The following is a 461373-nucleotide window of genomic DNA, read 5'->3' on the forward strand; positions in this document are numbered from 1 at the left end:
ATTTAGATAACCAAGGTGAAAATAACATCAATACCGGCATTGGTTTTTTTGATCATATGCTCGACCAGATCGCAACACATGCCGGATTTAAAATGCAAGTGGCCGTAACTGGCGACTTACATATTGATGATCATCACAGCATTGAAGATACAGCTTTAGCTTTAGGTGAAGCGCTAAATAAAGCACTGGGTGATAAACGAGGAATTGGTCGATTTGGTTTTGTCTTGCCCATGGATGAAACTAAAGCAAGTTGCACTTTAGATTTATCTGGGCGTCCTTATCTTAAATTTTCGGCGACTTTTCCTCGTGCCATCGTAGGTACTATGTGCACTGAAATGGTTGAACATTTTTTCTACTCATTGAGCCAAAGTATGCATGCCACACTGCATATGGACGTGACCGAAGGTAATACCCACCATATGGTCGAAGCATTATTTAAAACATTTGGACGCACTTTGCGTCAAAGTATTCAAATAGTCGATACTACATTGCCATCGAGTAAGGGTGTTTTATGATTGTTATCATTGATACAGGATGCGCTAATCTAGCGTCTTTAAGATTTGCCATTGAACGTTTAGGTTATAAAGTTTGTATCAGCTCTGATGCAAAGATACTAACGCAAGCGAGTAAACTTTTTTTACCCGGTGTTGGCACCGCGAGCGAAGCCATGAAAAACTTAACCGCGAAAAATTTAATTGCACCGATTAAAGCTCTCACACAACCTGTTTTAGGTATCTGCCTTGGTATGCAACTTATGATGCAATGCTCAGAAGAGAACGGGTCAACATCAAAGCCAGTAAAAACATTAGGCATTATTAAAGGTGCAATAAAAAAGATGCACGTTACCCCTTTACGCCTGCCACATATGGGTTGGAATAAAGTTCACGCACGTGAAAATGAAGCGCTTTTTAAAAACATTCCTACTGATAGCTATTTCTATTTTGTACACAGTTATGCACTAGGCCCCCATAAAAATAGCCGAGCAAATTGTGAATATGGCGCAACATTTAGCGCCACTATTCAACAAAATAATTTTTATGGTGTGCAATTTCATCCTGAGCGCTCCGCATCTGTCGGATCCCAATTAATAAAAAACTTTTTGGAACTATAAAATGATTATTCCTGCATTAGATTTAATTGATGGCAAAGTCGTACGTTTATACCAAGGTGATTATTCCCAGAAAAAAGTTTATGCCAATGACGCTCAAAGTCTTTTCCATCTTTATCAAAAAGAAGGTGCAAATTGGTTGCACCTTGTAGATTTAGATGGCGCAAAAGACAGCAGTAAACGTCAATTTAAAAGCATCTCGGCTCTGATTAGAAATACAAATGCCAACATTCAAATTGGAGGGGGTATTCGTACCGAAGACGATGTGATAAACCTTTTAAAGATAGGAGCAAAACGCGTTGTTATTGGATCCCTTGCTGTGCAACAACCAAGACTGGTTGCTTCCTGGTTACACAAATATGGCCCTGAGAAGATTGTCTTAGCCTTAGATATTAATATTGACGCACAAGGCAATAAAATGATCGCAATTTCAGGTTGGCAAGAAAAGAGCAAACAAAGTATTCGCTCTTTACTTGAGATTTATTTACCCCTTGGTTTAATACATGTGCTCTGCACTGACATTTCAAAAGATGGCACTTTACATGGATCTAATGTCTCACTTTATCAAGAACTCAGTAGTGCTTACCCACAAATACAATGGCAAGCATCAGGTGGCATTGGTCATTTAAATGATATCCGTGCGGTTGCAAATTCTGGAGTCTCGGCCGTTATCATTGGACGCGCTCTTCTCGAAGATAAATTTAATGTGCGCGAGGCAATACAATGCTGGTAAAAAACACATCACAAATAATGATTATATACATTAAAAATAAGGTGACGTTATGTTAGCCAAAAGAATTATTCCTTGCTTAGATGTACGAAATGGAATGGTGGTCAAAGGCGTACAATTTCGAGATCATAAAATTGTAGGCGATATTTTAACGCTTGCGCAGCGCTATGCTGAACAAGGGGCAGATGAATTGGTTTTTTATGATATCAGCGCAAGCACAGATAACCGTGTTGTTGATAAAAGTTGGGTAAGGCGTGTTGCAGAAGTGATTGATATTCCCTTTTGTGTTGCAGGTGGCATCAAAACATTACACGATGCACAACAAATTTTACAATTTGGCGCCGATAAAATATCCATCAATAGCCCCGCTTTAAATGACCCGAATTTAATAAATAAACTCAGTGAAAAATTCGGAGTGCAATGTATCGTTATTGGAATTGACTCGTTTTTTGATGTTAAAAGTGGCCAATATCACGTGAAACAATTTACCGGTGATGAAAAAAAAATACGCACGACAAAGTGGAACACTCTTGACTGGATATCTGAAGTGCAGAAACGTGGTGCAGGAGAGATAGTCCTAAATGTCATGAATAATGATGGCGTACGCAATGGTTACGATATTGCACAATTAAGCAAAGCACGTAGCCTTTGCCATGTGCCACTTATTGCCTCAGGAGGCGCAGGGAAAATGTCTCATTTTAGTGATGTTTTTAAACAAAGTGACGTTGATGGCGCCTTAGCTGCCAGTGTTTTTCATCAACAGATTATAGATATTCACACCTTAAAAACTTACCTTAAACAACAACAAATAGAGATCCGCTCATGACCCGTAAATTAATGGATGAACAACAATTTAACGCCCTCAACTGGGAAAAAGTCAATAATCTTATGCCCGTTATTGTACAAAACCGTGATTCGGGAAAAGTACTCATGCTCGGTTATGTTAATCAACAAGCATTAACGCATACCCTTCACTCAGGTAAAATGACTTTTTTTAGTCGAAGTAAACAGCGCTTATGGCGCAAAGGGGAACAGTCGGGTAATTTTCTAAATGTCATTGAAATAAGCAGTGATTGCGATAACGATTCACTGCTTGCACTTGTTGAGCCTATTGGCCCTACCTGTCACTTAAATACGGAAAGTTGTTTTAAGAATAAAGAAAAACTCGCTCTTAGTTTTTTTGCCGATCTAGAAAAAATTGTGGCAAGTCGCAAAGGCGCAGATCCTAAAAGTAGCTATAGCGCAAGCTTATATGCACAAGGCACGAAACGTATTGCGCAAAAAGTAGGGGAAGAAGGCGTTGAAGTAGCTTTGGCAGCCATGGGAAAAGATCGGGATGAACTCACGAATGAAAGCGCAGATCTTATCTATCATCTCATTGTGTTATTACAAAATGAAGGTTTAAACCTACAAGATGTTGCATGCAAACTCCAACAACGTCATCAAATATCTAAAGAATAATTATTTAAAGCCCGAGCTTTCCATCTCGGGCTTCAGCGTCTTGAATAATGCATAATTTAAGCTCATGTAATATGCATATTTCCTAAAATTCGACATAAAAACACTTATTGGCGTAACAACACACTGACATCACTATGTTCAAAAATTTTACCATGATTATCTAATATCATGGTTTGCTTATCAGACAATTTATCGCCTTGTAATGTTAATTGTTGTTTAAAATCACGCATTTTAGCATTTTTTAACATAAAGGGAGATTGAATCAATTGCCAATCTCCCTTTTCAATACTCGCGTGTACATCAAAAACAAATGCCTTTTCCTGGTTGACCGCCACACTGCCCCCCGCAAGTACACAAACACCTCGAGGGATAGCTAATGAACGCATCACACTATTATTGTTTGCATCCCACATCCAATATCCAGTTTCACAATGGATGATTTTATTATCACTCCGACGCTGCACTTGTTGCATATAATGAACTGCGCTGATGCTTTGTTCTTCGGCATTGCTCACTTCACCAGCGGCACTAAATGTAATACTTTCATAATACAGCGAGGTTTGGAGTCCATCGGGATCAAGCGCGACACCAAGGCCTTTTTTACCACTCCACGTACCTATTAATCCCGTCAACGGACCATAATTAACACTGTCAGATTTGTTCATATATTACCCCAAAATAAAGAATAAACGCTTACACTAAACTCAATCTGATATATGCACACTTTAAATATGGTTATATGTGTATTCATTAACTAAAAATGCACTGAACTTCACATATTATTGATATTTAATCCTGCTTATTTATTAAGTGCCCGATAAAACTAATATATACATAATTATTTAAAAACACATGCGTGGCACGCATAAAAAAGATAATACATCTCGGCTTTATCGGCGATAATCTAAATTTAGCACATGCACATATAGCGTATTAAAATACGTTAAAAACCGAGATAACAGCTCTCTTTTCTAGCAACAAACAAGTAAAAAAAGCGCAAGGAATGTGCTCTTTGAGGAGTTATGGATAAGAGAAAAATAAGCTCCCCTACCCCTTTGTTTGTCATGATCTAGTGGATTTTAGAGAATTAATATTTTCATATTAAGGCCGACTTTAATGCACTTTATTTATACGAATGTAGGATAATTAGAAGCCCTCAATGCTTTGTTTTGGGCTTCTACATTAAAATCACACATCTAGACTAATGAGTGACCCTTTATTGCAATTTTTGCTCGAACATAAAGATATTATTTGCGCAAGAGCGTACTGCCATCCGTATGCTCAAAAATCTTACCATAAATATCTAAGAGCATGGTTTGCTTATAAGATAATGTATCCCCATTCAGCGTCAATTGTTGCGCATAATGTGTCATTTTCGCTTTTTTTAACATGAAGGGGGATTGAATCAATTGCCAATCTCCTTTTTCAATACAAGCTTGTACATCAAAAACCAACATGTTTTCTTGGTTTTTGATCACATTTCCACCCGCGAGCACACACATACCTCGCGGAATAGTTAACGAATGCATCACACTATTATCCTTTGTACCCCACATCCAATAGCCAGTTTCACGATGAATCACTTTATTGTTACTAATTCGGCAAACTTGCTGTATATAATGAACCGCGCTAAGACATTGTTCTTCTGCATTACAGACCTCACCCGCTTCACTAAACGTAATATTTTCATAATAAAGATTAGTCTCTGTTCCATCTGGCTCAGGCGCAATATCCGTGCCTTTTTCCCCATGCCAATCGCCGATTAACCCCGCCAATGGTCCATAATTAACACTGCCATCTTTACTCATACTTTGACCTCAAAATAAATATAGATAGATAGATAATAATCATTCTATCTTATACAAAGCACACTTTAAATCGCATCGTTTTTTAAAAATCGCGAACTTGATGTCGATGAGCATGAAATAAAACACAAAGCAGTGTAAAATAAGCCGAAATTATAGGAGATAAGCAAATGATCACTTTAAGCCTTACCCGCCCTGACGATTGGCACTTACATCTACGCGATGGAGATGTACTTAACGACACCGTCGAAGACAGTAGCCGTTATATGGGACGCGCCATTATAATGCCAAATACCGTCCCGCCTATCTGTACAACAGATTTAGCACTAGCCTATAAAAAACGTATTATGGCAACTAACCCCTCTGCCTCTTTTACTCCACTAATGACTCTTTATTTAACCGATAATACAACACCTGAAGAGATCCGTAAGGCAAAAGAGTCTGGATTTATCTATGCGGCAAAGCTATATCCTGCAGGCGCTACGACAAATTCAGATTCGGGGGTCACTTCAACTGATAAAATTAAAGATGTATTACAAACAATGCAAACACTTGGCATGCCTTTACTCGTTCACGGTGAAGTCACTGCGAACGATGTAGACATTTTTGACCGTGAAAATGAATTTTTAGAACAAGTTTTAAGACCCTTAATTAAAGAATTCCCTAAACTTAAAATTGTACTCGAACATATTACTACCGCCGAGGCGGTCAAGTTTGTAAATAACGCCGGATCTAACGTAGCAGCAACGATAACACCGCATCATTTATTATTTGAGCGTAATGACATGTTAGTCGGTGGCATAAAACCCCATTTTTATTGTCTACCTATCCTAAAGCGTAAACGTCATCAACAAGCATTAATCGCAGCCGCAACGAGTGGCTCTCCACAGTTTTTCTTAGGTACCGATTCCGCTCCCCATACACAACAAACGAAAGAGTCAGCATGTGGTTGTGCCGGATCATACAGCGCGTTTGCACCTCTTGAATTATATGCAGAGGTATTTGATAACGCTGGCGCTTTAGAAAAACTGGAAGCTTTTGCAAGTTTTTATGGCCCAGACTTTTATGAACTGCCTCGAAATATTGATAAAATAACATTACAAAAGAAAGCATGGCAAGTGCCTAAAGAGCTCAACTTTGGTAAAGATAAAGTGATACCGGTTAAAGCCGGTGAAACATTATCGTGGCAAGTCGTTATTTAGTCTATCCAAAGGCCTACGTATAAAATAGGCCTTTGTTTTAATCATGCTTACGCATCAAATTTTGGCATTTTTTTCAAATAGCGAGTCAATAAAACAATACGAACACCATTAACACGCCCTTCAATATGTTCTGGATTATCGGTTAATGAAATATTACGTACCGGCGTACCGCGTTTCGCTGTAAAATTACCACCTTTAACATCTAAATCTTTAATCAACGTAACATTATCTCCAGAGACTAAAACACTGCCATTCGAGTCACGCGTCGGGACAACATCTTCGATGTTATCGGCAGCAACACCATACTCAGCCCAAGCCATTACACCCTCATCAAGGTACATCATATCTAATAAGTCTTGCGCCCAGATATGCGCTTTAGCTAAACGCGTTAATAAACGAAAAGCGGTCACTTGCACTGCTGCGACTTGACTCCACATGCAGTCATTTAAACAGCGCCAATGATCACTGTTCATTTCGATCGTTTTATTAAGTTGTGACTCACAGGTCTGGCACACTAAAATAGATTTATCTGAATTGTGCTCTTTGACCGGAGGTACTTCAAAAACAACTAAACCTTTTTTTTCACTACACAGTTCACAAGAAGCGTTACTACGCTCATTAAGCGCCGTTAAAATGGGCATAATTTAATACCTTAATATAAATGATGAATTTAAAAAAACCGCATTATGCGCGTATTTCGATACGGCGGCAAATGCTAACGTAGCAACACATTAAAATGACACCATTATAAAAATAATATTGCTTACCTAAATGCACAAAGCACGTTAAAATGATGTTCAGATTAATTTATCTCTTATATTAGGCAATATTCTATGAATGAACTACTCAGCATTGCAAACCAAAACTTAGTTTTGCACCGCCATCCAAAAAACAAAAAAGAAACTCTGCAAGCATGGGACTCTGCTGATGAATATTTGATCAATTATTTTATGGATAACCATCTGGAAGAAAAACTAGAAGGAGAGGAACAACTCCTTATCCTTAATGATGGATTTGGCGCATTAAGTTGTTTTTTTAATGACATTAAGCGCACGACAATCACTGACTCGTATCTGTCTCTTAGTTCGATTAAACTTAATATGCAACGTAATAGATGTATTGAATCACATCTATTATTACAAGATAGCTTACAATCTTTCCCTGAAAACATTAAAGTTGTTCTGATAAAGATCCCGAAAACAAATGCCTACCTTGAGTTTTTATTACAAAAACTACAAGGGAAGATTTCAGCAGACACTATCGTGATTGCAGCGGGCAAAGTCAACATGATCCATAACTCAACACTGCAACTCTTTGAACAATATATAGGCACCACGAAAACATCTCTTGCTAAGAAAAAATCCCGTCTTATTTTTAGCCAAGTCGATGCAAAAAAAGAAGTCGAAGAAAAAGACATCGCTGTTACCTGGGAAATAGAAAAACAGCAATGGAAAATCCATAATCATGCGAATGTTTTTTCACGTAATCATCTCGACATTGGTGGTCGCTACTTAATGGATAATTTACCTGAAGGTGATTTTAGTAAAGTTGTCGATTTAGGTTGTGGTAACGGTATTGTCGGCATGGCGGCATTGCAACAATATACAGATGCCCAAGTTACTTTTATTGATGAATCTTATATGGCCGTTGATTCTGCTCGTATTAACACATTAAAAAACTTTGAAGAAGAGCGCAGTGATAATGCACGCTTTGTTGTAAATAATGGACTTGTTGGTTTTAAAGCGCGTAGCTACGATCTTATTTTATGCAACCCTCCTTTCCATCAACAACAAACTATCACAGATAATATTGCTTGGAGCATGTTTAACGATGCCTATTTTTGTTTGCAAGATGGTGGGGAGCTAGTCATCGTTGGCAATCGTCATTTAGATTACCAAGATAAACTAACCCGTATTTTTGGACACTGTGAATTAGTCACTGAAAACCAAAAATTTGTGATATTACGAGCCATTAAAGAAAGCTAATGCCCCTTAATTATCTCAAAAAAAACGGATCCTAGGATCCGTTTTTTTATGTTTAATAAAATTAAAAACACAAACGATATAAACTTTCAATACAAGTTATTTTGTCTAAACTCACTTTAACAATCTGCCCTTGCCGAAAGGTTTTTCTTGACGTAATAGGGTGTGTCACATCCACTAATAAACATAATGCAAAATGTTCATCACAATCAATCACAAAATATTTTGCCCTGACATTTGACTCCGCAGAAGTTAAATAAACACATTCTCTGCTTTCTATATATGATACATCTTGACTCTGAGTCTGAGTCTGAGTCTGAAATAACCAACTCTTGGGCATAATCGGTTTATGGAATAATGTCACGGCCAAAATGTGTAAAATAATATGACAAATTTGCTCATCAGAATATTCATCGACAGAAAATTGCTCACTCAGTAATGAGTAATTTGCAACATCATCAAGACTAAAATACAGTGTCTTTTGCGGAAAGGGGATAAACATTCGCGCTTGATACACGATATCGACACTGTGTTCACCCATTAAAACTTTTACACTGTTATCCTCTGTATCAACGCTCCATTGCCAATTAGCTTGAGGTAAAGAAACCATTAGTCCTTCCTTCGTCTGTGACTTTTATTCATCCATATCATTGATTGTAGACTAATATTATTCATTCACTTTCAGTCTACAATCACATCTAAATCGGTTTTCTTCTAAATATTATTGATTATATTTTTGACTAATTTAGGTCCATGATAAATAAAACCACTATATATTTGAACTAAACTTGCACCTGCATTTATTTTCTCTTTTGCTGCAATCACACTGTCAATTCCCCCTACTCCAATGATAGGAATTTTACCGTGTAAATGTAAGGCAAACTTTTTAATGACTTCTGTACTCTTACTTTGTAATGGACGACCACTTAAACCTCCCGTTTCACCCGCGTGTGACATACCTTGGATCATGCTTCTGTCTAACGTCGTATTGGTTGCTATTAGGCCATCTATTTTATATTTTAATAACGCATTGGCAATCGACTCTATTTCTGTATCACTCAAATCAGGCGCTACTTTTAATGCTAAAGGCACATATTTATTATGCTTTTTACATAACTCTGTTTGGCGCTCTTTAAGTGCTTCGAGTAATTCATCTAACGCATCTCCATACTGTAGTGAACGTAATCCTGGCGTATTAGGGGAGGATATATTAACGGCAATATACCCTGCATACTGATAAACTTTATCCATACAAATAAGGTAATCATTTTTACCTTCATCTACAGGCGTTGCACGATTTTTACCGATATTAATACCGATAACACCTTTATAATTACTCTCTTTAATTTTAGTAATCAGTTGATCTACACCCTCATTATTAAACCCCATGCGGTTAATGATACCCTCTGACTCTAAAACCCGAAATAAACGAGGTAATTCATTACCTTCCTGCGCAACAGGCGTCACCGTACCGACTTCAACATGACCGAACCCCATTGAACCAAATGCATCTATACATTCTCCATTTTTATCCAGTCCGGCAGCAAGGCCAAGGACATTTGGAAAGGTTATCCCCATCACTGTCAATGGACGATCTTGTACTTTTTGACGGTAAAACATATCTAATAAAGTACCATGCGTTAATTTTAATTGTTTAATAGAAATTTCATGAGCTTTTTCTGGTGAAAGCATAAATAAAAAATAGCGCATAATGCGATAAAACATAATAAAAACCTTATTTAAATGAATAGACTATGGTGTACTCATTATACCGCTTATTCACGCTCAGATGAAGTAATATGCAACGTTTGATAAGCATGAACACGTATTCGCCAACCTTTTAACCAGTGAGATTCATCGTTGGAAGCATTTTTCACTCGCCGTGTTAATAGCTCATCTGCGCTAAAAGAAAAAACGCGCAAAGGATTTTTATAATGAATAGGCATATTTAATAACACTTGCTTTAGCCCCCAACCCTGCCCTTGATATGTTTCATTAGCAAGTAACCCTTCCCCTTTAAAATTAACATAATCTAAAAGTGCAAAAACCCCTTCCGGCATTGCGATGAGCCGTTGAACATTTTCTTGTATACGCAGTTTCTCTTGCGCTGTTGCACTGCTCAATATAGCAGGAATACTTGCCGTTAAACGTTGTGCAATAAAGGCTGCTTGTAAACGCAATTGCTGATTTAACAGTGTGCGTAATTTTGTTAATTGAGGTTTATCAAATTGCGCATAAAATTGTTGCCGAGTTTTCCAGGGCGCAAGTTTAGCGTTCACAAGCCAAGGAGGCAAAATAACGCCGTGTGCGGTAAAATAACGGAGTAATTGTGGAAACTGTTCTTTAAACGGACCTTTATTTTGAGTAGGATACCAAATAAAATGACCGATCCCCAAAGAAGGGAAAGCTTCACCTACATTCCAATGCGTTAGATTTTTTATTTTTTGCCCCCCCTCATTTTTCCAAATAAGTGAGCCCAATATATCTAATTGCTGAGCATTTAATCTGAGTGAAAATTTATCTGAAGCAAAGCTAAAAGAGCTAAATAGTAATAAAAAAAAGATAACAAGCCGAGTCATTAGGCTTCCTTATGTTATTTAAAATAAAACTTAGACAACAAAATGAAACCCCATACTTTCCATTATCTCATCACGTTTTTGCTGCGTTGAAATTTGTAAGTAAGCATTGAGCGCACCCTGTTGCTTATAACTCGGTTGATCATAACCTAACGTTTGGTATAGCGTATCTTTCTGTGTGTCAGAGAGCTCCTTTGAGAATTGAGATGATGGAGACTTTTTGCCAATCGGTGCAAGTTCACTTTTTGGCGCAGATGTGATTTTTTTAAAGTCATTACTTGGCTGCATTTTTAATGGTTTTAACAGCGAGTTTGCACTCTTAATCACATTCATAGCCTTCCCTATCTGCCCATCTCGATATTATTATTTTCCGGGTAGTTTTTTCCACGTGACGGTATCACGTAGATAAACTGGCAAAGCATCTTCTGGAAATTGCGTTTGATGCATTTCAATACCCTTTTCAACTTGTTTCAACATAAAACGAGCACCCGGATACTCTATATCCAACATTTTTAAATTTGAAAAATATGTTTCTAATTCCGGGTAAGCCTTCCAGCCCGTACCAACCAAACAAATTGGTCCATCTACATTTAATTTTAAAGCTAGCAAATCTGAAGGGTGAATAACTCGCTCTACATCGACAAGTGTCATTAATTCACCATCATATCGATAATGCGCAAAATAAACTTCTCCCATTCGGGCATCAATCGCCGCATATACCTCTTTGACCTGTTCTACTTCATATGCTTGCTGCGCCATTGCTTGCAGTGTTGAAACACCTAGCATTTTTTTATCAATGCCAAATGCTAGTCCTTGAGCAATACTAATACCAATTCTAACTCCCGTAAAACTACCCGGTCCTCGACCATAAGCAATCACATCAATATCATTTAAAGAAATATTAGCTTCTTTTAATATTAATTCAATCGTTGGCAATATTTTACGAGTATGCTCACGTGGAGCGAGCATAAAATGATCACTTATTATGTTTTTTTGTTCGTTTTTTATAAGTAATGCAACGGAGCATGCTTCTGTTGATGTATCAACACATAACACTTTTAATGTTTTAGTCATTTTTAACCTGTTTATTATCTTTTAATCAATATTTTTTAAAAATTCAATCGCGTTTTTTAAAGATCTCGTTCGGGGCATAGCGGGTAAGCTATTTAAGAAAAGATCACCATATTTCCGTGTTACTAAACGATTATCACAAACAATCAATACCCCTTTATCTTTCTCAGCACGGATCAAACGGCCGATGCCTTGCTTAAATGCAATAACAGCTTGAGGTAGTTGCACATCAAAAAAGGGATCTTTGCCTTTTAATCGCGCATCTTCAATGCGAGCTTTCAATAATGGTTCCTCGGGCGAGCTAAATGGCAATTTATCAATGATCACACAAGACAATGTTTGACCACGAACATCTACGCCTTCCCAGAAGCTATTCGTTGCCACCAATAAAGCATTACCATGCTCTACAAACTCTTTTAATAATGCTTGTTTACTTTTTTCTCCTTGTAATAATACAGGCAAAGTTAAGGTTTGTCGAAATCCTATCGCAAGCTGATTCATCATGGCGTGGCTAGTACAAAGAAAAAAACAACGGCCCTTACTCGCGCGAATAACGGGTGCCAATTCCTCAACAAGTTTATTCGCCAAACCCGGCGTTCCAGGTTCCGGTAATAGCCGAGGAACAACAAATAAAGTTTGCTCGGCATAATTAAACGGACTACTTAATTGTACAGCTTTACTCTTTTGTAAGCCAAGCAACTCCATGAAATGTGTAAATTCACCTTTTACGGATAATGTCGCAGAAGTAAAAATCCAAGCTGCATTTTTTTTATTACATTCCAGTTGAAAACGCGTTGCCACACTCAATGGAGTAATATGCAACGTGACGTGCTGCGCCGAACAATCAAACCAATAGCTAAACCCACTACTATTCACATCATTTAATTTTTTAAATAGAAGACTAAAGGTCGCTAAACGTTCAAAACAATGATCTAATAATTCACTTTTTCCTAAACGCTCTAATAATACGGCATTTAAAAATTGCATTACTTGTAATAAGCGTTGTACATGTAACTGCATTAAACGTTGCTTTGATTTTTCACGCCAACTTCCGGTACCTTTATCCATCGCAAAAGCTAAACGAAAATCAAGTGCTGAAACACGTAATTGGTCTGCAGCTTTCGCCATCTGTTTCGCTTCACGAAGTTCCATACGATAAACAAAATCAATATCTTTAGCTAAGTCAATTAATTGCCGTGTCGAAAGCGACTCTCCAAAATAAATACTAGCAATATCTGGCAATTGATGCGCTTCATCAAAAATATACACCTTTGCTTCTGGAATAAGCTCACCAAATCCTGTTTCCTTAACCGCCAAATCCGCAAAGAAAAGGTGATGATTGATAACCAACAAGTCCGCCTGCATCGCTTTTTTTCTAGCTTGTACAATAAAACAATCTTCAAAACAAGGACATTCACGGCCTAAACAATTATCATTATTACTAGTAATGGCAGACATAATAAAAGCATCTTCAGCTAAAAAATCAATTTCTGAGACATCCCCCATTTTTGTTTTCAACGACCAGTTTTTTATTTTAACCAATGTTATTTGTAATGCTTTTTCTTTTCTCTGACTCTCTAGCATAAAGCGATTTAAACGCTCTCTACAAAGATAATTACTGCGCCCTTTTAATAAACTTACCGAACCCGTAAATCCGGTTGCTTCAATTAAAAGAGGCAAATCTTTTAAATATAATTGTTCTTGAAGTGCCTTACTACCCGTTGAGATAATAATCGAAGCATCATTATCTTTATTGTAAGAGAGTAGTGCCGGCGCAAGGTACGCAAATGTTTTTCCCGTACCCGTTTCAGCTTCGACTAATAATTGTGTTTTTTTATCAATTGCAGAGGCAACTTCTTCCGCCATTTCAACTTGTGCTTCACGAGGAATATAATGCGTTAATTTTTGACTTAAGGCGCCATGCTTTGCAAAAAAAGATGAAATCAAATGATATTGCTCTTGATGGACGAATAATTATCTGTATTCTACGTGAGTTAGCACAAATTAATAAGAAGAATATACGATGTATAATTTATCGGGTAAATTAGGTGTTGAATTCAAAACCATACATGCAATGGTTAATATTTATTGTCAACACGAGCATCGCACAAAGAAAATATGTGAACACTGTCAGACCTTTTTAAGCTATGCCAACAAAAAATTAGATAGGTGTCCTTACGGACAAATAAAACCAATCTGTAGTAAATGCCCTATTCATTGTTATAAAAAGAAACAGCGTGAACAAGCACAAGTTATCATGCGCTATGCAGGCCCCAAAATGTTACTTTGGCACCCGCTACTAGCATTTAAACATCTTGTGGGAAAAAAGCACCCTATCCCTAAAAGAGTGCCCGAAAAAGCATCGCATCGTCACCATAGAAAATTAAACGGTTCAAAACCCGCCAATATTAAACGGTGACATCTATCTCAGTGCCTTTACTCTTGTTTTGTTCCTCCGATGACTCTGCATGGGAATTTGCGCCCTGCTTTGTTTCTATTTGTTTTAATGAATGCACACTTTCAGCGACGTCTTCAGGAGAGCAGTTATTCTCCTGTTTAGACGCTTTATATTTTTTCACTTTATGATTAACTATTTTTTCTCCATTAATCGATTGGAAAATGGCATTCGGAGGAATAAATTGGGTGATCAAATGTTGACTCATAAAACCTCCTTTTCTTTTATATCGGCTGTATTTATGATTTCTTGATACTTTTAAAATAACAAATCTTTTATTGACTCTAAAATAGAGTCCTCGGTTTATGCTTTAATCAAATGCATCACTAATTTAACGCGATTGTCTTTTATAAAAGCCACGGATTTCATTAACGGTTGACTTAGCCGTCTAGATGTCTTAATGTCTATAGTAATCAATATACAATAATTTTTGAGTGGATATGATAAAAATTCAAAATGTACATAAAATATTTTATCAAGGAGAAAAAAAAATCTCCGCTTTACAAGATATTAATTTAAATATTTCACAGGGTTGTATTTATGGTGTGATAGGCGCATCGGGTGCCGGAAAAAGCACATTGATCCGCTGTGTTAATTTATTAGAGCGTCCAACTATCGGAAGCGTAATAGTTGATGGTGTCGATTTAACGGCTTTATCCGCACATAAACTTACCCTTGCTCGACGTAAAATTGGTATGATTTTCCAACATTTCAATTTACTTTCATCGCGTAATGTTTTTTATAATATCGCTTTACCGCTTGAACTTGCAGGCACCGATAAAGAAACTATTCATATAAAAGTAAATGCTTTACTCAAATTAGTTGGCTTAATGGATAAAAAAACAACCTATCCTGCCAATTTAAGTGGCGGACAAAAACAACGCGTCGCTATCGCCCGTGCATTAGCCTCTGATCCTAAAGTATTATTATGTGATGAAGCAACAAGCGCACTCGACCCAGCAAGCACCCTTTCTATTCTGAACTTATTGCGTAAAATAAATAAAACATTAAACATCACTATTTTATTAATAACCCATGAAATGGCCGTTGTTAAAGGCATATGCCATGAAGTGGCTATTATTGGTGATGGCAAATTAGTTGAACATGGCAAAGTTGGTGATATCTTTGCTCACCCAAAAACAACCTTAGCACGTGATTTTATACGCTCAACATTAAATTTAACGATTCCAGAAGACTACCAAGTACGTTTACATGCAACTCACATTCCTAATAGCTACCCACTACTACGCTTAGAATTTACGGGAAAATCTGTTGATGTACCAATAATCAGTCAAATAGCAAGAAAATTTAACATTGATATCAACATATTAAGCTCCAACATGGATTATGTAGGAGGGCTTAAATTCGGTTTAATGTTAGCCGAGATATTGGGCGAACCGGAAGCTGCAATAGAAGCCATCGCATTTTTAAAAGAGAACAAAATAGAAGTCGAGGTATTAGGATATGTCGTTTAATTTCATTCTTCAATGGTGGGAAAGTAATGCTCCCATGATACAGCTACTTATCGATGCACTCGGGCAAACCTTAAATATGGTATTTGCTTCTGGTCTTATTGGTTTTGCTCTTGGCATCCCATTAGGTGTTCTACTCCACGTGAGTAAGAAAAAAGGTCTACTTGAAAATCATATATTAAATAAAGTATTGGGTATTATTGTTAATATTGGCAGATCTATCCCTTTTATTATTCTATTAGTTGCCATTATTCCCTTTACTCGCTTTTTAGTTGGTAGCTCAATAGGCACAGCTGCCGCCATTGTACCTTTAACCATTGGCGCAATCCCTTTTATAGCGCGCCTTGTAGAAGGCGCTCTATTAGAAGTGCCAAGCGGTTTAGTTGAAGCCGCACAAGCAATGGGAGCGACGCCTTTACAAATAATTTGCAAAGTCTTATTACCCGAAGCACTACCGGGTATTATTAATGGAATTATCATTACCTTAGTGACACTCGTTGGATACTCAGCAATGGCTGGAACAGTCGGTGGTGGTGGACTCGGCGATGTCGGTATTCGCTATGGCTATCAACGATTTGATGCAGGTGTTATGCTGATCACGGTGATTATGCTGGTTATTTTAGTACAAATTATTCAATCCCTTGGCGATCATCTGGTCAAACGCTTTGATCATCGTTAAAAAACACTTCGTTAATACAAAAAGGAACATCATATGACATTAAACATTAAATCTATTTTAACCGTTGTAGGTCTCGCCTCATGCATTGCCTTAACTGGGTGTAATGATAACAAAGAAAAAATTGTCGATAATAATAAAATAAGCATCGCAGTGATTGCCGGAGCGGAAGCACAAATTGCAGAAATCGCAGCAAAAGTTGCCAAAGAAAAATATGGGTTAGAAGTAAACATCATTACCTTTTCTGATTATATTACACCGAATGCAGCGCTCGACGAAGGCTCGGTTGATGCCAACGTGTTTCAGCATAAACCTTATTTAGATCAGCAAATTAAAGATCGTAACTATGCTTTTTCGATTGCGGGAAATACCTTTGTTTACCCTATTGCAGGTTACTCAAATAAAATAAAATCTTTAGATGAGCTACAAGATGGAGCGCAAATATCTGTTCCCAGTGACCCTTCAAACTTAGGACGCTCTCTCATTTTACTTGAAAAACAAGGCCTTATTCGTTTAAAAGAAGGTTCAGGTTTAAATGCAACGGTACTCGATATTATTGAAAACCCAAAGCATTTAAAAATAGTAGAGCTTGAAGCTGCACAGTTACCACGCTCACTCGATGATGTCGTCCTTGCAATTATTAATACGACTTACGCAAGTAGCATTAATCTTGCTCCTGAAAAAGATGGTCTGTTTGTTGAAGAGAAAGATTCACCTTACGTTAATTTAATTGTTGCACGTACTGATAATGTTAATGCACTCAATGTACAAACATTTGTAAAAGCATATCAATCCGAAGAAGTATACCAAGGTGCACTTGAAATCTTTAAAGATGGTGTCGTAAAAGGCTGGTAAATAGAACTTAAATCTCTCTACTTTATAGCCTCACCAAAGCTTTCGGTCATAAAAGTTTGACCGCCGAAAGCTTTGGATAACTCCTCTCCTCCCATCCCTAGGATATTACCCATCACCACTCATGTAGGCGAATAGATAAGCCATTAATAAAACATTAACTTTTTTAAAAATAATTTAGACCTCGATCCTTATTCGTTGAAATACAAAATAGAAGATGATTATAAATAACCGTGCGATAAAAAATAGTAAGATATTACCTCCTATATTTTAAAAGCGTGTGTTTGCTCTTTATCAAATTCTTCATCCATCATTTTTTAACTGTTTCCTTGAGTTACTAAACGGCTTACTTTATCTATTTGTACTACTTTAACCTACTAATAATATCGCTTGTTTCATGGTCACTAACTGCATAATATAACCTAACCAAGCCAAAGCACCGACAAAAGAAAGCCATTGCATATAACGAGATTTTTGAGCATCTAAAGCCACATGAACAATAAACAAATAAACCACAAATGCCATCATTTTTTCTAGCATCCAAAAGCCAGAATGCACAAAAGGGTCAATGTTTAAAAGCCAAAGTAATGCCATACCAAAAACTAAAATCGCTAAATTAAAACATAATAGTATTTTTTTAAAAATAACCTTTTGTGCGTTTTTATGCCCCCATTGTAACCAAAAAAAGTTAAGCATAAACAAGATAAGCGCAATTAAAATTAAGGTTAAATGCGCATGTTTTAAAAAAGCATACATAATTATTTCAATCCTCTATAAATCGCCATACTAATTCGCTCATTTTGCGCATAGTCGTGCACTGTTTTTATCTCATCAAAATCAAATAAACGCAATATATTACGAACTTCCTTTCCTTGCTCAAAACCATGCTCAATCATTAATGTCGCATTTTCATTTAAATGTGAACGCGCATCAGCGACAATGATACGAATATCCGCAAGTCCCTTTTGGGGGGCAACTAATGCAGATAAAGGTTCAAAACGCACATCCCCTTCGCCTAAATGATGATCGTTTTTATCAATATAAGGGGGGTTACTCACAATCAGATCAAAACGACCTTCTACTTGACTAAACCAATCACTTTGATAAATATTGACATTATTTAGCTTCAATATTTGTCTGTTTTCTATGGCTAATTGTACCGCATCTGCATTAAAATCAACGCCACTACATCTCGCATTGGGTAATTCACTCGCAATCGATAAAATAATAGCCCCGGTTCCGGTACCTAAATCTAAAATACGTGCTTGAGGTGAACAAATCTTTAATGCGTATTCCACTAAAATCTCTGTATCTGGTCGTGGAATTAATGTTGAATTATTAACTTTAAAAGGTAATGACCAAAACTCACGAATGCCCGTCAAATATGCAACGGGCACCCCTTTAATTCGCTCAACAAGCAAAACTTCATAAGCTTTTTGTTGAGACTCAGTTAAATGTTTCTCCGGCCAAGTCATCAAATAAACACTCTCTTTTTGTAAAACAAAAGAGAGTAATACTTGAGCATCAAGTAATGCACTGTCACTCTTAATTAATAAAGATTTAGCTCTTAAAACAGCCGCATCTATACGCAATTAAAAATCACTCCGCGCAAGGGCCGCTAATTTATCCGCCTGATCTTCTAATAAAATTGGGTCTAATAACATATCTAACTCGCCCTCTAAAATATCATGCAAACGATATAAAGTTAAATTAATGCGATGATCACTCACTCGTCCTTGTGGGTAATTATAAGTACGAATACGCTCACTACGATCGCCACTGGCCACAAGGCTACGGCGTAATGTTTGCTCTTCTGCTTTATTCTTTTCATCTTCGGCTTGTTGTAAACGTGCCTGTAATACCGACATTGCTTGCGCGCGATTTTTATGCTGAGAACGTTGATCTTGACACTCTACAACTGTACCAGTCGGTATATGCGTAAGTCTCACTGCAGAATCAGTTTTATTAACGTGCTGGCCCCCTGCTCCAGAAGCCCGAAAAGTATCCATTTTTAAATCAGCAGGATTAATAGACACAGCTTCTGCTTCAGGTACTTCAGGCATTACAACAACGGTACAGGCGGAGGTATGAATACGACCTTGAGATTCAGTTTCAGGCACGCGTTGTACACGATGTCCCCCCGACTCAAACTTCATAATACCGTAAGCGCCTTCGCCTTCGATTTTAGCGATAATTTCTTTGTAGCCACCTTGCTCACTTACGTTGGTATTCATAACCTCTAAGCGCCACTTTTTAGAGTCAATGTATTTACTATACATTCTAAATAAATTACCCGCAAAAATAGCGGCTTCATCGCCCCCCGCGCCAGCTCTAATTTCCAGATAACAGTTACGATCATCATTAGGATCTTTGGGTAATAATAAAATTTGTAATTCAGCCGAAAGTTCATTATACCTCGCTTTCGCTTCTTTAATTTCATCTATCGCCATTTCTTGCATGTCTGGATCGTCGTCTTCTAACATCATTTCAGCGGTTTCGACATCTTCGACTGCACGTTGATAATCTTTAAAACAAAGCACTACGACTTCAAGTTGCGAGTATTCTTTCGTTAATTTACGATATTTATCTTGATCTGCCATAGTTTCTGGATCGCCAAGTAACGCTTGAACTTCTTCATAGCGTTCAACTAACCCTTCTAATTTTGCAACAATCGATGCTTTCATATTTTTCTCTTTTTTAACGTTTTATTCATCGTTCAAACCTAATGCTGAACGTAATATTTGTAATTCATTATCATCTTCAGAGCAAGCTGCAAGCCTTAATGCTTGGCTCGGATCATGAATAATTTTATTAGTTAACTTAAAAGCCAATTCACGCATCACCTTCTCAGGTGCTTTACCATTATGTAATGCTACAATGGCATTGTGTAATAAGGCATCACGTAAGCATTCATTTTTTTCTCTATAAATGCGGATACTCTCAACCGCTTTGAGTGATTCAATCCAATGAGAGAAATCAATCACACAACTGTCTATAATTTTTTCTGCTTCAATCGCCGCATCTTGTCGTGCTTGTTTATTTTCGTCAATAATACCATGTAGATCATCAACGCTATACAAATACACATCATGCAATTCATTGACTTGCTCTTCAACATCTCGAGGCACTGCAATATCGATAAATAACATCGGCTGATTACGCCGCACTTTTAACGCACTTTCAACCATACCTTTACCAATAATAGGTAAAGGGCTTGCCGTTGATGAGATAATAATATCCGCAGAGGCTAAATGTTTGGGGATCTCTTCAAGCGTAATAGCTTGTGCATTAAATTGCTCAACTAAATCCATCGCTCTTGATAACGTACGATTAGCAATCGTAATATTAGGCACATTATGCTCAACCAAATATTTACCGACCAACTCAATCGTCTCCCCAGCACCAATTAATAAAACTCGGCTCTGCGCAAGATCACTAAATATTTGCTTTGCCAAACACACGGCGGCAAAAGCAACGGAAATTGCATTGGCACCAATTTGCGTATCAGTGCGCACTTTTTTTGCAACACCAAATGTTTGTTGAAACAATTTCTGCAACATTTTATGCACACTTTTAGCCTGTCCGGCACGGACAAATGCTTGCTTTATTTGTCCCAATATTTGAGGCTCACCTAAAACTAAAGAATCAAGTCCCGATGCCACCCGAAAAAGATGTTGCACCGCTTTATCATTCTTATAGCAATATAAACTCTCAATGATGTCATCAATGACGACATTATGAAACGCACATAGCCAATTAACCACACTTTGACTACAGTCAGTTTTCAAATAACAATATATTTCACTACGGTTACACGTAGAAACAATAACCGCTTCTAATACACCCTCTAGTTTTAATAAACTTTGATATGTATCTGCTAATGCATCGGGTGCAAAAGCCACTTTTTCACGTAATGCGACAGAGGCTGTCTGATGGTTAATTCCAATAGCAAATAAAGGCATTCAATAATTTCACAAGACAAGTTAGGTAAATATAAATGAATTCTACTGATATTTATCGTAAATTTAAAGTGGAAGCACGTTTCCTACGCATTTATATCCCTTTTATTGTAAAAAAAAGCACTTTAAGCAAAAAACTGCCCCTTTGAGTAATTTACAACGTCCTCAGCCTTGGGTACTATTCAAGCTCTTTCTTGTTATTACTTAAAGTTGCTATCAAAATCATGCTAATCAAAAAAACTATCGCTTCTCTTTGTCTTATCGGTGCGCTTTCTGGCTGTTCATCCCTTTACGATACTTTCGTTTATCAAATTGATGTTACACAAGGTAACTACATTGATACACAAAAAATGGCACAACTTGAAATAGGCATGAATCAGCAACAAGTCATTTTTCTTTTAGGGTCGCCCATGTTAATCGACCCCTTTGATTCGTCTACTTGGTACTATATTCGGTATATCAAACCAGGAGGTGAAAAAATACAACAACAAAAAGTCGTCCTTACCTTTGAAGATAAAATATTACAAAAAATTCAAAGAAAGAAAGAAATTGAAGTTAGCCCGCTTATTACAAAAATGCAAAATGAGGCGAAATAAGAACGAACAAACAGGTTAAAAGAAGAGGAAATTCACCTTTATTTCTCCTTCTTGGCCATTTTGGCTGCGCGCAATTTACGCATCGCTTTGGGATCTGCCGTCAAAGGTCGGTAAATCTCAATTCTATCACCCGTTTTCACCAAATAATCTAAATTTTCAATGCGACTAAAAATACCCACCTTAGCCTTATTTATAATAATTTCAGGGAAATGTTGCGTTATACCTGAAAGATGCAAGCATTGCTCAATAGAAGTACCCTTCGGTACAGATACAGTCAAAAGCACCTGCTTATGAGGTAGCCCGTAAACCACCTCTATATCAATCATTTCACTTATTGTATTCATATCACGTCCTAACGAATGCCATAAACAAATTTAGCGCGCACCGCAAAAGAATTGACCATTGAGCCAACCAATTCGTTAAAAATTCGTCCAAATGCGAATTCAATCAGTTTACTGCTAAATTCAAATTTTAAATCGAAAATTACTTTACACGCTTGATCATCTAAAGGTATAAAAACCCAACCTCCACTAAGCGATTTAAAGGGGCCTTCAATTAAACGCATTTCAATTTGTCGACCGGGAGTTAATTTATTCTCCGTCGTAAAACTTTGACTGATTCCCGCTTTTGATACTTTAATACAAGCACGCATTAAATTGTTCTCATGCATTAATAATTGTGCGCCTACACACCCAGGCAAAAACGCCGGATAAGACTCCACATCATTAACCAATTGGTACATTTCATCTGCGCTATACATCAATAACGCACTACGGGATACTTCAACCATTCGCTCAGCTCTTTAATAAAAAAAACAGTTTATACTATCTCACTATTGAAAAAAAACAATTTAGACATATATCTAGTTTAATTATTTCCGGTTACAATATGAGACTATGGCTAAAAAAAAATCAAAAACTAAAAACAATGAAAATACGATAGCACGTAATAAACGCGCTAGTCACGAATATCACCTAGAAGAACGCTTTGAAGCAGGCCTTGAGTTGCAAGGTTGGGAGGTGAAATCATTGCGAGCAGGCAAAGCAAATATCGCAGATAGCTATATTTTCCTTAAAAATGGAGAAGCATGGTTATTAGGTGCATCTTTCCCTCCTCTTGATGCTGCATGCTCTCATGTTATCTGTGATCCCATGCGTTATCGTAAGCTTTTATTAAAAAGACGCGAATTAGATAACCTACTTGGTAAAGTTGAACGCCAAGGTTATTCAATTATTCCTATCTCCTTGTATTGGAAAAAAGCATGGGTGAAAATATCCTTTGCCTTGGCAAAAGGTAAACAAGCTCATGACAAACGCAATGCTGATAAAGATCGTGAATGGAAAGTACAAAAAGAACGCATGATGAAGCACAGCGTTCGTTAAACCAGCAACTAGACACTCATTGTAAGATAACCCTATCTAGCATCGATTGTCTTTGCTATACTATTTGGGTAGACAATGCAGTTGTTTACCACTGTGGGGATGATTTAGGACTCGACGAGATTCTTGAAACCCTAGGTGCATGCCGAGGTGACGGCTGGCCTCGTAAAAAGCCGTCAACGTTATAGTTGCAAACGACTCTAACTACTCTCTAGCAGCTTAGGCTAGCTAGCCTTCCACCCAAGTTTCTCCTATGGGCAGGGATTCGGAAGGTCATTTACATTTGGATAGCGAGGGAACCTTGTTCGAGGGTGAACCGCGAAATAGTATCGGACTCGCTCTTTGCAATCCTGTCTGTCGGAGTGTCGAGAGTTAACTAAAAGATAGACTAAGCATGTAGTACCGAGGATGTAGGCTTTTCGGACGGGGGTTCGACTCCCCCCATCTCCACCACCTACAAGCCCCTGCAATCAATAGGTTACAGGGGCTTTTTCGATCTAATGACCACATTGTGTCCACGCTCGCTTAATTTAGCTAATCAATTAAATTACTTTTTTAACTTTCATCGATACAATTAATACTACGAGTGACCTCCTGCTTTAATGAGTATTCCTAATCCGCATGCTGAAAATGCAATAAAATCATTAAATATAAGCATGTTAGTTATTTACAAATTTAATGGTTTTCAGACGAGAATGGATTTAGATAGTTTCAATGAAAATAAAAGTTCATTTTATATGACTGGCACGATTATAGTGTTAATTGATTCATAGCTGAAATTAAAGAGATTTTAGTTATTATTTTAAAATTTTGGACAACACCAAGTACAACGCATTTAAACATTTAGTAAAAGTTTATGTTTTTTCAAAATTTTAAATGGGCAAGATAGCTATGAGATAATAGTTCCGGCTAATGGACTTATTAAAAATGATCAAGGATATTGGACGATGACTATCTACAGTTCTCAGAATAGGTTTCTTATTCCCAATATAGGAGATGTTTATTATATTTCTTCATATAATGTGCAAGCGGATGCCGATGGTACATATCGGATACATATTAATCCTGAGGGTACAGGCGTTAATGCGATACCCTCTAACGGGGTCGATTTTTATGGTGTATTTAGAGTGTATGAGCCCCTTGGCAAAGTTAAATTTCCCAGTATAAAAAACATATCGGAACAATAATATTTAAGATAAACGTGGGCTGTGGCGCTAGATACAATGACCTATTTAGTGTGGCCCACAGATGCTTGTTATGTTGATGTGAGGGTTAAATTGCATGAGTCTGCAATATGAGATATCAGCCCTAAATTTAGGTACTATGCACTAGCGTAGCGTATATAATCTGAAACGATAAAATAAAACGCTATACAAATAATCATGGCTAATAAAACATAAATAAAGGTATCGCCAAGTTTAATAACATTCTCGTGCTCAGGATATCTACACTCTTATCGTTTACGTTCCCATTGTGTAATAAAAGCAACGGAGGCAATGATAATTGCAGCACCTAGCCATAAACGTCCAGGTGGTACCCAACCAAACACCAGCCAACCTGCCAATACATTTAAGGGTAATTTAGCATGATCAAAGGGTTGAACAAAAGAGGCATCTGCCACTGAATAGGCTTTTACTATGGCCCATTGTGCGAGAGCCGTCATAGCTCCTGCTCCGATTAATAATAGCCAAATATTAATATCCGTAGGTGTTTGCCATTCAGGTAAAGCGAGTAAAAAATTAAAGGGTGTAATTAATATTAATAAATAGACGACCATCGTAGACGGTGAATCGTTTGCCGACATTTTTTTTACCATTAAAGAGTAGCAAGCCCAGAAAAATGCAGCCCCTACCGGCAATAATGTCGCCCATGTAAAGTTATCTGCCCACGGCTCTAAAATGATCATTGTGCCAACAAAGCCTGCTAAAGTTGCCCCCCAGCGGGCCATACTTACTTTTTCTTTTAAAAAGATGCCTGAGCCTATGGTGGCAAATAAAGGTGAGGTCATTAACAACGCAATGCCTTGCCAAATAGGGACGGGGTAAGCCAATGCCCATAACCATAATTGGATGCCAATTACAGCGATAAATACCCGTAATAAATGCATGCCGAAATAGTCTGTTTTGAGTGAGTTTCTGATACCTAAAGTACGTAAATAAGGCAATATAACAAGAAGGGCGATTGAGTATTGAATTAAAGCTACCATCGTAGACGGTAATCCAAAGGTAATCGTTAAATATTGAGCAATACTGTTAACAATAGCAAAAGCAAGACCTGCGCTTAGCATCCAAGAGGCACCTTGAACGGGTTGGTGTTGTAACATAAATTAATGATTCTCAATAAAAAATGTATCAGAGCATACGACTTATTCGTCTCATTTACCAATGGATTGTAGTATAAGATCGGATTTTATTGAACGGGGATGATTAATAAAAAGGTTTGATAACTAGATTGAAAAGAGTTGAGCTATTTACACTGCGTATATTAAATTTAAGTATGTAAAAAGTGAGTATAAAGTAACTCTATTTATACTCACTTTTTACATTTTGTCGGCATGTAAATTGGGTAGAGCGCTAATCAGCAACATTATAGGCAATCATGAAATACATAGTTATAAGACAGGCAATTATAACTATGTATCTTTAGTTGTATTTTACAAAGCCTTTTATGAGTTGTACCTTTATTTTTGTACCGTCGCATTAAAGACAATTATCTCAAGGGGCTGTAATGTTATCACGATGGCTTCGGTGTAATTAGCAGGAATAGTATTATTGTCTCCATAAATCGCCTTTAATTTAAAATTGCTACTTCTACCGGTTGGTATTTCAAAATCATGTTTCAAATTTAAGTAGTAAGTTTGAACTTTATCCGAGGGATTACGTAAAGAAAAAATGGCTTTATTTACACTCCAAGAAGCCCAACCATATATTTCCATTTTAGTCGGATCACCACCAATCCAGTGCGTATCAACGAGAACATTTGTATTTTCTCTTGACCATTTAGCCGCTTTTGCGAGTATATCCCATTTTGTTTTATTAAGCATGCTCGGTGTTATATACATTTCTTGAAGCTGTGTCCCCGTTGCAAAATAACTCCAAACTTGATCCGAAAAATCACTGTCGGTTTGAATCTTTTCAAGGCCATAATAGGAATTTTTAGCACTGACAATACCATGTAACATTAAAGAGTTTAGTGGAAATAAAGGACCTTTTAAAACAATAGAACGATATGTTTCAGCATCCCGATAAGTTATCCACTGTTGTACATTCGAGCCATCACCGTATAAATTAATGTCATCGCCTTGTCGCCAAATTGAATCTGCAAAAAATAGCCATGATGGGCTCGCATTTGTGCCAGTTGTCAGATTGATAAATAAATTGTTATTTGCTTTTCGCATATTTTTTATCAACGCGACAGATGCATCAAAGTCGGATGCGAACTTGCTACCTGTGATGTGCGATCCTGCATTACCCATTCCATTAGTTTGAAGGAAGTAATATGTTCATTTTTAATCAGATTAACAATTTTCGAATTGAAATTTGTAAAATAATTTGGACCCGACAATGCAAATTTGCCATCAACCGTTTCAAAAGCAAACTCTTTAGCATGAGAGACGCGGATAGCGAGGGGTTTATTGTATCCACCCCAAGGTGATAACCACAACCCAACGGGACCCTGTAAATAATTCTGTGTAATTACCATTTTACAGGTGGCGCTTTAAACGGTCTTCAAACTCAATTATAAACCGATTCATCGCAGCTCTCCAGTTTTGAATTGGTTTTGACCATTTTTGTATGAATGCGGGTAAAGCGCCGGCGAATAGCCCTGCACCAATCCCCGTAGCTCGTATTACAGAAGCCATCTTACACCCTGGTAGAAGTATTCAATTTAATGGTAAAAAAATCACTTATCCGGAAATTAAAATGGTTTATGTTGCAGGTGGAAACCCTTTCCATCAGCAACAAGATATTAATCAATTGTTAAAAGCATGGCAAAGCCTTGATACTATCGTGGTGAATGAACCTTATTGGACAGCTTCCGCTAAGCACGCTGATATAGTTTTACCTACAACAACATCTTACGAACGTAATGATATCTGCATGGGTGGCGATTACTCTCAGTTATACGTTTTCCCAATGCATAAAGTCGTTGAACCCCAATTTGAGTCTAAAAGTGACTTTGATATCTTCAGTGCCATCGCAAAAAAACTGAACGTTGAAGGTGCCTATACTGAAAACAAAAATGAAATGCAGTGGTTAAAAAGTATGTATGATGCAATGGCTAAACAAGCACGCCAGAATCGTATTCCGTTACCACCTTTTGAAATGCTTTGGAAAGCTAATGATTACATTAAATTTCCGATACCAGAAGCCAATCAAAAATGGACACGCCATGCGGATTTTAGAGAAAATCCATTATTGAATCCTTTAGGCACTCCATCTGGGCGCATCGAGATTTATTCTGAAACAATTAAAAAAATGAATTACAAAGATTGTGCACCACATGCTAAATGGTTTGAGCCTAAAGAATGGTATAAATCTTCGATTGCCAAAAAATATCCTTTATCGCTTAATACCTCTCATCCGTCTCATCGTTTGCATTCGCAACTCGATAATACACCGCTAAGATTAAAGTATGCAGTTGCTAATCGTGAGGCCATTTTGATCAATAGTAAGGATGCAAAATCACGGGGTATTTCTAACGGTGATTTAGTTAGAGCATTTAACGAGCGAGGCGAAATATTAGTTGGCGCAAATGTTTCTGATGCCATTCTTGAAGGTGTTGTACGTATTTGTGAAGGTGCATGGTTTGACTCTTCTACGCCGGGCAAAAGTGGCGGTTTGTGCCGTAATGGTTGTATTAATCTACTTACCTTTGATGTGGGCAGTTCAGAGTTGAGCCAAGGTAACTGTGGAAATATGACACAATTAGAAGTTGAAAAGTTCACCGGAAAACCGCCGGTAAATAATGCGCATGCGGTTCCTCGTGGCGCGGCATAACTATAAAAACAATAAAAGACGCGCACATAACAAATATGTGTGCGTTTTTATTTTTAATAATGTTTTGCCATCACCCCCTACCCCGCTATTACAGACTCATCATCTAAAAATGATGCATCAATTTATATTGGTAACTTCACTATCTGTTACACATAAACGTCACTTTTTATTAATTTTAAAGATACGACTTGTTATCCTATAAATCGTATCCTATACTAATCGTGTTTTAACGATTAATAGTAATAGGATTGAAAATGCAAATGACGCACTGTGTTGCAGCCAATAACCCCGTATTTTCCTCAACAAAACAAGAACTGGTTGAAGAGAAGAACTTTGCCACATTATCAAAAGCACTTTCTCACCCTGCACGTATTAGGATCCTTTCAATTTTATTGAAACTTGATAAGTTAGGTGGCTGTTTAAATAGTGATTTAGTTTCTAAGCTTGGTTTAGCACAATCGACAGTTTCTGAGCATTTACGTATTTTGAAGCAAGCACAATTTATTAGTGCAGAGCCAATACCACCTAAAATGTGCTATCGCATTAATAAAAAGAACATAAATGCTTATTTAAGCTTATTTTCTAGCATATTGAATTAATTTTATTAAAGAGAGTCACTACGTTTTTCGCCCATTAGGTAATACGTTAAAGTCTCTTTTTTATTTGCAATAATCGTCTATCGGCGATACACGAACAGAGGTAATTATGAGCACCATACAACCGGCACCTAAATTAAGTTTTTTAGATAGATTTTTAACTTTATGGATATTTTTAGCCATGGCAATAGGTATTACTTTAGGTGTTCAGTTTCCGGAGACTATCACCCATTTTAATACCTCTTTTTCCGTAGGTAGTACAAATATTCCTTTAGCTATTGGATTGATTTTAATGATGTACCCACCACTAGCCAAAGTAAACTACAGCCTAATGAGTAAAGTTTTTGCCGATAAAAAAGCAATTAGTCTATCCCTTTTGATGAATTGGCTTGTTGGCCCTATTCTAATGTTTAGCTTAGCTATTTTGTTTTTAGGTGATTACCCACATTTAATGACTGGCGTTATTTTAATTGGTTTAGCCCGCTGTATTGCTATGGTCTTAGTTTGGAATGATATTGGTGGGGGCAATAAAGAATACGCAGCTGCATTAGTCGCATTGAATAGCATTTTTCAAATATTTACTTATAGTTTTATGGCATGGTTGTTTATTACTGTATTACCGCCCTATTTTGGGGTGACAGGTCAGCTAATTGATATTTCAATCTTAGATATTACACAAAGTGTTTTAATTTACTTAGGTATCCCTTTTGTTGCCGGTTTTTTAAGTCGCAAAATATTAGTCGCCAAAAAAGGCGCTCAATGGTACAACGACACTTACCTACCTATCATTTCACCGATCACGCTTATTGCACTGTTAGGCACTATTATATTAATGTTTAGCCTCAAAGGTGAAATGATTATCGAGCTACCTATGCAAGTTGTTTTGGTCGCTATCCCTTTAACTATCTACTTTTTCTTAATGTATTTAATTAGCTTCTTTAGTGCAAAAAAAATGGGTATTCCTTTTGATAAAAACGCATCGATTGCTTACACCGCAACAGGCAATAACTTTGAACTTGCCATTGCCGTTGCCATCGCCGTTTTTGGTATTAATTCACCCGAAGCTTTTGCGGGGGTTATTGGCCCCTTAGTAGAAGTACCCGTCTTGATTGCACTGGTAAATATCACCTTGAGACTGAAAAAAAATTATACAAAAAATGCTTAATTCAACAATAAAACTCACTAATAGGAAAATAAACATGCTATCTATCCAAATATTTGAACCTTCAATGTGTTGTTCCAGTGGCATCTGTGGCTCAGATGTTGACCCATTATTATTAGCTTTTTCTGCCGATGTTAAATGGCTAAACCAACAAAATATTCAGCTCGAACGTTTTAACCTAGCACAACAAGCAATTGCGTTTGCGCAAAATTTAAAGGTGACCCATTTCCTTGAGGAAAATGGTGTTGATGGATTACCACTTACCATCGTCAATGATGAAATTGTCTTAACTGGCCGTTATCCTACTCGGCAAGAACTAGCATCTTGGTGTGCGTTAACATGTTCGAGTACAAACAACGACAAAGCAATCAAATCTAGCTGTTGCTCTTCATAAATACCCATAAAAAGGATATACAGATGCTTGAATTTTTAATCAACCCTCCTCCTTTTCTTTTTTTTACCGGTAAAGGAGGGGTCGGTAAAACATCTATTGCATGTGCGAGTGCATTACTTTTAGCCGAGCAAGGGCAAAATGTATTATTAGTCAGTACCGACCCAGCGTCTAATATTGGGCAAGTATTCGCCACTGATATTGGTAACAAAATCACTCCTATCGTGAAGATTAAGGGCCTTTTTGCTTTAGAAATAGACCCACAAGCTGCAGCCGAAGCTTATCGCGAAAAAATACTGGCTCCCGTAATAGGAAAGTTACCCGACGCGGTCATCAACAATATAAAAGAGCAATTGTCAGGCGCTTGTACGACAGAAATAGCGGCTTTTGATGAGTTTACCGCACTTTTAACCGACCCTATACTACGCGAAACATATCAATATATTATTTTTGATACCGCACCGACAGGGCACACTATTCGCCTATTGCAACTACCCGGTGCATGGAATGAATTTTTAGAGTTAGGTCAAGGCGATGCATCTTGCTTAGGCCCTCTGGCGGGTTTAGATAAACAACGTGATAAATATGCTCAAGCCGTACACGCATTATCTGATGCACAGCAAACACGCTTAATTTTAGTTGCACGAGCACAAACATCCACCTTACTAGAAGTCGCACGTACTCATATTGAGTTAAGTAATATCGGTTTGAAAGATCAATATCTTGTGCTTAATGGCCTTTATCCGCAACAACAAATAAACAATGACACACTCGCAGAGGCAATTTATCAACAAGAACAAGATGCATTGCTGATGATGCCCGAAACCTTAAAAAAATTACACCTAGATAAAATACCTCTACTTAGCAACAATATTATCAGCCTAAATAGCCTGCGTACGTTGATTGGTTCACCGACACACAAGTGTTAAATATACATGATGCACAATCAACATCGCTAAAAAATTAATACCAGTACAATGTAGACACAATAAATATTGTGTCTATGATTCTATCGCATCTCGCTGATAGTACAATATACCTTTACTTTCTTTCTGAATTTGCTTCATTCCCACAAATTCAGCTATTTTAGCCGAAGCTACATTGCCTTTTTTTAACTCTGCACAGATTGGCGCTTTAATTTCATTCGCCAGTATACTTACCATTTGCTTACCTATACCTTGCCCTCTGTACTCTGCAGCAACAGTCCAGGATAATTCGTATCGACCGAGTTCCAGCACAGATCGAAGCGAACCGACGGCTATTTTGTTTTTTTCAGCAATGTAGAGTTTACGTAAAGGATCTTGTAATAATATTCTTAACCATTGCACATGTGTTGAGTATTTTACGGTACTCGTTATATGACTGGCCATTTGAGTGGTCGTATCATTACGCAATTTAAGTAATAAATCTGCATCATTTACTGTCGCGAGACGTAAACAAATCTCCGTTTGGAATCGGTTTAACATATATTACCTTTTTGTTTTTCTATTCGTCATCATGAAGAGGTTAATATCTAACACATTGAATTGTTTGTATATATTTACAGTTAACGCTACGGAAACTTTTTAAATGATATAGAGTAACACTTGATTTTAATTTTATTTAACGTTGAAAGAGGTAGTTTACACATAAATACCCCCAATAATAATATAACACTTAACAAATAAGAATCGTGACTAATATTACGTCCATTAACCAAACTATCTAATGCTAATGCAATCACTGGAAAAATCAAAAAACACAGAGAGGCTTGAAAAGGGCTCGCCATTTTATTTAATTGAAAATAAGCCATAATGCCACCAATCCCTGCTATTACCCCTAAATAAATAACTGCACCAAAAGATAAAAGAGTAAATGTCTGCCACTGAGGTTGCTCTAATATAGTCCCGACTACTAATAATAATCCAGCAACAAGACATGGTACGGCATTATAAGTGAGAATATGTATTCCCTTGCATCGATTTTGTACACTGCTGTATATACTCGCGTGCATTAAAACAGCTGAAAATAATGCAATAACACCAAATATACTGCCATTGGCCTTGATACCTATTTCATTACTAATTATCATCATCAAACACACTAACGCTACGCCCAACCCTAAACATTGATGAAATTGAATTTTTTGTTTATGTCTAAATAGTGAAAAAACCAACATTATTACAGGCATATTGGCAAAAATAAGAGAGGCGAGACCCGATGAAATATATTGCTCGCCATAAATCATCAATGTAAACGGAAACGCAAAATAAAATAAACTGATTAAGATGAACTCTTGTTTTTTATCCTTCGGAAAAAATAAGGGAACTTTACATTTACAGGCTAATAAAATTAACAATGGGGCACTAAATAGAAAGCGTAAACCTGTCGCGGTAATAGCTGGGATGGATTGCACCGCCATCTCCATTGCCATCCAAGTAGTTCCCCATATAACACAAACAGATACAAATAATAACGTGGTAATTATTTTTTTATTCATCATATTTACTCTTTGCAAATTAAGACATAATTATATTGCATTTAAATGGAAATATGATTCCTTAGATTCAATAGAGCCTTTGATGTTGAGGACACATTCGGAGCGCCTGAGTTATTAAAAAGACTGTATCCAGTTCCGAAGTCAACAATGCCTTTTGTTATTTTCGACTTTGATAAAGATGCAACTCCCTCCGTGCAAGCAACTCAAGTTATATTAGCGGCTTCAAAGGGCTTCATAGCTCCAGACGTAGCGAATATATTTATTAACTCGATAGCTTCAATGCTTAAAATAGATGAAGTGACAGAGCTACAACGCAGACTTGCATCAATAGAAGAATCGTTAGGTGTTGGAAATGCCTAGCGCCATGCTTAAAAGATTAGCTAGAATTGAGCCGATTGCAAAAGCAGCTTCAGGAAAGCTTGAGCCTAGCATTTACGGCGTTGTTGATAGAGTTGACATAGTTGATGGTGAAAAAGTACCGCACTTTATAAGAAAATGGAAAGGAACTATCGGTAACATGATTGCTACTGATGAAGAGCCCACTATTTATTTGATTGAAAAACTTGAGCCGATGATACTAAAGCACAAAAAATATAAGTGCATGTTCGGTGGGAGAGCTGGTACAAAGTCAAGGTTTGCGCAAGACATAATGTCGGGTGAGATCAATTCCTGTGGCTCTAAAGTTTACGTGTTACGAGAAAGAATGAAGTCGCTTAAAGAGTCCATATATGCAGGGATAAACAAGTCAATTAAAGACTTGAGCTTGAAAGGGTTCTTACCGGTTCCATCACATTGGGAGATACGTCACAAGACTGGCGGAGTGTTCACCTTTGGCGGAATGGGGAACATTATAGATATGAAAGGTGCGAGCAATTACAAGTTTTTTTCTGATGGAAGAAGCCGCTCGAACTAAACAATCAACAATAGATACTTTGGGGGCCCTACATTACGAGACACGCCCCGGCGCTGAACTTTGGGTATCTTTTGGGAATAATGAATCGTCATCTGATGCAATGAGCCAAGAGTTTATATACCCTTTCAAGCTGAAATAGATCGGATGGATACTATGAGGATGAATAATCATTTTGCATCAAGTGGGCTTCAGAATAACCTTTCTTTATAGATTTACAAATTACCCATCTATAGCTCCGTTCATTGTTTGCAATATTAGAGTTTAAAAAAGTCAGCTTAAATCCACGCCTTTCGTACCAAAAAACCATGTTGCCAGAAATCCGGCTACATATGAAATAAGTAGCCCTATAACAAACACACCCATCGCCACAAAGATACCGTGATTTGACGTCATTAAAGGTATTGCCACTACACCAGATGGACCAAACACAGTGTTAAGCCCTATAGGTAGTCCCATATATGAAACTAAACCGATAAAGAAACCACCGCTGGCACCACCTACACACGCAGTAATAAAAGGTTTTACACGTGGCAAGGTAACGCCATAAATAAGAGGCTCGCCGATTCCAAAGATACCCGGCACAATCGCCCCTTTAATTTGAGCGCGTGTTGTAGAGCCTTTTTTAGCTTTAAAAAACAACGCTACCGAAGCCCCTACTAATCCACCACCAGCCATGGCTAGAATAGGAAATAAAGAGTTAAATCCCTGTGCTTCCATTAAAGCAAAATAAACAGGTACAAAACCTTGATGTATTCCAAACATTACCGCGACGAGAAATAAGCCAGCTAAAATAGCACTACCAATGGGATTCCCGTTAAGGTGAAGGAATAGCCAAGACATGCTAGAGAAGAGCAGTCCACCTATTGGCATAATAACGAGAAATACCAACACCCCCATTATTAGCAATGTTATTAGTGAGGTTAGAATCATATCTAAACTATCAGGTACAAACTTTCGTACCTTACGTTCGACCCAAGCCCCCACAATAGCCGCAATTAAAACGCCTATAATATTTCCACGTGGATCAATCGCATAACCAAAGAAATCACTCATTCCCGAGTACACACCAAGCACAGTATCCGGGTTATAGTTCATTACAAATAGCGAAGCTAAAATAGCCCCGTTGACACCAGAACCACCAAAAGCTTGTTGTGCATTATAGCCAATCAATATACTTAGAAAGGCAAACAACCCAGTGCCAAACACTCTCATATATTGTAAAAGTTCAACTAATTGCGTATTAGGTAGTGTATTACCAACAACCCAAATTTGTTCAAATAAAGTAGCAAAACCAAGTAATAACCCTGCGGCAATAAACCCGGGAATCAAAGGCGTAAAAATAGTTGAAAATTTACTTAGAAACCGCTGAGCTGAGCTACTTTGCTTTTTCTTTATGTTGTTTTTTTTCTGCAATGTAATGTCAGATAAACTTTCTTGCGACTGATGATAGTTGTGATTATCACAACTATTGTTAACATATATTTTTTCATTAATTAATTCGGCGGCCTGCTGAGCTTTACCTACGCCTAATATAATTTGTAATTGACAATCACTTTCAACGACCCCGAGAACACCGGCTATTAGCTTTAGCGCTTCAACATTAACCACATTCTCGTCAATAATAGTTAAGCGTAAACGTGTCATGCAGTTAGTACATTTCGCAATATTATTAATGTTACCAATTGTTTTGGTTATTTTATCTATCATATCCAATGTGATTTTAGCCATGATATCCCTCTAATGTTTGACGGATGAAACCGTGATTGTCCTTTAACTTTTGCTTCGCTGTAAGCACGTCTAAATCAAGTAATATCATCACAATAGCCGTTTTACAATGAAGGTCACATGCTTCTAGGGTTTTTTCAGCTAGTTCTAATGAACAATTTGTTGCTTGTACCACTATATTTTTTTGACGCTGTACAAGTTTTGCATTAGTTGCATCAACATCAACCATTAAATTACCAAAAACCTTTCCCATTTTTATCATCGCACCTGACGTGATCATATTAAGTACCAGTTTTTGAGCCGTTCCAGCCTTCATACGTGAAGATCCGGTTACAACTTCTGCGCCTACAATTGGGGATATTGCAATAGCGGCAAGCGTTGCCATTGAGCTATTTGGGTTACAGCTAACACTCGCAACGATTGCACCTAAAGAAGTAGCATACTTCATTGCAGATAACACGTAAGGAGTCCGCCCACTCGCGGATATACCGACCAGTAGATCATTTTTATTAAATAAAATTGTTTTTAGGTCTATGACGGCAAGTTCTTGATCATCCTCTGCATTTTCTACGGCACTTAAAATAGCTTTATCTCCTCCTGCAATTAGACCTCGTACAAGTTCTGGTGAAGATCCATAAGTTGGCGGGCATTCGCTGGCATCTAAAACACCTAAACGGCCAGACGTACCAGCCCCAATATAAATAAGTCGCCCTTTCATTTGAAAGGTTTTCACTACCGCATCAACGACTTTTACTATGTCTGGCAAGCATTCTTCTACCGCGAAGGCCACTTTTTTATCTTCATCATTAATCACTTTCAACATGTCAATGGTTGATAATGTATCTATTTTTTCAGAATCACTATTACGACTTTCTGTAACTAATTTAGCTAAATTAATATCCATGCATTATCCTCAGGTAAACGTTCGGTATACGTTTGTTTGTCTGCATAATACGTAATCTTATTAAGTAAATTATGATAACCATCACAAAAAAATCATTCCAGAAGTTCTTGAACATGGAATAATTAATTACATAAAAGCCAATAGTAGCTGCAATGTACTAGACAACAAAAGAGTCACCGAAGGAATAATAAAAAATAAAGTGGAATATATAGTTAAGAAAATTCAACGTGAAGTGCGTAACCACAAAGCAGCAATAACTGCCATATGTTCAACTATTAGTTTGGCTGCCGTTTTGTACTTAAGTTTCTTTCTTGCTCTATCATTAAGCTTCACTATTACATCTTCAATTGCTGATTGCGATGCTTTTTTAAAATCCGTGAATTTCGGAAGTATTGTCGTAATAGGCCGTTAGTATTTCCATTCAAATTCCGTTACCATGAACAATATGGATCTGCGAAGTAAACGCCACATTCATGTATTCAGTCATCACTTCATGATATGAAAATTCTTTACCGTTATCTGCTGTAACAGTAAAGACTGCCCCTTTAAATATCTATAATAACGCAATAGTCGTTGCGGTCACTAATCTCTCTGATTTATCGTCAACCCGCATAGATACAGTAAAACTAATTTTCCGTTCGATAATAGTGACCAATGCTCCACTGCGGTCATTGCCAATAACCAAGTATATTTCCCAATCATCAATATTCACACGGTTTTGAATCAAGTCTTTTCTGCGTAAATGCTGAAATAGTTGTCCACGCATCTTCTATCTTCCCATATAATAGTTTCATAACTAATTAACCTGAGTTCTGGATAAGAAAAAACAACCAACTTAAAATCGGAATAATGTGAGTAAAATTCACTTAAAAATCATAAGGTTAAATTTTTAATCATACAGTATTGTATAGTTAAAGGTAAATAAGCATAGTAATCTCAGGTTGATTTTTAACGCAGAAACAAACAAAAATAGTGACTTTGTATCGATTTACTTATCCTGAGTGCACTACCCGTTTGAAATTTAACTGGAGTTCTTATCCAGAATTCAGGTTATCGATTATAAATCTCCTACCATACTCTCCAGAACTCAACCCTATAGAGCAAGTATGGAATAGGATGTGACAATACCACTTATGCTTCAAGGATACGACAATATAGTTGATGACGTTTGTGATGTATGGAATGACTTTATTAGCATTCCTGCTAGGGTTAAAAAATGTGTACTAGAGATTGAATGGAACTGATCAATTAATTAAGCGGATTGGTAATAAGCTACGTTTAATTGCTGTGCAATTTTATTTAATGCATAAATCTACCATCCTAGCTCTGTTATTGATATTTTTTCATTATTGCATCTATTGCTGGAGAAAAGCTTTTTTAGATCTAGTCGCTGTCATAGAAAATTTGCCATAACTAGCTCGTTCTATGTAATTACGGTCGCTTTAACACCACCTAAAATAGTAATGTTCCGTTGTATGCTTTTGAGTGTTAGTGGGCATTCGTCGCTAATCATTAGCAAAAAATTATTTACAGGCTCGAAGAAACAAAGATACTCATTAAAATTTACAGTTCAACACAGATGGTCGAGTCATTGTATGTAATTGCCATTCTAATAAGCATCGAGTTGTATATTTAATACTGGCAAAACTAATGGCTCTCATTAATTCTGGAAGCTCTTCTGGTTTTAATGATGGTTGATTGGTTACTTTAGCGGTTTCAAATGCTTTACCAATGCCCGCTAACTTATTGTGCTCAATAACACCTGTATTAACTGCAAAAGTCATGATTTCATTTAAGTTACGACACAAACGACCAACCGTTTCAAATTTACCTTGATTAGCAATTGGCTTTAATACTTTAATCGCCTGCGGTGCTGTTATCTCACCAATGAGTAACTTACCGAGTTCAGGCAATAAATATTTATCAATACGTTGTTTTAGCTTTTTTGCTGTCAGTGCTTTAATACTTGTTTGCTTAACGGCAAGCCAATCATCAAAAACAACCTGCAACGTATTAGTTAAAATAGCTTGCTGAGCGCTTAATGTCTGATCACGATGAACTTTAGGATCAATACCATCAGCTAATAGGTGTCTTGCTTCTAATGCTTTGGTTCTTGCTTTCGCTAATGATAGGTCAGGGTATTTACCTAATGCTAAATTGGCTCTTTTATTACTAACAGGTCGATAATAAGCAAAACGCCAAAGTTTAGTTCCTATTGGCATTACTTTTAAAGATAAGCCATCACCATCACCTAAATTATATTCTTTATCTTTAGGTTTAGCTTTTAGTACTTGAGTTGCAGTTAATGGATTTATTTTAATCGCCATGACGTAACCTCTGAATTTAGTGATATTAAATAGGTTACGTTATAGGTTACTTCAATTCATGGATTTTACAAGACGACAAAAGACGCTAATAGACTGAATATAGATAAATACATTGAATTTAAAGGCTTTGTATGGGGTTTATAGACGTTATGGGAAGGTATTAAACTAGATAATGGTGCTCGCTACTGGGTTCGAACCAGTGACAACCTGCATGTCGAGCAGGGACTCTACCACTGAGCTAAGCGAGCATTTAGTGGATAGCTTTGAAAGCAAGGTGATTGTGCATTATTGTCTTTCAACTGTCAAACTCTCTTTTATGTTTATGATCTGTTTGATGTTTTTTTAAGCAACTCTTCGTTATCTATTCAAAATAACAATGTCATCTTCTCTCTAGATATCAAATAATTAAAGATTATTTACTCTTTTTTTATGGCTAGTTTTAAGATGTTACTTTATACTTGCGTTTTTTTTATACACAGATATTCAATATATGTTATTAACTATCCTTTATATTATCGGTATCACAGCGGAAGCCATGACTGGAGCCATTTCGGCAGGCAAAAGAAAAATGGATTGGTTTGGTGTAATGTTTGTTGCCAGCGCAACAGCTATTGGTGGCGGAACTGTTCGTGATATTATTTTAGGGCATTACCCCGTTGCTTGGGTAAAACATCCTGAATATATTATCATCACTTGTATTGCTGGAGTGGTCACCACTTTGATTGCTCCATGGGTTGAACGCAATCATCGTCTATTTTTAGTTTTAGACGCTATTGGACTCGTCGTATTTAGTATAATCGGTTGTCGAATCGCATTCGATATGGGTCTTTATCCTATTATATGTCTCATCGCAGCCATTATTACTGGTGTTTTTGGTGGATTACTACGCGACCTGATTTGTAGCCAAAAACCAATGGTCTTACATAAAGAACTCTATGCTTTTGTTGCTTTATTTTCCGGCATAATTTACCTCCTATTATTGCACTATAAGGTAGAAGAGAGTTTGACTACACTGATAACTCTAATCGCAGGCTTCAGTTTGCGTATGACAGCATTACATTTTGCGTGGAGCTTGCCTGTTTTCCATTTTGACTTACATGACACCACAGAACATAAAAAATAAAAAAAATGCGTATCGATTTTATAACCCACGATACGCATAACATTTTTCATTTAAGTGACTGTTGTTCTAAATAAGAAAATGCCGTTAACATTGCTTGCTCTTGAAACTTTTTCATTCCTAGCTCTACCGCAATAGGATCGGCTTGTGCCCCCGACAATCCTTCTTTAATATAAGCGGCAGAAATAACATGAACATTTAATTCTGGCATCAATTGCAATGCGCCTTCTATTTTAAAGCTTAAAGCACTACCCGCATATTTCCCTTTTAATGCTCGTTGTTTGATAACAACCGTATCCACTTTATAATCTTTCATTAATTGTATAAAATCAAACTGAAACTTCTTTAAAGGGATGGTATTAATCGCATCCACTAAAGTAAATTTATTAGTACGTACGGCCGGTACATCATACAATCCATTTTTTAACTGCATAATTGCAATAACAGCTTCGTTACCAATTAGCTCTACACCACACACTCTCATCTTTTTTTTCCTTAATTTAAACAAGCGCATTATCAGTGATCTTTTACTGACAAGCAAATACAATCCGGTTTTATCACTACTATTTTTCACACTCTAAAAGATACAGTGCTTTTTCTATCAATATCCTTTAACCTACCCCTAAATAGGCATTGAGTTCAGCTTTTTTTACGCGTTAGGAAATAAACATCCCGTATCAGAGCAAACTTAACTCCACTATAATAATAATATAGGAATTTTATATGCTTCCATTGCCACATTACTACCACGTAAAATCACATACTTCATCCAGTAATTATTTAAAGCTACAAAGTCAGCATTTACCTGATCTAAATGTTGCGCCTCCTTTTGAATTTGATGGTCCTGGCGATCAATGGTCTGCTGAAACATTATTGATATCGGCTTTAACAAGTTCATATCTTCGATCTTTTAAAGCGCTTGCTAAAAATGCCACATTAAATTGGATTGATATTGATTGCCTTTCAAAAGGTATCCTTGATTGCACTGAAAATACGACGCAATTTGTAAAAATAAAACATATTATATTACTAAAAATCAATAACGACACATCCGAAAAAGAAGCTTTGTCTTTGCTAAAAAAAGCAGATGAAATGTGTTTTATCAGCCAATCCTTAAAATGTAAAATTGAATTAGACTGCAATATTGCAGTTGTCTAATATCTAAAAGGTGCGCAGTAAATATAACGTGCCTTTATTTTTATTTAAAGAAAAAGATTAATAAAAAACATTACGTGTCTCATCGTTTGCTCATTCAAAGCATATAAATATACGCCAACTAACCAAAGAATAAAAAGATAATATCTTCTACTGAACAAAATATTTTTATAACTAAATTCCTTTGAAAATAGCTTTTTTCAGTCCTTTTTTCTTTACGATTTTTACAAAAACACAATAAAATAGATGCTTTATTATATTTTACGGTAAGATAGACTTTCTTGATTACTTAGCTTGGAATAACAATGCAATTTGATATGATCAACACACAAGCACAGCTCCATCGTTTTATACAAACACTCGATAATAGCCCTCTTTCTCTTGATACTGAATTTGTACGCACACGCACTTATGTTGCTAATTTAGGCTTATTACAAGTTTCTCAAAATAAAAAAATATCTTTAATTGACCCGATTGCTATACCTGATCTCTCTGAGTTTTGGCAAGCGATGGATAGTAAAGAATGCATTCTACATGCCAGCAGTGAAGATTTAGAAATAATTCGCGATCATAAAGGGGACCTCAATATTACTCTTTTTGATACTCAAATTGCCTGTTCTTTTCTTAATTTAGGCGCCTCACTTGGCTACGCTAAAATGGTAGAAACACTGCGAGGCATAAGCGTTGACAAAGGTGAATCACGTACCGATTGGTGCAAACGCCCCTTAACTGAGAAACAAGTTGATTATGCGGCCATTGATGTTCTACATTTACAGCCTTGCCTTGATATTTTAAAGAAACAACTTGATGAAAAAAACATGCGCGCATTTTTTGAACTTGAATGTAAAAACACCCTAATTCAAAAAATGCAGAAACCAGACCCTGAGAATGCCTATAAATTACTGAATAATTTATATAAACTCGACCGACAAGGCCTTGCTATTATTAAAGCGCTTGCAAAATGGCGTTTTCTAACCGCTATCGAGCGTAATTTAGCGCTTAACTTTGTGGTTAAGGCAGATAACCTATGGTTACTTGCTCATTACCGCCCAAGCACTCTACAAGATTTACAGCGCTTACATTTATTACCCAATGAAATGCGCATACATGGGCAAAAAATACTTACGATTATCAAACAAGTGGGTAGTCTTGAAGAAAACGATTATCCTCCTCTGATCTCACGTCTTGTCGACTTCCCAGCTTATAAAAAAACATTAAAAGACATACGCGCTCAAATTGTTATCTGTGCTGAAAAGTACCAGTTACCGATTGAACTAATCGCGTCAAAACGTGTCATTAATGAATATTTAAGTTGGTGTTGGAAATTAAATAGTCAACAACGTCAAACCGCCAAAACACCCAAATTGTTATGTGATTGGCGCCTAGAGCTCGTTGGTTATCAATTGGATCATCGCCAATCTTAAAGTTATCTTTAATACAAACAATGAACTTTTCCCCACGCAGATATCGATGATAGCCTAAGTACTGTCAACAGGAACAACTATGCAAAATACATTATTCAAAGGCAAACACTCATGGAAAGAGAGTGTTTTAAGTTATATAGACAAACGCCTTCTATGGATTTTTTTACTTGGTTGCGCCAGTGGTTTTCCTTGGGTTCTAATTGGCTCTAATATGTCGGGTTGGCTAAAAGATGCGGGACTCACTCGGACCGCTATTGGTTATTTTGGCTCAGTATTTACTGTTTATGCTATCAACTTTTTATGGGCTCCTCTTATCGACCGAGTCAAATTACCCTTTTTGCACTCTTTACTCGGACAACGGCGTAGTTGGATATTTTTATGCCAAATAATAATTTTAATCAGCACGCTATTTATTGCAGGCATTAACCCTGCAATAAATTTAATGCAAACGTCTTTCTTAGCTCTCATTATTGCTCTCGCATCCGCGACACAAGATATTGCTATTGATGCCTATCGTATTGATACATTTCCACGAGCTTTGAGCAGTAAGCTACCACAAGCATCCGCGATGACTGTTATTGGTTGGTGGACGGGCTATTCTCTACCTGGATATTTTGCCTTTAGTAATGCGGACAGTATTGGTTGGAACAATGTCTACTATGGCATGGCAGGCGTCGTTGTATTGCTTATGCTCTTTACCCTATACGTTAAAGAGCCTCAAACCGAACGTGAACATTTACAGAGTAAAGCGACACATCGTTATGCAAAAATGTTTTCATCTCCAACACTGACTTGGTTTAGTGTGACAATTATTGAGCCGTTTTGGGACTTTTTTAAACGTAATGGTATAAAGGTTGCCTTAAGTATTTTATTATTTGTATTTTTATTTAAAATAGGTGAAGCGTTTCTCGGACGAATGTCGATTGTTTTTTACAAAGAAATCGGCTTTAGTAATGCACAAATAGGCTATTATTCTAAATTAATTGGCTGGGGTGCGACGATATTTTTTACCTTTTTAGGCAGTCTAGTCAATGTGAGATTTGGTATCGTACGTGGCTTAATGATCGGTGGAAGCGCAATGGCTCTAAGCAATTTAATGTTTGCTTGGATTGCAAATGTAGGTCCTAATGAACATCTTTATTTAGCAACAATTCTTGTCGATAACTTTACCACTGCATTCTCAACCGTCGCTTTTGTTTCCTTTTTAACTATGTTAACCGGCTCCGCTTTTTCTGCTACACAATATGCATTACTAGCATCATTAGGCAATCTAGGCAGAACCACCTTAGCCTCTTTCAGCGGAGAATTAGTCGACCTTTTAAATAACTGGTCAAACTTCTTTATTCTCACCGCAGTGATGGTCTTACCAAGTCTATTCTTACTGTATTCTCTGCGTCATTTATTTGATCGACTCAGTGATCAGAAAATAGCAGCAAATAGCAATAAAGAATAAAAACAAAAAGCCATCTAACGAGCTTAGATGGCTAAATAAAGCATGCTGCACCGCTGAGGCTGATTTCTCACTTTTAGACGAGCTTTGCGCAGGAGTCTCTGTTTTACTATTTTCATCACCGCCAACACGTGCAGCATCGCCATCTTGAAAATCTAATTTCACTTCGGTCATATCAATAGTGTTTTGTCTAATCACTTCTATCGGTGTCGGTTCCGGTTTACCAGGACTAAATTCTTGTGCAATGACAGAGGTCCCTTTGGGGATGTCCTTGACCTCTATCATATTTTGCACACCAAAGGCATATTTCATCGAACCCGCTATTTGTTTAAATTTAAGTACATCCATCTCTGAAAAAGACAATAATAAAACAAAGAAACACATCAATAATGACATTAAATCAGCAAAAGTAGCCAGCCACGCAGGTGCTCCTTCGGGGGGACAATTGCAATCATGTTCATCATCCATTATGAATCACCTTTTCCTGCACTACCATCGCTACGCTTTGACTCGGGTAAGTAATTACGCAAGAGAGCTTCTATGATTCGCGGATTTTGACCATCTTGTATACCCAACACAGCATCAAGAATCAAACTTTTATTTAATTTTTCTTCTGCTGCGCGTAATTTTAATTTGTCACAAATAGGTAAACACACCATATTTGCAATCATTGCACCATACAATGTTGTTAACAAAGCCACCGCCATCGCAGGACCAATTGATTTTGGATCATCCATATTTGATAGCATCGCCACCAAGCCTATCAATGTCCCTATCATTCCCATTGCGGGAGCAACATCGCCAAATTGTTTAAATATCCCAGCGCCCACCTCGTGACGTGCTGCCGTTAATCGAATATCACTCGAGAGTGAGGCGCGCACCACATCAGCATCATGTCCATCGACTAACATGTCCACCCCTTTTTGCATAAAAGCATTGCTTATTTCCGCTTCTTCTAATGCTAAAAAACCTCCTTTACGAGCAGCATCTGCCATTTCAACCGCTTTTGCAATCAATTCTTCTGGTGTATCCGATTTATATATAAAAGCCTTCATGGCTATTTTTACGGCCCCAAAAAACTGTCCAAGATTATATTTCATCATAACCACAAACAAAGAGCCACCAAACACAATCAATATCGACGTTGTATCGATAAACATGTCTAGTGAACCACCTAGCAACATGGCCATGACAATAAAACCAAACGAACCAATTATTCCAAGCAGCGTAGCTAAATCCACGAAAGTTTCCTTTTTCTAATAGAAGATCATGACAATAATTCTCATTTTACTCTGAGCGTTTGTTGACGTTAATCACGTTATTACTCTAGTTGATTATACCCGATAGAAAAATACATTTATTATCCAATATAAGCACGTTTTATAAAAAAACAAGACCAATTATAAAAACATGATATAGATTTTTATAACATAATCACCGTTTTATTATTAAATATTCACAAATGGTTGTTTTTTTTAACTAACCTTTGAGGAACTCGTCATTATTTTAAAATATTTATCACGGTTATTGACTTATATTCATCTCAAGGTAACCTTGTTAAAACAATTATAATTGAGAGTCGAATGGCACTAAAAAAACCTGAAAATATGCTTTATGAAGAAGCAAATAGCGAATTAGAATCAATTGTATCTTTATTAGAAAAAGGTGATTTAAGTTTAGCTGATGCATTGAAACAATTTGAACGTGGTATTTCACTCGCACGCAGCAATACTAAAAAATTAAATCAAGCTCAACAACAAGTCAGCATTTTAATGCGGCAAGATGTTAATAGCCCTTTACAAGATTTTACACAAGAATAATATATGACGCTTTTGCTAAAAACACTCACTCAATACCAATTACGTATTAATCAACAATTAATCCAATACATTGACTTACAAAATCCTCTTTGCTTAGCTTTAAATCAAGCAATGCATCATGGTGTATTATTAGGTGGAAAACGCATCCGTCCTTTTTTGGTCTATGTGGTTGGTGATATGCTCGGTAGCCAATTAACAACACTCGATCCACTTGCTTGTGCAGTGGAATGCCTGCACGCCTACTCTTTAATTCATGACGATTTACCCGCAATGGATGATGATGCTTTACGCAGAGGACAAGCAACATGCCATATAAAATTTGGTGAAGCACAAGCAATTTTAGCCGGTGATGCATTACAAACATTAGCCTTTGATATTTTATCTCAAGAAAATAAAGCATTAAATACCAAAACACAGCTACAAATGCTGAATATTCTTGCTAAAGCCTCTGGAAATCAAGGTATGTGTGCTGGCCAAGCGTTAGATCTTGCAGCCGAAAATAAAAACATTGATTTAAAAACATTAGAAAAAATTCATCGAGCCAAAACAGGTGCATTAATTCAAGTTGCTATTGAACTCGCAGCATTAAGTAAAACAGATTTAAAAACTGAGCATAAAAAACACTTACTGACCTATGCGCGTGCCATTGGTCTAGCTTTTCAAGTGCAAGACGACATTTTAGATATTACCTCGGATAGCCAAACATTAGGAAAACCACAAGGCTCAGATCTCATTGCCAACAAATCAACTTATCCAGCATTATTAGGTCTTGCCCAAGCACAACAAAAAATGCAACTTCTTTATGAAGAAGCGATCATAGCCTTAGACAAATTACCTTATAACACGCAAATTCTCGCGCAATTTGCTCTGTATATAATTAGTCGAAAAAACTAGCTCTATACTTTATTTTTGAGTCGCAACAATCGATATTTCAACAAGTAACGATTCGCGTGCCATACTTGCCATCACGCATGCACGTGCCGGTGCAAAACCTTGTGGGACCCAGTTGTCCCACACATTATTCATACCTTCAAAATCTTGCATACTTTTAATGTAAATAGTCGCAGATAATATATGCTCACGAGAACTACCTGCCTGCTCTAGTAAAACATCTACTTTATCAAGCATGCTTTGTGTTTGCTCAGTGATCCCTTTTGTTGCATCAGCACAAACTTGCCCACATAAATAAATTACACCATTATGTTTAACGATACGGCTCATACGTTGCTTGGTTTCCATTCTTTCGATTGTCATTTGTTTACTCTTTATCTTTAAATTCAATTTACCCGATAATAACATGCCAACCGAGTTATGTTCTAACATATAATATGATGTGCGAACAAAAAACAAACAGAGATAGCCCAGTAATGCGTCTTTTCACTAACAAATCATTCACAAACTGAAAAAAGACATAAAAATAACAATACAGAACATATTTGTCGCCCAACTCAGAGCAAATTTTATATAATTTATGCCCACTTAATGCTAATATTTACAGGTATCGTTTATCCTCTTACGAGTTTTTTATTCTTCTTTAACCGCGACTAATACTTATGCCTTTGGATTTAAAAAATTACCCTCTTCTTGCTAACATTAATTATCCGGAAGATTTACGCCTATTAAAAAAACAACAACTGCCTAAATTATGTGATGAATTGCGCCAGTTTTTACTTAATAGTGTCAGTCAAAGTAGTGGTCATTTTGCTTCTGGTTTAGGTGTGGTTGAACTCACTGTTGCGTTACACTACGTTTATAACACCCCTTTTGACCATCTTATTTTTGATGTTGGTCACCAAGCTTACCCGCATAAAATTTTAACGGGCAGACGCAATAGAATGGCAAGTATTCGAACATTTAAAGGCTTACACCCCTTCCCTTGGCGCCAAGAAAGTGAGTATGACACCCTAAGTGTCGGTCACTCTTCAACCTCCATTGGGGCGGCACTCGGGATGGCAATTGCCGCAGAAAAAGAACAACAAGGCCGAAAAGTGGTTGCCGTTATTGGCGATGGTGCTATTACAGCGGGTATGGCTTTTGAAGCAATGAACCATGCAGGAGCATTACATAATGATATGTTGGTGATTCTGAATGATAATGAAATGTCCATTTCTGAAAATGTAGGCGCCCTTAACAATCATCTTGCCAAAATATTATCGGGTGATCTCTATACTCATTTACGTGAAAGAAGTAAAAAAATGCTCTCTAATATTCCGCCTATTAAAGAGTTTGCTAAACGCACAGAAGAACATCTCAAAGGCTTAGTTTCTCCCTCTACCATTTTTGAAGAGTTTGGCTTTAATTATATAGGTCCTGTTGATGGGCATAATGTCATTGACCTTGTGGACACTCTGCATAATATGCGCAACCGTTCGGGACCGCAATTTTTACATATTATGACAAAAAAAGGGAAAGGCTATAAACAAGCAGAATTAGATCCCATTGGCTACCATGCGGTGCCAAAATTTATGCCCGAACAAGGGATCCTTAACCCCAGCAAGAGTTCTCCGACTTTTTCGGCGATTTTTGGTGACTGGTTAAATGATATGGCAGACATCGATCCTAAATTAACAGCGATAACTCCAGCGATGCGCGAAGGTTCCGGAATGGTAAAGTTTTCTCAACGCCATCCTGATAAATACTATGATGTTGCTATTGCAGAGCAACACGCTGTCACCCTAGCGGGAGGCATGTCCATTGCCGGCTTACACCCTGTCGTTGCCATCTATTCTAGTTTTTTGCAACGAGCATTTGATCAAGTTATCCATGATGTTGCCATCCAAGAGCAAGGTGTGCTTTTTGCCATCGATAGAGCCGGTATTGTAGGTGCCGATGGACCAACTCACCAAGGTGCATACGACCTCACTTTCCTACGTTGTATCCCAAATTTAGTGATAATGACACCTTCCGATGAACAAGAATGTCGAGATATGCTGTACACGGGCCACCTATTAAAAGGTAAACCTGCGGCGGTACGTTATCCTCGAGGAATTGGTACTGGCTTAACCATTAACAAAAAAATGAAAGCATTTAATATCGGTGAGGCAAGAGTGATTAGAGAAGGTAAAAAACTGGCTATTTTATGTTTTGGTACTTTTTTACAACAAGCTATTCCCGTTGCCGAAGAAATGGACGCCACTCTAATCGATATGCGTTTTGTAAAACCCTTAGATGAAGCCTTATTATTGCGTTTAAGCAAAACCCATGAACATTTTGTAAGCATTGAAGAAAATTGTATTATTGGTGGAGCAGGCTCGGCCGTGAATGAATTCTTTATGGCACAAAAAATAAAACTAAATGTGCTCAATCTAGGTTTACCCGATTATTTTGTAGAGCAAGGCACACAGCAAGAGATATACCAGCTACTTGGTCTTGATAGTGCAGGTATAAAACGTCAAATCAACGCTTATTTTTAAGTCTTAAATCCTGCCAATACGGAATAACATTAATAGAAAATATGTTTTTAAATGCATATTTTTTATCTACCCCCCAGCGTTCATCCACTGAAAAGAGAACGATTATACGTTGCTCTTGCAATAATTTATTAAAGAAATCACTTCTATTAAGTATCTTTTGCTCTGTATACAATGGCTCTAAATAAGGCGTTAGAGGACTATTTAAAAATAAACTTTTATATATGTTTTTAGGATCCCTTAAACTTGTTTGCCATGCAGATAACGTTAAATCATATTTATCCATCGTTTCAAGCCACTCTTCTTCAGAGCTAATTTGACTAATTAACAAATTAATACCAATACTTTTAAACATGTTTTTTAATGCTTGTAATACATCACTATGATCTACTTTTTCATTTTTAAAGCTAAGTAAAGTTAACTGTTTAGGCATCTTTATTTGTAACAATAGTTTTTGTGCTTTTTGCACATTATATTCATTACCTTTATTGATACTTCTCGCGGTTAATAATGGTTTTTCTTCTCCAAAACCTTGAACAATATTAGTAAGCATACCTTTCTGATTTATCGTTAATGATATGATTTTACGCACCAACTTTTCTTGTAAAAAAGAAGTATGTTGCGCACTTAAAGATAGATACAAAGCCCGTGATGAACGAATAGTGACGAGTTTTTTGTTTTTTTCCATTTGTATACTTTTTATCTGTTTTTTTAATACTGCATAGCTCATATCGACATCGCCAAAGAATAACGCATAAATGCGTGCTCTTTGCGATTTTATTTTCAAAAATTGAAGATCAAGACTTCCTGCTTTTACGTCCCAATAATTTTTATTACGTATAATGTTTAACGCTAAGTTAGCATTAAATGTTTTTAATTTATAAGGCCCAGTTCCAGAAATAATAGGTGTCAATGCAGTAATGTGCGAGATCTCAGGGAAAGGTGGTTTTCTTTTTTGTAAATGCTGATAAAACTTTTTATCTACCACAAAAAAATTAGTTAAATAATCTAATAATTCAGCAACGCTTAATGTACTGTCAATATCAAAGCTATACGCATCTACCCGCGTTATTTTTGTTATTTCTAAAATAAACAATTTAAATTTACTCTTCTGTTTTATTTGCCTATAGCTCCAAATAACATCATCACTGGTGAGTAAGTTTCCTGAATGAAAATAGATATTCTTTTTTAAATAAAAGCGTACAACAGTTGGCTTTATTTGTTGCCAACCTTTTAATAAACGTTTCTCTAATTTACCATCAGCTCCCCACCGTACTAAAGGATCAAAAAAAAGATGCGCGTAAGAGAGTGATAATGGCGAAGTTGCATATGGATATATATTTTGAGGCAAATATGGCACCGCTATGATAGCTCTGTTTTGGCTAGCACAGCTCAGCTCTTGATGCACACCACACAAGAGAATAAAACAAAGAAAAAGAGATGATTTCGCCAATATATGCTTCCTTTTAAGTGACGATAAACATTATCAATTGCAAACAACCCGCGGCAAATAAGCCCGCAACAATATCATCAATCATAATGCCGAAACCACCTTGAACATTTTTATCTAACCAGCTAATTGGGTACGGTTTTAGTATGTCAAAAAAACGAAATAAAACAAAACCAACGAATGCCCATTGCAAACTAAAAGGTACCATAAACATCGTGATCCAATAACCGATGAATTCATCCCAAACAATACATTTATGATCATGTACACCCATATCATGGCTGGTCACATGACAAAACCAAAAACCTAATAAACTGCCGATAATAAGCATTATAAAATAGGCTTCAACACTTAAAAATGATAATAAATAATAAAGAGGCACGGCAAGTAACGTCCCCATTGTTCCCGGAGCTTTGGGAAATAATCCACTCCCAAAGCCCACCGCACAAAAATGCAGAGGGTTACTTAATTTAAGACCTTTTAAATCCATACGTTGCATAATATTAATAACTACCTGTTTTAAAATGATCCCAACCACTGAGATTTAGTGAGTATGCTTTTTGATGTTTTCTTAATTGTATTTTTTCCGCCTCTGGAGCGATAATAGAGCCCACAACAGTAAGTTTTAACTCTGGTATAGCTTCTTGTACTCTCTTTAGCACGCCACGGGGCAGTGTGAATAACAATTCATAATCATCTCCTCCCATTAACGCATATTGCGTCGCCTGTGCAGTGTCGACATTACCTAATGCAATTTCTCGGTGTAACGCATCAGAAAGAGGCAATTTATCAATATCTATTTGTGCAGAACAATCTGACGCGTTTAATATATGTGTTAAGTCCTGTGTCAATCCATCTGATATATCGATACAACTGTGCGCACTACCTCGTAATAAAAGACCTAACTTTACACGTGGATCGGTTAATTCAAGCTTATCCACAAATGCTTGTGCATTGGCCAGATATAATTTTCCATTCGACAATTGATAAGCCAAACCTAGCGCGCCATCGCCCAACATTCCAGACACACAAACAACATCTCCAACCTGTGCATTGCGACGCAGTAATGCGCTACCCCTCGGTACTATTCCCTGCACCGAGACAGTAATTGAAAGAGGCCCTTTTGTGGTATCTCCTCCAATTAAAGTAACATTATATTGTTTTGCTAAATCAAAAAAACCTTGTGAAAACTGTGCTAACCAAAGCATATTGACATCGGGAATGGTTAACGCCAATGAAATCCATTTCGGCTCAGCACCCATCGCACTTAAATCACTTAAATTAACGGCTAATGATTTATAGCCTAAACGATACGGATCAACATCTTCAAAAAAATGAATGCCAGACACTAAGGTATCCGTACTTATCAATAATTGATAGCCATCCGGAACATCAATAATTGCACAATCGTCACCAATACCCAAAACGACCGAGCTATCTTGTTTATCGGGTTCCTTACAAAAATATTTTTTGATTAAATCAAATTCACTGAGACTCATTTGCGTTTCAAACTTAACGTGCGCGTATTCGCTTTAGACTTGATGTTTTTAGTATTGATAAATGTTTTTTTAGGCGCATGCTGAGTCGAGTTTAATGTACGAGATTTTGTTACACTAACGGGCGTTGTTTCTTGTGCGGTTTTTGATGAGTGTGACACAGCTTGATTTATTGCCAGCATTTCTGCTGCCGTTAAATTACGCCATTGACCGGGCTTTAATTTATCTAATGTCACTTGCATAATACGCGTTCGTTTTAATTTTTGAACTTCATAGCCTAAATACTCACACATTCTACGGATCTGACGATTTAAACCTTGTGTTAAAATAATAGAAAAAACAAACCGACTCTTAACTTTAACAATACAAGGTTTCGTAATAGTGTCTAGAATCGGCACTCCACGTTGCATACGCTCAACAAAACGCTCACTCAGCGGTTTATCTACCGTGACGACATATTCTTTATCATGTGCATTTTCAGCACGTAATATTTTATTGACTATATCCCCATCACTGGTTAAAAAAATCAAACCTTCCGACGGTTTATCTAAACGACCAATAGGAAAAATACGTTTTGTATGTCTAATTGCATCTATAATATTACCTCGCACATCACGCTCAGTCGTACAAGTAATACCAATTGGTTTATTGTACGCTATATAAATACGATCGGATTTATTCTCAGCAACTGCATTGATAACCCTATCATCCACCAGCACAATGTCACCAGATTGAACTTTTGTGCCTAATTCAGGGATCGCACCATTAATTTTAACTCGACGTTTTTCAATTAATTTATCCGCTTCTCGGCGCGAACAAAACCCAGAATCACTAATATATTTATTCAGACGTTTGCCACTACTTACATTCACAATAGATTCTCACTTTTTCTCTCATTTATTACCGCACTATTATACTCATGTTACTTCAAGGTGCAAAATCAGTAACGAAAATTAATGTGATTTATCTTCACCTATTACTTCTCTTTTACAAGTTCATTTTTTACACGGATGTTTATTTTAGACAATAAATGTTTTTTATTTAAACATTAAATAAGCCGTTTTATAGCAATGATATTTATATAGTAATTAAAATAATTCATCAGGTTAAGCTTTGTCGCTTTTTCAAATACCCAAAACAAGGTAAACTTCTTTTAAATTCCCTTTGGTACAAAGTAGAGATATGTCTAAAATACAAATAATTATAGGATTAAGCGATCCTAAAAGCGCCTCTAATGTTGGTGCGACTCTGCGGGCTGCGGGTTGCTATGGCGTAGATAAAGTCATCTATACCGGAAAACGCTATGATCGAGCGGTCAAATTAAATACTGATACAAAAAAAATAAAAAGTCGTATTCCTCTTATTGCGGTCAACGACTTATTAGAAAATAAAAATGCAGATACCAAAATAATTTGTGTCGATTTAATTGAAGGTGCAATGCCTTTACCTAATTTTAAGCACCCGAACAATGCACTGTATTTATTTGGCCCTGAAGATGGCACTCTCAGTCAACATCTAATCGATAAGGCTGATGCGGTTGTCTATATTCCCACGCAAGGTTGTATGAATCTGGCTGCGACTATCAATGTTGTACTTTATGATCGCCTTGCTAAATCTACGCAACATATAACCGATAACCAACTTATTAGAGCAAGCCGAGATAATAATAATAGAGTAAAAATAAAGCATAAAAAATAAAGAACTAAACATCCGTGCCAACCTAAAATGTAAAATACTTTCAGCAACCATTGATGCGTAACAATAAGAACCGATATTTTCATAAAAAACACTGGATTATTGCGTTTTTCAATAGGTATAATGAAATCAGAACTCAGTATAAGTAAGTGTTTTTTATAGCCAATATGTGCTACTAATTATATCCTTAATACTGGATGAACTTCACTCTTTACTTAAAAGGTATATTTAATGGGCAACGTGCTTGAATTGGTGAAAAATACTCGCCGTAAAAATAAATTACAACGTGAAATGCTTACGAACGAAAAAAAAATACGTGACAATCGAAAACGCGTAGTATTACTTAATAATTTGATTGAATATATCACCCCAACAATGACCCATGAAGATATCACTCTGATCATTAAAAACATGCTTTCTGACTACGAAGATCGTGTTGATGATCACATCATTAAAGGTGCGGAGCTATCTAAAGAACGCCGTGAAATCAATAAACAAATTAGTAGCTTTAAACTACAAAAATAAAGACATATAAAGGGAGGCACCCTCCCTTTATATTTTATATAGGCTCTTATTTGGAATCGATTAACATACGTAACCATGAGGTTCATTTATGGACGCTCAATCCACAACACATACTAGATAGCACCCATTTATGGTCGTTACTCTCTCCTGACGAACGTAAAAAAGTAAATCGTTATCGTTTACCTCAAGCACAAAACATAGCATTGCTTACTCGTGCTTTTATTCGTTTAATTCTATCTCAATATGAAACACAATCCGCATCTCAATGGGTATTTAGTATCAGCCCATTAGGTAAACCCGAAGTCACCAATACAAAGCACCCCTTACGTTTTAATCTCAGTCATAATAATAACTTAATTATTTGTGCCATTACTTTAATTAATGATATCGGTTGCGATATTGAAAATTTGGAACGTAAAATTAACGCAAAAAGTATTACTCAACGTTATTTCTCGACTTATGAACAACAGCAACTTAATACACTGCCACAAAACCAACAAAATGCTTTTTTCTTTAAGTTATGGACATTAAAAGAAGCCTTTGTTAAAGCAACAGGTCAGGGGCTCGCCCAAGGGCTTAACACCTTTAGCTTTGATTTATCGTCGTACACCGAGCAAGAAAAGCACATAAGTTTATCCTTTCATGCTCAATGTACAGAGAAAAAACCTCTACAGTGGCAAAGCCATTTATTTTATCCCGATGACCAACACTGTATCGCACTCTGCGTTAAATCTACTCACTCTCTTAATATAAAACATTTTAATCCCGTACAAAGCGCTGCTCTTTTTAAGTCTACATCGGCGGACATGTTTGTATAAAAAATTTATTTTGGCGCACCAGATCTAGAAAGCGCGATAAATTATTCAATTTTTTTAAGTTAATAAAATCGCTATAAATCCCCCAATCTAAAAAGCAGGCTAAACGCAACTTGCCATCGCTTAAACCTAAAGACATATCGAGATCAATCTCATTTAGTGCTTCTAACCCTGAAATGACTCGTGTTTTTTGTCGCTTAAGATATTGACTCTGTTCTGGCGTAATATTATCCATTTTTTTCATTACATATAGATTCACACATGCATCCATAATGGTATTAGTCATATTGAAAAGTTCAAAATCACGAAGATCAGGCATAAATGGAGATCCTGATTTTTCATGTAAATATTTCAAAATTGAACTGGAATCCGTTAACGTTAAGTCACCATCCATCAATAGAGGCATTTTTTTAATCGGGGATATTTGCCCAATATGTATCATATCGGTTTCAATAAATTGATAAGGGAATGCGCTTTGCAATAAGACAATGCGACAATGTCGAACAAAAGGAGAAGTTAAATTACCATAAATTTTCATCATACGCTTTCTTCTTCTAAATATAAAAAAGATATAATACCAAATAAATTAACCCTCCACCAAAAATCTATTCGACAAAATTTAACAGAGATCATACACTGCCAGTTTAATTCCTTTAGACAAGAAGATATTATGTCACTGCTCAGTAAAATCCGGTGTGCCTTCACACTGGGTCAAGGCCTATTACTCGAAAATAAAGCATTAATAGAATCCACCAATCCTTTTGATTTTTTTAGCATCTGGCTAAAAGAAGCAGAAAAAAGTGGAATTATCCTACCGGAATCAATGTCTGTTTCGAGTGTCAGTGCAGAAGGTAGACCTTCATCTAGAATGGTTTTATTAAAAGAAGTTGACAATAAAGGCTTTGTTTTTTTTACAAATTATAATAGTCGCAAAGCATATGAACTAGAAGGCAATACTTATGCGGCACTACTCTTCCACTGGAATATGCTACAACGCCAAGTACGCATAGAAGGGAAAATTGAACGCATCAGCCAACAGGCATCCGCGGAGTATTTTCATAGTCGTAGCCGAGGGAGTCAAATAGGGGCATGGGCATCGGAACAAAGTCAACCATTAAGCAATCGTCAACATTTAATCGATCGCGTCCATTATTTTGAAAAGAAATTTAAAGATCAAGAGATCCCCTTACCAGAGTTTTGGGGAGGATACCGCGTTATCCCCGATATGATCGAATTTTGGCAAGGTAAAGCAGATAGACTTCATGATCGTTTTATCTATCAGCCTAAATCTCAAAAATGGGAAATTAGCCGTTTAAATCCTTAAATCACTCAATTTTAAAATAAGATCTATAAGCGCGTATTCATAGATCTTATTTTTTATCTCATAGCCAGCCATGTTGCTCAAACATATCTGCTAATTTGTCTAACTCAAGCTCAGTATGCGCAGCCCAATTAAGCCCGTTTTCTAGCCCTCCAATTTGACGCATAAACCAATTATAAAAACAACGTTGCTCAAAAAGTCCATGTAAATAAGTACCATAAATATTATCTTCTGACCAACCAATACTCTTATCAATGAATGTTTTTACCTGTGCACCCGCATACGTTTTCCCATGATGTATTTCATAACCCATCAAGATTTCACCAGCATAATTGAATTGACGTTGTTGTGTTATTTTATCTTTTTCTAGCGTTGTTTTTAATGCAATTAATCCTAAACCTTGTTGAGAGCCCTTTTCCAAAAATAAAGGATCTAAGATACTTTCGCCTAATATTTGTAATCCGCCACAGATACCTAATATTATTTTCCCTGTTTTTTTGAACTGTATTATATTCTGATCTAAGCCGGTTGCACGAAGTGCCTGTAAACTCGCACCACTATTTTTACTTCCAGGTAAAATAAGCGCATCAAATAAACTTAAATCTCCATTTTGGTGAACGGGCACCAAATTTATATTATGCTGATAAAGCAATGGATCAAATTCATCTAAATTCGATGCATATGGATAATAGATAAGCGCAATATTAAGCATTCCTTTTTGATATTTACAACCTAAACGAAAACTATCTTCTTCTGCGAGTTGATGTCGATAATAGGGTATATTTGCAACGGTTGGTATACCGGTTTTTTCTTCTAGCCAAGCCATCGCGGAGTCCAATAATGCGGGATCCCCTCTAAATTTATTAAGCACAAAACCCTTAATTAATTTTTGTTCTGACTTCGATAAACATGCCCAAGTTCCCAATAAGTGAGCAAAAGATCCCCCTCTATCAATATCTGACACTAAATATACATCGGCATTACAATGTAATGCTACAGCCATATTAACAATATCACTTTCTCGTAAATTTATTTCAGCCGGGCTACCCGCCCCCTCAATGACTATTTGCTCATATTCATTTTGTAAACTATCTAAAGCCTTGGTAACTTCAGGCCATAAAAAAGGTTTGCGCGCAAGCCAAGGTAACTGTGCAATCTCATCATTAACTTTCCCATTGACAATTACTTGGCTGAAAGTATCGGCACTTGGCTTTAATAAAATAGGGTTCATTTTTATATTCGGTACGATTTTTGCCGCAATGGCCTGTAAATATTGCGCCCGCCCCATCTCTAAACCCTGCGTAGTGATCGCCGCATTATTACTCATATTCTGCGCTTTAAAAGGTGCGACTTTGACACCTCTATTCGCTAATAATCTACAAATTGCCGTCACTAATAAAGATTTGCCTGCATCACTTGTGCAACCGAGAATCATTATCGGTTTGTTTTTTTTCTGTTGCATATATTTCAAATTAAAGATAAAAAAAAGCACTGTTTATACAGTGCATTAAAAACACAGAAAACTAAGCGCGACGCTTAATAACTGCCTCAGATAAAGTTCTCAATAATATCTCTGTATCTTGCCATCCGATACAAGCATCGGTAATACTTTGTCCATATGTAAGCGTTTTACCTTCAAGCAGATCTTGGCGTCCTTCAACTAAATGACTTTCCACCATAACACCCGATATGATATTTTCACCCGATGCAATTTGTCCCGCTACATTCTCACAAACACGCATCTGATTTTTAAACTTTTTAGCCGCATTCGCATGACTAAAATCAATCATTAGCGTTTCTTTCAATGCACACTTTTGTAATTCGGTTTTAATATTGGCAACATGCTCTGCACTGTAATTAGGCTCTTTACCTCCACGCAAAATGATATGGCAGTCAGGGTTACCGGTTGTTTCTATAATGGCACTGTGCCCAAATTTATTCACCGACAAAAAATGATGTGATGCATGGGCGGCACCAATCGCATCAACCGCAACTTTAATACTGCCATCGGTCGCATTTTTAAAACCTACAGGACACGATAAACCAGAGGCTAATTCTCTATGTACTTGCGACTCTGTGGTGCGCGCACCAATGGCTCCCCAAGTCATTAGATCACCGATATATTGAGGTGTTATCATATCTAAAAATTCTGTCGCCGCGGGTAAATCCAGTGTATTAATATCCAATAATAATTTACGTGCAGTACGTAAACCTTTATTGATATTAAACGTACCGTTTAGTTCCGGATCATTGATTAAACCTTTCCATCCGACGGTCGTACGTGGTTTTTCAAAATAAACACGCATGACAATTTCTAACGTATCTTTATATTTTTTACGTAATGGAGCAAGTTTTTGCGCATACTCTAATGCTTCATTCGAATTATGAATGGAGCATGGACCTATGATCACCAGTAAACGATCATCTTGCGCATTCAAAATTTGACTGATTGCTTTACGAGAATTAGCGACGGTTTGACTAATAGCACTCGTATTCGGAAATTTTTCTAATAAAGCAATGGGAGGTAAAAGCTCTTTAATTGCTTTAATATGCGTGTCATCTGTATTTATCATATGTATTCTCATGCTAAATTTCTATTATTAATTCATTAACGCATTATAAGGTTCGATTATTACTATTTCACCTTGTAGTACATCACCTCTTTCTGCTTCAAGTACCATAAAACAATTGGATTGACTCATTGAGCTAAAAACACCCGATCCCTGACTGCCAGTTGTCTGCACAATCAATTGTCCCGCATCATCTATTTTATAAATAGCTCTTTGAAAGTCCGTTCGACCGGGTGACTTTTTAACAACATGACTACACTTTGCTTGTAACCGCAACACAGGTGCCACATCAAAGCCTGCAAGCGTCGCCATGATAGGAACCGCTAACTGGTATAAAGTTACCATAGCTGAAACCGGATTTCCTGGCAAGCCGAAAAAAACACTATGAGTTAATTTTCCAAAAGCAAAAGGTTTACCAGGTTTAATCGCTAATTTCCAAAAAACAATTGAGCCTATTTCAATCAATACCTCTTTAATAAAATCCGCATCTCCAACAGAGACACCTCCGCTTGTGATCACAACATCCGCTTGCTGATCAGCAAGAAGTAAAGCCTCACGAATAGCGACACGATCATCTTTAACAATACCAAAATCAATAATCTCAACATTTAAACGCGATAACAACGCAATAATACTATAACGATTGCTATCATATATTTCACCTTCCGATAATGTATGACCAATATTTTTAAGCTCATCCCCAGAAGAGAATACCGCTACTTTTAAAGGTCTAAAAACCGAAATATCAGCAAGACCTAAAGATGCCAATAAAGGAATATCACGAACACTTAATTTATGCCCTTTTTTTAAGACACATTGACCTTTACACATATCTTCTGCAGCTAAGCGTACATTATCACCCAACGTTGGCGTTTGTATGAAGGTTATTCGATCATCATGTCGGGTTATACGTTCTTGCATTACCACCGAATCCACATCTTTTGGCATCACAGCCCCGGTCATGATACGAATGCATTCCCCTGATTTAATTTTGCCGTGATAAGGCGCGCCTGCAAACGATTGCCCCACTAAGGTTAACGATACAGGGCTTTGCTTAGAAGCCTTCTTTAAATCACCTTTCAGTACAGCATAACCATCCATTGCAGAGTTATTAAAAGAAGGTACATTGAGTGGCGATAACACATCAGTGGCAAGGGCATAACCTAATGCTTGTGCTAACGGTAAATTTATTGCATGACACACATTGCTCACAGCGCTTTGCATTTTTGATAATGCTTGCTCTATCGGCATTAAGCTTTGATTTTTAGAACAGCCCATTTATTATTCTCACTTTGGTAGATAAATAGATATCCCATGGTACGACAAGTAACAAAATCAGCAACGTGACGGCACAGATCATTGATGGTAAAGCAATTGCAAAAATAATTACAGATAAAGTGGCACAAGGCGTCGCGCAACGCGTAGCTCAAGGCGCTCGTGTACCCGGCCTCGCGGTGATATTAGTCGGAGGGGATAGCGGTGTACAAGCGCGTAATAAGGGAATGCGTTGCGCGAAGCGTCCAACATTATAAGGATGGAAAGCATCAACATCCTTATGTGGATTAATGCGCTCTATTACCTGTGTTTCATCCAATCCCTTGGGCAAGGGAAATTGCACTAAGATACCATCAATACAAGGATCTTCATTTAATTTATCAATTAAATCTATCAATTCATCTTGTGTGGTGTTCAACGCAAGATCATAAGCTTTCGAAATGAACCCTACTTTATTACACATTTTACGTTTACTTGAAACATAAATTTTTGACGCGCTATCCCCTCCTACTAAAATAACAGCGAGCCCAGGGGCACGAGCGCCTCTTGCGAGCCGCTGTGCTACGCATAGTGCCACTTTATCTGTAATTATTGTTGCAATCGCTTTACCATCTATGATCTGTGCAGGCATAAATTAAATTTCTTTTGTTGGGAAAATTTACACTCTATTGTCGCAAAATGGATAAAAAAAGGGGCGGTTGTTTTTGATGTGGGTATTAACCGTTTAGATTCGGGTAAAATTACCGGTGATGTTGAGTTTGAAGAAGCAAAAACGCGTGCAGCTTGGATAACGCCTGTACCTGGTGGTGTTGGACCGATGACGGTTGCAACACTCATTGAAAATACACTTTTTGCTTGTAATGAATTTCATTCGAGCTAAGCATTGGCCATGCCCCCACCCGTTTAGGATGGCCTCATTAGGTGATATTTGTATTTTACATTTATCAAAATCGTCAACCTGCATAATGTATTTATCGACTCTTTGTATTGGGATATGATTGGCCCAAATAATTTGTCGTAATGTTGTATTCATTAATCGATGCAAAAGATCACGGTCTTGAATATCCTCAATTTTATGACGATGTGAGGCAAGGGCTGCAATATATGAAACTAACGCATCGCAACGATTGACTAAAGCATAAACTTCGCGGTTTAATTTTTGTTTGGAACTAGGTTCAAATAGCATACTTTGCCACGCACTGGTTAACGAGGCATCGGCTTGGAATATTTTTGTGCGGCTGATACGATAGGCTAAGTTTTCACTGCGCCCTTGTTGATATTGCAGACTGATTTTTTTAAAATAATGCTCACTGTGGTTGAGGACTTGTTGTACTAAAAAGGGAAAACGTAGGAACTGCCAATCTGGAAAAATAAAACTAATCGCAAGTACACTTAAAGCGCCTCCCAATAATGTTTCACCAATGCGTGCGGGTAAAATAGCTAAGCCATTACCCGTTAATAAAGTAAAAACAAACATCACGAAAAGAGTAATAAATACGACACCCAATGCATAATTAGTGCGTACATAGCTAAAGAAGAAAAAGGCACTAATAATCATTGCGATAATTTGTAATAAAATACTATTAAGGAAGAATAGCGCGGGATAACAGAGTAAAATTCCTATAAGTGTGCCGAGCGTACGCTGTATTAAACGTTTACGTGTTTCACTATAACTGGGTTGGCAGACAAATAGAACGGTGAGTAATAACCAAAAACCATGAGCTAAGTGTAAAACGTGCTGTAATGCGTAGGCTAAGAGTAAGCTAATACTGATACGTACAGCATGTCTAAAAACACTATTTCTAGGATGCATGGCACTTAAAATAAGTTGTAAATCAGTTGCATCTCTTACAACAAAAATTACAACACCATGACCAAGATCCTGAAGCAATGCATGCATTACAAGCTATTTATGACAATTTACAAGGCATTGATAACCTATTAATACAAATAAATCAGCCTGAATTTAGTGAAAATAGCATTGCACTTGAAGCCGATGAAAGCACGGGTGATCACAATAATTTTCAACTACTTTTAAAGGCAATGCACCCGCGTAATAGTCTTTTTAAACATGCACTGCGTATTAGCATTAGTTTAGTCTTAGCTTATACATTGCAACACCTTTTACACTTAGCTTATGGCTTTTGGTTATTACTTACCGTGCTTTTTGTGTGCCAACCCAGTTACAGTGAAACGCGCAAACGTTTAGTACAACGTACCATCGGTACTTTAATGGGGATATTACTCTGTTACCCTGCGATGTTTTTTCTAGATACTATCTTTTTACAGATTATCGCTATGATCATCAGTGCCTTTTTCTTCTTCAGCTATGTGCGCACCAATTATGCTCTAGGCGTTGTCTTTATTACCCTTTTCGTGATGTTTGTGTTTGCTTTATTAACCGGTAACGGGCTTGCCATCTTACCTGCTCGCATTGGTGAAACCCTATTAGGTTGCGTACTAAGCGCACTCACCATTAGCTTTATTTTTCCTGATTGGCAGTTCCAGCGTTTCCCCTCATTAGTACAACAGGTTCTGAGCCATAGTGAACGTTACTTTAAACAAATAAGTCATCAATATCAGTATGGACGCAGTGAAAACCTTAATTATCGCCTCACCCGTTGCAAAGTATTTGAAGCTGATGCGGCGCTGACCAGTGCTTGGCAAAGTATGCTTTTTGAGCCCAATTCAAAACAGAAGTTAACCCGAGAAGTCTACGCATTAGTCAATCGCTGTGACGCATTAGTCTCCTATATTGCAGCCCTTGCCTCGCATCGTCATAAAATTGATAGTTTTAAAGACAGTGCGTTATTACATGATTTAGTTAATACCACATTACAACAAATTACTTGGGCAAGTAATTCACAACTAAAAGACACAGATATAAACACTATCAGCATTGAAGAGTTTGACAGCTACAAGACAAAACTATCTAAAAATGAAGGGCTTATTGTTGAGCAATTACGTTTAATTGCATTTACGGCCTTAGATATAAAAATATTATTACAAAAAGTCGATTTTAATACCCAAAACACTTAGTTAAGTAAAGGAATACCCATGCATATCATACGTTCTTTATTTTTCCTTTTACCCTTTTTGTTTTTTACTATCAATACCCATGCAGATATATCATCACGGATAATCGGTGGTATAGAGGCCAATAATAACGACTGGCCTTTTATGATATTGATGAAATCTAAAAATGACTCAACTTATAACCTCTGTGGCGCATCACTCATCGCTAAGCAGTGGGTGCTTACCGCTGCACATTGCATTTTCAATAATAAGAAAGAAAAACGTCCTCTGAACACTATTTCACTATTTATTGGTGAATATGACTTAAATAATTCTAATGTTATCGGCATTTCACCGATTGAGATTTATACGCATCCAGACTACGACAGCCAGACATTTAAAAATGATATTGCCCTCTTAAAATTACCCAAGCCCGTTAACTCAGAACATCTATTACTCAGGGCCAATATAGCCAGAACTGAACAAGCCCTCCACAATGGTGAGTTTGTCACAGTCATTGGCTGGGGATCAACTATACCTTATGCTTATGGTGAAGACGTGACACCACAAATATCTACCGTGCTTAGAGAGGTTGAATTAAATCTGTTATCTGATAACGCATGCGCCTCTGTGATAGGTAAAGATGTAACGGCTTATAAGCTCTGCGCAAGCGCAACTAACAAAGATTCGTGCCAAGGTGACAGCGGTGGTCCATTAATGATATCTACTAAAATCGGCTGGCAACAAATTGGAGTCGTCAGCTCTGGTAGAGGTTGTGCGGAGGCTAACTTCCCGGGGATTTATACACGAGTAGCGATATATCAAGATTGGATAGATAAGCATGTAAAGTATGCGAACGCGAGTTCTGATCTCACCTTTACTGATGTTATCATTGGAGAGATACAACAAAAAAACATTCGTATTTATAATAACAGTTTCGATAAAGCTTATTTTACCTATGTAATAAGTGGCGATACTAACCAACTTAAGATTGATACCGAGCAATGTAATATTATTGATGCACAACAATCTTGCCTATTAAAGGTCACTTATACTCCAACAGATTTACAGAAAGTGGTCGCACAAATAAGAATAAATTCAAACATTCCCCAAAGTAAAATGCTTATTGTGCACATATCAGCACAAGCAAAAACAATATTATTTAGCAGCGCGCTAGGTCTTTTTACTTGGTATTTATTCCCTCTATTCTTAATACGCTTATATACACGTAACCTGCATAAATCAAAATCAAAAGCGTTAAATAAGGCTGATAAATAAAGAATCAACAATATAAGGTTTTGTGCACAAACTCACAAAGTGTTATTGTGCGCTCTTGTTATTTATTTGTCATAGGAATAAGACTGTGTGCCAACTCTCGTTCAATCAATTAGCCCTAAATAGTGCGCTTTTACATAATTTACAATCTCTTAATTATACCCAGATGACTGAGATACAAGCGCAAAGCTTACCTCCGATTTTAGCCGGTAAAGATGTGATTGCTCAAGGTAAAACAGGCTCAGGTAAAACCGCAGCCTTTGCATTAGGGTTATTACAAAAACTCAATGTAAAACGTTTTCGTATTCAATCTTTAATTCTTTGCCCTACGCGCGAACTCGCAGATCAAGTAAGTACAGAGATACGTCGTTTAGCACGTGGTATCCATAATATAAAAGTATTAACTCTATGTGGTGGCGTCCCTTTTGGACCACAAATTGGCTCTCTTGAACATGGTGCACATATCATTGTAGGTACTCCTGGACGCATCCAAGATCACTTGCGTAAGCAAACATTAAACTTAGATAATGTGACCACTCTTGTTCTAGATGAAGCAGACCGTATGCTGGATATGGGATTTGTCGACGCCATTGAAGATATTATTGAGCAAACACCTAAATCACGCCAAACATTGCTATTTAGTGCCACCTTTCCATCTCAAATACAGAATATTAGCCAGCATATTTTAAACGAGCCTATTTTTATCAAAGTCGATGCGATGCATGATAACAACACAATCAGCCAATATTTCTACAAAATAAGTAATAATGAACAGCGTATGATCGCACTACGTCTATTATTACTGCAATATCAACCAACCTCATCGGTAGTATTTTGTAATACAAAACGAGAAGTGCAAGAGGTTGCTGATGAATTAAATAATCGTGGATTTAGTGCCTTAGCATTGCATGGCGATTTAGATCAAAAAGATCGCGATCAAGCTTTGATCCGTTTTGCAAACCATAGTTGCTGCATTTTAGTTGCGACCGATGTCGCTGCACGAGGCTTGGACATTGAAAATTTAAGCGCTGTTTTTAACTATAATTTAGCCCATGATCAAGAAGTCCATGTCCACCGCATTGGCCGAACGGGTCGAGCTGGCAGTAAAGGAATGGCTTTCTCTTTTTATAGTACAAAAGATGAACATAGAATTCATTTACTTGAAGATATACTTGAACGTAATATACAAGCACAAGACTTACCTGATGCATCTGTATTAGAACGACAACCTTTGCAATCATTGATGATAACTTTACGCATTGAGGGCGGTAAAAAACAAAAAATTCGCCCTGGTGACATTGTCGGAGCATTAACAGGAGACGATGGTATTAGCGGTGATGAAGTTGGGAAAATTCAAATATCTCCAAATTGGGCTTATGTTGCAGTGCAACGCCAATGCATTAAAAAAGCCTTTAGCAAACTCAGTACCGGATTGTTAAAAGGGCGTAAATATCGCGTTATGGTCGTTCGAGGCTAGTACCTCTAATTAAAACATCCAAACATCGCTCAATCGGACAAATTAAACGTTAAATTACCACCTCCATTTGTAACAGAATGTAACAAATACCCCCCTTATGTAAGTAAATGTAACTTTACCTACAATGTGATCCACACATTGTAGGTTTTACCCCGCTATATATATACTCAACGCAACTTAACTGTAGAATTTAATAACGAGCTGGAGAATAATAATGAATATATTTGGAAATTTACAAAAAGTTGGGAAGTCGTTGATGCTTCCTGTCTCAGTACTGCCGATAGCAGGGATTTTACTCGGAATTGGGTCTGCTAAATTTTCTGTTTTTCCTGAAGTTATTTCACAGATTATGGCTCAGGCTGGCGGTGCTATCTTTGATAATATGGCACTTATTTTTGCGATTGGTGTTGCTTTAGGCTTTACTAAAAATGATGGCGTTGCAGGTCTTGCTTCGGTTGTGGGTTACGTTATCATGACAAAAACGATTACAGTCTTAGCGCCAGGTGCAGATACTGGTGTATTAGGGGGTATCATTTCTGGTGGTATCGCGGCTGCAATGTTTAACCGCTTTTATAATATATCATTGCCTGATTACTTAGGTTTTTTTGCAGGTAAACGCGCAGTGCCCATTATGACCGGCTTTATGGCTATCATTGCAGGTACAGTCCTTGCGTTTGTTTGGCCTCCTATTGGAAGCTTAATTTCAACTTTCTCCGATTGGGCTGCAAATCAAAATCCAGTACTTGCTTTTGGTATTTACGGCATAGTCGAACGCTCATTAATTCCATTTGGCTTACATCATATATGGAATGTACCTTTCTTCTTTGAAGCCGGAACTTGTGTTAACAATTCAGGTAAAGAATTACACGGAATTTTGACCTGTTACCTCTCAGCTGATGATGTAAGCCGCGCTGCAGGCAATGGTTTTGGCCAATTAGCCGGTGGTTTCATGTTTAAAATGTTTGGTTTACCCGCTGCCGCTATTGCTATTTGGCACAGTGCAAAACCAGAAAATCGTGCAAAAGTAGGTGGTATCATGATTTCGGCTGCATTAACCTCGTTCTTAACGGGTATTACAGAGCCGATTGAATTCTCCTTCATGTTTGTTGCACCGATTTTATACTTCATTCATGCTCTTTTAGCTGGCTCTGCATACGTAGTAACTAACTTCCTAGGTATGGTTCACGGTACGTCTTTCTCGCATGGTTTAATCGACTTCATCGTTCTTTCAACTCATGCATCTAGTCTTTGGTTATTCATTGCTATCGGCATGGTTTATGCTGTCATTTATTACGTCTTATTCCGTGTTCTTATTACTAAATTAGACCTTAAAACACCTGGTCGTGAAGATGAAGAGTTAGCAGAAATTGCAGTAGTTAATAACGAAGAAATGGCTTCTTTATTAATAGAAGCATTTGGTGGGAAAGCAAACATTGAAAACTTAGATGCCTGTATTACTCGCTTACGTGTTTCTGTGCGTGATATCGAACTTTTAAATAAAGATGGCCTGAAAAAATTAGGCGCCGCAGGCGTTATGATTTCTGGTAATGCTGTGCAAGCTATCTTCGGGACTAAATCTGATAACTTAAAAACAGATATGGAAGCATTCATGTCTCGTTAATATCGATAAATATCAAGTAATCTGATATTTATTTATAAAAGGTATTTCTTCTCCTTAGTACAAGGACGAGAAATACCTTTTTAATATTTGAACTGATTTTCCTTCCACTTTAATTCAGCTCCAAAACAAATGTAAGCACATCAAACCCTTGATTATACTAAATTAAAATCTTATCGCCTTTATCCTTCCTGTTTAAATAACCCTACCCACATAGCCTGCTATTTTTAATGGAAACCTTTGATGAGCGGAGACTGTTGCGAAGTGCGATGTAAGGTAATAAATTGGATAACTAACATAACAAATCAACACAGACAACGACAATCGTACACAGTTAATATTACCTAATTGACTCAGTATGGCGCCTCGTGTAGTAACCTAATTAAAAAGTATATAATAGTAGCAATATTTATCAGCTACATGACAAGTACGCGGTATCCATTATCACGTGTTATTAGATTTAATAATCAAAAACTAAAGATACTTATTCGTATATAGCCCGATTAAAACCTATCATTCGAACATAAATAACAATTATCAAACAAGCCTATAATAATGAATATTGGACTGGACTTCCCCTAGTTTACTAGACACTTAACAAGTTACATTGTAACTTTAAACAAGAGGTGTTTATGAGCGTTGAGATATATAATTACACTTCTAATTTACACCGCATAGATATTGTATTAATACGTCGACTTAATTAACCGTTTGTAATGCTAAGTAAAGATGCTGAGTAACTTGTAATGCCGTTGCTTTAGGATCATTAAAAAAATCACTAATAATATCGGCAACTAAGTTTTGAACTGCGCTAGTTGTTGCAATGTTTTGAGTAAACGAAGGGACTAAAATGCCTGATTTAAAGTCTTGATAAGATTTTTGTGCGCAAACATCAAACGAGCGTATATCTATATCCATACGCACAGGAATAGAGCCTTTTTTTAGGCTAAATTCTTTTTGAAACTTTTTAGAAAGTAACAGCTTAATAAACGTTTTCTGATCATTTAAATTATCACTTGCATTAGACGCATTAAACATCACAAAACTATCAACGTTGTAACTATAATAACCTTTACTTTCAGGTACATCAACACAAAGATAATCCTGCAGAGGCACTTTTCCTTCCGTTTGAAGCATGCCTTTAGCCCAATCACCCATAAATTGCATTGCTGCTTTATTATCAATAAGTAATTGTGTTGCTTGAGACCAATTTTTACCCATAAAATTTACATCAATATACTGATGCATACGTTTATACTGTTTGAATAGCGAGATCATTTCTGCCGAAAGCAAGATATTTTTATCGTGCTCGATAAATGCTTGTTTGTATTTTTCAGGACCTAACAAAGAGAGAGCCATCGATTCAAAAAGTAATACATCCTGCCAAGCCGTTCCACCATGCGCCAGCACAGTATAACCAGCGGCTTTTATTTTATCTGCCACGCTAAAAAAAGCGCTCCATGTTTTTGGGGGATTCAGATTTAACTCAGTAAATATTTTTTTATTTAGCCATAACCAATTAACACGATGTATATCGATAGGTACCGCCATATATTTTCCACGATAACTAATTGTTTTTTGTGCAACTGTCGGTAAGAAATTAGACCATTTATCAGTGTTCACAACCTCATCAATACTTTTAAGCATACCCACTGTTGCCCATGTCTTAATATCTGGACCTTTAATCTGCGCAACATCCGGAGGATTTCCAGCTAAAGCACGCATCTGTAAAACACGCATAGCACTGTTCCCACCCTCCCCTTGTATCGAAAAACTTTTCCATTTTACGCCCTGCTTAGCCAAAGCTTTTTGCAATAATTTTTGAGCGTCTATCTCTCCTGGCGCCGTCCACCAATGTAGGACTTCAAGAGCCTGACTCTGTGTATAAAAGGCTAATAACAGTATCAATAATATCGTTTTTTTAAACATTTTTATCTCTGTTTATAGACTCTCGGTAAAGTGATTATCACTTCCAAACCTGAGCATTCTCGATTAACTAAATGAAGTGATCCATTATGTGCATGGATAATATTACGCGCGATACCTAAACCGAGTCCATGTCCATGTTCATCATGATGCAAACGCCGATACGGCATAAAAATATTATCTAATTCTTGTTTTGGTATACCCGGCCCATTATCTTGAATAATGATTTGCAATTCATCTTCTGAATCGACTAACTGTACCATAACCTGTGTTCCATATTTGATACCGTTATCGATTAAATTAGTCAAACAGCGTTTCAACGCAAAAGGTTTCCCTCTATAAAGAGCCACTTTTTTATACACCACTTTTATCTTATCGGGCTGTGGACTACTTATCTGTTTTAATAATTTTAAAAGATCTACATCTTGAATATTTTCATGTATATCCGTTTCTTTCACTGTTTGTAAGGCGCCTTTGACTAACATTTCTAAATCATCAAGATCAACATTGAAAGATTCTGTTAACTTATCAGAATCAAGTAACTCGGCACGTAAGCGTAAACGAGTGATTGGTGTTTTTAAATCATGAGAAATAGAGCGAAATAACACTTCTCGATCGCGCAAATATCTCTGTAACTTCTGCTGCATATGATTAAATGCACGTGTTGCAGCAATAATTTCTGATGGTCCCTGTTCTTTTAAAGGTGCTTGATTTAAATTAATACTCATTTCAGATACCGCCAATGCCAATTCTTTTAAGGGTTTAGTTTGCCAAGCAAAAAAGAAATAAGTAAATAATAGTAAAATTAAAGTAGTAAAACACAAAGTCACTATTTGTTGCTGAGAAATTAATGTTTTATTCCCCATTAAATAAGGGGGGGGTAAAATAGTGCCTAAATACAACCATTCATTCGGTGATATCTCAACTTGTATCACTAATATTGGCGGTTTTATTGAAGGAATAATCAATGCGTATGCACCTAAAGATGGGGGCAAATCTTTAAGTAAAATATCATTTTTTATCACATGTAAATCATCCGGATAAGAAAATTCAATACGCAACTGTTGTGATGCTGGAATTCTCCGGCGTAATACACTTTCAATGGTACTGATTATATGTGTTTTTAATTCACTATTGGCAATAGGATTAATTTTTATCTCTTCATGATTTAAAGATACAAAAAAGCGACTGCCTCCTAAATCATGTAACTGTTCTAAAACAAGATAACGATATTGTAACGGTAATTTTTGAAAAAATGAAATGGTGCCTAATGCGTTTTCAGACACATTTTTTGCGTTCAATAATACAGAGACTTCTTCGTTTTTAGCAACTTGATTTATCCAAAAAAAACTACTCATGACCTGTGCACAAATAACCGATAATGTAGTTAAAAGCAACATTCGAGAAATCAATGAGTGGAACATATTAGAAAAATTAAACAATTTCATAAGTGTCTTTACTTTTCAGTACTTACACTGGCGATAAAGAGATACCCTTTACCACGCACCGTTTTAATTATTTTAGGAAATTTGGCATCATCGCCCAAACATTGGCGTAAACGACTTAAATGTACATCGATACCTCGCTCATTCGCAAAAGAATCACGTCCGTGTAACGCACGGCAAATTTCATCGCGTGATATTGGGCGGTCTAAGTTATCCAAGAAAAGTAAGAGTAATTGATAATCGGCTCCGGTTAATGGTCTGAAATCACCATTTATATTTAACAAATGGTGATTTTGAGTATCTAATGTCCAATTCGCAAAGAAAAAATAGCGCGCTTTTATTATTTCTTTATTTTGTGTGCTAACAAAAAAATTACGTCTTAATAACGCTTTGATACGCGCCAGTAATTCACGTGGACTAAATGGTTTAGCGATGTAATCATCTGCACCTATCTCTAAACCTAAAATGCGATCTAATTCATCTGAATTGGCGGTTAACATAATAATCGGCACCATCGACGTTTGCCTAATACGCTGGCAAAGTACAAAACCATCATCACCCGGCAACATAATATCTAAAATAATCATATCGGGGGATGTTGTTAAAAGATGTACATCCATCTCTATTCCATCAGCCGCGGTGATAACCAAAAAATTATTTTTTGTTAAATATTCCGCAAGTAATTCACGAATATCTTTATCATCATCGACTACTAATATTTGTTTTATTTCTGTCACCCGAGAACCTTTGCATACTTATATTAGAGGCTAATTTTATCTTAGTCAGGCCTTATTGAAAAGCCTCTATACTTATATATTTGCACTCAACAAAAATATTTGATTTAATGCTTAATTTTCACTCTAAAAAATAAATTTATACTAAAAAATCAATGAGTTATTTTTTAGTATGTTTTTTTCCTGTTTTTTACACTTGTCAGCTTGAAAATCAATGATAGAATGCGCGCCTTAAAAGCCTCATTTTATTTATCTTTATTTATTATCGACTCACTTCTCTCGTTGATATTATCAACATAAATAGCACTTTTTATAGACGCTGTTTAGGTGTTGCGACTGAGCCTTGAGCGACACGCCGCGCACTACTCTGTTTATACTTTAAGAAATTCCTTAAAGTTTCCCTTTATTTTAGTTCCATTTTATGGATGCCCTTTATACACTAAGGATCCCGTTATGCAAAACGTCTTAAATATTACGCCAAAAGTCTGTATTAACAACTTTCAAGAAATTCCGGTTGTCGATACCCTTTATGATCTAACTCCCGATAGCGTTATGCTCAGTCAAGAGCATTATGAATCAGAAGTACGTTCATATCCCAGACGGATCCCCATTGCGATAAAGACAACGCGAGGCGTTATTGTTGAAGATACAAAAGGCCAAGTTTATATCGATTGTCTAGCCGGTGCAGGCGCTCTACCCCTTGGCTATAATCACAGCGAGATAAATCAAGTGCTTATCAGCCAGCTTAATGCTGGTGTTCCGTATCAAACTTTAGATCTCACCACACCAAGTAAAGATGCATTTATTAAAGCGGTAATGAAATTTTTACCCGCGAGCTTTGCCAAAAATGCACGTATTCAGTTTTGTGGCCCTTCAGGATCTGATGCCGTTGAAGCGTCAATTAAACTCGCAAAAATGTATACTAAACGTAATACGATGATTGCTTTTCATGGTGCATACCATGGAATGACTAATGGTTCATTAGCCTTAACGGGTAGTTTAAGCGCTAAAGAACGCCGAACAGGTTTAATGTCAGATGTACATTTTTTTCCTTTCCCTTATAGCTACCGATGCTCTTTTGGCTTAGGAGGCGAAAAAGGTGCGATGCAAGGGATCCGTTATTTAGAATCAGTATTATGTGATGATGAAAGTGGCATTACTAAACCAGCCGCTATTATTGTAGAGCCAATTCAAGGTGAAGGTGGTGTCATTCCCGCATCTAATCGTTGGTTACAAGAATTACGCAGAATAACAACAGAGCATAATATCTTATTGATTTTTGATGAAATTCAATGTGGTATCGGTCGCTCTGGTGATAATTTTGCATTTCAAGCCTCTGGCATTGAACCCGACATTTTGATTTTATCCAAAGCAATTGGCGGAGGAATGCCAATGTCCGTTATTCTATATCATCAAAAATTCGATTGTTGGAATGCGGGTGAACATACGGGTACTTTTCGAGGAAATCAGTTAGCAATGGCTAGTGGCGCCAAAACATTAGAAATAATTAAACGTGATAATTTAACAGAAAATTCCCGCCTACGTGGAGAACAACTCCGTAATGGTTTCATGCTGTTACAAAAGAAATTTCCACAAATTGGTGATATTCGAGGTCGCGGGCTAATGAATGCAATGGAGATAATAAACCCAACTGCAATAAATACCTTAGATCAAACACAAGCAGACACCGAACTTGCAAAACAAATACAACGCGCAGCATTAGAGCGAGGCCTAATTATTGAAATCGGGGGCCGAAAAGGTGCAGTCTTACGCTTTTTACCACCGCTAATTATCAGTGAAGTTCAAATTGATTTTATACTTAACACTCTTGAAAGTGCATTTTCTTTCGTATTAGGGGATTAAAATGAACTTCACAGAATATTTTATGCACTTAGGCGATAAAAACCGCCCTTTTGAAGACGCCATGGCTTTAACTCACGAAAGTATTAAGCGCTTATTTCAAAATAGTACGATGCCTTATTCCGGCGTTGTACCCCAAACACTTAAAGCCCAACTTGAAGCGCTTGATTTAGATAAAACTCAACCCCTTACGGATGTTATTGAAACAACACATCAACTTATCGCCAAAAATTCTATTTTAGTACAGCACCCTCATACTGTGGCACATTTGCATACCCCCCCACTGATTGTTTCCGTAATTGCAGAACATTTTATTGCAACACTTAATCAGTCGATGGACTCATGGGATCAAGCTCCGGCGGCCACTTATGTTGAACAAATAATGGTAGATTGGCTATGTAAAACGTATCAATTAGGTAACCGTTCTGATGGTGTATTCACCAGTGGAGGGACACAAAGTAATCTCATGGGTTTATTGCTTGCACGTGATTGGTTTGCAAAAAAATATTCTTCCCATAATATCCAACAAGATGGCTTACCTGAGTATGGGTGCAAAATGCGCATCATCTGCTCAGATAAAAGTCATTTTACGGTGCAAAAATCTGCTGCGCTAATGGGTTTAGGTGAGCGAGCAGTCATTACCGTTAAAACTAATGTACAAGGGCAAATTGATTGCCATGCGTTGCAATTGACCATCGACTCACTCAAAGCACAAAATTTATTACCTTTTGCAATTGTAGCAACGGCAGGTACAACCGATCATGGCGCGATTGATGATTTAAATGCTGTGATTAAGATTGCTAAAAAAACAGGTTGCTGGACACATATCGATGCGGCTTATGGTGGCGCTTTAATACTCAGTAAAAAACACAAACAGCGCTTATCAGGCATTGAACTTGCTGATAGTGTAAGTGTTGATTTCCATAAACTGTTTTATCAAACAATTAGCTGCGGTGCACTTTTAATTAAAGATAAAGATAATTTTAAAAGCTTATTACACCATGCAGATTATCTAAACCGTGAAGGTGATGAACTACCCAATCTAGTAGATAAAAGCATTGCAACAACTAAACGCTTTGATGCATTGAAAATGTTTATGACGCTACAAGCTGTCGGTGCTAACACTTTGGGTAAGATGTATGACTCACTGTTACAACTCACCGCACAAGTCGCTGAACTGATTCTCTCTACACCGACGTTTGAGCTTTGTTGCCAGCCACTTTTGTCTACAGTGCTATTTCGCTTAAGCACACAAGGTGATATGAGTGATAGCACCTTTAATCAGCTACACCAAAAAATTCGTCTACAGCTACTTACCAGTGGTGCTGCTGTCATCGCAGAAACAAAAGTAGATGGTAAACTATTTTTTAAATTTACATTGTTAAACCCATGTTTAACAATTAATGATTTTGAGCCTTTATTAGAGAAAATAAAGTCAACCGCAATACAACTACAAAAAGAGGTTTAATTTATGTCTATTTTACAAATTGGTGCAGGTGGCGTTGGTTGGGTTATTGCCCATAAATGTGCACAAAATAATGATGTTTTTGGTGATATTGTAATTGCGTCACGTACTCTTTCTAAATGTGAAAAAATTATTACTTCGATTAAAAATTGTAATAATTTAAAAGATAAGACTAAAAAAATCAGTGCTATCACTATTGATGCTGACAACGTACAAGCTTTAGTCGCATTAATTCAAGAAATTAAACCTGACCTGTTAATTAATGCAGGTCCTCCTTGGGTTAATGTGGCAATCATGGAGGCCTGTGTGCAAACAAAAACCTCTTATTTAGATACCTCTGTTGCCACTGACCTTTGCAGTGAAGGTCAGCAAGTCCCTGAGGCTTATGACCCGCAGTGGGCATTTGCAGAGCGTTTTAAAAATGCAGGGATCACCGGTATTTTAGGCGCAGGTTTTGATCCCGGTGTGGTAAGTGTTTTTGCAACTTACGCACACAAGCATCTTTTTGATGAAATCGATAGTATTGATGTTATGGATGTAAATGCGGGCGATCATGGTCAAAAATTTGCCACTAATTTTGATCCTGAAACCAATATGCTTGAGATCCAAGGCGATTCATTTTATTACGAAGATAAGAAATGGCATCAAGTACCTTGTCATAGTCGTATGATGGAATTTGACTTCCCAGTCGTAGGCAAACAAAAAGTCTACTCTATGGCTCATGATGAAGTTCGTTCTATGGCTGAATACTTGCCCGCTAAACGCATTGAATTTTGGATGGGATTTTCAGATCATTACTTAAACTATTTTAATGTAATGCGTGATATTGGCTTACTTAGCCCAAATCCAATCACAACTGTTGACGGTATTACCGTTGAGCCACTTAAAGTACTTAAAGCTATTTTACCTGATCCTACTTCTTTAGCGTCCGGTTATACAGGCAAGACTTGCATCGGCACTTGGGTCCGTGGTAAAAAAGATGGACAGGCCAAAAGTGTGTTTATCTACAATATTTGCGATCACAAAGAATCTTATCTTGAAGTTGAACATCAAGCAATATCCTACACGACGGGTGTTCCAGCTATCACCGCAGCCCTGCTTTACTTTCAAAAGAAATGGAGTGATAAAGGCTTGTTTAATATGGAACAACTCAACCCAGATCATTTCCTCGAACTAATGCCCCGCATTGGCTTAAGCTGGGAAATACAAGAGCTAGACGCTTAAACTTAAGGTCAACAAATAAGAGGCGCTTTTTTTAATAAAACGCCTCTTATTAATTTCTCCGCTTCATACCTAAATACAGATATCTTTTCATATATAAATTAAAGCTACCTCTGTATTACGTATATTATCAATATCCTTAAGCATATAAAACGATTTAACAAAGCACTAAACTAGGAATAATATGCAACGAACTGCCGCACAATTGAACACACCTTATTTTATGATTGATGAAAGTAAACTCATCTGTAATCTTGAAAAAGCCAAAAAATTAAAAGAAATTTCCGGTGTGAAATTAGTCTTAGCCTTAAAATGTTTTTCAACATTTGGCACTTTTGCAACGATAAAGCCGTATTTAGATGGCACGACCAGCTCTGGGCCCTATGAAGTTAAATTAGGTTATGAAACATTTGGTGGTGAAACACATGCTTATAGTGTCGGTTATTCAAAAGATGATATTGAAGATGTGAAATACATGGCAGATAAAATAATTTTTAATTCACTGTCACAACTCGATGCTCATTTTGATACCTGCCAACAATATGCCTCATTAGGCTTACGTATTAATCCAGAGCGTAGCCATGCAGGGCAAGATCTTGCCGATCCTGCTAGACCTTATTCTCGACTAGGCGTAAAAGCATCATTATTAGAGTTAAGCATTACCGATAAAGTTGAAGGCTTTATGTTTCATATGAATTGTGAGAACAAAGATGTTGATGCTTTTATCGCGATATTAGATCATATCTCTACAACATTTAGTTCGTATCTCGACAAATTAAAATGGTTAAGTTTAGGCGGAGGTATATTTTTTACTTACCCTAATTACCCACTGGAAAAACTCGCACTCGCTCTTAAAAGCTTTGCACAAAAACACCAATTACAACTGTATTTAGAACCTGGTGAAGCCATTATTACCCGTACGACTGATCTAGTCGTTAGTGTTATTGATATTGTTGATAACGAAAAAAAAATCGCTATTGTCGATAGCGCAACAGAAGCGCACCGTTTAGATACACTCATTTATAATGAACCCGCCAGTATTAAGGAAGCCTCTGAGAAAGGGAAATATCCTTATGTCATCGCTTCTTGCTCTTGTCTTGCCGGCGATCAATTTTGTGAAGCACAATTTGATAGACCCTTACAAATTGGTCAAAAGTTACATTTATTAGACAGTGCAGGCTATACCATGGTGAAACTTAATTGGTTTAATGGCTTAAAAATGCCTAGCATTTACTTTAAACGTATCGACGGCTCGATTGAAACACTAAATACCTTCTCATATCAAGATTTTAAAGCAACACTTGGTAAAGTAGAATAAAAGTAATATGTGATCTTTATGATTTTTGTCACACGTTGTATTAAATACTGGTGACAAAAATATTTGCGGCAGAGCGTTTGCCTTTGCTCATAAACACCTCTTGTTTAAAGTTACAATGTAACTTGTTAAGTGTCTAGTAAACTAGGGGAAGTCCAAATTGCTCAAGCAACCATTGCTCTACCATTTGTTGATTAGTTAAAAACTCATATCCACAAAGTAACGCCACATCACATTTCTTTTCTTGAATATTTAAGTTTCGGCATAATAACTGCGCATTGTCATATGTAGCTCTAAGTAAAGAAGTAGTCAGCGCTATTCGCTTTATTTTGAGATTAGATAAATCAGTCTCCCATCGTTTAAGGTGACTATCTATCTGCTGTACGATGGGGTGATCATGGACACTAAGCATGGATCTCTCCTTTCATTTTGATATAACGATCAAACGCACTACCGTCTTGTCGCGTCAAATTCGGCACATAACGCGAGTAGACACGAAAAAGCATGGTTGTGGTGGAATGCCCCATCTGTTGTGCAATCCACTCTGGTGATTCCCCTGCCGCGAGTAATAATGTTGCGTAAGTGTGGCGTGTTTGATAAGGGTTTCGGTACTTCAAATTTAATCGTTTAAGCATAGGCTCCCAAATAACACGGCTAATGGTTTGGTAATTGAAGTGTTTTCCATCCTTTTTACAAAAAACAAATGATCCAAGGTGCTTTGTGGCTTTCATCTGTGCTGCCAGCGCAGAGATAACTCTGTCTGTTAGTTTAATGACACGGTGAGAACCATCATTTTTTGCATCTGTCATTTCACCTTTAACTAGACTTTGATCGATGTAGAGCTGTTTCTTATCTAAATCCACTTTATCCCAATGCAGACCATCAATTTCACCCGTGCGTAATCCTGTTAAGAAACGGACAGTGTAATAGGGCTTGAAGTCGTCTGGTGCGGTATTTATCAAGCACTCTACCTCATCTAATGAAAATGGGTTTACCTCTGTACGGGGTATTTTTAGCGCTTTGATATTTTTCCAAGGCGAGGTAAACTCATAGCGATCGGCGGCTTCGTTCAGCAGCATTCTTAGTGGCGTCATAATATGATTGATGCGTGATGGTGATAAATTACTTTTTGTTCGTGTCTGTACTTTGGCGAGGCCAGCACGGAACGTTAAGATATCTTGTTTTTTGATGGCGCTGATCTTCATTTTACCAAATGCAGGAAGAATGTGTGATTCTAAAATTCCCTCAATGGATTGTTTATGGCTTTTTCGCCACTCAATCTCTTTTTCGTTAAACCACGTTTCAGAAAATGCTTTTAATGTTGGGGCGTCAGTACTGTTAAAGTGATGATATGCAGTTTGCTTGCGCTGTTGAAGCTCTGCAAATTTAGCGACTCTTTTGCTAGTTGGAAAGTATTTACAAAAATCAAACGTATCAAGTGTGATTTCTGCTTCCATGATGGTTAGTAATTTTTCCATACGCTTACGATTTTTAGGGGTATCAAGCAACCTAGTCTGTTCTCTGCACCGAATCCCTTGAGCACGAAACTCAAGCACTAATTTATTACTTCTTACACTAATATTTCCCATAACCTACCTCACATATTAACTGTTAATGTATTAAGTGAAACACCAAGCAACATATCTTCTTCAATGCGCTCCCAGAGGTATAGAATCTTTCTTCCACCAAAAGGGCGAATGTAATGAACACCTTCAAATAAAACAGAGTCTTTTAACTGTTCACGAATTGTTCTTGGATCATATTTAATGCGTTCTGATAATTCAGAAGTTGTCATATATGTGATATTCATAATATACTCTCCTAATAATTAAACTAACTGCCTAAAGGGAACTATGCTCTCCTACAGACCACTCAACTTCATCAACTTTCTTAATCTATTAAAGATACATCCTCTTAGTTTTTTTATATTAAACTCTAAAATTGCATCAATGTGACTTGGGGATGACAATTTTGTTTTTTTACGATGTCTTTGAAATATTATTTTAGATAAAAAAGTCCCTTTTTGACCTTCGCTTTTTCGAGATTAAATATGGCTAACTTCCCCTGTTAATATCTTTTATTGCTCTTAATTTACATTAATCACAAACCAATAATAGATAAAAAAATGTCTCACTCTATTTAGGGATGCATTATTTACTTACGGTTAAATTTAAGTGGGAAGTGACAGAGCACATTGACTTTTTATGTAATGGGGGCTTATATCAATAATAAAGTTGCATTGAATATTTGATCTTATGAACGGATATAATACCAACAGAACTAAAGAAGAGGTCCATCTTGCTTGTTGCATGGCCTCAAACAGCACGTCTACCATCGACGTGTAAACACAGGGATTTTCCAGCGCCGTAAATTTCACTAACTTAACAGACTATAAATGCGCTAAAATAGTCGACTATTCTTAGCTTTGAGGCCTATATATTAATGAGCAGCATCACAACACCAACCAACTTCACCGAACTTGGTCTTATTCAACCCTTGTTAGCTCGATTAACTGAGCTGGAATATCAGCAGCCAACGCCCATTCAAGCGCAAGCTATCCCAAGTATTTTACGTGGACACGACCTAATTGCAGGGGCCAATACGGGCTCGGGTAAAACGGCGACTTTTGCACTGCCACTATTACAGCATATTTTTGTGCAACAGCAGACTGAAAAAAACGTAAGTAATAGTCGCGGAAAAGGCAACTATGTGACAAGCCTAATTTTGGTACCGACCCGCGAACTAGCCAAGCAAGTGGCAGACAGCATTAAATCTTATGCGGTGCATTTTAACGGTGCAATTAAAACCGTGGCTGTTTTTGGTGGTGTATCTTCGAATACTCAAATGCAGGCATTACGTGGTGGCACTGACATTTTGGTTGCAACACCAGGTCGATTACTCGATTTAATTGCAAGCAATGCCCTTAAACTCGATAGAGTTAAATGCTTAGTGCTTGATGAAGCCGATCGCATGTTAAGCCTAGGCTTTACTGACGAACTATCTGCATTATTAACCTTGCTACCAAAGAAAAAGCAAACCTTATTATTTTCAGCAACCTTTCCTGAGCAAGTGCAGGCATTAACGCAAGAATTACTCAATGAACCGGTTGAAATACAATTACAAAGTGCAGATGCTAGTACTTTAGTACAACGGGTTTTCACCGTTAACAAAGGACAAAAAACAGCGTTGTTAGCACACTTGATTAAACAACATCAATGGCGACAAGCGCTTATTTTTGTCAATGCAAAAAAGAACTGTGATCACCTTGCTGAAAAACTGTCTAAACGTGGCATTCTCGCAGAAGTGTTTCATGGCGATAAAGGTCAAGGCGCTCGTAATCGTGTGCTTGAGGCATTTAAAGCGGGCGAGATTAATGTGTTAATTGCTACGGATATCGCGGCACGAGGCCTAGATATCGAAAAACTGCCCGTTGTGATCAACTTTGACTTACCAAGAAGTCCATCAGACTACATGCATCGTATTGGACGAAGTGGCCGTGCTGGTGAAGTAGGCTTAGCATTATCGCTGATTGATCATGAAGATTATCATCATTTTAAAATCATCGAAAAGAAGAATAAAATCAGGCTTGAACGTGAACAAGTAGCAGGGTTTGAATTGACAGAAGGTGATTCCTTAATTGCCACCGACAAACCGATGGCAAAACCTGAAGGCAGTGGTAAGAAAAAGCGCAAAAATAAAGCGCCAATCAATGCCGATATCTGGTTGAGAAATTCTTAACTTGAATAATAAATAATCTAACATTTACGATATACACTCAGAAGTATTACTTAGATTCAAATAATAAGTGATGCACAAACATCGTTGCTTTATTGGGGGGTAAATAAAAAAAGGTTATCTCGTTCAGTACGCGCTCAAAATATGGGAGTATTAGCACAGCAAAGTAGCTTAAGCTTCTCTTTTACCGTTGAAGAAGTTGTTCAATTAGGCTTATTGCCTTTGTCACTTTCTTCACGGAAAGCGACACAAGTCATTGATGAAGTGATGCAAAAAGTCGGTGTTAGTGAATTTAAACACCGGGCTTATCCGAGTTTATCGGGAGGTGAAAAACAAAGAGTACATTTAGCTCGCGTCTTAGTTCAATTATCACAAGCCGGTCAAAAGGCGATTTTAATGTTAGATGAACCAACTTCTGCTTTAGATCTTGCTCATCAGCATAAAATATTAAGCATTGCTCGAGAAATGGCTGAAAAAGGGGCCGCTGTAATTGTGGTTTTACATGATTTGAATTTAGCGGCCCAATATTCAGATCGTATTATGGTACTTAATAATGGCAAAATAGAAGCTGATGGCTCTCCATGGCAAGTACTCACTAAACAAATGATCCTTGCTGTTTACGGTTATGCTTGCTTAGTACAAAAGCATCCTATTAAAGATCATCCTATGATTTATTCAATTAAGTAAAATCGATAGGATCTACATCGATAGACCATTTTACTTTTCTACCTTCTGGTGATTTAGAGAAGATGTCTATTGCACGTTGCAGAGTCTGTGTTATCAATGTGCGATAGGTTGATTGTAATAATAATTGAAAACGATACCTTCCCGCTTTTCTCTCCATCGGAGCCGGAATCGGGCCGAGCAATAACATTTTTTCAGTAATGTTATGTTCGAGGCAAATTTTTATCAATATTTGTCTGCATAGGGTTAAAAAGTTTTCGGCAAGAGTTGCATTTTCAGACTCTGCGCGTAAAAGTGCTTGAAACTGATAGGGCGGTAGTTGTGCAAGTTTTCGTTCACGTAGAGCATTACGAGAAAATTGTGTATAACCACTATTAACTAGCTCTTGTAGTAATATATGCTCGGGGTGGTGTGTTTGTAAGACCACTTGGCCTTTTTTTTCTGCGCGACCGGCGCGACCGGCGACTTGGGTGAAAAGTTGTGCTAAACGCTCACTCGCCCGAAAATCATTGCAAAAAAGTGCACCATCGACGTCAATTAATGCAACTAACGTTACATTAGGGAAATGATGCCCTTTAGCGAGCATTTGTGTGCCAATCAGTATTTTATATTTGCCTTGATGAATATCATTGAGGTATTCATCAAAACTTTCTTTTTTGCGAGTATTGTCTCTATCAATACGTATAACGGGGTCGTCAGGAAAAATGCTTTTTAATGTTTGTTCTAACTGTTCGGTACCGACACCATTAGTGATAAGTTGTGTAGAGCCACAGTCATAACATTGTTGGGGAATAGGCAGCGTTGATGCACAGTGATGGCAGTGCAGATAATTGGCTTTTTTGTGATAGGTATAAAAAGCATCGCATCGCGTACATTTTACTAACCAACCACATTCATGGCACATTAAAACAGGAGAGAATCCGCGTCGATTTAAAAATAATATGACTTGATTATTTTTTTGTAAATGGCGACGCATCAATTCAATAAGTTGAGGTGATAATCCCGATTGTAATGGTAAACCTGCAAGGTTAATTAAACTGCTTGTTGGTGGTTTAGCAAGCCCGGCGCGTTGCGTTAAATGTAGATGCTGATATTTCCCTTGTAAGGCGTTATGTAATGTTTCTAATGCTGGTGTTGCAGAGCCTAGTATGATGGGGATATTTTCCATATGTGCGCGTTTAATGGCAAAATCACGCGCGTGATAGCGAAAACCATCTTGTTGTTTAAAAGATGCATCGTGCTCTTCATCTAAAATAATTAAACCTAAATTTTTTATATCGCTAAAAATGGCACTGCGCGTACCAATAATAATGGCGGCACTACCTTGCTTGGCGTGGCACCAAGTATCAAGTTGTTGGCGTGAATTAAGGCCTGAATGTTTTAAATAAATGGGTAGGTTAAAGCGCGCTTGAAAGCGTTGTATGATTTGAGGTGTCAAACCAATTTCAGGAACGATGATCAGCACTTGCTTACCCATTTTTAAAATAGGCGTTAAAATATTAAGATAAACTTCGGTTTTACCGCTTCCTGTAATTCCTTCTAATAAAAAACAGTTAAATTCTTTGTTTTGTTGGTTAACCGCTGTAATCGCAACGGCTTGCTCGGTACTTAACTGTGGTTTATCTTCACTTTCTTGTAAGTTTTTTGACCAGTTTAAGTTGTATTCTGGCTGTTTTGCAATACATTCAATAAAGCCTTTTTCTTGCAATATATTGAGGGTGTTTCTAGTGATGCCTTGCGCCTTTAAATGTGTAGTGCTTAAGGGGTTTTGTTTTAATAAAAGCAGGGCTTGGTATTGTTTTTTAGCGCGTTTCACCTCAGAAATATTTAGGTCACTCGATAATAAATGCCAGTATTCTTGCATTTTAAACGTGGCTTCTTTACCTTTACGTAAGGCACTTGGTAGTGCTTGTTGCAATACGTCCCCAAAGGGATGTTGGTAATATAAAGAAGCCCAATGTAATAAATCCCACAAATTAGAGCTGAGTAAGGGCTGTGTATCGAGTAATTCTATAATGGGTTTTATTTTTGTTAGATCATGGGCTGTATTGTTTGTTGTACTATAGATAAGCCCAATCATTTCTCTTTTGCTACCAAATGATACTCGTACCCGTCGTCCGACAAGGCTTATTAAGCTATTTGGAGCGAGATGCAGAGGCAATTGATAATCGAATAACCTGCGCAAAGGGATAGGCAAAGCGATCTGACAAATGATGGGTTTAAGCATAAGTTGATTTTTATAAGAAAAGAATGATTGTAGCGCTTTTATGCTTTGAGGGGTATTTAATCTCTTTTTTTAATGCCGTGGGATCGAACCAGCAACCAGAGATAATGCATTGTTGCCAACACAGAGCATGCAACACTAGCACTATGCCACGACCGTTTCTTAGAATTATCAAAAAACTTCAATACATAACTCGGACCCAATACACTTCGGGTGTTCATGTATCTGCGCAATATATTAAAGTATACTAAATTATTATTAGCCCAAACAGATTTTTAATTTCAAAATGTTAGTTCTGACTCCGCAAGAATGATGAGGTCGTGGAATATGACTGCAGCGGCAAACTACTCGTAATTCCGTAAAGGCTTTCTGAAAACAGCGGGAACACCCTTGTTGCTGTACCCACACAGAACAAAATTTCGAAAGCGGTCATGCAATGAAAAACGTCGGTAATTTATTCTCAAACCTACCCGTTGGCAACTATGATCCTGAGTTTACTTCTTCTCCCATCCCCCAGTTCTTTATGGGTGATTTCATGTAGACCAGTCAGTGTCTCGCAAACTGTGGGTGCGCGAGTGGGCGAGCATGCGCGCGACCACATCAAACGCGCTTTATACATATATACATATACTGTATTTGCCATCATTCCTTTTGATTCAACTTATCTTTGTAAAGCAATGTATTCCAACGATAAGTTTCTCTTCATCTAGAGTTCTAGTTATAAACCACCAGCTGGTCATATTTAAGGTGACTGGAATCTGGTATCTTAAGCAGGTTGGTGTTGTCTGGCAATGATACTTAAGATATCTTAAAATGAGGGAGGGCGAAAGTTTTTTTACTAAACGCTGGTGTAGGCAACAATTTGTGCACTCTTCGTTTAAAAAACAAATAACCTTTTAAAAAACCTTCATGTATTCATTAAAATAAAAAAAGGCACCTAAGTGCCTTTTTACTTTATCATAGCGATCGATTTAACTTAACAGAGATAACAAAGAAAATACTGAAAGAATAATAATGATGCAATGCCACTAATCACCACCCAAATCAAATCAAATTTAAAACTAACCAAAGTACAGACGATAGCCGCCAACACTTTCGGATTCTGTAGATTAAATTCCATATGCTCACCCGCACCCAATATAGATACGGCAATAATAGCAGGAAGTACGGTAACTGGCACAAAACGTAATGTCTTTTTAAAACGCTCTGACATATTAAAACGACCCGCTAAACCTATAATTGAAAAACGGATAATAAAAGTAGCAATCACCATACAAACAGTAATTAGCATATAGGTATTTAAATTAATATGATGCATTACACAATTCCTTTCCTTGAGTGTTTAAGTTTTCTTCTTCTTTATCTTTTTTAATACGTTGAATATCTTCTTCTTTTTGCATAGCTTCTGTCGATAAATCCATACGATATCCAGCAAAAACACCAATGCAAGCTGCAATAACAAGGCCTAATGAATACGGCAAGTCTGATAATAAAATACCCGTAATCGTTGCAACAATAGCAGCGGTAATACATTCTCTATTTTTAACTTGTGGGATAACAATTGCGATAAACGCAGCTACCATCGCAAAATCCAAACCATAATCTGCAATTTCAGGGAAAGAGCTACCCACGATAGCACCTAAAAAGTTAGCCAGAACCCAAGTAAACCAAAAGCCACCCATTGCACCTAAATAAAACCAGTGTCTATCTTTTTTATTCAACTTCATTTCATCTATTGTTGCCGCATACACTTCATCCGTTAATCCATAAGCCATTAACGCACGCATCGGGAAGGAATAGTCTTTCATATATTCAGCCATTGAAGCGCTGTATAAAACATGGCGAAGATTAATAATAAACGTGGTTAACATAATAATTAAAATGCTACCTGAAGATTGTATTAAGCCGAGTGCCACCATTTGCGCGGAGCCTGCAAAAACAGTAAACGACCACAATGTACTTTGGGTTATGGACATGCCCACACTAATACTGATTGCACCAACTATAAAAGAAAAAGGGAAACCACCAACACATAAGGGTGAGATGGCTTTTAATCCCATTAAGAAATATTTTTTATTCATATCAATACCTGTTATTCGATTTACATTGCGACTGCAAATTATTTTACAATGACCAGATGCAAATTATTTTGCAATTGTATTACTGTTTTTTCTAGGGTTCAAGGTATTTTGTTTGTAATACACAATTTTATTTGCGCTGGATCACATAAATAGCGGCGTACTGCTATTTTTAAATTTTCCAATTGGTTGATTTATAAGCGAATAAAAAATTAAATCGAATTGTAGCAAATATATTTGCAACTTGTCTTGCAAATATATTTGTAAGTAGTACAGTCTCGCTGTCGCATTACTCATCTAGGAAATATCATGAAACAAATTATTACAGCAAACAGTGCTCCCGAAGCCATTGGTCCATATTCACATGGCAATAAATTCGCCAATCTTATATTCACTTCAGGTCAGCTTCCTGTCTGTAAAGAAAAGGGTTCGGTTGTCGATGGAGGTATCGTTGCCCAATCCCACCAATCATTAACCAATTTAAAAGCAGTGCTTGAAGCTGGTGGCGGCAGTCTAGAAACTGTTTTAAAAACAACATGTTATCTTTCTGATATAAACGATTTTGCGGAATTTAATAAAGTATATAGTGAATTTTTTAGCACTGAATGTCCTGCTCGCAGTTGCTTTGCAGTAAAAGATTTACCGTTAAATGTAAAAGTTGAAGTCGAAGCAATCGCTTATTGTAAATAACAATAAATAATTTGAAGGGGATCAATATGAAAACACAATGGCAACAATACATTAACATTCTCAAGTCTGTCGTGAAACCTGCTTTAGGTTGCACAGAGCCTATCGCCGTTGCTTATGCGTCTGCTGTCGCAATGCAAATGTTAGATGGCGAACCAGAAAAAATTACAGTACAAGTTTCTGATAATCTGTATAAAAACTCAATGGGTGTTTTTGTTCCTGGAACCGGACAGATCGGTTTACGTATTGCCGCATCTGTTGGTGCGTTTGCAGGCGATCCCCTCGCAGATTTACAAGTATTAGAAAATATAACCAATACCGATGTCGAGAAAGCCCAGACACTTATTGATGCAAATAACGTTGAAGTCTCACGTATCGATGTAGATGAGTTTATATATTGTCTTGTTGAAATTAAAGCGGGTAATAATATCGCTATTGTTGAAGTAAGCGGTGCACATACACAAGTTATTAGCAAAAAATTAAACGGTAAAGTTGTGTTCACGAAATCAACGGCGACAAACGCATCGACCGCATCTATCTGTGATGGTGTAGATATTACAGTCGAAGGTATTTATAACTTTGCAATGCAGGCGCCTTTTGCAGATATAGAATTTATTTTAGAGTCTGCAAGATTAAATTCTACCCTAGCAGATGAAGGTTTAACCAATGACTATGGCTTGAAAATTGGTCGTATTATACAAAAAAGCATTAAAGATGGATTTATGTCTGATGACTTGGTCAGTAATATTTTAATGCATACATCTGCGGCATCTGATGCTCGAATGGGTGGTGCATCTTTACCTGCCATGAGTAATTATGGAAGTGGTAATCAAGGTATTGCAGCAACTTTACCTGTCATGATAATGTCTAAACATTGTGGTCATGGCGACGATAAACTTGCTCGCGCACTAATACTGAGTAACTTAGTCGCCATTTACATTAAATCTTATTATCCACCACTGTCAGCATTTTGTGGTAATACAGCGACAAGTTCTGCGGTTGCGATGGCAATGGTGTATCTTATGGGCGGTGATTACAAACAAAGCTGTTATGCAATTCAAAATGTACTGGGCGATTGTACAGGTATTATCTGTGATGGTGCTAAATCAACCTGTGCGTTGAAAGTTAAAACAACAACAAGCAGTGCAATCTATAGTTCAATGCTAGCAATTAATGCCACAGGAACCACTGATCAAGGTATCATTGCCGATAATGTTGAACAAACGATTCGCAACTTAGGTAAATTAGTGACCATTGGCATGCCGAAAACAGATGCGATTATCATTGATATTATGTCGGCATAATAAACAGATGAAAACATCTGTAAGCACCTAATTTATATACTTATTTATTTACTTGTTGATGTCAATAATAAACCGCTTTATAGTAAGGTGGTTTATTCTTTTATAGGAAAATAAATCGTGCACCAATTAAGCCAAACTGATCTTGATATACTAAACGCAATGAGAAATGTGGTGGATGGTATTGCCGCTATGTTCGGCAAGCATACCGAGGTATTATTACATTCTCTTGATGTCAGAAACACATCGATAATAAAAATAGTCAATGGGAATATCACGGGTAGAAGCGTTGGGGCTCCTATAACTAATGTCGCTTTAATGAAATTAACAGAAGGCAGGGATGTATCTGCTTCTTATTTAACAAAATCCCCAGATGGAAAAAGCTTGCGCTCAATAACCACCATTATTCGAAATGCCGATAATAGACCCATTGGTTTATTATGTATTAATAGCAATCTTGATGCACCTTTTCAATCTATGATGCGCGCTCTACTACCTGATATCATGCCTGTACAAGAATGCAACCATTCACCCGAAACTTTCGCACTCGATCATGAGGAGCTAATGCAAAGCTCAATTAGAAGTGTACAAAATAAAGTGATGCAAGATAACAATATTTCTATGCAGAAAAAAAATAAAGAAATCGTTGTCGCTTTAAATGAATTAGGTATCTTTGATTTAAAAGATAGTATTAGTAGCGTTGCCAAAAGTCTAAAAATATCCATTCACAGTATCTATCGTTATTTACGGAATATAGAAAGTACAAAAAACATATTACATTTACAATAATATTCTATAAATTTCCATTTGGCTTTAAAGATAAAAAAGCACGTTTAAAGCCAAACAAAATAAAGTTAAAACAACTCGATGCTCTAAACACTCTTTTTCAAGCATATAAAAAATACGATGCATCATAAACCTTCCTTTTGAATGGCGATAAATATGTCTTGCAGACTTGCCTTCGTGATAATACCCAACGTTTGTGCTTCTTCTAAATACTGGCTCTTAAGTAACCATTTTGTCATCGCAAACCCAGATTGGATCCCAAGTGGAGACATTTTTCTCACCCTATCATGTAGCTCAGCCCCCCCCTCTAATATAAAATATTGCTCCTGTAATGTTTCAATTTCGGTATATAATGCCATTTTACCTTGCTTAAGAATCAAAACATCGGTAAGTAGATGTTCGATTTCATTAACTTCATGGCTAGCTATAATTAAAGATCGAGACCCTTCTTGAAACCAAGTAATCAAATGTTTATAAAAAGTATCCCTATATAACAAATCTAAACCCAATGTTGGTTCATCTAATATTAAGACACGCGTATCGGTCGCAATTATCAACGCTAAATGTAATTGCACACGCATGCCCTTGGATAGGGTGGCAATATTTTGAGACATTAAGATATTAGTATCTACTAATATCTCCTTGGCTTTAGCAATATCAAAACGAGGATGAACACCTTGGCTATAACGTAATATTTGCGCCACAGTCATCCACAAAGGCAATACATTTACATCCGAAATATAAGCAAGATGTTGCATTAACTGCGCACGCTTTTTACGGGGATCTAAAGCACAAACAGTAATTTTACCTTGATACGATAGCGCACCTAATATCGCACCTATAAGAGATGACTTTCCAGCACCATTATGACCTAACAAACCAAGGATCTGCCCCTCTTTTAGAGTAAAAGAAACGTTATCTAAAGCCAACGTAGACTTATATTTTTTACTCACTTTATTAACATCAACTAATATTTTCATTTATCGCTCTCAATCTGCTTTTTTAATGCTTTAATAAAAGTACATAAAGGCATATCAATACGCTTTAACGTAGCAACTATTTGTGGGATCTGCTCTTCTAGAAAGAGTTGTTTTTTTTCTTTTTTTAATTTTTCAAGGGCACCACTTAACACATACATCCCTTGCCCTCTCTTTTTTTCAACTAATTTTGCATCCACCAATAATTGATACGCCTTCATCACCGTAAGATGATTTATTTTCAAATCTAAAGCAACGCACCGTATAGAGGGTAGTGCCCCCCCCTCAGGCCAAATTCCTTGTAACATTTGAGTTTCAATTAAATCTTTGATTTGATGAAAAATCGGTTGTTTATTATTCCATTTCGTCACTGTTATACCTATCATGGTGATATACTCAGGTATAACACTATAACAGAAGAGCAATGCTGAACAAGTATTTTTATACCTCAATGGTGATATACTCAGGTATAACACTATAACAGAAGAGCAATACTGAACAAGTATTTTTATACCTCAATGTCAGCTTCCATCACAAAGTTAACGAGATAAATCGACGGCTAAAATCTGAGTTTGCATAGAAAAGCAGTGCCTTATTAAATAAATGCTTTTGATATATCCTCGCATTTAGTTTTCTTGTATTATTCCACTACCTATGCAATCACTTTAGCCATATCGAATATAAAATATGATGCCTTTACATTTAGTCAATAAATTACCCGTCGGTGCAAAATATATGTTGCTATCCGCCTTTGCTTTTGCGCTGATGTCCAGTTGCGTAAAATTAGTCAGCACCTATGGGATCCCTGTTTTTGAAATTATCGCTGCGCGCGCCATTGTGTCTTTAGTAATAAGCTATACCGATGTGAAACGTAAAAGAATTTCTCTTTGGGGAAACAATAAAAAATTGCTTATTTCTCGCGGTCTCTCGGGCACGTTAGCATTATTGTGCATTTACTATGCACTGGCAACTTTGCCTTTAGCAGAAGCAACTTTATTACAATATTTATACCCAGTTTTCACCTCAATCCTCGCCATTATATTTTTACATGAAAAAATACAACGCTCGACTATATTATGTATCTGTTGCTGTCTATTAGGTTTACTTTTAATTGTAGAAACCGGCAGTAACCAAGCGTTACCTATGTTCAGTGTGGGTATTGCTATAGTAGGAGCTTTCGGTAGTGCAGTGTCTTATACACTAGTTAAACGCTTAAGTAATAGTGAAGATAGCTCGGTTATCATCTTTTATTTTCCACTCATTGCATTGCCAATATCCGCTCTTTTACTGGGTAATGATTTTGTCCTGCCGAACACGCAAGCACTCTTATTATTATTATTTGTCGGTGTTTTCACTCAAATTGGACAAATAGGCCTAACCAACGCAATGAAAACCGAAGATGCCAGTAAAGCCACTGCTTATTCTTATGTACAAGTCATATTCTCTATTACTATCGGCTGGCTATTCTTTAATGAAAGCCCTTCGTTGTCGACATTAAGTGGGGGCCTTTTCATTGTTGCAGGTGCCTTGATTAATGTATTTTATAAATCTAAAAAAACTTAAAATAATGACGTTAGATACTTTATATACAAATAAATATTGTGAATACAGTACACTAAGCGTGATACAAAACAATTTGTTATTATTGCCCCCTGGCACCTTTAAAGGAAGAAATTTTGGCACAACTCTACTTCTATTATTCAGCAATGAATGCTGGTAAATCAACGGCCCTTTTACAATCGTCTTATAATTATCGTGAGCGAGGCATGAATACATTAGTACTAACACCCGCTATCGATAATCGAGCAGGAGTCGGTAAAGTCGCATCACGAATAGGGCTAGAGTGTGAAGCTCAAGCCTTCTGCTCCAATGATAATTTAGCCAAACTTATTGAAACCGTACACAAACAACAACAACAACATTGTATTCTTCTTGATGAAGCTCAATTCCTGACCAAAAAACAAGTGAAAGAATTAACTTATGTTGTAGATATACTTGGGATCCCTGTTCTGTGTTATGGTATTAAAACGGATTTTCAAGGTGAACTTTTTAGTGGAAGTCATTATTTGTTAGCTTGGGCAGATAAACTCATCGAATTAAAAACAATTTGTCACTGTGGTCGAAAAGCCAATATGATTTTACGACGCGACAGTCAGGGTAACGTTATCAGTGAAGGTGCCCAAATAGAAATAGGGGGTAATGAAAGCTATGAATCCGTTTGTCGAAAGCACTTTCGAGATGTAGTTTGGGATGTTAAATAACATTTTAGTCCCATCCAATTCTATAAAACCAATCTACATATATGTGTTGGTAATCCCCCCGAAAAATAATCGAAGTCAAAAGTAGAATTTTCTCGTATGATTTAACTCAGGAGAATTTTCATGAAAAAAGCACATTTTAGCGACAGCCAAATTTTATCGATATTAAAACAAGCCGAAAAAGGTGTACCCATTCCCGAATTATGCCGAGAACACGGCATGAGTAATTCAAGCTTTTATAAATGGCGAACAAAATATGGTGGCATGGATGTATCGTTGTAACTTAATTAGATGTATTAACGTGTCATTTGATGCGTTTTTTATATCAGTTTAGAGGGTCCAAAAAATGTTAGATAAAATGCGCGCCAGTTCGCAAGGTGTTGTCGCTAAAAGTATATTAATTATTATTATGTTGTCATTTACTTTAGCGGGTGTTGGTGGTTATTTAGGGGGAGGTAACACTTCTGTTTCGCTTACTGTTAATGGTGATGAGATAAGTAAAGCCAGTGTAGATCAAGAATATAAAAATGAACGCTCTCGTTTAGAACAACAATATGCAGAACAATTTGATGTGATAGCGGCTAGCCCTAATTTTACAAAACAAGTTCGTGCCCAAGCAAAACAAACTCTGATTTCTAACTTATTGATATCTCAAAGCATTCAAGAGATGGATTTACATGTTGGTAATGAGCAAATTAAAGATGCCATCCGCCAAATGCCAGAGTTTCAAGTTAAAGGTGAATTTAATAATGCGCAATATCTAGCTTTATTACGCCGAGCGAATTACACGCCTGCAATCTTTAGCCAATTGATAAAGCAAGATTTGTTACGTCGTCAATTTTTAAATACATTAGTGAATAGTGAATTTATATTACCTATTGAAGTGGATAGTGCAAGTAAATTACAAGCACAGGAACGTGTTGTTCGTGTATTGAATATATCCGGTAGAGACTTCCCGGAAACAACGCCTATATCAAAACAGGATATACAAACATATTATGATCTAAACAAACAAAGTTTTCAGTCTACTCAAAAAGTAAGTATTGATTATGTTCTTTTAGATGCTAATAATTTAAATACGAAAGTTAAAGTCAGTGATACGGAAGTAAAAACTTATTATAAAGAGCACAAAGGAAATTACCAACGTGCAGAGCGTCGTAAGGTTGCCCATATACTGATAAAAGGGCAGTCGCCTGTATCGCTTAAAAAAGCGCAAGCCATTTTAATTGCATTACAAAAAGGTGCTGATTTTTCCGTATTGGCAAGCACAAAATCAGAAGATACATTATCGGCAAAAAATAAAGGTGAACTAGATTGGTTTGAACGTGGCGTTATGGATCCTGATTTTGATAAAGCCAGTTTTGCATTAACCTCTAAGGCGCCATTATCAGGTTTGATTAAGTCAACGTTTGGTTATCATATTATTAAATTGTTGGCTATTCAGGAAAAAGAAACATTACCTTTTTCTCAAGTAAAAGACCAAGTATTCAATACAATAAAGAAAGAAAAGACAGATGAAAATTATTATGCGTTGCAACAAGAACTTCGTGAAGTTGCTTTTGAAGCTCCGGATAATTTAGATGAAGCCGCAGGTGTATTAAATATGAAAATACAGCATACGGCATTATTTAGTCGAGATAATGCACCTGTTTTATTACAAGATAATGCTTTATTAAACATTTTATTTGATATTGATTTTAGAGATGAAGGTTTAAACTCAGATGTTTTCGAGCTTTCGGATAAAAGTTCCATTGTAGTGCGGATCAGCGAATTTAAAGATGCATCAACAGAGCCTCTTAGTAAAGTTTCTGATACTATCAGTACATTATTGAGCGAGCAACGTTCACGTACTCGAGCATTTGATTTTACATTAAAAGTATTAGATAAACTTAATAAAGGTGAAGCAGTAACGCCACTATTAAAAGGGAAAGCATTACAATTTAGTAAACGATTAACCTTATCTCGTTATAGTCGTGAAATTAATCCTCAGGTTATACAAAAAGTTTTCGCATTAGCAAAACCTAAAACCGATAAAGTAACGTATGGTTGGGTATCAACAAATGATACGGGTGCGACAGGATTCTCTATTATTGCTTTATCTAAAGTATTAGATAAAGAGAGTGCTGAAACAATGCCTGGATTAAAAGATCAATTACAGATGATGTTAGTGCGAGGTGCTTCAGATGCGACGTATCAAGCATGGTTAGCACAATTAATGCTAAATGCAGAGATTGAAGAAACCTCTGATAATTAATTTTAAGTTATTACAGTCAGAGAAGGCGCTATAGGTATTCTTTTAAAGCATAAAATGATGCATTTAATTAAAAAAACAACCAATACAACAGATCAAGCGTTAATTGCATCTTTTAATGATTTACCGGCTTTAAAGGCAGGCACTTTTGCGGCTTTAATTTCAATTGGCGCACCCGTTTGTGGATTACGTCCAGTGCGAGCGGCACGGTCTTTTACAGAAAAAGCACCAAAACCAATGAGAGAAACATTATCACCATCAACCAAAGCTTGTGTTACAGAATTAATAAAAGCATCCAGAGCACGACTTGCAGCCGCTTTAGAAATGTCTGCACTTTCTGCGATATTATCGATTAGTTGTCCTTTATTCATTCTTTTATCCCCGTTTTTTTATTTGTAGTGTTTTCTTTTTATGAAGAATAAACACAGGTTATATCTTCGCTATGCTAGGCTACGTTGCTATGAGATTAGGTGCAAGTTAATTTAACAAAAACTCACTAACAAGCCTTGATTTTATGTGATTTAGCACCTATTTCTGACTATTTTGAACAGTAAATCCCTTTAAACTTTGCTCAAGCGCTAATTCTAAAACCTCTTCTATCCAACGCACTGGTTTGATCTCTAATTGATTTTTTATATTATCTGGGATTTCTTCAAGGTCACGCATGTTTTCAAATGGTATCAATACCGTTTTAATTCCACCGCGACGCGCAGCTAATAACTTTTCTTTTAACCCACCAATCGGTAAAATTTCGCCTCGCAGAGTAATTTCGCCCGTCATCGCAACATCAGCTCGTACAGGGATACCCGTTAAACTTGAAACCAATACAGTGCACATTGCGGCGCCCGCACTTGGCCCATCTTTAGGCGTAGCCCCTTCCGGCACATGCACATGAATATCACGTTTTTCATGAAAGTTTTCATTAATGCGCCATTCACTTGCACGTGAACGTACCACAGTCATTGCGGCTTGAATCGATTCTTGCATCACATCACCGAGAGAGCCGGTATAATTAAGCTTACCTTTACCAGGCATAGATGTGGCTTCAATGGTTAATAATTCTCCGCCCACTTCTGTATACGCAAGACCTGTGACTTGTCCAACTTGATTTTCTGCTTCTGCTTTTCCAAAATCAAAATGGCGTACGCCTAAATAATCTTTCAAGTTATCAATATTAATAACAACATTCTTTAGTTTTTTATTTAATAAAATTTGTTTTACAACCTTTCTACAAATTTTAGAGATCTCACGTTCTAGTCCACGCACACCCGCTTCACGAGTATAATAGCGAACAATACCAATAATCGCGCTGTCATCAATACTAATTTCGCTTTCTTTAAGGCCATTACGTCTAACTTGCTTACTGGTTAAATGCTGTTTAGCAATATTCATTTTTTCATCTTCGGTATACCCCGACAGACGAATCACTTCCATACGATCTAGTAATGGTCCGGGAATATTCATTGAATTTGATGTTGCCACAAACATCACATCAGATAAATCATAATCCACTTCTAAATAGTGATCATTAAAAGTATTATTTTGCTCAGGATCGAGTACTTCAAGTAATGCCGATGCCGGATCACCTCGCATATCTGAGGCCATTTTATCAATTTCATCAAGTAAAAACAGAGGATTCTTAACCCCCACTTTACTCATTTTTTGAATGATTTTTCCGGGTAAAGAACCAATATATGTCCTGCGATGTCCACGTATCTCTGCTTCATCACGCACGCCACCAAGCGCCATTCGAATATATTTACGTCCCGTTGAGCGAGCAATCGATTGGCCTAATGATGTTTTTCCTACACCAGGGGGACCAACTAAACACAATATAGGGCCTTTTAATTTATTAACTCTCGTTTGCACTGCTAAATACTCTAAAATTCTCTCTTTTACTTTATCTAAGCCATAATGATCTGCATCGAGTATTTCTTTTGCTTTGGCAATGTTCTTTTTAACCGGAGAACGTTTTTTCCACGGTACATTGATTAAGCTTTCGATATACGTCCGGATAACACTTGCTTCAGAAGACATGGGCGACATCATTTTTAACTTTCTAAGCTCTCCCATGGCTTTTTCTTTTGCTTCAACAGACATCCCTGCTTCTTCTATCTTAGCCTCAAGCTGATCGTTTTCATTATTTCCATCTTCTGACTCACCCAATTCTTTTTGGATCGCTTTCATTTGCTCATTTAAGTAATATTCACGCTGACTGCGTTCCATCTGTTTTTTAACACGGCTACGAATACGTTTTTCAATTTTTAAAATGTCTTCTTCCGTCTCCATCATCGCCATTAAAAATTCAAAACGCTCAGTAATAGAGTTCAGCTCCAATACGGCTTGTTTATCTTCTAAATTAAGTGGCATATGTGCGGCAATCGTATCCGCTAAACGAGCAACATCATCAATACCATTTACTGAGGCCAAAACTTCAGGTGGAATTTTTTTATTTAATTTAATATAAGATTCAAATTGACCAATAACGCTACGCATTAAAGCGTCTTCTTCTTCGGGATCCACATCCTCACTTTCTAATATCTCAATTTTTGCGAAGAAGTAATCTTTATTATCTATATCAGCAACAATTCGCGCCCGTTGCACACCTTCCACCAGTACTTTAACGGTGCCATCAGGCAGTTTCAATAACTGTAATATATTAGCAACCGTACCAACTTGATATAATTCATCTGTTTTTGGATCATCTAACGAGGCTTCTTTTTGTGCAACCAATAAAACTTTTTTTCCTAGCTCCATCGCCGCTTCTAAACATTTAATTGATTTATCCCGCCCCACAAATAGAGGGATAACCATATGCGGATAAACAACTACATCACGTAGAGGTAATACAGGCAGGGTTAGTTGTTGTTCAGATTCAGTTTTCATAATATCCCCAGAGACGTTCATTTTTAAACCGAGTGTTTTCACTCATTAGTAATTGATAATAGTGGGGCTATACGTTTTTTTTTCAAGGGTAAAAACAAAAAAGAGAGCCTTTAGCTCTCTTTTTATATAAAAAAACGAACAAACGCCTATTTATTAGACGATGCCAGTTTAGCTTGCTTATCACTATAGATAATTAAAGGATCAGCATCACCTTGGATTACTTTCTCATCAACCACCACTTTACTCACATTTTGCATTGACGGTAAATCATACATAGTATCAAGTAATACAGATTCAACAATAGAGCGTAAACCACGAGCACCTGTTTTACGTTTCATTGCTTTTTTTGCCATCGCTTTTAACGCTTTAGGACGAAACTCAAGTTCAACATCTTCTAAATCAAATAACGCTGAATATTGTTTGGTAATCGCATTTTTAGGTATGGTTAATATATCGACTAATGCTTCTTCATCTAACTCAGTTAATGTAGCAATAACTGGTAATCGACCAATAAATTCAGGAATTAAACCATATTTTATTAAATCTTGTGGTTCAACTTTCTTAAAGGTTTCACTTAATGTCGCTTTTGAGTCTTCACCGCGCACCGTTGCACCAAAACCAATTCCTTGTCCGGTATCTATACGTTTCTCAATAATAGAATCTAAGCCTGAAAAAGCACCACCACAAATAAATAAGATTTTAGAAGTATCCACTTGAATAAATTCTTGGTTTGGATGTTTGCGTCCTCCTTGTGGAGGAATAGAAGCCACCGTACCTTCAATTAGTTTCAATAATGCTTGTTGCACACCTTCACCCGAAACATCTCGTGTAATCGATGGATTTTCAGATTTGCGCGTTATCTTGTCAATTTCATCAATATAAATAATTCCACGTTGTGCTTTTTTAGGATCATAATCACATTTTTGTAATAGCTTTTGGATAATATTTTCAACATCTTCACCAACGTAACCCGCTTCTGTTAACGTGGTTGCATCTGCCATCGTAAATGGGACATCAAGCAAACGTGCCATTGTTTCTGCTAATAATGTTTTACCACTACCTGTCGGCCCAATTAAAAGAATATTACTTTTACTTAGCTCAACACCCTTATCTGAATCTCCGTATTTTAAACGTTTATAATGATTGTAAACAGCAACGGATAATACTTTTTTAGCCTGATCTTGCCCAATCACATAATCATCTAAGTTGGCACGAATCTCATGGGGAGTCGGTAATTTTTTATCTTCTTTTTCTACATCAAGATTAATACTCGTATTTAGCTCTGCAATTTCTTCTTGTATAATATCATCACACAGATCTACACACTCATTACAAATATATACAGATGGGCCAGCAATCAGTTTTTTTACTTCATGCTGACTTTTTGCGCAAAAAGAACAGTACAGTAAATTATTACTATCTTTCTTATCGGACATAATTATTCCTTGCTTATTTTCTTTTCGTTAATACAGAATCAACAATTCCGTATTTTAACGCTTCATCGGCACGCATAAAATTATCACGATCCGTATCTTTTGTTATCACATCAACATCTTGCCCGGTATGAAATGCCAATAATTCATTCATACGTTTCTTTGTTGCCAAGATTTCTTTCGCGTGAATCTCAAAATCAGAAGCTTGACCTTGAAAACCACCTAATGGTTGATGAATCATCACTTTTGCATTTGGTAAACAATGGCGTTTACCTGGTGCTCCACTGGCCAATAAAAATGCACCCATACTGGCAGCCATTCCCATACAAACAGTACTTACATCCGGTTTAATAAACTGCATTGTGTCATAAATTGCCATCCCAGCACTGATTGAGCCACCGGGAGAATTAATATAAATATAAATATCTTTCTCTGGACTTTCTGACTCCAAATATAATAATTGTGCAGTGATAACATTCGCCATATGATCTTCAACTGGCCCAGTTAAAAAGATCACGCGTTCTTTTAATAACCGCGAATATATATCATAAGAGCGCTCACCTTTTGCAGTTTGCTCAACAACCATTGGGATCAACGTATTGCTCATTACTTCCGTCTGTGTGACAAATTGATTTTGCATATTTCACCTTCAATATATTTAATTAATTTAAATCGTTAGTCGTGCTTCGCACCTAACAATAAAAATGGCTCGAGTGAATCCACACGAGCCATCAAATCTTAAGCAATTGTTTTAACGGCGATTAGGCCATTAAGCAACCGTTTTATTCATGATCTCGTCAAACGTTTTTTGCTCATTTGTAACTTTTGCTTTTGCAAAAATAAAATCAACAGCTTGTTCTTCTAATGCAACATTTTCCATGTTTTGCATCATTTCTTTATTATTTTTATAGTACTCAACAACTTCAACTGGATTTTCATATGCAGATGCTGCCGATTCAATTAATGCAGTCACTTTATCTTGATCTACTTTTAATTCGTTAAGCTTAATCACTTCACCTAATAATAGACCTACTTTAACGCGTTTTTCCGCTTGCTCTGTAAATAATTCTACTGGCAATTCTGGTACGTTTTTAGGATCCATTTGCTTGCCATAGCGTTCCATTGCTTGCTTACGTAAAATATTTATTTCACTATCAACCAATGCTTTAGGAATGTCCACTTCATTGTCTGCAACTAATGCATTTAATACAACGTCTTTTGCATTATTTTTTAATACTTGCTCAAGTTCACGTTGCATATTCTTTTTAACGTCTTCTTTAAGCTCGTTAATTTCACCACTTTTCACACCGAATTTTTTAACAAAATCTTCTGTGATTTCAGGAAGAATTTGCTCTTCGACTTTGTTCAAGTTGATTTTAAATTTAGCAGCTTTACCTTTTAAGTTTTCTGCATGGTATTCTTCTGGGAAGTTAACTTCAATTGTAAACTCACTACCGGCTTTATTACCAACAATTCCCGATTCAAAACCAGGGATCATACGACCAGATCCAAGTACAATTTGGAAATCTTCCGCTTTACCACCTTCAAAGATTTCACCATCGATAGAGCCTTCAAAATTGAGCGTCACTTGATGTTCATCCGCTGCATTTTCTTTTATTTCTGACCATGACGCATGCTGCTTACGCAACGTCTCGATCATTTTATCAAGATCTGCATCGGTTACTTGTGCATCTTCTTTACTTACCGATAATTCAGCAAGATCTTTTAAGACTACTTCAGGGTAAACTTCAAAAATTGCAGTAAAAACAAAATCTTCGCCTTTTTTACGGGCTTTAGGCGCAACAGATGGCGCACCTGCTGGGTTTAATTTTTCAGCAATAATCGCTTCAAAAACATTTTTTTGCATGACTTCACCAGCAACTTCATTTTCAACCGCCGCACCAAAACGTTTAATTATAACAGAAACAGGTACTTTGCCTGGACGGAAACCGTCAACACGTTGTGTTTTTGACAATTTACGAATACGACCATTAAATTCTTTTTCAAATACGTCAGCGGCAACAGTGATTGTCATTGTGCGCTCTAGGCCTTTTGTTGCTTCAACAGAAACTTGCATGTTATTTCCTTTATTACTATTTTAAGTGTTTGCTTAGACATATGACATATGGCTAATTAATAAAATTTCAAGGGATTTCTGCGCCGATGACCATTAAAACCCCAATAACACCCGGACCAACCACAACAGGGATAGCCAAGGGAACTACCGCAAAATCTTTACTTTGCTTCAAATCTTTTTCTGGTAATGCACTATCACCTCGGATCATATCTAAAGCACTTAAAAAAAGGACGGTCCCCGCACCTATTTTAAAAGCGTCTAATGTAATGCCAAATAAACTGAAAATATAGGGTCCAAAAAACAGAAAAACGACACATGCCACCATCACTGTAATACCCATTTTTATAATGGTGTTTTTTTTATCAGCCTTATTCATGTCGGTGCTCATCGAGATAAATACAGACATAATAAAAAAGGGGGTCATCATGAAAAATATTTTTAAATAAAGAGCAAAAAAGGTTTCTATCATAACAATCTCTGGATATAAAAATGGGAATGCTAACATAAGACGATATTATATCCATCAGCATTACGCATTGCACAGATAAATTATTGATACGCCAAATGACGTACCGACATATTTTAATTTTCAAAAGTAAAAAACAAAGCAAAAAACAAACATTCTGGATACTATTTAAGCACAGATATTTACTTGAGACGCTCCTAATAAATTTTGTAATTGTAATGCGCTTAATTCTATATCCATACCTCGTTTTCCCGCACTCACAAAGATTTGGGGCACATTAAAGGCACTTGTATGGATAAGCGTACGCAAACGTTTCTTTTGCCCAAGCGGGCTCACACCACCTAAAATATATCCTGTCGAACGTAATAACGCATTTTTTTCTGCCATTTGTGCTTTTTTAACTTTAAAGCAATGCGCTACTTTTTTCATGCTTAACTTTTCAAGTACGGGCAATACAGCAACAATTAATTCCTGTCCATCCAGACAAACCACCAGCGTTTTAAAAACAAGTTCGCTCGCAACGCCTAACTTTTCACACGCTTCTTTACCATACGCGTCGTTATCTTTCGCATGGATATATTCATGCACTTTAAAATTCACTTTTTGTTGCTTTAAAAACTTAATCGCGGGTGTCATTCTCTTTCCTCTTTTCTTTACTCTAAATGATATTAGTTCTTACACTATTCAAGATAATTAATTTACCCTATTTGTTTCTTTAAGGCGTTCAACCAAGCGACTATAACGTAATGTTTTTTGTTTGATAGCCAGTGCCATTATGTCTAAATTCGCAAATAACGTCAGGCGTTTTTTGGCGCGGGTCACTCCTGTATAAATCAATTCACGTGTAACAACCGGCACCACTTTTGTCGGTAGTGCCAAGAGAGTATGCTCAAATTCAGACCCCTGACTCTTATGTACGGTCATGGCATATGACGTTTCGTGACCAGGTAATCGGCTCGGTTGAAAGTCTGCAACATTACCATCTGACATTTCAAAGTAAACGCGCAGTTTTCCTTGTTTATCGGTGAGACATAAACCAATATCACCGTTGTATAAACCTAAATGGTAATTATTTTGGGTTATCATCACCGGCCTACCCGAATACCAGATCTGCAAATTTTGTCCTTGCTCTGCCACTTTATCTATTAATCCTGCACGCGACAGTACCGTTTCTGTAATTTGATTCAAGCCTTGCACGCCCCAATTTCCTTCCCTAATTGCACACAGTATTTGAAAACAATTAAACGCTTTTAATAATACCTTCGGACATGGCCCATCATGACTCAGCCGCTCTTGCATTAACAGCAAATAAGGGCGATAACCCTCAAGTATCATTTCCTGCAATATTTTTTGACTCGAGGTATTATTTTCATAATGCGCTAAATCATCATACTGTGTAAACAGAGCTAACACTTGCTCTGAGTTTGCTTGACCTTTATTGATAGCATTACTTAAAAAACCGATCCCGGAATATTGATCAAAACGATAACTTTTTTGTAATAAACAACAATTATCCGCCATTCCTGAAGAGTCTATGTGGGTATTGCGTAAGCATTCAAACCCCGTTAAATCCGCTAATTGTTGCGCTTTGCCGACACTATACCCCGTATCAATAAAAGCACAAATATCGCCTAATACAGCACCCGCTTCAACCGATGAAAGTTGATCTTTATCGCCTAACAAAATAAGACGCGCATGCTCCGGTAGCGCCATCAATAACTTGGCCATTAATGGTAAATCGACCATAGAAGCTTCATCTATCAATAGTAAATCTAAATGTAAGCGTTGATTTTCATTAAAACGAAAATGATTACTGCCCGCTTTAACACCTAATAAACGATGTATTGTGCAGGCGTCGCTCGGTATGTTTTTTTTAATTTCATCATCAATAGGTAGTACTTGTAAAGCCTCACGAATAGAAGCACTTAAACGGGTGGCAGCTTTACCCGTTGGCGCCACCATTTTTACAATCATATTCGGCTGTGCGCTTAAGAGTAATGCCAATAGTTTCGTTACCGTGGTTGTTTTACCCGTCCCCGGTCCTCCAGAAATAACACAACGAGCACTCGTTACCGCCAACGCCGCACTAACTTTTTGCCAATCGCAACGCATATTTTGAGGAATAAGAGTGTGTAAGGGCATTAAATCTAGCGCATCATTAGCTCGCTCAAAGCAATTTTGTATTGCGGGCCAATCTAAGGACTTAGATAACGAATTAGTGGATAAAACATCCAAGTATTTTTCACATAATAATGGAAGAGATTGCGCCTTATCTTGCAACCATTTTTCATAAATATAATGAAAATCTATCGCAAATAATTTATCTAATTGATGTTTTACATCATTCATAAATAAATTTTGAGGCTGATGTAGTAATTTATCTGCAATGATTTGCTCATATTTTGCATATCTGCGCAGATATAAAGCATTATATTCAAGACTCAGAGGCGCCCTATCACCCACACAAATAGATGCCTCTAAACACCGTTGCGTTTGAACAGTATTTTGCAATAAACAACTTAAATCATAACGTAAACAAAATGTTTGCAGATCTGTATGCATCGCCATACATTTTTTCTTTAATATTATAATTATCTGCTCAATAGGTAAACAAATATGCCCCACACCTAAATATTCACTACAAAATACAGCACTTAATAATGTTAAATTATCCCCGCCTAATTGCCCGATAAAGGCGCCAAAATGTAAATCAATAGGGCGTAATAAACCTTGTGCTTTCCATTTTTTTAATTCATTTAACACCTTAATTTTCCCCATTAAAGAGTTTATCTAACCCATCAATTAACAAAAAATCAGGCTTAGTAAAATAAACACCATAATTTTTATCTCCTTGCATACCTCGAATAAATAGATAAAAAACACCCCCCATATGTTGCTCATAATCATAATTTTTAATTCGGCTACGCAACAATCGATGTAACGCTAAAGTATAAAGTTGATATTGAAAATCATAACGATGCTCAATCATAGCAATACGGATGTTCGATTCACTATAATCATTGAGTGAATCACCTAAATAATTAGATTTATAATCTACGATATAATACTTTCCAGCCGACTCAAAAGTAAGATCTATGAACCCTTTTAAATAGCCTTGTACTGCCTTAAAATTCAGCGACCCAGCTTCTGCAGAGAGCCCATCATAACGTTGTATTAACTGTTCGATTTGCGCACTGTATAACGTTCTCATGCTTAAAAAGAATTGCATCTCTATTTTTATAGCTGCCGGTGATAATTGTTTTAAACAAACATGCTCTGTTAAGGGGTGATTTAACATTTGCTCAAACCAAGTACTTAAAATAGGTGTCCAAAGCATAGCATCATCATAAATATGTAAATTCAATTGCACATCAATTATCGTTTCTAATTGCCTTTTATCTTTACATTGAAAATCAATTAATTCAAAGAGTAAATGTAAAAATGTCCCATGCTTCGCTCCTCGAGGAAAATTAAACGGTGTTAACACACTTTCCTCTAATGCCAGATCTTGTGCTGGTATAAGACTTAGCTCCTCCTTAGGTATCGTTTGTTGTGAATGCAAGCGAGATAAAGAAGAATAACTGCTGATCCACCAATTACGCTCAATATGTCGACAAAAAATAGGGGGGGGTTGTTGCGTGATATTATTTTTATAAGGAGCATAAGCGAGTTTCTTCCGCGGGGGCGTATTACGCACTGCAATATTCACACTCGCGTGGCACATTTTATCTAGATAAACTTTTAAGGCTTGAGAATCTCCGGCTAAGAGATCTTTTTCTGTTTGTAAACAAATGTAACCTAATGCACTTTTTACTAATGGACTATTTTTCAATCGACCCGATTTATAATTCGAAATCCCTAAATAACAACGCTGAATACTGCGCGTTAAACCTACATACAATAATCGTAGATCTTCAGCCAGTTGCTCTTTATCAGTGAGTGCAACATGCGCTTTTTCTTTATTTAAATCATAATACAGATGGTGTTTGTTATCGGGATCATGGTAGACACAATCCCGCGGTTTTTGATATAAACCCATAAAAGGCATAAAAACTATATTATATTGTAAACCTTTTGATTTATGCAGCGTACTCACTTGCACTAAGTCTTTTTCACTTTCTAAACGTTGTTTTTGTTCACTGTTTTGTGCTTTTTCTTGACTTACTTGCTCACTAAACCAACGTAATAGAGAAAAACAACCATCGTGCTCTACGCTGTTTTTTTGTAATAATTCAGTAAGATGTAAAAGATCGGTAAGCAACCGTTCACCTTGATCTAGTCTGAAAAGATGTTGAATGATACCTTGCTCATGAAACAATTTATGCAACATAACCAACACACCTCTTTTTTCCCATAATGCATGATAATCAAAAAACTGGCCTATCTTTTCTTCCCAGCTCGAAGCATCCGATAGTTGCTGATAAATTTGATACGGTGTTAAAGCAAATAATTTACAACCCAAAGCGTTACGCAACTGACGCTCATCTTCAGGATTTAAACACGCTCTTAAAATAAACAGTAAATCATTACCTAACGACGTCGCATACACACTTTCTTTTAATGACAAATAAACACTGTTAATATTTTCATCTAATAACGCGCCACGTATTAAGCTCGCCTCTTTGCCCGTACGGACTAAAATAGCAATATCATCGGCTTTTATTGCTTGCTTATTACCCTGTTCATCTTCTAAATAAGCTTTGCCTTGTTGACCTAATAATAAAATATTCTTTATTTCATTTACACACGCAAAGGTTATCGTTTTTTTAAACGAATCTACATTTTCACCCCCTGCAGAATGAATAAATTGTAATGCACTTTGCGAGATATCCTCCTCATTATCGATCACCAATTTTTCCCGCTGAATATCAGGTACTTGAATTGGTACAAAAGGAATATCATTATTGTAAATAAAAGGCGCGGGACAATGCGCAAAGAAAGTATTCACCGCATCAATCATTTGCGCTGACGAGCGATAGTTAAAATCTAAACTGTAATGCGCTGACACTTGTTGTCTCGCTTGCATATAAGTAAATATATCCGCCCCACGGAAACTATAAATCGCTTGTTTAGGATCACCAATCATAAACAAACCCGCCGTTTTTTGCCCCATGTCTTCTTCTGACATTGCATCGTCTTCATAGATACTTTGGAAAATACGATATTGCACCGGATCCGTATCTTGAAATTCATCAATCATAGCAATCGGGTAAGTCTTTCTTATTTTATCTGCCAACTGATGCCCAACAGAGTTTTGCAATGCATTATCTAAGCGAATTAATAAATCATCAAAGCCTAATAAACTCTGGGTTTGCTTATTCTTATTTAAATGCGCGCGTACCCAATATGTCGCCATGATCAATATCGTATTTTCAAGACTCAAATCTTCCGCATAGAGCTCTTCAATAGCATGAAAAACAGCGTGCCTAGGTGTTGCTCCTTTAGGCGTTTTCTCATCCAATTGTTTTTGTGAAAATTTTTGTAGATTTTTGGGTAAGATAAGAGATTTTGATGGTTGCATGGCCCACGCTGAAACTTGCGCTAACCAAGTGGGTAAATTCTTTTTACTATAACTGCGTTTAGAGACATCTGAGCCACTAATAATATCAAAATAATCATCATTATTTGCTTGCCACATTACTTTAATAGCATTGATTTTTTGTAAACTTTGTTGATACTTTTCTTTAAAATCAAGATTTTTTAACGTGGGTAGGAAATTCATTTCAAGCCGAGATAAACTCGGTAACAATGCTTTTTTAAGTTGTTCTGGGTGTTGCCAATAACTATAAATCAGCTCCGTTAAATGACTCGACAAATCATAAAAATGCGTACGCCAAAAATCATTACACGCTTGCTCAATGAGTAAACTATCATCTTCTAATAAGTTTTGTTGAAATAAACTGCCAGATTCAAACGCATTTTGCATTAACATTCGCTGACAAAACCCATGAATGGTATAAACCGCAGCTTCATCCATTTGTAATTCGGCAAAACGTAACAAACGAATATCTTCATCGATATCAAAACTACTTTCTAGGAGTTTTTGCACAAAGGAGTCGAGACTTTTACCCTGCATAAAGTCCAAGCGCACGCTAATAATTCTGTCTCTAATACGTGCACGTAATTCGGCTGTCGCGGCCTCCGTAAACGTAACCACTAAAATTTTATCCACACTTAAGGGTATATGATGACTATTTTCACCACCATGGCCTAATAATAATCGAATAAATAAACTAGCAATAGTATAGGTTTTTCCTGTCCCTGCAGACGCTTCGATTAAACGCATACCATATAAAGGAAAAGTTAATGGATGTAATGATTGAGGTAAAATAGATACCATTATGATTTATTCTCCCACATCATATTTGATAATATTAAGATGACTTAAAATAGGCTTGAAAATTTTAAACGCCAGCATTTCAAATGCGGGCCAATGCGCCTCTAATTGTTCGTACAATGGACGAATATACGGATCGCTCCCTTCACTAAAACCACGGCTACTAGAGAAAACATCGAGCGCGGCCTTTTGCGCTTGAATACAAGTCTCAAGGGTAAGATCTTCGAATAAAAAACAATCCGCTTGTACGTCTTCAACCGCAAGGCTCCAAGCATATGCACTTTCAACGAAAAAGGCTAAGGGATGTTGTAAGCCATCTTCATACAATAAAATGAATTCATATAAACGCTTATAAGCATAATCGGTGTCTAGCTCGGCAAAATCAATACCATTATTTTGACCTAATAATGTTGAGGTTAAATTTTGCGTATGCGTAAGACAATAACAAAGATGATCTAACCATAACGTTAATATATCTTTACCTTTGATATTTCCTGTTTTTATACGGACTAATCCCTGCGCACAATGACCGGTTAGTTCTCCTAACAAATGCTTTTCTGCAAATTGTAAATCTATTTTTATACTCGAGGTTTCACCCACGTAATAATTTGCCACAATGGCCGCTAAGTCGATCATGTTTTGTTTATCTTTATTAAAGACTAAGTGACCAAATTCACCAAAAGGTAGCTCACCAGTCCCCCTTAATTCATCAAATAAACCCTCAAGTGAGCGCCCTTTGGCACACACCTCAAATTGTTGTGCTTTTAAATAGTATTGCTGTAAATTATTAAAAACGAATGGCTCATCTTTCTCATTATCAATATCTTGCATTTCTAAATAAATATCTAAACGTTGATTATAAAAAGCCTTACAGGGATGCTTTAAAAACTGCTTTAAATGTAATAAAGAGATGTCTATAAGAGGCTCAGCAAGAGGAACAATGCGTGGTTCATCATTACTTGTTACTTGTTTCGAACTATTTAAAGCCTCCCACCAGCGCGGATCATAAGTCGTCATTTGGCCAGAGTAATAAGCGCCACTAAAACTTTGCATTGGATAATAATATGTCATTGCCCGCATCAAGTTTTGAGCAGCTTCAACGCAACTAAGCTTTATATCGCTTTCTAATACAAAACTTTGTGTGCAATAATTAAGTAATTCAGACACCAATACTGAAGCCATTTTGACACTGTTATCATTCACATCCCGCCCAATATAACTAATGTAAAGTTGCTCTTGTGCCGATAACATCGCCTCTAAAAACAAATATCTGTCTTCCTCTCGGCGGGAACGATCCCCTCGTTGACGATGCCCTGCCATTAAATCAAAGCCCATCGGTACGATAGTTCGGGGATAGACACCATCATTCATCCCTAATAAACAAACAACTTTAAATGGAATTGAGCGCATGGGCATTAACGTACAAAAATTGACAGGGCCAGTTAAGAATCGCTGACTATTCGATTGATTGGATAAATGCGCATCCAAAAATTCAAGCAATACAACAAGGGCTATGGGTTGACTAAATTGAGCTTGCTCTGTCGCCAGCATCAGTACATCCATTTGTTCTCGAATAAGTGCAAATATGGCGGTGTTTTCATCCTCTTCAAGATAAAACGTATCAATTAATTGATAAATAAATTGTTGCCATTGTGATGCAGTATATGATTTCTGTAAGTCTTTTTCTAAACACATTAATGCATCGACAAAATCGATAAAACGGCCCAACAAATCACCTTGTGAGCCTTCAACTTCATCATAAGGTGCAATCCCCGCAAAGAGTGTGTCTCCCATTGCATAACCTAATAACATACGCTTTAAACCAAATAACCACGTGTTTTGGGCTTGCTCGGGTAAATCCCATTGAGTTCCACTTTGTGCATCTAATCCCCAACGAATACCACTTCCGTGGATCCACTTTTGTAAAATAATAAAATCTCGTTGAGTTAAATCAAAACGCGCCAAAATTGCAGGAACTTCAAGTAACGCCAATACATTTTCACGCGTATAACGCGTCTGATTTAAATTCAATAATTGTAAAAAACTTACTAAAATAGGATTTTCTTGCTGTGCACTCACATCCGACAGAGTGAATGGAATATAACGATTATTTTCTACACCATTAAAAACCGCTTGTACATAAGGGGCATATTGATCGATATTAGGCACCATCACGATAATATCTTTGGGGGTTAAATGACTATCACGTGTAAACATTGCCAACAAATTGTCATGTAAAACTTCAACTTCTCGCATAATAGTGTGTGTGACATGCACACTTAATGATTTATCACCGCTCGCAACACACAATTTATCCTTCGCTTGTAAGCTTAATACTTGGCTGCTGTCTTGTAATGATAAAATATCAGCTTGCAAATGATGCAATAAACTATCGCGTTCAATATCGACAAAGGCATCTATCTCATTTTGATCCATGCAATACAATTGATACAAGAAATCGCGTCCCATCTGACCCATTGAAGCAAGTAAAGGATTACCTACCTCACTTTTCTCATCTCCACTTAGCGCCCACTGTAAATGCTTATCGTCTTTTTTCCAACTTGATTTTGCCCACTTTTCAATACTTCCATGCTTCAACACCAACTTTTGTCGCTGTTGTGCAAAACGCCTTGCTAACAATTTAGGATCAACAATATCAGCCCAATAGTAGCGACAAGGATTACTTAATAAAAAATGTACTTCACAATGCCGACTTAATCCCAATAATGCTTGCAGATAAGCACTCGGCAACGCTGAAACGCCAAATACGAACAGCCGTTTAGGCAGATGATTTAACGGTTTGTCTTGTTTTAAAACATTTAAAAAGTCTTGATACAAGCCCGCACGATGATATGCCTTGCCCTTCTCTTTAAAATGAAGATCTATTTTTTCACTCAATTTTTTCCACAGTTTAGCTTGCCAACGTTGCTCATTTATCCATGCGGGTTGTGCATTAAGATTGTTTTCATCCCAACTCGCAATCTCTTCATAAGAGTGCTTATCCCAATGCTCTATCCACTGTGGTCGATAGACTAAATATTGATCAAAAATATCCGCGATTTTTTGACTCAACTGGAAACGTTTTCGACACGTTTCATCTTCCACTAAATAATGTTGTAACGCGGCAAAATCGGGGTCATCTAAACATTGTGGTAACAGTTGCATAATATGCCAAGTCATTGCCATTTTATTAAAAGGACTACTCTCAGGTACATCCTTTAAAACATGTTTAAATTGTTGCCAAATAAAACTCGCAGGCAAAGGAAAATCAAGGTTCGCTGCAATGCCTGTTTGTTGCGCAATTTCAAGCTGCAACCATTGCGCCATTCCGGGGCTTTGTACTAAAATAATTTCATTATCAAAAGCATTATCAAGAGGTGATTGTTGTATTAACGCCAAGAGTAAATCTTTTAAAAGGGATAGTTGATTGGAGTGATAAACATGGAACACAAGCGTCTCCTAAGCATTATTAATAAGCTTTTTATATAATTTAACGGCAGATGTTTTATTTAAACTTATAAGATATAAGCAATAAAGTTCATATTAAATATGACGAGTTATTTTGTTGAAAGACTTTAACACTGGATAAAAAATGGATATTTATTATTTCGCCACGTTGTTTTTATATCAGAGCAACTTTAATACCATGAACTATTTCACCCAAATATTATAAATTGGCTTTAAAGAAGGCTAAAAATAGCCTTCTTGTTTAACGCTTTACGCGTTTTTTAATCCACCAAACGGATTCCATCATTCGCAATTAGAATGCGTTTATGACGATACAATTGACCAATTGATTTTTTAAAATTAGCTTTACTCATTTTTAAAATTTTTGCTATTTGCTCAGGTCGACTTTTATCATGCAAAGGCAAAAAACCTTGATTTTGTTTAAGACTTTGTAAAATACGCTCTGCCAAGGCATCAACCTTCGCATAACCCACTTTGGTTAAACTAACATCTAGTTTACCATCACTACGGATTTGTTTAATATAGCCTTTACAATGTTTGCCTATTCCCATATCGCCAAACACTTCACTTTCAAATAATACACCCCAATGTTGATGATTAATAATCGCTTTAAAACCTAAATCTGTTTTTCCGGCAATCAACAAGTCAACTTTCTCCCCGACTTTATAGTCTGCAGGCGTTTTATCTAAAAAACGATCTAATTTAGACGATGCAACTAAACGTTCACTTATATCGTCTTGATAAACATAAACCACATAACCATAACCTTCTTTCATAGGAATATGTTGTTGATTAAAAGGTACGAGAAGATCTTTTGGTAAACCCCAATCTAAAAAAGCACCTACACGATTCGTATCGATAACTTTTAACGAACAGAACTGATTAACTTCGGCTTTCGCTCTCTGTGTGGTTGCTATTAAACGATCTTCAGAATCAAAATATAAAAAAACATTCAGCATATCACCAATACGCATAGTATCGGTGGCATAACGACGCGGTAATAAAATTTCCCCTTCCTCTAAACCATCTAAGTAAAAACCAAAATCAACTTCTTTGATGATCTCAAGTTCGTTATACGTACCAATTTTTATCATATTATCTCTCTTTAATTTTCCGCTAAAGGTGACCAAACAATCGCCTTGTTTCGCATTTTAAATATGGCTAATATTCGCTAAAATATGACAAATTTAATATGCATTTAAAGGTAAATGACTACCTCGACATCGACATTAACAAAGCTCATTACGTGGCAATTTATTGATCACCGCCAATGTCAAACGAGAACTACAAATGAGTTGCTGTTTTTCATTACAAATATCTATCTGCCAAACTTGCATAGTGCGCCCTAAACGCACCACTTTTGCCGTCCCCGTTACCACACCTTTATGTACACTACGTAAATGACTGGCATTAATTTCAAGACCAACACAAACTTTATCTTCATCAATCGCCATATTACCTGCAACGCTACCTAATGTTTCCGCAAGTACCACTGATGCCCCCCCATGCAGAACACCAAAAGGTTGTTGCGTTCTGTTGTCTATCGGCATACTCGCTTGTAAAAAATCAGCGCCAATTTTCGTATATTCTATGCCCAACAAATCAATAATAGTGTTTTTGCTGAGCGCATTTAGTCCCGCTAACGTCGCCTCTTTTTTCCAAATAGACATATATATCCCTTTTTAAAGAAGATGGAGCAAGGCTTGCACTGGATGCTGTAAAACCTCACCTTCAATACGTTTTACTTGACTGCGACAAGAGTAACCTGTCGCAAGACAAGCACTACGAGTTCTTTTCTTCAAAGCACTTTCCCAACTCAAACTATAAATTGCCTTCGACTGTTGCACTTTCGACACATCATGACCAAATGTACCCGCCATACCACAACACCCCACAGCAACCTCATCTAATTTAGCACCATAGTGTTCAAATATACTTGTCCAATCACTTGCAAATATTGGCTCAGCCGTTTTTTCAGTGCAATGTCCAAACAAATAAAATTGTTGACCCGTAGGGGCTTTCATTAACCCTTTTAGGTTGTGTTTTAACCATTCTTGAAACATTAACACGGTAAAATCACCACGTTTATCCTCTAATATAGACTTATACTCATCACGATAGCAAAGCACCATCGCCGGATCAGTACCTAACATAGGAATATTTAACCTACTCAATGCATTTAAAAAATACGCGGCACTTTGAGCTGTTTTCGCAAATTTATCTAAAAACCCTTTAATATGTTGCGCCTTACCATTGGGCTTAAAAGGCAATAATATAGGCTGATAGCCTAGTTTTTTTATACATAAAATAACATCATGCACCACCTGTGCATCATAATAGGAGGTAAAAGGATCTTGCACTATCAAAACATGTCGAGCACGCTCATCCCAAGAAAGTGCTTCTAATTTTTGCAAATCAAAATGTGTATCATGCATGTTTTTTAACAAAGCTTGCAGTGGTGGTGATGAAAGGGAAGGTACATCCACCATACCCTGTATTTTTTCTGTACACGAAATACTGACGGGCAACTCAGTAAAAAAATTAAAAAAACGTGGCCACATTCCCATTAAAGGGGCATAAAGCTCCACATATGCGACCAAATAATCTTGTGGCGGACGCAAATAACGACCATGATAAATAAACATAAAGCGCGCTCTAAACGTCGAAACGTCAACTTCAATAGGACATTGAGTGTTACATGCTTTACATGCTAAACAGCCTTGCATTGCCTGCATCACTTCGTGTGAAAAATCATATTCACCTCGTTGTTTTGCCAACGTATTTTTAAGTTTTTTAAATATATTTGTTTTTTTATCTACCAAAAGTTCTTGTTCAACTTGTAGTATATCGACATGATGATTTGCCAATTGGCGTAACCATTCACGCATTAAACCCGCTCGACCTTTAGGTGAATGCACCCTGTCTCGCGTTATTTTTACAGATGGGCACATGGTTGATGTCGTTGAATAATTAAAACATAGACCATTACCATTACAATCTAAAGCGCCCGTGTAGCTTTGCCTTACTTTAATCGGAATTTGACGATCATAATATGCCCGTTTACGCGCATCAACACGCACCAATTTATCATCAGAATTTAACGGTGTACAAATTTTTCCTGGATTAATATGGTTCAAAGGATCAAAACTGGTTTTAATTTTACGCAACTCCAAAAATAATTCATTTCCAAAATAATCGGGGCCATACTCACTGCGAAAGCCTTTACCATGCTCTCCCCACATTAATCCTTTATATTTACCCGTCAATGCTACGACTTTATCCGAGATTTCATGCATTAACGCCTCTTGTTCCGGCAGACATAAATCTAATGCAGGGCGAACATGTAAAACGCCAGCATCCACATGACCAAACATCCCGTAATGTAATCCTTTATCATCTAAAAGTTTTCGATATTCCATAATATACGACGCTAAATGTTCAGGGGGAACGCAAGTATCCTCCGCAAAGGGTATCGGTTTTGCACTTAATGCACTTTTCCCCAACAAACCTACGGCTTTTTTTCGCATTGCATAAATTTTATTAATATCACTGAGCTGAGTGCAAACTTGATAGCCTATAACGCCTTCTTTTTCATCTACCAATAACTTATCTAACGCATCACATAAATCAGTCACTTTTCTTTGCTGAACATGAGCATTATCTTCGGAAAATTCAACAATATTAAGGGCATCAACTACTTTATTCGGCACCGAGCTAAGTAAATGTTTAATACTTTGCCAAATAATATCTTGCTTAGCTAAATTCAATATCGTTGCATCGACTGTTTCAACAGAAAGAGCATCTGCAGCCACTAAAAATGGCGCATTTTTTAATGCTGATTGAAAACTATCATACTTAATATTAATAAGTGTTCGATAAACGGGTATTTTTTGAATATGTAATTTTGCTTCACAAATAAATGCTAGCGAACCTTCCGAACCACATAAAATTCGTGAAAGATCGACCTCTTTTTGTTGAGGATCATAAACATGTTTTAAATCATAACCCGTTAAAAAACGATTTAATTGAGGGAATTTTTTTTCGATTTGTGCTTCTTTTATCGTACATGTCGCCAACACTTGCCGATAAATCACACCGACATTATCCTGACGCGCACAAGCAATTTTTAACGCCTCCCCTTTGATAGGCTCACTCTCTAATATTTCACCACTCACTAAAACCGATTTTAAACCTAAGACATGATCGCTTGTTTTACCATAACGCATTGAGCCCTGCCCTGATGCATCACAACTAATCATTCCACCTAATGTCGCCCTATTACTAGTGGATAATTCGGGAGAGAAAAAATAACCATATGGTAATAAATATGCATTTAATTGGTCTTTAATCACTCCCGTTTGCACTCGAACCCAACCCTCATTGATATTCAAGTCCAATATTTTGTGCATATGTTTAGACAAATCAACAACCAAGCCTTGAGTCAATGATTGTCCATTCGTACCGGTGCCACCTCCACGTGGAGAAAATTTAATAGTTGAAAATTCAGAGCGCTGGCATAATTCAGAAATTACCACAACATCTTGTATGGATTTGGGAAAAAGGAGGGCTTGAGGAAGACATTGATAAACACTATTATCGGTCGACATTGCAAGTCGACTCGCATAATTTTTAGCAATTCCACCCGTATAAGAAGTTAAACTTAATGCCTTTAAATAAGCAATATAATTATTCTGTATGTTTTCATCATGATTTAATATTGGAATCATATTTAAGCCTATACTGATACATTTATTGATAACTAAAAGCATAAAACAGTCGTCTATAGGTACATTTACGATGTTTAAAATATAAAACAACTCTGTATTAGAATACGTTTATTGATGTTCCATTTTTGGCAAGAATAAATTTAAAAGAATAGAAACAACACCACATAAACTCACCCCTTGTAAACTAAATGTTCCAAAACCAAACGCCATACCACCAATACCAAACACTAAAGTAACGGACACAATACATAAATTACGCGGATGTGCTAAATCAACCTGATGACGAATTAAAGTATTTAAACCTACCGAAGCAATACTGCCAAATAACAAGATCATTATTCCACCCATTACCGCAACAGGAATTGTTTGTAATATGGCACCAAATTTCCCAACAAAAGCTAAAATAATTGCAATCACCGCAGCCCACATCATGATTTTTGGATTAAAATTACGGGTCAACATCACCGCTCCCGTTACTTCACTATACGTTGTATTAGGTGGTCCACCAAATAACGCCGACACACTCGTTGCTAAACCATCCCCAAATAAAGTGCGATGCAAACCAGGGTTTTTAAGGAAATCTTTACCTGTAACATTACTGATAGCCAAAATATCACCAACATGTTCGACCGCAGGAGCTATCGCCACCGGGATCATAAACAATACCGCATGCCAATTCCATTGTGGCGCTACAAAATGTGGCACACTAAACCAAGGTGCTTGAGCAACGACTGAGAAGTCCACCACACCAAAATAAAAAGATAGCAAGTAACCGACGAACACCCCAGCAAAAATAGGTACTAATTTTAAAACGCCCTTTGCCATGGTAGAGATTAATAATGTAGCTAATAATACCGGTAAGGAAATCATTAATGCGGTTTCGTAAACGATTAAAACTTCAGATCCATCACCTGATTTTCCAATAGCCATATTCACTGCCATCGGTGCAAGCCCAAGCCCTATTACCATTATCACCGGTCCAACAACAACAGGGGGTAATAGACGATTAATAAAATCGATGCCACGCAGCTTAACCGCATAAGACATCAACATATAAACCAGACCTGCGACAAATATTCCCGACATGGTACTTGGGATCCCCCAAGTTTCGACGCCGTAGGTGATTGGAGCAATAAAGGCAAAAGAAGACGCCAAAAAAATAGGAACTTGCCCTTTAGTTACCCACTGAAATAACAACGTGCCGATACCTGCTGTAAATAAGGCAACATTTGCATCAAGACCCGTAATTAAAGGCATTAAAACTAAGGCACCAAAAGCAACAAATAACATTTGTCCTCCCGCGAAGATTTGTTGCCATGTACTAAAATTAGCAGTCAAATCTTCCGGTTCATACCTCTTGCTCTGATTTTGTGGTTGAGTTTCTTTAGCTGACATCCCCTGCGCCTTTATTTAGTACCAAAAATTTTATCACCTGCATCACCAAGACCTGGAACAATATAGCCTTGCGCATTTAAATGAGAATCAATCGATGCGGTATACACTTCTATATTAGGGTAAGCAGCTTCTAAGGCTTTTAAACCCTCAGGTGCAGCCACTAAAACTAACACTTTAATATTTGTACAGCCACTTTCTGTTAGTAGGTCTAAGGTTGAAATCATAGAGCCACCAGTGGCTAACATCGGATCAACAACTAACGCTAAGCGCTCATCAATTTGTCCCACTATTTTTGAAAAGTAAGGCACAGGCTCAAGTGTTTTTTCATCGCGATATATACCTACAACGCTGACTTTCGCACTTGGCATGTTTTCTAATACACCGTCCATCATACCAAGTCCTGCACGTAAGATAGGCACAACAGTCGCTTTTTTCCCTTTTATTTGTTGCACTTCAATTTCACCATCCCAACCGTTGATGGTTACGCTTTCAAGCTCTAAATCTTTCGTTGCTTCATAGGTTAATAAACTTGAAACTTCACGAGCCAATTCGCGAAAACGTTTAGTACTAATATCGCCTTCACGCATTAAACCTAATTTATGCTGTACTAATGGGTGCTTAACTTCAACTACTTTCATGTTCATCTCCTGGGACAATGTTTAAAACAATCGATCTGTTTTTCACAAAAAATACGTATAAAAAAAGAGCAATAACACGAAGGTTACAACTCTTTAATTATTTAATGTTCTTTTTTTCATTTTATCCATCAAATCTAGCCGATAGATAAAAAATGAGATATCTGCATTAAGATGCATTCTTCTATATTTTCCATGCAAATTCGTCACACCAGCCTCGCTCAACAAATAGACAATACGATTATTATCGCCTATTTTAAGGCGATTGGATATTCTGACTAAAATATTCTTTCAAATATTCAAAAAAACCCTAAGTTCAATGAACTTAGGGTTTAAATTGGCTCCTCTTGCTGGGCTTGAACCAGCGACACACGGATTAACAGTCCGTTGCTCTACCAACTGAGCTAAAGAGGAATTGTCTTTTTAAGTCTATCGACTCATTATCTTGTTTAACAACAAAACAATTAAATTGTAAAAGCAGCAGCATGACCAATAACTGAATGACTCTGTTTTTTGTTAACATTATAATTCCTTGATAAATAGTTGCCAGCACACACTTCTTAATATAAGTAGATTATTTATTAATAATTCATCAATCTCAACCTACCTATTTTTCACATTGTCACTTACACTTTTCGGTAATTGAAACAGTCACGAATAATTTAATCATCTTTAACGTACATTATAAATACTCGTATGGGATCTAAACAATGACTAGTATAACGATGCCTCAACCTGACTACAATATGAAAGTGGTACGTCAATTTACACTGACGACAATATTATGGGGTATTGTCGGTATGAGTGTGGGAGTGATTATCGCAGCCCAACTCATTTGGCCCGTATTAAATTTTAATACGCCATGGTTTACATACAGTCGCTTAAGACCCCTGCATACTAACGCCGTTATTTTTGCTTTTGGTGTATCCGCTTTAATGGCCACCTCTTTTTATGTTGTACAACGAACGTGTCAAACAAGACTATTTGGAGGTTCACTCGCGTCTGTCGTTTTTTGGGGATGGCAGTTAGTCATTATTTCAACCGTAATATCCTTACCTTTAGGCTATACAACATCCAAAGAATACGCAGAGCTAGAATGGCCTATTGATATTTTAATTACTTTTGTTTGGGTTTGCTATGCCATTGTCTTTTTTGGTACATTGGCAATACGAAAAACATCACATATTTATGTTGCCAACTGGTTTTTTGGTGCATTTATCCTCACAGTTGCGGTGTTACATGTTGTTAATAGTTTAGCAATTCCCGTTTCACTTACCGGTATGAAATCCTATTCCATTTATGCGGGCGCTGTCGATGCGATGGTGCAATGGTGGTATGGACATAATGCGGTTGGTTTTTTATTGACCGCTGGTTTTTTAGGCATGATGTATTATTTTGTGCCTAAACAGGCAAATAGACCCGTTTACTCTTATCGATTATCCATTATCCATTTTTGGTCACTTATCGCCGTTTATATCTGGGCCGGCCCGCATCATTTACATTACACCGCACTCCCTGATTGGGCACAGTCATTGGGAATGGTGATGTCTCTTATTTTATTTGCACCTTCTTGGGGTGGCATGATAAATGGTATTATGACGTTATCCGGTGCCTGGCATAAACTACGTACGGATCCCATTTTACGCTTCCTCGTTGTCTCCTTATCTTTTTACGGAATGTCGACATTTGAAGGCCCCATGATGGCCATAAAAACCGTTAATGCACTTTCTCATTATACCGATTGGACCATTGGACACGTGCATTCAGGTGCACTTGGCTGGGTTACAATGATAACCATTGGTGCTATTTATCATTTAATTCCCAAACTATTCGGCCAGAAAGCGATGTACAGTGTGGCATTAATCAATTTACATTTTTGGCTCGCCACCATTGGCACTGTTTTATATATCGTCGCAATGTGGACCTCGGGTGTCATGCAAGGGTTAATGTGGCGTGCGGTAAATGCAGATGGCACGTTGACTTATACCTTTGTTGAATCCCTCGAGAAGTCCTACCCGTTTTACACTATCCGTTTAGGCGGTGGGCTTATATTTTTAAGTGGTATGTTTATTCTGGCTTACAATACCTACAAAACTATCTACGCTGAAAAAGGTTCAATTCAATATCAAGAATTGGGGAGTAAGTAATGAAACATGACTTAATTGAAAGAAATGTAGGTCTACTTGCTATATTGATCATCATTGCTATCAGTTTTGGTGGCTTAGCTCAGATAGTGCCTCTTTTATTTCAAAAGGAAACAACAGAGCCTGTCGATACACTACGGCCTTACACCGCATTACAAATGGAAGGTCGAGACATCTATATTCGTGAAGGTTGCCATGTTTGTCATAGCCAAATGATCCGACCCTTCCGATCTGAAACGGAACGTTACGGTCATTATAGTCTCGCAGGTGAACAAGTATGGGAGCATCCATTTCTTTGGGGCTCTAAACGTACAGGCCCAGATTTAGCACGGGTTGGACAACGTTATTCCGATGCATGGCATGAAATACATCTAATGAATCCTAGAGATGTAGTGCCACAATCAAATATGCCTAGATTTCCTTGGCTTGCCGATAATATTTTAACGGGCGAAGACACTAAACGTAAATTAGAAATATTTCGTAATAATTTTGGGGTGCCTTACACTGACGAAGACATTGCTGGGGCAAAAGAAGCCGTTGTAGGGAAAACAGAGATGCAAGCTTTAATTGCTTACTTACAATCACTCGGCCATGCCTTTAGATAGGCGCGTGGCACAGGAGACGTTATGCATTATTCTACCTTTAATGGATTATATACTCTGTTTCTGATCATTATTTTTATTGCTTTAATTTTATGGGCATACAGCAAAAAGCATATAAAATCCTTTGATGAAATTGCTAATTCAATTTTAACGGACGAACCAAATACATCTGAAAAAAAAACCAGTGAAACTTCAGGAGTGAAGAAATAATGAGCCTTTTTTGGACAATCTGGATCTCTACCATTACCCTTATTGTAGTCTTAGGCTGTGCAGTTTTACTCCGAGCGACGTCTAAAAATAATACAGGAGTACCTGAGGGTGAACCAATGCCTCACACCTTTGATGGTATTCAGGAGCTAAATAACCCTTTACCTAAATGGTGGACCATATTGTTTTGGTTTACCATTGTTATAGCCATTATTTACAGTTTTGCCTATCCGACTTTTACAGCAAATTACAATGGTTTACTGGATTGGACAAGTGCAGATAAAGATATTAAATCACCACAAGAATCAAAGTTACGCGCCAAAACATCTCATTCTCAATATCAACGTGAAATGAATTTAGCAGAAATAAAATACGGAGCTGTATTTAAAAAATTAGCCTATAACGAGGATGGCAGTTATAAATCTTTCACTCATATCGCCAATGATCCCGAAGCACTTAAAGTTGGACAACGCTTATTTTTACAAAATTGCTCAATGTGTCATGGATCTGACGGTCGAGGTAATCGAGGTTTCCCAAATTTAACGGATAACGATTGGTTATACGGTGCGACTGAAAGTGCCATTAAAACAAGTATTATGCAAGGTCGCTCCGGTGTAATGGCCGCTTGGGAAGATATTTTAGGGGGGAAAAAAGGTGTTCGAGAAATCACCAGTTATGTATTACAACTTAGTGGGCGCAGAGTTAATACCCTTGAGGCAAAAGCGGGGAAAAAGAAATTTGCTCTTTGTGCTACCTGTCATGGCGAAAATGGTAAAGGATCATATGTTTTTGGCGCGCCGAATTTAACGGATAAAATATGGTTATACGGTGGCTCGCGTAAAGCTGTCGAAGCGACTATTTCCACGGGTCGAAATGGTGTTATGCCTGCATGGTTAGATGTTTTAGGCGAAGATAAAATTCATTTGATTAGCGCTTTTGTATACTCGTTATCCATGAAAAACAATTAATAAACCTGTAGATATACCCTTGAAACAGTCTGTCTACCTTCTTATTCTTATGCCCTCGAGGCAACAAGGCTTAATGTTAAAAAATGAAAAATGATAATTGGTTTAAACAATTCTGGCCTTGGTTCTTAATTATTTTACCTCTTTGCGCTGTGGTTGCTGGCATTGCCACCTTCGTCATTGCCATAGAAAATAAACCAGATATGGTTGTAGATGATTATTATACTGTCGGTAAAGCAATTAATGTTGATCTTTCTCTATTAAGGGAAGCACAACAACGTGGTATAACCGCAAACATCCACCAAATTAAAAATGTACTGCGAATTGATTTTACCGGTTTAAAAAAACATAGCGCCATACGTTTATCTTTATACCATCCCACTCTCGCCAATAGAGATCTTTCAAGCATGTTAACTGCCGATGCACAAGGACGTTATCACTTTGAAAGCAAAGACATATTAAAAGGTAAATGGCAAATACGTCTTGAACCTTTTGACCTGAATTGGCGTTTAGAGAAAGTAATTTATTTCCCCTCAAATGACATAAAATTACAATGACGCAAACGGCACAATGCTTTCACTGTGGAGAGCCAAATCCTGCGCATACACACTATCAAGTTAAGATAAATGGAAATAACCAAGATCTTTGTTGTCCAGGATGCCAAGCGGTTGCACAGATGATTGTCGACAATGGGGCAAGCTCTTACTATCAACATCGCAGTGCTCCGGCAAATAAAGTTGAAATGTTACTCCCAGAAGAGTTACAACAACTCGAATACTATGATGTTGACAAAATTCAAGAAGACTATCTTAAAAAAGGCACACAATTTAATGAAATAACCCTAAGTGTTGAAGGCGTCACCTGTGCGGCTTGTGCTTGGCTGATTGAAAAACAACTACGACGAATTCCCGGATTACTCTTTATTAATGTCAATACGACCTTACAACGTATCGCGCTGCGCTGGGACAATAAAAAGGTCAAACTTAGTCAGTTATTAAAAGCCATTCAAGCAATCGGCTATAAAGCTTATCCTTTTCAAATAGATCAAGAAGAATTGTTTTATAAACAACAAACGCAAGCCTATTTACGACGATTGGGTTTAGCTGGCTTAGCAAGTATGCAAATTTTAATGTTTGCCATTGCTCTTTATGGAGATTTTTTCTCCTCAATGGAAATTCAATTTGTACAATACTTTCGCTGGGTTAGCTTTATTCTCGCGACCCCTGTTCTCTTATATAGCGCCCAACCTTTTTATCTAAACGCATGGCGTGATATAAAACACCGCACACTAGGTATGGATATTCCTATTTCAATTGCGTTATTAAGTGCATATGTAGCCTCGGCTTACGCCACTATTTTTGCTCAAGGCGACGTTTATTTTGAATCTGTTTCCATGTTTACTTTTTTACTTTTATTGGGTCGTTCACTCGAGCTACGCGCGCGGCGAAAAGCATCCGAAATTAGTAATAACTTACTGCGTTTATTACCTATAATGGCAACCCTACTAGATGGTGAAAAACAAATTTTGATCCCAGCAAAAATGCTTAAAGTAGGACAAATATTTTTGGTGAAAGCCGGTGAACGTATTGCAACTGATGGCTGTATTATCAGTGGTGCCAGTAGCATTGAAGAGTCAATGTTAACGGGTGAATCAGCCCCCATTAGAAAAAAAAACAATAGTTATGTTTATGCTGCCACGGTCAACATCAGTAGCCCTCTTACTATTCGAGTTGAAAAAACGACACAAGATAGCCTAATTAACGATATCATTCATCTACAAAATGATGCACAAATGCATAAACCACACATCGAGATACTCGCCACTCAAGTCTCCCGATATTTTGTTGGCGCACTCCTTATTATTGCCCTGCTCACCTACATTTCATGGCTTTTCATCGATGCAGATAAAGCCTTTTGGATAACCCTCTCTGTACTTGTTGCCACCTGCCCTTGTGCACTTTCATTAGCTACGCCAACCGCACTCACTTGCGCTACAGCGAACCTAAATAAACAAGGTATTTTAATTAAAAAACATCATGTATTAGAGACGTTAAGCGCTATCAAACATATCATTTTTGATAAAACAGGAACCTTAACAAAAGGCAATTTCAAAGTGCTACAATGTACTACCTATGCTAACGCTTATTCAAAACAACAATGTCTCGATATATCAGCTCAAATAGAGTCTTTATCGGAGCATCCTATCGCACAAGCCTTTCATTGTTTACAAGTTGAAAAAATCAATCTAAACGAGATTCAGAATAAACCAGGTCAAGGTATCCAAGCTCGATATCAAAATAAAACACTCAAATTAGGACACGCTCTTTTTTGCCAAATAGAACCTCCGATTAAGAGCTCGAATTTACTCATCTATTTAACCTTGAACAACCAACTTCTCGCTATTTTTGAATTAGGCGATGAATTGCGTTCAAGTGCAAAAAAAATTCTACAATATTGCACACAAAATAACATTAAAAGTACCCTTCTAAGCGGTGACATTTCCATGCGTAGTGACGCGCTGGTGCAACAATTAAATATTGATATTCTGTGTAAAGGGATCAGTCCTAAAGGTAAATTAGCCTATATACAAAAAATTCAACGTCATGAGCTAGTTTTAATGGTCGGTGATGGCATTAATGATGCGCCGGTATTAGCGGGTGCCCATGTCTCGATTGCATTGAGCAGTGGCACTGATATTGCTAAAAATAGTGCTGATGTTATTTTATTAGGCTCAGATCTGAGTAAAATTATTATACTTAAAGACACTGCGCAAAAAACAGTACGAATTATTAAACAAAATTTAGCATGGGCAATGCTCTACAATCTGATCATTGTGCCACTTGCCGTGAGTGGGCATGTTCTCCCCTATATTGCGGTATTAGGCATGTCTTGTAGCTCGTTAATTGTACTGAGTAATTCTTTGCGCCTTTTAAAAGAGAAACACTAATATGAGTATTATTTATATCTTAATTCCGATTGCCATGCTTTTTGTAAGTATCGCCGTTGTTATTTTTTTTGGGGCAATAAAATCAGATCAATATAATGATTTAGATAGAGAAGGTATGAATATTTTATTAGATGATGAGCCTGATGTGAGTGTCCCTAAAAAAGGAACCTCAACCCATGATGAATAATTTCATCGCGGCCTTCTTAATTGGAAGCCTCGGTGCAGGGCACTGTTTAGGTATGTGCTCCGGTATCGCGGGAGCTATCACATTTTCAGAGCCTCAAGCGGGAAAAAAACATAATAACTACACTTCTATTTTTCTTTACAATATAGGCCGGATAAGTAGTTACGCCCTCGCAGGTTCAATTTTCGCAGGGGCGAGTGGTGCACTTATTATCTTTTTTGGAGGTAAAGAATTCCTCATTTACTTACGTATTTTGGCAGCCATACTCATGCTGTTTCTCGCTCTTTATATTTCACGTCTTTATTTTGGATTATTAAAGTTAGAACAATTTGGACAGTTTTTTTGGCAATTTATTAAACCCTTCGCGCGATATTTTATCCCACTTAAAAATCCTATTTATGCTTTTCCGTTAGGATTTCTATGGGGGTGGTTACCTTGTGGTTTAGTCTATTCAACTCTGGCTTGGGCCGCCAGCAGTGGAAGTTCCAGACAAGGTTTCTTTATTATGTTAGGTTTCGGTTTAGGCACTCTCCCTGCGATGCTCTGTGTCGGTAAACTAACGCAACAATTAAAATTTTATCTTAATCATCGTATTTTCCGTTACGGCAGTGGTCTTTTATTAACTTTTTTTGCCTTACAAACTTTTTATATCGCATTACTTCAACTACGTTAGCGCTGTGCTCTCATCCCCTGATCCTGCTTATCTTCAACAAAACTGACCTCTGTTTTTTTTTATAGCTATTCAAACTAAGTAACAATAATGTTAAACTTGATTTAAGTCAAAAACGGAATATATCAGAACTATGGAAAAAAGTAATCTAATGCGCATTCAAACGGGTGGTTGTGCTATTCACTGCCACGATTGTAGTATCAGCCAACTCTGTATCCCTTACTCCCTTAATGAAACAGAGTTAAATCGTCTCGACAATATTATTGACCGTAAAAAACCAATCCAAAAAGGCCAAGAAATATTTAAAGCCGGCCAAGAGATGAAATGCCTCTACGCAATTCGCTCTGGTACACTAAAGTCATATACCATCACAGAACAAGGCGATGAGCAAATCACAGCCTTTCATTTAGCAGGAGATCTTATTGGCTTTGATGCCATTAGCACCGGTACGCACCCCAGCTTTTCACAAGCTTTAGAAACCTCAATGATTTGTGAAATTCCTTATGATACTCTCGATGAACTGTCCACTACGATGCCTAAATTACGTCAACAAATTCTACGCTTAATGAGTACTGAAATTGTTGGTGATCAGAATATGATATTATTGTTATCTAAGAAAAATGCCGAAGAACGTCTTGCCTCTTTTATCTATAATTTATCCAGTCGCTTTGCGATGCGTGGTTTTTCTCCAAAAGAATTTCGTTTATCCATGACACGAGGCGATATTGGTAACTACCTCGGTTTGACCGTCGAAACGATCAGTCGCTTACTCGGCCGCTTCCAAAAAAATGATATGATCGCAGTAAAAGGAAAATATATTAGTATATTAGATGAGAAACAACTGATAATACTTGCAGGCGAGCATAAAAAATCTTAACATTTGGTAGCACCACTTAAATATTTGAAGAAGATCCTTTAAAAAAAAAACGATTTCATGACGAAGGATCTATTCGCATCTCCATTTTTGCTCTAAATTATACCTATCTACTTTTAATTAATAGGATATCTAGCATGCTCAAATATCATAATATTTTAGTTTTTATCGATCCTAACAAAGTATCCCAACCCGCTTTAAGCCGAGCCTTCGATATTGTACAAAAAGAAGAACATGCAAAAGTTACACTTTTCCTCTGTTGCTATGATTTAAGCTATGAAATGACCTCTCTTACTTCAAAAGAAGAGCGTCAGTCCATGCAAAATGTTGTTATCCAAGAACATAACGAATGGTTGCAATCACTTATCCAACCCATAGATTGTCATAATGTCGAAATAGATACTACGGTTGTTTGGCACTCACACCCTTTTCAAGCTGCAATTATTGAAGTACTCAAACACAATTATGATCTAGTTATTAAAGCCACTCACCCTCATTCCAAACTAAGTGCTATTTTCTTTACCCCTACCGATTGGAATTTATTACGGAAATGTCCTGTTCCTGTCCTTTTAGTGAAGCATTGCCACTGGCCAGAGCGCGGTAATATTCTTTGTGCAATTGATTGTAAAAGCGCTGATGAAAACAATCATCATCATCTCAATAATCATATTATCAATGAAGCCAAAAGCATGGCAAAAATCATCAATGCAAAAGTGCATATCGTCAATGCTTACCCTACTCCCCCAGTCAATATCATGCTGGAATTACCTGAATTTGATCCGATTGATTATGATGCGGGCTTAAAAAAATTCCATAAAAAAATATTAGAAGATTATGCACAAAAGCATAGTATTTCATTACAACGTTGCCATTTAAAACAAGGCTTACCCGAAGATGTTATCAGCAAAGTTGCTTATTCTATCGATGCGGAATTAGTTGTTTTAGGTACTGTAGGCCGCTCTGGATTTGGCGTCGCTTTACTGGGGCATACCGCCGAGCAGGTTATTGACAACCTAGATTGCGATTTATTAGCATTAAAACCAGAAGGCTTTATTAGCCCTATTACCCTAGACTGAAGAGAAAAAAATGAAACAATTAATCAAAGGCGATACCGCACCTTTATTCACGTTGCATGACGAGCAAGATAATCCTGTATCTTTAGCCGATTTAAAAGGTAAAAAAGTCCTTATTTACTTTTATCCTCGCGCGATGACACCTGGCTGTATAACACAAGCTTGTGGTCTGCGTGATAGCAAAGATGACCTTACAAAGCATAATACGCTGGTCTACGGTATCAGCCCAGATCCGATTAAAAAGTTAGCTAATTTCGTACTGAAAAAAAACTTAAACTTCCCGCTTCTTAGTGATGAAGATCATCATGTAGCAGAAGCCTTTGGCGTCTGGGGCGAAAAGAAATTTATGGGGAAAACATACAATGGTATACACCGCATTAGTTTCCTAATAGATGAGAAGGGTGATATCGAACATGTTTTTGATAAATTTAAAACAAAAGAACACCACCAGGTTGTCTTAGCACACCTTAATTCGCTTTAGACAGACCAAATAAAAACAGTCGTACAAATTAATTTATTGTTTGACTGTTTTTATCTTTCTTTTCTTATACTGAATGTACCTTTCCCTCAGGAAATGCATTAAGTATCGCTTTAACTAATGACGCTAAAGGGATGGCAAAAAACACTCCCCAAAAACCCCATAATCCACCAAAAATAAGTACCGCAATAATAATCATGACAGGATGTAAATTAACCGCACCTGCAAATAAAATAGGCACAACTAAGTTACCATCTAACGCTTGTACTATTCCATAAGCCAACATTAAATAAGCAAAATCTGACGTTAATCCCCATTGAAATAATGCCACTATTATCACAGGCACAGTAACAGCTACCGCACCAATATAAGGAATTAAAACTGAAAATCCAACTAATACAGCAAGTAGTACGGAGTAACGAAGATCTAAAAATAAAAATACTAAATACGTAGATAATCCCACAATAATAATTTCAATCACCTTACCGCGAATATAATTCATTATTTGTGTATTCATTTCGCTGCTTACTTGAATAATTAATTTACGATGAAAGGGTAAAAATCGTACGACTTGCTTAATTAACTTGTTTTTATCTTTAAGCATAAAAACCATCATTAGTGGCACTAAAATAGCGTAGATGATTAAAGCGGCAAGATTCAGTAATGAGGCCACTGAATGAGAAAGTAAAAAACCACCACTTTCTAACACATAATTTCGTAAGCTACTGATAAGACTTGTAAGTGTCTGTGCATCAATCAAATCAGGATATTGATTAGGCAACGTGAGAACATATACTTGCGCTTGATTAAACATGGTAGGTAAATCATGCAATAAAGAAATACCTTGCTTTATTGCCGTAGGTACAACCGCAATAAACATAAATATCATAATAGAGATAAAAGCAGACATCACTATCAATGTTGCTACACCTCTATTTATTTTGAGACGCATTAAATGAGTCACAGGTAAATCTAAAAGATATGAGAGGACTAACGCAACAAATAACGGTGTTAAAATACCTCCAAAAAAATAAATAACAAAAAAGAGCGCGAATAAAGATAAGAAAAGCACTCCTAATTGAGGGTCTGAAAAACGGGATTTATACCAATTCATTAACTCTTTTGACTGCAATAAATATAAGCTTGTTTATTATATTTTCAGGAGAGGTTAATATGTCAAAAAAGAGTCTAGTCAGCGCATCCTTTATTATGTTATTGTTTTTTAGCCGTTTAAGCTACGCCCAAAATGATTTGCCTGACATTGGCACTGTGGGTGCTGGCGCACTCAGCCTCGAGCAAGAAAAAGAATATGGTTGGGCGTTTAATTTATTAGCTAACCAATCCTTACCTATTATTGATGATCCAGTATTAAATAATTACATTAACAAACTTGGCCAAAATTTAGTTACCCATGCTGACTCCGTTAAGTTACCCTTTGATTTTTTCCTTATTAATGACAAAGAAATTAATGCAGCCGCCTTTTTAGGTGGTAATATAAAAATTAATACGGGCCTTTTCTTATATGCTAAGAATGAAAGTGAATTAGCAGGTGTCCTTGCTCATGAAATCGCCCATATTACACAACGTCATCTCGCTCGTATGCTAGAACAACAGTCTTTAAATAATCCAGCATCAATGGCGGCCATGGCGGGCTCTATATTATTAGCGTTAGTGTCTCCTGCAGCAGGTATTGCGGCGTTAACCACCAGCCTTGCTGTTAATGCTCAAATGCAAATTAATTATACACGTTTACATGAATCTGAAGCAGATAGAATCGGCATTCAAACTTTGTATAATGCCGGTTATGATCCCGATGGCATGGCGAATTTTTTCAACAAATTGGCACAAAAATATCAATATACATCTGTCCCCCCTGCCATCTTATCAACTCATCCTTTAACTGAAACACGATTAGCCGATGCACGTTTGCGTGCAGATCAATTCCCGAAAAAAAAATATAAAGTAAGTCTTGATTATCAATTAAGTAAAGCTAGAATTATTGTCAGATTTGGAAAAATATCGGCAAAAACCGCCATTAATTACTATCAAAATCAATTAAAAAACAATCGTTACGTAATCAAATCGAGCGCTCAATATGGTTTGGCTCTCGCTTATTTCAACAATAAAGAAACGCAAAAAGCACATGATATTGGACTCAAATTACTGCAAGAAATGCCAAATAATCTTTTTTATCTTGATTTAATAACCGATACATCAATACAACTCAAAAAAACAAAATTTGCTATCAACCTATTATTAAAAGAATATCAGCTACACCCGACAAATGCCGTTATTACCTTAAATTTAGTCATCGCATTGCGTGCGAATAAACTCAATCAACAAGCGGTAAAAATATTGTCTCACTTTCTACGTAAAAAACCACAGAACATTTTGGCACATTTAATCGCCATCGATATTTATAAAGTCCTTAAAAACAAAGCAAAGGAACATGCAATGCGCGCTGAGTATCTTGCACTATTAGGTAAGTTTAGAGACGCGAGTGAAGAAATTGGTAGTGCTCTTATTTATACGCAAAGCACTCTCGACAGAGCGCGTTATAGCGCCAAAATAGAGATCTATCTACAACAAGACTTGCGTTTACAGTCATTGCAAAAATAATGGCGCAGGTACTATACTGTTTTGCTATTTTACTCCACCAGCCAATGTTGCAAGATAATAATATCACTTTGGTATTGTGATTTAAGTAAAGATAACCAGTCATCAATATTGTCCCACCAAGCAGGTAATTCCGGTGATTGTAATTTTTGTGCCAATAACTGGATGCGCATTAAGCCAACCGCACTGGCAGCCCCTTTAATTTTATGCGCTTCATTAACAATTCCCTTCTTATTTTTTGCTGTCATATGTGAATCTAAGATTTGCAAATACTTCGGCATAACCTTTTTAAATAAAATAACATTCTCAAGCATTATTGCAGTTGAAATGAACTCTAATAGTTCTAATAACATCGATTTATTTAAGACAGTATCAATGTCGGTAGTCGACTCAATCTTTTTATGGTTATCTGTTTTATCTACACCTAAGAATAACCGTGCAATCATTTCGTTTAACAACCCAGCATTCAATGGTTTTCCTAGTGCATCATCCATTCCTTTCTCTAAGAAAACAGATTTATCACTAAAAACATTAGCGGTCAATGCCACAATAGGTGGCAAACTTTTACCATATAAAGCGCGTAACGTTTGCGTTACTTGAAAACCATCCATATCGGGCAATTGAATGTCCATCAAAATCAATTGATAACTATTTATGGCCATTTTATCTAATGCTTGCTGCCCCGTTTTTGCGACATCTACACGATGCCCCAACTTTTCTAATAACGATTTCGCAACTAAAATATTAAGTTCAATATCTTCAACCAATAATATAAACAAATAAGGTAAAGGCGTTACTAGGGCTTTTTTCTTGTTTTCTTTTGGACAATGTACTGGCAGTGAAAAGGTGAAAGTACTACCTTTACCAAAAACACTTTTCACACTTAACTTTCCACCCATCGCATTAACTATTTGTTGTGAAACCGCAAGTCCTATACCTGTCCCCGTTGCATGTAAATTCCCTTGTACTTGATAATAGAGTGAAAATATTTTATCCAATTCACTATCCTGCATTCCAATACCGGAATCTTCAACTTCAAAGTAAATGATGGCATGTTGATCATTTTGACGTTTCGCAAACAAACGAATAGTAATATGACCTTGCTGTGTAAATTTAACCGCATTACTGATTAAATTCCATAACACTTGACGTAAGCGCGTATCATCCGCTTCAATATTATCAGGGAGCATGCTTCCTTGTTCAAAATTTAACAATAAACCTTTTTGCTCTGTTTGAATAAAAGCTAAGCTTTTCAAGTCATTAACGAAATCATACATATTAATATGATTGCTCACTAAATTTAGTCGACGCCTATCTAATTTATCTAAATCAACAATATCATTAAAAATATTTCCCAACGTGATTGCACTCATATGAATAGTTTTCATATATTGCCGTTGTTCGACACTTAACGGTTCATCTAATAACATACGACTTAAACCAACAATACCATTAAGCGGAGTTCTTAATTCATGACTAATGGTCGCAATAAATGTGGTCTTATCACGACTTGCTTTTTCTAATGATTCTTGATGTCTTTTGCGCTCAGTGATATCGCGACCAAACCCGATAATACCTACACATTGTTTTTTTGTATTAATTAAAGGAAAAGAGCGTATTTCAAAACACGCTTGGCGACCATTAGGATATTGAAACCAATATTCATGGAGCTGTTCTTGTTGAGTATCTTTTATTTGTTGATCATGTTGTACGACTTGCCGTGCATATACATCGTCATAAATATCAAAGGGTGTTAAACCTAACATCTGTTGCTCTGTTTTACCCATTAATTTTTGCATCGCTTTATTACAGTTAACAAAACAACCTTTTAAATCACGATGAAAAACCAAATCTGGAGACGTATCTAAAAAAGAGCGCAATAAAATACTACCCTCTTCCAGTTGGAGCTGTGTTCGTTGCCGCTCAATTATCTCTTTCTCTAAATCTTGTGCTTTTTTATGATCACTATTAAGCATCACTTGTAAACGAACCACTGTATTATCTAAACGTTGTCGAGCTTCTTCTAAGTCTCCCATAACAACGGTTAAAAAATAAACGGCCCAAGGTGTGATTAATAATCCGAGAATAAATGACCGCATCAGGGCGGTGATATCTAATGTGTCATGAAAATAATAGGCAAGTAAAATTTGTAACAGTGAATCTGATGAAATAATAGCAAATGCCAAAATCAAACTAAAACGAAAGGCACCTAACCGTTTTAACAGCTCAACATAATAATACACCCAGGTTTTAAGATTAAATATACTCAACGTCATTCCGATGTAACTAAAAAGAGTATTGTATCTGATGTGTGTCTAATGTGCTTATTTTCTACTTGAATTGCGCTGATTTTATATTAAAAACACCAACAATAAGCTTTATCGCCTCCTTTTCCTTTCATTACTTTTAATTTCAAAGCAGACGTTTATAATGCAACGCTTGAATTTGAATTTATCCAAGCTGTAAAAAGGGAGTTGTTTCTCATGGCTATGCCAGATATCGCAAATAGTGCACAAGCTCAAACAAAAGGTAAACTTAATAGAGTAGGGATGAGTAATATTAAACTACCTCTAATGGTGAAAACTGATGACCAACCATCTCAACAAGTCACCGCAAGCTGTGAATTGTTTGTTAATTTAAGTGATGCCAGCGCGAAAGGCATCCATATGTCACGTTTATATTTACAACTTGATAAGCTTTCTACTGAATCTGAACTGACACTTACTACATTGAGTCATTTATTAAAAGGCTTTATTGACAGCCATCATGAACTAAGTGAGCAAGCCGTTGCTAAATTTAAGTTTGATTATCAACTGCGCCGCAAATCATTAATCAGTCAAAAACGAGGTTGGAAAATCTATCCTGTAATTATTATTGGCAGTTTAATTAACGGGAAATTAGAAATTGAATTACAGGTTAATGTCACCTACTCTTCAACCTGCCCTTGCTCTGCTGCGCTTGCCAGACAACTAATACAGCAAGAATTTCACAAGAAATATGGCGAAAACACAAATATTGAAAGTAAAGACGTATTTGATTGGCTAGGCTCGACACAAGGTATTATTGCAACGCCTCACAGCCAACGCAGTATTGTAGAAGTAAAAGTAAAACTCAGTACGACAAACGACGTATTTCCTGTTATCGCATTAATCGATCTCATTGAGAAAACATTAAAAACGCCTGTGCAAGCAGCAGTTAAACGAGAAGATGAGCAAGAATTTGCACGTCTTAACGGACAAAATTTAATGTTCTGTGAAGATGCAGCTAGACAATTGCAAGATGTTTTAAATCAACAAGATAACTTCGATGACTTTTGGTTGCGGGTGAACCATTATGAAAGTTTACATGCTCACGATGCTGTGGCTATCACAACAAAAGGGGGTGTAAACGGGTACTGCGTTTAAAATATAAAAAGGGAGAAAAATCTCCCTTTTTATTGCATTTTAAACATTTGCTTTAAAATGCAAAGTTAATGTCAGCCCAATACTCATTATCATTGTTCACATGCGCAGAAACCGCAAAACCTTCGACAAATTGATAACCAATTTCAGCCGTTGCATCCCATTCACTTAAGTCTTCGCCTTCCATCGCATAAAGATACGAAGGTATAACTCCAATCCAAAGTGCATCGGTGACAGCATAACGCACCGTAACATCAGCAGTAACGTACGTCGTATCTTTAAGCTGCTCACCCCATAAAAAACCAAGTTTCAAACTAGGATAAAGCGTTATATTATCTTCAACTATCGGTAATTTTTTAATCAGTCCCATTGAAACTTTATTGGCGTTTTCCCAATTGTTTTTATCCGTTCCCCATTGGCTGTTGAAAATAAATCCCGTATCGTCAGAGCTATTTAATACTAAATAATCCACCGTATAATAATCTAAATCGTGTTTTGCTTCTACGGTCAGTTTTTGTTTATATTGCCCGGCTAAATAACTACCGTAAGAAGCAATAATGTCCACACCTTCCGTACCGGCAGCAACACCAACATTAGAATAAATAGCTAAAGGGTCACTAAAGTCAGCCCAATATTGTTGCTCTTCTGCAGAAGCAGAAACAGAGACTAATATTGCCAACGTAACTCCATTTAATATCACTAATTTTTTAAAATTTAACACGTTACTTAACTCCAGTTGTATAACTTAAACAAACGTTTCTCACGCTTGATAACCGTATATTTTCCAAATAGCACATCTTAACTTAATATTTAGTTGCACTATTCGTTCTTTTCCCATTAATTCTCTTTGCTCTAAGCTCTCATGCATTCTATTTGATGTAGCAAGTCTCATGCCATTCTATTTGAGGCGGTAAGCTCAAAGTAAGTCCGCAACATCAACAAGTATTTTTTATACGCAACTTACGCCATTCGTAGCTGCGCCACCTGTTGCTAATGCAAAACTGTAGGCAAAACACCTCTAATCACGTGATACGGCATCTCAGACCCCTCAGCCCCCTTAAAGTAACTTAGTTCCTCGTTCCTCTAACACCACATATAAGATTAAACTACATGCTTTAGTTTGAAGCATTCAATGCGTTAAATCAATGACTCGACTAATATTAACCCACCTTAGCTAAAGAGCCTCATTATTTGCTTTATAGTATTTCTCAACGCCATCATTTCAGGGCTGTTTTTAAAACGGTTTAAATGATATCCCACAATTTTTACGTCGCAGTAGCACCTCAATAAAGATGCATCTCCATCATCCTTTTCTACGCCACATTATGTTAGATATACAAGCGTCATTTTTAATAACGTGCGCGATGCGTTCCTTTTAAAAATATATTACACCGCATCAGCACAAAAAAACCATTGTCCAAAGATCTTCTCCATAATATGCTAATATTATGACTTTATTAAAATATAAATGAGCAAAAAAGATGAAAATCGGCATTATTGGTGCAATGGATGAAGAAATAAGCATCCTAAAAGGAAAAATGAGCAACCTTGAAAGTACAACTATCGCAGGTTGTGAATTTCATCAAGGATCGTTACATGGTCAACAGGTCATTTTAACCTTATCAGGTATTGGTAAGGTCGCAGCCAGCATTGCAAGCACATTATTACTCGACAAATTTAAACCTGATTATATTATCAATACTGGCTCAGCGGGCGGTTTTGATAAAAAGTTAAATGTAGGTGACATTATTATTTCTAAAGAGGTTCGCTTTCATGATGTTGACTTAACGGCTTTTGGTTACGAAATAGGACAAATGGCACAATTACCCGCAGCATTTCAAGCAGATCCAACATTGATAAATATTGCACAGCAAGCAACAAAAAGCTTACCCCATTTAACTTTTACTCAAGGGTTAATTTGTACTGGTGATATTTTTATGGCGGATCCTAAAAAAACAGACATCGCCCGTCAAAATTTCCCCGATATGCTAGCCTGTGAAATGGAAGCAGCAGCTATTGCACAAGTCTGTTATCAATTTAAAATACCTTTTGTTATTATTCGCTCATTATCAGATATTGCGGGTAAAAAATCAGAAGTGTCTTTTGATAAATTTTTACCTATTGCAGCGAAAAACTCATCGATGTTAATTGAAGAAATGCTCAAGCGAATCGCTTAAATGTTAGAATTAATCGCTTTTATTGAATTATATCGCGCCTACTTTTGTTTTATTACTGTGACGTTATTATCTTTTTGTATCTCTTTACCTAAAGATCTCAACCCACTGAGCGCGATAGAATTGATTTTTCAACAAATTGCGAAAAAAGTAAATTTAGAAGTTCGTAGCGATGCTTATAAAAAACTAGCAAGTTTATTTTCTATTGCACTTATCTTTTTCCCCATTTTCCTTATCTGTTCACAATTATATAATGTGGTTCTCCACCCTCTCATATTAGATTTTTTAATTTTATTTATTTTACTTTCTTGGCACGATAAAAAAACCATTTATCAAAAAATAAGCCAAGCACTTCATCATAATCATTTAGCCAGTGCGAAATACAACTTAGCGCAATTAACCAGTCGTGATACTAAACCTTTATCTTTAATGGGTATTAATAAAGCCACTATTGAATCAATGGTATTACAATTATGCGCTTCTTGGTTTGCCGTTATTTTTTGGTATCTATTGACGGGTATCTATGGCGCGATGTTTTACCGCACGATACAAATTTGTGCGCAACAATGGAATACAAAACAAGAAGAATATGATGCTATCGCGTTGTATCCCTCTTTTTTATACAATATCTTATTATTTCCTATACATTTATTGGTGAGTCTTACCTTTGCATTATATGATAAGCCTCTACAAAATATCCCTCGGAAATTTAAACAAAGTATTCATTGGCATCATTTTTCATCCGGTTTAATGCTTACTAGTTTTGCTTTTAGCATGCAATTAGAATTAGGCGGTGTACGTATCTATGGGAAGCAAAAAATAAATTACCCTGAGCTAGGGATCGGAGATTCACCTAATACCGAGCATATTTTATTATCTCTGCAACGGATGCATTTATGCGCATGTTTTTGGCTTTATTGTATGACAGGTTATACTTTCTTTCCTTTACTATTAAATCTATTTAGACTACAACATTAATCTCCTACGACTTACACTTTTAAGCAACACCTAAAAGTGTAATCAATACAAACTATTATTTGATTTCTAATAGTTCCACATCAAAGACAAGCGTTGCATGAGGTGCAATCGCACTACCTGCGCCACGCTCACCGTAAGCAAGTGATGGTGGAATAGTCAATTTGAATTTAGAGCCTACAGGCATTAGTTGCAACGCTTCTGTCCAGCCAGCAATAACGCCACCTACAGGGAACTCAGCAGGTTGACCACGATCAACCGAACTATCAAAAACAGATCCATCGATTAATGTACCATGGTAATGAACACTCACCGTTGCGTCTTTACTTGGCTTATCACCTTCTCCCATGACAAGCACTTCGTAATGTAAACCTGAATCAGTGATTGTAACGCCTTCTTTTTTCGCGTTTTCAGCTAAAAATTCTTCTCCAGCAGCTCCTTGAATTTTAGCATTCTCTTCAGCAACAGCTTGCATTTTTGCCGAAATCATTTGAAATGCATCTTGTAATTCTTGTTGTGAAACTTTACTTTCTTCACCCGAAAATGCATCTGCTAGACCTTCAGCAACCGCTGAAATATCTAAACCATCAAAAGGTTGTGCTTTTAATTGCTCACCCATTTGTAAGCCAATACCATAACTTGCTTGCAATTCTTGTGTTGTAAGTTGTAATTCAGACATTTTATTCTCTTTAAAAAGTAATTAATTTACATTAAATACCATTATACTTTATTTCCATAGTAACTTAATAGCCATTAACATAAAATAATACCATCACTAGGATGGTATTATTTTGCGCACATATATTATGCATATATCTAATAAAGTATTATTTACTTAAATCATCAAAAAAAGTTTTTATGTTTTTTAAAAAACCTTCTGATTTAGGCTTATGTACTTTAGGACTTGATGCGCAACTATTTTCAAATTCTTTTAATAATTCACGTTGCTTAGCGGATAATTTAACCGGTGTTTCAATAATAACTTTACACATTAAATCTCCCGTAGCATGACTACGCACTGATTTAACTCCTTTATTACGCATGCGATACATACGCCCGGTTTGTGTTTCTGCTGAAATTTTTAATTTAACACGTCCATCTAAAGTAGGAACCTCTATTTCCCCACCTAAAGCGGCTTCACTAAAACTAATCGGTACTTCACAATATAAATTATTACCATCTCGAACAAAAACATCATGCTCACGTACATGCATCTGTACATAAAGATCCCCTGAAGTAGCACCTCGTTCACCGGCCTCGCCTTCACCACTTAAACGGATTCTATCTCCGGTATCAACACCGGGAGGGATTTTAACACTAAGAGTTTTACTACGTTCGTAACGCCCTTCACCATGACATTTTTTACAAGGGTCAACGATGATTTTACCTGAGCCTTGACACGTCGGACAGGTTTGATTGACAGCAAAAAAACCTTGACGCATTTGTACTTGCCCTTGCCCATGACAAGTGCCACATGTTTTAACATCCGAGCCTTTATTTACACCCGAACCATTACATTGTTCACAATGAACTAAGGTCGGAACTCGAATCTCTTTGCTGATACCATGCACAGCCTCTTCAAGTGTGAGTTCCATATTGTAACGCAGATCTGAGCCTTGTTGTGGACGCATTGCACTGCTTCTTCCACCACCAAAAATATCACCAAAAATGTCATCGAAACCGCCACCGCCACCGAAACCACCATGTCCTTGCTGATTAACGCCTTCATGACCATACTGATCAAAAGTTGCTTTCTTTTGCGTATCATTCAGGATTTCGTAAGCTCCTTTTACTTCTTTAAACTTTTCTTCAAGGGCATCGTCCCCTTTAGTTCTATCCGGATGATATTTCATCGCAAGACGTTTATAAGCCTTTTTAATTTCTTTAGCCGTTGCACTGCGGCTTATTCCAAGCACTTCATAACAATCACGTTTTGACATTTTTAACTCTCAAATCTCTGCCTACAAACAATAACGCGGATCATAGATAAATCCATAATCCGCGTTATTCATTAAAATAATTAACTGGGATTAATTATTTTTTTTCATCCTTAACTTCTTCAAACTCAGCATCAACAATATCATCGTCCTGCTTTGCTTTTTCTTCGCTTGGTGCATCACTCGCTTTTGCTTTTTGTTGAGCAATTTCACCTAGCTTTTGAGACGCTTCAGTAAGGGCAGTTATTTTAGCTTCAATTGCACTCTTATCTTCAGCTTTAGATGCATCTTCAAGATCTTTAATCGCAGCTTCAATTTTTTCTTTTTCATCACTTGCTAACGCATCACCCGCTTCAGTGATTTGTTTTCTTGTCGCATGAACTAGTGCATCCGCTTGATTGCGTGCTGTTACCACCTCTTCAAAGACTTTATCCGCTTCTGCATTTGCTTCTGCATCTTGAACCATTTTTTCAATTTCATCATCGCTTAAACCTGAGCTTGATTTAATTGTAATCTGTTGTTCTTGATTTGTGTCTTTATCTTTTGCTGATACATGTAATATGCCATCTGCATCCATATCAAAGGTTACTTCAATTTGTGGTGTTCCACGAGCGGCAGAACGAATGCCTTCAAGATTAAATTGACCTAACGAGATATTATCAGTAGCACGTTTACGCTCACCTTGTAAAATGTGAATAGTTACTGCATTTTGATTATCTTCAGCCGTTGAAAATGTTTGCGACTGTTTGGTCGGAATCGTAGTGTTTTTAGTGATAACGTTAGTCATAACACCACCCATGGTTTCAATACCCATAGATAATGGTGTTACATCTAATAATAACACATCAGTTTTATCACCAGAAAGTACCGCACCTTGAATGGCAGCACCCATTGCGACAGCTTCATCAGGGTTAACATCTTTACGTGCTTCTTTACCAAAGAATTCAGCAACCGTTGCTTGTACTAGAGGCATACGAGTTTGGCCCCCAACTAAAATAACATCGTCAATTTCAGAAACACTTAAATCAGCATCTTTGAGTGCTATACGTAATGGCTCAAGAGTTGCTTTAACCATATCTTCTACTAAAGACTCTAATTTAGCACGTGTAATTTTAACATTTAAATGCTTAGGTCCTGTTGCATCAGCAGTGATGTACGGTAAGTTAATATCTGTTTGCTGTGTTGATGATAATTCGATTTTTGCTTTTTCTGCAGCTTCTTTAACACGTTGCATTGCAAGAGGATCATTTGTCAGATCAAAGTTTTGCTCTTTTTTGAATTGATCAACAACAAAGTTAATTAAACGGTTATCAAAATCTTCACCACCTAAATGAGTATCACCATTTGTCGCTAATACTTCAAAAGTCTTCTCACCGTCAACTTCGTCAATTTCAATGATTGAAATATCAAAAGTACCACCACCAAGATCGTAAACTGCGATAGTACTATCGCCTTTAGAACTACTTACACCATAAGCAAACGCAGCTGCCGTTGGCTCATTAATAATACGTTTAACGTCTAACCCTGCAATACGTCCAGCATCTTTTGTTGCTTGGCGTTGTGCATCATTAAAGTAAGCCGGCACTGTAATAACGGCTCCAGATACTTTCTCACCTAAGTAATCTTCGGCTGTTTTTTTCATTTTTTTCAATACTTCAGCAGAAATTTGTGGGGGTGCCATTTTTTGACCATGCGCTTCGACCCATGCATCACCATTATCTGCTTTAACGATATTGTAAGGCATAATTTTCATATCGCGTTGTACTTCTTCGTCTTCAAAACGACGTCCAATAAGACGCTTGATAGCAAAAAGAGTATTTTGTGGATTCGTCACTGATTGACGTTTAGCTGGTTGGCCGACTAATGTTTCACCATCCGTGTAAGCAATAATTGACGGAGTAGTACGTTCACCTTCAGAGTTTTCAATAATTTTAGCAACATCGCCATCTAAAACTGAAACACACGAATTAGTTGTACCTAAATCTATACCGATAATTTTACCCATTTTACTCTCCAAACTTGTTTATGTTTTATTTATAACGACAGATTAATTTAACTAAAAACATCTGCCGTATTGATGTTTACTATATGAGGGAGAATTTTAATCTTTCAAGGCAATATATGAAAAAAAATAAATTTATTTTTACTCTATATTTTTCCACAATGCATTATCTCCCTTTAAATAATTATGCAGATGCAACCGTCACCATTGCAGGGCGGATAACATGCCCGTTATAAACGTAGCCCTTCTGCATCACTAGAATAATTTCATTGCTAGCTTTATCTTCTACTTTTTGCATACTAACTACCTGATGTATTTCAGGATCTGCTTGCTCGCCAAGAGGGTTCATTTGTACGATGCCCACTTTAGAAAATGAATCTAACAGCGATTTTAGTGTAAGCTCAACACCTTCAGCTACTTTTTCTAAGACTTCATCTTTTTTGTCGATATGATTAAGAGCCATCTCTAGGCTATCTGCCACTGGAAGTAATGCTTCAGTAAATCGTTTTAATGTTCGTTTAACTTTATTCTCAGCATCAATTCCGGCTTTACGGATCTCATTTTGAGCATGCGCTTGTGCACGTATGACTAAATCTTTTTGCGTTTTTAATTCTTCATCAGCGACTACTAGTTTTTTTTCTAACGTATTTATCAGATTAGCTTGTATCACTGTGGTATCTAACTCTGCATCAGGCGTTTCTACATCTTGCACGTCTTCGGCGTCATCAAGTACAACTTCTTCCATTGATGCAGTTTCAGCATCTTCTGCTAACACTTTTCCAATCGCATCTTCAACTGTTCTTTTTTGTTCTTCACTCATGTTTTAATCCTAAACTGTTTTTCATTGATAGTGACTTGTGTCTATTATGGGGATCATTGCAATAGTTTCAAGCCTGTTAATAAAATCATTTTATCAGGTTATACTCTCTTTCATCAACAGAACTAAATATAGGTTTTTTTATGACCCAACAACACTCTGATTTTTCTGAATTTAAAACCGTTGGCTTAATCGCCAAAGTACAACATGAAAAAGCAACACAAACATTATTAGCACTTTATAAATTCTTACAACAAAAAAATATTTCTGTGATCATAGATCAACGTAATACGGTAGATCTAGATTTAATAGACATACAAAGTGATGATCTCGTCGGCATTGGGAAACGCTGTGATCTTGCGATTGTTATTGGAGGTGATGGCTATATGCTTGGTGCAGCTCGGGTGCTCGCACGTTTTGATATTGCCGTGATTGGAGTAAATAGAGGCAATCTTGGTTTTTTAACCGATCTTGATCCCGAACATTTTCAAGCACCTTTATCTGAAGTGCTTAAAGGCAATTATCTAGTCGAAGAGCGTTTTTTATTAACCACAGAGGTACATAGCCACGGTCATTTAAAATGTCGTAATAGCGCTATCAACGAAATCGTTTTGCATCCAGATAAAATTGCACATATGATTGACTTTGAAGTGTATGTTGATGATGACTTCATGCTAAATCAACGTGCAGATGGCCTGATAATTTCTACTCCAACAGGCTCAACGGCCTATTCTCTTTCCGGAGGAGGCCCTATATTAACGCCTAATATTGATGCCATTAGCTTATTGCCTATGTTCCCTCAAACCCTCAACAGCCGGCCTATCGTAATCGATGCAAACAGCACGATTCGATTAAAAATAGCAGAAACCAATAAAAGTGAAATGCAAGTAAGTTGTGATAGCCACGTCAATTTATCCGTTTTACCCGGCGATGAAGTCTTTATTTATAAAACAAAACATACATTAAAATTAGTACACCCTAAAGATTATAATTATTTTCATGTCTTACAAAGTAAGCTCGGTTGGGGAAATAAATTCTTCTAAACCCTTTACTGTTTATGTATACAGTATATGCTGTATGCATAAACAGCGTTTGGGGAAGTGTATGTTAAATCAATTAACGGTACAAAATTTTGCCATTGTGCAATTTTTAACATTAGAATTTAAACGAGGAATGACAACAATTACAGGTGAGACAGGGGCTGGTAAATCGATAGCCATTGATGCACTGGGGCTTTGTTTAGGTGAACGAGCAGATGCTAATATGGTGCGTAATGGCAATGAAAAAGCAGAAATAAGTGCTCATTTCACATTACAAGATACTCCTCAAGCACGGTTATGGCTGAATAATAATGACCTTGAAAATACAGATGCTATTAATGAATGTTTCTTACGCCGTACGATAAATAAAGAAGGCCGCTCGAGGGCTTATATCAATGCGACTCCGGTCCCCCTTTCCCAACTTAAAAGTTTAGGCCAACTTTTAGTTAATATTCATGGCCAGCATGCACATCAAAGCTTACTAAAAAGTAATATTCAACTCTCTATTCTTGATGAATATGCAGATCACCATACCCTATTACAAAAAGTAAAAGATACTTATCAAGGTTGGCACTTCTTAAATAAACAATTAGAACAACAACGCTTAAACCAACAAGAAAAGCAAGCACGCAAACAATTACTTGAATATCAAATTGAAGAACTCGACGCATTTTCTCTCGCTCAGGGTGAATTTGAACAAATAGAAGAAGAACATAAACGTTTAGCTAATAGTGATGCTTTAATCGAAACCTGTCAAAAAGGCTTAGACCAACTTTGTGATAATGATGATGTAGATGTATTAAGCTTATTGCGTAATAGTGTCTGTGCATTAGAAAAACTTGCTGATAATGATAAAAACTTAGAAAATATTGTGACTACTTTGCAAGAAGCTTTAATCCAAATAGAAGAAGCCTCTTACGATCTTCGTCATTTCAGTGAAAATTTAGAACAAGATCCTGAAAAATTTATACAATTAGAAAACCGTATGAGTGAAGCTCTCTCTCTCTCTAGAAAACATCAGGTGTCCGCACAACAACTTTATTCTCAGCATCAAAAATTAAAGAAAGAATTTAAACAGCTTAATAATAATGATGAGCAAATACAACAACTCGAAAAAGAACGCCATATCGCTAAAAATAATTATGCTAAATATGCACAAAAATTAAGCCTCAGTCGCTTACGTTATGCAAAAGATCTGAGTCAAAAAATTAGTGAGAGTATTCAACAATTAAATATGCGAGATGGCCTCTTTCACATTAATTTGCAGAAGAATGAAACACAAAGCATGAGTCCCTTAGGTCTTGATCATGTAGAATTTCAAGTTAAAACCAATGCAGGACAAACATTACAAAATCTAGTAAAAATAGCTTCAGGAGGTGAACTTTCACGCATTAGCCTCGCAATGCAAGTCATTATCAGCCAACGAGTCGCTATCCCTACACTTATTTTTGATGAAGTAGATGCAGGGATAAGTGGGGCCACAGCATCAGTGGTAGGGAAATTACTGCGACGTTTAGGTGAGAAAACACAAATATTTTGTGTCACACATTTACCACAAGTAGCAGGAAATGGACATCAGCAAATGTTTGTTGAAAAGAAAAGCAAAGGTAACAGTACTAATACAACAATGGTAAACCTTAATAAAGCACAGCGTATCAATGAACTCGCACGTTTATTAGGCGCCGATAATATTACAGAGAGAACGCTTGCTAATGCACAAGAATTATTAGTACAAGACTAGTACCTGCTAAATATTTACGAAGGCTATTGAGTAAACATTTAAATGAAAATACAACTTTCTGATCCTATCAATACGTATTAAGACTCTTCCTGTTACCGACCCATGACTTTGATATTTGAAGACATTTATCATCCCAACACACACAAAATAAGTATTGATTCATGTGAACGATACAAAGCTGAATACGGTATACGGTGAGAAGGCCTCAGGAAAGACTTTCAAGCCCTCGACACACGTACCTTACACACCTCTGTTTTGAAACTATGTTAAAACATTAAACCAGAATTTAGCCACTTTATTTTCAGTAAATAAACTTCCTAGGATCTCTTTCACCCATCGAAGTTAACAGCGAGTTTAAGAAACACTGCTTTATTCATAACACGGTTATCTTGTCGCATCCGAATTACAATACGCTCTAAATACACAATAGGAGACAAGTTATCTAAGGGTATGTTTTGCCACTCTTTTAGATTATACATTCCCAATACAATGATCTTTAATTTTATTCTCGGTGCTTATTACCTACCCGCAAATTTTATTGCATTACAGATAAAATAAAACAGGTGTAGCCACTTCAAACAGTTAACACTGGTGTGATCCTTTTTTTTGCGGTTGATCTAACGGGTGACAGCTTACGTTTTAGTATTGTCATTGGAACTAGCATCCTATTTTTAACTCTTTAACTTATAGCGATAACATTAATAAAGGAATCAAAATGAAAAATAGACAAAAAACAAGATAGATAAATCACTTATAATAGCAATCCCATTTTTTCCTATGTCGCATAAAAAATACACACGGGGTTGCAAATAGGTTAAACTTATTTCCTTTTTTGGTTTAATGTCCTGTGCTTAAAAAAACTTTTCTCTCGGTGTTTCTATTATTATTACTCAGTAGCTGCGCGCAACAGCCTAGCAGACTAAATAAAGTGCTTTTGGCCACCTCTTGGTCAATACAACAACAACAGATAGTCGCCTTAAACAATTGGCAATTAACAGGTAAAATCGCAATATTCACACCTACTGAAAGGCATAGTTTTAATATTCATTGGCAACAATTCGAGAATGATTTACAAATATCCTTAACCACTTTTTTAGGAATAAGTGTACTAAAAATCAATAAAACAGCGTTACTTACAACTGTTATTGATGCACAGGGTAAAACATACACGGCCCCCAATGCCGATGTATTAATTTATTCTTTATCGAGGCTCGATATCCCCGTCGAATTATTACAACAATGGATTAAAGGCAACCCAGTACAAGCTAATTATCGACTCAATAAAAATAATCAGGTTGCACAACTCAAGCAAAAAAATGTAAGCCCTAATAGTTGGTCTATTCGCTACAGCGATTATCAAACACTGACAGGAATAGCATTACCCTATAAATTAGAATTGCAACGCAAAGATGTACGTTTGAAATTTGCGATTGAGCAGTGGAAAATCCTTCCCTAAATAATTATCCTTTTAAAGTACATAAGTTTATGATTTTAATGACAAAACCAATAAAAACTCACATCATTAAATAAACATCGTTATTAAGCATAAAAAGAGAATAAATAATGAAAACAACAACTATCCACTGGCCATCACCCGCAAAACTCAATCTTTTTTTATATATTAATCAACAACGTGATGATGGATATCATGAATTGCAAACACTTTTCCAATTTATAGATCATTGCGATAGTCTCACCATAAAACCCAATTTATCCGGAATAGTTACTCTTTCGACTACCCTAGAAAATCTTCCTCAAGAAGATAATTTAATTTATAAGGCTGCAATCCTATTAAAAGAATATGCCCCAAAAAATTATGGGGTACATATAGACTTAATAAAAAAAATACCCCTCGGAGGAGGGCTCGGTGGCGGATCGTCTAATGCAGCAACCACACTTATCGCTTTGAATTATCACTGGGAACTTAATTTAAGCAAAAAAGAATTGGCAGATATTGGTCTGAGTTTAGGCGCTGATGTACCTATTTTCATTCATGGAAAAGCGGCTATAGCAGAAGGAGTTGGAGAAAAATTGGTCGATGTTTATCCTGTTGAAAATTATTATCTTGTCGCTATGCCAGATTGCCATGTGTCGACAACCACTATTTTTAAACATCCCGATTTACCCCGACAACGTAAAAAACAACCTCTTACGCTCTTAATGAGTCAAAATTGGCACAATGATTGTGAGTCTTGTGTAAAAAATAACTACCCTATGGTTGCCAAGGTTATACACTGGTTGATAGAATATGCTCCGACACGGTTAACTGGAACTGGCGCTTGTGTTTTTAGCACCTTTGCAACAGCTCTAGATGCTCGTTTCATTCAGAAAAAAACACCGAAATGGTTAAACACTTTTGTTTGTAAAGGACTCAACCGTTCACCACTCGATAGCTTTTTATCTAAATTAAAGTAATAATATCGTATTGAAAAATACAAATGTTATTTAGCATGTTGCTATCTAACACCAACTCTTAGGATTACAGAGGTCCTCACAGTGCCAAATATGAAACTATTTGCAGGTAACGCGACACCCAAATTAGCACAACAAATTGCTAATCGTCTTTTCATTAAATTAGGAAGCGCAGATGTTGGGCGTTTTAGTGATGGAGAAATCCATGTACAAATCAATGAAAATGTACGTGGTGATGATATTTTTATTGTTCAATCAACGTGTGCTCCAACCAACGATAATTTAATGGAATTAATTGTAATGATTGATGCATTGCGTCGTGCATCAGCAGGTAGAATTACTGCTGTTATTCCTTATTTTGGTTATGCACGCCAAGATCGACGCGTTCGCTCAAGCCGCGTGCCGATTACTGCAAAAGTTGTTGCTGACTTTTTGTCTAATGTTGGTGTAGATCGCGTATTAACGGTTGATTTACATGCAGAGCAAATTCAAGGCTTCTTTGATGTGCCCGTTGACAATGTATTCGGGAGTTCTGTATTACTTGAAGATATGCTTTCTAAAAAGCTAGAGAACCCAATGATAGTATCACCTGACATTGGTGGTGTGGTACGTGCGCGTGCACATGCAAAATTATTAAATGATGCAGATCTTGCTATTATTGATAAACGACGCCCACGTGCAAACGTAGCACAAGTAATGCATTTAATCGGCGATGTTGAAGGGCGAAATTGTATTATTGTTGACGACATGATTGATACTGGTGGCACATTATGCCAAGCAGCTAAAGCACTTAAAGAACGTGGCGCTCTGTCCATCTACGCATATGCAACACATGCTGTATTTTCTGGTAACGCTGCAGAAAACATTAAAAACTCTGTCATTAATGAATTCATTGTTACCGACTCGATTCCTCTTACTGAAGCAATTATTGCAACAGGTAAAGTAAAGCAACTTACCTTAAGTGGTATGCTAGCTGAAGCAATTCGTCGTGTAAGTAACGAAGAATCTATCTCTGCAATGTTCCATTACTAAAAAATCGCATAAATAAACTCCAATAAAAGCGTTTATTTATACTTTTTATTTGTACAAATTAATGGGGTGCGTTATTATGGCGCGCCTTTTTTATATACATCGGTATTTATACAAGGTGGTTTTATCTGGTCGCAAGATAAAATCTATTTTACATTTGAGACGGTATTAAAGCCTCTCGCAATTGGAGTTACATCATGTCTATTAAATTAGTAGCAAAAACCCGCACAGATTTAGGGAAAGGTGCGAGCCGCCGCCTTCGTCACGCGGAATTAGTTCCAGGTATCGTATACGGTATAGGTAAAGATCCTATTTCTCTTACTTTTGAACAAAAAGAACTTCGTAAAATTGAATCTCTTGAAGCATTTTATTCTTCAATTCTTGATTTAGAAATTGATGGCGTTACAGAGAAAGTAGTTCTTAAAGCACTACAACGTCATGTGTTTAAAGAACAAATTCAACATTTAGATCTTTTGCGTGTTGATGCATCACACAAAATACATACGACTGTTCCACTACATTTTATTAATCAAGATGTTTGTGAAGCATTAAAAGCAGGTGGTGTTCTAACCAAAATTATAACTGAAATTGAAATCTCTTGTCTTCCAGCTAATCTTCCTGCATTCATCAATGCTGATCTTGCTAATTTAGAAATGGGTTCTACATTACACATTTCTGACCTAGCATTACCAGAAGGTGTTGAGTCTATTGAACTCATTAAGGGTTCTGAGCACGATCGAACTGTCGCTGCAATTACACTTTCTAAAGCGAAAGATGAAGTAGCTGTAGAAACAAATACGGCAACAACAGCTGAATAATCGTGTCAACAACGATTAAATTGCTTGTGGGCCTGGCAAATCCAGGCCCCGAATATAAAAATACCAGACACAATGCAGGACTGAGCTTTCTAAACCAGATAGCCTCTCAACAAAATATTCAACTAAAAGCAGAAGCAAAATTTTATGGCTTAACTGGCCGTATGCAATTTGCAGGTAATGATCTGCGTCTTCTTGTTCCAACCACATTTATGAACCTCAGTGGTAAATCTGTTGCTGCGATGGCAAATTTTTATCGTATCAAGCCCGAAGAGATCCTCGTTGCTCATGATGAACTCGACATTCCTCCTGGCTGTATAAAGTTCAAGCTAGGTGGCAGCCATGGTGGTCATAATGGATTAAGAGATATTATTAGTAAATTGGGTAATAATAAAAATTTTTATCGTCTGCGTATTGGTATCGGTCACCCAGGAGATCGTAACAGAGTCAGTAGTTTTGTACTAAGTAAAGCATCTAGAACGGAGCAAAACTTAATTGACCAAAGTATCGATGAAGCTGCACATTGCCTCCTAATATTAGGGCAAGATGGGTTAGCTAAAGCGATGAATCGCTTACACAGTTTTAAAGCAAATAATTAATAAGGTACATAGTATGGGTTTCAAATGTGGCATCGTAGGCTTACCAAATGTAGGCAAATCAACTCTTTTTAATGCATTAACTAAAGCGGGCATTGAAGCCGCTAACTTTCCTTTTTGTACGATTGAACCTAATACTGGTATCGTACCTGTTCCTGATCCGCGTTTAGATCAATTAGCTGAGATCGTCAAGCCTCAGCGAGTGATACCTACCACCATGGAGTTTGTTGATATCGCAGGTCTTGTTGAAGGCGCCTCAAAAGGTGAAGGATTAGGTAATAAATTTTTAGCAAATATCCGCGAAACAGATGCTATTGGTCATGTTGTTCGCTGTTTTGAAGATGAAAATATTATACATGTCTCAGGAAAAATCGATCCTAGGGATGATATTGAGATTATCAACACTGAGCTCGCACTTGCCGACTTGGAATGTTGTGAACGTAGCCTTTTACGCATTTTCAAAAAAGCAAAAGGTGGCGATAAAGATGCTAAAATGGAACTACCTGTTTTAGAAAAAATTAAAGCTCATCTTGAAAAGGATGGCATGGTTCGAGAACTTGATTTAAATAAAGACGAACTTGCGAGCGTTGCTTATCTTAACTTTTTAACGGGTAAGCCAACGATGTATATTGCGAACGTTGCCGAAGATGGTTTTGAAAATAATCCTTATTTAGATATCGTACGTGAAATTGCAGCTGCTGAAAATGCAGTTGTAGTCCCTGTTTGTGCGGCCATTGAGTCTGAAATATCCGAATTAGAAGAAGAAGATAAAGCAGAGTTTTTAGAAGCAATTGGACAAAAAGAGCCGGGGCTTAACCGTGTTATTTATAGTGGATATCAGCTATTACACTTACAAACTTACTTTACAGCAGGTGTACAAGAAGTACGCGCATGGACAGTAAAAGTAGGAGCCACAGCGCCCCAAGCAGCAGGTGTTATCCACACCGACTTTGAAAGAGGCTTTATTCGTGCTGAAATTATTGGCTTTAATGATTTCATTCAATTTAAAGGCGAATCTGGAGCAAAAGAAGCTGGTAAATGGCGTTTAGAAGGTAAAAAATATATTACCCAAGACGGCGATGTTATTCATTTCCGATTTAATGTTTAAACTCTAAATACAACAATAAAAAAGGCAACTTAGATTGCCTTTTTTATGTTTTATCGCTCAAAATATAAGGCGAATAAACATCGCTTCACTCTTAAAAATATTATTGGGATATCGCCAAGCGGTAAGGCACCGGGTTTTGATCTCGGGATTCAGAGGTTCAAATCCTCTTATCCCAGCCATGCGGAAGTGGCGGAATTGGTAGACGCGCTAGATTTAGGTTCTAGTATCGTAAGATGTGAGAGTTCAAGTCTCTCTTTCCGCACCATTCTTAGTTTAACTAAGAAAAATAAACCAGCGTAATGCTGGTTTTTTTATGCCTGTCATAAAAGTGCCCTCGACAATCCACAGGAACGACTTGCACACTAAGTTCACCTTTTATATTATGTCTTTAAGCGACAACAATAGCCGGATTCTAGATGAGTAGTCTTATAATGTTTCTACGTAAAGAGAGTTTTCTATATGATATTAAATAAAGAATGGCGGATTTTAACTATAGGCGATGGTGATCTTTCTTTTTCGGCTTCTTTACAAAAACACTTTTCTCCTCGTGCTTTGAGCGCAACGGTCTACGACTCATTAGAGACCTTGAGTGAAAAATATAACGATGTGTTTTATCAATATCTACAGCAAGAAAATATTCAAACTTTATTTGATTTTAATGTTTGCCAAGAAACAAGTTGGATAAACTTAGAAAAAAACAGTTTTGATTTGGTTATTTTTCAGTTCCCTTTACTTCCTGCATTTCGAAACTTTGATGAATATAAAACACAAACTAAAAACAGTAATATTAATTTATTAAATCGGCGTTTATTACGTCACTTTCTACTTAATTCTTTTAAATACTTTCTTGATCCTAATGGCCAGCAGTTATGTTTTATTACCTCTAAAGATGTTAAGCCCTATCAGCAATGGAATATTGAAAATGCATTAAATATGCAAACCAATATTCATTATTTAGGATCGATGGCCTTTGACATAAAGAAATTTCCTGGTTATAAAATTCGCAATGTAGATAGAGATAAACATGTCCGTGATACACAAGGCGAAACCTACGTTTGGAGTTTAAGATGCACACATTCAATACAAGAACAATTACATAAACTCCCCTACCATGGCGCAAATAATTGTAGTATCTGTCGTGCTGGTCCTTTCAGTACAATAAAAGATAAACACGTACATCTACAATCAAAGAAACACTTACAAATGATGAGTTTTGAACGTGATTAGCTCACAGAGATAAATACAAATAAAGCATTGTTTTGATTTGTCCGACGTCAATATAATTGGAAGTTTCATCTATATTTTTTAAAATGCAACTCCGATGAAAATCGGACGGGAAAATTTTACCCGCCCCTTATGTTTTTACTTTCCTCTAAATGGGTGATTTGCTATCTCCTTTTTTTGTTCTATGATTATTTTTTATCTCTTCCTCATAAAAACATAAAGATTAAATGACTATCCAAAAAACATTTTATATAATCATTTAATACTTATCGTAGAGATTCAATAAGGAAATGAGCATGCTATCTACATCCAGCCAATCACAAGGATTATTATTATTTAAACTTTCTACCTCACAAAGTTTTGCGATTGGCACCTTAAATCTATTATGCAACGATTCGACTTGGCGTTATCAGTAAGTCGAATCGTTGTCGACATTATTTTTGTAAAAAAGGAATGTAAAAAGAATCAAAATTATTAACGTTTGGAAATATGGATAAAATATTTGATGTCGATAAGCCTAACCATTGACACAACGATGCATTTACTTGATCCGCAGCAATACTTGGAATAATACGACCATTTTTGTAATCATCTTCACTATTTGGTTTTAAATCAGGCCAATTACCATATGCTTGATAGCCATTAAGGCTACCACCTACCACAATTTGATGCCCCCCCCAACCGTGATCTGTCCCCGATGCATTTGCCGGTATACGGCGCCCAAATTCAGACATTGTGATACTTACCACATTTTCATTCAAACCCGAACTTTGCATATCTTGATTAAATTGAACTAAGCCATCGGCTAATTCAGCTAATAAGTCTCCATGTGTTTTTTGCTGGTTTTTATGGGTGTCAAATCCATCCATACCAACAAAAAAAACCTGTCTGGGTTGTTTAAGATCTCCTTGGGCTTTAATCAGCCGACTTACCATGTTAAGTTGTTTTGATAAGTTGGTCTCAGAATATTGACTGTTACTTGGATATTTGTTTAATATCGTTTTCATTTGTTCATTGTCAGTCAAACTATCGACCATTCTCTTTGAATAATTTCTCATGTAAAGATTGTCATATTGACGTTCTGAAAAATGGAAAAAGTATCCATCGATACGCGCTTGGTCATTGAGTGCACTATAATTCCCCGCACCTTCAGTACTTACAATCGTTTGTTGGGAATATTCACTGCGTAATAATCGTTTTTCATTAGATATTGAAATAAGAGGTGATAAATCACTTTTTAAAGAGAATGCATCAAACATTTTACCAACCCAACCATACTGACTGTTTAAATTAGTGGCGCCAGATTGCCACATTTCTTGCTGTGAATTATGTGCCATTAATAATTCAGGCAATTTAACGGCATATTGATTTATCAATGATCTCGATGTGGGGGATAATAATTGTCCTGAATTTATGATTGCAACGGCATTACCATTTTTAAATAGAGGTAACAATGACTTCATATCTTGATGTATACCGATATCGATATTGTTTTCAGTTGTTAATGAGGTTGATAAAATTTGATCTTCTTGTAATCCTAAATTAGGCCGCATTGCTAAATAATCAGAATAAGCTGAAGTTTCCGGCATGGGTACAAACATATTATATGCGTCATTTCCCCCATATAAGAATATACAAACGAGAGCTTTGTGACCGGTTGTTTGATTCTTATTTGATTGTAATGTTGACGCTGCAATACTTAACGGTGAATAGGCAGCAAGACTCGAAATGCATAATAAGCCAGAGCCTTCTAAAAATCGACGACGTGATAATTTCATAATTTACTCCTGGCAGAAAAATTCAGGTGATGTACTTGCAATATATATCGTGCAGAAAAATCGACGCTGATGCATATTTGAAGGTATTTGAGTTTCTAACATATCGATTAAATAATCGTATAATTCAGAGGACATTAATCCGGCGTATAAACGCTCATTAAGTAAGTCTACATAGGCATAAATATCGGTTTTAATTAAATTCATAAACTCTGAACAATCCCAAGCCCATTGTGTTTCTAAGGTATGGTTATAGGCAACAATATTACTCCATATTCTATTTTGAAGGCGACGCATAATATCTGTCGTTAGCAAAGTGAATTCAGGTGCAGTTAACGATAAATCTGCAATTTCTCCTTGAGGAGCATCGCTGGGAGAATAAAAGTTGAATACACTTTTTGCTCTTAATGGGGCTTGACCTAGATTACTGTCGGCCGCTTGTACATTCCACCAACGAGAACCAACCGATTTCATGTTAAGAGCTCTCACTTGATTGGTTATTACTAAAATAGGCTCTTTCAATAAACCAAAATTATGTTTAGATGCATCATTTCCTTTTCCTGCATTATCAGCAAAACCGTTAAAAACATCCTCATCGGTAAGTACCGCTTTTAATGTTGCTTGTAAATCACCACGTATACCTTGGCCATTATTCTTAAAAACTTTAGCGACGTTGGATATATAACGACCACGAGGGTTGCTTGTTACAAAACGTTTAATCAGCAACGTTGCGAACATAATTGGAGTGTTTTGATGTTGGAAAATGACATCAAGAGCTTGAGATAAATCTTGATATGCATTTTGTCTCTCGGGAAAATGTTGACCAAGTATTAATTTACTTTCATTATCGTGAAATTGTTCATTTGGTTGCATAGGCTGATAGTCATCAACTTTGTGCCAACCCGTTAACGCCCGTGCTAATTCTTCTACATCCTCTTGGCTATAAGCTGGTATTTTATTACCTTCGTCATCTAATTCAGGAATGCCATTACCGGCCAGTTTCCATAAACCAATAGAGAAGAGTTGCATCACTTCGCGCGCATAATTCTCATCAGGATTAGTATTTTTACTTGGATCGTATTTCTCACTGCCATTTAGAGTTAGGTAGTTACCCATAGTGGGATTGAGAGTGACTTCTTCGAGTAATTCTCTGTAGTTACCAAAAGAGTGCTTGAGTAAAATGTCATAATAAAAGGTGAGTTCTTCTGAGTAAATGCCCACTGAATATTTAGAGACGACGAATATTTGACTTAAGGCATAAGCCATACGTTGACGTAATTGATCAGGCGCTTGTATTGCTCTTTCCCACCAAACTCCAATGCGAATATTATCATCAATTTGACTGCTAGATAAATCAGCAAACTCTTTAGCTTTGTATAAATGATAAGAAACATCTGCGGAATATTGTTGTGCAAACCAAGCGTTAAATCCGATTTGATGTAACTGATTAACATCCTCTTCTTGGGGTCCAAAGGTGCCTCGATATAAAAATTTGGCGCATTGTTTTAGGTCTTTACTAAAAACATCAATATCAATATCAATCATATTTTTCCTTATTATATAACTGATGTTACGCAGTTGAGACTTGCTCTAGGTGCAAAGCCTCAAAAGCTGCTTTTTGTGCTCTGATATAAAGTTTCATTTTCAAACCGAATGTCGTTAGCCCTTTTTTTATACTCAAACACTCTAACTTTACCGTGGCTAGCAATGACATGAAAATATGGTTGCTTTGCGTCTTTATTGTTTTGGCTGGCGATTTTGCTAATGCAGTATTGGATTTTATGTTTTTATGGAAAACCTCAACTTTCCACCGTTTTTGATAGATCGTTTCTATGGCGTCTTTATCTAGCTCAACATCATTACTAATCAAATATAATATCCCTTCACTGCCATCTTTGTTTTTAAAGATTTGTCGGTGTAAAACAACGGGAATATCCATTCCTTTTACCCAACCGCAGATTGGAGTGCCTGACCAATCTAATGAATCAATGCGTTGAAAACGCCCTTGTAATTTATCTTCTTTGTTAAGTGCTATTAAGCGGTTGCTTTTTAACGCTAATAGAAAATACTTTTTCATTTTATCATGGATAAATTTCATATTACCGATGGATGAAAACCAACTGTCAGCCAATACATAGCGCCATTTTAACTTATTTTGTTTACATGCTTTGAGGATCTCAATCAAATCATCATTCTTAGTCGTTTCACTTTTTCTTTTTATTTTCCTCGTGGAAATGTCAGAGTATTGAATCGGTTTCGTTATTAGTTTAAAGGCAACTGGGAGGCTTGCTCCATTAGAATGATAAATACAATTCAGTAAATTAATACCTTTCACAGAACGACCAACAGTATGATCAAAGTGCCAGTTAATAAGCTCATTTTCGCTGGAATAAGGCTTTTCTTGAACAGTATCATCAAAGATTAATACACCTTCATTAGATTCTATTTCGCGGACTTCTTTTTTTACATTTTGCCACAAATCGGCTGAGCTAAACTGCTTGTGTGAAAGAAAGCGAGTAATTTGATCGTGGCTAATTTCTCCATCTAAAAGGTTAGATAGGCCTGTTGCCGTTGTGTAACTAAATGAGGTGACAAGATAATCAATGTACAGCTCAAATATTTGTTTGTTTTTATTCATCGCTTCATTTTAGCTGTTTTCAAAATGAAAGGTTAGTCTTACTGCGTAACATCAGTTAATCATATTAAGGATAGGTAATTATGAAAAGAGAAGAGATCGAAGCATTCGCTCTTAAAGCCGCAAAAGGCTTAAAGACTCAACAAGACCTGCTAGATTTTACGCAAGTGCTGACTAAAATCACTATAGAAGCGGCTCTAAATGCAGAATTAAAAACAACAAAATCTACAGTAAATAACACCAATAATGAAAGTTTTTTTGATATGAGTAAACTTGTTTTTGAAGGTATTAATATCACTAATACGGTGATAGAAATACAGGATTTAGCAAATAAAAGTTATAATCATATTCGTATCCAAAAAATGCATTTAAGCCAATTTGAATTTTCTAAAGACAGTGATTTTACTCTTATCAGCGAAGTACTGTTTAATAATATTAAAATCAATATTACACTTACCAGTAAAATTAATATTAGTCAGGATATGACGCGTATCAGCCTTAAAGATTTAATTTTAAACAGCCAATTTAGTGGTCCAGATATTCCCAATGGAAAACTAACCTCGACCCTAAAAACAAATGCGATTTATCAAATCAAAAGCAAAAAATTAACCTTAAATCCATTTCAAATAATGCTGGATAAAATAAAATTGAAAGGTCAAGTATCTGTACAAAATGGTGCCCTAACAAAAGTACGATATACACTATTTGGCAATCAATGGGATCTTAACCCTTATCTATCTAAAAAAAGCACAATAACGCCAGCTACAAAAAACAAAAATAAAATACAAAACACCAATAACCGAAATACAAGCGCACCTGAAATAGAGCCAAATCTCAGCTTTTTAACGCACTTAGATGTACAAGGAGATTTAACCATTGCAGGCATTTTATATGAAAATATTAAGATAGGTGAGATCACTACTAAGTTGTTTATTAAAAAGGGAAAAGCAAGCCTAAACCCACTCAATATAAAATTATATAAAGGTCAATTGAATGCAAAGGCAAGTATTGACGATGCAAAAGGTAAAAATATATACCAAATAAATACACAATTAAAAGGCGTACAACTACGCCCATTACTGATTGATGTTGCCGAAATTGATTTTATAAGTGGTCAAACCGCTTTTACTTTTAACGGAACAGGAATAGGCTTAACAGCAGCTAGCATTAAACAAGGCCTAACCGGTCAAGGAAATTTTTCTTTGCTTGATGGTGAGATTTATGGCGTTAATATTCATCAAGATATACGTCGTTTAAAGGCCAAATTGAAAGGTAAAAAACCACCAACCGAAAAAGATATTAAAAAAACAGACTTTGCCTCATTAAATGGTGATTTCACTTTAGGTAATGGCATCATTAATAATCAGAAATTATTAATGTTATCACCGATTCTACGCTTAGATGGTACAGGTTTAATTAATATTATTAATAATACTTTAGATTATCAACTTAGCATTGCCCCCCTTTCTCAACGGGGCACAGAAACAGAACAATTTGATCTTAAAGGCGTGGTTATTCCCATGCATATTAAAGGCTCTTTAACCGACCCTAAATTTTCTTTAGATATGCAAGGCGCATTAAAAGCACAATTAAAAGAAAAAGTGAATGCCGAGAAAAAACGTTTGCAACGTAAATTAGAAAATAAACTTAAAGGTCGTCTCGATGATAAATCAAAACAATTTCTTAAGAAAGAAGGCAAAGAAATAGAAAACTTATTAAAAGGTTTATTTGGCTAAAGCCATCAAATTTTAACTAAAATACATAAAAGGACATTAAATGCAAAATATTCAATGTCCTTTTACATATAAAAACACCTAAAAAAACGACCCTTTAGGCTTTATTTAAGATGAGGTGTGTTGGTCTGTACATGCATATTTTGAGCACGATGACGTAATAGATGATCGAGTAACGTTATCGCCATTTGCGCTTCGGCAATTGGGACGGCTCGAATTCCGACACAAGGATCATGACGGCCTTTAGTTATCATAGTGGTCGCCTTACCTTCTTTAGTGATCGTGCGCCCAGGAATGGTTAGACTTGAGGTTGGTTTTAAAGCAATAGATGCAATAATATCTTGACCCGTTGAAATCCCACCGAGAATACCACCAGCATGATTTGATAAAAAACCTTGCGGGCTCATTTCATCGCGATGTTCCGTACCTTTTTGCTTTATCACCGCAAAACCGTCTCCAAACTCAACCCCTTTAACTGCATTAATGCTCATTAAAGAATGAGCTAACTCAGCATCTAATCTATCAAAAACAGGTTCACCTAAGCCAACGGGAACATTTGATGCAATAACCGTTACTTTGGCTCCCACGGAGTTACCTTCTTTTATCAACGATTGCATATAGGTTTCAAGCGTGGCTATTTTACTGGGATCAGGAAAAAAGAAAGGATTTTTATCAACTTCACTCCAATCTAAAGTTTGTGCCTTAATTTCACCTAATTGAGCTAAATAACCTCTAATTTTAATCCCGTATTGAGTTTGTAAATATTTTTTTGCAATAGCTCCTGCGGCCACCCGCATTGCAGTTTCTCGGGCAGAGGCTCGCCCACCACCACGATGATCTCGATGACCATATTTTTGATAATAGGTATAATCCGCATGCCCAGGGCGAAATACATCTTTAATTGCTGAGTAGTCTTGTGAGCGTTGATCTGTATTTACAATCATAAGTCCAATGCTACAGCCCGTCGTTTTACCCTCAAAAACACCCGATAAAATCTGTACTTGATCTCTTTCTTGGCGCATTGTGGTATAACGAGATTGTCCGGGACGACGCCTATCTAAATCATGTTGTAAATCTGCTTCACAAATCTCTAAACCCGGAGGTATACCATCAACGATGCAGCCTAAAGCAACACCATGACTTTCACCAAAAGTGCTCACTTTAAAGAGTTGACCAATACTACTTCCTGCCATAATTTCACCCTATTATCTGCTCTGGCTTATGTTAAAAAAATAATAACATTCAACGATAAAGATCATTTTTAATTATATTTCACCCTATTATCTGCTCTGGCTTATGTTAAAAAAATAATAACATTCAACGATAAAGATCATTTTTAATTATTTTAACTTTTCTAATTGTGCTTTTGTTAACATAAATATCCCGTGTCCACCTGATTTTAAAGGGACCCACTCAAATTCAACATTAGGATAAGCTTTAGTTAAATGAATCTGAGAATTACCGACTTCAACAAACAATAAGCCATTGTCATTTAACATATCACCGGCTTGCGCGAGCATTTTACGCACAAGATCTAAACCATCAATCCCAGATGCTAAACCTAACTCAGGCTCATGTTTAAACTCAGCAGGTAAGTTTTGCATATCTTCATTATCAACATAAGGAGGATTAGCAACAATTAAGTCATATTTCTCATTTTCTATACCCGAAAAAAGATCAGACAGCATGGGGATAACTTGTTGCTCTACACCATGCCCTTGGATATTAATCTCTGCCACGTCTAAAGCATCCTCAGAAATGTCCACTGCATCCACATAAGCATCAGGAAAGGCATAAGCACAAGCAATTGCAATACAAGCACTTCCCGTACAAAGATCTAGAATTCGCTCTGGAGATTTCGTTAACCAAGGTTTAAATGCATTTTGAATTAGCTCTGCAAAAGGAGAACGGGGTACTAATGTACGTTCGTCCACATAAAACTCAAGCCCCGCAAACCACGCACTATTTGTCAAATATGCAACAGGGATCCGCAATTCAATACGCTTGATGACTAATGCAACTAATCTTTCTCGTTCTCGACGCGTGAGGCGCGCATTATTAAAATCAATAGAACTAAATAAGGGTAATTTTAATGATGCAAAAATCAAACTACGTGCATCATCTAAGGCATTATCTTGACCATGACCATAAAAAAGTCCAGCTTGTTCTAATTGTGTACATGTCCAACGTAATAAATCTTGAATAGTAAGCAGTTCATCTACTGCTTCATCACAAAAAATCGATTCCAATTTATTCTCCAATCGAGGTAAAATAAGCACTTAAAAATAGAGAGTTAAAAACCATGACCAAACATAAAAATAATGATAATGATTTTTCGCTATTTAGGGCTGAATTTTCAGGTATTAAAAAGTTAATACAGGATAACATACTATTAAACACGAAAAACACGAAGAAAAAGCAGTTCAAACAAGAAGTAGTGATAGCTGATTTAGAAACTGAACATTTTTCAGATGCTTTTGAACCGCATTTACCTGAACAAGGTCCGGTACGTTATTGTCGCGAAGATACGGGAAAATACCTTCTAAAACAACTTCGTAGAGGAGACTTTCCTCCAGAAATAATTTTAGACTTACATGGACTAACCCAAGTTGAAGCAAAGCGAGAGTTAGGGGCATTAATCGCGTGTTGTAAAAAAGAAGGTCTATATTGTTGTAGTGTTTTACATGGAATCGGCACTTATGTTCTTAAAAAACAAGTGCCTCTCTGGCTTGCACAACATCCCGATATCTTAGCTTTCCATCAGGCCCCTCTTGAATTTGGTGGGCATGGCGCTTTACTCGTAATTATTGAACTTGAAGACTGGCAAATGAAGCGTGAATTTTAAAAAAGATGCGCTAAAATAAAAAACATCAACACGCTCGACATTTAAGATAAGTGACTAACGGCCGTCATACTTACTAATTGCCCTGAACCTTGCTCATTCAACTCAATATGTGCAATGCTTGATGTTGAAAAAGCACAAACAGCTGACTGTGGTGCTAATTCAGAGACGAGATAACCGACCAAAGGTAAATGAGAAATCAATAATACAGTTTTTATTCCCTGAGCCTGTAAAGAAAATATCTCAGTGAGTGTTTTATGTACGCTACCCGATGGCGTTAACATTTTTACTGTTTGTTGATGCGCTACCTTAGGGAAGTAATCACATACACTGCGCCACGTTTGTTGTGCTCGTAGATAAGGACTAAGCATAAGCGCATCAAAAACAACATTTTTGCTACGCATATATTGTGCCATTCTTGCGCTCTGCTCGATGCCAATTGATGTTAATGCTCTCTGCGCGTCCGAACTTGCCATCATTTGGGCCTGTCCATGACGCATAATATAAATATGCATAAAGTTTCATCTCAATATCTTAATTAAAAAAATAGCATAACATATAAAATCGCCCGATCAGATGTTGATGTATTCGCATCGATAAAACAGCAGATTATGAAGGCTCATCTTTAGTCGGTACATTTCCTGTAAAATGAAGAATGATTGCAGCACCAAAAAATACAGCTACAAACCCTCCTAAAAATATCACCGGCATCGCGGCATAACCTAAAATATGCCAAAAAATTGATTCTAAATTACTCATAGCAGCCTCAACATTACGTTACAATATTGTTAATAGTACGTAACTTTTACGAAACTATCATGTTTAAAATCATAAAAGATACAATTTAATTTAATATAAAAGGAACTTTTTTTTAAATTAAATGACTGTTATTATAACTAAATCATTCTGCTATGAGTATTTACATGGAAAATCAACAAGTTCAAGCATTACGCAACTACCTAAATAAAATGATTTTAGGACAAAGTGAATTAGTAGATGGATTACTTATCGCTTTACTTGCTGATGGGCATATTATCGTAGAGAGTCCTCCTGGCCTTGCCAAGACACGTGCCATTAACGCTCTTGCTAAAGGTATTGAAGGCGACTTCCATCGCATTCAATTTACCCCTGATTTACTACCTTCTGATTTAACGGGCACAGATATTTTCCGCCAGGAAACGGGCGAATTTATTTTTGAAAAAGGCCCTCTTTTTCATAACCTTATTTTAGCCGATGAAATAAACCGCGCCCCAGCCAAAGTACAATCGGCGCTATTAGAAGCAATGGCCGAACATCAAATAACCGTAGGAAAAACAACGTATCAACTACCTGAACTTTTTTTAGTGATGGCGACTCAAAATCCACTAGAGCAAGAAGGTACTTATCCCTTACCCGAAGCACAGTTGGACCGCTTTATTATGCATTTAGAGTTAGATTATCCTGATGCAAAAACTGAAAAACAAATTTTAGCTCTTAATCATAAAGAAATTTTAAAAGAAGAAATAGCACAGGTCACACCACTCACTAACCAACAAATATTTAATATGCGTCGCGAAGTGATGAATGTTGAAATTGCACCACATTTAGAAGAATACCTAATAAATTTAATCATGGCGACTCGTCAGCCAAAGAGCTATTCCGAGAAGTTAGGCAATTGGATTAATTACGGGGCTAGCCCTCGAGCAACATTAGCCTTAATGCGTACGGCAAAAGCACGGGCTTGGTTAGATCAGCGCTCTCATGTTATTCCCGATGATATCATTCAAAATCTTTATCCTGTCTTACGCCATCGCTTAATTTTAACTTATGAAGCAGAGGCTCAGGGTATTAATGCGAATCAGGTGATCCAAGAAATTTTACAACAAGTTGCGATCCCAGCTTAATGACGACCCCGCATAAAATAGCTATATTTAATAATACGCCTTATATCAATGGTATTGATATTTGTCTCAGTGAGTTGCTTAGCTATCAACAACAAGCAAAACGCGCGCTTAAACTTAAAAATAACGTATCAAAACAGATGCGCGTCGGTAATTATTTATCCAAAATAAAGGGCCGAGGCATGGAGTTTGCCGAAGTGCGTCATTATCAAGCAGGCGATGATATTCGTAATATTGATTGGGCAGTCACCGCGCGTACTGGCAAAGCACACACTAAACTTTTTCAAGAAGAGAAAGAGAGATCTGTTTTTATTCTTTTAGATCTCTCTGATAGTATGATTTTTGGCAGTCAATTTGTCTTTAAATCCGTACAAGCTTGTCATTTGAGTGCACTATTGAGTTGGCAAGCGAAGCAACGAGGCGATCGTATTGGGGGGTTAATCTTTAATCAAGAATACGCATCCGAGCTAAAACCAACAGGACGCCATCTTGGCTTAATGCGTTTTTTACATCAAAGTGAAATACTATGCCAAAAAGACGCGTTTAAAACACACTCAACAAAACAATCTTTATTTATACAACTCAAACGCCTTACCCGCCTTGTACAAACTGGAAGCCAAGTTCATTTAATCAGTGATTTCTCTCAACTTGATGACGCTTGCATAAAATTGATAAGTCAAATAAAACGACATAATCAGGTTGATGCTTGGCATATTAGCGATCCTTTAGAGGCGCAATTACCCGCTAATTTAAGCCATAAAAAAATACAAATTAATAGTTTATATGGCAGTACTTTTTTTGACAAAAAAAACTCTCGTAAAAATTATAAAAAACAAGCATTACAACGTCACGAAAAAATAGTTAATACTCTTATGCAGCATGGTATCGCGTACTATTCATTATGCGCATCTTTACCTTTAATGGAGCAATTTCATGCCCACCCTAACCAACGCTGACCCGCTTGCCAATTTAGCCGATATTATCAATCCTAGCAAGCCCAACATCTGGCCACCAGCGCCTATTTACTGGGTAATATTAATCGTTGTATTATTACTCTTTTTTCTCTTTTTTTTGTATTTAAAAAAACATAAAAAAAATCGAGAATATGATAATGCAATGCGTCAACAGTTACAAAAAATGATACGTCAAGAAACTAATTTTATTCAATTAAATCAATTTTTAAAAAGTATTGCACTGCATTATTTCCCGCGCCATCAGGTGGCCTCTTTGCACGGTAAATCTTGGTTTGATTTTTTAACTATGTATAGTCAGAAGAATCTCTTCGGGGGACAACAACTCTTTTTACAACGCCTTTATCAAAACACACATAGATGTTGCACCGCAGAAGATTTTAACGATGCCAAAACTTGGGTTGCGGGACTAAAAAAAGAGATAAAAAAAAGGACTAAAAATGTTTGAATTTACACATCTATGGCTGTTTTTTATCCTCCCGCTTCCTTTACTCGCGCGTTATTTTTTAAAAGAAACCGTTAATCAACATACTGAAATCTGGATCCCTTTAGCTTTTAGCCGTAAACAATCATTATCGCCTAAAAAACAAAACACATTGAGCGCTATTCTACTATTATTGGCTTGGACTTTAGTGGTCGTTGCACTTGCCAAACCTGTTTGGTATGGCGAGCCCATTCAAATTCAACAGAAAAGCCGCGATATGATTTTATCTTTAGATCTTTCTGGCAGTATGAATGAAGTCGATATGCGTTTAGAGGGTGAAAGTGTAACCCGGTTAAACCTAGTAAAAGCATTGCTTAAAACGTTTGTTGCGACTCGTCAAGGCGATCGCTTAGGATTGATTTTATTTGCAGATCATGCTTATTTACAAACACCTCTAACCTTTGACTTAAAAACTATTGAACAACGCATTGAAGAGAGCCAAATTGGTCTCGTTGGTATTCGCACTGCCATTGGAGAGTCTATCGGGATTGCTATCAAACGCTTTGTTAAGAACAAAAACAAACAACGCGTATTAATTTTACTCACCGATGGTACGAATACAGCAGGCTCTATAAAACCATTACAAGCAGCTCAACAAGCTGCCAAAAACCATATCACTATTTACACTATTGGTATTGGTGCTGACAGCATGCTAAAGCAAAGCTTTTTTGGCGTTCAACGTATTAACCCTTCTGCAGATTTAGATGAAAAAACATTAAATGAAATTGCAAAATTAACCGGTGGAAAATATTTCCGAGCCAAAGATCAGAAACAGCTACAAGAGATTTATAACATTATTAATAAACTAGAGCCTATTGATAGTGAAAAGTTAATATTTAGACCATCACAAGATGTTTTTTACTACCCGCTTGCCGGGGCTTTATTATTGCTAATTTTATATGCCCTTTATATTCAACTGCAAGGCTATCGTTATGCTCGCTGAAAACTTCCTTTTTTTACGCCCTGAATGGTTATTGGCTTTATTTGTGATTGCTGGCATCGCTTTATTAAGAGCTCGACGCCAACACAAAAATAAAAAACAGCCTTTAATTGCCAAACATTTAAGCCAAAATTTGGTACACTATGGTACGCAAAATAAAGCTAGGTATTACTTCTTATACCTCTTGTCCATATTTACCGTTATCGCATTATCAGGCCCGAGTTGGCAAAAAACCAATACACCTATTTATAATATTACAAAAGCTCAAGTGCTTGTTATGGATATGTCTTATTCTATGTATGCCACCGATATTAAACCTAATCGTTTAAGTCAAGCAAGGTACAAAGCCATAGATTTAATCAAAGCATGGAGTGAAGGGGATAAAGCATTAATCGCCTACGCCGGTGAAGCTTTTACCCTTTCCCCTCTCACTAGCGATGGCAATGCCATTTTAAACCACATTCCTAATTTGAAACCTGAGATCATGCCAGTTATGGGGTCGCATGCTGATGCTGCATTAAAAAAAGCAATCTCATTACTTAAAAATGCAGGCTATACAAACGGACATATTGTATTTATTACCGATGATATTAGTCCAACCGAAGCTGATAAAATGCTAATCCGTTTAGAGGGAACCCCTTGGATTGTTTCTGTTTTAGCTATCGCGACAGAGCAAGGTGCACCGATATCCTTAAACAATGGTAAATTACTTAAAGATGAACAAGGTAACATCGTTGTCGCCACACTACAAAAAGCGCCTTTACTCAAGATAACCAACGCAACACATGGCTTATATCTCGCGTTCCAAAAAAACAATCAAGATGTAATACAACTATCTTCCTATTTTAAACAACAAAGCGCAGAAAAAAACAATACTCAGCCAGCTCAACATACTAGCGCTATCGATTCTGGTTATTGGTTTGTATTTATCATTGCCGTACTTTTTTTGGGACTCTTTCGCAAAGGATTTTTTTATCTACTCTTTTTTTGTGTGACCTTACCGCTAAGTAGTTTTAATGTTGAAGCCTCTTTGTGGAAAAATACACAACAAAATGCCTATCAAGCTTATCAAAATAAAGATTATACCTCTGCGACAGAGCTTTATGATAAAGCATTTAATAAAGGTGCCGCTTTATATAAAAACAAAAAATACAAAGAAGCCCTCAGTGCCTTTACGCAAGCACTACAAAAAGCGCCTAAAAATGCAAACATCTTTTATAACCAAGCAAATAGCTATGCTAAATTAGGTCAATTAGATAAAGCAATTCAAGCTTATCAACACGCGTTAACATTACAAAAAAACTTTAAAAAAGCGCGTGCAAATAAAGAATTAGTAGAGCAATTAAATAAACAAAACAAACAAAAACAAAAACAAAAACAAAGCGATAATAATTCCAAAGACAATAAAAAATCAGATAAAAAACAGAAAAAACAAAGCGGTACCGATTCGAAAAACAACAACAAATCAGATAAAAAACAGCAACAAAATAAGCAACAAAGCCAAAAACAAAATAGCACGTCTAAAAAACATAAACGTTCCGATTCAAAACAACAAGAAAATAAAAATAATGAATCGAAAAATAAGACAGAAACACCTCAAAAACAAGCCACAAAAGAATCTAAAAAAAGCACAAACAAAAATAAAAATACGAATAAAGAGAAACAAAATAAAATGCTAAAACAGGTTAAAAACAAACCAGAAGCTAATTTGAAAAATACAATCGCATTAAAGAAACCTGAAACAAAAAGTAATAAAGAATATCAAGCATTACCAAATTGGCTTAAAAACATGCCTGATGACCCCTCTTTATTACTGCAAAACAAAATGCGTATCGAATATCAAAAACGCGCATTAAGTCAGCCTGTACCATCACAAAATAATGGGATCATCTGGTAATGAAAATAATAACAACGTTACTCATCAGTTTATTTATGTCTTTTGGTTTAGTACAAATGGCCAGCGCAGAAATAACTATTCAAGCATTTGTTTCGGATACGAATATCGTATTAGGTCAGCAAATTATTTTAAATGTGAGTATCAATGATATTGACGCGAAATATCAACTTGATAGCGAACCATTAAATAATAACTTCCAAGTTTTTCTACCTTCTCAATCTCGCCAAAACCAAAATATTAATGGTAAAATCAGCAAGAAAACGACTTGGCGCATCCCTTTAAAAGCAAAAAAAACAGGGCAACTACTGATCCCATCTTTAAGCGTTGGCCCTTTAAAAACGAAACCCATTCAAATACAGGTAAAAACTTATTCAGCGACAACATCTAATATTAGCAAAGTTGTCTTTATGCAGAATAAATTAGATAAAGACAGCGTTTATATAGGTCAAACCTTTACATTGACCAGTATGATTTTTATATCTAAAGACACTGACAATCTAGAACTTAGCCCTCCCTTTGCCGATAATGCTTCGATTGAACTGCAACAAGAAGATAAAAATGGCATCGTTATTCGCAATGGAATACGCTATCAAACTATCACCCGACAATATAAAATAACGCCAAACAAGGCGGGTAAAATAAGCATTATACCTCCCTTTTTAAGTGGTTCGTTACGTAACATCATCCAAATAAATCAATGGCAAAACAAAATAATTTCTGAACCAATAAACATTCAGGGTAAAGCCCTTAAAATAACGGTTAAAGCAATCCCTAAAAACTTTAAAACCGAATGGATAATTAGTGAGGATCTGCGTTTGATTGAACATACTGATTTAACAAAACAAAGTTATCATGTTGGAGATCCTATTACACGTACAGTAACACTGGAAATAGCATCTGTGGATAAAGATAAATTACCCACTATCAATTTTAATTATCCTGATGCGTTACGAAATTATCCTGATAAAGATATTTTTTCACAACAAATAACAAATGGCCTAACTTACGCTACACGTACTTTTAAACATGTTATTATCGCCGATAAAACAGGCCCGTTAATTTTGCCAGAAATCAAAATCACTTGGTGGAATAGCCAAACCGATCAACAACAAATAACGACACTACCCACTCAAACGTTAACTATTTTAGCGGAAGAAAGAACATATAGACAATAAAAAAGCAAGCTACCGCTTGCTTTTTTTATTTAAATAATGAACTAAAAAATTAGCCTGCTGGAGTCTCTTTCTTTTCAGCTGCTTCTTTAATACTTAAACGTACACGACCTTGACGATCAACCTCAAGGACTTTAACTTTTACTTCTTGGCCCTCTTTTAAATGATCAGATACTTTTTGCACACGCTCTTCACATATTTGTGAAATATGCACTAAACCATCTTTACCAGGAAGAATATTAACAAAAGCACCAAAGTCAGCTAAACGCACAACTTTACCCATGTAAATAGTACCGACTTCTACTTCCGCCGTTAATGTTTTAATACGGTTAATAGCATCTTCAGCTTGCTCTGCTGAAGTCGCTGCAATTTTAACAGTACCATCATCTTCGATTTCAATCGTTGTACCTGTTTCTTCACAAAGAGCACGAATAGTTGCGCCACCTTTACCAATAACATCACGAATTTTATCCGTGGCAATTTTGATAGTATGAATACGTGGTGCAAATTCTGAAATGTCGTCACGACCTTCAGAAATAGCTTCATCCATAATTGATAAGATATGTAAACGCGCAGCTTTCGCTTGGTTTAAAGCGATTTGCATTATCTCTTTTGTTATTCCTTCAATTTTAATGTCCATTTGTAATGCAGTGATACCTTCAGCAGTACCCGCCACTTTAAAGTCCATATCACCAAGATGATCTTCATCACCTAAAATATCAGAAAGAACAACGAAATCATCACCTTCTTTAACAAGGCCCATTGCAATACCTGCAACAGAAGCTTTAAGAGGAACACCTGCATCCATCAACGCAAGTGATGCACCACAAACAGAAGCCATTGAAGATGAACCATTTGATTCCGTAATTTCAGACACTACACGTACTGTATATGGAAATTCCTCAATACTCGGCATTACCGCTAACACACCACGTTTAGCCAGACGACCATGACCAATTTCACGACGTTTAGGTGAACCAACAAATCCTGTTTCACCTACACAATATGGAGGAAAGTTGTAATGTAATAAGAAGTGATCTTTCTTCTCACCCATTAAACTATCAATAATTTGCGCATCACGTTGGGTACCTAATGTCGCAGTTACCAATGCTTGTGTTTCGCCACGCGTAAACAAAGCTGACCCATGTGTACGTGGTAATACACCAATACGCACATCAAGTGCACGAACACTTTCAGGATCACGTCCATCAATACGAGGCTCTCCTTTAATAATACGCGAGCGTACTACGACTTTTTCTAAATCATGTAAATATTCAACGACTTGTTTAGCTTCTAATGCTTCATCGTTCGCCAATAATTTTTCTTTTACTTCTGAAGTAATAACTTTGAGTGTGTCATAACGCTCCGCTTTATCACTAATTTGATACGCGTCTTCAAAACGAACTTGTGCTTCTGTTGCAATCAAAGCATCTAATGCTTCATTACGAACAGGCGCTACCCAATTCCAAGCAGGACGAGCAACTTCGGCTGCAAATTCATTAATGGCACTGATAACAACTTGTTGTTGCTCATGACCATAAACAACGGCGCCAAGCATAACATCTTCACTTAAGATACCGGCTTCAGATTCAACCATTAAGACTGCATTCTCAGTACCTGAAACAACAAGATTAAGATCACTTGTTTCTAGCTCTGTTTTAGTTGGATTAAGTAGATATTGTCCATCAGTATAACCAACACGAGCACAACCAATAGGCCCATTAAATGGCATGCCAGAGATAGAAAGCGCCGCAGAAGTTGCAATCATAGCGACAACATCTGGATTGATTTCAGGGTTAATAGAAACAACAGTTGCTATTACTTGCACTTCGTTTTTAAACCCTTTAGGGAAAAGAGGACGTACAGGCCGATCGATCAGACGTGCAATTAATGTTTCTTCTTCACTTGGACGACCTTCACGTTTAAAGAAGCCTCCAGGTATTTTACCCGCAGCATATGTTTTTTCTTGGTAATTAACGGTTAACGGGAAAAAATCACGCTCGTCATCACCTGTTTTTTTACCTACAACCGATACGAAAACACACGTATCATCCATACTACACATTACAGCAGCCGTAGCTTGACGAGCCATTACACCAGTTTCTAGAGTAACTGTATGCTCACCATACTGAAAAGTTTTTACAATAGGAGTCATCTTTTTTCCTTTATTTAATTTATATTCTTTATGCTTTTTATCGCGATAACAGTATACGTTATTCATCAAGATTAAAAATACTTACGTTATTCATCAAGATTAAAAATACTTAATCTATAAAAAAGACATTTGTTAAGACAAAGATTGAGCAGATGCGGGTTTAAAAAAGAAGTAGATACAAAAAAAGAGCCTACCGGCTCTTTTTATTGACTCAGTTTAAATCGAAATTAACGACGTAAACCTAATTCTGCAATTAATGCTGTGTATGCAACAACATTTTTACGTTTTAAATAGTCAAGCAATTTACGACGTTGTGAAACCATACGTAGTAAACCACGACGGCTGTGATGATCGTGGATGTGCTCTTTAAAATGGCCTTGTAAATGATTGATTTGTACAGTGTACAATGCAACCTGAACTTCTGGTGAACCAGTATCACCTTCTTTACGACCAAATTTTGCTACAATTTCAGCTTTCTGCTCTGCACTTAGTGACATAACATACTCCGAGTTTTGTGGTTATGTGAATAACCTATTTAAATAATTATCGCCGATCACTAATTCAGCGACAATATGAAAAACGGATTCTACTGATAACAGGTCTATTAATCAATCTATATCTTATTATATAGCCTTATTTCGCACACGCGACAGGTAGACAACTTAGTTCCTATAAAAAACAAAATAACAACACTTACATTCAAAAAACGTGATCTTTAAAACTTCTTTTTCTTTTTTATACAATGTAGCGCACAACCTTCTTTTAAAGTCATATACACCTCTTTATAGATACGTTTTAATGGCGCGGAATTTGTAAAAAGCTCTAAAAAACAATAGGCCGGCTAGTTTGCCGTCATTTTATGAACAAATTACATTGATTACTTCGAATGCAAAAGGAACAGCACACGAAGTCCATATAATACATACCACACGAATAATTATTTAAAATTACGTAGTGACATGTTTACAGGTATTTACCATGAAACAAGAAACAATCAAGACGCCGGAATATACATCAGAAACGGCAACAGAAAATGACAACGAGATGTACTCTTTAAAACATTGGAATAAAGTTGATACAACTTGGGTACTCAGTCTGTTTGGAACCGCCGTTGGCGCTGGAATCTTATTTCTACCTATTTCAGCAGGACTCGGAGGCATTTGGCCACTAGTCGTGATGACCATCATTGTTGGCCCTATGATTTACTGGGCGCATCGTAACTTAGCTCGTTTCGTTTTATCCTCAAGCATTCCCAATGCAAATATTACAGATGTTGTTGAAGAGCACTTCGGCATGGGTGCGGGTAAAATAATCACCTTACTCTACTTTTTTGCTATCTACCCTATTTTATTAATTTATGGTGTCAGCGTTACCAATACTGTCGAAAGTTTCATCGTCAATCAAATGCACATGGCAGCGCCAGCTCGTTGGTTGCTTTCTCTTATTTTGATTGGTGGCCTGATGACAATTATGGTCACGGGTGAAAAATTAATGATGATAATCACCGAATTTTTGGTTTATCCTTTAGTCATCATTCTTTTTGGTTTATCAATTTATCTTATCCCTGAATGGAACTTTTCATCTGTATCCGCTATGCCCGATTTTGGCACTTTTTCTAGCACTCTTTGGTTAACTATTCCTGTCTTAGTGTTTGCCTTTAATCACTCGCCAGCCATCAGTACCTTTGCAGTTAAACAACGTCAACATTACGGTAAAAATGCAGTAGAAAAATCAGATAAAATATTAAAAGTCACATCATCAATGCTGTTATGTTTTGTTATGTTCTTTGTTTTTTCTGTAGTGTTAAGCTTAAGCCCAGAGATGCTTGCTGAAGCAAGTGCACTGAATCTACCTGTCTTATCTTATCTTGCTAATGTACAAGAAAGTCCTTTTATCTCTTACTTCGGCCCTCTTATTGCGTTCGTAGCTATTGTATCCTCTTTCTTTGGTCATTATTTAGGCGCACGTGAAGGCTTAAATGGTATTATTGAAAAGCAAACAAGAAGCATGGGTAAAAAAGTCAAACCTGAAAGTATAAACCGATTTACTACTTGGTTTTTCTTCATTACATTATGGATTGTCTCTATTGTAAACCCAAGTATCATACATATGATTGAAAGCTTAGGTGGACCAATCATTGCAACCATTCTTTTCTTGATGCCAATGTATGCTATAAAACGTGTTCCAGCAATGGCTAAATACCAAGGCGCATTCAGTAATATCTTTATTACCTTTATGGGTCTCGTTGCCATTTCATCATTAGTTTTCGGCTTAGTATAAATATATAAGCATAAATTAACTCTGTATTATTAAATGCAGAGTTAATTTCGCTAAGTTTGTTTAGATCTCATTTACCTTTAAGATAATGATTAATCCTCATATTTTCAACAATAAGGATACCTTTTATGTATAGCGTCTTTGATATTTTCAAAATTAGTATTGGCCCTTCTAGTTCACACACCCTTGGCCCTATGAAAGCGGGCAAACGTTTTATTGAATATTTACAAACAACCACTGACATCGCGAACATTGATGAGATAACAGTTGATATTCACGGTTCATTAGCTTTAACGGGAAAAGGTCACCATACCGATACCGCCTGTATACTCGGCCTTGCAGGCTTTGATGCTGAATATGTAGATATCGACAAAATTCCGTCTTTTATCGACAAAGTGAAAGAAACACAAATATTGCCGATTTTAAATGGTAAGCACCAGGTACACTTTCCAACTGGAGCTTTAAATTTTATCAACACCCCTCTGCCGTTACATGAAAATGGCTTGATTTTTCATGCTACGACTAAAAACAACACGCAAATAAGTCAAACCTACTACTCGATTGGTGGTGGATTTATTGTCGATGCCGAACACTTTGGTGAAGAGGCGGAAGATAATGTAAAAGTTCCTTACCCCTTTCACAGCGCCACATCATTACTGGCATTTTGCACACAAGAAAATATTAGCATTAGCACATTAATGTTACGCAATGAACTATGCATGAATTCACAACAATATATTGATACACGATTGCAAAAAATTTGGAGAACAATGCAAGAAGGTATACAACGGGGTTGTCGACATGAAGGTGTATTAGCAGGTGCATTACACGTCCCTCGACGCGCGCCTCCCTTGCAACGAATGCTAGCATCCAGCAGTCTGTTAAATAACGACCCTATGATTATTCTTGATTGGGTGGCATTATTTGCTCTTGCAGTGAGCGAAGAAAATGCATCTGGAGGTCGTGTTGTCACCGCCCCCACCAACGGAGCTGCAGGAATAATCCCAGCTGTTCTTTCCTATTATGATAAGTTCATCGAAAAAGTAAACCAAGAACAATATAGTCGTTTCTTTTTCACCGCGGCAGCGATCGCAAGCTTGTATAAAGAAAATGCATCTATTTCTGGTGCAGAAGTTGGATGCCAAGGTGAAATTGGCGTTTCTTGCTCAATGGCAGCTGCGGGCTTAACCGAACTATTGGGCGGTAGCCCTATGCACGTTGCCGAAGCGGCGGAGATTGCAATGGAGCATCATTTAGGCTTAACCTGCGATCCTGTTGCTGGGCAAGTGCAAGTTCCTTGTATCGAGCGTAATGCCATTTCTGCCATGACAGCTATCAATGCATCGCGCATGGCTTTGCGACGCACAACTAATGCCTGCGTCTCGTTAGATAAAGTAATCAAAACAATGTATGCCACGGGCAAAGACATGAACGCGAAATACCGAGAAACCTCACAAGGTGGCCTCGCCATTCAACTTGCTTACACCTGTACTTAGCACAAGATGTACTATTTAAGCTTCGACTTCAAAATCAATTACGGTACAACCCCGTAGACAAGTCACACCCGTTGCTTTATCTGCAGCAACACATAGACTCAATACTTGTTGGCAAATTGGGCAATAAACTGTATGCCCTTTGCCAATTTTTTTAATAATATTCTTCTGCTCATTATATGATTTTGCCGAAGATTTATTGATGGCCGAAAAATCAATCTTAGTCATTACAAAGCTCTTTTAAATTAAACTTAAAGATTAACCAAACGCTTTGGCGCAATTAATCCATCATCATTCATTTGTCCCATACCGATAAAGGTATGTGCATCCCCCATAGTGATACGTACTAATGTATCCTCTGGAGCACCCGAAATTTGTACAGGTTGACCATGCAAAATGTAATCTGCCATTATCTCTGATATATGCACTTCAGGATATTTTTTAACAGCCGTATCCATGTCCAATAACAGTTCATCTAATAATGTATAAGGACTAATATCATTTTCTTTTGCTTGTTCAATTAAAGCATCTAATTGCGTAATAGTAACCATGCGCTCATAAGGGTAATCTGCGACTTGAGTTCGACGCAACATAGAAACATGCGCACCACATCCAAGTAGTTCACCCAGATCATCCACAATCGTGCGAATATAAGTACCTTTACTCACATGAATATCTAAATCTATTTCATCATTTTCGAAGCGTAATTGATTTAATTCATAAACAGTAATAGGTCGCGCTGGACGATCAATCGTTATCCCTTCGCGCGCATATTTATACAGGGGTTTACCTTCAAATTTTAATGCAGAATACATCGATGGGATTTGCTTTATTTGTCCACGGAAAGTATCAAGCGCCACATCAAGCTGTTGTTGAGTGACATTAACGACTTTTTCACAAACAACATCACCTTGAGAGTCACTAGTGGTTGTTCTTACGCCTAATTTTGCTGTCACAATATAGCGTTTATCTGAATCTAATAAAAATTGCGAAAATTTAGTCGCTTCCCCAAGACAAATCGGTAACATTCCCGTCGCCAAAGGATCTAATGCCCCAGTATGACCGGCTTTATTAGCAAAAAAAATGCGCTTAACGCGTTGCAACGCATGATTTGAACTAATACCGGTGGGTTTATCTAACAATACAATTCCATTAATTGAGCGACCTTTCCCGCGTCTTGCCATTATGCGTTGTCCTCATCTTCTTTACGGCCAGATGCTAATAATTTTTCTCTATCTTTTTTTACAGCGCCACTGACTAATTCAGAAAGACGTAGACCTTCAGTTAATGTTTCATCAAAACAAAAACGAACGGCAGGTACAATACGCAAGCGCATCGCTTTACCTAATAAACGGCGAATATAACCTGCGGCTGAATTTAAACCTTCAAGAGATTCCTCGTTGGTTTGATCACCAATTGTTAAAAAAGTAACAAATACTTTTGCATACGCAAGATCACGCGTGATATCAACACCCGAAATAGTTACCATACCAATGCGAGGATCTTTCACTTCTTGTTGTAGTATACGTGCTAACTCTTTTTGCACCTGTTGCGATACACGTGATGTGCGGCTATATTCTTTTGCCATTTTTATTTCCTTGTTCATCATTTTATCTATATGTGGCGATAAGCCTAATAGATCCTATTACCAATACCAAATCGTCTTAACCAAAACAATACGCCTGATTTCATTGTTATTAAATAGGTATTATTATAAATAAGAAAGGAGGCATTAGCCTCCATTCTTTTATTTTGCAGTATTAAAATTAAAGTGTACGTTTAACTTCAACAATTTCAAATACTTCAATTTGATCGCCTACACGAACATCATTGTAGTTTTTGACGCCGATACCACATTCCATGCCATTACGTACTTCTTGAGCATCGTCTTTAAAACGACGTAATGATTCAAGAACACCTTCATAAATAACGATGTTTTCACGTAATACACGAATTGGATTATTGCGTTTAATCAAACCATCAATAACCATACAACCCGCTATCGCACCAATTTTTGGTGACTTGAATACTTCACGAACATCCGCAAGACCAATGATCTCTTGTCTAAATTCAGGAGCCAGTAAACCACTCATTGCAGCACGAACTTCATCAATCAGATCATATATAATACTGTAGTAACGTAAATCAACCGCTTCATTATCAATTAACTTACGTGCAGATGCATCAGCACGTACATTAAAGCCGATAACAATCGCGCCAGATGCTGATGCAAGAGATGCATCAGTTTCTGTAATACCACCGACTCCACGTCCGATAATATTCACTTTCACTTCATCAGTAGAAAGTTTATTTAATGAATCAGAAATCGCTTCTAATGAACCTTGCACATCTGCTTTCAATACAATATTAAGCTCAGAAACTTCACCAGATTCCATGTTCAGGAACATATTGTCTAGTTTAGATTTTTGCTGACGCGCTAATTTAATATCACGGAATTTACCTTGACGATATAATGCAACTTCGCGCGCTTTTTTCTCATCACGCACTACCGTTGCTTCATCACCCGCAAGAGGCACACCAGAAAGCCCTAGGACTTCAACTGGAATCGCAGGTCCCGCAGACATAATAGGCTGACCATTTTCATTACGCATTGCTCGAACACGACCATATTCAAGACCACATAATACAATGTCACCCTGTTTTAGTTCGCCGTCTTGAATAAGGATAGTCGCCACTGGACCACGTCCTTTATCCAAACGAGATTCAATCACAACACCTGATGCTGGACCTGTTGCAACTGCATCCAAATCTAACATTTCAGCTTGTAATAAGATACTTTCAAGTAGCTCATCAATGCCCGTTCCTACTTTTGCAGAAACATGTACAAAAATGTTTTCACCACCCCATTCTTCTGAAATAATATCATGCTGAGAAAGCTCTGTTTTAACACGATCCAGATCAGCACCTTCTTTATCTATTTTATTCACCGCAACAATCAATGGCACTTTCGCAGCTTTAGCATGTTGAATCGCTTCAATCGTTTGTGGCATAACACCATCATCCGCAGCAACGACTAAGATAACGATATCGGTTGATTTTGCACCACGAGAACGCATTGCTGTAAAGGCAGCATGTCCTGGTGTGTCTAAGAAAGTGATAGCACCCTTATCCGTTTGAACATGGTAAGCACCTATATGTTGGGTTATCCCACCGGCCTCACTATCTGCTACTTTTGCACGACGAATATAATCGAGTAATGATGTTTTACCATGATCAACATGGCCCATAATTGTCACAACAGGTGCACGAGGTGTTTTAATACCATCAATCTGTTTTGCATCTGCAAGTACCGCTTCTTCTAACTCATTCTCTTTCGTTAGAATAACTTTATGACCCATTTCTTCAGCGACAATCGTTGCTGTTTCTTGATCAATGACTTGGTTAATAGTTACCATCGCACCCATTTTCATCATCACTTTGATAACTTCAACCGCTTTAACAGCCATTTTGTTAGCAAGTTCTGCGACGGTAATGGTTTCACCAATTTTCACATCACGTTCAACTTTAGCAACTGGCTTTTCAAATGCTTGTTGTAATGCTGACGGAGTGGCTAAATGTGATTTTTTACCACGACGACCACGACGACCGTATCCAGGTTGCGATGCGTGTGGTGGTTTTTTCTTTTTCTTACGACGATTATTACCTTCAGCTTTAGAGTCAGAGACATCTTCAGCTTCTTGTGCTGCAGCCGATGAGGTCACATGATAATCTTGTTCAGAAGCAGCTTTCTTACGCTCAGCTTCTTCTTTTGCCCAACGCCCAGAATTTTCTTCTGCTAATTTTTTCGCGATTTGAGCTTGTTCTGAAGCTTCTTTCTCCGCTTTTTCTTTCGCTTGCACATCCGCTTTTTTAAGTATTTCTACCGCTTCATTGTCCGCTTTAATTTGTGCGTCTGTTTTTTTAACTTTAGGCACTTTTTGCTTTTCTTTATTCGCCATTGCTGCCTTTTTTGCTTTCTCATCCATTATTTTTTTCGCCGCTAATTTTTCTGCTTGAGCTTTTTCAGCTACTATTTTTTTCGCTTCTAAATCCGCGTTTAATTCCGCCTGACGAGTTGCAACTTCAGCTGCTTTCTCTGCAAGTTCTGCTTCTTTAATTGCTTCAATTTCGCTATCAGTACGCTTTATATAAGTACGTTTTTTACGAACTTCTACATTAACCGCTTTTGCTTGCCCTTTGACATTCACCAACGACTTTACTTTTTTCTGTAACGTCATTTTTTTATTAACTTCTCCACCATGCTTTTTTTGCAGGTAAGTGGTTAATACTTCTTTTTCTGTTAAAGAAACTTTATCGGTTACTTTTTTGTTTATACCAGCAAGGTTAAATTGTTTAACTAATGCGTCCGCAGACTTGTTTAATTCTTTAGCAAGATCTTGTAATAAAATATCTGACATAATTTTTCTCCTATCTGTGCTTATTCAGTTTCATTACTGAACCAACAGATGTTACGGGCAGCCATAATAAGCTTGCCGGCTTTTTCTTCGTTCAATTCTTCAATATCAATAAGGTCATCAACCGCTTGTTCCGCTAGATTTTCAAGAGTGATAATATCTTTACTCGCAAATACATAAGCAAGATGTGCATCTAAACCCTCTAAAGCAAGTAAATCGGCAGCAGGTTTTGCACCCTCGAGATTTTCTTCAGCAGCTAATGCTTTGGTCACTAAAACGTTCTTAGCTCGCATACGTAACTCATCAACCATTTTTTCGTCTATACCTTCAATCTCAAGTAATTCCGAGATAGGCACATAAGCAATTTCTTCAAGTGAAGTAAATCCTTCATCGACTAATACAGCAGCAAAGTCTGCATCAATTTCTAGTGCTTTTACAAAAACACTGATCACACTATCCGCTTCTGCTTGATGTTTTTCTTGTAGCTCTGCAACGGTCATTACATTTAATTCCCAGCCTGTTAACTGTGATGCTAAACGAATATTTTGACCATTACGACCAATGGCTTGAGCTAAATTATCTTCTTCAACCGCGATGTCCATACTGTGTGCGTCTTCATCGACAACAACAGAGGCGACTTCAGCAGGTGACATTGCATTTATAGCAAATTGAGCTGGATTTTCATCCCAAAGGATAATATCAACACGTTCTCCACTGAGTTCACTTGATATTGCTTGTACGCGTGCACCACGCATACCAACACAAGCACCTATTGGGTCAATACGTTGATCATTTGATTTTACCGCTATTTTTGCACGCGATCCAGGATCACGAGCAGCTGCCATTAAATCAATCATCTCTTCTGCTATCTCTGGCACCTCTAACCGGAAAAGTTCAATTAACATTTCCGGTTGTGTACGTGTCATAAATAATTGAGCGCCACGCGCTTCAGGGCGCACATCATATAAAAGAGCACGTAATCTATCACCCGGACGGAAGTTTTCACGCGGTAACATTTCGTCACGGAAAATAACCGCTTCAGCATTGCCACCTAAATCAAGTAAAATACTATCACGAGTCATACGTTTAACGATACCTGTTATCAGCTCGCCTTTTTGCTCAATATATTGTTCTACCACTTGCGCGCGCTCTGCTTCACGAACTTTTTGTACGATAACTTGCTTGGCAGTTTGCGTTGTAATACGGTCAAAGGTGACAGATTTAATATCATCTTCGATAAATTCACCAATTTGTATTTCTGGTTGATCATATACAGCGGCTTCATAAGTCATTTCCGCACATGGATTTTCCATCTCTGCATCAGGCGCCAATACTAACCAACGACGAAATGTTTCAAATGTTCCTGTTTCACGGTCAATTTCAACACGAACTTCGATCTCCATTTCGTATTTCTTTTTTGTAGCAATGGCAAGCGCGCTTTCTAATGCTTCAAAGATGGCCTCACGAGGAAGGCCTTTTTCATTAGAGACTGCCTCTACGACCAATAATATCTCTTTATTATTCATTTTTCATCGCCTTAATTAATCAAATTTCGGAACAATATTCGCTTTTTGAATATTGCTTAATGCAAACCGCTCGAGCGTCCCATCTACATTAATACTAATAATTTCGCCTTCAACACTCGCAATTATCCCTTTCCATCTACGACGGTTTTGTATTGGCATACGTAATTGAATTTTTACTTCAGAACCAATAAAAGATTGATAATGTGTAGCACTAAAAAGCGGACGCTCTAAACCTGGAGATGAAACTTCTAATGTATATTCGTTAGTTATAGGATCTTCTACATCCATCAACGCACTAATTTGACGACTTACTGCCGCACAGTCACCTACTAAAATACCAGTATCTTGATCAATATAAACACGCAATATTGAATGTTGTCCTGCACGAGTATATTCAATCCCCACTAATTCATAACCTAAATCTTCTACACTTGGTGTGAACATTTCAGTTAATCGTTGTTCTAAACTTGCCAAATTTATCCCCTTTTTAAGCCCCGACTTGAGGCAATGAAACGAAAAAAGGGCCTTTAGCCCTATTAAATTAATCATAACTGTTTAATAAACCAGTCATTTATACAAACAGATATATTTACTATTTGCAAAACACAAAAAAGCCCCAATAAATTGGAGCTTCATTCGGTTTGTTCATTTACTGAACAAGATATTGCTATTGGAAATACAATATCGAATGTAATGGAAATCTGAGCATTATAAATGTTTCTATCATACATGCAGATTAACAATTTGAATACGAACATGCTTGCAAGTATGATGACACTTACATCTTTACTGGCATTATTAAGAAGTTATTACATTCACTTCTTAATAGAAACACATATTCTATATATGGTTGCGAGAGCAGGATTCGAACCTACGACCTTCGGGTTATGAGCCCGACGAGCTACCAAACTGCTCCATCTCGCGTCTGTTACTTTTAGGCTAAACCTAAATAATGCCGATATTATATCTACTATTTACTCTTGAGGCAATTCTTTAATATCAACATTACATTAATTTGGTGCGGATGGAGAGACTTGAACTCTCACGGCCTAAGCCACAGCCCCCTCAAGGCTGCGTGTCTACCAATTCCACCACATCCGCTTTATTTATTTACTCTGGGATCTTAGTCGAATTATCAACTTCAACTTTAACAGGTGCTTTAACTGTTTTTTCAACAACTTTACTTACATTTAAGTCTGAAAAAACATCATCAACAGAAATTTTGTTTGCAGACAAATTCCCTAGAGCTAAACTTAATACAAAAAAGACAATAGCTAATACAGCGGTAGTTCGCGTCATAAAGTTTCCAGAGCCACTTGCTCCGAATACTGTGTTTGATGCACCAGAGCCAAACGAAGCTCCCATACCCGCGCCTTTACCTTGCTGAACTAAAACAAATCCAATTAAGATAATAGAAACAATCAAATAAACAACTAATAGCATTTCATACATAAGAATATACCCGATATTTTCCGAAAGTATTTATATTAAACTCCCTAAGGAAGCGCGCTGATAATACTTAAAAGCAAAGAGAACTACAAGTAAATAACAGAATAATTTTACAAGTTTCAGCATTATATGCTTTAAGCGTATAATTTTTAAACAAAAAACACATAAAAGAGCGCTCTTCGCTTTTATTTAAGTATTATATTTTTACTTTATCTGCAATCGATTGTGCATACCCACGCACCACTTCTTCTGCTTCATCTGATTCAACCATCACTCTAAAGACAGGCTCTGTTCCTGATTTTCGTAATAACACGCGCCCATGATCAGCAAGTAAAGCTTGAATTCGTACTTGCTCTGCTAATACATCTTTATCTTGTAATGGATCAATCGCGTTATCAAAGCGAATATTTAACATTACTTGCGGATATTTACACATGCCTTGGCGTAACTCATGTAACGTTAAACGACTGCTTTTCATAGCAGCTATCACTTGTAAACCAGAAACGATGCCATCTCCTGTTTCTAAATATTCAGAGCAGATAACATGACCTGAATTTTCAGCCCCAAGAGACCAACCATTCTTTTTCATCAACTCCATTACATGACGATCGCCGACATCACTTCTTTCAAAAGGAATACCTAATTTTTTCAACGCTATCTCTAAGCCTAAATTAGACATTTTAGTGCCAACAACACCACCATTTAAAGTTCCATTACGTAATCTATCCCGCGCAATAATATATATTAACTCATCACCATCTAAGACATAACCGGTATGATCGACCATCATCACTCGATCACCATCACCATCATATGCAATACCAAAATCTGCTTTTTCTTGCACTACACGCTCAGAAATAGCCTGCATACTCGTTGCGCCACAGTTTAAATTAATGTTAACACCATTCGGCTCAACACCCATTGTGACAATAGAGGCCCCTAATTCGCTCAACACTGACGGTGCAATATGATAAGTCGCACCATTTGCACAGTCGACGACTATTTTAAAATTATTTAAATTTTGTTGGATAGGAAATGTGCTTTTACAAAACTCAATATAGCGCCCTGCCGCATCTGTAATTCGGTAAGCTTTCCCTAATTTACTTGACTCTACACATATTAACTCTTTATCAATTTCAGCTTCAATTTCAAGTTCAACTTTTTCTGACAATTTAGTGCCTTGTGCATTAAAAAATTTAATACCATTATCATAATATGGATTATGTGATGCACTGATAACAATTCCGGCAGCCGCTCTAAAAGTATGCGTTAAATAAGCGATAGCAGGCGTGGGCATCGGCCCCATTAATACTGGACGCAAACCCGCAGCTGTTAAACCTGCCTGCAACGCAGCTTCGAGCATATAGCCTGATATACGTGGATCTTTACCTATTAATACTTTTTTCGTTCCCGTTTTTGCAAGCACTCGTCCCGCAGCCCAACCTAATTTAAGAGCAAACTCAGGGGTTATTAATGATTCACCGACTTTACCTCGAATACCATCCGTACCAAAATATTTTTTTTTCATGCCTATTTTCTTCTTATTTATTAAAAGAGTTAACTTTATTTAAAACTTTAATGATATCAACAGTCGCGCCAACATCATGCACACGTATTATTTTAGATCCCTGTTGTACCGCAATTAAAGCGCCTGCCAGACTACCCGCTAAACGGTCTGATAATTGACGATTTAATAATTGACCAAACATTGATTTGCGAGAAATACCTGTCAATAGAGGGTAACCAAGTGCAACAAATTTATGTGTTGCACTTAATAATGCAAAGTTATGATCCATTGTTTTACCAAAACCAAAACCCAAATCAAGGATTATCTGCTCTTTTTTGATACCTATTTGTAAACAAGCTTCGATACGTTGCTCTAAAAAATCTTTCACATCAGAGTACAGATTAGCATAGCGGGGGTCACTCTGCATTGAGCGCGGAGCTCCTTGCATATGCATTAAACATACTGGCACGTTCAATTGAGCGGCAGCTTGTAATGCACCTTCGCCTTGTAACGCGCGTACATCATTTAGGATTGACGCCCCTGCGTGTACAGCCTCTCGCATCACTTGTGCTTTACTCGTATCGATGGATATCCAACAGTCACTATTTTGTTTTATTTTTTCAATAATGGGCAAAACTCGCGCTAACTCTTCATCTAAGCTTACATCCGGCGCACCAGGGCGCGTTGACTCACCGCCAACATCAATAATACTGGCACCTTGTGCAAGCATCTCAAGAGCTCGTTTGAGTGCTATATCGAGGTTTTTAAATTTCCCTGCATCCGAAAACGAATCCGGCGTCACATTTAAAATTCCCATAACTTGTGCGAACTTTAAATCAAGTACCTTAGAGCCACTTTTTAATTGCATTCTATTTCAACTCTTTTTCTACACACATAAAAAAAACCTAAGCAAGCTTAGGCTTTTTTAGCAATCTTTACTTATTCTTTATCTTCGCGCTTATTATCTTCGTTATGTGCATCGTCATCGACCCGTTGGTCAATAACATTCTCATCGTGTTCCGGTGAGGATGTTTCATTTTCATCGGACTTAGATTCTTGATGGCTTTTTTTATCACCCTCTTTAGGTTGTTCATCATCACCCCAATCTTTGGGTAAACGAACTTCAATACGCGCCATTAAATCATCAACTTGATGCGCATCAATGGTTTCAAATTTCATTAACGCATCTTTCATAGCATGTAAAATATCAATATTATCCTCTAATAATTTATATGCTCGATTATAATTAACCTCAACAAACGCTTTAACTTCATCATCAATTATTTTACCCGTTTCAGATGAAATCGTATTTGAACGCAATGAATTAGGCTCTGCTATCAATAATATTGGACCTAATTTGTCCGAGAAACCCCATTCGGTCACCATTGCTCGCGCAATCGAAGATGCTTGTTTAATATCTTGCGATGCACCAGTAGAAACTCTATCTTTACCATAGATAAGCTCTTCTGCTATTCGTCCACCGTATGCAACTGAAATACTACTTTCAAGCTCTAAACGATTTTGACTAATTTGATCACCTTCAGGTAAAAATTGTGTCACGCCTAATGAACGTCCACGAGGAATAATGGTCACTTTATGAATAGGATGATGTTTTGGTACTAAGCGCGCAACAATCGCATGTCCTGCTTCATGGTATGCCGTTGATTCTTTATCTTCTTCGCGCATCACTAAACTACGACGTTCAGCTCCCATCAATATTTTATCGCGTGCTTGCTCGAAATCTTCACTATTAATTACCCGCTTATTACTACGCGCCGCAAATAGTGCTGCTTCATTGACTAAGTTTGCTAAATCAGCACCTGAAAAACCAGGGGTTCCTCGCGCTAGAATGCTAGATTTCACATCATCTGCCAAAGGCACTTTACGCATATGTACATTAAGAATTTGTTCACGCCCGCGCACATCGGGTAAAGCAACCATCACTTGTCTATCAAAACGGCCTGGTCGTAGTAAAGCGACATCTAAAACATCGGGTCTATTTGTAGCAGCGATGACAATTACACCTTCATTGCCTTCAAAACCATCCATTTCAACAAGTAATTGGTTTAATGTTTGCTCACGTTCATCATTACCTCCACCCATGCCGGAGCCACGTTGACGGCCAACGGCATCAATTTCATCAATGAAAATAATACATGGTGCTGACTTTTTAGCTTGTTCAAACATATCTCGAACTCGAGATGCACCAACACCCACAAACATTTCCACAAAATCAGAGCCGGATATAGCAAAGAAAGGTACTTTAGCTTCACCCGCAATCGCTTTCGCAAGTAAAGTTTTACCCGTACCAGGAGGTCCGACCAATAACACCCCGGTAGGAATGCGACCACCTAAACGCTGAAATTTTGTTGAGTCTTTTAAGTAATCAACTAATTCTTTAACATCTTCTTTTGCCTCATCACACCCCGCGACATCCGCAAAAGTGGTTTTTATTTGATCTTCACCTACCAATTTAGCTTTGCTTTTACCAAAGGACATAGCACCGCCTTTGCCTCCGCCTTGCATGTTACGCATGAAGAATATCCACACACCAATCAGTAAAATCATCGGGAACCATGAAACAAATATAGATGCTAAGAAACTGGTAGTTTCTGGTGCTTTGCCTTCTACTTTTACATTGTTTTTGAGTAAATCATTAAGCAGATCTAAATCTGGTGCTGGAATATAAGTAACAAATTCATTTTGATTGCTTTGTATACCACTGATAACAGATCCATCAATTTGCACTTGTTGAATCTGCCCTCGGTTTACTTCTTTTACAAAAGTGGTGTAATCCATTGCGGATTGCTTACTCTTATCTGATCCAAAGCCTTGGAATAAAGACATTAAGACTACTGCGATCACCAACCACAATATCAGGTTTTTTGCCATATCGTTCAAGATGTAAACCTCGTAATTAATAAATAAAATTCAACTATAGACTACTACAGTTTAAAAATAGTCGCTACTATATATTTTGCTGTAAACCTCGTAATTAATAAATAAAATTCAACTATAGACTACTACAGTTTAAAAATAGTCGCTACTATATATTTTGCCATAAAATGACAATTATGTATCAAACGCTAAAACCCATTGCTACAAGATAAACCTCTCTTGAGCGTGCTCGAGAAGAATCAGGTTTGCGCGTTTTTACGACTTTAAATTTCTTTTTAAGTTCCTTCATAAAGGTATCAAAATCTGCTCCCATAAACACCTTTACAATAAAACTACCGTCTTTTTTTAAGACATCAGAGCACATTTCAAGAGCGAGCTCGACTAAATACATCGACTTGGGTTGATCCATCGCCGCATTGCCACTCATATTCGGTGCCATATCGGACAAGACCACATCCACTTTTTTTGTGCCTATACGCTTTAACAATGCATTTAGAACCGCTTCATCACGGAAATCACCCTGTAAAAAATCAACACCCGCAATAGAATCCATCGCTAAAATATCACAAGCTATCACTTTACCTCTTAAACCAACTTTATCGACACACCATTGAGACCAACTCCCAGGAGCAGCACCTAAATCAACGACAGTCATACCCGATCGGATCAGTTTATCTTTATTATTTATCTCTTCCAATTTAAAAACTGCGCGAGAACGCAAACCTAACCGATTTGCTTCTTTGACATAAAAATCATTAACATGTTCTTGCATCCAACGCTTTGAACTACCTGAATTGCTTTTTTTTAACACACCGGGGGCATTATTCCCCGAATTAACTTTTTTACCCATTAATTTTTTCCTGCACCTTTATAAATAGTAAAGTATAATATTAAAGGGTAGAATGCCCTATTTTTAACCTTAAATAAAAGAATTTGTATGAACTTATCAAATAAACAAAAGAAGCACCTTAAAGGCTTAGCTCATTCCCTTAAACCAATTGTACTTCTTGGACAAAATGGCTTAACCGAAGGCGTACTCGCTGAAATTGAGAATGCGCTTAACTTCCATGAGCTTATCAAAGTGAAAATCGCAACAGATGATCGTGAAATGAAGCAATTAATTATCGATGCTATCGTACGTGAAACAGAAGCAATTAATATCACTAAAATTGGCCATGTGGTTGTGTTATACCGCCAAAGTGAAGAAAAAATAATAGACTTACCACGCAAATAACACCTCCAATTAATACAAAAGCCCAGTTATGCTGGGCTTTTTTATATCTTTATTTACTAAAACTATGCAATATATTGAACATTAATTATTTCATATTCAATCGCGCCACCCGGTGTTTGGATAATTAGTTCATCGTCTATTTTCTTACCAATCAACCCTCTAGCAATAGGTGAATTAACAGAGATAAGGTTTAGTTTAATATTTGCTTCATCATCACCTACTATTTTATAAGTAACCTCTTCATCAGTATTAACATTAACAATCGTCACCGTTGTTCCAAATATCACTTTGCCGTTATTCGTTAATTTACTCACATCTATAATTTGTACATGAGAAAGCTTCGCATCAATATCTTGAATACGCCCTTCACAAAAACCTTGCTGTTCTCTTGCTGCATGGTATTCAGCATTTTCTTTTAAATCACCATGTTCACGAGCTTCCGCTATCGCCGCAATAATTTGGGGCCGTGTTTCGTTTTTTAACTGCTCAAGCTCTGCACGTAAAGAGGCAGCTCCAGCGGCTGTCATTGGATATTGAACCATTAAAAATCACCTTATTTCGGTTTTAATCTATTTTGAAAAAGTAATATTTTACGCTGATTTTTATATTTAGTCACCGATTAAGGGAAAAATTGCCAACGTATTTTTATAAAGTTGTGTACTAATGCAAGATTTCTCTTCATTACGTAGATTATTTAAACACTCAAAAATAGGAATAACATTTAGAGGTGTATTGTTTTTTTGACTTTGTTGGTGTAAATGCATATCTGGTGCATCGGTTTCTAACAAGAGAGAGGTTAATGGTAAATGCGCGATACTCGCGCGTACTTTTATCGCATTAGGATGGGTTATTACGCCACCGATCCCCAGCTTAAAGCCTAATTTTATAAACTCATTACCAACCTCAACACTAGCAGAAAAACCATGATAAACACCTCCTTGTGAAAAATGACATGCTTTTAAAATTTCTAAGACGCGTCCTTGTTTTTTAACACAGTGCAATATAATAGGTAATTGGAATTTTTCGGCTAACTGTAATTGCTTAATAAAAAGTATTTCTTGCTCTTCTGCAGAAAAAGAGACTCCTTTATCTAAACCGATTTCACCTAACGCCACACATTTTTTAGGTTTTTTTTCTAAAAGAGTTTGTAAATACTTAAGATCACTTTCTTTATATGAATGCAAAAATTGCGTGTGCACCCCTAACGCATAATAAATAACATCATGCGTTTGCGCCATATGTTGGATACTAGCCCACTCTTTAGCGTGTGTTGATGGAATTATCAGTTTATTTATCTTTTTTTCTTTTAACTGCGCAAGAATAGCCATAATGTCATCATTAAAACACTTAAAATTAAGATGACAATGGCTATCTATAAACATGCGAATTCAATCCTTAAAAGTCCAATAAATATTCAAAAAGCACCCTTAAATATTAATGCTCTCGTGTTTTACGGAAATTAATCGCCGGATAACGTTCAATCGCTAAATTTAAGTTAATCATTGTCGGCGCAACATAAGTTAAGTTATTGCTTCCATCTAACGCAAGATTATCATAAGCTTTTTTCTCGAATTCAGACATTTTTTTAGAGTCTTCACTATCGACCCAAAGTGCAGTTGCCACATTTATGCCCTCGTAAATAGCATCCACTTTATATTCTGATTTTAAACGTTGAACAACCACTTCAAATTGCAGTACACCCACAGCACCTACAATAAGATCATTACTGCGTAATGGGCGAAATACCTGTACCGCACCTTCTTCTGAAAGTTGCATTAAACCTTTTAATAATTGCTTTTGCTTTAAAGGATCTTTTAAACGAATGCGGCGAAACATCTCTGGAGAAAAATTTGGGATCCCTGTAAATTTTAATTCTTCACCCAAAGTAAATGCATCACCAATTTGAATAGTGCCGTGATTATGTAGACCGATAATATCTCCCGCATAGGACTCTTCTATCGCGCGTCTATCGCCGGCCATAAAAGTAACGGCATCCGTAACCGTCATTTTTTTACCCGTGCGCACATGAAACATTTTCATGCCTTTTTCATATTTACCAGAACAAATACGCATAAAAGCAATACGATCTCGATGCTTAGGATCCATATTTGCTTGAATTTTAAAGATAAATCCCGAAAACATTTCTTCTGTAGGCTCTACAACTCGCTGTTTTGTCACGCGCGATAATGGTTTTGGCGCCCATTGTATTAAACCATCTAATACGTGATCTACACCAAAATTACCTAATGCAGTTCCAAAATAAACCGGCGTCAATTCTCCACTTAAGAACATTTCTAAATCAAACTTATTCGAGGCACCTAATACTAACTCCATCTCATCTCGTAATAGATCAATATGTAATGGTAATATGTCATCTAATTCAGGATTATGTAAGCCCTTAATGATACGGCTATCTTGAATAGTATGGCCTTGCCCTGTTGAATATAAAATAACTTCATCGCGAACAAGATGATAGACACCTTTAAATTCTTTACCCATACCGATGGGCCAAGTGATAGGGGCACAAACAATATCTAACACGTCTTCCACTTCATCCATTAAGTCAATGGGATCGCGAATATCACGATCACATTTATTCATAAATGTAATGATCGGCGTATCACGTAATCGTGTCACTTCCATTAGTTTAATAGTTCTTTTTTCAACCCCTTTAGCCGAATCAATAACCATTAAACAAGAATCTACCGCCGTCAGCGTACGATATGTATCTTCAGAGAAATCTTCATGCCCAGGAGTATCAAGCAGGTTAATAATACAATCACGATAAGGAAACTGCATGACAGAGGTTGTAATAGAAATTCCTCGTTCTTTTTCAATTTCCATCCAATCGGACTTTGCATGCTGTCCCGATTTTTTACCTTTCACTGTACCCGCTTTTTGCAGAGCATTACCAAAAAGTAATACTTTTTCAGTAATGGTCGTTTTACCCGCATCGGGGTGAGATATTATAGCAAACGTCCGTCTACGCCCCACGCTATCTACTAATTCTTTAATCGACATTAACCACTCTCTTTGATTATGTACACTATTATGTACACATATGTGTGCGTTCGGTTTATATAAAAACTATTTATTCCTCGTATTTTATGTTACAAGGATCATTGAAAGAATAAGAATATGCATGCGCTCTAATAAACGGTTATACATTATAATAGGAGTAATTCGTGTCGAAAATTGAACATTTAAATATCACGGTTCCGAATATAGACGAAGCGATTAAATTTATTCAAATAATCGCACCTGATTTCAAAATAAGAAAGGATGTAAAATCATCCACTAGTTATCGTTGGGTTCATATTGGTAATGATGAATGCTATTTTGCCCTTCAGGAACCTCATTTTGGATCTGATCCTGAAAGCCCACGAAAAACATATAAGAATTACGGTGTTAATCATATTGCAATTATTGTTAGTGATCTTTTGAAAGTAGAAAAAGATTTAGTGAAATATGGATACAAACGTAGTATTGAAACTCCTGTAGAAAAATATCGTAAAAGGTTATATTTCTTCGATAATTTTGGATTTGAATGGGAGTTAATTGAGTATAGTACTCAAGATCCTACAGAGAAGTTTTTATACGAATAAATGTATCAAAAGTTAAATATCGGAATGCTTATGAACTCGATTGTGTTAGTTACAGGTGGTAGTAGAGGAATCGGGGCTGCAACCTCAAAATATCTAGCAAAACAAAGTTATGCTGTTTGCGTTAATTATATATCAAATGAAATAGAAGCAAATAAGATTGTTACAGAAATAGAAAGGGATGGTGGCGTCGCTATTGCAGTGCAAGCTGATGTATCAAAAGAGAATGAAGTCATTAAACTTTTTGATACCATTGATAAATCATTGGGTAAAATCACTCACTTAGTAAATAATGCAGGAATATTACTACCAAAAATGAAAGTTTCTGAAATGTCAGCTGAAAGAATTAACAAAATATTTTCGACTAATGTCACTAGCTATTTTTTATGTTGCAAAGAAGCAATAAACCGAATGAAAAATGGAGGGGCTATTGTTAATGTTTCTTCTGTCGCCTCACGATTAGGCTCACCCTCTGAGTATGTTGATTATGCCGCATCAAAAGGGGCTATTGACACATTAACAATAGGTTTATCTATTGAGGTTGCTAATAAAAATATTCGTGTTAATTGTGTGAGACCAGGCTTTATTTACACTGAAATACACGCCGACGGCGGTGAACCTAATAGAGTAGAACGGATTAGAAATTTGATACCATTACAACGGGGTGGTAACCCTGTAGACGTTGCCGCTTCCATAGCTTTTTTATTATCAAGTGAAGCTTCTTTTATTACGGGTACATTTATCGATGTAGCAGGTGGAAAATAGCTATATAACAAGCCAAAAACGTATTTTTCGACCCTTTAAATAATTCTTTGTAATTATAAATTAACATTCAAATTCTATCATAAAGCCATGACCGATTTCCAATTCCGGATTGGCATTTGCCAATTATTTAAATGAATCAAGAACATCTCTTATTGCCCTAGTAAGCACGCACACTAATACGGGCCGATGTTTTTCTAGTTTCATCCGCATTACGTGAGTATTTATTCGAGGGTATTATGTCCATAATAATTTATGCTGTTCCTGGAACCTTTTGTAATGTTGAAGTTTGGGATGAATTACTTAAAAACCTACCATCTTGTATCGAGATAATTAACATAAATATCCCAGTAAGAAATTCTGTTAGCGAAATTATAAATTTTCTCGATGAGCAATTACCTGACACTGCATCGAATTTGCTAGGATTTTCTTTTGGAGGCTTTCTTCTGTCTGCTTTCACACTCAAATTTCCTCATAGAGTGAATAAGCTTTTGGTGATATCCGATTCCTTAAATAAACTAGAACAGAAAGAAATCGAGTCGCGTAAAAAATTTGTAAGTTTTATTAAAAGAGAAGGATTCTCTGGCTTACATAAAGAATCGATAACAGCAGTGCTACATCCGATTAGAAAAGATGATATTGATTTACATGAAAAAATAATAAAAATGAGCAAATCGATGGAACCCATAGCAGTACAAAATCAGATACTTGCTACAACGACTAGATATAATCTATATGAAAAATTAAATTTTCTATCAATACCCACTTACATTGTGTTTGGCGATATGGATCAAACATTCAATAAGAATATTATTAACGCCTTAGCTCCTGATAACTTTCACTATAAAGAAATTAGTGATTCTGGTCATTTCTTACCTTTAGAACAACCAAGTAAATTAGCTACGATTGTCTTAAGATGGACTGCTTTATAATAACAATACAGAATAAGTCGTTTAAACAAAATCAAAACGATGGCTCTTATTTGTGACTTACAACAAAGTCTCACTCGCAAGTGTAAATATTTGCTACAATAGGCATAATAACGATTTAATCAATAGTGGTGTTTTATGAAATTATTAGTGCGTAATATTGCAACAATAAGTACAGAAGAAAAGATATTAAGTTTATTTAGTGAATACGGAACCGTACAATATTGTACTTTAGTGCTTGATAAAAAAACGGGAAAATCAAAAGGGTTTGGTTTTGTTGAGATGCCTCGCTCTGGTGATGCTAAGCTTGCTATGAAAAAACTAAATGGCTATAAATTAGCCGGCAATATTCTCCGAGTGAAAAAAGCAGAGCATAAAGAAGGTGATGATATAAAAGTAGCCATTGAACCAAAAAAAGTATCCGTACAATTTAAACAAGTCCCAAAAGTAAAAGAGAACAACAGCGTTATCGACAACGATGAAAATGTTGCGCATTTATACGGAAAGATCAAAGAGCATGATGCCGATTAATTACTTTTTATAAATCCAAGAGCGCGTTTATAACGACCTTCTCTCATTATAAAATAAGCCATATCATTAATTAATCTTATGGCTTAAGTCACTCTAAGACCCTTTTACAAAATATTAAATACCTACAAATACATTGACTGCTTAGTTATCTTCACTAATTCGGCTAGAAACAGGCCCTTGCTGATTTTTATATTTTGCATTCGCACGTTTATTATAAGGTCTTGCTGCCGGTGCAGATAACGTTTCAAAACTCAAAGCACCAATTGTCATGCCTGGGCGCAGAGCAAGTGGTAACTTACCACTATTATAAAATTCTAAAACAATACAACCCGACCAGCCGGGATCAATACGATGCGCAGTAACATGCACCATTAACCCTAAGCGCGCTAATGACGAGCGACCATCAAGCCAGCCCACAATATCATCAGGCAATGTGACTTTTTCAAGAGTGACAGCAAGAGCAAGCTCCCCTGGATGCAAATAAAAAGCTTCGTGAGCAGGAATAATTATTTCATCACTCATTATCTTATCTAAAGCTACATCCACATCTGCTTTTGGTCCAGAAAGATCTAAATATGGCATTTTGTGCTCATTAAACACACGGAATTTATTGCCTAGACGAACATCAACACTAACACCTGATATTGCACTTTCTTCAGGCCGTGGATCTATCACTATTTTACCTGTATCTAAATATTCTTCTATATGGGTATCACACAATCGCATAGGGGGAAACTCCAGTAATATTTTCGATTAATAAACGCAGTATACAGTCACGTCATTATATTAAAAGGAATTTTACGACAGGCATAAAAAAAGGCCAGTCAATGACTCACCTTTTTTTTCAAATCAGAATGGACTATTTAAAGTCCATCGAGGCTATATTATAGCGCTACGATGTTTTCTGCTTGAGGACCTTTTTGACCTTGAGTAACAGTAAACTGTACTTTTTGGCCTTCAGCAAGAGTTTTAAAACCATTGCTTACGATTGCAGAGAAATGTGCAAAAACGTCAGGACCATTTTCTTGCTCGATGAAACCAAAACCTTTAGATTCATTGAACCATTTTACTGTACCAGTAGTAGTTGTAGACATAGTTATATCCTATTTATTGACTAAATTAACCTTGATAAATCAAGGGCTTTCGCTGGAAGTGTTGCTATTACTTATGAAGTATAGGATTCGGTACATAATACGGAACATTGAAACATAAATATCAAACGAACTTTCAAGCTACGACAAAGTATATATATCTTACTTATATAGTCAATCTCTATTTATCAAAAAGCCTGTTTTTTTATAAAATAAATACTATTGTCTCTGCTTGCATAAAAGCGCTTAACACAGTTCACACATTTAATGTTATATTATTGCTCTTTGATATTGACGAGTATATAGATGACAATTTGGATAGATGCGGATGCCTGCCCCGTGCCAGTAAAAAATATTATTATACGCGCTAGCCAGCGCACCAACATGGCTTTAGTCTTCGTAGCCAACAGCCCTATCCCTTTGCCTAACCGAACTCTTATAAAGCGAGTACAGGTTGAACACGGCTTTGATGTGGCAGATAATTACATTATTCAACATGCAAATAGTAGCGATCTAGTAATAACCCAAGATATCCCTTTAGCCGCGGAATTAGTGGCGATGAAAATATGTGCACTTAACCCTCGTGGTGAGTTATATACCCCCGATAACATCCGCCAACGCTTAGCGATGCGAAATATTTCTCAAGAAATGCGCGATATGGGACAAATAACCGGAGGTCAAAATAAATTTTCCGATAAAGAAAAACAATCCTTTGCAAATGCTTTAGATCGCTGGCTACAAAAAAATAAACCTTGTGCCTGACAAGACACAAGGTTTATTTTCATTCAACACATAAAATCACGTAACGTAACTTATAAGATACGCTCTTCTTTGTTAAGCATTGCTAAACGTAGGCTTTCAGCATCTTTTTGTTTGCGTTTTTCACACGGTTCAGGGCAATCACATTCTTTTTCAATACCAACAGAAGAAAGCCCGCCACAACTTCCCGATATCGTTTTTTTATTAAAAATATAACCGATGGACATTGCCACAATGACCACTAAAAACACCATAAATGTCGCCACAAAATAAATCATAAGTCCTCCTGTACTAAATACATTTTAAATGCATCTGTGTATGATTCAATAAATTTATCGCCTTTTTTAACAATCAAAAATACGGCTAGTTGATGTTTTTTAGCAAAATCAAGCCCAACTTTAGGACCTAATACTGTGATAGCAGTTGCATAAGCATCCGCTAACATGCAACTTTTATTGATTACGGTAACAGAGGCTAATTTATGCGTAATAGGTTTGCCGGTATTAGGATCTATTGTATGTGAATAACGGATACCATTAAATTCATAGTAGTTGCGATAATCTCCCGATGTCGCTATCGCATTATCTCCGATATGGATAACCTGCTCTACATTCTTGCCCACCGTTGGCCTCTCAATAGCCAGAGTCCAACGTTTATTCTTAGGTTTCATTCCTTGTGCTCGCAACTCCCCACCAATATCAACTAAATAATTATTGATACCTAAAGATTGCAAATATTCGCTAATAACATCAACGCCATAGCCTTTAGCAATAGAAGAAAGATCAATGTATAGATCTGGAATTGCTTTTTGCAACGTTGTTCCTTGCACTGTCAAATATTGACCGCCAACACGTAATTTTTGACGCGCAATAAGGCCCGCACTCGGCACTTTTGTCGGTCTTTTATCTGGCCCAAACCCCCATAAATTAACTAAAGGTCCAACCGTAATATCATAAGCACCTTGCGATTGTTTATATATTTTTAACGCGCTATTAACGACGAATGCCGTTGCTTTTGAAACAACAAATGATTGTTTACTCTGATTAAATAAAGAAAGCTCTGAGTCTGGGATATACGTCGACATTTGAGCGTTAACTAATTCTAATTTTTTATCGATTGCAAATTTTAATTTAGATTGACTTAAATCTTCTGTTTTTTGCTGTTTAGCATCTAAAACTAAAGTGATTGTATAATAGGTGCCCATTGTTGTACCTTGAAGTTGTACAATTTCAGGTTCAACATTGCCACACGATAAAAGAAGACAAGCTAGTCCGGTTAAGACTAGCCATTTACTAATGCGAGAAATCATTCAAAATCAACCGAAATCATCAAGCATAATATTTTCATCTTCAACACCTAAATCTTTAAGCATAGAAATAACGGCAGCATTCATGATAGGTGGACCACACATATAAAATTCACAATCTTCTGGAGCTTCGTGATCTTTAAGATAATTTTCTAATAAAACATTATGAATAAACCCAGTGTAACCCTTCCAATTATCTTCAGGTTGTGGATCACTCAACGCAACGTTCCATGAAAAATTTTCATTTTCAATTGCAATTTGATCGAAATCTTCGACATAAAACATTTCGCGTTTAGAACGAGCACCATACCAAAAACTGACTTTACGCTTCGTCTGTAAACGACGGAACTGATCAAATATATGAGATCGCATAGGCGCCATGCCCGCACCACCACCAATAAATATCATTTCATTTTCAGTTTGTTGTGCAAAAAACTCTCCAAAAGGCCCAGATATTGTTACTTTATCGCCAGCTTTTAAACTGAAGATATAAGATGACATTTTACCACAAGGTAAAGTGAGATCACGAGGAGGTGGTGTTGCAATACGCACATTAAGTAAAATTATACCGGCTTCACCTGGATAGTTAGCCATTGAATAAGCACGAATAGTACTTTCATCAACTTTAGATTCTAAATCAAAGAATTTAAAATGCTCCCAATCACCACGATACTGCTCTTCAATATCATAATCTTTATATTTAACATGATGTTTAGGCGCTTCAATCTGAATATAACCACCGGCTTTAAAAGGTACTGTTTCACCATCTGGTATTTGTAATTTTAGTTCTTTAATAAAAGTCGCTTTATTATCATTTGATATTACCGTACATTCCCATTTTTTCACCCCAAAAATCTCTTCGGGTAATTCAATGATCATGTCTTCTTTAACACTCACCTGACATGCTAAACGCTCACCTTTTTTAGCATCTTTTTTACTAATATGATCAAGTTCAGTCGGTAGAATATCTCCACCTCCTGCGGTTACTTTAACACGACACTGACCACAGGTTCCTCCGCCACCACAAGCAGATGAAACAAATATACCTGAATTGGATAATGCACCTAACAGTTTACCACCCGCTTGTGTATTGATACTTTTATCTACATCGTCATTAATAGATATTTTAATATTACCAGTGCTTACCAATTTGGACTTTGCAGCTAAAATAATAACAACTAAGGCCAAAACAATAATTGTAAACATGGCAACGCCGAGAAATATTTCCATCGACTTTTTCCTTGTATTGAGGGGATAAAATCCCCAAATTCAATAAATCTAATTTACGTTTAAAAAGTTGCTTATATAAAAAACAATAAGCAACTCATCTTATTTCTTTATAATTGAATACCTGAAAATGACATAAATCCTATCGCCATCAACCCTGCAGTAATAAACGTAATACCTAGGCCACGTAATCCTTCAGGTACATCTGAATACTTCATCTTTTCACGAATACCAGCCAAAGCAACAATCGCTAACGTCCAACCAATACCACTACCCACGCCATAAACAACAGATTCAATTAGTGTGTACTCACGTTGTACCATAAAGGCAACGCCACCAAAGATGGCACAGTTAACCGTTATTAGAGGTAAAAATATACCTAAAGCTTGATATAAAAGAGGGAAATATTTATCTAATACCATTTCTAATATTTGCACTAAGGCCGCGATCACACCGATAAAGGTAATAAAACCTAAAAAGCTCAGATCTGCATCTGGAAAACCTGCCCAAGCCAAAGCACCAGGTGCTAATAGGTGAAAGTAGATCACTTGGTTTACAGGGACTGAAATCCCCAATACCACGATCACTGCAACACCAAGACCCATTGATGTTTTTATTTTTTTAGATACAGCAATAAAAGTACACATACCTAAAAAGAAAGCTAACGCCATGTTTTCTATAAAAATAGATCGAATAAATAAACTAAGATAATGTTCCATCTAAACTACTCCTTTGGCTCAACTTGATCAGGGCGGAAAGTACGAATTACCCAGATAAGACCGCCAATAATAAAAAAGGCACTAGGAGGAAGTAGTAACAAACCATTACTTTGGTACCAACCTCCATTTGATGTTAATGGTAAAATTTCAAAGCCAAATAAAGCACCAGCTCCAAACAATTCACGAATCCCACCTACCAACACAAGAATAAAACCATAGCCTAGACCATTACCTATACCATCCATAAAACTTGCAAATGGCTTGTTTTTCATAGCAAAAGCTTCGGCGCGTCCCATAACAATACAGTTAGTAATGATTAGGCCTACATACACCGATAATTGTTTAGAGATACCAAATGCATACGCTTTTAATACTTGGTCAACAACTATAACCAAAGAAGCGATAATCGCCATCTGTACAATAATACGTACACTATTGGGTATATAATTACGTATCATTGAAATAAACATACTTGAAAAAGCAGTTACCAACAAAACGGCAAGAGTCATTACGACAGCTGTTTCTAACGTTGATGTTACGGCAAGCGCCGAACAAACACCGAGTATTTGTAATGCTATCGGGTTATTATTAATAATCGGTGAGGTTAACACCTCTGTTAATTCACTTGATTTAGCCATTGTTTAATGCTCCATGATGCACTCGATTCAAGAAAGGACCAAAGCCTAACTTTCCTAACCAAAAAGTGAAGGTATGTTGCACTCCTACACTGGTTAATGTTGCGCCCGATAAACCATCAATTTCATGAACTGAGCCCTCAGGTGCCACACCTTTGATAATTTTTATTGCCGGCAAGCCATTTTCATCAAATAACTTTTTACCTACAAATAATGCGCGCCAACGAGGATTTTCAACTTCGCCACCAAGCCCAGGTGTTTCACCTTGTTCATAATAGGTAATATCTTCAATCGTATTACCGTCTGTCTTAATTGCCACAAAAGCATACATTGTGGACCACAAACCCGCACCATGAATTGGTAATATAATACGTTGTAATACACCATTATCATCCGAAACTAAGTACACTGTTGCTATATTGGCTCTTCGACCAATTTTTGCCACATTTTGCTCTACATTTAATTTAATGCTTTGTTTCGGATCTTTTGCTGCTACTCGTTGATCATATTTAGCATTATCAGCCACAAATTCACCCGTAGCTAAATCAACTAATTTAGTTTGAATATTTGAGGAAAATATTTCTGTAATAGATTTATCAGTATGTAGCCCTGCCACGGCTAAAATATTTTGCTGCTTATCCTTGGCTTTATTAATAATCTGTAGCGGTCGCAAACCTACAGCGGCGCCAGCAACGATAATAGAGCACACTAAACAAACAGCAAGCACGACCAACATGGTCCGTGAAAATGATTCTTGTTGATTAGCCACGAGATAACCTCCGTTTGATATTACCTTGCACAACAAAGTAATCGAACAATGGCGCAAATAAATTAGCAAACAAAATAGCTAACATCATGCCTTCTGGAAACGCTGGATTTAGCACCCGAATAAGTACCACCATAATACCTATCAAAATACCATATACCCATTTAGCTTTATTTGTAAAAGAAGCCGAAACGGGATCTGTTGCCATAAAGATCATACCAAAAGCAAAGCCCCCCATTACAAGATGCCAGTACCAAGGTAAAGCAAACATAGGGTTCGTTGTACTACCTATTCCATTGAGCAATGAAGATAAAGCAATCATACCTATCATAACGCCGGCAATAATACGCCAAGAAGCTATACCCGTTAGCACTATTAATAAACCACCAATTAAGATAGCTAAGGTTGATACTTCCCCAATACTGCCTTGCATATTACCCAAGAAAGCATCCATCCAAGTTAAGCCTGAATGTGCCAACGATTCTAATCCGCCTTGCGATACAATGCTTAGTGACGTTGCACCGGAAAAACCATCCACCGTAGTCCAAACTGCATCGCCGGATATGTAAGTTGGATAAGAAAAGAAAAGAAATGCACGACCAGCAAGAGCAGGATTTAAAAAGTTACGTCCTGTTCCACCAAAAACCTCTTTCGCAACGACGACACCAAAAGTAATACCGAGTGCCACTTGCCATAAAGGTAATGTTGCAGGAACTATCAGTGCGAATAAAATAGAAGACACGAAGAAACCTTCATTAACTTCATGCTTACGCACGGTACAAAATAAAACTTCCCAGAATCCGCCCACTATAAAGGTGACGGCATAAATAGGTAAGAAATACATGGCACCAAAGATGAAATTATCGAGCAAGCTAGTGCTAGCCCCCATATTCACATTCAATAGATTTAAAATAACAATATGCCAATCATTAATCGCAACATAACCATTAGCTATCGCTAAATTTGCTTGCGCACCAACATTATACATACCAAAAAACATGGCAGGAAACGTTGCTAACCAAACGATAATCATCATACGTTTTAAGTCTAAGTTATCACGTACATGAGTTAACCCCTTAGTAACATTACCCGGAGTATAAAAAAATGTGGCCGTTGCTTCAAACAGAGCATGCCACGTTTCATAGCGTCCCCCTGCTTCAAAGTGGGGCTCCATTTTCTCAAGAATATTCTTAAGATTCATTCTTAGCCTTCCTTTTCAATTTTACTGAGATTATTACGTAATATCGAGGCATAATCATACTTACCCGGACATACATAGGTGCATAATGCTAAATCTTCTTCATCTAGCTCTAAGCAACCTAATGCTTGCGCAGAATCAGTATCCCCAACAATCAAATCTCGCAATAATAGAGTGGGAAGGATATCAAGTGGCATAATACGTTCATATTGACCAATGGGTACCATTGCTCGTTTACTACCACCGGTTGTCGTCGTAAAGGCGAATCGTTTTGCACGATTAAAAGTAGACAAGAAAACTGGCGCAACTGAATGTTTATTTAACCCAGGGACTCCCCAACCAAAGAGCTCTTTCTCATAGCCCTCAAGTAAAGCTGATATTTGATTATGGTAACGCCCTAAAAATGCATGTGCTCCTTGCGCGACAACACCACATAAAACGGAACCCGAAATAACACGCACTTCACCCGAAAGCATCTCATTTTCTGTTATTTGCACGATAGATGCGCCCATCACAGTGCGTAATAAACGCGGTTTAATAACCGCAGGACCGGCTAAAGATATCACACGTTCGACATAAAGTTCACCCTTCACAAAAAGTCTACCAAACGCGATAACGTCTTGATAATTAATAGACCAAACATATTTGTTAATAGAAACGGAATCTATAAAATGAATGTGCGTTCCCGCTAATCCAGCCGGATGTACACCGGAAAACTCTTTCTCAATAACACTATCAATCTTTGATTTCGGTAACTGTCCACGCTCTTTACAAACATAAACATTACCTTTACTGAGTTGAGAAAGTAAAGATAACCCATCCACAAATGCCTGCTGATTATCATTAATGATCATTGCAGCATTTGGTGCTAATGGATTGGTATCCATCGCAGTCACAAAAATAGAGGCGGGTAGCGCATCAATCTGAGGGATTTTACTAAATGGACGAGTTCGAAAAGCAGTCCATGCTCCTGAATTTACGAGATTATCAACGATATCTTGTCTTGCGACTTTTGCAAGTTCCGCACTTGTGTACGTAGGGAACGATATGTTTTCTTTACCTTTAATTGTGATGACAACAGATTGTAAAACCCGTCTAGCACCACGATTAATTTCTTTAACTACACCGGATGCTGGAGCGGTAAATTTAACACCAAGATTCTTCTTATCTAAGAAGAGAACCTGACCTTTCTTTACAATATCGCCAACTTTAACAACCATTGACGGACGCATACCAACATACTCTTCACCCAATATAGCCACTTCAGTAATGGTTGGACCATTCTGAATAACTTGCTCTGGTGCTCCACTTATAGGGAGATCCAGCCCTTTTTTTATAGTAATCATATTTATTTGCACTATGTTTACGGGAAGAAAAATTAGATACTTTACACTATGGTAACATTCGCACCTAACTGCTAGAAGTAACCTTGTTAATCATTGTATTAACTTATTATTAACAACTTAACTAAAATATTATTCGCAATAATACCACTATAAATAGGGATGCGCCGATTAAAAGCAATATATACAATAATACTAGGTATAAACCTCAAAGTAATGAGGGTCATACCAAAGAAAAAGGATCCACCAAGAATGGCTAAAGAAGATAGTATTGAAATGCAAGGCACGATCATGGATACACTGCCTAACACAATGTTCCGTGTGGAATTAGAAAATGGCCACATGGTTACTGCGCATATATCTGGAAAGATGCGTAAAAATTATATTCGTATTCTTACTGGCGACAAAGTAACAGTTCAATTAACACCATACGATCTTTCAAAAGGTCGCATTGTATTTCGAGCTCGTTAATTATTTGACTCGCATTGACACAGTCAAAAAAAAACCAGCTTTGCTGGTTTTTTACTTTTATCAACTTAAAATTAACTCATTCGTATAAGTAAACTCTATATCATCCGAGCCAGAGTTCAGTGATACACTCACACTTCCCCCTTTTTGTAACTGCCCAAATAAAATTTCATTAGCTAATGGTTTTTTAATGCGCTCTTGAATTAGACGAGCCATTGGTCGAGCACCCATTGTGCGGTCATAGCCTTTTTTTGCAAGCCACTTACGCACATCTGCGTGTACATTTAAAGTGATCTGTTTCTTATCTAATTGAGATTGTAATTGTACAATAAATTTATCGACAACACGCCCAATGACTTTCATATCAAGATGATTAAACCAAATAATATTATCAAGACGATTTCTAAACTCAGGAGAAAATAATTTATTAATTTCATCCATTGCTCTTAATGAATTATCTTGCGACTTAAAACCTATCGTGGTTTTATTTGTTTCGCGAACACCTACATTAGTCGTTAATATTAAAATAATATGTCTAAAATCAGCCTTTCTACCATTGTTATCGGTTAACGTCCCATTATCCATCACTTGTAATAAAATATTATAAATATCACTATGAGCTTTTTCTATTTCATCTAACAATAAAACCGCATGTGGATGTTTTACAACTGCATCGGTCAATAACCCTGCTTTTTCATGCCCAACATAACCTGGAGGCGCCCCTAGAAGACGTGAAACAGTGTGTTTTTCCATATACTCAGACATATCAAAACGTAATAACTCAACGCCTAATATTTTAGCCAGTTGTTGGGTTACTTCCGTTTTACCTACTCCTGTTGGACCTGCAAACAGAAACGACCCTACTGGTTTGTGCTCCGATGTTAAACCGGATCGACTTAAATGAATAGCATCCGTTAATACTTCTATCGCCTCATCTTGACCAAATACCGTCATTTTCAAGCGAGCAGATAATTTAGAAAGTTGCTCTTTATCAGAACTGCTCACAGATTTTTGAGGGATACGCGCAATTTTAGCAATGATCTCTTCGATTTCAGCTACATCAACGCTTTCTTTACGCTGATCCTCTGGTAATAAACGCATCTGAGAGCCAGCTTCATCGATAACATCAATAGCCTTATCTGGAAGGTAGCGATCATTAATATATTTATCACTTAATTCAGCAGCTGCTATTAATGCTTTTGAGGTATAATGAATATTGTGATGCTCCTCATAACGAGAGCGTAAGCCAAATAATATTTCAGCCGTTTCTTTTACCGATGGCTCTAATACATCTATTTTTTGAAAACGGCGCGCTAAGGCATGTTCTTTCTCAAAAATTTGTCCGTATTCTTGATACGTCGTAGATCCCATACAACGTAGTTTCCCACTGCTTAACAAAGGTTTAAGTAAATTGGCAGCATCGAGTTGCCCGCCAGTTGCCGCACCTGCTCCAATAATTGTATGGATCTCATCAATAAATAAAATAGATTTACTTTCTAACTCCAATTGCGCTAATACTTTCTTAAATCGTTGCTCAAATTCACCACGATATTTTGTTCCAGCAAGTAGCGCTCCCATATCTAAAGAATAAATAGTATTGTCTAGCATCACATCAGGAACATCACCATGTACAATACGGTAAGCAAGACCTTCCGCTATCGCTGTTTTACCTACTCCAGCTTCACCGACTAATAATGGATTATTTTTACGTCTACGGCCTAAAATTTGAATACACCGTTCAACTTCTTTTTCTCGACCGATTAAGGGGTCGATACGACCCGATTCTACTTGTGCATTTAAATTAATAGTGAAAGCTAGCCCTTCCTCCTCTTCCGTGACGGTCTCAGGTTTTTGCTCTTGAAAAATAGCTAACGATGCATCTTCAATCGGTGAAGTTGTCCCATGCGATATATAGTTAACAACGTCTAAACGAGTTAGATTCTCTTTTTTAAGTAAGAAAACCGCATGAGATTCTTGCTCTCCGAATATAGCAACAAGAACACTATTAGCAGAAACATCTGTATGCCCAGAAGATTGGACATGAAAAATAGCACGTTGCAATACACGCTCAAAAGCAATCGTCGGCTGTATCTCGACTTTATGAGTTAGTACTTCTGGACGCACAGGACTATGTTCTAAAAATGCAACAAGTTCCATATTTAAGGCGGTAAGATCAACCGAGCAAGCTTTTAATAATTTTTTGCTTTCCTCATTTTCCAATAATGCTAATAGCAAATGCTCAACCGTCATAAATTCATGCGATTTTTCAAATGCAAAACGAAAAGCTAAGTCTAAAGTTTTTTCTAATGGCTTATCTAGCATAACTGCCTCCATGTGTACTAAATTAGATGTAATTAAATTATGTGATCTTTTGCATTGAACAGCGCAATGGGTGTTCCTTTCCCTGCGCATAATTAGTTACTTGCATCACTTTTGTTTCTGCTATATCTGCACTAAATGTACCGCAAATTCCTACGCTCTTGTAATGAACGTTTAACATGATTTGTGTTGCTTTTTCTGCGTCTAATTGAAAAAAACGTTGCAACACATCAATAACAAAATCCATCGGCGTATAATCATCATTATGTAATAACACGTTATACATAGATGGTGGCACTAATTTTGTATCTACTTTGTCCAATACCGCCGGACTGTTATCTACTTGTACAGAATTTTTATCTCTCATATTTCAGTCTAGTCTTATTTATTAAAGTTACGAAAAAATTTCATCGTCGATAGTAAACCATAAAAACGTACTAGCACTTAAAATAAAAAAGGCCTTTTGAATACACAAAAGGCCTAACATTCATTTGTTATCTTATACATTATAAGTAATGCACAATTTGATTTGAACTCCCTCTCCACACTAAATTAGGATCCGCGAGTTCTTGAATAAATTTACCATCAATTAATACATCTATATACGCAAGTATTTCCTGTTGTAACCGGCTTAACTCTTCAATTTTATATCCAGTCCAGAGCCAAATATCTTTATTTAGACATTCTTTTTTAACACGTTGTACTAGCTGTAACACAGCCTCTAAATTTGATGGATGTAACGGATCTCCTCCTGACAAAGATAACCCTTGTTTTTTTATACGCGAATCATTTAAATCTTTAATTATTTGATTTTCAAAGTCCTGATCAAAAAGATGTCCAGAATCTGGAGACCAAGTTGATTTGTTATAACAACCTCGACATTGATGCACACAACCCGAAACAAAAATAGTACAGCGTGTCCCTGTACCATTTATAACATCTACCGGATAATATTGACTATAATTCATTATAAGTGTTTTACCCTACGTTTCACTTCTTCTTGCTTACCTTCATTAAAAGGTCGCGCATCAGGACTGCCTAAATATCCACAAACTCGACGGATAACCGACACTTTTTCTGCATCTGAATTACCACAACTCGGACAGACAAAGCCTTTGCTCGTACAATCAAATTCACCATGGAAACCACATTCGTAGCAATCATCTATCGGTGTATTCGTGCCGTAATAAGGAACTCGACTATAACTGTAGTCCCAAACATCTTCTAACGCTTTTAAGTTATTTTGCATGTTCGGGTATTCACCATAGCAAATAAATCCACCGCTCGCGATATTGGGATAACGCATTTCAAAATCTAACTTTTCATAGGGATTTACGGCTTTTTCAACATCTAAATGAAAACTATTAGTGTAATAGCCTTTATCTGTTACACCTTCAATAATGCCAAATTGCTTCGCATCTAATCGACAAAAACGATCACATAAATTTTCTGAAGGCGTTGAATATAAGCTAAAAGCATAACCACTTTCTTTTGTCCAACGCTCCGTTGCATCTTTTAAATATTGCACCATCTTAAGTGCTTTCTCTTGTTTTTCTGGATCGTCAAAAAGATCTTTTTCTATGCCAAATAATGCATTACTCGCTTCATGTACACCAATGTAACCTAGTGAAATAGAAGCGCGCCCATTTTTAAATATATCTGCGACACAATCATCGGCTTTTAAACGAACACCACAAGCCCCTTCCATGTATAAAATAGGCGCCACACTGGCTTTCACATCGGATAAACGCTCTATACGCGTATCTAATGCTTTTTTAGCAATTTTCAAATTCTCATCGAGCAATTGATAAAATTGTTTTTCATCTCCAGCCGCTTGTAATGCGACACGAGGTAAATTAATACTCACGACACCTAAATTATTACGTCCGTCATGAATAAGCTCACCATTTTCTTCATATGTACTTAAAAAACTGCGACAGCCCATCGGGGTTTTAAACGAACCTGTAACAGAAACCACTTTATCAAAATTTAAAATGTCTGGATACATACGCTTCGACGCACACTCTAACGCAAGTTGTTTAATATCATAATTTGCATCTTCAGGTTTTAAATTTAATCCGTCTTTAATTGCAAATACTAGTTTAGGGAAAACCGCTGTTTTTTTGTTTTTACCTAAACCATCCATACGAATTTTGAAAATAGATTTTTGAATTAAACGCGCTTCCCATGAAGTCCCCAAACCAAACCCAAAAGTAACAAAGGGTGTTTGTCCATTCGCGGTATGTAGTGTATTAACTTCATATTCTAGAGATTGGAATGCGTCATAACATTCTTTTTCGGTTTGTGTGGTTGCATATTCTTTTGACTCTTTAATTCCCCATTTTTTCGCCGTTGCCAAATGTTTTTGGTAACTTTTTGCAACATAAGGTGCTAACGTCGTATCAATGCCATTAATAGTTGTTCCACCATAAATATGACTGGCAACTTGTGCAATAATTTGTGCGGTGACAGCAGCGGCTGTTAAAATCGATTTTGGCTCTTCGATTTCAGCATTGCCCATTTTAAAGCCCTGTGTAAACATTCCTTTGACATCAATAAGCATACAATTAAACATCGGGAAAAAAGGCGCATAATCTAAATCATGGTAATGTATATCACCCGCTTCATGAGCACGTACTACATCACGCGGTAAAATATATGCTTTAGCATAATGCTTCGCGACAATTCCAGCTAAAAGATCGCGTTGTGTCGGGATAACCTTACTGTCTTTATTCGCATTTTCATTTAATAACGAAGCATTACTTTGTTCGATTAAACCGCATATTTCACTATTGAGCTGGCTCTTACGTTCTCGAGCAATGTCTCTATCATGACGGTATTCTATATAGACTCGGGCTAATTCAACATGGCCGCTTTTCATTAAACACGCTTCAACTGCATCTTGGATATGATGAATATCCACTTCTTTTTGTCCCTTTAAACTCAACTCCACCTCTTTTGCAATAGCAAACGCATCAACACCTTTACAACGCGCGGCGCCAGATGCCTTTAAAATAGCTTCAGCAATGCGTAAGGCATTAAAAGGAACTTGACTACCATCTCGTTTAATAACAACAGGTTTCATTTTGGACTCCAAACAGTAAAGGACACTACATCTTGTGTGTGATCACTATACATAACACTATATATAGACATATTGATGTGTATCATGTTTTTTAAAATGGTTTATTTATGTTAAATCATACGATTTATCTTGCACTTTTCACACTCATTACTTCATGTTTGTATAGATTGATAGTGATGACTTACGTTCTAAATTATATATACAAAAAGAAAAAATAGCAATGATTATCGCACTTGCTAAAGCAAAAAAAACGGCCCAAAAGGAACATAAATAATGGCATTTATTAATGCAAGCTCCCCTTATCAAAGTAATAAACGCAAAACATCTGAGATTATGCGTTGGGTTATTCTCTGTTTAATTCCTGGGATAGCAATACAAAGTTATTATTTTGGCTTTGCTAATTTAATTCAAATATTTATTGCCGCATTGACAGCTTTAATCTGTGAAGGCTTCATTTTACACATGCGAAAACGTCCCATTACGGTAACATTAAAGGATAATAGCGCCCTATTAACCGCTATTTTAATTGCCATCTCTATTCCACCTCTTTCACCTTGGTGGGTTGTAACCATCGGTTGCGGATTTGCTATTATTTTTGTAAAACAACTTTACGGAGGACTTGGTCAGAACATTTTCAATCCCGCTATGGCGGCTTATGTTCTATTACTGATAGCATTTCCAGTGCAGATGACTTCATGGCTTCCTATGCATGACTTGCAAAGTATTGATATGTCTTTTATCGACCAACTCAGCTGTATTCTAACGGGTTCAACACGCGATGGTTATTCATTACAACAATTAACTAGTAACATTGATGGATTAAGTATGGCAACGCCTCTCGACATCACTAAAAACGCCCTAAATGCAGGCTTTACTATCTCTGAGATTTTACAACGAGCAGCCTTTGCCAACTCATCTTGGCAGGCAATACAATGGGTTAATATTGGATTTTTATTTGGGGGCGGTATTCTTCTGTACAAACGTATTATCCAATATACTATCCCTTTAAGCTTTTTATTAGGTTTAAGCGTGTTTTCTTTTATCGCTTTTGCCTATGCACCAGATTTAAATACCACGCCTATTTTTCATCTTTTTTCAGGCGCAACGATGCTAGGCGCATTTTTTATCTTAACCGATCCTGTTAGCGCTGCCACCACACAAAAAGGTCGCATATTATACGGATTACTTATCGCCTTATTGGTTGTACTCATCCGTAATATAGGTGGGTACCCTGATGCGGTTGCCTTTGCCGTCTTACTAGCCAATATATGTGTTCCCCTGATTGATTATTATAGCCAGCCTAGAGTTTATGGAGGACGCACTTAATGTCATCAATTATTTATCGAAATGCATTTTTATTAGCAACCTTCGCTATTATTTGCACCGGTGCGGTTGCACTTATTAATCAAATAACTCAACCTATCATTGCAGAGCAAGAAGAAAAAGCATTGCTAAGTACAATCGATCAATTAATACCCGCCTCACTTTACGATAATAATATTATTCAGAGTTGCTTCATTATTCAGGATGATAAATTACTTGGAAAAGGAGTTCAACAAAAAGTATTTGTAGCTAAAAAGGACAAACTACCCGTAGCATTAATGTTAGAAAGCAGTACTTTTAAAGGATATTCTGGCGAAATAAAACTAGCAATCGGTATTTTTGAAAATGGCACATTAGCAGGCGTCAACGTTTTACATGATAATGAAACACCTGGATTAGGGGATAAAATTCAAACTAAAAAATCTAATTGGATCACTGTTTTTAAAGGAAAAACATATCAGCCATCTGAAGATAAACGTTGGGAAGTGAAAAAGCATGGCGGTGATATCGATGCATTTACTGGTGCAACTATCAGCCCTCGCGCCGTGACTTTAGCGGTCAGAGATGCCTTAATTTATTTTCAAAAGCATAGAGATTTTCTTTTTAATCAGCCCGCTAATTGTGGAGAGAAATAATGTCTCAAGAAAACATAGAAATTAGCCCAGAGAAAAGTAAGCAGATAAAAAAACCTGTTTATAAAGAACTGCTCTTACAAGGATTATGGAAAAACAACCCTGGTATTGTACAATTACTTGGCCTTTGCCCATTACTTGCAATCACCAATACTATGACTAATGCTCTAGGTTTGGGCCTTGCCACTCTGTTTGTTCTAATCGCATCAAATACACTCATATCTTTGATTCGTCATCATGTCACCGCGGCAATTCGCATCCCTATTTTTGTTATGATCATCGCCTCACTGGTAACTTGTGTCCAACTATTAATGAATGCATTTACCTATAATCTTTATCTTTCTTTAGGCATTTTCATTCCTTTAATTGTCACAAACTGTATTATCATTGGCAGAGCCGAAGCTTTCGCCTCCAAAAATAGCGTCGCCCATTCCGCCTTTGATGGATTTGCAATGGGTTTAGGGTTTTTAGGCGTTTTATTTTTACTTGGCACTATTCGAGAAATATTAGCGCAAGGCAGCATCTTTAGTGGTATTGAAACACTTCTTGGAAGTTGGGCTAAGGTGCTCACCATTACACTCTATACTACTGACACCAAATTTCTATTAGCCGCTTTACCTCCTGGTGCTTTTATTATTATGGGACTTATCCTTGCATTAAAAAATAGCCTTGATAATAAAATAAAAAACAAAAAAAAACGTCCCGAAAATGCGAGCTCTATTAATAGCGTGAGTAAATAGATGAATCAATTAAAACGTATTGCTATGCTTACACGCTTACGCTCTCAAAATCCGAATCCAAAAACAGAATTAAATTATAACAACGCATTTGAATTATTAGTGGCCGTTACATTATCCGCACAAGCAACCGATGTCAGTGTAAATAAAGCGACCACCAAATTATTTGCTGTTGCAAATACACCTGATACTATTTTTGCTTTAGGTGAAGATGGTCTCAAAAAATATATTCGAACGATAGGTTTATATAACAGTAAAGCACGCCACATAATTCAAGCTTGTAACATACTCATAAAGCAACATAGCAGCACCGTTCCCGAAAATAGAGATGCCTTAGAGTCCTTACCTGGTGTTGGTAGAAAAACGGCTAATGTTGTCCTTAATACCGCATTTGGTTGGCCAACCATTGCCGTAGACACTCATATTTTTCGCGTGGCTAATCGCACTAAACTCGCAATGGGGGGGAATGTAGATCAAGTCGAAAAAAAATTATTAAAAGTTATCCCAAAAGAGTTTAAAGTCGATGTACACCATTGGCTTATTTTACACGGACGTTATATTTGTATTGCGCGAAAACCACGCTGTGGTGCTTGTATTATCGAAGATTTATGTGAATTTAAAGATAAAATAGATATTTAAAAAAACAAAACCGAGATAACTCTCAGTTTTGTTTTTTCCATTTTATGACTCGCTGGATGTTGTTCCTCTAAAACGCTTAGTTATTCCATTTAAAAAGTTACGTAATAGTTGATCTCCACATTCTTTATAATTGCGATGATCTCTCTTACGAAACAACGCCGAAAGCTCAGACTTAGAAACCGGAAACTCCGCAGATTCTAATGCATCTAACATATCTTGTTCTTTGAAATTTAATGCAATACGTAATTTTCGTAAAATATCATTGTTTGAAAGAATCGCTTTTGCAGATAATATAATGGGGCTTGAACCCTCTTTTTTACCGCGTTTATCATCAATTAAACCATCTAAAAATAGAGATAACAAACTATCACGACAAAAAACAAAGTTCTCTTCGCCTTCTTTGGCCATGATGCTGTGTAAGTAATTTTCATCAATTGCATTATCAACAGAAGTAAAAATGCTTAACATCTTTTTATCATTTAGTTGTAACGCATAACGTACACGTCGTAAAACATCATTTGTGATCATAAATTCTCAATCATTAGTTAATAAAGTAAGAATACATTATACCGATTATTTCAAGACACTGCTAATCGGCTTGTAAAACATTCAGTAATGCATTGGCTATTAAACGAATAATATCCACAGACACAGAATTACCCGCTTGTTTATACAGATGTCCATTAGACATGTTATCGGGTAATACATAACCCTTACCAATCGGGAAACCTTGTAATCTAAATGTCTCGCTAGGTGTTAATTTACGCACTCCATCTGCCACTTTTATCAAAGGAACATTATGTCCTCCCGTACCCATATTCGCAGTGAGTGTCGGGCAAATCCCTTGTGCATTTTTACGCACATACATGCCTCTACGTAACTGATAAAACTCAAATTCTGTATCTATTTGCTCACCGAGATGAATGCGCTCTTTTTTACGTTTATCCTCAGATAATGCCTCATATTGTGCTTTATTAATAAAATAATGCGGATACTTCTCAGGCGTATAATAATATGCGTTTAATTCTTCTTTGCCTTTATGCAAATCAAGCACACGCGCTATATTTTCACGGCGTAAGTCATCAGATGAATGTATTTTTATACTATCTAGCTGCTCAAAAAGTGTAAAGTTATCCGCATCTTGTTGCTTTAAAAAACACAGCATAAACATACGCTCACGATTTTGAGGCAAACTTGTATACGTTTTAGTATTTAATGTCGCATCTTTAACGATATATCCCGCCTTCTCGATTTCAGATTTTATAACTTGATATGTGCGTCCATTATCATGAGTGCGTAAATTTTTTACATTTTCTAAAAATAAAATTCGTGGTTTATAAGCTACTTTGTCTAAATCGTTGACCAAATCAATGATACTGTAAAAAAGATTACCGCGATGATCATCAAAACCTTTACGTGCACCGGCAATACTAAATGCTTGGCAAGGAAACCCCGCGGTTAAAACATCAACAGGTTGAGCTAATATTTGCGCTTTCTTTTGCGTAAATAAAGCTTCTTCACCTTTTGACGCTGCCCTTTGTGGTTTAACTATCTTTTCAATATCACCCGAAATCATATTGTGCTTAAAATTACATTGATATGTTTTTATCGCATGTGCATCTATTTCGTTCGCCCAAAGAAGTTGATAGCTTCCTTTATCATTAAATGCACTTTTAAAACCAAGGCAAACGCCTCCTACGCCAGCAAATAAACTGCCTACTTTATAAATCATTATTTTCCCAAATTACATGTTTTTATATTTATTCAAATTCTTTAATAAATGATTCATACGCATCAATTTTAGAAAAGTTAATTGCATACGTACCATTATAAAATTTATCTATTCGAACCGAGTCGATTCCGATGCTTCTAAGTATCGCATATGACAGGATTTCACCCTCTTTTAAATTTAAAATATCTCGTAATATCCATTGCCCCAATTCTTTATTAGATTGAGACATAAGCGCTTTATTACCTTGCTGGCATAATTTAGATCTCAAAATTCTATTATTGGGGAGTAATAAAGAGAATGGAGTGCTTCTTTCTGGAAAAAAATTGGGTTTAAGCTTATGTATTAAATGAGGTACAGGTATATACGCTTCATTTATATCTCTTTTCCTTCCGTTTGCATGCCATTGATTTAACCCACTGCGCGGGTGGACTTTTTTATTTCTACCATACAAAGGAAGATATAACGTATCTTCAATGAACTGTTCATCCTTATTTTTTACAAATAAATGTTCGAATTTATGATTGATAGCAGAGTCTATATAATCAAAAGGCGCCGATAATATATTAACCGGAAATGAAAGTAACGCTTTATCAGTTATAAAGCGTTTGTATAAGGTTGATTTACTAAGATTAAATTTATAATCAGACAATCCATCTGAAAAATTGATGATATTATTATTTTCGGTAGTAATACAGATATTATTAATATCTATTAAAGCCATAGCCTCTTCAAAAATTTGAAAAACACCTTCTTTACGTACCACACAGTGATAAATTGAAGTATCGAGTAGATAAGCTCTCGAGGTGAAATTTAATCGATTATTTCTCAGTTCAGCTACTTTTTGCACCAGATCAAAAGAATTATAATGCCTATAATCCTCTCTTTGACGATTAAACTCCGCTATTTTTTGATACGTTTTACCATTATTAAATAAAAAGGTTTTTAAACCAACACCTATGTTCTTATTACCAATTTTTAAAACAGCATCACTTGATACATCCCCACGAGAAAGATCGGAAGCTTCAAAACATTCACAATAAATCTTTTCTGCTATGCGATAATATAAATAAGGGGTCGTTGATACTGAAAATAAATTAGATAATTTTCCTATTAGTTGCAACCTTTGTGTGTATTTTAAGCGTTGCATTTTTGCTAATTTTGCAAAATACATGTTTAATTTCTTCTTTTAAATCTAAGACAAAATATACAACAAAAATAAACGACTAAAAAATCAGGCAAATACATGTTTAATTTCTTCTTTTAAATCTAAGACAAAATACACAACAAAAATAAACGACTAAAAAATCAGGCATTACCTTGGACTTTTAATTGTTGTTCTTTAGCAAAGTTCAACATACGATCTAATGAAATAATGGCACCTTTGGCGATATCTTTATCCACATCGATTTCATGCCCATCACTATCGGTTAACGCTTCGTATATCGCTTTTAAACCATTCATTGCCATCCAAGGACAATGAGCACAACTTTTACATGTAGCGCCATTACCCGCAGTTGGAGCAGCCAATATCTCTTTATCTGGGCAGACTTGTTGCATTTTATAAAAAATACCCGTATCGGTTGCAACAATTATCGTTTTATTAGGTAACGTTTTGGCCGCGGTAATTAATTGACTCGTTGAACCTACCGCATCTGCAAGTTTAACCACACTTTCGGGGGATTCTGGGTGTACGAGAATAGCTGCATCTGGATAAATAGCTTTCATATCACGTAAGGCACTGGCTTTAAATTCATCATGTACGATGCAGTCACCTTGCCAAAGAATCATATCCGCGCCAGTTTGTTTTTCAATATAGCCACCTAAATGTCGATCAGGTCCCCATATTATTTTTTTACCCTCACTGTCCAAATGCTCTACAATCTCAAGCGCAATACTTGATGTAACAACCCAATCTGCACGTGCTTTAACCGCTGCAGACGTATTTGCATACACTACCACCGTACGATCTGGGTGTTTATCACAAAATGCACTAAATTCATCTACGGGACAACCTATATCAAGTGAGCAGGTCGCTTCTATGGCTGGCATTAATATTTTTTTATGGGGCGTTAATATTTTAGCCGTTTCTCCCATAAATTTAACACCTGCAACAATAAGTGTTGAAGCGCTATGATCACGTCCAAAGCGCGCCATATCTAAAGAATCAGAAACATATCCCCCCGTTTCCTCCGCTAAAGCTTGTATTTCCGGATCCGTATAATAATGAGCAATTAAAACCGCATCTTTAGCAATTAATAGTTGCTTGATTTTAGATTTATAATCCAGTTTTTCCGTTGCCGATAACGCAACAGGTTTAGATGGAAATGGGTATGTAGAACCAGCAAGGGAGAGTATTGTGCTCATTTTATCTCGTTACTTATTAAAAAGATCTTAATTATACGCGTTTACCGATAAAAACGATAATGATCTTAAAAAATTATAGAGAATAATGTGAACAGAAATAAAAAAGAAAATTAATTAGATTTGGTGGGCCGTGAAGGGGTTGAACCTTCGACAAATGGATTAAGAGTCCACTGCTCTACCAACTGAGCTAACGGCCCATTATAGGGTCTTACTTATACCTTCATCGTCATAGCGACGACACACTCTTTAATAAAAGTGGTGGGCCGTGAAGGATTTGAACCTTCGACAAATGGATTAAAAGTCCACTGCTCTACCAACTGAGCTAACGGCCCATCTATAGGGTCTTACTTGTACCTTCATCGTCATAGCGACGATGCACTCTTTTACAAAAGTGGTGGGCCGTGAAGGATTTGAACCTTCGACAAATGGATTAAAAGTCCACTGCTCTACCAACTGAGCTAACGGCCCATCTATAAGTTTACATTTTAAAGGTCAGAGATATACATCACTCATTCGCTCTAACTGCGGCGTATGATATACAATATATTGAATAGCGCAACAAAATTTAATGCTTTTTTTTCTGTTTGCAGATAAAACAAACAAAAGCAGACAAATCGGCCACTTTTTTCCAAAAGTTGCTTATATTACAATCCATTTAAACGTTGTTTTGCCAACGTTGCGACAGATGAATCAGCATACTCTTGTATCACTTTTTTATAAAAAATTTTAGCTGAAGAATTTTTTCCTAAGTATTCATCAATAATACCAATTTTAAAAAGTGAGTCTGCACGTTTATTTGATGTTAAATATTTTTCAGTTACAACAAGAAATGCTTGCCGAGCTTTTTCTCGCTCTTTTTCTTTATACAACAGTTGCCCTAACCAATATTGTCCATTAGGAATATAATTTGATTTAGGATAAGTTGCAATAAAATCATTAAAAGCAACAATAGCTTTTTGATAATTTTTATTAACTAAAACTAAATTAACGGCTTTCTGATAAGCCTCTTTCTCATTTTGGGGTTGGGGTGATACTAACCCTTTAGGCGCAGGTTTTGCTGTTTTATTTTCATCTAACAACTGATATAAATTACGTTGGCGATTTTCTATTTGATCCATTTTACGATCAAAGACTTCAAGAGTACCTTTTATCTGACTTACTTCGCCTGCAATTTCATCAAGTTGATTTTGAAAACGTATTTGCATTTTATTACGCGATTCGAGTAATCGAGTTAGCTCTTTAATTTGTTTTTCTATTTTCTGCTGGCCACCATAACCTGTCACATCACTCACAGGGGCGATAGCGTAAACACTTGTAGATAAACAAGTAGCCATTAAGATGGCCACTTTAATTTTCATCAATGTCATGGCATTAACTTAATAAGTTAGTTCTGCGCGACGGTTCTCTGCTCGAGCCGCTGCACTATGACCTAAATTAACCGGTTTTTCTTCACCGTAACTAACTACGTTAATTTGTTCTGATGTTACACCCATATTTTCTAAATAAGTAGAAACAGACATCGCACGACGCTCACCTAAAGCAATATTGTATTCTGGTGTGCCTCTTTCATCCGTATTTCCTTCAATAGTTAGTGATTGAGTTGGATGATCTACAAGAAATTTTGCATGTGCATCAAGGATTTTAGTATAACGAGACTCTAAAACAGAAGTATCAAAACCAAATTGAATAGTTGTTTCTAAAATTGCGTCTGAATATTCATTCGTCAATTTTTCTTCATCAGTTAAGTTTAGTGAATCAATTGCGTTTGTTTCTACGCCATTCTCAGCTACGACAACGGCACTGTTCGCTTTATTTGTTTCATTCGATGTAGTATCTGATTCACTGCTTGAACTACATGCACCGAGCGCTAACATTGGTAAAGCGATTAATAAACTCTTTGCAATCATTGATATATTCATTATTTGTTCCTTGTGGTTTTTATATTGTAAAAATTTAATTTAAAAATGGGGACCATGCAGGTGATTTTACATCACCTTTTTGTGCTGGAATATTTGCTTTAAAACGCCCATCCATTGACACCAATGCTAATCCTTTATGCCCTTTATACACCGTACTATAAATGATCATACTACCATTTGGCGCCACACTAGGAGATTCATCCAATTGTGTTTTAGTTAACGTTCTTAAATCTCCCGAAACAAGGTCTTGTACGGATATTTTGTACTGACCATTACTTCTACTAACTAAGACAAGACTATCACCATCGGGGGTAATAGTTCCACCTAAATTCATATCTCCCTCCCATGTAATGCGTTTTGTTTGCATTGACGCGATATTAACTTGATATATTTGTGGTCGCCCACCGCGTTCTGACGTAAAAACAAGTGATTTTCCATCCGGAGACCAACTAGGCTCAGTATCAATAACTCGATTATGCGTAATACGAGTCAATTTTTTACTGTGCAGATTTAACGTGTAAATTTCCGCTTGCCCATCTTTTGATAACACAAAAGCAAGTTGTTTTCCATCTGGCGACCAACTCGGAGCACCATTAATTTTAGGAAAAGAAGTTATCAACTCTCGCTTTTGCGTATAAATATCTTGCACATATATTTGTGACTTATGCATTTCAAAACTAACATAAGCTAATTTATGCCCATCAGGTGACCAAGCTGGCGACATAATTGGTTGCTTCGAACGTAAAACCAATTTCTCTGCGTAGCCATCATAATCAGAAATGCGTAATTGATACGGATAAGGACTCGAATAATCCACCGCTATATAAGCAATATGCGTTAGGAAAGCACCTCGCTCTCCCGTTAATTTTTTATAGACAACATTACTAATACGATGGGAAAAATTACGAAATTGAGACACCGTTAATGTACTTCTGCGTTTTTCTAATACAGGGCTTAATCCAACCATTCCCATATTCCCTGTTAGCACATCTAACAATTCGTAAGTAACTGTATATTTTCCCACTTCTTCTGTGGGTTTGATCTCTCCCATCACAATGGCTTCAACGCCAAGTTTATGCCAAAGCGCATAATCTACATTTTCACTTTTAGAAGGAGTTTTCGGCATTTTTTCAATTGAAATAGGAAAAAACAAACCACTACTGCGTAAATCATCGGCTATGATACGCGCAAGTTCTTTCGGTTTCTCTCCAGCCCCCAACCACTTAAAAGGGATAACCGCAATAGGTCTTGCACTATTGACGCCTTCCGTTATCAAAATATTCAGACGTGCAAAAGTCTGCGTCGAGCACAATAATAACAATAATGATGTTAATAAACGTAATGACATGATCTAACTATTCCTTATAATTTCGGTGCCAAGGTAATACTAAATTGACGGAATTGAGAAGCTATTTGAGTATTTTGAGGTATTGGTAACATTTTGGCTTTTAAAGTTGCTCGGCGCGCGGATTGACACACTCTTCTATCCCCAGAAACAACATCCACTTTAATAACTAAACCATCAGGGGCTAAGCTAATATTCAAACGACAAAGTTTACCTTTCATACTCGGCTCTATTTGCCAATTACGACTAATTTTATCTTCAATTAAATTTTTGTACTTTTCTATTTCAGAAAGTTCCTTTGCATTTTTCGCTTGCGAAAACGCATCAGAAAATTCAGCTTCCATGGCTTTATCTAATTCAGCTTGACGTAAGCGCTCTTTTTCCGCAGCTGCAACTTTTGCAATGCTAGCTAAACGTTGCTTTTCTTTTACTTTAACAAGTCGTTTTACTTCAGCTACACGTTTTTGTTCTTTTATATCTGCAACACGCTTAACTTCAGCAACACGTTTGGCCTCTTTTACTGCTTTTTGTTGCACGACTTGCGCATCATAAATACGTTTTTTCTCTATTTTAGCCTCTTCAATTTTACGTTTTTCTTGAGCTGTTTTTTGTGCCAAAAGTTGCTCTTTTTTTCTTTTTTTACGTAATTTTTCAGCGACTATTTGTTGTTTTCTTTGCCTTTCTTTACGGATAAGTTCAGACTTTCTATTTGCTAAATCTAGCAATAATTCCGGATTTACCATCGTTGCATTTATTATTATTTTTTGTGGCTTAGGCTTTTCTTTCGGTAATGTGTAATTTGCCCCAATAATAAGCACTCCTACAACAATAAGATGTAACGCTAACGCACTAACAAAAGCAATATTATTACAATCATTTTTCTTCATTATTAGGCTCGGTCATTAAACCAATGGAAGCGACTCCGGATGTTTGTAGTAACACCATCAACTCCATAACTTTTTTATACGGCACAGATCCATCACCTTTAATCACAAACTGAGTACTGGGTTCACGGCGAATTTCAGCACGCACTAATGCCTGTAATTCATCTTCATTTAAAGAACGATTTGAACTGCCTCCGGTGCTTAAATAATACAAACCTTGCTTATCAATTGATGCCACTACAGGCAGTTTACTATCTACAGGAAGAGGCGCTGAAGTCGCTTGTGGCAAATCGACTTTTACACCTAACGTCACCGACGTAGCTGTTGCCATAAAAATAATTAATAAGACTAACATCACGTCAATATAAGGCACTACATTGATCTCTGAAACAATACGGCGCCTAGTTCTACGATAAGGATAATGCATTTTAGTTACTCACTTTCAGTCATTGCTTGGCGATGTAAAATAGAGGTAAACTCTTCCATTAAATTTATATATGCTGTTTCTAAACTCATCATCTTTGCGGTATAACGGTTATAAGCCATTACAGCAGGTATGGCGGCAAAAAGTCCCATTGCTGTTGCGATTAACGCCTCAGCAATCCCCGGCGCAACCATCGCCAATGTAGCTTGTTGTACCTGACCTAACGCCATAAAGGCGTTCATTATTCCCCATACCGTACCAAACAAACCAATATAAGGACTAATTGAGCCAATTGTTGCTAAGGCCGAAAGCCCTTCTTCCAACTCTTCAACCTCTCGAGATAAAACAACTCGCATGCTACGATGCGCACCTTCTACCACAGAGTCAACGTTACGTCCTGGCATAAGATGTAATCGCGAAAATTCTTTAAAACCCTGAAAGAATATTTTTTCTCCACCACTAATTCGCTCACTACGCGCGACTGTTTCTTGATATAAGCGACTTAAATCATGCCCAGACCAAAAGCGTTTTTCAAAATGTTTTAACGCTTCATGTGCTAATTTAAGGACTCTTGCTCTAGAAAAAATTAGTGTCCAAGAGTACACCGACATTGCCAATAATAACAACATCACAAATTTAACGAGAAGACTTGCTTGTAAAAATAGGCCTAGAATAGATATTTCAGCTTGCACGGGATATAACCTCTATTATTTTTGTTGGGATCGCTATCGCTTTCATTTTTTGTAAATTAACACACGCAATAAGAGTCGTTGCTTGGCAAATAAGTTCCCCTTGTGGATTAAATATTTTTTGTAAAAAAATTAAACTCGCTTTACGATAACTTTTAATTTGAGTTTGTACACTTAATAACTGATTAAAACGTGCTGATTTCATAAAATCAACGTCTACTTTTTTAACCATAAATGCAATGTTTTGTACCAATAAAACATCTTGTTCGATATGCATGTCACGTAGATACTCTGTTCTTCCTCGTTCAAAGTACTTAAGGTAATTAGCATAATAGACAACACCACCAGCATCGGTATCTTCATAATAAACTCGAACCGTTATCATCGACATTAATCCATCACTTTTTTAGCATTAAAATTGATGAGCTACGTTACTATAAATCCTTGTTTTTGTCGAATAATGGCCTTTGTTAATACGAACATAATGTTTGATAAAAAAGAGCTTATATAAGCTCTTTTTTATCAAACATTATGTTCGTATTATACACTCATAAGAATGACGTAATACGCGACGCGATAAAACTAAATAATATTACCCAAGAAAAATACGGAGAAAAAAGTATTTTCCAAAGCCAAAATATCGGATTAAAACCAATACCATGAATAAAAGCAGCACTTAATGCCAGCATTAACAAACTCAAATAACCATGATCAAGCTGATCTATACTTTGCGCAATATGTCCCGGATTAACAGTTAATACCACACTCAAAAAAAGCGCTAATATCATTGAGATTATACGAGCAATAGTGAAATTAAACGGCTTGTGAACAAAATCAATAAGTACATTAACTTTATCCATTATCAGCTCTCTTCTTGTAAGAGTTCTATTGCTAGTTTTTCTTTCACTTCTTTGTCTTCTGCTTGATCAAACCATAAACCATTAATGATACCAAATGCACTCGCCAACAACACACCTAAAAACCATACAAAATACCACATAATATTCTCCTAATTAATACGATGACTGCTGAGATTTAGCCATAAATTCTTTGCCGATACGACCAAACATTTTAAAATAACCCCAAGAGGTATACAAAAGAATAATCGGTAAAAATATCGCTGCAGTAATACTCATAATATTAAGTGTTAACTCACTTGACGTTGCATCCCAAACAGTAAAACTAATATTGGGATCTATGCTAGATGATAAAATAAAAGGAAAAGTACTCACAGCAAAAGTTGAGAGCACAGCCACTTGCATTAAACTCGTGGTGAAAAATGCCCAACCACAACGATTATACTTACTGGCGAGTGCCGCAAGTAATGGGAATAATAAACCAAGTAACGGTGCCAGCATCGTAACCGGATACTTCTCATAGTTTAATAGCCAGCCACCCGCTTGTAACTCTACTGTTTTAAGGAATGGATTTGAGGGACCACTTAAATCCCCGATAGAGGTTAGTACATAGCCATTTAATCCATAGGCAACCCATAATCCCGCAATAGCAAAAAGAATTGTTGCAACAGGACCTAACACCATGGTGATTCGTCGTGCACGTGCACGTAAATCGCCTTCAGTTTTCATTTGCAACCACGTTGACCCCTGTAATACAAATAGCACTAAACTAAACACTCCCACTAATAATGAAAATGGATTAAATAAATCTAAGAATCCACCTTTATATTGTGATTGTAAAAATTCATTTAGAACATAAGGTACACCTTCTAATAAATTAGCAAAAGCGACACCAAATACAATAGGGGGAATCGTACTTCCCGCAAAAATGGCCCAATCCCATGAATATCTCCAACGAGGATCTTCTATTTTATTGCGGTATTCCAAACCAACAGGGCGGAAAAACAAAGCAAAAAGCGTAAGCATCATTGCGACATAAAAGCCCGAAAATGCCGTAGCATAAACGCTTGGCCAAGCTGCAAATATTGCAGCCGCACCGGTGACTAACCAAACTTGATTGCCCTCCCAATGTGGCGCAATAGTTCTGAGCATAATACGGCGTTCTTCATCTTTTTTGGTGATAAAAGGAAGAAGTGTACCGACTCCCATATCAAAACCATCAGTGATAACAAACCCAATCAATAAAACACTGATCAAAACCCACCAGATCATTCGTAACGTTTCATATTCAAACATAATCTTCTCCTATTCTAGTGGTTGTCGACTATTTTGTTTTCTAATTGTTCAAAATGGTATTTTCCAGTATTCAAGCTACTTGGACCCATGCGTGAAAACTTAAACATTAAAAATATTTCAATGACCAATAACACAAGATAGAACGTTGCAATCGATATAATACTAAATAACACTTGATTGCTACTTACACTTGAAACACCCATATGCGTTGGTAAAATTTCTGCAATTGCCCAAGGTTGACGACCATACTCAGCGACAAACCAACCCGATTCAATAGCGATCCAAGGTAGAGGAAGACCATATAAACAAAGACGATGGAAAAATTTACTGTGCCCGATACGATTACGCGCAGATTGATAAAAGGCAAACAAGAAAATACCTAATAATGCAATACCAGCGCCGACCATAATACGGAAAGCAAAAAACATGGGAGCAACACCAGGAATACTATCATCGGTGGCTTGTTGTATTTGAGCCTCCGTTGCATCCACGACATTAGGAGCATATTTTTTAAGTAATAATCCATAACCCAAATCGATTTTAACCTTTTCAAATGCTGCAACAGTTTGATCTGAAGTATCACCTGAACGTAATTGCTCTAATAAACCATAAGCTATCATGCCATTACGAATGCGTTCTTTATGGCTTTTCATTAGATCTTTTAAACCAATCACTTGTTTATCTAAAGACCGTGTTGCTATCAAACCTAATGCATAAGGAATTTTAATTGCATAATCGGTTCGTTGTTCTGCTTGGTTTGGAATACCTATTAACGTAAAAGACGCAGGGGCTTCTTGTGTATCCCACTCTGATTCAATCGCCGCTAATTTAGACTTTTGCACATCACCAACTTCATAACCACTTTCATCGCCTAAAACAAGCGTTGAAATAATACCGGCCAAACCAAAGGCGGCTGCAATAGCAAAAGAGCGTTTAGCAAAACTAAGATCTCGCCCTTTTAATAAATAATAAGAGCTAATCGCAAGGACAAACATAGCTCCCGCCACATAACTACCTGCAACAGTATGTACAAATTTAACTTGTGCTACTGGATTTAATATCAAATCAACAAAACTCGTCATTTCCATACGCATGGTGACATAGTTAAACTCTGCCCCTACAGGATTTTGCATCCAGCCATTAGCAATTAAGATCCATAATGCCGACATACTTGAGCCAATCGCAACTAACCAAGTAGCCATTAAATGTTGCAGTTTACTTAAACGGTCCCAACCAAAGAAGAATAGACCAACAAAAGTAGATTCTAAGAAGAATGCCATCATGCCTTCAATTGCAAGTGGCGCACCAAAAATATCTCCGACATAATGTGAATAATAAGCCCAGTTTGTACCAAACTGAAACTCCATTGTTAAGCCCGTTGTGACGCCTAATGCAAAATTAATACCAAACAATTTACCCCAAAATTGCGTCATATCTTTATACACTTCTTTCTTCGTCATTACATATAATGATTCCATTACGGCAAGCATCCAAGCAAGACCGAGTGTTAATGGCACGAATAAAAAGTGATACATAGCTGTCATCGCAAATTGAAAGCGCGATAGATCAACGATATCATCCATTGTTTTCTCCTAATATTATAAAATTAAATTAGTTTTTCTATTTATCATCTATCTGTTGCACTTCACCAAAAATATGATCTGCATTAAAAGGCACAGGATCAGAAAAATAAAAATATTGTATCGTAAAAAGAACCATCAGTTTAAAGATCAGAATAACGGCTATTTCACGAACAAGTGGAATAGAAAAAATCCCTTGCTTGGGAAATAATTTATTTAACATCTTTTGCTCCAATAAGCCTTATCATTAAAAAATGATTATTAATAGTAACAGCACCGAAGATCCCTTAAATTTCATAGCTTCGTGCTAATATTCAGCATACTTATACTCTTCAATCTGATCTAGATCAATTTTAATTTTAACTTATTTGCAAACTTAAGTCTGTGAAAGAAATACCACTTCCATCCTAAATGTTAAAATATAAAATAAAAGGTATCTTAAATGTAAAGTATAATAATGAAATGTAAAATAAAAAACAATCGATGACTCGACATTTAATGAAAATAAATATAAAAGATTTGCCTTTAAAAAGTCAAGGCAGAACAAAGCCAAAATGCTTGTACGTGCGCGGTGTTGCTATGCGCCCTCTAGGTGTGCGTTGCAAGAAACCTTTTTGGATAAGATATGGCTCAAGTACATCTTCAATTGTTTCTTTTTCTTCTCCAATTGCAGCCGCTAGATTATCTAAACCCACAGGTCCACCCTGAAATGTATCTAAAATAGCCAATAGTAGTTTTCTATCCATATAGTCAAAACCTTGTTCATCAACCTCGAGCATATCTAATGCTTGATTTGCAATTTTATAATTAATAACAGATTCTTTTTTTACTTGAGCATAATCACGCACACGACGTAATAAACGGTTTGCTATTCGTGGCGTGCCACGTGAACGCTTTGCTATTTCCGTCGCACCTGAAAGGTCTAAATTTAATTTAAAGTGTTTACTACTGCGCATCACTATTTTAGTTAAAGGAATAAGCTCGTAATACTCAAGGCGCTGCACTATACCAAAACGATCTCGCAAAGGAGAAGTTAACGATCCAGCTCGAGTTGTTGCACCAATAAGCGTAAAAGCTGGAAGATCTAACTTAATAGAGCGTGCGGCAGGTCCCTCTCCAATCATAATATCAAGCTGATAATCTTCCATTGCTGGATATAAAATTTCTTCAACAACGGGACTTAGACGATGGATTTCATCAATAAATAGAACATCGTTTTCTTCTAAATTAGTCAGTAAGGCGGCTAAATCACCCGCTTTTTCTAAAATAGGTCCGGATGTCGTCTTAATATTTACTTTTAATTCATTAGCAACAATATGAGATAATGTCGTTTTACCTAACCCTGGAGGCCCATAGATAAGTAAATGATCTAACGCTTCACCACGTTGACGCGCAGCTTCAATGAAAATTTCCATTTGTATATTAACTTGTGGCTGGCCCTCATAATCTGCTAACAATTTAGGTCGAATAGCACGATCAGCAAAACTATCATCATTTTTTTCAACAGCCGAAATAAGGCGATCTTCTTCAATCATTTTTATACCATACTTTTAAGAGCACAACGGATAAGATCCTCACACCCCATACCAACACTATAAACTTGTCGAATACATTTTTCCGCCATTGCAGGCTTATAACCTAAGGCTAATAACGCACTGACAGCTTCATTTTTCGCATTATTTTTATTTAATGTTAGAGCTAAGCCACTCGGCGAATCCGTTGTATCAGCTTGCGGGCTCAACAGATCTGCTCCCACCCATTTTTTTAATCTATCTTTCATTTCAACAACTAAACGTTCTGCGGTTTTTTTGCCCACACCAGGTAGTTTAACTAATTGACTAACAGCTTCACCTCTAATACATAAAACAAATTCATTCGCTGACATGCCAGATAAAATAGCTAACGCTAATTTAGGTCCCACACCATTGACTTTAATTAAAAGACGAAACATCGCCCGCTCATGTTTATCTGCAAAACCGTACAAAAGTTGTGCATCTTCACGCACAACGAAATGCGTATATATGATAGCTTCTTGACCGACTTCAGGTAGTGGATAAAAAGAACTCATAGGTAATTGAATTTCATAACCAACCCCAGCAACATCTAATAAAACCTCAGGGGGTTGTTTCTCTAATAATATGCCACGTAATCGTCCAATCATATTTATGTCCTTAAAAAAATAATAACAATACATTATAAAAAACAACTGAGTTTATATCCAGCGCTATTTATATAGCTATTATAAAAATGTATTGTCAATAGCAACTCTAAATACTTCTATTTTAAGAAGTAAACTTAGACTCGCTCAAGAGGTAAATGATGTCTGCAACTGCTAAATTAATTTCTGGTTACCAACGGTTTAGAAATGAATATTACCCAAAGAATAAAGAAAATCTTTTAAAACTTTCTGAGGATGGCCAATCACCCAAAGTGGTTATTATTGCTTGCTCTGATTCCAGAGTTGACCCCACCCTTATTCTCGATTGTGATCCCGGAGAATTATTTGTTATTCGTAATGTCGCGAATCTTGTTCCACCTTGTGAAGATAACGATAATGATAACTTTCACGGAACCAGTGCAGCCCTTGAATTTGCCGTAACAAAATTAAACGTTGAAAGTATTATTGTTTTAGGACATACCCAATGTGGCGGGATTAAAGCTTTAATGGATAATAGTAATGAAGATATACATAGCAGTTTTATCGCTAAATGGATGCAACAGTTAGAACATGTACGCGATGTCATCAACAACAGTCAACAATATACAGATCAGACGAGTCGCTATGACTGTTGTGAAAAAAAAGGGATCCAGCAATCACTAGAGAATTTAATGACGTTTCCTTGGGTCGCAGAACGAGTTAAATCGGGTACATTAACTTTGCATGGCTGGCGTTATAATTTAAAAACATCTGAACTTTGCGCATTAGATAATACAAGTGGTCAATTTTCTAAAGTTTCTTAGATAAAATAGTGCATCTAAATATTGTCATTGGTGCGCTAAATAACCCACAATTTCTTGCATATCCAAATTAAAATCCGATGCTCGTACGCATTTTACAATTAGCTCATTCTCTGACGTTGATAAATCAATGTTTTTTTCTGATGAAAACATTTTCTCGGTTAAATCATAAAAAACTTTCACATGAGGGCGAATAGAATCATCTTTATTTTTACTTGCCACAATGGCTAAACGATTAGAGTTGAGTTTTACAATCGCGCCGATCGGATATATTCCCATGCATAAAATAAATTTATCCACTAATACTTTATCTAAATGATTAATTTTACCCAAATCACGTAAAATATTAAAGGCTTGTACTTGAGCCATATCTTCTTTATATATGCGCGTTGATGTCAGCGCATCAAAGATGTCACAAATTGCAATCATACGTCCAAAAAAAGAAATTTGATCTTCTTTTAATGCATTAGGGTAACCATTACCGTTAAGTTTTTCATGGTGTAATGCGACAACCTCTATACTCAGCGCATCAATATTCGCAATATATTTAACAATATCAATCGATATACTGAGCATGCTTTTTCATAAAAACAAATTCTGCATCCGTAAATCCCCCTGGCTTATTCAGTATCTCATTCGCTAGTTTTATTTTCCCAATATCATGTAAAAACGCACCAACAGCGAGCTTTCTCACTGTTTTTTTCTTTATCTTTAAATAAGACGCAAATAAAATGATTAAAAATGACACCGCTACTGAATGCTCTAATAAATATTCATTTTTATTCCGTAAATTGAGTACACAAGATAATGCATCAGGATTCTTAAATATAAGATCAATCGATTCATCCGTAATACGATTAACCGCTTTTAAATCTACTGAATTACCCTTGCCGGCTTCATAATGTATTTTCTTTTGAATAACTTTAGATTCATCAAAAACACGTTGTGCCACAAAAATATCTTTTAAAAAGAGAGATTTTCTTTCTTTAAAATAAGAATTTACATAACTCGTATCAATCCGAATGCGTTCAACACCTCGTTTCGGTAAATTTACAATTGTTTTTTACTTTTTTATAAATCCACTTTCCCGTAACAAAAATTTACCTTTAGGCTCCATAATTGCGACTAAATACATACCAACATGTAAATCTGAGATGACCAGATCAACTAACATATAAAGTTCCTATCCTCCTGTTTTTTTTACAGAAAAAACTTACATTGGCATATCAGGTTTTAAAAAACGGTGCTAATAAGCACCGTTTAAAAAATAAAAATGACAGGTTAGTCTTTGTTTTATTTTAATATTGCTATATTTAACTCTTTAAGTGCACTCGGACTCGCATAACCAGGTGCATTGGTTAACGGACATGCCGCTGAAGAGGTTTTAGGAAAAGCAATAACTTCACGAATAGAGCTTGTTTTTGTCATTAACATAACAATACGATCTAATCCAAATGCAAGCCCTGCATGTGGAGGCGCACCATATTTAAGCGCTTCGAGTAAGAAACCAAATTTATCTTTAGCTTCTGCATCACTAATATTTAAAATACGGAAAATAGCAGCTTGCATCTCTTCTTTATGGATCCGCACAGAACCACCACCTAATTCACAACCATTTAAAACCATATCATATGCATTTGAGATAGCATCAATAGGATTAGCTTCTAGTTCTTGTGCAGTTAAATTAATAGGCGATGTAAATGGGTGATGTAATGGCGTTAAAGTGCCGTCGTCAAGAGCTTCAAACATCGGAAAATCAACAACCCAAAGAGGTTTCCACTCTGATCCAATTAAATCTAGATCTTCAGCAACTTTAAGACGTAACGCTCCCATCGCTTCCGTCACTATTTTTTCTTTATCTGCACCAAAGAAAATAATATCTCCATCTTTTGCTTGAGTACGTGTTAATAAAGCATGCACAATATCAGTAGAAAGAAATTTAGCGACAGGCGACTGTATACCGTCAATGCCCTTGCTCACATCATTCACTTTCATCCATGCCATACCTTTGGCGCCATAAATTTTAACAAACGTAGTATAATCATCAATTTTTTTACGTGACAATTTTGCACCGCCTGGAACACAAATCAGTGCAACGCGACTATCGGCATCATTGGCAGGTATAGAAAAAACGTTAAACTCAACATCCTTTAACAAATCAGCGACGTCAATTAATTCAAAATCGATACGTAAATCTGGCTTATCCGAGCCGAAACGACGCATCGCTTCGCTATATGTCATTTTTGGAAAGGTACCTAAATCAACATCTAACATTTTTTTGAAAAGTTTAACAATCATCTCTTCCATTGTCTGCATTACTTCTGTTGCAGACATAAAAGAGGTTTCAATATCAATCTGCGTAAATTCAGGTTGACGATCGGCACGTAAATCCTCATCGCGGAAACATTTCACGATCTGATAATATTTATCTAACCCAGACATCATTAATAATTGTTTAAAGAGTTGAGGAGATTGTGGCAACGCAAAAAATTGTCCTTTATAAGTACGACTTGGCACTAAATAATCACGGGCACCTTCAGGTGTTGCTTTGGTTAATATCGGAGTCTCAACTTCTATAAAGCCATCTTCTTCTAAAAATCGACGAACAAAACTACTGACTTTTGCACGGAAGCGCAAACGATTTGTCATTTCTGGTCGACGTAAATCAAGATAACGATAACGTAAGCGCTGCTCTTCTGAATTGTTTTGATTTCCATCTAAAGGAATTGGCTCTGAACGATTTAATATCTCAATTTCAAGACCACAAATTTCAATCGCTCCTGTACGCATATTTTTATTCACTTGCCCACTTGGGCGAGCACGTACTTGCCCCTTAATTTGAATACAATATTCATTACGTACTGATGTAGCTATTGCGGTAGCAGCTGGCGTATCACCATCAAAAAACACTTGCACTATCCCTTCTCGATCACGCAGATCTAAAAATGTCACACCGCCTAGATCGCGTTGCTTATTAATCCAACCTACTAATTTTACCTCTTGACCAATGACAGCTTCCGTCACTTCACCACAATACATAGTGCGCATTCTTGATTCCTGTTTTAAATAGATAACAAATAATTCTACTCAGTATAAAAGAAAATTAACATGACCGCTAAATAAAAACTGACCATCTCAACTATTTTAAGTAAAATATGCGCACAACTAAGGTTAGAGATGAGATTATGTATAATACAGACAATATTTATAGCAAAGCAGTGAAGAATATCAGCGGATTCACCTTTGATGAGCAAGTTGCACAAGTTTTCCCCGATATGATCAAGCGCTCTGTACCCGGATATGAAAAAATTATTCAAACGATAGCAATGATAACTAAACGTTGTGCGCTCAATAATAGTAACCTTTATGATTTAGGTTGTTCTCTTGGCGCAGCCACTCTTTCTATGCGAAGTGCATTAAAAGAAACAACAGGTTGTCAAATTATTGCAGTTGATAATTCTACCGCGATGGTCAAACGTTGTGGTGAAACCATTGAAGCTTATCGCTCAGAGATCCCAGTACAAATTATAAATGATGATATCTGTAATATTCAAATTGAAAATGCATCTGTGGTTGTCTTAAATTTCACCTTACAATTTTTATCCACTGACAAACGTTTAGAATTACTAAGTAATATTTATCAAGGTCTACTACCAGGTGGCGTTCTGGTTCTTTCAGAAAAATTCATCTTTAAGGATGATGTCACCCACCAGCTATTAATCGATTTACACTTGGATTTTAAACGTCAGCACGGTTATAGTGATCTTGAAATTAGCCAAAAACGCTCATCACTAGAAAACGTTTTAATAGCAGAAACAGTTACAGAACACTGTCAACGTTTACAAAAGGCAGGTTTTAAACATAATAACTTATGGTTTCAATGTTTTAACTTCGGATCCATTATTAGTATAAAAGAAAAAATATGATTGATTTCACACCTTTTTATAGTTGCATTGCCAAAAATCGCTTAAGCCACTGGTTGCGCACTCTGCCCTCTCAATTACATGAATGGGAAAATACACATGTCAATAAAAAACTCGCAGGTTGGATACGTGTTTTAAATAGATTACCCAAAATTCACACTGAACATATTGAGCTAAAAAAGCAGATCAAAATAGGCAAAGCCAATCTCCTTAGTCCTGGTGAATGTAAGAAAATCGAAAATCTTCTACAAAAATTTCATCCTTGGCGCAAAGGCCCTTTTGATATTCATGGTATCCATATTGATACAGAGTGGCGCAGTGATTGGAAATGGGATCGAGTATTACCCCATATAAGCTCATTAAAATATCGTTATGTATTAGATGTCGGGTGCGGAAGTGGTTATCACATGTGGCGGATGCGCGGGGCTGGCGCTAAATTTGTGGTTGGCATTGATCCCAGCGATCTTTTTTTATGTCAATTTGAAGCCATTAGACATTTTGCAAATAATGATCAACAAGTACATTTATTACCTTTAGGCATTCAACAGTTACCTAAATTAGAAGCCTTTGATAGTGTTTTTTCAATGGGCGTTTTATATCATCGAAAATCACCAATAGATCATATCATACAACTACAAGATCAACTCGTTGCAGGTGGTGAGCTTATCCTTGAAACCTTAGTGATTGTAGGCACCAAAAATGATGTGTTAGTACCTGAAGATAGATATGCCAAAATGCGTAATATCTGGTTTATACCTAGTGCACTCGCATTAAAATTATGGGTGGAAAAATGTGGATTTGAAAATGTAAGAATCGTCGATATAAATGATACTTTAACCGGAGAGCAACGTAGTACAGCATGGATGACCAATGAATCACTCGCAGATTATTTAGATCCTAATGATCCAACTAAAACAATTGAAGGACATCCAGCTCCTAAAAGAGCCCTTTTAATTGCGACAAAATCCATTAAACCTTTAAATTAAAAAAAGGCTTCTATAATACGAAGCCTATTTATCCGCCTACACAGAGCGAAACTTCTCTGCTAAGCTTAGTTTGCGGGATCTGGTAGAGGCAGTGCCAGCTTGCATGCCTGCAGGTCGACGATTCACAAAAAAATGCTCTGTTGCCGTTCTCTGCTTCTATTTCATCTAAGCATGTGAATACTATGCCGTGCCTTTCAGCATAACCCTTAGCATCTCCGCCCGTATCGGCTGGATCGAATGAAGAAATCTTTGCACCTCTTGGCTCAATACCAAGTTTAATATGTGCATCAATACACGCATCGAACCATTCCGCAATTATTACGCTTGACTCAACATCGTCTATGAAGTCACCAAGCCAGATATGGTTAAACCTAGCTTTGCTCATGCGTTTGCTTTCCATCTTTTCTTTGTCCTTTTTATACTCACCTAGCAATGATTCATCATGTTCAAACCAAGGGTTATCTTGAAAGCCCACTTTGATAATTAAATGATAATCATCTTCATAGTATCCATCCCGATCTATTTCAGCTTGAAAGGGTATTATAAACTCTTGGCTCATTGCATCAGATGACGATTCATTATTCCAAAGATACCAAAGTTCAGCGCCGGGCGTGTCTCGTAATGTAGGCCCCAAAGTATCTATTGTTGATTGTTTAGTTCGAGCGGCTTCTTCCATCAGAAAAAACTTGTAATTGCTCGCACCTTTCATATCTATAATGTTCCCCATTCCGCCAAAGGTGAACACTCCGCCAGTCTTGTGACGTATCTCCCAATGTGATGGAACCGGTAAGAACCCTTTCAAGCTCAAGTCTTTAATTGACTTGTTTATCCCTGCATATATGGACTCTTTAAGCGACTTCATTCTTTCTCGTAACACGTAAACTTTAGAGCCACAGGAATTGATCTCACCCGACATTATGTCTTGCGCAAACCTTGACTTTGTACCAGCTCTCCCACCGAACATGCACTTATATTTTTTGTGCTTTAGTATCATCGGCTCAAGTTTTTCAATCAAATAAAATAGTGGGCTCTTCATCAGTAGCAATCATGTTACCGATAGTTCCTTTCCATTTTTCTTAATAAAGTGCGGTACTTTTTCACCATCACTATGTCACCTCTATCACACGCCGTAAATGCTAGGCTCAGGCCTTTCTGAAGCTGCTTTTGCATCCGCTCACTCCTAGCTAATTCTTTAGCCATGCGCTAAGCCAATTCGAACACCGTAAACGCGAATTAGTTGCTATTATGCTACAACACGCCAACAAAATGGTAACATTGAACGATAATGAGACAAATAATGATTTACAAAAAACGATTAAATAAAATATTAATTGCCTTAAGTATTACCCTTAGTGCATCACAAGTCAGTGCTGCAGGTTTTCAACTCAATGCACAATCGGCCACGGGTTTAGGCCGTGCTTTCGCCGGAGATGCTGTTATTGCCGATAATGCTTCCGTTGCATCACGTAATGCAGCCGCCATGGCTCTCTTTGATAGCACAGCCCTATCAATGGGCGTTAATGTAATACAAACTGATATTAATGTCAGTAATGGAAAATATAGTCCTTTTGGAGAACCTGGAATCGATTCAAATTATGACAACGCCGGTGACATCTCTATTGCGCCAAATTTCCATTTGATAGTGCCCCTCAATGATAAATTTGCATTAGGTATGAGTTTATACTCTAATTTTGCCACACGAAGCGAATTTGATAGCTCTTTTAAGGGGACCGAATATGGCGGATTAACCGATGTTAAAAGCATCAATTTAGCCTTATTAGCGTCATATCGCATCAACTCTCAATGGAGTATTGGAGGCGGGCTAGATATTATTTATGGAATGGGTAAGTTACAAAGAAATTTTAGCGATTCTTATAGGCCACTTTTATCGGGTAAAAGAATATTAGATGCAGATACAGCAGGAATTGGCCTTGGCTTTAACGTTGGCACCGTATTTGAACTCGATAAAAATAATCGGTTTGGTTTGTCGTACCATTACAGCCCTCGACTACACACCAAAGGTGATGTTTTTTTCCTAGAAGATAAGAGAAATGCAAATGCAATTGATGATACCTTATATCTATCACTCCCTGACATGGCGGAATTTTCAGGTTATCATCGCCTACAAGGTTCTAAATTTGCCGTCCATTATAGCGTACAATGGATAGGCTGGTCTTCTTTTGAATCTTTAGACTCAGCAGCTCATGGCACTCTAAAAGAATACAATTGGAAAGATACTTATCATGTCGCCCTCGGCACCACTTACTATTTAAATAAAGATTGGACACTACGTGCAGGTTATATGCATGATTTAAGTGCACAAGATAAAGTAACGTCTATTTCAGTACCAGACTCAAATCGTCAATGGTTTTCAGCTGGCTTTACTTACCAACTAAATGAAAATAGTAATATTGATTTCGGCACGACTTATTTATTGGGTCAAGACGTAGAAGTAACCGAGCACTTAGGCCCATCTAAAATCAGTGCAACAACACATGCAGATGCAATTTTAATGGCAATGCAATACAGCTATGTTTTTTAAAAATAGGGCTTGCCTCTATTAAACTAAAAAAGCACCGTTTAATACGGTGCTTTTTAGTAACACGAATACTTAATATCTGATCACTTAAGTGAAACAACCTTACCCAAAGATTTTATCACTTCTCTTTTTTTCCATTGAAAATAAACACAAGGTAAAATAAGTAGCGTAAGTAGCACCGCGCTTAACATACCGCCAATCATTGGCGCTGCGATACGTTGCATAATTTCAGAGCCAGCACCTTCTGCATACATGATAGGTACAAGCCCCATCACGACAGTTGCAACCGTCATCATCACAGGTCTAACTCGTAATCCGGCACCTTGCATTACAGCATCGCGCAAATCATTGACATTGAAATTATACAGACGTTGCTTTTTCTTCGCATCTAAAGACTGATTTAAATAAAGTAACATAATGATCCCAATTTCAATCGAGACTCCCGCTAAAGCAATAAATCCAACACCTACTGCGATAGAAAAATTATAATCAAGTAAGAACATTAACCAAATCCCCCCCATTAGTGCAAAGGGCAATGTCGCTAAAATTAATAATACCTCTCCCACTCGGCGAAAGGCTAAATAAAGCAACATAATAATTATCAACACCGTCACGGGGATAACCTTCATTAAACGTGCATTGGCTTGTTGCATATACTCATATTGACCCGACCACGTTAAGGTGTAACCTGCAGGTAACGTTAATTCTTTATCTACTCTCATTTTTGCTTCTTGCACATATGAGCCGATGTCTCTATTTTCAATATCCACATAAACCCAACCATTAAGACGCGCATTTTCAGTCTTTATCATCGCAGGGCCGGCTTCAACATATACCTCTGCAATATCTTGCAAACTAATGGTTATTTTTTTCTGAGTGACTATCGGTAGGTTTTTTAAGGCCATTAACGAATCTCTATATGCATTGATATAACGTAAGTTAATAGGGTAACGCTCTAAGCCTTCCACACTTTGCGTGATATCCTGTCCGCCGATAGCAATGCTTATTAATTGCTGTATTTCTGCAATGTTAAGCCCATAGCGCGCCGCCTTTTTACGATCTATATCGATTTTAATATACCGCCCAGCACTAACTCGCTCCGCATAAACAGACGTAGTGCCCGATACATCTTTTAAGATATTCTCCAGTTTTTGACCTATTTTCTCTATTTCAGCTAAATTATCACCTGAAATTTTCACGCCTAATGGTGTTTTTATACCAGTTGCCAACATGTCTATGCGCGCTTTTATCGGCATTACCCAAGCATTTCTTAAACCAGGAAATTGAATTAAATTATTGAGTTCTTTCTTTAATTTGTCCTTGGTCATACCCGGCCTCCATGTACTCTTAGGATTAAACTGAATCACCGTTTCTATCATGGTTAATGGAGCGGGATCTGTTGCAGTATCCGCCCTTCCAATTTTTCCCCAAACGGTTTTAACTTCCGGCACGGTTTTTATTAATTTATCCGTTTGCTGTAAAAGTTGTCGCGCTTTACCTATTGATATGCCCGGATAAGTACTTGGCATATACATTAAATCACCCTCATCAAGTGGAGGAATAAACTCACTACCTATTTTAGTTACAGGATAAAACCCAATCACTAACAATAGTAATGCCAGAGACATTAATACTTTAGGATACCTTAAACTAAAACTGAGCACCGGTTTATACAAAGCAACCACCCATCTGTTTATTGGGTTTTTATGTTCAGCTAAAACTTTCCCTCTAATAAAATAGCCCATCAAAACAGGGATCAGCGTAATAGCTAAACCTGCAGAGGCTGCCATTGCATAGGTTTTTGTAAACGCTAACGGTGCAAACATTTTCCCTGACTGTCCTTGCAGAGCAAAAACGGGTAAAAAACTACAAGTAATGATAAGTAACGAGAAAAATAATGCGGGGCCAACTTCAGAGGCGGCTTTACTTATCACCTGCCAACGATTTTTATCGGTTAATGGTTTTTTTTCTAAATGTTTATGTACATTTTCAATCATAACAATTGCCCCATCTACCATTGCCCCAATCGCTATCGCAATACCTCCTAAGGACATAATATTGGCACTGATCCCTTGCCATGACATGATGATGAAAGCGCAAAAAATCCCAATGGGCAAACTAAATAAAACAACCAATGCAGATCTAAAATGGAATAAAAAAACAGCACAAACTAAAGTCACTACAATAAATTCTTCTAATAATTTGTTGTATAAATTATCGACCGCCGCATTAATTAATTCAGAACGGTCATAAGTCGGTATGATTTCCACGCCATTAGGTAGGCCTTTTTGTAATTGTTTTAATTTTTCTTTTAACGCTTTTATCACACCCTGTGCATTTTCGCCAAAACGCATCACAACAATGCCACTGACGACCTCACCCTCTCCATTTAATTCACTAATACCTCTACGCATTTGTGGACCAATACGAATATCCGCTAAATCACCCAATAATAACGGTGTTCCCTTAGTGCCAACTTTTAAAGGGATCAATTTTAAATCCTCTAAAGATGAAATATACCCTGAAATACGCAGCATATATTCGCCTTCACCCATTTCTAAAACACTGGCACCCGACTCTTGATTCGCATTTTTAATGGCTTGCTTTATTTGCAATAAAGAGATGTTATAAGCTCGTAATTTATTGGGATCTATACGCACTTGGTATTGCTTTACCATACCGCCGACACTGGCAACTTCTGAAACACCCGGAACTGTTTGCAATTCAAACTTCAAATACCAATCTTGTAGACTTCGCAATTCACTTAAATCATGTTGGCCACTTTTATCAACTAATGCATAACTAAAAACCCACCCAACTCCCGTAGCATCTGGTCCTAATGCTGAGCGAGCTTGTGCTGGTAATGTGGCGGTAACCTGTGATAGATATTCTAAAACACGAGATCTAGCCCAGTACATATCCGTGCCATCTTTAAAAATAATATAGACATAAGAATCACCTAAAAAAGAATAACCGCGTACAACTTTTGCCCCCGGCACGCTTAACATCGCTGTCGTCAATGGATAAGTAACTTGATCTTCAACGACTTGTGGCGATTGCCCAGGATATGTCGTTTTTATAATCACTTGTACATCAGAAAGATCAGGGATAGCATCTATTGGTGTTTTTTGTAAACTAAAAATACCATAAAAAACAATGAATAACGCACACAACAAAACCAAAATTCGATTTTTTATTGACCAGTTTATTATTTTACCTATCATAATTTCACCTGTTGAATTTGTGTGTTCCAAAAACTTTTCTCTAATTCAGGTAGGGATTTATTCTGCATAGGCTTAACGGCTTGCATACGCTCAAGTTCAGCGCCAATATTAGATTCACTGTCTAACAAAAATTGTGCAGAAGTAACAATTCTATCCCCTTCGCGCAGGCCAGATAGCACTTCAACTTTATTTTGACTTTGCACACCCAAGGTAACAAATACCGATTTAAATTTACCACCTCCTAGTGCTTTAACGACTCGCGCATTATTCTCTGCATAAATAATGGCTTGCTGCGTTATAAACAAACGTTTCCCTTGCATCATCGGAGTTAAACTTATCGACGCAAACATATTAGGTTTCAATTTATTATCAGAATTTTTGAATTTTAAGCGAATACGTAAACTTCGATTGCTTACACTCATTTCAGGATAAATAAAATCAACCTTTCCAAGCCACTCTTTACCTGGAAAATACGTTAACGTCATTGACGCAGGAACACCGAGTTTAATATAAGCAACTTGAGCTGAAAAAATTTCGACGTCAACCCATATAGAATCTAAATTAACCGCTTTTATCACTGTCATAGATGGTGATATAAAGGCACCTTTATTCACTTTTAATTCTAAAATCGTACCTTTTTGTGGCGCAAAAAACGTAATGCTTTTCTGCACGTTTCCTGTTTTAATAATGTCATTTATTTGTGCATCACTCACGCCTAATGCCTCTAGGCGTATTTTAGAAGCGTTGATTAACGTATCATTATTTAAATCAATAGAATTAAATAATGACTCCTGTGCTTTGACTAATTCTGGGGAATAAATAGCATATAATTTTTGTCCTTTATCAACCGAAATACCCTCTGATTTCACATACAACTTTTCAATCCATCCCGACACTCGACTATTAATTTGCCACTGTGCATCTTTGTTCGCAACAATTGTGCCAAAACCATTAATTGCGAGTTCCATTTTTTCTTTTTTTAATAAAGCAGAACGAACACCGAGACTATTTTCTACCTGAGGTGATATTTGTATTTCGCCTACTGGTAAGGCTTTATCACTTTTACGATACACAGGTACCAAATCCATGCCCATTGGTGATTTCCCAGGTTTATCTCTACGATAATTAGCATCCATCGGTGCGACCCAATACAGAGCCTCTGATTTAACATTCTCAGAAGAGCTTACTGAAGACGTGAAGATTTTAGTGTTTTCAAACACCAAGAAACCAATAATAATAGTGCTTAGTAATACAATGATATAACGCATAATATGTCCTTAGATTGCTTGAAAATAACGAATGTTGATCAGGCTTTGTAAGCCATCAAAATAAAGCTTTTGATATTCCAGAGAAAGATCCAGATCCTTGATGTATGCTTTGATAACATCTTTAAACGGACGTGTTTTTGACTGATAACTTTTTTCTAAAATCTCGATTCGTCTTTGGGATTGTTTTAGCAATGTGCTTTTATAATGAAGTTGCCGGTCTAACAATTGCTGATAACCACTAATTGCATTACTGAGGGATATATTGAGTTGACGCAATAACAAGAAATATTCTTCTTGCTTCTTTCCTTGCATTTGTTGCGCAGAAATCACTTGTTGATCTTGCTTCTGAGTACTAAATATAGGCATATCAAAAACAAGCGATGCACTCAACAAATCACTCCGCCGTTGACCATCATCCATTAAAGATAAGCGATGTCCATATCCCAACTCCACTTTAAAACTCGGCTTATAACTTTGTTGAGCCAGTGAAATATCATTCCGAGCGAGTGTTATTTGTTGGCTTAGTATTTTAGCTTGCGGATGTTTTGCTAATAACGCATAGTGCGTCGATTTGAGCCTTTGAGTACGCTTAATATAATCCTTTGTCTCTGACCAAATAGGCAAACTTTTATCGAAAGGCACAAATGCTTGAGCGCCAATCCATTCACTCAATAACGTGCGATAATTTAATAAACTTTGCCGAAGTACTGCTAATTTCTCATCCGACTTAGAGAGTTCGATCTCAGATTCAATCACATCTTCATTATCTAAAAGACCTAATGAAAATTGACTCTGTAAATCACGATATAAGCTTGCAAAATAAGTTTTTTGTTGCTCAACCATTAATGTCGACTTTTCAATAAAGAGTATTTTAAACCAGAGAGAACGAACTGTTTTTTTTACTTGTAAGCGGCGCTCTTGTGCACTAAAAAGCGCAGATTCTGATTCTAAATTAAAACTTTTTTTACGGATTTGTAGCGAGTCACCACGACTAAATTGCTGACTAATGCCTAATGTTAATTGCGACATAGGATCGTTATCTAAAGAGAGACTCTCCGTGTCTAAATTAGCAATGCCTAGTTTTATCATTGGATCGCTTAACGTTGCACTATTTTTACCCTGCGCAATTAAAGCAAGGCGTTGATGTTGATACATCTTATTGGCAGGATCTCTTTGCAATGCAATGTCAATTGCTTGTACAAGTGTGACTGATTTAGCCCAAGCACTCGCACTAAAAAGAAAAAGCACAATTATTAATATTTTTTTCATATGTTGTCCTTATTACTCATCTTTTAAAAGATGAGTAATGATTAATTCAATATATTTATGTTGCTTAATATCTCAAATTAAAACAGGGAGGACGATAAAGGCATTCAGGGTGTTGACAAAGAACAGATACTTTTACGTGTGGGTAATTGAAATAAGGAGGAAAAAACAAATCAAAAGATAAATTAGAATCAACCGGTAATAAATAGTTACAGATGAATGTACAACTGTTTCTACAATTCATTTTTTTAAACGCTATCTTTGTGCAAGGCTTTCCGGCAACTTGCATGAGCTTACAAGGCTGATATAATTCAGCTTTACTGCCAGGCACGAGCAATGCAGCCCATGTATTAGGCGTAAAGCTAAAAAGAATAATTGGCAGTAATAATAAGCAAATAAGTCGGTGCATATCTATCTATCAGTTGTTTATATAAATACAGTTTAAAATATCCCCTAAGAGTAAGGTCAAGCATTTATTAAAAAATAAGCACACAAAATAAAACATGAATACGTTATAATACGCATTACATATTTTATATTTAGATATCTCCTGATATAAAAACAAGAAAAGGTAGCACATGCAATTTAGTACTGAATTTAGACTTGATCGCCCATATTTTTCTGAATGTTTTGAGCAATCAGCATTACATTTTCCACATAAAAAACCACGTATTATTTTTATCGCAGGGCTCCTTTTATTTGGTACATACATCATAATGTTGACGACACATCCTAAATTATTTGGTTTGTTTTTTTTCGCACTGGCTGGCATAGAGTATTTTAGTGTTAAGTATCAAAAATCATGGTGGCTTTGTCGACAAATGTGGAGTAAAAACTCTGGAAATAAAATTAATGTAGAGGTCGACGAAAAAGGCATAACAACGAGCAGTTTATATATTAATAATTGCCAACATTGGTGTGATATTAAACGCATTATCCACACGCCTAAAGGTATTTTACTGTTACTTGAAAATGGCCAAAAAAACTATTTGTCTCAAGCACATTTTAATCCCGAAGTTTTCGCTTTTATTACAATAAAATGCCAGAAAAACAACGACTTTTCTGACACACAAAAAAAAAGTAAACCAACTCAGAATTAAAGCTAAAAAACACTTTTCAGATGCAAGATACATCTAATTTAAGTGTTTTTAATAAGGTCTTAAAATCATTATCTAAAGGCGCATGAACTTCAATTTTGGCACCACTGACAGGGTGTTTAAAAATTAAAGAAGAAGAATGTAGAAGCAAACGTTGTGTTGCAAAATTATCTCGAAACATCTGATTATGTTTACCATCACCATGTGTAGTATCACCAATGATAGGATGAAAAACATGCTTCATATGTCGACGTAATTGATGCCTACGCCCACTTTTAGGTGTCAGTTCCACCAGCGAATAGCGTGAGCTCGGATACGGGCGCACACCGACATCAACCTCACAATGAGCAAGATACTGATAATGTGTTACTGCAGGTTGAGCTTCGGGTTCACGGGTGACATGTTTATGCGCAATTTTATCTAATTTCTTTTTGAGTGCATAATCGATGATCCCTTTATCAATATGTCCTCTTACCACCGCTAAATAGCGTTTTTCTATTTTTTGTTGTGCAAATTGCTGCATTAAATTAGACACGTGATTTTTATCCAGCAAAAAAAGTAGCGCCCCAGATGTTGGTCGGTCTAAACGATGAGCAGGATAAACCTTTGCGCCAACTTGGTCGCGTAATTTTTGTACGGCAAACTCGGTTGCATGCGTATCTAACCAACTTCGATGCACCAATAAGCCTGCCGGTTTATTAATAACGATGACATGTTCATCTTGATATAATATTTCTAATGGTGCAGCGTTGGTTGTTTTCTCTACGTCTAAAATTTGTATGTCTAACATGTTTCGTTCTCATTTATACATTCATTGTTTCCTGATATAATCCATACTCTTAATTAAATGGGATATATCCCGATAAAAAAGACTCCTTTATGATAAATATAAATACACTTACCGATTTTTTAGAACAAGCTAATACCCAATTCTGTGTCTATGATCTGGGTCGAAAAGTAAGTGAAATTTCTAATACAGACTTTGTAACTATCTGCTCCAATAAAAAACCGTACCCCTACCCTATCCAAAAACAAGCTTATTTCGCGCTTACTTTTTGGCAAGTTCCCACAAAAAAAGAGCACTTCATTTGGTTTCTAAAAATACCACTCGATGAGAAAGGACTCTTAAAAATAAGTGCCCAAACAAGTTTCATTCAAAGTGTCATCGGTGCTATGGGTCATGATTTGACCGCAAAAATAAACAAACAACAGCAGCAACATTTAGCACAAAATCCTTTTATTTTTAAACCCAACACTGAAAAGTTAGCCATTTTTAATGCTCTAATAAACACTATATTTGTGCGCCCTCCGTCTCTATTTTATAACACCGCGCACTCTTACTTTTCAGGTGAAAACACATGGAGTGCATGGGAGAATATAGGTATACAGGGCATTGCAGATATCTGCGCGCGACTCAATACCGATAATAATCAGCAACACTTAATAAACGCCATCAAACTCTTACCACAACAACCGTTGCAATCTCTTGCTTTATGCTTAGAGTCACAAAAAGATATCAATCCACCTTTAGCCAAAGTAATCGCACAACAAGCACGTATTGAACTAGAAAACGATCATCCTAACAATGCTATTTTATTACTTCGCGCTATTTCAAATGCTTCCGATAAAAATATTTTTAATGCACTATTAGATGAACAATTTAAATCTACTTTAATACATAACCCACATTGGTATATTAGTATTGTTGGTCGCTGTTGGCACCATCTCGAGGATGACTCTCGCCTAAATCAATTTTTTGAAGCCTTAGCAACACACCAATCTTCTCTCTTTAGTGCACTATTTACAGATCTTGTCGCGATTCCTCTCTTACGTGAAAAAGTACTCAAACAATTACGTTTAAATACACGATCAAATGCTCTCTCTGAGGCTATTGGTCACCTTTTTTCAAGTATTAATAATAAGCACATTGATGTTTAATCTACTCTTCATTTTATTATGCGTCTGTGTAGCACTTCTCTTCTGGAAACTACGCCAACAATCAGAGTATGCAGATATCCTCATTAAACAAAAATGTATCGCCTTAGATCTACAATTATTAAATGTAGCGAGATCGCATTTTAATTATAAACTCGGCGAACACTTTCTTGAGGCTCATTTTGTTTTTGAATTTAGTAGTGACAATGAAAATAGCTACCAAGGAATATTACGTTTAAGAGGATTACGTCAAGCTCGCTTTGAATTTCCTGTCTATCGCTCATTTGAGCGTGACGACACTCTCCATTAAGGTTTATTTAACATGCATCGTATCATTGCTATCGCACAACAATTATCTAAAGAAGGTAAAACGCCCAATACTGCTTTAATTAAAGCGCGCTTACCTAAAAATATCGCTCTTCCCTTAATTATTGAAGGGTTACGTCTCTGGCGCGACGATCCATATCAAGAGATACATTTAGAAAAATTTAACACTGTACCGCCAGACACTTCAAAAAAGAACTTAGACGCCTTAATTAAAATGCAAATTGATGAAAAATTAGCACCTTTATATACTCAGATTAAAGCTCTCCAACAACGTATTATTTTATTAGAAGAGAGCCATTAGGCATGTTTATTAAAGATCTTGTTTTTGAATGTTACCAAAACACTCATTATACTGCCATTGAACGTGCGATTAATAACTATTTGGATATGCTACGTTACAATGGCCAAATACTTGGTAGAGAATTCCCAATTGCTATGCAAAAAAGTGTTTTTTCAACGCGTCTCGTTTGCCCAGAAAGCAATAGTTTAGCTTCGTGCTTTAATAGCCCTCAAGTTGAAAAAGCATTAAATCAACTGACCGAAGCAGGCTTACTTTCCCCAAAAATAAAAAACGTGGCAGAAGATCTTAACTCATTAGCTTGTGCACCTAATTTTAAACCCGCATGGCAACTTCTCTATACTACATTTTTAGATACCTGTTCACCTTTACGTTGTGGCGAAACGCTAAACCCTATTCCACTTTATCGCAGTACCGAAGCTATCAGTAATGGAGATCGTAAAGCCCTTATAAAATGGCAAGAAGAATGGATAAATTGTGATGAATTACAAATGAATGGCAGTGCTGTTTCAGCTCAATTACTCCTTGAAATAGGTGATATTAATAGTCGTCTGTATAATATCGGGCGACGTCTTTGCCAGCGGGTTGAGAAAATAACAAACGTTCCAACTTACTATTATTTATATCGTGTTGCGGGGATAAGCTTACAAAAAGAACAAGATCGAAAATGCCCTAATTGTGCTAAAGAATGGCGTTTAGAATCGCCCTTATTTGACATTTTCGACTTTAAATGTGATACCTGTCAGCTCGTTTCTAACTTATCTTGGGACTTTAAAAAGTAAGGTATTATTATGTTAAAAAAAATAAAACGTTATGCCATTGCCATGTTAATTTTAATACTGCTCATTATCGGCTTCGTGATTTATCAAAAAGCAAACCGTGACAATGTTGGTGATATTAGTCTAGGTATCTTCACAACTCAAAATATTAAAATAAATATTTTAATAGACCCGATCGTCACCGGAGTAACCTGTCACATTGCTAGCATTGAAGATGATTTAAGCTTTTCTGACCCCTCTGATTCGGCTATTTCGTGTCGACAAACAGGAAAGATAACCGCTGTGATGATCCAAAATATCGACAAGTCTAAATCAGGAGAAATTGTTTTTAAAAAATCCAAAAGCATTTTCTTTAAAAACATGAAAATTCGCCGTATTTATGATACTCAAAACCAAACACTAATGTATGTATCATACTCAACAAAAGAAACATCAGGTAGCTTTAAGCATAGTTTATCAACCGTTCCTTTATGGGGTTCAGAAGCATATAAAAGTAGCCAGCCATAGATAGGCACGTTAACGTTTTATGTATCTCACATAAAACGTTAACGTAGCGCAGCCATTTTACGTAATACTTCTTTCTCTTCCTCCGAAATGAACGCTAATGTCAGTCCATTAATTTGTGCTTGATGGATTTGAGTCAAGCTTAACCCTGCTTTTGGTGCTGCAACTGCATATTCATAAGGAAGTTCAATACCTTCAACAGCAGGATCATCCGTATTTAAACAAGCTAAAATATCATGTTCAAGAAAGGTTTTTAGCGGATGAGTTGCATATGTACTCACGCTACTCGTTTGAATATTAGAAGTAATACACGACTCAATACCTATATTATGCTCACTTAAATAATCCATTAATTTTAAATCATCAAGCGCTTTAACGCCATGTCCTATTCGTGTTGCACCTAATTCATTAATTGCTTGCCAAATACTTTGTGCTCCAGCTGCTTCACCTGCATGGATGGTGACATTTAGGCCTGCATCTCGTACTTTTTTAAAATGCCGAATAAATAAATCACCAGGCTGACCTAATTCGTCACCCGCTAAATCTATCGCCACTAATTTATCTTTTTGTGTCAATAAACCTTGTAACTCTTCTTGACAAGCTTTTACACCAAAAGTACGACTTAAAATTCCAATTAAATTCGCCTGCATTGAGAAATCCCGACAACCTGCCTTTACTCCATCAATAACAGCCTCAACCACACCAGCTATTGGCAACCGATGTTTCATGGCCATATAATAAGGTGAAAATCTTAATTCAGCGTAATCTATTTGCGCATTTTTAGCATCTTCAACATTCTCATAAGCCACACGCCTACAAGCATCTAAGTCGCCTAACACCGCAACACCCCAATCAAGCTTTGATAAAAACCCCAGCAAATCTGCTTCAGAATCCACAACCTGCACGTGCGGTCGTAATGACGCCATATCCCATGCTGGTAATTCAATGTTGAATTTCCGCCCTAAATCTAAGATCGTTTGACTACGAATATTGCCATCTAGGTGCCGATGTAAATCGGTTACGGGTAATTTTTTATTTAGCATATAAAAATATCCTGATAATTAAAAATACAGTATAAATAAGCATTGTGACGACTGTCTGTAGAAAAAAAAAAAAAAGAATATATAACGTATTATTCCATGCGCCTTGATATATTTTTATAGAGAGGTATTATCCTCTCTTTTTGGGCGCAATAAAAATATGCTAGCAACCTTACTTATCATCGATGCCATGAACCTTATTCGGCGTATTTATGCCATTCAAGAAAAACAACATGGTGAGACAGCACGTGCGATTGAAGAAACAACAAGAGTATCGTGTAATGCACTCAACAAATTAGCAAATCTACATAACCCTACTCACGTTATTTGTGTTTTTGATAGCCATGCTAAAAGCTGGCGTCACCAATTATATCCTCAATATAAACAAGGGCGTAAACCCATCCCGCCTTTATTGAAAAAGGCATTAGAAAATATCCAAGATAAATTTATTGAGATAGGCTTTGAATCTTTACTCAGCGAAACAGATGAAGCCGATGATTTAATCGCCACCCTTAGTGAGAAAATCACTAATAAAAAACAAAAATGTATTATTGTTTCAACAGATAAAGGGTTTTATCAATTGTTGGGTCCGCAAACTTTAATCTATGATTATTTTCAAAACAGTTATACCGACAGTGGCCGCGTTTTAAATAAGATGGCTTTAAATATTGATAAATTATGTGATTATTGGGCTATCACAGGAATTTCAAGTAGTGCCATTAAAGGTGTTGAGGGTGTTGGAGACAAAGGAGCATTATTATTGTTACATGAATACTCCAGTCTACAGGCCATGTTCGACGCCCCCATCGACACAAAAAACAAACCTTTATGTAAAGTTAAAAAGTTTAAAGAAGAAGCTTTGCTAAGTAAAAAGTTAGTTAGCTTAAAAAAAGATATCTGTTTAGGCTTTAACCTCTCTGATCTTCGCTATCAAAACCCAAGATAGACAAGATAAAATTCCAATAAATATCACCGCAGACATTAGCCACGGATAAATACTATTAATCCTTATCAAACAAGGTAATACTAAGTTAAGTGGCGCATAAAACACATAGACATTTATATTAAAAACACAGCAAATTAGTGGACTCGTTTATTATATCTCCTTATAATCCGCACGAAATACATTCATATTCAAGTTAACACTTACAGGAACTATAATGCTCGAAAAAATATTTAAATTAAGCGAACATAAAACCACTGTTAAAACCGAAGTGATTGCAGGTATGACAACCTTCTTAACGATGGCTTATATTATATTTGTTAACCCCTCGATGCTATCTGCCACCGGCATGGATTCTGGCGCGGTTTTTGTAGCAACCTGCCTAGCGGTAGCCATTGGTTGTTTCATAATGGGGTTTTATGCGAATTACCCTGTTGCACTCGCACCTGGAATGGGACTCAGTGCTTTTTTCACTTATGTTGTTGTTCTCGATATGGGTTACAGTTGGCAAATTTCTCTTGGCGCAGTTTTCTTATCTGGCGTTTGTTTTACAACATTAAGCTTATTTAAAATTCGTGAATGGATAATAAACTCCATCCCAATGTCAATGCGTCACGGCATCGCAGCAGGCATTGGTTTATTTTTGGCTTTAATTGCTCTTGAAAATTCGGGGATTGTCATTAATAACCCTGCAACATTAGTTTCTCTCGGAGATATGACGGCACTGCCCGCTGCACTCGCATCATTAGGCTTTTTCTTGATCATTGCATTAGCACACTTTCGTGTTAAAGGAGGCGTTATGATAGCTATCCTTGGCGTTACCTTTATCGGTTTTCTTTGTGGGGACGTACATTATACTGGCATAATATCCTTGCCTCCTAGTATTCTACCAACCTTTATGCAAATGGATATTGCAGGTGCATTTAATGTTAGCATGATAAGTATTGTTTTTGCCTTTCTATTTGTTGATCTGTTTGATACCTCAGGAACGTTACTTGCGGTTGCAAGCAAAGCAAATTTACTCGATGAAAATGGTAATTTACCTCGATTAAAACGGGCATTATTAGCCGACAGTGGCGCCTCAATAGCCGGCGCAATATTAGGGACATCCACAACAACAAGTTATATTGAAAGTGTCGCGGGTGTTGCTGAAGGTGGTCGTACTGGATTAACCGCCGTTGTGGTTGGCGTTTTATTCTTATTTTCGCTATTCCTTGCACCTTTAGCCGGTATGATCCCAGGCTATGCCACAGCAGGGGCATTATTATATGTAGCGGTGTTAATGGTCGGGAGCTTAAAAGAAATTAACTGGGACGATATTACAGAGGCGGCCCCCGTGGTCGTTGTGACTATCATGATGCCTTTGACTTATTCCATTGCAAACGGTATCGCTCTTGGCTTTATCTCTTTTGCGGCCATTAAAATATTTTGTGGTAGATACAAAGAGTTAAGCAGTAGCGTATGGTTTCTTGCCATTCTATTTTTAATTAAATTAATTTATTTCGCATAAATTTTTTATTTAAAAACCAAACTCTCCATGCAGGCTAAAACGCAAAATTTAACCTGCATGGAGTAAAAACATTTTCATTAACGACTATTGCTGTTTACTTGATCATGAATCATTATCTTCATATCCTTTGCTCGCAAGCATATCTAATGCAACTGCTTGTGCGATTTTAATCCCATCAATGCCCGCCGATAAAATGCCTCCCGCATAACCAGCCCCTTCACCACCTGGATATAAACCTTTAACATTTACACTTTGAAAGTTTTTACCACGCTTAATCTGCACGGGTGAAGATGTTCTCGTCTCAACTCCGGTCAGCATCGCATCGTTACAATCAAAACCTCTAATTTTCTTAGCGAAAGCTGGAATCGCTTCTCGGATAGCATCAATGGCATAATCCGGTAAAGCATGACTTAAATCTGTCATTTTTACATTTGGTTTATAAGATGGTGTAATACTTTCAAAGGGTTTACCTACACCCGCATTTAAAAAATCACCCAACATTTGCGCAGGAGCATCATAGTTACTTCCCCCCATCACATAGGCATTACGTTCTAATTCACGTTGTAAGGCGATTCCTTGTAAGGGGTCATTGTTAAAATCACTAGGGTTAATACCCACAACAATCGCACTATTCGCATTACGCTCACTACGTGAATATTGACTCATACCATTCGTCACTACAGCATGTTCTTCTGAGGTTGCGGCAACTACTACCCCGCCAGGACACATACAAAAACTATATACAGAGCGCCCGTTTTTACAATGATGTACGAGTTTATAATCAGCCGCACCTAATAATGGATGCCCCGCATTAATACCAAAACGACACTTATCAATCATATCTTGCTTATGTTCAATACGGAATCCAATCGAAAATGACTGAGCTGCAAGATAGACTCCTTTCTCATGTAACATTTTCACCGTATCACGTGCACTGTGCCCTATTGCTAAAACAACATGCTTTGAAGATATCTCTTCTCCACTTTTTAAAATAACACCAGAAATTTGCCCAGCGTCTATTTTAAGTTCATCAACTCGTGTTTCAAAACGTATTTCACCACCTAACTCAATAATTTGTCGGCGCATTTTTTCAACCATAGTCACTAATTTATAAGTTCCTATGTGTGGTTTACTCACATATAGAATCTCTTTCGGGGCGCCGGCTGCAACAAACTCTTGTTTTACTTTTAAGCCTAAAAAATCAGGATCTTTAACTTGGCTATATAATTTACCATCTGAAAAAGTACCGGCTCCACCTTCGCCAAATTGAACATTAGACTCTGTATTCAGCTTACCTGTACGCCAAAATCTAAAAGTATCTTTAGCACGCTCATGCACTGACTTACCCCGTTCTAAAAGAATGGGTTTAAACCCCATTTGCGCAAGAATCAATGCACTAAATAATCCGCAAGGCCCCATACCGATAATAATAGGACGCTCTTTTAAATTTTTAGGTGCACTCGCAACATAACGATACGTCGTATCGGGCGATTCACGCACATTGGGATCTTTTTCAAATTGACTTAATATTTTCGCTTCATCAACATTTGTTAACGTAATATCAAGTGTATAGATCAAAGTGACCACATTGCGTTTTCGCGCATCATAGCCTCGTTTAAAAATATGAATTGCCTCTATTTGCGTCTTATGCAGTGCAAGTTTATCGAGCACAAAATTTTGTATTGCTTCGTCACTGTGATCGAGCACTAATTTAACTTGGTTTAAACGGATCATCATACACCTGATAATATGGGCTGAAAAATAGGCGAACAGTTTACGTTATCTTAGACGAAAATGACATTGCTATCCGCAATCTTTACTTGATATTATAATTTTAAAACGTACAACACCATTAAAGCAGACTTTGGCATCCCCAAAAAAAACACTTTTAAGTCTCGGTTTTACTTTACGGTCAATATAACATCAACAGAAAAATGCCCTTAAACAAAAAAAACCAGCAATTTGCTGGCTTTAAATAATAAACAAATGTTCTTTTACCGATTAGAAATCACTTTCATTATTCCAATTACACACAAGAATGCCACTGAGTAGGCAAATAATGACAACCATAATGAATTACTAAAACCAATGGTAATAAAACCAATCGCGGCAATTCCGGCCACCGATAATGCATAAGGCAATTGCGTTGAAACATGATCGATATGTTTACAACGAGCACCTGTCGACGAAAGAATCGTAGTATCGGATATCGGTGAACAATGATCACCAAAGACAGAGCCCGCAAGTACCGCACTTAACATCGGCAACATAAAGGCTATATCGGTAGAGGCGGCTAAATCACCGGCTATCGGCAACATAATACCAAAGGTTCCCCATGATGAACCGGTAGAAAAAGCCATTATTCCGGATAATACAAAAAGGATAACCGGCAACCAATGAATGGATATATTACCTTGTATTAAGCTCGATAAATAAGCCCCTGTATGCATATCGCCAATAACAGAGCCAATCGTCCAAGCAAAGAATAAAATAACAATCGCACTAAACATTGATTTAGCACCAATCCAAAGAGCACTTCCAATATCTTTTAAAGGTAATTTCTGTTTGAAAACGGTAATAAATGCAAGCAGTAAACCGATTAACGATCCGTAAACAAGCGAAGCACCAACATTTGTATGTTCAAAAGCTCCTAAGAATGAAAAAGGTTGTTGATTAACAGCGAGGGTTTGCGCTCCCGTATATAGCATAAAGAAAACAGTTGCAAAAATAAGTGCGATAATCGGATAGATCAAATCTGAAACTTTACCAAGATCACTTTCAGGAATCCCATATTCATCAAATAAATCGACAGCATTTGCATCATTACAATCATCGTTCTGCATGTCAGCCATTTCTTCGTGTTTTTTCATCAAACCAATATCAAGTTTGAAATAAATCACAGCAAAAACCATCAATAAAGTAAACAATGCATAAAAATTCATTGGAATAAGTAACACATAAGCACCTAGAGCAGAATACTCAGTGATGCCATGGCTGACTAAAATACCCGCAATGATAGTCATGATATAAGCCCCCCAACTCGACAGTGGCATCAAGATACACATTGGCGCTGCGGTTGAATCAAGAATATAAGCAAGTTTAGCACGCGAAACTTTAAAGCGATCCGTAACGGGACGAGCAACAGAGCCAACAGCAAGACTATTAAAATAATCATCAATAAAAATAAACACTCCTAAAAAAGCGGCTAATAATGCAGCTCCACGTTTATCTTTAATATGCTCAAGCGCCCAATTTGCAAAAGCACGAGTACCACCAGAAAGAGTTAGCAAAGCCGTCATCATTCCAAGTAACACAAGAAATACTGCAATGCTCATATTTCCTGCATTAACGACCCCTTCATTATAAATAAGATTTTTGGTGATATTTAAAATATAACTGCACGTATTTAGCAAAGAAAAGTCAGCTAACAATAGAGCACCGAGTACAATACCAAGACCTAACGAGAGTAGAACTCGGCGAGTGATAATTGCCAAGCCAAGAGCAACAATAGCAGGCAAAATCGACAGCGGGGATGCTGCAAAATCGATCAACATTAATTTCGTCCTTTAAAATTTAAAAGTATCCACCGTATAACATAGCGGATACTGGTGTTTTACTTTGTTTATTTTAATAAATAAACAACAAAATAAATAGATAAAAAAAGGCACTAATTTACCCTGAATACCCTCTAAATGCAACGTTGATACTGAGGTTATAAAAAAGCAAAGACATTAAATGTATTTAGTTTACTTATTTATTATTAATAATCACCAGAGAAAGGTCTTTTATTTTACAAACACAAACGTTTAATTGCACCCATTAAAAGATATAGAACCACACAAAAACAAAAAAAATAAGCTTTATCTTAGAATTTCTCCTTAAATAATAAAAAAAGCACTACGCTCAATACATCATTCGCATAAACAAGGATCATTCATGTACCCTAATTTAACGAGCATTAGTATTGATAATTATAATGACATACAACATTCCCAACAGGAATATCATGCATATTGATAAAATCGCAAAAGTAGATCTTAACCTTCTGGTCACCTTGCAAGTGTTATTAGAAGAATGCAGTGTCACACGAGCATCGCATCGTTTGCACTTATCTCAATCCGCTGTCAGTAAAAATCTTAACCGTTTACGAAAAATATTAAACGACCCCCTTTTCTTTCGAAGTTCTCACGGATTAAAACCAACGGCTCATGCACTACAATTAAAAAAAAATTTACCAATGCTTTTACAAAAAATACATCAATTAATCTTACCACCTAATTTTACCCCGAGTGAAAGCCACCGGAACTTTTCTTTTGCTTTACTTGATAGCACTTATGAAACCTTATTACCCGCTTACATTAGCCCTTTATTAAAAAAAGCACCTAATCTTAAATTAGATGTTTATGCTTGGAATGAGCTCTCGATGCGAGCCATACAACAAGGTAAAATCGACTTTGGGATCAGTGCCAGAGATTTACATCAAGATTCTAATCTTAATTTAAATAATTTACCCGATGGTATAGTCTTTGAAACACTTTTTACAACAAAACAAATCTGCTTGGTACGTAAAGAGCACCCTATGCTAACGACTAAAAGTTGGACTAAAGAAAAATATTTAGATATGACACACATACAAGTTCGTTGTGAAGGAAATGATTGGTGGGCACTTGATCATCACTTGGCGACCTATAATGAGCATCGTAAAATTAATATCACATTACCCGATTTTTATAGCGCCGCCAGTATTTGTGCGCACAGTGATTTAATACTCACATTGCCACTTATTTTTGCCCCACTCGCAAACAAATTATATGCTTTAGAAACATTACCCTTACCAATTGAATTTCCTGAAATTGCTTACATATTACTTTGGCATCAACGCAATACCGATGAGCCAGGGCATAAATGGATACGTGATATCATCATTGATAATATCAAAGATACTATCTAGTTAAACATTCTCATAATCCCATGGCATATTTCATCACTGTATCTTTTAATACACCGCTATGTTGCGCCATAAAAAAGATACTTTTACGCAATAAACGTATTGATGGCAACTGACTTTTACTGCCTTTATAAAACACATCCATTGCTGTTTGCATGAGCATATTCGGCACTTTTCTCTTTTGTTCATACTGTTTCAATACATCTGATAGCTCTAATGTATTTTGCATCACAAGTAAATCCACTAAACACTGCACATCTTTAAAACCTAAATTAACACCTTGGCCTGCCAACGGATTAATACTATGCGCGGCATCACCCACTAACACACAACTATCTTGATAATAATTTTTTGCATGCCGACGAGTTAATGCAAACCCGCCTTTTTTTTGCACTTCAAAATCAAAATCTAATATCGGAAATTCGTGTAATATTACCTGTTTTAATTGCTCTACAGATAAATCCTCTAATTGATTTATTTTTTCTGGGCTATGATACCAAACAAGACTTGCGTGTTGCCCCGCTAAAGGCAAAAACGCACACGGCCCCGTTTCGCGAAACTCTTGCCAGGTTGTGCTTTGCTGAGATTTATCCGTTTTAATACTGATCAATAAACATTTCTGACGATAATCCCACGCAGTGATCGGTATATTTAATTTTTGACGAATGAGTGAATCCGCACCATCGGCTGCAATAAGTAAATATGCATGAATCGTTATCCCGCTATCTAAGCAAACGCAAACGCCATTTTTATTATTGTTAAGCGTAAGTATCTCGCACTGTACATATAAATGTACATTGCTCATCTTTTCTAAAGCCCGCCACAAGGCACTTTGAATTAAACTATTTTCAGCCATCACGCCTAAACAATCTAGGTTTAAATTCTGACTATCAAACGTTAACTTAGCACTATCTTTTTCCCATGTTTGTAAACATTGATAAGCACATAAACGCGTTTTAGGTAAAGAGTTCCATATACCCGCTTTTTGTAAAAGACGTGTACTTTGCGCACTAAAAGCAGATACACGTAAATCAAAATCACCTGCTTGTTGGTGTATTTGTACTTTGTTCTTCTCAATAAGATGGATAATAAAACCTTGTTGAGCAAGTAATAAGGCGCTTAACGCCCCTACCATGCCACCACCCACAATAATAATTTCTTTTCTTCCCATTACATATCCTTTTAATGCCTTATTTTTTATACCTTTTTAACATAATTAATGAATATTAATCGCCATTATCATGCAATGTTTGGAAGTATCTTGAAGTCACACGATGATATGCGTAAAATGCTACCTCTTTTATAGTACTACAGTAGAGCAAGTGAATTATGAGTTTAAAATTACATGTCAAAACTTGGGGCTGCCAAATGAATGAATACGATTCATCAAAAATGGCAGATCTATTAAATGTCAGCAATGGCTACATTAGCGTTGATAATGCCGAAGATGCCGACGTTATTTTATTAAACACTTGCTCTATTCGAGAGAAAGCTCAAGAAAAAGTATTTCATCAGCTAGGCCGTTGGAAAAAATTAAAAGATAAGAATCCAAACTTAATCATTGGAGTTGGTGGTTGTGTTGCCTCACAAGAGGGTAAAGCGATTCGTCGTCGAGCGCCTTATGTCGATATCATATTTGGACCACAAACATTACACCGTTTACCTAAAATGATCCAAGATGTAAAAAATAATAGTTCGGTAGTTATCGATATTAGTTTCCCTGAAATTGAAAAGTTTGACAGCCTTCCTGAAGCACGGGCGGATGGAGCAACGGCTTTTGTAACCATTATGGAAGGGTGTTCTAAATATTGTACTTATTGTATCGTTCCTTATACTCGAGGTGAAGAAGTAAGCCGTCCTATTGATGATATTCTTTTAGAAATCGCCCAACTTGCAGAGCAAGGTGTTCGAGAAATCAATCTATTAGGACAAAATGTCAATTCTTACATTGGCGCTACATTTGATGGAGATACCTGTAGCTTTGCGGAATTATTACGTAATGTAGCCTCTATAGATGGCATTGATAGATTGCGTTACACGACCAGCAACCCTATTGATTTCAATGATGAAATCATTGAGGTCTACCGTGACACACCCGAATTAGTTGATTTTTTACATCTCCCTGTACAAGCAGGATCCGATAGAATTCTCAATGCTATGAAACGCGGTCATAATGTCGAAGAATACAAAGCGAAAATAGTAGCGCTTAAAAAAGTACGCCCAAACCTAACATTAAGCTCAGATTTTATTGTTGGCTTCCCCAATGAAACGGACGAAGATTTTCAAAAAACGATGGATCTTATTGAAGAAATGGGTTTTGATACCAGCTACAGCTTTATCTACAGTCAGCGCCCAGGCACACCGGCAGCCGATATGCCTGATGATGTTTCCCTGCAGGTGAAAAAAGAACGTTTAGCACGCTTACAGCATAAAATAACGCAACAAGCACAACAAATTGGTCGCCGTATGGTCGGTACAGTACAACGTATTTTAGTCGAGGGGCCGTCTCGTAAAAACATTATGGAATTATGTGGTCGAACCGAAAACAACCGTATTGTAAATTTTGAAGGCGATCATCGTTCTATCGGTAGCTTTGTCGATGTTAAGATCACGGACGTTCACAGTAATTCAATCCGTGGGGAATTTATCCGTAATGAAAGTGAGATGAACTTGCGCTTATCAATTCGACCCATTGACATTGTCAATAAACAAGTAGAAAATTCAGGTGTAAATACCTACACTCCAGAATAAAAGGTAAGAATACATGACCAACCAGTTAACGACGGTACACCTTGATTTAACACCTCAAAATAATGACAGGTTGGCGATTTTATGCGGGGCTTTTGATGTAAACATAAAGCACATTGAACGCCGTTTAGGACTCAGTATCAATCATCAACACTCACACTTTAAAATTATTGGTGAGCACCGTTATGCACAAGCGTGTCGAGATCTGATACAGGAATTATATATTGAAACTCAAACGATCAAAGGTAAGAAAGCGGACATTTCTGATGCAGATATACATATTGCATTACAAGCTTTATTAAATGATCATCGTTTATTAGAAGTACAACAATCCAGCGCAAAAATAGGTACTCAAACACTTGAGATAAAAACTAAACGAGGCATCATAAAGCCTCGTGGTGAAAATCAAAGTAAATATATTAGTAATATCCTTAATAACGACATCAGCTTTGGTATTGGCCCTGCTGGCACCGGAAAAACATATTTAGCCGTTGCTTGCGCCGTTGAAGCACTAGAGCGTCAAGAAGTCCGTCGTATTTTACTGACTCGCCCCGCCGTTGAAGCGGGTGAAAAACTCGGTTTTTTACCCGGAGATTTATCCCAAAAAGTTGACCCTTATCTCCGCCCATTATACGACGCTTTATTTGAAATGTTAGGTTTTGAAAAAGTAGAAAAACTAATTGAAAAGAAAATAATTGAGATTGCCCCTCTTGCTTATATGCGAGGACGTACCTTAAATGATGCCTTTATTATCCTAGATGAAGGTCAAAATACGACAGTAGAACAAATGAAAATGTTTTTAACACGCATTGGCTTTAATTCTTCAGCAGTGATCACCGGAGATATTACCCAAATAGATTTACCCGGTCATCAAAAATCAGGCTTACGCCATGCGATTGAAGTATTAAGTGATGTTGATGAAATCAGTTTCAATTTTTTTGATGCAGATGATGTGGTGCGTCACCCTATTGTCAGTCGAATTGTTAAAGCTTATGAAATATATGAAAATAAAACAAAAAATGGAACCGATAATGCAACTGTTTATTGATCTACAAGTAGCGAGTGCAAATAAAAATGCACTTCCCTCACTTGAAATTATTGAAAAGTGGCTATTAGAAGCGATTCTAAAAGGGTCCAAAACAACACGTTTTGAGGCTGAATTAACCGTGCGTATCGTTGACAGTGCAGAAATACAACAGCTAAATGTACAATATAGGCATAAAGATAAACCTACAAACGTGCTATCATTTCCTTTCAATGCACCACAAGGTATTAACTTACCTTTGCTTGGTGATATTGTTATTTGTAAACAGATTGTAGAACAAGAAGCACTTGAACAGCAAAAAGATTTAAATGCACATTGGGCACATCTGTTGATTCATGGTAGCTTACACTTATTAGGTTATGATCATATTATTGAACAACAAGCCCTTGAGATGGAAGATTTAGAAACTCAAATACTTGTAAAATTAGGTTTTCCTCCTCCTTATAATGAAACAGAGTAAATAAACGCAATGTCAGATGAACATTCAACCCACGAGCAAACACGACCGAGTTTGCTCGATAAAATTGGCCATCTTTTTCAAGCTGAGCCAAAAAACAAAAGTGAATTATTAGCCTTAATCAATGATGCAAAACTGCGTCATGTTATCGACCAAAAAACCAAAGAGATGATTAAAGGCGTTATTGATGTCTCTAATCTACGCGTGCGCGATATCATGATCCCACGTTCACAAATGATAACATTAAGCTTGCACCAACAAGTTAATCAATTTTTACCTATTATCATTGACTCCGCACATTCACGTTTCCCAGTTATAACTGAAGATAAAGATCATATCGTTGGGTTATTACTGGCTAAAGATCTGATTAAATATGGTTTCAAAAATGAAACCAGTGAATTTAAAATAAAAGATATCTTGCGCGAAGCGGTCGTTGTACCCGAGAGCAAACGCTTAGATACATTACTCAAAGAATTTCGTTGTCAGCGTTATCATATGGCCATTGTTGTAGATGAATACGGTGGCGTTTCAGGATTGGTTACTATTGAAGATATTCTTGAGGTGATAGTTGGTGAAATCGAAGATGAATATGACGATGAAGAAGTAGCGGATATCCGCAAGATTGGTAAACGGACTTATGCCGTAAATGCGCTCACGAGTATTGATGATTTTAATGACTATTTTGGTACTAACTATAATATCGAAGAACAAGATACCATTGCAGGTTTACTGATCCATCAATTAGGCCACCTACCGAGTCGTGGTGAATATATTAATATTAATGGGTATAAATACAAAGTTATCAATGCCGATAACCGACGTTTGATACAGTTACAAGTACATCTCCCCAAAGAGCTAAAAAACATTGAAAAATAAGTTTTTAATGTTTGCAAAGACATTTACGAAGACGCTACGAGGGCAACTTTGTATTGCTCTCATTTTAGGTGCTGTACAGGTCTTTGCCTTTGCACCCTTTGAATTACCTTGGGTTCTTTATCCCTCTTTTATTGGCTTCTTTTTTCTCTTAGAAGAAATAAAAAAAAGCACAAAAAAACTTTTCCTGCTTTGTTTTACATTTAACTTTTCTATGTTCGTTGCCACGGTGCACTGGATTTATGTCAGCATGGATCAATTTGGTGGTATGCCAACCATCGTTAATGTAAGTTTAATTGCACTATTTTGTAGTTATTTAGCCCTTTTCCCCAGTTTTGCTTTGTGGCTAACATTTCGTTTAAATTTTATATCAAAAATAATGCGTTACCTGCTCGTGTTACCTGTATTCTGGCTGTTAATGGATATGTTTAGAGGCTGGTTTTTAACGGGATTCCCTTGGGCTTATCTTGGCTATAGCCATATCGATACGCCTTTAATTGGTTTTGCGCCTATCTTTGGTGTACAAGGAGTAACGCTTGCTATCTTGCTACTTTGTGGTGCATTAACGCTGATATTACAGCAACAATATAACAAAATAGCCTTGGCACTTATTATTAGCCTTCTACTCTTAGGTGCACTATTAAAATCCATTCGTTATACACAGCTTCAAAGCCCTATTAACATCACTTTAATACAAGGCAATATTGACCAACATAAAAAATGGGAGCCGGGAAACTTATATACTTCTCTATTTAAGTATTTAAATTTGAGTAATATAAAAGATAAAAAACAGGAATTAATAATTTGGCCAGAATCTGCAATTGCAGCATTAGAACTTGAAATACAACCTGCTTTACAGTCAATTTCAGCAGACTTACAAGAAAAAAACAAAACGCTACTAACGGGTATTATTGAGTATAACCAACAAACCAAACAATACTTTAACAGTATTATAACGTTAGGAAAACAACCATCAGGAGATAGTTATTCAGAAAAAAGCACCGCTCGTTATCGAAAATCTCATTTGCTACCCATTGGTGAATTTGTACCTTTTGAAAAGTGGTTGCGCCCACTAGCACCCTATTTTAACTTGCCTATGTCCAGCTTTTCTCCCGGACATACAGTCCAACCTAATTTACGTTACGCACAAACCAACTTGATAGCCACGCTTTGCTATGAAATCACCTTTCCTGAACTTTTACGCAAGAATATCCATGAAGATACAGGCGTCATTCTCACCTTAAGTAATGATGCTTGGTTTGATTTTTCCATTGGGCCAGCTCAACATTTACAAATTGCACGTATGCGCGCCATCGAATTCGCGCGTCCTTTACTCCGCAGTACCAATACCGGCATCACGGCTATTTACAACCGTTTTGGCCAAGAGAAAGGTCGTTTAAAAGCACATCAAGCAGGAGCTTTGCAACTAAAAATTCGCCCAGCTATCGGTGACACACCTTACCAATCTTTTGGATCCCTATTTTTAAATATATATTGCTTTATCGTACTATTGCTACTATTTATCCGCTTTAAAATTAAATTAACAGATATTTATACCCCTATCAAAAAAAACAAACAAAAGAGTAAGAAAATAAGGAATAATAATGAAAGCTAGATTTGTATTTTTTGCACTGGTCACAGGATTATTTTCTTTAGGTGTGCTTCAAACCGTACAACGACATATTAGCTTTAACATCCCTTGGGTTCCCGGTGTAACACGTACTATCTGGAACATTGATGCAAAAATCACCTTTAATGCTCTTGTTAACTCCCCTATTACCGCATCATTAACCACCCCTAAAGCCCAAAAAGGCTTTGTTCAAATAAGCCAGAGCGCGGCGTCCCCAGGTTATGGCTTGTCATACCTTGACAACAATGAACAAAACACTAAAAAAGTGCAATGGACTATCCGCTCCGCAGAGGGGAAACAAACTTTATATTATAATATTCAAATGATGGTCGATAATAAAAACCAGAAAAATCCGACCGCCGATATGCCCCCGATTATTGACATGCCATATAGCAACTCGGCTGAGTCTACAGCAGGTAATGCATTAATAAAAGAAGCCTTAAAAACCAGTGCAGATGCTTTTAGTCTGACGCGAGAAATTTTAAAAAAAATCAATGCAGAAGAGCCAAGTCAAAATGTCAAATTATTACTCAGCAATAATAATGATAAAACTAAACTTCTTATGACGCTCCTTAACCGCGCAAAAATTGCTAGCAGACACATTGGCGCATTAAATTTAGAAGATGGTCGAAGACGCCAACATTTACAAATTTTAGTTGAAGTTTTTGAAATGAAAAATGATGTTATTCACACCCAAATTTTTGAAGCTAATAGCACTAACAGCATCCGCACTGATAATTTATTATTATGGGATCAAAGTGGTGTTGCATTGCTTGAACTCAGTGGTGGCGAACATTCAAACGTTAGCTTTTCAATGATAAAACAAGAGCAACCCGCATTATCTGCCATTATACAAAAAACGGAAAATGCACAATTATTTGACTTTTCAATACACAGTTTACCCGTCGAAGACCAAGCGCTATTTAAAGGCATATTAATGATACCTCTCGGTGTTCTCGTCGTTGTATTAATGCGAGTTTTGATAGGTCTTAAAACATCTGGCACATTTATGCCCGTATTAATAGCAATGGCATTTATACAAACCAGCTTAATAACGGGAATAATAGGATTTACTTTACTGGTTGCCATCGGTCTGTTTATTCGTTCCTACCTCTCGCAACTTAATTTACTCCTGGTATCACGAATATCCACGGTGATCATTATGGTTATATTATTAATAGCAATGTTTGGAGTGTTGTCTTATAAATTAGGATTAACAGAAGGACTAAAAATCACTTTCTTCCCGATGATCATTTTGTCTTGGACAATTGAACGTATGTCCGTTTTATGGGAAGAAGAAGGTCCAAAAGAGGTCTTATTACAAGGCGGAGGGAGCTTACTTGTTGCCATATTTGCCTATTTTGTAATGAGTAATGATATTGCACGTCATTTAATGTTTAACTTTATCGGCTTACAATTTGTCATTATGAGTTTTGTTCTGTTATTAGGTAGTTACACTGGCTATCGTTTACTCGAATTACGCCGTTTTAAACCCTTAGTCGATCAGGAATAAGACATGTTTTTAAGTAACCCATTTGAATTAAAAAGAAGAGGGATTCTAGGGATGAACCAACGTAACAGCGCTTACATTGGTCGTTATAATCCACGTAAACTTTACCCTTTGGTTGATAATAAACTAAAAACAAAAATAATTGCACGCAAAGCAAATGTAACGACCCCTGCATTACTCGGTGTTATCTCCATACAAGCCGAAGTCGCAGGCGTTGAAAAGTACATAAAAAACTGCTCTGGTTTCGTTATTAAACCCGCTAAAGGTAGTGGTGGTAAAGGTATTTTGGTGATAACTAAAGTTATCAATGGTCGATATTATCGCCCTAACGGTAATGAAGTACTTTTAGATGATGTACAACGTCATGTGACCAATATATTAGCCGGCCTTTTCAGCTTAGGGGGCAGTGCTGATGTTGCCATTGTTGAAGCATTAATTCTATTTGATAATGCTTTTGATGGATTTAGTTTTGAGGGTGTACCCGATGTACGCATTATTGTTTTTAAAGGTTTCCCTGTGATGGCTATGATGCGCCTTTCAACAGCGGCCTCAGATGGCAAAGCGAATTTACATCAAGGCGCGGTGGGTGTCGGTATTGATATTAAAACCGGAAAAGCACTACATGCGGTGCAGTTTGATAAACCTATCAAATACCATCCTGATACTAATAAAGAATTGGCTCTTTTAACTGTACCTAAATGGGATAGACTAATCTGGTTAGCATCGAGCTGTTATGAAATGTCAGGAATGGGATATTTAGGCACGGACATGGTATTAGATCGTGATTTGGGACCAATGTTATTAGAGCTTAATGCTCGCCCAGGTCTCGCCATACAAATAGCCAATGGACAAGGTATATTACCGCGCCTAAAACTAGTAGAAAGTTTAGGTGAAAATGTATCAATGAGCGTTGATGAGCGCGTGCAGTTTTGCCAAAAGAATTTTTCTCAATAAAAACGAGTGCCACAGAAAAAATGTGGCACCTCTTACTTTGTTTTTTTAATATTTGTCGTTATTTCTATACGCTTTATAATCTGACTTTTGTTCATCGGTTAATACTTGAAAACTATCATAGCGAGCTTTCATTTTAGCAAGTTTTCTATCTGTTCTGTATTGTTCTTTATTGTTAATCATTGTGCGCACTTTCGCTTCATCAAAGGACGCGTTATCAAATACATCATAATTCCCTTTATGCGCAACACGTTGCATATTTTTATCTGCTCGTAGCTTATCCCAGATTGCATTTATTTTTTGTTGCTGTACTTTCGTTAAATTTAAATTTGAAAAAATGTTATTACCATGATGGTTTTGAGATCCACCACAACCATTGTGCATAGAAGAGCCGTATCTATGTCCATGTTGCCCATCATTATTATGTTGATATCTATTTGCATTAGCAGCTGATGCGACTCCAAGCGCAATAACCAATACAACCGCACAGACTGATGATGTTAAACCGATCTTTTTCATATTATTTACCTTCTCTCATTAATGTATAGTGTTCATTATAGAAAAGAGTTTTGTCTCAATTATGTCGCCAAATAAAAGATTTTGTTGAGATCTGTGTCTACGACGTTTTTTGACACAATTTGACATAAAAAAACCGAGAATACACTCGGTTTTTTTGCATCATTAAGAGTCGGCTCACTCACAGCGTTATTTTACCAGTGTGAGCGTTGGACCTTTGGGTTTTGGTTTTTTATCCTTATCCGGAGACTTTTCTAATACATCATCATAAGAAACTTCATCCGGAAACATGGTTCCAGCCCCATTTTCACGCGCATAAATACCCAAAATAGCATACACAGGGACATAAACTTGCATCGCTTGCCCTGAAAACCGTGCATTAAATGAAATGGCATTGTCATCCATGCTAAATTGCATCACAGAGCAAGGAGATATATTTAAAACTATCTTGCCGTCTTCAATAAATTTCTGTGGCACCTCAACACCTTTTTTTGTTGCATCAACAATAATATGCGGTGTGTTTTCACTGTCAACAATCCAGTTGTAAAATGCACGTAACAAATAAGGTCTCTGCGCTAACATGCGACTCATTATATTCCTACTCGGATTTCACGCTCAGTTTCAGTTAATGAAGCTTGAAATGATTCACGTTCAAATACTTTGACCATATAACTTTTAAGCCCAGGGATTTCACCCGTCAGCTCAATTTTAAGCTCCGGGAGACGCCATAACAAAGGCGCCATATAACAATCTACTAAAGTAAATTCTTCTGACATGAAGTAAGCAAAATGATCAAAAACTGGCGCAATAAGTGAGATAGAATCACCTAATTTAATACGCGCAGCATTTGCAGCAACACTATCATTACCCATAATAATATCGACTAATGGATACCAATCTCTCTCTACACGTTGCATCATTAAACGACTTTTACCGCGTTCAACAGGATAAACAGGCATTAAAGGTGGATGCGGAAAACGTTCATCTAAATATTCCATAATGATACGTGAGTCATACAACACTAAATCTCTGTCAACTAATGTTGGCACCGTATTATACGGGTTAAGATCAATTAATTCTGCAGGCCAATTACTTTCATCCGTAAATGTTATCTCGACATTCACTCCTTTTTCAGCTAAAACAATCCGTGTTTGATGGCTATATAAATCTGAGACACCTGAAAATAGTGTCATAACAGAACGTTTATTTGCTGCTACCGTCATATAATTTTCCTAATAAATATAATAAATAATAATCTGTAAAAGTAAGCCATAAAATACTACTCCGGCAATTGTACGTGTTGCTGTTCGTGATGACTTGGGGCGTTCTTATGCAACGGGTAAGAGAAAAGATGCGGTTGCACGTGTTTGGATCCGTCCTGGTTCGGGTAAAGTAACGATTAACGGTCGTGAAATGAACAAGTATTTTGCACGTCCTGTGTTGCAAATGGTACTTGCGCAGCCGTTTTCTGTTGCAGGTGTAACTGGTGAATTTGATGTGATGGCTACGGTCAAAGGCGGCGGATTATCTGGTCAAGCTGGTGCGGTAAAACACGGTATTTCCAAAGCTTTGCAACTTTATGAACCTACCTTGCGTCCGGCCTTAAAGGCCGCTGGTTTCTTAACACGTGATGCACGTGTTGTTGAACGTAAAAAAGTTGGTCTACATAAAGCACGTAAACGTCCACAATTCTCAAAACGTTAACCCCACGTTACAAGAAAGTTTTTTTCCCAAAACTTTTTGTGTGCTGGCATAGGCTATTCGAAGGGGTAGGTTTGCCGGACTTTGTCGTGTGAACCTCAACAATTGAAGACGTTTGGGTGTTCACCAACGTGTAACTATTTATTGGGTAAGCTTTTAATGAAAACTTTTACAGCTAAACCAGAAACCGTAAAACGCGACTGGTATGTTGTTGACGCGACCGGTAAAACTCTGGGCCGTCTGGCTACTGAACTGGCTCGTCGCCTGCGCGGTAAGCACAAAGCGGAATACACTCCGCACGTAGATACCGGTGATTACATCATCGTTCTGAACGCTGACAAAGTTGCTGTAACCGGCAACAAGCGTACTGACAAAGTGTACTATCACCACACCGGCCACATCGGTGGTATCAAACAAGCGACCTTTGAAGAGATGATTGCTCGCCGTCCTGAGCGTGTGATTGAAATCGCGGTTAAAGGCATGTTGCCAAAAGGCCCGCTGGGTCGTGCTATGTTCCGTAAACTGAAAGTTTACGCTGGAACTGAGCATCAACATTCTGCACAGCAACCACAAGTTTTAGACATCTAATGATCACAAATCATTCTATCTTGTTTTTTTTCTTGTAAAATATAATCACTATAATATTAAAAACAACTTAATCACTATTGGAGAAAATACGGTGAGAAAAACTAAAATAGTATGTACGATTGGTCCGAAATCCGAATCAAAAGAAATGTTAACAAAGCTTGTTAACAATGGCATGAATGTGATGCGTTTAAACTTTTCTCATGGAAACTTCGCAGAGCATGGAGCCCGCATTACAACTATCCGTAAAATATGTCAAGAAACCGGAATAAATGTTGCGATTTTATTAGATACGAAAGGACCTGAGATCCGCACCGTAAAACTTGCAGGTGGTAATGATGTTACATTAAACGCAGGTCAAGAGTTCACTCTTTCAACCGATCAAAGCATTATTGGTGACAATACTATTGTTGCGGTTACTTATGTAAATTTCGCCAACGATCTAAGCGTTGGTAATACCATTTTGCTTGATGATGGCCTTATTGAAATGACAGTAAAAAGCATTGCAAATGGTGATGTGCTTTGTATCGTGCAAAATACCGGTGAGTTAGGCGAAAATAAAGGGGTTAATTTACCTGGTGTAAAAGTACAACTTCCGGCGCTTTCTGAAAAAGATAAAGGTGATTTAATCTTTGGCTGTGAGCAAAACGTAGACTTCATTGCGGCTTCTTTTATTCGTAAAAAAGAAGATGTTCTAGAAATTCGTGCTTTATTAAAAGAAAATGGAGGCGAAAACATCCAAATCATATCTAAAATCGAAAACCAAGAAGGGGTTGATAATTTTGATGCGATATTGGAAGTTTCGGACGCGATCATGGTTGCTCGTGGTGATTTAGGTGTTGAAATCGCCGTTGAGGAAGTTATCTTCGCACAAAAAATGATGATTGAAAAAGCTAACTTTGCCCGTAAACCTGTTATTACAGCAACTCAGATGCTTGATTCTATGATTAAAAACCCTAGACCTACAAGAGCTGAAGCGGGTGATGTTGCTAACGCTATTTTAGATGGTACTGATGCGGTAATGCTTTCAGGTGAGTCAGCGAAAGGTAAATACCCAGCTGAAGCTGTTGAAATAATGGCAACAATTTGTACTCGTACCGATGCTGTTATGCCACCACGCACTATCTCTTCTGCAGTGCAACTCAGTAGTATTACAGGTGCTATCTGTAATAGCGCAGTCAGCAACGCAGAGCAACTTAATGTCGAACTTATCATTGTTGCAACAGGTGCGGGTAAATCAGCACGCTCTTTACGTAAATACTTTCCAAGTGCTATGATTTTAGCATTAACCAACAACTCTAAAACAGCTCAACAACTTGCACTTACCAAAGGTGTTTTAGCAAAAGTTATCGATAAACAAGAGTCTGTAGAAGCCTTTTATACATTAGGCATGGATATTGCAAAAAATCTTGGCCTTGTTAAATCGGGTGATAAAGTCGTGATGGTATCTGGATCATTAGTACCTTCAGGTACGACAAATACTGCTTCGGTACATATGATTTCTTAATTTTTATCCTGAATATTAAAAGCACTGCACTATGCAGTGCTTTTTTATTTTTGATACTTAGCTCATTTTATTCCCCACTTTTTTTGAGTTCGCTTTTCCATGAGTGTTGTTTTCACACATAAAAAAATATAATCATAAAAAAAAGAAGCTTAGATATAGAAAAAAGGTAGTATAAGGTTTTATTTTATCTTGGTTGATGGTTTGAAATGCAATTTAAAACTCATTTTCTCTATTTTTTAAAACCTATTATAGGAGGGCTTGTTATTGCAACGCTTCTCTTGCAAGGCGTAAAATACGAACAAAAATTAAGTGATTTCATCAATAATGATCAAATTCTTAGCTACCATGACGCCGTCATAAAAGCATCACCAGCGGTCGTTAATATATACTCTCAACAATATACTAATTCAACCATTGATACCGCTCAGCATTTACAGCCTACTGGACTTGGATCTGGAATAATCGTCAGTAAAAATGGTTATATTGTGACCAATTATCATGTTATTGCACAAGCTGATCAAATTTTAATCGCATTACAAGACGGACGACTTTTTACCGCAAAAATTATCGGCAGTGATTCGTTAACAGACTTAGCCGTTTTACAAATAGATGGGGATAATTTACCTACTATCCCACAAAATCCAAAATATAATCCTCGTGTAGGCGATATTGTATTAGCAATCGGTAATCCTTATAATCTCGGACAAACGATAACCCAAGGAATTATTAGCGCAACAGGCCGAAGTGGAATGAGTTCCTCTGGACGCCAAGATTTTCTGCAAACAGATGCGGCGATTAATGCGGGTAACTCGGGGGGAGCATTAATCAATAGCCGTGGTGAATTAGTAGGGATTAACACCTCTGAATTTTATAGTAATAAGAATAATTTAAGTAATGGTATCAGCTTTGCTATCCCGTATAAATTAGCCAACCGAATCACACAGAGTCTGATTAAATATGGACGAGTTATTCGCGGATCTTTAGGGATTAGAGGTAAAAAAATCGATCCTATTCTTGCACGATTATGGGGACTAAAAGCACAAGATAACCTGATAGTCGAATTTTTAGCGACCGGAGGCCCCGCAGATATAGCAGGCGTAAAAGAAGGTGATATTTTACTGAAAATAAATGATGAAAAAGCCAATAATTTTATCGAAACATTAGATAAAGTTGCAGAATTTAAACCCGGTACAAAAGTTATTCTGACACTCTTGCGCAAGGGTGAAACCCTTAAACTTGAGGTTACCATTGGTGAGTTTGATTCTTTACGCTTAGATTAAAAAACGTTTAACGTTCCTTTTATTATTATATGCATTTATAAATACACACTTAAACGTTATAAAAATTAATTGTTTAACTATAAAATAAACTTTTAGGTATTATGTTAATAAGAAAATGACTTTAATTTTCCGATACCAAATAAAAAAGGGGAAGCTTACGCTCCCCTTTTTTTTATATATCTTAGCTTAAAGGTTCTTTTTACACTTAATTCTTTTAATTTTGGCACCTAATGGAATCAATTTATCTTCAATGGCTTCATAACCACGATCAATATGATAAATTTCATCAACAATTGTTTCACCTTTCGCAATTAAACCTGCAATCACCAAACTTGCCGAGGCGCGTAAATCTGTCGCCATCACTTTAGCTCCCGTTAAACGATCCTTAGATCCACAAATTGCTAAATTACCATCTAGCTCAATATTTGCACCCATACGCTGTAATTCAGGAACATGCATAAAACGATTTTCAAATATATTTTCTTTGATGCGTCCAATACCCGTCGCAACAGTATTTAAAAGTGTGAATTGAGCTTGCATATCAGTCGGGAATGCAGGATATGGTGCAGTTGTAATATTCACCGATTTAAGCTCCCTACCTCGCATATCTACTTCTACCCAGTCATCATCCATACTAACTAACGCACCAGCTTCTTCTAATTTCACTAATACTGCCGTTAATAATTTATGATCTGTTTTTACACATTTAACTCGACCACCACTTACAGCGCCCGCAACAAGAAAAGTACCGGTTTCAATACGATCAGGTTGAATTTTATAATGACAATCACCTAGTGATTCAACACCTTCAATCACAATTGTTTCGGTACCAACACCACTAATTTTACCACCCATACCATTGATAAATTTTGCAAGATCAACAATTTCAGGCTCTTTCGCCGCATTCTCAATCGTAGTCGTTCCCTCAGCAAGCACAGCCGCCATCATTAAATTAGCGGTTCCGGTGACACTGACCATATCCATATAGAGGTGACAGCCTTTTAAACGCCCATCTACACGAGCTTTAATAAAACCATCTTCGACTTTTATTGTCGCACCCATTTGCTCCAAACCATGTATATGCAAATTAATCGGACGCGCGCCAATAGCACAACCACCCGGTAATGAAATATCGGCTTTACCAAAACGTGCAACCAAAGGCCCTAATGCTAAAATAGAAGCGCGCATACTACGTACTAACTCATAAGATGCAGTATAATTTTTTACCGATGAAGAATCGATACGCACACTATGTTTATCTTGCGACACATCAGCACCAAGCTCTCTTAATAATTCCAGAGTGGTCGATATATCTTTTAAAAGTGGCACATTAGTTAAATTTAGCACCCCTTTTGACAATAATGTTGAAAAAAGAATGGGAAGCGCTGCATTTTTAGCACCTGATATTGTGACTTCACCATTTAACTGATCGCCACCTTGAATTAAAAACTGATCCATGAATTTTCCTTACCAATACTAAATAAAATGTTTTTGCTTCTGCCATTCTGCTGGCGTCAATGCTTTAATTGTTAATGCATGAATTGCATTCGTTGCAATTTCATCAACAAAAACAGCATAAATTAACTGCTGTTTTTTAACTCGTGTTAACGGCGTAAAAATATCACTGACAACAATCACTTGAAAATGACCATTTTCACCTTTTACAATACATTCGTCTAACTGTAATGCTTTTTCTAATTTTTCTTTCATTTTTTCAATATTCATTAAAACCTACTATGTAAAAAGAAAATTCACACCATAAAGATGCGATAATATCAGGATTTTATCAGAAACGCCTACAAAAATAATATTTGAACAGTGGCTTTTTATTTGCACTAAATAAGCAAGCCCGGCAGAATCTATATTCTCTAATTTTTCTAAATCAACTTTATTTATTTTTTCATAGATGCTTAATACAGGGTATTTTTTTAGTGACAAATACGTTAAGAGTAACTCCCCTTGTAGATATATTGTTGCGTCATTTACGGAATACGTCACGAAGAAAACTCTATATTTTTAGTTTTTAACAGCTCAATGACATGATCAATGCCTTTTTTCTGGATTAAGCCAGTTAACTCAGATTGCTTAGTTTGTAATAAACTGATCCCTTCGGCAATAACATCAAATACTTTCCATTGCCCTGTTTTTTTGTTTTTTCGTAATTTAAAGGATATTTTGGTCACTTTTTTAGTGCTATCAATGACTCGAACAGGGATAGTAATAATACGTTTATTAGAAAAATCAGAAACGTCTAATATTTCTAACTTTTGATTTTTAAAACCCTTTAATAGGTGCCCGTAGGCATTAACTAAATAGTCTCTAAATGCATTAACAAAATTTTGACGCTGTACTTTACTTGTGCCTCTCAGGTGCACCCCCATCACTTTATAAGCAGCATATTTATAATCAAAATAAGGTAATAATTGTTCTGCTATAATCTTATTTATCAGCGTAGGATCTTTTTTTAACTGTGCTGCATCTTGATTAATTCGAGCAAAAACTTGCTTAGATACATCGGCTATCACCGAATTAGGATTGCTCATATCAATACTTTGACTGGTGGCAATACTGGTAAATAACAATAAAAAACAACTCAGTAATATACGCATTAACCTTCCTTCTGCAATGAATAAATAAATTGACCAATTAAATCTTCCAATATTAATGCAGGTTTAGTATCTTCAATCGTATCTCCATCACTTAGCATCTCACTCTCCTCATCAATAAATCCAGGGATAATACCAATATATTGTTCTCCTAATAATCCTGATGTATAAATAGAAAGTGATGACGTATCCGAATAATATCCTTTATTTGCATACATAGATAAGCGTACACGAGGCATATAGTTGTCTACATCAAGACTTATATTTTCAACGCGTCCCACAACAACGCCACCCAATTTTACAGGTGCACGTTCCTTTAGACCGCCAATATTAGTAAAGTTTGCATATAACGTATAACTTTTACCCTTACCTTGTAAGGAAACACCAGCAATACTAAATGCGAGGAGAACGAGCGCTATTACTGAACTGATTGCAAAACAACCAACCCAAAATTCAATTCTTTTTTCTGATACTTTTTTTATTGACATCCGTTACATTCCAAACATAAATACGGTTAAAATAAAATCCATCGCCAAAATTAATAATGACGATACGACAACTGTTGTCGTGGTAGAGCGACTAATACCTTGTGCATTAGGAATCACATAATAACCGTTATATAACGCCACCCAAGTAATAATAAAAGCAAAAACAACACTTTTAATGATGCTGTTACCAACATCGGCGAACACATCAACACTGCCTTGCATTACTGACCAGAACGAACCGGAATCAATACCCATCCAGTATACGCCCACTATATATCCGCCCCAAATAGCAAATATATTAAATAATAAGGTCAGCATAGGTAAGGTTACTATTCCCGCTAATAAGCGTGGCGCGAGAACACGTTTTAAAGGAGAGACCCCCATCATTTCCATACTTGCCAGTTGCTCCGTACTTTGCATCAAACCAATTTCTGCGGTGAGCGCTGATCCCGCTCGCCCAGCAAAAAGCAAGGCACTCACCACTGGTCCCAATTCTCGTAATAACGATAATGCTACCATACTGCCTAGATTTTCTTCTGCGGCATAAGCAACAAGAACATAATAGCCTTGTAAACTTAATACCATACCGATAAAGAATCCAGCCGTTAAAATAATCGGCAAAGATAAAACACCCAACTGAAATATTTGTACAATAAATAAAGAAAATAATTTTTTATGTGGTTTTACACATAATATACGCTTTAAGAGTAAACATGCACGTCCAGTCACTTGTATTACCGCTAAAATTGTCCGTCCAACCGCACTCACAAAAGAAGATATCATAAATTAACCTTAGCTAATTCTTGCACAAAAGGTTCGGCTTTAGCATGAAAAGGTACTGGCCCATCGTTATGTCCACATAAAAACTGCTGTAATAGAGCATTATCGGTAGCATTAAATACTTCCTCTACACTGCCCTGTGCAATAATTTTACCTTCCGCTAAAACATAAACATTATCTGCAATCGACAGAACCTCATCAACATCATGAGAAACAATAATAGATGTTAAACCTAAGGTTTTATTTAATTGTTGCACCAACTTTAATAATACATTCATTGAAATTGGATCTTGTCCAGTGAAAGGTTCATCATACATGATAAGTTCTGGATCTAAAGCTATAGCACGAGCTAAAGCAACTCGTCTTGCCATGCCTCCTGACAATTCGATTGGCAATAAATGTTGTACGCCACGTAATCCTACCGCTTCAAGCTTCATTAAAACCAATGTTGTTAATAAACTTTCTTCAAGCTGATAATGTTCCCGTAATGGAAACGCTACATTTTCAAAAACATTTAATTCATTAAATAAAGCACCACTTTGAAATAACATGCCCATTTTTTTGCGCACATTAAAAAGCATTTTCTGATCGCAATCATGAATAGGAATATCGTTAAAAATTATTTCACCGCTATTCGCTTGTAATTGCCCACCAATTAATTTTAACAACGTAGTTTTCCCTATACCACTAGGGCCTAAAATAGCGGTGATTTTCCCACGTTTAAATTCAAAATCTAATTGATCAAACAAAATATGACCCGAACGGCTAAATGTCATTTTTTTTATTTGTAAATGATTGTTATTTCTCATTAAAAATATCTACATAGTGAAAAACAAATTATAGTGTAATAAAATGCGCTTTTTTATACAAATTTTAATGGGCAAATATATTCTTCTTTTACACTCAATGATGATAAAGCATTAAATTTATGCTTTATCATCAGTTAAGCCTTTATTTTTTTAGTGATAACCGTGACAATAACAGCTTAATCTTTTAGCTATCGAGAAATACAATGATCGAAACACTCTATGGAAACATCAGCGTTGACAACTATCAGCGCGCAAAAAAAATCAAACTCCTTATCTGTGATGTGGATGGTGTTTTTTCAGATGGGCGTATTTATCTCGGTAACCAAGGAGAAGAATTAAAAGCGTTTCATACTAAAGACGGATTTGGTATGCAAACGATTATGAAAATCGGCATTAATATTGCCATTATCACGGGAAGAAAATCGAATATTGTCGCAAATAGAATGCATGCTTTAGGTGTGACACTTATTTATCAAGATGAAAAAGATAAACTAAGTGTTTATCAAACCCTACTTATTCAGCTAAAATTAAACGCAGATGAAGTCGCTTATATCGGCGACGATGTAGTAGATTTACCTGTAATACAAGCCTGTGGACTCGGCATTGCAGTACAGGATGCGCACCCATTAGTCATACGAAATGCCGATTTAATAACACAAACACCTGGTGGTTTTGGAGCCGTGCGTGAAGTCTGCGATCTTTTTTTACAGTGTAATAATGTATTACAGATCACTACCGGTAAAAGTGAGTGAATAAATAAATGAATAAACGTCATATCATCCCTTTTGCATTACTCTTAATCGCTTTTCTTTTTTGGTCATATTTTAAAAATGACCCATCAAAAAAAATATCTAAAGTGCATAATCCAAATTATATTGCCTATAATATAAGTAATGTGCATTATGATAAAAAAGGAGAGATTAGCTACAAAATGTTTGCCGATAAATCTACCACCTTTAGCCTGGAAGATTACACTGTTTTTATCAACCCTCGTGTTATTGTATATATTAGAAATAAAGATACTAATCAAATAAGTACTTGGCAGATAAAAAGTAAAGAAGGTGTATTAATTGATCAAAATAAATTACAACTCAGTGATAAGGTGCGCGTTAAAAACCTTAGCCTAGATCAACTGGTACAAAATATGGCAACAGAAAAGCTTACTTTATTACTCGACAAAAAAGAAATTAGCTCAGATATTTTTATTACTTGGGATGGGCCTCAAATGCATCAACAGGGTATCGGTATGTGGGCTTCACTGTTGAGCAATGAATTAATAGTAAAAAACAATATAAAAGCGGTGTACTTCAATGAAAAGAATTAAAGCAGGAATAATCTGTAGCGCGTTACTATTTTCAATCAATACGCTAGCTCTCGAGTCAGATTATACAAAACCTATCCATGTTAGCTCCATCAGCCAACATGCAAAAATGAAAAAAAACAGTGTCGTTTTTTTAGACGATGTTTTATTAACACAAGGTAGCATTATCATTACGGCAGATACGTTAACCGTTACCCGTAGCCAACAAGCAAATCATGAAAAGATGCTTGCTCAAGGCCAAGTAGCTACGTTTTATCAAACTCAAGAAGATGGTAGACCGTTTAATGCTCATGCAAATAGCATTGAGTATGATGTTGCTAAATCAAAAATAACACTGACCGGTAATGCACAAGTAAAACAGCTCAACAGTCGTATTAATGGTGCAAAAATAGTTTATTATTTAAACACGGAAGAACTTATTGTCATGAGTGACAATGATAAATCACCACGTGTCCGAACGGTTTTTTTACCCGCTCAGTTTGAAAAAAACAAGACTAAATCTAACTCAAAAAAAGAAAAATAAAAATGTCTGAATTAATCGCAACGGGATTAGTAAAAAGTTACAAAGGACGTACCGTCGTTAACGGCGTTAACTTAACGGTGAAAACAGGAGAAATAGTCGGTCTATTAGGCCCTAATGGTGCTGGGAAAACGACATCTTTTTACATGGTTGTCGGCCTTGTTAAGCAAGATGAAGGAAAAATATGTATTGATGATGAAGATATCTCACATCATCCGATGCATATAAGGGCACAAAAAGGCATTGGTTATCTACCACAAGAAGCTTCTATCTTCCGACGTTTATCTGTGACTGATAATATTATGGGCATTTTACAAACACGTAAAGATCTCAGCGCAAAAGAACGTACTGAAAAATTAAATTCCTTACTGACTGATTTCAATATTACACATATTAAAAATAATAAAGGTATGAGCCTCTCTGGTGGTGAACGACGTCGTGTAGAAATTGCACGAGCACTCGCAACCGATCCTAAATTTATTTTATTAGATGAACCCTTTGCAGGCGTAGATCCCATTTCAGTTCTCGATATAAAAAAAATTATTGAACAATTACGCGATCGGGGTCTAGGCGTGCTGATAACAGATCATAATGTACGTGAAACGTTAGACGTTTGTCAGCACTCTTATATAGTAAGTCATGGGGAAATCATTGCGATTGGCACACAAGACGAAATTCTTGCAAATGCAAAAGTAAAAGAAGTTTATTTAGGTGAAGCTTTTAAGTTATAAGTTATCACTTACCTCTATTTATAAGGAAGAACGTATTTTGATGAAACAAGGTTTACAATTGAAAATGGGTCAACAACTTGCCATGACCCCTCAATTACAACAAGCAATCAAATTATTACAACTTTCTACTCTCGATTTACAACAAGAGATACAAAATGCTCTTGAGGAAAATCCACTTCTCGAGCAAGATGATGATAGTGGTCTTGAACAAATAAAAAAAGAACAAGATAGCAGTCAAATCGATACGGCTGAAGCCTTGACAAAGCAAGAATTCTCCGATGATCTTCCCGTCGAAAATAACTGGGATGATGCATATTCACCCCCTCCAACCACATCGATCTCTTCGGGCCGAAACATTTTTGATGGGGAAGATCGTATTTATCAAGGTGAATCTAGCACCACTTTACAAGATCATCTTATTTGGCAAATGCAATTAACCCCCTTTTCTGATACTGATTTATTAATTGCAACCAGCATCATAGATTCTATCGATGAATCAGGATATTTAACCAGTACTTGTGAGTCTATTTTAGAGAGTTTACAAAAAGAAGTTGATGATTTAGAGCTTGATGAAATTTTAGCGGTTCTTAAACGGATACAACATTTTGACCCGGTTGGTGTAGCGGCTCGAGGTGCAAAAGAATGTTTACAAATTCAACTCCGAAATTTAAGTGAAGATACACCCTGGCGTAGTGAAGCTCTTATGGTCATTGGTAACTATATGCACCTTTTAGCCAATAGAGATTACCGTACTCTCGCACGAAAAACAAAATTAAAAGAAACACAATTAGCTCAGATTATGCGCTTAATACAAAGTTTAGAACCCCGTCCTGGTAACAAAATAGAAAGTAGCCAAGCCCAATATATTGTACCGGATGTTTATGTAAAAAAAATAGCAGGCCAATGGTGCGTTTCTTTAAACCAAGAATGTAATCCTAATTTATTTATTAACCAACGTTATGCCAACCTGTGTAAAGGAAAACTAAGTAAAACCGACAATCAATTTATTAAAGGTCACTTACAAGAGGCTAAATGGTTTATTAAAAGCTTAGAAAGTCGTAATGAAACGCTCTTAAAAGTATCAAACTGTATTGTACAGCAGCAACAAGACTTTTTTGAATTTGGCAGTGAAGCAATGAAACCCATGGTGCTCAACGATGTGGCTTATGAAGTTGAAATGCATGAATCGACTATTTCTCGTGTAACCACCCAAAAATTTATGCATACCCCACATGGAATTTATGAATTAAAATTTTTCTTTTCGAGCCATGTTGCCACTGAAAGTGGCGGTGAATGTTCTTCCACAGCGATTAGAGCTCTCATAAAAAAATTAGTCGCAAACGAGCCAAACAACAAACCATTAAGTGATAATAAAATGACTAAAACACTTGAAAGTCAAGGTATTAAAGTGGCACGTCGCACAGTAGCAAAGTACCGTGAGTCATTAGGAATTCCTCCATCGAATCAAAGAAAACAACTGATTTAATACAATCTTGTCTAAAATACAATTTGATCCAAATTAAAAAATAATAATTTACACATAGCAATGCACTTACAACCTGCTAGAATCGCGCACCTTAAAGAAAAACTCTTAGCCGAAAGAATAGCTAGGAGTTTATGTTAATGTTAATGTTAATGTTATTCTGCTTACGCGTTACTTAAACGCTTAATCTTTACGCATAAACTTTTTGAAAAGATGTTTGTTTCTACCATCTAGACTAAGCAGAAAAAGAGTGATCCCTATGAAAATATCAACATTAATAACTGAAGATTCCGTTTTTAGCCAAGTAAATTGTAACAGCAAAAAATCGGCTTTAGAAAAAATAAGTATTAGCGCAGCCACAAAATTAAATCTTGACCCTCAGATACTATTTAATGAGCTGATTGCACGAGAAAAAATAGGCTCTACAGCTGTTGGCTCTGGTGTTGCTATTCCACATATTAAAATACCCAGCTCTTTACCCGCAACCGGTATTTTTTTACAATGTACAAATAGCATTGATTATAATGCTTTCGATGGCAATAATGTTGATATCTTATTTGCTATTTTTGTTCCCGAAGATCGCTGTAAAGAATATTTAAGTACCCTTGCAACTATCAGTGAAAAGTTGTTAGATAAAACACTATTACGTCAACTAAGAAGTGCTAAAAATGACAAAGTGTTGTTCCAATACTTACAATGTAATTAATTAGGCTCTTAACTATGAAATTAATCATCATCAGTGGCCGCTCTGGCTCAGGTAAAACCATAGCATTACATGTGCTTGAAGATCTGGGTTATAACTGCATTGATGGTGTTCCTTTTGCTTTACTTGAACAACTTTTAGAGCATGTTGACGCAAAAAACAATAAAGTAGCCATTAGTTTAGACATCCGAAATTTACCCTGTGACCCGTTAAAAATAGCAAATGTGTTACAAGCTTTACAAAATAAAGTTGATTGTGAAATTATTTATATTGATGCGGATAGCAACGAACTTATTCGACGCTATAGCGAAACAAGAAGATTACACCCTCTTTCTAAACAAAGAATGTCATTATCTCAGGCCATTGAGCTTGAAAATAAATTATTAAAGCCGATTAAAGAAAATGCATCGCTTATTATTGATACGACAACTCTCTCTATTCATAATCTGAATGAACGTTTAAAAATTTATTTACAAGGGAACAGTAAAAGTAAGCTACTCTTAATATTTCAATCCTTTGGTTTTAAATATATGCATCCTAAGGATGCTGATTACATGTTTGATGTGCGTTTTTTACCCAATCCACACTGGCAAGAAAACTTACGTAAATATACGGGATTAGATACTTGTATCGAAGATTACTTAAATGCTTTTCCTATTGTAAAACAAAGCATTAATCAAATTGAGAACCTATTTCAATCTTGGCTTGTACATTTAGAAAATAATAATCGTCATTATGTAACCATTGCTATTGGATGTACCGGAGGAAAGCATCGTTCTGTTTATGTTACAGAGCAACTTGCTAAGCGCTTTAAAAGTCATTATCCAGTACAAATAGAGCATAAATGTTTAAAATAACAAGAAAGCAGTGACTATTAGTTAACAAATAACTACAATACGCAATAAGTTACTCTATGTTAAACTAGGCATGGCATACAAACCAAAAAAATGATAAATATTAACGCATAATAGAGATAAAACAAATAATATAAGAGCCGAATATAAAGGTCACACACAAAGTATACTTGCCTTCATCAAACGTCGATAAGATAGCTTTCTAGAATAAGGAAAAGGGCAACTATATGTTGGAAAACAATGAGTTACAAAACGCCCAACAACGCTTAATTGATGTAAATAATGCTTTAGAAAGTGGTATGTTTGTTTCAACTCGCCGTCTACTTGAAAAAATGCCAGCTTGTGATGTCGCATTATTACTTGAATCATCGCCTCCTACGAATCGTAAAATACTCTGGAATTTGACCGATCACGATCAACAAGGTGAGATCCTTGAAGAACTCAATGAAGATGCTAAAGATGGCATAATTAGTTTAATGCAAGCCAGCGATCTTGTTGCCGCAACTGAAGGTATGGAAAGCAATGAACTTGCTTATATTTTACGTGGCATTCCAGATAGTCTGTATCAAGCTGTCTTAAAACAAATGGCAGAGCAAGATAGGCACCGTGTAGAGCAGGCACTTGCTTACCCCGAAGACACCGCGGGTTCAATTATGAACACCGAAACTATCACATTGCGACCGAATGTATCCATTGATGTTGTTTTGCGCTATTTACGTTTAAAAGGCAGATTACCAGAAACCACCGATACTCTTTATGTCGTCGATGTTAACGACCAATTAATTGGTGATGTGCCACTTTCAACTTTACTGACTGTTGATCCCTCACATTCAGTTGCCGATGTAATGAATAGCCAAACTGAAATGCTATTAGTTGAAATGGATGAAAAAGAAATAGCAAAACTTTTTCAACGCCACGATTGGATATCAGCACCGGTTGTCGACAAAAACAACCGACTTCTAGGCCGCATTACCATTGATGATGTTGTTGATATTATCCGAGAATCTGGCGAGCATTCTATGATGGGCATGGCGGGTATGGATGATGATGAAGATACCTTTGCTCCTGTTTTTTCAAGTGCTAAACGACGAAACATGTGGTTATGTATTAATTTGTTGTCAGCCTTTATTGCCGCCTCTGTCTCAAATATGTTTGAGGCCACCCTAGAGCAAATGGCAACGCTTGCCGTGCTGATGACGATTGTACCAAGTATGGGCGGAATAGCGGGAAATCAAACATTAGCTTTAGTTATCCGTGGCATTGCTGTCGGCCATATTAATAGTAGTAATGCAAGATGGCTAATTGGTAAAGAGGCCGCTATAGGTGTGCTCAATGGTATGGTTTGGGCTGTTTTAGTTGCAACCGCTGTTACTATATGGAAAGGCGATATTTCAGTTGGCTTAATCATTGCCGGCGCTATGTTTATTAATTTATCGATTGCAGGTATTGCCGGGGTTAGTATTCCGTTACTCATGCATAAATATAAAATAGATCCTGCTCTTGCAGGTGGCATGGCATTAACGACGATTACAGATGTAGTGGGATTATTCTCATTCTTAGGCATGGCAACGCTGGTGTTGCGACATTAAAATTAAAGAGTAACAAATAATTAAAATCACAGTGCACTAAAAAATAAAGGGCCGAATAGCAATTCAAGGCCCTTTCTAATACTCAGAATAAATACGATAAATCACATTAAATAATAATACCTGTGCAGATTCACTCTTCTATAAATTCACGCCAAGAGTTTAATAAATTCAAAAAATCTTCTAAACCACAACCAGCTTCAATCTCTAAATTATAAAATGAAAATTCCTCTTCAAAGGTAGGAACCTCCTCATTTTCAAGTAATCGATTATTCGTTATTAATGCTTCTTCTGGGGTCAGCTGCAAAGTGAATTCACTACCAATCAATTTAAATTCGGTGCGTTGATGTTTCTGACATTGAGCGACAACCAAGAGCAAAGACTGCACCCAAGCTAACGATTGCCCTTCCATCTCTAGCCATGTTGCAAAAGCTTCATGACCCATTGATATTTTCACATCTACTTTTTGCGTAACCAAATCTTTTCTAAAATCAAATTCCACGCTCGTGTAACCCTATATAGCAATAAAAGGTATACATGCACGCACATATACATTAAATTTTTAAACAAAATCATTACGTTAACGAGTTATCAAGTACATTCGTAGGTACAAGCTCATAAGCTGCCTGTGGTTTTAAAATCACATTAGATTTATTGGCCACCATTAGCATTTGTTTTAGACGCGTTGTTTCAAAAGGCTTCAATAATAGACCTTGTACATCTAATAAACTATTAAGGCCTAATAATTCACGTTGTACATCAAAGTGAGTACTTAAAATGCTAATATCAGCAGAGGCAGACGTTTGTCCGGTACGAATACGTTTAATAAGTTTAATTCCTGTACCTTCTGGAAGTAAGGTATCAATAATTAGCAAATCAAAATCTTGCAATGCCACTGAGCGTTCCGCTTCAATCGTTGTCGCAACACCTTCAACATAAGAAATATCAAGGCTTTCTAGTTGCTCAATAAGCTGAATTCTATCCGCAGCAACACCCTCAACCACTAGAACTTTCATCGCATTAATCGCGTTAGCGGAGCCTTCTAGCTGAGTTATCGGTGCAATATTATTTTCAGAAATACCAACGCCTTCCATACGCGCAATATAGCCACGTTTAGGGATAGTCGAAATATTTAAGCCGTGTAAACTTAAAGTGCCGATGCTTTTACGTAGCTGAGAGATATGTTGGTTAATGGTGTGGTCAGTGACTAAACGCCCCCAAACATGCTGCGCCAAATCTTCACGAGTGACGACCGTATTTACATTTTTACATAAAAAATGTAGTAAAGAAGTACGTAATGGCCCTAGATAAACCTTACGACTTCCATGAACTAAACTGTTTTGACTTGTGTCAATGTGGTACTCGCCCACAACTAAACTTTTTTCTAACATAATAGTACCCATTTCAATTTATTATTATTAACACTAGTTATTATTATTAATACTACTTAATTTTTAACACTACATGGATTGTTTAGACAACAATAGGTTTTAATAAAAATTAAGTCACATACACAAAATCAGGGGATTAGTCAATATACCTTCAGGCCTCTTTTATTGGTATGTATGCCCCCACTTTGTCAGTATAACGTTTCAGTTTGTCAAAATTTAAATAACGATAAGTATCCGCGGCGGTCGCATCTAACTGCTTCGCATATTGCATATATTTTTCAACCGTGGGCAATTTACCTTCAATCGCCGCAACCGCAGCTAATTCAGCAGAGCCTAAATATACATTGGCATTATTACCTAAACGATTGGGGAAATTACGTGTTGAAGTCGAAAATACCGTGGTATTATCCCCCACTCGGGCTTGATTACCCATACATAAAGAACATCCAGGCATTTCCGTACGAGCGCCCACTCGTCCAAAAATACTATAATAACCTTCATCAGAAAGCTGAGCCGCATCCATTTTTGTTGGAGGAGCTATCCATAATCGGGTAGGTAATTGCCCCTTAAAATTATCGAGTAATTTACCCGCCGCACGGAAATGACCAATATTTGTCATGCATGAGCCTAAGAAAACTTCATCTATTTTTTGCCCTGCTACATCCGATAACAATTTTACATCATCAGGATCATTCGGGCATGCAACGATTGGCTCTTTTATTTTATTTAAATCAATATCGATGATAGCCACATATTGTGCATCTTTATCCGCTTGCATTAATTGAGGTGAGTCCACCCATACTTGCATTTCTTCAATACGGCGCGATATTGTCCGCACATCACCATAATCTTCCGCTATCATCCATTTCAGCATAACAATATTTGAATGTAAATATTCAATAATTGGCTCTTTATCAAGTTTAATTGAGCACCCTGCTGCACTACGCTCCGCCGAAGCATCTGACAGCTCAAAAGCTTGCTCCACTTTTAACTGCCCTAACCCTTCAATTTCTAAAATACGCCCCGAAAAAACATTTATTTTACCTTCTTTTGCAACGGTTAAAAGACCCTCCTCAATTGCACGCAATGGAATTGCATTAACCAAATCACGAAGAGTTATGCCTGGTTGCAATTTCCCTTTAAATCGCACTAATACAGATTCGGGCATATCCAATGGCATCACACCCGTTGCAGCTGCAAAAGCAACAAGACCTGAACCTGCAGGAAATGATATACCAATAGGAAAGCGTGTATGCGAATCTCCACCTGTACCCACGGTATCAGGCAATAACATACGATTTAACCAAGAATGAATGATCCCATCTCCAGGACGTAACGAGACGCCTCCTCTATCCATCATAAAGTCTGGTAACGTGTGATGTGTGATCACATCAATGGGCTTAGGGTAAGCTCCCGTATGACAAAAAGATTGCATAACAAGATCCGCTGAAAATCCTAAACAAGCTAAATCTTTTAATTCATCACGGGTCATAGGGCCTGTCGTATCTTGAGAGCCAACCGTTGTCATTTTAGGTTCACAATACTGTCCAGGTCGCACACCCTGCGTTGCACAAGCTTTGCCGACTATTTTTTGTGCCAGAGTGTAACCGTGGTTAAACTCTTTCTCCGGTTTAGGTAATGCAAAAACATCTGACGTTGCAAGTCCGAGAGATTTTCTTGCGCGCTCAGTTAGTCCACGCCCTATGATTAACGGAATACGCCCACCAGCACGAACTTCATCTAAAATAATATTAGTTTTTAATGTGAAAGTAGAAAGTTCAACATCTGTATCATGTTTTTTAACAACACCCAAATAAGGATATATATCAATAACATCACCCATATTTAATGCACTTACATCCATTTCAATCGGTAAGGCACCCGAATCTTCCATTGTATTAAAGAAAATAGGTGCAATTTTATTACCTATACAAACACCTCCAGAACGTTTATTGGGCACATAAGGTATATCGTCCCCCATAAACCATAAAACAGAATTAGTTGCCGATTTCCGCGAAGATCCTGTACCAACTACGTCACCAACATAAACTAATTTGTGACCTTTCTTCTTTAATGCTTTTATTTGTTGAATTGGCCCTAAGACCCCTTCTTCATCAGGATGGATACCTGGACGTGAAATTTTTAACATTGAGAGTGCATGTAATGGTATATCTGGACGAGACCAAGCATCCGGAGCCGGTGATAAGTCATCGGTATTGGTTTCGCCAGTCACCTTAAATACAGTCATGGTTATTTTTTCTGATACGATAGGTTTCGTTGTAAACCAAAGGGCATCGGCCCAAGCTTGCATCACTTGTTGTGCGAATATATTTCCCGCTTTGGCTTTTTCTTCTACGTCATAAAAAGCATCAAACATAAGTAAGGTATGCGTTAGAGCATGTACAGAAAGTGGTGCTAGTGTCTCATCTTCTAGTTGTTTAATTAAAGCCTCAATATTATAACCACCTTGCATCGTACCGAGTAATTTAAGCGCATGCTCGGGAGAAACAATGGGAGAAACAACCTCTTTGGCTGCAAGTGCAGATAAAAAACTCGCTTTAACATACGCACCTTCATCAACACCCGGTGGAATACGATTTTCTAGCAAATCAATTAAGAAGGCTTCCTCACCTTGTGGGGGGGCTTTTAACAATTCAACAAGAATAGCAGTTTGTTCTGCATCTAAAGGTTGGGGAACAATACCTAAGTTAGCGCGCTCGGCGACGTGTTTACGATAAGCTTCTAGCACAATAAATCACCTCTTTTTTAAGTGAAAGATATCCACTTTGATTATAATATTTTTAATTCAAAGAAAGTATATATCATCATTCTGATAAATAAAATACAAGTGCTTTATTCCTAAATATTTTGTTAAGAAATTGTTAACAAGGTTCAATATTTATAAATAACATTTCCAAATATGTACTCATTGATAATAAAACAGTGGGTAAAAAGCAGATAAAAAGAGAGTCAATCTCCCTTCTTATTTCTTTTATTTATGACGATCAAAGAATAGCCGATACACTTTTATTTAAACTTTCTGGCCAAACGCCCACTTGCACCTGCCCAATATGTTCTTTTTGTAACAATAACATCGCTAAACGAGATTGACCTATCCCCCCGCCTATTGTTTGTGGAAATTTAGACTCTATCAGCATTTTATGCCAAGGCATCTCTAGACGCGCGCTATCACCAACAATCTCCAGTTGTTTTTTTAAAGCGTCAGGATTAACACGAATACCCATCGATGAGAGCTCAAAAACATCTTTTAAAATAGGATTCCAAACTAAAATATCACCGTTTAAACCCTTATATTTATTCTCTGTTGGCGTTGACCAATCATCATAATCAGGGGCGCGTACATCATGACATTCCCCATTAGATAATCGACCACCAATACCAATCAAAAAAACAGCACCATGCTCTTTTACCGCTTCACGTTCTCGATCTTTCGCATCTAGGTCTGGGTACTTTTCGAGTAAATCTTGCGAGTATATAAACGTTATGTTCTCTGGTAGAAAAGGTGTTAATGCATAAAGTTCTTGCAAGCAATATTCTGTGTTTTTTATTGCTTTATATAAATTATTTACAATTATTTTTAAAAATTTAATCGACCTATCCGCTTTCTCAGAAATAACCATCTCCCAATCCCATTGATCAACATAAACAGAATGAATCGGACTTAATGTTTCTTCATCTGGGCGCAAGGCTTTCATGTGTGTATATAAGCCTTGTCCAATTTTAAATTCATGTAAAGCAAGAGTTTTTCGCTTCCATTTAGCCAGAGAATGTACAACTTCAAAATTTTGATCTGATACAGGTAGAGAGCTCACTTTTACGCTAACTGCTTTTTCAATGCCACTTAAACTATCTTGGACACCATCGCCCACTTTTGCCAAAATAGGTGCTTGCACTTCAATAAAGCCTAATTCATTTTCCAATTGCATTGAAAATATGTGTTTTACCTTACTAATTTGTTGCTGTGTTTGAATATATTGTGTGCTCATATAATACCCTCTACTTTATACTTAAAAAAATCATCGCCAAACAATACTCATAAAAACGCGCGATATTGTCAACATGTAACACTAAAAACACTTTAAAGCACTACGATTCATTAATTATATGTTACATTTACCAAGGATTCTTTAAAACGAAAGGTGTTATATGGGAAGTCATTATGAAATCGATAATCTAGATAAACGAATTTTGCATGCACTAGCAGATAATGCGCGCATTGCTTACGCTGAATTAGCTAAAAAATTTTTAGTCAGCGCAGGAACTATCCACGTACGTATCGAAAAAATGAAACTGGCAGGGATCATAGAAAAAACAAAAGTTGTTCTTAATGAAAAAGCACTTGGTTATCATGTTTGCTGTTTTATTGGAATTAATCTTAAAAATGCAAAGGATTACCCCGCAACAATTAAAAAATTAGAAAAACTCGAAGAGGTTGTTGAAGCTTATTACACCACGGGAAATTACAGTATTTTTATAAAATTAATGACGCGTTCCATTGAACACTTACAAATGACATTAATTAATAAAGTGCAAGCCATTGATGAAATTCAATCCACCGAAACATTAATATCCTTACATAATCCAATAAAACGAGATGTCTTACCATAACATTTAGCACTTAAAGATAAAAAACAAAGTATTTTTTTTTTAGTGCCCATATTATGCACAAAACATTACCACTGTTACTGATGTTGCACTGTTTTATTGTTTACTTTCTGCTAAAATCACACACCAAATTAGTAGGAGAAAGTTTTATGACAGACAATAGCCAAATTAAAGTAATCGTCGGTATGTCCGGCGGTGTCGATTCATCTGTATCTGCGTATCTATTATTGCAACAAGGATACCAAGTTGAAGGGCTATTTATGAAGAATTGGGAAGAAGACGATAGCAGTGAGTATTGCGCTGCGGCTCAAGATCTTCATGATGCGCAAGCTGTTTGTGATAAATTAGGCATTAAATTACATACGGTTAATTTTTCGGCAGAATATTGGGATAATGTTTTTGAACATTTCCTTGCTGAATATAAAGCAGGACGAACACCCAATCCTGATATTATGTGTAATAAAGAAATAAAATTTAAAGCTTTCTTAGAGTTTGCAGCAGAAGATTTAGGTGCAGATTTTATTGCAACAGGTCATTATGTACGCCGTCGAGAAGTCAATGGACATGTGCAACTACTACGAGGCTTAGATCAAAATAAAGATCAAAGTTATTTTTTATATGCCGTGGGTGAAAAACAAATCGCACAAACACTCTTTCCAGTCGGTGAATTAGAAAAGCCAGAAGTAAGACGCATTGCTCAAGAGCAAGATCTTATCACCGCTAATAAAAAAGACAGCACGGGTATCTGTTTTATTGGCGAGCGTAAATTTACTGACTTCTTACAAGAATACCTCCCTGCCCAACCAGGCGATATTGTCACACCAACAGGAAAAACCATTGGTCAACACCAAGGTTTAATGTACCACACGTTAGGTCAACGAAAAGGACTCGGTATTGGTGGCCGTCAAGATTCGAATGAAGATCCTTGGTATGTAGTCGGTAAAGACATGAAAAACAATCGACTTTTAGTTGCACAAGGTGCAAATAATCCGGCTCTGATCTCGTACGGTTTAATCGCCACAAAATGCGATTGGGTCGATAGATGCATCAGAAAAGAAACTTTTACCTGTACAGTAAAAACTCGTTATCGCCAACAAGATATTCCTTGTACCGTTACTCCTATTGACGACGATACATTAAAAGTCATTTTTGATACACCGCAAAGCGCTGTTACGCCAGGGCAATCCGCCGTATTTTATATGCAAGAAGTTTGCTTAGGTGGCGCAATTATCAAACAACACTTACAAGAGAAAATTTAATTATGTCTTATCATGATCTCCCCTCACGTTGTATTGCTTTTGCCGCAATGTGCCAAGCTGCTTATCAAGTTGATAAATTAGCTTGTACTGGTAATGTTCCTAATTTAAAGGCTTTTGAAACATCCCTTCTGTCAATTATGCGTGTAGACAGTGACTCACCTTTAGATGTTTTTGGAGGTTATAGCGGTCTTGAAATAGGCTTTAAAAGCATGCAATCTCAACTCAATGGTAATAATCAAGGCCGTAATATGCAGGTGACTAAATATATTATCGGCATGCTTGCGCTTGAAAAAAAACTAACTCAAGATCAAACTGTTTGCGCTCAATTAGGTGAAAGGATCAATCAAGTACAACATCAATTAGCACATGCTAATATTGACGATGATCTTATTCTAAGTAACCTAAATTTAATTTATAAAGATTTGATCAGTGATCTCGGTCCTAAAATACAAGTTAATGGTAACCCAGCTTGCTTACAGCAAGAGAGAACACAACATAAAATTCGCGCTTTACTCTTAGCGGGCGTAAGAGCTGCTGTGCTATGGCGACAAATTGGTGGGCAACGTCGTCAATTACTCTTTTCACGCAAAGTGATTTTACAGCAAATAGAGCAAAATTTACGCCGAATTTAAATATACATAGACTTAAATCGTCAAAAACAAATTCATATCGATAGATAACTATTTAAACAACCTACCTTTTTAGGAGCAACAAATGGAACTTTCAGGACTAACTGCCGTATCACCCGTTGATGGCCGTTACGGTAGTAAAACTGCAATTTTACGCCAGATATTTAGTGAATTTGGTTTAATCAAATATCGGGTACAAGTTGAAGTTCGTTGGTTACAAAAACTTGCACAAACAGAGGCTATCGTAGAAGTTCCCGCTTTCTCTGCGCAAGCAAATGCCGAACTTAACGCTATCATTAGCCAGTTTTCTGAAGCAGATGCACAACGAATTAAAGATATTGAAGCCACCACAAATCATGATGTCAAAGCCGTTGAATATTTTTTAAAAGAAAAAGTCGCAGACAACAAAGAATTACATGCCATCAATGAGTTTATTCATTTTGCCTGTACTTCTGAAGATATTAATAATCTATCACATGCTTTAATGTTAAGTTGCGCAAAAAAAGAAGTTATATTACCGTATTGTACACGTATTATTAACGCGATAAGAGACAAAGCCATTGAGTATAAATCTATGCCAATGATGTCCCGAACTCATGGTCAGCCAGCATCTCCCACTACAATGGGAAAAGAAATGGCAAACGTTGTCGCTCGTTTACAACGTCAAATAAAACAAATTGAAAGCACACAGATGCTAGGAAAAATAAATGGTGCGGTTGGTAACTATAATGCACATGTTAGTGCTTATCCAGATATCGATTGGCAAACATTTGCAGAGCAATTTGTAACTAGCCTAGGTGTAACGTTTAACCCTTATACAACACAAATTGAACCTCATGATTATATCGCTGAGTTATTTGATGCAATCGCACGTTTTAATACTATATTATTAGATTTTGATCGTGATATTTGGGGATATATTTGTCTGGGTCATTTTAAACAAAAAACAATTGCGGGTGAAATTGGCTCGTCTACGATGCCCCACAAAGTCAACCCTATTGACTTTGAAAACTCAGAAGGAAATTTAGGTTTAGCCAATGCTTTATTCGCACATTTAGGCTCAAAATTACCTATCTCTCGCTGGCAACGTGACTTAACAGATTCTACTGTCTTACGTAATTTAGGCGTCGCTATCGGTTACTCTGTAATAGCATATGAATCTAGCTTAAAAGGGATCAGTAAATTACAACCTAATGAAGAAAATATGCGCAAAGATCTCGATGCCAATTGGGAAGTATTAGCTGAGCCTATCCAAACGGTTATGCGCCGTTATGGTATTGAAAAACCTTATGAAAAATTAAAAGAATTAACCCGTGGTAAACGAGTTGATGGTCCTGCAATGAGTCAATTTATTGATACACTTGCATTAAGCGATACTGTCAAGGCACAACTTAAAGCAATGACCCCAGCCAACTACATTGGTCAAGCAATTGATCTCGTTGAAAAGATGGCGTAAAAAATAATGGAGCACAGCTTTATTCTGATGCTCCATTCTCCACATCAGCGTTGATATTTTATTAATGCAGATGTGTCCATTCTACCTAGTCCGTCTGCACTCAATGCTTTATAATTTTTAATAACTTCATCGGTCATCGGCAAAGCTAAATCATGTTTTTTTGCTTCATCTAAACAAAAGCCTAAATCTTTGATCATCCAGTCAATAGCAAAACCAAAATCAAAATCACCAGCTTGCATAGAAACCGCCCTATTTTCTAGTTGCCAAGATCCAGCAGCACCATATTTTAATGTATCACTCACCAAATTAATATCCAGATCTACTTTTTTAGCAAGTGAAATAGCTTCACTCAGGCCATTTAATATACCCGCAATACATATTTGATTGACCATTTTACATCTTTGGCCTTGCCCATTTTTACCCAATAATGTCGTTTGTTTCGCATAGCAATTTAGAAAGGGTTGTAATTTTTCAAAAACATTAGCCTTACCACCACACATAATCGTCAACTTACCCAATTCTGCGCCCACCTGTCCACCCGATATTGGCGCATCAATAAAATCAATATTCAAAGGTTTACATTTTTCAGCTATCTCTTCGGCTAAACTTGCCGAGGTGGTTGTATGATCAACTAAAATTGTATTTTCTTTTAGTCCCGCTAAAACCCCATCCTCACCATACAATACACTGCGTACATCCTCATCATTACCGACGCAAACAAAAACAATCTGTGCATTTTTTGCGGCTTCTTTAGGCGTTAATGCATACGTTGCTTTATTTTTCTCTGCCCACTGCTTGGCTTTTTCAGTTGTTCGATTAAATACTGTCGTCTCATAGCCGGCCTTTTGTAAGTAACTCGCCATGGGATAGCCCATGACACCAAGCCCTATAAAACTTACTTTTACTGCTTGCATTTTTGTCCCCTAAACGATTGGAATTATTTTAGATTTTAAAGTTGTCAAATCAAAATTAAACGAGCAAAAAAAGCTTAATATATGAATTGACATATGTCAATTTTATTCGCCTATAAATGTATATACTTGCAACCTAAAGTCAGCAATAATATATATGCCTGACTTGCACCTGCCGTAGGATAGTTATGCTCTATTGAGGATTCTTAAATGAGTGTCATGAAATTCAAACAAATCGCTTCCATTATTGAAGAGCGGATCCAATCTGGATTTTATGCAGAAACGACTAGATTACCAACCCATCGAGCCTTGGCTCGTGAGTTTTCAAGCACGCCAGTTACCATCGCTAAAGCTTATAAATGCTTAGCTGAACGTCAACAAGTTGAATCCTTTGTTGGTCGGGGAACTTTTGTTTGTAGCGCCACTAAATTTGAAGTCGTAATTCAAGCAGATCAACAAAAAACTCAGTTTAACTTTTCAATCATTCAACCCTGTCTTGCTTATAATGTGCAAAAAATAAGCGAGGCAAGCCAAAAGGTTTTTGCATCTTTGACTGCTGAAGCACTCTCCTACAGTGCAGATACTGGCACAAGCTCGCATCGTCAAGCCGCTTTATTATGGGCACAAAAATATGCTTTAAAAGGAGCAAGTGCAGAGCAAATATTATTAACATCCGGCGTGCAAAATGCCCTCGACATTTTAATTAGGACATATACCCAAGCCGGTGATTGCATTGCAATTGAATCTTTAACTTACCCTGGCATTCTCTCTATTGCGTACTTACATAAATTAAATGTTATTGAAGTTAGCGGTGATGAAAAGGGAATGCTCCCTGAAGCACTACGTTCAGTACTTATCAAACATCAACCGAAATTAGTTATTATTGTACCCTCTCAACACAACCCCACCGCATTTACAATGCCTAATAAGCGACGCCTAGAAATAGCAAAAGTAATAAAAAATAGTCAAACATTTTTAATTGAAGACGATATTTATGGTTTTTTAAATACCCGCTATATAGGAGCAATTAGCAATTCAATTCCACAACAAAGCTTTTATCTTTCCGGTATATCAAAAGCTATTAGCCCCGCGCTGCGGTGTGCTTTTATTAAAGTCCCAACACAACAATTACAAAAAGTTTACGCAGCTATACGATCCTCCATCTGGCAAGCATCTCCGCTAAATTTCTCTATTTTTAGCGCTTTAATTTATTCTGGAGAAGCGTTTGAAATGGCAGAAAAACAACGTGACATTGCACATTCACGCCAACTTTTTACGCGACGTATCTTTTCTTTAAATTTGCAGGAAAACACAACCGCTTTTCACTTATGGCTTAAATTACCTCGAAAATGGAGCGCTGCAAAATTTATTTTACAAGCTAATAAAAAAAATATATTAGTCAGTAGCGGGGATCACTTTAGCGCCCATCAGCAACACTCTCAATACATTCGTCTAGCACTAATGGGTATAGATAATGAAATGCAATTTCAGCAAGGTATTTATGCTCTCAAAAAAATATTAGACAATCCACCGTTAACTTAAACGTCTACTTTATCTATTAACAATACATATAATTTCATAGTGTTTTTGCATCTTAAAGGCACATAAGGTTATACTCTTTCTCTTCTTTTATTTTTATATTTACAGAGGCTTTATGTTCGAGCTCAATTTAGATATCAATCATTTCCTAGACATTTATTGGCAAAAAAAGCCCCTTTTAATCAAACAAGGTTTCCTTGACTTTCAAGATCCCATTATGCCCGATGAGATAGCTGGTCTTGCCATGGAAGAAGAGATTGAAAGTCGTCTTGTTTATCGTGATAAGCAAGGTAAGTGGCAAGCAGAACATGGCCCCTTTAGCTCCTTTGAAAAACTCGAAGAAGATGCGACGTCATTACTAATACAAGCAGTGGATCATTGGCACTCAGACGCACAACAATTAATTCGCCCTTTTCGATTTCTCCCTAATTGGCGTCTTGATGACTTAATGATCAGCTATTCTACAAAAAATGGCGGTGTGGGACCTCATATCGATAATTATGATGTTTTTATTATTCAAGGCCTAGGTAAACGTCATTGGCGAGTGGGAGCTAAAAATAAACTGAAAGAATTTACCGCTCATAGTGCATTAAAACATTGTGAAGCCTTCTCTGCTATCCTCGATGTAGAACTTGAACCCGGCGATATTTTATATATTCCCGTTGGATTTCCTCACGAAGGTTATGCTATAGAGCCTTCTATAAATTACAGTGTTGGCTTTCGAGCTCCTGATCAAAATGATCTACTCAGTAGCTTTACCGATCATTGTCTTGACGAGCAAGAGACCTGTGTTCGCTATATTGATAAAGAGATGCAACATCGTGAAAAACCAGGCAAAATAGAAAGACAAGAGCTTACAAATTTACATGAAATTATGCTAAAAAGTTGCAAAACGCCAGAGCAACTCATGCCTTGGCTTGGTAAAATGCTCAGTGAAAGTGTTCATGATCTAGATATCGCTATCTGCTCTGTAGAACATTCAAATACTCAGATATTAGAACAATTTAATGAAGGGGCTCAATTTACACGCTTAGGTGGCTTACGAGCGATTTACTTTGAACAAGATCCTGATTTTGTTTACATAAACGGCACACAATATAATTGTGAGGAATTTAATACACTCGGTCATCAATTGTGCGATCAAGATGAAGTCGGTAGTGAATTGATTGAGCTGTTAAGTGAAAATGAAAATGCACTTATCTTTTTCACTTATCTTGTTAATAGCGGCTACTGGTACACCGTTTAATTTAAAGCCAATGTAGCCAGTAATTTAATCTGGCTACGGCTATCATTTAGGCACGCGATATAATGAAACTCTTTACCGCCGGCATCTAAAAATAATTTTTTGTTTTGTATCGCCATCTCTTCTAGTGTCTCTAGACAATCCGTTGCAAAGGCAGGACAAATGATATCAACACTATCACAACCTGTTTTTGCCAGCTCAATTAATTTCTGATCAATATATGGCATCAACCATACCTCTCTCCCCATACGAGACTGATAACCCAACAAATATTCACTCGGCTTTAAGCCTAACTTATTTACCACAAGTGCCACACTTGCTTCACACTGGTGTTGATAAGGATCACCTTTATCCACATAGCGTTGGGGGATGCCATGAAATGAAAAAATTAATTTTTTAGCTCGCCCATGAATGAGCCAATGCGCTTCGATAGATTTGCATAGCGCACTGATATACAAGGGGTTGTCGTGATAGTTGTTTTTAAATATTATTTCAGGGAAATAACTTTGCTTTTTAATAAAGAGTGCAACTTGATCAAAAATAGGAGCGGTTGTCGACACAGAGTATTGAGGAAAAAGAGGAATAATAGTTAATTGAGTGATGCCACTATCTGCCAGATTTTGTAACACACTTGCAATAGATGGTGAACCATAAGTCATCGCTAATACGCATTGCACATCTTCTTTTTTTAATGCTTTATCCAGTTTAATACTTAAAGACTCACTTAATACTCGAAGTGGAGAGCCTTCTTTTCCCCATATTTTTTGATATAGTTTACTCACACGACCCACTCTAAAAGGTAAAATAACGAGAAATAAAATAGGCAGCCAAAAAAAACGAGACATATCAACGACTCGTTTATCTAATAAAAAAGAAGTCAAAAACTTACGGACACTTTTTTTTGTTGCCAGTTCAGGAGTCCCTAAGTTCACAAGTAATACTGCACATTTTTTTTCCATATTATTCCATTTTTACATTTAAAATTTGGGAAGTCTGTCAATAATATCATCATTAACGAATGAATAGTTACACTCTATGAATGGTTAAAGTAAAAAGGAATTCGGTTTTACACAAAAAAGGATAAATATGAAAAATGATTATTTATTACTAACTCCCGGTCCTTTATCTACATCAGACACCGTACGTCATGCCATGCTAAAAGATTGGTGCACTTGGGATGAAGAATACAATAAGGGGATTGTAGAGGTTATACGCCATAAATTAGTCAAGTTAGCCACTCAACATGAGAATTATACCGGTGTGTTAATGCAGGGTTCAGGGACTGCAAGTATTGAAGCTACAATTGGTAGTGCACTTAATCAACACGACAAATTATTGGTGATTGCTAACGGTGTTTATGGTGTGCGTATGAATCAAATTGCCCAGTATTTAAAAATAAGTTGCGTCATACTACAGCAAAAAGAAACACAACCGGTCGACTTGAAACAATTTGAAAATATTTTACGTACTGATAGCACCATTACCCATGTCGCAATGGTGCACTGTGAAACCACCACTGGCATGTTAAATCCACTCATAGAGTTTTGTAAAATAGCGAAGGCTTATAACAAATCATTATCATTGATGCAATGTCGAGCTTTGGTGGTATAAAAATGGATATCGGGGCGTTAGATATAGACTTTATGGTTAGCTCTGCGAACAAATGTATTCAAGGCGTACCGGGATTTGCTTTTATTGTTGCAAAACAATCCGCAATACAACGATGCCAAGGTCAAGCGCGATCGCTGAGTTTAGATTTATATGCGCAGTGGGCGTGCATGCAGGAAAATTCTGGAAAATGGCGTTTTACCTCACCCACACATACCGTGCGCGCTTTTTATCAAGCATTACAAGAATTAGAACAAGAAGGTGGTGTCGAAGAACGTCAAAAACGATACCAGATGAATCAACAGATTTTAGTCAAAGGCATGCGAAAACTCGGTTTTAAAACCCTGTTACCTGATAATCTTCACTCCCCAATTATCACTTCCTTTTATTCGCCAAAAGCCTCCCACTATCAATTTAAACGCTTTTATCAACAATTAAAAGAAGCGGGTTTTGTTATTTATCCAGGCAAAGTAAGCCATGCAGACTGCTTTAGAATTGGCAATATTGGTGAAGTTTATCATGAGGATATCGAGCGGTTAATTAATGCCGTTAAACGTGTCATGTATTGGTAGCCATTACTTACCTCTGTACCGATAGCATAGAACATTTACCCATTTTATTGGGCTTGAAAATATGAAATGAAAAATGTCGCACCAATAATTTTTAGTCAAAAATTCAGGAGTTTAATCATGAATAATAAGATACAAAATAAAGAAACAGATAAAAAAAAATCAGTTGTTGAAGCCGTTATCTTTGACTGGGCAGGTACAGTCGTCGATTTTGGATCGTTTGCGCCAACAACTATTTTTGTTGAAGCCTTCCAAAAAGAATACGACTTTACGATTACGATTGCCGAAGCGCGTGTTCCGATGGGTCTTGGTAAATGGGACCATATTAAAGCGGTTGGAGAACTAGATAGTGTTAATCAACGTTGGTTAACTCAATTTGGAACATCCATGAATAAAGCTAATATTGATCAAATATATCAGCGTTTTATTCCATTACAAAAAAGTAAAGTGATTGATCATGCACAACCAATTTTAAATGCGCTTAATGTTATCAATGATTTAAAAGTACAAGGTATTAAGATTGGATCATGCACAGGTTACCCTCGTGAAGTCATCGATATATTAAGCCAAGCTGCTGCTGAATATGGGTATCAGCCTGACTGTATTGTCGCCACGGATGATTTAGCGCATGGAGGTCGCCCAGCGCCTTTTATGGCACTAAAAAATGTCATTGATTTAGGTGTTAGTAACGTTGCTCATTGTATCAAAGTTGATGATTCAACACCCGGTATCTACGAAAGTAATAATGCGGGAATGTGGACGGTTGCTTTATTGCTTTCAGGTAATGAAGCAGGTCTAACCTATCAGCAATATAAGGAGGCTGATGATAAAGCACTAAATAAAGCACGACAAAAAGCACGTTTAGTATTAACCAAGTCTAATCCACATTATATGATTGATACTATTGATGACTTGCCAGGTATTTTGGTTGATATTGAGAAAAGATTAATTGCGGGTGAACGCCCTTAAACATCTTATCTCTTTGATGACTTATTTATAAAAGGGTCATAGACCCTTTTATAAATACAGACTCAGGTTATTATTTCTTAGCCAAGAACTTTAACTATTTCAGCGCTAAGAAGAGAAACCGATTTAGTGCCATCAAATTTGTAATGAGCACCCTTGCCTTGATCTGCTTCTTTTTGATAATAAGCGACTAAAGGCTCGGTTAAAGAATGATAAATATCTAAGCGTTTACGTACAGTCGTTTCTTCATCATCGGGACGAATACTTAAATATTCACCTGTAACATCATCCTTACCTTCGACGACAGGTGGATTATAAACAAGATGGTAAGTGCGACCAGAGCCTGAATGCACTCGACGTCCCGCCATTCTTTTCACAATTTCTTCATCTGGCACATCAAATTCCAAAACAAAATCAATACAGACTCCTGCGTCTTTCATCGCATCTGCTTGTGGGATTGTCCGAGGAAAACCATCAAGTAAAAAACCTTTAGCACAATCTTCTTGTGCTATACGCTCCTTCACTAAAGCAATTATCAAATCATCAGAAACAAGTTGACCTGTATCCATCAACTCTTTTGCCTTTAGACCAAGTTCAGTACCGGCTTTAGCTGCTGCGCGTAACATATCTCCCGTCGAGATTTGTGGAATCGCATATTTTTCCATTATAAATTGGGCTTGTGTGCCTTTACCCGCACCGGGAGCTCCTAATAAAATAATGCGCATGCTTGTGTCCTTTTGTTTTTTTTAAATAGAAAGTGGAAATTTACACGTTTAAACGATTTTTCTCAACTTTAAGTATAAAAAAGGCCAGTATTAAACTGACCTTTTTTTATCACTTCGTTTACTTAACGATTAAGCCATTAATAATTTATTAATACGGTTAACAAATTCAGATGGGTCGTCCAAACTACCCTTCTCAGATAAAATAGCTTGTTCAAGTAACAATTCAGACCATTGCTTAAATAGCTCTTCATCTGCCATATCTGCAAGTTTTACTACCATGATATGTTCAGGATTTAATTCAAAAATAGGCTTGCTTTCTGGCACAGATTGTCCCATTTGTGCCATTAATTTTGCCATTTGAGTGCTCATATCATCGCTATCTGCAACGATACAAGAAGGTGTTGCGGTTAAACGATGCGTGATCCGCACCTCTTTAACTTTATCACCTAACACTTCTTTAACACGCTCAATGAAACTCGCAAACTCGGTTTCTTGTTTCTCTTGTTCTTTTTTATCTTCTTCACTATCTAGTTTACCCAAGTCTAAATCGCCTTGCGTAGCTGAAGTGAACTTTTTACCTTCATATTCAGGTAAGTGACTTAATAACCATTCATCAACACGATCGCTAAGCAATAAAACTTCAATGCCTTTTTTACGTAATAGCTCTAAATGAGGACTATTTTTAGCCGCATTAAAGCTATCGGCTGTAATGTAATAAATATGCTCTTGGTTTTCTTGCATACGCTCAATATATGCATCTAATGACACTGTTTGCTCAATAGCATCTGTTTCTGTTGAAGAGAAACGGAATAATTTTGCTATTTTCTCTTTATTGCCCATGTCTTCAGCTGGGCCTTCTTTCAATACTTGACCAAATTGCTCCCAAAATTTATTGTATTCTTCAACATTTTTCTTAGCAAATTTAGTCAACATAGAAAGAACACGTTTAGTACATGCACTGCGTAATTTAGCCGTAATACGATTGTCTTGCAAAATTTCACGCGAAACATTCAAAGGTAAATCATTTGAATCTAATATGCCTTTTACAAAACGTAAATATGTTGGCATAAATTGTTCTGCATCATCCATAATGAAAACACGTTGCACATAAAGTTTTAAACCATGCACTTTTTCACGGTTCCATAAATCAAATGGTGCACGTTTAGGAATATACAATAAACTCGTATACTCTTGCTCACCTTCAACCTTGTTATGACTCCATATTAATGGGTTTTCAAAATCATTGGCTATATGCTTATAAAAAGCTTGGTAATCTTCATCTTTAAGTTCAGATTTAGCACAGCTCCATAAAGCACTCGCTTTCGTTATTGATTCCCATTTTGCAGGAACAGCTGGCGTATTTTCACCATCTTTATTTTCAATTTCAGCCACGGCTTCAACATACATTTCAACCGGAATACTAATATGATCAGAATATTTAGCAACAACGGTACGCAATTTGTAATCATTTAAAAATTCAGTTTCATCATCACGCAGATGCAAAATTATTTCAGTACCACGCTCTTCTTTAACTAGGTTTGCAACATTATAATCAGACTCGCCCGTTGATGACCATGATGTGCCTGTATCGGCTGCAGCACCCGCTTTACGAGTATTAACAACTACTTTATCCGCAACAATAAATGAAGAATAAAAACCAACCCCAAATTGACCAATTAATTGCGTATCTTTTGCTTGGTCGCCAGAGAGTTGCTCAAAAAAATCGCTGGTTCCGGATTTAGCAATAGTACCTAAATGTTCAATGACTTCTTCACGAGTCATACCAATACCATTATCACTAATAGTAATTGTTTTAGCTTCTTTATCAAAACTTAAACGTACGCGTAATTCACTATCATTTTCAAAAAGAGAATCATCAGACAGCGCTTTAAAACGTAATTTATCTGCTGCATCGGCTGCATTAGAAACAAGTTCACGTAAAAATATTTCTTTATTAGAATATAAAGAATGAATCATTAGTTTAAGAAGTTTACCAGTATCAGCACTAAAGGTATGATTTTGTTGTTTTTGTTCCATAATATGTTTTTCTCTTTGAAAGAATCAATTAAGATCCTGATTAAACGATAAAAATAAAATGGGGATACTCTTTTCTTTTTTCAAGGCTCACGCAATAAAATGTCACAAAATAATTTATATTTCTCTCTCATGTAAGATAATTAAGATTTATATGCCCATTTTTTTTTGATTCGATTATACTTTCTGCGCTTAAGTAAGCATTATTCTCAGGGCGGGGTGAAAGTCCCCACCGGTGGTAAATTGTATGAAAAATGCAACAGCCCACGAGCGTTTTTTATTTTAAATAATAAAAAAGTCAGCAGATCCAGTGAAAACCTGGAGCCGACGGTTAAAGTCCGGATAAAAGAGAATGAATAGACGACGTGTACACACGCGTTTCCTATTCTGTATTGTGGATTTTATTGCACAATATTTCTTGAACATGCCTTGATTCATCACCCTACATTAGGATTATATTATGGATCAAACACAAAAAAACCATACAGAGCAATGTAACAACGTATTTAAAATTAACACATTGTCTAGCATTCAAGAAGCTATCCTGACCCTGCAACAAGGGAAAGGCGTTTTAGTTGTTGATGATGAAAGTAGAGAAAATGAAGTGGATTTTATCTTCTCTGCAGAACATTTGACAACAGAGCAAATGGCATTAATGATCCGCGAGGGTAGCGGCATTGTCTGTTTATGTTTAGAAAAATCAAGATGTGAAACTTTAGACTTACCGCAAATGGTCACCAACAATAACAGCCAAAATCATACGGCTTATACCGTGTCAATTGAAGCTCATGAAGGCGTCACGACAGGTGTCTCTGCACAAGATAGAGTCACAACGATTAAAGCGGCCATTAATAGTAAGGCAACATCTAAATCATTGTCCCGCCCTGGACATGTATTTCCATTACAAGCTGTTGATGGTGGCGTACTTAAACGTCGCGGTCATACCGAAGCATCTATTGATTTAATGAAATTAGCAAAATTAAATCCTGCAGGTGTTATCTGTGAACTGACCAACCCCGATGGCACAATGGTACGTTTAGCACAAGCATTACGCTACGCTTCAGAATATAACTTTCCCGTTATTAGCATTGAAGATTTAGTTCTTTATATTAAAAATAAAAAACAAACTCAGCCATAAAAAAGCACCTGTTTATACCATACGACCTTTAATATAATATTTTCCATAAAGTGGTAATTATACTTACAGCCTAAAATAAAATGATAATGTACTTACATTAAAATTTGACAGCGCTAATATAACTACCTCTTTATGGCTCACTATTAGACTTAGCCTATAACGTTACACTGTAACGAAAATTGCTATCTAAAGATTATGAGCACAACACTGCGCCAAGCACTTAAATATAAAATATTCAGCAGTATTTCCATACCTAAACAACTCGGCATTGACTAACAATATTCAGATAAATAAAGCCTTATCCTTATTTAAAATATAATTTAAACCTCCACAAATCGCCGCAACTTGAGCTTCATTACATTCTTGATATGTCACTCTAGAATTATCTGGGTATACCTCAGTAGTAGTCACATATGGCGCGTGGGTAATACTCGCACATAGGTTAAGTTTTTTTAATGGATAATTAATAACGCCCTCTTGCGTAACTAAACAATCAATTATTTTCCCGTATTTATCTGCTTGAGTAATAAACGTTACCTTTTTTACATTTTTTATGATTTCTGCTTGAAATTCATCTTGAGGGTTTTCAATATCGCCAACAGTATAAAACCCATCAGGGATCATTTCTTCAAAGTCTAATAAACCATCTCGCGCTGCTAATGCGGGTCTAAATTCAGATTCATCCAGATCTGTTGTTTCATGTAAATCAAAATGGGCAATAAAATCTTGTTGATATTTTTCACAAAAACGTAGCAACAGTTCTGCTTCGGCGACACTATTTCCATTAGAAAAAGAACGATTTGGATCGCATGCATTAGGATTCCAACGTTGAATCATTTCATATCCCCAAGGACTAATACACGGCACAATAATAAAATTAAATTGTTGCTCATACTTTTCAACTTGCAATTGAGCAAATTGTAATGCGCCATGGACACCACTAGATTCATATCCATGTACCCCTCCAGTGATTAAAATAATTTTTTTACTATCATGCCAATTTTTTGTTTTCAACGCGTATAAAGGGAATTCAGTGTTATATTTAAGTTTCCCATATTCAATAACATCGAATTTTTTAGATAACAAATTAATTTTAGTTACTATATCAATAAAGTAATCCCGTTTTTTTACTTGCAAGGATAACCACTCCTGTTTTTCTTTGGTGGCCCATTTTTTACCGGTCATACCTATAGTGTAACTCAGTTTTTTACGCATTATGTTATCCTCAACTTGTCTCATCAGATCACACCTTAGCCATATGCTAATATTTTGCAAACAATATTTTTTCTCTTTTACCTCACTTCGTCACTGCTCACAAAACAAACAATTTATGCAAAGAATAGTTTACATTTCATTAACATGGGTCTAATAGTTAATTGCTATACGGATAAGATTAAAAATCTTCAATTATAAGTGACAAATAAATAACAAATATCTCTGCATTATAGACATCTACAGCACATTGGCAAGCGTTTATTACCTATATTTAGAAATAAATATCAAACTGAATGTATTATGTACAATAAGTGTTTCTCTTGCATTTATATGCGTTTATTTTTTCTAAGAAAAATAAGTATGATATTTCTCTTTTATTCACTTTAGCACTAACACTTTATAGCTGGATATAGGTATTATACGCCTCCTCTATTTTTCCCGTTTTATTTTTGAGTGGTATTTTATGACATTTTCATTGGGGCAACGTTGGATAAGCGATGCTGAATCAGAACTAGGCCTTGGTACAATCGTTGCTATTGACAATCGCATGCTCACATTATTATTTTCGGCCTCTGGTGAGCAGCGACTTTACTCTCGAGAAGAAGCACCCATAACTCGTGTTCTTTATAATATTGGAGATGAAATATTAAGTCACGATGACCAAACAATATTAGTCTCCACAATAGATGAAATCGATAATCTAACGATTTATACTGGTACAAATATACTAACGAATGAAAAAGTTATACTCAAAGAAACTTTTTTAAATAACTTTATCAAATTTAATAAACCACAAGATAAACTCTTTGCTGGTAAAATTGATAAATTCGAACGTTTCGCTTTACGCTATAAATCATTTACTAACCAATATCAGCAACAAAAATCTCAGCATCGAGGTTTATTAGGTGCACGCGTTGATTTAATCCCACACCAATTTTATATTGCAGAAGAAGTCAGTAAACGCCATGCACCACGAATTTTATTAGCCGATGAAGTAGGTCTTGGCAAAACCATTGAAGCTGGACTTATCATTCATCAGCAAATTATTACAGGCCGCGCCAAGCGAGTTTTAATTATATTACCTGAAAATTTACAACATCAATGGCTTGTTGAAATGATGCGCCGTTTCAACCTTCATTTTAGTATCTTTGATGATAGCCGTTGTAATGATGCTTACGCTGATGGTGTTAATCCTTTTGAAACAGAACAACTTATTCTTTGTAGTCTTAAAATGCTATGCAAAAAAGTCCATATTGAATCGGCTTTAGAAGCGCAATGGGATTTACTTATTGTTGATGAAGCTCATCACTTAATTTGGCATAAAGACAAACCTAGCAGGGAATATCAAGTTATTGAAGCATTAGCCAATGATATTCTTGGCGTTCTATTATTAACCGCAACTCCGGAACAACTAGGCCACGAAAGCCATTTTGCACGTTTACGCTTATTAGATCCCAGTCGATTTTTTGATTATCAAACATTTGTAAAAGAAGAAAAAGCTTATAAACCGATTGCTGATGCCGTTAACTTACTGCTTGAGAATAAAGCAATGAGTAATGAGCAACAAAATGTCATCACTGAATTATTGGCAGAGCAAGATGTGCAACCTCTATTAAACAGCATTGAAAACCTACCACCTGAGAATAGTGAGCGCCAACAAGCACAACATGAATTAATACGCAGTTTACTCGACAGACACGGTACTGGTCGTTTACTCTTTAGAAATACACGCGCGTCTATTAAAGGTTTTCCTAAGCGGATTTTAAAATCCATTGCATTAACTTTACCTGAACAATATAAAACCGCCATGAAGGTATCTAAAATGTTCCGTTCAGGAACTCTTGAAGAACAAGCTTTTAATGCCCTTTACCCTGAGCAAATGTATCAAAAATTTGAAGGAACTAGCGAAAACTCTTGGTGTGAATTTGATCCGCGCATTAGTTGGTTAATTGACTTAATACTACAATTGAAAGATGAAAAGATATTAATCATTACAGCTCAAGCAACGACTACATTAGCGATTGAAGAGGCACTGCGCACAAAAGAAGCAATTAAAGCCGGTGTTTTTCACGAAGGATTATCTCTCATTGAGCGAGATAAAGCCGCAGCTTATTTTGCGCAAAGTGAAGGTGGTGCTCAGGTAATGATCTGCTCTGAAATTGGTTCAGAAGGCCGAAACTTCCAATTTGCACATCATTTAGTTCTTTTTGATCTTCCTATTAATCCAGACTTATTAGAGCAACGTATTGGTCGCTTAGATAGAATAGGTCAACATTGTGACATTCAAATTTATACCCCTTATTTAAAAGATACAGCACAAGCTTTTTTACAAAAATGGTATGAAGATGGATTATCGGCCTTTAGCCAAACAACGCCGACGGGACAAATGGTATATCAAAAAGTCAAAGATCAACTCATTACGTTACTTGCAACGAGCAACAATGATGATAATGAATTTGAAAACTTACTGAGTATTACGCGTACTGAAAATGCACACTTAAAAAAACAATTAGAGCAAGGGCGTGATCGTTTATTAGAAATAAACTCAAGCGGAATACTACAAAAAAGTAATTTGATTGATGATATTTATGAGATTGATCAACGCCCTGAGTTTACAACCTTTGCATTACAACTTTTTGATGTTGTTGGCGTACAGCAAGAAGATCAAAGTGATAACTGTATTATACTGCGTCCGACAGAGCATATGCTTACCCCTAATTTTCCAAGTCTACCCGACGATGGAGCAACCGTTACATTTAATCGTCAAACTGCATTAAGCCGTGATGATGTACACTTTTTAAGTTGGGAACATCCCATGATAACGGGAGGGATGGAAATGATATTAAGCAGTGATACGGGCACTACTTCTGTCGCAATTTTAAAAAATAATGCATTACCCGCAGCCACTATATTTTTAGAATTAATTTATATTGTAGAAGCACTCAATACGGATAATGCGCAATTAAGTCGATTTTTACCTACAACACCTATTCGCTTATTGTTGGACAAAAAAGGTAAAAATCTTGGTGAAAATGTCACTTTTGATAGCTTTAACCGACAGTTAAGCCCGATTAATCGCCATATTAGCCGAAAAATTGCCAATACCTCCCAAACGTTAATACATCAACTGATTAAAGATTCATTACCCATTGCCAAATCTTTAATGCAAAATGTATTAACTGAGGCAAAAGAAAATATGCAACAAACATTACAAAGCGAGCATGATAGATTACAGATCCTACAAGCTATTAATCCGAATATCCGTGAAGAAGAGTTAGAATTTATTCGAGACCAGCAAAGTAACTTTGAAAATATATTAAATAATACACAATTAAAATTAGATGCTATCCGTTTTATTGTTTCAACCCAATCCTAAAACCTAAAAGTGATCATCTGTCACGGTGATCACTTTACCGAGAGACAAAAGAATTAATATGCCAAATTTTGTTTATAACCCACCTAAAAAACCTTATCTCGACATTCTTTATCACGATGAAGATATAGTGGTACTCAATAAACCAGCGGGACTATTAAGTGTTCCCGGCAGAGAAATCAAACACAGAGACAGTTTAGCTCTACGAATTTTACGTGTTTGGCCAAATGCTTGTGTTGTACATCGTTTAGATCTGGCGACATCTGGACTCATTATTTTAGCTATGCGTAAATCTGCACAAAGTCACATCGGACGACAATTTCAAAAAAAAATGATTGCTAAAACATATATCGCGCGAGTAGAAGGTATCATAAAAGAAGACACGGGTTTAGTCGATTTGCCTATCCGCTGTGACTGGGAAAATAGGCCTCGCCAAATTGTTGATTTTGAACAAGGTAAAAGCTCACAAACCCAATGGAAAGTACTATCTCGTGAACAGCAAACAACCCTTGTGGAACTCACCCCCCTTACCGGCCGTACACACCAATTACGCGTACATATGCAACAAATTGGCCATCCAATCATTGGGGATGATTTTTATGCAAGCGTTTTTGGTAAACAACTGTCAATGCAACGCTTAGCCTTACACGCAGCTAAAATTAGTTTAATACATCCGAGCACCGAAGAGCGCGTTAGCTTTTATTGCCCTGCAAATTTCTAAATATTGCAGCTTTCAATATTTAGAAATAAAATGTTTTTTAAATATGACAGATTCAACGTTGGTTCACATCACACAGCTAAAACGAAATAAAAAAACAAATATACTAGTAAAGGATTTTTAACTCCTCATATATAGTATTCATTACACTAACGATCATGGACTTACTATGCAAATAGGTATACCTAAAGAGATCCAAGAAAATGAAAATCGTGTCGCAGCAACACCTAAAACGGTTGAACTGTTGATAAAACAAGGTTTCTCATTTCTTGTCGAAAACAACGCTGGCGCAAACGCAAGCTTTTCCGATACGGCTTTTAAAGAAGCCGGCGCCAACATTTCTGCTGATACGGCACAAGTATGGCAATCAGATATCATTTTTAAAGTCAATGCGCCGACTTCATCTGAAATAGACTTGATTAAAGAGGGTGCCACTCTGGTCAGCTTTATCTGGCCAGCACAAAATCCTGAACTACTTAAACAGCTTGAAGCAAAAAATATAAGTGTAATTGCGATGGACAGCGTGCCTCGTATCTCGAGAGCACAAGCATTAGATGCTTTAAGTTCAATGGCCAATATCGCAGGTTATCGTGCGGTTATTGAAGCTGCGAATGAATTTGGACGCTTCTTTACAGGACAAATTACCGCAGCGGGTAAAGTTCCACCAGCAAAAGTAATGATCATAGGCGCTGGTGTTGCAGGCCTTGCAGCCATTGGAACCGCCGGTAGTTTAGGCGCTATTGTCCGTGCATTTGACACTCGCCCCGAAGTAAAAGAGCAAGTTGAAAGTATGGGTGCTGAATTCTTAGAGGTTAATTACCAAGAAGAAGAAGAAGTCAGCACATCGGGTTATGCTAAAACAATGAGTAAAGGCTATCAAGATGCACAAGCATTAATGATGGCAGAACAAGCTAAAGACGTAGATATTATTATCACGACTGCACTTATCCCTGGAAAACCTGCACCAAAACTAATTTCTAAAGAGATGATTGCATCCATGAAATCAGGCAGTGTTATTGTCGATTTGGCGGCTCAAGCTGGCGGAAACGCTGCATTTACGGTTAAAGATGAAGTTTTTGTTACCGACAATGGCGTGCGTATTATCGGCTATACAGATTTACCGAGTCGACTTGCAACACAATCAAGTCAACTTTACTCCAACAATTTAGTTAATTTAATGAAACTACTTTGTAAAAATAAAGATGGTCTGATTGATCTTGATTTTGAAGATGAAGTTATCCGTGGTGCTACTGTCATTAAAGAAGGTAAGATATCTTGGCCAGCTCCACCTATCAATGTTAGCGCAACGCCAGCGCCTAAAGTAGCACCCAAAGTTGCCACCGTTACTCCAGAAAAAAAATCTAATAAATATATTAAACCCCTTGCCGTATTAATTTTCGCATGTTTATTTGGTTACGTAGCAAGTATTGCTCCAAGTGACTTTTTAGCTCACTTTACCGTATTTATACTTGCCTGCATCATCGGCTACGGTGTGGTTTGGAATGTTGCACATTCACTACATACTCCACTAATGAGTGTGACGAATGCCATCAGCGGTATTATTGTTATTGGTGCTCTATTACAAGTTGGTAGCGATAACGCTATTGTTACCGTGTTATCAATTATTGCAACTCTTATTGCAAGCATCAACATTGTGGGTGGTTTTACCGTCACACACCGTATGTTGAAAATGTTCCAAAAGGATAAATAATCATGTCTCAAGGATTAATCACAGCTATATATATTATTGCAGCTATCCTGTTTATATCTAGCCTTAATGGACTGAGCAGTCAAGAAACAGCAAAACGCGGTAACGTCTTCGGTATCATAGGTATGTTCATGGCGGTCGTTGCGACCGTAGCAAGCTCTCAAGTATCAGGACTCGGTTATATCACTATCGCAATGATAGTGGGCGCTTTAATTGGCGTTCGCTTAGCGTTAAAAGTCGAAATGACATCGATGCCTGAGCTTATCGCTATATTACATAGCTTTGTAGGTCTAGCTGCCACGTTTATCGGTTTCAACTCTTACCTTGACCATGGCGTTCTTATCGGTACGGCACAAAGCATACATAACGTTGAAGTTTTCTTAGGGATCTTTATCGGCGCCGTCACCTTTACAGGCTCTCTTGTTGCTTTTGGTAAATTAAGTGGGCGCGTAAAAAGCACCGCATTATCTCTACCAGGTAAAAACTGGATAAATCTAAGTGCAATGGCAATTTCAGCTTTTCTTCTTGTGAGCTTTGTCGGAGGTGATTTAGGACTAACGGCATTGATTATTATGGCAGTTATTGCATCACTCTTTGGTATTCACCTTGTTGCATCTATTGGTGGGGCAGATATGCCCGTTGTTGTCTCTATGCTTAACTCTTATTCGGGTTGGGCAGCGGCTGCAACCGGATTTATGCTCTCGAATGATCTTCTGATTATTACCGGTGCATTAGTAGGTTCAAGTGGGGCGATACTTTCTTACATTATGTGTAAAGCAATGAATCGCTCATTTGTCAGTGTTATTTTAGGTGGCTTTGGTAATGAAACGTTTGTCCAAAATACTGATGTCGACCAAGGTACACATATTGAAACAAGCGCAAGCGAAGTTGCAGAGACACTATCTATGGCTAAAAACATAGTGATTGTACCTGGTTATGGTATGGCAGTTGCACAAGCACAATATCCAGTTGCCGAATTAACTAAAATATTGCGCAGTAAAGGGAAAAATGTGCGTTTTGGCATTCATCCTGTTGCAGGACGCCTTCCTGGTCATATGAATGTATTATTAGCGGAAGCAAAAGTGCCTTATGATATCGTTTTAGAAATGGACGAAATCAATGATGACTTTGAAAAGACAGACGTAGTATTAGTTATTGGTGCAAATGATACCGTGAATCCTGCGGCGAATGAGCCTGGGACACCTATCTCTGGAATGCCAGTGCTAAGTGTTTGGAATGCCAGTAAGGTCTTCATCTTTAAACGCTCAATGGGTGTCGGTTATGCCGGTGTACAAAACCCTCTCTTCTTTAAAGAAAATTCAGAAATGTTATTAGGTGACGCGAAAGTATCCGTTACCGCTATTTTGAAAAATCTATAATATAAAGAGTACGCTAGCATAAAAAAATCCACATCGTTAACTTAACGGTGCGGATTTTTTATATCCAACTTACCGATAAAAATACGTTTATAAAGACACAGATTTATTTTACAACATCAATGATTATTATGACAAACTTCAATGTTGTAATAACATGCAATCAATGCAGATAACACAAAAAAACAGTCCTCATGACGCATTTTCACCTATCCAATTATAGCGAGTTCAACCAACCACATTGCACTTCATCCACATTTACTCTTTTGAATAGCACCAAAACTGCGCATAGATTTTCTAATTATATCGCCTATTTTTTAATTATATCGCCTATAAAAATTGTGCAAACGTCCTAGACAAATTAAATACATACAAATAATCAACAGATAAATCCTGATGAAACATTACAAATTTTGGGGGGGGCTCACATCATTCAAGATACTAAGATAAAGAAATACAGAAGATAAAAAACTAAACACGTTTATAAATTCTCACCACGAACAATCTATAAAATATTGGGATGCCAACATACGTTATTCATCACCAACAAAAAATAATATATCGAGTCTAAACACATATTATCACTCATGAAAAAGCAGTGCATCAATGAATGTTGCACTGCTTTTAGCGTTCTTTATCGCACAAATACTTAGTACTCTATGAGAGACAATAACCGATAACGTTATCTTTACTAAGCATCTCCTCAGGTAAAGATCCTTCTACGAACTACTTGATAAATCGAGTAATTCACGTAATGCCACTTGGCACATACTAAACTCAGGAATATTAACGGCAAGTAAAGCTTCCGACATACGATACCAACGCTTAACCAGATTTTCGTGTTGCTCTTCCCATATTTCAAAAGCTTTTTCAACGCCACCTTTGTGCCCATCTTTTTTCATTTCAAGCAGAACGGTTTGTGTTAGACGCTTATGTTGCCACTCTAAATCATCTCGCATCGCTTCATGTGCAAGCGCTTGCCAATGTGTTTTAATCGGTAAGCTATGTAATTGTTTTGCCACTTCAAATAACTGCAATTTATCCGCAACAAAGAAATATACTTGAGCTGATAAATACGCATCAATGCTTAACTTATCTGCGACAGAAATAACGCTTAATAGTTCATAGATTTGATCACAACTTGATAATTGATGCGCAAGATCCTTAGGCACGCCACCGTCAGTTAATGATTGCACCAATGAAGCTCGATATGTCATCACATTGCCGATTAAAACAGTATCAATTTCACTACCAACCTCTTTCACAGAATCTTGGTATTTGTTGATTAAAAGTCCCGTATCTAAATCATCACGATGATTACGAATAAGCCAGCGCGTAGCCTGACTTACCATTTCTTTAAGCTCTGAAATTAAATGACACTGTACTGTATAATCAACTTTATTATCCAATGATTCTATTTTTTCCAAAATACTATCTAAGGAAAAAATATCACGAGCAGCAACCCAAGCCTTACATAGCTCTAAGAAAGAACAACCGGAACTTGACATGATTCGATGTGCAAACGTAGCACCCATAATATTGAAGAGATCATTACTCACTTGAGTCGCCACAATTTCATCAATAAGAGGATGTTGATGGATTTCATTTTTATAATTTTTGACTAACGACGCCGGAAATATTTTTTCCGCTTCTGTTAATAAATAAGGATCATTTGAAATTTTGGCATGTGCTAACTCTTCCTTCATTTCATTTTTAGCATAAGAGAGCATGACCGCTATTCCAGGACGCGTTAATCCCTTCTGTAGCTTTTTACGCTCTTTCAACTCATCGTCACTAGGAATACATTCTAATTTACGATTGAGCTTACCTTTGCCCTCTAAATCACTAATTAAACGACAATATTCCTCAAGATGCGTATACCCACTAAGGAATGCAATACTAATACTTTGCGCTTGACGATAATTGTTTTTAAGTACAAGAGAAGAAACTTCACTTGTCATCTTACCTAACCAAACATTACGTTGCTTAACTGTCAAATCACCTTTAGAAACAATCTTATCAAGCAAGATTTTAACATTCACTTCTAGATCTGAGCAGTTTACACCACCCGCATTATCAATGGCATCAGTAAAACACAATCCACCTTTTAATGAGAACTCTATACGCGCACTTTGTGTGAAGCCTAAATTTCCACCTTCACCCACAATAAGACAGCGCAATTCATTACCATTAACCCGTAACAAATCATTCGCTTTGTCACCTACATTCGCATGGCTTTCCATTTCACCTTTAACATAAGTGCCTATACCCCCATTCCAGAGAAGATCGACTTGCGCTTTTAGTAAGAAATTAATTAATTCAGTTGGTGTTACTTGTTTTTGATAAATATCAAAACGCTTCGCCATTTCTGGCGTGACCTTAATTGATTTTGCCGTGCGATTATATATACCACCACCCGTTGAAATCAAATCTTTATTATAATCATTCCATCCTGTTCTTGGCGTTTTAAATAAACGTAAACGCTCGTTGTAACAAGCTTCTAAATCTTTAGGAGCCGGATCAATAAAGATATGTAAATGGTTAAAGGCGCCTAATAAAGTAATTGATTTCGATCTTATCATGCCATTACCAAATACATCGCCCCCCATATCACCAATACCAATAACACTAATCATTTTTTCTTGTACATTAATACCTAACTCACGGAAGTGACGTTGCACACTAATCCATGCACCTCGTGCAGTAATGCCCATTTTTTTATGATCAAAGCCATGACTACCACCTGAAGCAAACGCATCATTAAGCCAAAAGTTACGATCAGTTGCCAAAGCATTAGCAATATCAGAAAATGTTGCAGTACCCTTATCAGCAGCCACTACAAGATACGGATCATCACCGTCATAACGGATCATATCATGCGGTGCTACAATTTCGCCTTTATTCAAATTATCCGTCATATCAAGTAAAGCACTGACAAACATTTTATAACAATGGATGCCTTCACTCATAAACTCTTCTCGGTTCATCGTTGGGCGTAGTCTTTTAGCAAAAAAACCACCTTTCGCGCCGACCGGTACAATCACCGAATTTTTAACTTGTTGCGCTTTAACAAGACCCAGCACTTCTGTACGGAAATCTTCACCCCTATCAGACCAACGCATTCCTCCTCGCGCGACTTTACCGCCACGTAAATGTACACCTTCAAATCGAGTTGAATATACAAATATTTCATATTTTAAACGTGGTAGAGGTAAATCAGTTATCTTATTATGATCAAATTTAAAACTGATATAGTCATGGTTTTTCCCTTCGTTTAACTGGAAGTAATTCGTGCGTAATGTCGCCATGATAAGTTCTACATATTTACGTAAAACACGATCTTCATTTAAATTAGTAACATCATTTAATGATGCAATTATTTCATTTTGACGTTTTTCTTGCTCTTTTAAACTAATAGGATTCTTAAGATCAAAACGTTTAAGAAAGAGTTGTGAAATATCTTTGACCAGTTCTGTATGCAGTAACAGTGTTTTCGCAATACTATAATGGCTAAAACCAAAACAAATTTGTTTTAGATATTTAGCATAAGCACGTAATACACTAACTTCACGCCAACTCATTCCCGCACCTAAAATTAATTTATTAAACGGATCGTTTTCCGTTCCACCATACCAAATTGACAAAAATGCATCGGTAAAAATATCATTATAAGCATCCGCATCAAAATCTTCACCATGCTTGTAAATTAAAGTAAAATCATATAACCAAAATGATTTTTCTCCAACAGGCATAACTTTATAAGGATATTCTTCTGCGACTTTTAAGCCTAAATTTTCTAAAATCGGGATCAAATCTGATAATAATAACGCGCCATTTTGATGAAATAATTTTAATTTAAGATCGCTACTATTCGCTTCAATAGAACGATAAAAACGCAAGGTCATCGAACGATCTTTGCTATTATAAAGCGACTCCATACGCTCAATATCTGCCACCGCAATACGCGAACTAAATATATCTTGGTAACCAGTTGGAAAAGCTAATTGATATTTATGGCTTAATTTAATACCCTTTTCTTCGCCAAAACGTTCAATTAAGACCTGATGTAAATCATCATCCCAACGTTTAGTTAATTGTTTCATTCGATCTTGCATCAATTGCTCTTCGAGCACTTTATTTAAGGGCGATTTTAAACGCAACACTAGACGTAAACGCGCCAAACTAGATTCGCTTAAATACGTTTGGTAATCAAGACTATCGACATCTAACGAGCGACAAATAAGTTTTTCAAATATAATTCTTACATTTGTATTATAAATATCTCTCGGTACATATATTGTGGCAATAACAAATTGTTTATTCGCAGCACAGCGCAAAAATAATTTTATCTCCTTACGCTCTTGTGCATGTAAAACCTCAGTCACATTTTTTAATAATGTACTTTCATCACAAAGTAATAAATCTTCGACAGGATACGTGCACAATATTTGTGCTAACTCTTTGTAATAATGGCTTTATTTTTTAATGAAAAGGTTCATCACATCCTGATTCTTAACACTTAAAGTGGCACAAGAGATATTCACTGTCGGATTCTCTTGTAGAATAACACCATCACCGTTTAGAGTTAAAACACAGCCTTTAGCACAATAAAACACATAACGCTGTATGTTACCCCATAGCTCTAAAGTACCGTTACAATTAGCATAATGGGCTTTTACTAATGATTGAACGTACACCACTTGCTCATGAATGGGTAACAATTGTATATCACTATCCAGTTGCATATGTCGCACCGATTCATAAACCGCCAGCATAAAAATAGGTTGGCTCTTTCGTTTAAATTCTGTATCTATAAAAACATATGATTGATAACTATCTCGCTTTTTTTTCTCCGCCAAATGAATTGTTTATTACTGTATCTAAAATCAAACGATCCTACATATAAATTCAGTTGATGATCACTAAATACATTTTCAATACGCAGCGCAGCTTTAAATATGTGTGTTTTTGAATATCCCATCATTTGAGCTATATCTTGCAAACTACTGTATACAAGTTTTAATTTAAGTTTATATTGCAGATTCATTTTTAGCCTCCATTTTATTTTAGTCACCGGCCTTTTTATTTAACGCCATAATTCGAATAATAAATGTAATTTCTCCGATTATATGGCTAACTATTATAGCTCAGCTATTTTATCGTCGACTCCTCGATGGCAAAAGGTGATGTACTTTCATAAAGACTAAGTAATCTGCACTGCTATATTACTACCTTGGTCGAGGGTTGCCACTGATCAAATACAATGAAAAATGTATTAATAATTCATTGTTTTTCAACCATTTTTATGTGGTCTCATCTTTTCACTAATTACAGATAGGTACATGAGGCCCAATATGAGCTAAGACACAGAGAGTAAGTCTGTTTGAAGATTTAAATCAAACAAATTATCTAGATTATTGGCATCTCACCTCTAGTTAGGCGGAAAAATTCACTGTACCATTACACTTAGCCGACGCAATACATCTAGCCCAGCCTCACTGTATAATGCGATATCACTCAGAGTCAGACCTTACGATAAAGGCGATGTTTAATGCCAACTACTAGTTTAACCGAGCTCTCAGAGCCAAACAAAAATCACCAGCACTTCAAAACATTTAAACCATATGGTTATTTAAGTCAATTTTTACCAGAATCACGAAAGAAGAAACATCTACTCGGCGAACTATTTAACTTTCCCGATAAAATTATGGCGATTGGACGATTAGATCACGATTCCGAAGGCCTATTATTACTCACAACCGATGGTATGATGAGCTACAAAGTCAGAGACAAAGGCATAGAAAAAGAGTACTACGTGCAAGTTGATGGAGCAATCACACACGAAGCCATGTCACTGCTACAAAATAGTGTTGAGATTGGTATTAATGGAGCTAAATATCGAACCCTGCCTTGTAAAGCGTTCAAGTTAGATAATGAGCCACAACTCCCCTCTCGTGGTCGTAAAATTCGAGATACTAGACATGGTCCTACTAGCTGGATATCTATCACTCTCTGTGAAGGAAAAAATCGTCAGATAAGAAAAATGACGGCTGCAGTGGGCTTTGCAACCTTAAGACTGGTAAGAGTTCGGATTGGCGATATCCATATAGACAGCATGATTGCTGGTGACGTTGTTACGCTACCTAATTTTGACGCTGCGCTTAATCGCTAATGCCCAAAACATTAATTCAACCCTTTGTTTAGAAGAACACCGAATCATATCTTGGATATAAAGGAATATTTTAGAGAATAAAGTCAATAAAAAAGCCCGTAAGCATTAGGCTTACGGGCTTTAAAAGTATTTGGGTATTTACATCATACCGCCCATACCACCCATACCACCCATACCACCCATATCAGGCATACTAGAAGATGCCTCAACAGGAATATCTGTGATCATACATTCTGTAGTGATCATCATGCCTGCAACAGATGCTGCAAACTGTAGCGCACTGCGCGTTACTTTAGTTGGATCTAGAATACCCATTTCAAGCATATCGCCATATTCGCCAGTCGCAGCGTTATAACCATAGTTTCCTTCACCTTCTTGCACTCTATTTGTCACAACAGATGCTTCTTCACCACAATTACTCACGATTTGACGCAGTGGAGCTTCCATTGCACGTAAAGCGACTTTAATCCCTACATTTTGATCCGCATTATCACCAACTAGGTCTTTAAGTCTTTCAGCTACACGTACTAATGCCACACCACCACCAGCAACAACGCCTTCTTCAACCGCTGCACGTGTTGCATGTAAAGCATCATCTACACGATCTTTTTTCTCTTTCATTTCAACTTCAGTCGTAGCACCCACTTTAATAACAGCAACGCCACCAGCAAGCTTAGCACTACGCTCTTGTAATTTTTCTTTATCATAATCAGATGATGAAGCGTCAATAAGCTGTTTGATTTGACTAACACGCGCTTTAATCGTTTCTTCGTTGCCCGCACCGTCAATGATCGTTGTTTCATCTTTACTGATAACAACACGTTTTGCTTGACCTAGATCTGAAAGTTGCACTTTTTCTAGATCTAAACCAATCTCTTCCGAGATAACAATTCCTGCTGTTAATACGGCTATATCTTGTAGCATTGCTTTACGACGATCACCAAATCCAGGCGCTTTTACAGCCGCAACTTTTACAATTCCACGCATATTATTAATGACTAATGTAGCAAGTGCTTCGCCTTCAACATCTTCAGCTAAAATAAGAAGAGGTTTAGATGCTTTAGCAACAGCTTCAAGTGTAGGTAATAATTCACGAATATTTGAGATTTTTTTATCAACTAATAAGATATATGGAGCTTCAAGTTCAACCGTACCCATTTCTTGATTAGTCGTAAAATAAGGCGATAAGTAACCACGATCAAACTGCATACCTTCAACAACGTCTAATTCATTTTCCAGACCCTGTCCTTCTTCTACGGTAATAACACCTTCATTACCTACTTTTTGCATCGCTTCAGCAATGATTTCACCAATTTCTAAATCGGCGTTAGCAGAGATTGTACCGACTTGAGTGATAGCTTTGGTGTCAGAACAAGGCGTTGAAATAGCTTTTAATTCAATGACAGCAGCTTTAACTGTTTTATCTATGCCACGTTTAAGATCCATCGGATTCATTCCAGCAGCAACAGCTTTTAAACCTTCGATAATAATAGCTTGTGCAAGCACTGTTGCAGTTGTTGTTCCATCTCCAGCCGCATCATTAGTTTGTGAAGCAACTTCTTTCACCATTTGTGCACCCATATTCTCAAACTTACCTTCAAGTTCAATTTCTTTCGCAACCGTGACACCATCTTTTGTAATATACGGAGCACCAAATGCTTTATCAATAACTACATTACGACCTTTAGGACCCAGTGTTACTTTGACAGCATTAGCAATAACATCTACACCAGCCAACATTCTAACACGTGCTTCATTTCCAAATTTCACATCTTTTGCAGACATATTTTTTTTCCTTATTTGATTAAATCGATTTAATTGTTTGCTTATTTAATTATTCAACAATCGCTAGAATGTCATTTTCACTTAAAATTAACACTTCTTCGCCATCAATTTTTTCTGTTTTAACTGAATAGCCTTCACTAAAAATAACAATATCGCCGACTTTAACATCTAAGGGACGCACATCACCATTTTCTAAAACACGACCATTACCAACTGCAATAACTTCACCTCGAGTTGATTTCTCAGCTGCACTGCCCGTCAAGACAATACCACCTGCAGATGTTGTTTCTTGCTCCATACGTTTTAAAATAATTCGATCATGTAAAGGACGAATAGTCATTTTGTTTCCTTAATAAATATGATTTGAGGTAATAAACATATGGGGATAGTAATTTGAAGTTCAAGAGGATAAAGACTTTTTTTATAAAATATATTAGCAGTGATTATATTATTAGGATGAACGGAGATGATGGTTTTTCGGTTTTTTTGTCAATTAAAAGACAAACACTTACATTTTAAAATGAATACAATTATATTAATTCTGAGCACTTATTATGCTCTGATATTTAATATGCCTTTGGTTATTCTTTTTTTTGATTTAGCAAAAAACAACGCGCCTTTAGTTGCCTATAGTGGTTTTTTTTTATTATTGAGTTGCTTTATCATTCTGTTTTCTTGCCTATCATTACCCTACTTATTTAAAATTGTTCTCATCCCTTTACTATTAACTTCCGCAATGAGTTTTTATGCGACAGAGCAATATAATACTATTTTTGATAGCAGTATGATTGAGAACATTTTAGACACCAATATGGCGGAATCTCTTACCTATTTGAATGCTTACAGCTTACTGTATTTTATATTTTTAGGTGTTTCCCCCGCTGTTTTACTATTTTTTGTTAAAATAAAATATGCAAAAAACATTTTCAAAGAAATATTACATCGCTTATCACTCGTATTAGGAGCCTGCTTATTAATCTTTTTTATTGCTTTTTTTTACTATAAAGATTATGCATCTATCGGCAGAAATAACTCTTATTTAAATAAAATGATCTTACCCGCCTATGCTTTTAATCTATTTAAATACGCAGGACATCAATATTTCAACAAAAAATTACCCTTTCTAGAATTAGGTAATGATGCAACGTTATTACCCACAAAAAACAAAAAACCTAATTTAGTTGTTATTATTTTAGGTGAAACAGCTCGCTCTCAAAACTATACCTATAATGGTTATTTTAGAAATTCATCCCCGTATACCCAAAAACAAAACTTGATCCCGTTTCTAAATACTCAATCTTGTGGTACTTATACCGCGTTATCCTTACCCTGTATGTTTTCAACTATGACCAGAAATAATTACAATAAAGCACGTGCTATAACACAAGATAATCTATTAGATATTCTGCATAAAAGTGGTATTAATATTCTTTGGATAGACAATGATGGAGGAGATAAAGGTATTGCAAATAATTTTAAAACAATTTACGTATCAATGAAAAATCAAGCTCGTTATTGCACTTCTTCTAATTGTGTTGATGAAGCACTCATCGCAGAATTAAAGAAACAACTGACGTTAAAAAACAATATAATATCAGACGATAATCTTATTGTTTTGCATCTAAAAGGTAGCCATGGCCCCACTTATTGGCAAAGATATCCCAAAAACAAAAGTCGTTATAAACCCTCGTGTGATCGCAAAGATATTGAACATTGCACGGATCAGGAAATTAAAAATGTTTACGATAATAGCTTAGCTTATACTGATTATATTATATCGTTAGCAATTAATACGTTACAAAAACAAGAAAACAATTACAATGTAGCATTAACTTACATTTCTGATCATGGTGAATCTTTAGGTGAAGGTGGCTTATATTTACATGGGACACCTTATGCGTTCGCACCAAAAGAACAAACGCATGTCCCTTGGTCCCTCTGGTTACCCCAACAATATGCAACGGCAAATAATATTAATACCGCATGCTTACGTAAAAAAGGAAAATCAGGTGGATTGTCACACGATAATTTTTTCCACAGCATGCTCGGATTACTTGGTGTAAAAACAACAATAAAAGATAACAAATTAGATATATTTTCCTCTTGCGTCCGAGAATAAACATGAAATTACTTATTATTGAAGATTCAGAGCCGTTACGCCGCAGTTTAATGGTCGGGTTTAAACATTTAGGATTTAGTGTCGATACTAGTGCCGATGGCTCCGAAGGACTTAGCATGGCCTTAACCAATGACTATGATTTTATTCTGTTAGATTTAATGTTGCCTCATGTCGATGGTATAAGCCTATTAAAAACCCTCAGAAAAATGGGAAAACAAGCTAAGGTCATTGTTTTATCTGCAAAGTCCTTATCCTCAGATAAAATAGAAGCACTTTTATCGGGTGCAGATGATTATATGACTAAGCCTTTTTCTTTTGATGAATTACACGCACGGATTTTATCGATTGCACGTCGCGGACTTATCACTAATAAAAACAATAAAATATCAATTTCACTCTTTACGTTAGATCTTTTAACCAAAACACTCACCTACAAAACGCAATTAATTAACCTCACAAAAAATGAATTTTTAATCATTGAATGTTTGTTTTTATCTGCGGGCCGAGTCATCAATATCGAACAAATAAGTGAAGCTGTCGCGGGCTCCTTTGAAAGTCTCTCTAAGAATTGTATTGAAGCGCACCTTTCAACCATCCGAAAAAAAATACGCAAATTTAGCAATGAGCCTTTGATTCAAAACAAACGTGGGTTTGGTTATTTTGTGAGCAAAAAAAATGCGATCAATTAAACAAAGCTTAGTCAAGAAAATCACCGTCATGATTGCCTGTATCTTCGGTTTTACTTTTTTTATTATTGATCAAAATATAGATAACTTAGCATTAGAGACCTTCGAGAGTTCATTGATAGAAAAATCTAATTACATGAAATCATTAGCTTATATAAGCGATTCAGGACTCTCATTTAATTTAAAAAACGAATATTTAACAGAATTTTCAAGCGCACAGAACACACAATATTTCCAACTTTGGCATAAAAAAACAACGATACGCTCCGCCTCATTACAAGTCCTACCCGATGTCGATTTATTCCACTCTAAAATCCCATTAGACAACTATAAAATATATGATGTGACATTACCAGATGGACGCGCAGGAAAAAGTATTGTTTGTCATTTTTCAGCACAAAAAGCATTTTTTTTGAAAAATAAGGCTTCTTCATTAGATACTTCCGTATACATGACACTTGCAGTGCCAGCTTCGCGTATTCTTTTTATTGAACACTTAATTGATGCAATCTTACTCGCCAGCTTTTTTTTGAGCGTTTTATTTATGCGCTATGCATTGATCCATTTAATAACACAGAGTCTTTTCCCTTTATTTCAACTCATTGAGCAACTTAAAAGTATTGATATCAGCGCAGGGAGATCAAAACTACCTGATTCAACCTTAAAAATAGAAGAGATTGAACCGATTAGAGCTGATTTAAATCATTTTATTCAAAGCAATTATAATTTACTCAAAAAAGAGAAGCGACTCGGTGCAGATATAGCACATGAATTGAAAACGCCTATTGCAGAATTAATTAGCCTCAGCGAAATATTAATAAAATATCCAGATGAACCTTGCATCGCATCAACATATAAAGAGGATGTGCTCAATATTTCACTCAAAATGAAAGGCCTAGTAAATAATTTATTATTGCTACACCAGAGTGCATCCCCTAACTTTAGCCTATCCCCTAGTGAGCTTTCTCTGCCTGATTTTATCAGCACTCTACTTCGAGAATTAGCCTTTAAATATAGCAATATTAAACAGCGTATTACACTCTTAAATAAATGCGCACATACAACTATTCACATAGATACTTTTAGCTTGCATATTATCCTTATCAATTTACTTGATAACGCCTTATTTTATAGCCCTAATAACTCTAAAATATTATTTGCAATTATTAAAAACAAGAAAAACCAAATAGAAGTTAGTATCGAAAATGAGCTTGTATCTCCTTTTGTAAATGACGAATTAATACAATTAAATGAACCCTTATTTCGCGTCGATAACGCACGTAACACGAACAATCGTCATGGGCTAGGTTTATCCATTGTGCAGAACATTTGTGACCGAAATAAACTGGCATTAAAAATAACACAAAAAGATAATCTGCATATTAAATTTTCTTTTAGTCTAAATAAAAAATAGAAAGCAGAACATGTTTCCTCACCTATCCATAAATACAATGATGTGTTTCCTCACCTATCCATAAATACAATGATGTTATACTACAATGTCTAAAACCGATAAATCAATCAAAGTGGTACACTATGAAACCTAGTATGACCGGACTTAAGCGTATTTGTTTTGCAACTAAATATTCATTACAAGGCTTAAAAGCAGCATGGATAAATGAAGCTGCCTTTCGACAAGAATTACTTCTTTTCATTATATTTGCAGCGATAACATGTCTGCTTCCCGTCAGTAATCTCGAACAACTCGCATTGATTGCTTGTTTATTTTTAGTGCTCATAGTAGAGCTTATCAATTCAGCTATCGAAGCTATCGTAGACAGAATTGGTCCTGAAATACATGAGTTGAGTGGCAGGGCAAAAGATATTGGCTCCGCAAGTGTTTTCCTCGCTCTACTTTTAACCATATTTACATGGGTAATGATTCTATTGCCAAAGGTAGGGATATAAACCGTTTGAAAAATCAAAAAACAAACACATCATAAAATATGTTTGTTTTTAATCACTTAGATATGAAACAAGGACTCTATTGACAATCCTTGTTGTGAAAGAACCTCACGTAAACATTTTAAGGCTTCCACTTGAATTTGTCGTACACGTTCTCTGGTTAAACCAATTTCTCGACCTACATTTTCAAGCGTTGCAGCCTCATAGCCTAACAGACCAAAACGTCTTGCTAACACTTCTCGTTGTTTAGGATTTAAATCTTCAAGCCATTCAATGATACGTAATTTCATGTCTTCATTTTGTAATTCATTTTCAGGAATGATTTCTTTTCTATCAGGAATGATATCGAGTAATTCTTTATCTGAGTTATTACCGATGGGAATATCTACGGAACTAATCCGTTCATTAAGCTTTAATATTTTAGACACATCTTTGGCTGGCACATCTAAAGAAAGAGCGATATCTTCAGCGGTTGGCTCATGAGTTAGTGAATGAGATAACTCTCTCGCGGTTCTTAAATAAACATTTAAGCGTTTTACAATATGAATAGGTAATCGTATCGTCCGAGTTTGATTCATTATCGCGCGTTCAATCGTTTGTCTTATCCACCACGTTGCATAGGTTGAGAAACGAAAGCCTTTTTCAGGATCAAACTTTTCAACAGCCCTGATCAAGCCTAAATTACCCTCTTCAACAAGATCTAAAAGAGATAAGCCTCTATTAGTATAACGACGCGATATCTTCACTACGAGTCGTAAATTGCTTTCAATCATACGTTTACGGGCAACATCATCACCACGCAAAGAACGCCGAGCATAATAGACTTCTTCAGGCGCTGTTAATAGAGGCGTGAATCCAATTTCACTAAGATACAATTGTGTTGCATCCATCACCTTTGGCCCTAGACTCGCTTTATCCTTCGTTTTTTTTACTGTTTTTACCGCTCTCGTCATTATCGCAAGACCCCTTTATTAAATATATTTATTAACTCTCCATAGAGAGCTATAACCTTATCTAAAGACAATATTTACGAGAGAATAGCCTTGCTAAAACCTAACGTTCTGGCAAATAACGTTCTGGATCGACAGACTTACCCCTATAACGGATCTCAAAATGTAAAAATACATTGTTTGTTCCACTATCTCCCATTGTAGCAATTTTCTGGCCAACTTTAATTGATTCATTTTCATGCACTAATAGTTTTTCATTATGTGCATAAGCACTTAAATAATCATAACTATGTTTAATAATAATTAAATTACCATAACCACGTAGCCCACTACCAGCATAAACTACTATGCCAGACGCGGCCGCATATATCGCGGTGCCTCGTTTATCCTTTAAACTAATTCCTTTCATTCCTGATTGAGAAGCAGAAAATATTTTAATCAACTTTCCTTTTGTTGGCCATTGCCAAACACTTACTTTCCCCCTATTGAGAGTCACTTTTTTATCAATAGAATGTTTAGCATAAACTGTTGCTTTTTTCTGCACAAGTCCTTTATGTACTTTTTTGATAGTACTTTGGCTTTGATGCACTCTTTTCTTTGATTTTTTCAAACTTTCGTAATATAGCTCACGCTTTTTAGAAGATGATGTAACGGATACACTGCCTTTTTTAAGCTCTGGAACTAATATTAAAACCTGTCCAAGATAAATAGTATACGGAGAAGAAAGGTGATTATTTCTTATTAATACTTTTATAGACAGGTTATTAACCCAAGCAATGCCATATAGCGTATCCCATTTTTGTACGGTATACGTTGAATTATCTGATTTTTTTACGTTATGTCTTTGAAATTCACTTAACGTTAAATCACTTATTGGAGCTTGCCACTTTCCCGATGAGCATCCAACGATAAAAAAACTTAAAATAAAAACACAAAAAAAATAACGCATCGCTAATACTTCATAAATAAATATAAAGCAACTGCACTAAGCACCACAAGCCAACCTAATAAATCGATATATTTACTTAATTTCTTTTCCATTCTATGCCCCCCAAAAACCATTAAAGCAACCACCAAGAAAAAACGCATTGCACGTCCAATCAAAGCAATAAAAATAAAGGGCCAAAATGCCATGGCTACGACCCCTGCTGTGATCGTGAATATTTTAAAAGGAATAGGCGTAAAACTGGCAATAAAAATCACCATGACGCCCCATTTAGCAAACCAGTCCTGTGCATTTAACATCGGCTCTTGATAGTGCATAAACTCAATAAAAGGCACCACCACAGGAGTGTATAAAAGTTGCCCTATATAATAGCCAACAGCGCCCCCTAACACAGAGAAAAATGTGGCACCAAATGCAAATTTCCATGCGTATTGACGTTTAGAAAGAGCCATTGGCGCTAACATAATATCAACCGGAATAGGCCAAAAAATGGATTCTATAAAAGCCATAAAATACAGATAATACGGCGCATGTTTATGCTGAGAATAAAACATAACTTTTTTGTACAATGGAGAAAATATTTTCACTATCATTCTCGTTAATTTAATAAGGTATAGCTAACCAATGAGCGAGAAGTTGTAATTGCTCATTTACGGTTAAATCAATTTTTAAACGTGCCTCTAACATCTGAAACACTGTAATATATTTTCAAGTATCTGCACAGCATAAGCACTAGTTGAAAATATTATTCATCCGCCAATACATAGCGATCAAGCATAAAGTACATTGTGCTCCCTTCTTGTCGAACTCCCTAATATCGTTCTTTTTTCTTTTTTCTTAAAAGTAACAATGCAAAGCCCTAGTGAAGATAGCCCTTTATCATTACTTAACCCTAAATTTATTTAATTAGTTCACGTAAAATACTTGTTGCATAACAACCCGATGTTAAATAAAAATTTATCGTCACTGTATTTTCATTCTGCCAAAGCGCAGAGAACTGCTCTGCAAACAATAGTAATGGTCGACGCGCTTGTTTTAAACCATTTTTAGCAAGTCCAGCTTGCAATGAAGAATAAGACTTTAAGTTTTCCATTTCATAGTCTAATGCCTTAAACTCGGAGGTTAATTCTCCCGCACCCCACAATGGGCCAGTTAAACATATTTCCCTATCTTTTAGCCTTGTAAAGGCTTCGTCATTAAGCTCTGTTAATGGGAAAAAGGAACGATTACCCACAAACTGCACACAATCACCTAAAAGTGGTATATTATAAATACCATCTTTAATACGCACCGATAACAGGTGATTAAAAAGATAGCTACGCGCAGCACTTAAATACATACCACGTTTAAACCTATCTTTTATTTTCCGCCCTGCAAACATATATTCAGCAGCTTGCACATTAAACCCATCGAAACCAAAACGTTGTTCACCAAAATAGTTAGGTACGCCTTTTTGTATATTAACAAAAGCTTTCTCGAGTAGAGCTTTATCACTCACATCCCGTAATGTGATGGAAAAATAATTACCCGCTAATGCACCCGTTTTAATTTTTTTATGATGCCGGATAACTTTATGAATGATCACCCCAGGAGAGCTAAACAAACTAAAATCTGGCGTTATCTTTCCTGGGATATGCAATGAAAACCACTGCCATGTGTCTGCTTGTCTATCTTTAAGACCTGCATAACTGACATTACGCGCAGGAATACCAGCAAACTTTGCCAATTGTCGCGCCAAATATTGCGTGTTTTCTCCTACTTTTTGTACCCATAAACAAACATGCTCACCCTCACCAGTTAAAACAAAACCTAAATCTTCACGGACAACAAAATCAGCACAAGATTGCTTATAAAGAGCATGGGCTTTAATTTCTCCATACAAAAAACTAAAATCAAGACTAAATGTATTATTTGATATTTCTTCTTTCATTTTTAAATTTCAACACTCTGTTTAAGTAATAACGTTACCGCATGTGTAGCGATACCTTCTTTACGCCCAATATATCCAAGCTTTTCAGTCGTCGTTGCTTTTACATTTATTTTATCTATGTGCACATCAACTAAGCCCGCTATTTCTGCGCGCATCCTATCTATAAAGGGGGACATTTTAGGCGCTTCCGCAATAATACTAATATCTATATTCCCTATTTTATAGCCTCTATCTTGCACTAAACAGAAAACTTTTTTTAATAATTCACGGCTATCTACACCCGCATATTGCGCATCCGTATCCGGAAAATGTCGACCAATATCTCCTAGTGCAAGTGCACCTAACAATGCATCACACAATGCATGTAACGCAACATCACCATCAGAATGTGCCAGTAATCCTTGCTCGTACGGTATTTTTATGCCCGCAATAGTTATTGGTCCATCTCCACCAAACTTATGTACGTCAAAGCCATGCCCTATACGGATCATAAGATTATCCTTTTAAATAAAATTCCGCTAATTTCAAATCTGCAGGACAAGTGATTTTTAAATTGTCCATCCGTCCTTCAATAAGTTGTACTGGTACACCATAATATTCCATTGCAGAAGCTTCATCAGTGATGTCATTAGTACCTCGCACAGCTAAAATCGCTTTGATTAACAAACCATTATTAAACATTTGTGGTGTTAATGCATGCCATAAATTTTCACGTGCCACTGTTTTTAAAATCTGATTTTGTGCATTTGTACGTTTCATCGTATCGCACACTTTTGAGGCTAAAATGGCGCCCTGCCCCGTTTTTAATACATGTTGGATCAATTTATCTACATCCGATTTCTTTAAACAAGGTCGAGCAGCATCGTGCACTAAGACATACTCATCTTTTTCGATTTTCTGTAACCCAGCCAAAACAGAATCGACTCGCTCAGCTCCCCCCTCTACAATCTCGATTTTCGGATGTTGAGCGATACTTAAATATTTAAACCATATATCATCGTGTGCGAGCGACACGATAATACGGTGAATGTTTGGGTGGGCAATGAAGGGAGCTAAACTATATTCGATAATGCTTTGGTCTAATATTTTTAAATATTGTTTAGGAATTTTTGCCCCTACACGCTGACCGATTCCGGCAGCTGGGATAACAACGGTAAAATTCAAAAAACACCTCTTTTAATTTTTTTTGGGGATAATACGGAAAAAAGTTTCGCCTTCTTTGATCAAACCTAATTCATTGCGAGCACGTTCTTCAATCGCCCCTTCACCTTGACTTAAATCTTTGATTTCAGCAAACATTCGCTGATTACGCTTTATTAATTCAGCATTACTTTTAATGGCCAAAGCCACTTCGTCCACTAAAACCTTATGTTCTTGCATGCCATTTTTCCCCCACCAAAGATGGTATTGCTCAAGCGCAAAGATAAACACCAATATCATAAAAAATAAACGCATACAATAGATCTCCATCTAAATAACTATTTTTGCATATTAATAATAAAAAAGATAAAAAAGATTTAAATTAACTCTGTTTCTTATAAAAAATCCCCGCCTAAGCGAGGATTTTTATTTAAACAAATATACGTTTAAATTTAGAAATTAAATGTACCTTTAACTTCAGCAAGGCCACGGTAAGGTGCTTTGTCACCTAGAGCTTCTTCAATACGTAAAAGTTGGTTGTATTTAGCAACACGATCACTACGACTTAAAGAGCCAGTTTTGATTTGTCCTGCAGCAGTACCAACAGCTAAATCAGCAATTGTTGAATCTTCAGTTTCACCTGAACGATGCGAAATAATCGCTGTAAATCCAGCATCTTTCGCCATTTTAATTGCAGCTAACGTTTCAGTTAACGTACCAATTTGGTTAAATTTAATCAAGATTGAGTTAGTAATACCTTCTCTTATCCCACGCGCAAGGATCTTAGTATTTGTAACGAACAAATCATCACCAACTAGTTGGATTCTATCACCAAGTAGTTCTGTTTGATGTTTGAAACCATCCCAATCAGACTCATCGAGACCATCTTCAATAGATACAATTGGATACTCATTAACAAGACCTTCAAGAAACACATTAAACTCTTTAGCTGTGAATGTTTTACCTTCACCTTTAAGCTCATATAAACCTGTTTCTTGATTGTAAAATTCAGATGCTGCACAATCCATCGCTAACGTGATGTCTTTACCTAGTACGTAACCCGCATTTTCAACCGCTTCTTTAATTGCGGCAAGCGCTGCTGCATTTGACTCAAGATTTGGAGCAAAACCACCTTCATCACCAACCGCTGTACTATGGCCTTGAGATTTAAGAACTTTAGCCAGACTATGAAATACTTCAGCACCCATACGTAGACCTTCACGGAAAGTCGTTGCGCCAACAGGTTGGATCATAAACTCTTGAATATCTACAGAGTTATCCGCATGCTCACCACCATTGATAATATTCATCATAGGAAGAGGCATAGAATAAACACCAGGAGTACCATTTAGATCAGCAATATGTGCATACAAAGGTACTTTTTTAGAAATAGCAGCTGCTTTTGCAGTAGCAAGAGAAACAGCAAGAATAGCATTCGCACCAAACGTCGCTTTATTTTCAGTTCCATCTAAGTCAATCATAATTTGATCGATCTCAGCTTGAGAAATTGCATTTTTACCCATCAATGCTTTAGCAATTGGACCATTAACCGCTGCAACTGCTTTAAGAACACCTTTACCTAAGTAACGAGATTTGTCACCGTCGCGCAATTCTAACGCTTCACGTGAACCAGTAGAAGCACCTGATGGCGCAGCTGCCATACCAATAGAGCCATCATCCAAATGAACTTCAGCTTCTACTGTTGGATTGCCACGTGAATCCATAATTTCACGACCTAGTACTTTTACGATATTAGACATAATGTTTCCTTTAAGTATTTAAAAATATGTAAATTTGTCACTAAAATAATATTCTATGTGTAATTTTCTAACAAAACGGAATGTTCTGTCAACTACAAACTAATTAAATCGTCCTTGTTGATGATCTATCGCAGATTTTATAAAACCTTTAAATAACGGATGTCCATCACGAGGCGTTGAAGTAAACTCGGGATGAAACTGCACGGCAACGAACCAAGGATGATCTGGAATTTCGATGATTTCAACTAATTTTTTATCTGCAGATAAGCCTGTAATCGAAAGACCCGCATTTTTCAGCTCAGGTAAATATTTGTTATTCACCTCATAACGATGACGATGGCGTTCAAATATTTCTTTCTTACCATACATTTCAAATACTTTAGATCCAGATTGCAAATGACATTTTTGTGCACCAACACGCATGGTACCGCCAAGATCAGAAGTTGCACTGCGCTTTTCAACATCACCAGAATTATCAACCCACTCAGTTATCAAACCAATAACAGGCTGTTTAGTATCCGCTTTAAATTCGGTAGAGTGTGCGTCTTTAAGTCCTGCCACATTACGTGCAAATTCAATTAATGCGACTTGCATGCCTAAACAAATACCTAAGTAAGGGATATTATTTTCACGAGCATACTGCGCGGCTAAAATTTTACCTTCAATACCACGGGTTCCAAAACCACCGGGAACTAAAATAGCATCTAGCCCTTCTAAAACACTATTACCTTTAACTTCAACATCTTGAGAGTCAATGTATTTAATGTTAACTTTTGTAGCATTTTTCAAACCACCATGTTTCAATGCTTCATTCACTGATTTATAAGCATCTGGTAATTCAATATATTTACCCACCATACCTATAACCACTTCATGTGATGTGTTGGCTTCTTCTGATACTACTTTTTCCCATTCACTCAAATCCGCTTCTGGACATTTAAAACCAAAACGTTGCACACAAAGCTCATCTAAACCTTGTGCCTTTAATAGTGCAGGAATTTTATAAATAGAATCTACATCACGTAATGAAATGACATTTTTATCTTGTACATTACAAAACAGTGCAACTTTTGCACGTTCATTCGCAGGAAAAGCAACTTCACTACGACAAATTAAAATATCAGGTTGAATACCTAAACTGCGCAATTCCTTGACCGAGTGCTGCGTAGGTTTCGTTTTAACTTCACCTGCCGTTTTTAAATACGGTAATAACGTCAAATGCACATACATTGCATTTTCATGGCCAACTTTCAAACCTAACTGACGAATCGCTTCGATAAATGGTTGTGATTCAATGTCCCCAACCGTGCCACCTAACTCAACGATAGCAACGTCATGGCCCTCACCACCAGCAACTATACGCGCTTGTATCTCATTAGTAATATGCGGAATAACTTGAATCGTCGCCCCTAAATAATCTCCGCGACGCTCTTTAGCTAGCACATCAGAGTAAATTCGTCCCGTCGTAAAGTTATTACGCTTGGTCATACGTGTACGAATAAAACGTTCGTAATGACCTAAATCAAGATCAGTCTCTGCACCATCGTCCGTTACAAAAACTTCACCATGTTGTATTGGACTCATGGTTCCTGGATCTACATTAATGTAGGGGTCTAATTTTAAAATAGTTACATCTAAGCCACGAGCTTCTAAAATAGCAGCCAGTGAACCTGCTGTAATACCTTTACCAAGCGATGAAACCACGCCACCTGTCACGAAAATATATTTTGTCGTCATAATAACCTTGAGCATTTAGGAATAATTGTAGTTTGTTGTACGGTTATTCTGATTTATTTAATCCCGTACGGATGGAGAAGTAGTATAACAAACAGAAGTTCGACAATCTACTTCACAGTTTTAATAATGAAAAATAATATTGCCAATCAAACTTTTTACCCGGATCTTGTTTCCGCCGAGGCGCGATATCGCTATGCGCAGCTATGCGTGTATTATTTATTCGTGGATAGTTTAATTTTATCTGATCCGTTAATTTTGCCAATGCATGATACTGCGCGTTTGTATAAGAAGAGTAAACCGTACCTTCTAATTCAATACCAATCGAGTAATCATTACACTTAGACACCCCCATAAACGAGGAGTCTCCAGCGTGCCAAGCACGTAAAGAAAAAGGCACATATTGTTGGATATGCCCATCTCGATAAATAACACAATGTGCCGAAACTTGTAAGTTTTGTAAAATACTAAAACTAGAATGTGTTTGGCAGTCTAATCTACCCATAAATAGATCATGTATTGCGCCTCCCGCATAGTGTCCTTCAGGCAAACTAATACAATGGATGACTAATAAACTTATGACGCTTTTTTCTGGACGCGCATCACAAAATGGGCTTTTAAATTTTTTAGCACGTTGATAGCGTCCATATTCATCTATTTTATTCACGGTAATTGCCTCCTTTTATATAATAGCGAGTTAAGGTACTCCACACGTTTAAAGCTAAAACGCATATCTATTAGTAAGACGCTCCTTTAAATACATTTTAGCATGACCTAAAATAGTGCTAATTATTGAGTCAAAGTATAGATTTAAATAGATACTAGCTTTTATTTTCGGTATATTTCACATAAAAAAGGTGCTAATTTAAGCACCTTTTTTTAAACTAAGCAGATAAAAAGCTTATTCCCACTCAATCGTTGCAGGAGGTTTACCCGACACATCATAAACCACTCGAGATATTCCATCGATTTCATTAATGATCCGATTTGATACATGCCCAATTAAATCATATGGGAGATGCGACCAACGTGCGGTCATAAAATCAATGGTTTCAACACAACGCAGTGCAACCACCCAATCATATTTCCGACAATCCCCCATGACACCTACCGAACGTACCGGTAAAAACACCACAAACGCTTGGCTCACTTTATGATAGAGGTCAGCTTTATGTAATTCTTCAATAAAAATAGCATCAGCACGACGTAACAGATCGCAATATTCTTTTTTCACTTCACCTAAAACGCGCACGCCCAACCCAGGACCTGGAAAAGGATGACGGTAAAGCATATCATGTGGCAAACCTAGCTCTAATCCTATTTTACGTACTTCATCTTTAAAAAGCTCACGCAAAGGTTCGACTAAACCTAGTGCCATATCATCCGGTAAACCACCCACATTGTGATGAGATTTAATAACATGTGCTTTCCCATTTTTAGTGGCTGCAGACTCAATTACATCAGGGTAAATAGTACCTTGTGCCAGCCATTTTGCATTATTGAGCTTTTTAGATTCTTCATCAAAAATTTCAATAAAAACACGGCCAATAATTTTACGTTTTGCTTCAGGATCAGCAACGCCCACCATCGCATCTAAGAAACGAGATTCAGCCTTAACATGTACTATTTTCAAACCAAATCGGCCAGCAAACATATCCATCACTTGCTGCCCTTCATCAAGGCGTAGTAATCCATTATCAACGAAAACACACGTTAACTTATCACCAATAGCACGTTGTAATAACATGGCTACCACCGAAGAATCCACACCTCCGGAGAGACCTAAAATAACCTCATCATCACCTATTTGGGTTTTCATTCGTTCGATAGCATCGTCTATTATCGACGCAGACGTCCACAGTGTTGAACACCCACAAATATCTACCACAAAATTACGTAACATACGTTCGCCTTGGCGTGTATGAGTTACTTCTGGATGAAATTGCACACCATAAAAGTTTTTTTCTATGTGCGCTATTGCGGCAAATTCACAAGTAGCAGTATTGGCTAATGTCACGAATCCACTTGGAATAGACGACACCTTATCACCATGGCTCATCCATACATCTAATAAACTTTTACTATCATCGGCAACATCATCTTCGAGGCCAGCAAAAAAATTAGACGCATGTTGTACTTTGACTTGTGCATAACCAAATTCACCTTCTCCGGTGCCTTGGATAACACTACCACCTAATTGTTCAGACATTGTTTGCATACCATAACAAATGCCTAAAACGGGAATGCCAGCATTAAATACATATTCTGGAGCGCGGGGTGAGTTAAGCGCAGTCACACTCTCTGGCCCACCAGCAAGAATGATACCCGTAGGAGAGAACTCTTTGATATCCGCAGCGCACACATCCCAGCTCCAAAGCTCACAATAAACACCAATTTCTCGTACTCGGCGAGCAATTAGTTGCGTATACTGAGAACCAAAATCTAAAATTAAAATACGTTGCTTATGGATATTTGTTGTCATTATTAATCCTTTAAAAAATAATAAAAGAGAGTTCCCCCTCTTTTATTGATAATACTTGTACGGGGATTAGCCCTTAAATATTTACATGCGTTAAGATTTTAACTACCTGTACGATAATTCGGTGCTTCTTTTGTGATAGCCACATCATGCACGTGGCTTTCGCCCATTCCAGCACTGGTTATTTTTACAAACATGGCTTTCGTATTCATTTCTTTAATTGTTGCACACCCAGTCAGTCCCATTGATGAACGTACGCCACCCATCTGCTGATGAATTATCTCTTTGACTTTACCTTTATACGCAACGCGACCTTCAATACCCTCGGGTACCAATTTATCCGACGCGTTATCACTTTGAAAATATCTATCGGATGAACCTTTGGACATTGCGGCGAGCGATCCCATACCGCGGTAAGATTTAAAAGAGCGTCCTTGGAATAAAATTATTTCTCCAGGGGACTCTTCAGTACCTGCGAACATCCCCCCCATCATGACGCATGAGGCTCCCGCTGCAAGCGCCTTAGCGATATCGCCTGAAAAACGGATACCACCATCAGCAATGACAGGAATACCCGTACCTTTAAGTGCGTCAACCGCATCAGAAATAGCCGTCAGTTGTGGAACGCCCACGCCTGTCACAATACGTGTAGTACAAATAGAGCCTGGGCCTATTCCTACTTTAACCGCATTACAACCCGCAGCCACTAAGGCTTTAGCCCCATCTCCGGTCGCCACATTACCCCCTACAATCTGTAAGTCAGGGTAACTCGCACGCGTTGCTTTTATTCGATCTAATACACCTTGAGAGTGCCCATGTGAAGAGTCGATTAATAATACATCTACACCAGCTTCAACTAAAGCATCAATACGCTTTTCATTGCCAGCACTCGCACCCACCGCAGCACCAACACGTAACCGACCCAACGAATCCTTACACGCATTAGGTTTACGCTCTGCTTTTCGAAAATCTTTAACGGTGATCATACCTTGTAATTTAAAGTTTTCATCAACCAACAAGACCTTTTCAATACGTTTTGAATGCATTAAAGCTTCAATTTCATCACGCTCAGTATTAGGTCGCGCAGTAACAAGATTTTCTTTAATAGTCATTACATCAGAAACACATTTATTCAAATCTGTTTCAAATAAAACGTCTCGACCTGTAATAATACCCACTAACATCCCAGAAGATTCAATCACAGGATAACCAGCAAAACCATGCTTTTCAGTTAATGCTTTTATTTCATATAAGGTTGTTGTAGGGGAAACCGTGATAGGATTTGCAACAACACCACTTTCATGAATTTTAACTAAACGTACTTGCTCAGCTTGTACTTCAATTGACATGTTTTTATGGATAAAACCGATACCACCTTCTTGTGCCAATGCAATCGCAAAACGCGCTTCGGTAACGGTATCCATCGCGGCGGAGACGACAGGAATGTTCAATGTTATAGAGGGTGTTAATAGTGTTTTTAAATCAGCAGTATTAGGTAGAACAGTTGACAGGGCGGGGACTAATAACACATCATCAAATGTTAATGCTTCTTTGGCTATTCTTAGCATGTTGCAATATCTCACTTATAGTTGGGAGGATTGATCAATACCTTTGCTCTGGGTATTATATTGCTGAAGGAGTATATTGCAGTACTAGCGCAAATGCAAGTATAATTTCCAGAATGGTGATCTGCATCACTAAATATAGAAGGTAAGTCCACTTTAGAAGTTTAATTTACACTTTCTTTTGCTTAAATTATAAAGATGTTAATATCAGATCTCTTTACTAGCACTCAACTTTAATTTTCCATATAACAAGATGAGTAATACTGCTCATTAATTCAATTGTTTGACTTAAAGAATTGGTCCATTAAACATTTGAAAATGCTTCTTATCTACGAATAATGATAATTAAAATGAACTCAGAAAATAAAAACATTTATAGTGTGACACGTCTTAATCGCGCAGCAAAATCTCTTTTAGAGAATGGCTTAGGTTTTATTTGGCTCTCTGCAGAAATATCAAACTTAACCATCGCCATTTCTGGTCATTGGTATTTCACCTTAAAGGATCATGGTGCCCAAGTGAAATGCGCTATGTTTAAAGGCAGTAATAGGCACACACACTTTACACCTAAACACGGCCAACAAGTTCTGGTCAGAGGTAAACTCAGCCTTTATGAAGCACGTGGCGACTATCAATTAATCATTGAAAGTATGCAAGCTGAAGGCGATGGAGCCTTAAAAAAACAATTTGAAGCACTAAAATGCCAACTTGCTAGCGAAGGTCTGTTTTCTACTAAACAGAAAAAGATATTACCTCATATTATCCAACGTATCGGGATTATTACCTCTACAACTGGCGCAGCTTTGTTTGATATATTAAGTGTTTTAAAGCGTAGAGATCCTCGTTTACAAGTGATAATTTATCCGAGTTTAGTACAAGGACAAAGTAGTGCCGCCTCTATTGTTACACAAATTCAATTGGCTAATGCTCGCAATGAATGCGACCTTTTAATTGTTGGTAGAGGGGGTGGCTCATTAGAGGATTTAGCTTGTTTTAATGACATCCAAGTTGCTTATGCTATTTTTAAAAGCAACCTCCCGATAATAAGTGCTGTCGGCCATGAAATAGACGTCACTATTAGCGATTTTGTCGCAGATATTAGAGCTGCAACCCCGTCTGCAGCAGCTGAACTTGTGAGTCAAAATAAAACATTTGTTATCTCACAACTTTCAACATTAGTTTCTCATTTACAACGCGCTATCTCAACTTATATACAGCATGATGTTCACCAACATAGCCTTCTACAAGAAAAGTTAAAACAACAAGATCCACAACATAAATTACAACAAAAAAAATTAATGACCGATGAGTTAAGTCTACGTTTAAGCTATGCTATACAACAGACAATCAGTAAAGCATCTCAAAAAAATGCAACGTTCAATGCAAGTTTACGCCAATGTAGCCCACAAAGAATCGTTGCGTTAAGTCAGCAAAAACAGATTCAATTACACTCACATTTACAAACTAGCTTACTTAATTATTTCAAGAAAAAGCAAATGCATTTACACTCAAAAATGGCTCAGCTAAATGCTGTAAGTCCCCTTGCAACTCTCGCTCGAGGCTACGCTATAGTTAAAAATGCACAAGGTAAAGTGGTAACTGATGTTACGACACTCGAGAATGAAAGCTATATCAACATTCACTTTTCAAAAGGGGAAGTACAAGCAAAAATCATTAAATAAACACTGATGATATAAGGGGATATCTCCTTGTTTAAACGCCATTCACGCGAATTTAAACAAGGAACGTTGTACACATACATTTCAAATGCCTATTGACGCACTAAATAATCCCCTACTCCAATCCATTTGTAAGTGGTTAATGCTTGTAAACCCATAGGCCCACGTGCATGTAATTTTTGCGTCGATACGGCTACTTCAGAGCCTAATCCAAACTGACCACCATCTGTAAAACGGGTGCTAGCATTGACATATACCACGGCCGAATTAACGGCATTAATAAATTTGTTCGTTTGCCTAAGATCATTACTTAAAATACCATCGCTATGCTGTGAGCTAAATTCACGAATATGCTCTAATGCAGCATTTAAGTCGCTCACCACTTTTATACTTAGATGTAAAGACAACCATTCTCGAGAAAAATCATTTTCTTGCGCAGCGATCGCGGCATCACCTAAAATTGCTTTTGCCTTTTCTTCTGCCACTAAGGTCACGCCTAACGGGACGAGGCGATTAGCTAATTTATTTAAAAATTGAGGTGCAATACTAGCATCGACCAATAATGTATCAAGCGCATTACATACCGCGGGCCGTTGTACTTTAGCATTTTCTATAATGGCCAACGCTTTTTCAAAATCCGCGGTTTTTTCAACATATAAATGGCAAATACCAATGCCCCCTATAATTACCGGAATATTACTGTTTTCTTTACAAAATCGTTGTAACCCTGCATTACCACGTGGAATAATCATATCCACGTATTTATCCATTTTAAGTAATTGTGCCACCAAAGCTCTGTCTGTATTATCTATGTATTGTACCGCGGCTTTCGGTAATCCAGCGGCGCCTAATGCTTCTTGGATAATTTTCACTAAAACAATATTTGAATAAATTGTTTCTTTCCCTCCACGTAAAATACAAGCATTACCCGTTTTTAAACAAAGTGTTGCAATATCAATCGTGACATTCGGACGCGCTTCATAAATAACCCCAATCACACCAATCGGCACCCGGCGTTTACATAACCTCAATGTATTTTCAAGTACTTGGCTATCAAACTCCTCTCCCACAGGGTCTTTTAATCGAATAACTTGTCGCAAGTCACTAATAATATTAGATAGTCTATCGGCATCTAGAAGGAGACGATCTAATAAAGCATCGCTTAATCCAGCTTCTATTCCTGCATCAATATCTTTCTTATTAGCGTCTAAAATCAAAGGTTGCTGCGCCTCTAGTGCACTGGCGATAAACTCAAGAGCCTCATTTTTTTTATGACTATCTAAGAGAGCCAATTCATAACTCGCCTGTTGCGCTCGTTTCCCAATTTCTAATAAATTCATATTCAATTCCTTATGCTCTCACGCATATCCTTAGGCGATTTTATTTCTTATTTACAATAATACTAAATCATCTCGATGTATGACAACACTTCCATGTTCATAACCTAAACACGACTCAATCAAGTGCGAGTGTATGCCTTTGATTTTATTGATATCTATGCTTTTATAACGTACTACACCTCGCGCCAGAGATTTCCCATTCACATCACAAATAAATACTACAGAGCCTCGTACAAATTTATCTTGTATGGAGAGTATGCCTTTGGCTAATAAGCTACTACCTGATTTAAGTAAGGCATGTGAGGCCCCCGCATCAATAATAATTTTACCCGCAATACGTGACCCCGCAAATATCCAATTTTTACGTTTTTCTAAACGATTTTTAAGTGTACTAAAACGCGTTCCTACCGATTTATTATGTAGTGCATCAATGATGACATTTTCACGAAACCCCGACGCGATAATAACCTCTATACCCGCACCATTGGCAACCGTCGCAGATTCGATTTTTGTTGCCATGCCACCAACACCTAATCCCCCAACACTGCCACCCGCTAAGGCATGTATGGCATCATTGATTTCCGTTATCTCTGGGATTAATTTTGCATTTTTATCAAAACGAGGATCGGCTGTAAACAAACCTTTTTGATCGGTTAAGAGTAACAGTTGCTCCGCATCCGCAAGTAAAGCCACCAACGCGGATAAATTATCATTATCCCCCACTTTTATTTCACTGGTTGCCACAGCATCATTCTCATTAATGAGGGGAATGATATTATATTTTAAAAGTGTTTTTAGGGTATCGCGTGCATTTAAAAATCGAACTCGATCATCTAAATCTGCTCGCGTTAATAACATTTGTCCCACATGTATTGAATAAATTCTAAATAACGCTTCCCATTCTTTGATCAGTTGTCCTTGTCCAACCGCTGCATACATCTGTTTATTTGCAATGGTCGCTTTAATATCTGGAAAGCCTAAATATTCTTTTCCCGCGGCGATAGCCCCTGAGGTTACGACTACTATATGATGCCCTTGCTTATGTAATAATGCACATTGACGCACAATCTCTAACATATGCGCTCTATCAAGTTTATTAGTACCTCGGGTCAAAACACTTGTACCCAGTTTAACAACTATTGTTTTTTTATTGATTTTCATAGACTTTTATTTTCTTATAAAAAAACAGCAACAATATGTCGCTGTTTTTTTAATGTGTTACCTGTGTTAATGACTCTTTTATTTAGAATTTATTACGCTTATCAAACTTCCGTTAATATCGCTTCGCGAGCGCATAGAGAGGTGCCAGTATCTTCTTCAATTAATGTTTTAATCTTTAATAAAAAAAGTTCAAATGCAGTGTCCACTTGTTTTTTATCTTCTTTTTTTAGTTTACAGACAACCCAATCACCTTCTTTATTATACATTCCATCAAAACGTTCATATTCAAATCCCGTATCCACTCGATAGAGCATTGCCCACCAACCATAAAACTCACGCTCTTCCGGCAAAGCCGTGGCATCAACACATACCTCTAAACAATCAAAAAAGAAACTATCTTCTGTCGATTTTAATTTACGAAAATAAGGGCCTAAATCGGTAAATAACTTAAATAATCGCCCTCTTGATGGCATTTTTTTTATGCTCGCAGTCATGTCTTAGCTCCTATAGAATTTAATATAATAAAAAACTTACCATTCACTAACGCAGATGTCTTGCTAACCATTGAGCAGAATAACTCAACGAGTTCAAATATGATGTAAAAATAGGGGGTTTATCAAGGATCTGAGTTTCCCCTTCTCGACTTGCTCTTGCAATGGCCTTTAAATCTTTATCGTCGCATAGCATATCATGCTTATGACCAATACTTAAAAAAGGTGTATTTATACGTTTACGTGCTAACAATCCCTGTTTAATCAGCGAAAAAGGAATGCACTGTGGATATAGCTGCGTAATATCTGAGCTATTAAGTTGTAAACGTGAAGCAAAACAGTCTAATAATACTGGGGGGAGCTCTTTAAATTTTTCAATATCATCAAATATAGAAGACACTGTCGCTCCCACTGAAACCACTGATTTAACTGCTTTTGGCTCTAAGAATGCAAGTCGGATTGCAATATTCCCACCAAAACGCATGCCCATTAACGCGATCTTCGTTTGATCAACCCAGGGGACTTTTTTCATGTAATTAACAATAGCTTGATGTAATTGTGAAGAATCTTGCGTCAGCTTTATTTGTGATGAAAAACCTATGCCAGGAATGTCGACGGTTAACATAGCGATACCTACAGGCGCGAGATCCTTTTCAAACAATGGATACAGGTCGCATTGCAACATATCTATTCCACCACTTACAATAACGAGTGGATGAATATGCTCAGTATGAGGTAAATGTAAATAACAAATAATTTCTTTCCCTTGAAAGGGAATTTTAATCTCTTTTAAAATCGTTTTGCTATTGTATTTAAATGACTCTCGATAATTATTAAATGCCAATACTTGCGCCTGTATGCTTAATTCATCACCTTTTAAATGTGGGTAACTTGCCACACTATAAAATTGAGATGCAATATAAAAAGCTTTTTGAGCAGCACTGTCATCACCATCTAGGGCAAACTTCTTTGCCTTTTTTTGATAAAACATGCCTTTTTGTGTCCACTCATAAGTCCAATTTCCAGAACGATATCCAATCACAGTATCAATAATCTCAGCATGACTACGTTGCTGTTTAGATGCTGAGATTTTAGCAAGAACATCATAACAGTCAATCATCTCAAGACCTTGCCAAGACCATAGTAAAAATTTAAGTAAACGATACCAACCAGAACGTCCTTCTGCATCATCCGATGAATCCGCTACTTTTTTATTTTTTTTTGTCAAAGAATTAGCGATAATGGTAGAAGTTTCTTGTACATGGCGTTTTTGTGCAAAAAGTATTTTAGATAAATTCTCAGACATAAGTTACTCAGCAAATTAAAATTTAAAAGAATATATATATTACACATAACTAACAATGCCAAATAACAAATAATTTATCACTGTTTTATCTATATTTTCGAATATTATGCTAGTTGTTTTTTGCTCATCTAAAATCTACTATTTTTTTTGATAATGACTCTCAGTTAAAAATAGCCTACAGCCTATTCAGATTAAATATAAGAAACGTATACGGTTATTTTTTTAGAATCTTAGCATGGATCCCGCTCTTTTTCTCATCTTAAATAATAGGAATTAATTGCACACATAAACAATGTAAATACTTAACTTGTTAATTGTTCAAAATGCAATAAAACATTTTCTTCGCCCAACAATTTAGACATCCCAAAGAGAAGTTCATCGTTCGGTGTCACCGACCAAGCTAAGCCAAGCGTTAATTCTGTTCGTGCCTTTTCCTGCGTATATTCTATATGTACAGGGCATAATCCCCCCTTTGCCACTTGTAAAATATTTTTAAAACGCATTTTAAAATCATCGGGTATATTTTTTTTATTTATTTTCAAACGTAGCTTTGACGCAAAACGCTCACGTGCTTGATCCATGCTCAGCACTTCACGCGCATTCATTTTAAGACCACCATTAAAAAAATCTTCACTAACTTGCCCTTGTAATACAACCAATTTATCAACAACTAATAACTCCTCGTATTGATCTAAAAGATCGGCAAATAGCGTAATATCAATACGGGCTGTTTTATCGTCTAAGGTTAATATTCCCATGCGTTTTCCAGCTTTAGTCACCATTACTCGCATGCCAATAATAAGCCCCGCAATACGGCTATTCTGACCTCGACGATCACTGCTTAAATCAACAATTGGCTTACAGTGAAAAGCGCGTATATGGTTTGCATACTGATTAATAGGATGACCGGTTAGATATAACCCTAGCGTTTCTTTTTCACCCGCTAACCACTGTTTTTCCGGCCATTTTTCAACTTGTGAAAATTTATTTTCAATATCATCACTATCGGTCGTTAACACACCAAATAAATCACACTGCCCACAAGCTTCCGCTTTTTTATGCTGCGTTGCAGAAGCTAATGCTAACGGTAAATTAACCATTAAAGCTGCCCTATGTGGGCCTAAATTATCTAATGCTCCCGCTAATATTAACTTTTCTAAAATACGTTTGCCACAATGCTTTAAGTCTATTCGATTACAAAAATCAAAGAGATCAGTAAAGGTTCCACCTTCATTACGAGCTTTTATAATGGCATTAATCGGTCCCTCTCCCACACCTTTAATTGCACCAATACCATAAATAATACGTTGGTTTTTATCAACCTTAAATTTAAATAAGCCTTCGTTAACATCAGGAGGGCAAAGGTTAAGATCCATACGCTGACACTCGGCAACCAAAATAACGACTTTTTCAGTATTATCCATATCAGCCGAGAGTACCGCCGCCATAAAATATGCTGGATAAAAAGTTTTCATCCAAAGGGTTTGATAAGATACTAATGCGTATGCCGCTGAATGTGATTTATTAAAACCATACCCAGCAAACTTTTCTACCAGATCAAAGATTTTCATGGCGAGTTCGCCATCTACACCATTATTTATTGCGCCTTGCTCAAAAGTACTACGCTGTTTAGCCATCTCTTCTGGTTTCTTTTTACCCATTGCACGGCGTAACATATCTGCGCCACCGAGCGTATATCCAGATAATATTTGAGCAATTTGCATAACTTGCTCTTGATACAAAATAATACCATAAGTCGGATCTAATATTTCTTTGAGTGATTCATGTTGCCATTTTTCATCTGGATAAGAGACCGCTTCTCTGCCATGTTTCCGCTCGATAAAGTTATCGACCATGCCAGAGCCTAATGGGCCAGGTCTAAATAGTGCAACTAAAGCTATCATATCTTCGAAAGAATCAGGCTGTAGGCGCCGAATAAGATCTTTCATGCCACGTGACTCAAGCTGAAACACGGATGTGGTTTCATAGCGCTTTAACAATTCAAAGCATTTAGGCTCAGTCAGACTAATGCGCTCTATTTCAATTTGAGCTTCACCATTTTCTCTTTTATGTGCATTGAGCATATCCAACGCCCATTGAATAATGGTCAATGTACGTAAGCCTAAAAAATCGAATTTAACTAGCCCTGCTGTTTCAACATCATTTTTGTCAAACTGAGTAACGGGGTTATTGCCTTCATCATCGCAATACAACGGTGAAAAATCGGTGATGGTTGTCGGTGAAATAACTACCCCACCAGCATGCTTACCTGCATTACGAATAGTTCCTTCTAAAATTCGGCACATATCAATAAGATCGCGAACGTCCTCACTGCCATCATACCGCTCTTGTAAACGAGGCTCTTCTACGAAAGCTTTAGTCAACGTCATGCCCGGGGTAAGAGGCACTAATTTAGAAATGCTATCCACAAATCCATAAGCATGACCTAGAACTCTGCCGACATCCCGAATAACAGCTTTAGCTGCCATCGTACCAAAAGTGATAATTTGCGAAACCGCATCACGACCATATAATTGCGCGACGTGCTCTATTACTTCATCGCGCCTATCCATGCAAAAATCAATATCGAAATCCGGCATTGAAACCCGCTCTGGATTTAGAAACCGTTCAAAAAGCAAATCGAATTTTAAGGGATCTATATCCGTAATGTTGAGTGCATAAGCAACGAGAGAGCCTGCACCACTGCCTCGACCCGGCCCAACGGGTATCCCATTATCTTTACTCCACTGAATAAATTCCATTACAATTAAGAAATAACCAGGAAAACCCATTGCATTAATAACATCGAGTTCAATTTCCAAACGCTCATCATAAGGCTTGCGTATTTGTGCAAAATTAACACTGTTCTTGTCAAAGAGAAAATCTAATCTTGCTTCTAAACCAATGCGAGAAACACCAATAAAATAATCATTAATAGGCTTCCCATTTGTTGGGAAATCAGGTAAAAAACATTGCCCTAAACGTAAGGTAACATTACATCGTTTAGCTATTTCAACACTATTTTGTAATGCTTCAGGAATATCTGAAAATAATTCACACATCTCTTGTGCGCTACGTAAATATTGCTCGTCACTATAGTCTTTAGGACGACGTTCATCACCTAATGTATAACCTTGATTAATACATACTCGAATAATATGTGCATCAAATAATTTCTTTTCTGCGAAAACTACCTGATTCGTCGCGACAACAGGTAATTGATTCTTTTCTGCCCAATTTAAGGCTAGATGTAAATAAGTTTCTTCTTCAAATCTACCTGTACGAATAAGCTCAATATAATAGCGCTGCGCAAAATAAGTTTGATAAAAACAAGTTATTTCCGATGCGACGTCAACACGTCCCTTCAATAACATTTTGCCCAAATCACCTTCTTTTGCTCCGGATAATAAAATAAGATCTTGATTATATTCTTTTAGCCAATCTTGATCCAAAATAGCGCGACCACCAACATGACCTCGACAATAAGCTTTGGATATCAACTCAGTTATGTTTTTATAACCTGTATTGCTCATCGCCAATATCGTAATACGAAATTGTTCCCCTTCTAAGAGTTTGCTTTGCACCCAAAAATCAGCCCCGATAAGTGGCTTGATGCCTGCATCATGCGCTGCGGTATAAAATTTAACTAAACCACAAAAATTAGTTTGATCAGTTAAAGCCATTGCGGGCATATTCATAGCGACTGTTTTGGCAATTAACGGTTTTACTTTAGTTAAACCATCGACCATTGAAAAGTCACTGTGTACTCTTAAATGAATAAATTTAGGATCGGAGATCACACTGGATTCGGACATAGAGCTTCCATTTGCTACGGCATTAATTATTTTAGTTCTGACAGAGAGGTTATAACAAACCTAATACTTTTTTTACTGGTTTAAAACTTTTTCGATATTCATCAATAGGCCCATATTTTTGTAAGGCTTCTATATGTGCTTTGGTTGGGTAACCTTTATGCTTCGCGAATCCATATTGTGGATACCGAGCATCAAGCTCTCGCATTTCTCTATCTCGAGTCACTTTTGCAATAATAGATGCAGCACTTATCTGTGCAACACGTGCATCACCTTGCACAATCGCTTCACTTGGCATCATTAATGATGGACAACGATTACCATCGATAAAAACAAAATTTGGTTGAATAGTCAGACCTTGTACTGCACGTTGCATCGCCAGCATTGTTGCATGTAATATATTCAAGGTATCTATTTCTTCCGGCGATGCTCGCCCAATAGAGATACATAACGCTTTTTCTTGGATCTCATCAAATAAAAATGCTAATTTTTTTTCACTTAATTTTTTAGAGTCAGCAAGGCCCTCTATCGGTTTTTTTGCATTTAAAATTACCGCGGCGGTGACAACATCTCCGACCAATGGTCCTCGACCAACTTCGTCAACACCTGCAATAAAAGCAACATCAGGATAAATAATATCTGATAAAACGTTATTTTTTTTACTCATTTTCACTCTCTAATAATTTTATCACGGCCAACGCCGCTTGCTTATCTGCATTACATTTTATTTTCTTATGTAATTGTGTAAACGTCTGTACCATGTCCACACCACCACCACCGATTAAGTACTCTAATTCTTTTTGCATATTATCAACAGTACAATCATGCTGATTTAATTCCTTAACAATTTCTCTATCGGCAATTAAATTTGGTAAAGAAGTATACTTAACACTTGAGAGTGATTTAACAATAAAATAAGTCAATGCACTGACTTTGTAAGCAACCACCATTGGAACTTTCGCCAGCATAGCTTCTAAAGCCGCAGTGCCAGATGCCAATAAAACGAGATCTGCAGATTGTAATATATCGCTAGAATGACCATCGTATAATGTGATGGGAAGATCTTTCGCTATTTCCTTTATGAGCAACTTAAACTGTTCTTTACGTCGCGCATTAACCATAGGAACAATAAAGCGATACTCCGGATGCTTTTTATAAATACGCTTCGCGCATTCTAAAAATAACGGTCCTAACATCGAGATTTCGGCTTTCCGACTACCTGGCAAAATCGCCAACAACTTATCGTTTTCATTTAGATTCAAAGCATTACGAGCTTTAGATTTGTTGCGAATTAAAGGTAATTGATCCGCCAGCGTATGTCCAATAAATTGGCATGGCACATTAAAACGATCATAAAAAGCTTTTTCAAAGGGTAAAAAAGCCAAAACCAAATCTGTAGCTTTCGCGATTTTATGAATACGCCATTGCTTCCATGCCCAGACAGAAGGACTCACATAATGAATCGTTTTAATACCTTGCTGTTTTAATTTTAATTCAACAGTTAAATTAAAGTCAGGTGCATCAATCCCAATAAATATATCTGGAGGATTAGCAATAAAGTGCTCAATGATAGACTTGCGGATGCTTAAAATACTGCGCAATTTACCTAAAACTTCAACAAATCCCATTACCGATAGCGCTTCTAAAGGGTGCAATGAAATACAGCCTTGGGCGAGCATTTTAGGTCCAGCTATTCCTTCAAAAACGGCATCTGGATAATGCACTTTTAATGCTTTTATTAACCCTTCACCTAAAATATCCCCCGAGGATTCTCCTGCGACAAGGCCAATGCGTAATACTTTTTTCATAAAATCCTCTGTAAAAAAAAGGCTCTGAGAGCCTTTTTTATTCCTTTAAAACCTATCTCACAATGCCCCTACTCTCAACACAAATAAAATCATAGAGTACTTGTAATTCTGGACATTTTTCAATCTTTTGTTTAATTATCTGCTGTGCTTGAGCAAGCTGATTACCCTCTCGGCAAAGCACTTTATAAGCACGTTTAATTTCCATAATAGCGGCGCTACTAAATCCACTACGTTTTAAACCAATGGAATTAACACCCTGCGCTTGAACATAGTTTCCTGATGCCATAAAGTAAGGAGGAATATCTTTATTTACAGCCGAGCATCCTCCTACCATTGCATATTCCCCTACACGAGTAAATTGATGCAACGCAGAGAGCCCACCTATAATAACATGATTAGAGAGTACAGTATGACCCGCTAACGTGGCATTATTTGAAAGGATAATGTTATCACCTAAAATACAATCATGGGCAACGTGTACATAGGCCATTAGTAGATTGTGATTACCTATTTTAGTCGTACCTTTATCCTGTGCCGTTCCTCGATGAATCGTACAGCTTTCACGAAAAACATTATTGTCACCGATCTCTAAAAATGTCTCTTCACCATTATATTTTAAATCTTGACAATCTTCGCCTACAGACGAAAATTGGAATATTTTATTGCTTTTACCCATTTTTGTTGGCCCTTTAAGCACAACATGCGGGCCAATCCAGCAATCATCCCCTATTTCAACACGTGCACCAACAATAGTATAAGGGCCGATTTCAACATTCTTACCGATGACGGCACTCTTATGGATAATAGCGGTTGCGTGAATTTTTGCTGTTGAATGAATCATTAAACCTCTCTTCTTGCACACATTATCATCGCCTGACAAGCGACTTCACCATCGACTTTTGCTGTACATTCAAATTTACCCATGCCACGGCGCTCTTTCAGATAAATAACTTCAAGCTCTAAAACATCACCAGGTACAACAGGCTTACGAAAGCGAACCTTATCAATAGAAGCTAAAAAATATAATTCATTCGGCGCAGGTTTCCCATACGTTGCAAATGCCAATATCCCCGTAGCTTGAGCGAGAGCTTCAATAATCATTACACCGGGAAACACAGGGGCATGAGGAAAGTGACCTTGAAACTGAGGTTCATTAAAAGAAATATTTTTAATCGCTTTTAACGTTTTTCCTGGGACATAATCCAATACTCTATCAACTAACAGAAAAGGATAGCGATGTGGTAGAAGATCCATGATCTCTTTGATATCTAATGTGTTTAACTCGTTGCTCATGGAATATTCCTTATTATTTATTTTTGTAATTTTTTTCAAGTTGTTTAACTCTTTTAAACAACTTTGCAAGTTGTAACGTACAAACGGTTGTTTTACGCCATTCTAGGTTGCTCGTTGCAGGGACCCCCGAAGAGTATATTCCAGCTTCTTTAATACTACGAACCACCATACTATTTCCTGTGATCACCACATTATCTGCGATGTTAATATGCCCATTCATTTGCACACCACCCGCAATAATACAATTTTTACCGATAATAGCGCTACCAGCAAAGTTAGAGCCACCCGCTATCACCGTATTTTTACCTATATTTACATTATGGGCAATTTGACATTGATTATCAATTTTCACGCCATCGCCAATCACGGTATTCGATAAAGCACCTCGATCAATACTCGTTGATGCACCTATTTCAACATCATCACCGATGATAACTTTACCAATTTGTGGTATTTTTATCCATTTACCTTCATAAGGGGCGTTACCAAAACCATCCGAACCAATCACTGTATTGGCATGTATAATACAACGCTTTCCAATATCACAATTATGATAAATAGTGACATTAGGATATATTTTAGTTTCTTCTTGTATACTACAATTTAAACCGATAACCACATTTGCAAATATCTGACAGTTATCAGCAATATTGACTCCCGCTTCAACCACTACATTTTCAGCAATCGCAACATTATCACCAATGTTTGCAGAATGATGAATACAAGCACTACTTGCTATTCCAGCGCGCAATTTTGGTGTTGTATCAAAAAGTTGTGCTAACAAAGCATAACCCCAATAAGGATTATCCATAAATAGTGCATTACCTTGATATATTTCTTTTAATTCATTAGGTAACACAATGGCACTGGCTTGACATTTTCCGAGTTTAATTAATATTTTTTTATCCGAGACAAAGGTAATATCCCCTTCTCGTGCATTATCAAATGTTGCTAAATTAGATAATATTAATTCACCATCACCGCAATATGTTGCGTTTAGTAACTCACTTAGTTTAGCCAAAGTATATTTCATGTTTTTTGTCCATTATCTTTAATTCTCATCCTCCTTAAAGAATCAATAATAGCATCCTCCTTAAAGAATCAATAATAGCCGTGCATAAATGCTTATTATATTTTCTTTAAGCAGATGGGTACTTTTCCTGTGCTCTGTTTTACCCTTTTATACCCTTTATTGTATCGTAAAAGGGAGATGGTATTATCTCTATTTTTTACTGATCTCTTTGATCACAAGATCTGAAATATCATAACCCGGTTTTGCAAATATAATTTGCTCTCCATTGACAATAAAATCATAATTACCTTTTTTAGCAACCGAATTGATAACATCACGTACGACTATCAAGGCTCTTTGTTGTTCTTCACCTTGACGACGACGATTATCTTCTTCAAAAGCTTTACGGTTAATTTTATATTCCGCAAGTTTAACTTCTATTTTACGTTGTATTGCAATAACCTCAGATTCTTTCATCAACTCTGAGTCACGTTTTAGTGTTGTTTCGTATTTTTTTATTGTCTTTTCTAATGCTTGTAATGCTGCATAGCGCCCTTTAAATTCAGATTCTAATTTTTTTATGATCCTGGCGCGTTGTGGTGACTCTTTCATTATTTTAGAGGGGTAAACAACCCCTATTTTTTGTGAAGTTGCCGCATATGCACCCGAGATAGAAAGCATTGCTATTGCAATTGTAATAATTTTAAATAAATCTTTCATTTTGTAACCCCATAAATAATATGATAAAAAATACAATAAATGCAAATATTATAGACTTAAAATCCATCGTTCACTTTACATGAAAACAGAAATTAAAAAGATAAAAAACGTTAATAAAAATCAAAATGAATTACCGATATTAAATGAAAATATTTCAGTTTGATCACCTTCATACTTTTTCACCGGCCAAGCTAAAGTAAATACTAATGGTCCCATCGGTGAGATCCAAGTTAGTTGTGTCCCGATAGATGCTCTTATTCTACCTGGTTTTGAGTAATCACCAAAATATTCACAGTTATATGAGCAACTTGATTGACTATATTTTGAATAATCAAACTCAGTATCCCAAACTTCACCCGCGTCTATAAATATACTGCTACGTACCTGACGTGTATATGCTTCGTCTAATAAAGGGACAGGGAAAATAAGCTCTGCACTTAACGTATACTTGGCATTTCCTCCAAGTGCCTCATCAGTAATTGTTCCACTATTATTACCATCAATTTCCGAGACGTAAATAGCACGAGGGCCAATGGTATTACTTGCAAACCCACGCAAAGTTCGATATCCACCCACATAGTAGTTTTCAAAGAAAGGTAATATTTGATCGTTACCTTCAAATTTTCCATAGCCATTAGCATAGCCGACTGAAGCCCGTAAAAGTGTGGTCCAATCACCATCATCAGTTATTCGTTGATAATTACTCAAATCAAAATTAACTTTAAAGTATTGCAAATCAGATCCAGGAATTGTCACTTTTGCCCATAATGAATGCTTCATACCTTGCGTGGGTAACTGTCCTTTATCTAAATTATTCCGTGTCCAACTCGCCGTAACATCAAAGTTTTGAAAGTTAACTGAACCATCAGAATTTAATAAAGAGCCGTAAATATCCCAAAATGTTTGTAATTGCGCGTAAGAATTAAGTTGTGAAATACCGTTATTCTCCCAACCTACACCAAAATTCAAACGATTTATTTCGTCAACAGGGAAGCCTAAATTAAAGCGAGTTCCATACGTTGTATTGGTATAATCAACAATATTTGCATCACCGGCTTCAAACTTATCATAAAAGAGACGAAAACCACCACTCACCGCATCCTTAGTTAAATACGGTGTCGTATAATTAATGCTCGCATTAGTACTATAATCATTGAATTTGACCTCAAAACCAACTTTATCACCCGAGCCTAAAAAGTTGTTTTGCTGTATACCTGCACTTAAGCTCATTCCGGATTCAGTTCCATAACCAATGCCAGCATTAAAGGAGCCTGAGGATTGCTCCTCAACCTTGACATTAATATCGACTAAATCATTACTAATACGAGTGGTTTCAATGTCTACTTTAGAAAAGAAGCCTAACCGATTTAAACGTGCTTTAGATTGTTCTATTTTTTCACTCGACAACCAGCTACCTTCCATTTGGCGCATTTCACGACGAAGTACAATATCTTTGGTAGTGGTATTTCCTGAAATGTTTATGTTTCTCACATAACCGCGTTGTCCTGGATCTATCGAGAAATTCACAACAACAGTCTTCGTGGTATCATCAATTTCGGGATAAGTTTTAATTTCTGGATATGCATAACCCAAGCGCCCAAAATATTTCCGTATGTTTTGCTCTGCAAAGGCGACATCTGACGCAGCATAAATATCACCTTTAGTCACAGATATCAGTGCACGGATGTCCTTTTCTTTTCCTAATAAGTTGCCAATAAATTTGATATCAGTAACCTTATAAATATCACCCTCATCGACATTGATTGTGACATAAACCCCTTTTTTATTAGGTGTTAGCGCAACTTGTGTATCCTCAATATTAAAACGTATATAGCCCCTATCTAAGTAATAACTTTTTAGTACTTCTAAATCGCCTGCTAATTTTTGCTTTTGATAATTATCATCGGCAAAGATATCCCACCAGCCACCGGAGTTCCTTAAGCTTAAACGTTTTAATAATTTTACATCACTGTAAACATGATTACCCACAATATTAATTTGCTCTATTTTAGCCGTCAGACCTTCTCGAAATATAAACTGTATAGAGACCCGATTCCGTGGTAATGCGGTTACCACCGTTTCAACTTTTGCGCTATATTTGCCAATACTGTTATAAAAATTTTCAAGACTTTTTTCTATACTAGCTAATGTCGTTCTATCTAAAGGCTCACCCTCTTTAATACCGGATGATTTTAATGAGTCTAAAATTTGTTCATCGGTTAATTTATCATTGCCCGTTAACGCGATATTACTGATCGAAGGGCGCTCTTTTACTTTAAATATTAAAACATTGCCAGACCTATCTAACTCTATAGATTCAAAATATTTACTCGCATAAAGTTTTTTTAATGCTTGGGATAGTTGATATTCATCGACAATGTCCCCTTCGCGAATAGGTAGACTTAATAATGCAGCCCCTAATGTAATACGTTGTAAACCTTCAAACTGCAGATCTGATATTGTCATTTTTTGCGCAACTGAAAACATAGAAAAACAGCTGGCACATGCAAATACAGATGCTAATAAATATCGCTTCGTCATTTTATTCTTTAATCCTTTACAACACTTATCTCTGTGTTTTATATTTTATAATCACGACAACAAATTAAAATCATTTAATATTACGATGGTCATTAACAGCATTAAAATAGCACCACCAATACGAAATCCAATCTCTTGTATCTTGTCTGGCACCGGGCGCCCACTTAATATCTCTACAACATAATAAAGCAAATGTCCCCCATCTAATACAGGTAAGGGTATCAAATTCATTAAGCCTAAATTTACACTGATTAAGGCAATAAACCCAAGAAAATATTGGATCCCATAGGTTGCACTCATTCCCGCACCTTTTGCGATGGCAACCGGCCCACTTAAACTATTTATTGAAATATCACCAGTGACTAATTTTATTAACGTAGAAAAGGTTAACGTGGTTAATTTTACTGTTTTTTGCACACCTTTTATAAACGCTTGAGGCGCCGAAAATTTTAAATATACACGATATTCTTCTGGATAAACATCCATCATCGGTATAAGACCAACATAACCTTGATCTTCACCCAATGCATTTTCCCGCGTAGCAGGCACTAGTTTTATGTTTTTTAATAATGAGCTTCTTTGGATCTGCAATTGTAACTCTTTACCTGCATGACTCTGAACTATTTCTACGAAATCAGACCAATCATCTAAACGTATCTGATTGACCGAGAGAAGTTTATCTTGGGCTTTCAACCCTGCATTAAATGCCACACTTTCAGGTAACACCGAAGCGATGCTTAAATGCACAGCGGGTCGATAAGCTAAAAAACCTAAACTACTTACTATCGACTCTTTTTTCGGCGAGTATTTCCAATTCTTCAATGAGACTGTAAATTTCTGTAAAGGTTCAATGCGATTGTCTTGCAAAGCATCACCTAACGAGCGAATAGTTATATTGATGTTCGGTTGGCCAATTTCATCCAACAAAGCTAAATATAGAGATTCCCACTCTGGTGTTAATTGTTCATTCACGCTTATAATTTGAAAAGGTGCTTCTGCTTTTAAAACGTACATTGGCGTATTTTCAGCAACATTGCTAATAATAGGTTTAGCGGTATTAATGCCTATCATATACATTAAAAAAAATGCAACGATAGCTAATAAAAAATTAGCAATAGGCCCAGCTGCAACGATAGCAATACGTTGCCACACATTTTTTTTGTCAAATGCATATTGTAATTGCTCATCACTCACCGACTCGATACGACTATCAAGCATTTTCACATAACCGCCGAGAGGAATAAGAGCAACAATAAACTCAGTACCCTGTTTGTCTGTCTTTTTAAAAAGTGTCTTACCAAATCCGATAGAAAAACAATGTACCTTTACGCCACAACGACGAGCCACCCAAAAGTGCCCAAATTCATGAATAGCGACTAAGATACTCAAAGCAACAATAAAAGCGCCTAAGTTCCATAATATTGCTAACATAATAATCCTTGCTCGATAATTACTTGCGCTGCTAATTTACTTTGTAAATCAATTTCGAGCAAAGCCTCAATGGAACACTCGGGTATATTACATTTCGATTGATTTAAGACTCGCTCTACGAGCTCTGCTATTTGTGTGAATTTAATTTGTCCGTTTAAAAAAGCATCCACAGCTACTTCATTACTCGCATTTAATGTCGTCGTCGCTTGTTGACCTACATAACAAGCATCTATGGCTAATTTTAAACAAGGAAAGCGTTGAAAGTCAGGAGCCATAAAAGTTAAAGATGGACTGTTAAAAAAATCAAAGCTATCTACTTGGCTCTCAATCCGCTGTGTGCCACCCATCACGTAAGCAATGGGCGTGCGCATGTCAGCGTTCCCCATTTGTGCGATGACACTGCCATCTTTATATTGCACCATAGAATGAATAACCGACTGAGGATGAATTATCACTTGTAACTGCTCTGCTCTGGTATTAAATAACCATCGAGCTTCTATGTATTCAAGGCCTTTATTCATCATAGTGGCAGAATCAACCGATATTTTTTTACCCATAGACCAATTAGGATGACGTACGGCTTGTTGCGGTGTAATAAAAGAAAATTCATTCAGAGGTTTATTAATAAAGGGCCCGCCAGATCCCGTTAGAAGAATTTTTCTGACGCCTTGCCCACTCAGATCACAATAGCCAAGTGTCTCTTGCAGTGTTGCTGATAACGCTTGATAAATAGCATTATGCTCACTGTCAACCGGCCAAAGTTTCGCCCCTGAGGACTTCACTGCATCCATAAATAATTGACCTGACATCACCAAGGCTTCTTTATTCGCTAAAAAAATTTCTTTCCCTGCATGCACGGCAGCCAATGTTGATTTTAACCCAGCCCCACCGACAATAGCGGCCATCACAGAATCTATTTCATTACTTGCAAGTAACTGTAAAAGTTCATGCTCTGAGTCTAATACAATCGTTTTACTGCTTACGTTTCTTAATTTTTCACGCAAATTTAAGCGCGCTTCAGAACAATACATAGAAGCATATTTCGGCTGATGTAGACGGCATAACGAAAACATCTTATCGACGCTTCTACAAGCCGCTAACAATGTTATCTGATATAAGTTTGGATTTGTTGCACAAACACGAAGAGTGCTACTACCTATCGAACCCGTTGCCCCTAAAATAGCCAAATTTTTCATTTTACATAATCCAAATAATATACATTAATGTAAATACAGGCACAGCAGCAGTTAAACTATCAATTCTGTCCAAGATGCCTCCATGACCAGGCAAAAGAGATCCACTATCTTTAAGGCCCGCTTCTCGCTTAAATACACTTTCACTTAAGTCGCCTAAAGTAGAGACTAAGCTGGTAACAAATGCAGCAATAAAAAAGAAAGGCATTTTATCGACACTAACATTGAAATAAAGACTCGCAAGAAAAGTAACCAGCATAGAACACACAATCCCACCGATAAAACCTTCTACGGTCTTTCCTGGACTGACTTTAACGGCTAATTTATGTTTACCAAAACGCTTACCACTGAAATAAGCCCCCGTATCTGCAGCCCAAACCAGCAAAAAGACAAACATTAATAATTGTGCCCCATAATAAAAATCATGGTACATATTAACAGAACGCAAAATAACCATAGACCAGAAGAAGGGTAATAAAGTACAAGCACCAAATAAAACTTTTAATATTTTACTATTCGCCCAAAAAGTCGCACTGCGAGGGTAAGTCAGTACTTGTAGTAAAGAAATAACCCACCAAACACAGCCAACTATTATTGTATTAAGTAATATAGGGTTAACAGCACCTTTTATCCATAAACTTTGTGCAGGTATAAAGACTAAACTAATACCTAAAATGAGGGCTAAACAATAAAGCACCCAATGACTTTTTTCCGTCACAAAATTAACCCATTCTTTACTTGCTAAAAGGTAAATAACAGTACTAAATAGCATGAAGAATTTTAGAGGAAGTAAAAATATGCCAGCAATGGCGAGAGGCGCTATGATCAGCGCAGTTATCATTCGTTGTTTCACTAAATATCCAATTTAAAATTATTATATCGAAACATATCCGTACTTATAACAAGATGATTTATTATCTTATATCACGAACTTGCTCGCTGGTTTGTCCAAATCGACGCTCTTTACCTGAAAAAACATCCAATGCGAATTGAAAACATGAGCCATCAAAATCTGGCCACAAGGTGTCTGTAAAATAAAGCTCTGCATAAGCAAGTTGCCATAATAAAAAATTACTGATTCTGTATTCTCCACCCGTACGGATCATTAAATCAACTTCAGGGATTTGTGACAAGGTTAACGCTTGTTGCATCATAGCCTCATCAATTTGATCTGATTTTAATGAACCGTTTTCAACAAGTTTTAACAGCTTTTTAGTGGCTTGCGTAATATCCCAACGCCCGCCATAGTTGGCAGCAACATTTAATTGTAAACCTTGATTGTTTTCGGTCAATCTTTCAGCTGCATGAACTTTCTTTTGCAAGCGCGCACTAAATCCTGTCAATTCTCCGATGATTTTTAACTTGATACCATGCTTATGCAGTTTTTTTACTTCTCCTCCAAGTACCGTAAAAAACAGCTCCATTAACATATTAACTTCTTGTTTTGGACGACGCCAATTTTCACTGCTAAAAGCAAAAACAGTTAACACTTGTATTTTTTTTTCTGTGGCAAAAGCAATCGCTTTACGAAGAGATCTGACACCATGTTTATGACCAAAAACTCGATGCTTGCCTCTTTGCTCCGCCCAGCGACCATTTCCATCCATAATGATGGCAACATGTTGAGGTGTTTTTATCTGTTTACTAATGCTTGGCACAGTTGTCCTATATATACAACGCAGGTACGATAATATGTACCTGCTGAGTGTAAAATTAAACTTCCATTAACTCTTTTTCTTTTACCGCTAATAGCTCATCAATTTGCTTTACATTCTCATTCGTTACTTTTTGTACGATCTCTTCACCAACACGCAAATCATCTTCACTAATATCTTTATCTTTTTCTAAACCTTTAAGATCACCATTTGCATCACGACGAATATTACGAATAGCAACACGACTATTTTCGGCTTCACCACGAACCACTTTAATTAAGTCTTTTCTACGCTCTTCGGTTAAAGGTGGTAATGGAATACGGATAACCGTCCCCGCTGACATAGGGTTCAAACCCAAATTAGATCCCATAATGGCTTTTTCTACCGCGGTTATCAATGTTGCATCAAAAACAGTCACGGTCAGTGTACGTGAATCTTCTGTCGAAATATTACTAACTTGGCGCAACGGGGTATTACTACCATAATATGGAACCATAATACCATCTAATAAACTTGGATGTGCACGCCCTGTTCTGACTTTTGCTAGTTGGCTTTTAAATGCACCAACTGTTTTATTCATTCGTGTTTGAGCGTCATTTTTCACTTCATTGATCATAATAATATCCTAATAATTTATTTTTTAAATTCTGTTTTTATCTTAAGTTGCGCATCATCTTGATCATAATAATATCCTAATAATTTATTTTTTAAATTCTGTTTTTATCTTAAGTTGCGCATCATCAGTATTTACCGCTTTAATCTTTTTTATATGCGTTATCATCGTGCCTTCTTTTTCGCCCATGACCACCCGATTTAATGCGCCTGGTTTATTCATATTAAAGACGAGGATTGGTAAACTATGATCTCGAGCTAAAGTGAACGCGGCTAAATCCATTACTTTTAACTCTTTTTCAAGTACTACCTGATAATCAATTTCTGAGTATAACTTTGCATTTGGATTTTTAACAGGATCCGCATCATAAACACCATCAACTTTTGTGCCTTTTAGCACGGCATCAGCTTCAATCTCAATACCACGTAAGCAAGCAGCAGAGTCCGTCGTAAAGAAAGGATTACCCGTACCCGCAGCAAATATCACAACGGTACCCAGTTTTAAATGCTTAATGGCTTCTGCCCAGTTATAATCATCACAAACACCTTTTAGAGGAATAGCCGACATCAATCGCGCATTGACATGAGAGCGATCTAAAGCATCGCGCATCGCCAAACCATTCATCACTGTTGCGAGCATTCCCATATGATCCCCGACTACACGATTCATCCCCGCCTCAGCTAAACCCGCACCACGAAAAATATTGCCACCTCCGATTACCAAGCCAACTTGCACACCCATTTCAACCAAGCCTTTGATCTCCAATGCCATACGATCTAAAACTTTAGGGTCAATACCAAAGCCTTCCTCTCCAACTAAGGCTTCACCACTTAGTTTAAGTAAAATACGACGATAAGCGGGTTTTGGATTAGTACTCATAAAACTTATTCCTCAGCATAGATATGCTCTTGATTTTATTATTAACAACACCTAGATAGTATTTTTAAGAATAGAATCATTTTTACCTAACATAAAAGAACCGCAGTCATCCCGCGGTTCTCATTTTACAATATTTTTTATTTATTGTCTTGAATATGACTTACTGACCAGCAGCTGCCATTGTTGCTGCAACTTCAGCAGCAAAATCTTCTTCTTTTTTAGCAAGACCTTCACCAACTTCTAAGCGCACAAATGTCACGACATCTGCTTTTGCATCTTTAAGAAGTTTTGCAACTTTAATAGATGGATCTTTAATGAATGCTTGTCCGGTTAAACTTACTTCACCCGTAAATTTAGCCATACGGCCTGTGACCATTTTTTCTGCGATTTCAGCAGGTTTTCCGCTGTCGATTGCAATTTGCAATTGAATTTCTTTTTCTTTGGCTACGACTTCAGCAGGCACATCAGTTGGCTTAACATATGTTGGTGCAGCCGCTGCAATATGCATTGCAATATCTTTAGACAAGGTTGCATCGCCACCAGTTAGCACAGAAACAACGCCTATTTTGCCACCATGTACATATGTACCAAGATTTTCACCCGTCACGATTTGAATGCGACGAACTGTAATGTTTTCGCCAATTTTAGCAACAAGATGAGCACGAGTCTCTTCAACAGTGATGCTATCAAAGGCAAGTTTATTTAATACTGCAACATCTTCAACTTTATTTTCAAGTGCAATTTCAGCAACTTTATTAGCAAAAGCTAAAAAGCTTTTGTCCATTGCAACGAAATCAGTTTCACAATTTATTTCAATAACAACAGCGGTTGTACCCTCTGTTTTTGCAATAACAACACCTTCGGCTGCGATTCTACCTGCTTTTTTGGCAGCTTTAATCGCTCCAGATTTACGCATGTTTTCTATTGCTAGCTCGATGTCGCCATCGGCTTCAACTAATGCTTTCTTACAATCCATCATGCCCGCCGCAGTGCGTTCACGAAGTTCTTTAACTTGTTTAGCCGTAATAGCCATGGTCAAATTTCCTATTTCATCTATAAAAAAGGGGCTCTAAAGCCCCAGATAACCAATCTAAGATTGTTAATAATAGCCTCTATTTAAAATAGAAGATTATTTTTCAGCGGTTTCTTCAACAAAACCATCCGTATTAGCAACAACAACTTCCGCAGCTTGACGTGCATCATTGATAGTTTGAGCAGCCGCTTCTAAATAAAGTTTAATCGCACGAATTGCATCATCATTACCAGGTACAACAAAATCAATATTGTCAGGACATGAGTTAGTATCTACGATAGCAATAATTGGAATGCCTAGATTATTCGCTTCTTTAATAGAAATATGCTCATGATCAGCATCAACAACAAAGATAACATCTGGAATGCCACCCATGTTTTTAATTCCACCAAGGGTCTTGTCTAATTTAATTAACTCACGAGAGCGCATTAACGCTTCTTTTTTAGTTAATTTTTCAAAAGTACCATCTTGACTTTGAGCTTCAAGATCTTTTAAACGTTTGATTGATTGACGTACTGTTTTCCAGTTAGTCAACATACCACCTAACCAACGATGATCAACGTAAAATTGGCCACAGCTTAACGCCGCATCTCTAACAACTTCAGAAGCAGCACGCTTAGTACCAACAAATAATACTTTTCCTTTTTTAGCGGCTTTCGCTTCTAAAAAATTAAGTGCTTTGTTGAACATTGGTACTGTTTTTTCTAAATTGATGATATGAACTTTATTACGCGAACCAAAGATGAAGGGTTTCATTTTTGGATTCCAGTAACGAGTTTGGTGACCGAAGTGTACGCCAGCTTTTAGCATATCGCGCATTGATACATTTGCCATTTTGAATTTCCTTTATAGGGGTTAAGCTTCCACGTACCCCATAAACTCGACCATTTTTAATAACTTAAAAACAGCACCCCGAGTTACGTGTCGATACGTGTGTGTGATTATTAGTGACTTTTAAAAAGTTCACTGCATTTATGAATGCTATCCAATAAAATGAACATCATTCACGATGCGTTTTATAGCACATTTCAATATCTAACTCAACATTTCTTCTTTTATGCAGCTCTATGTTTTGTCTCTTATCAAAGGTGATACAACATACTTTCACGCATAAATTTCGATTACATTATGAACACCGAGCTTATCAAAAATAATGAACTGAATATGCACTAGCATGATGCTACAGATTTCTTTATAGTATTCTTTTAATATAACGATAAAAGAGATAAAAAATGTCAGCAATCATAAAAACACAGGCAGAAATAGAAAAAATGCGTATTGCCGGACAAAAAGCCGCAGATGTATTATCTATGATAACCCCTTTTGTACAGGTTGGAGTCACCACCAATGAACTTAATCTGCGCTGTCATGATTTTATCGTTAATGAGCAAGGTGGCATTCCTGCGCCACTTAATTATCATGGTTTCCCTAAATCTATTTGCACGTCCATAAATTATGTTGTCTGTCATGGTATCCCAAATGATAAGCCTTTAAAAAACGGCGACATTTTAAACATTGATATCACGGTTATTATTGATGGCTATCACGGTGATACTTCACAAATGTTTTTACTCGGTAAACCTTCTATATTAGGTGCTCGCTTATCTCAGGTAGCACAAGAATGCTTATATATAGGCATTCAAATGATTAAACCTGGCATACAATTAGGTGATATTGGCGCTGCTATTCAAAAACATGCCGAAAAACATAATTATTCCATCGTCCGAGAATACTGTGGTCATGGCATTGGCGCTGGCTTTCACGAAGAGCCACAAGTACTACATTACGGTAAAAAAGGTACAGGTGAGCGCTTAAAAGTCGGACAGTGTTTTACAATAGAGCCTATGTTAAATGCAGGGAAACATACATGTAAAGTATTAAAAGATGAATGGACGGTCGTCACCAAAGATAAAAAACTCTCCGCACAGTGGGAGCATACTTTACTAGTTACTGAGACGGGTGTTGAAGTTTTAACCTTACGTCCCGAAGAAACACTGCCACGAATTATTGATAATTGTTAATTTTTTCAGCGCGCCACTTAAGTAAATGCTGAGTGGCTCTATATTCCCTGATTGACTGAGGTTTATATGCATTTAGGCTCTTTTTCACCGTCTAAAATAGAACAAAAAAATTTAAACCTCTCTTTTTTGAAAAATCATCATCTGCAATTTCAAGCATGGCAAGTCGAACGTTTCAAAGAAAATATTCATATCAATCACTTAGTACAACAACGTGCTCTCTATATGGACCAATTACTCTCGCGATTATGGCTCCTTATCGGCTTGAATAAATGTTACTCTTTATGTCTACTTGCAGTCGGTGGCTATGGCCGCGCAGAGTTACATCCCAAATCGGACATTGATCTTTTAATTTTGTCTCTACACGAATTTAAGATTGAAGAAGAAGAAAAAATCAGTGTTTTTATCACTTTCCTCTGGGATTTAAAGTTAGATATTGGACACAGTATTCGCAATTTAAATAATTGTTTTACTATAGGTAAAGAAGATATAACCATTGCCACTAGCATGCTTGAAGCTCGTTATATTCAAGGTAATCAAAAAGCATTAAAAAAACTACAACAATTACTGCAACACAAAGATTTTTGGCCATCTGATAAATTTTTTATTTTAAAAAGAGAAGAGCAAAGATTACGCCATAAAAATTGCCGAGGCGATGGTTATAACCTTGAGCCAGATCTAAAAAACGGATGCGGTGGATTGCGCGATATACAAACTATTAGTTGGGTTTCAAAACGTCATTTTGGTGCCAGTAGCCTGTTAATATTGACACGTTATCATTATATTACAAAAACAGAATACTATGAGCTTATCGACTGCCAAACTTTACTCTGGCGCATACGGTTTGCATTACATACGATTGCGGGTAAAGCAGATAATCGTCTCCTTTTTGATTTTCAAGGAGATGTGGCCAAATTGCTTGGCTATCAAGGTTATCAGGGCTTAGCTATCGAAAACATGATGAAAAAGTTTTACCAAACGATTCATCGAGTTAAAGAACTAAATACTATGTTATTACAATATTTAGATGAGGCTATTGTAAATAAACCCAATCCTAAAATTATCCCTATCGATATGCATTTTCAACAACGCGAAAACATGATAGAGCTTAAAACGGCGTCTTTATTTAAAAAACACCCACACACTATCTTGCAACTTTTTTTATATATTGCCCACAATAAGAATATTATTGGCATTTATTCCTCAACTCTGCGTGAATTACGTGAAGCAAGGCGACATTTAAAACAATGGTTACAAGATATCCCTGAATGCCGACGTTTATTTATGCGCATAATTAAACACCCTCGAGGAATGGGGCTCGCTTTTACACTGATGTATGAATATGGAATTCTCGACGCATATATTCCTCAATGGAGCCGAATTGTAGGACAAATGCAATTTGATCTTTTTCATGCTTATACCGTTGATGAACATACACATAAATTACTCCAATATATTTATCATTACCCACAAACAAAAACATTACACCCGCTTGCTCATGATATTTTTCGCTATTTAGAAAAACCCGAATTACTTTTTTTAAGTGCTATTTTTCACGATATTGCAAAAGGACAAAATGGCGATCACTCTGAACTGGGTGCCATTGATGCATATGATTTTTGTACTTTACATCAACTGAGCCATGCAGACAGTAAATTTGTTGCATGGCTTGTTAAGCACCATTTAATTTTATCTATTACGGCACAACGCAGAGATATTAGCGACCCCAGCATTATTCGTAAATTTGCAAAAACCATCAAGAATGAAACACATCTTAATTATTTATATTGTTTAACAGTTGCTGACATTTGTGCCACCAGTGAAGGCACTTGGAATAGCTGGAAAGGTAGTTTGTTACGCGACCTTTATTCCAGTACAAAAAAAATGCTACGCCGAGGACTTGATAGTTCATGGGATTTAAGGCGCCATATTAAAAATAGAAAAAAGAAAAGTTTAGCTTTATTGTGTAATGCTGGTGCAGATGAAAATGCAGTAATAAACATTTGGAAAAACTTTAAAATTGATTACTTTTTCCGCTATCGTTCAGCGCAAATCGTTTGGCATACACTCGCCCTTCTAAGCCCTTATAATAAAGAGTTACCTTTAATACTTATTAGTACCAGTTGTCATAAAGATGCGACCGAAATTTTTGTCTATCATCGAGATATGCCCTCTATTTTTTCGTCCGTTGTCACCGAAATTGATAATAAACGATTGAGCGTCTATGATGCTAAAATACTCTCAAGTAGAGATGCTTTCACACTCAGTACTTTTAGTGTCTTAGAGCAAGATGGTAAACATATTTCAAAAGATAAAATCCAGCGCTTAAAAAAAGCAATTGAATTAGCACTCATTGACCCGGAGAAAGTAAACTACCAACAAAAAAAGATTATTCGTATCAAACGCCAATTTAAATTTGAACCTCAAATTACTTTCTTAGCCACTCGCAATAAACGTACACAAATAGAAGTTGTCGCCTTTGATGCTCCGGGAATTTTAGCAAATATCGGAAATGTATTTCGTAAACTAAATTTGATGCTCTATACCGCAAAAATCACCACTATTGGTGCACGGGTCGAAGATCTTTTTATCCTTTCTACACGCGAAGGCGATGCACTAACAGTCGAACAAGAAAGTGATTTACAAACACTGTTGATTTTAGAACTCAGTCCAAATAAAAGCTCATGATGCTACGTCAAAGAAGACAAATTCATGATCTAGTAACTCTAATACAACGATGCTTCCTACTGAGATAGATTGCTGAGCGCTTTGTTTTAATAGATAAATCATACCTTTATAAATTACTTTAAGCTGTAAATGAGCACCTAAAAACAATACATCTATCACTTCTCCTGAGCTGTTTTCATCCAATCGTATAAGTAAGTGCTCAGGGCCTATTAACAAAAATAAAACATCACTAATAGGTAATCCCCCCATTTTTAATGGAGTTCACCAATAGACATTTTTCTCTCTGATTGTTTAAGTTTTTGAATGGGTGTAATACCACCGATTCCCATGTTAGGTCGCTCATGGTTATAAGTCCATAACCACTGTGGTGCTCTTTTTTGTAATTCTTCGATAGGGTACACCTTTTTCGGCTTGTTTTAATATCGATAAAATTTGGCTGTCGCTAAAATGTGCTTTTTTCATGAAAATTCTCCTGAGTTAAATCATACGAGAAAATTCTACTTTGACTTCGATTATTTTTCGGGGGGATTACCTCTACACGCTGTAATTTTATGCTCACTGCATATAACACCAAAATCTGAAATAAAGTTAAAGTCATCTTGCACTTACACTTTTAAGTAATTTCTTTACCCCTAAAATCAGCAAAATAACGAGAACAAGGGTAATTACAAAATTGCTTTGCACTGTCTAATTGCACTATTTTACCGCTGCATTATGGCGATTTATCTACCTTCTCTTTGCTATGGGTAACAAATAAGGCTCTGTCGAAAATTGACGGAGCCTGTGCCGTATAGTGGATCTTAAGTAACGATAATTAATCAAAAATATTAGCACTTAAATATAGACATTACATAAAAAAGGCCACTTTCAAAGTAGCCTTTAATTAAAGCGGTAAGACTCCCTCTTCTTTCATTTTTGCAATTTTATAACGTAACGTTCGCGGGCTAATACCAAGTAATTCTGCAACCTCTTTACGTTTTCCAGAGCAACTTTGCAATGCCTCTAATATTATTTTTTTCTCTTGATCTTTTAAACCTTTACCTAATGCTAATTGCGCTGATAACGGCGACTCTTGTTGGATATCATCTAAATTAATATCCATAATATTCTCCGAATCAGAGTCCCCAGCACAAAGTCTTTCTTCAAGTTGTGCGTCCTCTAATATTAATGCGTCGATCTCAATACAAGTCCCTTCGGATAAAATCAAGGCGCGCTGTAATACATTATCTAATTCACGTACATTACCTGGCCAAGAATACGACAATAACAGTTGTTTACTTGCTTCACTCAAGGTGAATATAGCTTGTTTTTGTTCAAGGGCATGTCGCGTTAATAAATGTTCTGCAAGTGGTAGAATATCACCAGGTCGTTTATTTAGCGGTAAGCACTGCAATGGAAAAACATTTAAACGATAATAAAGATCTTCTCTAAAAGAGCCATCTGCAACCGCTTCTTTAATATCTCGATTACTCGTTGCTATCACGCGCACATTTAATTTTATTGTTTTTCTCCCGCCTAAACGCTCTACTTCTCGCTCCTGTAATACACGTAATAATTTAACCTGCAATGCAAGCGGCATCTCCGTGATCTCATCCAGTAAAATGGTACCATTTTGAGCTTGTTCAAATTTACCGGGGCATGCTTGTATTGCCCCCGTAAAAGCGCCTTTTTCATAGCCAAATAACGTCGACTCAAGCATAGTGTCCGGAATAGCACCACAATTTATAGCTATAAAAGCACCATCTGCACGTGTAGATTGGTCATGTAAATAACGCGACAATATTTCTTTACCACTGCCACTTGGACCCGTTATCATCACAGTGGCATCACTCAATGCAACTTTTCTCGCCATATTAAATAATTTTTCAGTATGTATATCGCCATAAATAGGCGTACAAGATTCAACATGATTAATAGGGGCATAGCGACTGACTTGATTTAATAATACTTCAGGAGAAAAGGGCTTGGATAAATAATCAATCGCACCATCACGCATAGCATTTACAGCATCATTGATAGTTGCATAAGCGGTCATTAATAAAACAGGTAACTGTGGATATTTTCTTTTTATGTTTTTTAATAGAGTTAAACCCGACATGCCGCCCATTTGAATATCACTGATCACCAAATCGAATTTTTGCTGATTTAAAACAATTAATGCTTGCTCTGCACTATCGACCTCAACACAGAGATAACCCGCTAATAATAACGTATCAATTAATGCTTCACGTAGCCCTGCATCATCTTCTACCACTAATAGTTTACCCTGTGCCATACTAACCTCCTATAACCTGTCCAAGTAAATTTTGATGCTCTCCAACACGATATAACGGTAATACAAGCGTAAAGCAACTGCCTTTACCAAATTCAGATTTAACTTCAACACTGCCTTTATGTGATTGGGCAATAGACTGCACCACGGCAAGTCCTAAACCTGTGCCTTGCGATTTTGTTGTATAAAAGGCTTCCATTACTTTTTCTATATGCCCTTTTTCTATGCCCGGCCCATTATCCATTACTGATATCTCCACCCATTTTTCACCTCGACGCTTGGCGCTGATATATAAACGAGCGCCTTGCCCCGTTGCTTCTATTGCATTCGAAATTAAATTTGTTAACGCACTGATTAATGAGCTTTTATTGGCTAAAACCAATAGGTCTGGATCCGGAAAATGACATTCTAAATGCCCTTTAACACTCGCTAAAAGTGTTTCGCTTGCTTCTTTCACGTCTTCAATTAGATGTACAACAGATACTTCATCAATAATTTTTTGATCGCCATTACGCGCAAATAACAACATATCATTAACTTGTATTTCTAAGTCTCCTAAACGATTCATTAACTTACCTTGAAAGCGTAAACGAGAAGCTTCGGTTAATGTTTTATTCGCCAAATTAGCACCATATAACATAGCGGCTGAAAGTGGTGTTCTGATTTGATGTGCAAGTGATGCAACCATTTTACCCAATGATGATAAACGTTGTAATTTTGCAACATGTGCTTGAAGCTTACGTGTATCGGTTAAATCCGTCAGCAAGATAAGTTGTCCTGCTTGTCCGTTAAGTGGTGAAATAGACAATTGAATACGACGGTTATTACGTAATGATATTTCATGCCCATCATCACTTTTAGGTGCGAATGAGCGTGTAATAATATCGCTCCATAACTGCCCTAACAAAGGAGCGCCAAGTAAAGTGATAGCGACACGATTAGCTTGATCAATAACACCATATGTATCAAGCACAACTAAACCCGAAGGAAGTTCGTTACATAGTTGTTGCATATAACTTGCCTGTGCACGCAACTGCTTTAACTCTCCAGAAAAAGACTCTACATCCAAGTTTTTGTCATTGTGTTTTTTATTGCAAGTATTCATCACTTTCCCTGCTTATATAATTCAATATACAAACAATAAAGCAATGATCATGCCAAATAAAAACTTGATTATTTACATGACTTTATATTAAAAAGCCATAGTTTTGACACGTGTTATTTACTTAAACTATATTTTTTCATTTTTTCAACCAATGTAGTGCGACGCATCGAGAGTAACTCTGCAGCATGAGAAACAACGCCATTTTGACAATCTAAAGCTTGTCTTATCATCTCAATTTCAAATGCTATTAATTTATCTTTTAAATTCATACCCGCTTCAGGTAGGTTTTCCAAAAAACCGCCTGTTATTTTATGTGTATCAGAATCATCTACGACCGTAGACACATCAGAAAAAATATCACAAAGAGCATCTCGCTCAGCTAAGGCTTCTTGCTCTGCACTATATTCAGTGCTCTCAATATATTCCCCTTGGGCATCTATATAACGATATTTAATCGGTAAATCGTTTATATCCACGATTTTATTCGCATTGAGTATTAATAAACGCTCGAGTAAATTAGAAAGCTCACGCACATTACCCGGCCAGTTATGCAACATTAATGACTCTAATGCTCTTTGTGTAAAACGTAATTCTACTTTATTATCTATTTGTAATCGCACTAATAATTCTTGTAATAATAATGGAAGATCTTCCGAACGATCCCGTAAAGCGGGTTTTTCAATAGGAAAAACATTCAAACGATAATAGAGATCTTCTCTAAACTTACCCTCTTCAATCAACAATTCCAAATTACGATGTGTAGCAGCGATAATGCGCACATCAGCTTGTATCGTTTTAGTTCCTCCGACACGCTCAAATGTACGTTCTTGCAGTACACGTAAGAGTTTAACTTGCATTGGCATTGGCATATCACCAATTTCATCTAAGAATAATGTACCTCCATAAGCAAGCTCAAATCGACCTTTACGCATAGTAAAAGCCCCCGTAAAAGCCCCTTTTTCATGGCCAAATAGTTCACTTTCTATTAATTCAGCCGGAATAGCACCACAATTAATAGGAACAAAAGGTCCTTTTTTACGTTTTGATATATTATGAATAGCACGTGCTGCCACCTCTTTACCGGTACCCGATTCACCTAAAATAAGCACGTTAGCTTTACTGTCTGCGACTTGTTCGATTAAATAACGAACATCCCGAATACGCTCCCCCCGACCCACTAACGCATTCACTAAATACTTATTGGTTTTAAATGTTTTTTCTTTAGGAAAATTAAAGGACTGACAATAGTACAAAACTTGCATTAAAATTGCATACTTAATTGGTTTTGTTAATACGGCAATATGATTTTCATGATGAACATCAATAGCACCGGATAAAGTCAGAAAAGCACTGCGCGGAAATTGTTGAAACAATTCAGTGGATACCTCACATAAAATAATTGCCAGAGCTCGAGCTTGATCTACTTTATCTAATAATTCATTTTTTCCAATTCGCTCGCACGTTTCGCCAATAAAATTGAATACTGCAGATAATTCATTATATTGGGCTTGGTCGCTATCAACTACATAAATAGGAAATCGTTGTTGCATTTTGCCTTCTCTAAAGAATAAAATATTATTTAAGTTTAAACAAAAAAGACTAAAATGCGAATAATCTATGTCAAAAAAGTGACCTTCTCTAAAGAATAAAATATTATTTAAGTTTAAACAAAAAAGACTAAAATGCGAATAATCTATGTCAAAAAAGTGACGCCGACCAAATTATGACGGATTTATCATTAATATGTTGAATGTTATTGCTTTATTTGTTTTATCTTACATATACTTATAGTATAAGTGCGTGATATATATTTTACATGCAACAAAAAAAGAATTAAATGATTTTAAAAAACAACATTTAGCGTAAACTTAATCAGAACATATCGTAGTAAGGAAAATACACATGCGCATGTCTATAAAAAAATATCAAAACACCAACATGACACATGTTGAACAAGCTGACCCACACACGCTTATCTCTTTAATAATGCAACATATACTGGGGAACCTTGCAGCCGCCAAAGGAGCGCTAGATCGTAAAGATATTGAAAACAAAAATAAACTCTTAGGTAAAGTCATGGGTTTAATTGGAGAACTTCAAGATAGTTTAGACATGGAAAAAGGCGGTGAAATATCACGCCACTTATACGATTTATATGCTTATATGATAAGCCAAGTCACCAAAGCAAATATAAAAAACGACTCGAGTTTCCTAACTGAGGTGGGTACTTTAATAAATGAAATAAAATCTGCTTGGGACGCTATCCCTGCAAATATTCGTCAGCAATATGATCGCTAAATAAGGCTATTTATGATCAATATACAGACTCAATTAAACGCGCTATTTAAATTAGAAAAAAAACTAAATCAACTCCTTGATGATGAAGAATATGAATTATTTCAACAACAACAAATATTTTTATCTGATCAGATGAATGCGCTTTTATATAACAATCCAGAGCCCATATTAGTTGGCGTTATTGATGACCTAAAATGCTTGGAAAGTACTATTGCATTATTGCAAAGTAAAGCAAAAATCATTCATCAGCAACTAAAAGAAAAATCTTTATCTCAAAAACGTAATAAGAATAAAATACAAGCTTATAAATAATTCTAAGACAAAATTTAAGTATTTCCATCTTAGAATTATTAAAGAATAGGCGCTCATAAGCAGAATTTACCAATGCAAAAAAGAGGTCCCTCTTAAATGAAACAAATCCTTATTTTACGATTTTCCAATGATCAAAATAGATATGTTCTGCTTGCCAATCTACTTTGTTTTTATTCCGTTTAGGATCTCGTTCATCTCCGAGTAATAACTTAGCCACACTAAATGCAAACTCAAAACTTACCCCTAAACCTCGTCCAGTAACAATATTTCCATCAATCACGACTTTTTCTTGTTGATAATTTCCATCGGAAAATTTATCACTAAGTCCATCACCAGTCGTATAGTTCTTACCCTTTAATAAGCCATGTGCAGCTAATACTTTTGCACCCGACGAACAAAGCGCACAGATATATTTATTTTGTTGTATATGCTTTTTAAGAAAGCTAATAACTTCAACATTGGCCGACAAATTATCTGTGCCGACAGGACCACCAGGCATCATAACGGCATCATACGTTTCATTCATACAAGAATGTAGGGTCTTATCAGCAGTGATCCGTGTTTCAAAATAGCTGTTAAGCATAACCGTTTCCATACATGATAAAACGTCTACATCAATATCTAGTCTTCTCATAATATCAATAAATACCACTGCTTCTGCTTCTTCAAAACCATCGGCAAGCAAAACAGCCACTCTTTTTTTTAACATGATATATTTCCTTAATTCTTTATATTTTCACATAAATATTGCACAGTGATTATCATCGGCAATATATTCATTCACTGTTATCTTCTTTTTCCATGCTAAAGCATCAAAAGAAAGTTCCCATTTTAGATGAATAACAAGTGACACCTTTACGTAACAGATTGTTTTTCGGCCTATCTGCACGTCCGGTTAACATCTCTTTAAACTTTGATTGTATACTTTGCGTCAATAAGGTCCGAGAGTATGGATTTTGATCTTCTGTATAATCTTCTTTAAAAATCACGACAACCTCTTGAGTTTTTGCAATACCTATCACTTTGGCTGCTATCGCATCAATATCAAATTCAAAATCACCGAGTTCAATCGGCAATAAATCTTCTGCGCTGTCCCAAAGATTAATACGTCCCCCACAAAACAGGGCGATATTAAGCGCTCGCATAGACCAGAAACAACTGGCAGGGCCACTATAGTTATCGATAAGGCGCGCATCATCTGCAAAAAGACCTTGTGTTGGCGCACCATATTTTAATGCATCATTGCGAATAAAATACTCAAGACTCATTCTAAACGCCCGCTTAGCTTCACCCACGGTGATAGCCGAGCTATTTTGATCTAATGCTGCAATAAGGGGAGCTGCGGCTGCCAAACGATAACATGCACTGCGTCCAAAAAAAGGAATACCCTTGGGAGTGAAAAAATAACGATAGGTAGCCACATGAGCAGACAAAGCTTTATGAATAAAGGGGGCGTCAAAGTCTGGATCAATTTGATCTAACCAATACAAGGAGTAATGAAATCCCCAAGCATTATAATAATCATAATTACCTTTAGCACCATCTCTAAACCAACCTTCACCGACATAAAACTCTTTTATTCGTGCATATTTATCATGCGCGATAAAATCTTCACCAGTCAGATTTTTAATAACAAATTGAACCTTTAATATAAAAAGATGCCAATTATTATCCACCGTTTTACAATGATTAATTTGCTTAAACCAAGTGATTATCTGCTCTTGTTGCGTTTCACTATATTTAGACCAAATAAAATCTTTTGCTAACCAGAGTGCCAAAGCAAGATCTGCACTTTCGCAAATTTTTTGATCGTAACTAGAAAGTTCGCCCCAGTAGCCCCTATGTTTAGGATCTGTACCCGCTAAAAAGGCCGTGAAGAGCATATTTTCAATATCTATAGGTTGACCATCCATTTTTTTCGGGCCGTCTGCATTGCCTTTACTCGCATGTAACCAAGCGGCTAATGTAGGTAAAACACGACTCACGCCTTCAAGTGCATCTGTTTTTGCCGTTTGTTGGCTAGGACGCCCAGGATAGTATGCATAGCTATTATCCCAGACGGAATAATGTTCAAAAGCTTCTGCTATATACGCAGTTAATAAGTTACACTTTTCCTTAAGATTTATATTTTCTTGTGTAAAAACATACTTTATTTTTACGTCATTTTTATGATATTTAGATTTTTTATAAATTTGACGACGTACGTTTTCTTTAAATAAGGTGTAATACATTCGGGCATCGGGATGCTCACAAGGAATATGTGGACGATCAGTTTCTTTTATTTTTACACTCACGATCTAAAATCTCCAATAAAGTAAAAATCAAAATATCTGCGATTCAACATACTTGCATTAATCTTCTTGTTTTCATTATGGGATAATATAAACATTTTATATTCCCCCTTTTTTCGCAGATAAATATTTTATTTATTCGCCAAGTAACATTATTTCAGTGCCGGCTAATATAAATACCCCGCCACCATAGTCACTATTATGTTTAAACTCTACATCTCGAGGATTAAATGCAGGTAGTTGCACCCAACCCATCATGCCATTATCATGAATACAAGTGATTAAAGAAGCCCATGATTTTTCAACCCTAGGTAAATATGTATCCTTATCTAAAATACCATTATTCACTCCCCAAGCCAGCCCATAACAAAATAACGCAGTAGCACTACTTTCTGGAGCAGGAAAAGCATCTGGATTTAATAAACTGGTACGCCAAAAACCATCTTCTTGTTGATATTTAACAATCTCTTGAGCCAGATTTTTAAATAATTTAATGTATTTCGGACGATCTACATAATTTTCAGGTATATGTGCTAATAAGCGAGGCAACGCTGCGAGAACCCAAGCGATTCCTCGACTCCAAAATACTTTTTTACCATTCTCTTCTCGTAACTCGGTCTGCTCAGTATTGGGAATATAACGCTGGTCACGATAAAAAAGCCCTGTTTCAGGATCATATAAATGCTCAACAGCATCCCAAAAAGCAGTATTCATATATTCTAAGTAACGATCATCTTGAATTAATTTTGATAATGCGGCAAAACCAGGAGGTCCCATAAATAAAGAATCAGACCACCACCAGTCCTCACGGCCTAATTTAGGCTCATTTAGCATCAAATCAAACGCTTTAATTGTCGGCTCAAGAGCTTCTTTTTGATTTACTACGGGATAAACATCTAAATAAGCTTGTACACAAATATGATCATCTGCAAAACGTGCATTGGGGCCCGTTCTAAAACCGGTGTGTAATGTGTAATTCATAACACCATCAAAATATTCACTATCTTCAGTTGCTTTCCAAGCGGCAGCAACAGAAGTCCAAAAAACCCCACGTTCCCAATCTGTGTCTTTAATAAAGCGTGTTTTACCACTGCGTCTTAATACACTACGTGTTTGATTTTGTACCTGATAACGATAAACTCGCTTCATTGCATCTAATATTTTTTTTTTACTACCAACCGACATTTTAATATCCTTCAGAAACTATTTAAGCACTGTAAACAAGACTTATATCTCACCAAAGAGCGCTTTAAAATAAAAGCACTCTCACGGTCATTGTTTTATTTAATATCACTCAATGCAACATGATCCATATCGTGGAAGGTTTGGTTTTCACCTACCATTCCCCAGATAAAGGTATAACGAGCAGTACCGACACCCGAATGAATTGACCAGCTTGGACTTATCACCGCTTGCTCATTACGAATAACTAAATGACGTGTTTCTTGAGGCTCGCCCATATAATGGAAAACTATATTATCCGCGCTCATATCAAAATATAAATAAACTTCCATACGTCTTTCATGAGTATGGCAAGGCATTGTATTCCATAAGCTACCTGGTGCGAGTTCCGTCATCCCCATGACTAATTGACACGTTGGTAATACAGCTGGATGGAAATATTTATAAATTGTTCGTACATTACAGTTTTCAGCAGAGCCTAATGTTTCTGGAGATGCATCTTTACGCGTTATCTTACGCGTTGGATAAGCGTGGTGTGCTGGTGCACAATTAAGGTAAAATCTTGCTGGATTTTTTGCATCCAAACTTTTAAAGGAAACTTTTTTGGCTCCCATCCCAACATAAATCGCTTCGCGTGCACCTATTTCAAACGTTTCACCATCAACAATAACGGTTCCCGGCGCTCCAATATTTATAATTCCTAACTCACGGCGTTGCAAAAAGAAATCCACACCCAGCTCTTTAGCACCTTCTAACTCAAGTTCTTCTGATGTAGGTAGTATTCCACCAACAATAATACGGTCAATATGGCTATATGTCAGATTGATCTGTCCGCTTTGAAATAAATTCTCAATCAAAAAGTGCTCACGTAATTGCTCTGTATCTAGCTGCTTTGCATGTGCACTATGAATCGGTTGACGTATTTCCATCTTAAACTCCTAAATAACTATTATTCATTTATTAAATTGATTTTAACTTTAAAAGTGAAAATCAAACTTCTAATATTTTATAATCATGTACTGCTCCTTTGTATAAGAAGGAAAAGAGAATATCTTTTCCTTACATATAATTTATATAATTCCTAGCATATGCCCAATAACACCAGCTGCTAATGTTGCAAAAATAAGTACGGGAGGTTTTGACCAAAACCCCGTCTTTTTAACCCTTGAAAGCATAAAGAACACTAAAATCAGAGGTAGCATATTCGGCATTATTTTATCAAATAATTCACTTTGTAACTCAACGATTTTCCCGCCCATTTCCAGCGATAATGTTGTTTGTAAATGAATAAAGGATGCTGATAACGCACCGATAACAAAAATACCCATTATATTGGCAGCTTTCGCTAATCGCTCGCTGGCATCACCCATATTAACCATCGCGGCAGTACCCGCTTTATAACCCATAAACATCAAACCAAAATAGACAAAAAAGTGAATACTTTGATATAAAAAGAAGAATACGAAAGGCCCTGCTATTGATCCATCTAATGCAATAGACGCACCTAATGCTAATGTCAACGGCATCAAGGTCATGTGATCAATTGCATCACCAATCCCCCCCGTCGGTCCCATACCCGCCACTTTCATTACATTTATCATGGAAGGTTTTTCTTTGTTTTCTTCCATCGCAATGGAAGTTCCTAATAAAAAAGTAAATAATTTAGGGTGTGCATTAAAAAACTGTAAGTGATTTTTTAATGCGACGGATAAATCACGTTTATTATTACCATGAATTTTTTTCAATGCCGGGATAATTGAAAAAGCAAATCCCCCCGCTTGCATACGTTCAAAGTTAAAGTTACCTTCCATAAATAAGCCACGAAAAGCACAGATCCATAGATCTTTTTTAGTAATAACTTGCCGTACCGTTGAATCTTCATAAGCATCAACATCTTTACTCAGCGAGCCCTGAACTTGAACATCTACTTCATTTTCTATATTAGATTCCATCTTCAAAGTCCTCATTACTAGTATTTGAATTGTTATTATTACTATTATTTCCACTAAAGAAATAATATAAAGCTGCCATTGACGCCCCTAATACAGCAACCGCCATCACCGGAAGATGTAAATACGTTGTCATTACAAAACCAATAAAGAATACTCCGGAGACCTCTTTTGACCACATAACCTTAAGTAACATTGCGAACCCAATAGCGGGTACCATTTTTGCACCAATTCCGAGTCCTTCTAGTAACACTCTAGGGGCATTTTCATCAATCCACGCAGCACCATGCTCACCAAAATAAATGGTAATAAATGCGACAACCGCATATAACATCGCTCGGGAAAGTAATGTGGCGATAAGAAGACGATCAATCCCTCCAGGGTTTGCATCTTTCGCATATTTGTCAGCTCGACTCATCGTAAATGACGTTACCGCAAAGAAACCTATGATTAACATTTGCATTAATACTGCAATCGGCATACCTACGCCCATTGCAACATCTGCAGATTCTCCAGTCATCACGGCAAAAGCCACCGCGGCGATGGTACCTAATGTCACATCTGGTGGCTGTGCACCCGCATTAGGCACTAAACCAAGCCAAGCTAGTTCAAGCGTTGCTCCCGCAATTAAGCCGATTTGCATATCTCCCATGATAAAACCAACAACGGGTCCTGTAATAAGAGGGCGATGAATGTTCAGATTAATATCGTATTTATCGATGCCACAGAAGAAGGCCCATATTGCAACCATCGAAGCTTCAAAGATCATGATTTAGTCCTTATTATTTCTCTAATTTTAAATTAATATTTCGTGTTTTTTTTCTACTAAGCTAATAATATCAACCGCGTTTTGATCTGGGGTGTTTTGCACAGTACAAGGCACACCTTTAGCAATTATTCGCTTAAATGCATTCATATCATTTTCATTCACAGAAACGGTTTTTGTTATTTGAGATTTACCTTCGTGATAATGCATATTGCCAATATTACATTGCGTAAGAGGAACTCCGCCTTCCACTAATCGTGCAACATCCGTTGGATTATTACATAAAATAAATATTTTCTGTTTTGCTGATGCTTTACTTATGACCTCAATTGTTTTTTGTATACTAAAGAAACGAACCGCATATTCCCCTCCCGCGGATGCCTTCATAGCCGCTTGCATAAAAGGCGCATTAGGGCCTTCAGCAGCATCATCATTGCAGACTAAAATCAAATTAGCGCCAGTATGCTTACCCCATGTGATTCTTATTTGACCATGTAAAAGACGCTCATCTATACGCGTCCAGACTATATTTGTTTCGCTCATATTCACATTCCTTTTTTCATCGCTAAATTTACTCATTGGAGTATCTATCATCTTTGATTTTATTTCTTTGACGAACCGCACAAAAAAACAAAAAAAGGGATTTTATTGGAGAGGATAAATATTAATGACAAGATATAATACGATTTATCTCCTGTTTTTTCTCGATAAGTGCATAGATACATTCTATTTTCATAACCCTTTTAACTCTATATCTTGGGTTATATCGCATTATTGAAATACTATTTAACAAATAGTATCTAATATACTTTAGGGTATTATAACATCGAATTACCCACTCATTCTTTAATACAATCTTATATACAGAGCATAAATAAAAATTAACATTCAATCTATTGTTAAAAGTAGCCTCATGGCTACTTTCAATTACAAATATAAATCAAAAAATCACAATGAATGTATCGTGACACCTTGTACAACACGATTCACTTCACCACTCGGACACGGTTTATCTGGGGAGTTTTTAAGCGCTAATGCGCGATGAAAAGAATATGATTGTGCAAACAACATATAAGGGAATAATAACTCTACATCGTTTGCCTCTTGCATATTCGGGACGTAAATATATTCCCCGTCCATGACTCTTTCATCTTTTTGCGCCGTAATAGCAAGTACTTTACTCGCATGTGCATCTCGACGTAATTCGGCAAGTAAATCTAAATCATATAAACGCGTGTATGGGTCATTAGAAATAAAGACAACAATGAAAGTTGAAGTATCGACTATCGATTTAGGACCATGGCGAAATCCTAGAGGAGAATCATAACAAGCAACGACCCGACCAGCAGTTAACTCTAATAATTTTAAAGCAGATTCTCTTGCTAAACCTTTAAACCCTCCACTGCCTAAATAAATAACACGTTTGTATTCATGACTGGCCATCTCTTTAATATCAAAGTTCATATCCTCAAGTAATACTTTAGAAACAGCTGAAATGTTTTTTAATTCTCTTAAAAAAGGAGTTTTATAAGATAAAACTAAAACGGCAGCTAATAACATACAAGAAAAACTAGATGTCATCGCAAAAGATTGATCGTTTGTTTCTTTCGGCATTAATAATGCCAATGCATTCTTGTTATTTTGGCATCGTTGGTATAACTCACCTTCAGCATTACAGGTAAGGATCAAATGAAAGCAAGTAGAAAGACATTTATCCGCTAATTCTACCGTGGCCAAACTCTCAGGACTATTACCGGAACGAGCAAATGAAACCAATAAAGTAGGAATATTTTCTGCAAAATATTCCTGTGGATTAGCCACTAAATCTGTTGTAGAAATAGCATCAATACGACATTTTAATTTTCCAACTAATGCGGGTGCAATTGATTCTCCGGCAAAAGCAGATGTTCCTGCACCCGTTAAGATAATACGGAGATTGGAAAAAACATCCATTTTAGTTAAAAATGTTTGTATCTCATCACTTGCATTTTCAATGATTTTAACTGTTTTTAACCAGCAACTCGGTTGTTGTGAAATCTCTTTAGCTGTCCAAAATGCAGATAATTGTTTTAACTCTTTTTCTACATAACCCAGATATTTTTCCATTATAAATTACCTTTTGGCGCATGGCCTTGTTTACTTGCCTGTGCGTAACTTCTTAATACTTTACGAATTTTATCTAAAACCAATGCTTTTGGCTCTGCATCAAGTTGACCTTTTCTTAGCGCATTAAACTGCTCTGGCATATACTGGCTTAATAGAGGAAAAGAAATCGTTGATTTTTCAAGATTAGAAAATAATACACATTGTGCCTTATGTATTTTTTCATCTGGCCAATAATAACGAATACGATCACTAAAACTAAACGTACGAGAAAAACGTTGATCCGTTGCATTACCTTGATAATATTTTTCCCAATACTCCGGTGAGGCACACATTTTTTCTTCTATTATTTCTCGTAAATTACTGCAATATGCTTTAGGTATAATTACCTCTTCTATCGCACAAAGATTAAATAATGCTTCTCGCATTGCAAAAGTAAGAGCTGGGCCTACTTTTAAAATAGCAAAATGTCCTTCAACTAACGCATGATAAGCTTTATCTGTTTGATAATCCGTTGAATGAGCTTCAAATATCATATGCGGATAAGCATCAACAACCGTACTTAATTGTTGTGCTTTTTCTGGGCAATAATCTATAACTCCGGTATGATCAAACTCAACACCAGGTTGAACTACAAGGCCTATTACTCTATCCCAGCAACTTTCAACTCCCACTTTTGCAAAGGCTGCCCGATGAGTTTCAATTGTCATTTTAGCGGCTTTTGCGGATGTCACTTCGAGCTCAAGTAATTCTTCTAACGCGCCACCAGGCACAGGTACTTCCGTACCAATAACATAAACAATATCACTGCACCCAAATTCTTTAACTGCGGTATCCTCTGCAATTTTAGCTAATCTAGCAGCTCTTTGCGCAACAATTGCATCAGAAAGAGGTTGTGGATCATCCGCACAAGACATACTGCAATCAAGATGAATTTTTTTAAACCCTGCACTCACATAAGCAACAATCAAATCATCCGCATTGTGCATCGCTTCTTTGGCATTAAGATTTTGCCAACGGTTAGGGCCTAAGTGATCACCACCAAAAATAATACGTTCAGAAGGAAATTTAAGTGTGCAAGCTTTTTCTTGCACAAAATTTATAAAGTCTATCGGGGTCATCCCCGTATATCCCCCAAACTGATCAACTTGATTAGACGTAGCTTCGATAAGTACGACTGATTCATCTTCTAATGCTTGTAATAATGCAGCTTCAATCACGAGAGGGTGTGCAGAACAAACAGAATAAATTCCACAAGATTCTCCCGATTTATGTCGTTGTACAATCTGTTGAAGGGTATTCATTGGCGAACTCCAAAAATATGGCAATGTTATCTAATAGAGGTACGTTTTCTTTTTTATTTAAGTACATTTAACTTGTTATTATTTTTATCGGCATAAACAGAAAAATATTTCTATCTTTTAATTTCAAAAATAAGATCTAGCTTTATTTCTATGAAACACGAAAAAACCAATAAAAAAGTAAAACCTTTTCTTTATTAGTACATTTAAAATTATTCTTTCTTTACTAGCTGTGTATAACAACACTAGCACTCTGATCCATTCGCTATCACATTCATCATTTAACATTTAACATTTAACATTTAACATTTAACATTTAACACAAAACAAAGTGACAACGAAAGGTAGACCTTTCGATCTCTTTCGCCAATCGTAACTCAATCGATGGAATAGAACAATAGAAAACAATAAAAAGCACGAGCTCTTTCACAATCTTTCTTCGATGTCATTTAGACAAAATCATTTTTAATACAGCACCAATTTGATAAACTTTCGACAGAAAGAACATAATACAACTTAAAATCAAAGCCTTATACAAACAAGTAAATTGTAAATTAGCACTCTCAACATTAATTTCGTGTTATTTATATAAAACAAGAGGTGAATATGCATTGAGACAAAAGAAAGGATAATGAAAGAGTGAAGGTAAATCTTCTGTTTTATGGTAAGTTTTAATCGTGTCATAAAATTTACGCGATTATTCATCCGTGTGTTTGTAAAATTAATTTTAGTTCGATACAAAGTTTATCGATAACCTCCCCCCCCAACTAGGCGCCAAGTTTTTATAAAAATGACTCGCATTTTGCATTGCTAAAGACTCAGTGTGATCCCCTCCTTCGAAAAACACTTCTTTACCAGGTAGAAATACCCATGACTTAATACCTAAACGGGTTGCAAACATTAATGCTGCATTACTCGCAGAAATAACCAAATCTAAATTTACAATTAAAGCACCATAGTTTTCAAAATCAGCAGAAGCTACGCAATCACTAAAGTGTAATATTTATGCCATGCTTATACTTTAACTCGTCACGTTCTCGTTGATGCTCTCCGTATTTTAAATTAACCCACTCAATACCCGGTATTTTCAACAAAGGCAATAATTTTTCTAATTGCATTGAATATGCGTTTTTATTTTTTTTCCCTATGAAACTAAGACAAGCCCACTCTGAGTTTATTTTTATTTAACATTCTTGTTTTTTTATTAATCAAATGTTCGGCTATTTTCAAAGGTATTTGTTGTAAAAAAATACGTTGATGGGTGATATAAATAAGATAAGGAACCTGCTAAAATTTGTAATTCGACATATTCCTAAGTATTTTAAGAGTAAAATGACGCTGGAATGAAGGATATTTATAAATTTAAAAGAGTAAGATATATACAATTTAAGAAGTTAAACTAAAGTGCATCATTTATTACTAAATTTTTACCTTTTTTGAAATTCCTTTTCTACAAATATCAGCTTAACTCCTCGTCAGCGGTTCCACCCTTAATATAAGCATGATAACTAATCTCGAGTATAGCCCGGTAAAGACTTTAAAGAATTTTTTAAATTAGTCATAGTATTACCCATTGTCGAAACGGCCATATCCATAGAATTAAAGCTTTTATATAAACGCGCTTCTAGTTTATCCATTCGATATATTAAGGTTTCTTTTCTGGTATCAAGTGACGCTATTTTTTTATATAAGGAGTCTATTTTTCCATCAATGATACCTTGGCTTGAATTCATATCACCACTTGATCCCGATATATTACTATCGATAATTCCCGACAGTAAATTATTCATCAATTTCGTCATACCTTCCGCATAAGTAACATCACCTCTTGAACCTAAAAGACCACCTTCAATTAATAATTTAATACCTGTAGAGTCACCCTTTTCTGAGAGTAAATATTGTCCATCACCATAACCGGATTTACCATCAATTTTACCTTGTACATTTGTTCCTGAGACTCCAGCAGACACGACACCCACACCAAAATCAGCATAAAATCCAGCACCAACTTCATTAAAAGCAAGGCTTGATCCCGAGCCAAATTTATTAGAAGTAAAAGTTAATTTTCCCGCATCATTCCTCACACTAATACTAATGCCATTTTTAATGAAGCGGGGATCCGAATTTATTTTCAACTGAATTTCTATTGCTAAATCATCAATAGATGCATATGTTTTTTGACTGAGCACAATATCATTAGAGAGATAACCATCTATACGAATTTTAAAAGTATTATTATCATCATTCACCGTAGGCGTTTGACTTGATACTACGCCATCACTCAATGTCGCTTGTGTGGCTAATTTAGAAACTTCAACGCTATAAGTACCAGGTTTAGTTAAACTACTATGCTTATCAAAGGTAATAAACGTATCACTTGCAACCCCAGTGGCGGTAAAAAAATCTGCGATCCCTTGCATATCTTTATTTAATGCACTGTCCAAAGTTGAAGCATTTAATTCCAACGTACCGTCTCGCTTGGTTAAGATTCCTAAATCAGCAAAACTATGTATTGAACCCTGAATATGCTTAACTTGAGTATTCAAAACACTGCGCATCATATTTTTTATATTGCGGATTGTTGAATCGCCATTTAACACACCATTATTGTCTGCTTTAACACCATTAAAAGCTGTTAACTCGTTCATTTTTTCAAAGGTTGCATTATAGTTCTTCACAAAGGCTTCTATTTGCTCTTTCACTTTACTATTATCAGAGCTAATTTTCAGCGTAACTTTCTTATTAAGTGCGGTTTCACCGTTAATATTAAGTGTCACACCTTGAATTACATTAGTTATTTTATTGCTATCTCGAACAATTTCAATACCATTCATCACAATTTTTGCATCTTGTGCCACCGATGTTTGATCTAAATTTTTATGCGTTGCTGTATAAATAAAATTATTTAAAGCATTACCCTTGTCAAGAGTTCCCCCTTTAGTATCTGCAACTGTTATTTCAAGGGCATTTTCTTTGCCGGTTGCTTTACTTGTTAATACCAGTCGATAACTATTACCATCATTAACAATCGATGCAGAAACACTATAATCACCCTTATTAATGGTGTTACGTAATCCTTCTAATGAATTATTCGAGCTATCAATCGTAATTTTTTCTATCGGTTTATCCGCATTAACTGAAAAAGCACTTGCATCACTATTATAGTGACCAAAACGCAATAAAATAACACCTTCTCCAATAGTATCTTTAATACCTGAAAAGCTACTATTAGAAGAAGAAACAAGCACTTGGGCTTGTGCTTTTTGTTTTACTTCAAATTGCCATGACCCGATTTGTGCTCCAACACCTAGTTTAGTATCGAGAATGGAGGAATCGCTACTATTTGCACTTGCAGCAGAAAAAGTTGAACGATATGCGAGATCTTTATAAGAAGATTTGAAATCATCAAGATCACTATTAAGTAATCCATAAGCAGAAATGATAGCCGTAGCTTTAGCATCTTCTTTGGTTATTTTAGATAATGCTGGTTCTTTTTCAGCCCCCACAATAGCGCCAACAATCGAATTGATATCAAGTCCAGAGCCAAGCCCGGTTGAAGTTACTGAAGACATACGAACCTCCTTATTTGAGATGACTCTTTATTTTACGTAGATAAATACAAAAAACGAACCAATATCAAATAGATAATGAATATTAGGCTAAACGTTTCTATCAAATAACATTCCCTTAACGCCATCCATTTTTTTTAATAATACCACTAAATCCTCAGATGGGATTTGACGAATAACTTCATCTGTTTCATCATCAATAACAGAAACAATGACTTTTTCCAATTGTTTATCAATATGGAAGGAAAGATGACTTTGCATACTATTCATAAAATCATTGATATTCGCAACCGTTTTTTCAATATTTTCTATACCTACATCCAAATTTTCAGATGCGTGTTTTACTTTAACACTATCCGAGTTTTCTTGCGTATTTAACTTCCCAGTATAGGTTTTTTCAACTTCTGATTCCTTCGATATTTCATTCCTCGGCATATTAATCGATGATGCCGAAACAGTAAAATTTGACATATCTCCCCCTCAACAATCCATTATTATAAATAGCGAAAAGCCCCCTATGGCTAGGGAGCAATATTAACACCGTATAAAGGTAGCACCCTCACTTCTAACCCAGTAAAGATAATACACTTTTCGCAGATGCATTGGCTTGTGCCAACATTGATGTTCCCGCTTGTTGTAATATTTGTGATTTACTTAATTTAGATGTTTCCGCAGCAAAATCCGCATCTTGAATTCGAGAGTTAGATGCTGATAAGTTTTGTGATACATTTTCTAAATTCGAAATAGTAGAGCCCAAACGGTTTTGTAATGCACCTAAGCCGGCACGCGAGGAGCTGACTTGTCCAAGCGCTTTATCTATCGATGTGATAGCACTTGATGCCCCAGCCATTGTTGATACATTCGTGCCTAACGAACGGATAACCTTACCACCCATTTCATTACCCATACCAATTTTCTCGAGCGCTGCTGATTGTGCGGATTGTCCGTCGGCTTTAGATGTTACTTCAATTGCACTTCCATCTTTAGAGCTTAATACAAATCCCCCACCTGTCACTTCTGTTGCAGTAACACCTGTAAGCTCAGTCAGGGCATTAACCGCGCCAAGTAAACTACCCGCAGTTCCACTAGTAGAGATTAAACTAACACCGTTTATTTGAATTTTATCAGTCTTCAAAACAGTGGCGGTATCAAGTGCGACACTAGATGATGTGGTTAATGTACCTGCACCATTAGAGACTAAGAAACCCGTTTTAATTATGTTAGCTCCTGCGCCTGGTTCACCTTTGTCATTAATACTAATCGCAGAGCCATCAATACTTTTCAGAGCAATAAAACCCTTACTCTTTCCAGCAGTCAAACCAGAATTAGCCACCTCACCAGTAATTTCAATCTGTTTACCTGTATCATTGGTTAAGAGTAAGCCGCCATTATCATCTAAAGATGCGGTTACACCAGAAACATCTCGATTAATCGTTTCCACTAAATTTGACATTGATGATGTAGCACCTAAAGTAACTGCCGCATTAGCGCCGATGATAAGTTGAAGTCCATTCGTAATCCCTGATACTGCTTTACCTGCATCTGTCGATGCTCCTTGCACCACATTATAAGTAGATGCCATAACCCCCGTTTCTGATGTTTTATCATTAATAACATTTGCATTCGCTAATGCAACATTACCAGGGATATCAGTAGCGCTACCTATTGTAACGCCGTTAATATCAATGCTAGATTCAACAATTACGTCCTGCACTCTTCCACTATTTAAATCAGACTTATTTAAATCACCATTAAGACCCAGTGCATTAGTCGTTACCGAATCAATAGAGAAAGTTAATGTTTGACCTTCATTAGCACCAATTTGTAACGTCGTATTACCCGCAGTTCCGTTTAGCAACTTCAATCCATTGAATTCTGTTGTTTCCGAAATACGATCTAATTCTGAGTGTAATTGATCGACTTCTTTTTGAATGGATGCTCTGTTTGATGCAGAGTTGGTATCATTTGCAGATTGCACTGACAGTTCACGCATACGTTGTAAAATATTGGTCATTTCATCCATTGACCCTTCTGCCGTTTGCGACATAGAGACACCATCATTGGCATTACGAACGGCCATATTGATACCTTTAATTTGTGATTGCATCCCTGTAGAAATAGCAAGGCCTGCCGCATCATCTTTTGCGCTATTAATTCGCAAGCCAGAAGATAAACGTTCCATTGCTTGATTGCCTGCAGCTTGTGACTTATTCAATTGACGTTGTGCATTCAATGACATCACATTGGTGTTTACTACTTGAGCCATAATCTACTCCTAGGTTATTTCTGACTTTATTTACAAAACATAAAGCAGTGTAATTGTGTATGTATCTTGTATCGACCGCTTTAAAAATAACTTTAAACTTTTTTAAAGTTATTTTATGTGTCGTATCGGTTCATTTTCAAAACAGTCGATATTCAGACTTAATAACTATATCGACAACTCACAAAATAACTTTAGGTAATTAATAAAAATGCTTTTTCCTATTAGTATTAATTTTTAGGTTTAGATTTAAATACCTATTGGGCATTACTTCTCACTTTACTACTTGGAACTCCTATATTGAGTCTCCTTGGTGCTATTGGTGTTGCGCTGACAGTGGGTTTACGCAAAGGAGGAATATTATTAAGTTTGATAATGTTACCTCTGAGTATTCCCATTTTGATTTTTGCAACAATGGCGATAGATGCGGCTGTCGTTGGGCAACCTTATATTGGTCTACTTGCATTATTAGGTGCGATGTTAGTGATGTCAATAACGCTTGCACCTTTTGCTATTGCCGCATCCTTGCGCGTTAGCCTTAGTTAAATTTATTAATAGAGAACAATTATGTGGAAATGGCTACACCCTTATGCAAAGCCTGAAAAAAGCTATCAACTAGCAGGAAAATTATTACCTTGGTTTGCTTGTCTATGTTTGATAACGTTTATGGTTGGTTTAACATGGGGATTATTATTTGCCCCTGCAGATTATCAGCAAGGCGATAGTTTTCGTATTATATATATTCATGTGCCGGCTGCAATGTTAGCAATGCTTGCTTATTCAAGTATGGCGATAGCTGCCTTTATTGGTTTGGTTTGGCAAATTAGATTATCTGAGATGATGGTGGCAACAACAGCGCCTATTGGTGCTGTTTTTACATTTATTGCTTTAGTCACAGGAGCTGCTTGGGGAAAACCGATGTGGGGGGCTTGGTGGGTGTGGGATGCGCGTTTAACCTCAGAATTAATTTTATTATTTGTATATCTGGGTATCATTGCATTGTATAACGCATTTTCTGATAAAGATCTTGCCGGGCGTGCAGCCTCTATTTTAACGTTGGTTGGGGTTATTAATTTACCGATCATTCATTATTCAGTGGTCTGGTGGAATACTTTACACCAAGGTGCCACCATCAGTAAATTTGATACACCTTCGATGGCACCTGAAATGTTATGGCCATTACTGATGATGATATTTGCTTTTAGTCTGTTTTTTATTGTGCTGCTTTTAATGCGTTTTCGCAATGAGATATTAGCAAGAGAAAATCATCGTTACTGGGTTACTCAGCTAGTGATACATAAATTTAAGGATAAAATATAGATGGCTTTTGATTCTATCAGTGATTTTTTTGCGATGGGAGGCTATGCCTTTTATGTTTGGTTGTCTTATGGCCTTTTTTTCTTTAGTTTGCTGTGTATTACATTACATTGTATATATAAAAAACGAAATATTTTCAAAAAAGTCCGCTTACGTTTAGAGAGAGAAAAACGTATTAAACAAGCATCAAAATTGGAAGAAACATTATGAATTTAAGACGTAAAAAACGACTTTTGATTATTTCAGGATTAGTGTTTGCTTTCTCTGTTTCAGTTGGATTAGTGCTCTTTGCTTTACAACAAAATATCGATCTTTTTTATACGCCAAAGGAAATTATCCATGGTAAAAAAGAGACGGGTAAAAAACCTGATATAGGACAACGCTTACGCATTGGTGGAATGGTTATGGTGGGTAGTGTAAAGCGCGATCAGAATAGTTTAAAAGTGAGTTTTGATTTGATAGATAATGGCGGTGAAAAAGTGACTGTCTTTTTTGATGGCATTTTACCCGATTTATTTAGAGAGGGACAAGCAATTGTAGCACAAGGTATCTTATTGAATAAAACTCAAATTAATGCTTTTGAAGTATTAGCCAAGCATGATGAAACATATACGCCTCCAGAGGTGAGTGATGCTCTAAAGGGCATGAAAAATTTTAAAACAAATAAAAAACAGGAATATTAGATGCTGGCTGAAATTGGACAACTTGCACTTGCAATCGCTTGTATGCTTGCTCTACTACAGGCTATATATCCGCTGTATGGGATTTATAGTGGTCATCAAGGTGCGATTCGGTCGGCGAAAACATTTACTCTTTTACAATGTGTTTTTGTGACGTTAGCATTTGTTATTTTAAGTTATCTCTTTTTAATTAATGATTTCACAGTGACTTATATTGCCTTAAATTCGAATAGTGCTTTGCCTTGGTATTATCGATTATCTGCGGTATGGGGAGCACATGAAGGTTCATTGTTATTGTGGGTATTTTTGTTGTCGCTTTGGAGCTCTGCAGTTGCATTACTAAGTAAACGATTACCTATTGAATCGATTGCACGTGTGCTTGCAATATTGGGTTTACTCTCCCTAGGTTTTTACCTTTTTGTTTTATTTACTTCTAATCCATTTTTAAGAACCTTGCCTTATTTTCCAGTGGATGGACGTGATTTAAATCCTTTATTACAAGATGTTGGACTTATTATACATCCGCCAATGTTATATATGGGTTATGTTGGTTTTTCGGTTGCTTTTGCTTTTGCAATAGCAGCTCTTATGGAAGGGCGCTTAGACAGTGCTTGGGCTAAATGGTCTCGACCTTGGACAATGGCCGCTTGGATATTTTTAACGTTAGGTATTGCACTGGGTAGTTGGTGGGCGTATTACGAATTAGGTTGGGGTGGTTGGTGGTTTTGGGATCCTGTTGAAAATGCATCACTTATGCCGTGGCTAGTTGGAACTGCACTTATTCATTCTTTGGCGGTTAGTGAAAAGCGTGGGGTCTTTAAATCTTGGACAGTTTTACTGGCAATTAGTACTTTTTCATTAAGTTTATTAGGTACTTTTTTAGTTCGATCTGGTGTTTTGGTTTCGGTACATGCTTTTGCGAGTGATCCTACTCGAGGATTATTTATTTTAGTTTTTTTGATTTTAGTTGTTGGTGGTTCTTTATTGCTTTTTGCTTTAAAAGGCTCAACGGTAAAAAGTCGAGGACATTATGCGCTGCTCTCTCGTGAAACTTTTTTATTGATTAATAATATTTTATTAATCGCCGCTGTTATCGTTGTTTTATTAGGTACATTATTGCCGTTAGTGCACAAACAGATGGGTTTAGGGAGCATTTCTATTGGAGAGCCTTTCTTTAACCGCATGTTTAGTTTATTAATTGTCCCGTTTGCTTTGTTTTTAGGGGCGGCTCCACTATTGCGTTGGAAACGTCAAAATATTAACGAACTTTTTAAACCTTTTGTTCATTCTTTATTGCTGAGTATCGTTGCGACGTTATTATTTTTATATGTGTTTACTTCGCACTTTACATGGCTTGCGTTAATGGGGGTATTTCTAGGTTTTTGGATAGTGATGACCGTTGGCTATGAATTATATTTACGAGCCACACATCGTTTTAATCTTTTTAAAGGTTTAACAAAATTAGGTTATAGCCACTGGGCTATGAGTTTGGGTCATTTAGGTTTTGCAGTACTAATCATAGGCATTACGATGACTCAAAATTTCTCTATTGAGCGTGATATAAAATTGGCCGTCGGAGAAAGTGTTTTTTTTGGGAACTATACATTTGATTTCGATGCACTAGAGCCTTTGGTCGGTGAAAACTATACGGGTAGTATGGGTATTTTTAATGTTAAACAAAATGGTAAATATATTACGACAATGCAAGCTGAAAAACGTATTTATAGCGTGCAAGGTATGCCGATGACAGAAGTTGCGATTGATGCAGGAATAACGCGAGATCTCTATATTGCGATGGGAGAAATGTTGGAGGATGGTTCATGGGCGGTGCGTATTTATTATAAACCCTTTATTCGTTGGATCTGGTTTGGCCCTCTTCTGATGGCTTTTTCTGGATTATTAATGATGTTAGATAGTCGCTATCGAAATAAAAAAACAAACGTAAAAGGACTCATCTAATGAACAAAAAGTACCGTTTGTTTATTCTATTTATTCCTTTGATGATTTTTGTTGTTGGCTGTGTTTTTTTGTTTAAAGGCTTGTATACAGATCCGCAAAAACTAGAGTCTGTATTGGTGGGTAAGCGAGTACCTGACTTCACCTTGCAAAGCCTTTATGATCCGGCAAAGCAATATGATGCGAGCATTTTTAAAGGGAAAAAAATGCTTTTGAATGTTTGGGCTACTTGGTGTCCAACTTGTTATGCAGAGCATGGTTTTTTAAATAATTTAGCCAATAATGGCATTTATATTGTAGGCATGAATTATAAAGATTCCCGTATTAAAGCAATACGTTGGTTAAACGAATTACACGATCCTTATAAAATAAGTTTATTTGATGAAGATGGTATGTTGGGGCTCGACTTGGGTGTTTATGGTGCGCCGGAAACCTTTTTTATTGATAGTAAAGGGGTGATTAGATATCGTCACATTGGTAATTTAGATGAAGTTATATGGCGTTCTAAATTAGAAAAAATATTTAATGAGATGGAGTAAATAGTGAAAAAATTAATGCTCATTATTGTTGTTTTAAGTTCTTTTTATAGTATCTGTTCTTCTGCCGCAATTGATTCATTTCGCTTTGATAATATTGCTCAAGAGGATGCTTTTCACCATTTAACGCATGTCTTACGCTGTCCTAAATGTCAGAATCAAAATATTGCAGATTCTAACGCACCTCTTGCTAAAGATTTACGTACTAAAACGTATGATTTGATACTGCAAGGTAAAAGTGAAGATCAAATATTAAAATATATGACAGATCGTTTTGGTAATTTTATTTTATACGATCCACCTATGACTATTGCGACTATTTTTCTCTGGTTAGGGCCTTTGTTTTTTATCATCTTAGGTTTTTCATTTTTGTTTGTACAGGCGAAAAAACATAATAAAAAAGAGCCTCCTTTAGAAGCGCAAGATGCATTAAGATTGCAGCGGATTTTAAGCGAAGACACAGTAGAAACAAAACAGAAAGAGGGTAGAAAATGATTCTGCAATTTTGGTTAGCCACTACCATATTATTGATTATCGTTAGTGTGTTTGCAGCGATTCCTTTTTTAAAAATAAAAAAAGAGGGGAAGCAAGAATACAATACGCGTAATCAATTAAACCGTTCACTATATGAGATTCGCTTATTAGAATTAGAGCGCGATGCTGAGCAAGGGATGCTCAGTGATAAAAGCAAGATGTTGACAGAGCTGCAGTACAACTTATTGGACGATATTGATGATAATCAAGAAATAAAAAAACCAGCGCGCTCTAAATTGATTTTCTTACCGGGTCTTTTTCTCTTAATTGTAGGATCTCTTGCTTTATATTCGCGGGTAGGTGCTTATGAAGAGGTGCAGCATTGGCAAAATACGTTACAACGTTATCCTGCATTACAGCGTCAGTTATTTAAAGATTCTGATACTGAGGCGACAGAGCAAAATCTACGCGACATTATGCTGGGCTTGCGTACAAACTTACAGGACAATAGTGAAGATCCACAGGGTTGGTTATTGTATGCTCGTTTAGGAATGATATTTGAAAATACAGATCTTGCCTTAGATGCCATCAGCAAAGCTTATTCTCTTGATCCAAAATCTGTGGATATCCGTCTTCTTTATATTCAGTTAAGCATGCAAACCGGTGATGATTTTTTACAACAACAAGCTCAGCTTATGTTGACTCAACTATTGAAAGAAATACCTAACAATGTGGATGCATGGTCTATGTCCGCGTTTATGGCACTTGGAGATAAAGATTATTCTCGAGCTATTTTCAGTTGGAAACGGTTATTACAGATAGTATCTCCGAATACAAAACAAGCTCGCATATTAAAAGATAGTATTAATTATGCACAAAAAAAATTATCTATACTGAAAACTAATCGTTTGAGTGTCCCGAATAAAATGAATAAATCTACTTTAGAAAAAGGACATTATCGAGTAAAAATCAGTTTAACAAAAGAGGTTGTTGTACCTAAAAATGGTACATTATTTGTTTATGCACAAGCTATCAATGGCGCATCAATGCCAATTGCTGCTATTAAAATATTAAAACCAATATTTCCTCTAAATATTGAGATATCTGATGAAAATTCGATGCTAAACGATTTAAAGTTAAGTTCTCATGATCAATTTACGATCACTGCGCGCTTGTCCATTGATGCGAATGTGAATAATAAAAAAGGTCAATGGCAAGGTCGCAGTGCGGTTGTTGAAAAAGACCAACGAACACCCGTTATTATCATTATTAATAATGCATTGTAAGTAAATAGAAGGAGGAACGTAATATTGAAAAAAATGGCGTTAGTACTTTTTGTTTTTATGCCTTTTTTGTTACATGCTCAAGAGCTAAACAAGGTTCGGCAGGATATGAGCGACCCTTTAGAGCCTTTGAATCGTGTTATTTGGGATTTTAACTATGATATTTTAGATCATTATATATATTTGCCGGTTACCAAGTCATATGTTGAGGTGGTACCGAGTAAGGGACGTCAATTTATTAATAATTTTGTGTTAAACTTTGAAGAGCCTGCCAATATCATTAATAGTTTCATCCTTTTTAATTATGAAGCTTCATTTAATGCACTTTTACGTTTAACGATTAATAGTACTTTTGGGCTATTGGGTTTTCTTGATGTCGCATCTGATTTAGGTATCGAGCGTAAAACGGAAACTTTTAGTAATGTTTTAGGGCATTGGTCTGTATCGAATGGACCTTATTTAATGATCCCTGTAATCGGTCCCCGTAGCACGCGTATATTATTAGGGGGATTTGTTGATAGTTTTTATTTTCCAAGTCGTTATTTGAAATGGTGGCAAGTATTAGGTTTGTGGGCCTTAGATGGCTTAGATACACGCGAAACGTTATTAGGGCAAGAACAAATGTTGGATCAATCTTTGGATTCTTATGCTTTTGTAAAAGAAACATATATTCAATATGAAGCGTTTAAATTTGAACAAAACAGTGACAGTATTGAATTATTTAGGCTACACAAAGAAGATGTTTCAGAATATGAATTTGATGATGATTTATTAGATTTTATGGATGAAATTGATTAAGAGATAAATATGAATTTAATTACAATAGATGGGCCAAGTGGTTCAGGGAAAGGCACAGTTTGTTATATACTTGCTAAGAAATTGGGTTGGCATTTACTTGATAGTGGTGCGTTATATCGTATTTTAGCATATGCAGCATTACAAAATGCAACATCATTAGACGATGAAGAGGCTCTTGCTAAACTTGCTCTCAATTTAAAAATAGAATTTATTTCAAATGGTGTTGCCGTTGATAGTTTTTTAAACGGGGAAAATATAGGCGATAAATTGCGTACAGAAACTATCGCACAAGCAGCTTCGAAAGTTGCTTCGCTTATTTTAGTCCGCGAGGCATTATTAGCTAGGCAAAAAGCATTTTATAAAAATCCTGGGCTAATTGCTGATGGACGTGATATGGGTACTGTTGTTTTTCCTGAGGCACCCGTAAAAATATTTTTGGATGCTAGTGCTGCGGAGCGTGCTAAACGGCGCTTTGAGCAGTTGCAAAATAAAGGATTTAATGTTAGCATCGCTGAAATTTTAAGCGAAATAAAAGATAGAGATCTACGTGATAGAACACGCCTTATCGCCCCATTAAAGGCAGCAAAGGATGCATTAGAAATTGACTCAACGATGCTAACGATTGATGAAGTTGTTTTAAAAGTGCTAGATCAAGTAAAGCTTAAACTAAATATAGTGGTATAATACATATGCTACTTTTAATATTACTTTATGGATGAAGTGATAATTTTTCTTGCCTCCCTCGCAAATGGATGGTGATGGGTTGTATAAAATAAGTGTGAATAAATAGATGATGGAATCTTTTGCAGAACTATTTGAAGAATCTCTTCAACAGGTAGAAACTCGCCCAGGTACGATTGTTAAAGGTACAATTGTAGGAATTCGTAACAACTTAGTATTCGTTGATGCGGGTCTTAAATCTGAAGCGGCAATTGATATTGCTGAATTTAAGAACGCAGCTGGTGAATTAGAAGTTGCTGTTGGTGATGTTGTTGATGTTGCGCTGGATGCAGTAGAAGACGGTTTCGGTGAAACTAAACTTTCTCGTGAGAAAGCAAAACGTCATGAAGCTTGGATTCAACTTGAGAAAGCATACGAAGATCAAGAAACTGTTATTGGTGTTATCAACGGTAAAGTTAAAGGCGGTTTCACTGTTGAATTAAACGGTATTCGTGCATTCTTACCGGGATCATTAGTTGACGTACGTCCTGTACGTGACACAGCTCACCTTGAAAACAAAGATATTGAATTCAAAGTGATCAAATTAGATCAAAAACGTAATAACGTTGTTGTATCTCGCCGTGCTGTTATTGAAACAGAAAATAGTGCTGAGCGTGAAGAGCTACTTGAAAATCTTCAAGAAGGTCAAGATATTAAAGGTATCGTTAAGAACTTAACTGATTACGGTGCATTCGTAGATTTAGGTGGTGTTGACGGTCTATTACATATTACTGATATGGCTTGGAAACGTGTTAAACATCCAAGTGAAATCGTAAACGTAGGTGATGAGATAACGGTTAAAGTACTTAAGTACGATCGTGAACGTACTCGTGTTTCTCTAGGTCTTAAACAACTTGGTGAAGATCCATGGGTTGCAATCGCTAAACGTTACCCTGAATCAACTCGTTTAATCGGTAAAGTTACTAACTTAACGGATTACGGTTGTTTCGTTGAAATCGAAGAGGGTGTTGAAGGTCTAGTACACGTTTCTGAAATGGATTGGACTAATAAGAATATCCACCCATCTAAGGTTGTTAGCTTAGGTGATATGGCTGAAGTTATGGTTCTTGATATTGATGAAGAACGTCGTCGTATCTCTCTTGGTCTTAAACAGTGTAAAGCTAATCCATGGGAAGAATTCTCTTCAACTCATGATAAAGGTCAGAAAGTAACGGGTAAAATCAAATCAATTACTGATTTCGGTATCTTTATCGGACTTGAAGGTAATATTGATGGCTTGGTACATCTTTCTGATATTAGTTGGGATATGGATGGTGATAAAGCTGTTCAAGAATACAAAAAAGGTGATGAAATTGAAGCAGTAGTACTTCAAGTTGATCCTGAGCGTGAACGTATTTCTTTAGGCATTAAACAAATTGTTGCTGATCCGTTTAATAATTACCTAGCAGAAAACAAGAAAGGGTCTATTGTTACAGGTACTATTTTAGAATCTGATGCAAAAGGTGCGATTGTTACACTTTCCGACAGTGTCGAAGGTTATATTCGTGTTGCAGACATTTCACGTGATCGTGTTGAAGATGCATCTTCTGTTCTTAAAGTTGGTGATTCTGTTGAAGCTAAATTCGTTGGTGTTGATCGTAAAAACCGCGTAATTAGTCTTTCTATTAAAGCGAAAAATGAAGCTGAAGAGAAAGAAGCAATTGATAGCTTAAAAGAGCAAGATGAAGCAAGCATGGGTAATGCAATGCTTGATGCGTTTAAAGCTGCTAAAGGCAAATAATTTAAAAGCAGTCGGAGAACCGACTGCTTTTAATACACATTAGATGTGTTGGTTTTTTATATAGATTATTGAATACGAGGTGAATAATGACTAAGTCAGATTTAATTGAAAAATTAACCAACAAACATTTTCAATTGTCGGTTAGAGAAGTAGAAGACAGTGTAAAAGAAACGTTACAACTGATGACGAATTCACTTGCTAATGGTGAGCGTATAGAAGTCCGTGGTTTTGGTAGTTTTTCTTTACATTATCGGGCTCCACGTATCGGACGTAATCCTAAAACAGGAGATAAAGTCGAATTGGGTGGTAAATATGTCCCTCACTTTAAACCCGGCAAAGAATTGCGAGAGCGTGTTAACATTCATAATGCGTAATGTCTAATAAAAAAGGTGCTTTTAAAGCACCTTTTTTATCTTAAAAATAAAATAGCAGATTTATTCCCTCGTTGTTTTATAATATAATGTTAAATATTGTTACTTCGTTTAGGATCCGTTATGAAACGTCTTATTACGCTTGTTTTTAGCATTTTATTATTTATTATTGCACTTCTATTTAGTCTTAAAAATCAGCAAATAGTAAATGTGAATTATGTATTGGCGCAAAGTGAATTACGTTTGTCCACATTGCTTGCGATTATCTTTTTCTGTGGTTTTTTTGTCGCGACATTATGTTCAATGTATTTTTATTTGAAATTAAAAATAAAAAATAGTCAGCTGACTAAAAATAATAAAAAGCAACGCAAAGAGTTAAATATTTTACGTTCAGCAGAATCTAAAGAGTGAGCCGTTAGTGCAAGAAATATTTTTTCTCCTGTTACCGGTTGCAGCACTTTATGGCTGGTATATGGGCGTGCGTAGCGTACATCAAAATAAACAGAAAAAAGGTAATAAACTCAGTCGAGATTATGTCCAAGGTTTAAATTTCTTATTAAGTGACCAACCCGATAAAGCCGTAGATCATTTTATTGCATTACTTGAAGTGGATAGTGAAACCATTGAAACCCATCTTGCCTTAGGCAATCTTTTTCGCCAACGCGGTGAAGTTGATCGCGCCATTCGTATACATCAAAATTTAATAGCTCGGCCTAGTCTAACTCGTGAGCAGCGAGATTTAGCTTTAGTACAGTTAGGTAAGGATTTTTATCAATCTGGATTATTCGACCGTAGTGAGAAAATTTTTATAAAGTTAAAAGAGTCCCCTGAATATCAGCAAGTTGCGTTAGAAAACTTGTTAAATATTTATCAGCAATTGAAAGAATGGCAAGAAGCAATATTCGTCACACAGCGGCTAAACAAATTAATGACTGGAAAAAACAATAATCGCACATTATCTTATTTATATTGTTGTTTGGCGGATGATATAGGAACACCATTAGATATTAAGAAAAAAGTGCTGTTATATAAAAAAGCGTTATCAACGTACCCCGCGTGCATACATGCCATATTAGCCTTGTCAGATTATTATTTAGGCCAACAAAAAAATACAAAAGCATTACAAATATTAGAGTCTGTGATCGAACATGATATCGATTTTATTGAAGTTATATTGCCTCGTTTATTGTATTTACACCAACTTTTGGATAGTGAGGAACATTTCATTCATGATCTTTATCATATTGTTAGTTTAGGTGGGGGCACAAGTTCAGTTATTATGCTTGCAGGTTTAGTAGCAAAATATCAGAGTGATAAAACAGCACAAAAATTTATGTTGCAAGAGCTACGCCGTAATCCGACCATGAAAGGGTTTAATCAATTAATGCATTATCATTTGCACTTGGCGGAATCTAATAGTGAAAAAGAAAGACTGATGTTTTTACAAAACTTAGTTGCAGAGCAGATAAAGCGAAGGCCTAAATACAATTGCAATAAATGTGGTTATTCGAGTAAAAAAATATATTGGCAGTGTCCGTCATGTAAAGAATGGGGCCGTATAAAACCAATAAAAGGCCTTGATGGCGAATAAAAAAACACGTAAAAATTAAAGAGGAAAGTATGATGCAATTAGATGCAAAAGTATTGATAGCATTAGATTATGAGAATAAACAAGAGGCTCTCGATTTTATTAAGTGCTTAGATCCTACACAGTGCCGTTTAAAAATCGGTAAAGAAATGTTTACTTATTTTGGGCCTGAGTTTGTTAAAGAAGTAATACAGCAAGGTTTTGATGTTTTTCTCGATTTAAAATTTCATGATATTCCGAATACAGTGGCCAAAGCGGTTACCGCTGCCGCTGAATTAGGTGTGTGGATGGTTAATGTACATGCAAGTGGTGGACGTCGGATGATGCAAGCCGCAAAAGATGCGCTTGTCCCCTATGCGGATTCTGCGCCTCTTTTAATCGCTGTTACTGTACTGACAAGTATGGATGAAAGTGATTTATTAGAGTTAGGAATATCTCGTTCATTGCCAGAGCAAGTTGAACATCTTGCTAAATTAACTCAATTATCAGGCCTCGATGGTGTTGTTTGTTCTGCTCATGAGGTATCACGGTTGAAATCTTTATGTGGTTCTCAGTTTAAATTGATCACCCCGGGTATCCGTCCTGAAGGTTGTGATGTTGGCGATCAGCGACGCGTTAAAACACCTCGAGAAGCGATAGATGCTGGTGCCGATTACTTGGTAATTGGACGACCAATAACGCAAGCTAAGAATCCAATGCAAGTGTTAACTGAAATCAATGCTTCTTTATTGTAGAATACGTTCAAAAAAGTGAGTTTAATTGGAATGTGTAATGAAAAAGTTTGATATCAATAAATATAAAATAGAATTCATGGAGAAATTTCCTTTTGATTTTGGTACTTGGATGTCTCCTGCTATTCGTGATTATTATTCTCTTTTTATTAAAAGAGCACACTCCAATCACGAACAGTTTCGTTCTTGGGTTAAAGAATATACCATTTTAAAAGATGGTAAAACGATTAATATTGCACAAAAGCCGGTAAATCTTTCGCCTGAAGCTCGTGAATTATTTTTATCTTTACGCGCGAAAATAGGTGAAGAAGTGCATGTCGGAGAATGGTTGTCGATAGATCAAGCTCGTATTGATCAATTTGCGCATGTCACTGGAGATAAACAGTGGTTACATACCGATGTACAAAGGGCAAAGGTAGAGTCTCCTTTTAAAATAACTATTGCACATGGTTTTCTAACTCTTTCACTATTACCCTATCTAACCGATAGCGTAGATTCGGATAAACCTATGTATCCGGGCGCTAAAATGACCATTAATTATGGTTTAAATAAAGTGCGATTCCCTTATCCTGTCAAAACAGGTAGTGTGTTACGCGCACATAGCCGTTTAATTAAAGTCACTCCAATTAAGCGTGGTTTAGAAATTGAAAAAGAAATTTCTGTTGAAATAAAAAATACTCGTAGACCTGCTTGCGTTGCCGTTTCAGTCGTTAGGGTATACTTCTAAATATAATTAATACTAATAGGAAAAAGCATTTTTATTAATTACCTAAAGTTATTTTGTGAGTTGTCGATACCCCCAACCACTATTACCTAATATAATATAATGACTATAATTAAGTGTTTTGCCACTCTTTTCCATATTCATCCATTGAGCACTATCAACAAGATTATATAATTTATCCTGATGTGTCATAACGCCATAAAACCAATTAGGTTTACCAAGCAATTGATTCAGTGGATTATCCAATGCATGGATCCCCGCTATATCGATTAAGGGTACGGCAAAGTGTAAGCCTGAAAATTTAAAAAACAAAACTTGAAACTCACATTCAACCTGTAAATTCTGCCAATTGTCATCTTTATTGATAGACGGCTCTGTTCGAACATCTGTAATAATTTTGGGCGCAAAAGATAAATCCCGATTAAAAATACTATTATTAACCGATAAATTTTCTTCGACAATATCCTCTTGTGTCGGTTTCACCTCTGACTCAGATAACAGGGCATTAAAATAAGCGTGCATCGCTTCATCATTATGATTTTTCATTTAATAAAACTCTGCTTGTAACAAATAATTAAGTAACGTTTCATACGCAAAAACACCTCGACAACGTTTAGCATAAATAGAAATTGGAACATGTTGTAAACTCGCGTCTCTAAACTTAGTATCTACAGGTATCACGCCATTCCAGACTTTTTCTTGATAACGTTCTTTGATTAATAATAATGTATTAATGGAAGCGCGTGTACGCTTATCGTATAAAGTGGGAATAATACAATATTTAAAACTAACCCCCGCTGATTTTTTCATCACGGACAATGTACTTATCATCCTATCTAAGCCCTTCGATGCTAAAAACTCCGTTTGCACAGGGATTAATATCTTTTCACACGCAGCGATTGCATTAACCATCATCACACCCAACACCGGAGGACAATCGATTAAGACAAAATCATAATCATCTTCTAATAACGTTAATTGTTTTTTTAAGAACAAGCCCATCCCTTCTTTTTCTCCCAGCACACGATCTAAAGTCGCTAAGGCCATTGACGCAGGGATCAAAGATATATTCGGAATCTCCGTAGGTAATATTACTTGCTCTATTTCACTTTTAACCTTCGCAGGCTCTGCAAAAAGATCATATAAACTGACGGGTAATTGATCTGAATCATATTGAAAATAACTCGTTAAAGACGCATGCGGATCTGTATCAATTAATAACACACGAAAATTTCGTTCAGCTAAAAGTCCCGCTAACGATATCACAGTGGTTGTTTTACCAACACCTCCTTTTTGATTCGCAATTGTCCAAATTACCAATTTATTCCATCCTTGTAGTTATAATTAAACGATCATTAGACAGATAGATCTCTTTTATCTTTTTATTATCTTGTACTTTCTTTTTAATTACTTGTTTCTTTTTTACCCGAACTTTTATCGCAACCTTAGGCTCAACTAATGCATATTTTGAAATGGCAATAATCACCCTACGACTCCTTAATAAGTCAACCTTACCTTGAGCATCCTTGGCTAAGTTATAGCGACCATAAGCTTCAACCACCATACGCCGACCATCAATTCCGAAAGTATTTAAAGCGTGTAATACACTAAATGCTCGTGCCCCTGATAACTCCCAATTTGATTGATATATTTCATTGGATATCACATCTTGATCGGTATAACCACGAATACGCAATAAATTATTAATAGGCTTTAATATATTTGCGATTTTTTCCAAACGTTTTTTTGCGGCAATTAATAATGTATGGCTTCCACCAGCGAAAAGTAAACCGCCTCCCATTTCAATAGTGAGCCAATCCCCATTAAGATCCAACGTTAGTATTTCATCCTTCACTTCAGCTGATAATAACGTATCTAATTGTATCTTTAATTGCTTTAACTCCCAACCGGCCTTTAATGTATCAACCTCGGACAATTCATCATTTGCTTGATTTATCATCCCATCAGAAAGCATTTCAGGTCCACTGTCTTCTATTATGCTATTACTATTTTTAGTTAATATACCTTCTCTGTCGGAGCTGAAAACTGATTGATTTAATAACTGACTGGCTTTTTGAATATTAACAATTACCTCTTTATAATGTTCTTCATGGCTAATTGCCATCGCGTATAATAAAACAAAAAGAGCAAACATTAATGTCATAAAATCAGCAAAGGAAACAGTCCAACGATGCAGATCATTACCCGACTGCGTTTGCAACCGCGTGCGAGAGCGCATACGCATTAATAAGAACCTCTATCTAAATAACCATGTAAGCGCCGTTTTAATAATAAATTGTTTTCACCATACGCAATGGCAAGTAGACCAATTAACGTCATTTCATTATATAATGAAATGTACTGGTAATATAATCGAATTTTATTGGCAATCGGTAGATATATGAAATTTGCAAAACCAACCCCGTAAATGGTCGCAATAAAAGCAACGGCAATACCCGCCCCTAATTTATCGGGCTCATTTAAGTAACCCATCGCTTGAATCAGTCCCATTACCGCTCCAATAATGCCTATCGTTGGACTGTAACCTCCCATTGAGTCATAAATTCTTGCACTACGCTCGGAATGTTCACTTTCTAAATCTATATCTTGTTGTAATATTTCTTGTAATACTAAAGGTTCGCAACCATCGACAAGCATTGCGAGACCTTTTTCAGTAAAGGGATCTAAATCTCCATTATCATCTGACTCCAAGCTTAAGAGACCTGATTTACGTGATTTATTCGACCACTTTTGAATAAGTAAAGATTGTTTATGTAGAGAATTAGGAGTAGTAAAAAATATTTTAGGTAATAAACGTAGAGCATGAATCAGCTGTTTTGCTGACGATTGCACTAAAACAGCCCCTAAAGTACCACCAAAAACAATCAAAAAAGCAGGCAGATCCAGCAAGCCACTCAATGATACACCATGGTAAAGTTGAGAAAAAAGTAAGCAGGAAATAATAACAAAAAAACCAAATAGTCCAAGTTTATTCATGTTGTAATTCTACTTTTATATACCTAGCAACTTGATCAAGTGCAATTGATTCTGTTGCAATCCCTGCTTTATATACTGCTTGAGGCATTCCATATACCACACAACTAGCTTCATCTTGCGCCCATATGACAGATCCTTTCTCTTTTAACATGCGAGCACCATCACGCCCGTCAGCCCCCATTCCCGTTAAGATAACGGCTAATACTTTATTTGTATATATTTTTGATAATGAGGCAAATGTAATATCAACACTCGGTTTGTAATTTAACTGTTCATTGCCATCATGTATACGGATCCTTACATTTCCACAACGTCCTTCCACCAATAATTGTTTACCTCCTGGGGCCAAATAAGCACAACCTGCTTGTAAAAGATCCCCATTACTTGCTTCTTTTACTTTTATCTTACAAATTCCATTAAGCCTTTCTGCAAAAGCTTTGGTAAAAGTCCCTGGCATATGTTGAATGAGTAATATAGGTAATTTGAAATTAGCGGGTAGTGCAGAAAGTACTTTTTGTAAGGCAACAGGCCCTCCTGTTGATGTGCCAATCGCCAAAATACTATAATGTTTTCCTGAGGCTTTAAAAAATCTAGAAGGCGCTGACGTTACCACCTTAGCCGCAACCAAGGGATGACGACTAGTAGTTAGTGGAAGTCGTGTTGAGGTGGTTTTTACTTGTAAACGTGTTTGATTTTGCGTAATAATGCGGGGCAAACTCAGTCTTGAAATCGCGAGAATACGTTGTTGTAATAAACAAATAGCATCATTTTTATCGCGGGCAATATCCTCGAACTTTTTCGGTAAAAAATCCGCAGCTCCTGCCTCTAAAGCATCTAATGTTGCACTAGCACCTTGGTGCGTCAATGAAGAAAACATCAATATAGGTAATGGATTGGTTGCCATTATTTTTTTAACCGCAGTAATGCCATCCATAACAGGCATTTCAATATCCATAGTCACCACATCAGGTTTATATTTAGCAACCATATCAACCGCTTCTTGCCCATTATTTGCCGTTGCAATAACTTCTAACGAAGGTGAATTATTAATCATTTCGCTAACACGACGACGAAAAAAGTTAGAGTCATCAACAACTAATACTTTTACTACCATTCTATATCCTATTAATGAAAAATAATGAAAAATACCATCTAAAGTAACGTTTAGTCATCGCAATTCGTTATACCATCACAATAAACATAAAAATTATTTTTTACTTGAATCGATACAACATCTATACTTTATGTATAATGTTTTAATAAACTTTGCAGGTCTAAAATCAGTGCAATGCCACCATCACTGGTTATCGTCGCACCTGCCATTCCAGGCGTACCAGAAAGTAACTTATCTAATGCTTTAATAACCACTTCTTCTTGGCCTAATAAAGCATCAACAACCAAAGCTACTTGTTGCACTCCTAACTGAACAATGACAACATGTCCTACACCTTTTCCTTTTTCAACCGGTGGTTGCTGTGGTGCTAACCAATCACTTAAATAGAAGAGAGGAATAGCTTTCCCTCTAATAACAATGCTTCGTTTCCCATTAATTAAATTAGTTTTTTCTAAATCCAGATGAAATATTTCATTCACATTTGTAAGTGGTAAAGCAAATGTTTGCTTCGCAACTACAATCATTAATGTGGGTAATATCGCGAGTGTCAAAGGTACTTTTATTTCTAAACGTGTGCCTTTTCCCATTGTTGAATCGATTGAAATCGTACCATTTAACTTCGTTATCCCTGTTTTAACTACATCCATACCAACACCACGACCCGATATATCTGATATTTCAACTTTTGTAGAAAACCCTGGTGCAAATATTAATGAAAATGCATCTTTATCTGACATCCTATCTGCACTATCTTGATCCAAAATACCCTTTTTGATAGCGATACTTTTGAGAAGATTAGCATCCATTCCCGCACCATCATCCTCGATAACAAGTAATATATGATCCCCCTCTTGTGATGCAGAAAGTAAAACATGGCCTTGTTTATCTTTACCTGACTGTACGCGAACATCGGGCATCTCGATACCGTGATCTACTGCGTTGCGCACTAAATGCACGAGAGGATCAGCAAGTGCTTCCACTAATTTTTTATCTAAGTCTGTTTCTTCACCAATTAATTCTAAGCGAATATCCTTGCCTAACGTTCGCGCAAGATCGCGTACGACGCGCGGAAATTTACCAAAGACTTTTTTAATCGGTTGCATACGGGTTTTCATCACAGAACCTTGTAAGTCTCCTGTCACAATATCTAAATTGGCAACAGCTCGTGAGATCTCTTCATTATCCGCTGTTGTCTCAAGACTTACTAAGCGGTTGCGTACTAATACCAATTCACCGACCATATTCATGATCTCATCAAGAATTGCAGTATCAACACGTACAGTTGGCTCAACTTTTATCTTAGCTACCTTTTTAGGCTGAGCGATTCTTTTTTCTTCATTAATAATGGGTTGTAACGTCTCTTTTATCGATGATTTTTTCCCAACAACAGGCTCGTTTACCTGCACTGTGTTTTGTTCTCTTTTACCGATACCGTGTAATTCATCTAGCAACGATTCAAATTCATCATCTGAAATTTCATCACTGCTTGCACTAACCTCATTGGATGTGGATTTTGAAACAGCATGTGATCCACTGCCATGAAGTTCATCTAAAAGCGACTCAAATTCATCATCCGAAATTTCATCGCTATCAATAACAGGTTTTGTTATTGCATTTTGTAATGATTTACCTACGCCATGTAACTCATCTAACAGTGCTTCAAAATCATCTTCAGAAATTTCTACATTTTCAGACTTTACTTCCGAAGCCTTTATGTTAGATCCAGACTCTACATGTAATTCATCTAATAACGCATTGTATTCATTTTCAGTAATATCATTAATACTTGTAGCTTTTGCAACAACAGTAACCTCTGGTGTAACACTTTGATCTTCCGATGCAGGCTTACTTAATTGGCTTAACTGTTGCACTAATTCAGGAGGGGCGGGGTTAGCAATACTGCCAGTTTGTAACGCGTTAAATTGCTCATTAATGACATCTAATGCTGCCAATATAATATCCATTAAAGGTGCATCAACATTTCTCTGTTTTTGTCGTAAACAATCAAATACATTTTCTGCTCCGTGACATGTTTCGACTAATTCATTAAGAGATAAAAAACCCGCGCCACCCTTTACCGTATGAAAACCACGGAAAATCGCATTTAATAATTCAGTATCATCAGGATTATTTTCTAGTTCCACCAACTGCTCAGATAACAGTTCTAAAATTTCTCCAGCTTCTACTAAAAAGTCCTGAAGGATTTCTTCATCTACTTCAAATGTCATTTTTTGTTTCCTTAAAAGCCTAAACTAGAAAGTAAATCATCAACCTCATCTTGCCCATTAACAACATCGTCTCTAGAGGTGGTGTCCATAATCGGACCTTCGGCTATTATATTTATTTTAGCCGTTTGTTCTTTTATAACTGGTTTACCCGACATAGAGCAAACTTTTAATATTTTTACTAATTTCAACTCTATCTCTTGTACTAGAGAAATAACTCGACCTATAATTTGTCCTGTTAAATCTTGAAAACCCTGTGCCATTAATATGTCAGTCAATGATACTTTTAAACTTAAGCCACCTTTTTCTGCTTCTTTGAAAAAATCATCGATTTGTGCGCATAATTGTTTAAATTCACCGAGTGCTAATTGTCGACTCATTAATGCTTGCCAATGGGGGGATATACTCTCTATGTTAGAGATTAATTTATCAGCAATAGGAATGCATAGATCAACAGCATCCATCGTTTTATTCGCGGCATCTCCCGTCATCTCTATGACATAATTTAAACGATCTTTTGCATCTGGAAGCTCTTTTCCTGCAAGGTCAATTAAACGAGTATCATTTTGGAAGGTCAACAATGCATCATGTAACTCTCGCGTTAATTCACCCACTTTTTCAAAAACAACATCGGTATCAAAACTTACATTTAGGGCTGATTTAAAGATGTCGTTTGCACTTGCAATCTCCCCATCTTCGAGATGAGCCACTAATGTTTTAGCTTGATCTAATGATATAAGTGCTATTAATTCTTTTCCCATGTGTTTACTTTCTGTTCTTTTATATTTTCTATTTTTTCTTCTTTAAGCGCTTTTTTATGCAATAACATCGCAATGGCTTTGCTATTTATTTGGCATTCTAACCATGATTTTTTATATGCATGCACATCATATTCCAATTTTACTAGCATTTGCTGTTGTTTTGATAAACCCAAATCTATTTGCACGATAAATTGTTGGTATTTTCTTAATTCGGATACAGATAATCCCAAAGCCCCTTTTACACTTAACTGCTCAGTATATTGTCTACGATATTGTTGTAGATTTTGTAATTGCTGGCGCTGTTCAAACAAAATGTTCTGTGCCTTTTTATAAGCTTGTAATGCACTCGTCACTTGTTTTTGTTTTTGCTCATAAACAAGTTTTAATACGTTTTTAGCCATATTCATCTCTTATTTTACTAACTATTAACAAATTCTTGCGTTAATGTCGCAAGTTGCGTTAAACAATCATTATAATTAATGCACTCTTTCATTCCTTGTTGCAAGAAATGATCCAATTTAGGCCGTATAATAATCGCTTTATCAATACGAGGATCACTCCCTCTTACATATGCACCAATGGTGATAAGCTCTTTATTTTCTTGATATAAATTATATGCTTGCTTTAAAACACGAGCGAGAGTTTGATGCTCATCTGACGTTACCATTGGCATAACACGGCTAATTGATTTACTCACATCAATCGCAGGAAAGTGTCCTGCATCCGCAAGTTCTCGAGATAATACAATATGTCCATCTAAAATTGCCCGAGAAGCATCTGCGATGGGATCTTGTAAATCATCGCCTTCAGTTAATACCGTAAAAAAAGCACTGATTGAGCCTTGATTTTCATTTCCATTACCAGCACGTTCAACTAATGCAGGTAATTTTGCAAAAACAGAGGGTGGGTAACCTTTTGTCGCAGGAGGCTCTCCGATAGCTAATGCAATTTCACGTTGTGCTTGTGCAAAACGTGTTAATGAATCTATCAACAATAAAACATTTAAACCTTGATCTCGAAAATATTCAGCAATGGTTAATGATGTTTCACAAGCTTTGAGACGCATTAATGGCGAAACATCCGCAGGTGCTGCTATCACTACTGCACGTTTACGTCCCTCTTCCCCTAAAATATCCTCAATAAATTCTTTAACTTCTCGTCCACGTTCACCGATTAACCCCACCACTACAACATCGGCATTTGTTCCCCTAGTCATCATTCCCAACAAAACACTTTTACCAACTCCGGAGCCTGCAAATAACCCCATACGTTGGCCTTGCCCTACCGTGAGTAAAGCATTAATTGCTTTAATTCCGACATCAAGGGGCTCTTTTATTTTTTTTCTACTCAAGGGGTTAATACACTGCGGGCTATAATAACTAGTTTCAGCTGTAAGAACGTCCCCTTTTCCATCCAGCGGACGACCCATTCCATCGAGAACTCTGCCTAATAACTCCATACCAACAGGGATACCCTGCTGATGCATTTGAGGAATAACTTTGGCACCAGGAAGTACCCCAGTCAAACGCTCACTAGGCATTAAAAATAAACGTTCTCCAGAAAAACCCACAACCTCAGCATCTATAAAACCATCTTGGCTTTCAACTTTACATAGACTCCCCACCGCGGCAATACAGCCAATTGCCTCAAGTGTCAAACCCACCACACGGACAAGTTTCCCTGAAACGATTGGTTTAATCACTGAATCACTTGTTTTATATTGTGCAAAGCGTAGGCCTAATTTATTCATGATCTAGATTTCCTAATAACTCCTTAGTCCCATCACTCTCTGTCGATGATATATCCGTATCGAGATCAGAATTTTCGTTATCACTTAACTCTGTTTCTATCTCTTCTTGTGTAGGCATTGGTGTATTATTTAAAAGGCTTGAATCGTCATTTTTTTTAGGCATATGCTGATAATTTTTCTGTAAGAACTGTTTTAAAACCTGATCCACTCGCGTATTGAAGGCATAATCGATGCTCGAAGTTTCACTCTGTATTTGGCAGTCTCCCCTTAATAATGCAGGATCCGCATAAAGGTCCCAACCACGATCTGAACAGACCTCCGCAGAATATACTTGTTGTACAAACAGTAAATCTTCGGGATGTAATAATATTTTTAATGTTTGCCCACTAATTGGTAACGCTTCAATTGCTTGCTTTAACGCTTGTAGTATAATTTTAGGATCCGTTTTTAATTCGACACGACACATCTGCTCTGCGAGATGTTGAGCTAATGTCACTAATTGATACTCTACATTTTCATCGAGTAATTGTAACGGGTTATGTAACCGAGTTAGCAATGTATCCCATTGTTTTACTTTAATTTTAACTTGTTCTTCACCCTGCGTTAAACCTTGCTCTAGCCCTTGTTCTAAACCTTCCTTTTGACCCTCTTCTAAACCTTGCTTTTTGCCCTCTTCTAAGCCTTTCTCCATGCCAGCTTCTCGGCCCTCTTTGAAACCATCTTCATAAGCAGATTGACGAATTTCTTCAATATCATCGAGTGTTAAAGGTTGAGGTTGTATCTCCAAATCTTCCTGATCAACTTCAGTAGTGTTTTGTCTACCTTGATACCAAGCCGCAGGTTTCCCAAATAAAGTGTTTTTTGATTTTTCTATATTTTTATCATCGTTATCTAGATCCGGTAAGGACCATTGTAAATACTCATCGTTATTCTCCGACATGTCTGTCTACCTTTTGTCGATTATAAAAATTCATCTCCACCCGAACCACCAAGCATTATCTCGCCCGCATCGGATAATCGCCGTGCAATAGCGAGTATCTCTTTCTGAGCGCTTTCTACTTCACTAATACGTACAGGCCCCATCGCTTCTAAATCATCTTCAAGCATTTCAGCTGCGCGTTTAGACATGTTTTTCAATATTTTCTCTTTTAGCTGATCATCCGCACCTTTTAATGCCATTTGCAATTGATCACTAGGTATTTCACGTAACAACGTTTGTGTTCCACGATCATCCAAGTCGACCAAATTATCAAATACAAACATAAGATCTTGAATTTGTTGACTCATATCCTCGTTTGTTTCACGTAACAAGTCCATAAGAGGACCTTCTACTGCCGTATCTAAATAGTTCATAATATCCGCGGCCGCTTTCATTCCGCCCATTTTAGCCGATTGCGCGCCCGCTTGACCTGCGAACTGTTTCTCCATAATTTCATTTAGCTCATCTAACGCTGCTGGTTGAACTTCTTCCAAATCAGCAATACGCATCATAAGATCTAAACGATTTTTTTCAGGAAATTGAGCAATTATCTTAGCGGATTGATCCGGGTCTAAATAGGATAATACAATGGTTTGAATCTGCGGATGCTCATTCTGAATAATAGAGGCAACTTGACGTGCATCCATCCATTTCAATGAGTCTAACCCTTTAGAGCCACTGCCTAAAATAATTTGATCCACCAAATTACCCGCTTTATCCTCACCTAATGCTGCAATTAAAGATGCGCGAACAAAGTCTTCACTGTCTAAACCGATATTACTGTGTTTTTGAATATCTTTAATAAAGGCTCGATGCACACTTGCAACACGTACTTGCAACGAATTATCTAAAGCTGCCATTTCCATGCCTAATTTTTGTACTTGTTTTGGCTCTAAATTTCTAAAAATTTGCGCGGCGTCTTCTGGTGTCAAGCTCAGCATTAATAATGCAGATTTAATAACACCGGTTAATGTAGAAACATCAAAGTCATCATTCACGTCTTCGCTTTTATCATCATTATTACTCATCAGAAGCTAACCACTCTTTAATTACTTGTGCCGATAGGCCAGGTTCATTCGCCACGAGGGCGCGCACCGCTTTTAATAAATCTTCATCTTTGTGTAAATTTGGTAATTTAATGTGTCCACCACCAATATCAAATTCAATGCTCACATCATCATCTTCGGTTAATAATTGTAAATTATCATTTCCAAGATCGCCAATTGCTCCACCTAAATCATACTCTTCTTCATTTTCTAAAGACTCTGGATAAAGTAATTTTTTCATAATAGGTCTTACAATTAGTAGCAATGTTAATAATATAACTAATATGCTACCACCAAAACGTATATAGCCTTGGAACACTTCTGTTTTCCAAAACTCAATTTCTGGTTCAAAATCTAAATCAACTTTATTAAAACGTAACGAAGCTATTTCAAGAAGATCTCCACGAGTTTTGTTCAGACCTAAGCCACCCGCTAATAAGCGCCTAATATTATCAACTTCTTCCACAGGCCGCGGAACATAAGTTACTTCACCCGCTTCATTAGTTTTAGCTATATAATCAAGTGCAACAGAAACGGTGAGCCGATCAATCGTACCCACTTTATGTTTAATGTGTACGACCGTTGTATCTACTTCATAATTACGTGTTTCTTCATTATGTGAATTGCCCGTGATAGCTTTATTTGCGCCATTATCTTTACGGAACTCTTCTGGAATAGATGATGCAACTGGAGGTTGATTTGTTAATGCTCCTGGGATATTGCCAATAGTAGAATTGGTTGACTTTGTTTCTATCAGCATTTCACTTCGAATAGATTTTTTACTAGGATTATATATTTTTTGAGTTTCTTCTTTTATGGTGAAATCCATCGCTAAATCAACTTCAGCGGTGTAATTTGCCAACCCTAAAATAGGGATTAATATCGCATCTATTTTAGATTTATATTCATCTTCCCGAGTTTGCTCTAACGCAAATTCGGCACTACTTCGCGCAGACAAACTATTTTTACTGCCAGAATGTAGCAAACGTCCTCGTTGATCACTAACCGTCACATTATTCGGTGATAAACCTTGTACTGATGAGGCAACAATATCCACAATAGAGTCTATTTCTTGTGCAGATAATACATAATATTTTGAAGTGGTAATAACGACTGTTGCACTCGCTTTACGTTCCCTACGGGCAAACACACTTTGTTTAGGGATAGCTAATAAAACTTGTGCCTTTGTAATGTTCTTCATCGACATAATAGCAACGGCTATCTGACGCTCACGACTAAGTTTAAGACGCTCTCTTTCCACGCGTTGACTGACGCCAAAGCCCATATCCTGTAATAATATATCATCACCATTATCATTATTATTATCTTGTGCTAGACCTGCACGTGTCATTAATAATTTTATTTTTTGATACTGATCCGCTTCAACCAGTACTGAGTTACCTTCCAACTGATAGGTGATTTTTTCTTTATCTAAAAAATCTAGCGTGCTGATTAATTCCTCAGTTTGATAATTACCAAGAGGTCGATAATCTGCCTGTTTACCCCAAGACCAGAGAATAACAACAATGGCAAGCACGATTAAAAGGCCAATGATCATACTAATTTGACGTAATACATCCACATTTGAAAAAAAAGTAGCAAGAGGTCAAATGCCCCCATAGAAAAGGAAATAGAATGCAAAACAATCAGCCTATTAATAATAATGAAAAGCATTTTAAACCCGGTAGCACGTTAGTCTCCATTACGGATATAAATGGTGTTATCGAGTACATTAATACTGATTTTATAGAAATGTCAGGCTTTAGTCGAAGTGAATTGATTGGCCAGAACCATAATATTGTTCGCCATCCAGATATGCCTGAAGCTGCTTTTTCCGATTTGTGGGGAACTATAAAAAAGAATGAAGAATGGCGAGGTCTCGTAAAAAACCGATGTAAAGATGGTAGCTTTTATTGGGTTGATGCATATGTTATCCCTGTCTATAAGAATGGACTAAAAGCAGGTTATCAATCGATACGTAGCATCCCAACTAAAGAACAAGTTCAAGAAGCTGAAAAATTCTATCGGCATTTAAACAGTAATAAAAATTTAACCATCAAACATAAAATAAAATGGGGAGATATTAATATATCGTATAAGATTAACACTCTAATTGGACTAATTTTGATTGGTATAGTACTTTTAGCTACCTTATATAGTGTGGCCATACATCAAAGTGGTAGTGTGTTATACGAACAATTATCCACATTAAATGCGATTCCAAGTTTAAGTGCGGAACAACAAAGCTTGCAACAATATATCGATACACTCCAAAACCAATATTTTATTGGCTACGTGATTATTGGTGTATTATGCGCCCTTATCCTTCTTTTATGGTTAATCACCTTCCGCTCGGTGCTCAAGCCTATCACCTTAATCCGTCAACAACTGCGTTTAATTGCAGGGGGCGATTTAACCAACATTATCAATACAAATTGTAACGATGAAATAGGCAAAGTGACCATGGCCGTAAAATTATTACAAGCACGTTTACGTACCATTTTTGGTCAGTTTATCGAAACAACCGAAGAGCTCATTACATCGGCTGATAATGTATCCAATAGCAGCCAGAATATGAAAACAGGTCTGGAAAAACAAACTAATGAAACGCATTTAGTCGCAACCGCAATGTTGGAGATGCTAACATCTGTTGAAGAAGTATCCATCAATGCGAGAACGGCATCTCAAGAAACAAAAAAAGCAACGGAAGACTCACAAAATGGTGCCAACATTGTGAATGTGGCATATAACGCAATCAACAAACTTTCAGATGAAGTAAAACAAACATCCAATGTAATCAACCGATTGGCAGAAGAAAGCAATAAAATAAGCACAATAACAGACACGATTAGTAGTATTGCAGAACAAACTAATTTACTCGCACTCAATGCGGCAATTGAAGCAGCAAGAGCGGGTGAACAGGGTCGAGGGTTTGCAGTTGTCGCCGATGAAGTCCGCTCTTTAGCATCTAGAACACAAGATGCTACAAGTGAAATTCGCAATATGATAGAAAATCTACACTCAGGTATTAATAGTGCGGTCGATGCAATGGAACAAAATATTCAGCAAGTTGCAACCGTATTAAATGATGTTGAAAGCTCAAAGGAAAGCTTCCATCGAATTAGCCTCGCCATCAATGAAATTAATACGATGAATTCACAAATTGCTACGGCTGCAGAAGCACAGAAACAAGTATCAGAAGAGATAAATAAAAATGTTTTATCTATGAATGACCAGTCCAGTAATGCAGCATCTGAAGTAGTTAAAGTGCTACAAGATAACGCGCTAGGTCTAACGTCCATGGCCGTTAGTTTACAAGCTCAACTAAACACCATAGAGCTTAAACACTAAGATACAACATCTATAACTAGATAAGATAAAAACTTTATTTGTTAACCAGATCCTAAAATTTATGTTATTACCTCTCCAAGATATTATTAATGAGAGGTAATAACGATAATCAACATGTTTAGCAAAAGATGTTTTTAGCGCAGCTTATATTATTGGCCCCACTCAATAATACCTTCAATGTCATTTCCGTTATCACTCACTATCAACCATTTAATATGTTTTTCACGCATCAACTCTTCTGCTTCCGAAAGACGTGCATTAGGCGAAATAAAACAAGGATTTTTATTCATCAAATCACGAGCAATTGTCTCATTAACTTTTTTCCCAGAAATCATAAAACGACGCAAATCACCATCAGTGATAACGCCCTGAAGTATATTCCCCTGCATAACTAGAGCCAATCCAGTCCGTGTTTGTGTCATGACCAATAATATATCGGTCAATAATGTATCTGTTTTTACAAAAGGTAAATTGTCATGACGCATCTCATTACGCACGAAAGTAAGTAAACGCTTTCCTAAACTACCACCAGGATGAAAACGCGCAAAATCCATTGGTGTAAAATTCTTTTCTAACGTTAAAACAGAAGATAGCGCATCTCCAATCACTAAGGTTAAAGTAGTAGATGTCGTTGGTGCTAGATTTATTGGGCAAGTCTCTTTTTTTACATAAGCATCTAATACTACATCTGAATTTTTTGCCAGTGTGGAATCCTTTGCTCCGGTAATAGAAATTATCTTATTCCCAAAATATTGTAATGACGGAATTATTTTTAGCACCTCATCCGTTTCACCACTGTATGATATAAGTAATAATAAATCCTCTTTAGTGATCATTCCTAAATCACCATGAAACGCTTCACCAGGGTGCATAAAAAAAGAAGGTGTACCGACTGAAGCAAACGTAGCAGAGATCTTTTTTCCTATGTGCCCTGACTTACCCATACCACAAACAATAATGCGCCCTGTGCATCTTTTTATTAAATCAAGCGCGTATAAATACTCTTTCCCTAAAGATTTCCTATGCGACTCTAATGCCTCACTTTGTATTTTAAAAACATTACGTACTTCTTCTAATCGTTGCTCTTGTGATAATAAAACGGGCATATAAAGTATTCCTTAAAATCAATAAATACAATCTTACTATTTTTTCTCTATTTGAAAAGTAGTTATTATATAAAAGTATCGATAGACCAAATAATTTTATTTTACCTTCATCAGTCGCATATATTTATACTTAAAACAGCATATGTTTTCTTTCTTTTTAAAAAACAAAAATCAAAAATTAAAAACCAACTCTTTTTAAAACGCAGAAAACATCCATCTCCTTCTCATTTATCACATGAGTTTATTGTGTTCAGTACATAATAACCCTTTATATTTATATAATATTACCCAATGAGGAGGTGGGCATGCCAAATAAGAAACTATTAGCAAATAGTTATGATTTTTTAATGTTTGATCTACAACCGATAAAAGAAACACAATGCATGAATTATAATAGTGATTATATTTTAATTCGCCCCAAAAAATCCGGATGCATATTACATTTATCCAACACGCAACACGCGTTAAATAAAAATCAATTAATACTACTTTCACCCTTTACTCCTTTTCAATTTAGCTCGACAAAAAAACAAAGCAGTACAACTCAATATGGAGATATTTTATTTTTTAGATTAAAAGCACTAGGTCAAACTTTTATTGATAGCATTCAATTTCAACACGTCAAAAACATGCTTAAAAAATCACGTAATTCCTCATTATTTATCGGTGACTCTATTAATAACATTCAATCTGACATAGATACTATTGATAACTCGTTTGAATTTAAACACGTTATCACAGTGTTAAATGTTTTTGAAAAATTATCCAAAATATCTCCTAGCTGTTATTTATCGAACAATCAAACGCACCTTCAAGACACAAAAAAAGTAGAAGATAGAGTAGATTTTGTTAAAGAGTTTATTAATAATAATTTAACAGAATCTTTATCTGTGAGCACGGTGGCCAAGAAGTTATATATGGCAAATAGTACCTTTTCACGTTTCTTCCATGCAAATGTTGGCATTACCTTTCGCCAATACCTAATTACTAAGCGCGTGAAAAAAGCAACAAAATATCTAATCTGTACAGATTGGTCAATCTCTTATATTGGTGCAGAAGTTGGATTTTTATCTCTTTCCAATTTTAATTCTAAATTTAAAAGTCTATTGCATGTTACGCCTCGCGAGTACCGTCACACACACATTGATATGCGTATTGGCATCGAATGTCGAAAATCGATTAAAGGGCAATTACAAAAACAATTAAACGTTCCCAATTTATAGATTACTCATTTAACGCCTCCGACATTACATGAGTATTTTCACACTCGAACGTTATTTATTCCTGTTGACTACAACGATCTGTGCCAATTATAAATAATATTGATAACATTGATTTTATTAAATGATTCAACCTTTTTTGAACAAAGTCTCGGCATCTACCGATAGCATCGAAATATTAATATAACGATATAAAATGATTAACCTGAACTCGGTTAATCATTTCGATTAATCTAAGTACTATAGAGTTCAAAATAAACATCTGATTATGCGTATCGTAGCGCCATACGTTTTTTGCTAATAGTAATGACAATTTTACCCATGCCACCAACAATTACTAAAACACCACCTATACATTGTAACGTAGATAATGTTTCTGAATACATCAAAATACCAATACCAGCACCAACAACCGTTTCAAGATAAGAGATACAAGCAAGCTCCGCGGCTTTTAAGTGTTTTGCAGCAATCGTAAGTAAACTCAGCGCACAAAAACCAATAAAGAAGCCCATTGAAAGTAGCCAAACCCAAGAACTTACGTCCATTTTGGAAAAAGAGGGAGGGTTTACTATCAAACAAACGCCTATAGCTATAGCACCAAATAAAAAATTAAAGAAAGAGCGAGAGTCAGAACGAATATCCGTACGATAGCGACTAAAGAATAAATAGAGACCATAACCAACACCCGATAAGAGCCCTAACATATCACCTTTAAATGTTTCTTTAGAAAAAGAGAGAGATGCACTTAAACCATTAATTGCATCATATTTTATAATGCCGATAATCAGTAGACAGCCAATAAAAACCGCACCTAATAAGGCAGCAGTAACGGGCGATATTTTTTCTTTAAGAAAAATAGTTGCTAAAATAGTAGAAAAGACAGGTCCGGTATAAACTAAAAAAACAGCATTAGCAAGCGATGTATATTGTGTTGCAGATACATAAGCGGCGAGGCAGAGCCCTAAACAAACACCACTGGCTATCACTGATGGCGTTAATTTTGTTTTTTTTATTAACTTCATATTACCTTGATAACAAACCATACCTAATACACAGATTCCACCTACAAACATTCGCGTAAAAGCAATTACATCTCCACTGATATTTATATTTCTAGAAAAAATACCGACACATCCCATTAATATAGCGGAGGCAATCATAGTTAAATAACCTAATGTTTTCGTGCTCATGATTATTTCCTTTTTTGTCTTTGTTTACTGATCCACTCATTTTCCTCTACTACGTGTTACTAGTACCCTTATAGCTAAACGATAAAAAACACGATAATAAATTAACAATAAGACCAACATCTACTGTCTAATATTTTGTAAGTATTTTTATTTTCTTGTCTGCAATAAAATTTGGGTGATATATTTTTTGTTTTAATTAAAGAATGAATAATTATTTAATTAACATCAGCCTGAATGACTCATAATCTTAATTAAATAAGGCGATAAAAAACATTTTGATATACACAGATCACAGAGGTTGAAAATAAAATAGAAAAAGGCTTCTTCAGAAGCCTTTTCTATTTAAATATTTATTAATATTCCCAATGATCTACGTTGTGTGTACCTGAGAACTGATTAGGGAAATAGTCTTCACAAGTTCCTTCTCTCCATACATCAGCAGTAGCACAATGCAATCCTCCGCCAAAGGCATAAGCATCACGCATTGCAACAGGGATAACATCAAAACCTAGCTTATCAAATTGTTCCATTTGCGCTGTTTCTGTGGCTTCAACACAAACCGTTTTATGATCTAAGATTAAAGTATTCATCGATAACCAAGTACTGGAATAACATAATGCAGGTGGATTCTCCCAAGATGGTTTAACTGCTTCTACTATTTCCCAATCATTTTTTTCGAAAATTTCACGTTGTCCTTTAAATAATGGACGATTTGGATTAAGTAACATTAAACCTGGACGTAATGGGCAGAAGGTCGCATCAATATGAATTGGATGATTATCTTCAAAACTTAATGTATGAATACGGTAACCTTGAGCTTCATACTTACGTTTTAACCAATGAATCCCAGCAAGATTAGTCGTTAAACCGTGCTGAACAAACACATCTTTACCTAAACGCATTACATCGGCAGCATCAAATAAAATATCCGTTTCTTTCGTACTATATTCTTTACGTAATGAGCGCTCCATCGTTTCTTCATCAGATAAAAACTCATAAGCGGCCACATAATCCATTCTGAAACTTTCATCAGATAAACGAGGTCGTGGAGCTTGCTCTATTAAGCAGTTAGGATCTGACTCAAAGTATTCACGAAGTAAATCAACATATGCCAAATATTCAAAATAACGACTACGAAAACTCATCGGTGCCATTAACATGGTTTTTCCCATAGTTAATAAACAATCTCGAGGAGGCATCACGCCAAAACCAGAACTAATAGTAAAGTCAGGCGTTATAATACGTTCATGCCAATCGACCGCACCTGGTCTATCTACAATAATATTGCGGGCTTCTAATAATTTTGCAAAATCATTAAGGCATTCGTTCGCAATATCTATCGATTCTTGCGTTCTTCGACCCGCTTTACCACCTCGCATAGGTGAACCCGCCGGGATTTTTTCATTACTTGCAGGACAGGCTTCTGGAATATGTTGATTATCCGCAATACCCACAATAACATGACGTAAGGGATCAAAGTCGTTATAAGATTCTACGTGTAAACCCTTGCGTACAATTGGCACACCAGATTCTTTTCTTTGTAAACTTGTAGATGCATTTGGATATAGATCTATTGTTGTAATATTGCTAATAATTGACTTTTTCACCCTGGCTCCTTTCTGGTAACCCTTATAGCGGTAGGGAACAGATGGTGTCATCTGTAATTGATGTTAATCATATAAATGGATGAAATGTACTTTGGGATTAAGGAGGAAAAATAAAAAAAATAGGTTCTTTGGGGGTTATTTTTTTGTCTTTTCTCTAAATGATTTTCCAATATATCACTCAATATACACATGAGTACAGGATGTAGTAATATCACAAAATACCTAACAACACCGTAACTACTAGCATAACGCATACTTTAAAGTGAATTTCGGACGTAAAAAAACCACCCAGAAGGTGGTTGTGGTCGGTATGATAGGATTTGAACCTACGACCCCTGCTCCCCCAGAGCAGTGCGCTACCAAGCTGCGCTACATACCGATTTAGGTGTCTATTTTAATAATTTACACACAAGATGCAACTAAAACTTCTTAGTTTTATCATTTATATTTCAAATGCTTAAAAATAAATAAAAAACCACTCTAGGTGGTTTTTTTCTTATTAAGTAACATTTGAAAGAGTTAAATGCTTAAACAATCGAAATCAACAATAGTATCCACATCAACACTATAATCGATACCTTCAATCGCAAATCCAAACAAACGTAAAAATTCTTCTTTGTACTCTTTATAATCAGTCAAGTCGAACAGATTTTCAGTTGTAATTAATGGCCATAATTTTTTGCACTGTTGCTGTACATCTTCACGTAGCTCCCAATCATCAAGACGTAAACGGCGTGTTTCATCAGTTGTTACTGATGCACTATCATCGCGATACAATTGCGTTGTAAATAAGCGGTAGATTTGTTCCATACAACCTTCATGTAAACCTTTTTCTTTCATTATTTTAAATACCATTGAAATGTATAAAGGCATAACAGGAATCGCTGAACTTGCTTGTGTTACTACACTTTTTTGTACAGAAACATACGCTTCGCCCGCTAAAGGTGTAAGCTGAGCTTGAATCGCAGTTGACGCACGATCTAAATCAACTTTAGCTTTGCCTAATGCTCCATTCCAATATATTGGCCAAGTTAATTCAGTACCAATATAAGAGTAAGCAATCGTTTTAACGCCGGTAGCTAGCACGCCAGCATCTCCTAAAGCACTCAGCCACAATTCCCAATCTTGTCCACCCATCACGGTAACTGTATTCGCAATTTCTTCTTCTGAAGCAGGCTCTACTTGTGCTTCGATAATAATATCTTTATTAGTATCAATCGCCGTTGAGATATAGGTTTCACCAATGGGTTTTAAACTTGAACGAATAACTTCACCCGTATCAGGCATTTTACGTACCGGTGCTGCAACCGAATAAATAATTGCATCAATTTGACCTAAGTCCTCTTTGATTAAAGCAATCACTTTATCTTTCATTGCATGAGAAAATGCATCGCCATTAATACTCTTTGCATAGAGACCGTCTTGATGCGCTTGTTTTTCAAAAGCGGCACTGTTATACCATCCCGCAGATCCCGTTTTACGCTCTGTGGCAGGTTTTTCAAAAAAAACACCGATTGTTGACGCATCAGAACCATAAGCGGCTGCAATGCGAGAAGACATACCATATCCTGCAGATGAGCCTATGATCAATACACGTTTAGGACCCTTTTTTATTTTGCCCTGTTTTTTTGTATATTCAATTTGTGCTTGCACATTTTTAGCACAACCAAGTGGATGTGTTGTGGTACAAATAAAGCCTCTAATTTTTGGTTTTATGATCATAATTAAATCTCTTCTTTAATATCGAAAGACAACTTCAATGTTGTCTGACAGGAGTACTGATATATACCCATGTTGTATCTAATACCGCAAGGAAATACACGAAAAATAAAAAATCGAGTACCATGCAACAACAAGAGCACGTGAATTTATCTATAAAAAGTATCACTTAAAATACTTAATATATCAAAGCCCATGAATATAATAAGGTGCATAATATACACGCTTTTATGATGGGTTCAAAATAGCAGGTAATTCTCCGCTTAAACCCATCGCTTGACGAATAAATTGTTTTTTCACCGGCAGGATATTATCTGCAAATAATAACGCTAAATTACGCAGTATTTTTTTACCCGGATCATTTCCTTGAAAAAGACGTTTAAGTAACTCCATTGCAGCAATCATTTGTACAGCTTCGGTTTTTCTCCAACGTTCAAATTGACGTAACTGCGGATATAAACCAATATCTTTTCCTGCATCATGATTGGCCTGTATACATTCAGACAAACTCAATGCATCAAGTATACCTAAATTAACACCTTGCCCAGCTAACGGGTGAATAGTGTGCGCAGCATCACCTATTAACGCAATGCGATGTTTAGCGAAATCACGTGCATAACGCATGCGCAATGGAAAATGCAGCCGCTCACCTTGTAACTCACACGCGCCCAATCTATTATCAAACATACAGCTTAATTGCTTGTTAAATTCAAAACGACTTAATGCTTTTAATTTATCGATTTCATGCGCAGGAGCAGACCAAACAATAGAGCAGAGATTATCTTCAAATAAGGGTAAAAAAGCTAAAGGCCCCGATGAGGTGAATATTTGCCGAGCGCAATTTTCGTGTGCCAATTCGGTTTTTATGGTTGCCACTAACGCATCTTGTTCATAATCCCAATAGGTCAATGGTATATTAGCTTGATTGCGTAACCAAGAATTAGCTCCATCAGCACCAACTAATAACTTACTGGTTAACTGTTTATCACTGCCTAACGTTAACCAAGCCTCTCCATCCCCCATACTCACCTTACAGATTTTATCTGGGGCATAAAAAGTAACATTTGTTTGTTGTTCAAGCAGAGTCATCAGTGCTTTTTTTATTTGTTCATTTTCAATGATATAGCCTAATTGAGGTGCATTCACATCCGAAGCAGAGAACTCGATTTTAGCAGCGGTATCTTTTTCCCAAACAGACATGCATGCATAAGGCGTGATACGCGATGCATTTATATATTCCCAAACACCTAACTTTTCAAAAATAGTACGACTGGCTATATTGATAGCACTCACTCTTGAAACACACAAGTCATCTCGACTTAGCTTTTCTTTACTTTCAATAATTGCGATACGTAAGTCGCTTTTTGCTAATGAAATTGCCAGTGTAAGCCCCACTATTCCACCACCTACGATGGTTAAATCATAAGATAACATCATCATATATTTTCTTTTGCAAATAAATTAAATTGACCTCTTGCTTGCCTGACTATCGGCTCAGCAAGTACCGGAAAACAAGACATGGCCTGTAGAGCGATATTTCGCCCCAATACTAATGGCCAAGCATCGCTACTAAATAAAGTCACCACTGAATGAGTCATTAAAACCGTTCTGTTTTGATCTTTTTTACGTAAACACCAATATTTATTCAACATAGTAAAGGAACCAATGGTGCCGTTTTTGTAAGCACTCGTCATGTCCGTTATTAATTGGTAAACATCACGTAAACCAAGATTAAACCCTTGCCCCATCACAGGATGTAAACTCTGTGCGGCATTACCTATACAAAGAACACGATGCGCAAAAGGTGATGGGCTGTGTATTAATTTCAACGCATAACTATGACGTGATTCTACTTCAATAAAACGCCCAGCACGATAACCAAAGGCTTTTTGTAGCATATTTAAAAAATCATCGTCGCTTAATATTTCCATCGCCTCTAATGCATCTTTTTTTAATGACCAGACAAGCGCATAACGTTCATCCGAAATCGGCAATAAAGCAATAGGGCCGGATCTTGTAAAGCATTCAAAAGCACGGTTTTTATGCTCTTCAGAACAACGTACATTAGCGATAAGTGCAGAGCTTGCATAGTCGATACTTTGTGTATCTATCCCTGCGTATTGTCGCGTAACACTTGATTCTCCATCGGCGCCGATACATAACTTTGCACGAATTTTTTGTCCATTTTGCAAATGGCAATATATATGTTCTCGGTGTGGCTCAAGGCTCGTTAGGCTAACACTGTAAAGCCGTGTTAATTGTGCATAGCCCTTTAATTTATCCGCCAGGACTTTCCCCATCACCTGTAATTCAACAACCGCACCAAAAACATCCTTTTGACGAGGCAAATCTAACATCCCCCAGCCACCACGCTCAAAGATATGTATATCCTCGATATGAGTCACTTTATTTTTTAACGTATGCCATAATCCTAGTGCATCTAAAATATCACAACTGCCGGCACTCAGCGCAATACTACGGGCATCAAATCCAGGGTGCATTGTAGTACCGATTAATTGAGGGTTATTATCGATTAATAGAACATTAAGTTTAGGTATATTCATTAAAAGTGCATGAGCAAGTAAGCAACCCGACATACCAGCCCCAACGATGACAATATCGACATCAAAATCAAAAGAATGTTTTTTTTGCATTGATTTAACTCGCCATAATCGCTTCAATTTCATCAATACTCTTTGGTACACCCGCAGTTAATACTTGCGCGCCCGTTTCTGTTACAACAACATCATCTTCAATACGGATACCAATACCTTGCCAATATTTATCAACATTTGCATCAACACTCACATATAAACCTGGTTCTATCGTTATTACCATACCCGCTTCTAACAATCGCGAATCTTCAAAACTTCCATAGTCACCCACATCATGCACATCCAAACCAATATAATGACCAATACCATGCATATAAAAGGCTTTAATGGCATCATTTTCAATTAACGTTTGCACATCACCACGTAAGAGGCCCAACGCAACGAGACCTTCTACAAATTGTTGCACAACCTGTTTATTAATATCTCTTAACGCAACACCTGGCTTAACGGAACTTATCGCACGCGTTTGCACATCCAACACTAATTGATATAACTTTGCTTGTGCTTCACTAAAAACGCCATTAACAGGGAACGTTCGGGTAATATCACCTGCATAACCTTGATACTCTGCGCCCGCATCAATCAGCACTAGATCACCATCCTTAAGTTGCTGATTATTTTCTGAATAATGTAAACAACAGGCATTATTACCACCCGCGACAATGCTATTATATGCAATTTCTCGCGTGCCTTGTCGTGCAAATTCACACTTAACTTCAGCTTCTAATTGATATTCCCACATACCCGGCTTACATACTTTCATTGCATGTACATGTCCTGCAGCAGAAATATCGCCCACCTCAGTCAACAACGTTAACTCAAACTCTGATTTTAATAAGCGCATTTCATTAACAATATTCAAACTATCAAAAAAATGAATCGGTGCTAATTTACCTTTACGCGCACCAGCACGTAATTGATTAACCGCTTTTGCTAAATATTTCTCTAATTTTGGCGCCTGAAATATAGGATAATAAAGTGATTCTACACCTTCCATTAATGCCATCAGTTGATGTTCAAAATCATCATTGATATAAGCTTCATCAAAATTAAAATCACTGATCGCCGCAATTTGTCCAACACGATAACCATGCCAGATTTCTGCGCTTTTATCTTTTTTCCTATTAAATAAAATAGATTTGTTACCTTGTTTTGATTTAAGCAATACAATATAAGAATCAGGTTCATTAAAGCCACTTAAATATAAAAAACTACTTTCTTGTCGAAAAGGATATTCACAATCATTATTGCGTGTTTTTTCTGTCGCACTCGGAAAAACAGCCATGCTATTCATTAACATTTTGTCAAAAAACTGTTCTCGGCGCTGATTAAACTGTTGCATAAGTATATATCCCTTTAATGTAAAGTTTTTGATAATGGATGGCCATGATCACGAGAAAATGTATTAAAGCAAAGCATGGCTCCCATACATAAATATTCAACTATTTCGGCAAAAGAAATTTCTGATGCTTCATCTTCTGTTTCAAAATCAAAAGAAAGTTGTGATATATCACGAATATCACGAATTATCTCTTGTGTCTCTTTTGATGCTTGATGTAACGATTGTTGCACCAACCCAAATCCTAACAGGAACCCTTGCGCCCATTGTGCCATTGCGTCACATCGTTCATCTAAAGGTACATTCTCTTCTGGTAATAATAAAGTGAAGCCATCATTCGTAAACTGCTCTAATATTTGGCCATGAATACGGATAACGCTTTTTTTCAGTTCCAAAGGTAAACCCATACCTTCATTGACCACGTCATTAAATAAAGGTAGCCAACTTTTATTATCAAGTGTAACCTCACCAGCTATAAGCCCTGCGAGTATTCCATGTATTTCCGATGCCGTTGTATAAAGATCCATTGTGCTTAATATTTTTGCGATTTCATCAAAATTTAATTTAGATTTTTTACACATTGCCCATTCTCTTCTAAACTGTAAACATTTAATACTAACACTGAGCCTGTCATGCAGCTAGTAAGCACTTGAAAGTTAGCGCTGAGATAGTTAATATTAGATTTATTTTTAACATTATATTAGATAGGTTAATTATGGCCAATATTGAAATTTCTATCCTAGGACAACAATATAAAATAGCCTGCCCTGAAGGTGAAGAAAAAGCATTACAAAAAACCGTTGAGCAATTTAACCTAAAACTTAACAAGATAAAAAGTAATACGCGAACTTTACGCAATGAACAATTAATTGTGATGGTTGCACTTAACTTATGCCATGAGTTAAATACCGAAAAAGCAAAAAACCAGCAACAAACACAAGAATTAAATAACAGAATTCAAGCTCTACACCAATCCATTGAGAATGCTTTATTACCTATTGGAAGATAGATATAAAGTAATAGTCTGATTTTTTTTATAAAAAATACATTTCAAAGAGAAAATGTACATTTTTAGATCTAAAACACTATGCAAATTATAAAATTTAGCGTAATCTTTACTTAACCCTCGGGTATTCGCTAATCTTAACAAAGACTCTGAGCCGATAAGTAATACTTGGCAACCTAAGTTGAATGCTATTGTGCAAGCTCGGCTAGTATCGAGAAGCCTGCGGCAAACACTGGGATACCACTCTTGACCTTCGGGTTCAAGGTCTGCGTTAATAACGATACCCTTGGGTTACTCTCTATTTTTTACTACCTTTAGAATTAAAAGATAATGAGTTTATTTTCATAACAATATATTGATCTAATTCACTTTTATTCTTATACCTATCTGCTACTGTAAAGCACCTTATTAATAATTAAACTACCTAAAAAAAATTATGGGCATATGCTCAATGACTTTTTTATTTTATGCGATCGCAAAAATAATTAAAAATTAGCATACTCCAACAAGTAAATATACAAACATGGTGAGTGAAAATGCTAAAGAAAAGTCCCCAAAGCGCCTATATAAGCGCGCTTAAAATGAATCAGTTTTCTCTCAATAAAAATAAAATAAAAATTCTTCTCTTAGAGGGCCTGCATCAGAGTTCCTTAGATACTTTTAAAAAAGCGGGATACACTAACATTGAAACAATTAGCTCCTCATTGAGTGAAGACGATCTAATTAAAAAAATTCATGATGTACATTTGATAGGCATTCGTTCCCATACTCAACTCAATAAAAAAGTGCTTAACGTTGCTAATAAACTTATTGCTATTGGTTGTTTTTGTATTGGCACGAACCAAGTTGATTTAAACTATGCGCAACAAAAAGGCATTGCAGTCTTTAATGCCCCTTTCTCAAATACACGCAGTGTTGCAGAACTCGTACTTGCTCAAGCAATTTTATTATTACGCGGAATACCTGAACGAAGTGCCAAAGCACACAGAGGTGTATGGGATAAATCGTCAAAAGGCTCTAGTGAGGCACGAGGTAAAAACCTTGGTATTATTGGCTATGGACACATTGGAACACAATTTGGTATCTTAGCAGAAAGCCTCGGTTTTCAAGTTTCATTTTATGATATTGAAAATAAGCTAAGTTTGGGTAATGCGCAACAAATAAATAGTCTTAAAGAGTTGCTAAAAACATCAGATGTCATCAGTTTACATGTCCCAGAAAGCGCATCGACCAAAAATATGATCGGAGCCAATGAGTTTTCTATGATGAAAGATGGAGCTGTATTTATGAATGCGGCGCGGGGGACGGTCGTAGATATCATGGCACTTTGTAATGCATTACGTAGTAAAAAAATATCGGGAGCGGCTATCGATGTATTTCCTATTGAACCAAAATCAAACGATGAAGTGTTTTTATCGCCATTACGCGATTTTGATAATGTAATATTGACGCCACATGTCGGTGGTAGTACGCAAGAAGCACAAGAGAATATTGGCTATGAAGTTGCGGGGAAATTAGTTAAATACTCAGATAATGGATCTACGTTATCGTCTAAAAACTTTCCCGAAGTTTCTCTTCCTGAGCATGCTCACGCTTGTCGGCTATTACATATTCATCATAATCATCCCGGAATTTTGACCAAGATAAATTTAATTTTTGCAGAAAGCAATATCAATATTGCAGCACAATACTTACAAACAAATATTAATATTGGTTATGTTGTCATTGACGTTAACAGTGAAGATGCGCAATTAGCATTATCGAAACTAAAAAACATTGAAGGTACTATCCGAGCGCGTTTACTCAACTAATTAAGTGCCTCTGTACACTTAGGGGGATGCAAATGCATCCCCCTATCAAACTAGCGAAATGACCACGCTATCAATCGACTGGTTTTTTGCCCTTGTTGCATTTTTATTACCTTCACTTTCGGAACATTTAACTGTTTTAATAATTTTTTCAACGGTCCAAGATTTTCAGACTTAGACACTAAACTTGTGAACCATAAAATCTGATCCGCATACTGAACACTTTCTTTAATCATCTGTTTTAGAAAAGAAATTTCACCACCCAAACAACAGAGCTCATGTTCTTGACCCGCAAAATTTAACGTCACGGCTTGCTTCACTTTACCTTTATTTAAATTATTAACTTTTCGAGTACTCCCCTGTAATGCTTGTTGCATCGAAGCATGAAAAGGAGGATTACACATCGACAATGTAAATTTATCATGAGGTTGAATAATACCTTCAAAAATAGCCTTTTTATTTTTTTGTAAGCGGGTTTTAATTTTAGAGCTTATACATTTGTTTGACTTAATGAGTAAGTTAGCTGTTTTTATCGATAAAACATCTATATCCACCCCCACAAATGACCAATTATATATTTGGCTTCCCAAAATAGGATAAATGCAATTGGCACCACAACCTATATCAAGTACTTTAATCTGAGCACTATGCACCTCTAACGGCGTTTCTTTCATTAGCAAATCTGCAAGATAATGCAGATAATCCGCACGTCCAGGAACTGGCGGACATAAGTAACCTTTCGGTATTTCCCAAAAATCAATGTGATAAAAAAACTTTAATAAAGCCTGATTAAGGGTCAGTAGTGCATCCGAGTTACTAAAATCAATAGTGATATTACCGTATTCATTACACATAACAAAACGCGATAAAGCAGGTAAACAACTGCATAACGCATCCAAATCATAACGCCCGAGGTGCAAACTACGCGGATGTAATGTACTTTTATTCGTCATTTTCATCAATTCCTAATTGGGTGATACGTTTCACAATTGCAAATAATCCATTGGCACGAGACGGACTTAAATGATTAAGCAAACCTAACTCTGTAAAAATATCATTGATATTCACCGCTAAAATCTGCCGCGCATTTTTATTTTGATATATAACAAGTAATATCATCATCAAACCTCGTACAATCCGCGTATCACTATGCATAGTGATTTGATACCTATCACCCTCTAGGTGAACTTTTAACCAAGCAGCACTCGCACAACCTTGCACTTCATTACGCAGATTTTTATCACTCTCATCCATACAAGGTAACTTTTTACCTAATTGAATAAGTAATCTATATTGGGCATCCCAGCTTTTGTTTTGTGCAAACCCCCCCTGCAATTGATGCATACTCATTATACTTTTTTGCACTTTATTTACCTTTATTTTTCTGTTTCATATAATAGGAGAAAAGAACTAAAGCACCACTACTCCCTGTTAATTTCGTACTTTTATTACTGTCTTTCCCTACCCACGTTGTGACTAACTCATTCGCATCAAACCCAACAAACCAGCTATCTTTTAGATTATTTGTTGTTCCTGTTTTACCGTAAAAGTACCCTCCGGGATTTCGCCAACGTAAGCTCCGCGCAGTGCCCGATTGCGTTACCTCATGCAAACTCGAATTTAACATTTTTACCGCTTTCTCCGAAAAACGCGCTTCAATAGGATCATGCCTCTCATATAGACGTTCTCCGTCTTTAGACACGATAGAGCGGATCAGAGCAAGAGTCTGATAACGACCTTGCATTGTTATCGGTTGATACATTTGCGCCACCTGCAAAGGCGTCATTGCAAGACTACCGAGAACTAATGATGGATACGCTTTTATCTTTTTTTTCACCCCCATTTTATGTAAGGTTTCGATGACACTGCCCAAACCAACTTGCATGCCTAAGTTAACCGTTGGTACATTAAGCGAATGTACTAATGCATACTCTAATGAAACTTCACCTCGATATTTCCTATCATAATTTTTAGGCTTCCAACGTTGCCCTGTTGAGTTTTTTAATATAATTGGGCTATCTTTTAAAACGCTATTTAAAGAATACCCAGACTCTAGCGCCGTTAAATATACAGCAGGTTTAACCAGTGATCCTATTGGACGCTTTGCATCTAATGCGCGATTAAAACCACTAAATTTAACCTCTTTTCCCGATACTATTGCACGGATCTCCGCCGAGTCACGATCGCTCACCAGCATCGCTCCTTGCAAATCATTATCTCCCGCCACAGACACTCTTTGTATCCCATATTGCACCGCATATTCAGCATGTTTTTGTGCTAACGGTGATATAGATGTATATATATGTAAGCCATTTTGTTGCGCAATAGATTTAGGCATTCGGTAAGCCAACTCACGATATATACGACTGATAAAAGCCGGATTAGAGATGTTATTTAAAGCCTTACGCGCACTTAAATTAAGTGAGTCCGCTACCGCATAGCGATAATCTTGCGCACCAATCAAATTATTTTCAACCATCATACGCAACACCAAATCACGCCTTTCCAATGCGCGCTTAGGATGACGACGCGGATTATAATAAGAAGGCCCTTTGACAATAGCCACTAGCAATGCAATCTGTTCGATACGCAATTCATTCACAGGTCGTGAAAAATAAAAATGACTAGCTAAAGCAATGCCATAAATACCCGTTTTACCATTTTGGGCTAAATAAACTTCATTTAAATATGCTTCTAACAGACGATCTTTACTATATTTATGATCCATTAATAAAGCGATGTATGCTTCTTGAAACTTGCGCCATAAACTACGCTCTTGCGTTAAAAATAAATTTTTAGCTAATTGTTGCGTAAGCGTGCTACCCCCTTGTACTGTTCTACCTGCTTGGAAATTAGTAATAAATGCTCGTACAATGGCAAAAGGCGAAACCCCTTGATGGTGGTAATAAGTCCGATCTTCCATTAGCAATAACGTGTTAATAAAAAGATCTGGGATCTTTTCAAATGGTAGAAAAAGACGATCTTCAATATTATCTGAATAGAGACGAGTTAAAAGTAAAGCATCTAAACGCGTACTTTTGATCCAGTTCCCTTGAACATAAATTGATTGAATTTTTTTATCTTTAAAATAAACTTTTACTTGAATTGCACTTTCAGGACGATCCGAAAAATCAAACGCTCGCCGGTAAAAACTAACACTATTATTAGCTACCGAAAATTGTCCGGGAGCTTGTACCGATCGAACCGGTCTATAATTAAGTAATTTTAACTCTTCAATTAATAACGTTGATGATAAAGAGTTGCCAATTTTTAATTGTAATGCCCGCGCATAGACTTGCGCGGGAAGTTGCCATGTTCCCGATGAAAATTTCCGATTTATTTTAGAATCAAAATATATACCTAAAATCAACATGGTAGCAAACATCACTAAACTTAACTTCCAAGAAACAGACCAAATAAAAGAGAAGATCTTAACTTTAATTGAGCGTTTTCTGTTTTTGTTCTTTTTATTTTTTTTAGAAAAAAGAGTTCTTATCTTCAACATTTATTTCCCATTCATATGCTTTTTAATACGTTTTGTTGGTAATGCCTGCAGTGGGTCATCGGGCCAATAATGCTTTGGGTAACGTCCACGCATTTCCTTTTTAACTTCAATATAAGCCCCTGACCAAAATGAAGCGAGATCTTGGGTTAACTGCAACGCTCGCCTTCCTGGTGAAAGCAATGCTAATTGTAACGTGATCCGGCCGGAAAATATGCAAGGCGAATCTTTTTGTCCAAATAATTCTTGCATGCGCACACTCAGTAATGGATTTTGTAAAGAGTGATATTTAATCGCAATTTTTGACCCTGTTACAACACGAATATGTGTAGGAAAATCATTTTTAAACTTTGTTAATCCCGTCCAACTTAAACGCGCCAATAATGCACTTTGTAAATCTAAACGAGCTAATTGATCCGGCTTAGTCAATGCATTTAAATATGGTCCAAGCCAATCACCTAAGCGCAAAAGAAGCTGCTCGTGAGAAAAGTCTAAAAAATCATTCTGTACATTAAATTTCAAATATTGTGCTTGTGCATATTGTAAGCGACACAATAATTGCTCATCTTGTGCGGACCAGTTTAAGACGCTCAATCCCGATTTTTTTATACCTGCTAATAACGCGTCACTTTTTTGTTGCCGACTGACACCTTGTAAGGGTTTGCTACTAATTAATAACTTACCTATGTATAAACGCTCTTCTGCAATTAATTTTTTATGGTTCAATTGCCAATAAATTTCATTTTTTTGTATAAAATAGGAGCTTAAATATTTATCCAAATCCGCACGCTCTATCGCACAGGCACTAAAAATATGACTATTTCGAGCAGATCCAAGCAAACCAAGATCAGCAACCACTAACATTTTTTCGCTGAGTAATGCTGAATGTGACGCCAACTGAGCTCCGATACCATTACTCAACAAATAGCACCCCGTCGCCCCTCTAGCACCCGCGATACGATCGGGAAAAGCAAATGCAAGCAACAGACCACACGCATGTATCGCTAATGGCGCACTACTCAAGCTTCGATGCAAACGTTTTAATAAGACTCTCTGACGTTGCTTAGTAAGGTAAGATGGCTGTAGAATTGCGACGCTTATATCATCAACTTTTGATTCGGTGCTCTCTAGATGTGCCACTAATAAGCATCCAAGTTCAACCAGTCCTTCCCACTGCTCTTCATCCTCTAAACGCTGTGCTTGCAACAATAAATGCGCATATCGAGGCTCAGTACCCAGTTCGCGCATAACACGTCCATAACGACTTAATCGACCGCTAGCATCTAACGCACCAAAAGTCGTTAATAAGACACGTGCTTGTGCAAGATTACTACTATTTGGCTGATCAATAAAAGGTAAATTTATTGCGTCATTAACTCCCCAATATAATATTTCTAATAATAAGGATGTTAAATCACTACACTGTATCGATAATGTTTTTTGAGCAGGTAAGCGACTTTCTAATGCCCATAATCGATAACAATATCCCGCTTGTAAACGCCCCGCTCGTCCGGCTCGTTGCGTAGCACTCGCTTGACTTATCATCTGTGTTTGTAACTTGGTCACCCCAGATTTAGCTTGATAAAGAGCAACGCGTTCTTGACCACTATCCACCACCACCGTAATACCCGCAATGGTTAAACTAGTTTCAGCAATATTGGTGGCTATAACTATTTTTCGTTGCCCTCCAGCAGCAATTTGCATCGCAAATTGCTGCGCCTCTAAACTTAAGGCCCCGTATAAAGGCGTAATAAATGGCGGTTTCATCACATTTTCAAAAAAAACTTTTAATTGGGTTGTACACTGTTTTATTTCTTTTATTCCCGCAACGAAGACTAGAATATCACCTTTTTGCTCTCGATAAGCGCGCGTAATTAATGCCACTAAAGCACTCATTAAATTTAGCGTTTTATTTAATGCTTGGTGGTATATTTCAATAGGGTAACCTCTTCCCTGAGAAAGAATACAATGTGCATTTGGTAATTTCTTCTGTAAGTGACTATTATCCAAAGTTGCAGACATTATTAGCACTTTAAGATCTTCTCGCAATCCCGCTTGGGCATCCAAGGCCAAAGCAAGTGCAAGATCCGCTTGTAAATTACGTTCATGAAATTCATCAAAAATAAGCAAACTAACTCCAGTTAATTCGGCATCTTGTTGTAACATTTGAGTAAGAACACCTTCAGTCACTATTTCTAATTGTGTATTACGACTGATGCGTTGCTCACCGCGCATTCGATAACCAACTCGACCTCCCACTTCTTCGGAAAATAAAGACGCAATATAATGAGCAATATTTTTTGTTGCCAACCGCCTGGGTTCAAGCATAATTATTTTTCCTGAAAACCACTTATCTTTAAGCATGACAAATGGCAAGAACGTTGATTTCCCTGCGCCGGGGGGGGCTTGTAATATCACTTGAGATGCAACAGACAAACTTAACTGTATCTCACTTAAAACTGACTTTATTGGTAATTGAGACAAAATAACTCCAAACAAAAAATATTAAAGCTTCTACAATTAAAAAAAATAAAACTTAAAACTGAATTTATTGGTAATTGAGACAAAATAACTCCAAACAAAAAATATTAAAGCTTCTACAATTAAAAAAAATAAAGCTTAACTATCATAAATTAACAAACACTAATTGACTACACTATGATTACTTGATATAGATACCGCCCAAAATAAGTAGGGCTCTTTTAACAGTTATATAAAAACTGTTATTACCATTTTAAATTCACCCTATTGAAGCTGTAATCATGCATCAATAAAAGGAACAAAATATGCCAGCCAGTAAGACTAAAAAAACATTAGGCATTTTAGCCATTGCAGGAGTAGAGCCGTATCAAATTAAAAAAAATGAAGAATACATGGAGCAAGCTCAACTCGACCATTTTAACACGATCTTAGACTCGTGGCGCACACAGTTACGCATTGAAGTCGACCGCACTGTAGATCATATGAAAGATGAAGCCGCTAATTTCCCAGATCCTATAGATCGCGCGACCCAAGAAGAAGAATTTAGCTTAGAACTACGCGCACGTGATCGTGAACGTCGTTTAATTAAAAAAATAACGAATACGCTAAAGAAAATTGATCAGGATGATTTTGGTTATTGTGAATCTTGTGGTGTCGAAATTGGCCTCCGCCGTCTTGAAGCGAGACCTACAGCCGATTTATGTATCGATTGTAAAACACTTGCAGAAATAAAAGAAAAACAAGATATTGGCTAATTTAAGCCATATTTAAGAGTAAAGGTTGGTCAAAAACTAACCTTTACTATTGCTATGGAGTATCATTTTGCCAGCTTCACACTATGTGGGACGCTTTGCCCCCTCACCATCGGGCTTATTACACTTTGGTTCATTGATCACTGCAGTAGGTAGTTATTTACAAGCAAAATCAAAAAAGGGTATATGGCTATTACGTATAGAAGATATTGACCCTGTCCGTGAAATGCCAGGTGCTGCAACTGAAATACAAAACACACTACAAGCCTATGGTTTACAATGGGATAATACGGTTATTTATCAAAGTCAACAATCCTGTTGTTATGAAAAAATATTGACCCAATTGAAAAATCTAGATTTAACTTATTATTGCCAATGTACGCGTAAAAACATCAAAAGAAATGGCCGACCTTATTTAGGCTTATGCCGCACTAAGCAATACGGTTCTAAAAATAATGCACTACGCATTGACCTTAGTACACTGACGCCGCTCATTAGTGGCTTCACCGACAAACTGCAAGGGCATATTCCAATAACTTGTACACCTGATTTTATCCTTCAACGTAAAGATAAATTATATGCTTATAATTTAGCGGTGGTCGCAGATGATATTGCACAAGGTATCACTGAAGTTGTACGGGGAGCCGATATAATCAACACGACAGGCTTACAATTAGCGCTATACCAATTACTGCATATAAAAGCACCTACATATTTACACTTGCCTTTAGCAGTAAGCGCTCCGGGCATTAAATTGTCCAAACAAAATCATGCTAAAGCTATTAAAATAAAAAATGCGCGCGCTACATTGCTCGATGCTTTAGCTTTTTTAGGCTTAGATCTAAACAAAAATAGCGCACCTAAAACATGCGATGAAATATTGAACTGGGCAGTAAAACATTGGTCAATAGACAAACTTCCTAAACAAATTGAAGTACAAATTTAAAATTAATTTGTGTTTGAGGTAACACGCGCATAATATAAGCATTGCAAAAAAATCAAGCATTAATTATATCGAACATATTCCGAGGACAAGCTCATTAAACGATTAAAACAATTCGTTAAAAAAGTATTTGCGAAAAGAAATAAAACAACAACGGTGCCTTCATTAGAGCAATATAAAATTCCAAGAGATAAACATACTATCTCTCGAAAAGATATTGATGATAATGCATTAAAAGTATTATATCGCTTACACAATGCAGGCTATAGAGCCTTACTGGTGGGAGGCGGTGTGCGCGATCTACTTTTAGGTTTAAAACCGAAAGATTTCGACATTACAACAAATGCTACACCTGAAGAAATTAAAGCTCTTTTTCGTAATTGTCGTTTAATTGGCCGACGTTTTCGTTTAGCGCATATCCTCTTTGGTCGAGATGTAATTGAAGTTGCAACTTTTCGTGGTCACCATGATCAAAAAAGTGCACAAGACATTCAAAAAGTAAAACAATCTCAAGGTGGAATGTTATTACGAGATAACGTCTATGGCTCCTTAGAAGAAGACGCTGAGCGCCGTGATTTTACCGTAAATGCAATCTATTATGATATTGCTGATTTTTCTTTGTATGACTGTTGCAATGGGATGCAAGACTTAAAAGAACGTAGATTAACCTTAATCGGCGATCCGGATGTTCGCTATAGAGAAGATCCAGTACGTATGCTACGTGCTATTCGTTTTACAGCAAAACTGGATCTTAAAATAAGCCCGGAATGCGCAGAGCCTATTCGACGCTTATCAAACCTTTTACAAGATATACCCGCCGCACGACTTTTTGATGAAGTGATAAAGCTATTGCTTTCAGGGCAAGGCTTAACAACATACCGTTTGCTTAAAGAGTATAAATTATTACAAGTCCTTTTCCCTATTCTATTCAAAGAAGGTGAAGACGACACGGCCACGGCAATGATAGAGCAAGCTTTAATCGACACAGATAAACGCATTGCTCAAGGAAAACGTGTTACGCCGGCCTATATTTATGCAGTGTTACTTTGGTACCCCGTAGAGCAACGCGCCCATGCTATAAGCTGTGAAAGTGGCATGGAATACCATGATGCCTTTTTACTCGCGATGAATGAAGTATTAAGTATTCAAGTAAAAAGTATTGCTATTCCAAAACGCTTTACAGCCACTATTCGCGATATTTGGATGCTACAATTACGTTTACCTCGTTTTGGAGGAAAACGCGCACAACGCGTTTATCAACATATTAAATTTAGAGCCGCCTTTGACTTTTTAGCATTACGCGCACAAATAGAAAATGCAACGGAATTAAAAGACCTTGTTGTGTGGTGGCAAGAGTATCAACAAAATAATCCTCTACCTGTGCACCAATATGGACGTCAACATATTAATAAAGCAAATGAAAAAAAACCAGATACGACAAAGACGGCACCTAAAAAACGTAAATATAGAAACAAAAAACGCTCATCTAATACGGATGTTCTAGATGCTTAGTTATATTGCAATTGGCAGTAATCAAAAACATCCAATACAACAAGCAAAGAAGGCGATAGAGGCCTTGAAAGGTTTACCTAACACACAATTACTTAAATGTTCTTCTTTGTATTGTAGTCGACCTATGGGCCCTCAAAATCAACCGGATTATATTAATGCGGTCGTTGAATTAGACACACAATTAAGCGCATTACATTTATTAGATGAGTTACAGAAAATAGAGCAAAACCAAGGGCGAGAAAGAAAGGCGCTACGTTGGGGGCCACGTACTTTAGATTTAGATATTATCTTATATGCAGATCACAGTATTAATACATCGCGCTTAACCATTCCACATTATGGAATGAAAACCCGAGAATTTGTACTATATCCTTTGTTTGAAATTGCCCCAGAAATAAAATTACCCGATACAACGCTTTTGTCGCAATTAATCACATTATGTGATAAAAAAGAGCTCACAAAAATAAGTGACGCAGATCACACTTACAACACAGATTAACTCAATTGAAATTAGGAAATGTTATGCCTAGAATTAGTGTTTCTCATTTAATGAAAATGAAAGTAGAGCATCAAAAAATAACTTGTATCACGGCTTATGATGCGAGTTTTGCCACGATTTTTGATCAAGCAGGTATTCAAGTTTTACTTGTCGGAGATTCTCTTGGTATGGTATTACAAGGCCATGACTCAACTCTACCGGTCACCATTGATGATATAAAATATCACACAGGCTGTGTTGCGAATAGCGCAAAAAATGTATTAATCATGGCTGATTTACCGTTTATGAGTTACGCCAATACTGATCAAGCTTATGCCAATGCTGCAATCTTAATGCAAGCTGGTGCGCATATGGTTAAGCTCGAGGGAGGAGATTGGCTCGCTAGCACTATACAAGGCTTAGTCACACGTGGTGTTCCTGTTTGTGGTCATTTAGGTTTAACCCCACAATCGGTTAATGTATTAGGCGGTTATAAGGTGCAAGGTCGCCAAGAAGAGCAAGCAGATAAATTACTTAACGACGCATTGCTTTTAGAAAAATCTGGAATACAACTCTTAGTTTTAGAATGTGTCCCTGTTGTTCTTGCTAAACGCATTACTCATGCATTAACAATCCCAGTTATTGGGATTGGCGCTGGTGCGGAAACCGACGGACAAATTTTAGTGATGCACGATGCTTTTGGGATTTCTGCTGGTTTTTGCCCCAAGTTCTCTAAAAACTTCTTACTCGAAACAGGTGATATTCGAGGAGCAGTAGCACTTTATAAAAAACAGGTAGAAAGTGGTGAGTTCCCTGCAACTGAGCATTGTTTTTATTAAAAAGAGAATAAAATGAAAATTATTCATGATCCGATATTATTACGCGAGAGCGTTAAACAGATCAAGCAAAAGGCTCAAGAAATTGCATTCATCCCAACTATGGGTAATTTACATAATGGCCATCTTGCGCTCATTAAAGAAGGTCAAAAAGTTGCAGACATCACAATCGTTAGTATTTTTGTCAATCCGATGCAATTTAATAATAAAGCAGATTTAATCAATTACCCCATAACTTTAAAAGCCGATTATGAAAAGTTAATGCTAGCGGGTGTTGATATTATATTTGTGCCGAGTGTTGATGTGATTTACCCACATGGTTTAGAAACGCAGACTTACATTGAAGTACCCATGCTATCTAACTGCTTGGAAGGTAAGCTACGTCCGGGCCATTTCCGTGGAATGAGCACTATCGTGGCCAAGTTATTTAATCTTATACAACCCGATTATGCTTGTTTTGGAGAAAAAGATTTTCAACAACTTGCCATAATTAAGCAAATGGTAAAAGATCTGGCCATGCCTATCAATATTATTTCAGTTCCGATTGTACGTGCAGATAATGGACTGGCATTAAGCTCTCGTAACAGTAAACTTAACGAGTCAGAACAAAACATAGCCCCATTACTGGCACGTGTGATGCACGATTTAGGAGAACAACTTCCATCGAAACGTTTAAACTATCAGGCACTTATAGTCGAAGCATCAAAGGCATTAGAAGAAGGTGGATTTAAGCCAGATTCTATTGATATTGTTGATGCAAAAACGTTGCAAACATTACACAACAAAAGTAATAAAGCCGTTATACTAATGGCGGCTTTTTTAGGTAATACACGCTTAATCGACAATAAAGTAGTTAATTTATAAATGTTTACTTTATTATCTCATCAGCTGAATTAATCAGCATAATATTAACGAAAGGTTTTTGTATGCAAAAAACAATGCTAACAGGCAAACTACACCAAGCTCGCATCACGCATGCTGAATTAAATTATGAAGGCTCTTGTGCGATTGATCAAGATTTATTAGATCAATCTGGTATCTTAGAATATGAAAAAATAGAGATCTATAACATCGAAACAGGTGGACGCTTTGCAACTTACGCGATATCTGGAGAACGTGGCTCTAAAATAATTTCAGTCAATGGAGCAGCCGCTAGAATGGCTGCCGTGGGTGATCGTGTCATTATCTGTGCTTATGCAAGCTTAAGTGCAGAAGAAATTAGCCAACATAAGCCCAGTTTAGTTTATTTAGATGCAAGCAACAATATTGTACGCACCAGTAAAGCGGTGCCTATACAAGTCGCTTAATTCTCGATGACACAATAAAACCTCTACGTAAATATAGGTAGAGGTTTTATTGTTTAACCCCTTAGATTTAAATAATAAGTGCATAACTTAAAATAGGTAAAAAAAGTGGTCAGCTGAATATATGCGAATTACTTTTTCATAAAACTGATCCCATGGAGTCATTCCTTCTGAATCGAGCATCTGTCCGTGTTTAATCATGGCGCAGACTTCAACACCGGCTAACGTTGATTCCGCACCAACCCAAGACTTCCATCCTAAACATTGATGCATTTTACCTTTCACTTTTCGATGGCTTTGTTCAACAATATTGTTGAGGTATTTAATCGCTAACACTTCAACCATATAGAGCATATATCCAGACAACAAAAGGTGAATATTGATAGTATCTAACGTGACTGCATTCGCACCACTTTTATCAATAACTACTTTACGTGACAACTCATTACTCGTAATGGCTTTATCAAAGAAAGCCCGTATGTCTTGTTCATTACGGGTTTCACTCAAGTAAAATCAATAATAGCGCCATACTTATCGACTGCTCGATAGTAGTAGACCCACTTACCTTTCACCTTTATGTAGGTTTCAGCAATGGAGAATATTTGATCACCCAACGATTCAAAGTTAAGTGATCAAAATGAATATTACGCTCAGCAAATATCTCATCTATTTCACGGTAGCTGAATTTGTAAGCAAGATAATAACGCAGTGCCATTAGGATAATATGTGATGGATAATGTCGCCCTGAGAAATTGATCGCCATGTATTAATGTTCCAAAAAATATAAGCCTGCTTAGGATCAAATATTTGAATAAAGTTAGTCAAAGTTTGACTGTGAAATTTAACTTTTTTGATTGTTTAAAATTTTAGGAGGTAATGAAAAAAGAGACCCCTTTATATAAAAAAGGGGCTGAAATATAAGAATAAAGAGCTATCTTTCTATTTAGTGAATCAATGCTACTTACATATCATCAATAATGACGTAGGTTGCATAAATAGGTCCATGTGCACCTACGACTTTAATAAGCTCTATATCTGCAGTCGAACTAGGCCCTGAGATAAAATTAATACACGAAGGTATACGCTCTCCTGTTTTGATTTTTTCATTAAGTATGCGAGTGGCTTGTGTCATACGTGGTAATAATGAACTCTTTAATACGATAAAAATAGATGCCTCGGGTAATAAGCTGATAGCACGTCCTTGTAGTGCCGAATTATAAAGCACAACCGTGCCCGATTCTGCTAAAGCATATTCAGCAAATACAACGCCAACATTTGCTTGTTCGGCAAATTTTATATTAGCTTTATATCCCGCAGAAGCATCCCAAATATGTACACTATGCTTTGCATTGACTAAATCTTGAGGATTCAACATCGCAAGTAAACGTTTATCGGCTGAAAATAGAGTATTTCCATGGACGTCTGCCTTTGCGCAATAATGCGCACAAAGTGTACGTAATGTTTCTGCTAATTGTGCTTTTTTTATACACAGGGTTTGCATACCTAATGTTTCTTTAGTGAATTTAATTAATTCATCTTTAAGTTGATCTTGAGTAAAATCAGCCATTACTTCCCAATGACATGAATATTTTAATGTAGGACGAATAACATTTTTATATTTACGGTTTCGTCCTAGTTTTTCTGCAATATTATTTAAGAATTTGTCACGATTATAAATACTACCCGATACTTTAGTTGTTTTATTTTCTAGCATAGTAATATACTCTTTTATATTTATTTTCTGTTTTTAAACCAAGTCCGAAATGATTCACCATCAGGGTTAGGTAGATCTCGAGTGTTAGTCCATTCTTTAATCGGACCTATATTAATAGGCAGTTTCCCTTTTTTAATAAGACCGGTGGCGATACGCGCGCCTATTTTCACACTTGTATTCCATAATATCGGGCGTGCATTAACATAATTAAAAACAGTAACAGCAGCACGCTCAGCAAGTGGTGTGATTTTTTGATCTGCCATTTTTTCTCGGTGTTTCAGTAATAGATCGGACAAGGGGATTTTAACGGGGCAAACATCATGACACGCTTTACATAAAGTGCATGCGTAAGGTAATTCTTTAAAATCATCATAGCCACCAAGTAGGGGTGATAACACTGCACCGATAGGGCCTGGGTAGATAGAACCATATGCTTGCCCACCAATATGTCGATAAGCGGGGCAGGTATTAATGCAGGCAGCACAGCGGATACAGCGTAAAATATCTTGAAACTTAGTCCCTAAAATGTCAGAGCGCCCATTATCAACAATGACTAAATGAAATTCTTCCGGTCCATCACAATTATCATCTTCACGAGGTCCAGTTAGCGCGGTGATATAGCCTGTTAGAGCTTGCCCTACAGCGCTACGACAGAGTAAACTTATTACGATATCAAGTTCTTCAAAAGTGGGGACAATGCGCTCCATTCCCATGACTGCTATATGTACTTTGGGTAACGTAGTTGATAAACGCGCATTACCTTCATTCGTGACTAAGGAAATAGAGCCGGACTCTGCTACTGCAAAATTACAACCGGTGATGCCGATATCGGCTTCTAAAAAATCGTGACGAAGATGTTCTCGAACAAAACGGGTCATCTCTTCAGGGTTATCTGTACCTGTGTAGCCTGCTTTATCTTTAAATATCTCGCGAATTTGAGCGCGACTTTTATGCAGAGCGGGTACGACAATATGTGAAGGGGCATTATAATCATCACATTGTAAAATATATTCGCCTAAATCAGTTTCAACTACTTGCCATCCATTACGTAATATCATTTGGTTAAGGCCAATTTCTTCTGTAACCATAGATTTAGCTTTTACGATCTTTTTTGCTTTTTTTTCTTTTATAATTTTTTCAATATAATCGGTTGCTTCTATTGCAGTTTGTGCAAAAAATACATGTCCACCATTTTTTTTAACATTATCGCTTAATTGTTGTAAATAATAATCTAAGTTTTCAAGTACATGATCGCGGATATCTTTTCCCATCTCACGCCATTGTTCCCAGTTACCTAATTTGTCGGCTGCAATTTGACGATTTTCAAACATAAGTCCTTGAGCATGAGCCACGGTATGGAGCATTACATCATTTTGCATTTGTACATCAATGCGCTCCTGAAAGTTTTTTGAACTGGTTTTCATCGACATAATAATATCCTTTTATCGACTTAGTAGCACATCAACAATATGCATCACTTTAACGGGTTTATTTTCACGGCTAATACGCCCACCTATATTCATAAGGCAACTAACATCGGCACAAATCAAAAAATCCGGCTCTACCTTACTGATATGCTGAACTTTTTCTTTAACCATGGCGGAGGATATTTCTCCCATTTTAATCGAGAATGTTCCTCCAAAACCGCAGCATGTTTCTTGATTTTCAATCGCTAACATTTCTAAGCCTTGTACGTTTGCAAGTAAACATAATGGCTCTTCGCGTACGCCAAGTTTTCTAATTAAACTACAAGATGGATGATAAACAGCGCGACCAGCAAGGCGAGCGCCGACATTATCAATACCTAATTCATTCACAATAAATTGAGTGAGTTCAAATAAACGATTTGCAATTTGTTGAGCTCGAGCTGCCCATTTGGGTTCACTAGCAAAATATTTTGGATAATTTTTTATGGAAGCAGCACAAGAGCCTGCAGGCGTTACAATGGGATAATTATTGATTTCAAACGCTTTAATAAGTGTTTTCATCGCGGGTTTAGAGCTTTCGATATAACCACTATTGATAGCGGGCTGACCACAACATCCTTGTTTTTCAGGAAAAATGATCTCACAGTTTAATTGTTCGAGTAATTGAACTGTTTTTTTAGCCACATCAGCTTTCACTGTGTCGCATAGACAAGTAACAAATAAATTAACTTTCTGCATTAAGGTGCTCCAATAAAGAAGAAGCCCGTTGGTAAAATAGGCTGTATTATCCGCCGATGTGTATATGCGGTGTACTTTATTAAGGGTGAAAAAAGATTTGTATACATAGATAAACTTGCAAAACAAACCAATTGAATATTGCGTGAGTCTGCTCTCCTTTTCAATGCGTTGCAACGGGTTCTGTCGCAAAATTGACGAAGTAAACCAATGTGTTGTAATGTTTCTCTCTTTTTAAGAGCATGAGTGCCGTGCAATTAATTTTTCAGGACGACATTATCCATCATCATGATGACACTTCGATATTATCTAGCTTACAAACTCAGTTATCGTGAAATAGAAAAGATATTTACTGAATGGAATATTCATATTGATCACACAACCTTAAATCGTTGGGTGATCAATATTCTCCATTGCTTGAAACCCAGTTTCAGAAAAAGAAAACGTAAAGTATCTGACTCATGACGAGTGGATGAAACTTACATAAAGATAAAAGGTAAGTGACTTAAATATGAGCAATCTCACATGGAAATCGGTGGTATTACCCACCCATTCAAAAACTTAAATAAGCACCGAAAAAATATCTATGCTTGAACTCTATTAAAAATGGGGGGTTACGCATAAAAAATCAAATTATATCTAACAATAAAAAATGAAAATGCTCTCTTCGATCTAAATAGAACACTGTAAATATTCAAACCTTAATTTGTTCATCTAAATTTAAAATAGTTAATGCATTACTGACACTTGTTGCAAGCACATCTACCGCCCCACTACGTAAAGCGCCTAATAATGCCAACGGTTTATTATTTTCAGATGCAATCGCGATTACATTTGATATAGGCCTAAATTCATCAATACTTAGTCCTATGACACGATCATTCATTACCGTATTAGCAACATTTCCTTGTACATTAAAAAAATCATATCCGCCGAAATCACCTACAACACCATTATTTAATCTTGATTGAAGCACCTCATCTGCGGTAAACCAACCTAAACTTACCATGTAATTATTTTCACTCATATTGCCAATACCCACTAAAGAAACATCTGCTTTTCTTGCCAAGTCTAGCGTTTGCTTAACAGTTTCATTCTGCATAAAGGCCATTTTTTGCGCCTTATTTTCAGCGTAAGCGGGGGCGTATAAAGTTTCTGAACTACCACCATATTTTTTGGCTAATTGCCGACTGATATGATCTGCGTTAAACATCCCGCCCCTAGGATGTATCCCACCAATAGCACATACAAACTTACAATCTCTAGGGGCAATAACGCCAACATGATGGGCAACCGCAGAAACATTACGTCCCTGACCAACAGTAACGACCATGCCATCTTTAAGAATACTTGCCAGATAATTAGAAACTAAACCCGCCACCTGTAAGCGTTGCTCCTCTTCATTATTTTGATCTAAAGCTATCAATGCTCGCTTTATCGAAAACCGTTTTATTAAGCGTTGCTCAATTTGCGCACTGAATACAGGATGATATTTTACTGTTATCTCAACAATTCCTTCTTTTCTGGCTTGCTTAAGCATGCGCCCTACTTTTGCTCTAGATATCGAGAATTTCTTTGATATCTCTTCCTGTGTAGAGCCCTCTTGATAATACGCAACAGATATTTCTGTTAATAAATCTGTTTGTTGCGCTGATATATCAAGTTTTTTTATAATCATTTTATCTCTCTCTACGACACCAACTAAGTATTACATTTGATCGGCATTGTTACATATGCGCGCCAAAAAGTCTTTGTCTGTTTTATAAGGAATAATTTAAAACCGCATTTTTCTCTCTCTTTTACACTTTCACAATTGAAAATAGAGATTAGTACGTATTTAAACACATACTTGATTGACTTATAAAGTGAATCAGCTATTTTGAATCTATCAATTACTCAAGCGTTAAACATATGAGCAACCCTAATGTTCAACGTTGAACATTCGTAAGCTTTATTTATTTAAAGGTACGAAGAAAAAATAGCTATGCATAATTAAGCAAATATAAGGATGATATATATGAGCAACAAATTACAACAACTTAGAAAAATAACCACTGTCGTTGCCGATACAGGTGATATTGAAGAGATCCGTAAATATCAACCCGAAGATGCGACCACCAATCCATCACTTATCCTTAAAGCAGCTCAAATTTCTGATTATGCGCCTCTTATTACCCAAGCCATTGCTTATGCAAAACAGCAAAGCAATGATAAAGCGCAACAAGTACAAGATACCTGCGACATGCTCGCCGTTAATATCGGCAAAGAGATCTTAACAACTATTCCAGGACGTATATCTACAGAAGTCGATGCGCGCCTTTCTTACGATACAAATGCCAGTGTCACTAAAGCACGCCAACTGATAAAAATGTATAACGATGCAGGCATCAAAAATGAACGCATCTTAATTAAATTAGCCTCAACATGGGAAGGTATTCGCGCAGCAGAAATTCTTGAAAAAGAAGGTATTAACTGCAACTTAACTTTATTATTCTCTTTCGCACAAGCACGTGCATGTGCAGAAGCAGGCGCATTTTTAATATCTCCTTTTGTAGGACGTATCATGGATTGGCATAAAGCAAAAGAAGGTCGTGATTTTTCACCACAAGAAGATCCTGGCGTGATCTCTGTCACAACTATTTATAATTACTACAAAGAACATGAATATAGCACCGTAGTTATGGGTGCAAGTTTCCGTAGTATCGGTGAAATCTTAGAAATTGCAGGTTGCGATCGCTTAACTATCGCCCCTGCATTATTACAAGAATTAGAAGAGGCTGAAGGTGAAGTTGTCATTAAATTAGTCGCTGCAACGGATATTAAAACTCGTCCTGATGCCATGACGCATGCACAGTTCCTTTGGGAACATAATCAAGATGCCATGGCAGTTGAAAAACTAGCTGAAGGGATCCGTAATTTTGCTATCGATCAAGGCAAACTTGAAATAATGATCGCGGCAAAGCTTTAATTATTTAAAATAAAAGCAATTCAGACTCATCTGCATTTGCTTTTATTTCTCTGAAAAACGATTTAATCACTTATAAATGGTAATATTTATGCAAAGTAATCAACTCGCTAACGCTATCCGAGCTTTAAGTATGGACGCTGTACAACAAGCTAATTCGGGTCACCCTGGGGCGCCTATGGGCATGGCAGATATCGCAGAAGTTCTTTGGCGCGGTCACTTAAAGCACAACCCTCAAAACCCTCAATGGTCGGATAGAGATCGCTTTATTTTATCTAATGGTCATGGCTCAATGCTTTTATATTCTCTACTTCATCTTAGTGGATATGATCTTTCTATTGACGATTTAAAAAACTTCCGTCAATTGCATTCCAAAACACCTGGTCACCCTGAATATGGCTACGCACCTGGTATTGAAACAACGACAGGACCTCTAGGTCAAGGCATTACGAATGCCATCGGGATGGCATTAGCTGAAAAAACATTAGCAGCCCAATTTAATAAAAAAGATCACTGTATTGTCGATCATCATACTTATGTATTTATGGGTGATGGCTGTCTTATGGAAGGGATCTCACATGAAGCTTGTTCTCTTGCAGGGACCTTAGGTCTTGGCAAACTGATTGCATTTTGGGATGACAACGGCATTTCCATTGATGGTGACGTCGATGGCTGGTTTACAGATGATACTCCAAAACGCTTCGAAGCTTACGGTTGGCATGTTATTGCTAATGTCGATGGACATGATGCAAAAGCTATCAACGACGCGATTCAAGCAGCCCAAGCTGAAACAGAAAAACCTACCCTTATTTGTGCAAAAACAATTATTGGCTTTGGTTCACCTACGAAACAAGGTACACATAATTGTCATGGGGCCCCACTTGGTGCTGATGAAATTATTGCAACACGCAAAGCTCTCGGATGGGAATACGGGCCATTTGAAATCCCGACTGATATTTATGCACAGTGGGATGCAAAACAAGCGGGCCAAGCCAAAGAAAATAATTGGAATGAAAAATTTACAGCTTATAGTCGTGCTTATCCTGAACTAGCGGCTGAATTTACACGCAGAGTCAAAGGTGAACTACCAGAACATTGGGAACAAAAAACATCAGCTATTATTGCAGATTTACAAGCGAACCCTGCTAATATTGCATCAAGAAAAGCATCTCAAAATGCACTTGAAGCCTTTGGATGTATGTTACCTGAATTTCTTGGTGGCTCAGCAGATCTTGCTCCATCGAACTTAACCATTTGGTCAGGTTCAAAACCAATTACTCGTAATAATGCATCAGGTAACTATCTTCATTACGGCGTACGTGAATTTGCAATGACAGCCATGATGAATGGGATAACTTTACACGGTGGTTTTATCCCCTACGGCGCAACTTTCTTAATGTTTATGGAGTATGCACGTAATGCATTAAGAATGGCCGCGTTGATGAAGATACAAAACATTCAAGTCTACACTCATGATTCTATCGGCTTAGGTGAAGATGGTCCAACACATCAACCTGTTGAACAAATATCTTCATTACGCTTAACGCCAAATATGAGTACATGGCGTCCTTGTGATCAGGTCGAATCTGCCGTTGCTTGGAAACTAGCAATAGAACGGAAAAATGCCCCCACAGCACTCATTTTTTCACGCCAAAACTTGGTACAACAATTACGTAGTACGGAGCAAGTTACGAATATTTCCAAGGGTGGTTATATTTTAAAAGAATGTTCAGGCACTCCCGATTTACTTCTCATTGCAACGGGGTCTGAAGTGAACCTTGCTATGCAAGCGGCTGCTCAATTAAGTCAAGAAGGTAAAGAAGTACGAGTAGTATCTATGCCCTCTACTGACATTTTTGATAAACAAGATAGTGCTTATCGCGAGGCTGTACTGCCACATGCAGTGACAGCGCGTGTTGCTATTGAAGCGGGTATTAGTGATTACTGGTATAAATATGTTGGTTTAAACGGACGTGTGATTGGTATGACAACCTTTGGTGAGTCTGCACCTGCCGATGAGTTATTTAAAATGTTTGGTTTTACAGTAGAAAATATTATTGAAAAAGCAAAAGAAATCATGCCTTAGATTCAAATAATAAGTGCATAACTTGAATAGGTAGAAAAAGTGGTCAGCTGAATATATGCTAATCACTTTTTCTCCGGCAAGAGATGCAACAATGAAAACATATAAACAACTGAGCTATGAGCTAAGATGCCAGGTTTAAGCCTTAAAGAAAATAGGATTGAGTCAAAATAAAATAGCACGGCAGTTAAACGTCAGCCAATCAACTATTAGTAGAGAACTTTCCCGCAATACAGGCAAACGAGGTTATCGTATCAAGCAAGCCTGCAGATAAACGTAGATTACTTTCCAGTAAGGTCACTGAAGATGACTGCCAGTCTCGTTATATTAATTGATTCAAAGAGATATTCCGGCATGGTTCCCCCTACCGAGTCACGTATCTCATTATCAAATACATGTTTTATAAAAAGCCTCGACCATTATTTTAAACTCGCTTTAAGTTGTAATGAGGCTTGCCCACTTGCCCAATACTTACGCTCAAAAGGTGTAATCGCTTTAGCTGCTTGATATTCTTGTATTTGGCTCGATTGCCCCGCAAGCTCTAATGCACGCGCAAATTCTTTGATATACGTAAACCAATTACTACGTAACTCTAACTCACCACCCAAAGCTATAATAGCAGGGAAAACAGCGCTACCATGCCAACGTCGTTGTAAGTGTTTAGCTTTAGGCCAAGGGTTGGGATACAGTAAATAATGATGCGACAAATGCCAACCTGCATCAAGCGCAAGCCTCCAAAAATCATTTAAATTAACTTGTAATAAACGATAGTTATCCGCAGCCTCTATGCCATGTTTAGAGAGCCTATCTGCTGACTTATCAAGACCTAAAACAATCGCTTCAGGGTGCCTTAAAGCAAGATGATATGTACTTTCCCCTACGCCACAACAAGAATCAAAAATAATCGGTTTATTTTGCTGCTCAACCCACTTTTCACAGGCTTTAAATGCATCTAATGTATGCTTTTGATAAGGCTTTTGAAAACGATGCTTTAAATGTTTCAACACCACTTCGTCTAATTGCTCATGTAAACCATTTTGATTCGATGTAATAATTCTTGAATTACCGAGTACCATCATGTACGTATACCTACACCTTTTTTCAATAAAATACTGACTAATATATAAAGGATGCCAATAAAAGCGAAAATAACACTAAAGGCAACCGATAGATTGACATCCGCAATACCTAAAAAACCATAACGAAAGGCATTGATCATATAAAAGACAGGATTAAAATGGGAAATAACTTGCCAAACAGGTGGTAATAAACTGATGGAATAAAAAACACCACCTAAGTATGTTAATGGTGTTAATACAAAAGAAGGTATAATACTAATATCGTCAAATGTTTTAGCAAATAACGCATTTAATAGTCCAGCCAGTGAAAATAAAATTGAAGTACAAAGCACACTTAAAATTAAGATCCCTAAATTAAAAATATGTAAGTCAATAAATAGTAACGAAACACAAGTGACAAGAAATCCAACCATCAGCCCGCGTGTCATGCCTCCACCCACATATCCGAAAATAATAATATAATTGGGTACGGGAGCCACTAATAACTCTTCAATATTATTTTGAAATTTAGCACTAAAAAAAGACGAGGCCACATTTGAATATGAGTTGGTGATCACCGACATCATAATTAAACCGGGTACGATGAAAGACATATAATCCACCCCGCCCATGCTACCAATACGCGAACCAATTAAATTGCCAAAAATAACAAAATAGAGGCTTACAGTTATAACTGGTGGGACTAAAGTCTGTAACCAAATACGTAAAAAACGATTAATTTCTTTACGCAATATACTTTGTAGTGCAATACGATAGGAACATTTAAACATTAACTTTCTCATTTTTAAGTAAGCCTACAAATAACTCTTCTAAACGATTAGATTTATTCCTTAAACTATTTACTCGAATTCCCTGAGCTGTAAGTTCCTCGAATACTTTATTTAAAGAAAGCTCTTTAGACAATTCCAATTCTAATGTGACTTCATCTAATTGGGTAATTTTAAAACGTTCACTACTCGGCAGATACAATGGTGGATCAACATCTAATATAAAAGTCTCGGAGTCTAATCTCGACAACAATTCTTTCATACTAGTATTTTCAACTAAATTCCCTTTATCTATAATGCCTATATTGCGGCATAACCTTTCCGCTTCTTCTAAGTAATGAGTCGTTAGAATAATGGTGACACCTTTACTATTTAACTCTTGTAAAAATCCCCACATAGTTCGACGAACTTCAATATCCACACCCGCTGTCGGCTCATCTAAAATCAACAAACGAGGCTCATGCATCAACGCACGAGCAATCATTAAGCGCCGCTTCATACCACCGGATAATTCACGGGAAGCTTGATCTCGTTTATCCCAAAGATCTAATTTTTTTAAATATTTTTCAGCACGTAATAATGCCTCTTTACGGTTAATTCCATAATACCCAGCTTGGTTAACTAATATCTGAATAGGTGGTTCAAATTGATTAAAATTAAATTCTTGAGGCACTAAACCAATTTGACTCTTAGCAGATTCAAGCTGACTATCTAAATCATAGCCAAAAACCTTTATTTTTCCCGAGCTTTTATTCACCAAAGAAGCAATGATACCAATTATCGTTGACTTCCCTGCACCATTAGGTCCGAGTAAAGCATAAAAATCACCTTCTTCCACTTGCAAAGAAAGTCCTTTTAATGCTTCAACGCCTCCTTTGTATACTTTTTTTACATTATCGAGATCAATCGCATACATACGGTTTACCTATATTAATCATTAAACGTAACCATGCCAATATAAGGTAGATTACGATATAGTTGATTAAAGTCCATCCCATAACCAACCACAAATTTATCTTCGATTGAAAATCCTTGCCAATCAATTTTTACATCAACTTCTCGACGAGAAGGCTTATTAAGTAACGCACAAATAGCAACAGAATTAGGATTACGTAATAACAACATTTCTTTTATTTTTGCTAATGTATTACCTGTATCAACGATATCTTCCACAATAAGCACATCTTTATTACGAATTTCTTCGTCTAATTCTTTTAAAATTTTAACTTCACCTGCAACAGTACTACTACCATAACTTGAGGTTGCCATAAAATCTAGTTTAACCGGAATAGTTAAACGTCTGGCGAGATCGGATAAGAAAATAACCGATCCTCTTAATAACCCAACGAGTATAAGTGACTCACTATCTTTATAATGCGCATCAATTTGTAATGCCATTTCTTTGACTCGTTTCTCTATCTCATCTTCAGAGATCATTGTTGCAATCGAATGATTCATATTATACCTATTTACTTAATTAACGGGCGATTGTACCACTATTCAACATCGCTTAAATGAAAAAAATGTCAATAGTACGCATAAAAAATAAACGCCTTACATCAAAAAACAAGATTAATTATTCCGGATATCCAATGTGATGAATATTCCAATCTCCCTAAAAGCAGCGTAATCTAATAACATAGTTGATGACAAAACATAATAATTTTAATGGTGTTTTATAGTCATGCGTTACAAGATCTTCTTTACCATATATAAATTCGTCAAAAAATCCTTTATTGACACCACCTTTTGCTTTTTGTATGTTTTATTTTTAAGTGATCCAACAAACGTGCCACCATAAAGTCATGTAACTCCACAATAGATTGCGGGCGATGATAAAAACCAGGTGCTAATGGCATGATGGTAACGCCTAATTCAGAAAGCGTTAATAAATTACGCAAATGCAAGGTAGAAAATGGAGTTTCTCTTGGCATGATAATAAGTTGCCCGCGCTCTTTAAGCACAACATCTGCGGCACGCTCAATTAAGGTCTTTGATAAACCCTGTGCAATCGAGGCGAATGTCCCACAACTACACGGACAAATGATCATCTTCTTTGGTGCGGATGAACCAGACGCTACAACTGAAAACCAATCCATACGGCCCAAAACAATAATTTGCTGTGCTTGCGTATTAAAACGTTTTTCTAAAAAAGCATTTAAGGCTTCTATTTCATCAGGCCACTGCTCATCAACTTCTGTTTTTAATACTATTTTTGCAGCGTCAGATAAAAGCAAATAAATTTGGCAATTACTTTTTACTAATGTATCTAATAGACGTAAAAAATAACCACTACCTGATGCTCCCGTAACCGCTAATGTTACTTTATCTAAAAACATAATGAACCCTACAGATTATCTAATAACTTCTGATGTAAATTTCCAAACCCACCATTACTCATTATCAAGATATGATCTCCTGGAACAGCAATATCAACTAATTTATCGACTAAGTCTTCGATATCTGTTGATATATCAACTTTTTTACCTTGCTCAAGAAACAAATCAGCAATAGACCACTGCATATCAACACTTTCATAAAAATAAATAGCATCTGCAACAGAAAGCGCATTTACAACCGCTTCTTTTTGTATACCTAAACGCATCGTGTTAGATCTCGGCTCTAATACCGCAATAATTCGTGCCTCTCCAACTTTCGCTCGTAAACCTAATAACGTAGTATTAATTGCTGTCGGGTGATGCGCAAAATCATCATAAACGGTAATATTATTTACCACGCCTTTAACTTCCATCCGCCGCTTAATACTTTTAAAAAGACCTAAAGCTTGCGTTGATATTTCTGGCGTAACACCCACATGCCGGGCGGCGGCGATGGCACCTAAAGCATTATTAATATTATGCTCACCAATTAAAGGCCAATTAACAACCCCCCCAGCTTTACCATTAAATAAAACTTCAAATTTCGAGCCGTCTTCTTGAATCTTATTAATAGACCAATTCTCACCTAAATATTCAACTTCACTCCAGCAACCCATATGTTTGACGGACATTAATGCATCATCTTGATTAGGGAAAAAAATACGCCCACTTTCAGGAACTGTTCGTATCAAATGATGAAATTGTTTTTTTATCGCATCTAAATCATCAAAAATATCCGCGTGATCGAACTCAAGATTATTTAAAACTAACGTCCGTGGATGATAATGCACAAATTTAGAGCGCTTATCAAAAAAGGCGCAATCATATTCATCGGCTTCAATTACAAAAAAAGGCGTTTCACCGAGACGTGCCGATAAACCAAAATTGTATGGCACGCCACCAATTAAAAAACCAGGTTTCATTCCTGCATATTCTAATATCCAAGCCAGCATGCTTGCAGTTGATGTTTTACCATGAGTTCCCGCCACCGCTAAAACCCACCTATCTTTTAAAACATTTTCTAATAACCATTGTGGACCAGAGATATAAGGCATTTGTTTGTCTAAAATAGCTTCAACACAAGGATTACCTCTACTCATTGCATTACCAATGATTATCATATCCGGCTCGCAATCGAGCTGACTCGGGTCAAACCCATGAATAAGTTCAATGCCCTGTTCTTGCAATTGTGTACTCATTGGCGGATAAACATTTTTATCCGACCCCGTCACTTTATGACCTAACGATTTGGCAATAATAGCAATGCCACCCATAAAAGTTCCACAAATACCGAGAATATGAATATGCATAAAAACCTCAAAAAATGATAAGACTCAGAATAACTGAAAGTGACACTATAAAAAAGGATGAACATTTTTTATGTTCATCCTTTCACGATTCAAAAGTTAAAACCTATAATTTTCTTTATTAAGTACATTAAATATCGTTTATACGTTAGAAAAACTAACTTTCGAATGCACTCTGCAAGAATGGAATAATTTGTTTTTTACGGCTCACTACACCTGGTAGTTCAAATACATTTCCCTCAACGCTACTGTTTAATGCGTTAGCCACTTTATCTGCATCCTTCGATATTATCAAAGCAGTCGTATCTAATGTTGTAATATCAGTTAAAAGTACAAGGGTAGAATGGTAGCCTTTATCTGCCTGTAGTTGTCTCATCTCAACTAACATTTCATCTTTTTTCTGTAAAGCCACTGTTAATGATGTTAATTCTAATTGCCCTATCGCTATTTTTTCACCCGCCATTTCAAATACTTTTTGATCGCGTAAAATAAGCTCTGCTGCTGAAACATTTTTAATATCTGATTTTGCTTCAAATTGAGCTTTTGCAAAGACCTTAATATCATCCACACCCGCTATTTTTGCAAGTGCAAAAGCGGCGCGTTTATCTAGTTCAGTAGTGGTAGGTCCCTGAAAGTTTACCGTATCCGAAATAATAGCGCCCATCATCAGCTTAGCAATAGCAGGCTCGGGACTTTTTTCATGAAATTTATACATGTTGTAAACAATTGTAGCGCTACACCCCACCGGCCAGATCCAACATTCTAATGGTTCAGAGGTAGTAATGTCCCCTAATTTATGATGATCAACAATACCACGCACTCTAGCTTTTTTCATATCGCTAGTGCCTTGCCCCCAATCCGAATAGTCAACAATGAAAATATCTTCACCCGCAACCGATGTGCGGATCTCAGGCTGTTCAAATCCAGCGCAATCTAATAAAAATAAAGCTTCAGGATTCGGTTTACCTTGTAGAATCGGTGTTGCAGGACGGCCAATTTTATTAAAAAGTGCAGCAAGAGCGATCGCACTACATAAACTATCACAGTCAGGATTTTGATGACCAAGTACTAACATATTAATATATCCAATTAAGTAAAAGTAAAACAATGTTGATGGATTAAATTATGATGTATTACGTCAATAAGCACCCAAAGGTCATTGAACACTATCGATAATTAATGCCTATAATTCATCTATATTCTATTATACGCCTATGATACCTAAAATATATTCTCTGTCACTATTTCAAAATAGGATAACAAACCACCCCGTGATCATTTAATAAACAAAACAAAGCAATATCAGACATAGCACCCTATTTTTAAACTCTCGATCCTTATTGTAATTGCTGTTGCCTCTCTAAAATAGAAAGTACCCGATAGTGCTTTTCATTATCTTCAATGAATTGTTGGTAATAGCGCCGGTTTCTAACACAAAAATAAATATCTCTCCCTGTTTTTAATAATAAACAAGTAGCAGATATATCTATGGCGGGTAACTCATTGTCTAATTGGCGTAATGCTTCAGCATCTCTATACGCTTCTATACGATCCCGTTTTGCATCAAAAACATCGTTACGGATTAAACTTCCCTTTGTTTCTATATGAACTTCACCCGCGTAGACAACCAATGAAATAAAAGACAATATAAGTAAATATTTAATTTTCATGTACATACTTTTTAGACTCCATAAAGATGATAAGCAATTTTTTAATCCATTAGAATACAAATAAACCCATTCTTTTTTATGCACTCTTATATTAAGACTAGCTACTACCTCTGAAAACTTCTATTTTATATCATACTAAAAACGCTACCTCTGAAAACTTCTATTTTATATCATACTAAAAACGCTTCAAAATATGGAATATACTATGCAACTCAATAAAGAAATGGCTGAAAAAATATCCATCAGATCGATGCGGATCATTCAACATTCAGTGAATGTTATGGATGAATTCGGCTTCATTATTGCATCTGGCGATCCAAGCCGAATTAATTGTCGCCATGAAGGCGCTTCACTTGCTATTAACGAAAATCGAATTATAGAAATAAACCACGCGATGACACAACAACTTCGAGGCGTCAAAATCGGCATCAATTTCCCTATTTTATTTCAAAATAAAATCATTGGTGTTGTCGGCATTTCTGGCGAACCCTCTCATGTGCGCAAATATGGAGAGTTGGTTAAAATGACAGCTGAATTGATCATAGAGCAAGCTGCATTAATCACTGATATTCAGTGGAATAAACGCCATTTAGAAGAGCTTGTTTTGCAACTGGTCACATCCTCAGATTTAAGTGAGGTACAATTACATAGCATTACACAACGTCTAAAAATAGATCCATTACAAGAACGTATTGCCATTGTTGTCAAAGTGAATCCCGATAACGGACAATGCTTATCGCTCGAACATTTACAAAAAGTCGTACAATTACTGAATGCACAAGAACGAGATCTTATGGTGGCCATTGTTTCTATATCTAGAAATGAAATCTTAGTATTAAAACCGACTCAATTTAAAAATAAAAAATGGTGTTATAGTGCAGAGCATAACTGCATCTCTAATTTAATAGCCGTACTTCACTAAATAAAAAAGCCAGTCACTTGACTGGCTTTTTGTCTGATAACTTTATTTTATTAAAGTGGCGTCACAATGTATAACAAGTCACCACTAGAAACTTGTTGACCATTATTGTTAATAATACGCTCGATACGGAACTTAGTATCGTGAGCATAAAGCTCTGCATCAGGTTGATTAAAGCTTGATAATGTAATGGTTGAGAACATTTTCATTGCCTCCATCAAGCCTAATGTCTGCTCAATATTAACAATGTCCCCTTCTAATACAAAGTCAGGCTCTGCAGGTGAGGAAGCGCGATAGAAAATCCCCGCACTTTGCGCAATGACTTTCAATTCATTACTACCTTCAACTCGAATCGAAACTGCACTGCCACCCGTAGATGCTGACGCTTCTATTTCTTTTATCATGACATCTTGATCTAATCTAGCCATAAATTTAGGCAAGTACGTTGTATCATAAATACCTTTTAAGAATACCTCATCTTTTAAAATACGCAGTAACAAAGGTATGTTCGTTGCGATACCCGTAATTTCCACTTTTTCTAAGAATTTAATCAGTTTAGTTATCGTATCATTTCGATTTTTACCCGAGCAGATAAATTGCGCCACTAAACTATCATAATAAGGAGAAACCTCTTTAGAACTTGCTATCATTGAAATAACTTCAACATCATCTTGCTCTGGAATAATACATTTTTCTACTTTCCCAGGATACGGTAATAATTGCATGACTCCCTTCGCATCAAGTGTTGCTTTTTCAGCCGTCACCCGAACTTCAATCGCATAACCTTTTTTAACGGGTTTCATATCCGCAATGCTTTCACCTGACGAAATGGCATATTGTGCACTTACGATATCAACACCTGATGTGGCTTCCGTTACCGGATGCTCTACTTGAAGACGCGTGTTCATTTCCATAAAATAAATAGCATCTTCATCAAGATCATAAATAAATTCAACCGTACCTGCACCCATATAATCAACCGCATTGGCAAGGCTTTCGGTGTATGCCATCGCCTGCTCTTCTAATTTTTTAGGTAGCATTGTCGATGCAGATTCTTCAATTATTTTTTGATTATTACGTTGTACTGAACAATCACGAATACCTAAGACACGTGTGTTGCCATATTTATCACGAAGTAATTGCACTTCAATATGTCGTAATGATGTAATGTATTTCTCAAGATAAAGATCACCATTACCAAAGGCACTACGCGCCTCAGCAGATACTTGCGCAAAGCCACTGAACATATCTTCCGCTTTTTCAATAGCAAGAATACCTTTACCCCCTCCACCATTAACAGCTTTAAGCAATACAGGATAGCCAATGCCATTGGCTATATCGAGAGCTTGCTCTGCTCCCGTTAATATTCCGTGCGATCCAGGTACAACTGGAACACCGTGATCTTGCGCTGTTTTTATGGCGTTTGATTTATTACCCATCGTTAACATACTGTCCATGCTTGGACCAATAAAGTTAATACCATGACCAACACAAAGATCTGCAAATTGGGGGCTTTCAGACAAGAAGCCAATACCGGGATGTAAGGCATCTACTTCTTCATATTCTGCAATTTTCAAAACTGAATTTGCATTTAAATAACTTTCATCTGAAGTATTACCACCAAGACAAACTAAACGATCTCCAGCTCCTAACATATTTGCAGGTACCGAGGTCATATCAGGATCCGAGGCAACCAATACAACTTTAATATTGTTTTGTTGTGCGATACGAATTAATTTAACCGCAGTACAACCACGTGCATGCACTAATACTTTTTTCACTGGCTTCATTAATTGACGAGGATCGACTTGAGAATATTCATCATCAACAAGGCTACACACAGGTACAAATCCCGTTAATGCTCGTTGAATCGTTTCTTCAATCGATATCGTTGGCATTGGCATATTTGCATCAATATCGGTTAATTTAGCATTAAGATCATCAGAAAAAGGATTGATAACTAAACCATCCATTGCGCCAGGTACACGAGATAAATAGTTAGATAACGTTGATGTGGATGGTAAGTATGCTGGCACAACCATTTGTCCCGCAAAGGGCATATTCGTTCCAGATAGATAATAGGTTTGTACCATTGGATGCGTTACAAAACTTGCTTGTGCACCACCCGTACAGTCTCCATAACCAAATACTAGCACCGGTAAATCATTATCACGAATAAAACGAGTGATTCGATCGTTGACAACTGCCATAGAAAATAGCGCACCCGCACCTTCTTTGGTTTGCATTCCACCCGAACTAATAAAAGCGACAACCGGTAAATGTTGTTTTGCACATTTAACTAATAATGCACAGAATTTTTCAGCGCTGGCCATATCAAAAGCACCCGCCTGAAAGGCAAGGTTAGAAAGCGCGATACCCACTTTTTGCTTTTCACCGCTTTCGAGTTTAAATTCACCGATTCCAGTCACTAAACCACAAGGTTTAATGTTTTTATCTAAGGCATCTTCAACCGATAAACGAAAACCTGGAAACTCTAATAAATTGGCAGTCATTAAATCTTTATTGGACTCTTTAAAGTTAGTAAAAAACTTATCCAAAATAACTTCATAGTAATTATTCTTTTTTCTTTTTTCAGTTTTTAATACCGCTTGAATTAATAGATCTTGATAGCCCATTGTTAAACGGTTCCAGAAATCTTTACGTCGTCCAATGCGAACAGGATTAATGACGCCATTATAATCTGCAATATTTTCTCTACTTGCATAATACGACGGAATGATTTTTTCAAATAAATAGGTCAATATAACAAACAAACTTGCATTCATTTGTGGGGCGCCAATACTTTTCCACTCTTCGACTTTAGCTAGAATATCTGCTCGCTCACTTTGATCTGTAAAGTAACGTAACCAAAGATGGAAACTCGCTTTTAATTGCTCATAATTATCATCACTAACTTTATTTAAGGCCGCTTTTAATGAACTGCGCACTAAAGATGAAATCGACTCACGAGATAACTTTTTGGTTGCCATTGCTTCTTTTGCAATAGACGCCAAATTACCCATTGTATTATCATATAACGCATTAAAAACCAAAATATGACGGCAATGTAAAATAAAACACTCACGTGTTTCTACGTGGCTAACCACATCAATACTTGTCAGGGTTTTCAATTCAGGCCAAGCATTGGTCAGAGGTAACGATTTTTCATCTTCTAGATGTGCAATTAATGCGCGAAAATTATCTTCAGCGCTACTTTTCCAGCGGTTATATAACGACCAAGTTAAATTAATTAATAATTTACTCCGTGCATTATCATAGTTTTCTTGAGGCTCACCTAAAATAAGTTTGGTAAAAATATTACGTTCAATGCCTTTATCTTCACGTTTGGATAGAAAAGATTTCCAATTTTTATTAAGCACATCATCATAAATTAACTTATCTGGGCTTTCTAACCAACTTCTAAATATTTGTTTTCTATTTGCTTCAATGCGTGCATTTAAATCGCCTTCGGGAATCGTTAACTTAGATAGACGCCCATATTCATTTTTATGGATAGCTTTAATACGCGTTCGTAATGTCAAATAACGCATATAACGATAAGTAGTACCAAATGCATTATTATGTGAGGTGGGATTTTTTGCTATTAAATGTGCATGTTCAGAAGCGTTCTCAACTTCCATCAATTTACTCGACGGATCTAAATAGCGCGATAAACTGCGATTATAATGCTCTAATATATCAGGATATTTACGTATGAATTTAACAGATGTAGATTCTATTGATAGAATACTTGATATGATCGCTTTTTGTAAATTATGTTGGCGTTCGTCTTTGTCTACTGGAGAAAAATCAACAATTCCATCAATGCACCCTTTTTCATAAAGCTCTTCAGGTGAAACACCTACAGACTGTGCGCATTCTTGCCACGACAAGTTATATTTACGCGCAATACTTTGTAAACCTTTAGGCTGAATCGTATTAAAAATACCATCACGCACTGACAATAAGATATTTGCAGTAGCAAGAGGGATCGCGCCACCCGAATAGCCGACGCCCACAACAATACCAACCGTTGGTACATCAACATTGGCACTCTCGGTTATCATTTGTGAAATACTATGCGCTTGGTTTTGACTGTTTGCACATTCTCCGGCATCCGCCCCTGGAGTATCAATCAAATACACAATAGGCAAGGATAAATCAGCAAATTTACGAATCGCTTTACTGGCCTCTAAATGATGCTCAGGCATCCAAGCTCCGTTATTAGAGCTACGCTCTTGAGCAATAATACCAATACGACGCCAATAACCACCAAAATCTAATTCCATTTCTACACTATAGAAAGCGCCATTGGCATGCTCTGTAATTATTTTACCGTTAAGACCCGCTATAATATGTTTCGAACCTGGACGTTTATTATCTTCTGCGGGTTGCACGGTACGTTCTATATATGCATCAACATCCATTTTTTTTATGAGCGACAAATTAGATTTAATACGTTCGATCGCAATTAAACCTTCTAAGTTTTTAGTATTAGATGGTAAAGAATTATCTGGAAATAGAGAAAAGTCTTTGGCGATATGCTCAGCATGAATAAAAAGCGGATCCGCAATCTTATTACTTTCAAACTGAGAAGAGGAAGGTTTTCCTGACATACAATACCCTTACAAATAGTGATGAAAAATATATTTATACCCAGCCTCTTGAATCTGCCTTTTAAGTGGTTTGGGTAATTGAACACGCTAATTTACAACTAATTAACTAGCTAAGCCAGTATTGATTTAAAATCTGCCCATAATTACAAATTTCAACGTTACAAATAACAATAAACCCTGTTAATGTCAATTAACAGGGTTTATTGTTATTAACTATTATTACGCCATATAATCGTCAGCGAGCTCCACCTGCGCAACGCCTGTTGCAACCGCCGCACGAGCAACCGCCCCTGCTACTTTTTTCAATAAACGCGGATCCATCGGTTTCGGAATAATATAATCTTTACCAAACTCTAATGCACTCTCACCACTCGCTTTAAGCACTGCCTTCGAGACTGGCAATTTGGCAATTTCACGAATGGCATGAACCGCTGCCACTTTCATTGCCGCATTTATTTCTGTTGCGCGCGCATCTAAAGCGCCACGGAAAATAAAAGGAAAACACAATACGTTATTTACTTGGTTTGGATAATCACTACGCCCTGTGGCCATGATTAAATCATCACGCACTGCATGTGCGACATCTGGTCGGATCTCTGGGTCTGGGTTTGAACATGCAAATATAATTGGATTTTTAGCCATCTGCTTTACATTTTCTGCAGACAATAAGTTTGGTCCCGAGACGCCAACAAAAACATCCGCTCCCTCCATCACATCCGTCAAAGTACGTTTATCCGTTTGTCTTGCGTAACGTTGTTTATATTCATTGATATCATCGCGCTGAGTATGGATAACCCCTTTCCGATCTAGCATATATATATGCTCTCGTGATGCGCCACATTCGACTAATAAATCCATACAAGCAATCGCAGCAGCACCTGCGCCAAGACAAACAATTTTAGCCTGAGCAAGATGCTTACCTTGCACCTCTAATGCATTAAGCATAGCAGCAGACGTTACAATTGCAGTGCCGTGTTGATCATCATGAAATACAGGAATAGAACAACGCGCTTGTAATTGTTTTTCAATCTCAAAACATTCAGGTGCTTTAATGTCTTCTAAATTTATTCCACCAAAGGTGTCGGCAATACTCGCCACTGTATTAACAAATTCATCCAACGTTTTATGTTTCACTTCAATATCGATACTATCAATATTTGCAAAGCGTTTAAACAATAACGCCTTACCTTCCATAACCGGTTTTGACGCAAGTGGGCCTAAATTTCCCAACCCTAAAATAGCAGTGCCATTCGTTATCACCGCAATAAGATTACCTTTAATCGTATATTTATATACATCATCAGCATTCTTAGCAATTTCACGCACAGGCTCTGCAACACCGGGACTATATGCTAGGGAAAGATCATCGGCCGTTTCAGCTGATGTCGTAATTTCTATACTTATTTTACCTGGACGAGGATACGCATGGTAATCAAGCGCTTGTTGACGTAAATCTGACATTTATAAGTTCCATTATAGAGAAATAAAGAATGCAAGAGATGGTAGTCAACTTTTATATAAAGTAACCGTGTTTAACTCACAGTCTTAACCGTGTTTAACTCACAGTCTAACGAATATGTCTTACTTGTTAGTGTTTAGGCTCACAAGTCAACATTATTTACAGTACTGAAATAGCATTTCAAGCTTCTCAAATGATACCGTTTGCAATCAATTTTGTCTGTATTAAAAGATTTTCACATACAAAGTCTGAACATAAAAAAAGGCGCTTCTTATAGCACCTTTTCCAAATCATGTTCGTTACTTAATTCTTATTTAGAAGCAAGTGAACCGAAACGTTTTTTGAATTTATCAATACGGCCACCAGTATCAACAACACGTTGAGTACCTGTGTAGAATGGATGACATTCACCACAAATATCTAATGTAATATCTTTACAAACAGTTGAACCGATTTTTACTACATTGCCACAAGAACAAGTAGCACTAATTTCTTTGTATTCTGGATGAATAGCATTTTTCATAAGGAAAACCTCGTTTGGCCGTGTCGCCATCTTGTTTGAAAGAAGCATTTCAATCAACAAAATACCACACGTATTTATCATAAAATTTCAGGTTGCAAATTATATAGAAGTTATCGTAAAAAAGTAACTTATATCTGTTTTTTTGTTTGTATCACATTATTCGCTCATCACAACTTGTAGCGCTTCATCTAATAATTCCTCAACGCTATAATTCTTAGTTGCTAAACCAAAATTAAACGCGGCACTTCTAGCATCACGTAACTCACAATAATTATATATTACTCGGTGTATTTCAAATACATTATCAATAACGGACATGCTATTTACTTTCTTATTCATTTGAGCATCTAAATAGGCATAATAACGTGTAATACCTTGAGTATTTTGAAGTTCAAAATGAGAGGCTTTGTTAAGTACAGGCGTGATTGCGCAATGTGCTCCTAAAGTATTAGTATACCAAGAATCTTTCCACCAACCTATCGGTTTGCCCGTTAGATTGTAAGGTGTTGCCGTCTTTATAGTTTGACCGACAAAAAAGTAAACTTCGGCCTTACCCTGAATAATGTCTACATCGCATGCCATTAACACACCCGCACGAAGGGTGCTTTCATGTTCGATAATATGC

The 461373-nt window shown here is 36.7% G+C and carries 425 protein-coding genes, 10 tRNA genes, 2 other RNA genes, 13 pseudogenes and 1 riboswitch (2 of these 451 only partly in view); of the genes and pseudogenes, 187 read left to right on the forward strand and 263 right to left on the reverse strand.

What is annotated here, in order from left to right; genetic code table 11:
- The 5 genes in view from hisB to hisIE are tightly spaced (at most 49 nt apart) and all read left to right on the forward strand, a layout consistent with a single transcriptional unit that may run on beyond the window.
- Positions 1-515 carry the 3' portion of a bifunctional histidinol-phosphatase/imidazoleglycerol-phosphate dehydratase HisB gene (gene hisB / locus B8W84_RS04335; RefSeq protein ID WP_094752077.1) on the forward strand. It extends 556 nt beyond the left edge of the window, so the window shows 515 of its 1071 coding nt (coding positions 557-1071); its start codon lies off the left edge, out of view; the stop codon is at positions 513-515.
- Positions 512-1111: an imidazole glycerol phosphate synthase subunit HisH gene (gene hisH / locus B8W84_RS04340; RefSeq protein ID WP_094752078.1), complete on the forward strand. Its 600-nt coding sequence runs from the start codon at positions 512-514 to the stop codon at positions 1109-1111. Before hisB ends, hisH begins: the two co-directional genes overlap by 4 nt.
- 1 nt (position 1112) lies before the next feature.
- On the forward strand, positions 1113-1841 hold the full coding sequence (hisA, locus tag B8W84_RS04345) for a 1-(5-phosphoribosyl)-5-[(5-phosphoribosylamino)methylideneamino]imidazole-4-carboxamide isomerase (protein ID WP_094752079.1): 729 nt from the start codon (positions 1113-1115) through the stop codon (positions 1839-1841).
- 49 nt (positions 1842-1890) lie between these two features.
- Positions 1891-2664, forward strand: coding sequence for an imidazole glycerol phosphate synthase subunit HisF (gene hisF / locus B8W84_RS04350; RefSeq protein WP_094752080.1), 774 nt, complete (start codon positions 1891-1893; stop codon positions 2662-2664).
- Positions 2661-3299, forward strand: a complete 639-nt coding sequence (gene hisIE, locus B8W84_RS04355) for a bifunctional phosphoribosyl-AMP cyclohydrolase/phosphoribosyl-ATP diphosphatase HisIE (protein ID WP_094752081.1) — start codon at positions 2661-2663, stop codon at positions 3297-3299. Before hisF ends, hisIE begins: the two co-directional genes overlap by 4 nt.
- 104 nt (positions 3300-3403) lie before the next feature.
- Here hisIE and B8W84_RS04360 read toward each other — a convergent pair whose 3' ends face one another.
- Both B8W84_RS04360 and B8W84_RS04365 read right to left on the reverse strand, forming a co-directional pair.
- Positions 3404-3964, reverse strand: a complete 561-nt coding sequence (locus B8W84_RS04360; RefSeq protein WP_094752082.1) for a heme-binding beta-barrel domain-containing protein — start codon at positions 3962-3964, stop codon at positions 3404-3406.
- Between the two features lie 582 nt (positions 3965-4546).
- The gene (locus tag B8W84_RS04365; protein WP_094752083.1) at positions 4547-5107 is read right to left on the reverse strand and encodes a heme-binding beta-barrel domain-containing protein; all 561 of its coding nucleotides are present in this window, start codon (positions 5105-5107) and stop codon (positions 4547-4549) included.
- 167 nt (positions 5108-5274) lie between these two features.
- On the opposite strand from B8W84_RS04365, the gene pyrC reads away from it, so the two are divergent.
- Positions 5275-6306 carry a dihydroorotase gene (gene pyrC, locus B8W84_RS04370; protein WP_094752084.1) on the forward strand — a complete coding sequence of 344 codons (1032 nt, stop codon included), beginning with the start codon at positions 5275-5277 and terminating at the stop codon, positions 6304-6306.
- 47 nt (positions 6307-6353) lie between these two features.
- On the opposite strand, the gene B8W84_RS04375 is transcribed toward pyrC, so the two are convergent.
- A complete protein-coding gene (locus B8W84_RS04375; RefSeq protein ID WP_094752085.1) occupies positions 6354-6947 on the reverse strand; it encodes a PhnA domain-containing protein in 594 nt (197 codons plus the stop codon).
- A 192-nt stretch (positions 6948-7139) separates the two neighbouring features.
- Here B8W84_RS04375 and B8W84_RS04380 point away from each other — a divergent pair, with 192 nt between their 5' ends.
- Positions 7140-8291 (forward strand): methyltransferase, encoded by a 1152-nt coding sequence (locus B8W84_RS04380; protein WP_094752086.1) that lies wholly within the window; start codon positions 7140-7142, stop codon positions 8289-8291.
- 61 nt (positions 8292-8352) lie between these two features.
- On the opposite strand, the gene B8W84_RS04385 is transcribed toward B8W84_RS04380, so the two are convergent.
- The 6 genes from B8W84_RS04385 to B8W84_RS04410 form a co-directional block, all read right to left on the reverse strand.
- Positions 8353-8898, reverse strand: coding sequence for a cell division protein ZapC domain-containing protein (locus tag B8W84_RS04385; RefSeq protein ID WP_094752087.1), 546 nt, complete (start codon positions 8896-8898; stop codon positions 8353-8355).
- A 104-nt stretch (positions 8899-9002) separates the two neighbouring features.
- Positions 9003-10013, reverse strand: coding sequence for a quinone-dependent dihydroorotate dehydrogenase (gene pyrD, locus B8W84_RS04390; RefSeq protein WP_094752088.1), 1011 nt, complete (start codon positions 10011-10013; stop codon positions 9003-9005).
- A gap of 50 nt (positions 10014-10063) precedes the next feature.
- Positions 10064-10867, reverse strand: coding sequence for a hypothetical protein (locus B8W84_RS04395; protein ID WP_094752089.1), 804 nt, complete (start codon positions 10865-10867; stop codon positions 10064-10066).
- 30 nt (positions 10868-10897) lie between these two features.
- Positions 10898-11197: a hypothetical protein gene (locus B8W84_RS04400; RefSeq protein WP_094752090.1), complete on the reverse strand. Its 300-nt coding sequence runs from the start codon at positions 11195-11197 to the stop codon at positions 10898-10900.
- Positions 11198-11227: 30 nt separating this feature from the next.
- Entirely contained in the window at positions 11228-11938 is a 711-nt protein-coding gene (gene tsaB, locus B8W84_RS04405) for a tRNA (adenosine(37)-N6)-threonylcarbamoyltransferase complex dimerization subunit type 1 TsaB (RefSeq protein WP_094752091.1), read from the reverse strand.
- 21 nt (positions 11939-11959) lie between these two features.
- Positions 11960-13882 carry an ATP-dependent DNA helicase gene (locus B8W84_RS04410; RefSeq protein ID WP_094752092.1) on the reverse strand — a complete coding sequence of 641 codons (1923 nt, stop codon included), beginning with the start codon at positions 13880-13882 and terminating at the stop codon, positions 11960-11962.
- 76 nt (positions 13883-13958) lie between these two features.
- On the opposite strand from B8W84_RS04410, the gene B8W84_RS04415 reads away from it, so the two are divergent.
- On the forward strand, positions 13959-14354 hold the full coding sequence (locus tag B8W84_RS04415; protein ID WP_094752093.1) for a nitrous oxide-stimulated promoter family protein: 396 nt from the start codon (positions 13959-13961) through the stop codon (positions 14352-14354).
- Here the strand turns inward: B8W84_RS04415 and B8W84_RS04420 are convergent.
- Positions 14344-14598, reverse strand: a complete 255-nt coding sequence (locus B8W84_RS04420; protein ID WP_094752094.1) for a hypothetical protein — start codon at positions 14596-14598, stop codon at positions 14344-14346. The genes B8W84_RS04415 and B8W84_RS04420 overlap by 11 nt on opposite strands.
- Before the next feature lie 232 nt (positions 14599-14830).
- Here B8W84_RS04420 and metN point away from each other — a divergent pair, with 232 nt between their 5' ends.
- The 3 genes from metN to metQ are packed head-to-tail and all read left to right on the forward strand — an operon-like array spanning position 14831 to position 17393.
- Entirely contained in the window at positions 14831-15865 is a 1035-nt protein-coding gene (gene metN, locus B8W84_RS04425; RefSeq protein ID WP_094752095.1) for a methionine ABC transporter ATP-binding protein MetN, read from the forward strand.
- Entirely contained in the window at positions 15855-16541 is a 687-nt protein-coding gene (locus B8W84_RS04430) for a methionine ABC transporter permease (protein WP_094752096.1), read from the forward strand. The genes metN and B8W84_RS04430 overlap by 11 nt, the downstream gene beginning before the upstream one ends.
- A 33-nt stretch (positions 16542-16574) precedes the next feature.
- Entirely contained in the window at positions 16575-17393 is an 819-nt protein-coding gene (metQ, locus tag B8W84_RS04435; RefSeq protein WP_094752097.1) for a methionine ABC transporter substrate-binding lipoprotein MetQ, read from the forward strand.
- A gap of 366 nt (positions 17394-17759) precedes the next feature.
- Here the strand turns inward: metQ and B8W84_RS04440 are convergent, their stop codons facing one another.
- Genes B8W84_RS04440 through hemA form a run of 4 tightly spaced genes read right to left on the reverse strand, consistent with a single transcriptional unit; the run spans position 17760 to position 21352 of the window.
- Positions 17760-18146 carry a SirB2 family protein gene (locus tag B8W84_RS04440; protein ID WP_094752098.1) on the reverse strand — a complete coding sequence of 129 codons (387 nt, stop codon included), beginning with the start codon at positions 18144-18146 and terminating at the stop codon, positions 17760-17762.
- A gap of 2 nt (positions 18147-18148) precedes the next feature.
- On the reverse strand, positions 18149-18982 hold the full coding sequence (gene prmC, locus B8W84_RS04445) for a peptide chain release factor N(5)-glutamine methyltransferase (protein WP_094752099.1): 834 nt from the start codon (positions 18980-18982) through the stop codon (positions 18149-18151).
- Positions 18983-20074 (reverse strand): peptide chain release factor 1, encoded by a 1092-nt coding sequence (gene prfA / locus B8W84_RS04450; protein WP_094752100.1) that lies wholly within the window; start codon positions 20072-20074, stop codon positions 18983-18985.
- 21 nt (positions 20075-20095) lie between these two features.
- Positions 20096-21352 (reverse strand): glutamyl-tRNA reductase, encoded by a 1257-nt coding sequence (gene hemA / locus B8W84_RS04455; RefSeq protein ID WP_094752101.1) that lies wholly within the window; start codon positions 21350-21352, stop codon positions 20096-20098.
- Between the two features lie 221 nt (positions 21353-21573).
- Between hemA and bamE the strand changes: the two genes are divergently transcribed.
- Complete coding sequence (gene bamE, locus B8W84_RS04460; RefSeq protein ID WP_094752740.1) at positions 21574-21945, forward strand: outer membrane protein assembly factor BamE; 372 nt, start codon at positions 21574-21576, stop codon at positions 21943-21945.
- A 38-nt stretch (positions 21946-21983) separates the two neighbouring features.
- Here bamE and B8W84_RS04465 read toward each other — a convergent pair whose 3' ends face one another.
- Positions 21984-22289, reverse strand: coding sequence for an RnfH family protein (locus B8W84_RS04465; RefSeq protein ID WP_094752102.1), 306 nt, complete (start codon positions 22287-22289; stop codon positions 21984-21986).
- A gap of 8 nt (positions 22290-22297) precedes the next feature.
- The gene (locus B8W84_RS04470; protein ID WP_094752103.1) at positions 22298-22735 is read right to left on the reverse strand and encodes an SRPBCC family protein; all 438 of its coding nucleotides are present in this window, start codon (positions 22733-22735) and stop codon (positions 22298-22300) included.
- 106 nt (positions 22736-22841) lie between these two features.
- Here B8W84_RS04470 and smpB point away from each other — a divergent pair, with 106 nt between their 5' ends.
- The 3 genes from smpB (at position 22842) to B8W84_RS08230 (ending at position 24511) form a co-directional block, all read left to right on the forward strand.
- Positions 22842-23327 carry an SsrA-binding protein SmpB gene (gene smpB, locus B8W84_RS04475; protein ID WP_094752104.1) on the forward strand — a complete coding sequence of 162 codons (486 nt, stop codon included), beginning with the start codon at positions 22842-22844 and terminating at the stop codon, positions 23325-23327.
- Positions 23328-23422: 95 nt separating this feature from the next.
- Positions 23423-23777: a transfer-messenger RNA gene (ssrA, locus tag B8W84_RS04480) on the forward strand.
- Positions 23778-24193: 416 nt separating this feature from the next.
- Positions 24194-24511: a DUF1214 domain-containing protein gene (locus tag B8W84_RS08230; protein WP_094752105.1), complete on the forward strand. Its 318-nt coding sequence runs from the start codon at positions 24194-24196 to the stop codon at positions 24509-24511.
- A gap of 266 nt (positions 24512-24777) precedes the next feature.
- Here the strand turns inward: B8W84_RS08230 and B8W84_RS04490 are convergent, their stop codons facing one another.
- The 3 genes from B8W84_RS04490 to B8W84_RS08180 form a co-directional block, all read right to left on the reverse strand.
- On the reverse strand, positions 24778-25647 hold the full coding sequence (locus B8W84_RS04490) for a DMT family transporter (protein ID WP_094752106.1): 870 nt from the start codon (positions 25645-25647) through the stop codon (positions 24778-24780).
- A 357-nt stretch (positions 25648-26004) separates the two neighbouring features.
- Positions 26005-26721 carry a hypothetical protein gene (locus B8W84_RS04495; RefSeq protein WP_219349765.1) on the reverse strand — a complete coding sequence of 239 codons (717 nt, stop codon included), beginning with the start codon at positions 26719-26721 and terminating at the stop codon, positions 26005-26007.
- 8 nt (positions 26722-26729) lie between these two features.
- Complete coding sequence (locus B8W84_RS08180) at positions 26730-27026, reverse strand: hypothetical protein (protein ID WP_219349766.1); 297 nt, start codon at positions 27024-27026, stop codon at positions 26730-26732.
- A 92-nt stretch (positions 27027-27118) separates the two neighbouring features.
- On the opposite strand from B8W84_RS08180, the gene B8W84_RS04500 reads away from it, so the two are divergent.
- From B8W84_RS04500 to B8W84_RS04520, 5 genes are all read left to right on the forward strand, one after another.
- Positions 27119-28324, forward strand: a complete 1206-nt coding sequence (locus B8W84_RS04500) for a molybdopterin-dependent oxidoreductase (protein ID WP_219349767.1) — start codon at positions 27119-27121, stop codon at positions 28322-28324.
- 254 nt (positions 28325-28578) lie between these two features.
- Entirely contained in the window at positions 28579-28923 is a 345-nt protein-coding gene (locus tag B8W84_RS04505; protein WP_094752107.1) for an ArsR/SmtB family transcription factor, read from the forward strand.
- A 106-nt stretch (positions 28924-29029) separates the two neighbouring features.
- Positions 29030-30085, forward strand: a complete 1056-nt coding sequence (gene arsB / locus B8W84_RS04510; protein ID WP_094752108.1) for an ACR3 family arsenite efflux transporter — start codon at positions 29030-29032, stop codon at positions 30083-30085.
- A gap of 34 nt (positions 30086-30119) precedes the next feature.
- Complete coding sequence (arsD, locus tag B8W84_RS04515) at positions 30120-30476, forward strand: arsenite efflux transporter metallochaperone ArsD (RefSeq protein WP_094752109.1); 357 nt, start codon at positions 30120-30122, stop codon at positions 30474-30476.
- Between the two features lie 23 nt (positions 30477-30499).
- Positions 30500-31402 carry a TRC40/GET3/ArsA family transport-energizing ATPase gene (locus B8W84_RS04520; RefSeq protein WP_441344189.1) on the forward strand — a complete coding sequence of 301 codons (903 nt, stop codon included), beginning with the start codon at positions 30500-30502 and terminating at the stop codon, positions 31400-31402.
- 72 nt (positions 31403-31474) lie between these two features.
- Here B8W84_RS04520 and B8W84_RS04525 read toward each other — a convergent pair whose 3' ends face one another.
- Both B8W84_RS04525 and B8W84_RS04530 read right to left on the reverse strand, forming a co-directional pair.
- The gene (locus B8W84_RS04525) at positions 31475-31939 is read right to left on the reverse strand and encodes a GNAT family N-acetyltransferase (RefSeq protein WP_094752110.1); all 465 of its coding nucleotides are present in this window, start codon (positions 31937-31939) and stop codon (positions 31475-31477) included.
- Between the two features lie 86 nt (positions 31940-32025).
- Positions 32026-32955, reverse strand: a complete 930-nt coding sequence (locus B8W84_RS04530; RefSeq protein ID WP_257797909.1) for a DMT family transporter — start codon at positions 32953-32955, stop codon at positions 32026-32028.
- A gap of 144 nt (positions 32956-33099) precedes the next feature.
- On the opposite strand from B8W84_RS04530, the gene B8W84_RS04535 reads away from it, so the two are divergent.
- The gene (locus B8W84_RS04535) at positions 33100-33312 is read left to right on the forward strand and encodes a hypothetical protein (RefSeq protein WP_094752111.1); all 213 of its coding nucleotides are present in this window, start codon (positions 33100-33102) and stop codon (positions 33310-33312) included.
- Positions 33305-33865, forward strand: a complete 561-nt coding sequence (locus B8W84_RS04540) for a phage terminase large subunit (protein WP_094752112.1) — start codon at positions 33305-33307, stop codon at positions 33863-33865. Before B8W84_RS04535 ends, B8W84_RS04540 begins: the two co-directional genes overlap by 8 nt.
- 270 nt (positions 33866-34135) lie before the next feature.
- On the opposite strand, the gene murP is transcribed toward B8W84_RS04540, so the two are convergent.
- The 3 genes from murP to B8W84_RS07965 form a co-directional block, all read right to left on the reverse strand.
- Positions 34136-35593, reverse strand: a complete 1458-nt coding sequence (murP, locus tag B8W84_RS04545) for a PTS N-acetylmuramic acid transporter subunit IIBC (protein WP_094752113.1) — start codon at positions 35591-35593, stop codon at positions 34136-34138.
- Positions 35586-36494, reverse strand: a complete 909-nt coding sequence (gene murQ, locus B8W84_RS04550) for an N-acetylmuramic acid 6-phosphate etherase (RefSeq protein WP_094752114.1) — start codon at positions 36492-36494, stop codon at positions 35586-35588. The genes murP and murQ overlap by 8 nt, the downstream gene beginning before the upstream one ends.
- A gap of 553 nt (positions 36495-37047) precedes the next feature.
- The gene (locus B8W84_RS07965; RefSeq protein ID WP_143522280.1) at positions 37048-37260 is read right to left on the reverse strand and encodes a hypothetical protein; all 213 of its coding nucleotides are present in this window, start codon (positions 37258-37260) and stop codon (positions 37048-37050) included.
- 284 nt (positions 37261-37544) lie between these two features.
- Here B8W84_RS07965 and B8W84_RS08120 point away from each other — a divergent pair.
- Positions 37545-37738, forward strand: a pseudogene (locus B8W84_RS08120) (hypothetical protein); the annotation flags it as partial.
- 312 nt (positions 37739-38050) lie between these two features.
- Here B8W84_RS08120 and B8W84_RS04560 read toward each other — a convergent pair.
- Together B8W84_RS04560 and B8W84_RS04565 are read right to left on the reverse strand one after the other, a co-directional pair.
- On the reverse strand, positions 38051-38821 hold the full coding sequence (locus B8W84_RS04560) for an integrase arm-type DNA-binding domain-containing protein (protein ID WP_219349768.1): 771 nt from the start codon (positions 38819-38821) through the stop codon (positions 38051-38053).
- 173 nt (positions 38822-38994) lie between these two features.
- A tRNA-Val gene (locus tag B8W84_RS04565) sits at positions 38995-39069 on the reverse strand.
- A gap of 242 nt (positions 39070-39311) precedes the next feature.
- Between B8W84_RS04565 and B8W84_RS04570 the strand changes: the two genes are divergently transcribed.
- On the forward strand, positions 39312-39944 hold the full coding sequence (locus B8W84_RS04570; protein WP_094752115.1) for a trimeric intracellular cation channel family protein: 633 nt from the start codon (positions 39312-39314) through the stop codon (positions 39942-39944).
- A 46-nt stretch (positions 39945-39990) separates the two neighbouring features.
- Here B8W84_RS04570 and B8W84_RS04575 read toward each other — a convergent pair whose 3' ends face one another.
- Entirely contained in the window at positions 39991-40425 is a 435-nt protein-coding gene (locus tag B8W84_RS04575) for a DUF3010 family protein (RefSeq protein WP_094752116.1), read from the reverse strand.
- Positions 40426-40664: 239 nt separating this feature from the next.
- Here B8W84_RS04575 and B8W84_RS04580 point away from each other — a divergent pair, with 239 nt between their 5' ends.
- From B8W84_RS04580 to B8W84_RS04590, 3 genes are all read left to right on the forward strand, one after another.
- Complete coding sequence (locus tag B8W84_RS04580; protein WP_094752117.1) at positions 40665-41099, forward strand: OsmC family protein; 435 nt, start codon at positions 40665-40667, stop codon at positions 41097-41099.
- Between the two features lie 302 nt (positions 41100-41401).
- The gene (rnd, locus tag B8W84_RS04585; protein ID WP_094752118.1) at positions 41402-42520 is read left to right on the forward strand and encodes a ribonuclease D; all 1119 of its coding nucleotides are present in this window, start codon (positions 41402-41404) and stop codon (positions 42518-42520) included.
- Between the two features lie 79 nt (positions 42521-42599).
- Positions 42600-43973 (forward strand): AmpG family muropeptide MFS transporter, encoded by a 1374-nt coding sequence (locus B8W84_RS04590; RefSeq protein ID WP_094752119.1) that lies wholly within the window; start codon positions 42600-42602, stop codon positions 43971-43973.
- A gap of 134 nt (positions 43974-44107) precedes the next feature.
- Here the strand turns inward: B8W84_RS04590 and B8W84_RS04595 are convergent.
- Positions 44108-44438: pseudogene (locus tag B8W84_RS04595) on the reverse strand (flagellar motor protein MotB); the annotation flags it as partial.
- On the reverse strand, positions 44438-45211 hold the full coding sequence (gene pomA / locus B8W84_RS04600; RefSeq protein ID WP_094752120.1) for a flagellar motor protein PomA: 774 nt from the start codon (positions 45209-45211) through the stop codon (positions 44438-44440). The pseudogene B8W84_RS04595 and the gene pomA, both read right to left, overlap by 1 nt.
- Positions 45212-45553: 342 nt before the next feature.
- On the opposite strand from pomA, the gene xseB reads away from it, so the two are divergent.
- Entirely contained in the window at positions 45554-45790 is a 237-nt protein-coding gene (gene xseB, locus B8W84_RS04605) for an exodeoxyribonuclease VII small subunit (RefSeq protein WP_094752121.1), read from the forward strand.
- 3 nt (positions 45791-45793) lie between these two features.
- Positions 45794-46684 (forward strand): (2E,6E)-farnesyl diphosphate synthase, encoded by an 891-nt coding sequence (ispA, locus tag B8W84_RS04610; RefSeq protein WP_094752122.1) that lies wholly within the window; start codon positions 45794-45796, stop codon positions 46682-46684.
- Between the two features lie 9 nt (positions 46685-46693).
- Here the strand turns inward: ispA and B8W84_RS04615 are convergent, their stop codons facing one another.
- Complete coding sequence (locus B8W84_RS04615; RefSeq protein ID WP_094752123.1) at positions 46694-47044, reverse strand: RidA family protein; 351 nt, start codon at positions 47042-47044, stop codon at positions 46694-46696.
- Positions 47045-47343: 299 nt separating this feature from the next.
- On the opposite strand from B8W84_RS04615, the gene dxs reads away from it, so the two are divergent.
- Positions 47344-49203, forward strand: coding sequence for a 1-deoxy-D-xylulose-5-phosphate synthase (gene dxs, locus B8W84_RS04620; protein ID WP_094752124.1), 1860 nt, complete (start codon positions 47344-47346; stop codon positions 49201-49203).
- On the opposite strand, the gene B8W84_RS04625 is transcribed toward dxs, so the two are convergent.
- Genes B8W84_RS04625 through rluF form a run of 4 tightly spaced genes read right to left on the reverse strand, consistent with a single transcriptional unit; the run spans position 49187 to position 53018 of the window.
- Positions 49187-50653, reverse strand: coding sequence for an ABC transporter substrate-binding protein (locus tag B8W84_RS04625; protein ID WP_180706028.1), 1467 nt, complete (start codon positions 50651-50653; stop codon positions 49187-49189). The genes dxs and B8W84_RS04625 overlap by 17 nt on opposite strands.
- 13 nt (positions 50654-50666) lie before the next feature.
- On the reverse strand, positions 50667-51149 hold the full coding sequence (locus tag B8W84_RS04630) for a phosphatidylglycerophosphatase A family protein (protein WP_094752742.1): 483 nt from the start codon (positions 51147-51149) through the stop codon (positions 50667-50669).
- A 4-nt stretch (positions 51150-51153) separates the two neighbouring features.
- The gene (gene thiL / locus B8W84_RS04635; protein ID WP_094752126.1) at positions 51154-52149 is read right to left on the reverse strand and encodes a thiamine-phosphate kinase; all 996 of its coding nucleotides are present in this window, start codon (positions 52147-52149) and stop codon (positions 51154-51156) included.
- A complete protein-coding gene (gene rluF / locus B8W84_RS04640) occupies positions 52146-53018 on the reverse strand; it encodes a 23S rRNA pseudouridine(2604) synthase RluF (protein WP_094752127.1) in 873 nt (290 codons plus the stop codon). Before rluF ends, thiL begins: the two co-directional genes overlap by 4 nt.
- A gap of 310 nt (positions 53019-53328) precedes the next feature.
- On the opposite strand from rluF, the gene B8W84_RS04645 reads away from it, so the two are divergent.
- From B8W84_RS04645 to B8W84_RS04655, 3 genes are all read left to right on the forward strand, one after another.
- Positions 53329-53844 (forward strand): RNA methyltransferase, encoded by a 516-nt coding sequence (locus B8W84_RS04645; RefSeq protein WP_094752128.1) that lies wholly within the window; start codon positions 53329-53331, stop codon positions 53842-53844.
- 228 nt (positions 53845-54072) lie between these two features.
- Positions 54073-54366: a DUF496 family protein gene (locus B8W84_RS04650; RefSeq protein WP_094752129.1), complete on the forward strand. Its 294-nt coding sequence runs from the start codon at positions 54073-54075 to the stop codon at positions 54364-54366.
- 50 nt (positions 54367-54416) lie between these two features.
- The gene (locus B8W84_RS04655; protein ID WP_094752130.1) at positions 54417-55184 is read left to right on the forward strand and encodes a 4'-phosphopantetheinyl transferase family protein; all 768 of its coding nucleotides are present in this window, start codon (positions 54417-54419) and stop codon (positions 55182-55184) included.
- Here the strand turns inward: B8W84_RS04655 and B8W84_RS04660 are convergent.
- Positions 55159-55722, reverse strand: coding sequence for a glutathione S-transferase family protein (locus B8W84_RS04660; RefSeq protein WP_257797911.1), 564 nt, complete (start codon positions 55720-55722; stop codon positions 55159-55161). The two genes, B8W84_RS04655 and B8W84_RS04660, sit on opposite strands and share 26 nt — an antisense overlap.
- 129 nt (positions 55723-55851) lie before the next feature.
- Between B8W84_RS04660 and pdxH the strand changes: the two genes are divergently transcribed.
- A complete protein-coding gene (gene pdxH / locus B8W84_RS04665) occupies positions 55852-56505 on the forward strand; it encodes a pyridoxamine 5'-phosphate oxidase (RefSeq protein ID WP_094752132.1) in 654 nt (217 codons plus the stop codon).
- A gap of 58 nt (positions 56506-56563) precedes the next feature.
- Here the strand turns inward: pdxH and B8W84_RS04670 are convergent, their stop codons facing one another.
- The 4 genes and pseudogenes from B8W84_RS04670 to B8W84_RS04690 all read right to left on the reverse strand — a co-directional run.
- Positions 56564-57964 carry a cobyric acid synthase gene (locus B8W84_RS04670; protein ID WP_257797912.1) on the reverse strand — a complete coding sequence of 467 codons (1401 nt, stop codon included), beginning with the start codon at positions 57962-57964 and terminating at the stop codon, positions 56564-56566.
- A 61-nt stretch (positions 57965-58025) separates the two neighbouring features.
- Positions 58026-59075: a 3-deoxy-7-phosphoheptulonate synthase AroG gene (gene aroG / locus B8W84_RS04675; RefSeq protein ID WP_094752133.1), complete on the reverse strand. Its 1050-nt coding sequence runs from the start codon at positions 59073-59075 to the stop codon at positions 58026-58028.
- Between the two features lie 27 nt (positions 59076-59102).
- Positions 59103-60350, reverse strand: a complete 1248-nt coding sequence (gene moeA, locus B8W84_RS04680) for a molybdopterin molybdotransferase MoeA (protein ID WP_094752134.1) — start codon at positions 60348-60350, stop codon at positions 59103-59105.
- 199 nt (positions 60351-60549) lie between these two features.
- A pseudogene (locus B8W84_RS04690) lies at positions 60550-60978 on the reverse strand (tetrahydrofolate dehydrogenase/cyclohydrolase catalytic domain-containing protein); the annotation flags it as partial.
- Positions 60979-61014: 36 nt separating this feature from the next.
- Here B8W84_RS04690 and B8W84_RS04695 point away from each other — a divergent pair.
- Positions 61015-61227, forward strand: a pseudogene (locus B8W84_RS04695) (bifunctional methylenetetrahydrofolate dehydrogenase/methenyltetrahydrofolate cyclohydrolase); the annotation flags it as partial.
- 564 nt (positions 61228-61791) lie between these two features.
- On the opposite strand, the pseudogene B8W84_RS08130 reads toward B8W84_RS04695, so the two are convergent.
- A pseudogene (locus tag B8W84_RS08130) lies at positions 61792-62247 on the reverse strand (FUSC family protein); the annotation flags it as partial.
- Here B8W84_RS08130 and B8W84_RS04705 point away from each other — a divergent pair.
- From B8W84_RS04705 to ptsG, 4 genes are all read left to right on the forward strand, one after another.
- Positions 62238-63386 (forward strand): FUSC family protein, encoded by a 1149-nt coding sequence (locus B8W84_RS04705; protein WP_257797913.1) that lies wholly within the window; start codon positions 62238-62240, stop codon positions 63384-63386. The pseudogene B8W84_RS08130 and the gene B8W84_RS04705 sit on opposite strands and share 10 nt — an antisense overlap.
- An 18-nt stretch (positions 63387-63404) precedes the next feature.
- Complete coding sequence (locus B8W84_RS04710) at positions 63405-64640, forward strand: trypsin-like serine protease (protein WP_094752135.1); 1236 nt, start codon at positions 63405-63407, stop codon at positions 64638-64640.
- An 85-nt stretch (positions 64641-64725) separates the two neighbouring features.
- Positions 64726-66114, forward strand: coding sequence for an ATP-dependent RNA helicase DbpA (dbpA, locus tag B8W84_RS04715; RefSeq protein ID WP_094752136.1), 1389 nt, complete (start codon positions 64726-64728; stop codon positions 66112-66114).
- Positions 66115-66328: 214 nt separating this feature from the next.
- The gene (ptsG, locus tag B8W84_RS04720; RefSeq protein ID WP_094752137.1) at positions 66329-67735 is read left to right on the forward strand and encodes a PTS glucose transporter subunit IIBC; all 1407 of its coding nucleotides are present in this window, start codon (positions 66329-66331) and stop codon (positions 67733-67735) included.
- 696 nt (positions 67736-68431) lie between these two features.
- Here the strand turns inward: ptsG and B8W84_RS04725 are convergent.
- From B8W84_RS04725 to B8W84_RS04735, 3 genes are read right to left on the reverse strand one after another with little or no spacing between them, the layout of a single operon-like run.
- Positions 68432-69661 (reverse strand): ABC transporter substrate-binding protein, encoded by a 1230-nt coding sequence (locus B8W84_RS04725; protein WP_094752138.1) that lies wholly within the window; start codon positions 69659-69661, stop codon positions 68432-68434.
- 2 nt (positions 69662-69663) lie between these two features.
- Complete coding sequence (locus B8W84_RS04730; RefSeq protein WP_094752139.1) at positions 69664-71106, reverse strand: ATP-binding protein; 1443 nt, start codon at positions 71104-71106, stop codon at positions 69664-69666.
- An 8-nt stretch (positions 71107-71114) separates the two neighbouring features.
- On the reverse strand, positions 71115-71840 hold the full coding sequence (locus B8W84_RS04735; RefSeq protein ID WP_094752140.1) for a response regulator: 726 nt from the start codon (positions 71838-71840) through the stop codon (positions 71115-71117).
- Positions 71841-72290: 450 nt separating this feature from the next.
- Here B8W84_RS04735 and B8W84_RS04740 point away from each other — a divergent pair, with 450 nt between their 5' ends.
- The 4 genes from B8W84_RS04740 to nspC all read left to right on the forward strand — a co-directional run bounded on the left by B8W84_RS04740 (position 72291) and on the right by nspC (position 77701).
- The gene (locus B8W84_RS04740) at positions 72291-73700 is read left to right on the forward strand and encodes a diaminobutyrate--2-oxoglutarate transaminase family protein (protein WP_094752141.1); all 1410 of its coding nucleotides are present in this window, start codon (positions 72291-72293) and stop codon (positions 73698-73700) included.
- 1 nt (position 73701) lies between these two features.
- Positions 73702-75165: a pyridoxal phosphate-dependent decarboxylase family protein gene (locus B8W84_RS04745; protein WP_094752142.1), complete on the forward strand. Its 1464-nt coding sequence runs from the start codon at positions 73702-73704 to the stop codon at positions 75163-75165.
- 3 nt (positions 75166-75168) lie between these two features.
- The gene (locus B8W84_RS04750; RefSeq protein WP_094752143.1) at positions 75169-76386 is read left to right on the forward strand and encodes a carboxynorspermidine synthase; all 1218 of its coding nucleotides are present in this window, start codon (positions 75169-75171) and stop codon (positions 76384-76386) included.
- 181 nt (positions 76387-76567) lie between these two features.
- Positions 76568-77701, forward strand: a complete 1134-nt coding sequence (gene nspC, locus B8W84_RS04755) for a carboxynorspermidine decarboxylase (protein WP_094752144.1) — start codon at positions 76568-76570, stop codon at positions 77699-77701.
- 133 nt (positions 77702-77834) lie between these two features.
- Here the strand turns inward: nspC and B8W84_RS04760 are convergent, their stop codons facing one another.
- From B8W84_RS04760 to B8W84_RS04770, 3 genes are read right to left on the reverse strand one after another with little or no spacing between them, the layout of a single operon-like run.
- On the reverse strand, positions 77835-78110 hold the full coding sequence (locus B8W84_RS04760) for a hypothetical protein (RefSeq protein WP_094752145.1): 276 nt from the start codon (positions 78108-78110) through the stop codon (positions 77835-77837).
- Positions 78103-79287, reverse strand: coding sequence for a site-specific integrase (locus B8W84_RS04765; protein WP_094752146.1), 1185 nt, complete (start codon positions 79285-79287; stop codon positions 78103-78105). The genes B8W84_RS04760 and B8W84_RS04765 overlap by 8 nt, the downstream gene beginning before the upstream one ends.
- A gap of 8 nt (positions 79288-79295) precedes the next feature.
- Positions 79296-79508, reverse strand: coding sequence for a hypothetical protein (locus tag B8W84_RS04770; RefSeq protein WP_094752147.1), 213 nt, complete (start codon positions 79506-79508; stop codon positions 79296-79298).
- Between the two features lie 632 nt (positions 79509-80140).
- On the opposite strand from B8W84_RS04770, the gene B8W84_RS04775 reads away from it, so the two are divergent.
- Both B8W84_RS04775 and B8W84_RS04780 read left to right on the forward strand, forming a co-directional pair.
- Positions 80141-81436 carry a DEAD/DEAH box helicase gene (locus B8W84_RS04775; RefSeq protein ID WP_094752148.1) on the forward strand — a complete coding sequence of 432 codons (1296 nt, stop codon included), beginning with the start codon at positions 80141-80143 and terminating at the stop codon, positions 81434-81436.
- Positions 81437-81520: 84 nt separating this feature from the next.
- Positions 81521-82120: an ATP-binding cassette domain-containing protein gene (locus B8W84_RS04780; RefSeq protein ID WP_257797914.1), complete on the forward strand. Its 600-nt coding sequence runs from the start codon at positions 81521-81523 to the stop codon at positions 82118-82120.
- On the opposite strand, the gene priA is transcribed toward B8W84_RS04780, so the two are convergent.
- The 3 genes from priA to B8W84_RS04795 all read right to left on the reverse strand — a co-directional run bounded on the left by priA (position 82113) and on the right by B8W84_RS04795 (position 86422).
- Complete coding sequence (priA, locus tag B8W84_RS04785; protein ID WP_094752150.1) at positions 82113-84344, reverse strand: primosomal protein N'; 2232 nt, start codon at positions 84342-84344, stop codon at positions 82113-82115. The genes B8W84_RS04780 and priA overlap by 8 nt on opposite strands.
- A gap of 973 nt (positions 84345-85317) precedes the next feature.
- Positions 85318-85659 carry an AzlD domain-containing protein gene (locus tag B8W84_RS04790; protein ID WP_094752151.1) on the reverse strand — a complete coding sequence of 114 codons (342 nt, stop codon included), beginning with the start codon at positions 85657-85659 and terminating at the stop codon, positions 85318-85320.
- Entirely contained in the window at positions 85646-86422 is a 777-nt protein-coding gene (locus B8W84_RS04795; protein ID WP_094752152.1) for an AzlC family ABC transporter permease, read from the reverse strand. Before B8W84_RS04795 ends, B8W84_RS04790 begins: the two co-directional genes overlap by 14 nt.
- 306 nt (positions 86423-86728) lie before the next feature.
- On the opposite strand from B8W84_RS04795, the gene B8W84_RS04800 reads away from it, so the two are divergent.
- From B8W84_RS04800 to B8W84_RS04810, 3 genes are all read left to right on the forward strand, one after another.
- The gene (locus B8W84_RS04800; protein WP_094752153.1) at positions 86729-87109 is read left to right on the forward strand and encodes a RidA family protein; all 381 of its coding nucleotides are present in this window, start codon (positions 86729-86731) and stop codon (positions 87107-87109) included.
- A gap of 26 nt (positions 87110-87135) precedes the next feature.
- Entirely contained in the window at positions 87136-88410 is a 1275-nt protein-coding gene (locus B8W84_RS04805; RefSeq protein WP_094752154.1) for an L-cysteine desulfidase family protein, read from the forward strand.
- 117 nt (positions 88411-88527) lie between these two features.
- On the forward strand, positions 88528-89196 hold the full coding sequence (locus B8W84_RS04810; protein WP_094752155.1) for a helix-turn-helix transcriptional regulator: 669 nt from the start codon (positions 88528-88530) through the stop codon (positions 89194-89196).
- A 122-nt stretch (positions 89197-89318) separates the two neighbouring features.
- Here the strand turns inward: B8W84_RS04810 and B8W84_RS04815 are convergent, their stop codons facing one another.
- Both B8W84_RS04815 and B8W84_RS04820 read right to left on the reverse strand, forming a co-directional pair.
- Positions 89319-90173, reverse strand: coding sequence for an ABC transporter ATP-binding protein (locus B8W84_RS04815; RefSeq protein ID WP_094752156.1), 855 nt, complete (start codon positions 90171-90173; stop codon positions 89319-89321).
- A complete protein-coding gene (locus B8W84_RS04820) occupies positions 90170-90541 on the reverse strand; it encodes a GntR family transcriptional regulator (RefSeq protein ID WP_094752157.1) in 372 nt (123 codons plus the stop codon). The genes B8W84_RS04815 and B8W84_RS04820 overlap by 4 nt, the downstream gene beginning before the upstream one ends.
- A gap of 319 nt (positions 90542-90860) precedes the next feature.
- Here B8W84_RS04820 and B8W84_RS04825 point away from each other — a divergent pair, with 319 nt between their 5' ends.
- From B8W84_RS04825 to B8W84_RS04840, 4 genes and pseudogenes are all read left to right on the forward strand, one after another.
- Entirely contained in the window at positions 90861-91733 is an 873-nt protein-coding gene (locus tag B8W84_RS04825; RefSeq protein ID WP_180706055.1) for a DMT family transporter, read from the forward strand.
- 113 nt (positions 91734-91846) lie between these two features.
- Positions 91847-92431, forward strand: a complete 585-nt coding sequence (locus tag B8W84_RS04830; RefSeq protein WP_094752158.1) for a thymidine kinase — start codon at positions 91847-91849, stop codon at positions 92429-92431.
- Positions 92432-92551: 120 nt separating this feature from the next.
- Positions 92552-92707: pseudogene (locus B8W84_RS04835) on the forward strand (transposase); the annotation flags it as partial.
- 67 nt (positions 92708-92774) lie between these two features.
- Complete coding sequence (locus B8W84_RS04840) at positions 92775-94682, forward strand: SurA N-terminal domain-containing protein (protein WP_094752159.1); 1908 nt, start codon at positions 92775-92777, stop codon at positions 94680-94682.
- A gap of 92 nt (positions 94683-94774) precedes the next feature.
- On the opposite strand, the gene B8W84_RS04845 is transcribed toward B8W84_RS04840, so the two are convergent.
- The 16 genes from B8W84_RS04845 to B8W84_RS04920 all read right to left on the reverse strand — a co-directional run bounded on the left by B8W84_RS04845 (position 94775) and on the right by B8W84_RS04920 (position 118517).
- Positions 94775-95050 (reverse strand): HU family DNA-binding protein, encoded by a 276-nt coding sequence (locus B8W84_RS04845; RefSeq protein WP_094752160.1) that lies wholly within the window; start codon positions 95048-95050, stop codon positions 94775-94777.
- A gap of 157 nt (positions 95051-95207) precedes the next feature.
- Entirely contained in the window at positions 95208-97565 is a 2358-nt protein-coding gene (lon, locus tag B8W84_RS04850; protein WP_094752161.1) for an endopeptidase La, read from the reverse strand.
- 146 nt (positions 97566-97711) lie between these two features.
- A complete protein-coding gene (clpX, locus tag B8W84_RS04855) occupies positions 97712-99001 on the reverse strand; it encodes an ATP-dependent protease ATP-binding subunit ClpX (protein ID WP_094752162.1) in 1290 nt (429 codons plus the stop codon).
- A 13-nt stretch (positions 99002-99014) separates the two neighbouring features.
- Positions 99015-99638, reverse strand: a complete 624-nt coding sequence (clpP, locus tag B8W84_RS04860) for an ATP-dependent Clp endopeptidase proteolytic subunit ClpP (protein WP_094752163.1) — start codon at positions 99636-99638, stop codon at positions 99015-99017.
- Positions 99639-99767: 129 nt separating this feature from the next.
- On the reverse strand, positions 99768-101075 hold the full coding sequence (tig, locus tag B8W84_RS04865; RefSeq protein WP_094752164.1) for a trigger factor: 1308 nt from the start codon (positions 101073-101075) through the stop codon (positions 99768-99770).
- 67 nt (positions 101076-101142) lie between these two features.
- Positions 101143-101544: a MarC family protein gene (locus tag B8W84_RS04870; protein ID WP_257797916.1), complete on the reverse strand. Its 402-nt coding sequence runs from the start codon at positions 101542-101544 to the stop codon at positions 101143-101145.
- Positions 101545-101709: 165 nt separating this feature from the next.
- Positions 101710-102177 (reverse strand): Cys-tRNA(Pro) deacylase, encoded by a 468-nt coding sequence (gene ybaK, locus B8W84_RS04875; protein ID WP_094752165.1) that lies wholly within the window; start codon positions 102175-102177, stop codon positions 101710-101712.
- 57 nt (positions 102178-102234) lie between these two features.
- Entirely contained in the window at positions 102235-104304 is a 2070-nt protein-coding gene (gene recD, locus B8W84_RS04880; RefSeq protein ID WP_094752166.1) for an exodeoxyribonuclease V subunit alpha, read from the reverse strand.
- Position 104305: 1 nt separating this feature from the next.
- Entirely contained in the window at positions 104306-107881 is a 3576-nt protein-coding gene (gene recB / locus B8W84_RS04885; RefSeq protein ID WP_257797917.1) for an exodeoxyribonuclease V subunit beta, read from the reverse strand.
- 6 nt (positions 107882-107887) lie between these two features.
- On the reverse strand, positions 107888-111328 hold the full coding sequence (gene recC / locus B8W84_RS04890) for an exodeoxyribonuclease V subunit gamma (protein WP_094752168.1): 3441 nt from the start codon (positions 111326-111328) through the stop codon (positions 107888-107890).
- A gap of 278 nt (positions 111329-111606) precedes the next feature.
- Positions 111607-112440: a CvfB family protein gene (locus B8W84_RS04895; RefSeq protein ID WP_094752169.1), complete on the reverse strand. Its 834-nt coding sequence runs from the start codon at positions 112438-112440 to the stop codon at positions 111607-111609.
- A gap of 135 nt (positions 112441-112575) precedes the next feature.
- The gene (locus B8W84_RS04900) at positions 112576-113016 is read right to left on the reverse strand and encodes a hotdog fold thioesterase (RefSeq protein WP_094752170.1); all 441 of its coding nucleotides are present in this window, start codon (positions 113014-113016) and stop codon (positions 112576-112578) included.
- Between the two features lie 12 nt (positions 113017-113028).
- Positions 113029-116073: a D-2-hydroxyglutarate dehydrogenase YdiJ gene (gene ydiJ, locus B8W84_RS04905; protein WP_094752745.1), complete on the reverse strand. Its 3045-nt coding sequence runs from the start codon at positions 116071-116073 to the stop codon at positions 113029-113031.
- A 108-nt stretch (positions 116074-116181) separates the two neighbouring features.
- Positions 116182-117468 carry a uracil-xanthine permease family protein gene (locus tag B8W84_RS04910; protein WP_094752171.1) on the reverse strand — a complete coding sequence of 429 codons (1287 nt, stop codon included), beginning with the start codon at positions 117466-117468 and terminating at the stop codon, positions 116182-116184.
- Positions 117469-117479: 11 nt separating this feature from the next.
- On the reverse strand, positions 117480-118106 hold the full coding sequence (gene upp, locus B8W84_RS04915; RefSeq protein WP_094752172.1) for a uracil phosphoribosyltransferase: 627 nt from the start codon (positions 118104-118106) through the stop codon (positions 117480-117482).
- 335 nt (positions 118107-118441) lie between these two features.
- Positions 118442-118517, reverse strand: a tRNA-Asn gene (locus tag B8W84_RS04920).
- A 296-nt stretch (positions 118518-118813) separates the two neighbouring features.
- Here B8W84_RS04920 and ccoN point away from each other — a divergent pair.
- The 11 genes from ccoN (at position 118814) to bcp (ending at position 128250) form a co-directional block, all read left to right on the forward strand.
- Positions 118814-120250 carry a cytochrome-c oxidase, cbb3-type subunit I gene (gene ccoN, locus B8W84_RS04925; protein WP_094752173.1) on the forward strand — a complete coding sequence of 479 codons (1437 nt, stop codon included), beginning with the start codon at positions 118814-118816 and terminating at the stop codon, positions 120248-120250.
- The gene (ccoO, locus tag B8W84_RS04930; protein WP_094752174.1) at positions 120250-120852 is read left to right on the forward strand and encodes a cytochrome-c oxidase, cbb3-type subunit II; all 603 of its coding nucleotides are present in this window, start codon (positions 120250-120252) and stop codon (positions 120850-120852) included. The genes ccoN and ccoO overlap by 1 nt, the downstream gene beginning before the upstream one ends.
- A 21-nt stretch (positions 120853-120873) precedes the next feature.
- Positions 120874-121059, forward strand: coding sequence for a CcoQ/FixQ family Cbb3-type cytochrome c oxidase assembly chaperone (locus tag B8W84_RS04935; RefSeq protein WP_094752175.1), 186 nt, complete (start codon positions 120874-120876; stop codon positions 121057-121059).
- On the forward strand, positions 121059-122024 hold the full coding sequence (ccoP, locus tag B8W84_RS04940; protein WP_094752176.1) for a cytochrome-c oxidase, cbb3-type subunit III: 966 nt from the start codon (positions 121059-121061) through the stop codon (positions 122022-122024). Before B8W84_RS04935 ends, ccoP begins: the two co-directional genes overlap by 1 nt.
- 83 nt (positions 122025-122107) lie before the next feature.
- The gene (locus tag B8W84_RS04945; protein WP_094752177.1) at positions 122108-122578 is read left to right on the forward strand and encodes a FixH family protein; all 471 of its coding nucleotides are present in this window, start codon (positions 122108-122110) and stop codon (positions 122576-122578) included.
- Positions 122575-124968, forward strand: a complete 2394-nt coding sequence (locus tag B8W84_RS04950) for a heavy metal translocating P-type ATPase (RefSeq protein ID WP_094752178.1) — start codon at positions 122575-122577, stop codon at positions 124966-124968. The genes B8W84_RS04945 and B8W84_RS04950 overlap by 4 nt, the downstream gene beginning before the upstream one ends.
- A 1-nt stretch (position 124969) precedes the next feature.
- Positions 124970-125155 (forward strand): cbb3-type cytochrome oxidase assembly protein CcoS, encoded by a 186-nt coding sequence (ccoS, locus tag B8W84_RS04955; RefSeq protein ID WP_094752179.1) that lies wholly within the window; start codon positions 124970-124972, stop codon positions 125153-125155.
- Positions 125145-125825 carry a sulfite exporter TauE/SafE family protein gene (locus tag B8W84_RS04960; protein WP_094752180.1) on the forward strand — a complete coding sequence of 227 codons (681 nt, stop codon included), beginning with the start codon at positions 125145-125147 and terminating at the stop codon, positions 125823-125825. Before ccoS ends, B8W84_RS04960 begins: the two co-directional genes overlap by 11 nt.
- A 130-nt stretch (positions 125826-125955) precedes the next feature.
- Entirely contained in the window at positions 125956-126699 is a 744-nt protein-coding gene (locus B8W84_RS04965) for an FNR family transcription factor (protein WP_094752181.1), read from the forward strand.
- 134 nt (positions 126700-126833) lie between these two features.
- On the forward strand, positions 126834-127772 hold the full coding sequence (uspE, locus tag B8W84_RS04970; RefSeq protein ID WP_094752182.1) for a universal stress protein UspE: 939 nt from the start codon (positions 126834-126836) through the stop codon (positions 127770-127772).
- A 10-nt stretch (positions 127773-127782) separates the two neighbouring features.
- Positions 127783-128250: a thioredoxin-dependent thiol peroxidase gene (gene bcp, locus B8W84_RS04975; protein WP_094752183.1), complete on the forward strand. Its 468-nt coding sequence runs from the start codon at positions 127783-127785 to the stop codon at positions 128248-128250.
- A gap of 64 nt (positions 128251-128314) precedes the next feature.
- Here bcp and B8W84_RS04980 read toward each other — a convergent pair whose 3' ends face one another.
- Positions 128315-129361 (reverse strand): AI-2E family transporter, encoded by a 1047-nt coding sequence (locus tag B8W84_RS04980; RefSeq protein WP_094752184.1) that lies wholly within the window; start codon positions 129359-129361, stop codon positions 128315-128317.
- A 59-nt stretch (positions 129362-129420) separates the two neighbouring features.
- Between B8W84_RS04980 and B8W84_RS04985 the strand changes: the two genes are divergently transcribed.
- The gene (locus B8W84_RS04985) at positions 129421-130866 is read left to right on the forward strand and encodes a M48 family metalloprotease (protein ID WP_094752185.1); all 1446 of its coding nucleotides are present in this window, start codon (positions 129421-129423) and stop codon (positions 130864-130866) included.
- Between the two features lie 29 nt (positions 130867-130895).
- Here B8W84_RS04985 and arcB read toward each other — a convergent pair whose 3' ends face one another.
- Positions 130896-133139 (reverse strand): aerobic respiration two-component sensor histidine kinase ArcB, encoded by a 2244-nt coding sequence (arcB, locus tag B8W84_RS04990; RefSeq protein WP_094752186.1) that lies wholly within the window; start codon positions 133137-133139, stop codon positions 130896-130898.
- A gap of 207 nt (positions 133140-133346) precedes the next feature.
- Here arcB and folE2 point away from each other — a divergent pair, with 207 nt between their 5' ends.
- Positions 133347-134267, forward strand: coding sequence for a GTP cyclohydrolase FolE2 (gene folE2 / locus B8W84_RS04995; protein WP_094752187.1), 921 nt, complete (start codon positions 133347-133349; stop codon positions 134265-134267).
- A 52-nt stretch (positions 134268-134319) separates the two neighbouring features.
- Here folE2 and B8W84_RS05000 read toward each other — a convergent pair whose 3' ends face one another.
- Positions 134320-134985 carry a hypothetical protein gene (locus B8W84_RS05000; protein ID WP_094752188.1) on the reverse strand — a complete coding sequence of 222 codons (666 nt, stop codon included), beginning with the start codon at positions 134983-134985 and terminating at the stop codon, positions 134320-134322.
- Between the two features lie 760 nt (positions 134986-135745).
- Here B8W84_RS05000 and mtnN point away from each other — a divergent pair.
- On the forward strand, positions 135746-136441 hold the full coding sequence (gene mtnN / locus B8W84_RS05005; protein ID WP_094752189.1) for a 5'-methylthioadenosine/S-adenosylhomocysteine nucleosidase: 696 nt from the start codon (positions 135746-135748) through the stop codon (positions 136439-136441).
- The gene (locus tag B8W84_RS05010; RefSeq protein ID WP_094752190.1) at positions 136442-137416 is read left to right on the forward strand and encodes a cobalamin biosynthesis protein; all 975 of its coding nucleotides are present in this window, start codon (positions 136442-136444) and stop codon (positions 137414-137416) included. It begins immediately after the preceding gene.
- Positions 137417-137471: 55 nt separating this feature from the next.
- Here B8W84_RS05010 and B8W84_RS05015 read toward each other — a convergent pair whose 3' ends face one another.
- The 4 genes from B8W84_RS05015 to grpE all read right to left on the reverse strand — a co-directional run bounded on the left by B8W84_RS05015 (position 137472) and on the right by grpE (position 142172).
- Entirely contained in the window at positions 137472-138092 is a 621-nt protein-coding gene (locus B8W84_RS05015; protein WP_094752191.1) for an FKBP-type peptidyl-prolyl cis-trans isomerase, read from the reverse strand.
- Between the two features lie 148 nt (positions 138093-138240).
- Positions 138241-139353 carry a molecular chaperone DnaJ gene (gene dnaJ / locus B8W84_RS05020; RefSeq protein WP_094752192.1) on the reverse strand — a complete coding sequence of 371 codons (1113 nt, stop codon included), beginning with the start codon at positions 139351-139353 and terminating at the stop codon, positions 138241-138243.
- A gap of 94 nt (positions 139354-139447) precedes the next feature.
- Positions 139448-141355, reverse strand: a complete 1908-nt coding sequence (dnaK, locus tag B8W84_RS05025) for a molecular chaperone DnaK (protein ID WP_094752193.1) — start codon at positions 141353-141355, stop codon at positions 139448-139450.
- A 181-nt stretch (positions 141356-141536) separates the two neighbouring features.
- Positions 141537-142172: a nucleotide exchange factor GrpE gene (gene grpE / locus B8W84_RS05030; RefSeq protein ID WP_094752194.1), complete on the reverse strand. Its 636-nt coding sequence runs from the start codon at positions 142170-142172 to the stop codon at positions 141537-141539.
- Between the two features lie 140 nt (positions 142173-142312).
- On the opposite strand from grpE, the gene nadK reads away from it, so the two are divergent.
- Together nadK and recN are read left to right on the forward strand one after the other, a co-directional pair.
- Positions 142313-143212 carry an NAD(+) kinase gene (gene nadK / locus B8W84_RS05035; protein WP_094752195.1) on the forward strand — a complete coding sequence of 300 codons (900 nt, stop codon included), beginning with the start codon at positions 142313-142315 and terminating at the stop codon, positions 143210-143212.
- A gap of 61 nt (positions 143213-143273) precedes the next feature.
- Positions 143274-144950 (forward strand): DNA repair protein RecN, encoded by a 1677-nt coding sequence (gene recN / locus B8W84_RS05040; protein ID WP_094752196.1) that lies wholly within the window; start codon positions 143274-143276, stop codon positions 144948-144950.
- A 73-nt stretch (positions 144951-145023) separates the two neighbouring features.
- On the opposite strand, the pseudogene B8W84_RS08185 reads toward recN, so the two are convergent.
- Positions 145024-145414, reverse strand: a pseudogene (locus tag B8W84_RS08185) (transposase); the annotation flags it as partial.
- A gap of 383 nt (positions 145415-145797) precedes the next feature.
- Between B8W84_RS08185 and lolB the strand changes: the two are divergent.
- The 9 genes from lolB to B8W84_RS05085 all read left to right on the forward strand — a co-directional run bounded on the left by lolB (position 145798) and on the right by B8W84_RS05085 (position 152137).
- Positions 145798-146406 (forward strand): lipoprotein insertase outer membrane protein LolB, encoded by a 609-nt coding sequence (gene lolB, locus B8W84_RS05045; protein ID WP_094752197.1) that lies wholly within the window; start codon positions 145798-145800, stop codon positions 146404-146406.
- A gap of 107 nt (positions 146407-146513) precedes the next feature.
- The gene (gene ispE, locus B8W84_RS05050) at positions 146514-147365 is read left to right on the forward strand and encodes a 4-(cytidine 5'-diphospho)-2-C-methyl-D-erythritol kinase (protein ID WP_094752198.1); all 852 of its coding nucleotides are present in this window, start codon (positions 146514-146516) and stop codon (positions 147363-147365) included.
- Between the two features lie 81 nt (positions 147366-147446).
- Entirely contained in the window at positions 147447-148394 is a 948-nt protein-coding gene (locus B8W84_RS05055) for a ribose-phosphate pyrophosphokinase (protein WP_094752199.1), read from the forward strand.
- 194 nt (positions 148395-148588) lie between these two features.
- On the forward strand, positions 148589-149209 hold the full coding sequence (locus B8W84_RS05060; RefSeq protein ID WP_094752200.1) for a 50S ribosomal protein L25/general stress protein Ctc: 621 nt from the start codon (positions 148589-148591) through the stop codon (positions 149207-149209).
- A gap of 2 nt (positions 149210-149211) precedes the next feature.
- On the forward strand, positions 149212-149805 hold the full coding sequence (gene pth / locus B8W84_RS05065) for an aminoacyl-tRNA hydrolase (protein ID WP_094752201.1): 594 nt from the start codon (positions 149212-149214) through the stop codon (positions 149803-149805).
- Positions 149806-149818: 13 nt separating this feature from the next.
- Complete coding sequence (ychF, locus tag B8W84_RS05070; protein WP_094752202.1) at positions 149819-150910, forward strand: redox-regulated ATPase YchF; 1092 nt, start codon at positions 149819-149821, stop codon at positions 150908-150910.
- A 104-nt stretch (positions 150911-151014) separates the two neighbouring features.
- A tRNA-Gln gene (locus tag B8W84_RS05075) sits at positions 151015-151089 on the forward strand.
- Position 151090: 1 nt separating this feature from the next.
- A tRNA-Leu gene (locus B8W84_RS05080) sits at positions 151091-151175 on the forward strand.
- 194 nt (positions 151176-151369) lie between these two features.
- Positions 151370-152137 carry a class I SAM-dependent methyltransferase gene (locus tag B8W84_RS05085; protein ID WP_094752203.1) on the forward strand — a complete coding sequence of 256 codons (768 nt, stop codon included), beginning with the start codon at positions 151370-151372 and terminating at the stop codon, positions 152135-152137.
- A 431-nt stretch (positions 152138-152568) separates the two neighbouring features.
- Here the strand turns inward: B8W84_RS05085 and B8W84_RS05090 are convergent, their stop codons facing one another.
- The 3 genes from B8W84_RS05090 to B8W84_RS05100 are packed head-to-tail and all read right to left on the reverse strand — an operon-like array spanning position 152569 to position 156547.
- A complete protein-coding gene (locus B8W84_RS05090; protein WP_094752204.1) occupies positions 152569-153912 on the reverse strand; it encodes a DUF1501 domain-containing protein in 1344 nt (447 codons plus the stop codon).
- Positions 153913-153915: 3 nt separating this feature from the next.
- Complete coding sequence (locus B8W84_RS05095) at positions 153916-155454, reverse strand: DUF1800 domain-containing protein (RefSeq protein WP_094752205.1); 1539 nt, start codon at positions 155452-155454, stop codon at positions 153916-153918.
- Between the two features lie 25 nt (positions 155455-155479).
- On the reverse strand, positions 155480-156547 hold the full coding sequence (locus B8W84_RS05100; protein WP_094752206.1) for an IS701 family transposase: 1068 nt from the start codon (positions 156545-156547) through the stop codon (positions 155480-155482).
- Between the two features lie 80 nt (positions 156548-156627).
- Between B8W84_RS05100 and B8W84_RS05105 the strand changes: the two genes are divergently transcribed.
- On the forward strand, positions 156628-158280 hold the full coding sequence (locus tag B8W84_RS05105; RefSeq protein ID WP_094752207.1) for an AsmA family protein: 1653 nt from the start codon (positions 156628-156630) through the stop codon (positions 158278-158280).
- Between the two features lie 101 nt (positions 158281-158381).
- Here B8W84_RS05105 and aroC read toward each other — a convergent pair whose 3' ends face one another.
- Together aroC and prmB are read right to left on the reverse strand one after the other, a co-directional pair.
- The gene (gene aroC, locus B8W84_RS05110) at positions 158382-159470 is read right to left on the reverse strand and encodes a chorismate synthase (protein WP_094752208.1); all 1089 of its coding nucleotides are present in this window, start codon (positions 159468-159470) and stop codon (positions 158382-158384) included.
- Between the two features lie 147 nt (positions 159471-159617).
- Positions 159618-160526: a 50S ribosomal protein L3 N(5)-glutamine methyltransferase gene (gene prmB / locus B8W84_RS05115; RefSeq protein WP_094752209.1), complete on the reverse strand. Its 909-nt coding sequence runs from the start codon at positions 160524-160526 to the stop codon at positions 159618-159620.
- 53 nt (positions 160527-160579) lie between these two features.
- Between prmB and smrB the strand changes: the two genes are divergently transcribed.
- Entirely contained in the window at positions 160580-161122 is a 543-nt protein-coding gene (gene smrB / locus B8W84_RS05120) for an endonuclease SmrB (protein ID WP_094752210.1), read from the forward strand.
- 41 nt (positions 161123-161163) lie between these two features.
- Here smrB and sixA read toward each other — a convergent pair whose 3' ends face one another.
- Together sixA and B8W84_RS05130 are read right to left on the reverse strand one after the other, a co-directional pair.
- A complete protein-coding gene (gene sixA / locus B8W84_RS05125; RefSeq protein WP_094752211.1) occupies positions 161164-161634 on the reverse strand; it encodes a phosphohistidine phosphatase SixA in 471 nt (156 codons plus the stop codon).
- Positions 161635-161728: 94 nt separating this feature from the next.
- Entirely contained in the window at positions 161729-161878 is a 150-nt protein-coding gene (locus B8W84_RS05130; protein ID WP_094752212.1) for a TIGR02808 family protein, read from the reverse strand.
- 164 nt (positions 161879-162042) lie between these two features.
- On the opposite strand from B8W84_RS05130, the gene B8W84_RS05135 reads away from it, so the two are divergent.
- From B8W84_RS05135 to B8W84_RS05160, 6 genes are read left to right on the forward strand one after another with little or no spacing between them, the layout of a single operon-like run.
- Entirely contained in the window at positions 162043-163002 is a 960-nt protein-coding gene (locus tag B8W84_RS05135; RefSeq protein WP_094752213.1) for an AAA family ATPase, read from the forward strand.
- Positions 163002-163955 carry a DUF58 domain-containing protein gene (locus B8W84_RS05140; protein WP_094752214.1) on the forward strand — a complete coding sequence of 318 codons (954 nt, stop codon included), beginning with the start codon at positions 163002-163004 and terminating at the stop codon, positions 163953-163955. Before B8W84_RS05135 ends, B8W84_RS05140 begins: the two co-directional genes overlap by 1 nt.
- The gene (locus B8W84_RS05145; protein WP_094752215.1) at positions 163933-164418 is read left to right on the forward strand and encodes a DUF4381 domain-containing protein; all 486 of its coding nucleotides are present in this window, start codon (positions 163933-163935) and stop codon (positions 164416-164418) included. Before B8W84_RS05140 ends, B8W84_RS05145 begins: the two co-directional genes overlap by 23 nt.
- Positions 164411-165397, forward strand: coding sequence for a VWA domain-containing protein (locus B8W84_RS05150; protein ID WP_094752216.1), 987 nt, complete (start codon positions 164411-164413; stop codon positions 165395-165397). Before B8W84_RS05145 ends, B8W84_RS05150 begins: the two co-directional genes overlap by 8 nt.
- The gene (locus tag B8W84_RS05155; RefSeq protein WP_180706030.1) at positions 165387-167291 is read left to right on the forward strand and encodes a VWA domain-containing protein; all 1905 of its coding nucleotides are present in this window, start codon (positions 165387-165389) and stop codon (positions 167289-167291) included. The genes B8W84_RS05150 and B8W84_RS05155 overlap by 11 nt, the downstream gene beginning before the upstream one ends.
- Positions 167291-168466 carry a BatD family protein gene (locus B8W84_RS05160; protein WP_094752218.1) on the forward strand — a complete coding sequence of 392 codons (1176 nt, stop codon included), beginning with the start codon at positions 167291-167293 and terminating at the stop codon, positions 168464-168466. Before B8W84_RS05155 ends, B8W84_RS05160 begins: the two co-directional genes overlap by 1 nt.
- A 49-nt stretch (positions 168467-168515) precedes the next feature.
- Here B8W84_RS05160 and pnp read toward each other — a convergent pair whose 3' ends face one another.
- Positions 168516-170618 (reverse strand): polyribonucleotide nucleotidyltransferase, encoded by a 2103-nt coding sequence (gene pnp / locus B8W84_RS05165; RefSeq protein WP_094752219.1) that lies wholly within the window; start codon positions 170616-170618, stop codon positions 168516-168518.
- A gap of 227 nt (positions 170619-170845) precedes the next feature.
- Positions 170846-171115: a 30S ribosomal protein S15 gene (rpsO, locus tag B8W84_RS05170; RefSeq protein ID WP_094752220.1), complete on the reverse strand. Its 270-nt coding sequence runs from the start codon at positions 171113-171115 to the stop codon at positions 170846-170848.
- A gap of 481 nt (positions 171116-171596) precedes the next feature.
- On the opposite strand from rpsO, the gene B8W84_RS05175 reads away from it, so the two are divergent.
- Positions 171597-172898: an aromatic amino acid transport family protein gene (locus B8W84_RS05175; RefSeq protein WP_094752221.1), complete on the forward strand. Its 1302-nt coding sequence runs from the start codon at positions 171597-171599 to the stop codon at positions 172896-172898.
- Between the two features lie 125 nt (positions 172899-173023).
- Positions 173024-174391, forward strand: a complete 1368-nt coding sequence (locus B8W84_RS05180; RefSeq protein ID WP_094752222.1) for an L-serine ammonia-lyase — start codon at positions 173024-173026, stop codon at positions 174389-174391.
- A gap of 15 nt (positions 174392-174406) precedes the next feature.
- Here the strand turns inward: B8W84_RS05180 and B8W84_RS05185 are convergent, their stop codons facing one another.
- The 13 genes from B8W84_RS05185 to rlmE form a co-directional block, all read right to left on the reverse strand.
- Positions 174407-174616 carry a hypothetical protein gene (locus B8W84_RS05185; protein WP_094752223.1) on the reverse strand — a complete coding sequence of 70 codons (210 nt, stop codon included), beginning with the start codon at positions 174614-174616 and terminating at the stop codon, positions 174407-174409.
- A 23-nt stretch (positions 174617-174639) separates the two neighbouring features.
- Complete coding sequence (gene truB / locus B8W84_RS05190; protein WP_094752224.1) at positions 174640-175572, reverse strand: tRNA pseudouridine(55) synthase TruB; 933 nt, start codon at positions 175570-175572, stop codon at positions 174640-174642.
- Positions 175572-175976 carry a 30S ribosome-binding factor RbfA gene (rbfA, locus tag B8W84_RS05195; RefSeq protein WP_094752225.1) on the reverse strand — a complete coding sequence of 135 codons (405 nt, stop codon included), beginning with the start codon at positions 175974-175976 and terminating at the stop codon, positions 175572-175574. The genes truB and rbfA overlap by 1 nt, the downstream gene beginning before the upstream one ends.
- 178 nt (positions 175977-176154) lie before the next feature.
- Positions 176155-178806 carry a translation initiation factor IF-2 gene (infB, locus tag B8W84_RS05200; protein WP_094752226.1) on the reverse strand — a complete coding sequence of 884 codons (2652 nt, stop codon included), beginning with the start codon at positions 178804-178806 and terminating at the stop codon, positions 176155-176157.
- A 20-nt stretch (positions 178807-178826) separates the two neighbouring features.
- Positions 178827-180329 (reverse strand): transcription termination factor NusA, encoded by a 1503-nt coding sequence (nusA, locus tag B8W84_RS05205; RefSeq protein ID WP_094752227.1) that lies wholly within the window; start codon positions 180327-180329, stop codon positions 178827-178829.
- A gap of 15 nt (positions 180330-180344) precedes the next feature.
- Positions 180345-180803, reverse strand: a complete 459-nt coding sequence (rimP, locus tag B8W84_RS05210) for a ribosome maturation factor RimP (protein ID WP_094752228.1) — start codon at positions 180801-180803, stop codon at positions 180345-180347.
- 373 nt (positions 180804-181176) lie between these two features.
- Positions 181177-181253, reverse strand: a tRNA-Met gene (locus B8W84_RS05215).
- A 92-nt stretch (positions 181254-181345) separates the two neighbouring features.
- A tRNA-Leu gene (locus B8W84_RS05220) sits at positions 181346-181430 on the reverse strand.
- A gap of 9 nt (positions 181431-181439) precedes the next feature.
- Positions 181440-181781, reverse strand: coding sequence for a preprotein translocase subunit SecG (gene secG, locus B8W84_RS05225; RefSeq protein WP_094752229.1), 342 nt, complete (start codon positions 181779-181781; stop codon positions 181440-181442).
- A gap of 193 nt (positions 181782-181974) precedes the next feature.
- A complete protein-coding gene (gene glmM / locus B8W84_RS05230) occupies positions 181975-183306 on the reverse strand; it encodes a phosphoglucosamine mutase (protein ID WP_094752230.1) in 1332 nt (443 codons plus the stop codon).
- Positions 183307-183319: 13 nt separating this feature from the next.
- Positions 183320-184153 carry a dihydropteroate synthase gene (gene folP, locus B8W84_RS05235; protein WP_094752231.1) on the reverse strand — a complete coding sequence of 278 codons (834 nt, stop codon included), beginning with the start codon at positions 184151-184153 and terminating at the stop codon, positions 183320-183322.
- A gap of 71 nt (positions 184154-184224) precedes the next feature.
- Positions 184225-186177 carry an ATP-dependent zinc metalloprotease FtsH gene (gene ftsH / locus B8W84_RS05240; protein WP_219349783.1) on the reverse strand — a complete coding sequence of 651 codons (1953 nt, stop codon included), beginning with the start codon at positions 186175-186177 and terminating at the stop codon, positions 184225-184227.
- Positions 186178-186364: 187 nt separating this feature from the next.
- Positions 186365-186994: a 23S rRNA (uridine(2552)-2'-O)-methyltransferase RlmE gene (gene rlmE / locus B8W84_RS05245; protein ID WP_374220148.1), complete on the reverse strand. Its 630-nt coding sequence runs from the start codon at positions 186992-186994 to the stop codon at positions 186365-186367.
- A 126-nt stretch (positions 186995-187120) separates the two neighbouring features.
- Here rlmE and yhbY point away from each other — a divergent pair, with 126 nt between their 5' ends.
- The gene (gene yhbY / locus B8W84_RS05250; protein ID WP_094752234.1) at positions 187121-187417 is read left to right on the forward strand and encodes a ribosome assembly RNA-binding protein YhbY; all 297 of its coding nucleotides are present in this window, start codon (positions 187121-187123) and stop codon (positions 187415-187417) included.
- Positions 187418-187479: 62 nt separating this feature from the next.
- Here yhbY and greA read toward each other — a convergent pair whose 3' ends face one another.
- The 3 genes from greA to prfC form a co-directional block, all read right to left on the reverse strand.
- The gene (gene greA / locus B8W84_RS05255; RefSeq protein WP_094752235.1) at positions 187480-187959 is read right to left on the reverse strand and encodes a transcription elongation factor GreA; all 480 of its coding nucleotides are present in this window, start codon (positions 187957-187959) and stop codon (positions 187480-187482) included.
- A gap of 66 nt (positions 187960-188025) precedes the next feature.
- Complete coding sequence (locus tag B8W84_RS05260; protein ID WP_094752236.1) at positions 188026-188799, reverse strand: TatD family hydrolase; 774 nt, start codon at positions 188797-188799, stop codon at positions 188026-188028.
- A gap of 52 nt (positions 188800-188851) precedes the next feature.
- A complete protein-coding gene (prfC, locus tag B8W84_RS05265; protein ID WP_094752237.1) occupies positions 188852-190438 on the reverse strand; it encodes a peptide chain release factor 3 in 1587 nt (528 codons plus the stop codon).
- Between the two features lie 164 nt (positions 190439-190602).
- Here prfC and B8W84_RS05270 point away from each other — a divergent pair, with 164 nt between their 5' ends.
- The 4 genes from B8W84_RS05270 (at position 190603) to B8W84_RS08190 (ending at position 193241) form a co-directional block, all read left to right on the forward strand.
- Positions 190603-191022, forward strand: coding sequence for a VOC family protein (locus B8W84_RS05270; RefSeq protein WP_094752238.1), 420 nt, complete (start codon positions 190603-190605; stop codon positions 191020-191022).
- A gap of 30 nt (positions 191023-191052) precedes the next feature.
- Positions 191053-191784 (forward strand): SDR family oxidoreductase, encoded by a 732-nt coding sequence (locus B8W84_RS05275; protein ID WP_094752746.1) that lies wholly within the window; start codon positions 191053-191055, stop codon positions 191782-191784.
- 236 nt (positions 191785-192020) lie between these two features.
- Positions 192021-192713: an alpha/beta fold hydrolase gene (locus B8W84_RS05280; RefSeq protein ID WP_094752239.1), complete on the forward strand. Its 693-nt coding sequence runs from the start codon at positions 192021-192023 to the stop codon at positions 192711-192713.
- Positions 192714-192848: 135 nt separating this feature from the next.
- Positions 192849-193241 (forward strand): RNA recognition motif domain-containing protein, encoded by a 393-nt coding sequence (locus B8W84_RS08190; RefSeq protein ID WP_094752240.1) that lies wholly within the window; start codon positions 192849-192851, stop codon positions 193239-193241.
- A 141-nt stretch (positions 193242-193382) separates the two neighbouring features.
- Here B8W84_RS08190 and dcd read toward each other — a convergent pair whose 3' ends face one another.
- Entirely contained in the window at positions 193383-193967 is a 585-nt protein-coding gene (gene dcd / locus B8W84_RS05290; protein WP_094752241.1) for a dCTP deaminase, read from the reverse strand.
- 158 nt (positions 193968-194125) lie between these two features.
- Positions 194126-194335: a cold-shock protein gene (locus B8W84_RS05295; protein ID WP_015465653.1), complete on the reverse strand. Its 210-nt coding sequence runs from the start codon at positions 194333-194335 to the stop codon at positions 194126-194128.
- A 303-nt stretch (positions 194336-194638) separates the two neighbouring features.
- Here B8W84_RS05295 and B8W84_RS05300 point away from each other — a divergent pair, with 303 nt between their 5' ends.
- Positions 194639-195094 carry a YaiI/YqxD family protein gene (locus B8W84_RS05300; protein ID WP_094752242.1) on the forward strand — a complete coding sequence of 152 codons (456 nt, stop codon included), beginning with the start codon at positions 194639-194641 and terminating at the stop codon, positions 195092-195094.
- A 50-nt stretch (positions 195095-195144) separates the two neighbouring features.
- On the opposite strand, the gene nqrM is transcribed toward B8W84_RS05300, so the two are convergent.
- The 8 genes from nqrM to B8W84_RS05340 all read right to left on the reverse strand — a co-directional run bounded on the left by nqrM (position 195145) and on the right by B8W84_RS05340 (position 202288).
- Complete coding sequence (gene nqrM, locus B8W84_RS05305) at positions 195145-195369, reverse strand: (Na+)-NQR maturation NqrM (protein ID WP_094752243.1); 225 nt, start codon at positions 195367-195369, stop codon at positions 195145-195147.
- Complete coding sequence (locus B8W84_RS05310; RefSeq protein WP_094752244.1) at positions 195366-196400, reverse strand: FAD:protein FMN transferase; 1035 nt, start codon at positions 196398-196400, stop codon at positions 195366-195368. Before B8W84_RS05310 ends, nqrM begins: the two co-directional genes overlap by 4 nt.
- Positions 196401-196406: 6 nt before the next feature.
- Complete coding sequence (gene nqrF / locus B8W84_RS05315; RefSeq protein WP_094752245.1) at positions 196407-197627, reverse strand: NADH:ubiquinone reductase (Na(+)-transporting) subunit F; 1221 nt, start codon at positions 197625-197627, stop codon at positions 196407-196409.
- 107 nt (positions 197628-197734) lie between these two features.
- A complete protein-coding gene (gene nqrE, locus B8W84_RS05320; RefSeq protein ID WP_094752246.1) occupies positions 197735-198343 on the reverse strand; it encodes an NADH:ubiquinone reductase (Na(+)-transporting) subunit E in 609 nt (202 codons plus the stop codon).
- 5 nt (positions 198344-198348) lie between these two features.
- Positions 198349-198981 (reverse strand): NADH:ubiquinone reductase (Na(+)-transporting) subunit D, encoded by a 633-nt coding sequence (locus B8W84_RS05325; protein ID WP_094752247.1) that lies wholly within the window; start codon positions 198979-198981, stop codon positions 198349-198351.
- A complete protein-coding gene (locus tag B8W84_RS05330; protein ID WP_094752248.1) occupies positions 198974-199747 on the reverse strand; it encodes a Na(+)-translocating NADH-quinone reductase subunit C in 774 nt (257 codons plus the stop codon). Before B8W84_RS05330 ends, B8W84_RS05325 begins: the two co-directional genes overlap by 8 nt.
- Entirely contained in the window at positions 199740-200945 is a 1206-nt protein-coding gene (locus B8W84_RS05335; RefSeq protein WP_094752249.1) for an NADH:ubiquinone reductase (Na(+)-transporting) subunit B, read from the reverse strand. The genes B8W84_RS05330 and B8W84_RS05335 overlap by 8 nt, the downstream gene beginning before the upstream one ends.
- A gap of 2 nt (positions 200946-200947) precedes the next feature.
- Positions 200948-202288: a Na(+)-translocating NADH-quinone reductase subunit A gene (locus tag B8W84_RS05340; protein WP_094752250.1), complete on the reverse strand. Its 1341-nt coding sequence runs from the start codon at positions 202286-202288 to the stop codon at positions 200948-200950.
- A 249-nt stretch (positions 202289-202537) separates the two neighbouring features.
- On the opposite strand from B8W84_RS05340, the gene infA reads away from it, so the two are divergent.
- Positions 202538-202756, forward strand: a complete 219-nt coding sequence (gene infA / locus B8W84_RS05345) for a translation initiation factor IF-1 (RefSeq protein ID WP_015465665.1) — start codon at positions 202538-202540, stop codon at positions 202754-202756.
- 60 nt (positions 202757-202816) lie between these two features.
- Here infA and clpA read toward each other — a convergent pair whose 3' ends face one another.
- The 4 genes from clpA to nrdD form a co-directional block, all read right to left on the reverse strand.
- Positions 202817-205075 (reverse strand): ATP-dependent Clp protease ATP-binding subunit ClpA, encoded by a 2259-nt coding sequence (gene clpA, locus B8W84_RS05350; RefSeq protein WP_094752251.1) that lies wholly within the window; start codon positions 205073-205075, stop codon positions 202817-202819.
- A gap of 37 nt (positions 205076-205112) precedes the next feature.
- Complete coding sequence (clpS, locus tag B8W84_RS05355; protein WP_094752252.1) at positions 205113-205439, reverse strand: ATP-dependent Clp protease adapter ClpS; 327 nt, start codon at positions 205437-205439, stop codon at positions 205113-205115.
- 139 nt (positions 205440-205578) lie between these two features.
- Positions 205579-206040, reverse strand: coding sequence for an anaerobic ribonucleoside-triphosphate reductase-activating protein (gene nrdG / locus B8W84_RS05360; protein WP_094752253.1), 462 nt, complete (start codon positions 206038-206040; stop codon positions 205579-205581).
- Positions 206040-208157 carry an anaerobic ribonucleoside-triphosphate reductase gene (gene nrdD / locus B8W84_RS05365; protein WP_094752254.1) on the reverse strand — a complete coding sequence of 706 codons (2118 nt, stop codon included), beginning with the start codon at positions 208155-208157 and terminating at the stop codon, positions 206040-206042. Before nrdD ends, nrdG begins: the two co-directional genes overlap by 1 nt.
- Positions 208158-208430: 273 nt before the next feature.
- On the opposite strand from nrdD, the gene rsxD reads away from it, so the two are divergent.
- The 4 genes from rsxD to nth are packed head-to-tail and all read left to right on the forward strand — an operon-like array spanning position 208431 to position 211488.
- A complete protein-coding gene (gene rsxD, locus B8W84_RS05370; protein ID WP_094752255.1) occupies positions 208431-209483 on the forward strand; it encodes an electron transport complex subunit RsxD in 1053 nt (350 codons plus the stop codon).
- Positions 209483-210115, forward strand: a complete 633-nt coding sequence (gene rsxG, locus B8W84_RS05375; protein ID WP_094752256.1) for an electron transport complex subunit RsxG — start codon at positions 209483-209485, stop codon at positions 210113-210115. Before rsxD ends, rsxG begins: the two co-directional genes overlap by 1 nt.
- On the forward strand, positions 210115-210852 hold the full coding sequence (locus B8W84_RS05380) for an electron transport complex subunit E (protein WP_094752257.1): 738 nt from the start codon (positions 210115-210117) through the stop codon (positions 210850-210852). The genes rsxG and B8W84_RS05380 overlap by 1 nt, the downstream gene beginning before the upstream one ends.
- Positions 210853-211488, forward strand: a complete 636-nt coding sequence (gene nth / locus B8W84_RS05385) for an endonuclease III (protein ID WP_094752258.1) — start codon at positions 210853-210855, stop codon at positions 211486-211488.
- Between the two features lie 42 nt (positions 211489-211530).
- Here nth and B8W84_RS05390 read toward each other — a convergent pair whose 3' ends face one another.
- The 21 genes from B8W84_RS05390 to ruvA form a co-directional block, all read right to left on the reverse strand.
- Positions 211531-212016 carry a DUF1456 family protein gene (locus tag B8W84_RS05390; protein WP_094752259.1) on the reverse strand — a complete coding sequence of 162 codons (486 nt, stop codon included), beginning with the start codon at positions 212014-212016 and terminating at the stop codon, positions 211531-211533.
- A gap of 61 nt (positions 212017-212077) precedes the next feature.
- Positions 212078-213220, reverse strand: coding sequence for a DNA (cytosine-5-)-methyltransferase (gene dcm, locus B8W84_RS05395; protein WP_094752260.1), 1143 nt, complete (start codon positions 213218-213220; stop codon positions 212078-212080).
- A 28-nt stretch (positions 213221-213248) separates the two neighbouring features.
- On the reverse strand, positions 213249-214391 hold the full coding sequence (locus B8W84_RS05400; protein ID WP_094752261.1) for a restriction endonuclease PLD domain-containing protein: 1143 nt from the start codon (positions 214389-214391) through the stop codon (positions 213249-213251).
- 134 nt (positions 214392-214525) lie between these two features.
- A complete protein-coding gene (nadA, locus tag B8W84_RS05405) occupies positions 214526-215584 on the reverse strand; it encodes a quinolinate synthase NadA (RefSeq protein ID WP_094752262.1) in 1059 nt (352 codons plus the stop codon).
- 121 nt (positions 215585-215705) lie between these two features.
- Positions 215706-215781 (reverse strand) — tRNA-Lys (locus tag B8W84_RS05410).
- Positions 215782-215840: 59 nt separating this feature from the next.
- Positions 215841-215916: transfer RNA gene (locus B8W84_RS05415), tRNA-Lys, on the reverse strand.
- Between the two features lie 60 nt (positions 215917-215976).
- A tRNA-Lys gene (locus B8W84_RS05420) sits at positions 215977-216052 on the reverse strand.
- A gap of 176 nt (positions 216053-216228) precedes the next feature.
- Positions 216229-216951: a tol-pal system protein YbgF gene (ybgF, locus tag B8W84_RS05425; protein ID WP_094752263.1), complete on the reverse strand. Its 723-nt coding sequence runs from the start codon at positions 216949-216951 to the stop codon at positions 216229-216231.
- 9 nt (positions 216952-216960) lie between these two features.
- Positions 216961-217503: a peptidoglycan-associated lipoprotein Pal gene (pal, locus tag B8W84_RS05430; protein ID WP_094752264.1), complete on the reverse strand. Its 543-nt coding sequence runs from the start codon at positions 217501-217503 to the stop codon at positions 216961-216963.
- A gap of 34 nt (positions 217504-217537) precedes the next feature.
- Positions 217538-218851 (reverse strand): Tol-Pal system beta propeller repeat protein TolB, encoded by a 1314-nt coding sequence (tolB, locus tag B8W84_RS05435; RefSeq protein ID WP_094752265.1) that lies wholly within the window; start codon positions 218849-218851, stop codon positions 217538-217540.
- 14 nt (positions 218852-218865) lie between these two features.
- Positions 218866-219735: a cell envelope integrity protein TolA gene (tolA, locus tag B8W84_RS05440; RefSeq protein ID WP_094752266.1), complete on the reverse strand. Its 870-nt coding sequence runs from the start codon at positions 219733-219735 to the stop codon at positions 218866-218868.
- The gene (gene tolR, locus B8W84_RS05445; protein ID WP_094752267.1) at positions 219722-220159 is read right to left on the reverse strand and encodes a protein TolR; all 438 of its coding nucleotides are present in this window, start codon (positions 220157-220159) and stop codon (positions 219722-219724) included. The genes tolA and tolR overlap by 14 nt, the downstream gene beginning before the upstream one ends.
- A 5-nt stretch (positions 220160-220164) precedes the next feature.
- The gene (tolQ, locus tag B8W84_RS05450) at positions 220165-220848 is read right to left on the reverse strand and encodes a protein TolQ (RefSeq protein WP_094752268.1); all 684 of its coding nucleotides are present in this window, start codon (positions 220846-220848) and stop codon (positions 220165-220167) included.
- Positions 220838-221236, reverse strand: coding sequence for a tol-pal system-associated acyl-CoA thioesterase (gene ybgC / locus B8W84_RS05455; RefSeq protein ID WP_094752269.1), 399 nt, complete (start codon positions 221234-221236; stop codon positions 220838-220840). Before ybgC ends, tolQ begins: the two co-directional genes overlap by 11 nt.
- Before the next feature lie 157 nt (positions 221237-221393).
- Complete coding sequence (locus B8W84_RS05460) at positions 221394-221705, reverse strand: cyd operon YbgE family protein (protein ID WP_094752270.1); 312 nt, start codon at positions 221703-221705, stop codon at positions 221394-221396.
- Positions 221706-221707: 2 nt separating this feature from the next.
- Entirely contained in the window at positions 221708-221845 is a 138-nt protein-coding gene (gene cydX, locus B8W84_RS05465; protein ID WP_094752271.1) for a cytochrome bd-I oxidase subunit CydX, read from the reverse strand.
- A 13-nt stretch (positions 221846-221858) separates the two neighbouring features.
- Entirely contained in the window at positions 221859-222998 is a 1140-nt protein-coding gene (gene cydB, locus B8W84_RS05470; protein ID WP_094752272.1) for a cytochrome d ubiquinol oxidase subunit II, read from the reverse strand.
- Positions 222999-223012: 14 nt separating this feature from the next.
- Positions 223013-224581 (reverse strand): cytochrome ubiquinol oxidase subunit I, encoded by a 1569-nt coding sequence (locus B8W84_RS05475; protein WP_094752273.1) that lies wholly within the window; start codon positions 224579-224581, stop codon positions 223013-223015.
- A gap of 37 nt (positions 224582-224618) precedes the next feature.
- Positions 224619-224801: a cytochrome oxidase putative small subunit CydP gene (gene cydP / locus B8W84_RS05480; RefSeq protein WP_094752274.1), complete on the reverse strand. Its 183-nt coding sequence runs from the start codon at positions 224799-224801 to the stop codon at positions 224619-224621.
- Between the two features lie 310 nt (positions 224802-225111).
- Positions 225112-226113, reverse strand: coding sequence for a Holliday junction branch migration DNA helicase RuvB (gene ruvB / locus B8W84_RS05485; protein ID WP_094752275.1), 1002 nt, complete (start codon positions 226111-226113; stop codon positions 225112-225114).
- A 2-nt stretch (positions 226114-226115) separates the two neighbouring features.
- Positions 226116-226739, reverse strand: coding sequence for a Holliday junction branch migration protein RuvA (gene ruvA, locus B8W84_RS05490; protein ID WP_094752276.1), 624 nt, complete (start codon positions 226737-226739; stop codon positions 226116-226118).
- Between the two features lie 155 nt (positions 226740-226894).
- Between ruvA and B8W84_RS05495 the strand changes: the two genes are divergently transcribed.
- The gene (locus B8W84_RS05495) at positions 226895-227539 is read left to right on the forward strand and encodes a carbonic anhydrase (protein WP_257797918.1); all 645 of its coding nucleotides are present in this window, start codon (positions 226895-226897) and stop codon (positions 227537-227539) included.
- Between the two features lie 24 nt (positions 227540-227563).
- Here the strand turns inward: B8W84_RS05495 and B8W84_RS08195 are convergent, their stop codons facing one another.
- The 3 genes from B8W84_RS08195 to aspS form a co-directional block, all read right to left on the reverse strand.
- Positions 227564-228112 (reverse strand): HD-GYP domain-containing protein, encoded by a 549-nt coding sequence (locus tag B8W84_RS08195; protein ID WP_308292999.1) that lies wholly within the window; start codon positions 228110-228112, stop codon positions 227564-227566.
- A complete protein-coding gene (locus B8W84_RS08200) occupies positions 228093-228488 on the reverse strand; it encodes an HD-GYP domain-containing protein (RefSeq protein WP_308293000.1) in 396 nt (131 codons plus the stop codon). Before B8W84_RS08200 ends, B8W84_RS08195 begins: the two co-directional genes overlap by 20 nt.
- Positions 228489-228829: 341 nt before the next feature.
- A complete protein-coding gene (gene aspS, locus B8W84_RS05505; protein WP_094752278.1) occupies positions 228830-230584 on the reverse strand; it encodes an aspartate--tRNA ligase in 1755 nt (584 codons plus the stop codon).
- A gap of 134 nt (positions 230585-230718) precedes the next feature.
- Between aspS and cmoA the strand changes: the two genes are divergently transcribed.
- Positions 230719-231462: a carboxy-S-adenosyl-L-methionine synthase CmoA gene (gene cmoA / locus B8W84_RS05510; RefSeq protein WP_219349784.1), complete on the forward strand. Its 744-nt coding sequence runs from the start codon at positions 230719-230721 to the stop codon at positions 231460-231462.
- Positions 231459-232445, forward strand: coding sequence for a tRNA 5-methoxyuridine(34)/uridine 5-oxyacetic acid(34) synthase CmoB (gene cmoB / locus B8W84_RS05515; RefSeq protein WP_094752280.1), 987 nt, complete (start codon positions 231459-231461; stop codon positions 232443-232445). Before cmoA ends, cmoB begins: the two co-directional genes overlap by 4 nt.
- Positions 232446-232473: 28 nt before the next feature.
- On the opposite strand, the gene B8W84_RS05520 is transcribed toward cmoB, so the two are convergent.
- Positions 232474-233481, reverse strand: coding sequence for a phage terminase large subunit (locus B8W84_RS05520; protein ID WP_094752281.1), 1008 nt, complete (start codon positions 233479-233481; stop codon positions 232474-232476).
- Positions 233482-233742: 261 nt separating this feature from the next.
- Here B8W84_RS05520 and B8W84_RS05525 point away from each other — a divergent pair, with 261 nt between their 5' ends.
- On the forward strand, positions 233743-234987 hold the full coding sequence (locus B8W84_RS05525; protein ID WP_094752282.1) for an outer membrane protein transport protein: 1245 nt from the start codon (positions 233743-233745) through the stop codon (positions 234985-234987).
- Positions 234988-235067: 80 nt separating this feature from the next.
- On the opposite strand, the gene B8W84_RS05530 is transcribed toward B8W84_RS05525, so the two are convergent.
- From B8W84_RS05530 to B8W84_RS05540, 3 genes are read right to left on the reverse strand one after another with little or no spacing between them, the layout of a single operon-like run.
- Positions 235068-238208 carry an efflux RND transporter permease subunit gene (locus B8W84_RS05530; RefSeq protein WP_094752283.1) on the reverse strand — a complete coding sequence of 1047 codons (3141 nt, stop codon included), beginning with the start codon at positions 238206-238208 and terminating at the stop codon, positions 235068-235070.
- Complete coding sequence (locus B8W84_RS05535; protein ID WP_094752284.1) at positions 238205-239476, reverse strand: efflux RND transporter periplasmic adaptor subunit; 1272 nt, start codon at positions 239474-239476, stop codon at positions 238205-238207. The genes B8W84_RS05530 and B8W84_RS05535 overlap by 4 nt, the downstream gene beginning before the upstream one ends.
- A gap of 9 nt (positions 239477-239485) precedes the next feature.
- A complete protein-coding gene (locus B8W84_RS05540) occupies positions 239486-240745 on the reverse strand; it encodes a TolC family protein (protein ID WP_094752285.1) in 1260 nt (419 codons plus the stop codon).
- Positions 240746-241320: 575 nt separating this feature from the next.
- On the opposite strand from B8W84_RS05540, the gene B8W84_RS05545 reads away from it, so the two are divergent.
- Positions 241321-241842 (forward strand): hypothetical protein, encoded by a 522-nt coding sequence (locus tag B8W84_RS05545; RefSeq protein WP_094752286.1) that lies wholly within the window; start codon positions 241321-241323, stop codon positions 241840-241842.
- Positions 241843-241858: 16 nt separating this feature from the next.
- Here the strand turns inward: B8W84_RS05545 and truC are convergent, their stop codons facing one another.
- The gene (truC, locus tag B8W84_RS05550; RefSeq protein ID WP_094752287.1) at positions 241859-242629 is read right to left on the reverse strand and encodes a tRNA pseudouridine(65) synthase TruC; all 771 of its coding nucleotides are present in this window, start codon (positions 242627-242629) and stop codon (positions 241859-241861) included.
- 89 nt (positions 242630-242718) lie between these two features.
- Here truC and B8W84_RS05555 point away from each other — a divergent pair, with 89 nt between their 5' ends.
- From B8W84_RS05555 to B8W84_RS05575, 5 genes are read left to right on the forward strand one after another with little or no spacing between them, the layout of a single operon-like run.
- Entirely contained in the window at positions 242719-243777 is a 1059-nt protein-coding gene (locus B8W84_RS05555; protein WP_094752288.1) for a DUF3549 family protein, read from the forward strand.
- Positions 243770-244084 (forward strand): DUF3301 domain-containing protein, encoded by a 315-nt coding sequence (locus B8W84_RS05560; protein WP_094752289.1) that lies wholly within the window; start codon positions 243770-243772, stop codon positions 244082-244084. The genes B8W84_RS05555 and B8W84_RS05560 overlap by 8 nt, the downstream gene beginning before the upstream one ends.
- Positions 244085-244096: 12 nt before the next feature.
- Positions 244097-244402: a hypothetical protein gene (locus tag B8W84_RS05565; protein WP_094752290.1), complete on the forward strand. Its 306-nt coding sequence runs from the start codon at positions 244097-244099 to the stop codon at positions 244400-244402.
- A 2-nt stretch (positions 244403-244404) separates the two neighbouring features.
- Entirely contained in the window at positions 244405-245181 is a 777-nt protein-coding gene (locus B8W84_RS05570; protein WP_094752291.1) for a Zn-ribbon-containing protein, read from the forward strand.
- A gap of 42 nt (positions 245182-245223) precedes the next feature.
- On the forward strand, positions 245224-245685 hold the full coding sequence (locus B8W84_RS05575; protein WP_094752747.1) for a CreA family protein: 462 nt from the start codon (positions 245224-245226) through the stop codon (positions 245683-245685).
- Positions 245686-245723: 38 nt separating this feature from the next.
- On the opposite strand, the gene add is transcribed toward B8W84_RS05575, so the two are convergent.
- Positions 245724-246725 carry an adenosine deaminase gene (gene add / locus B8W84_RS05580; protein ID WP_094752292.1) on the reverse strand — a complete coding sequence of 334 codons (1002 nt, stop codon included), beginning with the start codon at positions 246723-246725 and terminating at the stop codon, positions 245724-245726.
- A 157-nt stretch (positions 246726-246882) separates the two neighbouring features.
- Here add and xni point away from each other — a divergent pair, with 157 nt between their 5' ends.
- Entirely contained in the window at positions 246883-247668 is a 786-nt protein-coding gene (xni, locus tag B8W84_RS05585) for a flap endonuclease Xni (protein ID WP_094752293.1), read from the forward strand.
- Between the two features lie 214 nt (positions 247669-247882).
- On the forward strand, positions 247883-249175 hold the full coding sequence (locus tag B8W84_RS05590; RefSeq protein WP_094752294.1) for an NCS2 family permease: 1293 nt from the start codon (positions 247883-247885) through the stop codon (positions 249173-249175).
- 102 nt (positions 249176-249277) lie between these two features.
- Here B8W84_RS05590 and B8W84_RS05595 read toward each other — a convergent pair whose 3' ends face one another.
- Both B8W84_RS05595 and B8W84_RS05600 read right to left on the reverse strand, forming a co-directional pair.
- Positions 249278-250909 carry an NAD(P)/FAD-dependent oxidoreductase gene (locus tag B8W84_RS05595; protein WP_094752295.1) on the reverse strand — a complete coding sequence of 544 codons (1632 nt, stop codon included), beginning with the start codon at positions 250907-250909 and terminating at the stop codon, positions 249278-249280.
- A 260-nt stretch (positions 250910-251169) separates the two neighbouring features.
- Complete coding sequence (locus B8W84_RS05600) at positions 251170-252729, reverse strand: Na+/H+ antiporter NhaC family protein (protein WP_094752296.1); 1560 nt, start codon at positions 252727-252729, stop codon at positions 251170-251172.
- Positions 252730-253181: 452 nt separating this feature from the next.
- Between B8W84_RS05600 and B8W84_RS05605 the strand changes: the two genes are divergently transcribed.
- A complete protein-coding gene (locus tag B8W84_RS05605) occupies positions 253182-254126 on the forward strand; it encodes a LysR family transcriptional regulator (RefSeq protein WP_094752297.1) in 945 nt (314 codons plus the stop codon).
- Between the two features lie 10 nt (positions 254127-254136).
- Here B8W84_RS05605 and B8W84_RS05610 read toward each other — a convergent pair whose 3' ends face one another.
- On the reverse strand, positions 254137-255294 hold the full coding sequence (locus B8W84_RS05610) for an FAD-dependent monooxygenase (RefSeq protein ID WP_094752298.1): 1158 nt from the start codon (positions 255292-255294) through the stop codon (positions 254137-254139).
- 158 nt (positions 255295-255452) lie between these two features.
- Here B8W84_RS05610 and miaB point away from each other — a divergent pair, with 158 nt between their 5' ends.
- The 7 genes from miaB to B8W84_RS05645 are packed head-to-tail and all read left to right on the forward strand — an operon-like array spanning position 255453 to position 263340.
- Positions 255453-256874: a tRNA (N6-isopentenyl adenosine(37)-C2)-methylthiotransferase MiaB gene (gene miaB, locus B8W84_RS05615; RefSeq protein ID WP_094752299.1), complete on the forward strand. Its 1422-nt coding sequence runs from the start codon at positions 255453-255455 to the stop codon at positions 256872-256874.
- A 13-nt stretch (positions 256875-256887) separates the two neighbouring features.
- Positions 256888-257919, forward strand: a complete 1032-nt coding sequence (locus B8W84_RS05620) for a PhoH family protein (RefSeq protein WP_094752300.1) — start codon at positions 256888-256890, stop codon at positions 257917-257919.
- Positions 257903-258376 (forward strand): rRNA maturation RNase YbeY, encoded by a 474-nt coding sequence (ybeY, locus tag B8W84_RS05625; protein ID WP_094752301.1) that lies wholly within the window; start codon positions 257903-257905, stop codon positions 258374-258376. Before B8W84_RS05620 ends, ybeY begins: the two co-directional genes overlap by 17 nt.
- Positions 258377-258385: 9 nt before the next feature.
- The gene (corC, locus tag B8W84_RS05630) at positions 258386-259249 is read left to right on the forward strand and encodes a CNNM family magnesium/cobalt transport protein CorC (RefSeq protein ID WP_094752302.1); all 864 of its coding nucleotides are present in this window, start codon (positions 258386-258388) and stop codon (positions 259247-259249) included.
- Positions 259239-260861, forward strand: a complete 1623-nt coding sequence (lnt, locus tag B8W84_RS05635) for an apolipoprotein N-acyltransferase (protein ID WP_257797919.1) — start codon at positions 259239-259241, stop codon at positions 260859-260861. Before corC ends, lnt begins: the two co-directional genes overlap by 11 nt.
- A complete protein-coding gene (locus B8W84_RS05640; RefSeq protein WP_094752303.1) occupies positions 260851-262389 on the forward strand; it encodes an inactive transglutaminase family protein in 1539 nt (512 codons plus the stop codon). The genes lnt and B8W84_RS05640 overlap by 11 nt, the downstream gene beginning before the upstream one ends.
- A gap of 3 nt (positions 262390-262392) precedes the next feature.
- Entirely contained in the window at positions 262393-263340 is a 948-nt protein-coding gene (locus tag B8W84_RS05645) for an alpha-L-glutamate ligase-like protein (RefSeq protein WP_094752304.1), read from the forward strand.
- 45 nt (positions 263341-263385) lie between these two features.
- On the opposite strand, the gene B8W84_RS05650 is transcribed toward B8W84_RS05645, so the two are convergent.
- The 3 genes from B8W84_RS05650 to sspA all read right to left on the reverse strand — a co-directional run bounded on the left by B8W84_RS05650 (position 263386) and on the right by sspA (position 265076).
- Positions 263386-263856, reverse strand: coding sequence for a Spy/CpxP family protein refolding chaperone (locus tag B8W84_RS05650; protein WP_094752305.1), 471 nt, complete (start codon positions 263854-263856; stop codon positions 263386-263388).
- A gap of 186 nt (positions 263857-264042) precedes the next feature.
- The gene (locus tag B8W84_RS05655) at positions 264043-264444 is read right to left on the reverse strand and encodes a ClpXP protease specificity-enhancing factor (protein WP_180706033.1); all 402 of its coding nucleotides are present in this window, start codon (positions 264442-264444) and stop codon (positions 264043-264045) included.
- Positions 264444-265076 (reverse strand): stringent starvation protein SspA, encoded by a 633-nt coding sequence (gene sspA / locus B8W84_RS05660; protein ID WP_094752306.1) that lies wholly within the window; start codon positions 265074-265076, stop codon positions 264444-264446. The genes B8W84_RS05655 and sspA overlap by 1 nt, the downstream gene beginning before the upstream one ends.
- A 94-nt stretch (positions 265077-265170) precedes the next feature.
- On the opposite strand from sspA, the gene rpsI reads away from it, so the two are divergent.
- From rpsI to degS, 4 genes are all read left to right on the forward strand, one after another.
- Positions 265171-265557 (forward strand): 30S ribosomal protein S9, encoded by a 387-nt coding sequence (gene rpsI, locus B8W84_RS05665; RefSeq protein ID WP_143522283.1) that lies wholly within the window; start codon positions 265171-265173, stop codon positions 265555-265557.
- Between the two features lie 156 nt (positions 265558-265713).
- The gene (gene rplM, locus B8W84_RS05670) at positions 265714-266142 is read left to right on the forward strand and encodes a 50S ribosomal protein L13 (RefSeq protein ID WP_094752307.1); all 429 of its coding nucleotides are present in this window, start codon (positions 265714-265716) and stop codon (positions 266140-266142) included.
- Between the two features lie 91 nt (positions 266143-266233).
- Positions 266234-267646 (forward strand): pyruvate kinase PykF, encoded by a 1413-nt coding sequence (pykF, locus tag B8W84_RS05675; RefSeq protein ID WP_094752308.1) that lies wholly within the window; start codon positions 266234-266236, stop codon positions 267644-267646.
- 206 nt (positions 267647-267852) lie between these two features.
- Positions 267853-268926 (forward strand): outer membrane-stress sensor serine endopeptidase DegS, encoded by a 1074-nt coding sequence (degS, locus tag B8W84_RS05680; protein WP_094752309.1) that lies wholly within the window; start codon positions 267853-267855, stop codon positions 268924-268926.
- A gap of 186 nt (positions 268927-269112) precedes the next feature.
- Here degS and murA read toward each other — a convergent pair whose 3' ends face one another.
- From murA to B8W84_RS05715, 7 genes are read right to left on the reverse strand one after another with little or no spacing between them, the layout of a single operon-like run.
- A complete protein-coding gene (gene murA / locus B8W84_RS05685) occupies positions 269113-270384 on the reverse strand; it encodes a UDP-N-acetylglucosamine 1-carboxyvinyltransferase (protein ID WP_094752310.1) in 1272 nt (423 codons plus the stop codon).
- Between the two features lie 18 nt (positions 270385-270402).
- Entirely contained in the window at positions 270403-270651 is a 249-nt protein-coding gene (locus B8W84_RS05690; RefSeq protein ID WP_094752311.1) for a BolA family protein, read from the reverse strand.
- Between the two features lie 9 nt (positions 270652-270660).
- Complete coding sequence (locus tag B8W84_RS05695; RefSeq protein WP_094752312.1) at positions 270661-270924, reverse strand: hypothetical protein; 264 nt, start codon at positions 270922-270924, stop codon at positions 270661-270663.
- Entirely contained in the window at positions 270921-271535 is a 615-nt protein-coding gene (locus B8W84_RS05700) for an MlaC/ttg2D family ABC transporter substrate-binding protein (RefSeq protein WP_094752313.1), read from the reverse strand. Before B8W84_RS05700 ends, B8W84_RS05695 begins: the two co-directional genes overlap by 4 nt.
- Positions 271535-272020 (reverse strand): outer membrane lipid asymmetry maintenance protein MlaD, encoded by a 486-nt coding sequence (gene mlaD / locus B8W84_RS05705; protein ID WP_094752314.1) that lies wholly within the window; start codon positions 272018-272020, stop codon positions 271535-271537. The genes B8W84_RS05700 and mlaD overlap by 1 nt, the downstream gene beginning before the upstream one ends.
- 3 nt (positions 272021-272023) lie before the next feature.
- Positions 272024-272803: a lipid asymmetry maintenance ABC transporter permease subunit MlaE gene (gene mlaE / locus B8W84_RS05710; RefSeq protein ID WP_094752315.1), complete on the reverse strand. Its 780-nt coding sequence runs from the start codon at positions 272801-272803 to the stop codon at positions 272024-272026.
- Positions 272800-273609: an ABC transporter ATP-binding protein gene (locus B8W84_RS05715; RefSeq protein ID WP_094752316.1), complete on the reverse strand. Its 810-nt coding sequence runs from the start codon at positions 273607-273609 to the stop codon at positions 272800-272802. The genes mlaE and B8W84_RS05715 overlap by 4 nt, the downstream gene beginning before the upstream one ends.
- A gap of 203 nt (positions 273610-273812) precedes the next feature.
- Between B8W84_RS05715 and kdsC the strand changes: the two genes are divergently transcribed.
- From kdsC to mgtE, 8 genes are all read left to right on the forward strand, one after another.
- The gene (kdsC, locus tag B8W84_RS05720) at positions 273813-274361 is read left to right on the forward strand and encodes a 3-deoxy-manno-octulosonate-8-phosphatase KdsC (RefSeq protein WP_094752317.1); all 549 of its coding nucleotides are present in this window, start codon (positions 273813-273815) and stop codon (positions 274359-274361) included.
- Between the two features lie 8 nt (positions 274362-274369).
- Entirely contained in the window at positions 274370-274933 is a 564-nt protein-coding gene (lptC, locus tag B8W84_RS05725) for an LPS export ABC transporter periplasmic protein LptC (protein WP_094752318.1), read from the forward strand.
- Positions 274920-275453, forward strand: a complete 534-nt coding sequence (gene lptA, locus B8W84_RS05730; protein ID WP_094752319.1) for a lipopolysaccharide transport periplasmic protein LptA — start codon at positions 274920-274922, stop codon at positions 275451-275453. Before lptC ends, lptA begins: the two co-directional genes overlap by 14 nt.
- A gap of 2 nt (positions 275454-275455) precedes the next feature.
- The gene (gene lptB / locus B8W84_RS05735) at positions 275456-276181 is read left to right on the forward strand and encodes an LPS export ABC transporter ATP-binding protein (RefSeq protein ID WP_094752320.1); all 726 of its coding nucleotides are present in this window, start codon (positions 275456-275458) and stop codon (positions 276179-276181) included.
- Positions 276182-276221: 40 nt separating this feature from the next.
- A complete protein-coding gene (locus B8W84_RS05740; protein ID WP_094752750.1) occupies positions 276222-277667 on the forward strand; it encodes an RNA polymerase factor sigma-54 in 1446 nt (481 codons plus the stop codon).
- A 256-nt stretch (positions 277668-277923) separates the two neighbouring features.
- Positions 277924-278370: a PTS sugar transporter subunit IIA gene (locus tag B8W84_RS05745; protein WP_094752321.1), complete on the forward strand. Its 447-nt coding sequence runs from the start codon at positions 277924-277926 to the stop codon at positions 278368-278370.
- Positions 278371-278384: 14 nt separating this feature from the next.
- Positions 278385-279224, forward strand: a complete 840-nt coding sequence (gene rapZ, locus B8W84_RS05750) for an RNase adapter RapZ (RefSeq protein WP_094752322.1) — start codon at positions 278385-278387, stop codon at positions 279222-279224.
- Positions 279225-279448: 224 nt separating this feature from the next.
- Positions 279449-280810: a magnesium transporter gene (gene mgtE / locus B8W84_RS05755; protein WP_094752323.1), complete on the forward strand. Its 1362-nt coding sequence runs from the start codon at positions 279449-279451 to the stop codon at positions 280808-280810.
- 130 nt (positions 280811-280940) lie between these two features.
- Here mgtE and B8W84_RS05760 read toward each other — a convergent pair whose 3' ends face one another.
- The 4 genes from B8W84_RS05760 to asnA all read right to left on the reverse strand — a co-directional run bounded on the left by B8W84_RS05760 (position 280941) and on the right by asnA (position 286205).
- Positions 280941-281309 (reverse strand): YacL family protein, encoded by a 369-nt coding sequence (locus tag B8W84_RS05760; RefSeq protein WP_094752324.1) that lies wholly within the window; start codon positions 281307-281309, stop codon positions 280941-280943.
- 73 nt (positions 281310-281382) lie between these two features.
- Entirely contained in the window at positions 281383-282198 is an 816-nt protein-coding gene (locus B8W84_RS05765; RefSeq protein WP_094752325.1) for a winged helix-turn-helix domain-containing protein, read from the reverse strand.
- Positions 282199-282349: 151 nt separating this feature from the next.
- Positions 282350-284947 (reverse strand): bifunctional aconitate hydratase 2/2-methylisocitrate dehydratase, encoded by a 2598-nt coding sequence (gene acnB / locus B8W84_RS05770; RefSeq protein WP_094752326.1) that lies wholly within the window; start codon positions 284945-284947, stop codon positions 282350-282352.
- Between the two features lie 256 nt (positions 284948-285203).
- Positions 285204-286205: an aspartate--ammonia ligase gene (gene asnA, locus B8W84_RS05775; protein WP_094752327.1), complete on the reverse strand. Its 1002-nt coding sequence runs from the start codon at positions 286203-286205 to the stop codon at positions 285204-285206.
- A gap of 160 nt (positions 286206-286365) precedes the next feature.
- Between asnA and asnC the strand changes: the two genes are divergently transcribed.
- The 4 genes from asnC (at position 286366) to purB (ending at position 290168) form a co-directional block, all read left to right on the forward strand.
- Positions 286366-286827, forward strand: a complete 462-nt coding sequence (gene asnC, locus B8W84_RS05780) for a transcriptional regulator AsnC (protein WP_094752328.1) — start codon at positions 286366-286368, stop codon at positions 286825-286827.
- A 146-nt stretch (positions 286828-286973) separates the two neighbouring features.
- A complete protein-coding gene (gene mnmA, locus B8W84_RS05785) occupies positions 286974-288083 on the forward strand; it encodes a tRNA 2-thiouridine(34) synthase MnmA (protein ID WP_094752329.1) in 1110 nt (369 codons plus the stop codon).
- 2 nt (positions 288084-288085) lie between these two features.
- A complete protein-coding gene (hflD, locus tag B8W84_RS05790; protein WP_094752330.1) occupies positions 288086-288715 on the forward strand; it encodes a high frequency lysogenization protein HflD in 630 nt (209 codons plus the stop codon).
- 82 nt (positions 288716-288797) lie between these two features.
- Positions 288798-290168, forward strand: coding sequence for an adenylosuccinate lyase (gene purB / locus B8W84_RS05795; protein ID WP_094752331.1), 1371 nt, complete (start codon positions 288798-288800; stop codon positions 290166-290168).
- Between the two features lie 44 nt (positions 290169-290212).
- Here the strand turns inward: purB and B8W84_RS05800 are convergent, their stop codons facing one another.
- A complete protein-coding gene (locus B8W84_RS05800) occupies positions 290213-291082 on the reverse strand; it encodes an NAD(P)-dependent oxidoreductase (RefSeq protein WP_094752332.1) in 870 nt (289 codons plus the stop codon).
- Positions 291083-291289: 207 nt separating this feature from the next.
- Between B8W84_RS05800 and B8W84_RS05805 the strand changes: the two genes are divergently transcribed.
- Positions 291290-292621: an aminotransferase-like domain-containing protein gene (locus B8W84_RS05805; protein ID WP_094752333.1), complete on the forward strand. Its 1332-nt coding sequence runs from the start codon at positions 291290-291292 to the stop codon at positions 292619-292621.
- Between the two features lie 112 nt (positions 292622-292733).
- On the forward strand, positions 292734-293864 hold the full coding sequence (locus B8W84_RS05810) for a cupin domain-containing protein (RefSeq protein WP_094752334.1): 1131 nt from the start codon (positions 292734-292736) through the stop codon (positions 293862-293864).
- Here the strand turns inward: B8W84_RS05810 and hemH are convergent.
- Positions 293861-294820, reverse strand: a complete 960-nt coding sequence (gene hemH, locus B8W84_RS05815) for a ferrochelatase (RefSeq protein ID WP_094752335.1) — start codon at positions 294818-294820, stop codon at positions 293861-293863. The genes B8W84_RS05810 and hemH overlap by 4 nt on opposite strands.
- A 127-nt stretch (positions 294821-294947) precedes the next feature.
- Between hemH and phnW the strand changes: the two are divergent.
- Together phnW and phnX are read left to right on the forward strand one after the other, a co-directional pair.
- Positions 294948-296041 (forward strand): annotated as a pseudogene (gene phnW, locus B8W84_RS05820) (2-aminoethylphosphonate--pyruvate transaminase).
- 117 nt (positions 296042-296158) lie between these two features.
- Entirely contained in the window at positions 296159-297007 is an 849-nt protein-coding gene (gene phnX, locus B8W84_RS05825) for a phosphonoacetaldehyde hydrolase (protein WP_094752336.1), read from the forward strand.
- Positions 297008-297084: 77 nt separating this feature from the next.
- Here phnX and adk read toward each other — a convergent pair whose 3' ends face one another.
- Together adk and htpG are read right to left on the reverse strand one after the other, a co-directional pair.
- Positions 297085-297729, reverse strand: coding sequence for an adenylate kinase (adk, locus tag B8W84_RS05830; RefSeq protein WP_094752337.1), 645 nt, complete (start codon positions 297727-297729; stop codon positions 297085-297087).
- A gap of 129 nt (positions 297730-297858) precedes the next feature.
- Positions 297859-299766, reverse strand: coding sequence for a molecular chaperone HtpG (gene htpG / locus B8W84_RS05835; RefSeq protein ID WP_094752338.1), 1908 nt, complete (start codon positions 299764-299766; stop codon positions 297859-297861).
- A 198-nt stretch (positions 299767-299964) separates the two neighbouring features.
- Positions 299965-300121: riboswitch (FMN riboswitch) on the forward strand.
- Between the two features lie 102 nt (positions 300122-300223).
- Here htpG and ribB point away from each other — a divergent pair.
- Complete coding sequence (gene ribB / locus B8W84_RS05840; protein WP_094752339.1) at positions 300224-300901, forward strand: 3,4-dihydroxy-2-butanone-4-phosphate synthase; 678 nt, start codon at positions 300224-300226, stop codon at positions 300899-300901.
- Positions 300902-301183: 282 nt separating this feature from the next.
- On the opposite strand, the gene B8W84_RS05845 is transcribed toward ribB, so the two are convergent.
- Positions 301184-302116 carry a M14 family metallopeptidase gene (locus B8W84_RS05845; protein WP_094752751.1) on the reverse strand — a complete coding sequence of 311 codons (933 nt, stop codon included), beginning with the start codon at positions 302114-302116 and terminating at the stop codon, positions 301184-301186.
- A 463-nt stretch (positions 302117-302579) separates the two neighbouring features.
- On the opposite strand from B8W84_RS05845, the gene rapA reads away from it, so the two are divergent.
- The 4 genes from rapA (at position 302580) to pntB (ending at position 309294) form a co-directional block, all read left to right on the forward strand.
- A complete protein-coding gene (gene rapA, locus B8W84_RS05850) occupies positions 302580-305492 on the forward strand; it encodes an RNA polymerase-associated protein RapA (RefSeq protein WP_094752340.1) in 2913 nt (970 codons plus the stop codon).
- A 58-nt stretch (positions 305493-305550) separates the two neighbouring features.
- The gene (locus B8W84_RS05855) at positions 305551-306210 is read left to right on the forward strand and encodes an RluA family pseudouridine synthase (RefSeq protein WP_094752341.1); all 660 of its coding nucleotides are present in this window, start codon (positions 305551-305553) and stop codon (positions 306208-306210) included.
- Positions 306211-306376: 166 nt separating this feature from the next.
- Positions 306377-307918 carry a Re/Si-specific NAD(P)(+) transhydrogenase subunit alpha gene (locus B8W84_RS05860; RefSeq protein ID WP_094752342.1) on the forward strand — a complete coding sequence of 514 codons (1542 nt, stop codon included), beginning with the start codon at positions 306377-306379 and terminating at the stop codon, positions 307916-307918.
- 2 nt (positions 307919-307920) lie between these two features.
- Positions 307921-309294 (forward strand): Re/Si-specific NAD(P)(+) transhydrogenase subunit beta, encoded by a 1374-nt coding sequence (pntB, locus tag B8W84_RS05865; protein ID WP_094752343.1) that lies wholly within the window; start codon positions 307921-307923, stop codon positions 309292-309294.
- 716 nt (positions 309295-310010) lie between these two features.
- On the opposite strand, the gene B8W84_RS05870 is transcribed toward pntB, so the two are convergent.
- From B8W84_RS05870 to B8W84_RS05875, 3 genes and pseudogenes are all read right to left on the reverse strand, one after another.
- On the reverse strand, positions 310011-313406 hold the full coding sequence (locus tag B8W84_RS05870; RefSeq protein ID WP_374220149.1) for an NAD-glutamate dehydrogenase: 3396 nt from the start codon (positions 313404-313406) through the stop codon (positions 310011-310013).
- Positions 313380-313754 (reverse strand): annotated as a pseudogene (locus B8W84_RS08235) (hypothetical protein); the annotation flags it as partial. The gene B8W84_RS05870 and the pseudogene B8W84_RS08235, both read right to left, overlap by 27 nt.
- Before the next feature lie 12 nt (positions 313755-313766).
- Positions 313767-314036 (reverse strand): hypothetical protein, encoded by a 270-nt coding sequence (locus B8W84_RS05875; protein WP_143522284.1) that lies wholly within the window; start codon positions 314034-314036, stop codon positions 313767-313769.
- An 806-nt stretch (positions 314037-314842) separates the two neighbouring features.
- Between B8W84_RS05875 and B8W84_RS05885 the strand changes: the two genes are divergently transcribed.
- Positions 314843-315463 (forward strand): pseudouridine synthase, encoded by a 621-nt coding sequence (locus B8W84_RS05885; protein ID WP_094752346.1) that lies wholly within the window; start codon positions 314843-314845, stop codon positions 315461-315463.
- Between the two features lie 138 nt (positions 315464-315601).
- Here the strand turns inward: B8W84_RS05885 and groL are convergent, their stop codons facing one another.
- Both groL and B8W84_RS05895 read right to left on the reverse strand, forming a co-directional pair.
- Entirely contained in the window at positions 315602-317248 is a 1647-nt protein-coding gene (gene groL, locus B8W84_RS05890) for a chaperonin GroEL (RefSeq protein ID WP_094752347.1), read from the reverse strand.
- A 49-nt stretch (positions 317249-317297) separates the two neighbouring features.
- The gene (locus B8W84_RS05895; protein ID WP_094752348.1) at positions 317298-317588 is read right to left on the reverse strand and encodes a co-chaperone GroES; all 291 of its coding nucleotides are present in this window, start codon (positions 317586-317588) and stop codon (positions 317298-317300) included.
- Between the two features lie 126 nt (positions 317589-317714).
- Between B8W84_RS05895 and B8W84_RS05900 the strand changes: the two genes are divergently transcribed.
- From B8W84_RS05900 to B8W84_RS05915, 4 genes are all read left to right on the forward strand, one after another.
- Positions 317715-319367 (forward strand): phosphoethanolamine transferase, encoded by a 1653-nt coding sequence (locus B8W84_RS05900; protein WP_257797920.1) that lies wholly within the window; start codon positions 317715-317717, stop codon positions 319365-319367.
- A gap of 2 nt (positions 319368-319369) precedes the next feature.
- Positions 319370-320056, forward strand: a complete 687-nt coding sequence (locus B8W84_RS05905; protein WP_094752349.1) for a response regulator transcription factor — start codon at positions 319370-319372, stop codon at positions 320054-320056.
- A complete protein-coding gene (locus B8W84_RS05910; RefSeq protein ID WP_094752350.1) occupies positions 320043-321467 on the forward strand; it encodes a sensor histidine kinase in 1425 nt (474 codons plus the stop codon). The genes B8W84_RS05905 and B8W84_RS05910 overlap by 14 nt, the downstream gene beginning before the upstream one ends.
- A 122-nt stretch (positions 321468-321589) precedes the next feature.
- Complete coding sequence (locus B8W84_RS05915) at positions 321590-321961, forward strand: diacylglycerol kinase (protein ID WP_094752351.1); 372 nt, start codon at positions 321590-321592, stop codon at positions 321959-321961.
- Between the two features lie 56 nt (positions 321962-322017).
- On the opposite strand, the gene rpoS is transcribed toward B8W84_RS05915, so the two are convergent.
- The 12 genes from rpoS to guaB form a co-directional block, all read right to left on the reverse strand.
- On the reverse strand, positions 322018-322911 hold the full coding sequence (rpoS, locus tag B8W84_RS05920; RefSeq protein ID WP_219349770.1) for an RNA polymerase sigma factor RpoS: 894 nt from the start codon (positions 322909-322911) through the stop codon (positions 322018-322020).
- 100 nt (positions 322912-323011) lie between these two features.
- Positions 323012-323857 (reverse strand): peptidoglycan DD-metalloendopeptidase family protein, encoded by an 846-nt coding sequence (locus B8W84_RS05925; protein ID WP_094752352.1) that lies wholly within the window; start codon positions 323855-323857, stop codon positions 323012-323014.
- A 2-nt stretch (positions 323858-323859) separates the two neighbouring features.
- Positions 323860-324441, reverse strand: coding sequence for a YqaA family protein (locus B8W84_RS05930; protein ID WP_094752353.1), 582 nt, complete (start codon positions 324439-324441; stop codon positions 323860-323862).
- Positions 324442-324752: 311 nt separating this feature from the next.
- Entirely contained in the window at positions 324753-325784 is a 1032-nt protein-coding gene (gene truD / locus B8W84_RS05935) for a tRNA pseudouridine(13) synthase TruD (RefSeq protein WP_094752354.1), read from the reverse strand.
- A gap of 2 nt (positions 325785-325786) precedes the next feature.
- Complete coding sequence (ispF, locus tag B8W84_RS05940; protein WP_094752355.1) at positions 325787-326275, reverse strand: 2-C-methyl-D-erythritol 2,4-cyclodiphosphate synthase; 489 nt, start codon at positions 326273-326275, stop codon at positions 325787-325789.
- Between the two features lie 4 nt (positions 326276-326279).
- A complete protein-coding gene (gene ispD, locus B8W84_RS05945; protein WP_094752356.1) occupies positions 326280-326948 on the reverse strand; it encodes a 2-C-methyl-D-erythritol 4-phosphate cytidylyltransferase in 669 nt (222 codons plus the stop codon).
- Positions 326949-326960: 12 nt separating this feature from the next.
- Positions 326961-327239, reverse strand: a complete 279-nt coding sequence (gene ftsB, locus B8W84_RS05950) for a cell division protein FtsB (RefSeq protein ID WP_094752357.1) — start codon at positions 327237-327239, stop codon at positions 326961-326963.
- Between the two features lie 137 nt (positions 327240-327376).
- Entirely contained in the window at positions 327377-328684 is a 1308-nt protein-coding gene (eno, locus tag B8W84_RS05955) for a phosphopyruvate hydratase (protein ID WP_094752358.1), read from the reverse strand.
- Between the two features lie 99 nt (positions 328685-328783).
- Entirely contained in the window at positions 328784-330421 is a 1638-nt protein-coding gene (locus tag B8W84_RS05960; protein WP_094752359.1) for a CTP synthase, read from the reverse strand.
- Positions 330422-330533: 112 nt separating this feature from the next.
- Positions 330534-331085, reverse strand: coding sequence for a 1,6-anhydro-N-acetylmuramyl-L-alanine amidase AmpD (ampD, locus tag B8W84_RS05965; RefSeq protein ID WP_094752360.1), 552 nt, complete (start codon positions 331083-331085; stop codon positions 330534-330536).
- A 234-nt stretch (positions 331086-331319) separates the two neighbouring features.
- Positions 331320-332900 (reverse strand): glutamine-hydrolyzing GMP synthase, encoded by a 1581-nt coding sequence (gene guaA / locus B8W84_RS05970; RefSeq protein WP_094752361.1) that lies wholly within the window; start codon positions 332898-332900, stop codon positions 331320-331322.
- A gap of 98 nt (positions 332901-332998) precedes the next feature.
- On the reverse strand, positions 332999-334465 hold the full coding sequence (gene guaB / locus B8W84_RS05975) for an IMP dehydrogenase (RefSeq protein WP_094752362.1): 1467 nt from the start codon (positions 334463-334465) through the stop codon (positions 332999-333001).
- A 347-nt stretch (positions 334466-334812) separates the two neighbouring features.
- Here guaB and xseA point away from each other — a divergent pair, with 347 nt between their 5' ends.
- Positions 334813-336144: an exodeoxyribonuclease VII large subunit gene (gene xseA, locus B8W84_RS05980; RefSeq protein ID WP_094752363.1), complete on the forward strand. Its 1332-nt coding sequence runs from the start codon at positions 334813-334815 to the stop codon at positions 336142-336144.
- Between the two features lie 89 nt (positions 336145-336233).
- Here xseA and B8W84_RS05985 read toward each other — a convergent pair whose 3' ends face one another.
- The 20 genes from B8W84_RS05985 to rpsB form a co-directional block, all read right to left on the reverse strand.
- Positions 336234-337481 (reverse strand): glutamate-5-semialdehyde dehydrogenase, encoded by a 1248-nt coding sequence (locus B8W84_RS05985; RefSeq protein WP_094752364.1) that lies wholly within the window; start codon positions 337479-337481, stop codon positions 336234-336236.
- A 51-nt stretch (positions 337482-337532) separates the two neighbouring features.
- Positions 337533-338642 (reverse strand): glutamate 5-kinase, encoded by a 1110-nt coding sequence (gene proB / locus B8W84_RS05990; protein ID WP_094752365.1) that lies wholly within the window; start codon positions 338640-338642, stop codon positions 337533-337535.
- 101 nt (positions 338643-338743) lie between these two features.
- On the reverse strand, positions 338744-339136 hold the full coding sequence (gene crl / locus B8W84_RS05995) for a sigma factor-binding protein Crl (protein ID WP_094752366.1): 393 nt from the start codon (positions 339134-339136) through the stop codon (positions 338744-338746).
- Between the two features lie 46 nt (positions 339137-339182).
- Positions 339183-340439 carry an esterase FrsA gene (frsA, locus tag B8W84_RS06000; protein WP_094752367.1) on the reverse strand — a complete coding sequence of 419 codons (1257 nt, stop codon included), beginning with the start codon at positions 340437-340439 and terminating at the stop codon, positions 339183-339185.
- A 302-nt stretch (positions 340440-340741) separates the two neighbouring features.
- Complete coding sequence (gene dnaE / locus B8W84_RS06005; protein ID WP_180706057.1) at positions 340742-344236, reverse strand: DNA polymerase III subunit alpha; 3495 nt, start codon at positions 344234-344236, stop codon at positions 340742-340744.
- A gap of 67 nt (positions 344237-344303) precedes the next feature.
- Complete coding sequence (rnhB, locus tag B8W84_RS06010) at positions 344304-344918, reverse strand: ribonuclease HII (RefSeq protein WP_094752369.1); 615 nt, start codon at positions 344916-344918, stop codon at positions 344304-344306.
- Positions 344911-346059, reverse strand: coding sequence for a lipid-A-disaccharide synthase (gene lpxB / locus B8W84_RS06015; protein WP_094752370.1), 1149 nt, complete (start codon positions 346057-346059; stop codon positions 344911-344913). The genes rnhB and lpxB overlap by 8 nt, the downstream gene beginning before the upstream one ends.
- A gap of 52 nt (positions 346060-346111) precedes the next feature.
- Complete coding sequence (lpxA, locus tag B8W84_RS06020; protein ID WP_094752371.1) at positions 346112-346900, reverse strand: acyl-ACP--UDP-N-acetylglucosamine O-acyltransferase; 789 nt, start codon at positions 346898-346900, stop codon at positions 346112-346114.
- Entirely contained in the window at positions 346900-347352 is a 453-nt protein-coding gene (gene fabZ / locus B8W84_RS06025; protein ID WP_094752372.1) for a 3-hydroxyacyl-ACP dehydratase FabZ, read from the reverse strand. The genes lpxA and fabZ overlap by 1 nt, the downstream gene beginning before the upstream one ends.
- 13 nt (positions 347353-347365) lie before the next feature.
- Positions 347366-348385 carry a UDP-3-O-(3-hydroxymyristoyl)glucosamine N-acyltransferase gene (gene lpxD / locus B8W84_RS06030; RefSeq protein ID WP_094752373.1) on the reverse strand — a complete coding sequence of 340 codons (1020 nt, stop codon included), beginning with the start codon at positions 348383-348385 and terminating at the stop codon, positions 347366-347368.
- A 189-nt stretch (positions 348386-348574) separates the two neighbouring features.
- The gene (locus B8W84_RS06035) at positions 348575-349084 is read right to left on the reverse strand and encodes an OmpH family outer membrane protein (RefSeq protein ID WP_094752374.1); all 510 of its coding nucleotides are present in this window, start codon (positions 349082-349084) and stop codon (positions 348575-348577) included.
- Positions 349085-349204: 120 nt separating this feature from the next.
- Positions 349205-351625 carry an outer membrane protein assembly factor BamA gene (gene bamA, locus B8W84_RS06040; RefSeq protein WP_094752375.1) on the reverse strand — a complete coding sequence of 807 codons (2421 nt, stop codon included), beginning with the start codon at positions 351623-351625 and terminating at the stop codon, positions 349205-349207.
- Between the two features lie 51 nt (positions 351626-351676).
- Positions 351677-353056, reverse strand: a complete 1380-nt coding sequence (rseP, locus tag B8W84_RS06045) for a sigma E protease regulator RseP (protein ID WP_094752376.1) — start codon at positions 353054-353056, stop codon at positions 351677-351679.
- Positions 353050-354252, reverse strand: coding sequence for a 1-deoxy-D-xylulose-5-phosphate reductoisomerase (gene ispC, locus B8W84_RS06050; RefSeq protein WP_094752377.1), 1203 nt, complete (start codon positions 354250-354252; stop codon positions 353050-353052). The genes rseP and ispC overlap by 7 nt, the downstream gene beginning before the upstream one ends.
- A gap of 1 nt (position 354253) precedes the next feature.
- Positions 354254-355102: a phosphatidate cytidylyltransferase gene (locus B8W84_RS06055; RefSeq protein ID WP_094752378.1), complete on the reverse strand. Its 849-nt coding sequence runs from the start codon at positions 355100-355102 to the stop codon at positions 354254-354256.
- A gap of 61 nt (positions 355103-355163) precedes the next feature.
- Positions 355164-355907 (reverse strand): polyprenyl diphosphate synthase, encoded by a 744-nt coding sequence (gene uppS, locus B8W84_RS06060; RefSeq protein ID WP_094752379.1) that lies wholly within the window; start codon positions 355905-355907, stop codon positions 355164-355166.
- 55 nt (positions 355908-355962) lie between these two features.
- Positions 355963-356520: a ribosome recycling factor gene (gene frr, locus B8W84_RS06065; RefSeq protein WP_094752380.1), complete on the reverse strand. Its 558-nt coding sequence runs from the start codon at positions 356518-356520 to the stop codon at positions 355963-355965.
- Between the two features lie 84 nt (positions 356521-356604).
- Positions 356605-357396: a UMP kinase gene (gene pyrH, locus B8W84_RS06070; protein WP_094752381.1), complete on the reverse strand. Its 792-nt coding sequence runs from the start codon at positions 357394-357396 to the stop codon at positions 356605-356607.
- A 160-nt stretch (positions 357397-357556) separates the two neighbouring features.
- On the reverse strand, positions 357557-358429 hold the full coding sequence (tsf, locus tag B8W84_RS06075; protein WP_094752382.1) for a translation elongation factor Ts: 873 nt from the start codon (positions 358427-358429) through the stop codon (positions 357557-357559).
- 96 nt (positions 358430-358525) lie between these two features.
- Complete coding sequence (gene rpsB / locus B8W84_RS06080; RefSeq protein ID WP_094752383.1) at positions 358526-359263, reverse strand: 30S ribosomal protein S2; 738 nt, start codon at positions 359261-359263, stop codon at positions 358526-358528.
- 398 nt (positions 359264-359661) lie between these two features.
- On the opposite strand from rpsB, the gene map reads away from it, so the two are divergent.
- On the forward strand, positions 359662-360450 hold the full coding sequence (gene map, locus B8W84_RS06085; RefSeq protein WP_094752384.1) for a type I methionyl aminopeptidase: 789 nt from the start codon (positions 359662-359664) through the stop codon (positions 360448-360450).
- Between the two features lie 66 nt (positions 360451-360516).
- Complete coding sequence (glnD, locus tag B8W84_RS06090; protein ID WP_094752385.1) at positions 360517-363135, forward strand: [protein-PII] uridylyltransferase; 2619 nt, start codon at positions 360517-360519, stop codon at positions 363133-363135.
- Here the strand turns inward: glnD and B8W84_RS06095 are convergent.
- The 4 genes from B8W84_RS06095 to B8W84_RS06110 all read right to left on the reverse strand — a co-directional run bounded on the left by B8W84_RS06095 (position 363130) and on the right by B8W84_RS06110 (position 368062).
- Positions 363130-363384, reverse strand: coding sequence for a hypothetical protein (locus B8W84_RS06095; protein ID WP_094752386.1), 255 nt, complete (start codon positions 363382-363384; stop codon positions 363130-363132). The two genes, glnD and B8W84_RS06095, sit on opposite strands and share 6 nt — an antisense overlap.
- 634 nt (positions 363385-364018) lie before the next feature.
- Positions 364019-365410 (reverse strand): sigma-54-dependent transcriptional regulator, encoded by a 1392-nt coding sequence (locus B8W84_RS06100; protein ID WP_094752387.1) that lies wholly within the window; start codon positions 365408-365410, stop codon positions 364019-364021.
- Position 365411: 1 nt separating this feature from the next.
- The gene (locus B8W84_RS06105; protein ID WP_180706034.1) at positions 365412-366512 is read right to left on the reverse strand and encodes a sensor histidine kinase; all 1101 of its coding nucleotides are present in this window, start codon (positions 366510-366512) and stop codon (positions 365412-365414) included.
- A gap of 113 nt (positions 366513-366625) precedes the next feature.
- Positions 366626-368062, reverse strand: a complete 1437-nt coding sequence (locus tag B8W84_RS06110) for a sigma-54 dependent transcriptional regulator (protein ID WP_094752388.1) — start codon at positions 368060-368062, stop codon at positions 366626-366628.
- 352 nt (positions 368063-368414) lie between these two features.
- On the opposite strand from B8W84_RS06110, the gene fliS reads away from it, so the two are divergent.
- Together fliS and B8W84_RS06120 are read left to right on the forward strand one after the other, a co-directional pair.
- The gene (gene fliS / locus B8W84_RS06115; RefSeq protein ID WP_094752389.1) at positions 368415-368810 is read left to right on the forward strand and encodes a flagellar export chaperone FliS; all 396 of its coding nucleotides are present in this window, start codon (positions 368415-368417) and stop codon (positions 368808-368810) included.
- A gap of 12 nt (positions 368811-368822) precedes the next feature.
- Positions 368823-369122: a hypothetical protein gene (locus B8W84_RS06120; protein ID WP_094752390.1), complete on the forward strand. Its 300-nt coding sequence runs from the start codon at positions 368823-368825 to the stop codon at positions 369120-369122.
- Positions 369123-369231: 109 nt separating this feature from the next.
- On the opposite strand, the gene B8W84_RS06125 is transcribed toward B8W84_RS06120, so the two are convergent.
- From B8W84_RS06125 to B8W84_RS06185, 14 genes are all read right to left on the reverse strand, one after another.
- Positions 369232-369831, reverse strand: coding sequence for a DJ-1 family glyoxalase III (locus B8W84_RS06125; RefSeq protein ID WP_094752391.1), 600 nt, complete (start codon positions 369829-369831; stop codon positions 369232-369234).
- A gap of 103 nt (positions 369832-369934) precedes the next feature.
- Positions 369935-371416 carry a DUF2264 domain-containing protein gene (locus tag B8W84_RS06130; protein WP_094752392.1) on the reverse strand — a complete coding sequence of 494 codons (1482 nt, stop codon included), beginning with the start codon at positions 371414-371416 and terminating at the stop codon, positions 369935-369937.
- A 132-nt stretch (positions 371417-371548) separates the two neighbouring features.
- On the reverse strand, positions 371549-372598 hold the full coding sequence (locus B8W84_RS06135; RefSeq protein WP_094752393.1) for a glycoside hydrolase family 88/105 protein: 1050 nt from the start codon (positions 372596-372598) through the stop codon (positions 371549-371551).
- Positions 372599-372693: 95 nt separating this feature from the next.
- Positions 372694-373524, reverse strand: coding sequence for a 5-dehydro-4-deoxy-D-glucuronate isomerase (kduI, locus tag B8W84_RS06140; protein WP_094752394.1), 831 nt, complete (start codon positions 373522-373524; stop codon positions 372694-372696).
- Between the two features lie 141 nt (positions 373525-373665).
- Positions 373666-374547, reverse strand: a complete 882-nt coding sequence (locus B8W84_RS06145; protein WP_094752395.1) for a PTS system mannose/fructose/sorbose family transporter subunit IID — start codon at positions 374545-374547, stop codon at positions 373666-373668.
- Positions 374537-375313 carry a PTS N-acetylgalactosamine transporter subunit IIC gene (gene agaW, locus B8W84_RS06150; protein ID WP_094752396.1) on the reverse strand — a complete coding sequence of 259 codons (777 nt, stop codon included), beginning with the start codon at positions 375311-375313 and terminating at the stop codon, positions 374537-374539. The genes B8W84_RS06145 and agaW overlap by 11 nt, the downstream gene beginning before the upstream one ends.
- 27 nt (positions 375314-375340) lie before the next feature.
- Positions 375341-375853 carry a PTS sugar transporter subunit IIB gene (locus B8W84_RS06155; RefSeq protein WP_094752397.1) on the reverse strand — a complete coding sequence of 171 codons (513 nt, stop codon included), beginning with the start codon at positions 375851-375853 and terminating at the stop codon, positions 375341-375343.
- Between the two features lie 405 nt (positions 375854-376258).
- A complete protein-coding gene (locus B8W84_RS06160) occupies positions 376259-377416 on the reverse strand; it encodes an SIS domain-containing protein (protein WP_094752398.1) in 1158 nt (385 codons plus the stop codon).
- The gene (gene kbaZ / locus B8W84_RS06165) at positions 377416-378717 is read right to left on the reverse strand and encodes a tagatose-bisphosphate aldolase subunit KbaZ (protein WP_094752399.1); all 1302 of its coding nucleotides are present in this window, start codon (positions 378715-378717) and stop codon (positions 377416-377418) included. The genes B8W84_RS06160 and kbaZ overlap by 1 nt, the downstream gene beginning before the upstream one ends.
- Before the next feature lie 724 nt (positions 378718-379441).
- Positions 379442-379615: a hypothetical protein gene (locus B8W84_RS08010; RefSeq protein WP_180706035.1), complete on the reverse strand. Its 174-nt coding sequence runs from the start codon at positions 379613-379615 to the stop codon at positions 379442-379444.
- A gap of 88 nt (positions 379616-379703) precedes the next feature.
- On the reverse strand, positions 379704-379832 hold the full coding sequence (locus tag B8W84_RS08140) for a hypothetical protein (protein ID WP_257797921.1): 129 nt from the start codon (positions 379830-379832) through the stop codon (positions 379704-379706).
- 390 nt (positions 379833-380222) lie between these two features.
- Positions 380223-382286: a flagellar filament capping protein FliD gene (gene fliD / locus B8W84_RS06175; protein WP_094752401.1), complete on the reverse strand. Its 2064-nt coding sequence runs from the start codon at positions 382284-382286 to the stop codon at positions 380223-380225.
- 87 nt (positions 382287-382373) lie between these two features.
- Positions 382374-382754 (reverse strand): flagellar protein FlaG, encoded by a 381-nt coding sequence (locus B8W84_RS06180; RefSeq protein ID WP_094752402.1) that lies wholly within the window; start codon positions 382752-382754, stop codon positions 382374-382376.
- Between the two features lie 94 nt (positions 382755-382848).
- The gene (locus tag B8W84_RS06185; protein WP_094752403.1) at positions 382849-384549 is read right to left on the reverse strand and encodes a flagellin N-terminal helical domain-containing protein; all 1701 of its coding nucleotides are present in this window, start codon (positions 384547-384549) and stop codon (positions 382849-382851) included.
- A 234-nt stretch (positions 384550-384783) separates the two neighbouring features.
- Here B8W84_RS06185 and B8W84_RS06190 point away from each other — a divergent pair.
- The 16 genes and pseudogenes from B8W84_RS06190 to B8W84_RS06265 all read left to right on the forward strand — a co-directional run.
- Positions 384784-385092, forward strand: a pseudogene (locus tag B8W84_RS06190) (heme exporter protein CcmB); the annotation flags it as partial.
- Between the two features lie 21 nt (positions 385093-385113).
- Positions 385114-385866: a heme ABC transporter permease gene (locus B8W84_RS06195; protein ID WP_094752404.1), complete on the forward strand. Its 753-nt coding sequence runs from the start codon at positions 385114-385116 to the stop codon at positions 385864-385866.
- Positions 385867-386073 (forward strand): heme exporter protein CcmD, encoded by a 207-nt coding sequence (gene ccmD / locus B8W84_RS06200; RefSeq protein WP_094752405.1) that lies wholly within the window; start codon positions 385867-385869, stop codon positions 386071-386073.
- Entirely contained in the window at positions 386070-386546 is a 477-nt protein-coding gene (gene ccmE, locus B8W84_RS06205) for a cytochrome c maturation protein CcmE (protein WP_094752406.1), read from the forward strand. The genes ccmD and ccmE overlap by 4 nt, the downstream gene beginning before the upstream one ends.
- The gene (locus B8W84_RS06210; protein WP_094752407.1) at positions 386547-388502 is read left to right on the forward strand and encodes a heme lyase CcmF/NrfE family subunit; all 1956 of its coding nucleotides are present in this window, start codon (positions 386547-386549) and stop codon (positions 388500-388502) included.
- Complete coding sequence (locus tag B8W84_RS06215; RefSeq protein WP_094752408.1) at positions 388502-389038, forward strand: DsbE family thiol:disulfide interchange protein; 537 nt, start codon at positions 388502-388504, stop codon at positions 389036-389038. The genes B8W84_RS06210 and B8W84_RS06215 overlap by 1 nt, the downstream gene beginning before the upstream one ends.
- A gap of 3 nt (positions 389039-389041) precedes the next feature.
- A complete protein-coding gene (locus B8W84_RS06220) occupies positions 389042-389530 on the forward strand; it encodes a cytochrome c-type biogenesis protein (RefSeq protein ID WP_094752409.1) in 489 nt (162 codons plus the stop codon).
- The gene (gene ccmI / locus B8W84_RS06225; protein ID WP_094752410.1) at positions 389527-390795 is read left to right on the forward strand and encodes a c-type cytochrome biogenesis protein CcmI; all 1269 of its coding nucleotides are present in this window, start codon (positions 389527-389529) and stop codon (positions 390793-390795) included. Before B8W84_RS06220 ends, ccmI begins: the two co-directional genes overlap by 4 nt.
- A gap of 33 nt (positions 390796-390828) precedes the next feature.
- On the forward strand, positions 390829-391590 hold the full coding sequence (locus B8W84_RS06230; protein WP_257797953.1) for an MlaA family lipoprotein: 762 nt from the start codon (positions 390829-390831) through the stop codon (positions 391588-391590).
- Between the two features lie 9 nt (positions 391591-391599).
- The gene (gene cmk / locus B8W84_RS06235) at positions 391600-392274 is read left to right on the forward strand and encodes a (d)CMP kinase (protein ID WP_094752412.1); all 675 of its coding nucleotides are present in this window, start codon (positions 391600-391602) and stop codon (positions 392272-392274) included.
- Positions 392275-392380: 106 nt separating this feature from the next.
- Positions 392381-394051 carry a 30S ribosomal protein S1 gene (gene rpsA, locus B8W84_RS06240; RefSeq protein ID WP_094752413.1) on the forward strand — a complete coding sequence of 557 codons (1671 nt, stop codon included), beginning with the start codon at positions 392381-392383 and terminating at the stop codon, positions 394049-394051.
- Positions 394052-394137: 86 nt separating this feature from the next.
- The gene (locus tag B8W84_RS06245; RefSeq protein WP_094752414.1) at positions 394138-394425 is read left to right on the forward strand and encodes an integration host factor subunit beta; all 288 of its coding nucleotides are present in this window, start codon (positions 394138-394140) and stop codon (positions 394423-394425) included.
- Between the two features lie 120 nt (positions 394426-394545).
- Positions 394546-394833 (forward strand): LapA family protein, encoded by a 288-nt coding sequence (locus B8W84_RS06250; RefSeq protein WP_094752415.1) that lies wholly within the window; start codon positions 394546-394548, stop codon positions 394831-394833.
- A gap of 7 nt (positions 394834-394840) precedes the next feature.
- Positions 394841-396013, forward strand: coding sequence for a lipopolysaccharide assembly protein LapB (gene lapB / locus B8W84_RS06255; protein ID WP_094752416.1), 1173 nt, complete (start codon positions 394841-394843; stop codon positions 396011-396013).
- Positions 396014-396042: 29 nt separating this feature from the next.
- Positions 396043-396744: an orotidine-5'-phosphate decarboxylase gene (pyrF, locus tag B8W84_RS06260; RefSeq protein WP_094752417.1), complete on the forward strand. Its 702-nt coding sequence runs from the start codon at positions 396043-396045 to the stop codon at positions 396742-396744.
- Positions 396745-396781: 37 nt separating this feature from the next.
- Positions 396782-397468 (forward strand): MaoC family dehydratase, encoded by a 687-nt coding sequence (locus B8W84_RS06265; protein ID WP_094752418.1) that lies wholly within the window; start codon positions 396782-396784, stop codon positions 397466-397468.
- 48 nt (positions 397469-397516) lie between these two features.
- Here B8W84_RS06265 and B8W84_RS06270 read toward each other — a convergent pair whose 3' ends face one another.
- The 12 genes from B8W84_RS06270 to fliF all read right to left on the reverse strand — a co-directional run bounded on the left by B8W84_RS06270 (position 397517) and on the right by fliF (position 409895).
- The gene (locus B8W84_RS06270) at positions 397517-398011 is read right to left on the reverse strand and encodes a chemotaxis protein CheW (RefSeq protein ID WP_094752419.1); all 495 of its coding nucleotides are present in this window, start codon (positions 398009-398011) and stop codon (positions 397517-397519) included.
- Positions 398012-398785: a ParA family protein gene (locus B8W84_RS06275; RefSeq protein ID WP_094752420.1), complete on the reverse strand. Its 774-nt coding sequence runs from the start codon at positions 398783-398785 to the stop codon at positions 398012-398014.
- 1 nt (position 398786) lies between these two features.
- Complete coding sequence (locus B8W84_RS06280) at positions 398787-399710, reverse strand: flagellar motor protein MotB (RefSeq protein WP_094752421.1); 924 nt, start codon at positions 399708-399710, stop codon at positions 398787-398789.
- Positions 399710-400462 (reverse strand): flagellar motor protein, encoded by a 753-nt coding sequence (locus tag B8W84_RS06285; protein WP_094752422.1) that lies wholly within the window; start codon positions 400460-400462, stop codon positions 399710-399712. Before B8W84_RS06285 ends, B8W84_RS06280 begins: the two co-directional genes overlap by 1 nt.
- Positions 400455-401576 (reverse strand): protein-glutamate methylesterase/protein-glutamine glutaminase, encoded by a 1122-nt coding sequence (locus tag B8W84_RS06290; RefSeq protein WP_094752423.1) that lies wholly within the window; start codon positions 401574-401576, stop codon positions 400455-400457. The genes B8W84_RS06285 and B8W84_RS06290 overlap by 8 nt, the downstream gene beginning before the upstream one ends.
- A 128-nt stretch (positions 401577-401704) precedes the next feature.
- Positions 401705-403804 (reverse strand): chemotaxis protein CheA, encoded by a 2100-nt coding sequence (locus B8W84_RS06295; protein ID WP_094752424.1) that lies wholly within the window; start codon positions 403802-403804, stop codon positions 401705-401707.
- A gap of 11 nt (positions 403805-403815) precedes the next feature.
- A complete protein-coding gene (locus tag B8W84_RS06300; RefSeq protein WP_094752425.1) occupies positions 403816-404562 on the reverse strand; it encodes a protein phosphatase CheZ in 747 nt (248 codons plus the stop codon).
- Complete coding sequence (gene fliJ, locus B8W84_RS06305) at positions 404547-404963, reverse strand: flagellar export protein FliJ (RefSeq protein ID WP_094752426.1); 417 nt, start codon at positions 404961-404963, stop codon at positions 404547-404549. The genes B8W84_RS06300 and fliJ overlap by 16 nt, the downstream gene beginning before the upstream one ends.
- A 17-nt stretch (positions 404964-404980) precedes the next feature.
- Positions 404981-406312, reverse strand: coding sequence for a flagellar protein export ATPase FliI (fliI, locus tag B8W84_RS06310; protein ID WP_094752427.1), 1332 nt, complete (start codon positions 406310-406312; stop codon positions 404981-404983).
- A complete protein-coding gene (gene fliH / locus B8W84_RS06315) occupies positions 406305-407252 on the reverse strand; it encodes a flagellar assembly protein FliH (protein WP_094752428.1) in 948 nt (315 codons plus the stop codon). Before fliH ends, fliI begins: the two co-directional genes overlap by 8 nt.
- Before the next feature lie 20 nt (positions 407253-407272).
- Positions 407273-408319 (reverse strand): flagellar motor switch protein FliG, encoded by a 1047-nt coding sequence (fliG, locus tag B8W84_RS06320; protein WP_094752429.1) that lies wholly within the window; start codon positions 408317-408319, stop codon positions 407273-407275.
- A complete protein-coding gene (gene fliF / locus B8W84_RS06325) occupies positions 408312-409895 on the reverse strand; it encodes a flagellar basal-body MS-ring/collar protein FliF (RefSeq protein ID WP_094752754.1) in 1584 nt (527 codons plus the stop codon). The genes fliG and fliF overlap by 8 nt, the downstream gene beginning before the upstream one ends.
- A 77-nt stretch (positions 409896-409972) precedes the next feature.
- On the opposite strand from fliF, the gene B8W84_RS06330 reads away from it, so the two are divergent.
- Positions 409973-411688 (forward strand): methyl-accepting chemotaxis protein, encoded by a 1716-nt coding sequence (locus B8W84_RS06330; protein ID WP_094752430.1) that lies wholly within the window; start codon positions 409973-409975, stop codon positions 411686-411688.
- Positions 411689-411837: 149 nt separating this feature from the next.
- Here B8W84_RS06330 and B8W84_RS06335 read toward each other — a convergent pair whose 3' ends face one another.
- Positions 411838-412794: a KpsF/GutQ family sugar-phosphate isomerase gene (locus B8W84_RS06335; RefSeq protein WP_094752431.1), complete on the reverse strand. Its 957-nt coding sequence runs from the start codon at positions 412792-412794 to the stop codon at positions 411838-411840.
- Between the two features lie 305 nt (positions 412795-413099).
- Here B8W84_RS06335 and B8W84_RS06340 point away from each other — a divergent pair, with 305 nt between their 5' ends.
- On the forward strand, positions 413100-414017 hold the full coding sequence (locus tag B8W84_RS06340) for a helix-turn-helix domain-containing protein (protein WP_094752432.1): 918 nt from the start codon (positions 413100-413102) through the stop codon (positions 414015-414017).
- Between the two features lie 263 nt (positions 414018-414280).
- Here B8W84_RS06340 and B8W84_RS06345 read toward each other — a convergent pair whose 3' ends face one another.
- The 8 genes from B8W84_RS06345 to B8W84_RS06380 form a co-directional block, all read right to left on the reverse strand.
- Positions 414281-415204, reverse strand: a complete 924-nt coding sequence (locus tag B8W84_RS06345; RefSeq protein ID WP_094752433.1) for a DMT family transporter — start codon at positions 415202-415204, stop codon at positions 414281-414283.
- A 353-nt stretch (positions 415205-415557) separates the two neighbouring features.
- Positions 415558-416811 (reverse strand): serine/threonine protein kinase, encoded by a 1254-nt coding sequence (locus tag B8W84_RS06350; RefSeq protein WP_257797923.1) that lies wholly within the window; start codon positions 416809-416811, stop codon positions 415558-415560.
- Positions 416812-417113: 302 nt separating this feature from the next.
- Positions 417114-417190 (reverse strand) — tRNA-Pro (locus tag B8W84_RS06355).
- Between the two features lie 140 nt (positions 417191-417330).
- Positions 417331-418533 carry an enoyl-ACP reductase FabV gene (fabV, locus tag B8W84_RS06360; protein WP_094752434.1) on the reverse strand — a complete coding sequence of 401 codons (1203 nt, stop codon included), beginning with the start codon at positions 418531-418533 and terminating at the stop codon, positions 417331-417333.
- Between the two features lie 225 nt (positions 418534-418758).
- Positions 418759-419967, reverse strand: coding sequence for an FAD-dependent monooxygenase (locus tag B8W84_RS06365; protein ID WP_374220150.1), 1209 nt, complete (start codon positions 419965-419967; stop codon positions 418759-418761).
- The gene (locus tag B8W84_RS06370) at positions 419967-421217 is read right to left on the reverse strand and encodes an FAD-dependent monooxygenase (RefSeq protein ID WP_257797924.1); all 1251 of its coding nucleotides are present in this window, start codon (positions 421215-421217) and stop codon (positions 419967-419969) included. Before B8W84_RS06370 ends, B8W84_RS06365 begins: the two co-directional genes overlap by 1 nt.
- Positions 421189-422487, reverse strand: a complete 1299-nt coding sequence (gene pepP, locus B8W84_RS06375) for a Xaa-Pro aminopeptidase (RefSeq protein WP_094752436.1) — start codon at positions 422485-422487, stop codon at positions 421189-421191. The genes B8W84_RS06370 and pepP overlap by 29 nt, the downstream gene beginning before the upstream one ends.
- 14 nt (positions 422488-422501) lie before the next feature.
- Complete coding sequence (locus tag B8W84_RS06380) at positions 422502-423065, reverse strand: UPF0149 family protein (RefSeq protein WP_094752437.1); 564 nt, start codon at positions 423063-423065, stop codon at positions 422502-422504.
- Positions 423066-423199: 134 nt separating this feature from the next.
- Here B8W84_RS06380 and B8W84_RS06385 point away from each other — a divergent pair, with 134 nt between their 5' ends.
- From B8W84_RS06385 to serA, 3 genes are all read left to right on the forward strand, one after another.
- The gene (locus B8W84_RS06385; RefSeq protein WP_094752438.1) at positions 423200-423493 is read left to right on the forward strand and encodes a cell division protein ZapA; all 294 of its coding nucleotides are present in this window, start codon (positions 423200-423202) and stop codon (positions 423491-423493) included.
- Between the two features lie 110 nt (positions 423494-423603).
- Positions 423604-423786: non-coding RNA, 6S RNA (gene ssrS / locus B8W84_RS06390), on the forward strand.
- A 285-nt stretch (positions 423787-424071) separates the two neighbouring features.
- Positions 424072-425301, forward strand: coding sequence for a phosphoglycerate dehydrogenase (serA, locus tag B8W84_RS06395; RefSeq protein WP_094752757.1), 1230 nt, complete (start codon positions 424072-424074; stop codon positions 425299-425301).
- A 50-nt stretch (positions 425302-425351) separates the two neighbouring features.
- Here the strand turns inward: serA and rlmF are convergent, their stop codons facing one another.
- The 4 genes from rlmF to hrpB are packed head-to-tail and all read right to left on the reverse strand — an operon-like array spanning position 425352 to position 431284.
- The gene (gene rlmF / locus B8W84_RS06400) at positions 425352-426251 is read right to left on the reverse strand and encodes a 23S rRNA (adenine(1618)-N(6))-methyltransferase RlmF (RefSeq protein ID WP_094752758.1); all 900 of its coding nucleotides are present in this window, start codon (positions 426249-426251) and stop codon (positions 425352-425354) included.
- On the reverse strand, positions 426241-426663 hold the full coding sequence (locus B8W84_RS06405) for a SufE family protein (RefSeq protein WP_094752439.1): 423 nt from the start codon (positions 426661-426663) through the stop codon (positions 426241-426243). Before B8W84_RS06405 ends, rlmF begins: the two co-directional genes overlap by 11 nt.
- Position 426664: 1 nt before the next feature.
- Positions 426665-428803 (reverse strand): penicillin-binding protein 1B, encoded by a 2139-nt coding sequence (gene mrcB, locus B8W84_RS06410; protein ID WP_094752440.1) that lies wholly within the window; start codon positions 428801-428803, stop codon positions 426665-426667.
- Positions 428804-431284, reverse strand: a complete 2481-nt coding sequence (hrpB, locus tag B8W84_RS06415) for an ATP-dependent helicase HrpB (protein WP_094752441.1) — start codon at positions 431282-431284, stop codon at positions 428804-428806. It abuts the gene before it with no gap.
- 302 nt (positions 431285-431586) lie between these two features.
- Here hrpB and dksA point away from each other — a divergent pair, with 302 nt between their 5' ends.
- From dksA to panD, 7 genes are all read left to right on the forward strand, one after another.
- Positions 431587-432036, forward strand: a complete 450-nt coding sequence (gene dksA / locus B8W84_RS06420) for an RNA polymerase-binding protein DksA (protein WP_094752442.1) — start codon at positions 431587-431589, stop codon at positions 432034-432036.
- 67 nt (positions 432037-432103) lie between these two features.
- Positions 432104-432979 (forward strand): tRNA glutamyl-Q(34) synthetase GluQRS, encoded by an 876-nt coding sequence (gluQRS, locus tag B8W84_RS06425; RefSeq protein ID WP_094752443.1) that lies wholly within the window; start codon positions 432104-432106, stop codon positions 432977-432979.
- A 153-nt stretch (positions 432980-433132) separates the two neighbouring features.
- The gene (gene pcnB, locus B8W84_RS06430) at positions 433133-434488 is read left to right on the forward strand and encodes a polynucleotide adenylyltransferase PcnB (protein WP_257797925.1); all 1356 of its coding nucleotides are present in this window, start codon (positions 433133-433135) and stop codon (positions 434486-434488) included.
- A complete protein-coding gene (gene folK, locus B8W84_RS06435) occupies positions 434481-434987 on the forward strand; it encodes a 2-amino-4-hydroxy-6-hydroxymethyldihydropteridine diphosphokinase (protein ID WP_094752445.1) in 507 nt (168 codons plus the stop codon). Before pcnB ends, folK begins: the two co-directional genes overlap by 8 nt.
- Positions 434988-435010: 23 nt before the next feature.
- The gene (gene panB / locus B8W84_RS06440) at positions 435011-435805 is read left to right on the forward strand and encodes a 3-methyl-2-oxobutanoate hydroxymethyltransferase (RefSeq protein ID WP_094752446.1); all 795 of its coding nucleotides are present in this window, start codon (positions 435011-435013) and stop codon (positions 435803-435805) included.
- A 12-nt stretch (positions 435806-435817) separates the two neighbouring features.
- Complete coding sequence (gene panC / locus B8W84_RS06445; RefSeq protein ID WP_094752447.1) at positions 435818-436666, forward strand: pantoate--beta-alanine ligase; 849 nt, start codon at positions 435818-435820, stop codon at positions 436664-436666.
- 62 nt (positions 436667-436728) lie between these two features.
- A complete protein-coding gene (gene panD, locus B8W84_RS06450) occupies positions 436729-437109 on the forward strand; it encodes an aspartate 1-decarboxylase (protein ID WP_094752448.1) in 381 nt (126 codons plus the stop codon).
- A gap of 87 nt (positions 437110-437196) precedes the next feature.
- Here the strand turns inward: panD and B8W84_RS06455 are convergent.
- From B8W84_RS06455 to B8W84_RS06470, 4 genes and pseudogenes are all read right to left on the reverse strand, one after another.
- Positions 437197-437869 (reverse strand): annotated as a pseudogene (locus B8W84_RS06455) (IS6 family transposase).
- 198 nt (positions 437870-438067) lie between these two features.
- Positions 438068-438820: a LutC/YkgG family protein gene (locus B8W84_RS06460; RefSeq protein WP_094752449.1), complete on the reverse strand. Its 753-nt coding sequence runs from the start codon at positions 438818-438820 to the stop codon at positions 438068-438070.
- A 20-nt stretch (positions 438821-438840) separates the two neighbouring features.
- Entirely contained in the window at positions 438841-440250 is a 1410-nt protein-coding gene (locus B8W84_RS06465; protein ID WP_094752450.1) for a LutB/LldF family L-lactate oxidation iron-sulfur protein, read from the reverse strand.
- A 12-nt stretch (positions 440251-440262) separates the two neighbouring features.
- Positions 440263-440985, reverse strand: coding sequence for a (Fe-S)-binding protein (locus B8W84_RS06470; protein ID WP_094752451.1), 723 nt, complete (start codon positions 440983-440985; stop codon positions 440263-440265).
- 253 nt (positions 440986-441238) lie between these two features.
- On the opposite strand from B8W84_RS06470, the pseudogene B8W84_RS06475 reads away from it, so the two are divergent.
- Positions 441239-441444, forward strand: a pseudogene (locus B8W84_RS06475) (IS6 family transposase); the annotation flags it as partial.
- 232 nt (positions 441445-441676) lie between these two features.
- Here B8W84_RS06475 and B8W84_RS06480 read toward each other — a convergent pair.
- The gene (locus tag B8W84_RS06480) at positions 441677-442660 is read right to left on the reverse strand and encodes a sugar-binding transcriptional regulator (RefSeq protein WP_094752452.1); all 984 of its coding nucleotides are present in this window, start codon (positions 442658-442660) and stop codon (positions 441677-441679) included.
- A gap of 339 nt (positions 442661-442999) precedes the next feature.
- Between B8W84_RS06480 and tal the strand changes: the two genes are divergently transcribed.
- The 3 genes and pseudogenes from tal to B8W84_RS08250 all read left to right on the forward strand — a co-directional run.
- On the forward strand, positions 443000-443950 hold the full coding sequence (gene tal, locus B8W84_RS06485; RefSeq protein ID WP_094752453.1) for a transaldolase: 951 nt from the start codon (positions 443000-443002) through the stop codon (positions 443948-443950).
- 88 nt (positions 443951-444038) lie between these two features.
- Positions 444039-446033 (forward strand): transketolase, encoded by a 1995-nt coding sequence (gene tkt, locus B8W84_RS06490; RefSeq protein ID WP_094752454.1) that lies wholly within the window; start codon positions 444039-444041, stop codon positions 446031-446033.
- A gap of 151 nt (positions 446034-446184) precedes the next feature.
- Positions 446185-446372 (forward strand): annotated as a pseudogene (locus tag B8W84_RS08250) (helix-turn-helix domain-containing protein); the annotation flags it as partial.
- Between the two features lie 77 nt (positions 446373-446449).
- On the opposite strand, the gene trmB reads toward B8W84_RS08250, so the two are convergent.
- The 8 genes from trmB to B8W84_RS06535 form a co-directional block, all read right to left on the reverse strand.
- Positions 446450-447106, reverse strand: a complete 657-nt coding sequence (trmB, locus tag B8W84_RS06500; RefSeq protein WP_094752759.1) for a tRNA (guanine(46)-N(7))-methyltransferase TrmB — start codon at positions 447104-447106, stop codon at positions 446450-446452.
- On the reverse strand, positions 447106-447879 hold the full coding sequence (locus B8W84_RS06505) for an ABC transporter permease (protein ID WP_094752456.1): 774 nt from the start codon (positions 447877-447879) through the stop codon (positions 447106-447108). The genes trmB and B8W84_RS06505 overlap by 1 nt, the downstream gene beginning before the upstream one ends.
- Complete coding sequence (locus B8W84_RS06510) at positions 447872-448792, reverse strand: ABC transporter ATP-binding protein (RefSeq protein ID WP_094752457.1); 921 nt, start codon at positions 448790-448792, stop codon at positions 447872-447874. The genes B8W84_RS06505 and B8W84_RS06510 overlap by 8 nt, the downstream gene beginning before the upstream one ends.
- Positions 448793-448806: 14 nt before the next feature.
- Entirely contained in the window at positions 448807-449334 is a 528-nt protein-coding gene (hpt, locus tag B8W84_RS06515; protein ID WP_094752458.1) for a hypoxanthine phosphoribosyltransferase, read from the reverse strand.
- Positions 449335-449609: 275 nt separating this feature from the next.
- A complete protein-coding gene (locus tag B8W84_RS06520; protein ID WP_094752459.1) occupies positions 449610-450215 on the reverse strand; it encodes a flavin prenyltransferase UbiX in 606 nt (201 codons plus the stop codon).
- 8 nt (positions 450216-450223) lie between these two features.
- On the reverse strand, positions 450224-451564 hold the full coding sequence (gene mpl / locus B8W84_RS06525) for a UDP-N-acetylmuramate:L-alanyl-gamma-D-glutamyl-meso-diaminopimelate ligase (protein ID WP_094752460.1): 1341 nt from the start codon (positions 451562-451564) through the stop codon (positions 450224-450226).
- Positions 451565-451718: 154 nt separating this feature from the next.
- Positions 451719-452636: a manganese-dependent inorganic pyrophosphatase gene (locus tag B8W84_RS06530; RefSeq protein ID WP_094752461.1), complete on the reverse strand. Its 918-nt coding sequence runs from the start codon at positions 452634-452636 to the stop codon at positions 451719-451721.
- 262 nt (positions 452637-452898) lie between these two features.
- A complete protein-coding gene (locus B8W84_RS06535; RefSeq protein WP_143522285.1) occupies positions 452899-453231 on the reverse strand; it encodes a hypothetical protein in 333 nt (110 codons plus the stop codon).
- Between the two features lie 205 nt (positions 453232-453436).
- Here B8W84_RS06535 and B8W84_RS06540 point away from each other — a divergent pair, with 205 nt between their 5' ends.
- Complete coding sequence (locus B8W84_RS06540) at positions 453437-454153, forward strand: sugar diacid recognition domain-containing protein (protein WP_094752463.1); 717 nt, start codon at positions 453437-453439, stop codon at positions 454151-454153.
- Between the two features lie 50 nt (positions 454154-454203).
- On the opposite strand, the gene B8W84_RS06545 is transcribed toward B8W84_RS06540, so the two are convergent.
- The 4 genes from B8W84_RS06545 to B8W84_RS06560 all read right to left on the reverse strand — a co-directional run.
- Positions 454204-458766 carry an ATP-binding protein gene (locus B8W84_RS06545; protein ID WP_094752464.1) on the reverse strand — a complete coding sequence of 1521 codons (4563 nt, stop codon included), beginning with the start codon at positions 458764-458766 and terminating at the stop codon, positions 454204-454206.
- A gap of 219 nt (positions 458767-458985) precedes the next feature.
- On the reverse strand, positions 458986-460227 hold the full coding sequence (locus B8W84_RS06550; protein WP_094752465.1) for a malic enzyme-like NAD(P)-binding protein: 1242 nt from the start codon (positions 460225-460227) through the stop codon (positions 458986-458988).
- A gap of 308 nt (positions 460228-460535) precedes the next feature.
- Entirely contained in the window at positions 460536-460748 is a 213-nt protein-coding gene (gene rpmE / locus B8W84_RS06555; protein WP_094752466.1) for a 50S ribosomal protein L31, read from the reverse strand.
- Positions 460749-460904: 156 nt separating this feature from the next.
- Positions 460905-461373, reverse strand: the end of a protein-coding gene (locus tag B8W84_RS06560; protein ID WP_094752467.1) for a hypothetical protein. 899 nt of this gene lie beyond the right edge of the window; 469 of the gene's 1368 nt are visible here — the last part of the coding sequence; its start codon lies beyond the right edge, outside the window — the gene reads right to left on this strand; its stop codon occupies positions 460905-460907.

The sequence above is a fragment of the Psychromonas sp. CD1 genome, assembly GCF_002239585.1.
Taxonomy (GTDB): Bacteria; Pseudomonadota; Gammaproteobacteria; order Enterobacterales; family Psychromonadaceae; genus Psychromonas.

What these genes read in the sequence shown, in the direction of transcription:
- hisH (WP_094752078.1), top strand. Translation starts at nt 512, where the DNA reads ATGATTGTTATCATTGATACAGGATGCGCTAATCTAGCGTCTTTAAGA.
- hisA (WP_094752079.1), top strand. Translation starts at nt 1,113, where the DNA reads ATGATTATTCCTGCATTAGATTTAATTGATGGCAAAGTCGTACGTTTA.
- hisF (WP_094752080.1), top strand. Translation starts at nt 1,891, where the DNA reads ATGTTAGCCAAAAGAATTATTCCTTGCTTAGATGTACGAAATGGAATG.
- hisIE (WP_094752081.1), top strand. Translation starts at nt 2,661, where the DNA reads ATGACCCGTAAATTAATGGATGAACAACAATTTAACGCCCTCAACTGG.
- B8W84_RS04360 (WP_094752082.1), bottom strand. Translation starts at nt 3,964, where the DNA reads ATGAACAAATCTGACAGTGTTAATTATGGTCCGTTGACGGGATTAATA.
- B8W84_RS04365 (WP_094752083.1), bottom strand. Translation starts at nt 5,107, where the DNA reads ATGAGTAAAGATGGCAGTGTTAATTATGGACCATTGGCGGGGTTAATC.
- pyrC (WP_094752084.1), top strand. Translation starts at nt 5,275, where the DNA reads ATGATCACTTTAAGCCTTACCCGCCCTGACGATTGGCACTTACATCTA.
- B8W84_RS04375 (WP_094752085.1), bottom strand. Translation starts at nt 6,947, where the DNA reads ATGCCCATTTTAACGGCGCTTAATGAGCGTAGTAACGCTTCTTGTGAA.
- B8W84_RS04380 (WP_094752086.1), top strand. Translation starts at nt 7,140, where the DNA reads ATGAATGAACTACTCAGCATTGCAAACCAAAACTTAGTTTTGCACCGC.
- B8W84_RS04385 (WP_094752087.1), bottom strand. Translation starts at nt 8,898, where the DNA reads ATGGTTTCTTTACCTCAAGCTAATTGGCAATGGAGCGTTGATACAGAG.
- pyrD (WP_094752088.1), bottom strand. Translation starts at nt 10,013, where the DNA reads ATGTTTTATCGCATTATGCGCTATTTTTTATTTATGCTTTCACCAGAA.
- B8W84_RS04395 (WP_094752089.1), bottom strand. Translation starts at nt 10,867, where the DNA reads ATGACTCGGCTTGTTATCTTTTTTTTATTACTATTTAGCTCTTTTAGC.
- B8W84_RS04400 (WP_094752090.1), bottom strand. Translation starts at nt 11,197, where the DNA reads ATGAATGTGATTAAGAGTGCAAACTCGCTGTTAAAACCATTAAAAATG.
- tsaB (WP_094752091.1), bottom strand. Translation starts at nt 11,938, where the DNA reads ATGACTAAAACATTAAAAGTGTTATGTGTTGATACATCAACAGAAGCA.
- B8W84_RS04415 (WP_094752093.1), top strand. Translation starts at nt 13,959, where the DNA reads ATGTATAATTTATCGGGTAAATTAGGTGTTGAATTCAAAACCATACAT.
- B8W84_RS04420 (WP_094752094.1), bottom strand. Translation starts at nt 14,598, where the DNA reads ATGAGTCAACATTTGATCACCCAATTTATTCCTCCGAATGCCATTTTC.
- metN (WP_094752095.1), top strand. Translation starts at nt 14,831, where the DNA reads ATGATAAAAATTCAAAATGTACATAAAATATTTTATCAAGGAGAAAAA.
- B8W84_RS04430 (WP_094752096.1), top strand. Translation starts at nt 15,855, where the DNA reads ATGTCGTTTAATTTCATTCTTCAATGGTGGGAAAGTAATGCTCCCATG.
- metQ (WP_094752097.1), top strand. Translation starts at nt 16,575, where the DNA reads ATGACATTAAACATTAAATCTATTTTAACCGTTGTAGGTCTCGCCTCA.
- B8W84_RS04440 (WP_094752098.1), bottom strand. Translation starts at nt 18,146, where the DNA reads ATGTATGCTTTTTTAAAACATGCGCATTTAACCTTAATTTTAATTGCG.
- prfA (WP_094752100.1), bottom strand. Translation starts at nt 20,074, where the DNA reads ATGAAAGCATCGATTGTTGCAAAATTAGAAGGGTTAGTTGAACGCTAT.
- hemA (WP_094752101.1), bottom strand. Translation starts at nt 21,352, where the DNA reads ATGCCTTTATTTGCTATTGGAATTAACCATCAGACAGCCTCTGTCGCA.
- bamE (WP_094752740.1), top strand. Translation starts at nt 21,574, where the DNA reads ATGCTAATCAAAAAAACTATCGCTTCTCTTTGTCTTATCGGTGCGCTT.
- B8W84_RS04465 (WP_094752102.1), bottom strand. Translation starts at nt 22,289, where the DNA reads ATGAATACAATAAGTGAAATGATTGATATAGAGGTGGTTTACGGGCTA.
- B8W84_RS04470 (WP_094752103.1), bottom strand. Translation starts at nt 22,735, where the DNA reads ATGGTTGAAGTATCCCGTAGTGCGTTATTGATGTATAGCGCAGATGAA.
- smpB (WP_094752104.1), top strand. Translation starts at nt 22,842, where the DNA reads ATGGCTAAAAAAAAATCAAAAACTAAAAACAATGAAAATACGATAGCA.
- B8W84_RS04490 (WP_094752106.1), bottom strand. Translation starts at nt 25,647, where the DNA reads ATGTTACAACACCAACCCGTTCAAGGTGCCTCTTGGATGCTAAGCGCA.
- B8W84_RS04495 (WP_219349765.1), bottom strand. Translation starts at nt 26,721, where the DNA reads ATGCGAAAAGCAAATAACAATTTATTTATCAATCTGACAACTGGCACA.
- B8W84_RS08180 (WP_219349766.1), bottom strand. Translation starts at nt 27,026, where the DNA reads ATGGTAATTACACAGAATTATTTACAGGGTCCCGTTGGGTTGTGGTTA.
- B8W84_RS04500 (WP_219349767.1), top strand. Translation starts at nt 27,119, where the DNA reads ATGAATGCGGGTAAAGCGCCGGCGAATAGCCCTGCACCAATCCCCGTA.
- B8W84_RS04505 (WP_094752107.1), top strand. Translation starts at nt 28,579, where the DNA reads ATGCAAATGACGCACTGTGTTGCAGCCAATAACCCCGTATTTTCCTCA.
- arsB (WP_094752108.1), top strand. Translation starts at nt 29,030, where the DNA reads ATGAGCACCATACAACCGGCACCTAAATTAAGTTTTTTAGATAGATTT.
- arsD (WP_094752109.1), top strand. Translation starts at nt 30,120, where the DNA reads ATGCTATCTATCCAAATATTTGAACCTTCAATGTGTTGTTCCAGTGGC.
- B8W84_RS04520 (WP_441344189.1), top strand. Translation starts at nt 30,500, where the DNA reads ATGCTTGAATTTTTAATCAACCCTCCTCCTTTTCTTTTTTTTACCGGT.
- B8W84_RS04525 (WP_094752110.1), bottom strand. Translation starts at nt 31,939, where the DNA reads ATGTTAAACCGATTCCAAACGGAGATTTGTTTACGTCTCGCGACAGTA.
- B8W84_RS04530 (WP_257797909.1), bottom strand. Translation starts at nt 32,955, where the DNA reads ATGATGAATAAAAAAATAATTACCACGTTATTATTTGTATCTGTTTGT.
- B8W84_RS04535 (WP_094752111.1), top strand. Translation starts at nt 33,100, where the DNA reads ATGCCTTTTGTTATTTTCGACTTTGATAAAGATGCAACTCCCTCCGTG.
- B8W84_RS04540 (WP_094752112.1), top strand. Translation starts at nt 33,305, where the DNA reads ATGCCTAGCGCCATGCTTAAAAGATTAGCTAGAATTGAGCCGATTGCA.
- murP (WP_094752113.1), bottom strand. Translation starts at nt 35,593, where the DNA reads ATGGCTAAAATCACATTGGATATGATAGATAAAATAACCAAAACAATT.
- murQ (WP_094752114.1), bottom strand. Translation starts at nt 36,494, where the DNA reads ATGGATATTAATTTAGCTAAATTAGTTACAGAAAGTCGTAATAGTGAT.
- B8W84_RS07965 (WP_143522280.1), bottom strand. Translation starts at nt 37,260, where the DNA reads ATGCGTGGACAACTATTTCAGCATTTACGCAGAAAAGACTTGATTCAA.
- B8W84_RS04560 (WP_219349768.1), bottom strand. Translation starts at nt 38,821, where the DNA reads ATGGCGATTAAAATAAATCCATTAACTGCAACTCAAGTACTAAAAGCT.
- B8W84_RS04570 (WP_094752115.1), top strand. Translation starts at nt 39,312, where the DNA reads ATGTTATTAACTATCCTTTATATTATCGGTATCACAGCGGAAGCCATG.
- B8W84_RS04575 (WP_094752116.1), bottom strand. Translation starts at nt 40,425, where the DNA reads ATGAGAGTGTGTGGTGTAGAGCTAATTGGTAACGAAGCTGTTATTGCA.
- B8W84_RS04580 (WP_094752117.1), top strand. Translation starts at nt 40,665, where the DNA reads ATGCTTCCATTGCCACATTACTACCACGTAAAATCACATACTTCATCC.
- rnd (WP_094752118.1), top strand. Translation starts at nt 41,402, where the DNA reads ATGCAATTTGATATGATCAACACACAAGCACAGCTCCATCGTTTTATA.
- B8W84_RS04590 (WP_094752119.1), top strand. Translation starts at nt 42,600, where the DNA reads ATGCAAAATACATTATTCAAAGGCAAACACTCATGGAAAGAGAGTGTT.
- xseB (WP_094752121.1), top strand. Translation starts at nt 45,554, where the DNA reads ATGGCACTAAAAAAACCTGAAAATATGCTTTATGAAGAAGCAAATAGC.
- ispA (WP_094752122.1), top strand. Translation starts at nt 45,794, where the DNA reads ATGACGCTTTTGCTAAAAACACTCACTCAATACCAATTACGTATTAAT.
- B8W84_RS04615 (WP_094752123.1), bottom strand. Translation starts at nt 47,044, where the DNA reads ATGACAATCGAAAGAATGGAAACCAAGCAACGTATGAGCCGTATCGTT.
- dxs (WP_094752124.1), top strand. Translation starts at nt 47,344, where the DNA reads ATGCCTTTGGATTTAAAAAATTACCCTCTTCTTGCTAACATTAATTAT.
- B8W84_RS04630 (WP_094752742.1), bottom strand. Translation starts at nt 51,149, where the DNA reads ATGCAACGTATGGATTTAAAAGGTCTTAAATTAAGTAACCCTCTGCAT.
- thiL (WP_094752126.1), bottom strand. Translation starts at nt 52,149, where the DNA reads ATGAGTCTCAGTGAATTTGATTTAATCAAAAAATATTTTTGTAAGGAA.
- B8W84_RS04645 (WP_094752128.1), top strand. Translation starts at nt 53,329, where the DNA reads ATGTCTAAAATACAAATAATTATAGGATTAAGCGATCCTAAAAGCGCC.
- B8W84_RS04650 (WP_094752129.1), top strand. Translation starts at nt 54,073, where the DNA reads ATGGGCAACGTGCTTGAATTGGTGAAAAATACTCGCCGTAAAAATAAA.
- B8W84_RS04660 (WP_257797911.1), bottom strand. Translation starts at nt 55,722, where the DNA reads ATGATGAAAATTTATGGTAATTTAACTTCTCCTTTTGTTCGACATTGT.
- pdxH (WP_094752132.1), top strand. Translation starts at nt 55,852, where the DNA reads ATGTCACTGCTCAGTAAAATCCGGTGTGCCTTCACACTGGGTCAAGGC.
- B8W84_RS04670 (WP_257797912.1), bottom strand. Translation starts at nt 57,964, where the DNA reads ATGCAACAGAAAAAAAACAAACCGATAATGATTCTCGGTTGCACAAGT.
- aroG (WP_094752133.1), bottom strand. Translation starts at nt 59,075, where the DNA reads ATGATAAATACAGATGACACGCATATTAAAGCAATTAAAGAGCTTTTA.
- moeA (WP_094752134.1), bottom strand. Translation starts at nt 60,350, where the DNA reads ATGGGCTGTTCTAAAAATCAAAGCTTAATGCCGATAGAGCAAGCATTA.
- B8W84_RS04705 (WP_257797913.1), top strand. Translation starts at nt 62,238, where the DNA reads ATGCATGCATTACAAGCTATTTATGACAATTTACAAGGCATTGATAAC.
- B8W84_RS04710 (WP_094752135.1), top strand. Translation starts at nt 63,405, where the DNA reads ATGCATATCATACGTTCTTTATTTTTCCTTTTACCCTTTTTGTTTTTT.
- ptsG (WP_094752137.1), top strand. Translation starts at nt 66,329, where the DNA reads ATGAATATATTTGGAAATTTACAAAAAGTTGGGAAGTCGTTGATGCTT.
- B8W84_RS04725 (WP_094752138.1), bottom strand. Translation starts at nt 69,661, where the DNA reads ATGTTTAAAAAAACGATATTATTGATACTGTTATTAGCCTTTTATACA.
- B8W84_RS04730 (WP_094752139.1), bottom strand. Translation starts at nt 71,106, where the DNA reads ATGAAATTGTTTAATTTTTCTAATATGTTCCACTCATTGATTTCTCGA.
- B8W84_RS04740 (WP_094752141.1), top strand. Translation starts at nt 72,291, where the DNA reads ATGCAAAACGTCTTAAATATTACGCCAAAAGTCTGTATTAACAACTTT.
- B8W84_RS04745 (WP_094752142.1), top strand. Translation starts at nt 73,702, where the DNA reads ATGAACTTCACAGAATATTTTATGCACTTAGGCGATAAAAACCGCCCT.
- B8W84_RS04750 (WP_094752143.1), top strand. Translation starts at nt 75,169, where the DNA reads ATGTCTATTTTACAAATTGGTGCAGGTGGCGTTGGTTGGGTTATTGCC.
- nspC (WP_094752144.1), top strand. Translation starts at nt 76,568, where the DNA reads ATGCAACGAACTGCCGCACAATTGAACACACCTTATTTTATGATTGAT.
- B8W84_RS04760 (WP_094752145.1), bottom strand. Translation starts at nt 78,110, where the DNA reads ATGCTTAGTGTCCATGATCACCCCATCGTACAGCAGATAGATAGTCAC.
- B8W84_RS04765 (WP_094752146.1), bottom strand. Translation starts at nt 79,287, where the DNA reads ATGGGAAATATTAGTGTAAGAAGTAATAAATTAGTGCTTGAGTTTCGT.
- B8W84_RS04770 (WP_094752147.1), bottom strand. Translation starts at nt 79,508, where the DNA reads ATGAATATCACATATATGACAACTTCTGAATTATCAGAACGCATTAAA.
- B8W84_RS04775 (WP_094752148.1), top strand. Translation starts at nt 80,141, where the DNA reads ATGAGCAGCATCACAACACCAACCAACTTCACCGAACTTGGTCTTATT.
- priA (WP_094752150.1), bottom strand. Translation starts at nt 84,344, where the DNA reads ATGCTTAAACCCATCATTTGTCAGATCGCTTTGCCTATCCCTTTGCGC.
- B8W84_RS04790 (WP_094752151.1), bottom strand. Translation starts at nt 85,659, where the DNA reads ATGCATCATATTAATTTAAATACCTATATGCTAATTACTGTTTGTATG.
- B8W84_RS04795 (WP_094752152.1), bottom strand. Translation starts at nt 86,422, where the DNA reads ATGAATAAAAAATATTTCTTAATGGGATTAAAAGCCATCTCACCCTTA.
- B8W84_RS04800 (WP_094752153.1), top strand. Translation starts at nt 86,729, where the DNA reads ATGAAACAAATTATTACAGCAAACAGTGCTCCCGAAGCCATTGGTCCA.
- B8W84_RS04805 (WP_094752154.1), top strand. Translation starts at nt 87,136, where the DNA reads ATGAAAACACAATGGCAACAATACATTAACATTCTCAAGTCTGTCGTG.
- B8W84_RS04815 (WP_094752156.1), bottom strand. Translation starts at nt 90,173, where the DNA reads ATGAAAATATTAGTTGATGTTAATAAAGTGAGTAAAAAATATAAGTCT.
- B8W84_RS04825 (WP_180706055.1), top strand. Translation starts at nt 90,861, where the DNA reads ATGCCTTTACATTTAGTCAATAAATTACCCGTCGGTGCAAAATATATG.
- B8W84_RS04840 (WP_094752159.1), top strand. Translation starts at nt 92,775, where the DNA reads ATGTTAGATAAAATGCGCGCCAGTTCGCAAGGTGTTGTCGCTAAAAGT.
- B8W84_RS04845 (WP_094752160.1), bottom strand. Translation starts at nt 95,050, where the DNA reads ATGAATAAAGGACAACTAATCGATAATATCGCAGAAAGTGCAGACATT.
- lon (WP_094752161.1), bottom strand. Translation starts at nt 97,565, where the DNA reads ATGAAAACTGAATCTGAACAACAACTAACCCTGCCTGTATTACCTCTA.
- clpX (WP_094752162.1), bottom strand. Translation starts at nt 99,001, where the DNA reads ATGTCCGATAAGAAAGATAGTAATAATTTACTGTACTGTTCTTTTTGC.
- clpP (WP_094752163.1), bottom strand. Translation starts at nt 99,638, where the DNA reads ATGCAAAATCAATTTGTCACACAGACGGAAGTAATGAGCAATACGTTG.
- tig (WP_094752164.1), bottom strand. Translation starts at nt 101,075, where the DNA reads ATGCAAGTTTCTGTTGAAGCAACAAAAGGCCTAGAGCGCACAATGACA.
- B8W84_RS04870 (WP_257797916.1), bottom strand. Translation starts at nt 101,544, where the DNA reads ATGATAGAAACCTTTTTTGCTCTTTATTTAAAAATATTTTTCATGATG.
- ybaK (WP_094752165.1), bottom strand. Translation starts at nt 102,177, where the DNA reads ATGACACCCGCGATTAAGTTTTTAAAGCAACAAAAAGTGAATTTTAAA.
- recB (WP_257797917.1), bottom strand. Translation starts at nt 107,881, where the DNA reads ATGGTATCTATTTTACCTCAATCATTACATCCATTAACTTTTCCTTTA.
- B8W84_RS04895 (WP_094752169.1), bottom strand. Translation starts at nt 112,440, where the DNA reads ATGATAAAAATTGGTACGTATAACGAACTTGAGATCATCAAAGAAGTT.
- B8W84_RS04900 (WP_094752170.1), bottom strand. Translation starts at nt 113,016, where the DNA reads ATGTCTATTTGGAAAAAAGAGGCGACGTTAGCGGGACTAAATGCGCTC.
- ydiJ (WP_094752745.1), bottom strand. Translation starts at nt 116,073, where the DNA reads ATGATTCCAATATTAAATCATGATGAAAACATACAGAATAATTATATT.
- B8W84_RS04910 (WP_094752171.1), bottom strand. Translation starts at nt 117,468, where the DNA reads ATGTCAGCTAAAGAAACTCAACCACAAAATCAGAGCAAGAGGTATGAA.
- upp (WP_094752172.1), bottom strand. Translation starts at nt 118,106, where the DNA reads ATGAAAGTAGTTGAAGTTAAGCACCCATTAGTACAGCATAAATTAGGT.
- ccoN (WP_094752173.1), top strand. Translation starts at nt 118,814, where the DNA reads ATGACTAGTATAACGATGCCTCAACCTGACTACAATATGAAAGTGGTA.
- ccoO (WP_094752174.1), top strand. Translation starts at nt 120,250, where the DNA reads ATGAAACATGACTTAATTGAAAGAAATGTAGGTCTACTTGCTATATTG.
- B8W84_RS04935 (WP_094752175.1), top strand. Translation starts at nt 120,874, where the DNA reads ATGCATTATTCTACCTTTAATGGATTATATACTCTGTTTCTGATCATT.
- ccoP (WP_094752176.1), top strand. Translation starts at nt 121,059, where the DNA reads ATGAGCCTTTTTTGGACAATCTGGATCTCTACCATTACCCTTATTGTA.
- B8W84_RS04945 (WP_094752177.1), top strand. Translation starts at nt 122,108, where the DNA reads ATGAAAAATGATAATTGGTTTAAACAATTCTGGCCTTGGTTCTTAATT.
- B8W84_RS04950 (WP_094752178.1), top strand. Translation starts at nt 122,575, where the DNA reads ATGACGCAAACGGCACAATGCTTTCACTGTGGAGAGCCAAATCCTGCG.
- ccoS (WP_094752179.1), top strand. Translation starts at nt 124,970, where the DNA reads ATGAGTATTATTTATATCTTAATTCCGATTGCCATGCTTTTTGTAAGT.
- B8W84_RS04960 (WP_094752180.1), top strand. Translation starts at nt 125,145, where the DNA reads ATGATGAATAATTTCATCGCGGCCTTCTTAATTGGAAGCCTCGGTGCA.
- B8W84_RS04965 (WP_094752181.1), top strand. Translation starts at nt 125,956, where the DNA reads ATGGAAAAAAGTAATCTAATGCGCATTCAAACGGGTGGTTGTGCTATT.
- uspE (WP_094752182.1), top strand. Translation starts at nt 126,834, where the DNA reads ATGCTCAAATATCATAATATTTTAGTTTTTATCGATCCTAACAAAGTA.
- bcp (WP_094752183.1), top strand. Translation starts at nt 127,783, where the DNA reads ATGAAACAATTAATCAAAGGCGATACCGCACCTTTATTCACGTTGCAT.
- B8W84_RS04980 (WP_094752184.1), bottom strand. Translation starts at nt 129,361, where the DNA reads ATGAATTGGTATAAATCCCGTTTTTCAGACCCTCAATTAGGAGTGCTT.
- B8W84_RS04985 (WP_094752185.1), top strand. Translation starts at nt 129,421, where the DNA reads ATGTCAAAAAAGAGTCTAGTCAGCGCATCCTTTATTATGTTATTGTTT.
- arcB (WP_094752186.1), bottom strand. Translation starts at nt 133,139, where the DNA reads ATGACGTTGAGTATATTTAATCTTAAAACCTGGGTGTATTATTATGTT.
- folE2 (WP_094752187.1), top strand. Translation starts at nt 133,347, where the DNA reads ATGGCTATGCCAGATATCGCAAATAGTGCACAAGCTCAAACAAAAGGT.
- mtnN (WP_094752189.1), top strand. Translation starts at nt 135,746, where the DNA reads ATGAAAATCGGCATTATTGGTGCAATGGATGAAGAAATAAGCATCCTA.
- B8W84_RS05010 (WP_094752190.1), top strand. Translation starts at nt 136,442, where the DNA reads ATGTTAGAATTAATCGCTTTTATTGAATTATATCGCGCCTACTTTTGT.
- B8W84_RS05015 (WP_094752191.1), bottom strand. Translation starts at nt 138,092, where the DNA reads ATGTCTGAATTACAACTTACAACACAAGAATTGCAAGCAAGTTATGGT.
- dnaJ (WP_094752192.1), bottom strand. Translation starts at nt 139,353, where the DNA reads ATGTCAAAACGTGATTGTTATGAAGTGCTTGGAATAAGCCGCAGTGCA.
- dnaK (WP_094752193.1), bottom strand. Translation starts at nt 141,355, where the DNA reads ATGGGTAAAATTATCGGTATAGATTTAGGTACAACTAATTCGTGTGTT.
- grpE (WP_094752194.1), bottom strand. Translation starts at nt 142,172, where the DNA reads ATGAGTGAAGAACAAAAAAGAACAGTTGAAGATGCGATTGGAAAAGTG.
- nadK (WP_094752195.1), top strand. Translation starts at nt 142,313, where the DNA reads ATGACCCAACAACACTCTGATTTTTCTGAATTTAAAACCGTTGGCTTA.
- recN (WP_094752196.1), top strand. Translation starts at nt 143,274, where the DNA reads ATGTTAAATCAATTAACGGTACAAAATTTTGCCATTGTGCAATTTTTA.
- ispE (WP_094752198.1), top strand. Translation starts at nt 146,514, where the DNA reads ATGAAAACAACAACTATCCACTGGCCATCACCCGCAAAACTCAATCTT.
- B8W84_RS05060 (WP_094752200.1), top strand. Translation starts at nt 148,589, where the DNA reads ATGTCTATTAAATTAGTAGCAAAAACCCGCACAGATTTAGGGAAAGGT.
- ychF (WP_094752202.1), top strand. Translation starts at nt 149,819, where the DNA reads ATGGGTTTCAAATGTGGCATCGTAGGCTTACCAAATGTAGGCAAATCA.
- B8W84_RS05085 (WP_094752203.1), top strand. Translation starts at nt 151,370, where the DNA reads ATGATATTAAATAAAGAATGGCGGATTTTAACTATAGGCGATGGTGAT.
- B8W84_RS05090 (WP_094752204.1), bottom strand. Translation starts at nt 153,912, where the DNA reads ATGAAATTATCACGTCGTCGATTTTTAGAAGGCTCTGGCTTATTATGC.
- B8W84_RS05095 (WP_094752205.1), bottom strand. Translation starts at nt 155,454, where the DNA reads ATGATTGATATTGATATTGATGTTTTTAGTAAAGACCTAAAACAATGC.
- B8W84_RS05100 (WP_094752206.1), bottom strand. Translation starts at nt 156,547, where the DNA reads ATGAATAAAAACAAACAAATATTTGAGCTGTACATTGATTATCTTGTC.
- B8W84_RS05105 (WP_094752207.1), top strand. Translation starts at nt 156,628, where the DNA reads ATGAAAAGAGAAGAGATCGAAGCATTCGCTCTTAAAGCCGCAAAAGGC.
- aroC (WP_094752208.1), bottom strand. Translation starts at nt 159,470, where the DNA reads ATGGCAGGAAGTAGTATTGGTCAACTCTTTAAAGTGAGCACTTTTGGT.
- smrB (WP_094752210.1), top strand. Translation starts at nt 160,580, where the DNA reads ATGACCAAACATAAAAATAATGATAATGATTTTTCGCTATTTAGGGCT.
- sixA (WP_094752211.1), bottom strand. Translation starts at nt 161,634, where the DNA reads ATGCATATTTATATTATGCGTCATGGACAGGCCCAAATGATGGCAAGT.
- B8W84_RS05130 (WP_094752212.1), bottom strand. Translation starts at nt 161,878, where the DNA reads ATGAGTAATTTAGAATCAATTTTTTGGCATATTTTAGGTTATGCCGCG.
- B8W84_RS05135 (WP_094752213.1), top strand. Translation starts at nt 162,043, where the DNA reads ATGGAAAATCAACAAGTTCAAGCATTACGCAACTACCTAAATAAAATG.
- B8W84_RS05140 (WP_094752214.1), top strand. Translation starts at nt 163,002, where the DNA reads ATGACGACCCCGCATAAAATAGCTATATTTAATAATACGCCTTATATC.
- B8W84_RS05145 (WP_094752215.1), top strand. Translation starts at nt 163,933, where the DNA reads ATGCCCACCCTAACCAACGCTGACCCGCTTGCCAATTTAGCCGATATT.
- B8W84_RS05150 (WP_094752216.1), top strand. Translation starts at nt 164,411, where the DNA reads ATGTTTGAATTTACACATCTATGGCTGTTTTTTATCCTCCCGCTTCCT.
- B8W84_RS05155 (WP_180706030.1), top strand. Translation starts at nt 165,387, where the DNA reads ATGCTCGCTGAAAACTTCCTTTTTTTACGCCCTGAATGGTTATTGGCT.
- B8W84_RS05160 (WP_094752218.1), top strand. Translation starts at nt 167,291, where the DNA reads ATGAAAATAATAACAACGTTACTCATCAGTTTATTTATGTCTTTTGGT.
- pnp (WP_094752219.1), bottom strand. Translation starts at nt 170,618, where the DNA reads ATGACTCCTATTGTAAAAACTTTTCAGTATGGTGAGCATACAGTTACT.
- rpsO (WP_094752220.1), bottom strand. Translation starts at nt 171,115, where the DNA reads ATGTCACTAAGTGCAGAGCAGAAAGCTGAAATTGTAGCAAAATTTGGT.
- B8W84_RS05175 (WP_094752221.1), top strand. Translation starts at nt 171,597, where the DNA reads ATGAAACAAGAAACAATCAAGACGCCGGAATATACATCAGAAACGGCA.
- B8W84_RS05180 (WP_094752222.1), top strand. Translation starts at nt 173,024, where the DNA reads ATGTATAGCGTCTTTGATATTTTCAAAATTAGTATTGGCCCTTCTAGT.
- B8W84_RS05185 (WP_094752223.1), bottom strand. Translation starts at nt 174,616, where the DNA reads ATGACTAAGATTGATTTTTCGGCCATCAATAAATCTTCGGCAAAATCA.
- truB (WP_094752224.1), bottom strand. Translation starts at nt 175,572, where the DNA reads ATGGCAAGACGCGGGAAAGGTCGCTCAATTAATGGAATTGTATTGTTA.
- rbfA (WP_094752225.1), bottom strand. Translation starts at nt 175,976, where the DNA reads ATGGCAAAAGAATATAGCCGCACATCACGTGTATCGCAACAGGTGCAA.
- infB (WP_094752226.1), bottom strand. Translation starts at nt 178,806, where the DNA reads ATGTCAGATATTTTATTACAAGATCTTGCTAAAGAATTAAACAAGTCT.
- nusA (WP_094752227.1), bottom strand. Translation starts at nt 180,329, where the DNA reads ATGAATAATAAAGAGATATTATTGGTCGTAGAGGCAGTCTCTAATGAA.
- secG (WP_094752229.1), bottom strand. Translation starts at nt 181,781, where the DNA reads ATGTATGAAATGCTATTAGTTGTTTATTTGATTGTTTCTATTATCTTA.
- glmM (WP_094752230.1), bottom strand. Translation starts at nt 183,306, where the DNA reads ATGAAAAAAAAATATTTTGGTACGGATGGTATTCGAGGTAAAGTCGGT.
- folP (WP_094752231.1), bottom strand. Translation starts at nt 184,153, where the DNA reads ATGCAATTAAAAAGTGGCTCTAAGGTACTTGATTTAAAGTTCGCACAA.
- ftsH (WP_219349783.1), bottom strand. Translation starts at nt 186,177, where the DNA reads ATGGCAAAAAACCTGATATTGTGGTTGGTGATCGCAGTAGTCTTAATG.
- yhbY (WP_094752234.1), top strand. Translation starts at nt 187,121, where the DNA reads ATGAACTTATCAAATAAACAAAAGAAGCACCTTAAAGGCTTAGCTCAT.
- greA (WP_094752235.1), bottom strand. Translation starts at nt 187,959, where the DNA reads ATGGTTCAATATCCAATGACAGCCGCTGGAGCTGCCTCTTTACGTGCA.
- B8W84_RS05260 (WP_094752236.1), bottom strand. Translation starts at nt 188,799, where the DNA reads ATGTTTATAGATAGCCATTGTCATCTTAATTTTAAGTGTTTTAATGAT.
- prfC (WP_094752237.1), bottom strand. Translation starts at nt 190,438, where the DNA reads ATGTCGATTAAAGAATTAGTAGATAGCGTGGGGCGTAGACGGACGTTT.
- B8W84_RS05275 (WP_094752746.1), top strand. Translation starts at nt 191,053, where the DNA reads ATGAACTCGATTGTGTTAGTTACAGGTGGTAGTAGAGGAATCGGGGCT.
- B8W84_RS05280 (WP_094752239.1), top strand. Translation starts at nt 192,021, where the DNA reads ATGTCCATAATAATTTATGCTGTTCCTGGAACCTTTTGTAATGTTGAA.
- B8W84_RS08190 (WP_094752240.1), top strand. Translation starts at nt 192,849, where the DNA reads ATGAAATTATTAGTGCGTAATATTGCAACAATAAGTACAGAAGAAAAG.
- dcd (WP_094752241.1), bottom strand. Translation starts at nt 193,967, where the DNA reads ATGCGATTGTGTGATACCCATATAGAAGAATATTTAGATACAGGTAAA.
- B8W84_RS05295 (WP_015465653.1), bottom strand. Translation starts at nt 194,335, where the DNA reads ATGTCTACAACTACTACTGGTACAGTAAAATGGTTCAATGAATCTAAA.
- B8W84_RS05300 (WP_094752242.1), top strand. Translation starts at nt 194,639, where the DNA reads ATGACAATTTGGATAGATGCGGATGCCTGCCCCGTGCCAGTAAAAAAT.
- nqrM (WP_094752243.1), bottom strand. Translation starts at nt 195,369, where the DNA reads ATGATTTATTTTGTGGCGACATTTATGGTGTTTTTAGTGGTCATTGTG.
- B8W84_RS05310 (WP_094752244.1), bottom strand. Translation starts at nt 196,400, where the DNA reads ATGATTTCTCGCATTAGTAAATGGCTAGTCTTAACCGGACTAGCTTGT.
- nqrF (WP_094752245.1), bottom strand. Translation starts at nt 197,627, where the DNA reads ATGGAAATATTTCTCGGCGTTGCCATGTTTACAATTATTGTTTTGGCC.
- nqrE (WP_094752246.1), bottom strand. Translation starts at nt 198,343, where the DNA reads ATGGAACATTATCTTAGTTTATTTATTCGATCTATTTTTATAGAAAAC.
- B8W84_RS05325 (WP_094752247.1), bottom strand. Translation starts at nt 198,981, where the DNA reads ATGGCTAAATCAAGTGAATTAACAGAGGTGTTAACCTCACCGATTATT.
- B8W84_RS05335 (WP_094752249.1), bottom strand. Translation starts at nt 200,945, where the DNA reads ATGAATCTTAAGAATATTCTTGAGAAAATGGAGCCCCACTTTGAAGCA.
- B8W84_RS05340 (WP_094752250.1), bottom strand. Translation starts at nt 202,288, where the DNA reads ATGATTACTATAAAAAAAGGGCTGGATCTCCCTATAAGTGGAGCACCA.
- infA (WP_015465665.1), top strand. Translation starts at nt 202,538, where the DNA reads ATGGCTAAAGAAGATAGTATTGAAATGCAAGGCACGATCATGGATACA.
- clpA (WP_094752251.1), bottom strand. Translation starts at nt 205,075, where the DNA reads ATGCTAGATAAGCCATTAGAAAAAACTTTAGACTTAGCTTTTCGTTTT.
- clpS (WP_094752252.1), bottom strand. Translation starts at nt 205,439, where the DNA reads ATGAGAGATAAAAATTCTGTACAAGTAGATAACAGTCCGGCGGTATTG.
- nrdG (WP_094752253.1), bottom strand. Translation starts at nt 206,040, where the DNA reads ATGAATTATAGTCAATATTATCCGGTAGATGTTATAAATGGTACAGGG.
- nrdD (WP_094752254.1), bottom strand. Translation starts at nt 208,157, where the DNA reads ATGAAACCTGTTGTTATTAAACGAGATGGTAGTCAAGTTCCTTTTAAT.
- rsxD (WP_094752255.1), top strand. Translation starts at nt 208,431, where the DNA reads ATGGCATTTATTAATGCAAGCTCCCCTTATCAAAGTAATAAACGCAAA.
- rsxG (WP_094752256.1), top strand. Translation starts at nt 209,483, where the DNA reads ATGTCATCAATTATTTATCGAAATGCATTTTTATTAGCAACCTTCGCT.
- B8W84_RS05380 (WP_094752257.1), top strand. Translation starts at nt 210,115, where the DNA reads ATGTCTCAAGAAAACATAGAAATTAGCCCAGAGAAAAGTAAGCAGATA.
- nth (WP_094752258.1), top strand. Translation starts at nt 210,853, where the DNA reads ATGAATCAATTAAAACGTATTGCTATGCTTACACGCTTACGCTCTCAA.
- B8W84_RS05390 (WP_094752259.1), bottom strand. Translation starts at nt 212,016, where the DNA reads ATGATCACAAATGATGTTTTACGACGTGTACGTTATGCGTTACAACTA.
- dcm (WP_094752260.1), bottom strand. Translation starts at nt 213,220, where the DNA reads ATGATTTATAAAGTAGGCAGTTTATTTGCTGGCGTAGGAGGCGTTTGC.
- B8W84_RS05400 (WP_094752261.1), bottom strand. Translation starts at nt 214,391, where the DNA reads ATGTATTTTGCAAAATTAGCAAAAATGCAACGCTTAAAATACACACAA.
- nadA (WP_094752262.1), bottom strand. Translation starts at nt 215,584, where the DNA reads ATGAGCACAATACTCTCCCTTGCTGGTTCTACATACCCATTTCCATCT.
- ybgF (WP_094752263.1), bottom strand. Translation starts at nt 216,951, where the DNA reads ATGACATTGATGAAAATTAAAGTGGCCATCTTAATGGCTACTTGTTTA.
- pal (WP_094752264.1), bottom strand. Translation starts at nt 217,503, where the DNA reads ATGAATATATCAATGATTGCAAAGAGTTTATTAATCGCTTTACCAATG.
- tolB (WP_094752265.1), bottom strand. Translation starts at nt 218,851, where the DNA reads ATGTCATTACGTTTATTAACATCATTATTGTTATTATTGTGCTCGACG.
- tolA (WP_094752266.1), bottom strand. Translation starts at nt 219,735, where the DNA reads ATGAAGAAAAATGATTGTAATAATATTGCTTTTGTTAGTGCGTTAGCG.
- tolR (WP_094752267.1), bottom strand. Translation starts at nt 220,159, where the DNA reads ATGCATTATCCTTATCGTAGAACTAGGCGCCGTATTGTTTCAGAGATC.
- ybgC (WP_094752269.1), bottom strand. Translation starts at nt 221,236, where the DNA reads ATGTCGATGATAACGGTTCGAGTTTATTATGAAGATACCGATGCTGGT.
- B8W84_RS05460 (WP_094752270.1), bottom strand. Translation starts at nt 221,705, where the DNA reads ATGGATAAAGTTAATGTACTTATTGATTTTGTTCACAAGCCGTTTAAT.
- cydX (WP_094752271.1), bottom strand. Translation starts at nt 221,845, where the DNA reads ATGTGGTATTTTGTATGGTTTTTAGGTGTGTTGTTGGCGAGTGCATTT.
- cydB (WP_094752272.1), bottom strand. Translation starts at nt 222,998, where the DNA reads ATGTTTGAATATGAAACGTTACGAATGATCTGGTGGGTTTTGATCAGT.
- B8W84_RS05475 (WP_094752273.1), bottom strand. Translation starts at nt 224,581, where the DNA reads ATGGATGATATCGTTGATCTATCGCGCTTTCAATTTGCGATGACAGCT.
- cydP (WP_094752274.1), bottom strand. Translation starts at nt 224,801, where the DNA reads ATGTTAAATAAATTATTTCCCAAGCAAGGGATTTTTTCTATTCCACTT.
- ruvB (WP_094752275.1), bottom strand. Translation starts at nt 226,113, where the DNA reads ATGATTGAAGAAGATCGCCTTATTTCGGCTGTTGAAAAAAATGATGAT.
- ruvA (WP_094752276.1), bottom strand. Translation starts at nt 226,739, where the DNA reads ATGATTGGACGATTACGTGGCATATTATTAGAGAAACAACCCCCTGAG.
- B8W84_RS05495 (WP_257797918.1), top strand. Translation starts at nt 226,895, where the DNA reads ATGATGTCTGCAACTGCTAAATTAATTTCTGGTTACCAACGGTTTAGA.
- B8W84_RS08195 (WP_308292999.1), bottom strand. Translation starts at nt 228,112, where the DNA reads ATGCTCAGTATATCGATTGATATTGTTAAATATATTGCGAATATTGAT.
- aspS (WP_094752278.1), bottom strand. Translation starts at nt 230,584, where the DNA reads ATGCGCACTATGTATTGTGGTGAAGTGACGGAAGCTGTCATTGGTCAA.
- cmoB (WP_094752280.1), top strand. Translation starts at nt 231,459, where the DNA reads ATGATTGATTTCACACCTTTTTATAGTTGCATTGCCAAAAATCGCTTA.
- B8W84_RS05520 (WP_094752281.1), bottom strand. Translation starts at nt 233,481, where the DNA reads ATGAAGAGCCCACTATTTTATTTGATTGAAAAACTTGAGCCGATGATA.
- B8W84_RS05525 (WP_094752282.1), top strand. Translation starts at nt 233,743, where the DNA reads ATGATTTACAAAAAACGATTAAATAAAATATTAATTGCCTTAAGTATT.
- B8W84_RS05530 (WP_094752283.1), bottom strand. Translation starts at nt 238,208, where the DNA reads ATGATAGGTAAAATAATAAACTGGTCAATAAAAAATCGAATTTTGGTT.
- B8W84_RS05535 (WP_094752284.1), bottom strand. Translation starts at nt 239,476, where the DNA reads ATGCGTTATATCATTGTATTACTAAGCACTATTATTATTGGTTTCTTG.
- B8W84_RS05540 (WP_094752285.1), bottom strand. Translation starts at nt 240,745, where the DNA reads ATGAAAAAAATATTAATAATTGTGCTTTTTCTTTTTAGTGCGAGTGCT.
- B8W84_RS05545 (WP_094752286.1), top strand. Translation starts at nt 241,321, where the DNA reads ATGCAATTTAGTACTGAATTTAGACTTGATCGCCCATATTTTTCTGAA.
- truC (WP_094752287.1), bottom strand. Translation starts at nt 242,629, where the DNA reads ATGTTAGACATACAAATTTTAGACGTAGAGAAAACAACCAACGCTGCA.
- B8W84_RS05555 (WP_094752288.1), top strand. Translation starts at nt 242,719, where the DNA reads ATGATAAATATAAATACACTTACCGATTTTTTAGAACAAGCTAATACC.
- B8W84_RS05560 (WP_094752289.1), top strand. Translation starts at nt 243,770, where the DNA reads ATGTTTAATCTACTCTTCATTTTATTATGCGTCTGTGTAGCACTTCTC.
- B8W84_RS05565 (WP_094752290.1), top strand. Translation starts at nt 244,097, where the DNA reads ATGCATCGTATCATTGCTATCGCACAACAATTATCTAAAGAAGGTAAA.
- B8W84_RS05570 (WP_094752291.1), top strand. Translation starts at nt 244,405, where the DNA reads ATGTTTATTAAAGATCTTGTTTTTGAATGTTACCAAAACACTCATTAT.
- B8W84_RS05575 (WP_094752747.1), top strand. Translation starts at nt 245,224, where the DNA reads ATGTTAATTTTAATACTGCTCATTATCGGCTTCGTGATTTATCAAAAA.
- add (WP_094752292.1), bottom strand. Translation starts at nt 246,725, where the DNA reads ATGCTAAATAAAAAATTACCCGTAACCGATTTACATCGGCACCTAGAT.
- xni (WP_094752293.1), top strand. Translation starts at nt 246,883, where the DNA reads ATGCTAGCAACCTTACTTATCATCGATGCCATGAACCTTATTCGGCGT.
- B8W84_RS05590 (WP_094752294.1), top strand. Translation starts at nt 247,883, where the DNA reads ATGCTCGAAAAAATATTTAAATTAAGCGAACATAAAACCACTGTTAAA.
- B8W84_RS05595 (WP_094752295.1), bottom strand. Translation starts at nt 250,909, where the DNA reads ATGATCCGTTTAAACCAAGTTAAATTAGTGCTCGATCACAGTGACGAA.
- B8W84_RS05600 (WP_094752296.1), bottom strand. Translation starts at nt 252,729, where the DNA reads ATGTTGATCGATTTTGCAGCATCCCCGCTGTCGATTTTGCCTGCTATT.
- B8W84_RS05605 (WP_094752297.1), top strand. Translation starts at nt 253,182, where the DNA reads ATGCATATTGATAAAATCGCAAAAGTAGATCTTAACCTTCTGGTCACC.
- B8W84_RS05610 (WP_094752298.1), bottom strand. Translation starts at nt 255,294, where the DNA reads ATGGGAAGAAAAGAAATTATTATTGTGGGTGGTGGCATGGTAGGGGCG.
- miaB (WP_094752299.1), top strand. Translation starts at nt 255,453, where the DNA reads ATGAGTTTAAAATTACATGTCAAAACTTGGGGCTGCCAAATGAATGAA.
- B8W84_RS05620 (WP_094752300.1), top strand. Translation starts at nt 256,888, where the DNA reads ATGACCAACCAGTTAACGACGGTACACCTTGATTTAACACCTCAAAAT.
- ybeY (WP_094752301.1), top strand. Translation starts at nt 257,903, where the DNA reads ATGCAACTGTTTATTGATCTACAAGTAGCGAGTGCAAATAAAAATGCA.
- corC (WP_094752302.1), top strand. Translation starts at nt 258,386, where the DNA reads ATGTCAGATGAACATTCAACCCACGAGCAAACACGACCGAGTTTGCTC.
- B8W84_RS05640 (WP_094752303.1), top strand. Translation starts at nt 260,851, where the DNA reads ATGAAAGCTAGATTTGTATTTTTTGCACTGGTCACAGGATTATTTTCT.
- B8W84_RS05645 (WP_094752304.1), top strand. Translation starts at nt 262,393, where the DNA reads ATGTTTTTAAGTAACCCATTTGAATTAAAAAGAAGAGGGATTCTAGGG.
- B8W84_RS05650 (WP_094752305.1), bottom strand. Translation starts at nt 263,856, where the DNA reads ATGAAAAAGATCGGTTTAACATCATCAGTCTGTGCGGTTGTATTGGTT.
- B8W84_RS05655 (WP_180706033.1), bottom strand. Translation starts at nt 264,444, where the DNA reads ATGAGTCGCATGTTAGCGCAGAGACCTTATTTGTTACGTGCATTTTAC.
- sspA (WP_094752306.1), bottom strand. Translation starts at nt 265,076, where the DNA reads ATGACGGTAGCAGCAAATAAACGTTCTGTTATGACACTATTTTCAGGT.
- rplM (WP_094752307.1), top strand. Translation starts at nt 265,714, where the DNA reads ATGAAAACTTTTACAGCTAAACCAGAAACCGTAAAACGCGACTGGTAT.
- degS (WP_094752309.1), top strand. Translation starts at nt 267,853, where the DNA reads ATGCAATTTAAAACTCATTTTCTCTATTTTTTAAAACCTATTATAGGA.
- murA (WP_094752310.1), bottom strand. Translation starts at nt 270,384, where the DNA reads ATGGATCAGTTTTTAATTCAAGGTGGCGATCAGTTAAATGGTGAAGTC.
- B8W84_RS05690 (WP_094752311.1), bottom strand. Translation starts at nt 270,651, where the DNA reads ATGAATATTGAAAAAATGAAAGAAAAATTAGAAAAAGCATTACAGTTA.
- B8W84_RS05700 (WP_094752313.1), bottom strand. Translation starts at nt 271,535, where the DNA reads ATGCGTATATTACTGAGTTGTTTTTTATTGTTATTTACCAGTATTGCC.
- mlaD (WP_094752314.1), bottom strand. Translation starts at nt 272,020, where the DNA reads ATGTCAATAAAAAAAGTATCAGAAAAAAGAATTGAATTTTGGGTTGGT.
- mlaE (WP_094752315.1), bottom strand. Translation starts at nt 272,803, where the DNA reads ATGATATCTTCTTTTGTGAGTGCGGTTGGACGGACAATTTTAGCGGTA.
- B8W84_RS05715 (WP_094752316.1), bottom strand. Translation starts at nt 273,609, where the DNA reads ATGAGAAATAACAATCATTTACAAATAAAAAAAATGACATTTAGCCGT.
- kdsC (WP_094752317.1), top strand. Translation starts at nt 273,813, where the DNA reads ATGATCGAAACACTCTATGGAAACATCAGCGTTGACAACTATCAGCGC.
- lptC (WP_094752318.1), top strand. Translation starts at nt 274,370, where the DNA reads ATGAATAAACGTCATATCATCCCTTTTGCATTACTCTTAATCGCTTTT.
- lptA (WP_094752319.1), top strand. Translation starts at nt 274,920, where the DNA reads ATGAAAAGAATTAAAGCAGGAATAATCTGTAGCGCGTTACTATTTTCA.
- lptB (WP_094752320.1), top strand. Translation starts at nt 275,456, where the DNA reads ATGTCTGAATTAATCGCAACGGGATTAGTAAAAAGTTACAAAGGACGT.
- B8W84_RS05740 (WP_094752750.1), top strand. Translation starts at nt 276,222, where the DNA reads ATGAAACAAGGTTTACAATTGAAAATGGGTCAACAACTTGCCATGACC.
- B8W84_RS05745 (WP_094752321.1), top strand. Translation starts at nt 277,924, where the DNA reads ATGAAAATATCAACATTAATAACTGAAGATTCCGTTTTTAGCCAAGTA.
- rapZ (WP_094752322.1), top strand. Translation starts at nt 278,385, where the DNA reads ATGAAATTAATCATCATCAGTGGCCGCTCTGGCTCAGGTAAAACCATA.
- mgtE (WP_094752323.1), top strand. Translation starts at nt 279,449, where the DNA reads ATGTTGGAAAACAATGAGTTACAAAACGCCCAACAACGCTTAATTGAT.
- B8W84_RS05765 (WP_094752325.1), bottom strand. Translation starts at nt 282,198, where the DNA reads ATGTTAGAAAAAAGTTTAGTTGTGGGCGAGTACCACATTGACACAAGT.
- asnA (WP_094752327.1), bottom strand. Translation starts at nt 286,205, where the DNA reads ATGAGCACACAATATATTCAAACACAGCAACAAATTAGTAAGGTAAAA.
- asnC (WP_094752328.1), top strand. Translation starts at nt 286,366, where the DNA reads ATGGGAAGTCATTATGAAATCGATAATCTAGATAAACGAATTTTGCAT.
- mnmA (WP_094752329.1), top strand. Translation starts at nt 286,974, where the DNA reads ATGACAGACAATAGCCAAATTAAAGTAATCGTCGGTATGTCCGGCGGT.
- hflD (WP_094752330.1), top strand. Translation starts at nt 288,086, where the DNA reads ATGTCTTATCATGATCTCCCCTCACGTTGTATTGCTTTTGCCGCAATG.
- purB (WP_094752331.1), top strand. Translation starts at nt 288,798, where the DNA reads ATGGAACTTTCAGGACTAACTGCCGTATCACCCGTTGATGGCCGTTAC.
- B8W84_RS05800 (WP_094752332.1), bottom strand. Translation starts at nt 291,082, where the DNA reads ATGCAAGCAGTAAAAGTAAGTTTTATAGGGCTTGGTGTCATGGGCTAT.
- B8W84_RS05805 (WP_094752333.1), top strand. Translation starts at nt 291,290, where the DNA reads ATGAGTGTCATGAAATTCAAACAAATCGCTTCCATTATTGAAGAGCGG.
- B8W84_RS05810 (WP_094752334.1), top strand. Translation starts at nt 292,734, where the DNA reads ATGTTCGAGCTCAATTTAGATATCAATCATTTCCTAGACATTTATTGG.
- hemH (WP_094752335.1), bottom strand. Translation starts at nt 294,820, where the DNA reads ATGGAAAAAAAATGTGCAGTATTACTTGTGAACTTAGGGACTCCTGAA.
- phnX (WP_094752336.1), top strand. Translation starts at nt 296,159, where the DNA reads ATGAATAATAAGATACAAAATAAAGAAACAGATAAAAAAAAATCAGTT.
- adk (WP_094752337.1), bottom strand. Translation starts at nt 297,729, where the DNA reads ATGCGCATTATTTTATTAGGAGCTCCCGGTGCGGGTAAAGGCACACAA.
- htpG (WP_094752338.1), bottom strand. Translation starts at nt 299,766, where the DNA reads ATGGAACAAAAACAACAAAATCATACCTTTAGTGCTGATACTGGTAAA.
- ribB (WP_094752339.1), top strand. Translation starts at nt 300,224, where the DNA reads ATGGATCAAACACAAAAAAACCATACAGAGCAATGTAACAACGTATTT.
- B8W84_RS05845 (WP_094752751.1), bottom strand. Translation starts at nt 302,116, where the DNA reads ATGCGTAAAAAACTGAGTTACACTATAGGTATGACCGGTAAAAAATGG.
- rapA (WP_094752340.1), top strand. Translation starts at nt 302,580, where the DNA reads ATGACATTTTCATTGGGGCAACGTTGGATAAGCGATGCTGAATCAGAA.
- B8W84_RS05855 (WP_094752341.1), top strand. Translation starts at nt 305,551, where the DNA reads ATGCCAAATTTTGTTTATAACCCACCTAAAAAACCTTATCTCGACATT.
- B8W84_RS05860 (WP_094752342.1), top strand. Translation starts at nt 306,377, where the DNA reads ATGCAAATAGGTATACCTAAAGAGATCCAAGAAAATGAAAATCGTGTC.
- pntB (WP_094752343.1), top strand. Translation starts at nt 307,921, where the DNA reads ATGTCTCAAGGATTAATCACAGCTATATATATTATTGCAGCTATCCTG.
- B8W84_RS05870 (WP_374220149.1), bottom strand. Translation starts at nt 313,406, where the DNA reads ATGCAAGATCGAATGAAACAATTAACTAAACGTTGGGATGATGATTTA.
- B8W84_RS05875 (WP_143522284.1), bottom strand. Translation starts at nt 314,036, where the DNA reads ATGCAACTGGATAGTGATATACAATTGTTACCCATTCATGAGCAAGTG.
- B8W84_RS05885 (WP_094752346.1), top strand. Translation starts at nt 314,843, where the DNA reads ATGCCAACTACTAGTTTAACCGAGCTCTCAGAGCCAAACAAAAATCAC.
- groL (WP_094752347.1), bottom strand. Translation starts at nt 317,248, where the DNA reads ATGTCTGCAAAAGATGTGAAATTTGGAAATGAAGCACGTGTTAGAATG.
- B8W84_RS05895 (WP_094752348.1), bottom strand. Translation starts at nt 317,588, where the DNA reads ATGACTATTCGTCCTTTACATGATCGAATTATTTTAAAACGTATGGAG.
- B8W84_RS05900 (WP_257797920.1), top strand. Translation starts at nt 317,715, where the DNA reads ATGATGGTTTTTCGGTTTTTTTGTCAATTAAAAGACAAACACTTACAT.
- B8W84_RS05905 (WP_094752349.1), top strand. Translation starts at nt 319,370, where the DNA reads ATGAAATTACTTATTATTGAAGATTCAGAGCCGTTACGCCGCAGTTTA.
- B8W84_RS05910 (WP_094752350.1), top strand. Translation starts at nt 320,043, where the DNA reads ATGCGATCAATTAAACAAAGCTTAGTCAAGAAAATCACCGTCATGATT.
- B8W84_RS05915 (WP_094752351.1), top strand. Translation starts at nt 321,590, where the DNA reads ATGAAACCTAGTATGACCGGACTTAAGCGTATTTGTTTTGCAACTAAA.
- rpoS (WP_219349770.1), bottom strand. Translation starts at nt 322,911, where the DNA reads ATGACGAGAGCGGTAAAAACAGTAAAAAAAACGAAGGATAAAGCGAGT.
- B8W84_RS05925 (WP_094752352.1), bottom strand. Translation starts at nt 323,857, where the DNA reads ATGCGTTATTTTTTTTGTGTTTTTATTTTAAGTTTTTTTATCGTTGGA.
- truD (WP_094752354.1), bottom strand. Translation starts at nt 325,784, where the DNA reads ATGAAAGAAGAAATATCAAATAATACATTTAGTCTTGATTTTAGTTTT.
- ispF (WP_094752355.1), bottom strand. Translation starts at nt 326,275, where the DNA reads ATGATCCGTATAGGGCATGGCTTTGACGTACATAAGTTTGGTGGAGAT.
- ftsB (WP_094752357.1), bottom strand. Translation starts at nt 327,239, where the DNA reads ATGCGTTTATTTTTTATGATATTGGTGTTTATCTTTGCGCTTGAGCAA.
- eno (WP_094752358.1), bottom strand. Translation starts at nt 328,684, where the DNA reads ATGTCTAATATCGTAAAAGTACTAGGTCGTGAAATTATGGATTCACGT.
- B8W84_RS05960 (WP_094752359.1), bottom strand. Translation starts at nt 330,421, where the DNA reads ATGACGACAAAATATATTTTCGTGACAGGTGGCGTGGTTTCATCGCTT.
- guaA (WP_094752361.1), bottom strand. Translation starts at nt 332,900, where the DNA reads ATGACAACAAATATCCATAAGCAACGTATTTTAATTTTAGATTTTGGT.
- guaB (WP_094752362.1), bottom strand. Translation starts at nt 334,465, where the DNA reads ATGCTAAGAATAGCCAAAGAAGCATTAACATTTGATGATGTGTTATTA.
- xseA (WP_094752363.1), top strand. Translation starts at nt 334,813, where the DNA reads ATGAACTCAGAAAATAAAAACATTTATAGTGTGACACGTCTTAATCGC.
- B8W84_RS05985 (WP_094752364.1), bottom strand. Translation starts at nt 337,481, where the DNA reads ATGAATTTATTAGAAATTGGGAAACGAGCGCAACAGGCGAGTTATGAA.
- proB (WP_094752365.1), bottom strand. Translation starts at nt 338,642, where the DNA reads ATGAAAATCAATAAAAAAACAATAGTTGTTAAACTGGGTACAAGTGTT.
- crl (WP_094752366.1), bottom strand. Translation starts at nt 339,136, where the DNA reads ATGACTGCGAGCATAAAAAAAATGCCATCAAGAGGGCGATTATTTAAG.
- frsA (WP_094752367.1), bottom strand. Translation starts at nt 340,439, where the DNA reads ATGTCTGAGAATTTATCTAAAATACTTTTTGCACAAAAACGCCATGTA.
- rnhB (WP_094752369.1), bottom strand. Translation starts at nt 344,918, where the DNA reads ATGAGTAAAAAAAATAACGTTTTATCAGATATTATTTATCCTGATGTT.
- lpxB (WP_094752370.1), bottom strand. Translation starts at nt 346,059, where the DNA reads ATGAAAAAAGTATTACGCATTGGCCTTGTCGCAGGAGAATCCTCGGGG.
- lpxA (WP_094752371.1), bottom strand. Translation starts at nt 346,900, where the DNA reads ATGATTCATTCAACAGCAAAAATTCACGCAACCGCTATTATCCATAAG.
- fabZ (WP_094752372.1), bottom strand. Translation starts at nt 347,352, where the DNA reads ATGAGCAACGAGTTAAACACATTAGATATCAAAGAGATCATGGATCTT.
- lpxD (WP_094752373.1), bottom strand. Translation starts at nt 348,385, where the DNA reads ATGAAATATACTTTGGCTAAACTAAGTGAGTTACTAAACGCAACATAT.
- B8W84_RS06035 (WP_094752374.1), bottom strand. Translation starts at nt 349,084, where the DNA reads ATGAAAGATTTATTTAAAATTATTACAATTGCAATAGCAATGCTTTCT.
- bamA (WP_094752375.1), bottom strand. Translation starts at nt 351,625, where the DNA reads ATGACGAAGCGATATTTATTAGCATCTGTATTTGCATGTGCCAGCTGT.
- rseP (WP_094752376.1), bottom strand. Translation starts at nt 353,056, where the DNA reads ATGTTAGCAATATTATGGAACTTAGGCGCTTTTATTGTTGCTTTGAGT.
- ispC (WP_094752377.1), bottom strand. Translation starts at nt 354,252, where the DNA reads ATGAAAAATTTGGCTATTTTAGGGGCAACGGGTTCGATAGGTAGTAGC.
- frr (WP_094752380.1), bottom strand. Translation starts at nt 356,520, where the DNA reads ATGATCAATGAAGTGAAAAATGACGCTCAAACACGAATGAATAAAACA.
- pyrH (WP_094752381.1), bottom strand. Translation starts at nt 357,396, where the DNA reads ATGAGTACTAATCCAAAACCCGCTTATCGTCGTATTTTACTTAAACTA.
- tsf (WP_094752382.1), bottom strand. Translation starts at nt 358,429, where the DNA reads ATGGCTATTACGGCTAAACAAGTTAAAGAACTTCGTGAACGCACTGCG.
- rpsB (WP_094752383.1), bottom strand. Translation starts at nt 359,263, where the DNA reads ATGGCAAATGTATCAATGCGCGATATGCTAAAAGCTGGCGTACACTTC.
- map (WP_094752384.1), top strand. Translation starts at nt 359,662, where the DNA reads ATGTCAGCAATCATAAAAACACAGGCAGAAATAGAAAAAATGCGTATT.
- glnD (WP_094752385.1), top strand. Translation starts at nt 360,517, where the DNA reads ATGCATTTAGGCTCTTTTTCACCGTCTAAAATAGAACAAAAAAATTTA.
- B8W84_RS06095 (WP_094752386.1), bottom strand. Translation starts at nt 363,384, where the DNA reads ATGGGGGGATTACCTATTAGTGATGTTTTATTTTTGTTAATAGGCCCT.
- B8W84_RS06100 (WP_094752387.1), bottom strand. Translation starts at nt 365,410, where the DNA reads ATGGCACAGGGTAAACTATTAGTGGTAGAAGATGATGCAGGGCTACGT.
- B8W84_RS06105 (WP_180706034.1), bottom strand. Translation starts at nt 366,512, where the DNA reads ATGAATACTTGCAATAAAAAACACAATGACAAAAACTTGGATGTAGAG.
- B8W84_RS06110 (WP_094752388.1), bottom strand. Translation starts at nt 368,062, where the DNA reads ATGCAACAACGATTTCCTATTTATGTAGTTGATAGCGACCAAGCCCAA.
- fliS (WP_094752389.1), top strand. Translation starts at nt 368,415, where the DNA reads ATGCGCATGTCTATAAAAAAATATCAAAACACCAACATGACACATGTT.
- B8W84_RS06120 (WP_094752390.1), top strand. Translation starts at nt 368,823, where the DNA reads ATGATCAATATACAGACTCAATTAAACGCGCTATTTAAATTAGAAAAA.
- B8W84_RS06125 (WP_094752391.1), bottom strand. Translation starts at nt 369,831, where the DNA reads ATGTTAAAAAAAAGAGTGGCTGTTTTGCTTGCCGATGGTTTTGAAGAA.
- B8W84_RS06135 (WP_094752393.1), bottom strand. Translation starts at nt 372,598, where the DNA reads ATGTCGGTTGGTAGTAAAAAAAAAATATTAGATGCAATGAAGCGAGTT.
- kduI (WP_094752394.1), bottom strand. Translation starts at nt 373,524, where the DNA reads ATGGAAATACGTCAACCGATTCATAGTGCACATGCAAAGCAGCTAGAT.
- B8W84_RS06145 (WP_094752395.1), bottom strand. Translation starts at nt 374,547, where the DNA reads ATGGAATCTAATATAGAAAATGAAGTAGATGTTCAAGTTCAGGGCTCG.
- agaW (WP_094752396.1), bottom strand. Translation starts at nt 375,313, where the DNA reads ATGATCTTTGAAGCTTCGATGGTTGCAATATGGGCCTTCTTCTGTGGC.
- B8W84_RS06155 (WP_094752397.1), bottom strand. Translation starts at nt 375,853, where the DNA reads ATGAGCGAAACAAATATAGTCTGGACGCGTATAGATGAGCGTCTTTTA.
- B8W84_RS06160 (WP_094752398.1), bottom strand. Translation starts at nt 377,416, where the DNA reads ATGGAAAAATATCTGGGTTATGTAGAAAAAGAGTTAAAACAATTATCT.
- kbaZ (WP_094752399.1), bottom strand. Translation starts at nt 378,717, where the DNA reads ATGAATACCCTTCAACAGATTGTACAACGACATAAATCGGGAGAATCT.
- B8W84_RS08010 (WP_180706035.1), bottom strand. Translation starts at nt 379,615, where the DNA reads ATGTTTGCAACCCGTTTAGGTATTAAGTCATGGGTATTTCTACCTGGT.
- B8W84_RS08140 (WP_257797921.1), bottom strand. Translation starts at nt 379,832, where the DNA reads ATGCAATTAGAAAAATTATTGCCTTTGTTGAAAATACCGGGTATTGAG.
- fliD (WP_094752401.1), bottom strand. Translation starts at nt 382,286, where the DNA reads ATGTCTTCAGTAACTTCAACCGGGCTTGGCTCTGGACTTGATATCAAT.
- B8W84_RS06180 (WP_094752402.1), bottom strand. Translation starts at nt 382,754, where the DNA reads ATGTCAAATTTTACTGTTTCGGCATCATCGATTAATATGCCGAGGAAT.
- B8W84_RS06185 (WP_094752403.1), bottom strand. Translation starts at nt 384,549, where the DNA reads ATGGCTCAAGTAGTAAACACCAATGTGATGTCATTGAATGCACAACGT.
- B8W84_RS06195 (WP_094752404.1), top strand. Translation starts at nt 385,114, where the DNA reads ATGTGGAAATGGCTACACCCTTATGCAAAGCCTGAAAAAAGCTATCAA.
- ccmD (WP_094752405.1), top strand. Translation starts at nt 385,867, where the DNA reads ATGGCTTTTGATTCTATCAGTGATTTTTTTGCGATGGGAGGCTATGCC.
- ccmE (WP_094752406.1), top strand. Translation starts at nt 386,070, where the DNA reads ATGAATTTAAGACGTAAAAAACGACTTTTGATTATTTCAGGATTAGTG.
- B8W84_RS06210 (WP_094752407.1), top strand. Translation starts at nt 386,547, where the DNA reads ATGCTGGCTGAAATTGGACAACTTGCACTTGCAATCGCTTGTATGCTT.
- B8W84_RS06215 (WP_094752408.1), top strand. Translation starts at nt 388,502, where the DNA reads ATGAACAAAAAGTACCGTTTGTTTATTCTATTTATTCCTTTGATGATT.
- ccmI (WP_094752410.1), top strand. Translation starts at nt 389,527, where the DNA reads ATGATTCTGCAATTTTGGTTAGCCACTACCATATTATTGATTATCGTT.
- B8W84_RS06230 (WP_257797953.1), top strand. Translation starts at nt 390,829, where the DNA reads ATGGCGTTAGTACTTTTTGTTTTTATGCCTTTTTTGTTACATGCTCAA.
- cmk (WP_094752412.1), top strand. Translation starts at nt 391,600, where the DNA reads ATGAATTTAATTACAATAGATGGGCCAAGTGGTTCAGGGAAAGGCACA.
- rpsA (WP_094752413.1), top strand. Translation starts at nt 392,381, where the DNA reads ATGATGGAATCTTTTGCAGAACTATTTGAAGAATCTCTTCAACAGGTA.
- B8W84_RS06245 (WP_094752414.1), top strand. Translation starts at nt 394,138, where the DNA reads ATGACTAAGTCAGATTTAATTGAAAAATTAACCAACAAACATTTTCAA.
- B8W84_RS06250 (WP_094752415.1), top strand. Translation starts at nt 394,546, where the DNA reads ATGAAACGTCTTATTACGCTTGTTTTTAGCATTTTATTATTTATTATT.
- pyrF (WP_094752417.1), top strand. Translation starts at nt 396,043, where the DNA reads ATGATGCAATTAGATGCAAAAGTATTGATAGCATTAGATTATGAGAAT.
- B8W84_RS06265 (WP_094752418.1), top strand. Translation starts at nt 396,782, where the DNA reads ATGAAAAAGTTTGATATCAATAAATATAAAATAGAATTCATGGAGAAA.
- B8W84_RS06270 (WP_094752419.1), bottom strand. Translation starts at nt 398,011, where the DNA reads ATGAAAAATCATAATGATGAAGCGATGCACGCTTATTTTAATGCCCTG.
- B8W84_RS06280 (WP_094752421.1), bottom strand. Translation starts at nt 399,710, where the DNA reads ATGCGTATGCGCTCTCGCACGCGGTTGCAAACGCAGTCGGGTAATGAT.
- B8W84_RS06285 (WP_094752422.1), bottom strand. Translation starts at nt 400,462, where the DNA reads ATGAATAAACTTGGACTATTTGGTTTTTTTGTTATTATTTCCTGCTTA.
- B8W84_RS06290 (WP_094752423.1), bottom strand. Translation starts at nt 401,576, where the DNA reads ATGGTAGTAAAAGTATTAGTTGTTGATGACTCTAACTTTTTTCGTCGT.
- B8W84_RS06295 (WP_094752424.1), bottom strand. Translation starts at nt 403,804, where the DNA reads ATGACATTTGAAGTAGATGAAGAAATCCTTCAGGACTTTTTAGTAGAA.
- B8W84_RS06300 (WP_094752425.1), bottom strand. Translation starts at nt 404,562, where the DNA reads ATGGGAAAAGAATTAATAGCACTTATATCATTAGATCAAGCTAAAACA.
- fliJ (WP_094752426.1), bottom strand. Translation starts at nt 404,963, where the DNA reads ATGGCTAAAAACGTATTAAAACTTGTTTATGAGCAAAAACAAAAACAA.
- fliI (WP_094752427.1), bottom strand. Translation starts at nt 406,312, where the DNA reads ATGAATAAATTAGGCCTACGCTTTGCACAATATAAAACAAGTGATTCA.
- fliH (WP_094752428.1), bottom strand. Translation starts at nt 407,252, where the DNA reads ATGTCGGAGAATAACGATGAGTATTTACAATGGTCCTTACCGGATCTA.
- fliG (WP_094752429.1), bottom strand. Translation starts at nt 408,319, where the DNA reads ATGAGTAATAATGATGATAAAAGCGAAGACGTGAATGATGACTTTGAT.
- fliF (WP_094752754.1), bottom strand. Translation starts at nt 409,895, where the DNA reads ATGATCATTGGCCTTTTAATCGTGCTTGCCATTGTTGTTATTCTCTGG.
- B8W84_RS06330 (WP_094752430.1), top strand. Translation starts at nt 409,973, where the DNA reads ATGCAAAACAATCAGCCTATTAATAATAATGAAAAGCATTTTAAACCC.
- B8W84_RS06335 (WP_094752431.1), bottom strand. Translation starts at nt 412,794, where the DNA reads ATGCCCGTTTTATTATCACAAGAGCAACGATTAGAAGAAGTACGTAAT.
- B8W84_RS06340 (WP_094752432.1), top strand. Translation starts at nt 413,100, where the DNA reads ATGCCAAATAAGAAACTATTAGCAAATAGTTATGATTTTTTAATGTTT.
- B8W84_RS06345 (WP_094752433.1), bottom strand. Translation starts at nt 415,204, where the DNA reads ATGAGCACGAAAACATTAGGTTATTTAACTATGATTGCCTCCGCTATA.
- fabV (WP_094752434.1), bottom strand. Translation starts at nt 418,533, where the DNA reads ATGATCATAAAACCAAAAATTAGAGGCTTTATTTGTACCACAACACAT.
- B8W84_RS06365 (WP_374220150.1), bottom strand. Translation starts at nt 419,967, where the DNA reads ATGATGTTATCTTATGATTTAACCATCGTAGGTGGTGGAATAGTGGGG.
- B8W84_RS06370 (WP_257797924.1), bottom strand. Translation starts at nt 421,217, where the DNA reads ATGAAATTGAAGCGATTATGGCGAGTTAAATCAATGCAAAAAAAACAT.
- pepP (WP_094752436.1), bottom strand. Translation starts at nt 422,487, where the DNA reads ATGCAACAGTTTAATCAGCGCCGAGAACAGTTTTTTGACAAAATGTTA.
- B8W84_RS06380 (WP_094752437.1), bottom strand. Translation starts at nt 423,065, where the DNA reads ATGTGTAAAAAATCTAAATTAAATTTTGATGAAATCGCAAAAATATTA.
- B8W84_RS06385 (WP_094752438.1), top strand. Translation starts at nt 423,200, where the DNA reads ATGGCCAATATTGAAATTTCTATCCTAGGACAACAATATAAAATAGCC.
- serA (WP_094752757.1), top strand. Translation starts at nt 424,072, where the DNA reads ATGAATCAGTTTTCTCTCAATAAAAATAAAATAAAAATTCTTCTCTTA.
- rlmF (WP_094752758.1), bottom strand. Translation starts at nt 426,251, where the DNA reads ATGACGAATAAAAGTACATTACATCCGCGTAGTTTGCACCTCGGGCGT.
- mrcB (WP_094752440.1), bottom strand. Translation starts at nt 428,803, where the DNA reads ATGTTGAAGATAAGAACTCTTTTTTCTAAAAAAAATAAAAAGAACAAA.
- dksA (WP_094752442.1), top strand. Translation starts at nt 431,587, where the DNA reads ATGCCAGCCAGTAAGACTAAAAAAACATTAGGCATTTTAGCCATTGCA.
- folK (WP_094752445.1), top strand. Translation starts at nt 434,481, where the DNA reads ATGCTTAGTTATATTGCAATTGGCAGTAATCAAAAACATCCAATACAA.
- panB (WP_094752446.1), top strand. Translation starts at nt 435,011, where the DNA reads ATGCCTAGAATTAGTGTTTCTCATTTAATGAAAATGAAAGTAGAGCAT.
- panC (WP_094752447.1), top strand. Translation starts at nt 435,818, where the DNA reads ATGAAAATTATTCATGATCCGATATTATTACGCGAGAGCGTTAAACAG.
- panD (WP_094752448.1), top strand. Translation starts at nt 436,729, where the DNA reads ATGCAAAAAACAATGCTAACAGGCAAACTACACCAAGCTCGCATCACG.
- B8W84_RS06460 (WP_094752449.1), bottom strand. Translation starts at nt 438,820, where the DNA reads ATGCTAGAAAATAAAACAACTAAAGTATCGGGTAGTATTTATAATCGT.
- B8W84_RS06465 (WP_094752450.1), bottom strand. Translation starts at nt 440,250, where the DNA reads ATGTCGATGAAAACCAGTTCAAAAAACTTTCAGGAGCGCATTGATGTA.
- B8W84_RS06470 (WP_094752451.1), bottom strand. Translation starts at nt 440,985, where the DNA reads ATGCAGAAAGTTAATTTATTTGTTACTTGTCTATGCGACACAGTGAAA.
- B8W84_RS06480 (WP_094752452.1), bottom strand. Translation starts at nt 442,660, where the DNA reads ATGATTATAAAAAAACTTGATATATCAGCGCAACAAACAGATTTATTA.
- tal (WP_094752453.1), top strand. Translation starts at nt 443,000, where the DNA reads ATGAGCAACAAATTACAACAACTTAGAAAAATAACCACTGTCGTTGCC.
- tkt (WP_094752454.1), top strand. Translation starts at nt 444,039, where the DNA reads ATGCAAAGTAATCAACTCGCTAACGCTATCCGAGCTTTAAGTATGGAC.
- trmB (WP_094752759.1), bottom strand. Translation starts at nt 447,106, where the DNA reads ATGGTACTCGGTAATTCAAGAATTATTACATCGAATCAAAATGGTTTA.
- B8W84_RS06505 (WP_094752456.1), bottom strand. Translation starts at nt 447,879, where the DNA reads ATGTTTAAATGTTCCTATCGTATTGCACTACAAAGTATATTGCGTAAA.
- B8W84_RS06510 (WP_094752457.1), bottom strand. Translation starts at nt 448,792, where the DNA reads ATGTATGCGATTGATCTCGATAATGTAAAAAAAGTATACAAAGGAGGC.
- hpt (WP_094752458.1), bottom strand. Translation starts at nt 449,334, where the DNA reads ATGAATCATTCGATTGCAACAATGATCTCTGAAGATGAGATAGAGAAA.
- B8W84_RS06520 (WP_094752459.1), bottom strand. Translation starts at nt 450,215, where the DNA reads ATGTTTTTAGATAAAGTAACATTAGCGGTTACGGGAGCATCAGGTAGT.
- mpl (WP_094752460.1), bottom strand. Translation starts at nt 451,564, where the DNA reads ATGCATATTCATATTCTCGGTATTTGTGGAACTTTTATGGGTGGCATT.
- B8W84_RS06530 (WP_094752461.1), bottom strand. Translation starts at nt 452,636, where the DNA reads ATGTTAGTACTTGGTCATCAAAATCCTGACTGTGATAGTTTATGTAGT.
- B8W84_RS06535 (WP_143522285.1), bottom strand. Translation starts at nt 453,231, where the DNA reads ATGAAAATTAAATATTTACTTATATTGTCTTTTATTTCATTGGTTGTC.
- B8W84_RS06540 (WP_094752463.1), top strand. Translation starts at nt 453,437, where the DNA reads ATGCAACTCAATAAAGAAATGGCTGAAAAAATATCCATCAGATCGATG.
- B8W84_RS06545 (WP_094752464.1), bottom strand. Translation starts at nt 458,766, where the DNA reads ATGTCAGGAAAACCTTCCTCTTCTCAGTTTGAAAGTAATAAGATTGCG.
- B8W84_RS06550 (WP_094752465.1), bottom strand. Translation starts at nt 460,227, where the DNA reads ATGTCAGATTTACGTCAACAAGCGCTTGATTACCATGCGTATCCTCGT.
- rpmE (WP_094752466.1), bottom strand. Translation starts at nt 460,748, where the DNA reads ATGAAAAATGCTATTCATCCAGAATACAAAGAAATTAGTGCTACTTGT.